The sequence below is a fragment of the Pseudomonas sp. TMW22090 genome (assembly GCF_022496665.1).
Lineage (GTDB): Bacteria > Pseudomonadota > Gammaproteobacteria > Pseudomonadales > Pseudomonadaceae > Aquipseudomonas > Aquipseudomonas gregormendelii.
The window spans coordinates 856,919-1,318,291 of record NZ_SCFH01000001.1 but is presented as its reverse complement, the minus strand read 5'-3'; the positions used below and the strand labels follow the sequence as shown (position 1 = coordinate 1,318,291).

At 61.4% G+C, this 461,373-nt stretch carries 391 protein-coding genes, 1 tRNA gene and 5 pseudogenes (2 of these 397 only partly in view); 231 read left to right on the top strand and 166 right to left on the bottom strand.

From position 1 onward, the window contains the following. Positions 1 to 141, bottom strand: the 5' end (the start) of a protein-coding gene (locus EQV97_RS05995; protein WP_240888647.1) for a cache domain-containing protein. 1,221 nt of this gene lie to the left of the window's left edge; only the first 141 of its 1,362 coding nucleotides appear in the window; its start codon is at positions 139 to 141; its stop codon lies beyond the left edge, outside the window. A gap of 263 nt (positions 142 to 404) precedes the next feature. Here EQV97_RS05995 and EQV97_RS05990 point away from each other — a divergent pair, with 263 nt between their 5' ends. Together EQV97_RS05990 and EQV97_RS05985 are read left to right on the top strand one after the other, a co-directional pair. Next, the gene (locus EQV97_RS05990; RefSeq protein WP_240888646.1) at positions 405 to 2,462 is read left to right on the top strand and encodes a carbon starvation CstA family protein; all 2,058 of its coding nucleotides are present in this window, start codon (positions 405 to 407) and stop codon (positions 2,460 to 2,462) included. Positions 2,463 to 2,472: 10 nt separating this feature from the next. Beyond that, positions 2,473 to 2,670, top strand: a complete 198-nt coding sequence (locus EQV97_RS05985; RefSeq protein WP_122839522.1) for a YbdD/YjiX family protein — start codon at positions 2,473 to 2,475, stop codon at positions 2,668 to 2,670. A 241-nt stretch (positions 2,671 to 2,911) separates the two neighbouring features. Here the strand turns inward: EQV97_RS05985 and EQV97_RS05980 are convergent, their stop codons facing one another. The 3 genes from EQV97_RS05980 to EQV97_RS05970 form a co-directional block, all read right to left on the bottom strand. Beyond that, the gene (locus EQV97_RS05980; protein ID WP_225568521.1) at positions 2,912 to 3,202 is read right to left on the bottom strand and encodes a hypothetical protein; all 291 of its coding nucleotides are present in this window, start codon (positions 3,200 to 3,202) and stop codon (positions 2,912 to 2,914) included. A 155-nt stretch (positions 3,203 to 3,357) separates the two neighbouring features. Beyond that, positions 3,358 to 3,525, bottom strand: a complete 168-nt coding sequence (locus EQV97_RS05975; RefSeq protein WP_163019432.1) for a hypothetical protein — start codon at positions 3,523 to 3,525, stop codon at positions 3,358 to 3,360. Positions 3,526 to 3,617: 92 nt separating this feature from the next. Further along, positions 3,618 to 5,771: a TonB-dependent receptor gene (locus EQV97_RS05970; protein WP_240888645.1), complete on the bottom strand. Its 2,154-nt coding sequence runs from the start codon at positions 5,769 to 5,771 to the stop codon at positions 3,618 to 3,620. Between the two features lie 443 nt (positions 5,772 to 6,214). Between EQV97_RS05970 and EQV97_RS28985 the strand changes: the two are divergent. From EQV97_RS28985 to EQV97_RS05895, 16 genes and pseudogenes are all read left to right on the top strand, one after another. Continuing rightward, a pseudogene (locus EQV97_RS28985) lies at positions 6,215 to 6,319 on the top strand (nucleoid-structuring protein H-NS); the annotation flags it as partial. A gap of 509 nt (positions 6,320 to 6,828) precedes the next feature. Further along, on the top strand, positions 6,829 to 8,424 hold the full coding sequence (locus tag EQV97_RS05965; RefSeq protein ID WP_240888644.1) for an ABC transporter substrate-binding protein: 1,596 nt from the start codon (positions 6,829 to 6,831) through the stop codon (positions 8,422 to 8,424). Beyond that, on the top strand, positions 8,421 to 9,353 hold the full coding sequence (locus EQV97_RS05960) for an ABC transporter permease (protein WP_240888643.1): 933 nt from the start codon (positions 8,421 to 8,423) through the stop codon (positions 9,351 to 9,353). The genes EQV97_RS05965 and EQV97_RS05960 overlap by 4 nt, the downstream gene beginning before the upstream one ends. Before the next feature lie 23 nt (positions 9,354 to 9,376). Then, the gene (locus tag EQV97_RS05955; protein WP_240888642.1) at positions 9,377 to 10,651 is read left to right on the top strand and encodes an acyl-CoA dehydrogenase family protein; all 1,275 of its coding nucleotides are present in this window, start codon (positions 9,377 to 9,379) and stop codon (positions 10,649 to 10,651) included. Next, positions 10,648 to 11,997, top strand: a complete 1,350-nt coding sequence (locus tag EQV97_RS05950) for an LLM class flavin-dependent oxidoreductase (RefSeq protein WP_122839527.1) — start codon at positions 10,648 to 10,650, stop codon at positions 11,995 to 11,997. Before EQV97_RS05955 ends, EQV97_RS05950 begins: the two co-directional genes overlap by 4 nt. Positions 11,998 to 12,034: 37 nt before the next feature. After that, positions 12,035 to 13,087, top strand: a complete 1,053-nt coding sequence (locus EQV97_RS05945; RefSeq protein WP_240888641.1) for an NADP(H)-dependent aldo-keto reductase — start codon at positions 12,035 to 12,037, stop codon at positions 13,085 to 13,087. Positions 13,088 to 13,133: 46 nt separating this feature from the next. Further along, positions 13,134 to 14,021 carry an ABC transporter permease gene (locus EQV97_RS05940; RefSeq protein ID WP_240888640.1) on the top strand — a complete coding sequence of 296 codons (888 nt, stop codon included), beginning with the start codon at positions 13,134 to 13,136 and terminating at the stop codon, positions 14,019 to 14,021. Continuing rightward, a complete protein-coding gene (locus EQV97_RS05935; RefSeq protein ID WP_240888639.1) occupies positions 14,018 to 15,676 on the top strand; it encodes an ABC transporter ATP-binding protein in 1,659 nt (552 codons plus the stop codon). The genes EQV97_RS05940 and EQV97_RS05935 overlap by 4 nt, the downstream gene beginning before the upstream one ends. 379 nt (positions 15,677 to 16,055) lie before the next feature. Beyond that, entirely contained in the window at positions 16,056 to 17,654 is a 1,599-nt protein-coding gene (locus EQV97_RS05930) for an ABC transporter substrate-binding protein (protein ID WP_240888638.1), read from the top strand. Next, positions 17,651 to 18,643, top strand: coding sequence for an ABC transporter permease (locus tag EQV97_RS05925; protein ID WP_225568511.1), 993 nt, complete (start codon positions 17,651 to 17,653; stop codon positions 18,641 to 18,643). The genes EQV97_RS05930 and EQV97_RS05925 overlap by 4 nt, the downstream gene beginning before the upstream one ends. Further along, positions 18,640 to 19,503 carry an ABC transporter permease gene (locus EQV97_RS05920; RefSeq protein ID WP_240888637.1) on the top strand — a complete coding sequence of 288 codons (864 nt, stop codon included), beginning with the start codon at positions 18,640 to 18,642 and terminating at the stop codon, positions 19,501 to 19,503. Before EQV97_RS05925 ends, EQV97_RS05920 begins: the two co-directional genes overlap by 4 nt. Continuing rightward, the gene (locus EQV97_RS05915; RefSeq protein ID WP_122839533.1) at positions 19,500 to 21,212 is read left to right on the top strand and encodes an ABC transporter ATP-binding protein; all 1,713 of its coding nucleotides are present in this window, start codon (positions 19,500 to 19,502) and stop codon (positions 21,210 to 21,212) included. The genes EQV97_RS05920 and EQV97_RS05915 overlap by 4 nt, the downstream gene beginning before the upstream one ends. 24 nt (positions 21,213 to 21,236) lie before the next feature. After that, the gene (locus EQV97_RS05910; protein WP_240888636.1) at positions 21,237 to 22,445 is read left to right on the top strand and encodes an acyl-CoA dehydrogenase family protein; all 1,209 of its coding nucleotides are present in this window, start codon (positions 21,237 to 21,239) and stop codon (positions 22,443 to 22,445) included. Between the two features lie 100 nt (positions 22,446 to 22,545). Then, positions 22,546 to 24,372 (top strand): ABC transporter ATP-binding protein, encoded by a 1,827-nt coding sequence (locus tag EQV97_RS05905; RefSeq protein WP_240888635.1) that lies wholly within the window; start codon positions 22,546 to 22,548, stop codon positions 24,370 to 24,372. Positions 24,373 to 24,545: 173 nt separating this feature from the next. Continuing rightward, the gene (locus EQV97_RS05900) at positions 24,546 to 26,651 is read left to right on the top strand and encodes a TonB-dependent receptor (protein WP_122839536.1); all 2,106 of its coding nucleotides are present in this window, start codon (positions 24,546 to 24,548) and stop codon (positions 26,649 to 26,651) included. Positions 26,652 to 26,798: 147 nt separating this feature from the next. Beyond that, positions 26,799 to 29,354 (top strand): EAL domain-containing protein, encoded by a 2,556-nt coding sequence (locus EQV97_RS05895; protein ID WP_240888634.1) that lies wholly within the window; start codon positions 26,799 to 26,801, stop codon positions 29,352 to 29,354. 83 nt (positions 29,355 to 29,437) lie between these two features. Here the strand turns inward: EQV97_RS05895 and EQV97_RS05890 are convergent, their stop codons facing one another. Together EQV97_RS05890 and EQV97_RS05885 are read right to left on the bottom strand one after the other, a co-directional pair. Beyond that, positions 29,438 to 29,716, bottom strand: coding sequence for a hypothetical protein (locus tag EQV97_RS05890; protein WP_163019433.1), 279 nt, complete (start codon positions 29,714 to 29,716; stop codon positions 29,438 to 29,440). A 273-nt stretch (positions 29,717 to 29,989) separates the two neighbouring features. Further along, positions 29,990 to 30,077: transfer RNA gene (locus EQV97_RS05885), tRNA-Ser, on the bottom strand. A gap of 123 nt (positions 30,078 to 30,200) precedes the next feature. On the opposite strand from EQV97_RS05885, the gene EQV97_RS05880 reads away from it, so the two are divergent. Next, positions 30,201 to 30,872 (top strand): Bax inhibitor-1/YccA family protein, encoded by a 672-nt coding sequence (locus EQV97_RS05880; protein WP_045057637.1) that lies wholly within the window; start codon positions 30,201 to 30,203, stop codon positions 30,870 to 30,872. 57 nt (positions 30,873 to 30,929) lie between these two features. Here EQV97_RS05880 and EQV97_RS05875 read toward each other — a convergent pair whose 3' ends face one another. Beyond that, entirely contained in the window at positions 30,930 to 31,259 is a 330-nt protein-coding gene (locus EQV97_RS05875) for a YceK/YidQ family lipoprotein (protein WP_122839539.1), read from the bottom strand. 57 nt (positions 31,260 to 31,316) lie between these two features. Further along, on the bottom strand, positions 31,317 to 31,754 hold the full coding sequence (locus EQV97_RS05870) for an Lrp/AsnC family transcriptional regulator (RefSeq protein WP_240888633.1): 438 nt from the start codon (positions 31,752 to 31,754) through the stop codon (positions 31,317 to 31,319). Positions 31,755 to 31,889: 135 nt separating this feature from the next. On the opposite strand from EQV97_RS05870, the gene EQV97_RS05865 reads away from it, so the two are divergent. After that, entirely contained in the window at positions 31,890 to 32,783 is an 894-nt protein-coding gene (locus tag EQV97_RS05865) for a DMT family transporter (RefSeq protein ID WP_240888632.1), read from the top strand. A gap of 1 nt (position 32,784) precedes the next feature. Here the strand turns inward: EQV97_RS05865 and EQV97_RS05860 are convergent, their stop codons facing one another. Then, positions 32,785 to 33,828, bottom strand: a complete 1,044-nt coding sequence (locus EQV97_RS05860) for an FUSC family protein (protein ID WP_240888683.1) — start codon at positions 33,826 to 33,828, stop codon at positions 32,785 to 32,787. Between the two features lie 44 nt (positions 33,829 to 33,872). Further along, positions 33,873 to 35,498 carry an NADP-dependent glyceraldehyde-3-phosphate dehydrogenase gene (locus EQV97_RS05855; protein ID WP_122839543.1) on the bottom strand — a complete coding sequence of 542 codons (1,626 nt, stop codon included), beginning with the start codon at positions 35,496 to 35,498 and terminating at the stop codon, positions 33,873 to 33,875. A 275-nt stretch (positions 35,499 to 35,773) separates the two neighbouring features. Between EQV97_RS05855 and EQV97_RS05850 the strand changes: the two genes are divergently transcribed. Then, positions 35,774 to 36,811, top strand: a complete 1,038-nt coding sequence (locus tag EQV97_RS05850) for a GGDEF domain-containing protein (RefSeq protein WP_122839544.1) — start codon at positions 35,774 to 35,776, stop codon at positions 36,809 to 36,811. Here the strand turns inward: EQV97_RS05850 and EQV97_RS05845 are convergent. Then, on the bottom strand, positions 36,799 to 36,939 hold the full coding sequence (locus EQV97_RS05845; RefSeq protein WP_240888631.1) for a hypothetical protein: 141 nt from the start codon (positions 36,937 to 36,939) through the stop codon (positions 36,799 to 36,801). The two genes, EQV97_RS05850 and EQV97_RS05845, sit on opposite strands and share 13 nt — an antisense overlap. Positions 36,940 to 37,059: 120 nt before the next feature. Here EQV97_RS05845 and EQV97_RS05840 point away from each other — a divergent pair, with 120 nt between their 5' ends. Continuing rightward, entirely contained in the window at positions 37,060 to 38,208 is a 1,149-nt protein-coding gene (locus EQV97_RS05840; RefSeq protein ID WP_240888630.1) for a hypothetical protein, read from the top strand. 56 nt (positions 38,209 to 38,264) lie between these two features. Here EQV97_RS05840 and EQV97_RS05835 read toward each other — a convergent pair whose 3' ends face one another. Continuing rightward, positions 38,265 to 38,543 carry a hypothetical protein gene (locus tag EQV97_RS05835; RefSeq protein ID WP_240888629.1) on the bottom strand — a complete coding sequence of 93 codons (279 nt, stop codon included), beginning with the start codon at positions 38,541 to 38,543 and terminating at the stop codon, positions 38,265 to 38,267. Between the two features lie 184 nt (positions 38,544 to 38,727). Here EQV97_RS05835 and EQV97_RS05830 point away from each other — a divergent pair, with 184 nt between their 5' ends. The 3 genes from EQV97_RS05830 to EQV97_RS05820 all read left to right on the top strand — a co-directional run bounded on the left by EQV97_RS05830 (position 38,728) and on the right by EQV97_RS05820 (position 40,435). Further along, complete coding sequence (locus EQV97_RS05830) at positions 38,728 to 38,904, top strand: hypothetical protein (protein ID WP_163019434.1); 177 nt, start codon at positions 38,728 to 38,730, stop codon at positions 38,902 to 38,904. A gap of 92 nt (positions 38,905 to 38,996) precedes the next feature. Continuing rightward, the gene (locus tag EQV97_RS05825; protein ID WP_240888628.1) at positions 38,997 to 40,079 is read left to right on the top strand and encodes a hypothetical protein; all 1,083 of its coding nucleotides are present in this window, start codon (positions 38,997 to 38,999) and stop codon (positions 40,077 to 40,079) included. Between the two features lie 2 nt (positions 40,080 to 40,081). Beyond that, entirely contained in the window at positions 40,082 to 40,435 is a 354-nt protein-coding gene (locus EQV97_RS05820; RefSeq protein WP_045057647.1) for a DUF1428 domain-containing protein, read from the top strand. A gap of 14 nt (positions 40,436 to 40,449) precedes the next feature. On the opposite strand, the gene EQV97_RS05815 is transcribed toward EQV97_RS05820, so the two are convergent. Then, positions 40,450 to 40,644: a hypothetical protein gene (locus tag EQV97_RS05815; RefSeq protein ID WP_045057648.1), complete on the bottom strand. Its 195-nt coding sequence runs from the start codon at positions 40,642 to 40,644 to the stop codon at positions 40,450 to 40,452. 60 nt (positions 40,645 to 40,704) lie between these two features. Between EQV97_RS05815 and thpR the strand changes: the two genes are divergently transcribed. After that, positions 40,705 to 41,244: an RNA 2',3'-cyclic phosphodiesterase gene (gene thpR, locus EQV97_RS05810; RefSeq protein WP_122839550.1), complete on the top strand. Its 540-nt coding sequence runs from the start codon at positions 40,705 to 40,707 to the stop codon at positions 41,242 to 41,244. 222 nt (positions 41,245 to 41,466) lie between these two features. Here the strand turns inward: thpR and EQV97_RS05805 are convergent, their stop codons facing one another. The 5 genes from EQV97_RS05805 to EQV97_RS05785 all read right to left on the bottom strand — a co-directional run bounded on the left by EQV97_RS05805 (position 41,467) and on the right by EQV97_RS05785 (position 46,802). Then, complete coding sequence (locus EQV97_RS05805) at positions 41,467 to 42,564, bottom strand: polyamine ABC transporter substrate-binding protein (protein WP_240888627.1); 1,098 nt, start codon at positions 42,562 to 42,564, stop codon at positions 41,467 to 41,469. A 215-nt stretch (positions 42,565 to 42,779) separates the two neighbouring features. Next, positions 42,780 to 43,661, bottom strand: a complete 882-nt coding sequence (locus tag EQV97_RS05800) for an ABC transporter permease subunit (protein ID WP_122839552.1) — start codon at positions 43,659 to 43,661, stop codon at positions 42,780 to 42,782. Beyond that, a complete protein-coding gene (locus EQV97_RS05795) occupies positions 43,658 to 44,539 on the bottom strand; it encodes an ABC transporter permease subunit (protein ID WP_163019448.1) in 882 nt (293 codons plus the stop codon). The genes EQV97_RS05800 and EQV97_RS05795 overlap by 4 nt, the downstream gene beginning before the upstream one ends. A gap of 29 nt (positions 44,540 to 44,568) precedes the next feature. Continuing rightward, positions 44,569 to 45,711 (bottom strand): polyamine ABC transporter ATP-binding protein, encoded by a 1,143-nt coding sequence (potA, locus tag EQV97_RS05790; protein WP_045057653.1) that lies wholly within the window; start codon positions 45,709 to 45,711, stop codon positions 44,569 to 44,571. 329 nt (positions 45,712 to 46,040) lie between these two features. After that, complete coding sequence (locus tag EQV97_RS05785) at positions 46,041 to 46,802, bottom strand: gamma-glutamyl-gamma-aminobutyrate hydrolase family protein (RefSeq protein WP_122839553.1); 762 nt, start codon at positions 46,800 to 46,802, stop codon at positions 46,041 to 46,043. Positions 46,803 to 47,082: 280 nt separating this feature from the next. Between EQV97_RS05785 and EQV97_RS05780 the strand changes: the two genes are divergently transcribed. The 4 genes from EQV97_RS05780 to EQV97_RS05765 all read left to right on the top strand — a co-directional run bounded on the left by EQV97_RS05780 (position 47,083) and on the right by EQV97_RS05765 (position 52,251). After that, positions 47,083 to 48,459 carry a glutamine synthetase family protein gene (locus EQV97_RS05780; RefSeq protein WP_045057655.1) on the top strand — a complete coding sequence of 459 codons (1,377 nt, stop codon included), beginning with the start codon at positions 47,083 to 47,085 and terminating at the stop codon, positions 48,457 to 48,459. Between the two features lie 171 nt (positions 48,460 to 48,630). Then, a complete protein-coding gene (locus tag EQV97_RS05775; protein WP_240888626.1) occupies positions 48,631 to 50,121 on the top strand; it encodes an aldehyde dehydrogenase in 1,491 nt (496 codons plus the stop codon). 54 nt (positions 50,122 to 50,175) lie between these two features. After that, the gene (locus EQV97_RS05770; RefSeq protein WP_122839555.1) at positions 50,176 to 51,459 is read left to right on the top strand and encodes an FAD-binding oxidoreductase; all 1,284 of its coding nucleotides are present in this window, start codon (positions 50,176 to 50,178) and stop codon (positions 51,457 to 51,459) included. A 243-nt stretch (positions 51,460 to 51,702) separates the two neighbouring features. Further along, positions 51,703 to 52,251, top strand: coding sequence for a cupin domain-containing protein (locus EQV97_RS05765; RefSeq protein ID WP_045057658.1), 549 nt, complete (start codon positions 51,703 to 51,705; stop codon positions 52,249 to 52,251). A 239-nt stretch (positions 52,252 to 52,490) separates the two neighbouring features. Here the strand turns inward: EQV97_RS05765 and EQV97_RS05760 are convergent, their stop codons facing one another. From EQV97_RS05760 to EQV97_RS05735, 6 genes are all read right to left on the bottom strand, one after another. After that, entirely contained in the window at positions 52,491 to 52,709 is a 219-nt protein-coding gene (locus tag EQV97_RS05760) for a PLD nuclease N-terminal domain-containing protein (RefSeq protein WP_201148051.1), read from the bottom strand. A 159-nt stretch (positions 52,710 to 52,868) separates the two neighbouring features. Continuing rightward, positions 52,869 to 54,284 (bottom strand): cytosine permease, encoded by a 1,416-nt coding sequence (locus EQV97_RS05755; protein WP_240888625.1) that lies wholly within the window; start codon positions 54,282 to 54,284, stop codon positions 52,869 to 52,871. A 230-nt stretch (positions 54,285 to 54,514) separates the two neighbouring features. Beyond that, positions 54,515 to 55,666, bottom strand: a complete 1,152-nt coding sequence (gene argE, locus EQV97_RS05750; protein WP_240888624.1) for an acetylornithine deacetylase — start codon at positions 55,664 to 55,666, stop codon at positions 54,515 to 54,517. Beyond that, positions 55,663 to 56,340, bottom strand: a complete 678-nt coding sequence (locus EQV97_RS05745; RefSeq protein WP_122839559.1) for a DUF1028 domain-containing protein — start codon at positions 56,338 to 56,340, stop codon at positions 55,663 to 55,665. Before EQV97_RS05745 ends, argE begins: the two co-directional genes overlap by 4 nt. A gap of 141 nt (positions 56,341 to 56,481) precedes the next feature. Then, positions 56,482 to 56,898, bottom strand: a complete 417-nt coding sequence (locus EQV97_RS05740) for a RidA family protein (RefSeq protein ID WP_045057663.1) — start codon at positions 56,896 to 56,898, stop codon at positions 56,482 to 56,484. Positions 56,899 to 56,919: 21 nt separating this feature from the next. Beyond that, the gene (locus EQV97_RS05735) at positions 56,920 to 58,230 is read right to left on the bottom strand and encodes an NAD(P)/FAD-dependent oxidoreductase (RefSeq protein WP_240888623.1); all 1,311 of its coding nucleotides are present in this window, start codon (positions 58,228 to 58,230) and stop codon (positions 56,920 to 56,922) included. 156 nt (positions 58,231 to 58,386) lie between these two features. On the opposite strand from EQV97_RS05735, the gene EQV97_RS28865 reads away from it, so the two are divergent. The 3 genes from EQV97_RS28865 to EQV97_RS05725 all read left to right on the top strand — a co-directional run bounded on the left by EQV97_RS28865 (position 58,387) and on the right by EQV97_RS05725 (position 61,422). Further along, on the top strand, positions 58,387 to 58,512 hold the full coding sequence (locus EQV97_RS28865; protein WP_276614216.1) for a hypothetical protein: 126 nt from the start codon (positions 58,387 to 58,389) through the stop codon (positions 58,510 to 58,512). Positions 58,513 to 58,651: 139 nt separating this feature from the next. Further along, positions 58,652 to 60,328: an MFS transporter gene (locus EQV97_RS05730; protein WP_122839560.1), complete on the top strand. Its 1,677-nt coding sequence runs from the start codon at positions 58,652 to 58,654 to the stop codon at positions 60,326 to 60,328. Between the two features lie 167 nt (positions 60,329 to 60,495). Further along, the gene (locus tag EQV97_RS05725) at positions 60,496 to 61,422 is read left to right on the top strand and encodes a hypothetical protein (RefSeq protein ID WP_240888622.1); all 927 of its coding nucleotides are present in this window, start codon (positions 60,496 to 60,498) and stop codon (positions 61,420 to 61,422) included. On the opposite strand, the gene speF is transcribed toward EQV97_RS05725, so the two are convergent. Further along, complete coding sequence (speF, locus tag EQV97_RS05720; protein ID WP_240888621.1) at positions 61,412 to 63,595, bottom strand: ornithine decarboxylase SpeF; 2,184 nt, start codon at positions 63,593 to 63,595, stop codon at positions 61,412 to 61,414. The genes EQV97_RS05725 and speF overlap by 11 nt on opposite strands. A 232-nt stretch (positions 63,596 to 63,827) precedes the next feature. On the opposite strand from speF, the gene EQV97_RS05715 reads away from it, so the two are divergent. The 3 genes from EQV97_RS05715 (at position 63,828) to EQV97_RS05705 (ending at position 67,622) form a co-directional block, all read left to right on the top strand. Continuing rightward, entirely contained in the window at positions 63,828 to 64,862 is a 1,035-nt protein-coding gene (locus tag EQV97_RS05715; protein ID WP_240888620.1) for a helix-turn-helix domain-containing protein, read from the top strand. A 14-nt stretch (positions 64,863 to 64,876) separates the two neighbouring features. After that, positions 64,877 to 66,088, top strand: coding sequence for a M24 family metallopeptidase (locus EQV97_RS05710; protein ID WP_122839564.1), 1,212 nt, complete (start codon positions 64,877 to 64,879; stop codon positions 66,086 to 66,088). A gap of 205 nt (positions 66,089 to 66,293) precedes the next feature. Continuing rightward, positions 66,294 to 67,622, top strand: a complete 1,329-nt coding sequence (locus EQV97_RS05705) for an MFS transporter (RefSeq protein ID WP_122839565.1) — start codon at positions 66,294 to 66,296, stop codon at positions 67,620 to 67,622. A 36-nt stretch (positions 67,623 to 67,658) separates the two neighbouring features. Here EQV97_RS05705 and EQV97_RS05700 read toward each other — a convergent pair whose 3' ends face one another. From EQV97_RS05700 to EQV97_RS05685, 4 genes are all read right to left on the bottom strand, one after another. After that, positions 67,659 to 68,663 (bottom strand): GlxA family transcriptional regulator, encoded by a 1,005-nt coding sequence (locus tag EQV97_RS05700; RefSeq protein ID WP_240888619.1) that lies wholly within the window; start codon positions 68,661 to 68,663, stop codon positions 67,659 to 67,661. A 105-nt stretch (positions 68,664 to 68,768) separates the two neighbouring features. Further along, complete coding sequence (locus EQV97_RS05695; RefSeq protein WP_240888618.1) at positions 68,769 to 69,647, bottom strand: beta-lactamase family protein; 879 nt, start codon at positions 69,645 to 69,647, stop codon at positions 68,769 to 68,771. Positions 69,648 to 69,739: 92 nt separating this feature from the next. Further along, positions 69,740 to 71,098 (bottom strand): chromate efflux transporter, encoded by a 1,359-nt coding sequence (gene chrA / locus EQV97_RS05690; RefSeq protein ID WP_240888617.1) that lies wholly within the window; start codon positions 71,096 to 71,098, stop codon positions 69,740 to 69,742. Positions 71,099 to 71,297: 199 nt separating this feature from the next. Then, positions 71,298 to 72,149 carry a CAP domain-containing protein gene (locus EQV97_RS05685; protein WP_240888616.1) on the bottom strand — a complete coding sequence of 284 codons (852 nt, stop codon included), beginning with the start codon at positions 72,147 to 72,149 and terminating at the stop codon, positions 71,298 to 71,300. A 200-nt stretch (positions 72,150 to 72,349) separates the two neighbouring features. On the opposite strand from EQV97_RS05685, the gene EQV97_RS05680 reads away from it, so the two are divergent. After that, positions 72,350 to 72,964 (top strand): cell wall hydrolase, encoded by a 615-nt coding sequence (locus tag EQV97_RS05680; protein WP_225568471.1) that lies wholly within the window; start codon positions 72,350 to 72,352, stop codon positions 72,962 to 72,964. Positions 72,965 to 73,039: 75 nt separating this feature from the next. Here EQV97_RS05680 and EQV97_RS05675 read toward each other — a convergent pair whose 3' ends face one another. Together EQV97_RS05675 and EQV97_RS05670 are read right to left on the bottom strand one after the other, a co-directional pair. Continuing rightward, positions 73,040 to 73,738 carry a dienelactone hydrolase family protein gene (locus EQV97_RS05675; protein ID WP_122839571.1) on the bottom strand — a complete coding sequence of 233 codons (699 nt, stop codon included), beginning with the start codon at positions 73,736 to 73,738 and terminating at the stop codon, positions 73,040 to 73,042. Positions 73,739 to 73,790: 52 nt separating this feature from the next. Beyond that, a complete protein-coding gene (locus tag EQV97_RS05670) occupies positions 73,791 to 74,306 on the bottom strand; it encodes a DoxX family protein (protein ID WP_122839572.1) in 516 nt (171 codons plus the stop codon). 230 nt (positions 74,307 to 74,536) lie between these two features. Here EQV97_RS05670 and EQV97_RS05665 point away from each other — a divergent pair, with 230 nt between their 5' ends. Further along, complete coding sequence (locus EQV97_RS05665; protein ID WP_240888615.1) at positions 74,537 to 76,039, top strand: aldehyde dehydrogenase family protein; 1,503 nt, start codon at positions 74,537 to 74,539, stop codon at positions 76,037 to 76,039. Between the two features lie 72 nt (positions 76,040 to 76,111). Here the strand turns inward: EQV97_RS05665 and EQV97_RS05660 are convergent, their stop codons facing one another. The 4 genes from EQV97_RS05660 to EQV97_RS05645 all read right to left on the bottom strand — a co-directional run bounded on the left by EQV97_RS05660 (position 76,112) and on the right by EQV97_RS05645 (position 80,146). Next, entirely contained in the window at positions 76,112 to 76,441 is a 330-nt protein-coding gene (locus EQV97_RS05660) for a hypothetical protein (RefSeq protein WP_122839905.1), read from the bottom strand. 519 nt (positions 76,442 to 76,960) lie between these two features. After that, complete coding sequence (locus EQV97_RS05655; RefSeq protein ID WP_240888614.1) at positions 76,961 to 77,464, bottom strand: GNAT family N-acetyltransferase; 504 nt, start codon at positions 77,462 to 77,464, stop codon at positions 76,961 to 76,963. A gap of 25 nt (positions 77,465 to 77,489) precedes the next feature. Then, positions 77,490 to 78,119, bottom strand: coding sequence for a glutathione S-transferase (locus EQV97_RS05650; protein WP_240888613.1), 630 nt, complete (start codon positions 78,117 to 78,119; stop codon positions 77,490 to 77,492). A 77-nt stretch (positions 78,120 to 78,196) separates the two neighbouring features. Beyond that, positions 78,197 to 80,146: a DNA topoisomerase III gene (locus EQV97_RS05645; RefSeq protein ID WP_240888612.1), complete on the bottom strand. Its 1,950-nt coding sequence runs from the start codon at positions 80,144 to 80,146 to the stop codon at positions 78,197 to 78,199. A 328-nt stretch (positions 80,147 to 80,474) separates the two neighbouring features. On the opposite strand from EQV97_RS05645, the gene EQV97_RS05640 reads away from it, so the two are divergent. From EQV97_RS05640 to EQV97_RS05620, 5 genes and pseudogenes are all read left to right on the top strand, one after another. Next, on the top strand, positions 80,475 to 80,837 hold the full coding sequence (locus EQV97_RS05640; RefSeq protein ID WP_240888611.1) for a DUF427 domain-containing protein: 363 nt from the start codon (positions 80,475 to 80,477) through the stop codon (positions 80,835 to 80,837). An 89-nt stretch (positions 80,838 to 80,926) separates the two neighbouring features. After that, complete coding sequence (locus EQV97_RS05635) at positions 80,927 to 81,448, top strand: sigma-70 family RNA polymerase sigma factor (protein WP_122839576.1); 522 nt, start codon at positions 80,927 to 80,929, stop codon at positions 81,446 to 81,448. Then, entirely contained in the window at positions 81,445 to 82,389 is a 945-nt protein-coding gene (locus EQV97_RS05630; protein ID WP_240888610.1) for a FecR domain-containing protein, read from the top strand. The genes EQV97_RS05635 and EQV97_RS05630 overlap by 4 nt, the downstream gene beginning before the upstream one ends. Before the next feature lie 179 nt (positions 82,390 to 82,568). Continuing rightward, positions 82,569 to 85,043: a TonB-dependent siderophore receptor gene (locus EQV97_RS05625; protein ID WP_240888609.1), complete on the top strand. Its 2,475-nt coding sequence runs from the start codon at positions 82,569 to 82,571 to the stop codon at positions 85,041 to 85,043. Between the two features lie 32 nt (positions 85,044 to 85,075). Continuing rightward, a pseudogene (locus EQV97_RS05620) lies at positions 85,076 to 85,156 on the top strand (outer membrane lipoprotein carrier protein LolA); the annotation flags it as partial. 58 nt (positions 85,157 to 85,214) lie between these two features. Here EQV97_RS05620 and lldD read toward each other — a convergent pair. The 3 genes from lldD to EQV97_RS05605 all read right to left on the bottom strand — a co-directional run bounded on the left by lldD (position 85,215) and on the right by EQV97_RS05605 (position 89,836). Further along, on the bottom strand, positions 85,215 to 86,372 hold the full coding sequence (gene lldD, locus EQV97_RS05615) for an FMN-dependent L-lactate dehydrogenase LldD (RefSeq protein ID WP_225568465.1): 1,158 nt from the start codon (positions 86,370 to 86,372) through the stop codon (positions 85,215 to 85,217). Positions 86,373 to 86,464: 92 nt separating this feature from the next. Next, complete coding sequence (locus EQV97_RS05610; RefSeq protein ID WP_045057681.1) at positions 86,465 to 88,087, bottom strand: MFS transporter; 1,623 nt, start codon at positions 88,085 to 88,087, stop codon at positions 86,465 to 86,467. Positions 88,088 to 88,189: 102 nt separating this feature from the next. Continuing rightward, on the bottom strand, positions 88,190 to 89,836 hold the full coding sequence (locus EQV97_RS05605) for a GMC family oxidoreductase N-terminal domain-containing protein (protein ID WP_225568464.1): 1,647 nt from the start codon (positions 89,834 to 89,836) through the stop codon (positions 88,190 to 88,192). A gap of 121 nt (positions 89,837 to 89,957) precedes the next feature. On the opposite strand from EQV97_RS05605, the gene EQV97_RS05600 reads away from it, so the two are divergent. Continuing rightward, complete coding sequence (locus EQV97_RS05600; RefSeq protein WP_122839581.1) at positions 89,958 to 90,860, top strand: LysR family transcriptional regulator; 903 nt, start codon at positions 89,958 to 89,960, stop codon at positions 90,858 to 90,860. A gap of 94 nt (positions 90,861 to 90,954) precedes the next feature. Here the strand turns inward: EQV97_RS05600 and EQV97_RS05595 are convergent, their stop codons facing one another. Beyond that, the gene (locus EQV97_RS05595) at positions 90,955 to 92,055 is read right to left on the bottom strand and encodes a DNA alkylation repair protein (protein ID WP_240888608.1); all 1,101 of its coding nucleotides are present in this window, start codon (positions 92,053 to 92,055) and stop codon (positions 90,955 to 90,957) included. A gap of 60 nt (positions 92,056 to 92,115) precedes the next feature. Next, a complete protein-coding gene (locus EQV97_RS05590) occupies positions 92,116 to 93,927 on the bottom strand; it encodes a monovalent cation:proton antiporter-2 (CPA2) family protein (RefSeq protein ID WP_122839583.1) in 1,812 nt (603 codons plus the stop codon). A 193-nt stretch (positions 93,928 to 94,120) separates the two neighbouring features. Here EQV97_RS05590 and EQV97_RS05585 point away from each other — a divergent pair, with 193 nt between their 5' ends. After that, entirely contained in the window at positions 94,121 to 94,429 is a 309-nt protein-coding gene (locus EQV97_RS05585) for an RcnB family protein (RefSeq protein ID WP_045057686.1), read from the top strand. 101 nt (positions 94,430 to 94,530) lie between these two features. Here the strand turns inward: EQV97_RS05585 and EQV97_RS05580 are convergent, their stop codons facing one another. Both EQV97_RS05580 and EQV97_RS05575 read right to left on the bottom strand, forming a co-directional pair. Next, entirely contained in the window at positions 94,531 to 94,854 is a 324-nt protein-coding gene (locus EQV97_RS05580; RefSeq protein WP_240888607.1) for a protealysin inhibitor emfourin, read from the bottom strand. Next, a complete protein-coding gene (locus EQV97_RS05575) occupies positions 94,851 to 95,909 on the bottom strand; it encodes a M4 family metallopeptidase (protein ID WP_240888606.1) in 1,059 nt (352 codons plus the stop codon). Before EQV97_RS05575 ends, EQV97_RS05580 begins: the two co-directional genes overlap by 4 nt. A gap of 129 nt (positions 95,910 to 96,038) precedes the next feature. Between EQV97_RS05575 and EQV97_RS05570 the strand changes: the two genes are divergently transcribed. From EQV97_RS05570 to EQV97_RS05560, 3 genes are all read left to right on the top strand, one after another. Further along, positions 96,039 to 96,377 (top strand): FKBP-type peptidyl-prolyl cis-trans isomerase, encoded by a 339-nt coding sequence (locus EQV97_RS05570; RefSeq protein WP_122839586.1) that lies wholly within the window; start codon positions 96,039 to 96,041, stop codon positions 96,375 to 96,377. Positions 96,378 to 96,562: 185 nt separating this feature from the next. Next, positions 96,563 to 97,783, top strand: a complete 1,221-nt coding sequence (locus EQV97_RS05565; protein WP_122839587.1) for a putative DNA modification/repair radical SAM protein — start codon at positions 96,563 to 96,565, stop codon at positions 97,781 to 97,783. Then, positions 97,780 to 98,625, top strand: a complete 846-nt coding sequence (locus EQV97_RS05560) for a TIGR03915 family putative DNA repair protein (protein WP_240888605.1) — start codon at positions 97,780 to 97,782, stop codon at positions 98,623 to 98,625. Before EQV97_RS05565 ends, EQV97_RS05560 begins: the two co-directional genes overlap by 4 nt. 116 nt (positions 98,626 to 98,741) lie before the next feature. On the opposite strand, the gene EQV97_RS05555 is transcribed toward EQV97_RS05560, so the two are convergent. The 5 genes from EQV97_RS05555 to EQV97_RS05535 all read right to left on the bottom strand — a co-directional run bounded on the left by EQV97_RS05555 (position 98,742) and on the right by EQV97_RS05535 (position 104,960). After that, positions 98,742 to 99,761, bottom strand: a complete 1,020-nt coding sequence (locus EQV97_RS05555) for a branched-chain amino acid aminotransferase (protein WP_225568458.1) — start codon at positions 99,759 to 99,761, stop codon at positions 98,742 to 98,744. Positions 99,762 to 100,003: 242 nt separating this feature from the next. Further along, the gene (gene lpdA, locus EQV97_RS05550) at positions 100,004 to 101,389 is read right to left on the bottom strand and encodes a dihydrolipoyl dehydrogenase (RefSeq protein WP_240888604.1); all 1,386 of its coding nucleotides are present in this window, start codon (positions 101,387 to 101,389) and stop codon (positions 100,004 to 100,006) included. A gap of 3 nt (positions 101,390 to 101,392) precedes the next feature. Next, positions 101,393 to 102,664 carry a dihydrolipoamide acetyltransferase family protein gene (locus tag EQV97_RS05545; RefSeq protein ID WP_240888603.1) on the bottom strand — a complete coding sequence of 424 codons (1,272 nt, stop codon included), beginning with the start codon at positions 102,662 to 102,664 and terminating at the stop codon, positions 101,393 to 101,395. Next, positions 102,665 to 103,723 (bottom strand): alpha-ketoacid dehydrogenase subunit beta, encoded by a 1,059-nt coding sequence (locus EQV97_RS05540; RefSeq protein WP_122839592.1) that lies wholly within the window; start codon positions 103,721 to 103,723, stop codon positions 102,665 to 102,667. 1 nt (position 103,724) lies between these two features. Beyond that, positions 103,725 to 104,960: a 3-methyl-2-oxobutanoate dehydrogenase (2-methylpropanoyl-transferring) subunit alpha gene (locus EQV97_RS05535; protein WP_122839593.1), complete on the bottom strand. Its 1,236-nt coding sequence runs from the start codon at positions 104,958 to 104,960 to the stop codon at positions 103,725 to 103,727. Positions 104,961 to 105,145: 185 nt separating this feature from the next. Between EQV97_RS05535 and bkdR the strand changes: the two genes are divergently transcribed. Further along, entirely contained in the window at positions 105,146 to 105,634 is a 489-nt protein-coding gene (bkdR, locus tag EQV97_RS05530) for a Bkd operon transcriptional regulator BkdR (protein WP_122839594.1), read from the top strand. A 102-nt stretch (positions 105,635 to 105,736) separates the two neighbouring features. Here bkdR and EQV97_RS05525 read toward each other — a convergent pair whose 3' ends face one another. Further along, positions 105,737 to 106,600 (bottom strand): MBL fold metallo-hydrolase, encoded by an 864-nt coding sequence (locus EQV97_RS05525; protein ID WP_240888602.1) that lies wholly within the window; start codon positions 106,598 to 106,600, stop codon positions 105,737 to 105,739. 158 nt (positions 106,601 to 106,758) lie between these two features. Between EQV97_RS05525 and EQV97_RS05520 the strand changes: the two genes are divergently transcribed. The 4 genes from EQV97_RS05520 (at position 106,759) to nahK (ending at position 112,903) form a co-directional block, all read left to right on the top strand. Continuing rightward, positions 106,759 to 107,565 (top strand): sulfite exporter TauE/SafE family protein, encoded by an 807-nt coding sequence (locus tag EQV97_RS05520; RefSeq protein ID WP_240888601.1) that lies wholly within the window; start codon positions 106,759 to 106,761, stop codon positions 107,563 to 107,565. A gap of 173 nt (positions 107,566 to 107,738) precedes the next feature. Continuing rightward, a complete protein-coding gene (locus EQV97_RS05515) occupies positions 107,739 to 108,923 on the top strand; it encodes a porin (RefSeq protein WP_240888600.1) in 1,185 nt (394 codons plus the stop codon). Positions 108,924 to 109,176: 253 nt separating this feature from the next. Further along, entirely contained in the window at positions 109,177 to 110,340 is a 1,164-nt protein-coding gene (gene nosP / locus EQV97_RS05510) for a nitric oxide-sensing protein NosP (protein WP_122839597.1), read from the top strand. Next, the gene (gene nahK, locus EQV97_RS05505) at positions 110,309 to 112,903 is read left to right on the top strand and encodes a hybrid sensor histidine kinase/response regulator NahK/ErcS' (protein ID WP_122839598.1); all 2,595 of its coding nucleotides are present in this window, start codon (positions 110,309 to 110,311) and stop codon (positions 112,901 to 112,903) included. The genes nosP and nahK overlap by 32 nt, the downstream gene beginning before the upstream one ends. Before the next feature lie 78 nt (positions 112,904 to 112,981). Here the strand turns inward: nahK and EQV97_RS05500 are convergent, their stop codons facing one another. The 6 genes from EQV97_RS05500 to EQV97_RS05475 all read right to left on the bottom strand — a co-directional run bounded on the left by EQV97_RS05500 (position 112,982) and on the right by EQV97_RS05475 (position 118,142). Then, positions 112,982 to 113,647, bottom strand: a complete 666-nt coding sequence (locus tag EQV97_RS05500) for a response regulator transcription factor (protein WP_045057702.1) — start codon at positions 113,645 to 113,647, stop codon at positions 112,982 to 112,984. Between the two features lie 56 nt (positions 113,648 to 113,703). Continuing rightward, positions 113,704 to 114,261: a PQQ-dependent catabolism-associated CXXCW motif protein gene (locus tag EQV97_RS05495; RefSeq protein WP_240888599.1), complete on the bottom strand. Its 558-nt coding sequence runs from the start codon at positions 114,259 to 114,261 to the stop codon at positions 113,704 to 113,706. Positions 114,262 to 114,439: 178 nt separating this feature from the next. Then, entirely contained in the window at positions 114,440 to 115,231 is a 792-nt protein-coding gene (locus EQV97_RS05490; protein ID WP_122839600.1) for an ABC transporter permease, read from the bottom strand. After that, complete coding sequence (locus EQV97_RS05485; protein ID WP_240888598.1) at positions 115,228 to 115,959, bottom strand: ABC transporter ATP-binding protein; 732 nt, start codon at positions 115,957 to 115,959, stop codon at positions 115,228 to 115,230. Before EQV97_RS05485 ends, EQV97_RS05490 begins: the two co-directional genes overlap by 4 nt. After that, positions 115,956 to 116,915, bottom strand: a complete 960-nt coding sequence (locus EQV97_RS05480; protein ID WP_201148089.1) for a YVTN family beta-propeller repeat protein — start codon at positions 116,913 to 116,915, stop codon at positions 115,956 to 115,958. The genes EQV97_RS05485 and EQV97_RS05480 overlap by 4 nt, the downstream gene beginning before the upstream one ends. Before the next feature lie 42 nt (positions 116,916 to 116,957). Continuing rightward, positions 116,958 to 118,142: an ABC transporter substrate-binding protein gene (locus EQV97_RS05475; RefSeq protein WP_240888597.1), complete on the bottom strand. Its 1,185-nt coding sequence runs from the start codon at positions 118,140 to 118,142 to the stop codon at positions 116,958 to 116,960. Between the two features lie 158 nt (positions 118,143 to 118,300). Between EQV97_RS05475 and EQV97_RS28860 the strand changes: the two genes are divergently transcribed. The 3 genes from EQV97_RS28860 to EQV97_RS05465 are packed head-to-tail and all read left to right on the top strand — an operon-like array spanning position 118,301 to position 120,323. Further along, entirely contained in the window at positions 118,301 to 118,423 is a 123-nt protein-coding gene (locus EQV97_RS28860) for a hypothetical protein (RefSeq protein ID WP_263868170.1), read from the top strand. 2 nt (positions 118,424 to 118,425) lie between these two features. Beyond that, positions 118,426 to 119,685, top strand: a complete 1,260-nt coding sequence (locus tag EQV97_RS05470; protein ID WP_122839604.1) for a histidine kinase — start codon at positions 118,426 to 118,428, stop codon at positions 119,683 to 119,685. Next, a complete protein-coding gene (locus tag EQV97_RS05465) occupies positions 119,685 to 120,323 on the top strand; it encodes a response regulator transcription factor (protein ID WP_240888596.1) in 639 nt (212 codons plus the stop codon). The genes EQV97_RS05470 and EQV97_RS05465 overlap by 1 nt, the downstream gene beginning before the upstream one ends. 37 nt (positions 120,324 to 120,360) lie before the next feature. Here EQV97_RS05465 and EQV97_RS05460 read toward each other — a convergent pair whose 3' ends face one another. Next, the gene (locus EQV97_RS05460; protein WP_240888595.1) at positions 120,361 to 121,005 is read right to left on the bottom strand and encodes a pentapeptide repeat-containing protein; all 645 of its coding nucleotides are present in this window, start codon (positions 121,003 to 121,005) and stop codon (positions 120,361 to 120,363) included. Positions 121,006 to 121,142: 137 nt separating this feature from the next. Next, positions 121,143 to 123,035, bottom strand: a complete 1,893-nt coding sequence (exaA, locus tag EQV97_RS05455) for a quinoprotein ethanol dehydrogenase (RefSeq protein ID WP_201148086.1) — start codon at positions 123,033 to 123,035, stop codon at positions 121,143 to 121,145. A gap of 254 nt (positions 123,036 to 123,289) precedes the next feature. On the opposite strand from exaA, the gene pedF reads away from it, so the two are divergent. From pedF to EQV97_RS05395, 12 genes are all read left to right on the top strand, one after another. Beyond that, entirely contained in the window at positions 123,290 to 123,751 is a 462-nt protein-coding gene (gene pedF / locus EQV97_RS05450; RefSeq protein WP_201148085.1) for a cytochrome c-550 PedF, read from the top strand. A 3-nt stretch (positions 123,752 to 123,754) separates the two neighbouring features. Then, on the top strand, positions 123,755 to 124,633 hold the full coding sequence (locus tag EQV97_RS05445; protein ID WP_240888594.1) for an ABC transporter substrate-binding protein: 879 nt from the start codon (positions 123,755 to 123,757) through the stop codon (positions 124,631 to 124,633). After that, positions 124,630 to 125,391 carry a quinoprotein dehydrogenase-associated SoxYZ-like carrier gene (locus EQV97_RS05440; RefSeq protein WP_240888593.1) on the top strand — a complete coding sequence of 254 codons (762 nt, stop codon included), beginning with the start codon at positions 124,630 to 124,632 and terminating at the stop codon, positions 125,389 to 125,391. The genes EQV97_RS05445 and EQV97_RS05440 overlap by 4 nt, the downstream gene beginning before the upstream one ends. A gap of 16 nt (positions 125,392 to 125,407) precedes the next feature. Further along, positions 125,408 to 126,346 (top strand): quinoprotein relay system zinc metallohydrolase 1, encoded by a 939-nt coding sequence (locus EQV97_RS05435; RefSeq protein ID WP_122839611.1) that lies wholly within the window; start codon positions 125,408 to 125,410, stop codon positions 126,344 to 126,346. Positions 126,347 to 126,612: 266 nt separating this feature from the next. Next, a complete protein-coding gene (locus EQV97_RS05430; RefSeq protein ID WP_122839613.1) occupies positions 126,613 to 128,388 on the top strand; it encodes a PQQ-dependent methanol/ethanol family dehydrogenase in 1,776 nt (591 codons plus the stop codon). Positions 128,389 to 128,563: 175 nt separating this feature from the next. Continuing rightward, positions 128,564 to 130,084: an aldehyde dehydrogenase family protein gene (locus EQV97_RS05425; RefSeq protein WP_122839614.1), complete on the top strand. Its 1,521-nt coding sequence runs from the start codon at positions 128,564 to 128,566 to the stop codon at positions 130,082 to 130,084. Between the two features lie 256 nt (positions 130,085 to 130,340). Then, positions 130,341 to 130,412 (top strand): pyrroloquinoline quinone precursor peptide PqqA, encoded by a 72-nt coding sequence (gene pqqA / locus EQV97_RS05420; protein ID WP_081499480.1) that lies wholly within the window; start codon positions 130,341 to 130,343, stop codon positions 130,410 to 130,412. A gap of 55 nt (positions 130,413 to 130,467) precedes the next feature. Continuing rightward, positions 130,468 to 131,382: a pyrroloquinoline quinone biosynthesis protein PqqB gene (gene pqqB, locus EQV97_RS05415; RefSeq protein ID WP_240888592.1), complete on the top strand. Its 915-nt coding sequence runs from the start codon at positions 130,468 to 130,470 to the stop codon at positions 131,380 to 131,382. A gap of 126 nt (positions 131,383 to 131,508) precedes the next feature. Further along, positions 131,509 to 132,261, top strand: coding sequence for a pyrroloquinoline-quinone synthase PqqC (gene pqqC / locus EQV97_RS05410; RefSeq protein WP_122839616.1), 753 nt, complete (start codon positions 131,509 to 131,511; stop codon positions 132,259 to 132,261). Then, positions 132,258 to 133,391, top strand: a complete 1,134-nt coding sequence (gene pqqE / locus EQV97_RS05405) for a pyrroloquinoline quinone biosynthesis protein PqqE (protein ID WP_122839617.1) — start codon at positions 132,258 to 132,260, stop codon at positions 133,389 to 133,391. Before pqqC ends, pqqE begins: the two co-directional genes overlap by 4 nt. Positions 133,392 to 133,604: 213 nt before the next feature. Next, the gene (gene ercA / locus EQV97_RS05400) at positions 133,605 to 134,768 is read left to right on the top strand and encodes an alcohol dehydrogenase-like regulatory protein ErcA (protein WP_045060453.1); all 1,164 of its coding nucleotides are present in this window, start codon (positions 133,605 to 133,607) and stop codon (positions 134,766 to 134,768) included. Continuing rightward, entirely contained in the window at positions 134,752 to 136,416 is a 1,665-nt protein-coding gene (locus EQV97_RS05395; protein ID WP_240888591.1) for a NahK/ErcS family hybrid sensor histidine kinase/response regulator, read from the top strand. The genes ercA and EQV97_RS05395 overlap by 17 nt, the downstream gene beginning before the upstream one ends. Here the strand turns inward: EQV97_RS05395 and EQV97_RS05390 are convergent. The 7 genes from EQV97_RS05390 to EQV97_RS05360 form a co-directional block, all read right to left on the bottom strand. Continuing rightward, positions 136,401 to 137,285 (bottom strand): aldose 1-epimerase, encoded by an 885-nt coding sequence (locus EQV97_RS05390; RefSeq protein WP_240888590.1) that lies wholly within the window; start codon positions 137,283 to 137,285, stop codon positions 136,401 to 136,403. The two genes, EQV97_RS05395 and EQV97_RS05390, sit on opposite strands and share 16 nt — an antisense overlap. A gap of 176 nt (positions 137,286 to 137,461) precedes the next feature. Then, complete coding sequence (locus tag EQV97_RS05385) at positions 137,462 to 138,742, bottom strand: TRAP transporter large permease (protein ID WP_122839620.1); 1,281 nt, start codon at positions 138,740 to 138,742, stop codon at positions 137,462 to 137,464. Further along, positions 138,743 to 139,270, bottom strand: coding sequence for a TRAP transporter small permease (locus tag EQV97_RS05380; RefSeq protein WP_045060457.1), 528 nt, complete (start codon positions 139,268 to 139,270; stop codon positions 138,743 to 138,745). It lies immediately after the preceding gene. Positions 139,271 to 139,349: 79 nt separating this feature from the next. After that, a complete protein-coding gene (locus tag EQV97_RS05375; RefSeq protein ID WP_122839621.1) occupies positions 139,350 to 140,321 on the bottom strand; it encodes a TRAP transporter substrate-binding protein in 972 nt (323 codons plus the stop codon). 62 nt (positions 140,322 to 140,383) lie between these two features. Beyond that, the gene (locus tag EQV97_RS05370; protein ID WP_240888589.1) at positions 140,384 to 141,277 is read right to left on the bottom strand and encodes an SMP-30/gluconolactonase/LRE family protein; all 894 of its coding nucleotides are present in this window, start codon (positions 141,275 to 141,277) and stop codon (positions 140,384 to 140,386) included. Between the two features lie 45 nt (positions 141,278 to 141,322). Further along, positions 141,323 to 142,141 (bottom strand): NAD(P)-dependent oxidoreductase, encoded by an 819-nt coding sequence (locus EQV97_RS05365; RefSeq protein WP_240888588.1) that lies wholly within the window; start codon positions 142,139 to 142,141, stop codon positions 141,323 to 141,325. A 148-nt stretch (positions 142,142 to 142,289) separates the two neighbouring features. After that, entirely contained in the window at positions 142,290 to 143,585 is a 1,296-nt protein-coding gene (locus EQV97_RS05360; RefSeq protein WP_122839624.1) for an OprD family porin, read from the bottom strand. A 234-nt stretch (positions 143,586 to 143,819) separates the two neighbouring features. On the opposite strand from EQV97_RS05360, the gene EQV97_RS05355 reads away from it, so the two are divergent. Then, complete coding sequence (locus EQV97_RS05355) at positions 143,820 to 145,475, top strand: MFS transporter (RefSeq protein ID WP_240888587.1); 1,656 nt, start codon at positions 143,820 to 143,822, stop codon at positions 145,473 to 145,475. Continuing rightward, entirely contained in the window at positions 145,472 to 146,617 is a 1,146-nt protein-coding gene (locus EQV97_RS05350) for an HlyD family secretion protein (protein WP_240888586.1), read from the top strand. Before EQV97_RS05355 ends, EQV97_RS05350 begins: the two co-directional genes overlap by 4 nt. Positions 146,618 to 146,654: 37 nt before the next feature. Here the strand turns inward: EQV97_RS05350 and copD are convergent, their stop codons facing one another. Beyond that, the gene (copD, locus tag EQV97_RS05345) at positions 146,655 to 147,515 is read right to left on the bottom strand and encodes a copper homeostasis membrane protein CopD (RefSeq protein WP_240888585.1); all 861 of its coding nucleotides are present in this window, start codon (positions 147,513 to 147,515) and stop codon (positions 146,655 to 146,657) included. A 3-nt stretch (positions 147,516 to 147,518) separates the two neighbouring features. Then, positions 147,519 to 147,884: a copper homeostasis periplasmic binding protein CopC gene (gene copC / locus EQV97_RS05340; RefSeq protein ID WP_240888682.1), complete on the bottom strand. Its 366-nt coding sequence runs from the start codon at positions 147,882 to 147,884 to the stop codon at positions 147,519 to 147,521. 140 nt (positions 147,885 to 148,024) lie between these two features. On the opposite strand from copC, the gene EQV97_RS05335 reads away from it, so the two are divergent. Beyond that, on the top strand, positions 148,025 to 148,645 hold the full coding sequence (locus tag EQV97_RS05335) for a TetR/AcrR family transcriptional regulator (RefSeq protein WP_122839627.1): 621 nt from the start codon (positions 148,025 to 148,027) through the stop codon (positions 148,643 to 148,645). A gap of 232 nt (positions 148,646 to 148,877) precedes the next feature. Here the strand turns inward: EQV97_RS05335 and preA are convergent, their stop codons facing one another. The 3 genes from preA to hydA form a co-directional block, all read right to left on the bottom strand. Then, positions 148,878 to 150,152 carry an NAD-dependent dihydropyrimidine dehydrogenase subunit PreA gene (gene preA, locus EQV97_RS05330; protein WP_240888584.1) on the bottom strand — a complete coding sequence of 425 codons (1,275 nt, stop codon included), beginning with the start codon at positions 150,150 to 150,152 and terminating at the stop codon, positions 148,878 to 148,880. After that, positions 150,153 to 151,520: an NAD(P)-dependent oxidoreductase gene (locus EQV97_RS05325; RefSeq protein ID WP_240888583.1), complete on the bottom strand. Its 1,368-nt coding sequence runs from the start codon at positions 151,518 to 151,520 to the stop codon at positions 150,153 to 150,155. A gap of 95 nt (positions 151,521 to 151,615) precedes the next feature. Continuing rightward, on the bottom strand, positions 151,616 to 153,055 hold the full coding sequence (gene hydA, locus EQV97_RS05320) for a dihydropyrimidinase (protein ID WP_240888582.1): 1,440 nt from the start codon (positions 153,053 to 153,055) through the stop codon (positions 151,616 to 151,618). 551 nt (positions 153,056 to 153,606) lie between these two features. On the opposite strand from hydA, the gene EQV97_RS05315 reads away from it, so the two are divergent. Both EQV97_RS05315 and EQV97_RS05310 read left to right on the top strand, forming a co-directional pair. Beyond that, positions 153,607 to 155,091 carry an NCS1 family nucleobase:cation symporter-1 gene (locus tag EQV97_RS05315; protein WP_240888581.1) on the top strand — a complete coding sequence of 495 codons (1,485 nt, stop codon included), beginning with the start codon at positions 153,607 to 153,609 and terminating at the stop codon, positions 155,089 to 155,091. Between the two features lie 171 nt (positions 155,092 to 155,262). Continuing rightward, positions 155,263 to 156,546 carry a Zn-dependent hydrolase gene (locus EQV97_RS05310; RefSeq protein WP_240888580.1) on the top strand — a complete coding sequence of 428 codons (1,284 nt, stop codon included), beginning with the start codon at positions 155,263 to 155,265 and terminating at the stop codon, positions 156,544 to 156,546. A 104-nt stretch (positions 156,547 to 156,650) separates the two neighbouring features. Here EQV97_RS05310 and EQV97_RS05305 read toward each other — a convergent pair whose 3' ends face one another. The 8 genes from EQV97_RS05305 to EQV97_RS05270 all read right to left on the bottom strand — a co-directional run bounded on the left by EQV97_RS05305 (position 156,651) and on the right by EQV97_RS05270 (position 166,066). Beyond that, entirely contained in the window at positions 156,651 to 158,039 is a 1,389-nt protein-coding gene (locus tag EQV97_RS05305; protein ID WP_240888579.1) for an amidohydrolase family protein, read from the bottom strand. A gap of 12 nt (positions 158,040 to 158,051) precedes the next feature. Next, a complete protein-coding gene (locus EQV97_RS05300; RefSeq protein WP_240888578.1) occupies positions 158,052 to 159,407 on the bottom strand; it encodes a nucleobase:cation symporter-2 family protein in 1,356 nt (451 codons plus the stop codon). A 131-nt stretch (positions 159,408 to 159,538) separates the two neighbouring features. Continuing rightward, positions 159,539 to 160,576 (bottom strand): GTP-binding protein, encoded by a 1,038-nt coding sequence (locus EQV97_RS05295; RefSeq protein WP_122839635.1) that lies wholly within the window; start codon positions 160,574 to 160,576, stop codon positions 159,539 to 159,541. 72 nt (positions 160,577 to 160,648) lie between these two features. Continuing rightward, positions 160,649 to 161,296, bottom strand: coding sequence for a UbiX family flavin prenyltransferase (locus EQV97_RS05290; protein WP_240888577.1), 648 nt, complete (start codon positions 161,294 to 161,296; stop codon positions 160,649 to 160,651). Beyond that, positions 161,293 to 162,678, bottom strand: coding sequence for a UbiD family decarboxylase (locus EQV97_RS05285; protein ID WP_225568433.1), 1,386 nt, complete (start codon positions 162,676 to 162,678; stop codon positions 161,293 to 161,295). Before EQV97_RS05285 ends, EQV97_RS05290 begins: the two co-directional genes overlap by 4 nt. 254 nt (positions 162,679 to 162,932) lie before the next feature. After that, the gene (locus EQV97_RS05280; protein WP_045060517.1) at positions 162,933 to 163,838 is read right to left on the bottom strand and encodes an amidohydrolase family protein; all 906 of its coding nucleotides are present in this window, start codon (positions 163,836 to 163,838) and stop codon (positions 162,933 to 162,935) included. A 4-nt stretch (positions 163,839 to 163,842) separates the two neighbouring features. After that, entirely contained in the window at positions 163,843 to 164,772 is a 930-nt protein-coding gene (locus tag EQV97_RS05275; RefSeq protein ID WP_122839637.1) for an amidohydrolase family protein, read from the bottom strand. Between the two features lie 403 nt (positions 164,773 to 165,175). Next, the gene (locus EQV97_RS05270) at positions 165,176 to 166,066 is read right to left on the bottom strand and encodes a LysR substrate-binding domain-containing protein (protein WP_240888576.1); all 891 of its coding nucleotides are present in this window, start codon (positions 166,064 to 166,066) and stop codon (positions 165,176 to 165,178) included. A 118-nt stretch (positions 166,067 to 166,184) separates the two neighbouring features. Between EQV97_RS05270 and EQV97_RS05265 the strand changes: the two genes are divergently transcribed. The 5 genes from EQV97_RS05265 (at position 166,185) to EQV97_RS05245 (ending at position 171,828) form a co-directional block, all read left to right on the top strand. Then, positions 166,185 to 166,649 carry a (2Fe-2S)-binding protein gene (locus EQV97_RS05265; RefSeq protein ID WP_240888575.1) on the top strand — a complete coding sequence of 155 codons (465 nt, stop codon included), beginning with the start codon at positions 166,185 to 166,187 and terminating at the stop codon, positions 166,647 to 166,649. After that, complete coding sequence (locus tag EQV97_RS05260) at positions 166,649 to 168,853, top strand: molybdopterin cofactor-binding domain-containing protein (protein WP_240888574.1); 2,205 nt, start codon at positions 166,649 to 166,651, stop codon at positions 168,851 to 168,853. Before EQV97_RS05265 ends, EQV97_RS05260 begins: the two co-directional genes overlap by 1 nt. Positions 168,854 to 168,859: 6 nt before the next feature. After that, complete coding sequence (locus EQV97_RS05255) at positions 168,860 to 169,753, top strand: LysR substrate-binding domain-containing protein (protein WP_122839641.1); 894 nt, start codon at positions 168,860 to 168,862, stop codon at positions 169,751 to 169,753. A gap of 134 nt (positions 169,754 to 169,887) precedes the next feature. Continuing rightward, the gene (locus tag EQV97_RS05250) at positions 169,888 to 171,384 is read left to right on the top strand and encodes a helix-turn-helix transcriptional regulator (protein ID WP_122839642.1); all 1,497 of its coding nucleotides are present in this window, start codon (positions 169,888 to 169,890) and stop codon (positions 171,382 to 171,384) included. A gap of 195 nt (positions 171,385 to 171,579) precedes the next feature. Continuing rightward, positions 171,580 to 171,828 (top strand): DUF1652 domain-containing protein, encoded by a 249-nt coding sequence (locus EQV97_RS05245; RefSeq protein WP_122839643.1) that lies wholly within the window; start codon positions 171,580 to 171,582, stop codon positions 171,826 to 171,828. 554 nt (positions 171,829 to 172,382) lie between these two features. Here EQV97_RS05245 and EQV97_RS05240 read toward each other — a convergent pair. The 4 genes from EQV97_RS05240 to EQV97_RS05225 all read right to left on the bottom strand — a co-directional run bounded on the left by EQV97_RS05240 (position 172,383) and on the right by EQV97_RS05225 (position 176,189). Further along, the gene (locus EQV97_RS05240; protein WP_045061630.1) at positions 172,383 to 173,150 is read right to left on the bottom strand and encodes an SDR family oxidoreductase; all 768 of its coding nucleotides are present in this window, start codon (positions 173,148 to 173,150) and stop codon (positions 172,383 to 172,385) included. A gap of 44 nt (positions 173,151 to 173,194) precedes the next feature. Further along, positions 173,195 to 174,262: a phosphotransferase family protein gene (locus tag EQV97_RS05235; protein ID WP_240888573.1), complete on the bottom strand. Its 1,068-nt coding sequence runs from the start codon at positions 174,260 to 174,262 to the stop codon at positions 173,195 to 173,197. A 143-nt stretch (positions 174,263 to 174,405) separates the two neighbouring features. Next, the gene (locus EQV97_RS05230; protein WP_122839645.1) at positions 174,406 to 175,371 is read right to left on the bottom strand and encodes a 2-hydroxyacid dehydrogenase; all 966 of its coding nucleotides are present in this window, start codon (positions 175,369 to 175,371) and stop codon (positions 174,406 to 174,408) included. A 176-nt stretch (positions 175,372 to 175,547) separates the two neighbouring features. Beyond that, positions 175,548 to 176,189, bottom strand: a complete 642-nt coding sequence (locus EQV97_RS05225) for a TetR/AcrR family transcriptional regulator (RefSeq protein ID WP_122839646.1) — start codon at positions 176,187 to 176,189, stop codon at positions 175,548 to 175,550. Positions 176,190 to 176,294: 105 nt separating this feature from the next. Here EQV97_RS05225 and EQV97_RS05220 point away from each other — a divergent pair, with 105 nt between their 5' ends. Continuing rightward, positions 176,295 to 177,500, top strand: coding sequence for an MFS transporter (locus EQV97_RS05220; RefSeq protein WP_240888572.1), 1,206 nt, complete (start codon positions 176,295 to 176,297; stop codon positions 177,498 to 177,500). A gap of 268 nt (positions 177,501 to 177,768) precedes the next feature. Next, entirely contained in the window at positions 177,769 to 179,049 is a 1,281-nt protein-coding gene (locus tag EQV97_RS05215) for a serine/threonine transporter (protein ID WP_122839648.1), read from the top strand. Positions 179,050 to 179,225: 176 nt separating this feature from the next. Here the strand turns inward: EQV97_RS05215 and acnB are convergent, their stop codons facing one another. Then, entirely contained in the window at positions 179,226 to 181,835 is a 2,610-nt protein-coding gene (gene acnB, locus EQV97_RS05210; protein WP_122839649.1) for a bifunctional aconitate hydratase 2/2-methylisocitrate dehydratase, read from the bottom strand. A gap of 567 nt (positions 181,836 to 182,402) precedes the next feature. Between acnB and EQV97_RS05205 the strand changes: the two genes are divergently transcribed. After that, positions 182,403 to 182,873, top strand: coding sequence for a DUF1289 domain-containing protein (locus tag EQV97_RS05205; RefSeq protein WP_010459705.1), 471 nt, complete (start codon positions 182,403 to 182,405; stop codon positions 182,871 to 182,873). Between the two features lie 79 nt (positions 182,874 to 182,952). On the opposite strand, the gene EQV97_RS05200 is transcribed toward EQV97_RS05205, so the two are convergent. Next, complete coding sequence (locus EQV97_RS05200; protein ID WP_240888571.1) at positions 182,953 to 183,816, bottom strand: universal stress protein; 864 nt, start codon at positions 183,814 to 183,816, stop codon at positions 182,953 to 182,955. A gap of 162 nt (positions 183,817 to 183,978) precedes the next feature. Here EQV97_RS05200 and miaE point away from each other — a divergent pair, with 162 nt between their 5' ends. Further along, positions 183,979 to 184,587, top strand: a complete 609-nt coding sequence (gene miaE, locus EQV97_RS05195) for a tRNA isopentenyl-2-thiomethyl-A-37 hydroxylase MiaE (RefSeq protein WP_045061624.1) — start codon at positions 183,979 to 183,981, stop codon at positions 184,585 to 184,587. A 205-nt stretch (positions 184,588 to 184,792) separates the two neighbouring features. Here miaE and EQV97_RS05190 read toward each other — a convergent pair whose 3' ends face one another. Beyond that, positions 184,793 to 185,410: a DNA-3-methyladenine glycosylase gene (locus EQV97_RS05190; protein ID WP_240888681.1), complete on the bottom strand. Its 618-nt coding sequence runs from the start codon at positions 185,408 to 185,410 to the stop codon at positions 184,793 to 184,795. A gap of 5 nt (positions 185,411 to 185,415) precedes the next feature. Next, positions 185,416 to 186,519: a bifunctional transcriptional activator/DNA repair protein Ada gene (locus EQV97_RS05185; protein WP_122839651.1), complete on the bottom strand. Its 1,104-nt coding sequence runs from the start codon at positions 186,517 to 186,519 to the stop codon at positions 185,416 to 185,418. Between the two features lie 182 nt (positions 186,520 to 186,701). On the opposite strand from EQV97_RS05185, the gene EQV97_RS05180 reads away from it, so the two are divergent. Further along, positions 186,702 to 187,289, top strand: a complete 588-nt coding sequence (locus EQV97_RS05180) for a LysE family translocator (RefSeq protein WP_240888570.1) — start codon at positions 186,702 to 186,704, stop codon at positions 187,287 to 187,289. Here the strand turns inward: EQV97_RS05180 and EQV97_RS05175 are convergent. Next, positions 187,271 to 188,113 carry an AraC family transcriptional regulator gene (locus tag EQV97_RS05175; RefSeq protein WP_240888569.1) on the bottom strand — a complete coding sequence of 281 codons (843 nt, stop codon included), beginning with the start codon at positions 188,111 to 188,113 and terminating at the stop codon, positions 187,271 to 187,273. The genes EQV97_RS05180 and EQV97_RS05175 overlap by 19 nt on opposite strands. Before the next feature lie 234 nt (positions 188,114 to 188,347). Between EQV97_RS05175 and EQV97_RS05170 the strand changes: the two genes are divergently transcribed. The 4 genes from EQV97_RS05170 to EQV97_RS05155 all read left to right on the top strand — a co-directional run bounded on the left by EQV97_RS05170 (position 188,348) and on the right by EQV97_RS05155 (position 192,003). Next, entirely contained in the window at positions 188,348 to 188,596 is a 249-nt protein-coding gene (locus EQV97_RS05170) for a transmembrane sensor/regulator PpyR (protein WP_240888568.1), read from the top strand. A 183-nt stretch (positions 188,597 to 188,779) separates the two neighbouring features. Then, positions 188,780 to 189,235: a (2Fe-2S)-binding protein gene (locus EQV97_RS05165; RefSeq protein WP_045061614.1), complete on the top strand. Its 456-nt coding sequence runs from the start codon at positions 188,780 to 188,782 to the stop codon at positions 189,233 to 189,235. Between the two features lie 19 nt (positions 189,236 to 189,254). Further along, positions 189,255 to 191,423, top strand: a complete 2,169-nt coding sequence (locus tag EQV97_RS05160; protein ID WP_240888567.1) for a xanthine dehydrogenase family protein molybdopterin-binding subunit — start codon at positions 189,255 to 189,257, stop codon at positions 191,421 to 191,423. Between the two features lies 1 nt (position 191,424). After that, complete coding sequence (locus EQV97_RS05155; RefSeq protein ID WP_240888566.1) at positions 191,425 to 192,003, top strand: hypothetical protein; 579 nt, start codon at positions 191,425 to 191,427, stop codon at positions 192,001 to 192,003. A gap of 62 nt (positions 192,004 to 192,065) precedes the next feature. On the opposite strand, the gene fabI is transcribed toward EQV97_RS05155, so the two are convergent. Genes fabI through EQV97_RS05125 form a run of 6 tightly spaced genes read right to left on the bottom strand, consistent with a single transcriptional unit; the run spans position 192,066 to position 200,262 of the window. Next, positions 192,066 to 192,860, bottom strand: coding sequence for an enoyl-ACP reductase FabI (gene fabI / locus EQV97_RS05150; RefSeq protein ID WP_008152082.1), 795 nt, complete (start codon positions 192,858 to 192,860; stop codon positions 192,066 to 192,068). Positions 192,861 to 192,879: 19 nt separating this feature from the next. Continuing rightward, a complete protein-coding gene (locus tag EQV97_RS05145; protein ID WP_122839657.1) occupies positions 192,880 to 194,490 on the bottom strand; it encodes an ABC transporter ATP-binding protein in 1,611 nt (536 codons plus the stop codon). A gap of 2 nt (positions 194,491 to 194,492) precedes the next feature. Continuing rightward, entirely contained in the window at positions 194,493 to 195,512 is a 1,020-nt protein-coding gene (locus EQV97_RS05140) for an ABC transporter permease (protein WP_045061610.1), read from the bottom strand. A gap of 1 nt (position 195,513) precedes the next feature. Next, the gene (locus EQV97_RS05135) at positions 195,514 to 196,587 is read right to left on the bottom strand and encodes a microcin C ABC transporter permease YejB (protein WP_045061609.1); all 1,074 of its coding nucleotides are present in this window, start codon (positions 196,585 to 196,587) and stop codon (positions 195,514 to 195,516) included. A 4-nt stretch (positions 196,588 to 196,591) separates the two neighbouring features. Continuing rightward, positions 196,592 to 198,433, bottom strand: coding sequence for an extracellular solute-binding protein (locus EQV97_RS05130; protein WP_240888565.1), 1,842 nt, complete (start codon positions 198,431 to 198,433; stop codon positions 196,592 to 196,594). Beyond that, entirely contained in the window at positions 198,430 to 200,262 is a 1,833-nt protein-coding gene (locus EQV97_RS05125) for an extracellular solute-binding protein (RefSeq protein WP_240888564.1), read from the bottom strand. Before EQV97_RS05125 ends, EQV97_RS05130 begins: the two co-directional genes overlap by 4 nt. A 103-nt stretch (positions 200,263 to 200,365) precedes the next feature. On the opposite strand from EQV97_RS05125, the pseudogene EQV97_RS28980 reads away from it, so the two are divergent. Then, positions 200,366 to 200,463 (top strand): annotated as a pseudogene (locus EQV97_RS28980) (outer membrane lipoprotein carrier protein LolA); the annotation flags it as partial. A 30-nt stretch (positions 200,464 to 200,493) separates the two neighbouring features. Here EQV97_RS28980 and EQV97_RS05120 read toward each other — a convergent pair. Further along, complete coding sequence (locus tag EQV97_RS05120) at positions 200,494 to 201,927, bottom strand: transglycosylase SLT domain-containing protein (protein ID WP_122839660.1); 1,434 nt, start codon at positions 201,925 to 201,927, stop codon at positions 200,494 to 200,496. 99 nt (positions 201,928 to 202,026) lie between these two features. Then, complete coding sequence (gene gloB, locus EQV97_RS05115; protein WP_240888563.1) at positions 202,027 to 202,794, bottom strand: hydroxyacylglutathione hydrolase; 768 nt, start codon at positions 202,792 to 202,794, stop codon at positions 202,027 to 202,029. 65 nt (positions 202,795 to 202,859) lie between these two features. On the opposite strand from gloB, the gene EQV97_RS05110 reads away from it, so the two are divergent. From EQV97_RS05110 to EQV97_RS05090, 5 genes are all read left to right on the top strand, one after another. After that, entirely contained in the window at positions 202,860 to 203,618 is a 759-nt protein-coding gene (locus EQV97_RS05110; protein ID WP_122839662.1) for a methyltransferase domain-containing protein, read from the top strand. 92 nt (positions 203,619 to 203,710) lie between these two features. Continuing rightward, complete coding sequence (gene rnhA, locus EQV97_RS05105) at positions 203,711 to 204,163, top strand: ribonuclease HI (RefSeq protein ID WP_122839663.1); 453 nt, start codon at positions 203,711 to 203,713, stop codon at positions 204,161 to 204,163. A gap of 218 nt (positions 204,164 to 204,381) precedes the next feature. Beyond that, positions 204,382 to 205,140, top strand: a complete 759-nt coding sequence (gene dnaQ / locus EQV97_RS05100; protein WP_122839664.1) for a DNA polymerase III subunit epsilon — start codon at positions 204,382 to 204,384, stop codon at positions 205,138 to 205,140. 173 nt (positions 205,141 to 205,313) lie between these two features. Beyond that, complete coding sequence (locus EQV97_RS05095) at positions 205,314 to 207,569, top strand: Orn/Lys/Arg decarboxylase N-terminal domain-containing protein (RefSeq protein WP_240888562.1); 2,256 nt, start codon at positions 205,314 to 205,316, stop codon at positions 207,567 to 207,569. A gap of 14 nt (positions 207,570 to 207,583) precedes the next feature. Continuing rightward, on the top strand, positions 207,584 to 208,198 hold the full coding sequence (locus tag EQV97_RS05090; protein WP_122839666.1) for a GNAT family N-acetyltransferase: 615 nt from the start codon (positions 207,584 to 207,586) through the stop codon (positions 208,196 to 208,198). Here EQV97_RS05090 and EQV97_RS05085 read toward each other — a convergent pair. Together EQV97_RS05085 and EQV97_RS05080 are read right to left on the bottom strand one after the other, a co-directional pair. Next, on the bottom strand, positions 208,164 to 209,057 hold the full coding sequence (locus EQV97_RS05085) for a LysR substrate-binding domain-containing protein (protein ID WP_122839667.1): 894 nt from the start codon (positions 209,055 to 209,057) through the stop codon (positions 208,164 to 208,166). The two genes, EQV97_RS05090 and EQV97_RS05085, sit on opposite strands and share 35 nt — an antisense overlap. A gap of 88 nt (positions 209,058 to 209,145) precedes the next feature. Then, positions 209,146 to 209,406 (bottom strand): hypothetical protein, encoded by a 261-nt coding sequence (locus EQV97_RS05080; protein ID WP_045061599.1) that lies wholly within the window; start codon positions 209,404 to 209,406, stop codon positions 209,146 to 209,148. A gap of 175 nt (positions 209,407 to 209,581) precedes the next feature. Between EQV97_RS05080 and EQV97_RS05075 the strand changes: the two genes are divergently transcribed. Both EQV97_RS05075 and EQV97_RS05070 read left to right on the top strand, forming a co-directional pair. Then, the gene (locus EQV97_RS05075; protein ID WP_122839668.1) at positions 209,582 to 210,142 is read left to right on the top strand and encodes an NAD(P)H-dependent oxidoreductase; all 561 of its coding nucleotides are present in this window, start codon (positions 209,582 to 209,584) and stop codon (positions 210,140 to 210,142) included. 75 nt (positions 210,143 to 210,217) lie between these two features. Continuing rightward, positions 210,218 to 211,501, top strand: coding sequence for an arsenic transporter (locus EQV97_RS05070; RefSeq protein WP_122839669.1), 1,284 nt, complete (start codon positions 210,218 to 210,220; stop codon positions 211,499 to 211,501). A gap of 54 nt (positions 211,502 to 211,555) precedes the next feature. Here EQV97_RS05070 and EQV97_RS05065 read toward each other — a convergent pair whose 3' ends face one another. Then, on the bottom strand, positions 211,556 to 212,506 hold the full coding sequence (locus EQV97_RS05065) for a DUF1853 family protein (RefSeq protein ID WP_240888561.1): 951 nt from the start codon (positions 212,504 to 212,506) through the stop codon (positions 211,556 to 211,558). Between the two features lie 112 nt (positions 212,507 to 212,618). Here EQV97_RS05065 and EQV97_RS05060 point away from each other — a divergent pair, with 112 nt between their 5' ends. The 10 genes from EQV97_RS05060 to EQV97_RS05015 all read left to right on the top strand — a co-directional run bounded on the left by EQV97_RS05060 (position 212,619) and on the right by EQV97_RS05015 (position 226,081). Then, on the top strand, positions 212,619 to 213,509 hold the full coding sequence (locus EQV97_RS05060; RefSeq protein WP_010459816.1) for an NAD(+) kinase: 891 nt from the start codon (positions 212,619 to 212,621) through the stop codon (positions 213,507 to 213,509). Further along, positions 213,509 to 214,480: a metallophosphoesterase gene (locus tag EQV97_RS05055; protein ID WP_122839671.1), complete on the top strand. Its 972-nt coding sequence runs from the start codon at positions 213,509 to 213,511 to the stop codon at positions 214,478 to 214,480. The genes EQV97_RS05060 and EQV97_RS05055 overlap by 1 nt, the downstream gene beginning before the upstream one ends. After that, positions 214,477 to 215,346, top strand: a complete 870-nt coding sequence (locus EQV97_RS05050) for a rhomboid family intramembrane serine protease (protein WP_240888560.1) — start codon at positions 214,477 to 214,479, stop codon at positions 215,344 to 215,346. Before EQV97_RS05055 ends, EQV97_RS05050 begins: the two co-directional genes overlap by 4 nt. A 34-nt stretch (positions 215,347 to 215,380) precedes the next feature. Next, positions 215,381 to 215,641 (top strand): DUF1315 family protein, encoded by a 261-nt coding sequence (locus tag EQV97_RS05045; protein ID WP_122839673.1) that lies wholly within the window; start codon positions 215,381 to 215,383, stop codon positions 215,639 to 215,641. After that, the gene (locus EQV97_RS05040) at positions 215,638 to 216,468 is read left to right on the top strand and encodes a DUF2797 domain-containing protein (protein ID WP_240888559.1); all 831 of its coding nucleotides are present in this window, start codon (positions 215,638 to 215,640) and stop codon (positions 216,466 to 216,468) included. Before EQV97_RS05045 ends, EQV97_RS05040 begins: the two co-directional genes overlap by 4 nt. A 10-nt stretch (positions 216,469 to 216,478) precedes the next feature. Then, entirely contained in the window at positions 216,479 to 219,136 is a 2,658-nt protein-coding gene (gene pepN, locus EQV97_RS05035) for an aminopeptidase N (RefSeq protein ID WP_240888558.1), read from the top strand. A 387-nt stretch (positions 219,137 to 219,523) separates the two neighbouring features. Then, complete coding sequence (locus EQV97_RS05030) at positions 219,524 to 220,576, top strand: YCF48-related protein (protein ID WP_122839676.1); 1,053 nt, start codon at positions 219,524 to 219,526, stop codon at positions 220,574 to 220,576. A 15-nt stretch (positions 220,577 to 220,591) separates the two neighbouring features. Beyond that, entirely contained in the window at positions 220,592 to 222,976 is a 2,385-nt protein-coding gene (locus EQV97_RS05025; protein WP_163019435.1) for an RND family transporter, read from the top strand. A gap of 423 nt (positions 222,977 to 223,399) precedes the next feature. Then, positions 223,400 to 224,341 carry a hypothetical protein gene (locus tag EQV97_RS05020; protein WP_240888557.1) on the top strand — a complete coding sequence of 314 codons (942 nt, stop codon included), beginning with the start codon at positions 223,400 to 223,402 and terminating at the stop codon, positions 224,339 to 224,341. A 162-nt stretch (positions 224,342 to 224,503) separates the two neighbouring features. Then, positions 224,504 to 226,081, top strand: coding sequence for a hypothetical protein (locus EQV97_RS05015; RefSeq protein WP_163019436.1), 1,578 nt, complete (start codon positions 224,504 to 224,506; stop codon positions 226,079 to 226,081). Positions 226,082 to 226,193: 112 nt separating this feature from the next. Here EQV97_RS05015 and EQV97_RS05010 read toward each other — a convergent pair whose 3' ends face one another. After that, positions 226,194 to 226,748 (bottom strand): hypothetical protein, encoded by a 555-nt coding sequence (locus tag EQV97_RS05010; RefSeq protein ID WP_240888556.1) that lies wholly within the window; start codon positions 226,746 to 226,748, stop codon positions 226,194 to 226,196. Between the two features lie 316 nt (positions 226,749 to 227,064). Here EQV97_RS05010 and EQV97_RS05005 point away from each other — a divergent pair, with 316 nt between their 5' ends. Both EQV97_RS05005 and EQV97_RS05000 read left to right on the top strand, forming a co-directional pair. Continuing rightward, complete coding sequence (locus EQV97_RS05005; protein WP_240888555.1) at positions 227,065 to 228,450, top strand: hypothetical protein; 1,386 nt, start codon at positions 227,065 to 227,067, stop codon at positions 228,448 to 228,450. Positions 228,451 to 228,642: 192 nt separating this feature from the next. After that, positions 228,643 to 229,116 carry a hypothetical protein gene (locus tag EQV97_RS05000; protein WP_240888554.1) on the top strand — a complete coding sequence of 158 codons (474 nt, stop codon included), beginning with the start codon at positions 228,643 to 228,645 and terminating at the stop codon, positions 229,114 to 229,116. A gap of 126 nt (positions 229,117 to 229,242) precedes the next feature. Here the strand turns inward: EQV97_RS05000 and EQV97_RS04995 are convergent, their stop codons facing one another. Next, positions 229,243 to 230,220 (bottom strand): hypothetical protein, encoded by a 978-nt coding sequence (locus EQV97_RS04995; protein WP_240888553.1) that lies wholly within the window; start codon positions 230,218 to 230,220, stop codon positions 229,243 to 229,245. Between the two features lie 555 nt (positions 230,221 to 230,775). Beyond that, entirely contained in the window at positions 230,776 to 231,873 is a 1,098-nt protein-coding gene (locus EQV97_RS04990) for a hypothetical protein (protein WP_240888552.1), read from the bottom strand. A gap of 732 nt (positions 231,874 to 232,605) precedes the next feature. On the opposite strand from EQV97_RS04990, the gene EQV97_RS04985 reads away from it, so the two are divergent. From EQV97_RS04985 to EQV97_RS04845, 29 genes are all read left to right on the top strand, one after another. After that, a complete protein-coding gene (locus tag EQV97_RS04985) occupies positions 232,606 to 239,112 on the top strand; it encodes an NEL-type E3 ubiquitin ligase domain-containing protein (protein ID WP_240888551.1) in 6,507 nt (2,168 codons plus the stop codon). A gap of 276 nt (positions 239,113 to 239,388) precedes the next feature. Next, positions 239,389 to 240,159, top strand: a complete 771-nt coding sequence (locus EQV97_RS04980) for a helix-turn-helix domain-containing protein (RefSeq protein ID WP_122839686.1) — start codon at positions 239,389 to 239,391, stop codon at positions 240,157 to 240,159. Beyond that, positions 240,149 to 241,798 carry a type III secretion system outer membrane ring subunit SctC gene (sctC, locus tag EQV97_RS04975; RefSeq protein ID WP_240888550.1) on the top strand — a complete coding sequence of 550 codons (1,650 nt, stop codon included), beginning with the start codon at positions 240,149 to 240,151 and terminating at the stop codon, positions 241,796 to 241,798. Before EQV97_RS04980 ends, sctC begins: the two co-directional genes overlap by 11 nt. Position 241,799: 1 nt before the next feature. Continuing rightward, a complete protein-coding gene (gene sctW, locus EQV97_RS04970; RefSeq protein WP_240888549.1) occupies positions 241,800 to 242,900 on the top strand; it encodes a type III secretion system gatekeeper subunit SctW in 1,101 nt (366 codons plus the stop codon). Between the two features lie 20 nt (positions 242,901 to 242,920). Then, positions 242,921 to 244,972, top strand: coding sequence for an EscV/YscV/HrcV family type III secretion system export apparatus protein (locus EQV97_RS04965; RefSeq protein WP_122839688.1), 2,052 nt, complete (start codon positions 242,921 to 242,923; stop codon positions 244,970 to 244,972). A gap of 13 nt (positions 244,973 to 244,985) precedes the next feature. Then, positions 244,986 to 245,393 (top strand): Invasion protein B family, encoded by a 408-nt coding sequence (locus EQV97_RS04960; RefSeq protein ID WP_122839689.1) that lies wholly within the window; start codon positions 244,986 to 244,988, stop codon positions 245,391 to 245,393. After that, positions 245,390 to 246,679, top strand: a complete 1,290-nt coding sequence (gene sctN / locus EQV97_RS04955; protein WP_122839690.1) for a type III secretion system ATPase SctN — start codon at positions 245,390 to 245,392, stop codon at positions 246,677 to 246,679. Before EQV97_RS04960 ends, sctN begins: the two co-directional genes overlap by 4 nt. Further along, the gene (locus EQV97_RS04950) at positions 246,663 to 247,118 is read left to right on the top strand and encodes a hypothetical protein (RefSeq protein WP_122839691.1); all 456 of its coding nucleotides are present in this window, start codon (positions 246,663 to 246,665) and stop codon (positions 247,116 to 247,118) included. The genes sctN and EQV97_RS04950 overlap by 17 nt, the downstream gene beginning before the upstream one ends. After that, the gene (locus EQV97_RS04945; RefSeq protein WP_163019440.1) at positions 247,115 to 248,371 is read left to right on the top strand and encodes a hypothetical protein; all 1,257 of its coding nucleotides are present in this window, start codon (positions 247,115 to 247,117) and stop codon (positions 248,369 to 248,371) included. The genes EQV97_RS04950 and EQV97_RS04945 overlap by 4 nt, the downstream gene beginning before the upstream one ends. Further along, on the top strand, positions 248,368 to 249,276 hold the full coding sequence (locus EQV97_RS04940; protein WP_122839693.1) for a FliM/FliN family flagellar motor switch protein: 909 nt from the start codon (positions 248,368 to 248,370) through the stop codon (positions 249,274 to 249,276). Before EQV97_RS04945 ends, EQV97_RS04940 begins: the two co-directional genes overlap by 4 nt. Further along, positions 249,269 to 249,931: an EscR/YscR/HrcR family type III secretion system export apparatus protein gene (locus tag EQV97_RS04935; protein WP_122839694.1), complete on the top strand. Its 663-nt coding sequence runs from the start codon at positions 249,269 to 249,271 to the stop codon at positions 249,929 to 249,931. Before EQV97_RS04940 ends, EQV97_RS04935 begins: the two co-directional genes overlap by 8 nt. A 14-nt stretch (positions 249,932 to 249,945) precedes the next feature. Then, positions 249,946 to 250,200, top strand: coding sequence for an EscS/YscS/HrcS family type III secretion system export apparatus protein (locus EQV97_RS04930; protein WP_122839695.1), 255 nt, complete (start codon positions 249,946 to 249,948; stop codon positions 250,198 to 250,200). Positions 250,201 to 250,206: 6 nt separating this feature from the next. After that, positions 250,207 to 250,989 (top strand): type III secretion system export apparatus subunit SctT, encoded by a 783-nt coding sequence (sctT, locus tag EQV97_RS04925; protein ID WP_122839696.1) that lies wholly within the window; start codon positions 250,207 to 250,209, stop codon positions 250,987 to 250,989. A 1-nt stretch (position 250,990) separates the two neighbouring features. After that, positions 250,991 to 252,022, top strand: coding sequence for an EscU/YscU/HrcU family type III secretion system export apparatus switch protein (locus EQV97_RS04920; RefSeq protein WP_240888548.1), 1,032 nt, complete (start codon positions 250,991 to 250,993; stop codon positions 252,020 to 252,022). Between the two features lie 148 nt (positions 252,023 to 252,170). Then, complete coding sequence (gene sicA, locus EQV97_RS04915; protein WP_122839698.1) at positions 252,171 to 252,668, top strand: type III secretion system translocator chaperone SicA; 498 nt, start codon at positions 252,171 to 252,173, stop codon at positions 252,666 to 252,668. Beyond that, on the top strand, positions 252,668 to 254,434 hold the full coding sequence (gene sctE, locus EQV97_RS04910; protein ID WP_240888547.1) for a type III secretion system translocon subunit SctE: 1,767 nt from the start codon (positions 252,668 to 252,670) through the stop codon (positions 254,432 to 254,434). Before sicA ends, sctE begins: the two co-directional genes overlap by 1 nt. A gap of 24 nt (positions 254,435 to 254,458) precedes the next feature. Beyond that, positions 254,459 to 255,550 carry an IpaC/SipC family type III secretion system effector gene (locus EQV97_RS04905; RefSeq protein ID WP_240888546.1) on the top strand — a complete coding sequence of 364 codons (1,092 nt, stop codon included), beginning with the start codon at positions 254,459 to 254,461 and terminating at the stop codon, positions 255,548 to 255,550. Positions 255,551 to 255,553: 3 nt separating this feature from the next. Continuing rightward, complete coding sequence (locus EQV97_RS04900; protein ID WP_240888545.1) at positions 255,554 to 256,765, top strand: IpaD/SipD/SspD family type III secretion system needle tip protein; 1,212 nt, start codon at positions 255,554 to 255,556, stop codon at positions 256,763 to 256,765. Position 256,766: 1 nt separating this feature from the next. Beyond that, positions 256,767 to 259,001 (top strand): hypothetical protein, encoded by a 2,235-nt coding sequence (locus tag EQV97_RS04895; RefSeq protein WP_240888544.1) that lies wholly within the window; start codon positions 256,767 to 256,769, stop codon positions 258,999 to 259,001. Further along, positions 259,002 to 259,277 (top strand): phosphopantetheine-binding protein, encoded by a 276-nt coding sequence (locus EQV97_RS04890; protein ID WP_240888543.1) that lies wholly within the window; start codon positions 259,002 to 259,004, stop codon positions 259,275 to 259,277. Positions 259,278 to 259,598: 321 nt separating this feature from the next. Then, positions 259,599 to 261,164: a winged helix-turn-helix domain-containing protein gene (locus EQV97_RS04885; RefSeq protein ID WP_240888542.1), complete on the top strand. Its 1,566-nt coding sequence runs from the start codon at positions 259,599 to 259,601 to the stop codon at positions 261,162 to 261,164. After that, entirely contained in the window at positions 261,161 to 261,625 is a 465-nt protein-coding gene (locus tag EQV97_RS04880; protein ID WP_122839704.1) for a transglycosylase SLT domain-containing protein, read from the top strand. The genes EQV97_RS04885 and EQV97_RS04880 overlap by 4 nt, the downstream gene beginning before the upstream one ends. Before the next feature lie 93 nt (positions 261,626 to 261,718). Next, positions 261,719 to 262,912, top strand: a complete 1,194-nt coding sequence (locus tag EQV97_RS04875) for a PrgH/EprH family type III secretion apparatus protein (protein WP_240888541.1) — start codon at positions 261,719 to 261,721, stop codon at positions 262,910 to 262,912. Positions 262,913 to 262,933: 21 nt separating this feature from the next. Continuing rightward, a complete protein-coding gene (locus EQV97_RS04870; RefSeq protein ID WP_240888540.1) occupies positions 262,934 to 263,212 on the top strand; it encodes an EscF/YscF/HrpA family type III secretion system needle major subunit in 279 nt (92 codons plus the stop codon). A 64-nt stretch (positions 263,213 to 263,276) separates the two neighbouring features. After that, positions 263,277 to 263,585 (top strand): type III secretion system inner rod subunit SctI, encoded by a 309-nt coding sequence (sctI, locus tag EQV97_RS04865; protein WP_240888539.1) that lies wholly within the window; start codon positions 263,277 to 263,279, stop codon positions 263,583 to 263,585. Next, a complete protein-coding gene (locus EQV97_RS04860) occupies positions 263,582 to 264,310 on the top strand; it encodes an EscJ/YscJ/HrcJ family type III secretion inner membrane ring protein (protein WP_122839707.1) in 729 nt (242 codons plus the stop codon). The genes sctI and EQV97_RS04860 overlap by 4 nt, the downstream gene beginning before the upstream one ends. Continuing rightward, entirely contained in the window at positions 264,294 to 264,863 is a 570-nt protein-coding gene (locus EQV97_RS04855) for a hypothetical protein (RefSeq protein ID WP_122839708.1), read from the top strand. Before EQV97_RS04860 ends, EQV97_RS04855 begins: the two co-directional genes overlap by 17 nt. Beyond that, positions 264,835 to 265,542, top strand: coding sequence for an oxygen-regulated invasion protein OrgB (locus EQV97_RS04850; protein ID WP_240888538.1), 708 nt, complete (start codon positions 264,835 to 264,837; stop codon positions 265,540 to 265,542). Before EQV97_RS04855 ends, EQV97_RS04850 begins: the two co-directional genes overlap by 29 nt. Further along, entirely contained in the window at positions 265,542 to 266,012 is a 471-nt protein-coding gene (locus EQV97_RS04845) for a hypothetical protein (RefSeq protein ID WP_122839710.1), read from the top strand. Before EQV97_RS04850 ends, EQV97_RS04845 begins: the two co-directional genes overlap by 1 nt. A 364-nt stretch (positions 266,013 to 266,376) precedes the next feature. On the opposite strand, the gene EQV97_RS04840 is transcribed toward EQV97_RS04845, so the two are convergent. Continuing rightward, the gene (locus EQV97_RS04840) at positions 266,377 to 266,973 is read right to left on the bottom strand and encodes a hypothetical protein (RefSeq protein ID WP_240888537.1); all 597 of its coding nucleotides are present in this window, start codon (positions 266,971 to 266,973) and stop codon (positions 266,377 to 266,379) included. A 202-nt stretch (positions 266,974 to 267,175) separates the two neighbouring features. On the opposite strand from EQV97_RS04840, the gene EQV97_RS04835 reads away from it, so the two are divergent. The 5 genes from EQV97_RS04835 (at position 267,176) to EQV97_RS04815 (ending at position 269,709) form a co-directional block, all read left to right on the top strand. Further along, positions 267,176 to 267,472, top strand: coding sequence for a DUF5629 family protein (locus EQV97_RS04835; RefSeq protein ID WP_122839712.1), 297 nt, complete (start codon positions 267,176 to 267,178; stop codon positions 267,470 to 267,472). Then, a complete protein-coding gene (locus tag EQV97_RS04830) occupies positions 267,459 to 268,634 on the top strand; it encodes a lactonase family protein (protein WP_240888536.1) in 1,176 nt (391 codons plus the stop codon). Before EQV97_RS04835 ends, EQV97_RS04830 begins: the two co-directional genes overlap by 14 nt. Before the next feature lie 157 nt (positions 268,635 to 268,791). After that, positions 268,792 to 268,971 carry a hypothetical protein gene (locus EQV97_RS04825; RefSeq protein WP_122839714.1) on the top strand — a complete coding sequence of 60 codons (180 nt, stop codon included), beginning with the start codon at positions 268,792 to 268,794 and terminating at the stop codon, positions 268,969 to 268,971. 271 nt (positions 268,972 to 269,242) lie between these two features. Continuing rightward, positions 269,243 to 269,455 carry a hypothetical protein gene (locus EQV97_RS04820; RefSeq protein ID WP_201148132.1) on the top strand — a complete coding sequence of 71 codons (213 nt, stop codon included), beginning with the start codon at positions 269,243 to 269,245 and terminating at the stop codon, positions 269,453 to 269,455. Next, on the top strand, positions 269,452 to 269,709 hold the full coding sequence (locus EQV97_RS04815) for a hypothetical protein (RefSeq protein WP_122839716.1): 258 nt from the start codon (positions 269,452 to 269,454) through the stop codon (positions 269,707 to 269,709). The genes EQV97_RS04820 and EQV97_RS04815 overlap by 4 nt, the downstream gene beginning before the upstream one ends. A 168-nt stretch (positions 269,710 to 269,877) precedes the next feature. Here EQV97_RS04815 and EQV97_RS04810 read toward each other — a convergent pair whose 3' ends face one another. From EQV97_RS04810 to EQV97_RS04765, 10 genes are all read right to left on the bottom strand, one after another. Next, a complete protein-coding gene (locus EQV97_RS04810; protein WP_122839717.1) occupies positions 269,878 to 270,474 on the bottom strand; it encodes a glutathione S-transferase in 597 nt (198 codons plus the stop codon). Continuing rightward, the gene (locus EQV97_RS04805) at positions 270,471 to 274,112 is read right to left on the bottom strand and encodes an AAA family ATPase (protein ID WP_240888535.1); all 3,642 of its coding nucleotides are present in this window, start codon (positions 274,110 to 274,112) and stop codon (positions 270,471 to 270,473) included. The genes EQV97_RS04810 and EQV97_RS04805 overlap by 4 nt, the downstream gene beginning before the upstream one ends. After that, on the bottom strand, positions 274,109 to 275,353 hold the full coding sequence (locus EQV97_RS04800; protein ID WP_240888534.1) for an exonuclease SbcCD subunit D C-terminal domain-containing protein: 1,245 nt from the start codon (positions 275,351 to 275,353) through the stop codon (positions 274,109 to 274,111). The genes EQV97_RS04805 and EQV97_RS04800 overlap by 4 nt, the downstream gene beginning before the upstream one ends. 180 nt (positions 275,354 to 275,533) lie before the next feature. After that, on the bottom strand, positions 275,534 to 277,174 hold the full coding sequence (locus EQV97_RS04795; RefSeq protein WP_240888533.1) for a BatD family protein: 1,641 nt from the start codon (positions 277,172 to 277,174) through the stop codon (positions 275,534 to 275,536). Then, complete coding sequence (locus tag EQV97_RS04790; protein ID WP_240888532.1) at positions 277,171 to 278,913, bottom strand: tetratricopeptide repeat protein; 1,743 nt, start codon at positions 278,911 to 278,913, stop codon at positions 277,171 to 277,173. The genes EQV97_RS04795 and EQV97_RS04790 overlap by 4 nt, the downstream gene beginning before the upstream one ends. Beyond that, complete coding sequence (locus EQV97_RS04785; RefSeq protein ID WP_240888531.1) at positions 278,910 to 279,989, bottom strand: VWA domain-containing protein; 1,080 nt, start codon at positions 279,987 to 279,989, stop codon at positions 278,910 to 278,912. The genes EQV97_RS04790 and EQV97_RS04785 overlap by 4 nt, the downstream gene beginning before the upstream one ends. Then, positions 279,982 to 280,476, bottom strand: coding sequence for a DUF4381 domain-containing protein (locus EQV97_RS04780; RefSeq protein WP_122839723.1), 495 nt, complete (start codon positions 280,474 to 280,476; stop codon positions 279,982 to 279,984). The genes EQV97_RS04785 and EQV97_RS04780 overlap by 8 nt, the downstream gene beginning before the upstream one ends. Further along, positions 280,473 to 281,417, bottom strand: coding sequence for a DUF58 domain-containing protein (locus tag EQV97_RS04775; protein WP_122839724.1), 945 nt, complete (start codon positions 281,415 to 281,417; stop codon positions 280,473 to 280,475). Before EQV97_RS04775 ends, EQV97_RS04780 begins: the two co-directional genes overlap by 4 nt. 5 nt (positions 281,418 to 281,422) lie before the next feature. Beyond that, positions 281,423 to 282,382: a MoxR family ATPase gene (locus EQV97_RS04770; protein ID WP_122839725.1), complete on the bottom strand. Its 960-nt coding sequence runs from the start codon at positions 282,380 to 282,382 to the stop codon at positions 281,423 to 281,425. Positions 282,383 to 282,673: 291 nt separating this feature from the next. Then, positions 282,674 to 283,027, bottom strand: a complete 354-nt coding sequence (locus EQV97_RS04765; RefSeq protein ID WP_240888530.1) for a hypothetical protein — start codon at positions 283,025 to 283,027, stop codon at positions 282,674 to 282,676. A 504-nt stretch (positions 283,028 to 283,531) separates the two neighbouring features. Between EQV97_RS04765 and EQV97_RS04760 the strand changes: the two genes are divergently transcribed. Further along, positions 283,532 to 288,433 carry an NAD-glutamate dehydrogenase gene (locus EQV97_RS04760; RefSeq protein ID WP_240888529.1) on the top strand — a complete coding sequence of 1,634 codons (4,902 nt, stop codon included), beginning with the start codon at positions 283,532 to 283,534 and terminating at the stop codon, positions 288,431 to 288,433. 178 nt (positions 288,434 to 288,611) lie between these two features. Here EQV97_RS04760 and EQV97_RS04755 read toward each other — a convergent pair whose 3' ends face one another. From EQV97_RS04755 to EQV97_RS04740, 4 genes are all read right to left on the bottom strand, one after another. After that, positions 288,612 to 289,322, bottom strand: a complete 711-nt coding sequence (locus EQV97_RS04755; protein ID WP_240888528.1) for an ATPase — start codon at positions 289,320 to 289,322, stop codon at positions 288,612 to 288,614. Positions 289,323 to 289,546: 224 nt separating this feature from the next. After that, entirely contained in the window at positions 289,547 to 289,963 is a 417-nt protein-coding gene (locus EQV97_RS04750; RefSeq protein WP_201148125.1) for a cupin domain-containing protein, read from the bottom strand. 97 nt (positions 289,964 to 290,060) lie between these two features. Continuing rightward, positions 290,061 to 290,354 carry an antibiotic biosynthesis monooxygenase family protein gene (locus tag EQV97_RS04745; protein WP_122839730.1) on the bottom strand — a complete coding sequence of 98 codons (294 nt, stop codon included), beginning with the start codon at positions 290,352 to 290,354 and terminating at the stop codon, positions 290,061 to 290,063. A 124-nt stretch (positions 290,355 to 290,478) separates the two neighbouring features. Further along, positions 290,479 to 291,912: a PLP-dependent aminotransferase family protein gene (locus EQV97_RS04740; protein ID WP_240888527.1), complete on the bottom strand. Its 1,434-nt coding sequence runs from the start codon at positions 291,910 to 291,912 to the stop codon at positions 290,479 to 290,481. Positions 291,913 to 292,118: 206 nt separating this feature from the next. Here EQV97_RS04740 and EQV97_RS04735 point away from each other — a divergent pair, with 206 nt between their 5' ends. From EQV97_RS04735 to EQV97_RS04725, 3 genes are all read left to right on the top strand, one after another. Then, the gene (locus EQV97_RS04735; protein WP_122839732.1) at positions 292,119 to 292,559 is read left to right on the top strand and encodes a carboxymuconolactone decarboxylase family protein; all 441 of its coding nucleotides are present in this window, start codon (positions 292,119 to 292,121) and stop codon (positions 292,557 to 292,559) included. A gap of 57 nt (positions 292,560 to 292,616) precedes the next feature. After that, positions 292,617 to 293,138 carry a GNAT family N-acetyltransferase gene (locus EQV97_RS04730; protein ID WP_122839733.1) on the top strand — a complete coding sequence of 174 codons (522 nt, stop codon included), beginning with the start codon at positions 292,617 to 292,619 and terminating at the stop codon, positions 293,136 to 293,138. A gap of 108 nt (positions 293,139 to 293,246) precedes the next feature. Continuing rightward, positions 293,247 to 293,741: a hypothetical protein gene (locus EQV97_RS04725; protein ID WP_122839734.1), complete on the top strand. Its 495-nt coding sequence runs from the start codon at positions 293,247 to 293,249 to the stop codon at positions 293,739 to 293,741. 62 nt (positions 293,742 to 293,803) lie between these two features. Here the strand turns inward: EQV97_RS04725 and EQV97_RS04720 are convergent, their stop codons facing one another. After that, positions 293,804 to 296,152: a tetratricopeptide repeat protein gene (locus EQV97_RS04720; protein ID WP_240888526.1), complete on the bottom strand. Its 2,349-nt coding sequence runs from the start codon at positions 296,150 to 296,152 to the stop codon at positions 293,804 to 293,806. Between the two features lie 213 nt (positions 296,153 to 296,365). Between EQV97_RS04720 and EQV97_RS04715 the strand changes: the two genes are divergently transcribed. Continuing rightward, positions 296,366 to 297,037 carry a DUF3313 domain-containing protein gene (locus tag EQV97_RS04715; RefSeq protein WP_240888525.1) on the top strand — a complete coding sequence of 224 codons (672 nt, stop codon included), beginning with the start codon at positions 296,366 to 296,368 and terminating at the stop codon, positions 297,035 to 297,037. A gap of 152 nt (positions 297,038 to 297,189) precedes the next feature. On the opposite strand, the pseudogene EQV97_RS04710 reads toward EQV97_RS04715, so the two are convergent. After that, positions 297,190 to 297,300 (bottom strand): annotated as a pseudogene (locus EQV97_RS04710) (YciI family protein); the annotation flags it as partial. 321 nt (positions 297,301 to 297,621) lie between these two features. On the opposite strand from EQV97_RS04710, the gene tpx reads away from it, so the two are divergent. From tpx to EQV97_RS04675, 7 genes are all read left to right on the top strand, one after another. Then, entirely contained in the window at positions 297,622 to 298,122 is a 501-nt protein-coding gene (tpx, locus tag EQV97_RS04705) for a thiol peroxidase (RefSeq protein ID WP_045058627.1), read from the top strand. A gap of 184 nt (positions 298,123 to 298,306) precedes the next feature. Further along, positions 298,307 to 299,617, top strand: coding sequence for an MdtA/MuxA family multidrug efflux RND transporter periplasmic adaptor subunit (locus EQV97_RS04700; protein ID WP_225569819.1), 1,311 nt, complete (start codon positions 298,307 to 298,309; stop codon positions 299,615 to 299,617). Further along, positions 299,614 to 302,718, top strand: a complete 3,105-nt coding sequence (locus EQV97_RS04695) for an MdtB/MuxB family multidrug efflux RND transporter permease subunit (RefSeq protein ID WP_122839739.1) — start codon at positions 299,614 to 299,616, stop codon at positions 302,716 to 302,718. The genes EQV97_RS04700 and EQV97_RS04695 overlap by 4 nt, the downstream gene beginning before the upstream one ends. Beyond that, positions 302,715 to 305,822: an efflux RND transporter permease subunit gene (locus EQV97_RS04690; RefSeq protein ID WP_240888524.1), complete on the top strand. Its 3,108-nt coding sequence runs from the start codon at positions 302,715 to 302,717 to the stop codon at positions 305,820 to 305,822. Before EQV97_RS04695 ends, EQV97_RS04690 begins: the two co-directional genes overlap by 4 nt. Next, a complete protein-coding gene (locus EQV97_RS04685; protein WP_240888523.1) occupies positions 305,819 to 307,297 on the top strand; it encodes an efflux transporter outer membrane subunit in 1,479 nt (492 codons plus the stop codon). The genes EQV97_RS04690 and EQV97_RS04685 overlap by 4 nt, the downstream gene beginning before the upstream one ends. A 270-nt stretch (positions 307,298 to 307,567) precedes the next feature. Further along, positions 307,568 to 309,649, top strand: a complete 2,082-nt coding sequence (locus EQV97_RS04680) for an EAL domain-containing protein (protein ID WP_122839742.1) — start codon at positions 307,568 to 307,570, stop codon at positions 309,647 to 309,649. Positions 309,650 to 309,785: 136 nt separating this feature from the next. Then, positions 309,786 to 310,532 (top strand): SDR family oxidoreductase, encoded by a 747-nt coding sequence (locus tag EQV97_RS04675; RefSeq protein ID WP_122839743.1) that lies wholly within the window; start codon positions 309,786 to 309,788, stop codon positions 310,530 to 310,532. Between the two features lie 20 nt (positions 310,533 to 310,552). On the opposite strand, the gene mapR is transcribed toward EQV97_RS04675, so the two are convergent. The 3 genes from mapR to EQV97_RS04660 all read right to left on the bottom strand — a co-directional run bounded on the left by mapR (position 310,553) and on the right by EQV97_RS04660 (position 313,929). After that, positions 310,553 to 311,962, bottom strand: coding sequence for a GntR family transcriptional regulator MpaR (gene mapR, locus EQV97_RS04670; protein ID WP_225569814.1), 1,410 nt, complete (start codon positions 311,960 to 311,962; stop codon positions 310,553 to 310,555). Between the two features lie 107 nt (positions 311,963 to 312,069). Beyond that, the gene (gene ccoG / locus EQV97_RS04665) at positions 312,070 to 313,500 is read right to left on the bottom strand and encodes a cytochrome c oxidase accessory protein CcoG (protein ID WP_240888522.1); all 1,431 of its coding nucleotides are present in this window, start codon (positions 313,498 to 313,500) and stop codon (positions 312,070 to 312,072) included. A 195-nt stretch (positions 313,501 to 313,695) separates the two neighbouring features. Continuing rightward, positions 313,696 to 313,929, bottom strand: a complete 234-nt coding sequence (locus EQV97_RS04660; RefSeq protein ID WP_045058618.1) for a DUF3203 family protein — start codon at positions 313,927 to 313,929, stop codon at positions 313,696 to 313,698. A gap of 120 nt (positions 313,930 to 314,049) precedes the next feature. Between EQV97_RS04660 and EQV97_RS04655 the strand changes: the two genes are divergently transcribed. Then, entirely contained in the window at positions 314,050 to 314,556 is a 507-nt protein-coding gene (locus EQV97_RS04655; protein WP_225569812.1) for an MgtC/SapB family protein, read from the top strand. 116 nt (positions 314,557 to 314,672) lie between these two features. Here EQV97_RS04655 and EQV97_RS04650 read toward each other — a convergent pair. Beyond that, positions 314,673 to 314,753, bottom strand: a pseudogene (locus EQV97_RS04650) (outer membrane lipoprotein carrier protein LolA); the annotation flags it as partial. A 39-nt stretch (positions 314,754 to 314,792) separates the two neighbouring features. Further along, positions 314,793 to 314,951: a hypothetical protein gene (locus tag EQV97_RS04645; protein ID WP_163019444.1), complete on the bottom strand. Its 159-nt coding sequence runs from the start codon at positions 314,949 to 314,951 to the stop codon at positions 314,793 to 314,795. A gap of 213 nt (positions 314,952 to 315,164) precedes the next feature. Between EQV97_RS04645 and EQV97_RS04640 the strand changes: the two genes are divergently transcribed. The 3 genes from EQV97_RS04640 (at position 315,165) to glgB (ending at position 322,807) form a co-directional block, all read left to right on the top strand. Next, entirely contained in the window at positions 315,165 to 317,162 is a 1,998-nt protein-coding gene (locus EQV97_RS04640; RefSeq protein ID WP_240888521.1) for an alpha-1,4-glucan--maltose-1-phosphate maltosyltransferase, read from the top strand. A gap of 69 nt (positions 317,163 to 317,231) precedes the next feature. Then, entirely contained in the window at positions 317,232 to 320,573 is a 3,342-nt protein-coding gene (treS, locus tag EQV97_RS04635) for a maltose alpha-D-glucosyltransferase (protein WP_240888520.1), read from the top strand. Between the two features lie 2 nt (positions 320,574 to 320,575). Then, positions 320,576 to 322,807: a 1,4-alpha-glucan branching protein GlgB gene (gene glgB / locus EQV97_RS04630; RefSeq protein WP_240888519.1), complete on the top strand. Its 2,232-nt coding sequence runs from the start codon at positions 320,576 to 320,578 to the stop codon at positions 322,805 to 322,807. 127 nt (positions 322,808 to 322,934) lie between these two features. Here glgB and EQV97_RS04625 read toward each other — a convergent pair whose 3' ends face one another. From EQV97_RS04625 to glgA, 13 genes are all read right to left on the bottom strand, one after another. After that, positions 322,935 to 324,008 carry an autotransporter outer membrane beta-barrel domain-containing protein gene (locus EQV97_RS04625; RefSeq protein WP_240888518.1) on the bottom strand — a complete coding sequence of 358 codons (1,074 nt, stop codon included), beginning with the start codon at positions 324,006 to 324,008 and terminating at the stop codon, positions 322,935 to 322,937. A 311-nt stretch (positions 324,009 to 324,319) separates the two neighbouring features. Continuing rightward, positions 324,320 to 326,944: an autotransporter outer membrane beta-barrel domain-containing protein gene (locus EQV97_RS04620; RefSeq protein ID WP_240888517.1), complete on the bottom strand. Its 2,625-nt coding sequence runs from the start codon at positions 326,942 to 326,944 to the stop codon at positions 324,320 to 324,322. 109 nt (positions 326,945 to 327,053) lie between these two features. After that, the gene (locus EQV97_RS04615; protein ID WP_122839752.1) at positions 327,054 to 327,854 is read right to left on the bottom strand and encodes an endonuclease/exonuclease/phosphatase family protein; all 801 of its coding nucleotides are present in this window, start codon (positions 327,852 to 327,854) and stop codon (positions 327,054 to 327,056) included. A gap of 129 nt (positions 327,855 to 327,983) precedes the next feature. Continuing rightward, positions 327,984 to 328,742, bottom strand: a complete 759-nt coding sequence (locus EQV97_RS04610) for a PIG-L family deacetylase (RefSeq protein ID WP_122839753.1) — start codon at positions 328,740 to 328,742, stop codon at positions 327,984 to 327,986. A gap of 256 nt (positions 328,743 to 328,998) precedes the next feature. Further along, entirely contained in the window at positions 328,999 to 329,607 is a 609-nt protein-coding gene (locus EQV97_RS04605; protein WP_240888516.1) for an SAM-dependent methyltransferase, read from the bottom strand. Beyond that, a complete protein-coding gene (locus tag EQV97_RS04600) occupies positions 329,604 to 330,362 on the bottom strand; it encodes a PIG-L family deacetylase (RefSeq protein WP_122839755.1) in 759 nt (252 codons plus the stop codon). The genes EQV97_RS04605 and EQV97_RS04600 overlap by 4 nt, the downstream gene beginning before the upstream one ends. Beyond that, positions 330,359 to 331,351: an acyl-CoA dehydrogenase family protein gene (locus EQV97_RS04595; protein WP_122839756.1), complete on the bottom strand. Its 993-nt coding sequence runs from the start codon at positions 331,349 to 331,351 to the stop codon at positions 330,359 to 330,361. Before EQV97_RS04595 ends, EQV97_RS04600 begins: the two co-directional genes overlap by 4 nt. 1 nt (position 331,352) lies before the next feature. Continuing rightward, positions 331,353 to 333,512 carry a glycogen debranching protein GlgX gene (glgX, locus tag EQV97_RS04590; protein ID WP_122839757.1) on the bottom strand — a complete coding sequence of 720 codons (2,160 nt, stop codon included), beginning with the start codon at positions 333,510 to 333,512 and terminating at the stop codon, positions 331,353 to 331,355. Positions 333,513 to 333,626: 114 nt separating this feature from the next. Next, the gene (locus tag EQV97_RS04585; protein ID WP_045058605.1) at positions 333,627 to 333,956 is read right to left on the bottom strand and encodes a DUF2934 domain-containing protein; all 330 of its coding nucleotides are present in this window, start codon (positions 333,954 to 333,956) and stop codon (positions 333,627 to 333,629) included. A gap of 21 nt (positions 333,957 to 333,977) precedes the next feature. After that, on the bottom strand, positions 333,978 to 336,755 hold the full coding sequence (locus EQV97_RS04580; RefSeq protein WP_240888515.1) for a malto-oligosyltrehalose synthase: 2,778 nt from the start codon (positions 336,753 to 336,755) through the stop codon (positions 333,978 to 333,980). Further along, positions 336,752 to 338,830 carry a 4-alpha-glucanotransferase gene (gene malQ / locus EQV97_RS04575; protein WP_240888514.1) on the bottom strand — a complete coding sequence of 693 codons (2,079 nt, stop codon included), beginning with the start codon at positions 338,828 to 338,830 and terminating at the stop codon, positions 336,752 to 336,754. Before malQ ends, EQV97_RS04580 begins: the two co-directional genes overlap by 4 nt. Continuing rightward, positions 338,827 to 340,623 (bottom strand): malto-oligosyltrehalose trehalohydrolase, encoded by a 1,797-nt coding sequence (treZ, locus tag EQV97_RS04570; RefSeq protein ID WP_240888513.1) that lies wholly within the window; start codon positions 340,621 to 340,623, stop codon positions 338,827 to 338,829. Before treZ ends, malQ begins: the two co-directional genes overlap by 4 nt. Before the next feature lie 14 nt (positions 340,624 to 340,637). After that, the gene (gene glgA, locus EQV97_RS04565) at positions 340,638 to 342,227 is read right to left on the bottom strand and encodes a glycogen synthase GlgA (RefSeq protein WP_240888512.1); all 1,590 of its coding nucleotides are present in this window, start codon (positions 342,225 to 342,227) and stop codon (positions 340,638 to 340,640) included. 560 nt (positions 342,228 to 342,787) lie between these two features. On the opposite strand from glgA, the gene EQV97_RS04560 reads away from it, so the two are divergent. Next, the gene (locus EQV97_RS04560) at positions 342,788 to 343,600 is read left to right on the top strand and encodes a crotonase/enoyl-CoA hydratase family protein (RefSeq protein WP_225569803.1); all 813 of its coding nucleotides are present in this window, start codon (positions 342,788 to 342,790) and stop codon (positions 343,598 to 343,600) included. A gap of 7 nt (positions 343,601 to 343,607) precedes the next feature. Continuing rightward, positions 343,608 to 344,438 (top strand): NAD(+) diphosphatase, encoded by an 831-nt coding sequence (nudC, locus tag EQV97_RS04555; protein WP_240888511.1) that lies wholly within the window; start codon positions 343,608 to 343,610, stop codon positions 344,436 to 344,438. Here the strand turns inward: nudC and EQV97_RS04550 are convergent. The 3 genes from EQV97_RS04550 to phaC form a co-directional block, all read right to left on the bottom strand. After that, the gene (locus tag EQV97_RS04550; RefSeq protein WP_045058598.1) at positions 344,406 to 345,185 is read right to left on the bottom strand and encodes a TSUP family transporter; all 780 of its coding nucleotides are present in this window, start codon (positions 345,183 to 345,185) and stop codon (positions 344,406 to 344,408) included. The genes nudC and EQV97_RS04550 overlap by 33 nt on opposite strands. A 196-nt stretch (positions 345,186 to 345,381) precedes the next feature. Then, positions 345,382 to 346,527, bottom strand: a complete 1,146-nt coding sequence (locus EQV97_RS04545) for a PatB family C-S lyase (RefSeq protein ID WP_240888510.1) — start codon at positions 346,525 to 346,527, stop codon at positions 345,382 to 345,384. A 90-nt stretch (positions 346,528 to 346,617) separates the two neighbouring features. Then, a complete protein-coding gene (gene phaC / locus EQV97_RS04540; RefSeq protein ID WP_240888509.1) occupies positions 346,618 to 348,321 on the bottom strand; it encodes a class I poly(R)-hydroxyalkanoic acid synthase in 1,704 nt (567 codons plus the stop codon). A 316-nt stretch (positions 348,322 to 348,637) separates the two neighbouring features. On the opposite strand from phaC, the gene EQV97_RS04535 reads away from it, so the two are divergent. Next, on the top strand, positions 348,638 to 349,675 hold the full coding sequence (locus EQV97_RS04535; protein WP_122839767.1) for an AraC family transcriptional regulator: 1,038 nt from the start codon (positions 348,638 to 348,640) through the stop codon (positions 349,673 to 349,675). A 15-nt stretch (positions 349,676 to 349,690) separates the two neighbouring features. Here EQV97_RS04535 and EQV97_RS04530 read toward each other — a convergent pair whose 3' ends face one another. After that, positions 349,691 to 351,514, bottom strand: a complete 1,824-nt coding sequence (locus tag EQV97_RS04530; protein ID WP_240888508.1) for a DUF3141 domain-containing protein — start codon at positions 351,512 to 351,514, stop codon at positions 349,691 to 349,693. A gap of 254 nt (positions 351,515 to 351,768) precedes the next feature. Between EQV97_RS04530 and EQV97_RS04525 the strand changes: the two genes are divergently transcribed. Then, on the top strand, positions 351,769 to 352,338 hold the full coding sequence (locus EQV97_RS04525; protein WP_240888507.1) for a TIGR01841 family phasin: 570 nt from the start codon (positions 351,769 to 351,771) through the stop codon (positions 352,336 to 352,338). A gap of 35 nt (positions 352,339 to 352,373) precedes the next feature. Here EQV97_RS04525 and phaR read toward each other — a convergent pair whose 3' ends face one another. From phaR to EQV97_RS04495, 6 genes are all read right to left on the bottom strand, one after another. Then, on the bottom strand, positions 352,374 to 352,922 hold the full coding sequence (phaR, locus tag EQV97_RS04520) for a polyhydroxyalkanoate synthesis repressor PhaR (protein WP_122839770.1): 549 nt from the start codon (positions 352,920 to 352,922) through the stop codon (positions 352,374 to 352,376). Positions 352,923 to 353,018: 96 nt separating this feature from the next. After that, positions 353,019 to 354,287 carry an OprD family porin gene (locus EQV97_RS04515; protein ID WP_240888506.1) on the bottom strand — a complete coding sequence of 423 codons (1,269 nt, stop codon included), beginning with the start codon at positions 354,285 to 354,287 and terminating at the stop codon, positions 353,019 to 353,021. Between the two features lie 127 nt (positions 354,288 to 354,414). Then, positions 354,415 to 356,187: an acyl-CoA dehydrogenase C-terminal domain-containing protein gene (locus tag EQV97_RS04510; RefSeq protein ID WP_122839772.1), complete on the bottom strand. Its 1,773-nt coding sequence runs from the start codon at positions 356,185 to 356,187 to the stop codon at positions 354,415 to 354,417. 63 nt (positions 356,188 to 356,250) lie between these two features. After that, positions 356,251 to 357,921, bottom strand: coding sequence for a cation acetate symporter (locus EQV97_RS04505; protein ID WP_122839773.1), 1,671 nt, complete (start codon positions 357,919 to 357,921; stop codon positions 356,251 to 356,253). Next, entirely contained in the window at positions 357,921 to 358,247 is a 327-nt protein-coding gene (locus tag EQV97_RS04500; protein ID WP_240888505.1) for a DUF485 domain-containing protein, read from the bottom strand. Before EQV97_RS04500 ends, EQV97_RS04505 begins: the two co-directional genes overlap by 1 nt. Before the next feature lie 112 nt (positions 358,248 to 358,359). Next, the gene (locus EQV97_RS04495) at positions 358,360 to 359,982 is read right to left on the bottom strand and encodes an acyl-CoA synthetase (protein ID WP_122839775.1); all 1,623 of its coding nucleotides are present in this window, start codon (positions 359,980 to 359,982) and stop codon (positions 358,360 to 358,362) included. 230 nt (positions 359,983 to 360,212) lie between these two features. Between EQV97_RS04495 and EQV97_RS04490 the strand changes: the two genes are divergently transcribed. The 4 genes from EQV97_RS04490 (at position 360,213) to EQV97_RS04475 (ending at position 365,106) form a co-directional block, all read left to right on the top strand. Beyond that, the gene (locus EQV97_RS04490; RefSeq protein WP_240888504.1) at positions 360,213 to 362,489 is read left to right on the top strand and encodes a PAS domain S-box protein; all 2,277 of its coding nucleotides are present in this window, start codon (positions 360,213 to 360,215) and stop codon (positions 362,487 to 362,489) included. A 4-nt stretch (positions 362,490 to 362,493) separates the two neighbouring features. Further along, positions 362,494 to 363,129 (top strand): response regulator transcription factor, encoded by a 636-nt coding sequence (locus EQV97_RS04485; RefSeq protein ID WP_122839777.1) that lies wholly within the window; start codon positions 362,494 to 362,496, stop codon positions 363,127 to 363,129. 67 nt (positions 363,130 to 363,196) lie between these two features. Continuing rightward, positions 363,197 to 364,297, top strand: a complete 1,101-nt coding sequence (locus EQV97_RS04480; RefSeq protein WP_240888503.1) for an AI-2E family transporter — start codon at positions 363,197 to 363,199, stop codon at positions 364,295 to 364,297. Positions 364,298 to 364,380: 83 nt separating this feature from the next. Then, positions 364,381 to 365,106 (top strand): glycosyltransferase, encoded by a 726-nt coding sequence (locus EQV97_RS04475; protein ID WP_122839779.1) that lies wholly within the window; start codon positions 364,381 to 364,383, stop codon positions 365,104 to 365,106. Here EQV97_RS04475 and EQV97_RS04470 read toward each other — a convergent pair. Beyond that, the gene (locus EQV97_RS04470; RefSeq protein WP_225569793.1) at positions 365,100 to 365,561 is read right to left on the bottom strand and encodes a hypothetical protein; all 462 of its coding nucleotides are present in this window, start codon (positions 365,559 to 365,561) and stop codon (positions 365,100 to 365,102) included. The two genes, EQV97_RS04475 and EQV97_RS04470, sit on opposite strands and share 7 nt — an antisense overlap. A gap of 335 nt (positions 365,562 to 365,896) precedes the next feature. Here EQV97_RS04470 and EQV97_RS04465 point away from each other — a divergent pair, with 335 nt between their 5' ends. Together EQV97_RS04465 and EQV97_RS04460 are read left to right on the top strand one after the other, a co-directional pair. After that, entirely contained in the window at positions 365,897 to 366,826 is a 930-nt protein-coding gene (locus tag EQV97_RS04465) for a ZIP family metal transporter (RefSeq protein WP_240888502.1), read from the top strand. A 23-nt stretch (positions 366,827 to 366,849) separates the two neighbouring features. Beyond that, a complete protein-coding gene (locus EQV97_RS04460; RefSeq protein WP_240888501.1) occupies positions 366,850 to 367,971 on the top strand; it encodes a carboxylate-amine ligase in 1,122 nt (373 codons plus the stop codon). Positions 367,972 to 368,027: 56 nt separating this feature from the next. Here EQV97_RS04460 and EQV97_RS04455 read toward each other — a convergent pair whose 3' ends face one another. Continuing rightward, positions 368,028 to 368,585, bottom strand: coding sequence for an ATP-dependent Clp protease proteolytic subunit (locus tag EQV97_RS04455; protein WP_045058582.1), 558 nt, complete (start codon positions 368,583 to 368,585; stop codon positions 368,028 to 368,030). A gap of 177 nt (positions 368,586 to 368,762) precedes the next feature. Between EQV97_RS04455 and EQV97_RS04450 the strand changes: the two genes are divergently transcribed. Further along, positions 368,763 to 369,005: a KGG domain-containing protein gene (locus tag EQV97_RS04450; RefSeq protein ID WP_045058581.1), complete on the top strand. Its 243-nt coding sequence runs from the start codon at positions 368,763 to 368,765 to the stop codon at positions 369,003 to 369,005. Between the two features lie 49 nt (positions 369,006 to 369,054). On the opposite strand, the gene EQV97_RS04445 is transcribed toward EQV97_RS04450, so the two are convergent. Next, on the bottom strand, positions 369,055 to 369,654 hold the full coding sequence (locus EQV97_RS04445) for an MliC family protein (protein WP_240888500.1): 600 nt from the start codon (positions 369,652 to 369,654) through the stop codon (positions 369,055 to 369,057). A gap of 181 nt (positions 369,655 to 369,835) precedes the next feature. Beyond that, positions 369,836 to 370,150 (bottom strand): hypothetical protein, encoded by a 315-nt coding sequence (locus EQV97_RS04440; RefSeq protein ID WP_225569790.1) that lies wholly within the window; start codon positions 370,148 to 370,150, stop codon positions 369,836 to 369,838. 280 nt (positions 370,151 to 370,430) lie between these two features. Between EQV97_RS04440 and EQV97_RS04435 the strand changes: the two genes are divergently transcribed. The 3 genes from EQV97_RS04435 (at position 370,431) to EQV97_RS04425 (ending at position 372,509) form a co-directional block, all read left to right on the top strand. After that, positions 370,431 to 370,796 (top strand): histone-like nucleoid-structuring protein, MvaT/MvaU family, encoded by a 366-nt coding sequence (locus EQV97_RS04435; RefSeq protein WP_045058578.1) that lies wholly within the window; start codon positions 370,431 to 370,433, stop codon positions 370,794 to 370,796. A 239-nt stretch (positions 370,797 to 371,035) separates the two neighbouring features. Beyond that, the gene (locus tag EQV97_RS04430; RefSeq protein ID WP_045058577.1) at positions 371,036 to 371,743 is read left to right on the top strand and encodes a TetR/AcrR family transcriptional regulator; all 708 of its coding nucleotides are present in this window, start codon (positions 371,036 to 371,038) and stop codon (positions 371,741 to 371,743) included. Next, positions 371,733 to 372,509, top strand: coding sequence for a pyrroline-5-carboxylate reductase dimerization domain-containing protein (locus EQV97_RS04425; protein ID WP_240888499.1), 777 nt, complete (start codon positions 371,733 to 371,735; stop codon positions 372,507 to 372,509). The genes EQV97_RS04430 and EQV97_RS04425 overlap by 11 nt, the downstream gene beginning before the upstream one ends. 33 nt (positions 372,510 to 372,542) lie before the next feature. Here EQV97_RS04425 and EQV97_RS04420 read toward each other — a convergent pair whose 3' ends face one another. Next, positions 372,543 to 374,579 (bottom strand): NADH:flavin oxidoreductase, encoded by a 2,037-nt coding sequence (locus EQV97_RS04420; RefSeq protein ID WP_225569787.1) that lies wholly within the window; start codon positions 374,577 to 374,579, stop codon positions 372,543 to 372,545. Between the two features lie 255 nt (positions 374,580 to 374,834). Here EQV97_RS04420 and EQV97_RS04415 point away from each other — a divergent pair, with 255 nt between their 5' ends. Beyond that, positions 374,835 to 375,743 carry a glycine betaine ABC transporter substrate-binding protein gene (locus tag EQV97_RS04415; RefSeq protein ID WP_122839787.1) on the top strand — a complete coding sequence of 303 codons (909 nt, stop codon included), beginning with the start codon at positions 374,835 to 374,837 and terminating at the stop codon, positions 375,741 to 375,743. Positions 375,744 to 375,858: 115 nt separating this feature from the next. After that, positions 375,859 to 377,859 carry a U32 family peptidase gene (locus tag EQV97_RS04410; protein WP_240888498.1) on the top strand — a complete coding sequence of 667 codons (2,001 nt, stop codon included), beginning with the start codon at positions 375,859 to 375,861 and terminating at the stop codon, positions 377,857 to 377,859. A gap of 66 nt (positions 377,860 to 377,925) precedes the next feature. Here the strand turns inward: EQV97_RS04410 and EQV97_RS04405 are convergent, their stop codons facing one another. Both EQV97_RS04405 and EQV97_RS04400 read right to left on the bottom strand, forming a co-directional pair. Beyond that, positions 377,926 to 378,390: a YMGG-like glycine zipper-containing protein gene (locus tag EQV97_RS04405; RefSeq protein ID WP_122839919.1), complete on the bottom strand. Its 465-nt coding sequence runs from the start codon at positions 378,388 to 378,390 to the stop codon at positions 377,926 to 377,928. 92 nt (positions 378,391 to 378,482) lie between these two features. Further along, on the bottom strand, positions 378,483 to 378,821 hold the full coding sequence (locus tag EQV97_RS04400; protein WP_122839788.1) for a hypothetical protein: 339 nt from the start codon (positions 378,819 to 378,821) through the stop codon (positions 378,483 to 378,485). 252 nt (positions 378,822 to 379,073) lie between these two features. On the opposite strand from EQV97_RS04400, the gene EQV97_RS04395 reads away from it, so the two are divergent. Both EQV97_RS04395 and EQV97_RS04390 read left to right on the top strand, forming a co-directional pair. Further along, on the top strand, positions 379,074 to 380,147 hold the full coding sequence (locus EQV97_RS04395; RefSeq protein WP_122839789.1) for an NAD(P)-dependent alcohol dehydrogenase: 1,074 nt from the start codon (positions 379,074 to 379,076) through the stop codon (positions 380,145 to 380,147). Between the two features lie 37 nt (positions 380,148 to 380,184). Then, positions 380,185 to 381,423: a DUF4010 domain-containing protein gene (locus EQV97_RS04390; protein WP_240888497.1), complete on the top strand. Its 1,239-nt coding sequence runs from the start codon at positions 380,185 to 380,187 to the stop codon at positions 381,421 to 381,423. Positions 381,424 to 381,519: 96 nt separating this feature from the next. On the opposite strand, the gene EQV97_RS04385 is transcribed toward EQV97_RS04390, so the two are convergent. The 3 genes from EQV97_RS04385 to EQV97_RS04375 are packed head-to-tail and all read right to left on the bottom strand — an operon-like array spanning position 381,520 to position 382,941. After that, complete coding sequence (locus tag EQV97_RS04385) at positions 381,520 to 382,083, bottom strand: GNAT family N-acetyltransferase (RefSeq protein WP_122839791.1); 564 nt, start codon at positions 382,081 to 382,083, stop codon at positions 381,520 to 381,522. Positions 382,084 to 382,137: 54 nt separating this feature from the next. Continuing rightward, positions 382,138 to 382,380, bottom strand: coding sequence for a hypothetical protein (locus tag EQV97_RS04380; RefSeq protein WP_122839792.1), 243 nt, complete (start codon positions 382,378 to 382,380; stop codon positions 382,138 to 382,140). A gap of 6 nt (positions 382,381 to 382,386) precedes the next feature. Further along, positions 382,387 to 382,941: a cytochrome b gene (locus EQV97_RS04375; RefSeq protein WP_122839793.1), complete on the bottom strand. Its 555-nt coding sequence runs from the start codon at positions 382,939 to 382,941 to the stop codon at positions 382,387 to 382,389. A 200-nt stretch (positions 382,942 to 383,141) separates the two neighbouring features. On the opposite strand from EQV97_RS04375, the gene EQV97_RS04370 reads away from it, so the two are divergent. The 7 genes from EQV97_RS04370 to EQV97_RS04340 are packed head-to-tail and all read left to right on the top strand — an operon-like array spanning position 383,142 to position 389,436. Then, positions 383,142 to 383,819, top strand: coding sequence for a thermostable hemolysin (locus EQV97_RS04370; RefSeq protein ID WP_122839794.1), 678 nt, complete (start codon positions 383,142 to 383,144; stop codon positions 383,817 to 383,819). After that, positions 383,809 to 385,290, top strand: coding sequence for an AMP-binding protein (locus EQV97_RS04365; RefSeq protein WP_240888496.1), 1,482 nt, complete (start codon positions 383,809 to 383,811; stop codon positions 385,288 to 385,290). The genes EQV97_RS04370 and EQV97_RS04365 overlap by 11 nt, the downstream gene beginning before the upstream one ends. Continuing rightward, entirely contained in the window at positions 385,287 to 385,961 is a 675-nt protein-coding gene (locus EQV97_RS04360; RefSeq protein ID WP_122839796.1) for an iron-containing redox enzyme family protein, read from the top strand. Before EQV97_RS04365 ends, EQV97_RS04360 begins: the two co-directional genes overlap by 4 nt. Beyond that, on the top strand, positions 385,948 to 386,757 hold the full coding sequence (locus EQV97_RS04355; protein WP_122839797.1) for an SDR family oxidoreductase: 810 nt from the start codon (positions 385,948 to 385,950) through the stop codon (positions 386,755 to 386,757). The genes EQV97_RS04360 and EQV97_RS04355 overlap by 14 nt, the downstream gene beginning before the upstream one ends. After that, a complete protein-coding gene (locus tag EQV97_RS04350; RefSeq protein WP_122839798.1) occupies positions 386,754 to 387,398 on the top strand; it encodes a tetratricopeptide repeat protein in 645 nt (214 codons plus the stop codon). The genes EQV97_RS04355 and EQV97_RS04350 overlap by 4 nt, the downstream gene beginning before the upstream one ends. 11 nt (positions 387,399 to 387,409) lie before the next feature. After that, on the top strand, positions 387,410 to 388,072 hold the full coding sequence (locus tag EQV97_RS04345) for a response regulator (protein ID WP_045058566.1): 663 nt from the start codon (positions 387,410 to 387,412) through the stop codon (positions 388,070 to 388,072). Beyond that, positions 388,069 to 389,436, top strand: coding sequence for an ATP-binding protein (locus tag EQV97_RS04340; RefSeq protein ID WP_122839799.1), 1,368 nt, complete (start codon positions 388,069 to 388,071; stop codon positions 389,434 to 389,436). The genes EQV97_RS04345 and EQV97_RS04340 overlap by 4 nt, the downstream gene beginning before the upstream one ends. Before the next feature lie 37 nt (positions 389,437 to 389,473). On the opposite strand, the gene EQV97_RS04335 is transcribed toward EQV97_RS04340, so the two are convergent. Further along, a complete protein-coding gene (locus EQV97_RS04335) occupies positions 389,474 to 390,376 on the bottom strand; it encodes a LysR family transcriptional regulator (RefSeq protein ID WP_122839800.1) in 903 nt (300 codons plus the stop codon). A 337-nt stretch (positions 390,377 to 390,713) separates the two neighbouring features. Between EQV97_RS04335 and EQV97_RS04330 the strand changes: the two genes are divergently transcribed. From EQV97_RS04330 to EQV97_RS04315, 4 genes are all read left to right on the top strand, one after another. Beyond that, entirely contained in the window at positions 390,714 to 392,054 is a 1,341-nt protein-coding gene (locus EQV97_RS04330) for an aromatic acid/H+ symport family MFS transporter (protein WP_240888495.1), read from the top strand. Positions 392,055 to 392,407: 353 nt separating this feature from the next. Continuing rightward, positions 392,408 to 394,249, top strand: coding sequence for a potassium transporter Kup (locus EQV97_RS04325; protein WP_240888494.1), 1,842 nt, complete (start codon positions 392,408 to 392,410; stop codon positions 394,247 to 394,249). A gap of 146 nt (positions 394,250 to 394,395) precedes the next feature. Continuing rightward, positions 394,396 to 394,686, top strand: a complete 291-nt coding sequence (locus EQV97_RS04320; RefSeq protein ID WP_225569775.1) for a hypothetical protein — start codon at positions 394,396 to 394,398, stop codon at positions 394,684 to 394,686. Positions 394,687 to 394,701: 15 nt separating this feature from the next. Next, complete coding sequence (locus EQV97_RS04315; RefSeq protein WP_122839803.1) at positions 394,702 to 395,292, top strand: isochorismatase family protein; 591 nt, start codon at positions 394,702 to 394,704, stop codon at positions 395,290 to 395,292. Here the strand turns inward: EQV97_RS04315 and EQV97_RS04310 are convergent. Both EQV97_RS04310 and EQV97_RS04305 read right to left on the bottom strand, forming a co-directional pair. Beyond that, positions 395,263 to 396,570, bottom strand: coding sequence for an MFS transporter (locus tag EQV97_RS04310; protein ID WP_240888680.1), 1,308 nt, complete (start codon positions 396,568 to 396,570; stop codon positions 395,263 to 395,265). The genes EQV97_RS04315 and EQV97_RS04310 overlap by 30 nt on opposite strands. A 17-nt stretch (positions 396,571 to 396,587) precedes the next feature. Then, a complete protein-coding gene (locus tag EQV97_RS04305; protein WP_240888493.1) occupies positions 396,588 to 397,571 on the bottom strand; it encodes a flavin reductase family protein in 984 nt (327 codons plus the stop codon). Between the two features lie 196 nt (positions 397,572 to 397,767). Here EQV97_RS04305 and EQV97_RS04300 point away from each other — a divergent pair, with 196 nt between their 5' ends. The 4 genes from EQV97_RS04300 to EQV97_RS04285 all read left to right on the top strand — a co-directional run bounded on the left by EQV97_RS04300 (position 397,768) and on the right by EQV97_RS04285 (position 404,485). Continuing rightward, positions 397,768 to 399,204 (top strand): coniferyl aldehyde dehydrogenase, encoded by a 1,437-nt coding sequence (locus EQV97_RS04300; protein ID WP_240888492.1) that lies wholly within the window; start codon positions 397,768 to 397,770, stop codon positions 399,202 to 399,204. A gap of 29 nt (positions 399,205 to 399,233) precedes the next feature. Continuing rightward, positions 399,234 to 400,814 (top strand): amidase, encoded by a 1,581-nt coding sequence (locus tag EQV97_RS04295; RefSeq protein WP_240888491.1) that lies wholly within the window; start codon positions 399,234 to 399,236, stop codon positions 400,812 to 400,814. Between the two features lie 240 nt (positions 400,815 to 401,054). Further along, entirely contained in the window at positions 401,055 to 402,773 is a 1,719-nt protein-coding gene (locus tag EQV97_RS04290) for an FAD-binding protein (RefSeq protein WP_122839806.1), read from the top strand. Next, a complete protein-coding gene (locus tag EQV97_RS04285) occupies positions 402,773 to 404,485 on the top strand; it encodes an FAD-binding protein (protein WP_240888490.1) in 1,713 nt (570 codons plus the stop codon). The genes EQV97_RS04290 and EQV97_RS04285 overlap by 1 nt, the downstream gene beginning before the upstream one ends. Before the next feature lie 167 nt (positions 404,486 to 404,652). Here EQV97_RS04285 and EQV97_RS04280 read toward each other — a convergent pair whose 3' ends face one another. Continuing rightward, positions 404,653 to 405,438: an enoyl-CoA hydratase gene (locus tag EQV97_RS04280; RefSeq protein ID WP_240888489.1), complete on the bottom strand. Its 786-nt coding sequence runs from the start codon at positions 405,436 to 405,438 to the stop codon at positions 404,653 to 404,655. A gap of 140 nt (positions 405,439 to 405,578) precedes the next feature. On the opposite strand from EQV97_RS04280, the gene EQV97_RS04275 reads away from it, so the two are divergent. The 11 genes from EQV97_RS04275 (at position 405,579) to EQV97_RS28975 (ending at position 417,770) form a co-directional block, all read left to right on the top strand. Then, positions 405,579 to 406,364, top strand: coding sequence for an SDR family oxidoreductase (locus tag EQV97_RS04275; RefSeq protein ID WP_122839809.1), 786 nt, complete (start codon positions 405,579 to 405,581; stop codon positions 406,362 to 406,364). Between the two features lie 56 nt (positions 406,365 to 406,420). Next, positions 406,421 to 407,389, top strand: a complete 969-nt coding sequence (locus EQV97_RS04270; RefSeq protein WP_122839922.1) for an OB-fold domain-containing protein — start codon at positions 406,421 to 406,423, stop codon at positions 407,387 to 407,389. A gap of 8 nt (positions 407,390 to 407,397) precedes the next feature. Further along, on the top strand, positions 407,398 to 408,531 hold the full coding sequence (locus EQV97_RS04265; RefSeq protein WP_240888488.1) for an acyl-CoA dehydrogenase family protein: 1,134 nt from the start codon (positions 407,398 to 407,400) through the stop codon (positions 408,529 to 408,531). Further along, on the top strand, positions 408,503 to 408,922 hold the full coding sequence (locus EQV97_RS04260) for a MaoC family dehydratase (protein WP_045058550.1): 420 nt from the start codon (positions 408,503 to 408,505) through the stop codon (positions 408,920 to 408,922). Before EQV97_RS04265 ends, EQV97_RS04260 begins: the two co-directional genes overlap by 29 nt. Positions 408,923 to 408,939: 17 nt before the next feature. Then, a complete protein-coding gene (locus EQV97_RS04255) occupies positions 408,940 to 410,118 on the top strand; it encodes a lipid-transfer protein (RefSeq protein WP_122839811.1) in 1,179 nt (392 codons plus the stop codon). A gap of 10 nt (positions 410,119 to 410,128) precedes the next feature. Continuing rightward, the gene (locus tag EQV97_RS04250; protein ID WP_122839812.1) at positions 410,129 to 411,298 is read left to right on the top strand and encodes an acyl-CoA dehydrogenase family protein; all 1,170 of its coding nucleotides are present in this window, start codon (positions 410,129 to 410,131) and stop codon (positions 411,296 to 411,298) included. A 64-nt stretch (positions 411,299 to 411,362) separates the two neighbouring features. Then, a complete protein-coding gene (locus tag EQV97_RS04245) occupies positions 411,363 to 412,568 on the top strand; it encodes an acyl-CoA dehydrogenase family protein (RefSeq protein ID WP_240888487.1) in 1,206 nt (401 codons plus the stop codon). Next, complete coding sequence (locus EQV97_RS04240; RefSeq protein ID WP_240888486.1) at positions 412,565 to 413,707, top strand: acyl-CoA dehydrogenase; 1,143 nt, start codon at positions 412,565 to 412,567, stop codon at positions 413,705 to 413,707. The genes EQV97_RS04245 and EQV97_RS04240 overlap by 4 nt, the downstream gene beginning before the upstream one ends. Before the next feature lie 257 nt (positions 413,708 to 413,964). Beyond that, positions 413,965 to 415,647, top strand: coding sequence for a class I adenylate-forming enzyme family protein (locus tag EQV97_RS04235; RefSeq protein WP_240888485.1), 1,683 nt, complete (start codon positions 413,965 to 413,967; stop codon positions 415,645 to 415,647). Positions 415,648 to 415,739: 92 nt separating this feature from the next. Beyond that, positions 415,740 to 417,122 carry a DUF1329 domain-containing protein gene (locus tag EQV97_RS04230; protein ID WP_205896046.1) on the top strand — a complete coding sequence of 461 codons (1,383 nt, stop codon included), beginning with the start codon at positions 415,740 to 415,742 and terminating at the stop codon, positions 417,120 to 417,122. 297 nt (positions 417,123 to 417,419) lie between these two features. Next, positions 417,420 to 417,770: an inositol monophosphatase family protein gene (locus EQV97_RS28975; RefSeq protein WP_240888484.1), complete on the top strand. Its 351-nt coding sequence runs from the start codon at positions 417,420 to 417,422 to the stop codon at positions 417,768 to 417,770. 68 nt (positions 417,771 to 417,838) lie between these two features. Here the strand turns inward: EQV97_RS28975 and EQV97_RS04220 are convergent, their stop codons facing one another. Continuing rightward, entirely contained in the window at positions 417,839 to 419,167 is a 1,329-nt protein-coding gene (locus EQV97_RS04220; RefSeq protein WP_122839818.1) for an MFS transporter, read from the bottom strand. Positions 419,168 to 419,421: 254 nt separating this feature from the next. On the opposite strand from EQV97_RS04220, the gene EQV97_RS04215 reads away from it, so the two are divergent. From EQV97_RS04215 to EQV97_RS04165, 11 genes are all read left to right on the top strand, one after another. After that, a complete protein-coding gene (locus EQV97_RS04215) occupies positions 419,422 to 420,507 on the top strand; it encodes an alkene reductase (protein WP_122839819.1) in 1,086 nt (361 codons plus the stop codon). Beyond that, complete coding sequence (locus tag EQV97_RS04210; RefSeq protein ID WP_122839820.1) at positions 420,504 to 422,357, top strand: long-chain-acyl-CoA synthetase; 1,854 nt, start codon at positions 420,504 to 420,506, stop codon at positions 422,355 to 422,357. The genes EQV97_RS04215 and EQV97_RS04210 overlap by 4 nt, the downstream gene beginning before the upstream one ends. Beyond that, positions 422,350 to 423,435: an MBL fold metallo-hydrolase gene (locus EQV97_RS04205; RefSeq protein WP_122839821.1), complete on the top strand. Its 1,086-nt coding sequence runs from the start codon at positions 422,350 to 422,352 to the stop codon at positions 423,433 to 423,435. Before EQV97_RS04210 ends, EQV97_RS04205 begins: the two co-directional genes overlap by 8 nt. Before the next feature lie 67 nt (positions 423,436 to 423,502). Beyond that, complete coding sequence (locus EQV97_RS04200) at positions 423,503 to 425,170, top strand: DUF1302 family protein (RefSeq protein WP_122839822.1); 1,668 nt, start codon at positions 423,503 to 423,505, stop codon at positions 425,168 to 425,170. A gap of 92 nt (positions 425,171 to 425,262) precedes the next feature. Then, positions 425,263 to 426,474, top strand: a complete 1,212-nt coding sequence (locus tag EQV97_RS04195) for a thiolase family protein (protein WP_240888483.1) — start codon at positions 425,263 to 425,265, stop codon at positions 426,472 to 426,474. 4 nt (positions 426,475 to 426,478) lie between these two features. Continuing rightward, positions 426,479 to 427,429: an OB-fold domain-containing protein gene (locus EQV97_RS04190; RefSeq protein WP_122839823.1), complete on the top strand. Its 951-nt coding sequence runs from the start codon at positions 426,479 to 426,481 to the stop codon at positions 427,427 to 427,429. A gap of 288 nt (positions 427,430 to 427,717) precedes the next feature. Further along, positions 427,718 to 428,704, top strand: coding sequence for a YCF48-related protein (locus EQV97_RS04185; RefSeq protein ID WP_240888482.1), 987 nt, complete (start codon positions 427,718 to 427,720; stop codon positions 428,702 to 428,704). Between the two features lie 14 nt (positions 428,705 to 428,718). Further along, positions 428,719 to 431,151 carry an efflux RND transporter permease subunit gene (locus EQV97_RS04180; RefSeq protein ID WP_240888481.1) on the top strand — a complete coding sequence of 811 codons (2,433 nt, stop codon included), beginning with the start codon at positions 428,719 to 428,721 and terminating at the stop codon, positions 431,149 to 431,151. A gap of 148 nt (positions 431,152 to 431,299) precedes the next feature. Further along, a complete protein-coding gene (locus EQV97_RS04175) occupies positions 431,300 to 432,535 on the top strand; it encodes a helix-turn-helix transcriptional regulator (RefSeq protein ID WP_240888480.1) in 1,236 nt (411 codons plus the stop codon). A 135-nt stretch (positions 432,536 to 432,670) separates the two neighbouring features. Beyond that, positions 432,671 to 433,438, top strand: coding sequence for an SDR family oxidoreductase (locus EQV97_RS04170; RefSeq protein WP_122839827.1), 768 nt, complete (start codon positions 432,671 to 432,673; stop codon positions 433,436 to 433,438). Positions 433,439 to 433,450: 12 nt separating this feature from the next. Further along, positions 433,451 to 434,284, top strand: a complete 834-nt coding sequence (locus EQV97_RS04165; protein WP_240888479.1) for an SDR family NAD(P)-dependent oxidoreductase — start codon at positions 433,451 to 433,453, stop codon at positions 434,282 to 434,284. Positions 434,285 to 434,456: 172 nt separating this feature from the next. Here EQV97_RS04165 and dmpG read toward each other — a convergent pair whose 3' ends face one another. The 4 genes from dmpG to EQV97_RS04145 form a co-directional block, all read right to left on the bottom strand. Continuing rightward, a complete protein-coding gene (gene dmpG / locus EQV97_RS04160; RefSeq protein WP_045058530.1) occupies positions 434,457 to 435,485 on the bottom strand; it encodes a 4-hydroxy-2-oxovalerate aldolase in 1,029 nt (342 codons plus the stop codon). Between the two features lie 10 nt (positions 435,486 to 435,495). Then, on the bottom strand, positions 435,496 to 436,422 hold the full coding sequence (locus EQV97_RS04155) for an acetaldehyde dehydrogenase (acetylating) (RefSeq protein WP_240888478.1): 927 nt from the start codon (positions 436,420 to 436,422) through the stop codon (positions 435,496 to 435,498). A 46-nt stretch (positions 436,423 to 436,468) separates the two neighbouring features. Then, positions 436,469 to 437,260, bottom strand: coding sequence for a fumarylacetoacetate hydrolase family protein (locus tag EQV97_RS04150; protein WP_205893613.1), 792 nt, complete (start codon positions 437,258 to 437,260; stop codon positions 436,469 to 436,471). Between the two features lie 68 nt (positions 437,261 to 437,328). Continuing rightward, positions 437,329 to 438,102, bottom strand: coding sequence for a glucose 1-dehydrogenase (locus tag EQV97_RS04145; protein WP_240888477.1), 774 nt, complete (start codon positions 438,100 to 438,102; stop codon positions 437,329 to 437,331). A gap of 265 nt (positions 438,103 to 438,367) precedes the next feature. Between EQV97_RS04145 and EQV97_RS04140 the strand changes: the two genes are divergently transcribed. The 5 genes from EQV97_RS04140 (at position 438,368) to EQV97_RS04120 (ending at position 445,353) form a co-directional block, all read left to right on the top strand. Then, positions 438,368 to 439,555 carry an acyl-CoA dehydrogenase family protein gene (locus tag EQV97_RS04140; protein WP_122839831.1) on the top strand — a complete coding sequence of 396 codons (1,188 nt, stop codon included), beginning with the start codon at positions 438,368 to 438,370 and terminating at the stop codon, positions 439,553 to 439,555. An 84-nt stretch (positions 439,556 to 439,639) separates the two neighbouring features. Beyond that, positions 439,640 to 440,662, top strand: coding sequence for a ferredoxin--NADP reductase (locus tag EQV97_RS04135; protein WP_122839832.1), 1,023 nt, complete (start codon positions 439,640 to 439,642; stop codon positions 440,660 to 440,662). A gap of 31 nt (positions 440,663 to 440,693) precedes the next feature. Beyond that, positions 440,694 to 442,310 (top strand): FadD3 family acyl-CoA ligase, encoded by a 1,617-nt coding sequence (locus EQV97_RS04130; protein WP_240888476.1) that lies wholly within the window; start codon positions 440,694 to 440,696, stop codon positions 442,308 to 442,310. Between the two features lie 94 nt (positions 442,311 to 442,404). Continuing rightward, positions 442,405 to 444,051, top strand: a complete 1,647-nt coding sequence (locus EQV97_RS04125; RefSeq protein ID WP_225569754.1) for a DUF1302 family protein — start codon at positions 442,405 to 442,407, stop codon at positions 444,049 to 444,051. A 72-nt stretch (positions 444,052 to 444,123) separates the two neighbouring features. Further along, positions 444,124 to 445,353, top strand: coding sequence for an NADH:flavin oxidoreductase (locus EQV97_RS04120; protein ID WP_122839835.1), 1,230 nt, complete (start codon positions 444,124 to 444,126; stop codon positions 445,351 to 445,353). Between the two features lie 90 nt (positions 445,354 to 445,443). On the opposite strand, the gene EQV97_RS04115 is transcribed toward EQV97_RS04120, so the two are convergent. Continuing rightward, on the bottom strand, positions 445,444 to 446,277 hold the full coding sequence (locus EQV97_RS04115) for an alpha/beta hydrolase (protein WP_122839836.1): 834 nt from the start codon (positions 446,275 to 446,277) through the stop codon (positions 445,444 to 445,446). A gap of 275 nt (positions 446,278 to 446,552) precedes the next feature. Between EQV97_RS04115 and EQV97_RS04110 the strand changes: the two genes are divergently transcribed. From EQV97_RS04110 to EQV97_RS04100, 3 genes are read left to right on the top strand one after another with little or no spacing between them, the layout of a single operon-like run. Then, complete coding sequence (locus tag EQV97_RS04110) at positions 446,553 to 447,287, top strand: 3-oxoacyl-ACP reductase family protein (RefSeq protein WP_045058521.1); 735 nt, start codon at positions 446,553 to 446,555, stop codon at positions 447,285 to 447,287. A gap of 14 nt (positions 447,288 to 447,301) precedes the next feature. Continuing rightward, complete coding sequence (locus EQV97_RS04105; RefSeq protein ID WP_122839837.1) at positions 447,302 to 448,075, top strand: SDR family NAD(P)-dependent oxidoreductase; 774 nt, start codon at positions 447,302 to 447,304, stop codon at positions 448,073 to 448,075. After that, entirely contained in the window at positions 448,075 to 448,710 is a 636-nt protein-coding gene (locus EQV97_RS04100) for a nuclear transport factor 2 family protein (RefSeq protein WP_240888475.1), read from the top strand. The genes EQV97_RS04105 and EQV97_RS04100 overlap by 1 nt, the downstream gene beginning before the upstream one ends. Positions 448,711 to 448,823: 113 nt before the next feature. Here the strand turns inward: EQV97_RS04100 and EQV97_RS04095 are convergent, their stop codons facing one another. Next, positions 448,824 to 450,017 carry an acyl-CoA dehydrogenase family protein gene (locus EQV97_RS04095; protein WP_225569751.1) on the bottom strand — a complete coding sequence of 398 codons (1,194 nt, stop codon included), beginning with the start codon at positions 450,015 to 450,017 and terminating at the stop codon, positions 448,824 to 448,826. After that, positions 450,014 to 451,186 carry an acyl-CoA dehydrogenase family protein gene (locus EQV97_RS04090; RefSeq protein WP_240888474.1) on the bottom strand — a complete coding sequence of 391 codons (1,173 nt, stop codon included), beginning with the start codon at positions 451,184 to 451,186 and terminating at the stop codon, positions 450,014 to 450,016. Before EQV97_RS04090 ends, EQV97_RS04095 begins: the two co-directional genes overlap by 4 nt. Positions 451,187 to 451,385: 199 nt before the next feature. Between EQV97_RS04090 and EQV97_RS04085 the strand changes: the two genes are divergently transcribed. From EQV97_RS04085 to EQV97_RS04035, 11 genes are all read left to right on the top strand, one after another. Further along, on the top strand, positions 451,386 to 452,276 hold the full coding sequence (locus EQV97_RS04085) for a VOC family protein (RefSeq protein WP_122839841.1): 891 nt from the start codon (positions 451,386 to 451,388) through the stop codon (positions 452,274 to 452,276). A gap of 12 nt (positions 452,277 to 452,288) precedes the next feature. Continuing rightward, positions 452,289 to 453,164, top strand: a complete 876-nt coding sequence (locus tag EQV97_RS04080; protein ID WP_240888473.1) for a CoA-transferase — start codon at positions 452,289 to 452,291, stop codon at positions 453,162 to 453,164. A 12-nt stretch (positions 453,165 to 453,176) separates the two neighbouring features. After that, on the top strand, positions 453,177 to 453,974 hold the full coding sequence (locus tag EQV97_RS04075; RefSeq protein ID WP_045058514.1) for a ketoacid CoA transferase: 798 nt from the start codon (positions 453,177 to 453,179) through the stop codon (positions 453,972 to 453,974). 15 nt (positions 453,975 to 453,989) lie between these two features. After that, complete coding sequence (locus tag EQV97_RS04070) at positions 453,990 to 454,898, top strand: enoyl-CoA hydratase (protein ID WP_045058513.1); 909 nt, start codon at positions 453,990 to 453,992, stop codon at positions 454,896 to 454,898. Beyond that, positions 454,895 to 456,007: a nitronate monooxygenase gene (locus EQV97_RS04065; protein WP_225569748.1), complete on the top strand. Its 1,113-nt coding sequence runs from the start codon at positions 454,895 to 454,897 to the stop codon at positions 456,005 to 456,007. The genes EQV97_RS04070 and EQV97_RS04065 overlap by 4 nt, the downstream gene beginning before the upstream one ends. Then, positions 456,004 to 456,756, top strand: a complete 753-nt coding sequence (locus tag EQV97_RS04060) for an enoyl-CoA hydratase family protein (RefSeq protein ID WP_122839845.1) — start codon at positions 456,004 to 456,006, stop codon at positions 456,754 to 456,756. The genes EQV97_RS04065 and EQV97_RS04060 overlap by 4 nt, the downstream gene beginning before the upstream one ends. 9 nt (positions 456,757 to 456,765) lie before the next feature. Continuing rightward, positions 456,766 to 457,929: an acyl-CoA dehydrogenase family protein gene (locus EQV97_RS04055; protein ID WP_240888472.1), complete on the top strand. Its 1,164-nt coding sequence runs from the start codon at positions 456,766 to 456,768 to the stop codon at positions 457,927 to 457,929. 9 nt (positions 457,930 to 457,938) lie between these two features. Then, entirely contained in the window at positions 457,939 to 458,997 is a 1,059-nt protein-coding gene (locus EQV97_RS04050; RefSeq protein WP_045058509.1) for an acyl-CoA dehydrogenase family protein, read from the top strand. 3 nt (positions 458,998 to 459,000) lie between these two features. Beyond that, positions 459,001 to 460,152: an acetyl-CoA C-acetyltransferase gene (locus EQV97_RS04045; RefSeq protein WP_240888471.1), complete on the top strand. Its 1,152-nt coding sequence runs from the start codon at positions 459,001 to 459,003 to the stop codon at positions 460,150 to 460,152. Positions 460,153 to 460,211: 59 nt separating this feature from the next. Beyond that, entirely contained in the window at positions 460,212 to 461,090 is an 879-nt protein-coding gene (locus tag EQV97_RS04040; RefSeq protein ID WP_122839849.1) for an SDR family oxidoreductase, read from the top strand. Between the two features lie 117 nt (positions 461,091 to 461,207). Continuing rightward, positions 461,208 to 461,373 carry the 5' portion of an SDR family oxidoreductase gene (locus tag EQV97_RS04035; RefSeq protein WP_240888470.1) on the top strand. The gene runs 620 nt beyond the window's last position, so the window shows 166 of its 786 coding nt (coding positions 1-166); it begins with the start codon at positions 461,208 to 461,210; its stop codon lies beyond the right edge, outside the window.

The window sequence follows — 461,373 nt, the reverse complement described above, 5'->3', positions numbered from 1 at the left end:
GGCCAGGATGCTGTCTTCGATGAGCTGGGCCTGCTGGTCACCGAGTTGGCGGTTGAGGGAGATCACCAGGGCGCAGATGACGGCGATGGCCAGGACCAGCGGCAGGATCCCGAGGGCAACGATTTTGTGTTTGAGCTGCATCGGTGCTCCTGGTCGGGGCGAGGGGGGAAGGCTGGGCATGATATGCCAAAGATACGCGGGTTCTGTAGTGGTGCCGGGTGGGGTGACCTGTGGTGGTGTGGCAGACGGATTCGTGCGTCTACGTAGAACTACGTAGACGCTGCGTACGTAGTTCTGCGGATTTATTTGTGGACGGCATGCGCGGATATTGGGCCAGCTCCGCACAGCGGACACAATTATAAAAAATTACCGCCGCAGCCATGCGCTGTCGGCAGGAGACGCATATGCCCCGTCTGGCTAAACACCTTGCCTGGTTTGCCGTGGCTGTCCTGGGAGCGTTCGCGCTGAGTGTCGTGGCCCTGCGCCGCGGTGAAGCCATCAACGCCCTGTGGATCGTAGTCGCAGCAGTCGCCATCTATCTCGTCGCTTATCGCTACTACAGCCTGTTCATCGCCAACAAGGTGATGCAGCTCGATCCCAACCGAGCCACGCCTGCCGTGCTCAACAACGATGGTCTGGACTACGTTCCCACCAATAAACACGTGCTGTTCGGTCACCACTTCGCGGCCATCGCCGGTGCGGGGCCTTTGGTCGGTCCAGTCCTGGCGGCGCAGATGGGCTATTTGCCCGGTACCCTGTGGCTGATCGCCGGGGTGGTGCTGGCCGGTGCGGTGCAGGACTTCATGATCCTGTTCCTGTCCACCCGTCGTAACGGCCGCTCCCTGGGGGATATGGTCCGTGAAGAGATGGGCCGCATCCCGGGAACTATCGCACTGTTCGGCTGCTTCCTGATCATGATCATCATCCTCGCGGTGCTGGCGCTGATCGTGGTCAAGGCCCTGGCCGAGAGCCCTTGGGGCATCTTCACGGTGATGGCGACCATCCCGATTGCGATGTTCATGGGCATCTACATGCGCTACATCCGCCCCGGTCGCATCGGTGAAATTTCCATCATCGGCGTGCTGTTGCTGCTGGGGTCGATCTGGCTCGGCGGGCAGATTGCTGCCGATCCGGTGTGGGCCAAGGCCTTTACCTTCACCGGGATCCAGATCACCTGGATGCTGATTGGTTACGGTTTTGTCGCTGCGGTGCTGCCGGTGTGGCTAATCCTGGCACCCCGTGACTACCTGTCGACCTTCCTGAAAATCGGCACCATCATTGCCCTGGCGATCGGTATCCTGATCACCATGCCGGATCTGAAAATGCCGGCATTGACCCAGTTCATCGACGGCACGGGCCCGGTGTGGAAAGGCGGTCTGTTTCCGTTCCTGTTTATCACCATCGCCTGCGGTGCGGTGTCGGGTTTCCATGCGCTGATCGCTTCCGGCACGACGCCGAAGTTGCTGGCCAGCGAGGGGCATGCCCGTTACATCGGTTACGGCGGCATGCTGATGGAATCCTTCGTGGCGATCATGGCGATGGTCGCCGCTTCGGTGATCGAACCGGGTGTGTACTTCGCCATGAACAGCCCGGCGGCGATCGTCGGTTCCGACGCGGTGACGGTTGCGCAGACGGTCAGCAGCTGGGGCTTTGCGATCACGCCGGACGCGCTGGAAGCGGTGGCCCGGGATATCGGCGAGACCACCATCCTGGCCCGTGCCGGTGGTGCGCCGACCCTCGCGGTGGGTATCGCGCAGATCCTGCACCAGTTGCTGCCGGGTGAAAACACCATGGCGTTCTGGTACCACTTCGCGATTCTGTTTGAAGCGTTGTTTATTTTGACAGCGGTGGACGCCGGTACCCGTGCCGGGCGCTTCATGCTGCAGGACTTGCTCGGCTCGTTTGTGCCGGCGCTGAAGCGCACCGAGTCCTGGGCCGCCAACCTGATTGCCACCGCCGGCTGCGTGGCGATGTGGGGGTATCTGCTGTACCAGGGCGTGATCGATCCTTTGGGCGGCATCAACACCTTGTGGCCGCTGTTTGGTATCTCCAACCAGATGCTGGCGGGTATCGCGCTGATGCTGGCAACGGTGGTGCTGATCAAGATGAAACGTCAGCGTTATGTGTGGGTGACCATGCTGCCTGCGGTGTGGCTGTTGATCTGCACCACGACTGCCGGTTTCATCAAGCTGTTTGATGCCAACCCGGCGATCGGTTTCCTCGCGCTGGCGAAGAAGTACAGCGATGCGCTGGCCAACGGGCAGATTCTGGCGCCGGCCAAGGACATCAACCAGATGCAGCACGTGATCTACAACGCCTACACCAATGCAACGCTGACGGCGCTGTTCCTGCTGGTGGTGTTCAGCATCCTGTTCTTTGCCCTGAAGGTCGGGATTGCCGCCTGGGGTAGCAAGGAGCGCACGGACAAGGAAGCACCGTATCAGGCGCTGCCAGAGGCCTGAGGAGAGCAGCATGTTTAATGACTTGAGTCGGCTGGGCAAGTACCTGGGGCAGGCGGCGCGGTTGATGGTGGGGATGCCTGACTATGACAACTACGTCGAGCACATGCAGACCAGGCACCCGGACCAGCCGATGATGGATTACGAGATGTTTTTCAGGGAGCGGCAGGAGGCGCGGTACGGGAGCAAGGCCGGGCCGAAGTGTTGTTGATTTGTTGATTTGTTGAATGCTTGAGTAATACCTGTGGGAGCCAGCCTGCTGGCGATAGACTTCAATGATGACGCGTGCATTCTGGATGTACGCGTCGTTGTCGAGTTCATCGCCAGCAGGCTGGCTCCCACAGTTGTTTTTGCAATGACTGCTGGCTCCCGCAGCTGTTTGCGCAGCGACTGCTGGCTTCCGCAGCTGTTTGTGCAGTGACTGATAGTGTTTGCAGCAAACTGAGCTGCGATCAGCTACCGCCACTGCCACCACTGCTGCTGCCGCCACCGGCTTTGTCCGCACCGCCTGCCTTGGAGCCGCTGGGGGTTGGGCCGTTGTCGGTGGTGTTGCCGTCTGCGCCCTGGGGCAGCGAGGCAGCATCCGGATCGGCGTTGGTGGCTTTAGGCGCCGGGTCGCGGGTCTGGCTGGTGCCATCCGCCGACGGCGTGCCACTGGTGGATTCGCCGGCCGCGAAAGCGTTGAGCGAGAAGGCAGACATGACGCCTGCAAGCGTGAGCACCGCAATTTTTCTGTTCATCATGTTGAATCTTCCTTGCGAGTGGTTAACACAGCATTGGAAGGATGCATTGGCCATAGGTGCTGGCCAGCGGACGAACGGTCGGGTGCGATTTTTCGGGGCAGCCGGCGCCGCCTGCGCGGGTGCGTGCGGCGGCTCAGCGTGTTTATCGGTGGTGTTTAACGGCGCAAACGAATCTTCTGCCAGTTATCGTTGCTGGTGAGCGTCCCCGTATCGCCGCGTACGGCGTACAGGGTTGCCCGATACAGCGCAGTGAAGCGCGAGCAGTGCAGCCCGCGCAGCTTGCGGTAGGCCCAGGTCCAGCCATGCTTGGGTAGGTTATCCATGCGACCTCCTCTGTCCAGATGATCCGTGCACTGAGGGTAGCAGGTAACCGGGCCCAGAGGCGGCAATTGGATCCAGGCCGCCAGCGCCGGGGTCAGTAGCGCATTTCCACCGCCACATAGGCGCCGACCCCGTCACCCGGGTACAGGGACGCGGTGTCCTGCCCCTTGGCGTCGTAGAGCGGTTGCACCGCCGTGACGTATTTCTTGTTCGCCAGGTTTTTCAGGTCCAGCGAGACTTTCCAGTCCTTGTTCGGCGTTTCGTAGCCTACGTTCGCGCCGAAGATGGTGTAGGAGGGCGCATAAAAACTGTTGGCGTAATCCACCGCCGTGCGCGAGGCCGACTGCACGTTGACCCCGGTATAGATGCCGCTTGGATGTTCGTACTGCACTTCGCCCTGGTACACGTGCTTGGGAATGCCCGGCAGTTGGTTGTCGCCGAAGGTTGGGTCATGGCGATAGTAGAAGTCGTTGTAGGTGTATACCTGACGCAGGGAGACCTGCTCGCCGCTGTCGTTGTCCCACAGGCGAGTGTTTAAACCGGCTTCAACGCCCTGGTGAATCGTCGGCGTGGCGTTAAACGCGCCGGTGACGGCGGCGGCAGTGGGGGTGGCGCCGATCAACTGGACGTTGAGCAACTCGTCCTTCACCCACGAGCGATACAGCGCCAGGCTGCCGTCGAAAATCCCCGCGGAACCCTTGATGCCGACCTCCACGGTGTTGGCTTTCTGTTCCACCAGCGGCCGCACATAAGGCGCGGTGGGGCCGGAGCCGGAGTATTCCCAGGACGCCGGAGGGTCGACCGAGCGGCTGACGTTGGCGAACACCTGCAGGTCTGGATTGAACTGGTAGCGCACGCCGATCCGCGGCGCCAGGCTCCAGTTGTCGTAGGTCACGTCGGTGGGGAAGGCGGTGGTGTTGGCCACCAGCGACTCCTTGACGTTGGCGTGGCGACGCACGTTGATGGCGGACACGCCGGTGGTGAGCCACAGGTCGTCGACCAGTTCCAGGTCGTTGCCCAGCGAGAACACATGGTCGAAGGACGAGCCGTAGTCCACCCGCTTGCGCGTCTGCTTGTTGGCGAAGGCGGAGTCGACTTCGCCCTTGAGGTGTTCGGTGGAGGTGAAGGCGATGCTGGAGCGGCTTTCGTGGCCGAACCATTGATCAGTGCGGTCGTAGTTGATCACGGCGCTGAGGTCGTGCCAGGTCCAGAAGCTTGGGTTGCTCGGGCTGTTGGGGCTGTTGTTGTGGGCGTACTCGTAGTAGGCCAGGCCCACGGACAAGGTGGCGTCGTCGTCGAAGGTGTAGGTGGTCTTGCTGCCGGCCCAGACGCTGCCCGGGCGACGGCTGCCGGCGCCGCTGGAGGCCGCGGTGGCGCTGGCGCGGTCGCTGTGGTGCTTGACCTGGTCCAGGGTAGTGGCGCTCGGATCGTTGTGGTACTCGTCGCGGTAGCGCAGCATCAGCTGGGTTTCGAGTTTGGGGCTGAATGTGTAGCCGAAGTTGGCGACCACGCCCTGGCTTTTTGACAGGCTGTAGTCGCGAAAGCCGTCGCTGCGATAGTTGTCGGCGTTGATGTAGTAATCGAAGTTGCCCTCGACTCCGCCGAAGCTGGCGCTTTGTTTGTTGTAGCCATAGCTGCCGGCCTCTGCCCGCAGGCGCAGGCCCGGGGCGGTGTAGCCGGTCTGGTTGACGAAGTTGATCGCGCCGCCCAGGCTCAAGGCGCCGTACTGGAAGGCGTTGGCGCCGCGCAGGATTTCGGTGTAGTTGACCCCGGAGCCGTTGAGGAATTCGTAGGGTGTGCCGCCGGGGCCGGTGATGGGCAGGCCGTTGAAGAGGAATTTGATGCCTTCGCGAAAGTAGCCGGGCGAGGTGTTGGCGCCTGAGCCGCGGATGGAGATTTTGGCGGCGTCGTTGCCGCCGGTGGATTGCACGAATACGCCGGGTTGGTAGGCGAGGGTGTCTTGCAGGGTGGCGGTGCGGCCTTTGGACACTTGTTCGCTGTCGACGATGCTGGTGCCGCCGGGTACTTGGTCGAGTTTGGTTTTTGCGGTTTCGGCGGGTGTGGCTTGTTGGCCTTTTACGGTGACGGTTTGCAGTTGTGGTTCGGTTGAGCCAGTGGTGGTTTGTTCATCTGCCTGGGCGGCGCCTGAGAGCAACAGGGCGGAGCTTAGTCCTACTGTTGTTAACCAGGTGGCCTGGCGGATGGCGTGCGCTAACGTGTGTAGCTCTCCCCGGAATACTGATTGCATCAAAGTTAATCCCCAATGAATAGATAGAGTTGTCTGGGCTTTCTATTCGTATAGTCATGCTTGGGGTGGGTCTAAGCAGTAAGTGTGCCAGTGCTTCTTTTCGCTCTTTGGTAGGGAGTTTTATTGTGATGTTTGCTGTTGGGGGTTCTTTTATTTGGATTGGTGTTTGTGGGGCAACACTTCAGGGTACATATCTGTTTGCGCGGTGACGGCCGCTATCGTTTTCGCCCTGTAGGAGCTGTCGAGTGACACGAGGCTGCGATCTTTTGATCTTGCTTTGTGTGCATATCCATTGCTGCGGTAACGGCGGCTTATGGTTCCGCTCTTACAGCGGGTCACATTTAAAAAGCGCAAAAGTAACCAAAACGCTCTTGCCCCACCACTCGGCACCTCGCCTAGGCTCGGTGTGCCCTCACTCCGGCATTACTCCGCGGGTCGCCGCGATGGGCCATCCCTGGCCCAGCGCGGCTAAACCGCGCATCCTTGCCGGTTTCCCCGCTGCGCAATGCCTGCGTTCGGCCAGCGTGGTTAACGGGGCGCCTGCGATCAAGAGCTTGCCGTGGCGGCCTTCGGGCCGACCAGGGCGTCAAGCCGGCGCGCTGCGCTTGGTTGGAACGCGGCACCTTGGGATTTGGGGGAGGGTGTTGCCAGGCGCTGATGGTTGGCGAGTGTTATGTAAACTGTTTGCAGCGCAACAGTAGTTGGACAGATTGCAAGTTTAACGACAAATTATTCGGCAGATAAATGCATATCGATATAATTGTTTTGTGGCTTATAAGTCTGTAACTGTGGAGTGCTGTTCACGCATAATTAACTGCGGTCCCCGTGTTCGCGGGCCATTCCCAATTACCAACTTACACCCGATCACCATCCCCCAATCACTGGCATGCTCGGTGCATACACCCACTCAAAGATTACATTCCCAGGTCACTACTCCAAGGATGCGTCATTGAGAACGGCCTTCAAACTTTGCGGCACTTTCGCTCTATATAGTGTGCTGACTGCCTGCTCACCCCCATCGCCCCCCCAGCCCGGCGCGCAGCATGCCGATGGGACGATGAGCAATGGCGTGGTTACCTATTCGGCGGCGGACTTTCATGAGCCTGCTCCAGGGCGCGACGGTGGCACCCTGAAGGTGTCCGCCGCGTCCGATGCCGGCAGTTTTGATATCCATGCCTTGTCTAACGGCAACATCCAGTGGCTGGGGCGCATTCTGTTTGATTGCCTGGTGTATCAGGATGAAGAGGGCAACATCAGCCCATGGCTGGCGCGGTCCTGGGAAATTTCTCCGGACGGCAAGACCTACACTTTTCACCTGCGCGACGACGTGACCTTCAGCGATGGCGAGAAATTCAACGCCGCGGCGCTGCAAACCAACCTTGAACACATGCGCGATCCGGCGACCAAGTCGCCATTGGCGGCGGCTTATATTGCACCGTATCTGGACGGCAAGGTGGTCGATGAATACACCTTCGAGGCCCGTCTGCGTGAACCCTATACGCCTTTCCTCGACGTGCTGGCCCAGTCCTGGCTGGGAATGATTTCGCCCAGGCAGATTCGCGAAGCGCCGAAGACCATTGCCACACAACCGGTCGGCAGCGGCCCGTTCCTGCTGCAAAGCTATACCCGGGATCAGGGCGCGGTTTTTGTTAAACGTTCCGGTTATCACTGGGCGCCGGCGGTCACGCGGCATGTGGGTGCGGCGTATCTGGATCGCATCGAACTCAGTTATGTGCCCGAAGCGATGATCCGCTTCACTTCGCTGGAGTCTGGCCAATCGGATTTCGCCCTGGATGCGCCCGCGCAGAATGCGGCGGCGATTCGGGCCAATCCCGGGCTGGTGATGCGCAGCCGGATTCGCAAGGGCAATCCGAGCCGCAGCATGACCTTCAACGTCGAGCAGGCGCCCTTTGATGACGTACGGGTTCGGCGCGCGGTGGCCAAGGCGATCGATCGCGAAGGCCTGGCGTGGATCTCCGGCTTTGGCGAATTCCTGAGCAAGGCCGACCTGCTGGCCGCGAATACCCGCTTCTATCAACCCGAGAACAGCGCCCTGGCCTATGACGTTGCCGCCGCCAACGCACTGCTGGACGAAGCGGGCTGGACCGGGCGCGATGCCCAGGGCTATCGCAGCAAAAACGGGCAGCGCCTGCAGGCCACTTTGCTGACCTACGACAACCCGGCCTTTCCGGCCAGTGTGTCGGTGGCGATCCAGGCGGACCTGAAAAAAGTCGGCTTCGACATGCCGATTGAAATGCTGCCGCTGACTCGGGTCACGGAGAAGCGTTATGCCGGGAAATTCCAGGCCATCGCCTCCGGTTACTGGCACACCAACACGCCCGACGGTTTGTTCGTGCTGTATCACAGCCAGTCAATCAGCACCGCCAAGCTGATTGGCCAGAACGCCGGACGCTTCCGTGATGCCGAGCTGGATCGGCTGCTCAGCGCGGCGCGGCGCTCCCGGGATCCGGTGGAGCTGCAGACGCTGTATCGCCAGGCGCAACAACGCCTGGTGGAGACGGTGCCGGCGGTGCCTTCGGTGGAAAGCCAGGTGCTGACCGCGTACGGGCAACAGGTCAAGGGCGTGATTTTCGACACGTCCCATAACGTTCCGTTTTTCACCAGCATCTGGCTGGACCGGGGGCAACCATGAACCTGTTCAAGCGAGTTGCCTTGCGCCTGCTGGCCGGTATCGGCGTGCTGTGGGGCGCGGCGACGCTGACGTTTCTGGCGGTGAACTTCAGTGGCGGTGACACGGCGCTGGCGATTCTGGGTGGTCCGGATGCCTTGCCCACCCCTGAATTGCTGGCACGGGTGCGGGCCGAGTACGGGCTGGATCAGCCGCTGATCGTGCAGTACGGCCATTACCTGCAGCGCCTGGCTCACGCCGACCTGGGTGAGTCCTATCGCCTGCGCATCCCGGTGGCCCGGGCGATTGGCGAGCAGGTCGGTGCAACCCTGCAACTGTCAGTCAGCGCTGCGGTACTGGCAGTGGTGCTGGCGCTGGTCTGCGCGATCCTCACCGCCAACCGTGCGCCCTGGGTTCGCTCGTTTGCGTCGGGCAGCGAACTGGTGATTTCGTCTGCGCCCTCGTTTGTGATCGGCATCGTGCTGTTGCTGGTGTTCTCGTTTCACTGGCACTGGTTGCCGCCGTCCGGTTCGGTGGGCTGGCGCTCGCTGGTCTTGCCATCGGTGGCCCTGGCGTTGCCGGTGGCGGCGGTGCTGACGCAGCTGTTGCGCCAGTCTCTGGAAGACACCCTGGAACAACCCTTTATTGCGATGGCCCGCGCCCGTGGGCTGTCCGAGACCGCCGTGCGCCTGCGCCATGCCTTGCGGCATGCGCTGGTGCCCCTGGTGACCCTGGCCGGTTTTGTGTTTGCCAGCCTGCTGGGCGGTGCCGTGGTGATCGAGTTGCTGTTTGCCCGCCAGGGTATCGGCCGCCTGATGCTCGACGCCACCAGCAACAAGGACGTGCCCATGGTGCTGGGGGTGACCCTGCTCGCCGCTGCGGTGTATGTGCTGGTCAACCTCGCCGTGGATTTGATTAACCGCTGGATCGACCCTCGGGCGGATCAAGCGTGAGTGCCTATGAAAAAGGAAAAACCATGAATGCCCCGATTTCTCCTGAAGTAACCGACGCCCTGTTGCGCCAGCGTTTTGCCGACGTGTTTGCGCGCATTGTCGAGACTGCCGTTGTGCGCGAACAGCAGCGCGAGCTGGCCCATGAGGCGGTAGGCTGGCTGCGCGCAGCGGGGTTTGGCGCATTGCGCGTGCCGGTGGCGCAGGGCGGCCTGGGGGCCAGCCTGCCGCAGTTGTTTGGCCTGTTGATCGACCTGGGTGAAGCCGACTCGAACCTGCCGCAAATCGTGCGGGCGCATTTCGGGTTCGTGGAGGGCCGGTTGTCCAGCCGCGATCGCGATTCCCAGGACTACTGGTTCGCCAAGGTGGTCGATGGGCAACTGTGGGGCGCGGCCATGGCCGAGCGCAGCGACACCACGCGCAACTCGGTGACCCTGAGCGCCGTAGAGCCGGGCAATGACCAGGCGGGCTGGCTGCTCGATGGCGAGAAGTACTATTGCACCGGCACGCTGTACGCGAACTGGATTGCGGCGGTGGCCCTGGACGGCGATGATTTTGTCAGCGTGGCGGTGCCCACCGATGCGCCGGGAGTGACGGTCGAGGACGACTGGGACGGTTTCGGCCAGCGCCTGACGGGCAGTGGCACTACGCGCTTCCACGGGGTGAAGGTGCCGGCCGCGCACATCGTCCGTCGTTTCAAAAAAGACGAACTACGCGCCGAATCGTACCTGACCGCTTTCTATCAGCTGTTCCACCTCGCCACGCTGGCCGGCATCGCCAATGCGGTGCTGCGTGACGCCACCGGGTTCGTCCAGGGCCGCACCCGCGCCTTTGGCATCCCGGGGCAGTCCAGCCCCAAGGACGATCCGCTGGTGCAACGGGTGATCGGACGTTTGTCCAGCCTGGCCTATGCCGCCCGTACCCAGGTGCTGGCGGTGGCGCAGGTGCTGCAGGAGGTGCATGACGCCGAGCAGGGCGGGTATGCCAGTGAACAGCATTACACCGAGGCGGAAATTCGCGCTTATCAGGCGCAGCAGATCGTGCTCGAACAAGTGCTGGAGGCCACTACTTTGCTGTTTGAAGTGGGCGGGGCCTCCGCCACTAGCGAGTCGCGACGCCTTGATCGGCATTGGCGCAATGCCCGCACGCTGGCCTCCCATAACCCGGCGATCCTGCGCGAGCGTGCGCTGGGTAACTACTACCTCAACCACATCAGCCCCAACGCCGCCTGGCGCCAGCTGCAGGCAGCCGATGCCGCGCAGCAGGCCGGCGGCGCCCGTGACGAAGCGAGTGCCGTATGAGCAAAGTATCGAGCAATACCCGTGAAGGACAGATGAGCCTGGGCATGAACATCCTCGGCTTCGGCGCGCACTCGGGCGCCTGGCGTGCGGCCGAAGTGCCCGCCACGGCGTATCTGGACGTGGAGTACTACCGCAACATCGCGCGGATCTCCGAGCGCGGGTGCCTGGATGCGATCTTCCTGGCCGACGGTCCGGCGCTGGGTGGCGATGTCGCCAGCCAGCCCGCCGGGCGCCTGGAACCCACGGTGTTGCTGACCGCCGTGGCACTCGCCACCCAGCGCATCGGGGTGATCGCCACTGCGTCCAGCACCTACAACGACCCGTTCAACATCGCCCGGCGCTTCGCTTCGCTGGACCATATCAGCGGTGGGCGCGCGGCCTGGAATGTGGTGACCAATGCCGGTGACGCCGCCGCGCAGAACTTCGGTCTCGCCGGCGCGCCCTTGCACGTGGATCGCTACGCCCGCGCCGACGAATTCATCGACGTCACGGTGAAGCTGTGGGACAGCTGGGAAGACGACGCAATCATCGGCGATGCGCGCTCCGGGCGTTTTGCCGACCCGGCAAAAGTCCACACCATCGATTTTGTGGGCAAGCACTTCAGCGTCAAGGGCCCCTTGAACGTCCCGCGCTCGCCCCAAGGCCGGCCGGTGCTGGTGCAGGCCGGGTCGTCCGAGGGTGGCAAGGCCCTGGGCTCGCGTTACGCCGATGCGATTTTCACCACCCAGACGACCCTCGAAGACGGGCAGTTTTTCTATCAGGAAATGAAAGAACGCGCCCTCGGCTGGGGACGCAACCCGCAGCACCTGAAGATCATGCCGGGCCTGTCGACGGTGATCGGCAGTACCGAGGCCGAGGCCCATGCGCGATTTGATGAGCTCAATGCCTGGCACGGCGAACACGGCTTGCTGGAGCAGGTGGCGGGGCGGGTCGGCATTGCCGCCAGCGAACTGGATCCGGACGCGCCGCTGCCGTGGGAGCGCATTGGCGCGGTGGCGGATTTCGAGCGCGGCTCCCAGGGGTTTCTCGAGGCACAGTTGAACCTGGCGCGGCGGGAAAACCTGAGCATTCGCCAATTGTCGCGGCGCATCCTGGTGGGCCATCGGTTGCTGGTGGGCACCCCCGAGCAGGTCGCCGAGACCTTGTCGCACTGGTACCTGGCGCACGCCGCAGACGGCTTCAACATCATGCCGGACATGTTCCCCTCCGGCGTCGAGATCTTCGTCGACGAGGTGGTGCCGCTGCTGCAAAAGCGCGGCCTGTTTCGTCACGAATACACCGGCAGCACCTTGCGCGAGCACCTTGGCTTGCCGTTTCCCGGTAATCAATACGCGCTGCGGGCCTGAGCCTGGGCGTTTCTCTGTTTAAACAAAAGGATGAACCATGCGTTACCGTCAATTAGGCAACAGTGATCTGCAAGTCAGCGTGCTGGGCCTGGGCACCATGACCTGGGGCCACCAGAACAGCGAAAGCGATGCCCACCAGCAGATCGAGCTGGCCCTGGCTGAAGGCATCAATTTCATCGACACCGCCGAGATGTATCCGACGCCGACCCAGGCCGAAACCTGGCGCACTACCGAGCGCTACATCGGCAGCTGGCTGGCCAGCAGTGGCCGGCGCGGCGACGTGGTGCTGGCGAGTAAAATCGCCGGTCCCGCGCGGGATCCGGCAGGGCAGAACCATATTCGCGATGGCCTCAGCCGGCATGATCGGCGCAACATCGTCGAGGCCCTGGACGGCAGTCTCAAGCGCCTGCACACCGACTACCTGGACCTGTATCAGCTGCACTGGCCCGATCGCAAGACCAACTTTTTCGGCCAGCGTGAATACCCTTACCAGGACGATGCCGAGAGCGTCGCCATCGAGGAAACCCTCACGGTGCTGGCCGAGCAGGTCAAGGCTGGCAAGGTGCGGCACATTGGCGTGTCCAACGAAACGCCCTGGGGCGTGGCCGAATTTCTCAAGCACAGCGAGCGCCTGGGGCTGCCGCGCATTGTCAGCGTGCAGAACCCCTACAGCCTGCTTAATCGCCTGTACGAGGGCGGCCTGTCGGAGTTCAGTCATCGCGAGGGCGTCGGCCTGCTGGCGTACTCGCCCCTGGCGTTTGGTGCGCTCACCGGCAAGTACCTGGGGGGCGCACGTCCCGAAGGTTCGCGGCTGTCTTCGGTGTATCGCACCTTCAACCGGTATGACAGTGCCTCGGCGCAGGAAGCCATCGCCGGTTATGTGCAGATCGCCAGACAGCACAACCTGAGCGCTGCGCAACTGGCGCTGGCCTATGTCATCGACAAGCCGTTCGTGGCCAGTGCCTTGACCGGGCAAACCAGCCTGGCGCAGTTGCGCGACAACCTCGGCGCGCTGGACGTCACGCTCAGTGACGAGGTGCGGGCGCAGGTCCAGGCGATCCACCAGCGAATTCCCAATCCCGCGCCGTGACCCGAGGCGCACGCAGATTGACTTGGCTCGACAAAAGGAAAGGTGAATGGCGCAGACACTTGCGACGGTGATTGTGGGACCGGCAGCGGGCGAGGGTGGTTATCGGCCGCTGCGCCTGGCCAGGCTCGGCCAGGTGCGCCCGGGTCTGTGGCTGGCCGGGCTGTTCGTGCTGCTGTTGCTCCTGGCGGCGGCGATTCCGGGGGCGCTGGCGCCGTTCGACCCGCTGGACGCGTCGGCCCGCCTGGCGTTTCAGCCACCCAGCGAGCTGCATTGGCTGGGCACCGATGAAAATGGCCGGGATGTCCTCAGCCGGTTGATTCACGGGGTGCGCTCGTCGTTGTTCATGGGCCTGGCCGCCACCGCGCTGGGCCTGGCCTGGGGCGCGGTACTGGGCTTGGCGTCGGGGCTTGGGCCGCGCTGGCTGGACGCGGCGCTGATGCGCGGCATTGATGTGCTGCTGGCGTTTCCGGACCTGTTGCTGGCCCTGGTGATCATCACGTTTTTCGGCCAGGGCACGGCCAACCTGATCCTCGCGGTGGGCATTGCCGGGGTGCCCCGTTATGCCCGGCTGGTGCGCGCGCAGACGCTCAATGTGCGCCATGCCGGTTATGTCGAAGCGGCGGTGACCCTCGGCCAGTCGCAGCTGGCGGTGGTGCTGCGGCATGTGCTGCCGAATGCGTTCAAGCCGGTGCTGATCCTCGCCACCATTGGCATTGGCGGGACCATTACCGCCGGAGCCGCCCTGAGCTTCCTCGGCTTCGGCGCGCCGCCGCCCGCGCCGGAGTGGGGCGCGATGATGGCGATCGGTCGCAGCTTCCTGGCGAATGCGCCGTGGCTGGTGGCCTGGCCGGCATTGATCATCACCCTCACCGTCGTCTCCATCAGTACCATCGGCCGCGAACTGCTGCGTCGCAGCGAAGGAAAACCGCTATGAATGCAAACATCCAGACCCTCGGCCCGTTGGTTGATATCCGCGACCTGACCGTACGATTCGGCCAGGCGCAACCGGTGCTGCATGGCGTGAGCCTGCAATTGCATCGTGGTGAATGCCTGGCGTTGGTGGGCGAATCGGGCTCGGGCAAAAGCGTGACCGCGCGGACCCTGGCCGGGCTCACCGGCCGGGGCGCGCAGGTACATGCTGCCAAACTGGCGTTCCAGGGCATCGACCTGCGGCAGCTGCATGAGCGCGACTGGCAGCGCTTGCGCGGGGCGAGTATCGGCTTTGTCATGCAGGACGCGCTGGGTGCACTGGACCCGTTGCGTCGGGTGGGTGCCGAGATCGAAGAGCCGCTGCAGCTGCACACGGCATTGGGTCTCGAAGCGCGCCGGCTGCGAGTGCTGGAGCTGCTGCGCGATGTCGGCGTACCCGAACCGGAGCTGCGCGCCCGCCAATACCCGTGGCAGTTGTCCGGCGGCTTGCGGCAAAGGGCGTTGATTGCCTCGGCCATCGCCTGCAATCCACGGCTGATCATTGCCGACGAGCCCACCACGGCCCTGGACGCCACGGTGCAGGCCCAGGTTATCGCCCTGCTGGAAAGCCTGCGCGGCGCGGACAACGCGCTGTTGATGGTCAGTCACGACCTTTCCGTGGTCTCGCGCCTGGCGGATCGGGTGGCGGTGATGCGCCATGGAGTCATCGTCGAGCAGGGGACTGCCGAGCAGGTGCTGCAGGATCCGCAGCATGGGTACACCCAGTCCCTGCTGCGGGCCGCCAGGGCGGTGCACTTCCAGCCGGCGCGCAGGTTGCTCGCGGTGGTGGAGCCCGAGCTTGAACCCCAGGGCGAGGTGTTGCTTGAAGCTCGCGGCCTGAGCAAATCCTTTATTGGCCCGGACCAGCGTCGGCGTACGGTGCTGGACCAGGTGTCGTTGCAGCTGCGTCGCGGCGAGACCCTGGGCATCGTCGGGGAGTCGGGTTCGGGCAAGACGACCTTGACCCGCCTGATCCTCGGGCTGGAAAGCGCCGACGCGGGCGATGTCTGGATCAACGGGCAGCGCTGGGCGGCACTCGATGCCAGGCAAAAGCGCCAGGCGCGGCGTGCGGTACAGGTGGTGTTCCAGGACCCGCTGAACTCCTTCGATCCACGTTACACCGTGCAGCGCGTATTGTTCGAGGCGCTGGCCGTGGCGGGCTTGCCGCGCCGGGACTGGCGCAAGCGGGCCGTGGAGTTGCTCGATCTGGTTCGCCTCGATGCCAGCCTGTTGGCGCGTCGGCCGATTGAGCTGTCCGGCGGACAGCGCCAGCGCATCGCAATCGCCCGGGCGCTGGCGTCGCAACCGCAGATTCTGATCTGCGATGAACCGGTGTCGGCGCTGGACGTGTCGGTGCAGGCGCAGATTCTCGAGCTGCTCGACGACCTCAAGCGGCGCCTGGGACTGGCCTGCCTGTTCATCTCCCATGACTTGGGGGTGATCAATCACGTCAGCGAGCGGGTGCTGGTGATGAAGGACGGCGTGGTGGTCGAGTCCGGCTCGGTGCGCACCGTGTTCGACCGCCCCGCACATGCCTACACCCGGGCACTGATCGACGCGATCCCGACCCTGGAAGCCGAACGCGCGCCTGTGGCGTTCTATCTGCAACTGGCGATTTGAGCCGAGGGTCCGGCACTTTCAGATGTACCAGGATCCAGACTGTGGGAGCTGGCTTGCCTGCGAAGGCGGGCTGGCATCCGCCATTGTTGTCGACTGGCACGCCGCATCGCGAGCAGGCTCACTCCTGCATTACTGACAGCAACTGTTGGCCCATCAACAGCTGCTGGGCACATTGTTCTTTCTGGCCTTGCTCAGAGGCCCGATTCGCGCCGGAAACCCCCTGTTTACTGCCGAAAAAACCCGGCATGCCTTGTGCAATAGCCCTGTTCCCGGACTATAGGCATCAGGACCCATGCGATTACTTGCCCCTTATTTGCGACCTTACGACCGCCGATCCAGCTTGTCGCTCAAGCATTTGCCCCTCCTTGGATTCGCTGCGATGTGCGGCCTGTTGATCGGTTGCGACCAGGATCAATCCGCTGTTGCCCGCAGCGATCAGCCGGTCAGCGGCGGGACCCTGGTGTACGCCACTGACCGCGAACCCACCTGCCTTGATCCCCATGTGGGCGGGGACATGCCGCAAGTGTTCGTCGCGCAGCAGTACCTCGACTCCCTGGTGTCGATGGATGAAGAAGGCCGCATCGGGCCCTGGCTGGCCAAGCGCTGGGAGGTCTCCGCCGATGGCCTGGCGTACACCTTCCACCTGCGCGATGACGTGCGCTTCACCGACGGCACACCGTTCGATGCGACAGCGGTCAAGGCCAACCTCGATCACATGGCCAACCCGAAGACCCAGTCCAGTACTGCGGGCGGCTACATCCGCCAGTACCGCAGCACCGACGTGGTGGATGCGCACACCGCGGTCGTGCACCTCGCCACACCCTATGCTGCATTCCTGGAGGTGCTGGCCCAAGGGTTTCTCGGTATCCAGTCGCCCACGGCACTGGCGCGGCCGCGTGATGTGAACTGCGAAAGCCCGGTGGGCAGCGGGCCGTTCAAGGTGGTGCGCTGGGACCGCCAGAGCCAGGTCGAGCTGGTACGCAATGCCGATTACAACTGGGCGCCGCCCACCGCCAAGCACCAGGGCCCGGCGTGGCTCGAGCGTATCGTGTGGAAATTCATTCAGGAGCCGTCGGTGCGTTTTGCTTCGCTGCAAGCCGGCGAGGTGGATGTGATCGAGGCGCTGCCGCCCGAATCCCATGAAGCCGCCCGGCGCAATCCGGACCTGGCGCTGATCATCGCCCAGCGTCCGGGCAACCCCACCAATGGCACGCTGAACATCACCCGCGCGCCGTTCAATGACCTGAAAGTACGCGAGGCGTTTGTGCGCAGTGCCGATGTCGAGGGGGCGTTGAAGAGCGTTTACTTCAATGAGTTTCCCCGGGCAGGGGGCCCGCTCAGTTCGGCCACGCGTTTCTACAGCCCGGACTTCCAGCATGCCCAGGATTACCAACCGGCCAGGGCCGCACGGCTGCTGGACGAAGCCGGCTGGACCACGCGCGATGCCGAGGGCTATCGCACCCGTGACGGCAAGCGCTTGCAGGTGCGCGTGATCATGGGCAACCGCACGCCGCCCTCGGAATACACCCTGTGGGAGCAGGTGCAAGCAACCACGCGCCTGGCCGGCTTCGAGCTGATCGTCGAGCAAATGAGCGACGTGCAGAGCACCAAGCGCCAGGCTGACTGGGATTACGACATCCGTCTGGGCTACTGGAACACCAACACCGCCGACGTGCTGCGGATCATCTTCGGCGCCGATTTCATCAGCCCGGCCGGCGTCGGTGGCTATCACCAGAACACCGCCGGCTACACCGATCCGGTGTTCGAAGGCCTGGTGCAGGGCGCCTTGACCACCCAGGACGCCGAACAGCGCCGGGCGTTGTATTACCAGGCACAGCAGCTGGCTTCCAGTCAGTACCTGCAACTGACCACCTACCCGCAGAGCTCGCGCCTGGGCATCTACAAGACCACCCAGGGCGTGCGCCTGGAGCCTTCCCTGGCAGTGACCTACCTCTATGACGCATGGGTGAACAAATGACGAGTGAAACCCTGGCCACTGAACGGCCCAACCCGCGCCGCGAGCGCCTGGTTCGCCTGGGTCGGCGTGCTCTGTGGCGCCTGCTGGGAGGCGTGCTGGTGCTGTGGGCGGTCGCCACGCTGACGTTTTTCGCCCTGCGCCTGATGCCGGGGGACCCGGTGCTGGCGATCCTGGGCGGGCCGAGTGGCAATCCAACCGCAGAAACCATTGCCGAAGCCAAGCGCGAGTATGGCCTGGACAAGCCCCTGGCGGTGCAATACGTGCTGTACCTGGGGCGGTTGGTCCAGGGCGACCTGGGCGTGTCCTATTCCCAGCATTTGCCAGTCACCCGGGTGCTCGCCGAGCAGTCATGGCCGACGCTGGAACTGACCATCACTTCGCTGTTGCTGGCCTGGGTGTTGGTGCTGGCACTCACCGTGCTGACGGCGGGACGCCGGCGCTGGGTGTCGAGCCTGGCTTCCCTGGCCGAAACGCTGTCGGCGGCGCTGCCGCATTTCTGGCTGGGGATCCTGTTGCTGGCGGTGTTCGCCTTCGGCCTGCGCCTGTTCCCGCCAGCCGGCAGCGATGGCTGGCGCACGCTGGTGTTGCCGTCGGTGGCGCTGGCCATTCCGCTGGCCGGATTTATCGCCCAGGTTACCCGCGAGTCGCTGGAAATGACCCTGGATCAACCCTTCGTGCTTACCGCCCGCACCCGCGGCCTGAGCGACACGGCAGTGCGTTTCAGGCACGCATTGCGCCACGCGGTGCTGCCCGGCATCTCGTTGTCGGGCTGGGCCATTGGCGCCCTGATCAGCGGCGCGGTGGTCATCGAGGTGATCTTTTCCCGCAAGGGCCTTGGTCGCCAGTTGTACCAGGCAGTGCAGGCTCAGGACCTGCCGCTGACCATCGGCATCAGCCTGGTGGTCGCCGCCGGATACGTCCTGGCCAACATCCTCGTCGACCTGCTGTACCTGTGGGTCGACCCGCGCCAACAGGAGCAGTCGGCATGAGTGAACTCACCCTCGAAGCACCGCTGCCCGGCACTCGGGTGCAGCGTAGTGCAGGCAAGTGGCGCCTTGGGCCGTTACTGGCTTTCAGCTTTCTCGCTTTCCTGATTATCGCGGCACTGTTGCCGCAGTGGTTCGCCCACAGCGATCCGTTGGCGATCGTGCCGCACGATGCCTTCCATCCGCCCGGCTGGGCGCACTGGTTCGGCACCGATCAATCCGGGCGCGACATCTTTTCCCGGGTGATCCACGGCACCCGGCAGTCGCTGTTCATTGGCCTGGCCGCCACCGCCCTGGCGATGAGCATTGCCATCGTCCTCGGTCTGCTCGGCGGCCTGGGGGGCGCTTACCTGGATCGCGGCGTCGGCTGGTTGCTGGAAATTCTCTTTGCGTTCCCCAGCCTGATCCTTGCGCTGCTGTTTGTGGCGGTGTTCGGCAGCGGCATTGGCCCGCTGATCGTGGCCACCGGGTTGGGCGGGGCGCCTGGCTATGCGCGAATGGTCCGCGGCCAGGTGCTGGCGGTGCGCAATGCCGGGTACATCGAGGCGGCCAAAGCCCTTGGCCATCCACCCCTGCGAATCATCACGCGCCAGCTGCTGCCCAACGCCATGCGCCCGTTGATCGTCACGCTGACCATGGGCGTCGGCCAGGCCATCGTCTGGGCGTCCGCCTTGAGCTTCCTCGGCCTTGGCGCCCGGCCACCGGCGCCGGAGTGGGGGACGATGCTGTCGATGGGCCGCGATTTCATTGCCAATGCCTGGTGGCTGACGTTCTTCCCCGGGCTGTTCATCGTGCTGACCACGCTGTCGACCACGGTCGCTGGCCGTTACCTGCAACAACGCCTGGAGGGCCGTCTGACATGAGTGACAAACATCTGATCGTCGAGGGCCTGTCCATCGAGTTTGCCGGCCAGTCGGTGGTGCGGGATCTGTCGTTCACGTTGGCCCCGGGCAAGACCCTGGCCCTGGTGGGTGAGTCCGGCTCCGGCAAAAGCGTCACCGCCCGCAGCCTGATCGGCCTGGCGGGAGCCGGTGCGCGAGTGAGCGCACGGACCCTGAGTTACGGCGGGCAGGATCTGCTCGGGTTGTCCGAACGCGGCTGGCGCGACTTGCGCGGCAAAGGCATCGGTTTTGTCCTGCAGGACGCGCTGGTGTCGCTGGACCCACTGCGCCCGGTGGGCAAGGAAATTCTCGAGGTGCTCAAGACGCACAACTGGGGTGACCGTCGCAGCCGCGCCGGGCGGGTGATCGAACTGCTGGAAAAAGTCGGTGTGCCCGAACCGCAGCTGCGTGCCCGCCAGCGACCGGATCAGTTGTCCGGCGGCCTGCGTCAGCGCGCCCTGATCGCCAGTGCGCTGGCCCTGAGCCCTGGCCTGGTGATCGCCGACGAGCCGACCACGGCGCTGGATGCCACGGTGCAGGCGCAGATTCTGCAAGTGCTGCAGGAGATCAAGGCGCGCGGCGACTCATTGCTGATCATCAGCCACGACCTGGCCGTGGTCGCGCAGCTGGCCGATGAGGTGCTGGTGCTGCGCCACGGCGAAGTGGTCGAGCAGGGGCCGATGGACCAGGTGCTGCGCCACCCGCGCCATCCCTATACCCGCACCTTGCTCGACGCGGTGCCGGCCGAGCATGCGCGGGGCACGCGGCTGTCGCCGCAGCGCACGGCCGTGGTCGCACCACCCCGGCCGGGCACGGACTCACCCGTGGTGTTGCAAGCCACGCAGTTGGGCAAACGTTACGTCGGGCCTGACCAGCAGTCGCGCCAGGTGGTCGATGGCGTGAGTTTCGAGCTGCGCGCCGGGCGCACCCTGGGCATCGTCGGCGAGTCCGGTTCCGGCAAGACCACCGTGGCCCGCATCGTCCTTGGCCTGCTGGAACCGGATGCCGGCCAGGTGCAATTTCTCGGCCAGCCCTGGTCCGGTGCCGGCACGCAGCGAATCGAAGAACGGCAGCGGCGCCCGCACCGACGGGACATCAGCGTGATCTACCAGGACCCGCTGAGTTCGTTCGACCCGCGCTGGAGCGTCGGGCAAATCCTCGCCGATGCGCTGGATGTCGCCGGCATTGCCACCGCGCAGCACACCGCACGGATCGCAGAATTACTGACCCAGGTGCGCCTGCCCAGGGAGCTGGCCGAGCGTCGCCCCTTGCAGCTGTCGGGCGGCCAGCGCCAGCGCGTGGCCATTGCCCGGGCCATTGCGAGTAACCCGAAAGTGATCATCTGCGACGAACCGGTCTCGGCACTTGATGTGTCGGTCCAGGCCCAGGTGCTCGACCTGCTGGCAGATCTGCAAGCCTCCCTGGGCCTGGCGTATCTGTTTATCTCCCACGACCTTGGGGTGATCCGGCACGTCAGCGATGAAGTGCTGGTGATGCGCCACGGCAAGGTCGTGGAAAGCGCCTCGGTCGAGACGCTCTTTCACAGCCCGCAGCATGAATACACCCAGCGACTGCTCGGCGCGGTGCCGCGTCTGCCGGGCGCTGGCGTGACCCTGGTCGTGCCGCCACTGGAACCGGAAAACCCGGGGTGGCTGTTCGATGAATCCCGGCTTTGGAAAATCGCCATTTAAGCTCGACTTGAACAAGGAATTGCCATGACTACGTTGACTGCCGTACCCAAGACCCCGGTTGCCTCGGTGGAAGAACTCAATGCCCGGGCGGACGTGTTGCTGCCGCTGATTGCCGCCGGTGCGGCGCAGCGCGAGCGTGAGCGGCAACTGCCTTACGAGGCAGTGGCGCAGATCGCCAAGGCGGGGCTGTTCACCACGCGCATCCCGACCCGTTTTGGCGGCGCCGCAGGCTCGGTCAAGGATGTGATCGGCTTGCTGATGCGCATCGCTTCGGCCGACTCCAATGTCGCCCAGGCATTGCGTCCCGGGTTCGGCTTTATCGAGGGCTTGCTGGCGTCTGGTGCGCAGGGCGCGGAGGGCGAGCGCGAACGCTGGTTCGAGCGCTATCTGCAGGGCGCCGTGGTGGGTAATGCCGGTTGGGAAGTCGGTGGCGCCAACGGTTCAATCAGCGCGCGGATCGTGCGCGACGGCGAGCACTATCGGGCCACTGGCAGCAAGTACTACAGCACTGGTTCGTTGTATGCCGACTGGGTCAGCGCCGTCGCTCTGGATGAGAACGAGCAGCCGGTGTCGTTCATCCTGCCGCGTGACCGCAAGGGCCTGGAGCTGCTCGATGACTTCGACGCGATGGGCCAGCGCCTGACAGCCAGCGGCACCACTCATCTGCATGATGTGCTGGTGCGCTCGGATGAAATCCGCACCCGCACCGTGGAGGAGGGCAAGCGCACGATCGTCACGCCGTTCCTGCAATTGTTCCTGGCCGCCGTGCAGGCAGGCATCGCGCGCAATGCGCTGAACGATGCCGTGGCCTTTGCCAACGATCACGCGCGCCCGATCAAGCACAGCAGCGCCTCGCGGTCGGTGGATGATCCTTACGTCGAGCTCAGTGTCGGCGACATCTCGGCCCGTGCGTTCACGGCCGAAGCGGTGGTGCTGCGCGCAGCCGAGGCGATCGATCGGGCATGGGCCGGCGACCTCGATCCCCAGGCGGTGGACCAGGCGGCCATTGCCGTCGCCCAGGCGCAATACATCGCGGCCGAGTCGGCGCTCAAGGCCGCAGAACTGGTGTTCGACGTTGGCGGCGCTTCCACCACTGGCCGCGCGCACAACCTTGACCGCCATTGGCGCAATGCGCGCACCGTGGCCAATCACAACCCGCGGCACTGGAAAGCCGCGGTCGTTGGGGCCTGGCAATTGAAAGGCACGCCACCGCCGACTTCGGGGCTGTTTTAAGCGTAGGGCTGGACTCGCACCATTGAACCGGGCACCGCGTGTGCCCATTTTTGCCTGAAAGCTGCGCGGCCACAGGCGTCATTCAGGAATGCCCTTGGTCATGACTTGGTCCTTTTCATCGCTGCCCCCATCCGATCGCCGAACACTTCACTGGAACGTACAGCACTTGCCTGCGACGCCCGGGGCTTTCGTGCGATTTTTCATCGGCAATTTCAAGGGCTGGTACGTGGCGATCCTGCTGCTGCAGATCGCTGCGGTGATCTGCACCCTGTTGATTCCCTGGGGGTTGGGGCAGATTACCCGCACCGTCAGCAATGGCCTGGAAGCCGAGCGCGCTTTCGAAGTGTTGCAGTGGCCGCTGACACTGTTCGGCGCACTGCTGGTGCTGGAAGTGCTGTTTACTCGGGCCGCAGCCGGTTGCCATATCCACGTCCTGCCGTTGCAGCGGCGCACAGTCACCCATGTGGTGTTTGCCTACTTGCAGAAGCACTCGCACCGTTTCATCAGCAACGAATTTGCCGGCGCCCTGGCGCACCGGGTTTCCGAAATCGCCCTGGGGGTCAACCAGACCCTGAGCATCCTGCTGTTCGATCTGATCCCGTTGCTGGTGACCCTGAGCCTGGCCACTGTGCTGTTGTGGACAGCCTCGCCCTTGCTGGCACTGTTCATGGCCGGCTGGTCGCTGCTGTTTATTGCCGTGTGCTACCTGCTGGCCCGGCGTAGCCATCCGCTGGCGCAACAGTACTCCGCGGCGCGCAGCACCAGCTCGGGCAAGGTGGTGGATGCGGTGTCCAACCTGGCTAACATTCGCCTGTTTGCCCGCCACGCTTTCGAGCACGGCTACCTGGGCCGGTTTCTCGACAAGGAAGTGGCGGCGGCCTATCGCTCGCTGGGCTACATGGAAAAGATTCGCTGGTTCCAGACCAGTTGCGGCGTGGTGCTCAAGCTGGGGTTGTTGCTGCTGGCGCTGTACCTGTGGCGCAACCAGCGCATCGACATCGCCGCGTTTGTCATGTCCACCAGCCTGTCGCTGCTGATCATCAGCGACGTCGGCAACCTGTCCCGGCGCTTTCTCGAATTCTTCGAGGCCACTGGCAACATTGCCAATGGGGTGCGCACGCTGATTCGACCCCATGAAGTGATCGACCGGCCCGGTGCCACGGCGTTGCAGGTCAAGCGTGGGGATATCGAGTTTCGCGACGTCGGCTTCAATTACGGTGCCGACCAGCCGATCTTCCAGCGCCTGAATATTTTCATTCCGGCGGGGCAGAAGGTGGGGCTGGTGGGGTCATCGGGCTCGGGCAAATCCACGCTGCTCAACCTGCTGCTGCGTCTTTACGATGTTCAGCAGGGCGCGGTGCTGATTGATGGCGTCGATGTGCGCGACGCCACGCAACATTCCCTGCACCAGCAAATCGGCCTGATTCCCCAGGAACCCGGGCTGTTCCACCGCAGCATTCGCGAGAACATTCATTACGGGCGCCTGGATGCCTCGATGGAGGAGGTGGCCGAGGCGATTCATCGCGCCGGTGCCAGCGAATTCATCGACAGCATGGAAGACGGTTACGAGTCGCTGGTAGGCGAGCGGGGCGTCAAGTTGTCCGGGGGCCAGCGCCAGCGCATCGCCATTGCCCGGGTGCTGCTCAAGAACGCGCCGATCCTGGTGATGGACGAAGCAACCTCGAGCCTCGATTCGATTACCGAGCGCTTTATCCAGGACAAACTGGACGAAATCATGGGCGACAAGACGGTGCTGGTGGTGGCGCATCGGCTGTCGACCGTCGCGCACCTGGACCGCATCCTGGTGTTTGACAAGGGCCGGGTGATCGAGGACGGCAGCCACGACGAATTGCTGAGTCAGGGCGGGCAGTATTTCCGCTTGTGGAGTCGCCAGTTCAGTGCGCAGGCGGATACCGTGCCGGCCTGACTGTCGGGGGCGCAACAGTGCTTGGACAATCTGTGCTGATCGGTCTCGTTGAATGCACATATTGGCCTGTTTTTGCTGCGTTTTACCCTGGCACGAAGGCTGCAAAGTCCAGCGGCGAGCGCGACTATACGAATAGATGCTCCAACCCATTAACAGGCCAGGGGTATCCATCAATGCGGGAAAAATTTGAAACACGCGCTCGGCGTTCGGACTCGTTAACGGCGGTGTCCGGCCTGGGAATTGTTTGCATGTTGTTCCAGGGCACTGTTGCTGCAGCGCCGACTGATCCGACGCTCGCGACCGTAGTGGTCAACGGCGCCCAGGCCAGCGAAGTGCAGAAAGCCCAAAGAGAGCTGAAAAAAGTCGCCGGGCAAACGGCGGTGGTGGACAACCGCGAGATCGAGCGCGGCCGGGCGGCCAACGCCGAGGACGTGTTGGCGCTGCAACCCGGCGTCTTCGCCCAGGCCACCAGCGGCTCCGGCGCCAACAAGATTTCGATCCGCGGCTCGGGGCTCAACACCTTCTATCAGGGCTACGTGCTGGGGATCAAATTCCTCTACGACGGCCTGCCGCTGACCGGACCTGGCGGCACCCAGGAAGACATGCTCGACATGGCCTCGGTGGATCACACCGAGGTCCTGTACGGCGCCAACGCCTTTAAGTATTCGGCCTTGTCCCTGGGGGGCGCGATCAACTTCGTCAGCAAGACCGGGCGCACCGACCCGGGCAATTACGCGCGCTTCGAAGCCGGCAGTTTTGGTTATCGCAAGCAGCAGTTGAGCACCGGCGGGGTGGTGGACAACAGCGATTACTACGTGAGTGTTTTGCACAACGAGCGCGACGGGTATCAGGACAACACGCCGAACGAAGGGCAGGGCATCGTTGCCAACTTTGGCCATGTATTCAACCCCAAGCTGGAGACCCGCTTCTTCGTGCGTTATCGCGAAGAGACCCTGACCCAGGGCAACACGCTGACCAAGTACCAGCTCAAGCACGACCCCAAAAGCAACAACGTGCCCACCGGCCGGCGCAAGGACGGCTCGACCCTGCTGGGCAGCAAGACCACCTACACCTTCGACGACAACGCCAGGCTGGAAGTGGGCCTGGGCTATAACAACTACCCCTTGTACAACGGCTGGCGCTATTCCGCCACGCCCCAGGACTGGCGCTCAAAGGACATCAGCCTGACCCTGCGCTACCTGCGTACCGGCGATACCTTCCTCGGTCTGCCCAGCGACAGCAGCCTGACCTTCAGCAGTACCCGCGCGTACCTGGCGGATGTCAAATCCCACGCCAGGGGCAGTGGCACACGCCTGCAGGAAACCAACTACACCGGCTCGCGCGACACGGTGTTTTCCCTGGGCAACGAGCTGCAATTGGGTGAGCGCACCTGGCTCTCCAGCGGCCTTTCGTTTATCGATATCAAGCGCAAGGCGCAAATCGAATACACCACCGGGACCAATACCAGCGAATTTCCCAACGGCGTCGAATACACCGAACACGACATCGCCCCGCGCCTGGGCCTGCGTTATCAGCTGACCCCGGAATTCGAACTGTTTGGCAACGTCAGCCGCTCGATCGATCCGCCGGTCACCTGGCAGCTGGGCAGCACCGGCACTCCCTACATCCGGGACGTGCGGCCACAGAAAGGCAACACGGTGGAATTCGGCATCCGTGGCGGGCACGGAATTTTCGACGGCAGCCTGACGGTCTATCGTTCGTGGATCCAGAAAGAGCTGCTGTCGGTGGTCGTGCGCCAGGCGAGCGCCACCCAGGACCAACTGGTGGCGACGTCCAACGGCAGCAAGACCATTCACCAGGGCCTCGAAGCCGGGCTCAATGCGTTGCTGTGGGAAGGGCGCAATGGCGACTCGGTCACCCTGCGCCAGGCCTACACCTTCAACGACTTCCACTACCGCGACGACGCGACCTTCGGCGACAACCAGCTGCCGAGCCTGCCCCGCCAGGTCTATCAGGCCGAACTGCAGTATCGCCAGGACAGCGGCTTCTACGCCCAACTCAACGCCCGCGCCGCTTCCAGTTACTACGTCGACTTCGCCAATACCCTCAGCGCACCCTCGTACACGGTCTGGGGGGCGAAGGTGGGGTACGAGGCGCCAGGCAAGAAGTGGGAGGTATTTCTCGACGCGCGCAACCTGACCAATGAGCGTTATGCCACGGCGGCGAATACGGCGTATGACGCCAGGGGCAATGACTCGGCGAATTTCTATCCGGGGGATGCGATCAACGTGACCACGGGGGTGGCGTTTCGGTTTTAGCCTGTAAACCCCGCGTACACCCCGGCCCTTGTAGCGAGCTGCTCGCTCATCGGTGACGGGCGGTCGTGACCCGGGCACTCACTATTTTTTGACAGCGGCCGATAACTTGCTTTAAGGCGCGGTTGCCTCAACGAATAGCGTGAACCTATGCCCAATGAACTACCTGCTGTCACCTGTGCATCGTCCAACCGCTCAAGCGTAGCGCTGGCCCGTGGCTCGCTGTTCAAGTTTGTCGGCTTGCTGGCGGGGGTGTTTTTCCTGGCCAGCTGCTCGCTCATTTACCTGGCACGTGACCTGGATCGGAACGAAGAAGTCGAAAGTGCCTTCTACACCCGCAAGGCTGTGCAATCGCTGGAAAAATCCCTGCGCACAACCGTGAAGGACTACGCCTTCTGGGGCGATGCCTACCGGCATTTGCATGTCAAAGTCGATCCCGACTGGGCCTTCGTGCGACAAAACGTCGGGCCGACCCTGTATTCGGATTTCGGCTTCCAGGGTTTGTTTGTCGTTGATGCGGTGGATCACACTGTTTACTCGGTGATCGAAGGTGAACTGCAGTCCGTCGCCGCCAGCGAGTGGTTGCATCAGGCTTTGCCAGGAATTCTTGCCGAGGCCCGAGCGGGCGCTGAGACGGAAACGGCTACGACGACATTCGTCAATATTGCCGGAGTGCCGGCCCTGGTGGCGGCAGCAGCCATCACGCCGGGCACTGATCCGACCGTGGTGCCTGATGGCAGGCCACCGTCGGTGTTGATCTTCGTGGATGTTTTTACCGATGCCAAACTGGCGAAGATGGGCGAAGAGTTCGGCATCAATCAACTACGAGTCGCGACCCCGGACGACGCGACTTCGGTTTTGGCGTTAGGCAGCGGCGGTTCGGCGGGCAGCCTCCACTGGCGTCCTTCTAGCCCGGGCGTGCGTTTGCTGGGCGTGGGCTTGCCATTGATCGGCCTGGCGGCGCTGCTGGTGTGCCTGATGACCTGGGCCATCCTGCGGCGCACCACCGCCGGTGCACGGGTGCTGGATGCCAGTTTCGCCACGCTCAAAAGCAGCCAGGATGCACTCGCCACCAGCGAAGCACGGTTTCGCGACGTGGTTGAAGCCAGCTCGGATTGGGTGTGGGAAATAGACACGGGCGGGTGTTTCACCTATTTGTCGGATCGCTTTGATGCAGTGACCGGTCTCTCTGGAAGCACCTGGGTCGGTGAATCCATCAATGCCCTGCTCAGCACGGAATTAGGGACGCTGACCCAGTGGCTGAGCATCCCGAATCGCCGCCCGGACATCAGCATCCTGTGCTATTTCGCCGATAGCCAGGGGCGCCAGCGTATCACCCGTCTGTCTGCTCGGGACATGGCGGGCAAGGGCTTTCGCGGTACGGCCACGGACGTCACCGAGGAGGTCGAAGCCCGCCGCCGTATCGAATTCCTTTCCCAGCACGACGCCTTGACCGGGTTACCCAACAGGACACGCCTGCAAGAGTTCCTCGACGGCAAGCTCAAGGCCGTGCCGACGGCGGAGCAACCGCTGGTGATGCTCAGCCTGGACCTGGATCGATTCAAACCGGTGAATGACTTGCTCGGGCACGCGGCAGGTGACTGTGTGCTTAATGAAGTATCGAGCCGCCTGGCAGACTGCATACGCAACGGGGACCTGGTGGCTCGGGTGGGCGGTGACGAGTTCGTGCTGATTCTCACCGATGTCAGTTCCCAGGAGGAAGTGGAAGCGCTCTGTCAGCGCCTTATCGAATCCATCGAGGGGCCGGTGGTGGTGGGCGATCAGGAGGTGTTCGTCAGTGCCAGCATCGGCATCGCCATGGCGCCAAACGATGCATGCGAGGCGGCCGAACTGCTGCGCTATGCCGATATCGCGCTGTATGAGGCCAAGGCCGCAGGCCGCAATACCTGGCGCTTTTACGCAGGCGAAATGAACACCAGGATCATCGAGCGCAGGCGCCTGGAAAACGACCTGCGGTTCGCGATCAGGCACGGCGAACTGAAACTGCATTTTCAACCGCGCTACCGTATCGCCGACGGGCAGATGGTGGGGGCGGAAGCGCTGGTGCGCTGGCAGCATCCCGAGCGTGGGCTGGTACCCCCGGATGTCTTTATACCCATTGCCGAGGAGTCGGGGTTGATCCTGTCCCTGAGCAACTGGGTGCTCGACACTGCCTGCAATTGCGCGGTCCTGTGGCCGGAGCATTTGTTCGTATCAGTCAACCTGTCGTCTACCGAGTTCAAGCGCGGCAATCTGGTGGAGCGCATTCAGAAGGCACTCAAGGATTCCGGTATAGACCCGGGTCGGGTAGAACTGGAAATTACCGAAAGTGTGATGCTTGAAGATGCTTCTGGCGCACTGGAAGTGATGCGCACGCTCAAGCGCCTCGGCGTGCGGATTTCCATGGACGATTTCGGTACCGGGTATTCCTCGCTGAGTTACTTGCGGGCATTCCCGTTCGACGGTCTCAAAATTGACCGCAGCTTTTTGAACCGGCTGGATGAAAGTGAGGATGACAAGGCCATTATCCGCGCGATCGTTGGCTTGGGGCGCGCACTGTCGCTGACGGTCACTGCGGAGGGCATCGAAACTGCCGAGCACCTTAAACTGCTCAAGGCGGTGTCATGCGATGAAGGACAGGGGTATTACCTGAGTCGACCGCTGGATGTCGTCGCGTTCAATGATCTGGTGTCGGTCAGCGCGTAGCCCGTGTGAAGCGGCTTCCTTGAGCCCCGGGTGACCACCGGCCTGAGGAGGCTAGTGCGTAACGCCCTAGCTGACAGCAGATGTCACTTTTTCTTTTTTGCCGGCTTGTCTGACTTTTCTGATTTCTTGGCCTTTTCTGGCTTGCTATCAGCTTTCTTGGCCTTCTCTGGCTTGCTATCAGCCTTTTTTGCAGATTTTTTCGGCTCGGCCTCTGTTTTCTTGTCTTTCTTGTCGGAAGATTTCGAAAGCGCCGAGGCCGCCGCTGATTTCTTGGCCGGTGATGACTTTTTGTCTTTCAATTCCTTGCTGGCTTTGGAAGCGTCACCTTTGCTTTTTTTCTCGTCTTTAGCCACGTTGACCACCTCTCGGAGTATGCCGGTATTGGCACAGTGCCTGTGCAAATGTTCACAAGCTGATCATTAGGCGAGCGCGTACAAAAGCGGTTCAACTTTTTTTGCTGCGGCGGGATGGCTTTGGTCGTTGAATTGACGGGAGCTGGAGGGGGCGTCTGGGGGGAGCGCAGGAGGGGAGGATCCGTGCAAACAAGCGCAAGAATTCGCACGCACACAGCAGATGGAGCCCAAACCCCAGAAACGACAAAGCCCTGAATAATCAGGGCTTTGTCGGTACAAATATGGCGGAGGCGATGGGATTCGAACTCATGGACCTGTTACAGTCGACGGTTTTCAAGACCGTTGCCTTAAACCACTCGGCCACACCTCCGTTTGCGTTGCGGGCGCCATAATACCTGAATGAAACACACTGTCAAACTCTCTGAGTAGCTTGTTACAAGGCGTCTGTTATGATCTTTGCGACTGAACGTTTCAAACCAACAGGAGTGTCGCCATGCGCGAACAGGATTACGCAGTTAATAACAGCGTGCAGGCTGAGCAGCTAGAGGTTAGCCGCGTCCTGCGCAACACTTACGGCCTACTCGCCCTCACTCTCGCATTCAGCGGCGTGATGGCCTATGTCGCCCAGCAGATGCGTGTTGGCTACCCGAATATCTTCGTGGTGCTGATCGGTTTCTACGGCCTTTTCTTCCTGACCAACAAACTCCGTGATTCCGCGTGGGGCCTGGTGTCGGCGTTTGCCCTGACCGGTTTCATGGGTTTCCTGCTCGGCCCGATCCTCAATCGCTACCTGGGCATGCAGGGCGGTGCGGAAGTGGTCAGCTCGGCCTTCGCAATGACCGCGCTGGTGTTCGGCGGCCTGTCGGCTTATGTGCTGATCTCGCGCAAGGACATGAGTTTCCTCAGTGGTTTCATCACTGCCGGTTTCTTCGTGTTGCTGGGCGCGGTAGTTGCCAGCTTCTTCTTCCAGATCAGCGGCCTGCAGCTGGCGATCAGCGCCGGTTTTGTGCTGTTCTCCTCGGTCTGCATTCTGTTCCAGACCAGCGCCATCATTCACGGCGGCGAGCGTAACTACATCATGGCTACCATCAGCCTGTATGTATCGATCTACAACCTGTTCGTCAGCTTGTTGCAGCTGTTCGGCATCATGAGCCGCGATGATTGATCGCAGGCTCTAATAAAAAACCCGCCTCGGCGGGTTTTTTATTGCCTGCAACCCCGGTTACCGGGCAACCATAATGCTGCCGTCGGCCTGTTGCCGGTAGATCGTGTAAGGCAGCACCAGGGTGTCCATCACGCCGGACAGCAACACATCGACCAGGACGATGGCCGGCGCGGTGGTCGGCGTATTGGCTTCGCGGCCTCTTTCGAGCGGGGCATTGAGGTAGCAGAAGTCGAAGATCACGCCGCTGTAGATACGCGGGACTGCGCCGCAATAACTCTGCTGTTCCTTGAGAATCCTGGAGGCTACTGCGTCGCCGCGCGCCACCGTCTGGACCGTACCGCAACCCGCGAGCATCAGCGCTGCCAATGCCATGACCTGAATTTTCATGCTGCCAATCCTTAGCTGTAAAACATCCAATCTACGTGTTTCGCAACAAAATATCACTCATTCCATCGGCGGCAATCGGCGTTTGACCGGAGTCTTTTTCACGATTGCGGTGTTGGTTTCAGCATGGGTGTTGAGGCGGTCGAGCAGGGTGTCCAGCTGTTCCATCGAGCGCACATGCAGGCGGGCGATGAAACAATCGTCGCCGGTGACCTTGTCGCACTCGGTGAATTCGGGGATCGCCTGGATCTGCCGTTCCACTTCCTGCAATTGCCCTGGCAGCGGACGGATGCGCACGATGGCCTGCAGCTGATAACCGAAGCACTTGGGGTCGATCTCGACGGTGTAGCCTTTGAGCACGCCGCGTTCTTCGAGGCGGCGCAAACGCTCGGCCACGCTGGGCGAAGACAGGCCGCTGATACCTGCCAGGGCCTTGAGCGAGCGTCGCGAGTCTGCCATGAGGGCCTTGATCAGCACCTGGTCGATGTCGTCGGTCATGGCGAATCCTCCGTTAGGTAGATAATCAGATTCACCTTTGTAAAAAAGGTAGATGGGGATTCTAGCCTGCTTTTTGCTATGGAGGCGCCGGGTAGCTGATGGGCATAATCTGGCTTCAATTACAGGAGTCAGATGATGGACAGATCAATCCGTCGCGGGTCATTCGAGATGACCGCCGCCATGCTTATTTCCGGCACCATCGGCTGGTTTGTGCTGGTGTCCGGGCAGCCGGTGCTGGACGTGGTGTTCTGGCGTTGTGTGTTTGGTGCCGGCACCTTGCTGCTGATCTGCGCGGCCTTTGGTTTCCTGCGTCCCGGCCTGTTGACGCGCACCACGTTTCTGCTGGCGGTGCTTAGCGGCGTGGCGATTGTCGGCAACTGGGTGCTGCTGTTCGCGTCCTATTCCCGGGCATCGATTGCCATCGGTACGGCGGTGTACAACGTCCAGCCGTTCATGCTGGTGGGGCTGGCGGCGGTGTTCCTCAATGAAAAAATTACCCTGCAGAAACTGTTCTGGCTGGGCATTTCGTTCATGGGGATGCTGGCGATTGTCAGTGCCCACGGCACTCAGGGCGAGAGTGGCAATGACTACCTGATGGGCATCGCGCTGGCGTTGGGCGCGGCGTTTCTGTATGCCATCGCGGCCTTGATCATCAAGCGCCTGACCGGTACTGCGCCGCATTTGATCGCGTTGATCCAGGTCTGCACCGGGGTTCTGCTGCTGGCGCCGTTTGCGCATTTTTCCGCGCTGCCGCAAGCGCCGAGTGCCTGGGCCAGCCTGGTGACGCTGGGCATTGTCCACACCGGGGTAATGTATGTGTTGCTGTATGGGGCGATTCAGAAATTACCCACGGCTTTGACCGGGGCGTTGTCGTTTATCTATCCGATCGCGGCGATCTTTGTCGATTGGTTTGCGTTTGGTCATCAACTGCAAATGCTGCAGTGGATTGGCGTCGCCGCGATTCTGCTGGCGGCGGCGGGTATGCAGCAGGGGTGGAACCTGGGATTGCGTCATCGGGTGGCGCAGTAGGTCAAATACTCCACCGCGGCGCTGTCTTCGCCAGGCGTTGGCGCATCTGGTCGACGTTGGCCAGCAGCTGCAGAATCAGTAACCGGTTACCGTCCAGCGCGCTGTACACCGGCTCGCCCAGGCTGGGGCCTGGCGCCGGCTCTACAGGCCGGTTGAGACGCTGGTACGCGCCGGTTTTCAGCGCCCGGGCCATGCCCACCAGCTGCACCCGAATCAGCCGGTGCTCGGCTTTCAACAGGGCTTGCAACTGGCCCATGGCCGCTGGATCCCTGGCCTCGGGGCGGGTGTTGGCAAGTATTTCCAGGGTCGACACGCACATGCGCAGGTTGCGCTGCAGGGCGTCGAGCTCGGTCATGGAAACCTTCACTTCCTTGGACACCGAGGGCATCAGTGAGCGCAGTTGCACCATCACGTTGTTCAAGCGGCCCATGAGTCGATGGTGTTCGTCGTCCGTGACCGACTGGCCGTTGATGATGCGCCCGTAGAGGGTCGCGCAGTCGCGCAGGGCATCGGCCAGGTTGTAGCGCCAGGAGAACACCGCGTACAGCGGGAGGGCAAAGGAAAACGCCAGCGCCAGGGCAATCCCGATGAGGATGTCGACCCCGCGCCACAAGCCATCGCTGACCGGGTTGTCCCCATGGCCTGCGACGATAAATACCGTGATGCCCGCCAGCAGTGCGGTGTAACCACCTTTGCCGATGGCGTGGTAGGAGAAAAAACCGCAGACCACCGACATCACGAAATAGGTCAGCCACGGCATTCCCAGCCAGCTCTGCTGCAGCACCAATAGCAGCCCGATTGCGGCACCGACCAGCGTGCCGATCGCGCGCTCGGCGGCTTTTTTGCCGATGTTGCCGTGATGCTGCAAGCCCCCGATCACCACCAGCATCGTCACCGACGCCCACTCGCCATGGGGCAGGTTGATGCCGGTGGTCAGCAGGATCGACGCCAGCAGCCCGAGCGAAACCCGCACCGCATGGATCAGCCTGGCGTGTTGGTAACGCCGGTACGGGTCCAGCAACGGACGCAGTAACCGGCGCAGCAGGGGTGGCAGTCGGTGCGTTCTGAATAGGGTCAGATCGGCTGTCCTCAGAAGATGTAGTCGGTCGTCAGGAAGCTTGAATTGCGCCCGCTGATGATCTCGCTGATGAGTTCCTTGTTGTTTTCCTGGAACTTGGTCGCCACCAGTGTGCGGATCGAAAACACCCGCAGGGCATCATGCACCGACAACGTGCCTTCTGCAGAATTCTTGCGGCCGTTGAACGGGTAGGTGTCCGGTCCCCTCTGGCACTGGGCGTTGAGGTTGATCCGGCCGACCTGGTTGGCAAAGGTGTCGACCAGCCGGCCCACCGCCACCGGGTTGGTGCCGAAGATGCTCAGCTGCTGGCCGAAATCCGATTCCAGTACGTAGTCGATCACCGTATCCAGATGACGGTACGGCACGATCGGCACCACCGGCCCGAACTGTTCTTCCTGGTAGACACGCATCTGCGGCGTCACCGGGTACAACACCGCCGGGTAGAAGAAGGACGCGCGGGTTTCACCGCCGTTGGGATTGACCACGCTGGCGCCTTTGCTCTGCGCATCGGCCACCAGGGCATGCAGGTAATCGACCTTGCTCGCTTCCGGCAGGGGGGTGAGGGACACGCCGTTTTCCCACGGCATTCCGGGTTTAAGGGTGGCAAGTTTGGCGTTGAACTTCTCGATGAAGGCATCGACCACGTCTTCATGGACGAACAGGATCTTCAGCGCGGTGCAGCGTTGGCCGTTGAACGACAGCGAACCGGTAACGGCTTCGTTGACGGCGTTATCCAGATCGACTTCCGGCAGGACGATGCCGGGGTTCTTTGCATCCAGGCCCAGGGCCGCACGCAAGCGGTGCGGTTTGGGGTGGAGTTTTTTCAGGTCACTGGCGGCCTTGTTGGTGCCGATAAACGCGAAGATGTCGATCTTGCCGCTGGCCATCAGCGCGCTGACGGTTTCGCGACCGCTGCCGTAGATCACGTTGATCACCCCGGCCGGGAAGCTGTCGCGGAACGCCTCCAGCAACGGACGGATCAGCAGCACGCCGAGCTTGGCCGGTTTGAACACCACGGTGTTGCCCATGATCAGGGCCGGAATCAGCGTGGTGAAGGTCTCGTTCAGGGGGTAGTTGTAAGGCCCCATGCACAACGCCACGCCCAGCGGCACACGCCGGATCTGCCCGAGGGTGTCCTGTTCCAGCTCGAACCGGCTGGAGCGGCGATCGAGTTCCTTGAGCGCATTGATGGTGTCGACGATGTAGTCGCAGGTGCGGTCGAACTCTTTTTCCGAGTCCTTGAGGTTCTTGCCGATTTCCCACATCAGCAACTTGACCACCGCCTCGCGCTGTTCGCGCATGTGCCGCAGAAAGGTCTCAACGTGCTGGATGCGCTCGGCCACCCGCATGGTCGGCCACAAACCCTGGCCCCGGTCGTAGGCGCGCACGGCGGCGTCGAGGGCGGTTAACGCGGTCTCGGCATCCAGCAGCGGCGTGCTGCCCAGGATCACCTGCTGGTCGCCCTGATCGCTGCTCAGGTACACCGGGCTTCGCACCTGGGCGAGGGGGCCGTTCCAGGTTTTCAGTTCGCCGTCGACCAGGTATTCACGTTGTTCGGTCTGGCCCTCAAGGCGGTATTTCTCCGGGATGCTGCCGGCTTCAGGGAACAGGTGGTCAAGGATATGTGCAGTGGTCATGTCGCTACCCCGTCTGGATTGGCTGATGCGCAGATGAAACGTTTTAGCAGACCTGGCCCGCGCTTGTCATGGTTGATGTGCGCGGCAGCTGGGAAAGCGCAGCCGTTGAGCAATCCGATTCACTGGAAAAGCCTAGCCCTTGTTTGGGTGTACGGCGCCAGCGTAAACCCGTCTTTTTCGCAGTGAATTATGGCCAGTGGCTATGCGTGCTTCGGACGGACGGTTATGCTCCGGGGGTTTTCTATTTGCCAATGATGAATAACTACAGTGACGTTATGAGCCAAACAGAGACGCGAGCGACTGTTCTAGCGCTGTACCCGGAAGACTCCCGCGAAGCTGCGGCGCTGCTCAAGCAGGCCGTCCCCCTGATGGTTCGTCACAACATCCCGCCTAACCCGGTGCACTACGCGCTTTGGTACACCTACAGCAAAGGCCAGGTGCCGGAGCTCAACCGCCAGCTGGACAAGGTGCTGGAGGATTTCCCGCAGTTTCCGCCGGAGTCCGCCTCGAAGCTGTTTCGCGACTACATCATTCGTGACGAGCTGGAAGTGGCGCGGGCGGGTCAACAGCAGGCCATCAATCTGGTCGATGACATGGCGCGAAACGTGTCGCGCAGTGTGGAGGGTAATCGCAGTTTCCAGACCAGTCTGGGTCATTGCCTGGACATGCTCGAGGCGCCCGCCGACGAGCGCTTGCCGGATATCCTCAGCGAACTGCAGCAAAGTACCCGGCTGATGCAGAGTCAGCAGGAGCGCTTCCTGTCCCAGTTGCACAGCGCCCAGGACGAGATCAAGAGCCTGCGCGACAAGCTCCAGCGCGCACAACTGGCTGCGACCCTCGACGGCCTGACCGAACTGCTCAACCGTGCAGCGCTCACGCACGTTCTGGAACAGGCGTTGGCCAGGCCATCGCAAGGGCTCGCGTTGGTCATCCTGGATATTGACCACTTCAAGCAGTTCAACGACCAGTATGGTCACCCCCTGGGCGACCGGGTGCTGCAGCATGTCGCGCAAACCCTGCGCAACGCCTTGCCGGCCCATGCCCATGCCGCGCGATATGGCGGCGAAGAGTTCTGCGTGGTGCTGGAGCAATGCCCCGACCACGCCACCGCCCGGGCCTTCGCCGAGCAACTGCGGCTGAAGATCCAGTCCCTGCGCATCAAGACCCGCGGCGATGGCAAGCTGCTGGACACCATCACGGCGTCATTCGGTACCGCCTTGGCCCGGCCCGACGACACCCTCGACAGCCTGTTGGTCCGCGCTGACGATGCGCTGTACCGGGCCAAGCATAATGGGCGCAATCAGGTGATGTGACGGGTGGCGGGGCAGGTGATGTTGATGTCGGATGTCACGGCCTCTTTGTCGGAACGCCGCCCGGAGTAAGCCCGCTCCAGGGGGGCGGTCAGCAGGACCTCGTCGGTAGGACGCGTCTGTAGCGCCATTCTGAAAATGCTTTTTTGCGCTTTTTTCGGTTGTGACAGGTCACCTCGTGTCGTTACGTTAACCCGCAGGCTTCATTGTTCAGAGGAGGCCGGGGACGACTGTCGATAGAGGATCACCTAGTGCAAGCACCCAAGAAATTCCTGGCGTATGCCGCCGTCCACCAAGCCCTGACCCAGGTCGATCTGACCGAAAAAGGTAGCCCCGACCACGCCGTGCGACTGCTGGTCGACGAGGTCCTCGGGGGGCTGGCGGCGAAGGGCTGGCCCGTGGCGCAGGAGTTGACCGGTCCGAGGATTGTCTCTGCCGAAGATAATTACGGTCTGCTCGGTTACGATCCCGCAGAAGTCAGGCTCGGCAGTGCGCACACCTGCTGGGTGGATGAGTTCTCGCTGCTGCGCACGCAAACCACCAGCCAGATTCCTGCCGCGCTGCAGCGAGTGGCGGCATTGCGCCAGCCGGGGGAAACGATCCTGCTGGCCGCGCCGGGGATCACGTTCCGGCGCGACAGTCGCGATCGCTGGCATTGCGCGCAGCCGCACCAGATGGACATCTGGGTATTGGGCGATCCGTCGATGTCGACTCGAGAACATCTGCTGCGCCTGGTCGACGATGTCATGCAATCGGCGGTACCGGAAAAATCCTGGATCTTCACCGACAGTCGGCATCATTACACCGAGGGTGGAATCGAAGTAAGCGTGTTGAATGAGCGCATTCCGGTCGAGGTCCTGGAGTGCGGTCTCATCGCCGAATCGTTGTTGCAGCGACTGGGTATCGATCCGCTGCGCCACGGCGGATTAGCTTTGGGCATGGGCCTGGATCGACTGACCATGTTGCGCAAGGGCATCGCGGATATTCGCCTGTTGCGCGACCAGAACGAGCAAGTCCAGGCGCAGATGCGCGACCTCAAGCCGTGGGTGCCCGTGTCACGTTCGCCGGCGATTGCCCGGGATGTTTCGCTGGGGGTCACGCCAGGGCTGAGTGAGGAGGTGTTGACCGAACGCATTTGCCTGGCTGCCGGCAAGTGCTCTGGCTGGATTGAGGAGGTCCAGCTCAAGAATCGCTGGAAATATGCCCAGTTGCCACCTCATGCAATTGAACGGCTGGGCATACTGCCGGGCCAGGAGAGCGTGCTGCTGCGTGTGGTGTTGCGCAATTGTTCGAGGTCGATCACCACCGCAGAGGCCAATAGAGTGTATTCGGTGATCCAGTCAGCATTGCATGAAGGGGTTCCGGGAAAGGGCAGCAGGATGAATCTGAGCACGATCTGAGCACCCAGGCGCCCATCGGCGCGTCGATCGGGCTACGCCGGGTTGGCCCTGAACGATCAGCCCACTATCCGCTGCGCCTGTTGCGAAGGCCGTGCCGGTTGCGCGGTAGTGGCGCGGTTGAGCAGGTGGTCGGCCAGCACGTCGTTGAGAAAGCGGAACTGGTCGTTCAGGCCGACCACTTCGTTACTGAAGTGATTGGCGGCGGCCGGCATCAGCAGGTCTTCAAACTGTTTGTCGAACACCAGCGCGAACACTTTGCGCGATACCACGTGCTGGGAATAGTAGTTATTGCCAAACATGGGAAAGCTCACGGAGAGGGTGACGGGGTGGATCATGACGGTTGCTCCTCGGACAATACGAGCCAGGAAAAAATGCTCAGCGTGACGGCCGTCAGGGCCAGGCAGGTCAGGAGATGAATCAACATGATGGGCCCCTCCGGTATGGGGTGATGGCTTGATGGGATTGATCCTACGCTGACGAAATTTTTGCGGAAGGCATTCGCCGCGATGGTGGTTATCGATGGGAATGATGGTCGGTCTTGGCGGTGTACTGACCGACGCCATCGCGGGCAAGCCCGGCTCCCACAGGGATGTCCGCCGCACACAACTGCTGCGTTCGCCATCAACCCCTGTGGGAGCGGCGGTGCGACGATTAGGGTTGCCCGCGATGGCGGTGCTGAAAGTAAAAACGATCTGAAGGCGCACGCCACCGCCGCCTATACTCAAACCACAGTCCCTGCGAGCGCCGAGCATCCTGTTTGGCCTCGCGTTTGTCAGGAAGCCGCGACCTTGAACCTGCGTTCGCTGATCGTCGCCGTGCTGTTGGTCGTGGCGGGATGCGCCACGCCTGAGCGCGCGCCTGTCAGACAACCCCCGATCATCGTGGCGCAGGCCACCTGGCAACAGGTGGATCGAGAGATTGTGGCGGCTTCCCGCTCGGCCACCGAGCAAGCCAAAGTCTTCGCGCGTGGCTCCATGGAGCATTGGCGCACGCGGATCTACGAGCAGACTGAAGAGAACTTCATCCCCTGGTTCAGCAGCTACTGGACCCAGGAATGGATGTCGATGAAGGTCAGCTGGTACACCATCAGCGCCAAGGGAGAGCAGGACGCCTCGGCCAAGCGCCTCGCGCAGTACCTGCTTGATGAATACCAGGAAAGGGTGCTGGCGCCGGTGGCCGTCGAGGTCGACCCGGATGCGATTCTGCATCAGGCCACCGAGTTCTACGTGCAGCTCATGGGCCAGCAGCTGCAGGTGATTGCCCAGCGTCATCGCGTGCCCATGGACCAGCTCAACGCCCGCGCCAACAAGATCCCGGCCATTGCCCTGGGCCCACCGGCTGCGCGGGACGCTTCGCTTTACCAGGTCATTCACACCGATCTCAATACACTGCCGGCGTATTCGGCGCTGATCGAAAAAATTCACGTCGCCGGTGGTGACAAGGGCGTGGGTTCGACGGACACGGCCATGGCGCCCGTGGCCAAGCGTGCCAGTCAACGCATGGAGGCCGAAATGGCCCCGCGCGGCGCCGCCAGTGCCGTGGCCGCAGCCGCCGGCAAGCTGGCGGGAGGCTTGATCACGGTGGGGGTGGCGGGCATACGCGCAATCATCCGGGCCAACGACCGCCCCGACAGCGAGGCGCTGATCCGCAATAGCCTGGGCAACACCTTCGACAAGGCCTGGCAGAAGCTGGTGCAGAACCCGACGACCGGAGTGATGGCCGGCACCTTGTACATGGCGGGGCAGGTGGAGGGGAACCTTGGCGGGAGGGTCGAACAGCCGTCGGTCGGATCCCATGGCGCAGCTGTCGACTGGAGCCCGACGGAATCGACTAGCCAGCAGCTCGACCCTCTACCCCCGGCAGGAGAATAACCATGTCTTACGTTGATGGCTTGATCGCTGCAGTACCCACCGCCAATCGTGAAAAATTCAGGAAGCACGCCGAGTCGGCCGCGGTCATTTTCAAGGAAAACGGTGCCTTGAGCGTTGTTGAATGCTGGGGTGATGACGTGCCCGACGGCAAGGTCACGTCGTTCCCCATGGCGGTGAAACTCAAGGAGGACGAAACCGTGGTGTTTTCCTGGATCGTCTGGCCGGACAAGGCCACCCGCGATGCCGGCATGAACAAGCTTATGTCCGACCCGCGCATGCAGCCGGACGTCAACCCGATGCCGTTCGACGGCCAGCGCATGGTGTTCGGCGGATTTAACATGATCGTGCAGGCCTGAGGCCCGGCGCAGGGTCACTCCGCCGACGGGGTGATCCTGCAGCTCTTGCGGTTGCGGATCTCGATGTCCGTGGGGCGCTCTTTGATAAACTCAAAACGCGGTTCACCTTCGCTATAGTGGACCAGCCATCCCCAGTCCAGCTCGGACTCGTCCTGACCCGGCCGCGGTGGCATTGCCCACCAGGGTTCCTTGCTGATGATCTCTCGCATGACCCGCTCCCGTTGATGGGGTTGTCTGAACTATAACTTGCCTATCAGGAGCTGCCAGGCATGAGCGACGAAGCCCACGAGCCGACCAAGCGGCTGTTTTTCGCCCTGGACTGTGCACCTGCCCAGCGCAAGGCCATCGCCCAATGGCGCAGCGCGCTGCAATTGAGGACCGGGCGCCCGGTACCAGCGGAAAATTTTCACCTGACGCTGCTGTTTCTCGGTTCGGTCAGCGTGGCGCAGATCGCCGAGATCTGCACGGCGGCTGGCAAGGTTGCGGTGCCGGATGAGCCCCTGCGGGTTGAACTTGATCGCCTGGATGCCTGGCGCCGGGCCGGCGCGCTGGTGCTGGCGTCGGAGCAGGCACCTGCGCCGTTGCTGCGCCTGGTGTATGGGCTGGAACAGGCGATGCTGCCGTTCGGACTGGAGAATGCGCCGAAGGAGTTCCGCCCGCACCTGACGCTGATGCGCGATTACCGGGGGCAAGAGCCCGAGTCGGAGACGCCGCCGGCGTTTTTTCTGCGGGCTGATCGATTCGTTTTGTTTGAGTCCCACAAGGGGCGTTATCGGGCGCTGGCCGACTGGCCGTTCGGCGGCGCATAAAAAAAGCGCCCGAGGAGGGCGCCAAATTCACCTGAGCCGAGGGAGCCAGGTGAGGCCGTTCTTCATGAAAGAAATGCAGCGGTGGTAAGGCGCTGCCGGAACGGAAAATTTTTGCCGCAGATACCCGCAGGAGCTGCCGAAGGCTGCGATCTTTTGATCTGTTGTGCTCTTGTCAAGATCAAAAGATCGCAGCCTGTGGCAGCTCCTACGCGAGCAGTCGTGTTATTTGCCGAGCTTTACCCGGGTCCAGCCCCGTGTCATCACCCGCTGGACCCCGATCGGCATATCCGGAATGGCATACAAGGTCGCGATGACCGCCTGGGACGGGTACGACCCCGGGTCATCGCGAATCGCCTCGTCCACCAATGGCGTCGCCGCCGAATTGGCGTTGCTGTAGCCGATGTTGTTGGTGATCTCGGCAATGATGTCCGGGCGCATCAGGAAATTCATGAACAGGTAGGCGTTGTCTACGTTCGCCGCGTCCCGGGGGATCGCGACCATGTCGTAGAAACTGCCGGCGCCTTCCTTGGGAATGCTGTAGTCGACCGTCACCTTGCCGCCGGCCTCCTGGGCACGGGCCTTGGCCTGCAGCACGTCGCCAGAGTAACCGACGGCCACGCAGATATTGCCGTTGGCCAGGTCGGAGATGTACTTGGAGGAATGAAAGTACGCCACTGATGGCCGAATCTTCATGAACAGCGCCTCGGCTTCGGCGATCTGCGACTTGTCCTGGGAGTTCACTGGATACCCCAGGTAGTGCAGGGCGGCGGGGAGCATTTCAGTCGGCGAATCGAGGAAGCTGATGCCGCAGGCTTTGAGCTTTTGCGCATTTTCCGGTTTGAACAGCAGGTCCCAGGAATTGGTCGGGGCGTTGGCGCCGAGTACTTCCTTGACCTTCTGCGGGTTGAAGCCGATGCCGATCGAACCCCACATGTAGGGGAAGGCATGCGCGTTATTCGGGTCGCTGGCGGAGGCGTTTTTCAACAGCACCGGGTTGAGGTTTTGCCAGTTCGGCAGCTTCGACTTGTCCAGCTCCTGATAAACCCCAGCCTTGATCTGCTTGGCGAGGAAACTGTTGGACGGCACGACGATGTCGTAGCCGGACTTGCCGGCGAGCAGCCGTGCCTCCAGGGTTTCGTTACTGTCGAACACATCATAGGTGACACGAATACCGGTCTCGTCTTCGAACTTCTTCACGGTGTCCGGGGCGATGTAGTCCGACCAGTTGTACACGCGCAGCACCTTGTCATTGGCCTGGGCGCCGGTGGCGATTGCGCCTGATAAAGCCAGTGTCAGCAAAGTCCTGCCAAACATTTTCATCGGTACAACTCCATTTCTTTTTATTCAAGTACGCAAAGCAACATTGCAATCAACCTAAAACCGTCCGCCGACGTCCCCGTCACTCCCCAGGACCCCGCAGGACCCTATCGGACCCCGCCGGACCCCGTAGGAGCTGTCGAGTGAAACGAGGCTGCGATCTTTTTTGCTTCTATAAAAGCAAGATCAAAAGATCGCAGCCTGCGCCAGCTCCTACATCAAGCGGTGGCACCCGCCATTCGCTTACCAGGCTGCCACGACTCGCTGGCCGTCTGGTCCATCGCTTCCTGGATCGCGCGTTTGCGCGTGGCTTCAGCGCGACGACTGAAATACCAGACCATGAACGTCACGATCGACACCGCCAGCAGAATCAGGCTGGCGACCGCATTGATCTCAGGTTTCACCCCCAGGCGCACCGCCGAGAACACTTCCATCGGCAGGGTCGTCGAGCCCGGCCCGGAGACGAAGCTTGCCAGCACCAGGTCATCCAGTGACAGGGCAAACGACATCATGCCGCCGGCCGCCAGTGACGGCGCAATCATCGGAATGGTGATCAGGAAAAACACCTTGAACGGCTTGGCCCCCAAGTCCATGGCGGCTTCTTCGATGGACAGGTCCAGCTCCCGCAAGCGGGCGGAGACTACCACCGCGACATAAGCGGCACAAAAGGTGGTGTGGGCGATCCAGATAGTGACGATGCCACGCTCCATCGGCCAGCCGATCAACTGCGCCATGGCGACGAACAGCAGCAACAGCGACAGGCCGGTGATCACTTCCGGCATCACCAGGGGCGCCGTGACCAGGCCGCCGAACAGGGTACGGCCCTTGAAACGGGTGACCCGCGTCAGCACGAAGGCCGCCAGGGTCCCCAGCGCCACCGCCGCAATCGCGGTGTAGCAGGCGATTTCCAGCGAGCGCAGCACCGAGCCCATCAGCTGGGTATTGTCGAGCAGGCCGACGTACCACTTCACCGACCAGCCACCCCATACCGTCACCAGTTTCGAGGCGTTGAACGAGTAGATCACCAGGATCAGCATCGGCAGGTAGATAAACGACAGGCCGAAAATCAGCATGAACTTTGAAAATCCGAAGCGTTTCATCCCCGACCCTCCATCTCTTTGGCCTGGCTACGGTTGAACAACAGGATCGGTACGATCAGGATCAACAGCATCACCACCGCCAGGGCGGAAGCCACCGGCCAGTCACGGTTGTTGAAGAATTCCTGCCACAGCACGCGCCCGATCATCAGGGTCTCGGGGCCGCCGAGCAGCTCCGGAATCACAAACTCGCCGACCACAGGAATGAACACCAGCATGCAGCCGGCAATGATGCCGTTCTTGGCCAGCGGCACGGTGATCTTCCAGAAGTTGTTGAAGTTGCTCGAGCCCAGGTCAGAGGCGGCTTCCAGCAGGCTGTTGTCATGCTTGACCAGGTTGGCGTACAGCGGCAGCACCATGAACGGCAGGTACGCGTACACCACGCCGATATACACAGCAGTGTTGGTGTTGAGGATCTCGATCGGGTGCGAGGTCAGGCCGGTCCACATCAGGAAAGCGTTGAGCAGTCCGTTGTTGCTGAGGATGCCCATCCACGCATACACGCGGATCAGGATCGCGGTCCAGGTCGGCATCATGATCAGCAGCAACAGGACGTTTTGCGTTTCCTTGCTCGCCTTGGTGATCGCGTAGGCCATCGGAAAACCGAGCACCAGGCACATCAGGGTGCTCAGGAACGCCACCTTGAGCGAACCGAAGTAGGCCGAGATGTACAGCTCGTCCTGGGTCAGCAACGAGTAGTTGCCAAGGTTGAGCAGCAGCTGGAATTTCTGCTCGGCGAAGGTGTAGATCTCCGAGTACGGCGGAATGGCCAGGGCCGCTTCCGAGAAGCTGATCTTCATCACCAGAAAGAACGGCAACAGGAAGAACAGGCACAACCACAGGAACGGAATGCCGATGACCAGTTTGCGCCCGCTGGGCACCAGTCTGAGGAATTGCTGGTTGAAGGTTCTCATGAGCGCAGTACCACGCCGCTGTCGTCTTCCCACCACACAAACACCTGATCGTCCCAGGTCGGGCGCGCACCACGGCGTTCGGCGTTGGCCATGAACGACTGCACGATCTTGCCGCCGGGCAATTCAACGTAGAACACCGAGTGGCCGCCGAGGTAGGCAATGTCGTGGACCTTGCCCTTGGACCAGTTGTAGCGGAACTCCGGTTGGGTGGTGCTGACCAGCATTTTTTCCGGGCGGATGGCGTAGGTGATCGACTTGTCCTGGACCGAGGTGCTGACCCCGTGGCCGACGTAGATCTTCTGTTCCAGGTCCTTGCTGTGAATGATCGCGTGACCCTCGAGGTCCTCAACCACGGTGCCTTCGAAGGCGTTCACGTTGCCGATGAATTCGCACACCATGCGGCTGACCGGTGCTTCGTAGATGTCCACCGGGCTACCGATCTGGGCGATCCAGCCCAGGTGCATGATCGCGATGCGCTGGGCCATGGTCATGGCCTCTTCCTGGTCGTGGGTCACCATCACACAGGTCACGCCGACCCGCTCGATGATCTCCACCAGTTCCAGCTGCATCTGCGAGCGCAGCTTTTTATCCAGTGCGCCCATCGGCTCATCGAGCAGCAACAGCTTCGGCCGCTTGGCCAGGGAGCGGGCCAGGGCCACGCGCTGACGCTGGCCGCCGGACAGTTGATGCGGCTTGCGTTTGGCGTATTGGGTCATGTGCACCAGGCGCAGCATTTCCTCAACGCGGGCGTCGATTTCGCTGGCAGGCAAACGGTCCTGCTTGAGGCCGAAGGCAATGTTCTGCGCCACGGTCATGTGCGGGAACAGGGCGTACGACTGGAACATCATGTTGATCGGCCGTTCGTACGGCGGCATGTCGGTGATGTCGACGCCGTCGAGCAGGATGCGTCCTTCGGTCGGCCGCTCGAAGCCTGCGAGCATGCGCAGCAGGGTCGATTTGCCGGAGCCGGAACCGCCGAGCAGGGCGAAGATCTCGCCTTGATGGATCTCTAGCGAGACGTCATCGACTGCGGTGGTTTCGTCGAATTTCTTGGTGACGCGGTCGACTTTCACCAGCACCTTTTTCGGTGCCTGGTGACCTTCAAGAGCCTTCCTGTAGATGCTGGAGGCGTTTGCCATGTGAAACTCCCAACAGGTTTCAGTCGTCGGGCCAACGCGGCCTGACTTAAGAGTGAATTGCAAACCTGGGCTGTCAGCTGATGGCGACCCCTGTAGGAGCTGCCGAAGGCTGCGATCTCTTTATCTTTTGATCTTGAAGAACAAAGTCAAAAGATCGCAGCCTTCGGCAGCTCCTACGGGGGATACCCCATCGGCCCTGGCTTGTTCGGCGCCGCCATCCTGGCTGCCTGGGTCGTACTTGTTGTTATCGCAGTGTGTTGTTTCGCCAGTCACGGGTGCGTAAAGACGCACCCGCAGACTCACGGGGGCAGTAAAGAGTTGATTTCAGGTCAGCGAGTGTTACGCAGCGCAGCCCGTTGCCGGCACGCGTTGCCAAACGCCTGGAAAATATTTAAGTAAGGCGGATTCGCCAGCACCTGCCACTCCGGATGCCACTGCACCCCGAGCGCGAACGCCGGGCTGTCCTGCACCGAAATCGCTTCGATCAAACCGTCCGGCGCAACTGCTTCGGCGCGCAGCCCGGGTGCCAGTCGATCAATGCCTTGGCTGTGAATCGAATTGACCATGAACTCGGCGGGCAACTGCAGTGCTTCAAACACGCCGCCCGGCTGGGTGGTCACGGCATGGGCGGGTGCGTACTGCACGGCCAGTTCCGGGCTGTCCGCTTCGCGGTGATCGAGCATGCCCGGCAGCTCATGAACCTTTTGATGCAGGCTGCCGCCGAACGCCACGTTCATTTCCTGGAAGCCGCGGCAAATGCCCAGCACCGGAACGCCCGCGGCAATGGCCGCACGCAACAGGGGAAGGGTGGTGGCATCCCGCGCCGGGTCGTGATCCGTGCCGGGGGCGCTGGCCGGGCCTTGATAGTGGAAAGGCTCCACATTCGAGGGCGAGCCGGTCAGCAGCAGGCCGTCGAGTTGCCCTAGCAGGTCCTCGATATCGATCAGCTCACCCAGGGAAGGAATAACCACAGGCAACCCCGACGCAGCGACGCTGACAGCACGCAGGTACTTGTCGCCGCTGATGTGGTAGGGGTGCAGGCCAATCTGTTTGACGCACGCAGTAACGCCGATCAATGGCTTGAATGCCATTTTTATCACCTCGAAGTTTCACACTTGAACGAGCTTTTCCGGAGCTTAGCCTTGTTGATTTTAATTAACAACTCCCATGTAAAAAATTCTAAACGCCGAGCGTCCGATCCTCAGGAAATGCGCGGTGTGCGCGGGTGATTTGGCACTCTCGTCCCCGTAAAAGGCCCGAAAATAAAGCTTTACAGGCCAGGTGTTCGCTATTGACTTCACTTGGCCTTTCGGATTGACTGGGCTCGCAACAAGGTAGTGAACATAATAATTAACAGCTAATAGGTGCATCATGTCGGTCCCCCTGCGTACCGTTCAACTCAACGAAGCAAACGCATTCCTTAAGAAATATCCTGAGGTTTTGTACGTCGACCTTCTGATTGCGGATATGAACGGTGTGGTGCGCGGCAAGCGCATCGAGCGCACCAGTCTTCATAAGGTTTACGAAAAAGGCATCAACCTCCCGGCGTCACTCTTCGCCCTGGACATCAACGGCTCTACGGTGGAAAGCACCGGCCTGGGCCTGGATATCGGTGACTCTGACCGGATCTGTTTCCCTATCCCTGGCACCCTCAGCATTGAGCCGTGGCAGAAGCGCCCAACCGCGCAACTGTTAATGACCATGCACGAACTCGAAGGCCAGGCGTTCTTCGCAGATCCCCGCGAAGTGCTGGCCAACGTGGTGCGCAAGTTCGACGACCTGGGCCTGACCATCTGCGCCGCGTTCGAGCTTGAGTTCTACCTGATTGACCAGGACAACGTGAACGGCCGTCCGCAGTCGCCGCGCTCACCGGTATCGGGCAAGCGTCCGGTGTCTACCCAGGTGTACCTGATCGACGACCTGGACGAGTACGTCGACTGCCTGCAAGACATCCTCGAAGGCGCGAAGGAGCAGGGCATCCCTGCCGACGCCATCGTCAAGGAAAGCGCCCCGGCGCAGTTCGAAGTGAACCTGCATCACGTGTCCGACCCGATAAAGGCCTGCGACTACGCGGTGTTGCTCAAGCGTCTGGTGAAGAACATCGCCTACGACCATGAGATGGACACCACCTTCATGGCCAAGCCGTATCCGGGCCAGGCGGGCAATGGTCTGCACGTGCACATTTCGATCCTGGATAAAGAAGGCAACAACATCTTCGCCAGCGAGGATCCCGAGCAGAACGCCGCGCTGCGACACGCGATCGGCGGTGTGCTCGAGACCCTGCCGGCGCAGATGGCGTTCCTGTGCCCGAACGTCAACTCGTACCGTCGCTTCGGCGCGCAGTTCTACGTACCGAACTCGCCGAGCTGGGGCATCGACAACCGTACCGTGGCAGTACGGGTGCCAACCGGTTCGCCGGACTCGGTGCGTATCGAACACCGCGTTGCCGGCGCTGATGCCAACCCGTACCTGCTGATGGCGTCGGTTTTGGCCGGCATTCACCATGGCCTGACCAACGAAATCGAACCGGGCGCACCGGTGGAAGGCAACAGCTACGAGCAGAACGAGCAGAGCCTGCCCAACAACCTGCGCGACGCATTGCGCGAGCTGGACGACAGCGAAGTCATGGCGCGCTACATCGACCCGCTGTACATCGACGTGTTCGTGGCGTGTAAGGAAAGCGAGTTGGCCGAGTTCGAGAACTCCATCTCGGACCTTGAGTACAACTGGTACCTGCATACGGTTTGATTGGCCAACACCCATCTTTGATGGCGGGCGAATAACCCTGTAGGAGCTGCCGAAGGCTGCGATCTCTTGACTTTGCTTTTCAAGGATCAAGATCAAAAGATCGCAGCCTTCGGCAGCTCCTACAGGGCATTCATTCCAGCGATCACTAATTCCCTGCGTCGAGTCACAACCATGACAAACACCCGTAGCGACTGGGAGCAACGCTTCCAGTCCCTTTCCATCGAAAGCCGCGCCTTCATCGACGGCCAATACCGCGCAGCGCTCAGCGGTGACACTTTCGAATGCACCAGCCCGGTCGATGGCCGCTTTCTGGCCAACGTCGCCAGCACCGACGAAGCCGACGCCAACGAAGCCGTGGCGGTCGCGCGCCGTACTTTCGAATCCGGCATCTGGGCCAATCTGGCCCCGGCCGAACGCAAGCGCATCCTGATCCGCTTCGCCGACCTGATCCTGGCGCACCAGGAAGAACTCGCCCTGCTCGAAACCCTCGACATGGGCAAGCCGATCAACGACTCGATGAACATCGACATCCCGGCGACCGCCAACGCGATCCGCTGGAGCGCCGAAGCCATCGACAAGATTTACGACGAAGTCGCCGCCACGCCCCACGACCAGCTTGGCCTCATCACCCGCGAACCTGCCGGTGTCGTGGCGGCCATCGTGCCGTGGAATTTCCCGCTGATCATGGCCAGCTGGAAGTTCGCCCCGGCGCTCGCCGCCGGCAACTCGTTCATCCTCAAGCCTTCGGAAAAATCGCCACTGACCGCCATCCGCATCGCGCAGCTTGCGCTCGATGCCGGCATCCCCAAAGGCGTGTTCAACGTACTGCCGGGCTTCGGTCATACCGTCGGCAAGGCCCTGGCGTTGCACATGGACGTCGATGTGCTGGCGTTCACCGGCTCCACCGCGATTGCCAAGCAGCTGTTGATCTATTCCGGGCAAAGCAACATGAAGCGCGTCTGGCTCGAAGCGGGCGGCAAGAGCCCGAACGTGGTGTTCGCCGACGCGCCGGACCTGCGCGCGGCGGCCCAGGCGGCTGCGGGTGCTATCGCCTTCAACCAGGGCGAAGTCTGCACCGCCGGCTCCAGGTTGCTGGTGGAACGCTCGATTCGCGAGCAGTTTATTCCGCTACTGGTGGAGGCACTGCAGGCCTGGAAACCGGGGCACGCCCTTGATCCGCAAACCACTGTCGGTGCCGTGGTTGATCAGCGTCAACTGGACAACGTGCTGCGTTATATCCAGGTCGGTAAAGACCAGGGGGCGCAACTGATCGCGGGCGGCAGTCGCACCCTGGAAGCCACCGGTGGACTGTATGTGGAGCCGGCGATTTTCGACGGTGTGACCAACGCCATGACCATCGCCCGGGAGGAAATCTTTGGCCCGGTGCTGTCGCTGATCACCTTCGATACCGCTGAAGAAGCCCTGGCCATCGCCAACGACAGCATCTTCGGCCTGGCGGCGGGTGTCTGGACCAGCAACCTGAGCAAGGCCCACACCTTCGCTCGCGGCTTGCGCGCCGGTAGCGTGTGGGTCAACCAGTATGACGGTGGCGACATGACCGCGCCGTTCGGCGGGTACAAACAGTCGGGTAACGGTCGGGACAAATCGCTGCATGCGTTCGACAAGTACACCGAACTGAAAGCGACCTGGATCAAGCTCTGAACCCTTAAAAAAGCGACGGCCGCCGGCACATGCCAGCGGCCATCGGAGAAACCTATGAAACAGACACATGTAAACAGCTACTACGCCGCCACCCGCAATTTCACCGGCGACTTCCCGGTGCTGGAACAAGCGGTGGACTGCGACGTCTGCGTGATCGGCGCCGGCTACACCGGTTTGTCCTCGGCACTGTTCCTCTGCGAGGCGGGCTACAGCGTGACCGTGCTCGAAGCCGCCAAAGTCGGTTTTGGTGCCAGTGGTCGCAACGGCGGGCAACTGGTCAACTCCTACAGCCGCGACGTCGACGTGATCGAAGAGCGTTACGGTGACAAGACCGCCGAAGTGCTCGGCAGCATGATCTTCGAAGGCGCCGACATCATTCGCCAGCGCATACAGCATTACGACATCCAGTGCGACTACAAGCCGGGCGGTATCTTCGCTGCGCTGAACAAGAAGCAGCTCAAAGGCCTGACGGAGCAGAAAAGCAGCTGGGAACGCTACGGCAACAATAACCTGAGAATGCTCGATGCGGCCGACATCAAGCGTGAAGTCGGTTGCGACAATTATGTCGGCGGTCTGCTCGACATGCAGGGCGGCCACATTCACCCGCTCAACCTGGCGCTTGGCGAAGCCTCGGCGATCATCGGCCTGGGCGGCAAGATCTACGAACAATCGGCGGCGGTGGAAATCACCTACGGCGAGCCGATCACCGTGCGTACGGCCAAGGGCGTAGTGCGCGCCAAGTACCTGCTGATCGCCGGCAACGCCTACCTGCCGCAGGGCCTCGACAATCGAGTGACCAGTAAAAGCATGCCGTGCGGTTCGCAAATCGTCGTCACCGAGCCGTTGTCCGAACAGGTGGCGCGCAGCCTGATCAAGAACAACTACTGCGTCGAAGACTGCAACTACCTGCTCGACTACTACCGCCTGACCGCCGATAACCGCCTGCTGTACGGTGGTGGCGTGGTCTACGGTGCACGAGAGCCGGACGACATCGAACAACTGATCAAGCCGAAGATCCTCAAGACCTTCCCGCAGCTCAAGGACGTGAAGATCGACTACCGCTGGACCGGCAACTTCCTGCTGACCATGTCGCGAATGCCGCAATTTGGTCGCATCGAGAAAAATGCCTACTACATGCAAGGCTACAGCGGCCACGGTGTCACTTGCTCGCACCTGGCCGGCAAACTGATCTCGGAAATGATCCGCGGCGACGCCGAACGCTTTGACGCCTTCGCCTCCTTGCCGCACATGCCCATGCTCGGCGGCCGCACCTTCCAGGCCCCGCTGACCGCCATGGGCGCCGCGTACTACGCGCTGCGTGATCGCTTCGGTATCTAAAGCAGGCGCCTCCCTGTAGGAGCGAGCTCGCTCGCGATGGGCGTCAACGATAACGCGCGTTGTCTGCACGAACGTGTTGTCTGGACGATCTTCGCGAGCGAGCTCGCTCCTACAGCAACACCCCCAAACGTGATTTAATACCCGACTTTCAAATCTCCGGGACAGGGAAGCGGTACCTTCGCGGCCACAAGTCGCCCGCCATCCACCCCCATAACCCTTAAGTTTTCCTCGCATAAGGCTGTCATGGACACGGGCTCACGACTCAAACTAGTACGCGAAAGCTACAAACTCTCCCAGCGCGAGCTGGCGCGGCGTAGCGGCGTCACCAACGCGACCATCTCCCTGATCGAACAGAATCGCGTCAGTCCCTCCGTCAGTTCCCTGAAAAAACTGCTCGAAGGCATCCCCATGTCCCTGGCGGACTTCTTCACCTTCGACCAGCCGCCCCGCGAGCACCAATACGTCTTCCGCGCCAGCGAACAGCCGGATCTCGGCCGTCACGGGTTGCGGCTGCTGCTGATCGGTGCATCGGTGCCGAGTCGGCAGATGCGCCTGTTGCGCGAGCAGTACGCACCTGGGGCGAGTTCGGGGGAGGAGCCCATCGTGCATTCGGAAGGCGAGGAGTGTGGGCTGGTGACGCGCGGCACGGTCGAGTTGACCGTCGATGGCCAGATCAGCGTGCTCAATGCGGGTGATGGCTATTACTTCCCGACGACGCTGCCGCACCGTTTCCGCAATATTGGCCAGGATGAAGCGGAAATCATCAGCGCCAACACCCCGGCCAACTTCTGATATCACTGCGGGCTGCAGCAGGTGGCGAAGGCTGCGTCCGCAGCTCGCTCTGTCACAGGCGGTTCCAAGCCACGCTGTTTGATTCTTGCGGCAGGAGTAGATTTCCTACGCGATTTACGGACGCCAAGATCAAAAGATCGCAGCCTTCGGCAGCTCCTACGGGAGGTGTATGTCAGTTGAAATAACGAAGCCCCGAATCGTCGGGGCTTTTTTTGATTTATAGGCGAGTGTCGCCGGCTTTACTGCCTGGCCTGTGGTGAATGCGGGTTGCGTGCCGTGTGCTTGGGTCCGGCCATGGCCCATGCCAGCAATCCGAACAGTGGCACAAAGACGATCACCACAATCCACACCAGCTTGTTACTCGACTTGCCCTCGGCTTTACGCACCCGATTAATCGCCCACAACTCGACCAGCACCAGAACTGCCGCGAGTACGATCCAGATCGTTTCGATTTGCATAAGCCACCTCCTGATAGTCCTTCAGTTAGGCGGGCAGGGTCGCTCAGGGTTCATTTTATTGCTGTACAGAGCTCCACCAGCGTCCCGTCGTGGCAGTTAATGGCTGTCACGGACCCATCGCGAGCAGGGCTCGCGCCCACAGGGAGCCAGCGGTGCGGGTTAGTTCGAGTTGGCCAGTTTGCCGGTGGAAAGACGGCGCTTGTAGGCGGTGTCGCGATTGGCGAGCCAGTAGTAGAGCGGCGAAGTGATCAGCAGGCCGACCAGCCATGATAAGTCCGCGCCATTGATGTGCTCGGAAATCGGCCCTACATACAGCGGCGTGTTCATGAACGGAATCTGCACCACGATGCCGATTGCGTAGGCCAGCAGTGCCTGCGGGTTGTAGCGGCCGTAGATTCCGCCATCCACCTGGAAGATCGAGTTGATGTCGTACTTGCCTTGGTGGATCGCGTAGAAGTCGATCAGGTTGATCGCGGTCCACGGCACCAGCACCACGAGCAGCACCAGCACCATGTCGACGAAGTGACCGATGAAGTCCGCCGAGGCGCCGACGGCAGCGAAGCAGCAGCCGGCGAGGACGATGATCGAGATGGCGGCGCGACTTTTGGCGGTGGGGATCCAGCGGTAGGCGAAGGTTTGCACCAGGGTGATCAGCGACAGCACGGCGCCGTAGAGGTTAAGGGCGTTGTGGCTGATGACGCTGAGCAGGAACAGCACCAGCATCAGTGGGCCGATGGAGCCGGTGGCGAGTTTGACCGCGTCCATGGTGTCCATGCCTGCGGGCGTGGCCAGCACCGCCACGGCGCCGAAGATGAACGACAGGCTGGAGCCGAGCACGGTGCCCAGGTAGGTGGTCCAGAACGTGGCGGCTACCGGCACGTTGGCTGGCAGGTAGCGCGAGTAGTCGGAGACATAGGGCGCGAAGGCGATCTGCCAGAGCGCGGCCAGGGATACGGTTGCCAGCCAGCCGGAGATGTTGAAACTGCCGCGGGTGAGGAAATCGGCGGTCTGCACGTGGGTGAAGATGTAGCCGAAACCCAGCACGATGCCGGCCCCGAGCACCCAGGTGCCGATGCGATTGAGCACGTGGATGAACCGGTAGCCAATGATGCCGATGATGCCTGAGCCAAGCGCACCGATGACGATGCCCACCGGCACCGGCACGCTGTCGACCACGCCATGCAGGGACTTGCCGGCCAGGACGATGTTGGAGGCGAAAAAGCCGATGTACATGATGCCGGCGATCAGCACCACCAGCAGCGCACCCAGTGAGCCGAACTGGGCGCGGCTCTGGATCATTTGCGGGATACCCATCTGCGGCCCCTGGGCCGAGTGCAGCGCCATCAGTACGCCGCCGACCAGGTGCCCAACGAGGATGGCAACTATGCCCCACACCAGGTTGAGGTGGAACATTTGCACGGCAAGGGCGCCGGTGACGATGGGCAGCGGCGCTATGTTGCCGCCGAACCAGAGGGTAAACAGGTCCCGGGTTTTTCCATGGCGATCTTCGGGAGGCACGTAGCCGATCGTGTGTTTTTCAATGAGCGGAGCGGAGGTTGCTGCAGAGGTGACCATGAGGAACTCCAAGGCAATTTGAGTACGTGGACGTACTTCGGTGAGCGCTGCCCGGGGGCGACGCTTTTCTTGTTGGAGTCGATGATGTGCGGTCGGGCGGGATAGATAAATTAGTAAGTTTGTTGGTATAGACGTTAAAAAAAGTAGGTCTGCGGGCGCAGTAAACCTGTGGGAGCAAGCACGCTCCCACAGGGAATGTTTGCAGGGAAGAAAGTTGCTCAAGCCGGGCTTTATTTGCAAATGGATAGCAGCATTCGCTGCAGCATTTGATCGCAGCCAGCGAGTTGGTCGAGGCTGACGAATTCGTCGGGTTTGTGGCCCTGGTCCATGCTGCCCGGGCCGCAGACGACGGTGGGTATGCCAGCGGCGTCGAACAGGCCGCCCTCGGTGCCGAAGGCTACGGTGGCGAACTCGCGGGAGCCGCAGAATGCGGCGAGCAGTTCTGCCGCTTCGCTGTGCGCGTCGGTCGCCAATCCCGGGTACGCCGACAGTTCGCTGAAGCTGATACCACTGTGCTCACTGACGGCGCGCATGCGCGGCAGCAGTTGCTGCTCGGCGTACCGCTGCAGCTGCTGCGCGACCTCACTGGGATCCTGGGCCGGCAGCGCGCGAATCTCAAAGTCGAAACGGCAATCGGCGGGGACGATGTTGAGCGCCTTGCCGCCGCTAATGACGCCGGTCTGCACGGTGCTGAAAGGCGGGTCGAAACGGGCGTCCTGATGCTCGGGGGCTTTGAGCCGACTGCCGATCCGTCCCAGTTCGCCGATCAACTCGGCGGCGTATTCAATCGCGTTGACCCCGAGCGGCGCATACGCGGAATGGCAGGCCTCGCCGTGGATATCGCAGCGCATCGCCAGTTTGCCCTTGTGACCCAGCACCGGTTTCAACTCGGTCGGCTCGCCAATGATGCACAGCCTGGGTTTGACCGGGCGCTGCTGCAGCGCCTTGAGCAACGAGCGAACACCCAGGCAGCCGACTTCTTCATCGTAGGACAGGGCAATGTGCACCGGCATGCGCAGATCCGCCTGCACCAGCGCCGGCACCAGGGCGAGCACGCAGGCGATGTAGCCTTTCATGTCTGCGGTGCCACGACCGTAGAGCTTGCCGTCGCGCTCGGTCAGCGCAAACGGCGGCAGGGTCCACGGCTGGCCGTCGACCGGCACCACATCGGTGTGGCCGGAGAGGACGATGCCCGGCACATCCGCCGGGCCGATGCTGGCGAACAGATTGGCCTTGCTGCGCTGCTCGTTGTAGATCAGCTCGCAGGGCACTGAAAAATTCGCCAGGTAGTCGCGCACGAACTCGATCAGCTGCAGGTTGGATTCGCGGCTCGTGGTGTCGAACGCCACCAGGGTTTTGAGCAGGTCGATGCTGTGACTCATCGATCATCTCCGGCGACGCCATAGCCTGGGGACCTGTCGGGGGCCAGTGCGCGGTCGATATAGTCCTGGACCTGGGGACGGTAGGCTTCCCAGAGCTTTTCCAGTTGCGCGATCGGCGCTTCGTCAGCCCAATCGACCCGCAGGTTGATGATCGGCCAGGTCAGTTCACCGACCACCACCAGCGCTGCGGAATGCACCGGACCGGCTTCACCGCCTGCTTCGATCGCGGCGTTCATGGCGGTGATCAGGCGGTCTGCCAGTTGCCCTTCACCGTGTTCAAATGCGCTGACCATGGCCTCGATCACCGAACGGTCCGCGAGCATGTTGCCGGCAGCGACGCATTGCTCACCGGACACTGCATTGTGCTTGCCGAGGGTTTCGCTGCCGCTGAAATGGGCGGTGCGCCCCAGGTGGTCGATGGCGGTGATTTGCCGGTACTGGCTGTAGCCGTTGCGCGTCAGCACCTTGTCCAGGGCTTCTGCGGGCGCCAGCCCCTGTTCCATCAGGGCCAGGGTTTCCGGGCCGAGGGAGGGCAGGGTGATGTTCTGTGTCGAGACGGCACCGACACCTGGCAGCAGCCAGGGGCAACGGGCGCCGACAGCGATGCTGGAGGAGCTGATGGCGATGCCGAACTGGCCGGTTTCGGGGCAGCGGGCGGTGATGGAGAAGGTCATGGGGGGGGGCTCCTTGGTTGGCCTTTTTTAGGGTGGTGTCTGAGCTGGCCTCATCGCGAGCAAGCTGTGCTCCCACAATGGCAATCCCAGATTGACTAGCTGTGGGAGCAACGCTTGCTCGCGATGGCCGCGCCGCGGTCTTTACTGCGGAATCACCGCAATCACATCAATCTCCATCAACCACTGCGGCTGCCCCAGCGCCGACACCACCAGCCCGGTGGAAATCGGGAACACGCCTTTAAGCCATTTCCCCACCTCCTGATAGACCGGCTCGCGGTAACGCGGGTCGATCAGGTAAGTGGTGGTCTTGACGATGTGGCTCAGGTCGCTGCCGGCCTCTTCCAGCAACTGCTTGACGTTGCGCATGGCCTGCTCGGTCTGCGCCCGCGGGTCACCGAGGCCGATCAGGTTGCCCTCGAAATCGGTGCCGACCTGACCCCGGACATACACCGTATTGCCGGCGCGCACGGCCTGGCACAGGTCGTTGTCCAGACTCTGGTTGGGGTAGGTTTCCTTGGTGTTGAACATGCGAATACGGGTATGAGTTGGCGTGGACATGTAGAGCTCCTGAACAGGGAATTAGGCACTGATCGGCGTTTTGGGCGCGATCGAAATAGTTTCGCCCTGGCGCTGTGCGGCATTGTGGTAGTCGAGGTATGAGCGCTGGATGGCGATGTGGTCCGCGACGTACCTGGCGTCATGCCACACGCCCCAGATAAACGACGAACCGCGCCGGGACTGCCACGGCAGGCCGAGGAAATACACGCCGGGCTCGTTGGACACACCGCGTTGATGCCTGGGCTTGCCGTGCTCATCGAAGGCGTCGACGTGCAGCCAGCTGTAATCGGTGGCGAAGCCGGTGGCCCAGATAATCGAGGTCACGCCAGCCCGGGCCAGGTCGAGCTCGAGAATCGGCGTGGTCACGCAGTCCGGATCGGGAAAGGTGTGGCGCGCCTCGGGTTCCTGGGGCAGGTCCAGGCCATTGCGCTCTATGTAGGCGTCGGCCGCGTCGAGCAGCGCCAGGTAGTTCTCGTCGCCGCGTGCCAGGTTCTCGGCCAGGTTCGGCTTGAACGTCGCCACGCTGCCGTTGAAAGACTGGGTCAACCCCACCAGCGTCATACCGCGATGAGCCAGGCCGCGAAAGTCCACGGTGCGCCCGCCATGGGCACCACTGACGGCGATGGTCACGTGCTCCCGACCGGGCTTCATCGCCGCCTGGTCCCATTCTCCGAGCACCCCCAGCCACCAGCAGAAATCCCGGTTGCGATAAGCGCGAGGCGGGCGGTCGTGGGCCCCCACCGAGAGGTAGACCTTTTTCCCGGCACGTTGCAGTTCATCGGCGATCTGCACCCCGGAAGAGCCCGCGCCCACCACCAGCACTGCGCCTTCCGGCAGTTGCCCAGGGTTGCGGTAATCAGCGGAGTGGATCTGCAGCAACGATGTGTCTTGCGGTGCAATGGGCGGAATGACCGGGCGCTGGAATGGCCCGGTGGCCGCGACGACCCGGTTGGCTTCGATCACGCCTTGGGAAGTTTCGATGGTGAAGCCAGGACGACCGACATTGCGCTCGACCTTCAACACCTCCACGCCGGTACGCACGGGGGCATTGAATTTTTTCGCGTAGGCTTCGAAGTAGTCGGCAACCCGCTCCTTCGGCGCAAAGCCATCGGGGCTCAGGTCATCAAATTCGAGGCCAGGAAACCGATCGTGCCAGGCCGGGCCGTTGGCCACCAACGAATCCCAACGGCCAGTGCGCCAGCGTTCGGCAATGCGCTCACGTTCCAGCACCAGGTGCGGCACCCCGAGTTTGCTCAAGTGCTCGCTCATCGCCACGCCAGCCTGACCGGCGCCGACAATCAGCGTGTCTGTTTTTGTTATTTCAGTGGTCATCTCTCTACCCTTCGACATGGGATTCAGGCGCTTGTGGCCTGCCATCTGTTGGGCTCAAGACTAGGGATGACCCTGGTATCGGTAAAATATTATTAAGCTGGCATTTGAGTACAAATAACTGAGGCAGAGGCTTTGGCTTGGGATGATTTGCGGGGTATGCGCTTGATCTATCAACAACTCAATCGCCGGGTCGATAGCAGCCTGATGCCGCAGACCGGCGCCCGCGGTGAGTCGCCAGGCCAGCTTTATCGCGCAGTCGAGTGGATAACTGCGCGAAGCTGATTATGCTGTAGGAAACCTTGCAGCGATGCGAGGTCGTCAGCCTGTTCGCATGCGTTACGACATCAGCCCCAGGGCCTGGGTGCGGCGTTTTGGTAGTGGGGTACTCCGGCCTACAACAAGAGACACACGGAGAACACTCATGGCCGCAATCGACAACACCACCACGGGCAGCCCGCCCAATCAGGGGATCACCAGGGAGGAGCGCAAGGTCATCTTCGCGTCCTCCCTGGGCACGGTATTCGAGTGGTACGACTTTTACCTGTACGGCTCGCTCGCCGCGATCATCGCCAAGCATTTTTTCGCCGGGGTCAACGAGACCACTGCCTTTATCTTCGCGTTGCTGGCGTTCGCCGCCGGGTTTGCCGTACGGCCTTTCGGCGCGATCGTGTTCGGGCGCCTGGGCGACATGATCGGGCGCAAGCACACGTTCCTGATCACCATTGTGATCATGGGGATCTCAACCGCCATCGTGGGTTTCCTGCCAGGTTACGCGACCATCGGCGTGGCAGCCCCGATCATCCTGATCACCTTGCGCCTGCTGCAAGGCCTGGCGCTGGGTGGTGAGTACGGGGGCGCGGCGACCTACGTGGCCGAACATGCACCAAAAGGCCGGCGGGGTTTTTTCACCTCGTGGATACAAACCACGGCGACCCTCGGGCTGTTTCTGTCGCTGCTGGTGATCCTCGCCTGCCGCACCATCCTCGGCACTGAAGCTTTCGAGGCCTGGGGCTGGCGGATTCCGTTCCTGCTGTCGCTCCTGCTGCTGGTCATCTCGGTGTACATCCGCCTGCAACTGAGCGAGTCGCCAGCGTTCCTGAAAATGAAGGCCGAAGGCAAGGCGTCGAAGGCGCCGCTGACCGAGTCCTTCGCCCGTTGGGACAACCTCAAGATCGTCATCATGGCGTTGCTGGGCGGCACGGCAGGGCAGGCGGTGGTCTGGTACACCGGGCAGTTCTACGCGCTGTTTTTCCTGCTGCAGACGCTGAAGATCGACCCGCAGACTGCCAACTTGCTGATCGCCGGTTCACTGCTGATCGGTACGCCGTTCTTTGTGATATTTGGCAGCCTGTCCGACCGTATCGGGCGCAAAGGCATCATCATGGCTGGCTGCATTCTGGCCGCGCTCACTTACTTCCCGATCTTCCATGCGCTGACCCAGTACGGTAACCCTGACGTGTTCACCGCCCAGGAGCGCAATCCGGTCACGGTGATTGCCGATCCGGAGCAGTGTTCGTTCCAGTTCGACCCGGTGGGCAAGGCCAAATTCACCAGCTCCTGCGATCTGGCCAAGACCCTGCTGGCCAAGCGGGCCATCCCCTACAAGAACGAGAAGGCCGAGCCGGGAACGGTGGCGCAGGTGCGTATTGGCGACAAGGTGATTACCAGCTTCGAAGGCACCGGCATGCCGGCTGCCGACTTCAAGACCCGCAACGACGCCTTCACCGCATCGCTGAGCACTTCGCTCAAGGAGGCCGGCTACCCTGAAAAGGCCGACCCGGCGAAGACCAACTACCCCATGGTGTTGCTGCTGCTGACCATCCTGGTGATCTACGTGACCATGGTGTATGGCCCGATTGCCGCCTGGCTGGTGGAGCTGTTTCCCACGCGCATCCGCTACACCTCGATGTCGCTGCCATACCATATCGGCAACGGCTGGTTCGGCGGCTTCCTGCCGACGGTGGCATTCGCCATGGTCGCGGCCACGGGTGATATCTATTACGGGCTGTGGTACCCGATCGTCATTGCCGTAATGACTGCTGTGCTGGGCACCTTCTTCCTGCCGGAAACCAAGGATCGCGACATCCTCAACGACTGATCCCGCGAGGCCCTCTCTCGTAAGGGAGGGGGCCCTTTCTGAACCATCACGCCGGCGCATGCTCCAACCTGTTCCCTCCCCGGGAAGCATTACTCAATCGACGCCGCGTTTTCGGCGAAGCCTGCCTGGATAGCGGCGCGTCTCTCTTACAAGGAAGCAAGTACCTCATGCAACAGTCCCCAGCCTCATCCCTGTCGACGCCGGTCACCGGCGAACTGCTAGCCTCTTTCCGTCATGGCAAGGGCTTCCCGCTTTTCATGCTGGTCCTGGCCCTGGTCATGCTGGGCATGGCGTGTTTTGTCCTGTACCTGGGTACGATCCTGCCCGTGGACAGTTCCGGCCCCGTCAGCGTGAATTCAAGCCGTGGCACGAACCTCAATCTTTCCAGCCCGCAGATGCTCATCTATTTCACCAGCGCGTTGCTGGCCGTGATTGCGGCGGGTTTGTTCGGCCTTTACGTGTGGCAAAAGCGTTTGCGCCAGGCCAGTTACGACGTCTATGAACACGGCATTGCCTGCACCGTCGGGTCGAGCAAGGACTTCGTGCCTTTCGCCGGGATTGAAGACCTGTACCTGTTCAGTTCGGGCCAGGTCGCCATCAGCGGCCTGATCACCAACCTGGCCTACCGCCGCAATGCCAGCGAGCCATTCCACCGGGTCATTGAATCGCTCAAGGGGTTCCACGACTTCCAGCAACTGGTGCGCGAGCTGCACGTGCGTGAGCGCCTGCCGGCGGTGCTGGAAACCGTTGGAAGCGGTGGAGTGGTGACCTTCAACTACCTTGCGGGCAAAGCGGTATGGGGCAAGCGCCTCAAAGGCAACTTCCTCGACGTGACCACGCAGCCGATCCTGGTGACCGGCGAATTCCTCGAGGTACAAGGGCGCAAGGTGCCGATGTCGAGCTTGCGCACGCTGGATTTGAGCGACTGGAGCGAAAAGGTGGTGATCAGGGACGAGGCCGGGAAAGAAGTGCTGTCGACGCTGTGCACAGGGATCATGAGCCACGACCTGTTTCTCAACACCCTTGGCGTCATTCTGGATAACGCAGCGGCAGCTCGCGGGGAGACCGCTGCGTACACCCCGGTCAGTTCTTGATCACGTACCCATACGCGCGAATACGCCCTTCAAATTCCTTCAAATACACGCCCTGAAGTTCCGGGGTGAAGCCGGGAAGGCAGTTGATGCCTTCTTCCAGCGCCAGGAAGTACTTGAGCACCGCGCCGCCCCAGATTTCCCCGGGCACCACGCACAGCACGCCAGGGGGGTAGGGCAGCGCACCCTCGGCGGCGATGCGACCATCGGCATCGGCCAGCGCCACCAGCTCGATGTTGCCGCGGATAAATTCGAACTGCGCCGCTTGCGGGTTCATTGCCTTCACTGGGAAGTGTTCCTTGCGGAACATCGCTTTCTGCAATTGCTGCACATTGTGGCTGCGATACAGGTCGTGCATTTCCTGGCACAGCTGGCGGATCGTGTAGTTGCGATAACGCTCCTCGTACCGCGCATAGATCGCCGGCAAGACCCGGCTCATCGGCGCGTTGTCATTGACGAAGCGCTCGAAACGCGCAATCTGCGCGGCCAGATGAGTCATCTTCGCCCAGTCTTCCGCCGGGGTCAGCAGGAACAGGATCGAGTTCAGGTCGCACTTTTCCGGAACGATGCCATTTTCGCGCAGGAAGTTGGCGAGGATGCCGGCGTGTATGCCGAAGTCGGTGTAGCTGCCATCCACCGGGTCGATGCCCGGGGTCGTAAACAGCAGCTTGCAGGGGTCGATGAAGTACTGCTTCTCGCCGTAGCCCTGGAAGGCATGCCAGCGGTCTTTGGGATGAAACTCGAAGAACCGCAGGTCATTGGCGATTTCTTCGGTCGGGTAGTCTTCCCACGCACGTCCTTCAATGGTCGCCGGCACGAACGGGCGGACCATGGTGCAGGCTTCGAGGATCAGCTTGCGCGCGTCGATGCCAAATTTCACGCAGTCATCCCACAGCTTCAGGCCACTGCGGCCGGCGTGGATACGTGCGTTGACATCCAGCGAGGCGAATATCGGATAGAACGGACTGGTGGAGGCCTGGGCCATGAATGCATTGTTCAGCTGCGCATGGTTGCAGTAGCGGGCCTGGCCCTTGATGTGCCGGTCTTTCTTGTGCACCTGCGAGGCCTGGGAAAAACCGGCCTGCTGCTTGTGCACCGACTGGGTGACGAAGATACCCGGGTCGTCTTCGTGCAGGTCCAGCAGCAGTGGCGAGCAGTCTTTCATCATCGGGATGAACTGCTCGTAGCCGACCCAGGCCGAGTCGAACAGGATGTAGTCACACAGCTTGCCGATGCGATCAACCACCTGGCGGGCGTTGTAGACGGTGCCGTCATAGGTGCCGAGCTGAATGATCGCCAGGCGGAACGGGCGGGCGACCTGGGCCTTGTCCGGTGCCACTTCGGCGATCAATTCGCGCAGGTAGCTCTCTTCAAAGCAATGGGCATCGATGCCGCCGATAAAGCCGTAAGGGTTGCGCGCGGTCTCCAGATAGACCGGCGTGGCGCCCGCCTGGATCAATGCGCCCTGGTGATTGGACTTGTGGTTGTTGCGGTCGAACAGCACCAGGTCGCCGGGCGTCAGCAGGGCATTGGTCACCACCTTGTTGGAGGCGGAGGTGCCGTTGAGCACGAAGTAGGTCTTGTCGGCGTTGAACACCTTGGCCGCGTGTTTCTGCGCCAGCAGCGCAGGGCCCTCGTGAATCAGCAGATCGCCCAGTTTGACGTCGGCGTTGCACATGTCGGCGCGAAACAGCGTCTCGCCGAAAAAGTCGAAGAACTGTCGGCCGGCCGGGTGTTTGCGGAAGAACTGGCCACCCTGATGGCCCGGGCAGGCGAAGGTCACATTGGCTGATTCGGTATAGCGTTTGAGCGAGTCGAAGAATGGCGGCAACAGGCTTTCTTCATAGGCCTTGGCCGCGGTTTCCAGTTGGTTGCCATGGTATTCGGCATTGTTGCGCGAACGGTCAAAGATGCCGTTGACCTGCAGCAGCACGTCTTCCAGGTGCTTGTACACATCACGCGCGCGGTTGCCTGTACCCGGGGAGGTGGCGAGGAAAATCGGGATATCGAAGCCGGTGCGCTGGAGCGATTCCAGGGCCCCGGCCATCACGTCTTCCACCGAGAACACGGCGACGGCGATGTCGGTGTAGTCGGTCTGACTGAGCGGCACTACTTGCCGATAAGTCTGGAAGCAGTCGATCGCGGAATCACTGGCAGCAATTTTCAAAATTTTCATGCGGGGAAATCTCCTGGCGGACACTCACTTGTCCACCGTTTGCAAGAGATCAATGTACCGAGGGAACCATCAAGGTTCCCTGACCTGAATCATGCCAACACTGGTTATAGACGTGTTTGGCCAGATTGGTAGCGACGGACAATCCGGGGTCGACTCCGGACAAGCCATGCCTGTCCCTGACGCTGACAATCCGCCGGGTGCCTGAACCTTTTTGCAGTGGAGTGCGAAATCCATGGTGGCTACCCGCGTTGATGAAGTACTGAAAATCGGCTTCTGGCTGACGGAGCGTTTCGACCTGTTTGCCCTGGCCAATGCCCTGGAGCCCTTGCGCCTGGCCAATCAGGTGGCGGGGCGCACGGTGTGCCAGTGGCAAATACTCAGCCTGGAGGGGCATTCGCTCAGCGCCAGTAACGCGATCGCCACCTCCACGGCACGACTGGATCAGGCATCAGCGCTGGACGTGCTGATCCTGTGCGCGGGTGAACACCTGCCCCTTGAGACGGATTTTGAGCAGAAACTGCACTACTGGACCACACAGCCAATCCTTTTTGGCGCGCTCGGCAAGGCCGGTTGGTTGCTGGCGCAAATGGGTGCGCTGGACGGTTTTCGCTGCAGCTTGCCGGAGCCCGACTCGCCCTTGGCCTTTGCTGCATCCAGGGCGCTGAGCCCGGTGGCCGCGCCGTTCTGTGTCGATGGCCCGCGCCTGACGTGCGTCGGGCCCGAGGCCGTGCGAGGGTTGGTCTGCGAGCTGCTGGCCCAGGTCCACGGGCGCGCCCTGGTACTGCGCATGGAGCAACACCTCGTACGCCAGACACGGCCATTGCAGCCGCTGCATCAAGCCCCGGAAAAACTGCAGACGGCGCTGGCCCTGATGAGCGAGCACCTCACCCATATGCTTGCGATCGACGAACTGGCCGAGGCCATGGGGATATCCCGGCGTCACCTGGAGCGCCTGTTCAAGCGCACCCTCGGCTGTTCGCCGTCCCGGCATTATCTTGATTTGCGCCTGCAACAGGCCCGGCGCCTGCTGCAGGCCGGTGACCGCTCGATCGCGCAAACCGCTGGCGAATGCGGCTTCGTCGCGGTGCAGCATTTCATTCGCTGCTATCGCCAGTACTTCGGCGCGCATCCGCGTGAACATGTGGTTGCGTGCACAGCGGATCTGACCAACTACAGGTCGGATTCGCGCAAAAAACCTCGCCTTGCATCTGTTCGAATGATCTCCAGCGGCCCACCAGAGTGGCGCCCTCTGTCGCTCAATCACTGACAAGGATCAAAGACATGCAAATGCCCAAAACCATCCAGATCAAGAACGGCGAAAAAGTCAGCCCGACCTTCTCGGCTCAGGAATACGCCAACCGCCAGGGCAAACTGCGCGCTTATCTGGCGCAAAACAACATCGACGCGGCAGTCTTCACTTCCTATCACAACATCAACTACTACAGCGATTTCCTCTATTGCTCGTTCGGCCGCCCTTACGCCCTGGTCGTGACCCAGGACAGCGCCGTCACCATCAGCGCCAACATCGATGGCGGCCAGCCTTGGCGCCGGACCGTGGGCACCGAGAACATCGTCTACACCGACTGGCAGCGCGACAACTACTTCGTCGCCATCCAGCAAGCCTTGCCCAAGGCGGGGCGCATCGGCATCGAGTTCGATCACTTGAACCTGCTCAACCGCGACAAACTGGCCAGCCGCTACCCTCAGGCCGAGCTGGTGGACATCGCTGCACCCTGCATGCGCATGCGTATGATCAAGTCGGCCGAAGAGCACGCGATTATCCGTCACGGTGCACGGGTGGCGGACATTGGCGGCGCCGCGATCGTCGAAGCACTGCGGGACCAGGTGCCGGAATATGAAGTGGCGCTGCATGCGACCCAGGCCATGGTGCGCGAAATCGCCCGGACCTTCCCGGACTCGGAGCTGATGGACACCTGGACCTGGTTCCAGTCCGGCATCAACACCGATGGCGCACATAACCCGGTGACCTCGCGCAAGGTCAACAAGGGCGATATCCTCAGCCTCAACTGCTTCCCCATGATCGCCGGCTACTACACGGCGCTCGAACGCACGCTGTTTCTCGACCACTGTTCCGATGAGCACCTGCGCCTGTGGGAAGTCAACGTCAAGGTCCACGAAGCCGGGCTGAAGCTGATCAAGCCGGGCATGCGCTGCTGCGATATCGCCGAGCAGCTCAATGAGATTTTCCTTGAGCACGATCTGCTGCAGTACCGCACTTTCGGTTACGGGCACTCGTTCGGCACCCTCAGCCATTACTATGGCCGCGAAGCCGGGCTGGAACTGCGTGAAGACATCGACACGGTGCTGGAGCCGGGGATGGTGGTGTCCATCGAACCGATGATCATGCTGCCCGAAGGCTTGCCGGGGGCTGGCGGTTACCGCGAGCACGACATCCTGATCGTCAACGAGCAGGGCGGCGAGAACATCACCAAATTCCCGTACGGGCCGGAGCACAACATCATTCGCAAGTAACGGCGTAACAGACCGGCGTGGGAGCTTCGCCGCTCCCACGCTTGTTCATCGAACATTGCTGGACACCACACGGCATGCGCGCCCAAGAACGTGCAGCCCTTGCTGACCTTGAACCCTGCCAAGTAAAACAATAGAGGGTATTTGTCATGTCACACGTCTCGACTGTTCTCCCCCGTTTTTGCACCTCCACCCCGGGAGGTGCGCAATGAGCACCGCAAGCCTCACCCTCGCGCAGACCCATGAAAAAACTTCCGAGCGCAAAGCCCTGCGCCGCGCCGCCAGTGCCAGCTTCATGGGTAACTTCGTCGAATGGTTCGACTACGCCGCCTACGGTTACCTGGCCACCGTCATCGCCCTGACATTCTTTCCGCAGACCGACAAGGCCAGCGCCTTGCTGGCGACGTTCGCGGTGTTTGCCCTGTCGTTCATCGTCCGTCCCCTGGGTGGCCTGGTCTGGGGGCATTTTGGTGACAAGTATGGGCGGCGCAGCGCGTTGTCCTGGTCGATCCTGATCATGTCGGTCTCGACGTTCTGCATCGGCATCCTGCCCACCTACAATCACATCGGCCTGTGGGCACCGGCGTTGCTGCTGGTGATCCGCCTGTTCCAGGGGTTCTCTGCGTCCGGTGAATACGCCGGTGCGTCGGCATTCCTCGCCGAGTACGCCCCGGAAGGCAAGCGCGGCCTGTACACCAGCATTGTCCCGGCCAGTACCGCCGCCGGTTTGTTGTTTGGCGCGGTGTTCGTGGCGGGCCTGCATGCCTGGCTCAGCGTCGAGGACCTGCACAGCTGGGGCTGGCGCTTGCCGTTTCTGCTGGCGGCGCCGTTTGGCCTGGTGGGGCGTTACATCCGCATGAGCCTGCAGGACACGCCCAAGTTCCTGGAGATGGAAAAGCGCCTCGAAGCCAAGGAATGTGCGACCCATGCCCCGGTTCGCGAGCTGCTGACCGTGCACCGGCGCAGCGTGATCATCGGCATCGGCGTGACCTGCCTGAACGCCGTGGCGTTCTACCTGCTGCTCAGCTATATGCCGACTTATCTGTCGACTGAAATGGGCATGAGCGAGAGTGATTCGTTCCTGGCGTCAACGGTGTCCCTGGCGACCTACATCGGCCTGATTTTCCTGATGGGCAGGCTGTCGGACCGCTTTGGGCGCAAGACCATGCTGCTGACGGCGTCGGTATTGTTCCTGTTGCTGACCTTCCCGTTGTTCGGAATGCTCGATCATCAGCCACTGCTGGTGGTGTTGATGATCCAGATCGCATTCGGCGCAATCCTGGCCATGAATGACGGCACCTTGCCGTGCTTCCTCGCGGAGATATTTCCCACTCGTGTGCGCTTCAGCGGGTTTGCCTTCAGCTTCAATATCGCCAATGCGGTGTTTGGCGGGACCGCTCCGTTTATCGCGACCTGGCTGATCCAGATGACCGGTAACAAGATGGCACCGGCCTGGTATCTGCTGGCCGCTGCAGCGGTAGCGTTGGTGGCCATGCTGGCTAGCCGGGAAACGGCGCACAAGGCTTTGCAGGATTAATGTGGGACAGGACTTGCCCGCGATGGCGTCCTTGCATCAATGCACTGCCAACTGCTTGCGCTCACCAATTGGCGACACTCCAAAAAACCGGCTATAGCATTTGGAAAAATGTGCCGGGGACACAAAGCCGCAGGCGAGCGCGATGTCGCGGACCTGCGACTCGCTACGCAGCAGCAGTTGCCGCGCCCGCGACAGGCGTAGCTCCAGATAGTACTGGCTGGGGGTGCGCTGCAGGTGTTTGTGAAACAGGCGCTCCAGCTGGCGCACCGACACTTCGTTCAAGCGCGCGAGCTCTTCCAGGCTGACCGGCTCCTCAAGATTGGCTTCCATGATCGCCACCATCTGGCTGAGCTTGGGCTGCGAGGTCCCCAGCTTCTGCCTTAAAGGCACGCGCTGCTGCTCCTGCGCCCCGCGCACCCGGTCGCACAGCAGCAACTCGGCGGCATGGGCGGCGATGTCGCGGCCACCGGGTTCGCGGGCGATCAGTTGCAAGGTCATGTCCATGGACGCCACGCCGCCGGAGCAGGTGTAGCGGTCGCGATCCAGTTCGAACAGCTGATTGGAGATGATGATCCCGGGAAACCGCTCTTTGAGTGCCTCGATATCTTCCCAGTGAATGGTGCAGCGGTAACCCTTGAGCAGATCCGCGCGCGCCAGCAGGTGGCTGCCGGTGCAGATGCCGCCCAGCGTGACCTGCTGATGGGCAAGCTTGCGCAGCCAGTTGAGCAGTGGCCGGCTGCTGTGATTGGAGACTATCGGGTTTGCGCCGACCACGAACAGAATGTCCAGCTCGGGGGCGTCGACGATCGAGTAATCAGGCAGGATGCGCATCCCGTTGCTGGCGCTGACCGGGTCCAGTGTGGCGCCGATCACCACCGTGCGAAACATCGGCCGGCGCGCCGCCATATTGGCCATGCGCAGGGTTTCCACGGAGGAGGCGAAGCCAATAGTGGTGAAATTGGGAATGACCAGAAAGCCAACGGTTTTCACCGGCCGTTGTTCACCTGCCGGGCCTTCCACGGGCGGTGTGTTCGCCTTCATCAATACTCTCCGCTGTACCATTGACGCGTTCTGCGCAGGTAGCGACCTGTCGCGGCTTCATCGCGTTTTCATGAGGGTGATGTGCAGGTACCGAGTGCTTGAATATTACACCCAGTGCTCGCTCAACAGGCGCACGGCCTCGGCCTCCACGGCGCCTTCATCGGTGCCATCGGAAAAGACTGCACAAGTGGTGATATCCGGGCCGCAAACACTGCGATAAACCGCCACGACACTGCCAGGGCCGACGCCGGTATGACCGCTGAGGATGCGTCCACCCTCGACCGGCCCGTGCATCAGGCCGAGGCCGTAGCCGGGGGCGATCCAGGGACGTCCCGGGATCGGTCCACCGAGCGTGCGCACTGCCTGCATTTGAGCAAGCAAGGAGTGCGCCAGGAAGTCTGAAGCGAATAAACGGTCCAGGCACAAGGCGGCCTCCACCAACGGCCCAACCAGCAGCCCGTGGTATACCCAGCCCGGGTCATAGGTGGCGACAGCGCCCATGTTTACCCCGTGCAGATCGACTTCACGCCTGACGAGACGGACCCGGGACAGGCCAAGCGGTGCGAACACCCGTTGCGCCAGGGCTTCATCCAGGGCAAGGCCAGTCACGCGTTCGATCAACCGCGCCACGTACAGATAACCGACATTCGAATAGCCCCAGCCATCTCCCGGTGCATAACGCAGGCGGCTTGCGTCAAGGCGTTGCAGCATTTCATCCGCCGGCCAGGGAGCGTCACCGCGGCCTACTGCGCCGTGGTAATCGGCCAGTTCGCTGTAGTCCGCCAGGCCTGCTTCATGGCGCAACAGTTGGCGCAGGGTAAAGGGGCCTTCGGGCAGAGGCTGATCCAGCTCGATCAGGCCATCGCGCACCAGCGTCAGGGCGGCAGCCGCCAGCACGGTCTTGGTAAAGCTCCACCAAGGGATCGTCGCATCGGACCGATCCGGGGTCAGGGGTGTACCGTTGGAAACAAGGGAGAAAAGCATTGCTGGCTGCTCTGAAAAGGGGCGCGGCGTGAGTTTGCCAGAATGCAAAAGCCGGTGATCAAATGTTTACATCCGGCCATTGCTGCATGACCTTAGCGCAGCCAGTGCACCAGCACGCCCGCCAGCGCGCATGCCAGCAGTACTTCGATCACACCGCGCTTGAAAACCAGCAGCGCGATCGCCGCGACCAGTGCAAGCAACAGCGACACCCAGTCGAACACACCACTGAATCCGCCTGGCCACAGCACGTGGTAGCCGAAAAACACCGCGAGGTTGAGAATCACGCCGACCACCGCTGCGGTGATGGCGGTCAGCGGCGCAGTGAATTCAAGTTGGTTGTGGGTCGATTCCACCAGGGGACCGCCAGCCAGGATGAACAGGAACGAGGGCAGGAAAGTAAACCAGGTCACCAGCGCCGCCGCGAGCGCGCCTGCCAGGAACGCCTGGTCCGGGCCAAATAACTGCTGCACATAGGCGCCGATGAAGCCGACGAACGCCACCACCATGATCAACGGGCCGGGGGTGGTTTCGCCCAGCGCCAGGCCGTCGATCATCTGGGTGGGTGTCAGCCACCCGTAATGACTGACTGCGCCCTGGTACACATAGGGCAGCACCGCATAGGCACCACCAAAGGTCAGCAGCGCGGCCTTGGTGAAGAACCAGCCCATCTGGGTGAAGGTGCCGTGCCAACCAAACAGGAGGGTGAGCGCCCCCATCGGCAGCGTCCACAGGATGGCCCCGATAAACGCCAGGCGCAGCAATTTCAGGCTGCTGAAGCGGGCATGTGCAGGTGGCGGGGTATCGTCATCGATCAGCGCGGGCCCGAACGATTTACCCTTGGCCACTGCTGTGCCGACCGTGAATTTTCCGGGGTCAAGGCGTCCGCCGACGTAACCGATGAGTGCTGCGGCCAGCACAATCAAAGGGAAGGGCACGTTCAACAACAGGATCGCGGCAAAGGAGGCGCCGGCAATGCCCCACAGCCAGTTGTTCTGCAACACCCTGGAACCCATGCGGTGCGCGGCTTGCAGCACGATGGCGGTGACCGCCGGCTTGATCCCGTAGAACACCCCGACCACGACCGGCACTTCGCCGAAAGCAACGTAGACCCAGGATAATGCAATGAGGATGAACAACGACGGCAGCACGAACAGCGCGCCGGCAATCACGCCGCCCCAGGTGCGGTGCATCAACCAGCCGAGATAGGTCGCCAGTTGCTGAGCTTCGGGGCCCGGTAGCAACATGCAGTAGTTGAGGGCGTGCAGAAACCGGCGCTCGGAGATCCAGCGCCGGCGCTCCACCAGTTCCTGGTGCATGATCGAGATCTGCCCGGCCGGGCCGCCAAAACCGATCAACCCCAGTTTGAGCCAGAACCCGAAGGCTTCCCGTAGCGGGACCGCCCGGGGTGATGCCTGAGCCTGTTGGTCGGCGGAGCAGGGGGGATGGCTCAAACAGGTGCTCCCGAATGACTTAACCGTGACCCAACGCGATCGCAAACGACACGACGATCATGCACGCAAACGCGAAATTGAGGTTCATGAGGGCTCGTTCCGTAAAGTGCTAAAAGTGCAGCCATCTTGAACAGGTCGCGCAGAAATAAAAAATTCGCCTTCATGATTTGAAAGATCGAAACAATTGATACCTCGGTCATTACTGGGTGCCAAACATCGCCGTCCAGTAAATCCCCGCATCGCTCTTCGGGTCTACCGCGTAGGCCGCGCCCAGTTCCTTGTACGCGGGGTTCATCAGGTTGGCGCAGTGACCGGGGCTGGCGATCCAGCCGTCGACGACCTTGCCCACGGTGTCTTGGCCTGCGGCGATGTTTTCGCCGATCTGCTGGCCGATGTAGCCGGCCAATTCCGCCCGGTCACCCGGCGTGCGGCCGTCGCGATCCTTGTGATCGAAAAAATTGTTGTTGGCCATGGCTCGCGAATGGGTCTCGGCGGCGCTCGCCAATGTCGCGTTCCATGCCAGCGGGGTGGTGGCAGCGAACGATTGCGTGCCGCACTGGCGAGCCTGGCTGCGGGCGTTGTTGAGCAGGGTCAGGACTTTCTGGCCTTCGGCCTGGGAATCGCCCAGGCGTGCGGACATCAGCGGCCGCGCCAGCACGATGCGCCAATCGCGGTCGTCGCGACTCACGCCGATGTCGACAAACTGCGGGTCGAGCACCACGTGGCAGAAACTTTCCCGAATGGCTTGCATGGCCGATTGCGCATCGCGGGGGCCGGACAGGGTGATCGCCTGCACATTGACCATCGGGTAGCCGGCACTGGCCATGGCTTGCTGCAGGTTGCGCACGTTTGTCGCCGACAGTGCCAGGCGTGGATCACCTGCCAGTGGCGGCAGTTCCGGCGATACCTGGTCGGCGCAACGCTGGGGCTGGGTGCGGTAGAGGTTGATCGAATCGATCAGTTGTTTCTCATCGACCGCCAGCGCCTGGGCGGCAAATGACAGGCCCAACGACAACGCGGCAAGGCGCATAACGGATGGAATGAAGCGCATGAAAATCCCCTTGGGCAGACTGCGCCCATGATGCGCGATTTCACCCCCGCTTGCGCAATGCCTTTTTTGCGCCTGAAACAGTTTTATTGGCCACCGGATGAAATGAATTTGGGCGGCTACAATCAAGCCAGGGCGCCGATACAGCGCGTAACAGCGTCGATAATGCGCTGCCCCATCCGGTTCTTTGAAAAGGGTCGATCATGCGCTTGATGTGGACTGCAACCTGCCTGGCACTCTCCCTGATCGGCAGCCAGGTGATGGCCACTGAACTTGAACAGCAAAAAGCCGAGGACAAGGCTGAGGTGCTTGAGCAAAAGGCCGCGGAAAAAGGCCCCGACGTCCCGGTGCCCAAGGCCGAGGCGATCACCACCTCGGAGGTGCAGGCGGTCGATCCCGCCGGCTCGGCGCCGCTGGATGACGCCATAACCTGTCTTGCGCGCTCCATCTACTGGGAAGCGAAGGGCAGGCAGACCCGGGAAATGGAAGCCGTGGCCAGCGTGGTCATGAACCGCCTGGGGCACGAAGGTTTTCCCGACACGGTATGCGCAGTGGTCAAGGAGGGCTCGGAAAGCCGTAACTGTCAGTTTTCCTGGTGGTGCGACGGGCGTTCGGATCAGGTCAGGGAGGATGCCGAGTATGCGGTCGCCAAGGAGATCGCGCGCAAGGCGCTGAACCGCACACTCAACGACCGGACACTGGGGGCGATGTATTTCCATGACAAGACGGTGCGGCCGGATTGGGCGGCCAAGTACATCAAGACGGCGGATATCGGCAGGTTCAGGTTCTACAAGCCGCGGGGCGGGGACGCGAAGTAGCGGCGTGGGGACGACCTTCAACAATGGACGACAAAAAAGGCACCTTCCCAGGTGCCTTTTTCGCGTGCCGCCGTTTTACAGTTCCTGACCCAGGAAGATCAGCGTATTGCCATGGGCTTCAGCCGCAGCGCGCTGGTTGTAGCTGTCGCGGTGCGAGCAGTTGAAACCGTGTTCGGCTTGCGGGTAGATGACGATTTCCACGAAGTCGTTGTTCTCGAAGCGCTCGGCGATTTTTTCCACGGCTTCCAGTGGAATGTGGCTGTCCTCTTCGCCGAAGTGCATCAACAGCGGCACGGTGATTTCGTCGGCGCGGTCCAACTGGTCCTGGATACCGCCACCGTAGTAGGTGATCGCCACGTCCACCAGGCCGTTGGCGGCGGTCAGGTAGGACAGCAGGCCGCCGAAGCAGTAGCCAATCGAGGCCACGCCACCATCCAGCCCCGGCTGGTCCTTGAGAGCGGCAATGGCCAGCTTGATGTCGTCCTGGGCTTTGGTGATGTCGGTGGCATTCATCAGTTCGACGGCGCGTTTCCAGCCGGCTTCGTCGTAGGTCAACTCGATGCGCGGGCCGCTACGCCAGAACAGATCCGGCACGACCACCAGGTAGCCGTCGGCAGCGTATTGTTCGGCGACCGAGCGGATGTGCTCGTTGACGCCGAAGATCTCCTGGATCAATACGATCCCCGGGCCTTTTTGCGTGTGGGGAATCGCCAGGTAGGCACCGAATTTACCGTCGGCGCTGTCGATCTCGATCCATTGGGTGGTTACGCTCATGGTGGCTCCTGTCTACGCGAGTGAGGGGGGTGTAGCTTGCCACGGTAACATTTCAACGAATGTTACGGCGCCAGAAAGTGCATGCCAGCAGCGCATCAAGGCTGAGTTTACCTGCCCCGGTCAATACCAGCGGAAGGAGCGCGGCGAGGTAGATCAGCGGCAGCTTGAAATTGCCATGTCCCTTGTTGCTGATGGCGTAGCCCTGGGCCAGCTCACTCAATGTAGACCAATCGGCCGGCCAGTGGACCGCTGCGGTGGCGACCACGGTCACTACCATCAGGATGAGCGCCGAGACTCGCGTGCCCAGGCCCACCAGCAGGGCCAGGGCGCAGATCAGCTCGGCCCACATCGACAGTTCCCAGTTGAAGGTGGCGGGGACATGGTTGAACGGAAACGGAAATCGCTCCTGAATGTCGGCAAACCAGTTCTGCCCGTTCCATTTTTCCAGGCCCGACTCGAAGAATTCCCAGGCCAGGAACACCCGCAAGGTCAGCGGCGCCATCCAGCTGCCGGCGCGGTCGAGGTTGAAGTGCAGGCCTTTGACGGCCGAAGACAGTGAGGTGTTCATGGGCGGGATCTCCGTTGCGCGTTTTGATCGGCCAGGCCAATCGACAGGCGGATTTCATCAGCCGGGTGTATCAGCGATGTGTCGTGGGCCAGGGAGATTGGAGGGTTAATGTGTCGGGGATGGAGGTGGATACACGTGGATACGCTTGAGCGGGTTGAAAGGCCGGGAATGACGCTCCGGGGATTTTCCGGTACCTTTTCTGCCCCTCCATTGCATGGTGAAACCGCTTCATGTCTCTTGCGCTCGATCGTCTAATCGCTGGCACGCCCATTCCATTCGCCGGGAATCGTGTCACTGTCGTCAGCCCCGAACTGGCTGAGCGGTTCCAGCCCGGTGACCACCTTCTGGTGGAGCAGGTCAGTGGTGAATTGCTCTTGATTCCGGTGGCTGACCAGCAAGCCGCAGCCGTGGCGATCGAGCGCGCCGAAGCGGCTTTCAAGGCGATGTCGGCCGTGTCGGATGAGGCGATCAGCGAATTTTTCGACCGTTTCGCGCAGCGCCTGGAAAGCCCGCAGGCCTGGGCGTTGATCGAGGCGGCGAACCTGGCCGATATCGAGCGGGCCAAGTCCCGTGGACGTTCCACTACGCGACTGCTGGCCAATGAGCCGATGCGCCGCGACATGATCGCCGGACTCAAGGCCTGGCGCGATGCGTCGGCGTCTCGTGGAAAAGTCATCAGTTGCGTCGAGCATGACGGCTGGAAGGTCGAGCAGGTGGTCTCACCGCTGGGCATTGTTGCGTTTGTATTCGAGGGCCGGCCGAATGTCTTCGCCGACGCTGCTGGCGTTCTGCGTACGGGCAATACCGCCGTGCTGCGTATCGGCAGTGATGCGTTGGGCACTGCCCAGGCCATCGTTACCCATGCATTGAACCCGGCGCTGGCCGATGCGGGCTTGCCCGCCGGCGCTGTGTCGCTGGTGGAAAGTGTCAATCACGCAGCGGGTTGGGCCATGTTCGCCGACCGGCGCCTGTCGCTGGCCGTGGCCCGAGGTTCTGGCCGCGCGGTGAGCCAGCTGGGCAGTATCGCCCAGCAAGCCGGCACCGCCGTCAGCCTGCACGGCACCGGAGGCGCCTGGCTGATTGCGGACAAGGACGCCGACGCCCGGCGTTTTGCCGCCGTGGTGCGCAACTCCCTTGACCGTAAGGTCTGCAACACCCTGAACGTCTGCCTGATTCACCGCGACCGGGCGGCTGATTTGGTGCCGTTGTTTCTCGACGCCCTGCAGCAGGCCGGCAACAGCCGTGGGCAAGGCTGCAAATTGCACATCGTCGAGGGCAGCGAAGGGCGCTTGCCGCCGGAGTGGCAAACGGCGAGCGTCGAGGTCTATCGCGCCGATGGCTACCGTACCGAAGCGCTGGCTGAGCCATTGCCCGAGGCGCAACTGGGGCGTGAGTGGGAATGGGAGGAAACGCCCGAAGTCAGTCTGAAAATCGTGGATGACCTGGATCAGTCCATCGACCTGTTCAACCGCTACAGCCCGCAATTCACGGTGTCGTTGATCAGTGAGGACGCCAGCACCCAGGAGCGCTTCTACAACGCCGTGAATGCGCCTTTCGTGGGTAACGGAATCACCCGTTGGGTGGATGGCCAGTACGCATTGAACAAGCCGGAGCTGGGCCTTTCGAACTGGGAAAGCGGTCGCCTGTTTGCACGCAGCGCGATTCTCTCGGGGGATGGGGTGTTCACCATTCGCAGCCGCATGACCCAGATTGATCTGGGCGTTAAACGCTAAGGCAACTTCGCTAATAAAAAGGGCCTGCTCTTTGGCGAGAGCAGGCCCTTTTTATATTAGGGGTGTGAAGTTTCAGTAGAACCGGTCAATCACCCGAACTTCGTTCTGGTTCTGCATCGACGCCCACGCCTGCTTCAGCGTTTGCAGAACACTGCCGATGAAGTCTTTATCAGCGGCGGCTTTCTTGCCAACGTAGCCCTGGCCGCGACGGTACATCTTCAGTCGGGCAAGCAGGTTCTGGTTGTTCTTGTCGAATTCCGCCTCGTCGGCGTGCGTTGCCAGGCAGTCCATATGAACCTGGCCCGACTTGCTGATCCACAGAATATGGCTGTCGTGGCTGTCTTTTTGCGCCGCGAACATGCGAGCCAGTTCTTCGATAGTTGGTTGATTGTTCAGATTCATGATTTGCCCCTTGACCATTTGGTGATCTTTCAAAGTTGGTTCGCTAATACAGGTAGCCCATCGGTTAGTTGATCCCTGGCACCGAAACCAGGACGTCAGCGTTCATTCGCCGAATGTGGCGAGGTCCCGCGTCTGTTGCATGTAGTCGTGTTGAATAACTGCTACGCAATAGCGTCACAACGAAGAGAAGCAGCGAAAACCTGGAGGCCACTGCCGACTTTTCAGGGTCGGCCACAAGCTTCATGAGGATTGATCGCCAGCGCTTCTCGTCCTTGTACTGGACGTTCGGGCCAGGTCAGCTTCTTCAATCTGCCTTGTGGGCAGCGTGTATCCGGGAATAACAGCTCGGCGGTCAGACGAGCTTGCTCAAACATGTTGCCGTACTCCCGATCGGGGAGATGTCTGCATCATGCAAGGGCAAATCGGAGGCGTCAATGGTTATGTAGTGATTATTTTTGCGCACTACATATTGTCGGACAAAGCGGTTTGGAATTAGCAAGGAGGGCCAGTGTGCCCGGTTCAGACCGACTGGGGCGGGGTTTCAAAGCGGTAAAAGGTGCAGGGATATCCATCCACCGTTCGCTGGTGCACGCTGTACCGATTGCCGGTGAGAATTGGTATGAGTCCGGCCCAGAACCGCCGCGCCGGGTGGTTTGCATCGATATGGAAAATTTGCCATTGACCCGGGTGGGCGCTCAAGAGGGCAGAGACGACAAACTTCGCGACGCCTTGGCCACGAAAACGTCGAGTGACGAACAGATAACCCATGTTCAATTGCGCACCGTCGAGGTGGGTTTGGTCGTCGACGGTCACGAAGCCGGCCAGTTCGCCGTCAACCGTGATCAGGAAGGGCCGGGTGGCCGGCTTTCTCCAGTAGTCCACCTGGGGCTGGATACTGAAGAAGCCGTGCCCTGCGAGCTTCAGCGGGAGCCATTCACTGAAGTCGTACAGGTAGAACTGCATCAGGTTTTCAATGGTGTCCAGATCGTCGCGTTGGGCGGCGTGCAGTTCTATCACGGGCATTGAAAGCGGCTCCTGACCGGGTTGATCAGTGGGGCGCGAAATCGTATGGGCCGCCGGTCTTTAGTGCGGCCACGTAGGCTGGACGTTTCTGGAAGCGGTCGACCCACGCGGCGACGTGCGGGTACTGACCGAGTTTGCCTTGCGCCCTGGCGATCTCGCCGATAAAGCTCATCTGGATATCCGCAGCGCTGAATTCAGCGCCCAGCAGGTAGTCGCCCTGGCTCAGCGCAGTGTCGAGGTAACCCAGGTAGTTGGCCACTTCCGAGTTGATCCGTGGATGCAATGGCGCGCCAGCCTCGCCCAGTCGACCCACGTACAGGTTCAGCATCAATGGCAGCATCGCTGACCCTTCGGCGAAATGCAGCCATTGCACGTATTGATCATAGGCGGCTGTGGCGGGGTCAGGTTGCAGGCGGCCCTGGCCGTGGCGCCGGATCAGGTAATCGATGATGGCCGCAGACTCGATCAACTTCTGTTGACCGTCTTCGATGACCGGGGATTTGCCCAGGGCATTGACCGCCTTCAACTCCGGCGGTGCCAGGTTGGTCTTCGGGTCACGCTGGTAGCGCTTGAGCTCATAGGGAATGCCCAGTTCTTCCAGCAGCCAGAGAATCCGTTGCGAGCGAGAGTTGTTCAGGTGATGGACGATAATCATGTTGGAGGCCTTTTCAGGTAGTGGGCTGGCGCCGGGCTTGAACAACACTAGACCATCACGGTCCTTGCGAAGTGCCCTTATGGTTTGCTCGCCGGTTTTGCCGTGCGCCGGGCGCTGGTGGCCGGTTTGCGCTTGGCCGGTTTGCGTTTGTTTTTCCACGGCGTGGCTCCGCGCCCTGCCGGGCTTGCAGGCCCGCTGATGGTCAGGCTAAGGCCTGCGCAGCGGGCCACCTGTTTGCTCATCCAGGCGGCCTGTTTGGTGACAAACTCTTCCAGGCTCATCTCGCCGCTCTGCACCATGTCCAGCGCCTGTTCCCAGATCGCCGTGGTACCCGGGTCGGCAATGGCCCGGGGCACGGCGTCGATCAGGCTGAATGCCGCCGGGGTCGCGGCCAGCGCCTTGCCGTTTTTAATCAGGTAGCCGCGGTCGAGCAGCCCCTGGATGATCGACGCGCGAGTCGCTTCGGTACCGATGCCGGTAGTGTCCTTGAGTTTTTGCTTGAGCAGCGGATCTTCCACGAGCTTGGCGACATTTTTCATCGCCTTGATCAGGTCGCCCTCGGTGAAGGGTTTGGGCGGCTGAGTCCAGAGGTCCTTGAGCTTGACGTCGACAACCTTGCATTCACGACCTTCGGCCAGGGCCGGCAAGGTTTGCGGAACCGGCGCTTCGCGTCCCTTGGCCGGGGCCAGGGCCTCGGGCAGGGCGCGTTTCCAGCCGGGCTCGACGATCTGCTTGCCGACGGCCCGCAGTGCTTGACCCGCGCAATCAAAGTCGGCCTGGGTCCGGTCGTACTCGTGGTTGGGCAGGAACTGCGCCAGGTAGCGTGCGCGAATCAACGTGTACACCGCCCGCTGCTTGCCCACCAGTCGCTCGAGGTTCTTTGCCGCCGCCGTGGGGATGATCCCGTGGTGAGCGCTGACCTTGGCATCGTTCCAGGCGCGGGAGCGTCGGTGCGGTTCAAGGTGATCATTCAATGCGTCCAGGCCGGGGTCGGCCTGCCTTAACGCTGCCAGAATGCCGGGCGCCTCGCCGTGCTGACTGACCGGCAGGTAGCCGCAGTCGCTGCGGGGATAGGTAATGACTTTATGGGTTTCGTAGAGTGCCTGGGCGATGTCGAGCGTCTCCTGGGCACCGAGGCCCAGTTTCTTCGAACAGACCTCCTGCAAAGTGCCCAGGTCGAAGGGCAGGGGGGCGACTTCACGCAGGCGCTCGGTACGCAGCTTGACCACCCGGGCGCTGGCCGCCTGGCTGATAGCTGCTGCGGCCTGCCGGGCCAGTTCCGGGTTCAGGCAGCGGTCCTGGTCGTCGCAAACCTCGGAAGCTGCGCGCCATTGCGCGGTGAATGGTGTGCCGTCGTGCAGCAGTTGCACGTCAATCGCCCAATAGGCGACCGGGACGAAATCGGCAATGCTGCGATCCCGATCCACCACCAGGCGCAGGGTGGGCGTTTGCACTCGACCGACCGGCAACACGCCCTGATAACCGGACTGCCTTCCCAGCAGGGTGAACAGGCGGCTCATGTTCATGCCGATCAGCCAGTCGGCCCGGGAGCGGCCCAGGGCGGAGTGGTACAGGCTGAACGTCTCGGCTCCCGGCTTGAGCGCCGCCAGCGCCTTGCGAATTGACGCGTCGTCCAGCGCCGATAACCAGAGGCGACGAATCGGCCCGCGATACCGGCAGTGTTCGACCAGCTCCCGAGCGATCATTTCGCCTTCGCGGTCGGCGTCCGTGGCGATCACCAGCTCATCGGCTTCGCCCAGCAATCGTTTGACTGCCTTGTACTGGCTGGCAGTGCGCGGCTTGACGGTCATCTTCCATTTATCAGGGATGATCGGCAGGTCTGCCAGCACCCAGTGCTTGTAGCGAGCGTCGTAGGCATCCGGTGGCGCGGTTTCCAGCAGGTGGCCGATGCACCAGGTCACCGTGACATCCGTTCCCAGCCAGCAGCCATCGCCGCGACGCCGGGCGCCGAGCACGGCCGCAATATCCTTGGCCTGGGAAGGTTTTTCACAGAGGTACAGCCGCATGACCACCATCGTTGTTCAATGTCCGAGAGGTGCACAGAATGGCGGTTGACGGGCGAGGGATCAACCTTTATCTGTATGGATGTACAGCGTATGAGTTTCCGATCATTGCCCTGAGCCACTGCCATCGGGCCGAGCCCATCACCGAAGAGCCTGGAGTGAAGCTTCCGTTCGGCTGTGAAGCGTTCGTGCAGGCGTAACTTGGGTTATACCTGATAACTGGTGATGCAGGTTTTGACGACGCCAGGCTGCCCTTTAAGAGGATGCTTGCCCTGCGCGGGCACGCGCTTTCGCACCGATCGAGTCAAGTCTTCCAAGAGGAACCCACTCCATGCCAACTCCCCCCGCGGTCATTACCATTGCTGAACAACCGGGCTGTCTTCTGGTGAAATTCCACGGCATCCAGGTCGCCGCGTCCTTGCGCGCGCTGGTGCTGCTGGAGGCCAATTACCCGCCGGTGTATTACGTCCCGCGCGAAGACATCGACGAGAAGTACTTTGCCCGCACGGATCACACCAGTTATTGCCCGTACAAGGGCGATGCCAGCTATTTCAGCCTGCAGGTTCCCGGGCATGAGGGGGCCAACGCGGTATGGAGTTACGAGAAGCCCAAGGTGTCGGTGGAACAGATCAAGGATTACGTCGCGTTCTACCCGGATCAGGTGAAGTTCGAATTGCTGGACGCCGAGGTCTGATAAAACGCGTTCGGATGATGGGTATTGCCAATGACCTGTTACAAACATGACAATGCGAGTCATTATCAGTCGCGAATAATTCCATTGTCATGTCCACCCACGAATTGTCCCTGCGCAGTGCCGTCAATGAGCTGTACTGCGAACACCATGGCTGGCTCAACAGCTGGTTGCGCAAACGGCTGGGTAACACGTTCGATGCAGCGGACCTGGCGCAGGATACGTTCGTCCGGGTGATCAGGGCGCGCAACGCGCTGGAGATCCGTGAGCCGCGCCCCTACCTGTCGATGATCGCCAAGGGCCTGCTGGTGGACCTGTTCCGGCGGCGCTCGCTGGAGCAGTCCTATCTGGAAGCGCTGGCGACCATGCCTGAATCGCAACAACCGTCGCTGGAAGAGCAGGCGATCCTGTTGCAGGCGTTGATGGAGATTGATCGGCTGCTGCAGGGCCTGGGGACGAAGGTCAAGCAGACGTTCATCCTGTCCCAGTTCGACGGCCTGACCTACCCGCAAATCGCCGAACGCCTGGGTATCAGCACCCGCACCGTGAACAATCACATGGCCAGGGCCATGGAGCACTGCTGCCTGATGCAGATTCAGTTGCAACTGACATGAGCCCTTCTGCAGAGGAGTTGAAGTCGATCAGCGCAGCTGCCCGCTGGTACGCCAGGCTTCAGTCCGGCGTAGCCACCGATGCAGAGCGAACCGCGTGGCGCGACTGGTTAAGCGCGGACCCTGCCCATCATCTGGCCTGGCAACGAATTTCAGCCGTGTGCGAGCAGATGACAAGCGTTCCCGGTGCCCTGGCATCCCCGGCCCTGCGCGGTGCCGAGCGGTCGCGTCGACACGTCTTGCGCAGTGTCCTGGTGCTGGCGTCGGCCGGGTCTCTGGGGTGGCTGGGCTGGCGTAGCGACGCTACGCAAACGCTGTTCGCCGACTTGCGCACTGCGGTGGGAGAGCGCCGTGAATGGCGACTAGCCGATGGCAGTTCGTTGCTGCTCAATACCGCTACTTCGGTCAACGTGCGCTTCGACGGTCGCCAGCGGGTACTGGAGCTGGTGCGCGGGGAAATTCTTGTGACAACGGCTGTCGATCCTTCCCGGCGTCCGTTCAAAGTGGTCACCGGACACGGCGAGGTCCTGGCGTTGGGAACGCGCTTCATCGTCCGCGCCGAAGGCTCGGGCGGTGAGGTGGCCGTGCTGGAAAAAGCCGTGGAGGTCAGTGCGCACAAAGGCAGTTCGACGGTTCGCCTGGAGGCAGGCCAACGCATGGATTTCACCCTGCGCACGCTGGGCCCGGTGCGCCGCAATGATGCGTCGGTCGGCGCCTGGCAACAGGGCAGCATCATTGCCATCGATCGCCCGTTGGCGGATCTGCTCGAAGATCTTTCGCGGTATCGCTCGGGCGTGTTGCGTTGTGATCCGCGTATTGCCGATTTGAAAGTGTCGGGGGCATTCCCGATCGACAATACGGATTTGGCGCTGGCGGCGCTGGAGAGCGGGTTTTCGTTGCGGCTCAGTCGGTACAGCAGTTATTGGGTGACGGTTTCGCGGTAGGCGCCTGCTTGCTGGCGATCGCCGCGCCATCTGAGTGCCGCTTTCGCGAGCATGCATTGCTCGCACAGAGCCGGGCTGGCCCCACTGAAAATAATTTCACAGCCCTTGCACTTTTCAGCAGCACGGTTCGGCTCATCCCTCAGTGAGATTTTATTGATGGGTTCTGGGGGAGGGTAAACATGTCTCGGGTGTACATGCCAGGTCGTCTGGCGATTGCAGTAAAAATCGGCTTGCTTGCAGCGACTACCAGCGCAGCCTGGCCAGGCGTAGCACTGGCTGCGCCGGCACACCAGCAACGCACCGTGCAAACCTACGATATTGCTGCCGGCAGCCTCACCGAAGTGCTCAGTCGTTTTGCCAGTACGGCAGGCGCGGCCATCTCGTTTGATGCGCGTCAGACTCAAGGCTTGAGCTCTCCCGGCATCAAAGGCGCGTTTGCTATCAGTGACGGCTTTGCGCGGATCCTGCACGGCAGTGGCCTGCAGGCCGAGCCCCAGGCCAACGGTACCTACGTATTGCGACCTGCACCGTCTGCCGGCCCGGCGCTGGAGCTTGGCGCCACCAACATCAATGGCCAACTGCTTGGGGCCACCACCGAGGACAGCGGCTCCTACACCACGGGCGCAATCACTATCGGCAAAGGCGAACATTCGCTCAAGGAAACACCGCAGTCGGTCACGGTGATGACCCGCAAAATGCTCGATGACCAGAACCTCAACACCATCGACCAGGTGATGGAAAAGACCCCGGGCATTACCGTCTATGACTCGACCATGGGCGGCAAGTATTTCTATTCCCGGGGCTTCCGGATGTCCGGCCAGTATCAGTACGACGGCGTGCCGCTGGACATGGGCAATCTGTATGTCCAGGCCGACAGTTTCAGCGGTGACATGGCGTATTACGATCGGGTCGAAGTGCTGCGTGGCGCTGCGGGGATGATGAAGGGCTCGGGCGGCACGGCGGGCGGCGTCAATTTCGTGCGCAAGCGTGGCACCAGCGCTGCACACACCGATATCACACTGTCTGGTGGCAGCTGGGACAACTATCGCGGCCAGGTCGACACGGCTGGCCCGTTGAACGAAGCGGGTACCCTGCGGGGGCGGGCGGTGGTGGCCGAACAGAGCCGGCACTACTCCGTCGACGATGCCAGTCGCAAGGATCAGGTCTACTACGGCGCGCTGGATTTCGACCTGAGTTCCGACACCACCCTGGGCCTGGGCGTGGCCTATGAAGACGTTGATGCCAGCCCATGCTGGGGCGGCCTGCCGCGTTACCGCGATGGCAGCGACCTGAAACTGGGGCGCTCGACCTGTCTGGATCCGTCCTGGAACACTTGGCGCAGCCAGCGCACCACGGTGTTCGGTGACGTGAAACACCAGATCAACGAGGACTGGGCGCTGAAGGTTGCCAGCGTCTACACAAAAAACACCCAGGACATCAAGTACGCCTTTGCTTCCGGCGCCGTCACCCCGGGTGTCGGTACCACCGGCATGCTGGGTAGCCTGTATGACTACGATCAGGTCGATTACGGACTCGATGCCTACGTGGATGGCAAGTTCGCTGCGTTTGGCCAGCAACACGAACTGGTCGTGGGCGTTAACGCCAGTCGATCGAAAAAAGATGATTTCTACAGCGTGGCGTTCCTGCCCCAGCGGCAGAATGTGTTCAACCCCGACAAACATATCCCGGAGCCGGATGAGAGTTACTTCATCGATAATTCCTCCCGCGGTGGCCCGGTCAACTCCGTCACCAGACAACAGGGCCTGTACTCGACCCTGCGCCTGAAGCTGGCAGCTCCCCTGACGCTTGTGGTCGGCGGGCGGGTGAGCTGGTACGACTCCGACACCGACTCGGTGTTCATCAATTCGGGAACTTCCGAGCACTCAAGTACCACCGAGACCGGACAGGTCACGCCGTTCGCCGCAGTGCTGCTGGACCTCAACGAGAACCTCACGGCCTACGCCAGTTACTCGGATATCTTCACGCCACAGGGTAACTACCGCTCCGAAGACGGATCGGCGCTCAAGCCGCTCGTGGGCCAGAGCTATGAGCTGGGGATCAAGGGCGCCTGGTTCGACGGTCGCCTGAACAGCTCGTTCAACCTGTTCCGTACCCTCCAGAAGGACCAGGCACAGACCGACTTCAACTCCTCATGCCCGTCATCGGATGGCTACTGCTACGTCAACGCGGGCAAGGTCCGGGCCCAGGGGTTCGAGGCGGAGATCAGCGGTGAGGTGATAGAGCGGCTGCAGCTGCTTGCCGGATATACCTACACCCAGACCAAGACTCTCGATGACATCGATACCAGCCTCAATGGCGCGGCGTTCAACAGTTACGTGCCACGCCATGTGTTGCGCATGTGGGGCGACTACGCGCTCGATGGCGTCCTTGAGCGCTTTTCGATTGGCGCTGGGGTGAACGCTCAGAGTGATAATTTCCGTGTGTCGCCGTCTTCCGGAAACAAAATCACTCAGTCGGGATACGCGATCTGGAACGGGCGCATCGGCTACCGTATCGACGACACCTGGTCGGTGGCGCTCAATGGCAACAACCTGTTCGACAAGCGCTACTACGCAACGATCGGTACCGAGGCGTTCGGCAACTACTATGGGGACCCGCGCAATCTCATGTTGTCGGTGAAAGCGAGTTTCTAAGAGGCACAACTGTAGGAGCGAGCTTGCTAGCGATGGTCGTTAACGATAACGCGGGGGCCCAAACACCCCGCGGCGTCCTCTGGTTTTTCGCGAGCGAGCTCGCTCCTACAGTAGACGCAGCGACGCAGCGACGCAGAGACGCAGTAGAAATAGCCAAAGCAGTCGAATCAGTTAAACCAGGTCCGATAGCTTCTGTGCCTGGACCAACGTGGTTTCGTCGATCTGATCGATCGACGTCACCCCGGTCAGCGTCATGGCCACGCGCATTTCCCGGGCAAAGATATCCAGCATGTTTTCCACTCCGCGTTGACCGTCGGCGGCCAGCGCGTAGGCCATTGATCGTCCCAGAAGGACGCCTTTGGCACCCAGCGCGAGCATGCGCACCACGTCCAGTCCCGAGCGAATGCCCGAGTCGACCAGCACGGTCAGGTCATTCGCCACGGCTTGCACGATCGGTGGCAATGCCCGGGCGGTCGAGAGCACGCCGTCCAGTTGGCGGCCGCCATGGTTCGACACGACGATGCCGTCAGCCCCGAAGCTGACAGCGTCCCTGGCATCCTGGGGATCGAGGATGCCCTTGATGATCATCGGCCCTTGCCAGAAATCGCGTATCCACTCCAGGTCACTCCAGCTGATCGACGGGTCGAAATTATTCGCCAGCCAGCCCATGTAGTCCTCAAGGGTCACGGCCTTGCCCAGGTATCTGGAAATGTTGCCCAGGTCATGGGGACGGCCCATGAGGCCGACGTTGAAGGCCCAGTCGGGCCGGGTCATGGCTTGCAGCATGCGCCGTGACGAAGCGTACGGACCGGACATCCCCGAATGCGCATCGCGATAACGCGCGCCGGGCGTTGGCATGTCCACGGTGAACACCAGGTTCCTCACGCCGGCCGCCTTGGCGCGCTCGAGCGCGTTTTTCATGAAACCGCGGTCCTTGAGCACGTACAGCTGGAACCAGATCGGTTGCTGGCTCTGGGCGACGACTTCCTCGATCGAACACACCGAAACCGTCGAAAGGCACAAGGGAATGCCTTTGTTCTGCGCAGCCCTGACGGCCTGGACTTCACCCCGGCGGGCAAACATGCCCGTCAGGCCGACCGGCGCCAACACGATCGGCATCGCGAGTTTCTGTTCGAACAGGGTGGTCTCCAGGCTCAGGGTCTCGACGTTTTTCAGGATCCGCTGGCGCAGGCTGATGCCGCTAAGATCGGCGCTGTTGGCCCGCAACGTATGCTCTGCATAGGCCCCGCCGTCGATGTAATCGAACAAAAAGCGCGGCAGTTTGCGCCGCGCCGCCTCGCGATAGTCGGATGCAGATGAAATGATCATGAAGACGCTGCCTCGGTCTGGTGATTGCGATGACCCATGTGCTCAGGTTAACGAAAACGCCCCGCGTGTGCGGGGCGTTTTTTCGTCTGCTGTCAGTTGGTGTCCAGGTCGACGTTTTTCGTCTCACGCAAACAGATCAAGCCGACCACCAGGCTCACCCCGGTGATCAGCACCGGGTACCAGAGCCCGTAGAAAATATCCCCGGTGTAGACCACCAGCGCAAACGACACCGTCGGCAGGAAGCCGCCGAACCAGCCGTTGCCGATGTGATAGGGCAGGGACATCGAGGTGTAGCGGATGCGCGTCGGGAACAGCTCGACCATCAACGCTGCCAGTGGGCCGTAGCACATGGCGGAGATGATGATCAGCCCGACGATCAATGCCACGATCATCGGTTTGTTGATCAGCTGGGTGTCTGCCTGTGACGGATAACCGGCCAGGGTGATCGCACCGCGCAGGGCGGCTTCGTCGTAGCCGTCGATCTTCACGTCGCCGACGCTGACCTGTACGGCGCTACCCGCAGGGGCTGCGGCGCTGCTGTAGGGCAGGCCTTGCTTGACGAGGAAGGTCTTGACCTTGTCGCACGGGCTGTCGAATTTCGCTTTGCCCACGGGATCGAACTGGAAGGTGCAGGTGGCCGGGTCGGCCAGTACGGTGATCGGCGCCTGTTGGCTGGCCAGGTCAATGGCCGGGTTGGCGTAGTGCGCCAGGGATTTGAAGATCGGGAAGTACAGGACCGTGGCCAGCAGCAGGCCGAGCATCAGCACCGGTTTGCGCCCGACCTTGTCCGACAGCCAGCCAAAGAAGATGAAGAACGGCGCGCCGATGATCACGCTGATGATCAGCAGGCTGTTGGCCAGGGCCGGGTCCATCTTCAGGAACTGGGTGAGGAAGAACAGCACATAGAATTGCGCCGCGTAGAAGGTGACGGCCTGACCGGCGTTGATGCTGAACAGGGCAATCAGCACCACCTTGAGGTTTTCCCATTTGCCGAAGGAGTCACGAATCGGCTGCTTGCAGAGCTTGCCTTCCTCTTTCATTTTCACGAATGAGGGGGACTCGTGCAGGCTCAGGCGAATCCAGGTGGAAATCCCCAGCAGCACGATGGAAAACAGGAACGGGATCCGCCAGCCCCAGACTTCGAATTGGTCGCCGGTGAAGTAGCGGCACCCCAGTACCACCAGCAGCGACAGCAGCAGGCCGAGGGTTGCGGTGGACTGGATCCAGCTGGTGTGGAAGCCGCGCTTGCCGATCGGTGCGTGTTCCGCCACGTAGGTCGCCGCGCCGCCATATTCACCACCCAGGGCCAGGCCCTGGAGCATGCGCAGCACCACCAGGATGATGGGCGCGGCAATGCCGATACTGGCGTAGGTGGGCAGCAGGCCGACGCAGAAGGTCGCCACGCCCATCAGCACGATCGTCGCCAGGAAGGTGTACTTGCGCCCGATCATGTCCCCCAGTCGACCGAACACCAGCGCGCCGAACGGCCGCACGATGAAGCCTGCCGCGAAGGCCATCAGGGCAAAGATGAACGCCGTGGTGTCATTGACCCCCGAAAAAAACTGCTTGCTGATCACTGCGGCGAGCGCGCCGTAGAGAAAAAAGTCGTACCACTCGAAGACCGTCCCGAGTGACGAGGCGAAGATGACCTTGCGGGTGTCGTGACCGATCTCGGCGCGGCCCACGGTCTCCAGCGGCTGAACATGTTCTGACATATCGGTATCCCTTACAGTGATTGTTGTTTTTGTTCCACTGTCGGCGCCTGCCTTGTGGGCGGGTGCCGGTACTTCGATGTAGGTAGTGCGTGCGCGGGGGTTTCAGGTGGTGGTGACCCGTTCCTTTGGCGTGGTGGTACTCCTTAAGGTTGGATTGAGGATCAACTCTGCGGCCTTTTCCGCAATCATTAGCGTAGGCGAACAGGTGTTACCCGAGGTGATTCTTGGCATGATCGAAGCGTCGGCAATCCGCAGACCGGGGATGCCGTGGACTTTGAGCTGCGCGTCGACCACCGCGTCCCGATCGTTGCCCATGCGGCAGGTACCCACCGGGTGAAAAATCGTCGTGCCGATGCGCGCGGCCGCTTCGTGCAGTTCTTCCTCGCTTTGCAAACTGTCCCCGGGCAGATATTCCACCGGGTTGAAGCGGGCGAGGGCGGGGGCCGACACGATGCGCCGGGTCAGGCGAATGGCATCCGCCGCGACCCGCAGGTCTTGCGGATGACTCAGGTAGTTGGGCTGGATCAATGGCGCGTCCTGGGCATTGGCGCTGCGGATTTCCACGCGACCACGACTTTGGGGGCGCAAATCACACACCGACGCAGTGAAGGCGGGAAAGGCATGCAACGGCTCGCCGAAGCGCTCCAGCGACAGCGGCTGCACGTGGTACTCGAGGTTGGCCGAGGTCTGCTCCGGCCCCGACCGGGCAAAAGCGCCCAGCTGGCTCGGCGCCATCGACAGCGGCCCGCTGCGGTTGTAAAGGTAACGCAGGCCCATGCCCATCTTGCCCCACACGCTGCCGGCGATCTGGTTCAGGGTGCGGGCATTTTCCAGCTTGTAGATCAGGCGCAGTTGCAGGTGATCCTGCAGGTTGCCGCCAACCCCCGGTAGTTCATGGGCCACACCGATGCCGAGTGATTGCAGGAGTGGGCGAGGGCCGATGCCCGAGCGTTGCAGGATACTTGGCGAGCCGACGGCGCCTGCGCACAGGATGATCTCCTGGCGAGCCCTGAAGGTTCTCGGTTGGCCCTGGCAGCGGCTGATGACCGCCGAGGCGCGGCCATTGTCCAGTTGTACGCGATCGACTTCGACGTCAGTCAGTACCGTGAGATTGGGCCGGTGCCGCACGGGCTTGAGAAACGCCTTGGCCGCATTCCAGCGAACCCCGGCTTTCTGGTTGACCTGGAAATACCCGCAGCCTTCGTTATCGCCCTGGTTGAAGTCATCGACGCTGGCAATTCCGCGCTGTTCGGCGGCGCTACGGAACGCGTCCAGAATCGGCCAGGACAGGCGCTGGCGTTCGATCCGCCATTCCCCGGCAGCGCCATGAAACTGCGAGTCGCCGGCAAAGTGGTCTTCACTTTTCCTGAACAGCGGCAACACCTGGTCCCAACCCCAGCCGGGGTTGCCGTCGGCGGCCCAGCTGTCGTAATCGCCGGCCTGGCCGCGCATGTAGATCATGCCATTGATCGAGGAGCAGCCGCCCAGCACCTTGCCCCGCGGATAGCTCAGGGCACGCCCTTGCAGGCCGGGTTGCGCCTCGGTCTTGAAGCACCAGTCGGTACGCGGGTTGCCGATGCAGAACAGGTAGCCCACCGGAATGTGAATCCACGCATAGTTATCGCGACCGCCCGCTTCGAGCAGCAAGACCCGATGCTGCGGGTTGGCCGAGAGTCTATTGGCCAGCAAACAACCGGCCGGACCGGCCCCGACTACTACATAGTCGTATTCATCAAGGGAAGTCGGCATCCCTGACCTCGTATTGTTGTTCTTGTTGTCAGTCATCCTAGTTGTTAGCTTTCGTTTAAAGAATGTTAATTTTTGCGCAGCCGCTGTGCGTTTTTAAACAGTGCGGCCTTGGGGACGATCGATGTTCGACTGGAATGACCTGCGGTTTTTTCTTGAACTCCAGCGCAGCGGGCGCTTGCTCACCGCCGCGCGTCGTTTGAACACCACCCATGCCACCGTCGCCCGGCATATCGAAGCCATCGAAAAAAGCCTGGGGACCGCGCTGTTCGTCCAGCATGCCCAGGGTTACCAGATGACGCCTGCTGGCGAAGCGCTGCTCAAACACGCCGAGGCCATGGAAAACGTCGCGTTGCTGGCCCAGGAAGAAATGACCCAATCGACGGCGCCCCTCGGCAAGATCCGCGTGGGGGTCACCGAAGGGCTGGGCATCATGTTTCTCGCCAGCCGCATGAATGACCTCTTCGAGCGTTACCCCGGTCTGGAAGTGGAGCTGGTCGCGGTGCCGCGGTTTGTCAGCATCCTCAACCGGGAAGCCGAAATCAGCATCCACCTGGAACGGCCGGCGGCCGACATGTTGGTCACGCGCAAGCTCACGGACTACCGCCTGGCGCTCTATGCCAGCCAGGACTACCTGGATCGCGCGCCACCGTTGCGCAGCCGTGAAGACCTCGGTCGGCATGCGTGGATTGGCTATGTCGACGACCTGCTGTTCAGCCAGGAACTGATGTTCCTCAACAGTTTCTGCCGCAACCCCCAGGTGGTCTTCCACAGCACCAGCGTCATCGCCCAGCAGCAGGCGGCGCGCTCGGGGCTGGGGATCGCGGTGCTGCCGTGCTACATGGCCAGTGCCGATCCGGGGTTGGTGGCGTTGCTGCCGGATGAAAGCCTTCTGCGCAGCTACTGGATCAGCACCCGCCGCGAGCTGCACAAGTCGGTGCGGCTGCGGGTGTTGTGGGACTACGTGGTGGCGTTGTGTGAAAGCGAGCAGGAGCTGTTGCTGGGCACGGATCAAGCTGCACTGTAGGAGCGAGCTTGCTCGCGATGGTCTTAAGGTCGCGGCGGGTAACCTGTTGCCCCGCGTTCTTGCGTACCTCCATCGCGAGCAAGGGATGGGTATTTCACGGGAGGATTTCGAAGGCCGTTGTGGCCAACCGCTCGCCATTCACCATCACATGCACCGCGTGCTTGCCCGCGTAATGGCGGCGGGTGGTGAGCTCCTTGATCTGCTGGCTGCGCGCCACTCGTTCGCAAGCCTTGCCCGGCAGGGTCAGCGCCTTGAGCTTGAACACCTTCGCCGAGGTGCTGCCATTGCCCTTGACGTAGTCGATCGCATAATCGATCACCAGCCGCTGGCCGTGCTCGACCGTGGATTGCACGGCAAACGACAGCGTGATCTTCTCCCCAAGCGTAATGACTGGCGGCTCAACCCGAACGTCCGTGATCTGGACTTCGGCCTTGCCGCCTGCGCCGATGATCGCCAGTGCCCGTCGGTTGCCTTGCTTGATCAGGCTGCGCAGGGCGTGCTTGGCGATCCAGGCAGTGTGCCGGTTCTCCAGCGACCAGCCTTCGATCAGGTCCAGCACCCAGTCGGGATGCTCCTTGGTGATGTCGTTCAAATGATTGGCCACGGACTTGCGCACGTACAGGCTGTCGTCGGCCTTGAGGTTGTCGAGGATCGCTGCTGCCAGGCCCGGATCAGCCTGGATCCGCTCCAGCCGGAAAGACCAGGGCAGTCGCGGCCGGCTGCCTTCGCTTGCCAGGCGGCGGACGTGTTCGTTGTCATCCAGCGACCACTGGTGCATGACCGCCAGGGTGCGCTCGAAATCGCTGCGCAGGAAATATCGGATTGCAAACTCCGATGAACCAAACACGGTGAAGTATTTGAGCGCGGCCATCGACTCTTCGAACGCATGGCTGCCATAGGTCGCGACATAATGCGGCAATGAAATGCTGACGAAACCGCTGTTCAACCGAGGCGCCAAGGCCCGCAGCACGCCGAGGGTTTCCTCGTAGCTCAACGGCAGCACCGCATGCAGGCATTCACTGACCCGGGCCATGCGCTGCATGATCGACAATTCGGCGAGGCCTTCGTTGGCCATCTTCATGAATGCCTTGGCGTTGAACTCGGGATACACCGCGCTCATCTCGGTCGCGATGTGCCGGAGGCGCTCGGCGTTGAAGATTTCCTTAAGCGCAGGAGCGGGTTGATCAGCAGCCATTGTGGGTTCCTTAGGTTGTGTGAGCTGCCTGGGGTAACGGCCCACCCTGTACTGAAGCAATCAGACCTTGCCCAGTTTTTCCTCTTCCAGCTGATCGGACTCAAACAGCTTCGCCAATTCCGCCCGGGCTTCCTGCGCCGTCTGCAGCACTTTGGCCTCATCGTCATAAATCGCATGCTGGGCTTCCAGCACCTGTTCATCGTGATGCTTGAAGCGTTTGATGCGGGCGTCGGCCTGGGCCTGGGTCAGGCCTAACCCTACCAGCGTGCGGCGGCTCATTTCCAGGCTCGAATAGTAGGTTTCCCGGATCGCCTCGGCTCCCAGGTCCACCAGGCGGTGCACATGCTGGCGGTTACGGGCGCGGGCGATGATCTTGATGTGCGGGTAGAGCTTGTGCACCACCTCGGCAGTCTTGATGTTGGTGTCAGGGTCATCGGTGGCAATCACAAAATATTCCGCCTGTTCGACCTTGGCGGCGCTGAGGATTTCCGGGCGCATAGGATCGCCGTAGAACACCGGCACGCCGCCAAAACTGCGAGACAATTCGATGGTTTCCACTGAAGTGTCGAGGGCGACGAACTTGATGTTCTGCGCCCGCAGGATCCGCGCGACGATCTGCCCCATGCGGCCCATGCCGGCGATCACGACTCGCGGGGCATCGGTGTCGATCTCGCGAAACTTCTCCGGCACCACCACCGGCTGCACCTTCGGGCTCACCAGGCGTGCGCACACCAGCAACAGCAGCGGGGTCACAGCCATGGACAAGGTGATGGTCAACACCAGTAAATCGTAAAGGCGCGGCTCGAACAGGCCCTGGTCGCGGCCGATCTTGAACACGACAAAGGCGAATTCACCGCCCGCTGCCAGCACGATACCCAGGCGAATCGCACTGACCTTGCCCAGGCCACCGGCCAGCCGCCCGACAACAAACAGCAGCGGCAACTTGATGGCGATCAGCAACAGGGTCAGGCCCAGCACGGTGATGGGTGCACTCAGCAGCAGGCTCAGGTTGGCGCCCATGCCGACGCTGATGAAAAACAGGCCCAACAGCAAACCCTTGAACGGTTCGATCTGCGCTTCCAGTTCATGACGGTACTCGGAGTCCGCCAGCAGCAGCCCGGCGAGAAACGCCCCCAGGGCCATCGACACGCCCACCAGGTCCATCAGCCACGCCGTGCCGATCACCACCAACAACGCGGTGGCGGTGGACACTTCCGGCAGCCCCGTCCTGGCCACCACGCGAAACACCGGCCGCAACAGGTAGCGCCCGCCGATCACCACCACGGCGATACTGCCCAGCACCCGCAACCCATGATTGACATCTTCGGCTGCAGTGGAGGTGTGGTCGCCTCCCGCCAGCAGCGGCACCATGGCGATCAGCGGGATCGCCGCGATGTCCTGGAACAGCAGGATCGCAAAGGCCAGTCGGCCGTGGGGGCTGGTCAGTTCCTTGCGCTCGGCGAGGCTCTGCAGGCCGAAGGCGGTGGAGGACAGGGCGAGGCCCAGACCCAGCACGATGGCACTGTTGAGCGGCTGGCCGAACATGAACAAGGCGGTCACGCCAATCACCGAGCCGGTCAGCAGGACCTGTGCAAGGCCGACGCCAAACACGGATTTGCGCATCACCCACAACCGTCTCGGTGATAACTCCAGGCCAATGATGAACAACAGCAACACCACGCCGAGCTCGGAAATATGGCTGACGCTCTGTGGATTGCCGATCAGGCCCAGCACCGACGGGCCAATGATCACTCCCGCAAACAGATAGCCCAGCACCGCGCCCAGTTGCAGGCGCTTGGCCAGGGGCACGGCCAGCACCGCCGCAAACAGAAAGACGACAGCGGCTTGCAACAGGTTGCCTTCATGGGGCATGGCTTACTCCAGAACTCGGTACGGCGGGGGCGACAAGGATAAAGCCTGAAACCGGACGCGTCAGCCATGGGCCGGCATGATTGTATGAATGCAGCCTGTTTGGCGGCTTCGGCGAATCGTTGCGTCCTGAGTGAATGATTTTCTCCGCCCGTAGTCGGAGTTCAGGTATTACGACATTTCTGGAGGATCAACCATGAACAGCAAAACCCTCATCGCCGCCCTGGCCATTGCCGCCGGCGTTGCCGGAATCAGTCCCATCGTTCAAGCGGCTGACCCACCTGAAAAAACCGTGCAGCCAAGTGCTACCAATACCCGTGAACTGAATGTCAACGACCGCGCCCCGGATATCTATCAGCGTCCTGAAAAAGCGCTGAAAAACTGGAAGGCCAAAGGCTTGAAAGCGCCGGTGGAGCAAGCTCAGTGGGTGCAGGTGCATGACAAGTACATGATGGTGATGATTACCAACGGGACGATCGTCGATATCACCCCGGTGGAAAAATAAACGCCCGGTCATGCGCTAAAGTTTCGGCAATGCGGGATTCAGGCCGCTTCTGAAATCTGTTGCCAGGCTACAGGAGATTGAGTGGCCAGCCATCGGCTCACTTATAGCACTTCGCCCTTGTCCCACAGATGCACCAGATTCCCAGGTGCCTGGTCTTCAGGCACTTTCATCAGCATCCGGTCATCCTGCTCGCCGCTACGATAGAGCACTTCAATTTCGTAAAAGCGCTGATCACCCTGGCCTGCGGCCTGTTCGGTGTAGGGCAGGCAGCCTTCCAGCACGCTGCAGATGCGCGAGCGCTGCTCCATGTCGCATTGGGCGAACTCGATGCTGCGCGGGCGTGTCAGGGCATGGATGGCGGCGACGCCGCCCTGGCGGGAAAGGTGGACGACTGCATCATCGCCCAGGGTTGGCAGGGTTTTCATGATGACTCCCGATTCGGTTCTACGCCCACATCGGACCAGGCTTGCGCCACCGCGTGCTGTTCGTCCGGGCCAAAGCGCTTGAGCGCCTGCTCGAGGGTCAGCGCGGCAAACTCACTGAATGATGCTTGCGTACCCAGACGCGGGTCGCACAACGTGTCGTACCAGATATGGCCGGCTTTCTGCCAGGCGAATCCGCCCAGCGCCTGGGCCGCCAGATAAAACGCCCGGTTGGGGATGCCGGAATTGATGTGCACGCCGCCATTGTCTTCCTGGGTGATGACAAAATGGCGCATGTGCCCGGGTTGCGGGTCCTTGCCGAGCAGCGGGTCGTCGTAGGCGGTGCCAGGGTGGGCCATCGAGCGCAGGCCGTCGCCTTTGATCTGCGGCGCGAGCAGGTCGGCGCCGATCAACCAGTCGGCCTCCTCGGCGGTCTGGCCCAGTACATGCTGCTTGATCAATACACCGAACACGTCCGATATCGATTCATTCAGCGCCCCGGACTGATCGGCGTAAATGAGCCCGGCTTCACTTTCGATCACGCCGTGGGTCAATTCGTGGCCGATGACATCCAGGGAGCGAGTGAAGCGCTCGAAGATCTCGCCATCGCCGTCGCCGAACACCATCTGCGCACCGTTCCAGAACGCATTCTCGTACTCCTGCCCGTAATGCACGGTGCCAATGAGGGCAAAACCCTGATTGTCGATCGAGTCGCGAGCGTGCACTTTCCAGAAAAAATCATAGCTGGCCCCCAAGGCGTCATAGGCTTCGTCGACCGCAGGGTCACCCGTGGCCGCCTGGCCCTCAACGCGTACCGGCATCCCTGGCAGGAGCATTTTGCCCTGGGCGTCATGGATACTGCGCTCGGCCACGCCGGGCCGAGTGGAGGGTGGCAGCAGGGTGGTCGCAGGCGGGCGCGCCGGCGGGCGAGGGGTGTGGCGCAGCGTGCGCACGTGGGTGAGGGTGCTCTGCGCACTGGAACGCTGCCGCTCGGAGCCGTGGGCAATGATGCGGTTAAGAATGTAGGGCGGGATGAAACTGCGCGGTGAGTCGGTCATCAGAGCGTCCTTTCCTGAGTACGGAGTCGATACTCATGTGGACGGACGGTTGCCGTTTCAGTTCCATGGATTGCCAACCACGCCGAATTCTGCGAAAACGCCCTGATTAACCGCTAGCGAGCAAGATTCATGAACGACGAATTACAGATCATTGACCTGTTGCCAGGCGACGGCAAGGCGGCGGTCAAGGGCGCCCTGATCACCACTCAATACCGCGGCTGGCTGGAAGACGGCACAGAGTTTGATTCGTCCTACAGCCGGGGCAAACCGTTTCAGTGCGTGATTGGCACGGGTCGGGTCATCAAGGGTTGGGATCAGGGAATCCCCGGCATGCAGGTGGGCGGCAAGCGTAAATTGCTGGTGCCGGCGCATCTGGCTTATGGCGAGCGGACCATGGGCGCGATTACGCCAAATTCGAACCTGATTTTCGAGATCGAATTGCTGGAAGTGCTGACCAGGGACGATTGAGCGCAGTCAACATCACAATCGCCAGCTCCGTAGGCGCCACGTCGGAGCTGTCGAGTGCAACGAGGCTGCGATCTTTTGACCTTCTCTGAACTCTCAGACAATCAGACCAAGGGCCGTTTAACAACTTGAACCCCGACCCACGACTCTATACTGTATATCCAAACAGTTAGCGGCGTGCCCCCCCCATGGAACTCATCGACAAACTCAGCATTCTCGCCGACGCCGCCAAATACGACGCGTCCTGCGCCAGCAGCGGGGCGCCCAAGCGCAGCTCCGAGGGCAAAAGCGGCCTGGGTGCGAGCAATGGCATGGGCATCTGTCACAGCTATACCCCCGACGGGCGCTGTGTGTCGCTGCTGAAGATCCTGCTGACCAACTTCTGTCTCTATGACTGCCAGTACTGCGTCAACCGCCGCTCCAGCGACGTGCCGCGGGCGCGTTTCACACCGGAAGAAGTGGTGACGCTGACCATGGATTTCTATCGTCGTAACTGCGTCAGTGGACTGTTCCTGAGCTCCGGGATCATTCGCTCGGCGGATTACACCATGGAGCAGTTGATTCGGGTGGCGCGGCTGTTGCGTGAAGAGCATGAGTTTCGCGGGTACATTCATCTCAAAACGATTCCCGAGGCCGATCCGGCGTTGATCGAGCAAGCGGGGCGCTATGCCGACCGGCTGAGCGTCAATATCGAGTTGCCCACGGACGCCAGCTTGCAAACCCTGGCTCCGGAAAAACACATCGGTTCGATCAAAGGCGCGATGCAGACCATCTACACGGGCGTTCAAACCGTTCTCAACGAGCCGCGAGCCCCCAGGTTTGCGCCGGCCGGTCAGAGCACGCAGATGATCGTGGGCGCCGATGACACCGATGACAGCACCATTCTCCACAGCGCCCAGTCGCTGTACGGCAACTTCAAATTGCGCCGGGTCTATTATTCGGCGTTCAGTCCGATTCCCGACAGTCCGAAAAGCGTGCCCCTGGCCGCGCCGCCATTGATGCGCGAGCACCGGTTGTACCAGGCTGACTTCCTGCTGCGCAGTTATGGCTACACCGCCGGGGAGCTGTTCAAAGGCCCGGGCCACCTGGCGTTGGACATCGACCCCAAATTGGCTTGGGCGCTGGAGAATCGGGATATTTTCCCACTGGACCTCAATCGCGCCGAGGCTTCCCTGATCTCGCGCATTCCCGGTATTGGACTGCGCACGACCGAGCGTCTGGTGGAACTGCGCCGCCAGCGTCGCATCCGTTATGAAGACCTGGCGCGCATGCGCTGTGTGCTGGCCAAGGCCAAGCCGTTCTTCATCACCAGCGACTACCATCCGCAGCAAGCGGAAGTCACCAGCCATCTGCTGTATCAACAACTACGCGACCGCCCGCAGCCGCAGCAAATGGGGTTGTGGGGATGATTAATCTCGATTGCGACGACTTGTTCGAGACCTGGCGCCTGCAAGCGCGCTGGCTGCTAAGCCATGAGGTTGATCCTAGCCTGGTGGCGTGGGCCAGCGAAGGTGTGCAGGACCTGTTCGCCAGCGATCACGCGCTGCCCGAATCACAGGGGCCGTTCCTGGCGCGCATTCCGCGACTGCTGCTCGACACCCTGGAACAAGCCGCCCGTTATCGCGGTGATCAGCGCTGGAGTCTGTTGTATGAAGTGCTGTGGCGAGTCAGTCATGGGGATCGCACTGCAATGATGTCCGGGGACAAGCTGGGCAGCGAATTACAGAGAAGAATCAAACAGGTACAGCGTGAGTCTCATCATTTACATGCATTTGTGCGGTTCGTTGAATTGCCCGGCTGCGTCGGGCCGCAATATGTCGCCTGGCATGAGCCCGCCCACGACATTCTGCACAGTGCGAGCGAGCATTTCATTGGCCGCATGGGGCGCCATCGCTGGATGATTGCCACGCCCAGGGATGGGGTCTATTACGATGGCGAGCAGTTGAACTACCTGCGTCAATGCCCGGAGCAATGGCAGCAGATGGCGCAGAACGTAGACGATCCGAACGGTGACATGTGGCTGACCTACTACAGCCATATTTTCAACCCGGCGCGGTTGAACCCCAAGGTCATGCAAGGACACTTGCCCACCCGATTCTGGAAGAACCTGCCGGAGGGGGCGTTGATCCCGGGGTTGATCACCCAGGCCCGTACGGGCAAGCAGCAGGATGGCCAGGCCAGCGGGATCAAGGGGCGGCAGGGCAAGCGGATTGGTCAAACCAAGATGGAGTCGTCCCGTGGAACCCTATGAAACCCTATGAACCCCGCATCAGCTCCTACAGATCTATCCAAAAGCTGTTATAGCCCAGACGAAAAAAACCCCCCATTGCGGCAGCAATGGAGGGTCGGGGTGTCGCGGGCGTCAGGTCAGACCTTGACGATCCAGCCAGCGGGCGCTTCGATATCGCCGGTTTGTACACCCGTCAGCTCCTTGTAGAGCTTTTGGGTAACCGGACCAACCTCGGTTTCGCTGTGGAATACATGCAGATGATCGTTGTAGCTGATTCCGCCGATCGGCGTGATGACAGCAGCAGTACCGCAAGCACCGGCTTCCTTGAAGTCCGACAGCTTGTCGATCAACACGTCGCCTTCAATCACTTCCAGGCCCAGGCGCGATTTGGCCAGTTCGATCAGTGACAGACGGGTGATGCCCGGCAGCACCGACGGCGAGTTCGGCGTAACGAACTTGTTGTCGTGGGTGATCCCGAAGAAGTTGGCCGAGCCGACTTCTTCGATTTTGGTGTGGGTCATCGGGTCCAGGTAGATGCAGTCGGCGAAGTGAGCTTTCTTCGCCTGGGAACCTGGCATCAGGCTGGCCGCGTAGTTGCCACCGACCTTGGCCGCACCGGTGCCTTGTGGGGCCGCGCGGTCATAGCTGGAGATCAGGAAGTTATGCGGCGTCAGGCCACCCTTGAAGTAGGCACCGACCGGAATGCAGAAAATCGAGAAGATAAACTCCGGCGCAGTACGCACGCCGATGTTGTCACCTACGCCGATCACGAACGGGCGAAGGTACAGCGCGCCACCGGTACCGTAAGGCGGGATGAAACGCTCGTTGGCACGAACCACTTCTTTGCAGGCTTCGATGAACTGCTCGGTTTCGACGAACGGCATCAGCAAGCGCGCACAGCTGCGTTGCATGCGCAGGGCGTTCTGGTCAGGGCGGAACAGGTTGATCGAGCCGTCCTTGCAACGATAGGCCTTCATGCCTTCGAAGCACTGCTGGCCATAGTGAAGGGCCGTGGAGCCTTCGCTGATGTGCAGCACGTTGTCTTCGGTCAGGGTGCCTTTGTCCCACTCGCCGTTACGCCAGTACGAGAGATAGCGCTTGTCTGTCTTGATGTAATCAAAACCCAGCTTGTCCCAATTGATGCTTTCGTTACCCATGACACCCTCTATCACTGAACAACCGCCAAAGCGGTTCAAGGCTTCTGACGTTTTTTGGATGGGGACAACAATACTTCATTCCGGGCCTGTTTCGCAGCCCGGACTATCGGATGACAGGCAGATAAATCGAGTTGGCCTCGAGAAATCGCCAGCGGGCTAGCTCCCACAAGAGAACGCATTCCAAATGTGCGAGCCAGCCTGCTGGCGATGGGGCCATTTCTGCCGCCATCCATTGTTCTGAATTACAGATGCAACGCATGCCCCAAAGCACGCAATGCCGCTTCCTGCACCGCTTCGCCCAAGGTCGGGTGCGCATGGATGGTGCCGGCAATGTCTTCCAGGCGAGCGCCCATTTCCAGGCTCTGGCCGAACGCTGTCGATAACTCCGAAACCCCGACGCCGACCGCCTGCCAGCCGACAATCACATGATTGTCCCGACGTGCCACGACCCGCACGAAGCCGCTTTTCGATTCCAGTGTCATTGCCCGGCCATTGGCCGCGAACGGGAAACTGGAAACGATACAGTCCAGCCCGGCAGCCTTGACGTCGTCCGGGGTCTTGCCGACCACGACCAGCTCCGGGTCGGTGAAGCACACGGCGGCGATGGCGGTCGGGTTGAACTCGCGGGATTTGCCGCTGATCAGCTCGGCGACCATTTCGCCCTGAGCCATGGCGCGGTGCGCGAGCATCGGTTCGCCACTCAGGTCGCCGATGGCGTACACGTTGCGCATGCTGGTCTGGCAGCGGCCGTCGATTTTGATCGCCGCACCGTTCATGTCCAGATTCAGGGCTTCAAGGTTCCAGCCCTGGGTGTTGGGTTTGCGACCGACGGCCACCAGCACCTGATCCATTTCCAGGTTGAGCGTCGCGCCCCCCGGCTCAAGAACCTGGAGGGTATTACTAGAAGAATCAAAGCCTTGAACGCTATGTTTCAAGTAAAGCTTCACGCCCAGCTTCTTCAGTTCCTCATGCACAGGCTGGGTCAGTTCGGTGTCGTAAGCCGGCAGAATGCGCTCCTGCGCCTCGACCACACTCACGTCAGCGCCCAGTTTGCGATAGGCAATCCCCAGCTCCAGGCCGATATAACCGCCGCCAACGACAATCAGGCGCTTGGGCACCGAGGTCGGCGCCAGGGCTTGCGTCGAGCTGATGATCGGACCGCCAATCGGCAGCATCGGCAGATTCACGGTTGTGGAACCGGTGGCCAGCACCAGATGCTCGCACTGGATTCGCGTGTCACCGACCTCGACGGTTTTGCCGTCGATGACCTTGGCCCAGCCCTGAATGACCTGGACCTTGTTCTTTTTCAGCAACGCGGCAACGCCAGTGGTCAGGCGGTCAACGATACCGTCCTTCCACTCGACGCTCCTGCCGATGTCGAGGGTGGGGGCCGCCACGCTGATCCCCAAGGCCGAGTGCTGGCTATGTTGGCGGGTCTGGTGAAACTGCTCGGCGACGTGAATCAGTGCCTTGGACGGAATGCAGCCAATGTTCAGGCAGGTGCCGCCCAGGGATTGGCCTTCCACCAGGATGGTCGGGATGCCCAACTGGCCGGCACGGATCGCGGTCACGTAACCGCCAGGGCCGCCGCCGATGATCAGCAGCGTGGTGTTCAAAGTCTGATGCATGACCTACTCCACAAACAGGGTGGCGGGTTGTTCGAGCAAGCCGCGAACGGCCTGGATGAATTGCGCCGCGTCCATGCCATCGACCACGCGGTGATCGAAGGAGCTGGAGAGGTTCATCATCTTGCGGATCACGATCTGGCCTTTGACGACCATCGGGCGCTCGACGATTTTGTTCACGCCGACAATGGCCACTTCCGGCAGGTTCAGCACCGGCGTGCTGACGATACCGCCCAACGCGCCAAGGCTGGTCAGGGTAATGCTCGAGCCGGACAGCTCGTCGCGGCTGGCCTTGCCATTACGTGCAGCGCTGGCCAGGCGCGAGATTTCTGCGGCGTTGTCCCACAGGCTGCGGGCTTCGGCGTGGCACACCACCGGCACCATCAAGCCGATGTCGGCCTGGGTGGCGATGCCGACATGCACGGCACCAAGACGGGTGATGACCTGGGCTTCGTCGTCGTAGCGGGCGTTGATCTGCGGGAAATCACGCAGGGCAACTACCAGGGCGCGGACCAGGAACGGCAGCAGGGTCAGCTTGCCGCGGGTTGCGCCGTGTTTTTCGTTCAAGTGCGCGCGCAGTTCTTCCACGGCCGTGACGTCGATTTCCTCGACATAACTGAAATGGGCGGCGCGCTGGGTGGCATCCTGCATGCGCTGGGCAATCTTGCGGCGCATGCCGATCACCGGGATTTGCTCTTCGTCGTTACGCTGTGCGTACGCGGCGGTGGCGCTCGATGCGCTCGACTGACCTTGCGCCAGGTAGGCGTCGAGGTCTTCGTGCAGCACGCGACCGGCAGGGCCGGTGCCACGCACCAGGCGTAGCTGGATGCCCAGATCGAGCGCATGTTTGCGCACGGCCGGGGAGGCCAGCGGGCGTTCATCGGCCTCGCGAGCGACTATCGGGCCCTGGCAAACAGCTGCCCGTGGTGGCGCAGCGGCGACCGGTTTGTGTTCTACAGCGGCTTCGACTTTCGGCGCCGGTGCTTCTTTTACAGCGGCAATCACCGGTTGGGCCGACTCTTTGACGTTGCCCGCGCCTTCGACTTCAATGCTGATCAGGACGCTGCCGACCGCCATGACTTCCCCGGGCACGCCGCCCAGTGAAATCACCTTGCCATGCACCGGCGATGGAATATCAACCATCGCCTTGTCAGTCATGACATCGGCCAGCACCTGGTCCTCGACGACCAGGTCCCCGACCTTGACGTGCCATACCGACAATTCCACTTCTGCAATGCCTTCGCCAATGTCCGGCATCTTGATAACGTGCGTGCCCATTCAGACCTCCATAACCCGATGCAAAGCCGCGCCCACTCGGGTCGGGCCAGGGAAATACGCCCACTCTTGCGCGTGTGGGTAGGGGGTGTCCCAACCGGTGACGCGTTCGATGGGCGCTTCCAGGTAGTGGAAGCAGTGTTCCTGCACCAGGGCGGACAGTTCGGCGCCGAAACCGCAAGTGCGGGTCGCTTCGTGAACGATCACGCAACGACCGGTCTTCTTCACCGACTTGACGATGGTTTCCAGGTCCAGCGGCCACAGGCTGCGAAGGTCGATGACTTCAGCGTCGATGCCGGTTTCTTCCGCGGCAACTTGCGACACATACACCGTGGTGCCGTAGGTCAGGATGGTCACATCCTTGCCCGGGCGCGCGATGGCGGCCACGTCCAGCGGTACGGTGTAGTAGCCATCCGGCACTTGCGCCGACGGGTGTTTCGACCAAGGGGTTACGGGGCGGTCGTGATGGCCGTCGAACGGGCCGTTGTACAGGCGCTTAGGCTCCAGGAAGATTACCGGGTCATCGTTTTCGATGGACGCGATCAGCAGGCCCTTGGCGTCGTAGGGGTTGGACGGCATCACCGTGCGCAAGCCGCAGACCTGGGTGAACATCGCTTCGATGCTCTGGCTGTGGGTCTGGCCACCGTAGATGCCACCGCCGCAAGGCATGCGCAGGGTCATCGGCGCGGTGAATTCGCCCGCCGAGCGATAGCGCAGGCGCGCCGCTTCGGAAATGATCTGGTCGGAGGCCGGGTAAACGTAATCGGCAAACTGGATTTCTGCCACCGGACGCAGGCCATAGGCACCCATGCCAACGGCTACGCCGACGATGCCACTTTCGGAAATCGGCGCGTCGAACACCCGGGAGGTGCCGTATTTGGTCTGCAGGCCTTCGGTGCAACGGAACACACCGCCGAAGTAGCCGACGTCCTGGCCGAAGACCACGACGTTGTCATCACGTTCAAGCATCACATCCATGGCCGAGCGCAGGGCCTGGATCATGGTCATGGTGGTCGTGGTCATGGCGGTTTCCAGCTCGATATTGTTGTTGTGATCGTTCATGTCAGATCCCCAACTCCTGACGCTGGCGCTTCAAGTGCTCCGGCATCTCTTTGTAGACATCCTCGAACATGGTCGCGGCGCTCGGAATCTGGCCCCCGGCGAGGGTGCCGTACTTCTCGGCTTCTTTCTGCGCGGCAATGACTTCGGCTTCCAGTTCGGCGCTGACGGCGACGTGTTCCTCTTCGGACCACTGGCCAATCTTGATCAGGTGCTGCTTGAGGCGCGCAATCGGGTCGCCCAACGGGAAGCAGCTCCAGTCGTCGGCAGGACGGTATTTGGATGGATCATCGGAGGTGGAGTGCGGGCCGGCGCGGTAGGTGACCCATTCGATCATGGTTGGGCCAAGGTTGCGGCGGGCGCGTTCGGCGGCCCAGGCAGAGGCGGCGTAGACCGCGACGAAATCGTTGCCATCGACCCGCAGGGAGGCAATGCCGCAACCCACGCCACGACCGGCGAATGTCGTGGCTTCACCACCGGCAATCGCCTGGAAAGTCGAGATCGCCCACTGGTTGTTGACCACGTTGAGGATGACCGGTGCACGGTAGACGTGGGCGAAGGTGAGGGCGGTGTGGAAGTCCGACTCAGCGGTGGCGCCGTCGCCGATCCAAGCCGAGGCGATTTTGGTGTCGCCCTTGATCGCCGAGGCCATGCCCCAACCCACGCCCTGTACGAACTGGGTGGCGAGGTTGCCGGAAATGGTGAAGAAGCCGTAATCCTTGACCGAGTACATGATCGGCAGTTGGCGTCCCTTGAGCGGGTCGCGTTCGTTGGACAGCAGTTGGCAGATCAGGTCCACCAGCGGCACGTTGCGCGCCATCAGAATGCTCTGCTGGCGATACGTCGGGAAGCACATGTCGTCGACATTCAGCGCCAGGGCCTGGCCGCTGCCGATGGCTTCTTCGCCAAGGCTTTGCATGTAGAACGACATTTTCTTTTGACGCTGGGCAACCACCATGCGGTTGTCATAGATGCGCGTCTTGAGCATGGCGCGCATGCCTGTGCGCAGGATCTCGGACGGTACGCCTTCAGCCCATGGACCCAGGGCATTGCCCTGGTCGTCGAGCACGCGAATCAGGCCCTTGGCCAGGTCCGCGGTGTCGGCCGGTTCAACATCGATTGGGGGTTTGCGCACCGTGCCGGCATCGGTCAGACGCAGGTAGGAGAAGTCGGTTTTGCAGCCTGGGCGACCCGAAGGTTCGGGAACGTGCAGGCGCAGCGGTTCGTACGCTTGATTCATGGCTTCTACGCTCGATCTTGTGAATTTCTTGTAGTGAGCTGACGGTCATTCTTCTGTGGAAGAAATCTTGTCCTACAACAATCATAGGCCGGCTCAAGAAGAATATTTCTCTCTGTTTCGTTGCGCCGAAGATCATTTGAGGATAAAAAACCTGCATAAACATAAAAAACAGGTGATTTTGTCTCATGCGTAAACTGGACCGTACCGACATCGGCATTCTCAACAGCCTTCAGGAGAATGCGCGCATCACCAACGCCGACCTCGCACGCTCGGTCAACCTGTCACCCACCCCGTGTTTTAACCGGGTCAAGGCAATGGAAGAACTGGGCCTGATTCGCGAGCAGGTCACGCTGCTGGACGCCGAGCTGCTGGGGTTGCACGTCAACGTGTTCATTCACGTCAGCCTGGAAAAACAGGTGGAGGAGGCGTTGCAGCATTTCGAAGAGGCGATTTCCGATCGCCCGGAAGTGATGGAGTGCTACCTGATGGCCGGCGACCCGGATTATCTGATCCGCGTGCTGGTGCCGACCATTCAGTCGCTGGAGCGTTTCATGATGGATTTTCTGACCAAGGTGCCCGGGGTGGCGAACATCCGCTCCAGCTTTGCGCTCAAGCAGGTGCGCTACAAGACCGCGCTGCCGTTGCCGGCGAACGGGTTGACGCTGGCTACCTGAAGATCAAAAGATCGCAGGCTGCGCCAGCGCCTGCATTGTCTACATGCACCGGGGGATCTCTGTAGGAGCTGTCGAGAGAAACGAGGCTGCGATCTCTTGACGTCAAAGCCGATTTACCGGGATCTTCAAGTAGGTAACGCCATTGTCTTCCGCCGGCGGCAGATTCCCCGCCCGCACATTCACCTGAATCGCCGGCAGCAACAGGTTCGGCATGCCCAAACCGGCATCGCGCTGGTTGCGCATGGCCACAAACTCGCTTTCGTCGACGCCGTCACGCACATGAATATTGCTTCGGCGCTGCTCGCCAACCGTGGTCACGCAGCTGGGCTCGCGGCCCTCTGGCGGGTAATCGTGGCAGACGTACAAATTTACGCCGGCCGGAAACGCCAGGAGCTTCTGGATGGAAGCGAACATCTGGTTCGCGTTTCCCCCTGGAAAGTCGCAGCGGGCGGTGCCGACGTCCGGCATGAACAGTGTATCGCCCACCAGAATCAGGGTGCTGTCGACCAGATAGGCCATGTCCGCCGGGGTGTGGCCGGGCACGTGCAAGGCCGTCGCCTTGAGATTGCCGATCATGAATGACTCGTCCGGTGCAAACAGGTGATCGAACTGCGAGCCATCGGCGGCAAACCCGGGCTCCAGGTTGAACAGGCGCTTGAATACGTCCTGGACCTTGCTGATCGACTGGCCGATCGCGATCTTGCCGCCCAGTTCGCGACGCAGGTAGGGCGCCGCTGACAGGTGATCGGCATGGGCGTGGGTTTCCAGCAACCACTGCACCTGCAATTGGTGAGTACGCACAAATGCACTGATGCGATCGGCCTGGACCGTACCGGTGCGACCGGCCGCCGCGTCGTAATCCAGCACCGGGTCGACGATGGCGCAGGCACTGCCATCGCCCTCGTGGACTACGTAGCTCCAGGTCGATGAGGCAGGGTCAAGAAAAGCTTCAATCAGGGCAGGCATGTTGGCCGGTTCTTCGTTGAACAAGCGGTCAGCGTAGATTCATTTGCCCCGGATTGGCCAGCCCCTGGCAATTGGGGGAAGGAAAAATCGCGCCCTGGCTCTATCCTGTACACCATCGATACTGGGCGTTCCCGGCTCTTCATGGATTAAGATTTTTTATGCTACTGGCAATTTTTTTTGGTTGGGTGATGGGCCTGGTCCTTGGGTTGACCGGGGCGGGGGGCGGCATTCTGGCGGTGCCGGCGCTGGTATTGGGGCTCGGCCTGAGCATGACCCAGGCAGCGCCCATTGCTTTGTTTGCCGTGGGCAGTGCGGCCGCAGTGGGCGCCATCGACGGTCTGCGCCACGGGCTGGTGCGTTATCGCGCAGCGTTGCTCATTGCGCTGCTGGGGGCGATCTTTTCGCCGGTGGGGGTTTTTTTCGCTCATCAGCTTCCGGAAAAGGTCCTGATGATGCTGTTCAGCCTGCTGATGATCATGGTCGCCTGGCGCATGCTGCGTCGCGAGCGCCATGGGGAAGGGCCGAGCGACCACGGCCATGCCAACTGGGGCCAGAAAAACTGCATGCTCGACCAGCAGACCGGGCGCTTTTCCTGGACTGCCAAATGCACCGCGACCCTGGCCGCGTTGGGCGCAGTCACGGGAGTGGTGTCCGGCTTGCTCGGGGTAGGCGGCGGGTTCCTGATCGTCCCGGCGTTCAAGCAACTGACCGACGTGCAGATGCGCGGCATCGTCGCCACTTCCCTGATGGTGATCAGCCTGATCTCGGCCATCGGTGTAATCGGCGCATTCCACGCGGGAGTGCGCATCGAAGGCCTGGGCGTGAGCTTCATTATCGCCAGCATCGTCGGCATGATCATCGGTCGGCGATTCTGTGCACGGGTCCCGGCCCGGGCCCTGCAAGTCGGGTTCGCCAGCCTGTGTCTGGTCATTGCAGCCTGTATGTTGCTGCGCGCGAGCGTCTGAGCGTCTTACACCTTAAGTGGCGGGCCCAGGCGCGGGCCGGTCTTACGCCCAACTTGCCGCCTCACGCCAGCCAGTCCAAAGCACCTGCTGATCGCCCCCAAGGCAGCGTATGACGCCGCCGGTGCACTTTCGATAATCGCCTCCGACATCCAGTCCCCGCTGCGGAGCGCGTCATGCACAACAATAAGAATTTCAAGCATCGTTATTTACCTGCCTTGATCGCCAGCCTGTCGGCCCTGGGCATGAGCCCGATGGTCCAAGCCGAGATTGTGCTGTACGACAAGGACCAGACGACTTTTTCCACCGACGGTTACATCAATGCCTTTTACGTCAACAGTGATGTGGACCGCGAGGGCGAGCAGTACGACCGGCGCCAGTCGCGGGTCAAGATGGGCTTCCTGCCCAATTACCTGGGCTTCAACATGGGCAAGCAGATCGATGACCTGAAGCTCGGTGCGCGCGCTTCGTTCTGGGTGACCATCAACGACAGTGAAACCAATGGCACCGACACGGCCATCGACGTTCGCCAGTTCTACGGTACGGTCGCCAATCCCGAATGGGGCGAGGTGCTGATCGGCAAGGACTTCGGCCTGTTTGCCCGCTCCAACATCCTGCTCGACGAACTGCTCGCCGGGTACGGCCAGGTCAGCGATACCCTGGGCCTGGTGGACGGTGGCGGCGTGTCGTTCGGCAATATCGGCAGTGGTTATCCGTACCCGTTTCCCACTTCGCAGATCACCTACCGCACGCCGGTGATGGACGGTTTGCGGGTGGCGGTGGGGATCATGGACCCGGTGGACACCAACGACAGTAGCCCGACGGGCAAGGCCTACCAGGAGAACCCGCGAACCGAGAGCGAGATCACCTACCAGTTCGACCTGGCCGGTGCGCAGGTCTACAGCTGGGTCAACGGCAGCTACCAGACCTCGGACAACACTGACTCAAGCGTCGAGTCCGTGACCTCCAAGGGCGTTGGTTACGGCGTGCAGGCGAAGATGGGTGGCTTGTCGCTGACCGGTTCCGGCTTCCAGGCCAAGGGCATCAACCCGTTCTTCACCAACAACGCCGGGGAGCCGACGTTGCGCAACGTCGACAGCGACGGTTACCTGCTGCAAGGCTCTTACAAACTCGGCAAGAACCGCCTGGCACTGTCCTACGGCAAGACCAAGGACGACGGCAACGGCGTCGTCGGCAGCGGCGCGGATTACGAGACCCGCGGTATTGCGCTGTTCCATGACGTCAACAGCAACCTCAAGCTGGTGGCCGAGTACAACCAGTTCGAAATCAACGGGCACGACACCAGTGCGCAGAATGAAGACACCGATACCTTCGCGGTGGGGGCGGTGTTGACCTGGTAAGAGCAAATTCGCCTCCCTTGTAGGAGCGAGCTTGCTCGCGATGGACGCAAAGGCACCGCGTGTATGCAGGCAGTCCCCGTCATCGTTAACGTCCATCGCAAGCAAGCTCGCTCCTACAGGGGGGCGTTGTTTGGGAGATTCGGTGCGGCTCTCATCCCATCGAAGCGGCTACCCGCTACCCAAGTAGCATAGGTCGCAGCCTGCCGCGTTCGTACACTCGTGCCTCATACACGCGCACCTGCGGGAGGCGACAATGCAGCAGGTTCACAGTGATGGTGTGGTCAGTGCGATGTCCCAGGCCACCGATGCCCAGCAGGTGGCCCAGGAGCTGGCGCGGCAGTTACTGCATCCGCACCTGGGCTTCGTGCTGTTCTTCTGTTCCGCCGAATACAACCTGCAGGCGCTGGGCCAGGCGTTGCAGCAGAGCTTTGGCGGGATTCGCCTGGTCGGTTGCACCAGCGCCGGGGAAATCACCCCGCTGGGCTACGGGCGCAATTGCGTGACGGCGGTGGGGTTTGATCACCGGCACTTCTCCATCGACGCCGAGCTCATCGACGAAATGGAGCGTTTCAGCCTGATCGACGCCCAGCAGATGGTCGAGCGCCTGGTCAGCGGCTGCCGCAGAAACACCCTGGCACCGATCAAGGGCAACAGCTTCGCCCTGACCCTGCTCGATGGCTTGTCGAGTCGTGAAGAAATGGTCCTGGCTGCCCTCAGCGCCGCCTTGGGCGATATCCCGCACTTTGGTGGCTCGGCCGGTGACGACAACTATCTCACGCACACCCACGTGTATTTTGGTGGCGAGTTCCACAGCGGCGCGGCCGTGGTGGTGCTGGTCAACACCTGGCTGGATTTCGAAGTGTTCACCACCCACCACATTCTGCCCCGGGCGGAAAAACTGGTGGTGACCGGCGCCGACAGTGCGTCGCGGCGGGTCTTTGAGCTCAATGCCGAGCCCGCCGCCGAGGAATACGCCCGGCACATCGGCGTGCCGGTGGCCGAGCTCGATCACCGGATCTTCGCCGCGCACCCCTTGGCGGTGCGCATCAACGACCAGTACTACGTGCGGGCCATCCAGCAGGTTCATCCGGACCTGAGCCTGAGTTTCTACTGTGCGGTGGAAAACGGCATCGTCCTCACGGTCATGACGCCGGGGCCGATGCTGCCCAACCTGCAAGACCTGTTCGACGGCTTGCACGAGCGACTTGGCGAGCTGCTGCTGACCCTCGGCTGCGACTGTTTCCTGCGGCGCATGGAGCTGGAAAACAGCGGCAACCTGGAGCAGGTCGGGGCATTTTTGCGTGACCAGCGGGTGATGGGTTTCAACACCTACGGAGAACAATTCAATGGCATGCATATCAACCAGACCTTCACCGGCGTTGCCATTGCCCGGGGCCGCACCCCTGGACAGCGCTGAACTCCAGGCGCAACTCGCCAGCCTGCGCCACGAAAATCAAAAGCTGCAGCGGATCAACAGCGCGCTGATCGAGCGCATCGAGTCGGGCGTCACCCGGGGCAATGATCCCTACGCGGCCTTCCAGCACTCAGTGGTACTGGCCGAGCAGGTGCGTGAGCGCACCGATGCGTTGAACCAGGCCATGGCCGAGCTCAAGTCGGGCAATCACTTGCTCAGCGAAGCACGCTTGCGCGCGGAAACGGCCCACCAGCATTTGATCGACGCCATCGAGAGTATTTCCGATGCATTCGTGCTGTTCGATGCCGACCAGCGCATCGTCCTGTTCAACAGCCGCTTCAAGGCGTTCTGGATCCATAGCCGCGTGAGGATCAATGCAGGCATGCGCCTGGCCGAGGTCAAAAGGCTGATGAGCGCGACCGGGCTGTTCACCGAAGAGCCTCGTGGGCACGCCGACGAAAGCCTGTTGTATCGTCTGCAGGACGGGCGCTGGTTGCAAGTCAGCGAGCGGCCGACCCAGGAAGGCGGCCGGGTGATCCTGTTCACCGACATCACCGACGTCAAACTCAACGAGACCCTGCGCCGCGAGCAGGCGGTGGCGCAAAAATCCCACCTGTTGCAGCGTGCGGTCGACAACCTGTCCCAGGGTGTGGCGATGGTCAATGCCGACGGCGTGCTGGAATTGTGGAACCGGCGCTTCCTCGAATTGAGTGGCCTGGCGCCGGTGGCGGCCCACCGACCGTTTGCCGAGGTGATCGCCGACAGTGAACTGCACCTGCTGACCCCTGCCAGCCGCGACGTCAACGGGCGGCCGGTGCAGGAATGCGAACAGCGCCTGTACGATGGCCGGGTGCTGGAAATTCGCACTCACCCGCTGCCCACCGGCGGCTTCGTCAACACCTTCACCGACATCACCGAACGCTACCAGCACGCGGAGGCCCTGAGCGAGAGCGAGCGCTGGATTCGCCTGATCACCGACCACGTGCCGGCGCTGATCGCCTACCTCAATGCCGACCTGGTCTACGAGTTCACCAACAAGGTCTACGAACAATGGTACTGCTGGCCCCGGGGCGTGATGCTTGGCCAGAGCCTGCGCGAGGTGCACAGCGAACAACATTATCAGCGCCTGGAAGCCTATGTGGCGCGGGCCCTGGCCGGGGAGAGCGTGACGTTCGAGTTCGCCGAAACCAATATCAACAACCAGGAGCGCTACATGTTGCGCTCCTACGTGCCCAATCGGCTGGCCACCGGGGAAGTGGTGGGGATCTTCGTGTTGATCCGCGACATCACCGAGCGCCGCCGCACCGCCGAGGCGCTGCATCAGGCGTATCAGAACCTGGAGTTGCGCGTGCGTGAGCGCACGGCGGAACTGACGACCCTCAACGACCAGTTGCTGCGTGAAATCGATGAGCGTCGGCGAGTGGAGTCGCGGCTGCGCGAGGCCAAGCTCGAAGCCGAACAGGCCAACCTGTCGAAGACCAAATTTCTTGCCGCGGTCAGCCACGACCTGCTGCAACCACTGAATGCCGCGCGTCTGTTTACCAGTGCCTTGCTTGAGCGCCGGGAGCCGATGGCCAACGAAATTCTGGTGCGCAACGTCAGCAATTCCCTGGAGGACGTGGAAAACCTGCTGGGCACCCTGGTGGATATCTCCAAGCTTGATGCCGGGGTGATCAAGGCCGACATCGCGCCGTTCGCCCTCAGCGAACTGCTGGAGAACCTCGCCGCCGAGTACACCCAGGTGGCCCGCAGCGAGGGACTTGAACTGCACTTCATCGGCTGTTCGGCATTGGTGCGCAGCGACATCCAGTTGCTCGCCAGGATCCTGCGCAACCTGCTCAGCAACGCCATTCGCTATACCTACAGCGGTCGTGTGGTGCTGGGTTGCCGACGGCATCACCAGCGCTTGTCGATCGAGGTCTGGGACAGCGGCATGGGCATCGCGGAGAACCGCCTGGAGGAGATTTTCCAGGAGTTCAAGCGCGGCGATGTCCAGCGTCCGGATCAGGATCGCGGCCTGGGGCTGGGCCTGGCGATCGTGGAAAAAATTGCCGGGATACTCGGGCACCGGATTCACGTGCGTTCATGGCCGGGCAGGGGGTCGATGTTTTCTGTCGAGGTGCCGATCAGCGCGACTGCGCCCAAGGCGTTACCCAACCCGTTGATGAGTGAGCCCATGCTGGAACGCCTGCGCGGGGCACGGGTATGGGTGCTGGATAACGACGCAGCCATTTGCGCGGGCATGCGCACGTTACTGGAGGCCTGGGGGTGTGTGGTGGTCACCGCGTTGTCAGAGCAGGACCTGGCACGGCAGGTGGACAATTACCACCAGGATGCCGATCTGCTGATCGCCGATTATCATCTGGATGACGAGCAAAACGGCGTGGACGCTGTCGCCCGTATCAATGCGCGCCGGGCCTGCACGATTCCGGCCATGATGATCACCGCCAACTACAGCAACGAACTGAAACTGCAGATTCGCGAGCTGGGCCACACCCTGATGCACAAGCCGGTGCGGCCAATGAAACTGAAGACGGCGATGAGTCATTTGCTTGGCAGGCCTTGAGCCTTGAGCCTTGCGCGGGTACTGCCGGCCTCATCGCGAGCAGGCTCGCGATGGGCACGATCCGACCTTGCAGGCCACTTAACGCCGCAGATATGAGCCGAAATCTATATCCCCTGCACTCAAGATCGCCTGCACCCGGTTGTGCACATTGAGTTTGCGCAATATCGCCGACACGTGCGCCTTCACCGTGGTCTCGGCAATTTCCAGGGTGTAGGCGATCTGCTTGTTCGACTCGCCCTTGGTCATGCGCTCCAGTACCAGCAACTGCTTGCGCGTCAGCGCCTGGAGCAGTTCCGGGGGAAAGCTGGGGGTATCGTTCATCCGCCGATGGGTCCCGCTTTTCTGCGTGCGGATGATGTCTGGCGGCAGGTAGACGTTGCCGTTGAGGATCTGCTGGATGGCTTCGGTCATCTGCACCCGTGGCGAAGATTTGGTGATGAAGCCCACCGCGCCATAGGTGATGGCTTGCAGCACGATCTGCTTGTCCTGTTCGGCTGAGACAATCACTACCGGAATGGTCGGTGCCTCGTTGCGCAGGTTGATCAGGCCATTAAGGCCATGCATGCCCGGCATGTTCAGGTCGAGCAGGATCAGGTCGAGGTCGTCGTGGTCCTGGGTCAACAGCAGGGCGCTGTCCAGGTCGGCGGTTTCCATCACTTCACTGCCCGGGAATCCGTCGCTGATGACATTGTGAATGGCTTCGCGAAACAGCGGGTGATCGTCGGCAATCAGGATTTTGTACATAGCCTTTCACCTCATTATTTTGATTATGGTGGGGCAACAACACGCAGGCGTAAAGATCAGGGAAAGGGTTCGGGCTGGGCGGGTGTCACGGGCAGGTTGGCCGCCTGCCAGGCGTCCAGGCCGTCGCGGTACCAGTACAGTGTCTTATAGCCCATTGCGGCAGCGCGTTTGACCGCGTTCCAGCTCAACCAGCAGTCCGAGCGGCAGTAGAACACCAGCGGTTGTGCCTGATTACCCTGGGTCAGGGCTTCAAGGTTACGCGCGAAATACGCAGTCCAGGCCGCAGTCAGGTCACCGTCACCGGTGTTGGCCAGCCAATGGCTGCCGGGTAGATTTTCGTGGGGCTGGTCTTCGATGAATTTCCCTTGCAGCCATTGGCGGCGGTAGACGTCGATCAGCACCGGGCGCGGGGTCTGGCTCAGCAGGGCTTGCAGGGCGGCGGTGTCGATGATCGTCGCGCCCTGCGCTTGAGCCGGGGTAGGGCTGCGGTACAACCCGATGCGATAACCCTCGGCTGAGAACAACGCGGTCTCGGCGTGGGCGGTGCAAAGGAGCAGGCTCAGGGACAGCGCAGCGAGTGTGGGACGCAGAAGGCGACGTCGGGCACGGGGCATGGGGGCAATCCTTATAGTTATGGGCCCATTACATGCCAGTCGCGGTGCGTTGGGAATGCGACGATAGACAGGAAAACCAGTACTAAAGTAGTAATTTTTCCCCTGCGCACCCCGTTCCCGGTAAATGAGTGAAGCTTCCACAGTGGGTCCCTGTCGGGGTGTCGAACACGATGCAGGCTCAGGTCGATTTGCGCAGGGCCGCGTGTTGCGGGTTGAAGGTCATCACCGCGAGCAGCGCAAACACCAGGGTCAATGCAACGCAGACGGCCAGCGCCAGCGGATTGAACCGCTCATACAGCGCAAACCGCACCAATTCCACCGCATGAGTAAACGGGTTGATCGCGCACAGCCAATACAACCACTCACTCGACTCGCGCATCTTCCACAGCGGGTACAGGGCCGATGACAGGAAAAACAACGGGAAAATCACGAAGTTCATCACCCCGGCAAAATTTTCCAGCTGGCGGATGGCGTTGGACAGCAACAACCCCAGGGCGCTGAGCATCAACGCCACCAGCAGCAACGCGGGCAAGGCGACCAGCAGGCCCATGGCCGGCGGTTGCACGCCGTACACCCAGGCAATCGCCAGGAAGGCATACACCTGCAACAGCGAAATCAGCGCGGTGGCCAGCAGCTTGCTGCACAGCAGGAAGGTCCGCGGCAGCGGGCTGGTCAGCAGCACGCGCATGCTGCCCATCTCCCGGTCGTAGACCATCGACAGCGAGCCCTGCATGCCGTTGAACAGCAGGATCATGCAGGCAAGGCCCGGGATGATGTACACCTCGTAGGGGATGTAGGTGTCGTAGGGCTCGATGATCGCGATCCCCAGCGCTGCGCGGAAACCGGCGGCGAACACCAGCAGCCACAGCAAAGGCCGCACCAGCGCGCTGAGGAAACGCGTGCGTTGCAGCACAAAGCGCAGCCATTCGCGCAGCACGATGCCGCTGAAGCATTGCCAGTACGCATTCATCGTGAAGCTCCCGGGTTGGTCAGGTGCGCGAAAGCCGAACCCAGGTCGCCGCCGTGCTCAAGGCTCAGGGCATCAGCCTGACCACTGGCGACCAGGCGTCCTTGATGCAGGATCAACAGGTCGTCGCCGGCTTGCACTTCGTCGAGCAGGTGAGTGGTCCAGAGCACGCTGATCTGCTGCTCGCGGCACAGGCTGCGGATGTGCTGGTTCAGGGCCAGGCGGCTGGCTGGATCGAGGCCCGCACTGGCCTCGTCGAGCAGCAGCAGGCGCGGTTCGTGCAACAGCGCACGGGCGATTTCCACCCGACGGCGGTGCCCGCCATTGAGCTCGCGAACCCGTTCACCACGCCGCTCCGTCAGGCCCTGGCGCGCCAGCTCGGCATCGACCCGCAGCGCGGTCTGGCGGCGGCCCAGGCCATGCAACGCCGCGTGATAGCGCAGGTTCTGTTCAACGTTGAGGTCCAGGTCCAAAGTACTTTGCTGGAACACCACACCCAACTGCCTGAGGGCTGGGCGTGGCGCAGTGCGCAGTGAGCACTGACCCACGACAATGTCGCCGCGTTGCAGGTCGTAGAGTCGGGTGAGCAAGGCGATAAGCGTGGATTTGCCGGCGCCGTTGGGCCCCAGTAATGCGGCAAACCGCCCTGGCGCCAGGCTGAAACTCACCTTGCGCAACGCCTCACGCGCGCCGTAGGCAAAGCTCAGGTCACTGACCTCCAGCGCATTCATGGCGTGACCACCACGCCCCACGGATAACGTCCAACCTTGACCGACTTGCTGACTTTGAGGCTGTCGACATCGATCACCGATACGTCACCGCTGACCCCGTTAGTGGCCAGCAGCTGCTTCTGATCCGGGGTAAACGCCATCTGCCAGACTCGCCGGCCCACCAGCAGGTAATCGAGGATCTCGAAGGTCTTGGCGTCAATCACCGCCACATGATTGGCCGGGCCGAGGGCGACGAAGCCGTATTTGCCATCGGCACTGAGCTTGATGCCCACCGGCTGCACCTTGTCCGGGTGCACACCCTTGATCTGGAACGTCAGGGTCTTGAGCACCTGGCGGGTCGCCACGTCGAGAATGGTCACCGTGCCGCCGATTTCCGCCGAGGCCCACAATTGCGCACCGCTCGGGGTGAACTCGACGAAGCGCGGGCGCTGGTCTACCAGCGTGCTGTCGGCCAGGGTCTGGGTGCTGGTGTCGATCCAGTGCAGCATGTTGGTGGTTTCGCTGGTGTTGACCGCCCATTTGCCGTCGGGACTGACGGCCATGCCTTCGGGTTCGACGCCGACACTGATCTGGCCCAGCACCTTGGAGGTTTCGGTGTCGATCACCGTTACCAGCGCATCGTCTTCGTTGGAGACATACAACCAGCGATTGTTAGGGTGCAGGGCGAACTGCTCGGGGTCCTTGCCGGATGGCAGTTCCTTGATGATCTTGCGCGTGGCGACGTCCATGACCTGCACGCGATCCGAGTCGCTGGCGCAGATGTACAGCAGCTTGTTGTCGTGCGACAGCAACAGGCCCCGTGGACGCTGGCCGACGGGCAGGGTATCGGTGACCTGCAGGGTCTGCATGTCGATCAGGCTGAGGCTGTTGTCCTTCTCGTTGGAGACCCAGGCGGTGCTGGCCGCGGCATGCCCGGCGGCGAGCAGCAGGGCGCATGAGAGCAGGGTGCGGCGCATGGCGGATTCCTTTTTGTTGTTGTAGTTGTTGAACGTCAGGGGTCAGGGAAAGCGGCAGCTGACCTCGGGCTTGTCGTAGCCCAGGCTGTCCATCTCATTGAAGGGGTGCAGAAAACCTTCCTGGGGCGAGGTGCTGACCAGCGCCCGGGGTTGCACGACAGGAATGGGCTGGCGCAGTTGACCGTTCCACGGCCGATAACTGAGCTTGCGGCCCTTGAAACCGTCCAGGGGCAGTTGATCGCTGAGTTGCAGCTGACGGATTGCCAGGGGATCTGCCTGGCGCAGCTTGCTCACCGCGCTGGCGACGCTGCGCACGGCGATCCAGGCGGCAAAATCCCGGTCGTTCATCCAGCGGCCGGCCAGGGCTTCGAAACGCTTCTGCAACTGCGCGGCGCCGTAGGTTTCCACGGTTTTGTGCCAGCCCACCGGGGTCAGGCCCTGGGTGCCGGCGACGGGACGTGGGTACCAGGTCTGGTAGGGCACGTATTCACCAAAGTCGCCGCGCTCATCGGCTACCAGCACCACGTCGTACTCGGCGGTCTGGGTGAACAGTGGCATGTCGGCCTGGGCGCTGCGACGCTGGTCGTTGACGAAACTCCAGGCTTTCTCCGCCACCAGCTTCAAGCCGAAGCGTTTCGCTGCACGCCTCAGGGCTGCGGCATAGGCTTGATCGTCGGCGGTCGGGCCGACGATCAGCAGCGCCCGCTGCCATTTGCGCACCACCAGGAATTGCGCCAGGGCGTCCGCCAGCATCGCCCGGCTCGGCAGGCTGTGCAGCACGTTCGCCAGGCAGTCGGTGGTGCGCAAGCTGTCGTCGGGGCTGCCAGCGTTGAACAGCAGGCTGTCGGGCAGGGCCGCACTGAGCTGGCGCAGGCTGTCGGCAGGGACGTTCACCACGAACAACCGCAGACCTTGCTGGTGTTGCGCCTTGGCCGCCTCGAGCAGGGCTTGCGGGCTGTCGGCACTGCCGTCGACCAGGGTGTAGCTCTGGTTGAGAAAGCGCCCGGTACTGTTGCTGTCGGTGATCGCCAGTTCGGCGCCGCGCAGGCCGGCATCGACCGGTTCGGCAATGATGTTCGACAGCAAGGGACCCGGGTCGGGGCGATAGCCCAGGTAGCCGATCCGCACCTGCAACGGCGCCTCGGCGGCCCGGCTGTGAGCGGACGGCACGGCGCTGCAGGCGATCGCCAGCAGGCAGGTCAGGGCGTAGGGGGCTAGCTGGCGCATGGTGCACTCCGTTCCAGGTAGCGCCAGCATAGGAACCCGAAGGGCGATAAGAAATATGCAGAAAGTACCAGTCAGCCAGTACCAAGGTAGTAACTCCACCTGCGCGGCGCGGTTTTAGCATGGGTTGTAACAGCCACGACCTCTGGAGGCGCTCGGCCATGCGGATTTTCAAAGCGCTACTGCTGCCGTTCCTGCTGATCCTCAGCCTGATCGGCGTGGATAAACTGCACGGCCCGCGCCCCGCGACGCTGCCGGTGTTCTCCGCGACGCCGGGGCGCTAGGCATGTCGGCGCTATGGCGAATCAACCTCTGGGTCTGCGGTTTTTTCACCCTGGTGACGCTGGCGTGCACGGGCTTGCTGTTGCATCAGGCGCTGGCGGATGTGGAGCGCGAACTGCAATCGGCCCAGGCCGTGGTCGAGTACCTGAGTGAAACTGCCGAGCGCGACCCGGCCAGTTTGCAACCCGGGCTCACCCGCAGCTTGCGGCATGTGCGGGTGCGCTGGCTGGAACCCGGCGAGGCGCCTCGGGAGGGCGCTCAACATGGCCCTGACGCGTGGCTTGCCGGCGTGCTGTTTGCCCAGACGCGGCACCACGAGCGGGTGCTGGCGCTGCAGGATGGCCGTCGGGTGCAGATTGCGGTCGATCCGCGTGACGAGATCGACGAGGTCTGGGATTCCCTCCAGCAACTGTTGGCATTGTGCGGCCTTGCGCTGCTGGTGAGCCTGCTCACCATTCGCTGGGCGGTTGGCCGCGGCATGGGCCTGCTCGATGAATTACTGCGGGCCCTGCAGCAGGTGTCCGACGGCCAGCTGAAGGTGCGCCTGCCCACCGAAGGGGTCCCTGAAGCACGGCAGCTGGCGACGCATTTTAATCAGATGGCCCAGGCGCTGGAGCAGGCTTGCGCCGATAACGCGCATTTGACCCGGACCTTGCTGGCAGTGCAGGAGCAGGAGCGCACTCATCTGGCGCAGACCCTGCACGACGATCTCGGCCAGTACCTGGCGGGTATTCGCGCCCAGGCCTGTCTGCTGCGCTGGGTCGCGGACCAGCCGCAAGCAGTGGAACGCACGGTGCGCGAACTGGAACACAACTGCGAGCATCTGCAGCAAGGTTTCCGCGCCCTGGTGCAGGACCTTTACCCGGTGGTACTGCAGCACCTGCCCCTGGAGCAGGCAGTGGCTGTGCTGGTGGAGCAATGGCAAGCCCGCCAGGGCATCGAATGCCAGCTGCGGGTCAGCGTGCAGATGCCAGCGTTGTCCAGCAGCAGTAAAACTCATCTTTATCGACTGCTGCAGGAGGCCTTGACCAACATCGTGCGCCATGCCGATGCCAGCCAGGTGCGGATCCGCCTGCAGCATCAGGGTGGTCGCTTGCGTTTGCTGGTGCGTGACAATGGCCGAGGCGCACGGCAACCGCAGCAGCCGGGCGTCGGCCTGTACTCGATGTGCGAGCGCGCCCGCAGCCTGGGCGGCGAGCTGCGGATTATCAGCCATCCCGGTGCCGGTTGGGCGCTGGCCTTGAACATGCCATTGGAGGTGTGATGAATATTCTGCTGGTTGATGACCACGCCGTGGTCCGCCAGGGCTACGCGAGTTTGCTGCGCGCCCTGCTGCCAGCTTTGCAAGTGCGCGAAGCCGCCACTGGCGAAGAGGCTTTGATCCGCGTGCAGGAAGCGGTGCCGAACCTGGTGATCATGGATTTTGGCCTGCCAGGCATCAGCGGCCTGGAGACCACCCGCCGCCTGCGTCAGCGCCTGCCGCAATTGCGCGTGCTGTTTTTCAGCATGCACGATGAATTACCGCTGGTGCGCCAGGCCCTGGAAGCGGGGGCCTCGGGTTACCTGACGAAAAGCTCGGCACCTGAGGTGCTGATCGAGGCCGTGCGGCGCATCCTGGCCGGGCACGCCTATATCGAACAACCCCTGGCCACGCAACTGGCCTGCCATGCGCAACACGACGCCAGCGACCCGCGCCTGAAGAGCATGACCCAGCGCGAGCTGGAAATTTTCGTGATGCTCGCCAAGGGCACCCCGGCCAGGATAATTGCCGAGCAATTGAGCATCAGCGCCAAGACCGTCTCCAATCACCTGACTTTGCTCAAGAGCAAACTGCAGGTCAGCTCCCACGCCGAGCTGGTGCATCTGGGCATTGATATGGGAGTGGTGCGCAAAGCGGGGTGAAAGACACTCCCATTCCCATGGTAGAAGCTTGGCCGGCTCATTTATTCCACGTTGTCGGACACCCCGAACACCCCTCCATATTGGCATCCTGAAAGTTCGCATAATGCTGCCGCGAGCCGCTCAGGTTCGCCTGCTCGAGATTACTTTCACCAAATTTGGACTCCTGCAGATTCGCGTCTGCGAGATTTGCACCCTTGAGATCCGCCTTGCTCAGCCAGGTCATCTCCAGATCTGCCGCACGCAGGTTGGCATTGTGCATCCTGGCCCCGGAAAGCCGGGCGAATTGCAGGTAGGCACCACTGAGGTCGGCCTCCTGGAATTGTGCGCCCTGGGCAAACATGCCCCAGCCCTGGATCGCCAGCAATTTTGCCCCGGTGAGATCCGCCAGGCGCAGGTTGCTCTGTTGCAGGCTGGCGCGGGTCAGGTTGGCGCCTTGCAGCCGGGCTTTTTCCAGGTTTGCCAGGTCCAGGCGCGCATGGCGCAGGTCGGCCCCGCGCAAGTCGGCGCCGCTGAGGTTCATGTTGCGCAGGTCCTGGTTACTCAGGTTCGCGCCCTTGAGGTCGGCACCGGGGCACTGGCTGTGATCGGCGATGGTGCAGCCGTTGATGATGAGCGGAGCGTCGGCGTCGTCGGCGTACGTCGGGGTGACGGTTAGCAAAAGCAGGAGGGGCAGGTATTTCATGGCGAGGCCTCAGAGGTCACACGTAGGAGCAATCCTGTGGGAGCAAGACTTGCCCGCGATGGCGGGGGCATGTCCGAAACGGATCGGCCTGACACACTGCCATCGCCGGCAAGCCTTGGTCCCACAGGGGTAGTGGTTTACTTTTGGGCTACCTGGCTATCCCAACTCGGAATCTTGAACACCCAGAACGACCCGCCCTGAGCCACCGGCTTGGTCAGTTCGGCCATGTCGCCGCCCCACAACGGCACCGCGCCGCCATAGCCAACGGTCACCCCGATGTACTGCTCGCCATCCTGCTCCCAGGTGATTGGCGGCGAGACGATGCCGCTGCCGGTCTGGAACTTCCACAGCTCCTTGCCGGTTTTCGCATCGAAGGCCTTGAAGAAACCATCACCGGTACCGGTAAACACCAGGTTGCCCTTGGTCGCCAACACACCGGCCCACAACGGCAAGGCCTCCTTGTGTTCCCACACCACCTTGCCGGTGGTCGGGTTCATCGCGCGCAGGCTGCCGACGTGATCGTCGTACATGCGCTTGATACGGAAACCCATGCCCAGATAAGCCGAGCCTTTCTTGTAGCTGACCTCCTCGGTCCAGTACTCCTCCTTCCACTGGTTGCCAGGGATATAGAACAGCCCGGTGTCCTGGCTGTAAGCCATGGGGTTCCAGTTCTTGCCACCGAGGAACGGCGGTGAAACCTCCACCGGCTTGCCCTTGGTCTCGCCCGGTAGTGGCTTGGCTGGACGCTGGCCTTCGTTTTCCACCGGCCGCCCGGTCTTGAGGTCGATGTGACTGGCCCAGGTGATGTTATCGACGAAGGGGAAGGCGTTCTGCAATTTGCCGTTGTTGCGATCGACCACATAGAAGAACCCGTTGCGGTCAGCATGGCCGGTGGCCTTGACCGTCTTGCCGTCCTTGTCCTTGTAGTCGAACAGCACCAGCTCGTTGTTGCCGGAGAAGTCCCAGGCGTCGTTCGGGGTGTGCTGGTAGAACCATTTCACTTCGCCGGTGCTTGGGTCGACGCCGACCTGGCCCGAGGTGTAGAGGCTGTCGTAATCGTGGGGATTGCCATCCTTGGGCGTGCGCGCCCAGGTGTTCCAAGGGCCGGGGTTACCGGCGCCGACGATGATGGTGTTGGTTTCCGGATCGAAGCTCGCACTCTGCCACGGTGCGCCGCCCCCATGGCTCCAGGCCTCGACCTTGCCGGTTTCAGTGGTCGGGTCATTCGGCCAGGACGGCGCCTTGACGTCGCCGGTGGGGGTGCTGTCCTTGCCGTTCAGGCGGCCCACGTGACCTTCGACGAAAGGCCGCATCCAGACTTCCTCTCCGGTGTCCGGGTCGCGGGCAAACAGTTGCCCGACCACGCCGAACTCATCGCCGGAGCTGCCATGGATCAGCAGCACCTTGCCGCTGGTCTTGTCCTTGATCAGCACCGGTGCGCCGGTCATGGTGTAGCCGGCGGCATGGTCACCGAACTTCTTGTTCCAGACCACTTTGCCGGTGTTCTTGTCCAGGGCGATCAGGCGTGCATCCAGGGTGCCAAAGTAGATCTTGTCGCCGAAGATCGCGGCACCGCGGTTGACCACGTCACAGCACGGACGAATGTTGTCCGGCAGACGATGGTTGTAGGTCCACAGGCGCTTGCCGGTCTTGGCGTCCAGCGCGAAGACCCGCGAATAAGACCCGGTGACATAGACCACGCCGTCACTGACGATGGCCTGGGATTCCTGGCCGCGCTGCTTCTCGTCCCCGAACGAATAGGACCAGGCCGGCGTCAGCTTGAACACGTTTTTGTCGTTGACCTGGGCCAGCGGGCTCCAGCGCTGGGCGTTGGTGCCCATGCCGTACTGCAGCACGTCCTTGGTGGTCAGGTGATCATTGGCAATGTCCTCCCACGAAACGTTGCGGGTAGGGGCTGCGGCTGCAGTGGCGGCATGGCTGGCAGTGCCCAGCGACAGGCTGCTCACCAGTACGAAGGCCTGCACGGCAAGGGTCAAGGGGGAAAGGGCGGGTAGCGATCTTATTGTCATGGTTGCAGTTCCCTGTGGAAGTTTTGGCCTGCACAGGGTGGTGCGCCGGGTGGGTTGGCGGATACGGAAAATATCCCGCTGTGGCCGGGAAAACTTCCCAAGGGGCACCTGATTTGGGTGTGCGCCACAAGCCCTACTACCAAGGGACTAGAAGGCGGCCACCAAAGCAGCATGGGGCTGGCGCCTGGTGCTTCCTAAGATGGTTGCCATAGCCTCTTTAAAGAGGTTTTGCGTGCAATCCTGAGGGCATAACAATGACAACAAAACGCAACGCCTTGCTTGTTGCCGGACTGCTGGCCGGTTTTATCAGTACGGGGTCCGCCTGGGCTCACGGCAACGTCGTCCCCCAAGCCGTCGAAACCCAGGGGCTGACCCCTGTCAAGGACGCTGGCGTGCCGCTCGATGCCGATGGCTGGGCCGCAGTAAACCCTTATCGAACCTCGCCGCAGCACGACAAGGCGGTGGAAATCGGCTCTTCGGCCTACAACCAGAACTGCGCGGCCTGTCATGGCCTGGAAGCCAAGTCCGGTGGTATTGCCCCGGATCTGCGCATGCTCGATGTCGGAGATGCCGGTGATGAATGGTTCGTCGAACGAGTGCGCCATGGCGCCGTACGCGACGGCCGCGTGTATATGCCCAAGATGGCCGATTACCTGAGCCAGGAAGCCTTGTGGGCGGTGCGCACTTACCTGGATACGGTCCACGTCGAGGAGTAAGGCATGCGCCTGTTCACGCTGTTGATCAGTGCGTTGTTGCTGTGTTGCCAGGCGGTACAGGCGCAGGTGCGGACCTATGACGAAATGATCGCCGCCGGTGAGCTGAAAGTGGCGGTCTACAAGGATTTCGCCCCTTACAGTTTCGAAGACGCCGGTCAGGCCCGGGGCGTCGATGTAGACCTGGCCGCAGCACTGGCCAAGGCACTCGGTGTGCGCCTGACCCTGATGTGGGCGCCGGCGGGAGAAAAACTCGACGACGACCTGCGCGACTACATCTGGCGCGCCAGCCAATTGCACGACCTGCAATTGGCTGACCTGATGATGCGCGTACCCTACGATCAGGACTACGCGCGCAAGCGCAACGAGCTGGGTGAACTGGAGAACAGCCACGTGGTGATGTTCGGGCCCTACCAGAACGAGCAGTGGCAGGTCGCGTACGACCGTCGCCGCCTGGACAAGGTCGCCAGCGTGGCAGTGTTCGAGCAACATCCGATCGGCGTCGAGGTGGACAGCGTTCCGTCGTTCTACCTGACCTCGGTGTTCAACGGCATGCTCGCCGGCAAAACCCACCATTATCCCGGCGTGCCCCAGGCATTCGCCGCGATGAAGGCGGGTGAAGTCGATGCGGTGATGGCGATGCGCGGCGAGATCGACTGGCAAGTGCACGCAGCGGCCGACCCCCAGGTTGCGCTGGCGGAAAACGCCTACCCGAACATGGGCAAGCAACGCTGGGAGATTGGCATGGCGGTGCACGAAAGCAATCGACAGCTGGCGTACGCGGTCGAAGAGGCGCTGGAAGGGATGATTCGCGATGGTTCGGTCAAGGCGCTGTATGCCAGGTACGGCCTTCGATATGACGTGCCTGAGATGTATCAGCAGTGAACCGGCGAGCGAGCTGCCTGCTGGCCTGCTGGCTGCCCATCGCTGCCCTTGCAGCGCCCACCGACCCCGGCAAAGACCCGGTGCCGTCGGTGATGTGGGCTTTTTACCACAAGCAAATGCTCGGTGACGCGCCGTTCGTGTTCGATGACCGGGTAAAATTGCTGGCCCCGCCATTCGCCGAAGACGCCCGGCAGGTACCGCTGGAGATCGACGCGCGGGCGTTCAAGGGCGAAGTGGTGAAAATCCTCGCCTGGGCCGAGTTGAATCCGTTGCCGAAGATCGTCGATTTCCAGCCGGTGAGCGGGGTCTTGCCCTGGCTGTCGATCCGTATCCGCATCGAACAGGCGACCCCGTTGCGCGCTGCCGTGTTGACCCGCGACGGCCTGTGGCATGTCGGTTCGACGCTGATCGACGCGGCGGGTGGTGGCTGCACCGCGCCCAGTGTGGTGCGCACCCAGCCGGGGTGGGAGGAGCGCATCGGTGAAGTGCTGGGCGGTCGATACCCGCGGGGCGAATTCAGTCGCCTGCGCCTGCAGGTCGCACATCCGATGGACAATGGCATGGTCAGTGGCATCCCGGAATTCTTCATCAATCATGCCGAGTTGCGTGATGGTAATGACCAGGTCCTGGCGCGCCTTGAGCTGTTTCCCGCCGTCAGCGAAAACCCCAACCTGACGTTCGATCTCGAAGGGGCAGGGCAGACGCGCCTGTTACTGCGCGACAACAGCGGCAATGAGTTCGATGCGGCCATTCCCTGACCCCAAGGAGCGCCTGATGCGCTGGATGCTGTTGTTGTTCATTGGCATGAGCCTGCCGGCCCTGGCCGACCTCGAGTACTCGCTCAAGCCCAGGCTCATTGCCCAGGACACCTGGTTGCTGGAAGGCAGCACCGACAACTTCGCCAAGGGCAACGGCGGCAACATCGTCAACACCGCCTTCATCGTCACCGAGCGCGGCGTGGTGGTGATCGATACCGGGCCCTCGAAGCGTTATGGCGAAGCGATGCGCCAGGCGATTGCGGCGACGACCGACAAGCCGGTGATCGAAGTGCTGTTGACTCATCACCATCCCGACCATGCGCTCGGCAACCAGGCCTTTACCGACGTGCCGATTGCCGCGCTGGCGGGGACTACGCAGTTGTTGCGTCAGCAGGGTGATGCCATGGCCGAGAACATGTACCGGCTGGTGGGCGACTGGATGCGGGGCACCGAAGTCATACTGCCAACCCGGACGCTGGAGCCGGGCGTGCACAGTTTTGGGAATCACGATTTACGCGTGCTGAGCCTGGGTGGGCACACCGGCGCGGATCTGGCTATTCTCGACCAGAAAACCGGCGTGTTGTTTGCCGGGGACCTGGTGTTTTATCAACGAGCACTGACCACGCCCAACAGCCCGGGGCTGGCGGTGTGGCTGGCCGACATCGCCACGCTTGAAGGCCTGCCCTGGACGCTGATCGTGCCCGGCCATGGCCCGCTGGCAACCGACGCCAGGCCCTTCGAACAGATGCGCGACTACCTGGGGTGGCTCGACCAGCTGATGCGCGACGGCGCGGCCAATGGCAGCGACATGTCGGAGATGATCCGCAGCCCCATTCCCGAGCGATTCGCCGCAATCAACCTGAGCCGATATGAGCTGATTCGCAGCGTCAGTCATCTGTTTCCCCGCTACGAGCGGGCCCAAATGACCCGAGTGGATTCCACCCCAAACAATTGAATACCACTCACCACCTGACCTTCTACGGGAGCGAGCCCGCTCGCGATGGTCGCCAACGATAACCCTGGAAACCTGACACCCGGCGGCGGTCTCCCGTCCACCGCGAGCAGGCTCGCTCCCTCATTGGTTACGCGCTACGACCCCGTACTAAGGAACTACAAATCTCCACACTGCGGGCAATTGTTGCCAGGGCCCCGGCGACCAAGAATCTGCACCAGACCGGGAAATTTTCCCGGGTATAACAAAAAACCGCAGAGGCAGCCGTCATGACCCAACCCGCACGTCGCCAACCCTTCGTCTTGAGCCTGTTGCTCAGCGCCATGCTGCTGTCCGGCCAGGCGCTGGCGGCCGTCACCGACCAGGAAATTCTCCAGGACCCCAAGAACCCGGGGCAGATCGTCACCAACGGTCTGGGCGTGCAGGGTCAACGCTACAGCCCGCTCGATACGCTCAACGTCGACAACATCAAGGATTTGCGGCCAGTGTGGGCCTTCTCCTTCGGTGGCGAGAAACAGCGTGGCCAGCAAGCGCAGCCAATGATCAAGGACGGCGTGATGTACATGACCGGTTCCTACTCGCGGGTGTTCGCGGTGGACGCGCGCACCGGCAAGAAACTCTGGCAGTACGACGCACGCCTGCCCGACGATATCCGGCCCTGCTGCGACGTGATCAACCGCGGCGTCGCGCTGTATGGCGACCTGGTGTTCTTTGGCACCCTGGACGCCAAGCTGGTGGCGCTGAACAAGGACACCGGCAAAGTGGTCTGGAGCAAGAAGGTCGCCGATCACAAGGAAGGCTACTCGATCAGCGCCGCGCCCATGGTCATCAACGGCAAACTGATCACCGGAGTGGCCGGTGGCGAATTCGGCGTGGTCGGCAAGATCGAAGCCTACGACCCGAAGAACGGTGATTTGCTGTGGACTCGCCCTACGGTCGAAGGTCATATGGGTTACGTCTACAAGGATGGCAAGCCCGTAGAAAACGGCATTTCCGGCGGCGAGGCGGGCAAAACCTGGCCGGGCGACCTGTGGAAGACCGGTGGCGCAGCGCCGTGGCTGGGTGGCTACTACGACCCGGAAACCAACCTGCTGCTGTTCGGTACAGGTAACCCGGCACCGTGGAACTCGCACCTGCGTCCTGGCGACAACCTGTACTCGTCCTCGCGCCTGGCGCTCAACCCGGACGACGGCACCATCAAATGGCATTTCCAGAGCACGCCCCACGATGGCTGGGACTACGATGGCGTGAACGAGCTGATCTCGTTCAACTACACCGAGGGCGGCAAGGAAATCAAGGCTGCCGCCACCGCTGACCGCAACGGTTTCTTTTACGTGCTGGACCGCACCAACGGCAAATTCATCCGCGGTTTCCCGTTCGTGGACAAGATCACCTGGGCGACCGGGCTGGATAAGGACGGTCGGCCGATCTACAACGAAGCCAGCCGACCGGGTGCACCGGGCACCGAAGCCAAAGGCAGTTCGGTGTTCGTCGCCCCGGCGTTCCTCGGCGCGAAAAACTGGATGCCGATGGCCTACAGCAAGGACACCGGCCTGTTCTACGTGCCGTCCAACGAGTGGGGCATGGACATCTGGAACGAAGGCATTGCCTACAAAAAAGGCGCGGCCTTCCTCGGTGCCGGTTTCACCATCAAGCCACTGAACGAAGACTACATCGGCGTGCTGCGCGCCATCGACCCGAAAACCGGCAAGGAAGTCTGGCGTCACAAGAACTTCGCGCCACTGTGGGGCGGGGTGCTGACCACCAAGGGCAATCTGGTATTCACCGGCACGCCGGAAGGGTTCCTGCAGGCATTCAATGCCAAAACCGGCGAGAAGGTCTGGGAATTCCAGACCGGCTCCGGTGTGCTCGGCTCACCTGTGACCTGGGAAATGGACGGCGAGCAGTACGTCTCGGTGCTGTCCGGCTGGGGTGGCGCGGTGCCGTTGTGGGGCGGCGAAGTGGCCAAGCGCATCAAGGACTTCAACCAGGGCGGCATGCTCTGGACTTTCAAATTGCCGAAGGACCTGGTGGCTAAGCACTAATCCAGGTTCACCACATCCCACAGAGTTTTCCACCCCATCGGGATTTGTGGGCAAACCTACTACCAAATAACGAGAGCCCCCCTGCCAACGGCGCATTCGTCTGGCACCTGGGGCTCTCTACTATCGGTTCATCGCCTGTTTGCCCGACAGGCATCGACCCAGACAGAGGCCCACCATGATCTACGCACAACCCGGAACACCCGGCGCCGTCGTTTCCTTCAAGCCGCGCTACGGCAATTTCATCGGCGGCGAGTTCGTTGACCCGGTCAATGGCGAGTACTTCACCAACACCTCGCCGGTCACCGGTGAAGTGATCGCCGAATTTCCGCGCTCCAGCGCCGCCGATATCGACAAGGCCCTCGACGCGGCCCACGCTGCGGCGGATGCCTGGGGCAAGACCTCGGCGCAGGACCGTTCGCTGGTCCTGCTGAAAATCGCCGACCGCATCGAGCAGAATCTGGAAATCCTCGCGGTTACCGAAACCTGGGACAACGGCAAGGCCGTGCGTGAAACCCTCAATGCCGACGTACCGCTGGCCGCCGACCACTTTCGCTATTTCGCCGGGTGCATCCGTGCCCAGGAAGGCGGCGCCGCCGAGATCAACGAACTGACCACCGCTTATCATTTCCACGAGCCTTTGGGCGTGGTCGGACAGATCATCCCGTGGAATTTTCCATTGCTGATGGCCGCCTGGAAACTCGCCCCGGCCCTGGCTGCCGGCAACTGCGTGGTGCTCAAGCCCGCCGAGCAAACGCCACTGTCGATCATGGTGTTTGCCGAACTGATCGCCGATCTGCTGCCAGCGGGTGTGCTGAACATCGTCCAGGGTTTCGGCCGCGAAGCCGGTGAGGCCCTGGCCACCAGCAAGCGCATCGCCAAGATCGCGTTTACCGGGTCCACTCCGGTGGGCGCACACATCATGCATTGCGCCGCCGAGAACATCATTCCAAGCACCGTGGAACTGGGCGGCAAGTCGCCGAACATTTTCTTCGAAGACATCATGAACGCCGAGCCGCAGTTCATCGAAAAAGCCGCCGAGGGCCTGGTGCTGGCGTTCTTCAACCAGGGCGAAGTCTGCACCTGCCCGTCCCGGGCACTCGTCCAGGAGTCGATCTACGAGCCGTTCATGGCCGAGGTGATGAAGAAGATCGTCAAGATCAAGCGCGGCAATCCGCTGGACACCGAGACCATGGTCGGCGCCCAGGCGTCCGAGCAGCAGTACGACAAGATTCTCTCGTACCTCAAAATTGCCCAGGAGGAGGGCGCGCAGCTGCTCACCGGCGGCGCCGCCGAGCGCCTTGAAGGCGACTTGTCGACGGGTTACTACATCCAGCCGACCCTGCTCAAGGGCCACAACAAGATGCGGGTGTTCCAGGAAGAAATTTTCGGTCCGGTGGTGGGTATCACCACCTTCAAGGACGAAGCCGAAGCCCTGGCGATCGCCAACGACAGCGAATTCGGCCTCGGTGCCGGCCTGTGGACCCGCGACATCAACCGTGCCTACCGCATGGGCCGGGCGATCAAGGCCGGCCGCGTGTGGACCAACTGCTACCACCTGTACCCGGCGCATGCCGCGTTCGGCGGTTACAAGAAGTCCGGTGTGGGCCGCGAAAATCACAAGATGATGCTCGACCACTACCAGCAGACCAAGAACCTGCTGGTGAGCTACGACATCAATCCGCTGGGGTTCTTCTAACCCCCCGCGCCTACCTGTAGGAGCGAGCTTGCTCGCGATGGTCGCCAAGGACAACGCCGGGAAAATGATACCCAGCGTTGTTCTTGCGTCAATCGCGAGCAAGCTCGCTCCTACAGGTTTTGTGTAATCCAGCCGCCGCGCAACACCCCCTACCAACGCACCCCGCCACCTCCTTCGAAAGTAGCATTCGGTCACCTCCCGCCCCGTGCATTAATGGCTTTACCGGAATTGCCCGGCACAAGAAGAGGATTGACCCATGTGGCATAAACCCGCGTTTACCGATCTGCGCATTGGCTTCGAAGTGACGATGTATTTCGCCAACCGTTGATTGTTCACCCGGCCAGCCGTCGTGTTGGCCGGGCCTGCCTTCTGGAGCATTGTTCATGCACATCCGCGTTCTTGGTTCGGCTGCCGGCGGCGGTTTTCCGCAGTGGAACTGCAACTGCCGGCAATGCGCCGGCGTGCGCAACGGTACCCTGCGGGCGCAGCGGCGAACGCAGTCCTCGATTGCCCTGAGCGACAACGGGGTGGACTGGGTGCTGTGCAATGCTTCACCGGATATCCGCGCGCAGCTGGAAAGCGTCGCGCCGCTGCAACCGGCTCGACAACTGCGCGACACGGCGATTACCGCCGTGGTGCTGATGGACAGCCAGATCGACCACTGCACCGGCCTGTTGAGCCTGCGCGAAGGCTGCCCGCATACCGTGTATTGCACCGGCCGGGTCCACGAAGACCTGAGCAGCGGCTTCCCGCTGTTCGGCATGCTCGAGCACTGGAACGGCGGCCTGCAGTGGCAACCGCTTGGTCTGGACCGCGAACCCTTTCAGATCCCGGCCTGCAAACACCTGCGGCTGCGGGCGATCCCACTGGTGAGTAACGCACCACCGTACTCGCCCAACCGCGGCAATCCGCAGCCCGGCGACACCATCGGCCTGTTTATCGAAGACCTGCAAAGCGGCGCATCGCTGTTCTACGCCCCGGGGCTCGGGCAGGTCGACGCTGAGGTGCTGGGCTGGATGCAACGCGCCGATTGCCTGTTGCTCGACGGCACGTTGTGGCGCGACGACGAAATGCGCGTGTGCGAAGTCGGCCAGAACCTGGGCAGCGACATGGGCCACCTGGCCCAGAGCGGGCCTGGCGGCATGCTGGAAGTGCTGGAAGGCTTTCCCCGCCAGCGCAAGGTGCTGATCCATATCAACAATACCAACCCGATCCTCGATGAGGACTCGGCGGAACGGGCGTTGCTGGAGCGGCGGGGGATTGAGGTGGCTTTTGATGGCATGGACATTGTGCTGTAGCCAATGGCCCCATCGCGGGCAAGCCAGATACCACAGTGGATTTGCGGCACACACCTCTCCCTGTGGGAGCGGGCTTGCCCGCGAAGAGGCCAAGCCAGATACCACACAGCTCCCAGGATGATCCCAATGACCGACACCCCAATGACCCCCACTGAATTCACCGCCGCCCTGCAAGCCAAAGGCGCCTACTACCACATCCACCACCCCTTCCACCAAGCCATGTACGCCGGTCGTGCTACCCGCGAACAGATCCAGGGCTGGGTCGCCAATCGGTTTTATTACCAGGTGAACATCCCCCTGAAGGACGCTGCGATCCTCGCCAACTGCCCCGATCGCGAAGTGCGGCGTGAATGGCTGCAACGCATCCTCGACCACGACGGCGTGCCTGGCAGCGAAGGCGGCATCGAAGCCTGGCTGCGTCTGGGTGAAGCCGTGGGGCTCGATCGCGAACAGATTCTCTCCCAGGAACTGGTGTTGCCCGGCGTACGTTTTGCCGTGGACGCCTACGTCAATTTTGCCCGGCGCGCCTGCTGGCAGGAAGCAGCCAGCAGCTCCCTGACCGAGCTGTTCGCGCCGCAGATCCACCAATCACGTCTCGACGCCTGGCCGAGCCATTACCCATGGATCGACAGCGCCGGCTACGACTACTTTCGCACCCGCCTGGGCCAGGCGCGTCGGGATGTCGAGCACGGCCTGCGCATTACCCTGGCGCACTACCTCACCCTGGAGGGGCAGCAACGCATGCTGGAAATCCTGCAATTCAAGCTTGATGTATTGTGGAGCATGCTCGACGCCATGAGCATGGCCTATGAACTGCAGCGCCCGCCTTACCATAGCGTGACCACGCAGAACGTCTGGCACCGGGGGATTGACCTGTGAACGGGAGCAAACCGCAACCCGGTCCACCGCTGTGGCTGCTGGCGGAGCTGACCTATCGTTGTCCACTGCAGTGCCCCTATTGCTCCAACCCGCTGGATTTTGCCCGGCAGGGTGCGGAGCTGAGCACCGAGGAATGGATTCGCGTATTCCGCGAAGCGCGGGAGATGGGCGCGGCGCAGCTCGGCTTTTCAGGAGGCGAGCCGCTGGTGAGGCAAGACCTGGCCGAGTTGATCAAAGCCGCGAGGGACATGGGTTACTACACCAACCTGATCACCTCCGGCATCGGCCTGACCGAGCAGAAGGTGCGCGACTTCAAGGTTGCCGGGCTGGACCATATCCAGATCAGTTTTCAAGCGGCCGACGAGGCGGTCAACAACATGCTCGCCGGTTCGCGCAAGGCCTTTGCGCAGAAGCTGGCCATGGCCCGGGCGGTAAAGGCCCAGGGTTATCCGATGGTGCTGAATTTTGTCACCCATCGGCACAACATCGACCAGATCGACCGCATCATCGAGCTGTGCCTGGAGCTGGAAGCGGATTTCGTCGAGTTGGCGACCTGCCAGTTCTACGGCTGGGCCGAGCTCAACCGGGTCGGGCTGTTGCCCACCCGTGAGCAGTTGCAGCGCGCCGAGCGCATTACCAACCAGTACCGCGCGCGTCTCGAGGCCGAAGGTCATCCCTGCAAGCTGATCTTCGTCACGCCGGATTACTATGAAGAACGCCCCAAGACCTGCATGAACGGCTGGGCCAACCTGTTTCTCGACATCACCCCGGACGGCACCGCACTGCCATGCCACAGTGCCAGGCAGCTCCCGGTGGTCTTCCCCAATGTGCGCGAGCACAGCATCGAGCACATCTGGACCGACTCGTTCGGCTTCAACCGTTTTCGTGGCGACGACTGGATGAAGGAGCCTTGCCGCTCCTGCGATGAAAAGCACAAGGACCTGGGCGGGTGTCGGTGCCAGGCGTTCATGCTGACCGGCGATGCCGAGAATGCCGACCCGGTGTGCAGCAAATCGGCGCACCACGGCGTTATCCTCAAGGCCCGGGACGAGGCCGATGCGCCCGGCCTGGGCATGGAGCACCTGACGCTGCGCAACGAAAAGGCCTCACGCCTGATCTACCGCGGATAACATCCATGCACACGCCCCCGGAGGAGCCGGCTTGCCGACGATGGCGTGCGCACAATCTACGCAAGGCTTCAGGGCCTCATCGCCGGCAAGCCGGCTCCCGCAAGGAATCTGTTGTCATTTCAGCCTTTAGCTACCCATTGGTCTGATTGCATTCACCGCCGGATGGGGTAGTGTGGCTTTACCTTCCAAAACAATAAAAACACAGGCTTTCCAATGAGCCAAAGTCTCAGCCAGCTGCGTAAATTCGTTTCACCTGAAATCATCTTCGGTGCCGGTTGCCGGCATAACGTCGGCAACTATGCCAAGACCTTCGGTGCGCGCAAGGTCCTGGTGGTCAGTGACCCCGGGGTGATTGCCGCCGGGTGGGTGGCCGATGTCGAGGCCAGCCTGCAGGCCCAGGGCATCGACTACTTTCTCTACAGCGACGTGTCGCCCAATCCCCGGGTCGAAGAAGTCATGCTCGGTGCCGAGCTGTACCGGGAAAACCACTGCGATGTGATCGTCGCCGTGGGCGGCGGCAGCCCGATGGATTGCGGCAAGGGCATCGGCATCGTCGTCGCCCATGGCCGCAACATCCTCGAGTTCGAAGGGGTGGACACCATTCGCGTGCCGAGCCCGCCGCTGATCCTGATTCCCACGACCGCCGGCACCTCGGCGGATGTTTCGCAATTCGTGATCATCTCCAACCAGCAGGAGCGCATGAAGTTCTCCATCGTCAGCAAGGCGGTGGTGCCGGACGTGTCGCTGATCGACCCGGAAACCACCTTGAGCATGGACCCGTTCCTGTCGGCCTGCACTGGCATCGATGCCCTGGTGCACGCGATCGAGGCTTTCGTGTCGACCGGGCACGGGCCCTTGACCGATCCCCATGCGCTGGAAGCCATGCGCCTGATCAACGGCAACCTGGTGCAGATGATCGCCAACCCCACGGACATTGCCCTGCGCGAGAAAATCATGCTCGGCAGCATGCAGGCCGGGCTGGCGTTTTCCAACGCGATCCTCGGTGCGGTGCATGCGATGTCCCACAGCCTGGGCGGTTTCCTCGACCTGCCCCATGGCCTGTGCAATGCGGTGCTGGTGGAACACGTGGTGGCGTTCAACTACAACTCGGCGCCGGAGCGTTTCAAGGTCATCGCCGAGACCTTTGGCATCGACTGCCGTGGCCTCAATCACCGGCAGATCTGCGGGCGTCTGGTGGAGCATCTGATCGCGCTCAAACACGCCATCGGCTTCCACGAAACCCTCGGCTTGCACGGCGTGCGCACTGCCGATATTCCGTTCCTCTCGCAGCACGCCATGGACGACCCGTGCATCCTCACCAACCCTCGCGAGTCCAGTCAGCGTGATGTCGAGGTCGTCTATGGCGAAGCCCTCTGACGAGCAGCAACGGGCGCTGGCCGGGCTGCTGGGACTAGGCAGCCACTCGGCGCGCAAGAGCCACTACCCGGAGCTGGCCGCGCGCCTGGAAGAGCTGGAAGCCGAACGCAATCGCTACAAATGGCTGTTTGAAAATGCCGTGCACGGGATCTTCCAGGCCAGCCTGCTCGAAGGCATGCGTGCGGCCAATCCGGCGCTGGCGCGGATGCTCGGCTACCAGGATCCCCAGGACGTGTTGTTCTCCCTGGCGGACCTGGCGAGCAACCTGTTCGTCGGCGGCGCGCAGGAGCTGGCCAATATTGGCGAGATCCTCAGGCACCAGGGCAGCCTGCACGGCTACGAAACCCAATTGCGGCGCAAGGACGGCAGCAGCCTCGACGTGTTGATGAACCTGTTGCTCAAGCCTGATCAGGAAGGCCTGGTGGAAGGTTTTGTGGCCGACATCACCGAGCGCAAACTGGCCCAGAAGCGCCTGCAACAGCTCAACGACGAACTGGAACAGCGGGTCAACGCGCGCACCGACGAACTGCTCGAGGCCCGGGACGCCGCCGAGGCCGCCAATCGCAGCAAGGACAAGTACCTCGCCGCCGCCAGCCATGACCTGCTGCAACCGCTCAACGCCGCGCGCCTGCTGATCTCGACCTTGCGCGAGCGCAAGTTGCCCGACATCGAGCAGGTCCTGGTGGAGCGTACCCATCAGGCACTGGAAGGCGCCGAAGACCTGCTCACGGACCTGCTGGACATTTCACGGCTCGACCAGGCCGCCGTCAAACCGGACGTATCGCTGTATCGCCTCGACGAGTTGCTTGGCCCCCTGGTATCCGAGTTCCAGTCCGTGGCCGAGGCCGACGGCCTGCACCTGCGCGTGCACATGGGCGACTACGCGATCCGCACCGACTTGCGCCTGATGACGCGCATCCTGCGCAATTTTCTCAGCAATGCCTGCCGTTACACCGACCAGGGCAGCATCCTGCTGGCGGCCCGGCCCCGGGGCGAGATGCTGCGCCTGGAGGTGTGGGACACCGGGCGCGGGATTGCCCCGGACCGCCTGGATTCGATTTTCCTCGAGTTCAACCAGCTGGATGTCGGCCGCGCTGCCGATCGCAAGGGCGTCGGGTTGGGGCTGGCGATTGTCGAGCGCATCGCCAAGATTCTCGAGTACCGCGTGCAGGTTCATTCGCTGCCGGGGCGTGGTTCCAGATTCAGCATCGAGGTGCCCATGTCCCGGGAAGTGCCGCTGCCGATCAGCCTCGCGGCGCCGCAGCCGGGCACCGGTAATCCGTTGCCGGGGCGTCGTTTGCTGGTGCTGGACAATGAAGTCAGCATCCTTGACAGCATGCGGGCGCTGCTCGGGCAGTGGGGCTGCGAGGTGGTGACGGCCACCGACCAGGCCTCGGCGTTGAGCGCACTGGCCGGGCGGGCGCCGGAGTTGATCCTGGCCGACTATCACCTGGATCACGGGGTGGTGGGCTGTGAAGTGGTCAGGCGCTTGCGCGAGCATTTTGCCCAACCGATTCCTGCCGTCATCATCACCGCCGATCGCACCGATCAATGCCGTCGCTCATTGCGACGCCTGGATGCACCGCTGCTGAACAAACCGGTGAAGCCTGGCAAGTTGCGCGCGGTGCTCAGTCAGTTGCTGGGGTAGGGCAGCGCGCGATACTGCAGGCTGAAACCCAGCTCGGCAGACTGACCTTGTGCCAGCAGGCGCAAGCCCGGCCGCCCGGGCAGGTGATGGGCATTGACCGGGTGGCTTACCGGTTCGATACAGAAGAATCCCAAGCCAACCGGGCAATACAGCAGGTAATAATCGCTGCCGCTGGCCTCGCACTGCAGTTCGTAGCCCAGATCCGGTTGCTGGATCAGGCAGTGGCCGTCCCATTGGCAGAAACCGTTGTCGACCAGGGTATCCGGCAGCGCTTGCAGTTGCTGAAAATCCCATGGGTCGGGGATCGAATCGATTCGGGTAGGCAGTCTGGACGCGTCGCACATCCAGACCTGTCGGGCAGTTGCCTGCAGACGGGTGCCGGCGGTGCGCGGCAGATAGGGATGCAGTCCCAGCCCATGCCACGCGGCACGCTCGGCCAGGTGCGTAACCTGCACCTCGATACTCAGGCGGCCCTCGCTCAAGTGAAAGCGTTGCCGGGCGCGATAGGCAAAGGGGATGCTGCAGTCCAGCTGCAGCACCACTTCATCCTGCGTGTGGGAAACGACCTGCCATGGCTGTTGCCAGGCACTGCCGTGGATGGGTAGCGGGTCGGTGAGGCTGTTGTGCGCCAGGGCAAGCCAGCCATCGGGGCAGTCGAAACCGCCTTCGGCGATCCGGTTGGACCAGGGCACCAGCGGGAAGCAGCCGAGCTTGCCCGGCAGGCCGGTGTTCAATGCCTGCGCATCGTTGTGCCGCAGCAATGGCTGGCCGGTACTGCGTACGGTCCAGTTGACGATGCTGCCGCCGAGTTCGGGGGCGAGGGTCAGGTGGGTGAGTTCGTCTTCGAGTTCGAGCAGTGTTGGCGCCATAGCCGTTAACCTGTCTGAAAAACACCGAGATCCCGTAGGAGCTGCCGAGTGCAACGAGGCTGCGATCTTTTGATCTGGGCTGTAAAAAGCAAAAATCAAAAGATCGCAGCCTCGTTGCACTCGACAGCTCCTACGTCAGCTCCTACGGCAGCTCCTGCAGGGGCTGCATTTGCCTTTTACAACACCAGATGCGGCAACCACAGCGACAGTGCAGGAACGTAAGTCACTGCCATCAGCACCAGGAACAGCACGGCATAGAAAGGCAGCAGTGCAATCACGGTTTTTTCGATTGTGACTTTACCCACGGCAGACCCCACAAACAGTACCGCGCCTACGGGCGGCGTGATCAATCCTATGCCCAGGTTCACCAGCATGATCATGCCAAAGTGCACCGGGTCGACGCCTATGCCGAGAATCACCGGCAGCAGGATGGGGGTCAGGATCAGGATCAAGGGCGCCATGTCCATCACCGCGCCGAGCATCAGCAGCATGACGTTGATGCACATCAGGATCACGTAGCGGTTGTCTGACAGGGTCAGGAACATGGTGGTGATCTTTGCCGGAATCTGCATCAGCGTCATGATGTAGCCGAAGCTGGCGGCGAAACCGATCAGGATCATCACGATGGAAATGGTCCGGACCGTGCGGTGCATCAGTTTCGGCAGCTCACTCCATTTGTAGTCGCGGTAGATGAACATGGTCACGAAAAACGCCCAGAGCACGGCGATGGCTGCGGACTCCGTGGCGGTGAAAATACCCGAGAGAATGCCGCCGAGAATGATGACCATCGCCATCAGGCCCCACATCGCTTCGCCGCATATTTTCAGCGCCTGCTTGAGAGGAATGACCTCGCCCTTGGGGTAGTTGCGTTTTTTCGCGAAGATCAGGCAGAGCACCATCAGGCAGGCGCTCATCAACAGCCCCGGTACGATGCCCGCCATGAACAGCGAAGCAATCGACACCGTGCCGCCGGCAGCCAGCGAGTAAATCACCGAGTTGTGGCTGGGAGGCGTCAACAGGGCCTGGACCGACCCGCTGATGGTCACGGCCGTGGCGAATTCCCGTGGATAACCCTTGCGCTCCATTTCCGGAATCAGTACCGAGCCCACTGACGCGGTATCCGCCACCGAGGAGCCGGAAATCGCCCCGAAGAATGTCGAGGCCATGATGTTGACCAGCGACAGGCCGCCGCGCACGAAGCCCACCAGCACCCCGGCAAAGGCGACCAACCGGCGGGACATGCCACCTTCGGCCATGATCGCGCCCGCGAGCACGAAGAACGGAATCGCCAGCAGGGAGAATTTGTTCACACCACCGGCGACTTGAATCATCAGCGCCTGAAACGGTATGTCGATCCACCATGCGCCGATCAGCGCAGAGAGCCCCAAGGCATAGGCGACCGGCATGCCGATCATGATCAGAGCGAGAAAACTGCCCAGCAGAATCAGAGCGTCCATTTATACGGCACCTTCGCTTTCTTCAACCAGGTCGAAACGCACGACCCGACGGTTGCTCTGGTCACCGAGCAGGAGTTTTTCCAGGACAAAAATCAGCGTGAGCAAACCGCCCACGGGGATCGGCATATAGGTAATGCCCACGCGCAGCGTCGGCAGGGCGCTCATGAACTGGTTCCAGGTGGACATGCACAGTTTGGTACCCCAGACGGTCATGAACAGGCAGACCGTGGCCATCAGCAGTTGCGAGAAGATCCCCACGACTCTGCGTACTTCGGGCGTCATCCGGTCGGTCACCATGGCCACCGCCATGTGCGCACCGGCGCGATAACTGGCCGCCGCGCCGATGAATGTGAAGACCATCATCAGCAAAATGGCGGTGGGCTCCGGCCAACTGGAGCCGGTGCCGAGGACATAACGAGCGAAAACGCCCCAGGGAATGATCAGGGCAATGGCCAGCACCGACAGCCCGGCGACCCAGATGCAGGTCATGTAAATCTTGTCATTGATGCGCAGCAGTAGATTCTTCATCGGGTTTCACCGTAACCGGGCGCGCGCCGGGGTACACAGACGTCAGCGGCGCCGGCCTTTCCTGAGTGCCTGGGAGGGGTTATTGGACCGCTTCGATACGCTTGATCAGATCGGCATAGGGCGCGCCGTATTTTTCGCGGATCGACGCGGTGGCCTCGTAGAAAGGTTTTTTGTCGACGGTGATGAACTCGACGCCGGCCGCCTTGAGTTTTTCCTCACTGCTGGCGGACTTCGCGTCCCACAGGGTGCGCTCCTGGGCCTGGGCGGCCTTGGCGGTTTTCTTCACCAGGACTTGCTGGTCGGGGGTGAGCTTGTCCCAGGTGATTTTCGACATCACGATGGGTTCCGGCAGGATCAGGTGGCCGGTGAGGCTGTAGAACTTGGCATTCTGGTAGTGGTTGTGTTCGAGCAGGGTGGGCGGGTTGTTCTCCGCGCCGTCGATCACCCCGGTCTGCAGGGCGCTGAAGATCTCCCCGGTGTCCATCGCGATGCCGTTGCCGCCCATGGCGTTGATGGTGTCGATGAACATCGGGTTGCCTTGTACGCGGATCTTCATGCCCTTGAGGTCTTCAAGGCTGCGCACCGGTTTTTTGGTGTAGATGTTGCGCGTGCCGCCGTCCATCCAGGCCAGGGCGACCAGGCCGAATTCGGAATCGGTGATCTTGGCGAGGATTTCGTCGCCCACCTCACCGTCGATGACCTTGCGCATGTGCGCCTGGTCGCGGAACACGAACGGCATGTTGAACACGTTCACGTCCGGAACCACCGGACCGACGATGCCAAGGCTGACCCGGGCCATCTGGATTGCGCCGACCTGGGCCTGTTCGACCACTTCCTTTTCCGAGCCGAGTACGCCGCCGGCAAACATCTTGAAAGTCAGCTTGCCGTCACTGTCGGCCACCAGGGTTTTACCCAGCTGCTCTTCGGCCACCACGGTGGGGTAACCGGCCGGATGGATATCGGCGAATTTGATTTCCAGTGCCTGGGCGGCACTGCTGAGGGTGAAGGCCAGGGGGAGTGCAGCGGCGAGCAAGGTGCGTTTGAAGTCCATGGGGCAATTCTCCAGTCTTGTTGTTTTTTTTATTCAAGGCACAGCAGATTCAGCAAGGGCGTTTACAGCAAGTGATTGAACAGCGGTTCCGGTAAACCCCGGACGCCAGGGTTGAGGGCGAACACGCCACCGGCCAGTGACTGCGGATCCTGGTCGTCACCGGGGCGGATCGACGTCACGAACAGCGTGTCGAGCCGACTGCCACCGAAGGCGCACATCGTCGGTTTTTTCACAGGTACCGCCAGCGATCGGTCGAGGCGGCCATCGGGGGTAAAGCGATGAATCAGCCCGGCGTCATTGGCGCAGATCCAGTAGCAACCCTCGGCGTCCACCGCGGCACCGTCGGGACGACCTTCGTACTGGTTCATGTCGACGAACAGTCGGCGGTTGGTTGGGATACCCGTGTCGATGTCATAGTCGAAGGCCCAGATCTGCTGGACCAGCGGGTGTGAGTCGGAGAGATACAGGGTGCGGCCATCCGGGCTGAAGCCCAGGCCATTGGGCACGATGAACCCGCCCAGCCTGGCTTCCAGTGGCCCAGTCTGCCCGGCGCTGTAACGATAAAGGCTGCCGTTGGCGGCGTTGGCGCCCATGTTCAGCACCATGCTGCCGGCCCAGAAGCGGCCCTGACGATCACAGCGCCCGTCGTTGAGGCGCATGTCTGCTCGGGCGTGGTCGACATGCGCCAGCAGCTCACTGTCCAGGCTGCCATCGCTGTGTGGTTGCAGCCGGAAGAAACCGCTTTCCATCCCGGCGACCCAGCTGCCATCGCTTTGACGAGCGATGCAAGCCAGCATCTGTGGGGTCTTCCAGGCGTGTACGTGGCCAGTATCAGCGCTCCAGCGTTGCAGGCCGCCGTTGGGAATATCCACCCAGTACAGGGCATTTTCCGCGGCGACCCACACCGGGCTTTCTCCCACTGCATTGCGGGCATCGACAATCATTTCTGCGTACATGGCCACTCATTCCCTTGGTCGTTTTTGTGGGGACTGTTGCGCGGCTCAGTCGCCGAACGGACCGGCGGCACAGAACGCCCCGCCCTGGTAGACCCGCGCCGGATCATCGGCAGCGGGCATGGGTTGGGCCTCGACCTGGTCGCGGAACACTTCGGAGCTGTCTTGCGCCACATAACCAAGGCCGGCAGCCAAGTGGTTGTCCCACCAGACTTGCTTGTTGTCGGACATGCCGTACACCACGGTATGGCCCACGTTGGGTGCATGGAGTGCGCGTTCGAGCAGCTGGGTCAGGTCACCGAAGCTCAGCCAGGTGCTCATCATCCGGCGGTTTTGCGGGACCGGGAACGAAGAGCCGATCCGGATGCTGACGGTCTCGATGCCGTAGCGATCGAAGTAGAACGTCGCCATGTCCTCGCCATAGGATTTGGACAGGCCGTAGTAGCTGTCCGGACGGCGCGGGGAGTGGGCATCGAGGATCTCGCCCTGCTGGTAGAAGCCGATGACGTGGTTGGAACTGGCGAAAATCACGCGCTTGACGCCATGCTTGCGCGCCGCTTCGTAGATGTGAAATACGCCGCAGATATTGGCGCCGAGGATCTCTTCGAACGGACGCTCAACCGACACCCCGCCGAAGTGCAGGATGGCGTCCACGCCTTCGACCAGCTTATCCACGGCCTGCTTGTCCGCGAGGTCACAGATGACGACCTCTTCGCGATCATTCACCGCCGGGCTGATATCGGCGATATCCGAAAGACGAATGACGTTGGCATAGGGCCGCATGCTTTCGCGCAGCACTTTGCCAAGGCCGCCCGCAGCGCCGGTGAGCAGCAGGCGATTGAATGGAGCTGTAGGGTGAGTAGTCATGGAAGTCCCTGGACAAACAGTCATTATTGATTTTGTTGTAGGTTGTCGTACGACGCAGCGAAGTATCGGTAGAGTTTTCCGCTCTTGTCAACGCGACTTAGGTTGAAAGTCGATGCAAGGTATTCAAACCGCTTCGCTGCCGGGCGGATTACAACAACGAAAGCGGGTAGCTGATGAAAATCCGGTTTTCGTCAAATTCGTTGGTGCTGAAATCCTTGCGAATCGACGCATTGCGCCACTTCACGTTGAGATTTTTCAGCGCGCCGCTTTGCACGGTGTAGGCCAGTTCCGACTCGCGGCCCCATTCCTTGCCGTCGGTGATGGCACCGGTGTGCACGTTATCGCCGCTGATGTAGCGGTTCATCATGGTCAGGCCAGGAATGCCCAGGGCGACGAAGTTGTAGTCATGACGCAGCTGCCAGGATTTTTCCTTGGCGTTGTCGTAGCTGGAGTTGTAGCTGTCGTTGGCCAGGGTGCCGCCGCTGGTGCCGTTGACACGCATCCAGGCGCTGTCGCCCGTCAGCTTCTGCAGGCCGACGTAGAAGGTGTTGCCGCCATACCTGGCCGAGAGCAGCGCAAAGGTGGTCTTGTTTTCCATGTCGCCGGCCAGGGCGCTGCCATCTTCCTTGCCGTTGAAAAAGCCCAGGTTGGCACCCAGGGTCCAGTCGCCCAACGGTTGGCTGTGACTGAGGTTGAAGTACTGCTGCTGGTAGATGTCGCTGAGCTCTGAGTACCAGACGCCGACCAGGGTGCGCTTGTCGTTGAAGGTATATTCACCCCCTGCGAAGTTGAAGCGGTCCGAGGTGAACGCCGCCCGGCCATTCATGGACATGTCTTCCATGCTGGCATCATTGCGCGGGCTGTTCTGGCGGAACTGGCCGCCGTAGAGCGTCAAACCGCTGATCTCGGTGGAGGTGACCTGGCCACCGCGGAAGGTCTGCGGCAGTGAGCGGCCATCGTCCGAGCGCAGCACGGGCAATACCGGCATCCATTCGCCGACCTTGAGTTCGGTCTTGGAGATCTTGCCCTTGACCGCTACGCCCATGCGCCCGAAATTGTCGGCAGGGCGCCCGTCATCGTGAATCGGCAGCAACTGCGTACCACCCGTGCCTTTGCCTCCGTCGAGCTTTTGCGAGTACATGCCGAGCACATCCACACCAAAGCCGACCGGGCCTTGGGTAAATCCGGACTTGGCGTCGAGGATGAAGCTCTGCGTCCACTCTTCAGCCTTGCCCTGGGGATAGGCCGGGTTGGTGTAGTTGCGGTTGAAGTAGGCATTGCGCAGGTTCAGCGTCGCCTTGCTGTCATCGACAAATCCTTCTGCCTGGCTGGCGAGGGGCAGGGCCAGAACGATCCCGCCGAGGCTGAGCAGGCTGAGGGTATGACGGCGGGCAAAAGTCGGGCGGGGGGTGCAGGCGAAGGAATGGCGGACGAGTTGACTCACAGTGACGCTCCCTTTTGTATTTTTGTTTTTATAGTTGTTATACGTCGTCGTACAACATAGGGGTGATTATTTGCGAGGTGTTAGCGGGTTGTCAATCGGAAGTTATACGATGACTTCATGCTTGAGGGCGCCGTGACCTCTGAGGGCCGGGAGGGCGATAGACCGACGGGATATGGGTGTTGGCTAACAAGGTTTTACGGCAAACTGGCACCACCTCCGACACAAGGCCACTGAATGGATCATTACGCCCCGCGCAACTGGCAGCCCCATGAGCGGCCCAGCTTGCCCGGTTCGCCTTCCACGCCTCTGCACTCCACGCCCAAGCGCCTGGCCTATGCGCTGGTCGGATTGCTGGTGGCGTTGACCGGGGGGTTGGGTAACTCCCTGGTGATCGCCAACCTGCCTTATCTGCAGGGCGCGCTGGGTGCGACCACCGCCGAGATGGCCTGGCTGCCGGCCGCGTACGTGATGACCAATGTGTCGATGAACCTGCTGCTGGTGAAGTTTCGCCAGCAGTTCGGCTTGCGCGCGTTCACCGAAGTGTTCCTGGTGCTCTACGCGTTGGTGACCTTCGGCCACTTGTTCGTCAATGACCTGAACTCGGCGATTGCCGTACGGGCGGCGCACGGCATGGTCGGGGCGGCGTTGAGTTCGTTGGGGCTGTACTACATGATCCAGGCGTTCCCCGCGAAGTGGCGCATGAAGGCGCTGGTGCTCGGGCTTGGGACTTCGCAGCTGGCTCTGCCCCTGGCCCGGCTGTTCTCCGAAGACTTGCTGCAGATCGCCGAATGGCGCGGCCTGTACCTGTTCGAACTGGGCATGGCGCTGTTGTCCCTGGGGTGCGTGTTCCTGCTCAAACTGCCCCCCGGGGACCGTTTCAAGACCTTCGAAAAACTCGACTTCCTGACTTTCGCCATTCTGGCCAGCGGCGTAGCACTGCTCTGCGCGGTGCTCTCGCTGGGGCGTATCGACTGGTGGCTGGAAGCACCGTGGATTGGCGTGGCGTCGGCGGGTTCCATCGCGCTGATCATGACCGGCCTTGCCATCGAGCATAACCGCAGCAACCCGATGCTGATGACTCGCTGGCTGGGCAGCGGGGTGATGATTCGCCTGGCCCTGGCGGTAGTGCTGATTCGCATGGTGGCCTCGGAGCAGTCCACCGGCGCCGTCGGCTTCATGCAAGCCCTGAACATGAGCACCCAGCAGCTGCACAGCCTGTATGTGGTGATGATGATCGGCAGTATTGCCGGGCTGGTCACCAGCGCGCTGACCATCAACCCCAAGCACCTGTTCAGCCCGTTGATCGTGTCGCTGGCGTTGATGGCTGTCGGTTCGCTGATCGACAGCCATTCGAATAACCTGACCCGGCCGGAAAATCTGTATTTCAGCCAGTTCCTGCTGGCATTCGGCAGTACATTTTTTCTCGGGCCGACCATGGTCCTGGGCACGCGCAATGTATTGACCAACCCACGCAACCTGGTGAGCTTCTCGGTGCTGTTTGGTATCTGCCAGAACCTCGGCGGCTTGATCGGTGCAGCGTTGCTGGGCACTTTTCAGATCGTTCGCGAGAAATTTCACTCCAGTAACATTGTCGAACACCTGGTGTTGACCGATCCGCTGGTGGCTGCCCGGGTCCAGAGCGGCAGCAATGCCCTGGGTTCGGTGATCGCCGATCCAGCCTTGCGCAATCTGCAGGGCATACGCAGCCTGGCGACGGCCGCTACGCGCGAGGCCAATGTGCTGGCCTATAACGACGTGTTCATGCTCATCGCAGTGATCGCTGTGCTGACGATGATCTGGATCTCCATTCGCGCCCTGTGGCTGATGAGCACTACAAAGAACGTCACTCCAACGCCTTCCGACTCCACCAGCGGTGCCACACCTTCATGACCGAACCGACCACGACGACCACCAACGCCATTGCCGCCACCCCCGAGGGCGTCGCGCCACCGTCCACACCCGCCACCGAGCCGCGCTCGCTACGGGTTCGGGTGCTTTCATCGATGGGCTTTGCGGCGATCGCCCTGGTGGGTGTGCTGATCGTGTTGTACGCCTGGCAGTTGCCACCGTTCAGCAGCGCGATCGAGACCACGGAAAATGCACTGGTGCGCGGCCAGGTGACCATCATCGGTCCGCAGCTCAGCGGCTATGTTTATGAAGTGCCGGTGTCGGACTTCCAGTTCGTGAAGACCGGCGACTTGCTGGTGCGCCTGGATGACCGGATCTACCAGCAGCGCCTGGACCAGGCCCTGGCACAACTGGCGGTGCAAAAAGCCGGCCTGGCTAACGTAGTGCAGCAACGCAACAGCGCCGAGGCCACCATCAAGCTGCGCCAGGCAGCAGTCGCCGACAGCCAGGCGCAGGCGCGCAAAAGTGCCGCCGACCTGCGCCGTAATAACGAGTTGGTTCGCGATGGTTCGGTGTCCAGGCGCGAGCTGGATGTGAGCCTGGCGGCGAACGCGCAGTCGATTGCCGCGGTCGCCCAGGCCCAGGCCAATCTGGAGATCGCCCGCCAGGATCTGCAGTCAGTGATCGTCAATCGAGGCTCACTGGAAGCGGCAGTGGCGAGCGCGGATGCCGCGGTGCAACTGGCGCGCATCGACCTTTCCAATACCCGAATCGTTGCGCCCCGGGACGGCCAGCTGGGGCAGATCGGTGTACGTCTGGGGGCCTATGTCAACTCCGGCGCGCAGCTGATGGCCCTGGTACCGCATCAGCTGTGGGTGATTGCCAACATGAAGGAAACCCAGATGAACAACGTGCGGGTCGGCCAGCCGGTGACGTTCACGGTGGATGCACTGGACCACCGCACGTTCAAGGGCCGGGTGCAGCGGATTTCACCCGGTACCGGTTCCGAATTTGCGCTGCTGCAAGCCGACAACGCCACCGGCAACTTCGTCAAGATCGCCCAGCGGGTGCCGGTGCGGATTACCGTGGACGAAGATCAGGCCGAGAGCGAGCGGCTGCGGCCGGGGATGTCGGTGGTGGTGAGCATTGATACGGCGGCTTCAGGCGATGCCGCAGCCCCATAACATCGCAGTGGCGGGCAAGCTGACACAGATATCTCGTTCAGGCGGCCACCATCGGCGGCATGGTGCCCAGCAACGACACTGCCGCCACCGCGCCAATCCCTAATAGCCACTCCATGATCACGCTGGTTTTCAGCGCCCCCATGCGCTGGTCGCAATCATTGACCCGCAGCCGATTGAACAACGCCAGGCCCAGCATCGCCGCCACCAACCCGACCTTGATCAACAGAATCAAGGCAAATCCCGACCACAATGGCGTCGGCCACAGCTGGCCCGTCAGTACTCGCACGTTGATCAGCCCCGTCAACACCAATCCTGCCACCAGCGCGTAACCCACACCACTGAACCGCTGGAGAATGACGCCGATCGGGTGGACTGATGCCTGGCGCAAGATCATCACCAGCAGCATCAAGCCGCCCAGCCAGATGCCAACGCACACCAGGTGCACGATCTGATTGAGGATCAGCAGTTGGCCGCTCAAGCCATCGAGCATCGCGCCATGGCCCACGGGTGCAAGCGTCGCCAGCAACAAGCCACCCAATACCAGGCGCGGCAACAGGGAGGCCTGCCAGCGTGTGAACAGCAACGTCAGCACCAGCCCGTTGAGTAACAGATGCCAGCGCCATACCTGGCCGAAAAACGTGTTGCCCATGACCAGTTGCAGGGTCGGCAGATCAATGGCGGCGGCCCAGTCCCCGGCCATGCTGGCAGTGATCAACAGCAACCAGCAGACGCCGCTCACCAACGCCACCGCTGCCAGCCATCGGCTCACCCGCGCCAGCGGCTGATCCAGCGTGGTAATGCCACGCCCCAGAAGCAGGGGCCTGAACACCCAGGCCCCGACCAGCATCAGCACCACGGTGAAATGCAGAAAGCGGCACAGCACCATCGCGCTCGTCATGAATTACTGACCGACCTTGAAGCTGTAGGCGCCTTCACTTTTGTGGGTATCGACGGACACTGCGTGCCATTCGACCTTGTATGCACCTGCAGTCAAAGGCGCTTGCGGCGTCACCACCAGGGTTTTCTTGTCACTGCCTTCGGTGGTCAGGCTTTTAACCGGTACGTTGTTGCCGTCCTTGCTGAGGGTCACCTTGGTGAAGGTCGCTTCCACCCCTTCGGAAAATACCAGGCGCAGCTCGGCCGGTGCGCTGACCGTGCTGTCGGCGGCCGGGCTCTGGCTTTTCAGGTGGGCATGGGCGAATACCGACGAGGCGGCGAACAGCGAGCCGAGGAGGGTGACGGTGGTCAGGCTTTTCTTGAGCGTCATCATGGACTACCTCTGGGACAGGTTTGAAGAGAGGTGCAGTTTACCTTCCAGGGCGCGCCGGGACGAAGTTTCGTTTTGCCCTGTCGCCGCGAAGTAGAGCGGATGCTAGTCTTGACCAACGCTGTCGTCAGGGAGCCCTCATGGGCAATCACAAGATCGAGATCCGTCGCAGTAACGTCGAGAAAATTCTGCTGGGGGCTGAAAAGGTCTTCGCCGAGAAAGGCTTCGGCAGTACCGCCATGGCCGACATTGCCGCCGAAGTGCAACTGCCGCGCTCCAACCTGCATTACTACTTCAGCACCAAGAGCGAACTCTACAGTGCAGTGCTGTTCGACCTGCTGGAAGTGTGGAAACAGGACGCCCTGTGCTTCGAAATGTTCGACGACCCGCGCGTGGTCCTCAGCAGCTACATCCGCGCCAAGATGCAACATTCGCGCAGCCGTCCGTACGGCTCCAAGGTCTGGGCCAACGAAATCATCCATGGCGCGCCGACGCTGGGTGAGGCACTGGACGCCAGCCTGTACGACTGGGCCAAGATGAAGGAAGCGAAAATCCGCCAGTGGGTGGAAGACAAACGCATCCTGCCGGTGGAGCCCTCCAGCCTGCTCTACATGATCTGGGCGTCGACCCAGCACTACGCCGACTTTGATCATCAGGTGAATATCCTGAATGATCACCAGCCATTGTCCGATATGCAGTTTGAGCGGGCGGTGCAGACGGTGACGAGTGTGATTTTGCGCGGGATTGGGTTGGAGCCCTAGATGTCCCATACATCAGCCGGTGTTGGACTGCTGATTGGCTGAAGAGTTGAGGATCGGTGTTGCATTTGAAAAGATCGCAGCCTCGTTGCACTCGACAGCTCCTACCAGGGTGGGGTGGCGCTGGGGCCAGAGGCCTCGTTGCATTCGACGGCTCCTACGGGGGCGGGGTGGCGCGGGGGCCGGGTAGGAGCTGTCGAGTGCAACGAGGCTGCGATCTTCTACTGTTTAAAGGTCAGACCGCGACATGGTAGGGGTTGCGCGGATCGTGGTTCCAGTCCAGGAACGGTTTGCCGCTGTCGATCGGCACCATCTCGATGCAGTCCTGCACCGGGCAGGTGATCTGGCACAAGTTGCAGCCCACGCATTCATCGTCGATCACTTGATACTTGTGCGTGCCATCGGCCTGCTTGAGGCTGGCCACCGCCTGGTGCGAGGTGTCTTCGCAGGCGATGTGGCAACGGCCGCAGCCGATGCAGGCTTCCTGGTCGATTTTGGCGATGACCTGGTAGTTGATGTCGAGGTACTTCCAGTCCGTTGTATTAGCCACCGCACGCCCGGAAAAGTCTGCGATGCTGGCGTAGCCCTGGCTGTCCATCCAGCGTGACAGGCCGTCTTTCATCTCCTCGACGATCCTGAAACCGTGCAGCATCGCCGCCGTACACACCTGCACCGAGCCGCTGCCGAGCGCGATGAACTCCGCTGCATCGCGCCATGAGCCGATGCCACCAATGCCGGAGATGGGTAGCCGCTGTGTCAGCGGGTCGCGGGCGATTTCGGCGACCATGTTCAGGGCGATGGGCTTGACTGCCGAACCGCAGTAACCACCGTGGGTACTCTGGCTACCGACCACCGGGTTGGCGACCATGCGCTCGAGGTTGACGCTGGTGATGGAGTTGATGGTATTGATCAGCGATACCGCATCGGCACCACCGCGATGGGCGGCGCGGGCGGCGACGCGAATGTCGGTGATGTTGGGCGTGAGCTTGACGATCACCGGCAGCGAGCAGTAGGTCTTGCACCAGCGCGTGACCTGTTCGACGTACTCCGGCACCTGGCCGACCGCTGCGCCCATGCCGCGCTCGGGCATGCCATGGGGACAGCCGAAGTTGAGTTCAATGCCGTCAGCACCGGTAGCTTCCACCAGGGGCAGAATGAATTTCCACGACTCTTCCACGCAAGGCACCATCAGCGAGACGATCAGCGCGCGGTCCGGCCAGTCCTTTTTGACCTGGGTGATTTCCCGCAGGTTGATTTCCAGGGAGCGGTCGGTAATCAGCTCGATGTTATTAAAACCCATGACTTCCCGGTTGGCGCCAAACATCGCCGAGTAGCGTGATGACACGTTGACTGCTGCCGGGTCCTCCCCCAGGGTTTTCCAGACCACGCCACCCCAGCCAGCCTCGAAGGCGCGGACTACGTTATAAGCCTTGTCGGTGGGCGGTGCGGAGGCCAGCCAGAAGGGATTGGGGGCTTTGATACCGGCAAAGTTGATCGAGAGATCGGCCATTTACGCAGCCTCCACATTGAGCATGAGTTGGGTGTGGATGGCCTCGGCGGCCAGTTTGCCGTGTTGCACCGCTTGCACGGTGAGGTCCTGATCGAGGCTGGTGCAATCGCCGCCCGCGTACACGCCAGGAATGCTGGTGCGCAGCTGTTCATCGACCTGGATGCGCTCGCCCTGGCGCTTCAACTCCCGGGCCAGTGGGTCGGCGAGGGCGCCGGAGTCGAAGGCCTGGCCGATGGCTTTGAAGATCGCGTCGGCGGCCAGTTCGAAGGTTTCACCGGTGGTTTGCAGACGACCTTCCACCAGGGCGGTGCGGGCGAAGCGCATGCCGCGCACCTGACCCAGGTCATCGAGCAACACGTGTTCCGGTTGTGCCCAGGTCAGCAGGCGCACCTGATTGGCCTTGGCGATGTCCTGCTCGTGGCCCGTGGCGCCCATTTCCTCGACGCCCCGGCGGTACACCAGGTTGACATCGCGGGCGCCGAGGCGGGCCATTTGCACGGCCATGTCGATGGCCGTGTTGCCGGCGCCGAGGACGATGCAGCGATCAGCCAGGGGCAATTGGGTCAGGTCGTCGGCCTGGCGCAGTTCGCGGATGTAGTCAGTGGCCGCGAGCAGTCCCGGCGCATCTTCGTGGGCCAGGCCCAGTTGCTTGCTGGCGTTCAGGCCAATGCCGAGGAATACCGCGTCGAATTGCTGGTGCAGTTCGCTGAGGGTCAGGTGCTCGCCGAGTTTTTGCCCGTGACGGATTTCGATGCCGCCGATTTGCAGGAGGAACTCCAGCTCTTTCTGGGCGTAGTCGTCCACCAGTTTGTACTTGGCGATGCCGTACTCGTTGAGGCCGCCGGCCTTTTCCCGTGCCTCGAAGATCACCACGTCGTGGCCGTGCATGGCACTGCGGTGGGCGCAGGACAGCCCGGCGGGACCGGCACCCACCACTGCGATGCGTTTGCCGGTAGCCGCCGCACGGGAGAATGGATGCGTGCTGAAGTGTGCGTTGTCGACTGCGTAGCGCTGCAGCAGGCCGATCAGTACCGGTGCGCACTCATGATCGTTGTTGCGCACGCAGGCCTGCTGGCAAAGAATTTCCGTGGGACAGACCCGCGCACAACTGCCGCCCAGTATGTTCGCGGAGAGGATTTTATGGGCGGCACCTTGCACGTTGTCCGCATGGATATTGCGGATGAACGACGGAATATCGATTTCACTCGGGCAAGCATTCACACAGGGCGCGTCGTAGCAGTAGAGGCAGCGCGAAGCCTCCAGGTGCGCCTGCCGGTCGTTGAGTGGGGGTGCCAGGTCGGTGAAATGACCGGCGAGGGCGACCGCATCCTCATGGGGATGCGGGAGGTGGCTCAGACTCTTGATCACGGTGTTGGCCTCACGGTTATTGAGGTGCTGCCTCTGGTGGGCAGTGGGTTTTCTGTTGCGTCCGGGCTGGCCCGCAATGGCCGAAGGCCTGGATTTCAGCGCTTCACAGCAACTGGCTGATTCAACTCAGCCCGCTTGCTCAGCAGATCAAATACCGCCGGATATGCCGGCCGCTCGACATACCGCCCGGCACCGCGTTCGGCCCGCAGGTCACCATCGGCCCAGACCACGCGGCCCTGGCTGATCGTATGGCTGGGCACGCCGCGTACGGTCTTGCCTTCAAAGATATTGAAGTCGACCTGCTGGTGATGGGTGGCCGCGGAAATGGTTCGGGTACCTTGCGGATCCCACAGCACCAGGTCGGCATCGGCACCGACGCGAATGGCGCCTTTGCGCGGGTAGAGGTTGAAAATTTTCGCGGTGTTGGTCGAGGTCAGCGCCACGAACTGCTGCATCGAGAAACGCCCGGTGTTAACCCCCTCATCCCACAGCACGGCCATGCGGTCTTCGATACCGGCGGTGCCGTTGGGGATCTTGCTGAAGTCATCGCGCCCGGCCGCTTTCTGCTCGGCGCAGAAGCAGCAATGGTCGGTGGCGGTGGTGTGCAGGTTGCCCGATTGCAGCCCGTGCCAGAGTGCCTCCTGATGCCCGCGCGGGCGGAAGGGCGGGCTCATGACGTAGCCGGCGGCAGTGTTCCAGTCCGGGTGCTGATAGACGCTGTCGTCCAGCAGCAAGTGCCCGGCGAGGACCTCTCCGTAAACCTGCTGGCCCTTGCTGCGGGCATAGGTGATTTCGTCGAGGGCTTCCTTGGTCGAGACATGCACCAGGTACAGTGGCGTGCCCAGGGTTTCGGCAATGCGGATCGCCCGGCTGGCCGCTTCACCTTCCACCTGTGAAGGCCGCGACAGCGGGTGCGCTTCCGGCCCGGTGAGGCCCTGGGCCATCAGCTTGCGTTGCAGGTGATACACCAGCTCGCCATTTTCCGCATGCACGGTCGGCACGGCGCCCAGTTCCAGGCAGCGTTCGAAACTCGCCACCAGGGTATCGTCGGCCGCCATGATCGCGTTCTTGTAGGCCATGAAATGCTTGAAGCTATTGACCCCGTGCTGGCTGACCAGCTCGGCCATTTCTTCGCGAACCTGCTCGCTCCACCAGGTGATGGCGACGTGGAAGCCGTAGTCCGCTGCCGATTTTTCTGCCCAGCCGCGCCATTGGTGAAAGGCTTCCATCAGCGATTGCTGCGGGTTGGGAATCACGAAGTCGATGATCGAGGTGGTGCCACCGGCAAGCCCTGCCGCCGTGCCGCTGAAAAAATCTTCGCTGGCCACCGTGCCCATGAAGGGCAGTTGCATATGAGTGTGCGGATCGATACCACCGGGCATCAGGTACTGGCCGCTGCCGTCCAGCACTTCGGCACCTGCCGGAACATCCAGTTGATCACCGATGGCTTTGATCACGCCGTCGGCGCAATAGACGTCGGCGCGATAACTTTCATCGTGGGTTACAACGGTGGCGCCACGGATCAACAGAGACATTCCGAGTTCCTCGCAGGCAAGACCGACTGGTGCCGGTTCTAAATGTTTTATATGAACCAGACGCAAACAGGTGTATTCCTGTCAGCGCTGTCAGGAATAGAAACTAGTCCGAGTTCGAAGAATGAGCAAGATTATTTTTTATAAGCTTATGTCTTTATTAAGTGTTTGATAAATAACGATTTAAATTTGAAATCACCAATTTGGTTCAGGCTTTCACCATTTTGACGCACTTGACAGGATGCCAAAATAGACGAGATTTCTTATGTGAAATCAGCTGCTTGAGAAGCGTCTATGGTTAACCCGCAAAGCGCGGAAAAAAGTTTGATGCACCAGTTTGAGTCCTGACGGTTTGGACAACTTTGCCCGGTAGCCGGCCTGAGCGCCGGGCAGTGTCCCGAGGACCGTTTGTTTATATAAATAAACATGATGAGTTTCAGAGAGTTAACGCTTTTTAATGGATCTGCCCGATGCGCAAGCGGGGCAAACGGCATGTTTATTGATGTCGCCAGCCCCTGATGAGCAAGATAATCAAAAATAACAGTGGAGCGGCCATGCAACAGATCAGATCGCAAGTGACCGAGCGCAACGGCTTGTATGAGCTGGAAGCCGGCACCGACGTCCTCGACAGTCCCCGTTACAACCACGACATGGCACCGACCAAGGTGCGCGAACGAACCTGGAACAAGTGGCACATCACGGCATTGTGGGTCGGCATGTCGATCTGCGTGCCGACCTACACCCTCGGTGGCGTGCTCACTGCCTATTTCGGCCTGAGTGTTGGCGAGGCGTTGCTGGCGATTCTGTTTGCCAACATCATTGTGCTGATCCCGCTGACGTTGAACGCGTTTCCCGGCACCAAGTACGGCATCCCTTTTCCAGTGTTGCTGCGTTCCTCTTTTGGCATTCTCGGCTCGAATATTCCCTGCCTGATTCGGGCGCTGGTGGCCTGTGGCTGGTTCGGTATCCAGACCCTGTTCGGCGGGTTGGCGATTCACCTGTTCCTCGGTTCGGTGTTCGAGGGCTGGAAGTCCCTGGGCGGCACCGGCGAGGTGATCGGTTTCATGGTGTTCTGGGCCTTGAACCTGTGGGTAGTGATCCGCGGTGCCGAGTCGATCAAGTGGCTGGAGACGCTGTCTGCGCCCTTGCTGGTGCTGGTGGGGGTGGGACTGCTGGTGTGGGCGATGCCCAACGTGTCGATGACCGAATTGATGGCGATCCCGGCCAAGCGTCCGGAAGGGGCAAGCGTTGTCAGTTACTTCGCCGCCGGGCTCACCGCGATGGTCGGTTTCTGGGCGACCTTGTCCCTTAACATTCCGGATTTCAGCCGTTATGCCAAGAGCCAGAAGGACCAGATAGTCGGGCAGATTATCGGCCTGCCACTGACCATGTTCCTGTTCGCTGCCCTGGGTGTGGTGATGACCGCCGCTTCGGTGAAGCTGGTGGGGGTGACCGTGTCCGATCCGGTGACGTTGATTGGCCATATCCAGAGTCCGGTGTGGGTCGCCCTGGCCATGGCGCTGATCATTATCGCGACACTGTCGACCAACACTGCGGCGAATATCGTGTCGCCGACCAACGATTTCCAGAATATTGCGCCAAAGGTCATCAACCGCACCAAGGCGGTGTTGCTGACCGGGGTGGTCGGGCTGGTGCTGATGGCCCATGAACTGTTGAAGAAGCTTGGCTTGATCGTTTCCGACGTCAGCCTGGAGACGGTGTATTCCAACTGGTTGCTCGGTTATTCGAGTTTGCTGGGGCCGATTGCCGGGATCATGGTGGTGGATTATTTCCTGATCAGGAAACAGCAGCTGGACCTGGCAGGGCTGTACCGCGATGACGTGTACCCGGCCTGGAACTGGTTCGGTTTTATCGCCTTCGGGGTGCCGGTGGCGCTGACCTTGCTGTCGTTGGGCAGCGATGCGTTCAGCTGGTTCTACAGTTATGGCTGGTTTACCGGTTCGGCCTTGGGCGGGTTGATTTATTACGGGTTGTGTTCGATGCGACCTGACCCGTCTGTTGCGAAATCTGCGGTGTAAGTGCCGGCCTCATCGCGGGCAAGCCCGGCTCCCACAGGGGTGGTGTCAGACATCACTACTGGGGAAACCACCCACCTGTGGGAGCCGGGCTTGCCCGCGATGAGGACGGCAGTGCGAACACCGAAAAAAGCATCTGCATCAACCAATAACAAGTCGCCTGAGGAGATCAACATGAACGCTGCTGTAGACGTTCTGCAGTCCACCCATCAGCACATCAACCGCGATCGCCTGTGGCAGTCGCTCATGGAACTGGCCAAGCTTGGCGCCACGGTCAAAGGCGGTGTCTGTCGCCTGGCCCTGACTGACCTTGATCGCCAGGCTCGGGACATCTTTGTCAGGTGGTGCGAAGAGGCGGGCTGCACCGTCAGCATCGACGCGGTCGGCAATATTTTCGCCCGCCGTCCCGGGCGCAATCCGGACCTGCCTCCAGTGATGACGGGCAGCCACATCGACACCCAGCCCACCGGTGGCAAGTTCGATGGCTGCTTTGGTGTGCTGGCCGGCGTTGAGGTGCTGCGCACGCTCAACGATCTGAGCGTGGAAACCGAGGCCCCGCTGGAGGTTGTGGTCTGGACCAACGAAGAGGGTTCGCGCTTTGCGCCGTGCATGATGGGTTCGGGGGTCTTCGCGGAAAAATTCACGCTGGAGGAGACCCTGGCCAAAGTCGATGCCGACGGCGTCACCGTGGGCGAAGCACTCAATGCCATCGGCTATGCCGGCACTCGCAAGGTCAGTGGCCACGCGGTCGGTGCCTATTTTGAAGCGCACATCGAGCAAGGCCCGATTCTTGAGGATGAGCGCAAGACTATCGGCGTGGTTATGGGGGCTCTCGGGCAGAAGTGGTTCGACCTGAAGCTGCGCGGAGTCGAAGCCCATGCCGGCCCGACGCCAATGCACTTGCGCAAGGACGCCCTGGTCGGCGCCTCCATTATCGTGGGAGCGGTCAATCGTGCCGCCCTGGGTCATCAACCTCACGCCTGCGGTACGGTCGGGTGCCTGCAAGCCTATCCAGGCTCGCGCAATGTCATTCCCGGCGAAGTGCGCATGACCCTGGACTTCCGGCACCTGGAACCGGCTCGCCTGGATTCGATGATTGCCGAAGTTCGCCAAGTGATCGAAGCTACCTGCGAGCAACATGGCCTGAGCTACGAACTGACGCCCACGGCGGATTTTCCGCCGCTGTATTTCGAGCAAGGCTGTGTCGACGCGGTGCGCAATGCGGCGCAAGGGCTGGGTCTGTCGCACATGGACATCGTCAGTGGCGCGGGGCATGACGCGATCTTCCTCGCCGAACTGGGGCCGGCGGGGATGATCTTCGTGCCGTGCGAAGGCGGTATCAGCCACAACGAGATCGAAAACGCGGCGCCGGATGACCTGGCGGCTGGGTGTGCGGTGTTGTTGCGGGCAATGCTGGCGGCTTCGGCGGCGATTGCAGGGGGGCAACTGGCGGCTTGAATGATGAGGTCCCCGCAGGAGCTGCCGCAGGCTGCGATCTTCTTGGCTGCGTCGAAAGCGGCGCAAGATCAAGCGATGGCAGCCTGCGGCAACTCCTGGCGGGGCTAGTCCTCGACGAGCATCAGTTGCTGCACGCCTTCCCAGGCTTCGGCGCGCATGCGCTCCAGGTCGAGCCCCGGGATCACGCCGTCATCGACCACCACCCGGCCACCCACCAGGCTGTAGCGCACGGTGATCGGTTCGCCCGCGACCACCGGTGCTACCGCCAGGTCGTGGAAGCCGAAAAAGCGCGGGTGATCCAGGCCGTAGATCACCAGGTCCGCTGCCTGTCCGATCTCCAGTGTGCCCACTGCGCCGAGGCCCAATACCTGAGCGCCGCCGGCAGTGCCCCAGTGAATCACGTCTTCGGCGGTGGTGGCGCCCGCGCCTTGTTCCGCCCGGTGAATCAGCCAGGCGGTATGCGCTTCACCGACCATGCTTCCGGACTCGTTCGACGCCACCCCATCCACGCCCAGTGATATCGGCACGCCGGCCTCGGCCATCTGTGGCACTGGCGCGATACCGCTACCCAGTCGGGCGTTGCTCACCGGGCAGTGGGAAACACCGGTGCCCGTCTGCGCGAGCATGCGGATTTCGCCAGGTTGCAGGTGCACCGCGTGGGCGAACCAGACATCCGGGCCGAGCCACTCGTGCTCAGCGACGAATTCAACCGGCAGACAATTGTATTTCTCGCGGCAGAAATTGACGTAGTTCTGCGTCTCCGACAGGTGCGTGTGCAGGCGCAGGCCAAGGCCACGAGCCGTATGAGCCAGTTCCCGCAGCAGGGTGGGCGGCAGCGAGAAAGTGGGCGTGGTCGGCGCCACCACGACCCGGCGCATGGCGTCCGGAATGTCCTGGTGGTAGCGCGATTTCAAGCGCTCGATGTCGCCGACCATTTGCTCCAGCGACTCCGGCTGCAGCGCGGTTTTTGAAAAGCCGGGGTGTGCACTTGCCGACTCCAGGGCACCCCCTCGGCACAGCACGAAGCGCAAGCCGAATTCGTCCGCCGTGTCGAACAGCAGGTCACCGGTCTCGGTCGTGCCGTGGGCGTGGTACAGGTAGTGGTGGTCGGCGCAGGTCGTCACCCCCGACAGCAGCAACTCGGCCATGCCCAGCCGCGCGGCAATGCGCGACAGCTGCGGGGTGAAGCGGTTGAGGCGCGGGTAGGGCACGCTGGCGAGCCAGCCTTGCAGGTCCTGGTTCAACCCCTCGGGCACGGCTTTGAGCAGGTTCTGGAACAGGTGATGGTGGGTGTTGATCCAGCCTGGATACACCAGGCAATGACGGGCATCGATCACCCGCTCCCCGGGTTGCGCCTGCAGTCCGGCGGCCATTTCGGCGATGCGCCCGTTGACCACGCGGATGTCGACGCTGCCGGCCCGGGCGCGTTCGCCGCGCAGGCCGGTCATCACCTCCAGCGGGTTTTTGATCAGGATGTTTTGAAGTTGAGTCATGGGCTTCTCCGGTCAAAGGCTATGGGAGGCGGGTTTGCTGGCGGCGTTGTCTGGCGCGCTGACGCCATTGAGGGCGGCGTTAAGCAGTACTGACACCAGGCAGGCGATCACCACGCTGCTGTGCAGGAACGGCTGGCTCCACTCGGGCAATTGCTTGAACAGCGCCGGGGCCAGCACCGGCACCAGGGCGGCGGCGATGGTGAAACCGACGATCAGCACGTTGTAGCGATTACGCTCGTAGTCGACCTTGGCCAGGGTCTGGATGCCGGCGGCCGCGACCACGCCAAACATTGCGATCCCGGCACCGCCCAGGGCTGCGGTCGGCATTGAGGCGATGATTGCCCCGGCCTTGGGCACCAGGGCCACGGTGCACATGAGCAATCCGCTGATCGCCACTACCCAGCGACTGCGCACGCCGGTGAGAATCACCAGGCCGACGTTCTCCATGAAGGCAATGAACGGAAAGGCGGCGAACATGCCGGCAATGGTGCTCGCCAGGCCGTTGGCGCGCAGCCCGTTGATGACCTGCTTTTCTTCCACGGGTTTGTCGACGATGTCGCCAATCGCGACGAACAGCCCCATGGACTCGACCATCTGCACAATCATCACCACCACCATGGTCGCGATCGGGATCAGGCTGAAGGTCGGCAGGCCGAAGTAGAAGGGGTAGGGCACCGTGAGCCAGGGCGAATCGCCGACGCTGCTGAAGCTGCCCATGCCCAGCCCGTAGGCCAGCGCCGCACCCACCAGCATGCCCACCAGCACCGCCATGTTGCGCAGCATCGGGCTGCCGTAGCGGTTGACCAGCAGGATGGTCAACAGCACCACGGCGGCGACAGCCAGGTACGCTGGCGCGCCGAAATCGCTGGCGTGACGCCCGCCACCGACCCACTCGTAGGCAATCGGGAACAGCTGCAGGCCGATCACGGTGACGATGCAGCCGGTGACCACCGGCGGGAAATAGCGCCGCAATCGGCCGATGAAGGGCGCGACCAGCATGGTAAAAATCCCTGCGCCGATCACCGCTCCGCAAACCCCGGCAAACCCCACCTCCGGGTTGCTGCCAATGGCGATCACCGGGCCGACGCTGCTGAAGGCCACGCCCTGCAGAATCGGCAGGCGTACGCCGAATTTCCAGAAGCCCACGGTTTGCAACAGCGTGGCGATGCCCGAGCAGAACAACGTGGTGCTGATCAACACCACGGTATCGGCCTGGGACATTTTCAAGGCGCTGGCGACAATCAACGGCACGGCGATGGCGCCTATGTACGAGACGGCCATGTGTTGCAGGCCGAGGGTGAGCATTTGGCGCACAGGTAGAACCTGGTCGACCGGGTGGATGGTTGAAGGGGGAGTGGCTGACGACATGGGAATCACCTCTTGCTGTTTTATGCTGTAGAGAGGGGTATTCGTGCTGATGCCTGATACCAGTGGGCTACCACAGGTGTCAGGCATCCGTATGCCCGGAGCCGCCATCCACCGGCTCCGATGCCGCTGTTTCAGCCTGCCAGGCAGGCGGCAAAGCCCTGGTTCAGCGCCGCGCGGTCCAGGTCGCGGCCGATGAACACGATCTTGCTGGAGCGCGGTTCGGTGCCCCACAAGGTTGATGCGCGAAACTCCACCAGGCTGTGGACGCCTTGCAGTACGTAGCGCTGGTCCTGGTCCTGCACCGCCAGTACGCCTTTCATGCGGTACAGGTTGTCGGCCTGAGCGGTGCGCAATTCACTGATCCAGCGGTGGAACGCGCCAAGGTTCACCGCGCCGTCCACGGCAATGCCTACCGACGAGACGCTGGGGTCGTGGGCGTGATCCGGTTCGTGATGATGTTCGTGGGCGTGATGGTCATGTTCGGCGCCGATTTCCATGAGTTTTTGCGTGGACTCGAAGGCGCCGATGCCGAGGATTTTCGTCAGGTCTATTTCGGCGTAGCTGGAGGTCACCAGGTCCGCCGTCGCGTTCAAGCCACGGATTTTTTCGCTCAGTGCGTGCAACTCGGCGCTGCTCACCAAGTCGACTTTGTTGATCACGATCCGGTCGGCGCAGACGATCTGGTCCACAGCCTGGTTGTCGACGCCATCGAGTTGCAGGTCTTCCAGATGCTGGGCGATGTGCTTGGCGTCGACCATGGTCACGATCGCATCCAGTTCCACTTCATCGGCGATGGGATCGTTGATGAAAAAGCTCTGCGCCACCGGGTACGGGTCGGCCAGGCCGCTGGTTTCGATCAGGATGTGGTCGAGGCGTACGGGGCGCGCCACCAGTTCGCGAACGATGCGCACCAGGTCTTCGCGGACCTCGGCGGTGCAGCACACGCACCCGTTGACCATCTCGTAGATTTCCTCGGTCTCGGAACTGAGGACCAGGTCGCCGTCGATCCCGACCTCACCGAATTCGTTCTCGATCACGGCAATTTTGCGTCCGTGGTTTTCCTTGAGGATGTAGTTCAGCAGGGTGGTTTTACCGGCGCCAAGAAAGCCGGTGAGAATGGTCACCGGGATCTTGCGGTTCGGGGTCGGGGCGTTGAATGGGCTGTTCATGTGATGCTCCTTTGGAACCAATGGGTCGGGGTACTGCAGTGTGCAAGCGAGCCTGCTCGCGATGGCGCTGGATCAGCCAATACCGATGCTGGCTGTTGCGGCCTCATCGCGAGCAGGCTCGCTCCCACAGGTTTTGTTTTTCAATGAATGAAGGTCGGGTTCACCCCAGCGCAACGCGGTGCCGGCGTCCAGGCCGAACAGGTCGAGGACCCGACCCAGGCTGTGATCGACCATCTGCGCAAGGCTTTGCGGACGGGCGTAGAAGGCCGGGACGGGCGGGGCGATGATCCCGCCCATTTCGGTGACGGCGGTCATGTTGCGCAGGTGCGCCAGGGTCAACGGCGTTTCCCGGGCCATCAGCACCAGGGTGCGGCGCTCCTTCAAGGTCACATCGGCCGCGCGGCCTATCAGGCCTGCGGAGGTGCCGGTGGCGATTTCCGCCAGGGTGCGCATGGAACAGGGCGCCACCACCATGCCCAGGCAACGAAACGAGCCACTGGCGATGCCCGCCGCGACGTCGTCTGCGCGGTGGTAGTGACTGGCCAGGGCGATCACGTCCGCCAGTTTGTAGTCGGTTTCATGGGCCATGGTCAGCAATGCGGCCCGGCTGATGACCAGGTGCGTTTCGATGTCGAGCCTGGCCAGCAACTCCAGGAGGCGCACGCCGTAGATAAACCCGGACGCGCCGCTGATACCGACCACCAGGCGCTGGCGATTCATGACCGATAACCCTGCAGCAGGCTGCGCGCGCGCTCCAGGACGGCTTGGTCGAGCTGTGCCTTGATGCCGTCAAACCCTGCGCCGCGGGTGGCGTCCAGGCCCATGCGCGAGGTGGTGCCGTTGACCGAGGACGAAGGGTCCAGGGGGCTGCCGGGCAAGCCGTCGATGACGAAGATGTCCTGATGCGGCTGGAAGTGCGTGGCCAAGGCCCAGAGCACCTGGCTGTCGTCATTGATGTCAATGTCGCTGTCCACCGCGATCACCGATTTCAGGTAAGGGTCCCAGCCCAGCAGCGCCAGCATGATCTGCCGCGCTTCGCCGTCGCGGCTCTGGTCCAGGGCCACGTAGCAATGAAAATGCGTACCGGAGTTGGGGTAGTGCACGGCGGTGACGGCGGGAAAGCGCGCCTTGAGCTTTTCGCTCATTTCCGCTTCCCGGGGCAGCCGCGCCAGGGTCAGGTGTTCGGCATAACGCCCGCCGACCACGTCCACCAGCCAGGCATCCTTGCGGCGCATCAGGGTGTCGACGCGCAGCACGTTGTTGGTCGAACGATCCGAGGAATAACCGCTGAACTCGCCAAACGGACCTTCTTCGGCATAGGCCGTCGGGTCGATCGCACCTTCGAGCACGAATTCGGCGAACGCCGGCACGCCGATACCGTAGCGTGGGGTCTTGACCAGCTCCAGCGGGGCGCCGAACAGGCCGCCGGCGACTGCCCGCTCATCGCTGCCGAAAGGTAACCGCGCGGCGGCGGCGAGCATGAACAGCGGATGAGCGCCGACGACCATGGCCACGCGCAATTCTTCCCCGCGTTCTCGGGCGGTTTGCAGCATGCGCCACAGGTGACCCCGTGAGTGCAGGCTGGTGGCGAGGGTCTGCCGGGCATGGCGCATGGAGCGGTGATAGCTCATGTTGGCGATGCCGGTCAGCGGATCCTCGGCAATGATGATCGCGTTGGTGATGTAGGGGCCGCGGTCGCTGTCGAAGTGCTTGAGCATCGGCAACAAGGCCAGGTCCACGGCCTCGCCTTCGAAAATTTCGTCCAGCACCGGGCCGGTTTCAACGTAGCGCGGTGCGATGGGCTGGTTCGCGCGCGCCTGGAACGTCTCGTGCAGTTGCGCCGCGGTGACGCCGAAGATTTTTGCGATCCGGTTGCGGGAGGCGAACAGGTTGGTGGCTACGGGCACGCCGAGGTTGCCGACCTGTTCGCAGATCAACAGCGGATCGCGGCCCTGGCTGGCGAGGGCGTCGACCAAGGCGGTGACGTCCTGGTCGGCGCTCAGGGGGTCGTGAATGGTCAGCACGTCGTCCGGGAACAACCGGCGATAGGCGTCGATGAAAACGTGGAAATCCTGGGTATCGCCAAGCGTCGAAACGGTCATGGTTTCACCTCGAAAAAAAGCAGGCGCGCAGGGTTGAGGGCGACGTTTGATCGACAAGCCGTTGGCCCGCCGGTCGATCGAATGCCGGTTCATCTTCGCGCCTGTAAAGTCGCTGTACCGCAATGTTGTGGATTGGCGCAGAACCTGTGGGAGCTAGCCTGCTGGCGATACCGGTGGGCCAGTCGACATGATTTTGACTGTGCTGCCGCCATCGCCAGCAGGCTGGCTCCCACAGGGTTCTGTGTGATGCCGATCTACAAATAAGTGGTAGTCAGGCGGATGTCCGCCTCGATCAGGTCCTTGGGTGGCGGCGTCGGTTCGATGCCGCACAGCCGGGCGATGTTGTTGCCCAGGTAGTCCTCCAGATGATCCTCATCGATGCCCAGGCCTTGGGGCGCCGGCGAGCACAACACCTCCAGTTCCCGCAGCCACATGCCCGGTTCGTTGGGTGGCGAGTCGGTGCCGAACACGATCTTGTTGCGCGGCAGGTCCTTGGCGAACTCGACGATCCGCGACTGGAAGCACCAGCCTGATTCGCAGTACACGTTGGGCGTGTCCATCGCCATCCAGAACGCTTCGAACGAGTAATTGCCGCCGGTCTGGATGCCGAAGTGACCGATGATGAAGTTCACCATCGGGAACTCGCGGATGATCGGGTAGAACATCGTCGGGATGGTGTACGGGCCGTCGCCGGTGTGGATCAGCACCACGATGTTGTACTTGGCGCAGACCTTCATCGCCGGGCGCAGCCAGTCCAGTGCGCGATCGGGGCGATAGCCGTGCATGTTGGCGTGCAATTTCAGCATCTTGAAGCCGTATTCCTTGATGTGGAATTCCAGCTCCGCGGCGCCGTTTTCCGGTCCCCAGCGCGGGTTGAAGTTGAAGTTGCCGATGAAGCGATCGGGGTATTTCACACAGAGTTCGGCAATGTACGACATGTAGTCGCGCACGCCTTCGCGGCCCCGGCGGTTACCGTCGCGATAGCCGGTGTTGCCCGGTGGCGGCTGGATGAAACCCATGTCGATGCGGCGAGGTTTGCCGTTGATCATGTAGGGGCCGTCCATCAGCTTGAGCATGCGCTCACCGGTGAAGGGTTCGCCCGTGTGGCGCCAGGCCTCGTCGACCAGGTTGGTGGGGTGCAGATGGGTGTCGATGATCATCGATTCAGCTCCTGGCCAATGGGGTGGTGACGGGGCGCTTGAGTTGCGCCTCGGCTTCGGACACGGAACGCGGCGGCGCAGTCGGCTCGAGGCCGATCATCCGTGCGGTGTTGTTGCCCAGATAGTCTTCGAGGGTGTCCTCGTCGAGGTTCAGGCCCTGCGGCGGCTCGTGGCACAGCACTTCCAGCAGGCGCAGCCACATGCCTGGCTCGTTGGGGGGGGTGTCGGTGCCGAAGAGGATTTTGTGGGTGGGCAGCACCTTGGCGAATTCGACGATCCGCGATTGCAGGCACCAGCCTGATTCGCAGTAGACGTTGGGCAGTTCCATGGCCCATTGCATGGGTTCGAACACGTAGACGCCACCGGTCTGCACGCCGAAGTGCGCCATGATGAAATCGACGTTGGGGAATTCCTTGATCATCGGCACCCATTCCGACGGGATGCTGTAGGGGCCATCACCGGTGTGCAGCTTGACCGGGATGCCGAGCTCGGCGCATTTCTCGAAGGCCGGACGCACCCAGTCCAAGGCGCGGTCCGGGCGATAGGCATGCATGTTGGCCTGCATTTGCACCATCTTGAAACCGTGTTCCTTGACGTAGCGTTCGATTGCTTCGACGCCGTTCTGCACCCCGCAACGGGGGTTGTAGACGAAGCAGCCAATGAAACGATCCGGGTAGGTCTGGACCATCTTCAGGGTGTAGGCCATGTAGGCGTCGATGGACTCGCGACCTGTCAGGTCGCCGTCGGTCCAGGTGTAGATGGTGTTGCCCTGGGGGGGCTGGATGAAGGCTTTGTCGATGCGGCGAGGTTTGCCGTTGACCATGTACGGGCCATCCATCATCTCCAGCAGACGCTCGCCGGTGAACGGGTCACCGTCATGCCTCCAGGCGAGGTCCACCAGATCGGTGGGATAGCAGCTGATATCGATGATCATTGAAGTCGATCTCCTGATAGCGGAAAGGGAACCTTGCGGTTCGCTAGCAGCCACGTCCGGGCAATCGGCCATTTCTATGCGCAGCAGGCTGCGCATTCCCTCGCCTGGTCGCATCCGGCTCGGGACGCTGGCTGCTTGGGGAGGAGTATTGGAAGGGGGGGTAGGGTTCGTACAATATTAATTGGGCAGGGGGGTGATATGCGTTCGATATGGTTTCGTATTGACTGGGCGGGCCTCATCGCTGGCAAGCCAGCTCCCACAGGTTTTTGTGTTGTCAGAAAGACTGGGTCAACAATTTAATCCCTGTGGAAACTGGCAAGCCAGCTCCCACAGATTTTTGTGTTGTCAGAAAGACTGGGTCAACACTTTGATTCCTGTGGGAGCTGGCTTGCCAGCGATGGCGTCAGGATTGTGTACGCAAGGCCAGCTGCTTGATCACCTCAACCACTGGCGCCACGCGCTCGGCTTGCCCCGGCGGCCACACCGCATACAAGTTGTAATGCGCTGGGATCTGCGCGGTGTTCAGTTCAACCAGGCGCCCCGCGCGCAACGCATCCGCCGCCAGCAGCCCACGCACCAATCCCGCACCGACCCCCGCTTCAGCCGCTGCAATCAGGTTCGCCGCATTATCGAAAATAACCCGCGCGGCCGGCTCGGTGGGGGTTAATCCTGCGGCATCCAGCCACGGAATCCACGACCGGCGCGTGTAGCCCAGCAACGGCAATTGCAACACCTGCGCCGGCGTCATCGGCAGCTGCAGAGCGTGCAGCTCAAGCAGTCCGGGGGAGGCCACCGCCATGACCCGGTCACCGCAGATCTGCGTCATCTCGCAGTCCTCCCAGTCGCCATAGCCATAGCGCAATGCCAGGTCCACCCGCTCGAACGAAGTGCGATCCGAGCGTGGCACCGACAGCATCACGACTTCATGCCCGGGCAGTAAATCCAGAAGCTCGGGCAAGCGTGGGTTGAGCCAGCTCTGCGCCAGCTCGCTGTCGACATCGAGCGTCAGCCGCTGCGCCACGCTGCGGTTCTTCACTGAGGACAACGCGCGGTCGATTTGTGCCAGGCCGTCAGAGAGCACGCTGGCGAACAACTGGCCGGCATCGGTCAGGTTGCTGCCACCGCCTTCGCGCACGAACAGCGGCTGGCCGATGAAGTCTTCCAGGGCACGGATCTGCTGGCTGATGGCGCTGTGGGTCAAGTCGAGCTTGCGCGCAGCGCTGGAAAAACTGCCGCTGCGCGCAGCCTGGATGAATGCGCTCATGGACTGTACCGACGGGTATCGTTTGTACATGCTGTTAGTCCTACTTACACAGGGTGGCAGAAATCGTCGCTGGCCCGATTGGCCTGGGGTTACCACTATTCGATCACCAGGCCCGCACAAAGACGGGCCGCTCTTTTGGAGCCTGACAATGATCGAATTCACGGTAAACGGCGAACGACACGAGCTGGTAGAGACTGCGCCCTCCATGCCCTTGTTATGGGTGTTGCGTGACCACTTGAAACTCACCGGCACCAAGTTCGGCTGCGGCATGGGGCTGTGCGGTGCCTGCACGGTGCACCTGGACGGGGTCGCAGTGCGTTCCTGCCAGTTACCGGTGGCGGCGGTGGCGGGGCACAGCATCACGACCATCGAAGGCTTGTCGCCCACCGGGCAGCATCCGCTGCAGCTGGCCTGGGTTGCCGAAGATGTCCCGCAATGCGGCTACTGTCAATCCGGCCAGATCATGTCGGCGGCGGTGCTGCTCATCACCGGGGCGGCGGTCACCGATGAGTCGATCCGCGATGCGATGTCCGGGAACCTGTGCCGCTGCGGCACGTACGGGCGCATCAACAAGGCGATCAAGCGCGCAGCCAATGCGCCGAAGGAGGCGTGATGACGATCACCCGGATCGAGCTGCCGCGCCGGCAGTTTCTCAAGCACAGCGCCACCGTTGCTGCGGGTATGGCGGTTGCCTTCTACCTGCCCGCCGGCATCAGCGCCAGCGACCCGAAAGCGCCGGCACCTGCCACTGCCTTTGAGCCGAATGCCTGGGTGCGGGTATTGCCCGATGGCACGGTCAAACTGGTGGTGCACAAACACGATTCCGGCACCGGCACCCACACTGCACTGGCCGCGTGCGTGGCGGAGGAGCTGGACGTCAACCCGATGACCGTGCAGGTCATCTCGCCGGAAAACCCCTTCTTCGAAACCTATATCCACCCGGTGTGGAAAGTCTATTCCACCGGGGGCAGCACCAGCGTGTCGCTGGAGTTTGATCGCTTGCGTATGGCGGGTGCCACCGCTCGAGCATTATTGATCGCGGCAGCGGCGAGGCAGTGGCAGGTCAGCCCTGACAGCTGCACCACCGAGGAGGGCCGGGTGGTCCACAGCACCAGCCAGCGCAGCCTGGGTTATGGCGAACTGGCGAGTGTGGCCGCGCACTTGCCGGCGCCCACAGCCGTCAAGCTCAAGGACCCCGCGCAGTTCAAGTACATCGGCAAATTGCGCCATAAACGCGATGCGGCGGCGAAGGTCTGCGGACGTTTCAAGTACAGCATCGATGTGCAATTGCCCGACCTGTTGGTGGCGCTGATCCTGCGCACCCCGGTGGTGGGGGCGAAAGTCTTGAAGGTGGACAGCACTGCAGCATTACAGGTCCCGGGTGTGCGCAAGGTGATCGCTGTACCGGGCCGTCCCGACGTGCTCGGCGGCAATCAGGAAGGTGTCGCGGTGTTGGCCGACACTTACTGGGCCGCGCAGCAGGGGCGGGCGCTACTGGTGGTGCAATGGAGCGAGTCGCCCCTCGCCGGGTTCGACAGCGATCAGCTGGCCACAGCCCAGGCGGCGGCACTCGCTGATAAAACCGCGCTGCGGGTCACGGCGATGCAGGCGGGTGATGTCGATGCTCAATGGCCGGGCGCGGCGCGGCTGCTGGAAGCTGATTACCGCATGCCCTGCAAAGTCCAGAACCCTCTGGAACCGATCTGCATCACCGCCCAGGTCAAGGACCACGCCATCACCTATTGGGGCGGCGTGCAGGTACCGTCTTCGGCATTGGAGGCGGCGCACGTGGTGTGCCGTATCGCCAAGGACAAGGTCACCATCAATGAGATGGTCTCCGGTGGCAGTTTCGGCGCACGGGAGGCCAAGTACTGGCTGTTCGAAGTGGCGTACCTGGCGCAACAGGCCAAGGTCCCGGTGAAGCTGATGAACAGCCGTGAAGATGAAATGCGCTCGCTGTTCATGCACCCGGCCACGTTGCACAGGGCCAAAGGCGCACTGGACGCCCAGGGCCGCCTGACGGCCTTGCGCCTTGAAGCCGTGTCGCCGGCCTCGCCGGAGCAGTGGGAGCCGGGCTATTTTGAACGGCCTGACCGAATGGACTACAGCACCACCGAAGCGCTCACCGCGTGGGACTTTGCGTATCGACCGGCGAACCTGGACCTGGTCTGGGTCAAGCACGAAAGCCAGGTGCCGAGCGGCTGGTATCGCTCGGTGAGCTTCATCCCCAACGTGTTCGCCGTGGAAAGCTTCATGGACGAGCTTGCGCAGGGTGCGGCAGAGGATCCCCTGGCCTTCCGGCTGGCACACATGCACGAGCGGCCGCGTCATGTCGCGGTGCTCAAAAGTGCCGCCGAGCGTGCGGGTTGGGGTCAGCCGCTACCGGAAGGCACGGCCCTGGGGATTGCCACCAATCAGGGTTACACCAGCTATATCGCCGTGGTGGCGCGGGTGGCCAGAAAGGACGGAGTGATTCGCGTGGAGAAGCTCACGTGCGTGGTCGATTGCGGTCTGGCCGTGTCGCCTGGCGGCGTCGAGGAACAGATCTACGGCGGCCTGATGTGGGGCCTTGGTCACGCGCTTTTTGACCGCATGGACATCAAGCAGGGCCAGGTGGTGCAGAGCAACTTCCATGATTACCGGGTGCCGCGCATGTCCGACATGCCGCAGGTAGACATCCTGGTGCTCGACGGCGAACCGGGCAAACCAGGGGGCGTCGGTGAGCTGGGCAGCCCGTCGGTGGCCCCGGCCATTGCCAACGCGCTGTTCAGCCTGACGGGCGTGCGTCAGCGCTCGACACCACTGACTCTTGGGTAAGCCGCCATGGACCTGCGCTTGTTGCGGTATTTCATGGCCTTGGCCGAAGAGCTGCATTTCGGTCGGGCTGCGGCGCGGTTGCACATCTGTCAGCCACCACTGAGCCAGCAGATCCGCCTGCTGGAGGAAGAACTCGGTACGCCGCTGTTCGAGCGCAGCCACCATCGGGTCGAACTGACGGCGGCGGGGCAGATGCTCAAGGAGCAGGCGCCCCTGGTGTTCGAACAACTGAACCGCGCGCTGGACCTGACCCGCCAGACCGGTCGCGGCCAGTTGGGCGAGCTGGAGATCGGCATGATCAGCTCGGTGATGGTCGGCGTGCTGCCGCGGGCCCTGCACCTGTTTCGCGAGCGCTATCCGCAGGTCAACTGGCGGTTGCACGAGATGACCCCGGCGGCTCAGGTCAAGGCCTTGAAGGAAAAGCGTATTGACGCCTGCGTGTTTCGGGTCGGCTACGACGATCCGGGCCTGCGTAACGAACTGCTGATTTATGAGCCGATCCGGGTGGTCATGCCGGTGGACCATCCATTGGCGCAACGCGAACTGCTGGCGCCCGCCGACCTCGCGGCAGAACCTTTCGTGGCACTGGAACTCAAGCAATCGAGGTTTGCCGATTTTCTCTTCCAGTGTTGCATCAAGGCCGGCTTCACCCCGCAGATCCGCCAGCAGGTGATCGAGGTACAGACCTTGCTCAGCCTGGTCCGCGCAGGGTTCGGGGTGGCCTTGCTGCCAGCCTCGATCGAACAGCTGGCGCCCGCCGGGCTGGTGTTCCGTCGGTTGAGCCCGGCTCTGCCCGAGGTGCCGCTTTACGCCACCTACCGCGCCGACGATGAATCGCCGGTGCTGAAGCTGTTCCTGGATACGTTGCGCGAGTTGGTCGTCGAAGGCGCGACCCGGTAGACGCTGCCTAGGGCTGTGGGAGCAAGCCTTGCTCACACAGCTGCTACAAGACTTATTCGCACTTACGCCAATGGCTGCGGTCGACATCTTCACAGAGCACCACGGGTTGGTGCGGATATATCAGTGGAGATCCAATGAGCCAGGACGTCCTGACCACCGAAACCAATCGCCGCCATCTCCAGCAGATCATCGCTGGCCTGTCCGACGGGGTTATTTTGCTGGAGCTAGACCAGACCATCATCTGGGCGAACGAAGCTGCACTGTCCATGCATGGCGTCGAGCAACTGGGTGACCTGGGTGCCAATGCCCAGGAATACGCCAAGCGCTTCGCCCTGCGTTATCGCAACAACCATCCGGTAGTGTTCGACAATTATCCGATCAGCCGCGTGGGCCGTGGCGAGACCTTCAGTGACGTGTTGGTGGAGGTGACCCCCACCGATGATGAGGAGCGCACCTGGGTGCACAACGTGCGCAGCCGGGTCCTGACCAACAGTCGCGGCGATCCCGAGTCGCTGGTGCTGATCATGGACGATGTCACCGAATGGGCCAGCGCCGAACAGCGCTTCGAACGGACCTTCAACGCCAACCCCGCGCCGGCGGTGATCTGTCGCCTGAGCGATCTGCGCTATATCAAGGTCAATGCCGGTTTCCTGGAAATGACCGGTTATACCCGGGATCAGGTGATCGGTGCGTCGACCTACGAGCTGGACATTCTCGAAGGGGCCGAGCGCCGGGAACTGGCCATCGAGCGCCTGCGCGAGCACGCCACCATTCCGCAAATGCAGGCCGAGCTGTCATTGCCCGAGGGCGGCAGCAAGCAGGTGATAGTGGCTGGTCAGCCGCTGGCGTTCAACGAGGAAGACTGCATGCTGTTTTCCTTTGTCGACATCGAGCCCCGGCACAAGGCCGAAGTTGCGTTGCGCCAGAGCGAGGAGCGATTTGCCAAGGCGTTTCGCCTGTCGCCGGTGCCGATCCTGGTGTGCGGGGCTGCCGATCAGGTGGTGATGGATGTCAACGAAGCGTTCCTCGACACCTTTGCCTATCCGAGTGAAGAAGTGCTGGGCAAAACGGTTGCCGACATTGGTTTCATTCATGACAAGGGGGCCCAGACCCGTCTGTTCGCCGCCCTGGAAAAAACCGCAAGGCTGGACCGCATCGACGTCGGCATGCGCAAGAAAACGGCTGAACTGCTCGACTGCGCCATCTCGGCCGACACGGTGAATATCCAGGACCATCCGTCTTACCTGCTGGTGATGATGGACATCACCGAGCGCAAGCGCACCGAGCTGGAACTGGTGGCGGCGATCGAGGAAGTGATGAAGGACGCATCCTGGTTCAGCCGGACGCTCATTGAAAAGCTCGCCAACGTGAAGAGCGTCAATTCACCAAAACTGCCCAGCGTGTCATTAGCCGAGCTGACGGCACGCGAACGCGATGTGCTGGGGTTGATCTGTGAGGGCCTGGCCGACAAGGAGATTGCGGCGCGATTGAAGCTGGCACCCAACACGGTGCGTAACCATGTGTCGACCATCTATTCCAAGCTTAATGTCCACAGCCGCAGCGAGGCCATCGTCTGGGCACGGGAGCGGGGATTGTTCTCGGGGGAATGGCGCACCAAGGGGCAGCGCTAGGGGTGCAAATGCACTAGGTGATGGGGTGCAAATGGGTGTGTCTGGCGACTCGTCCTGTTCGTAGTCTGGGAGGGTGCGATACAGGTGCTGGAAAAACCTGTGGTGCCCCAACGGTACATCTCAAGGAACAGCAACATTGATAGCGAAAACATCGACATATCGATCCATTTTGCGCCAGTGCCAAGGTGAATCCCTATGATTTCTCTCGTGCAATTGCGTACGCAGTTGGAGCAGAGCTTCCCTCCGCTGGCCTGTGACTGCAGCCTGACCGGCGACAATTCGCTCACGGTGAAGCTCTATCACCCGACTTCAGGTCAGGTCGACCTGGTGGTGAGCGGGTTGAGTGTCGTCAATCTGCGAACACCTGATGCGGTCGCCGCGCTGGTCGAAGAATTGCGTTATGAACTCGAGAGTAACAACTTGCGCCAATTGGGCCCTTTATAGTCCAAAGCGGCCATTTACTGGCGTTGGCGGCAGGCTAGGCTATAAGAAATGCGAAGGTATTATTTTCTGTAACCAGCGCGCGGCTTCGCGATGTTGTCGTCAGGTTGCCGAAAGTGTCGATAACTTACCGCAGGTCAGCCTATGAAAAGTCTTGGGAAACGCGTTTTTTCGCCGCTGTCGCTTGCCCTTTGTGCACTGATCCTTGGTGGCTGCGCCAGTCCGCCTCCGCCGCCGCCCCCACCGGCACCGCCACCTCTGGAACGTACGTGCGAAATGATCGAAAGCACTGATGTCCAGGGCGACGTGCGTGGGGAGAACGGGCAGGTTACGCGAGTGACCGAGCTGACCCGGTGCGTCACCCAATAGGTTTTGCCATCGATATTGGTTTAATGCATACCCCCTGTAGGAGCTGCCGCAGGCTGCGATCTTTTGATCTTGGTGTTTGTTTTTTAATCCAAATCAAAATCAAGATCAAAAGATCGCAGCCTTCGGCAGCTCCTACGGGGTGTGCGTCAAGTCAGATCACGCCCGGGTGTGCGTCAAGTCAAGTCGACTCAGGAGAGGAACCCGCCATCCACATTCAGCGACACACCCGTGGTGTAGCTGGACGCGTCGCTCGCCAGATAAAGCACCGCCCCGGCCATTTCACTGGGGTCTGCTACGCGCTTGAGCGGGATCTGCTGCAGTGCGGTCTTGAGGATCGCATCGTTTTTCACCAGTGCCGAAGCAAACTTGGTGTCCGTCAGCCCTGGCAGCAGGGCGTTGCAACGGATGCCGAACTGCGCGCATTCCTTGGCAAATACCTTGGTCATGTTGATCACGGCAGCTTTGGTCACCGAGTAGATGCCCTGGAACACACCCGGGGAAATACCGTTGATCGATGCCACGTTGATGATGCTGCCACCGCCGTTCTCGCGCATCAGCTTGCCGGCTTCCACGGACATGAAGAAGTAGCCGCGGATGTTCACGTCGACGGTTTTCTGGAACGCCCCGAGGTCGGTGTCCAGCACGTTGCAGAACTGCGGGTTGGTCGCGGCGTTGTTGACCAGGATATCGAGACGGCCGAACTGTTCCTTGATGCCGGCGAAGACCTGGCTGATCTGTTCCATTTCGCCAATATGACAGGCGATCGCCGTGGCTTTGCCACCTGCAGCGATGATGGCGTCGGCAACGTGCTGGCAGCCTTCGAGTTTGCGGCTCGAAACAATCACATGGGCGCCTTGCTGGGCCAGGAGTTTGGCAATGGCTTCACCAATGCCGCGGCTGGCGCCGGAAACGAAGGCGATTTTGCCATCGAGGTCGAACAACTGAGTCTTGGACATGGAATTCCCTTAATGAAGAGTCTTGTTATTGGGCCAGGGCGGATTCAGAGGCTGGATTTGGCAATGACCTGCAGGCTCATCTGCTCCAGCAGTTTGTTCATGTGAATGAACTGCGCGAAGCGTTTGTCCTGGGTCTGGCCATGGAAGAAGCGGTAGTAGATCTGCTGCACGATGCCGGCCAGGCGGAACAGGCCGTAGGTGTAGTAGAAATCGAAGTTGTCGATCTGCAGGCCGGCACGCTCGGCATAGTAGTCGACGAATTCACGGCGAGTGAGCATGCCGGGAGCATGGCTCGGCTGGCGGCGCATCAGTTGCACCGGCGGCGGGTCGCCGGCTTCTATCCAGTAGGCCAGCGTGTTGCCCAGGTCCATCAGTGGGTCGCCGAGGGTGGTGAGCTCCCAATCGAGCACGCCGATGATCTGCATCGGATTGCCGGGGTCGAGAATCACATTGTCGAAGCGGTAGTCGTTGTGCACGATGCTTGAGGTCGGGTGATCGGCGGGCATCTTGTCATTGAGCCAGGCCTTCACCGCTTCCCACTTGGGTGCATCCGGGGTCAGGGCCTTCTCATAACGATCGCTCCAGCCGCGAATCTGCCGCGCCACATAGCCTTCGGGTTTGCCCAGGTCGCCCAGGCCACAGGCCTGGTAGTCGACCCTGTGCAGCTCGACCAACTTGTCGATGAAGCTCTTGCACAGGGATTCGGTCCTGGCTGAATCCAGTCCCAGCTCCGCAGGCAGCTCGGAGCGCAGGATAATGCCCTTGACCCGCTCCATCACATAGAACTCGGCGCCTATCACCGATTCGTCAGTGCAGTGCACGTAAGCCTTGGGGCAATAGGGAAAACCGTCGCGCAGTTGATTGAGGATGCGAAACTCGCGCCCCATGTCGTGGGCAGACTTGGCCTTGTGACCGAACGGGGGGCGGCGCAGGACGAACTCCTGCCCGGGGTATTCCAGCAGGTAAGTGAGGTTGGAGGCGCCCCCGGGGAACTGGCTGATGGTGGGCAGGCCAGTCAATCCGGGAATATGGGCCTTGAGGTAAGGATCGATCAGGCTGGCATCGAGTTCTTCGCCGCTGCGGATAGGTGTGGATTGGTCAGTAAGCGCCATGCTTATCCCTTCTGCTTATTCTGGAGGCCTGAAACTATTGGCTAATCTAATGCGCACTCCTGGCACCCACAACCACGAACATCCCTTATAGGTGAGCGTGTTGCCGGCCAATCATTGTTTTTGATACACCTGTTTGAATTGTCTCAGAGCACCGCACTGCTCAGATCGCTGGGCAGGTTGACGGGTGTCAGTACCGGTTCTCCGGAAAAGAATGCCACCAGGTTGCGCCCAACCATCTCCACGGTTCCCTGGGTCGCTTCGGGAGACAGTCCGGCGACGTGCGGGGTGAGGATCACGTTGGCCAGGGACTTGAGTGCATCGGGGACCCGGGGCTCGGCGTCGAATACGTCCAGCGCCGCGCCAGCGATCCTGCGTTGCTCAAGCGCGCTGATGAGGTCGGCAGTCACGACCACGCTGGCCCTGGCGATGTTGACGATAAAACCGCTGGGCCCCAGGGCATCGAGCACTTGGCGGTTGATCAGGTGCCGGGTACCCACCCCACCGGGCGTTGCGACGATCAGAAAGTCCGAGGCCCGTGCCAGCTCGGTGGGAGTGGAGCAAAAATCGTAGGGTACATCCTTGCGGTTCTGCCGGTTGTGGTAGCAGATCGTCATGTCGAAGCCATTGGACGCGCGCTTGGCGATGGCCATGCCGACTGCACCAAGGCCGAGGATACCCAGGCGTTTGCCCGCCAGCGACGGGCGCATGATTTTCGGCCACTCGCCCCGGCGCACGGCGGCGTCGCAGCGGGGAATGTCGCGCACCAGCGACAGCAGCATTGCCATGGCATGGTCGGCCACCGAGGACGCATTCACCCCGGCACCGTTGGTGACAGTGATGCCCCGGTCGGCGGCGGCATGCAGGTCGACGTGTTCGTAACCGGCGCCGATCACGCAGATGATCTTGAGGGCGGGCAGGGCGCTGATCTCTTCGGCGTACAAGCCAAGCGGCCCGCGGGTCAGCACTGCGTCGATCCGGTCACCATGACGGCTGATGGCGGCGGCCCGTTCGTTGGGCGTCGGTGCCAGAATCAGGTGAAAGCCCTGGTGTTCAAGAATCGGCAGGTAGTCATTGATGGTTTCGACCAGTACCAGAACGGTTGCGGGCATTGCGCGACTCCTGTGATCGGCGACTAGGTGGACAGCGCAAATGGGTCAAAAATGCTGATTCCCTGACAGTTTGGCAATCGTTGTCATTTACGCAGTAGTGCTTTGATTCTGGACGGGTTCACGCAAGAAGCAAGGTCGGCGGCACACCGGCTATCTACCGTGCGACCTCTCCCTGTTTACGGATGGCCTGAACCCATGACCGGACGACCGATACCCGACGCATCCCACAACGTCATGATTTGCGTCACCGCACGATCTATCTGTTCGAGGGGGACACCGTCCCGGGCAAGTACCGAAATTCCCAACAGAAAGCTGTCGAACACGGTGGCCAATGCATCGGGCGCCACAGTCGCCGCCAGCTCCCCGGCCGCAACAGCTCGTTCGATACAAGCCACGATGCCGGCCCGGTTGGTGGCACGTGCCTGCGCGAGTGGTTGAGATATGATTTTGCTCTCATCCGTGCAGGCACTCAAAAGGCCCAGCGCCACCAGGCACCCTTTGGGGTGGTCGGGTTCACACTGCATTTTCGCTGAGCGCCGCAGCGTGAGTTCGATCGACTCCCTCGGGGGGAGCGAGGTATCGAACAGGCTATCGGTCACCCGGCCGTGGGTGTTCAGATAATGTTCCATCACTTCATTGAACAGCGCCTGCTTTGAGCCGAATGCAGCATAGAAGCTGGGTGCGGTGATGCCGCCGCCGATATTGGCCTTGAGCAGGCTGAGTGACGTTGCGTCATAGCCGTGCTCCCAGAACAAATGCAGCGCCTGAGTAATCGCCACGCCACGGTCAAAGGTGCGCGGACGTCCCATCTGTGCCATGTGAACCTCCTCTCGATGACTTAAATACTAATCGATATATAAGTCGTTGACTAGGTGGCGGGCCACCTCCATAGTGTACCGATCGGTATATATGTGAGGTGGCAAATGACTATAGATGAGCGACACAGCGAAAAGCTTCCGCTTGGGGCTTTACTTGCACTGGCCATGACGGGTTTCATTTGCATTGTCACCGAGACCTTGCCAGCGGGCTTGCTGCCCGAAATTGGCAGTGGCCTGGGTGTCTCTGCGTCTCTGGCCGGACAGATGGTGACTGTCTATGCATTGGGGTCGTTGCTGGCGGCGATCCCGCTGACCATCGCCACGCAAAGCTGGCGCCGCAGAACGGTACTGTTGGTGACCATTGTCGGCTTCCTGGTATTCAACTCCCTCACGGCGCTGTCTTCCGATTACTGGTTGACGCTGATTGCACGGTTTTTCGCCGGGGTTTCAGCCGGGCTGGCCTGGAGCCTCATCGCGGGCTATGCACGGCGCATGGTGTCCCCTCATTTACAGGGGCGCGCATTGGCGGTGGCGATGGTGGGTACGCCCATCGCGCTGTCGTTGGGTGTGCCGATGGGAACCTGGCTGGGTGGACTCATGGGCTGGCGCCTGGCCTTTGGATTGATGTCCGGCATGACCCTGATATTGATCGTTTGGGTGCTGATCAAAGTGCCGGATTACCCAGGTCAATCTTCCTCACAGCGCATGCCCTTACGGCAGGTGTTTTTCACCCCGGGCGTGCGCTCGGTATTGGCGGTTGTCTTCACCTGGATGCTGGCCCACAACATTCTTTACACCTATGTCGCACCCTTCGTTTCCAAGGCTGGGCTGAACAGCAACGTCGATTTGGTCCTGCTCACATTTGGTGTCGCGGCGCTGGCCAGCATCTGGCTCACGGGCCGACTGGTTGACCGGCACCTGCGAACAGCCGTGCTGGCCAGCCTTGCAGCATTCGCAGCGGTGTCGATTTTCCTCGGCATGTTCTCAGGCTTCGCCGCGGCCATTTACGTGGGAGTCTTCATTTGGGGGCTGACCTTCGGAGGCGCGGCCACCTTGCTGCAAACGGCACTTGCCGACGCCGCAGGCAAGGGCTCTGACGTTGCGCTCTCCATGAACGTAGTGGTCTGGAACAGCGCCATCGCCGGCGGTGGACTGCTGGGTGGTGTGTTACTCGGCCAATGGGGAACCCGTGCATTTCCCGGCGTGTTGCTGGCACTGCTATTGATCAGCCTGGCCATTGCATTTCGGGCACGGGCACATGGTTTTCCCCAAGGTCAACGGCAAAACACCCAGGCGGTCCACGGTCATTGACCGGGGGATAGCACGCCTTCGAACGGTCGTAATTTTCATCGGGCGGCATACCTGAAAGCGACAGATCAGCCAGCTGATAACGACAGTTTTTGTGCTGATAACGACAAGTCGACGATCTGCCAGGCACAACCATTCCTCAGCTAAGTCTTTGCTTCTGCTCAGTTATCGCGGAGAATCGCGCCCCTGTTTCGGCCGGAGCATGTCTGTCGGTTTTTTCCGACGCGTCCTGACCGAGTGGCAAGTGACCGGAATGCGGAGATCCGACCGGATGAATGATCAGGCCAATAGCGTCGACGAACGCTATGTAGCGACGAAACCCACCAGCCTCGAAGGCTGGAATCGCCATGACACCACCTGGATGTTGGGGCTGTTTGGCACGGCCATCGGCGCCGGCACGCTGTTCCTGCCGATCAACGCGGGGCTGGGCGGTTTCTGGCCGCTGCTGATTCTGGCGCTGTTGGCGTTCCCCATGACCTTCTACGCGCACCGTGGCCTGACCCGGTTCGTATTGTCCGGGCGCGAAGGGGCCGACATTACCGAAGTGGTTGAAGAACATTTCGGCATCAAGGCCGGCGCGCTGATCACCTTGCTGTACTTCTTCGCGATCTTTCCGATCCTGCTGATCTATAGCGTGGCACTGACCAACACCGTGGGCAGTTTCCTTGAGCATCAACTGCACATCATGCCGCCACCGCGCGCGGTATTGTCGCTGGTGCTGATTCTGGGCCTGCTGGCGGTGGTGCGTTGCGGCGAACAGGTGATCGTCAAGGCCATGAGCCTGATGGTCTATCCGTTCATTGTTGCGCTGCTGTTCCTGGCGGTGTTCCTGATTCCCCACTGGAACGGTGGCATCCTCGCTACTGCCACCACAGTGCCGGCGCCTTCGGCGTTACTGCATACGCTGTGGCTGGCGATTCCGGTGATGGTGTTCTCATTCAACCACTCGCCGATCATCTCGGCCTTCGCGGTGGATCAGAAGCGTCGCTACGGTGAACATGCCGAAGAGCGCAGCTCGCAGATCCTGTCCCGCGCCCACGCTTTGATGGTGGTGATGGTGCTGTTCTTCGTCTTCAGTTGCGTGCTGACACTGTCACCGGCGCAACTGGCGGAAGCCAAGGCGCAGAACCTGTCGATCCTGTCGTACCTGGCCAACCATTTCAGCAACCCGACCATTGCCTTTGCGGCGCCACTGATTGCCTTCGTGGCCATTTCCAAGTCGTTCCTGGGGCACTACATCGGCGCCAGTGAAGGGCTCAAGGGGCTGATCGTCAAGAGCGGCAAGCGTCCGGCAGCCAAGACCCTGGACCGCATGACGGCAGCCTTCATGCTGGTGGTGTGCTGGATTGTGGCGACGTTGAACCCGAGCATCCTGGGGATGATTGAAACCCTGGGCGGACCGATCATTGCGGCGATTCTGTTCCTGATGCCGATGTACGCGATTCGCAAGGTACCGGCCATGGCGCGTTATCGCGGGCAGGCTTCGAACGTGTTCGTGACGGCGGTGGGGCTGGTGGCGATTTCGGCGCTGATCTATTCGCTTTCTGCCTGATGGTTTTTGTGTTGCGTTGAGTCCGCTATCGCTGGCAAGCCAGGCTCCCACAGGTTCAGCGTAGATCCTGTGGGAGACTGGCTTGCCAGCGATGAACGATAACGCGGTGTTCCAGAAGGCATAAAAAAAACGCCGCTCATCTCACGATGGGCGGCGTTTTTTATTGCGTTGTAACCTTAGGCTTGAACGACCGGGATGTTGGCGTTCGCTGCAGCTTCACGGAACTCGGCGATCTGGTCGAAGGACAGGTAGCGGTAGACATCAGCCGCCATGCTGTCGATCTTGCCAGCGTATTCCATGTACTCCTCGACGGTCGGCAGGCGACCCAGGATGGAAGCCACCGACGCCAGCTCAGCCGAAGCCAGGTAGACGTTTGCGCCGTCGCCCAGACGGTTCGGGAAGTTACGGGTCGAAGTCGACACTACGGTCGAATTCGGCTCTACACGTGCCTGGTTACCCATGCACAGCGAGCAGCCCGGCATTTCCATGCGTGCGCCAGCCTTGCCGTAGATACCGTAGTAGCCTTCCTCGGTCAGTTGGTGAGCGTCCATCTTGGTCGGCGGCGACAGCCACAGACGGGTTGGCAGCTGACCCTTGACCTGCTCCAGCAACTTGCCCGCAGCGCGGAAGTGGCCAATGTTGGTCATGCACGAACCGATGAACACTTCGTCGATCTTCTCACCAGCAACGCTGGACAGCAGGCGGGCGTCGTCCGGATCGTTCGGCGCGCAGAGCACAGGCTCCTTGATGTCGGCCAGGTCGATTTCGATGATTTCAGCGTATTCGGCGTCAGCATCGGCAACCATCAGCTCAGGGTTGGCAACCCAGGCTTCCATCGCTTGGGCACGACGTTCCAGGGTACGCGCATCGCCGTAGCCTTCGCCGATCATCCAGCGCAGCAGGGTGATGTTGGAGTTCAGGTACTCGGTGATCGACTCTTTCGACAGCTTGATGGTGCAACCGGCAGCCGAACGTTCGGCCGAGGCGTCGGACAGCTCGAAAGCCTGCTCGATGCTCAGGTCGTCCAGGCCTTCGATTTCCAGGATGCGGCCGGAGAAGGCGTTCTTCTTGCCTTTCTTTTCAACGGTCAGCAGGCCAGCCTGGATCGCGAAGTAAGGAATGGCGTGAACCAGGTCACGCAGGGTGACGCCCGGTTGCATTTTGCCCTTGAAACGCACCAGGATCGATTCCGGCATGTCCAGTGGCATGACGCCAGTGGCTGCGGCGAACGCTACCAGGCCGGAACCGGCCGGGAACGAAATGCCCATTGGGAAACGGGTGTGCGAGTCACCACCGGTACCGACGGTGTCCGGCAGCAGCATGCGGTTCAGCCAGCTGTGGATGATGCCGTCGCCCGGACGCAGGGAAACGCCGCCGCGGGTCATGATGAAGTCTGGCAGGGTGTGGTGGGTGGTCACGTCGATCGGCTTTGGATAGGCCGCGGTGTGGCAGAAGGACTGCATCACCAGATCTGTCGAGAAGCCCAGGCACGCCAGGTCTTTGAGTTCGTCACGGGTCATTGGACCGGTGGTGTCCTGGGAACCGACGGTGGTCATCTTCGGTTCGCAGTAGGTACCAGGACGAACGCCTTTGCCTTCTGGCAGGCCGCAGGCCTTGCCGACCATTTTCTGTGCCAGGGTGAAGCCTTTGCCGGTATCGACAGGGGCTTCTGGCAGCTTGAACAGGTCGGTTGGACCCAGGCCCAGTTCGGCACGGGCCTTGTCGGTCAGGCCGCGACCGATGATCAGCGGGATACGGCCGCCGGCGCGAACTTCGTCCAACAGTACCGGAGTCTTCATTTCGAAGGTGGTCAGGACTTCGTCAGTGCCGTGTTTGCAGACTTTGCCAGCATGCGGGTACAGGTCGATCACGTCGCCCATGTGCATGTTGGTGACGTCGAATTCGATCGGCAGGGCGCCGGCATCTTCCATGGTGTTGTAGAAGATCGGAGCGATCTTGCTGCCGAAGCAGAAACCGCCAGCACGCTTGTTCGGGACGTAAGGCACGTCGTCGCCGAAGAACCACAGCACCGAGTTGGTGGCGGATTTACGCGACGAACCGGTACCGACCACGTCACCGACGTAGGCGATAGGGAAGCCTTGACCGCGCATTTCTTCGATCTGCTTCATCGGGCCGGTCTTGCCTTGCTCGTCCGGCACGATGCCTTCGCGAGCCATTTTCAGCATGGCCAGGGCGTGCAGCGGGATGTCCGGGCGGGACCAGGCGTCTGGAGCAGGGGACAGGTCGTCGGTGTTGGTTTCGCCGGTGACCTTGAACACGCGCAGGCTGATCTTGTCGGCCAGGGTCGGACGGTTGCTGAACCACTCGCCGTCAGCCCAGGACTGGATCACGCTTTTGGCGTGTTCGTTACCGTTGCGGGCTTTTTCAGCGACATCGTGGAACGCATCGAACATCAGCAGGGTGTGCTTGAGCTGAGCGGCTGCCACAGGGGCCAGTTCGGCGCTGTCGAGCAGGTCAACCAGGGTCACGATGTTGTAGCCGCCCTGCATGGTGCCGAGCAGTTCAACAGCGCGCTTCTTGTCGATCAGGGGGGAAGTTGCTTCGCCTTTGGCGAGGGCAGACAGGAAACCGGCCTTTACATAGGCTGCTTCGTCCACGCCTGGCGGAATGCGATTGGTGATCAGGTCAACGAGGAAAGCTTCTTCGCCAGCCGGGGGATTCTTCAGCAGCTCGACCAGGCCTGCTGTTTGTTCGGCGTTGAGCGGCTGGGGAACGATACCCAGTGCTGCACGCTCTTCGATATGTTTGCGGTAGGCTTCAAGCACAGTTATTACCCTCATCAGTGGTCCCAAATGGGTGTCCGGGACGCTCATCCCGAAATTGCCGTACTCATGCGCTGCGCGGCGTTGTGGGCCGCTTAGCCAGAATTACCGACAATTCCTTACAGAAGCTGCTTTCAAAGTTTTACGCCTGCAGAACGGGGAGCTGATGAGGGTTGGCGTTGGGCTTTTCCCCGCTGGAAAAACCCTTCGCCAACACCGCTCTGAAGGAACGACTGTGCTCGTGACGCTTTGAAAACAGCTTCTAACGGACATTGGCGCCTTAAAAGGCTGGCTGATTCTACGGCAAAAAAAAATTAAAGGTAAGTGAGGGTCTATTGGACTTTGGTGGCGAGTCGCGTTGTGCGCCTACGTGTGCGAGGCAAGGCGCGGGATGCCGCTAATGGTTGTTCCCTTGGCAAATCCCGCAACGCAGCTTCGCGCACGTAGGCGCGCAACGCGGCCGGTGCCAAAGTCCAATAGACCCTCCGCCCCTCAAGATTGAGGGGTGATCAATGTTAGACAAAGGGCTAACATGCCGACCTGTCCTGCTCTCCCGTGTTCTCCTTACCTATGCCCAATCAGACCATCAAGACCCCTTGCGTCGGCCTCTGCTCCACTGTTTACGGTGACCTGGTGTGCCGTGGCTGCAAGCGTTTCCATCACGAAGTGATCAACTGGAATGGTTACAACGAGGAGGAGAAGCGCGCGGTGTGGCTGCGTCTGGAGCAGCTGTTGTCCCAGGTCATGGCCAGCAAGCTGGAGATTTTCGACCCCCAGCGCCTGCGGCTGCAGCTGGAACAGCGCAAGATTCGCTTCGTGCCGCATCAGTCGGAATATTGCTGGGCCTATCAGCTGATTGCCCGGGGGGCGCGGGTGATCAACAACCTCGAGGCCTACGGCATGGTGCTGATGCCGGAATTTCGCGACTGGAACCTGCCGGAGCTGCGCGATGCGATTGATCGGGAGTTCTTTTTGCTGTCGGAGGCGCACTACCAGCGCTATATCGCTCCTGGCTTCCTGAAAGACGCCTTCGGCGGCTGACTTTAAAGTCAAAAGATCGCAGCGCCCACAGGCGCGTAGGAGCTGCCGAAGGCTGCGATCTTTTGATCTTGCTTTTGCTTTAATGCCGCGCCACCACCTCTTCCAGATGATCCTCGATCTCCTGCGGCTTGAGCACCAGCACATCACTCTCCACCGCATCCAGCACCACCTCTGCGGTATTGCCGATCAACGCCCCCGACAACCCGGACCGCGCCACGGTGCCAATCACTGTCACCACTGCACGCAGCTTGTGCGCCATGAACGGAATCAGCACGTCAGCCGGCCCTTCCTCGATGTGCAAGTGTTGATCGTCGATGTCGAACTCGACCTGGAACGCCCGGCATTGTTCGCGATATCGCGCTTCGATGGTTTCGCTGAGTTGGAAGGTGGGGTCGGCCGACGACAGCATCGGCGACGGATGGGCGCTGATCACGTGCAGGCGGGCCTTGGCCAGGCTGGCGATGTCGTAGCCATGATCGATGATGATGTTGTGCAGGTGCCGGTGCTCCAGGTCGGTATTGCCGACATCGATGGCCGCCAGAACCACCCCGTCCTTCCACGGTTGGGCAGTTTTCACCAGCAGCACCGGGCACGGGCAGTGCCGCAACAGTTTCCAGTCCGCCGGCGTGAGCAGGGCTTTTTTCAGCGGGCTGTCGGGGAAGTGCTGCTTGATCACCAGGCCGCAACCTTCAGCCTGCTGCACATCGATGATGGTTTCATGCAGGCTTTCATTCCACGCCTGCTCGGTGGTGACGCTGTAGCCATCCGCCAACAGCGCCGCCTTGAGCACGCCGAGCATGCCGCCATGGTCGTGCTTGCGGTCGCACACCAGCAGATGCAGATGCGCCTGGGTCACGCCGGCAATCAGTTTTGCGCGTTTGAGCGCGAGGCTTTCCGAGTGTTCGGGCTCGATGACCACCAGGATGCTGCGGATGGCTTGCATGATCGGGTTCTCCGGGAGATGGAAAAATGCTGCGTTGGACAACTATAGTTGCTGGCCACGCATCCGGGACTTGATGCATATCAACGGTAAGCGACTGGTGGTCTGGCGGCAGGCCGGTATAATCGGCGCCCTTCGTTTTGTACCTTTCTTTGCGTGAGCCCCATGATCCTTCCCGAAATTCACGAGTTCCTCGGCTGCCGCACACCCGACGGCTGGGTTCAAGCCGCGCTGGCGGATCAGGAAACCCTGCTGATCGACCACAAGAACTGCGAATTCAAGGCTGCCAGCACGGCGTTGAGCCTGATCGCCAAGTATCACTCCCACGTCGACCTGATCAACCTTATGTCGCGCCTGGCCCGGGAAGAGCTGGTGCACCATGAACAGGTCATGCGGTTGATGAAGAAGCGCAAGATCGAGCTGCGCCAACTGTCGGCCGGGCGTTACGCCTCGGGCCTGCGCAAGGTGGTGCGTAGCCATGAGCCGGTAAAACTGGTGGATACCCTGGTGGTCGGCGCGTTCATCGAAGCCCGCAGTTGTGAGCGTTTTGAAGCCCTGGTGCCACATCTGGACGAAGAATTGGGCAAGTTCTATTTCGGCCTGCTCAAAAGCGAGGCTCGGCATTTCCAGGGTTATTTGAAACTGGCTTACCAGTATGGGGATGCGAAAGATGTTGCCCAGGTGATCGACCGGGTGCGTGCGGCTGAGCAGGAGCTGATCGAATCACCGGACGTGGAATTCCGTTTCCACAGCGGCATCCCGACCGCCGCATAACCCCCGCAGGAGCGAGGCACACTTCACCGACAGCGGGTGCCAGGCAGTTGACTGAAAAATGCGACGCCAGCACGTTTGCTGCGGCCGCTTAAGATCAACAGATCGCAGCCTTCGGCAGCTCCTAGGGGGCGTTTGCCAGTTACACGGCATCCCGCGGATCAGGCGAAACCGCCACGCAAACGCAATGTTGATAAATAAACCCGGCCTATTTGCCGGGTACCCGCCACAAGTACCAGCAAGCCACTGTCCGATAAGGTTTCCAGTCCAGCCCGATCTCGATCATCTGCCGGCGAGTAGGCTGCACCTCCAAACCCTTCAACCGCCGATACCCCTCACGCACCCCGAAGTCATCCGCCGGCAGAATATCCGAGCGCTCAAGGCCGTAGATCAGCAGCATCTCCACGGTCCAGCGGCCAACCCCGCGCAGGGTGATCAAGCGCTCGATCAGCGCTTCATCGTCCATCACCCGCGCGGTGTTGTAATCGGGCACCACGCCACTCACCGCCGCTTCGGCGATGCCCTGAATGGTCGCTATCTTGCTTGCCGAAAAACCGCAGCTGCGCAGCGCGTCAAAATCAGTCGCGATGATCTGCTCCGGGCGCGGAAAATTTCCTGGGGGGAACAACGCCAGTAAACGCCCGATGATCGCGTCGCCGGCACTGGCATGCAGTTGTTGGTAGGCAATCGAGCGCACCAGGGATTCATAGGGATCCCGTGTTGGGTGTGGCTTGTGCAGGCAAGGACCAACGGTGGCTATGTGTCGGCGCCAGTCATCATCGATGCCGGCCAGAAACTCGCTGGCAGCCGACCACGCGTCGGGCAGGGCGCTCATGCTTCTTCGCGCGCCATGCCCGGCAGGCTCAACTGGCTGAGCTGCAGTGCCGCGTTCTCCAGGCGCAGCAGGAATGCCTTGCGCGGCTGGCCGCCGCCGTAGCCAGTCAACGAGCCATCGGCGCCGATCACCCGGTGGCAAGGGACGACGATGGAGACCCGGTTGTGCCCGTTGGCCAGGCCGACGGCGCGGCTGGCGCCGGGCTTGCCGAGAATCGCGGCAATGGCGCCATAGGTACTGGTCTGGCCGTAGGGGATTTTCACCAGCTCGGCCCACACTTGCCTGGAAAATTCGCTGCCTGGCAGATGCAGCGCGACCCTGAATTCGCAGAGCTTGCCCGCAAAGTATTGCGCCAGTTCGTCTTCGATCTGGCGCAAATGGGCGTTATGCCCGGGCGCTATCACGTAGCCATAGCGGTTTTGCAGCGCTTCAAGCTCCCGGGTCAGTGCCGGTCGGTCAAGAAACTCAAGCATCACCAGCCCGCGCCGCTCCGCCATGGCGATCATCGGCCCCAGGGGCGTGGTCAGGCGGGTGAAGAGCAGGGGCTCACTGTCGGCTGCTTTGCCTGGGGTGATGTGGAATGACTTTTGAAACGCGTCGCGAAAACCGCTCAGGGATTCATATCCCGAATCGAACGCCGCGTGGTCGATGGACTCACCCTGGCGAATGCCGCCCAGCGCCATGCCCAATCTGCGGGTGCGTAGCCACGCGTGGAAGGTCATGCCGAAATGTTGTTTGAACCAGCGCCGAAGCTTCAACGGCTCGATGCCCTCGGCCAGCAGTTGCGCATCGGACCATTGTCGCTCCGGGGTGGCGTCTACCGCGCCCAGTAGCCTTTGCACCCAGTCCGGGGCAATGGCCGCAGCGTCCAGTGGCTTGCAGCGCAGGCAGGCACGATAGCCCGCCGACAGGCATTCATCGGCATGGGCGAAGAACTCGACATTCTCCGGTTTCGGTTTGCGCGCCGTGCAGCTGGGACGGCAAAAGATGCCGGTGGTCTTGACCGCGGTAAAGAACACCCCCTCGTAGGCGGTGTCACGTTCAAGCATGGCGCGGACCATCTCGTTGCGGGGCGGTAAGGAAGCGTTTTGTAGGTTCATGGCGTGAGCATAGGGGGCGTCGCGCCGGGGCTCCACCGGTAAATCGACAAAGAATTCGCCCGGAGCGTCAGGAGTGCTCCCGGCGGCAGGTGCGTGCGCCTGCCCAGGGGTGTTTTGTTCAATACTCGGGGCTGGCAATTTCTTAGTCTGGGGGCCAATTCAACCGAGTGAAGAGGTTTGCGATGAGTTTGATTGTTTCCATGGCCGCGTTTGCGCTGGTGGCTTCGATCACCCCCGGGCCGGTGAATATTGTGGCCTTGAGTTCCGGCGCGCAGTTTGGCCTGCGCGCCAGCCAACGGCATGTTCTGGGCGCCACGTTGGGTTTCGTGGTGTTACTGGTGTTGATGGGGCTGGGGTTGCATGAAGTGTTGCAGCGCTGGCCGGCGCTGACGCAGGTGGTGCGACTGGCGGGTGTGGCATTCCTGCTGTTCATGGCCTGGAAACTGGCGGCCGACGATGGCCAGGTCGATACTGCGAGGTCGACCCGCGCGCCCTCGATGCTGTATGGCGCGATCATGCAGTGGCTCAACCCGAAAGCCTGGCTGGCCTGCGTGGCGGGCATGGGCGCGTTTGTCGCTGACGGTGAGGCACGGCTGGTCTGGCAATTTGCGGCGGTGTACCTGGTGATCTGTTATCTGTCGGTTGGGTGCTGGGCCTACGCCGGGACTTTTTTGCGCGGGTATCTGAACAACCCGCGGGGGATGCGCCTGTTCAATCGGGCGATGGCGGCCTTGCTGGTGATGAGTGCGGGTTATCTGCTGTTGCCTTGATATTGGCCGGGCGTAGCGGCGAGGTGGTGTTTGAACGCACGCTGAAAATGCGCCTGATCGGAAAATCCCGCTTCAAGCGCCACATCGGCAATCAACTTGCCGCTGCGCAGACGGTCCTGGGCAAACTGGATGCGGCGATTGATCAGGAAGGCGTGGGGCGTCATCCCATAATGTTGTTTGAACGCGCGGATCAGATACGACGGCGATAACTGGGCGGCCGCGCATATGTCTTCAAGCTTGAGCAGCCGAGTGCAGTGGTCGCGAATGAAATCCGCTGCACGTTCCAGCTTGAAGTTGGGCTCGCGCAGCGCTTGCCCGGCCGGGTTCAGCCGCAGCTGCAGGTCGCTGAAAAACTCCACCAGGACGCTGTGTTTGTGCAGGTGGTCCTGCTGCGGATCGATCAGCGCCTCATACACCCCGACCAGTCCCTCAAACAGGCTGGCATCGCGCACGTGCGTAAGGGAAAAGCGGCGAAACGCCAGGTCGGAGCTGAAGCCCAGTTGGTGCTGCAGATCGGTAAGCCAGGCCGTGTCGACATAAAACATCAGGTACGACCAGGGCTCATCGTCGATGGGATTGCAGGCGTGCACGTCGCCAGGGTTCATCAGCACGACGGTGCCGGCGCTGACTTGCGACTGCGCTTGATCGTGGAGATAGGTACTGCGTCCAGCCGTGATCGCACCGATGGAAAAATGCTCGTGGGAATGGCGCGTGTAACACACCTCTCGACCGTCGGCGATGGAACGCGCTTCGATAAAGGGCAGGGCATCATCGCGCCAGAATAGCGGACGCTGATCTTCATTCCTGGCAACCGCGCGCTTCATGTTCGAATCCTTGGCAGGTGAGTCGTTGAGTGTAATGGCTCCGGCGGCCAAAGGCTCGGTCTGGCGAATATGTCTGGCATAGTCATTCGGACAACTTGTGGAGTCAAATCGACCTCAGTAAACGATTGTCATTATGACTTGATGCGCTCCATCTCATTGATTTTCAAGGCGCAGGAAGCTGGCACGAGACTTGATATACCTCTCGTACCCGAACAACGTCAGGAGTACCGGAAAATGTTTAGCTTCTTCAGCCATCCCCAGAATGTCCTGCTCCTGTCCAGCCGCATCCTCGGAGCCGGCCTGGCCCTGCTCGTGGCCGGCGTCTACGGCGCCTATTTGTACGGAGGACATTTGCCTATCCCCGCTTTGGTGTCGTTTCACGCCATGACCATCATCGGGCCCACCCTGCTGAAGATAGGCTACGTGATGCGCCTGTTAGCCCAGCATCATTTGGGGCAGCGCCTCACAGGGGTAAGCGCTTGATGCGCACCCCTGGCTCGGGCCATTGCACACTGGCTGGCTACTCTAATGGCATGACCGGTGGTCGATGAACCGGTCTCGCCCGCTATTTTGCGCTTAGCTGTAGGGATAACTCGAGGCGTGCGTGGGCATTGATCGGCCACAGCGACGCTCCTTCAGAACACCGTGAGTCTGAGGAAACCCGCAATGCTGACGCTTAACATCAATGGCAAGGACCAGGCTCTGGATGTCCCTGCGGACATGCCGCTACTGTGGGTGCTGCGCGATGTCGCGCACCTGACTGGAACCAAATTTGGCTGTGGCATGGCGCAATGCGGGGCCTGCACCGTGCACGTCGACGGCGCGCCGCTGCGATCCTGCATCACGCCCGCTACAGCCGTGGCCCATGGGCAGAAGATCCTCACGATTGAAGGCCTGTCCGCCGATGGATCTCATCCGGTGCAGCAAGCCTGGGCCGAACTCGACGTGGTCCAGTGCGGCTACTGCCAGTCCGGACAGATAATGTCTGCCGCAGCCTTGCTGGCAAAAATCCCCAAGCCCACCGACAGCGATATCGACCAGGCGCTGTCCGGCAATATTTGCCGTTGCGGCACCTATCCGCGTATCCGCGCGGCAGTCAAACGCGCAGCCGACATCGGTTGATTTGCGGGGAGGGCAGGTCATGAACAGCAGTCATCCACTGTCGCGTCGGGGGTTTCTCAAGGGCAGTGCCGTGCTTGGCGGCGGGCTGGTGGTGGCCTTTGTCATCCCCGGTGCTCACCGCTTCGCCCAAGGCGCGGAGAATCAGGGCAATGTATTCGCACCGAATGCGTTCTTGCGAATCGGCAACGACAACAGCGTCACCGTGCTGCTCGGGCACTCGGAAATGGGCCAGGGTATCTGGACCGGCCTGACCATGCTGATTGCCGAGGAGCTGGACGCCGACTGGTCGAAAATCCTCGTCGAACATTCCCCGGCGTCGGCCGCCGATTATGGTCTGGCCGGCTTCGGCGGGATGCAGATTACCGGCGGCTCGACCTCCACCTGGATGGAGTTCGATCGCTACCGCCAGGCGGGTGCGGCGGCGCGCTTGATGCTGATCGACGCGGCGGCCAAGCGCTTCAATGTCGCGCCCTCGACGATCCGTACCGAATCGGGGGTGGTCATCGCCGCAGATAATCGGGTCACCTACGGTGAACTGGCCGATGAAGCCGGCCAGTTGCCGGTGCCGGACCCGGCCTCGATCAAGCTCAAGGAGCCCAAGGACTGGAAGCTGATCGGCAAACCCACCAAGCGCCTGGACACGCCGGAGAAAATCACCGGCAGGGCCAGGTTCGGCATGGATGTGCAGTTCGAAGGGTTGATGACCGCCATGGTTGCTCGCACGCCGGTGTTCGGTGGCCACGTCAAATCTTTTGAAGGCGCCGAGGCGCTGGCGATACCGGGCGTGCACAAAGTGGTGCAGGTGCCCAGCGGAGTGGCGGTGATCGCCGATCACTATTGGGCGGCGAAGCTGGGACGCGATGCACTCAAGATTGACTGGGACCTGGGGCCGAACACTGGCCTGGACAGCCAGCAATTGCTGGAGAGTTTCCGCAAGCTGGCCGGCACCCCGGGCCTGCCTGCCAGTAAGGCCGGGGATGCCAAGGCCGCCCTGGCCAAGGCGGCGAAAACCATCGATGTCGAATACAGCGTGCCTTACCTGGCCCACGCACCGATGGAACCGCTCAATTGCACGGTGAAAATCACCCAGGACAAGTGCGAGATCTGGACGGGCACCCAGTTTCAGACGCTGGACCAGATGATCGCCGGGAAAATTACCGGGTTGAAGCCCGAGCAGGTGGAGATTCATACCGAGTTCCTTGGAGGTGGCTTTGGCCGCCGCGCCAATCCGACTTCGGATTTTGTTGCCGAAGCGGTGCAGGTGGCCAAGGCCGCAGGTGCGCCGGTGAAGACGGTGTGGTCCCGCGAAGACGACATCCGTGGCGGCTATTACCGCTCGGCATTCCTGCATCAGGCGCGCATTGGCCTGGATGCGGGTGGGTTGCCCATCGCCTGGCAGCATGTATTGGTCGGGCAGTCGATCATGGCCGGCACCATGCTCGAGGCAACGATGGTCAAGGATGGCATCGACAAGACCTCTGTCGAGGGCGTGGCGGACAGTCCCTATCTGCAGCACCTGGCCAACCATCAGGTCGAACTGCATTCGCCGAGCACGGGCATCAATGTGCTGTGGCTGCGTTCAGTGGGGCATACCCATACCGGATTCGTCATGGAATCGCTCATCGACGAACTGGCCGAGGCGGCGGGCCAGGATCCGGTGGAGTACCGACGAACCCTGCTCAAGGACCATCCGCGGCATCTCGGCGTGCTGAACCTGGCCGTGGAAAAGGCCAACTGGAAGGCAACGTTGCCGGATGGCCATGCGTTGGGCGTGGCGGTGCACGAGTCATTCGGCAGTTACGTCGCCCAGGTGGCCGAGGTGTCCCAGGACAACCTGGCGATTCGCGTGCATCGGGTGGTGTGCGCGGTGGACTGCGGCATTGCGGTCAACCCGCAGAGCATCGCGGCGCAGATGGAGTCGTGCATTACCTTCGGCCTGGGGTTTGCCCTGCACAGCAAACTGACCTTCAAGAACGGCAAGGTGGAGCAGTCCAATTACCACGACTATCAAGTACTGCGCCTCAATGAGATGCCGGTGGTTGAAGTGCATATCGTGCCCAGTTCCGAGAAGCCCGGGGGTATCGGCGAAGCGGGTGTGCCGCCGACGGCACCGGCAGTGGCGAACGCCGTATTCGCCTTGACCGGGCAACGCCTGCGGGAACTGCCGCTGCAACTGTCGGGGGTGTGAGATGAAACGACATCTGATGCTGGGCGCGGTGATGCTTCTTGGCCTGGTGGCTTACACCGAGGACCTGTTCGCGGACGACAGTGAAGCGCTCAAGGCCTTCGATACCGTGCAGAAAGTCTTCCAGAGCCCGCGTTGCCAGAATTGCCATATTCCGGGGGATTCGCCGCTGCAATTCGATGCCGGCACGCCCCATGCGATGAATGTCGTGCGCGGCCTGGACGGCAAGGGTGCAGCAGGCCTGCCGTGTACCACCTGTCACGCCGAGGCCAATCCGCCGGCCAGTTACGGCCCCAATGCGCCACCCGGTGCGCCCCACTGGAGCCTGCCGCCGGCCGCCCACAAGATGGCCTGGATCGGCCTGCCGGCCGATCAGCTATGCGCAATGATCAAGGATCGCAAGGCCAACGGCGACCGTGATTTCGCCGCGCTGATCAAGCATGTCAGCGACGACAAACTGGTGCTCTGGGGCTGGAACCCGGGAGCTGGCCGGGCGCCTGTGCCGGTACCACACGATATTTTTGTCGCCCAGTTCAAGCTGTGGGCGGAGGCGGGAGGGCCATGCCCGGTCCGGGGCATCTGACCCGGAACTGAACTCAAAAAAAACCCGCCGGAGTCGGCGGGTTTTTATCGGCTAACCGAAGATTACTCTTCCAGGCTGCCCATCGCAGTGGTGTTGAAACCACCGTCTACGTACATGATTTCGCCGCTGATGCCGGACGCCAGGTCCGAGCACAGGAAGGCGCCGGCGTTGCCGACTTCGTCGATGGTGACGTTACGACGCAGCGGGGTTTGCGCTTCGTTGGCGGCCAGCATCTTGCGGAAGTTCTTGATGCCGGAAGCGGCCAGGGTGCGGATCGGACCGGCCGATACGCAGTTGACGCGGGTGCCGTCCGGGCCCAGGGAGCCGGCCAGGTAACGTACGCCAGCTTCCAGGGAAGCCTTGGCCATGCCCATCACGTTGTAGTTCGGCATGGTGCGCTCGGCGCCCAGGTACGACAGGGTCAGCAGGCTGCCGTTACGGCCCTTCATCATTTCGCGACCGGCCTTGGCCAGGGCTACGAAGCTGTAGGCGCTGATGTCGTGGGCAATGCGGAAACCTTCACGGGTGGTGGCTTCGGTGAAGTCGCCGTCCAGTTGGTCGCCGGGAGCGAAACCTACGGAGTGCACGATGCAGTCCAGGCCGTCCCACTTCTTGCCCAGCTCAACGAAGACCTTGGCGATTTCTTCATCGCTGGCCACGTCGCACGGGAAGCACAGGTCCGGGTTGGAACCCCAGCTTTGTGCGAACTCTTCGACACGACCTTTGAGTTTGTCGTTCTGATAAGTGAAGGCAAGCTCAGCGCCCTCGCGATGCATGGCGGCAGCGATGCCGGATGCGATGGACAGCTTGCTGGCGACACCGACGATCAGTACGCGCTTACCGGCGAGAAAACCCATGTGTTGCTCCTCTTTCAGGTTATTGCGCAGTGGCTGGAGCCAGGAAAGCGGCTTCCAGCAACTGCTGTGTATACGGATGTTGGGGGGCGGCAAAGATACTTTGCGCGTCTCCCTGTTCGACCACTTGGCCCTGCTTGACCACCATCAGCTGGTGGCTCAGCGCCTTGACGACAGCCAGGTCATGGCTGATAAACAGATACGTCAGGTTGTACTTGGTTTGCAGTGAACGCAAAAGCTCCACCACCTGGCGTTGCACGGTGCGGTCGAGGGCCGAAGTCGGCTCGTCCAGCAGGATCAACGCCGGTTTGAGCACCAATGCCCGGGCAATGGCAATTCTCTGCCGTTGCCCACCGGAAAATTCGTGGGGGTAGCGGTGCCGGGTGTCCGGATCCAGGCCTACCTCCTTCAATGCCGCAATAATCGCTTGTTCCTGTTCCGCCTCGCTACCCATCTTGTGGATCCGCAGGCCTTCGCCGACGATCTGACTCACGCACATTCGTGGGCTGAGGCTGCCAAAGGGGTCCTGGAACACCACCTGCATCTCCCGCCGCAGCGGCCTGACCTGTTGCTGCGTCAGGCAGTCTAGCTGGTTGCCTTCAAAACGGATGCCGCCTTTGCTGCCGATCAGCCGCAAAATCGCCAGGCCGAGGGTCGATTTACCGGAACCGCTTTCTCCCACAATGCCCAGTGTCTGGCCCTGGGGCAGGCTGAAGTTGATGCCGTCGACCGCCTTGATGTGGTCGACGGTCTTTTTCAGCAAGCCTTTCTTGATCGGAAACCACACTTTCAGGTCCTCGACCTGCAGCAGCGGCGGCCCGATTGCATTGGTGGCCGGCATCCCGCTGGGCTCCGCTGCCAGCAGTTCCCGCGTGTACGGATGCTGCGGCGCGCGGAACAATTCTTCGCACGATGCCTGTTCGACGATGCAACCGCGCTGCATGACACATACTCGGTGCGCAATTCTTCGCACCAGGTTTAAATCGTGACTGATCAGTAGCAGCGCCATGCCCAGGCGGGCCTGCAATTGCTTGAGCAATTCAAGGATTTTCAACTGCACTGTTACGTCCAGCGCGGTGGTCGGTTCGTCGGCAATCAGCAGTTCCGGCTCGTTGGCCAGGGCCATGGCGATCATCACGCGCTGGCGCTGGCCGCCGGACAATTCATGGGGCAGGGCCTTGAGGCGCTTGTGCGGCTCGGGGATGCCGACCATCTCCAACAGTTCCAGGGTGCGTTGGGTGGCGATCTTGCCGACCAGCCCTTTATGGATGCCCAGCACTTCGTTGATCTGCTTTTCGATGGAATGCAGAGGGTTGAGCGAGGTCATCGGCTCCTGGAAGATCATCGCAATCCGGTTGCCGCGGATATGCCGGATGGTCTTTTCCTTCAGGCTCAGCAGGTCCTGGCCCGAGTATTCGATGGTCCCCGACGGGTGTCGGGCGAGCGGGTAGGGCAGCAGCCGCAGGATCGAGTGGGCGGTGACCGATTTGCCCGAGCCGCTTTCGCCCACCAGGGCCAAAGTCTCGCCGCGCTTGATGTCGAAGCTGACACCCTCGACCACCCGTTGCACGCGCTCACCGACGACAAACTCCACCGCCAGGTCGCGCACTTCGATCAGATTGTCCTGATTCATTTTCACTTCCTCGGGTCGAAGGCATCGCGAGCGGACTCGCCGATGAACACCAGTAAACTCAACATCAACGCCAGTACCGCGAAGGCGCTCATGCCTAGCCAGGGCGCCTGCAGGTTGGATTTGCCCTGAGCCACCAGTTCACCCAGGGACGGCGCACCAGGCGGCAGCCCAAAGCCCAGGAAGTCGAGGGCGGTGAGGGTGCCGATGGCGCCGGTCAGGATGAACGGCATGAAAGTCATGGTCGAGACCATGGCGTTGGGCAGGATATGGCGGAACATGATCGCACCATTCTGCATCCCCAGCGCCCGCGCCGCGCGCACGTACTCGAGGTTGCGCCCGCGCAGGAACTCGGCGCGCACCACGTCCACCAGGCTCATCCAGGAGAACAGCAGCATGATCCCCAGCAGCCACCAGAAGTTCGGCTGCACGAAGCTGGCGAGGATGATCAGCAGGTACAGCACCGGCAGCCCGGACCAGATTTCCAGGAAGCGCTGCCCGGCCAGATCCACCCAGCCGCCATAAAAGCCCTGCAAGGCCCCGGCAATCACGCCGATGATCGAGCTGAGGATGGTCAGGGTCAGGGCGAACAGTACAGAGATGCGGAACCCGTAGATCACCCGGGCCAGCACGTCGCGGCCCTGGTCATCGGTGCCCAGCAGGTTGTCCGCTGAAGGTGGCGCCGGAGCCGGGACCTTCAGGTCATAGTTGATACTTTGATAGCTGTAGGGAATCGGCGCCCACAGCACCCAGGCATCCTTGGCCTTGAGCAGTTCGCGGATATACGGGCTCTTGTAGTTGGCTTCCAGCGGGAACTCGCCGCCGAAGGTGGTTTCCGGGTAGCGCTTGAGCGCCGGGAAATACCAGCCGTCGTCGTAATGCACCACCAGCGGTTTGTCGTTGGCGATCAATTCGGCGCCCAGGCTCAGGCCGAACAGCACCAAAAACAGCCACAGCGACCACCAGCCGCGCTTGTTGGCCTTGAACAGTTCAAATCGCCGACGATTGAGTGGGGACAGGTTCATCTCAATGCTCCCGGCTTTCGAAGTCGATACGCGGATCGACAAAGGTGTAGGTGAGGTCGCCGATCAACTTCACCACCAGGCCCAGCAGGGTGAAGATGAACAACGTGCCGAACACCACCGGATAATCGCGATTGATGGCCGCCTCGAAGCTCATCAGGCCAAGGCCGTCGAGGGAAAAGATCACTTCCACCAGCAACGAGCCGGTGAAGAAGATTCCGATGAAAGCCGACGGGAAGCCGGCGATCACCAGCAGCATGGCGTTACGGAACACGTGTCCGTAGAGCACGCGGTGGTTGGTCAGGCCCTTGGCCTTGGCGGTCACCACATACTGTTTGTTGATTTCGTCGAGAAAACTGTTCTTGGTCAGCAGGGTCATGGTCGCGAAGTTACCGATCACCAGCGCCGTGACCGGCAGGGCCAGGTGCCAGAAATAATCGAGGATCTTGCCGCCAGTAGTGAGCTCATCAAAGTTGTTGGAAGTCAGGCCTCTGAGCGGAAACCAGTCAAGGTAACTGCCGCCGGCAAACAGCACGATCAGCAGGATCGCGAACAGGAAGGCCGGGATCGCATAACCGACGATGATCAGCGAACTGGTCCAGACGTCGAAATGGCTGCCGTGCCGCGTAGCCTTGGCGATCCCCAGCGGGATCGACACCAGGTACATGATCAGGGTGCTCCACAGCCCAAGGGAGATAGAGACCGGCATTTTTTCCTTGATCAGGTCGATGACCTTGGCGTCGCGGAAGAAACTGTCGCCGAAATCCAGCTTCGCGTAGTTCTTGATCATGATCCACAAGCGTTCCGGCGCCGATTTGTCGAAGCCGTACATGTGCTCGATTTCCTTGACCAGCGCCGGGTCCAGCCCTTGGGCGCCACGATAGGCGGAGCCGGCCACCGAGACCTCGGCGCCGCCGCCGGCAATGCGGCTGGTGGCGCCTTCGAAGCCTTCGAGCTTGGCGATCATCTGCTCTACCGGTCCACCGGGGGCGGCCTGGATGATCACGAAGTTGATCAGCAGAATGCCCAGCAAGGTCGGGATGATCAGCAGCAGTCGTCGAAAAATGTACGCCAGCATCTGATTACTCCGTGCCCGCAGCGTCGGTTTGCAGTTTGGTTTCGACCTCTATCGCCGGTTTGGCATCCGGCTTGATCCACCAGGTGTTGATGCCGATATCGTAGGTCGGTGAGATTTTCGGATGGCCGATGTGGTTCCAGTAAGCCACGCGCCAGGTCTTGATGTGCCAGTTGGGGATCACGTAATACCCCCATTGCAGCACGCGGTCCAGCGCCCGGGCGTGGGCCACCAGGCTATTGCGCGAATCGGCGTTGATCAGTTGCTCGACCAGCTGGTCGACCACCGGGTCCTTGAGACCCATGGAGTTGCGGCTGCCGGGCTTGTCGGCGGCGGCAGACATCCAGAACTCCCGTTGTTCATTGCCTGGCGAGTTGGACTGCGGGAAGCCGCCGACGATCATGTCGAAGTCCCGAGAGCGCACCCGGTTGATGTACTGGGAGACGTCGACCCGACGGATCACCAGGTCGATCCCCAGATCGCTGAGGTTGCGCTTGAACGGCAGCAGCACCCGCTCGAATTCAGTCTGGGCCAGCAGGAACTCGATGGTCACCGGTTTGCCGGTGGCATCGACCATCTTGTCGTCGACGATGCGCCAGCCGGCCTCCTGCAGCAGTTGATAGGCCTGACGCTGCTGGTTTCGAATCATGCCGCTGGCATCGGTGCGCGGGTTCTGGAACGCCTCGCTGAACACCTGCTCGGGAATTTTTCCGCGAAAGGGGTCGAGGATTGCCAGCTGGTCGGCATCCGGCAGGCCCGTGGCAGCCATTTCCGAGTTTTCGAAGTAACTGCGGGTGCGCACATAGGCGCCGTTGAACAGTTGCTTGTTGGTCCATTCAAAGTCCAGCAGCAGGCTCAGGGCGTGGCGCACGCGCACATCCTGGAACACCGGGCGCCGCAGGTTGAACACAAAGCCCTGCATGCCGGTCGGGTTGCCGTTGGGGATCTGTTCCTTGATCAGGCGGCCTTCGGTGACTGCTGGAATGTTGTAGGCATTGGCCCAGTTTTTTGCGGTCATCTCCAGCCAGTAATCGAACTGGCCGGCTTTCAGGGCTTCCAGCGCGACGGTGTTGTCGCGGTAGTAGTCGGTGGTCATCACGTCGAAGTTATAGAAGCCGCGGTTGACCGGCAGGTCCTTGCCCCAGTAGTCCTTGACCCGCTCGTAGCGCACTGAACGCCCGGCCTTTACTTCGCTGACCCGGTAGGGCCCGCTGCCCAGGGGGATTTCCAGGTTGCCCTTGTTGAAGTCGCGGTTGGCCCACCAGTGTTTGGGCAACACCGGCAGCTGGCCAAGAATCAGCGGCAGCTCGCGGTTGTTGCTGTGCTTGAACTTGAACAGCACGGTCAGCGGGTCTTCGGCGATCACTTCGGCCACGTCGCTGTAATAGCCACGATAGAGCGGGGCGCCTTCCTTGGTGAGCATGTCGAAGCTGAAGATCACGTCCTCGGCATGGATGGGGTGACCGTCGTGGAACCGGGCTTGCGGGCGCAAATAGAAACGCACCCAGCTGTTGTCGGGGGCTTTCTCGATCTTGCCGGCGACCAGGCCGTACTCGGTGAACGGTTCGTCCAGGCCTTGTCTGGCAAGGGTGTCGTAGATCATGCCGACATCGTCGGCGGGCACGCCTTTGCTGATAAACGGATTAAGGCTGTCGAAGCCGCCGAAGCCTGCCTGGCGGAAGGTCCCGCCCTTGGGCGCGTCAGGGTTCACGTAATCGAAATGCTTGAAGTCGGCCGGGTATTTGGGCGGTTCGTTGTACAGGGTCAGCGCGTGTTGCGGAGCGGCGCAGGCCAGCCCGGCAAACATCAGGCCGCTGACCTGCAACAGCAGGGCACGTACAGGTGTCATCGATCCTTCTCCGAAGATTTCAGCCACCACGCGCTCAAGCCCAGGGTGTAGGGCGGCGTGGTGACAAAGGCAAACCGGTTGCGGTAGGCCAGGCGGTGATAATTGAGGTACCAGTTGGGAATGATGTAGTGCTGCCACAGCAGTACGCGATCCAGTGCCTTGCCGGCGGCGACCTGCTCGTCACGGGTCCTGGCGGCGAGCAGCTGTTCGAGCAGGTGGTCAACCACGGGGTTGGCGATACCTGCGTAATTCTTGCTGCCCTTGACCGTCACCTGGCTGGAGTGGAAATACTGCCATTGCTCCAGGCCGGGGCTGAGCGTCTGGTTGAGGGTCATCAGGATCATGTCGAAGTCGAATTGGTCGAGACGTTGCTTGTACTGGGCGCGATCGACCGTTCGCAACCGGACATCGACGCCGATGCTCGCGAGGTTCTCGACGTAGGGCTGGAGAATGCGTTCCAGGTTGGGGTTGACCAGCAGGATCTCCAGGCGCAGCGGCTGGCCGGCGGCATTTTGCAGGCGCTGGCCGTTCAGCTTCCAGCCGGCTTCGGCGAGCAGGCCCAGGGCGTTGCGCAGTGTCTGCCGGGGGATGCCGCGACCATCGGTCTGGGGCAGGCTGAACGGTTCTGTGAAGAGCCTGGCCGGCAGCTGATCACGGTAGGGCTTGAGCATCAGCCATTCGTGGCCGACAGGCAGCCCGGTGGCGGAGAACTCGCTGTTGGGGTAGTAGCTCATGGCGCGTTTGTAGGCGCCGCTGAACAGCGTGCGGTTGGTCCACTCGAAGTCGAACATCAGCCCCAGCGCTTCGCGGACCTTGGGATCGGCAAAGGCGGGGCGCCGGGTGTTCATGAACAGGCCCTGGCTCTGGGTCGGAATCTGGTGCGGGATCAGCGCCTTGATCACCTCACCGCGCCTGACCGCCGGGAAGCGGTAGCCGTTTTCCCAGTTCTTCGCCTGGTGCTCGATGTAGATGTCGAACTCCCCGGCCTTGAACGCTTCGAAGGCGACGTCGCTGTCGCGGTAGAACTCGACCTCCATCCGGTCGACGTTGTACTTGCCGCGGTTGACCGCCAGGTCCTTGCCCCAGTAATCCTTGACCCGCTCGAAGATCAACTGCCGCCCGGGCGTTACCGAGGTAATGCGGTAGGGGCCGCTGCCCAGGGGCGGTTCGAACGTGGTGGCCTTGAAGTCGCGGCCTTTCCAGTAATGCTGGGGCAATACCGGCAACTCGCCCAGGCGCAGGATCAGCAACGGGTTGCCGGCGCGCTTGAAGACGAATCGGATACGGTGGGGGTTGAGGATATCGACCCGCAGCACTTCCTGGAGGTTGGTGCGGTATTGCGGATGCCCTTCCTTGAGCAGCAGGCGATAGGAAAACGCGACGTCGTAGGCGGTGATCGGCACGCCGTCATGAAACCTGGCCTCGGGGCGCAGGTTGAACACGACCCAGCTGCGGTCGTCGCTGTACTCCACCGATTGCGCGATCAGCCCGTAGCTGGAAGTGGGCTCATCGCCAGACGGCGCGTATTGGCCGGTGCCCACCATCAGCGGCTCGTTGAGTTCGTTGATGCCGTATTGCAGGAAATTGGGCGTGGAAACCGGGCTCGATCCCTTGAAAGTATAGGGATTGAGCGTATCGAAGGTGCCGAATGCCATCACTCGCAACGTACCGCCCTTGGGCGCTTGCGGGTTGACCCAGTCGAAGTGGGTAAATCTGGCCGGGTACTTGAGGGTGCCGAACTGCGCATAACCATGGCTTTCGCTGATTGTCGCGCTTGCGGGTGAGCTCAAGGCCAGGCTGATCAGGAGCAGGAGGAGGGGACGCTTCAAGTCAGAGATCCGATCCAGGCGGCTTGGGCTTTATGGACCGTACAGTAACAGCTTGTCTGTGCAGGAAAAAGATGGCGTATTTGGAAGGACGGGCTTGCTCGCGATGGTCGATCACGATAACGCTGGGAATCTGTCACCCCGCGGCGCTCTCAGGTTCTTCGCGAGCAAGTTCGCTCCTGCAGGGGGTGTGTGAGTCTTGGAAAAACAGCCCCTGGGTCCAGGGGCTGTTTTTTAGTGCGGCGAGTAGACCGTCAGCATCTGGCCTGGCTTGAGTGCCTGGCCGAGGCGCGGGTTCCAGCGTTTGAGGTGCTGCATCTCGACGTTAAAGCGCTTGGCGACCATGTACAGCGAGTCGCCCTGCTTGACCTTGTACTTGGTCCGCTGCTTCTTGCTGTTGGCGGCGACTACCGTGTTGACGCGTCCGCCGCTGCGCTTGGCGTTGTCCTGCATGACCAGTGTCTGGCCAACCTTGAGGTTCTTGCCGGTCAGCTTGTTCCACTGCTGGAGATCCTTCACGTCGACCTTGTTCGCCTTGGCAATGGTGCCCAGGTTGTCGCCGCGCTTGACCCGATAGGAGCGCTTGGCGCCGGCAATGGCCGGGCTGTTGGCGCCTTCGAACACTGGCTTGAGCGGTCGCTTGCTGATCAGCTCTTCCGGGCGCATGGTCGACAGGCTGGTGGTCAGCAGTTGCGCCTTCGAGGTGGGCACCAGCAAGTGCTGGGGGCCATCGAGGGTGGTGGTGCGCTGCTTGAAGGCCGGGTTGAGCTGGAACAGCTCGTCTTCGTCGATGTTGGCCACTGCAGCGACCTTGGACAGGTCCATGCGCTGGTTGATCTCGACCACCTTAAAGTACGGCTCGTTGGCGATAGGGTTGAGGTTCACCCCGTAGGCTTCCGGCGCCAGCACCACTTGGGACAGCGCGAGCAGCTTGGGTACATACGCCTGGGTTTCCGCCGGCAGCGGCAGGTTCCAGTAATCGGTCGGCAAGCCCAGTTTTTCATTGCGCTCGATCGCCCGGCTGACCGTACCTTCGCCGGCGTTGTAGGCCGCGAGGGCCAGCAGCCAGTCGCCGTTGAACATGTCATGCAGGCGGGTCAGGTAGTCCATTGCCGCAGTGGTCGAGGCGGTGATATCGCGACGGCCATCGTAGAACTGGTTCTGGCGCAGGTTGAAGTAACGCCCGGTGGAAGGAATAAATTGCCAAAGACCCACCGCATGGGCCCGGGAATAGGCCATCGGGTTGTAGGAGCTTTCTATCACTGGCAACAGCGCCAGTTCCAGTGGCATGTTGCGTTCTTCCAGGCGTTCGACGATGTAATGAATGTACAGGCTGCCGCGTTCACCGGCGTTTTCGAGGTAAGACGGGTTGTTGGCGAACCACAGGCGCTGTTGTTCGATGCGCGGGTTCAGGCCGACGCTGTCCTGCAACTGGAAGCCCTGGCGCATGCGCTCCCAGACGTCCTGTGGAATTTGCGGAACAGGCTTTTCGCTGAGCCAGACAGGTTTCTGCTTGGCTCGAGCGGCGATGTTGGGGGTGTGTGTCGCTTCGGTTTGCGGCACATGGCTTGAACAGCCCGCCAGCGTGGCGGACACAGCCACCGCGATGGCTTGAGCCAGGCGGGTCAATGCGTCTGAATTGATGGACTTACGAATAGATGACGACATTGGCTGGAAGTAAGTTCCGGGCAAAAATGTCGGGCGATTCTAGAAAGCGCACCCCCCAAGGTCAACCATTGAGAATTCCCGTACCGCCCGGTAGCCTCCCTAGAACTTGTCTTTCCAGGCACGCAAGGCAGCAAAGACCGCACTCGGACTGCTGTTATCGGTGCCGCTCCGTTCGTCCACTTTTTCTTTAATAGATGTTTCGCCGGCACGCAGGAAGGGGTTGGTGAGCTTTTCCAGGGCGAGCGTCGAGGGCAGCGTCATGATCCCGGATTCGCGCATTTGCGTGACTTTGCCCAGGCGTTCGACCGTGTGCGGATTGCCGGGCTCGACCGCGACAGCGAAGCGCAGATTGCTCAGGGTGTATTCATGGGTGCAGTACACCAGCGTATCCTCGGGAAGGGCTGCAAGCCGGTTCAGGGAGGTATGCATTTGCTCCGCGGTGCCCTCGAACAGGCGGCCGCAACCGGCAGCGAACAGGGTGTCGCCGCAGAACAGCAGGCCATGATGATAGAAGGCGATGTGCCCCAGGGTGTGGCCGGGAACGGCAAGGACATCGAACTCCCAGCCCAGCACGCTGACCCGGTCGTTGTCCTTGAGCGCCACGTCGCGGGCCGGGATGCGCTCGCTGGCCGGGCCGTAGACCGTCGCGTCGGTCGCGCTCTTGAGCACTTCCACGCCGCCGACGTGATCATGGTGGTGATGGGTGATCAGGATATCGCTCAACACCCAGCCCGGATGGGCCGCAAGCCAGGCCTGCACGGGCGCGGCGTCACCGGGATCGACCACGGCGCAGCGCTGGGTAGTGTGGTCCTGTAACAACCAGATGTAGTTGTCGGTAAAGGCAGGCAGGGCACTGATCTGTATCATCGTCGGATTCGCCAAGCGGAAAACATTGGCGCATCTTAGAACTTCCTGGCGCGTTGGAGAATGCAATGACCGATAAAGCGTTCGCTCAGGCTGACCCTGACTGGCTGGATTTGATCAGCGCAGCCCGTGAGTGGCTGTCCGGCCCGATTGGGCAATTTCTCCTGGATGAAGAGCGGCGCATGCTCGAAGACGAGCTGGGGCGCTTCTTTGGTGGCTATCTGGTGCACTACGGCCCATCGGCTCAAACGCCTCCGTCGGCGCCGCAGGTGCAGCGCAATGTGCGCCTGGGCGCGCCGCTGCCCGGCGTGGAAATCGTCTGCGAGGAACAGGCCTGGCCCTTGAGCGAACATGCCGCCGACGTCGTGGTGCTGCAGCATGGGCTGGATTTCTGCCTGTCGCCACACGGCTTGCTGCGTGAGGCCGCCAGCAGCGTGCGGCCAGGTGGGCACCTGCTGATTATCGGCATCAACCCCTGGAGCACCTGGGGGTTGCGGCACGTATTTGCCCATGACGGCTTGCGCAAGGCCCGTTGCATATCGCCTTCGCGGGTCGGGGACTGGCTGAACCTGCTGGGCTTCGCGCTGGAGAAACGCCGCTTCGGGTGCTATCGTCCGCCGCTTGCTTCCCCGGCATGGCAGACCCGGTTGGCCGGTTGGGAGCGCAAGGCCGGTGACTGGCAGTTGTCCGGTGGCGGCTTCTATCTGCTGGTGGCACGCAAGATCGTGGTCGGTTTGCGCCCCCTGCGCCAGGAGCGCCGTGAGCCCATGGGCAAGTTGATTCCCTTGCCGATGGCCAAGGTCAACCGTCGCCGCATCGAACCGTAAGACACACTTTTATTCCCGGCCGGGTTGACCCCGGCCTCGGGCATCGTCGATCACGGATCGGCGAGCCTCGGCATTTTTCTGGAAAGGTTGGCATGAGCGATAGCGTAGAACTCTTCACCGACGGCGCCTGCAAGGGCAATCCCGGCCCTGGCGGCTGGGGCGCATTGCTGGTGTGCAAGGGCGTTGAAAAAGAACTCTGGGGTGGCGAAGCCAACACCACCAACAATCGCATGGAGTTGATGGGAGCGATCCGTGGCCTCGAAGAACTGAAGCGCTCCTGCGACGTGCTGCTGGTGACCGACTCGCAGTACGTGATGAAGGGCATCAACGAGTGGATGGACAACTGGAAGAAACGTGGCTGGAAGACGGCGGCGAAAGAGCCGGTAAAAAACGCTGATCTGTGGAAGCTGCTGGACGAGCAGGTCAATCGCCACAATGTCACCTGGAAGTGGGTGCGCGGGCACATTGGCCATCATGGCAACGAGCGGGCGGACCAGCTGGCTAACCGTGGCGTCGATGAAGTGCGCGGCTTCAAACAAACCTGAAAGCCCTGGGCGCGATCTTTTGATCTTGTTTTCAGAGCGCAGATCAAATTTCCGTAGGAGCTGCCGCAGGCTGCGATCTTTTGATCTTGTTTTTAGAACGCAGATCAAAAGATCGCAACCTGCGGCAGCTCCTACACAGGACCCTGTGCTCTAAGGCATCCGCCAGCGTGTTAACATTCGCGCTTTTTCAAGATTCACCCGTTGAGAGCTGAGCACTGATGGCCACCAGATCCGTTGTACTCGATACCGAAACCACCGGCATGCCGGTGACCGATGGCCACCGGATTATCGAAATCGGCTGTGTCGAGCTGCTCGGTCGGCGTCTGACCGGCCGGCACTTCCATGTCTACCTGCAACCTGATCGCGAGAGTGACGAAGGCGCGATTGGCGTGCACGGCATCACCAACGAATTCCTGGTGGGCAAGCCGCGCTTCAACGAAGTGGCCGATGAGTTCTTCGAATTCATCAAGGGTGCACAGCTGATCATCCACAACGCGGCGTTCGACGTTGGCTTCATCAACAACGAATTCGCCCTGATGGGCCAGCACGATCGCGCCGACATCACCCGGCATTGCTCGATCCTCGACACCCTGATGATGGCCCGGGAACGTCACCCGGGGCAGCGCAACAGCCTGGATGCCCTGTGCAAGCGCTACGGCGTCGACAACTCGGGCCGTGAGCTGCACGGCGCCTTGCTCGACTCCGAGATCCTGGCGGACGTCTACCTGACCATGACCGGTGGCCAGACCAGCCTGTCGCTGGCCGGTAACGCCTCCGATGGCAATGGCTCGGGCGAAGGGGCGGATAATTCGGCGACCGAGATACGCCGCCTGCCGGCAGATCGCCAGCCGACGCGGATCATCCGCGCCAGTGAGGACGACCTGGCCCAGCATGTGGCGCGGTTGGAGGCGATCGCCAAGGCGGCGGGGGCTCCGGCGTTGTGGCAGCAGCTGGTTGAGGCTGAGGCTTCGGCGTAGGTCTCGGTGTAGTCTGGGTAAAGATCGCAGCCTCGTTTCACTCGGCAGCTCCTACGGGAGGGTGAAGAGGCACTGACCCATTTCAGGGCGTCCCCACTCGCCACATCCGCTCCAACCCTCTACCCTGAGGAGATTGGCAGACTTGGGGCTGCCGCCTCAGGATCCTGAGCCCAATGTATAAAGACTTGAAATTCCCGGTATTGATCGTCCATCGCGACATCAAGGCCGACACCGTCGCCGGTGACCGGGTGCGCGGCATCGCCCGGGAGCTGGAGCAGGAAGGCTTCAGCATTGTCTCGGCGACGGACTACGCCGAGGGACGCCTGGTTGCTTCGACCCATCACGGTCTTTCCTGCATGTTGATCGCCAGTGAAGACGCCAGCGCCAATTCACATTTGTTACAGAATATGGCCGAGCTGATCGGACTGGCCCGGGTTCGCGCGCCGGATCTGCCCATCTTTGCCCTCGGTGAGCAGGTGACCCTGGAAAACGCTCCGGCGGATGCCATGGCCGAGCTCAACCAGCTTCGCGGCATCCTGTATCTGTTCGAAGACACCGTGCCATTTCTGGCCCGCCAGGTCGCCCGCGCGGCACGCAAATACCTCGACGGTCTGTTGCCGCCGTTCTTCAAGGCGCTGGTGCAGCATACCGCTGACTCCAATTATTCGTGGCACACCCCCGGGCATGGTGGTGGCGTGGCCTATCACAAGAGTCCGGTAGGGCAGGCGTTTCATCAGTTCTTCGGGGAAAACACCCTGCGCTCGGACCTGTCGGTGTCGGTTCCCGAGTTGGGCTCCCTGCTGGACCACACCGGCCCCCTGGCCGAAGCCGAGGCGCGCGCGGCGCGTAACTTTGGTGCCGATCACACCTTCTTCGTCATCAACGGCACGTCCACCGCCAACAAGATCGTCTGGCATTCAATGGTCGCCCGGGATGACCTGGTGCTGGTGGACCGCAACTGTCACAAGTCGGTACTGCATTCGATCATCATGACCGGGGCGATTCCGCTGTACCTGTGCCCGGAGCGCAATGAGCTGGGGATTATCGGCCCGATTCCCTTGAGCGAATTCAGCCGCGAGACGATCCAGGCCAAGATCGATGCCAGTCCGTTGACCAAAGGGCGGGCGCCCAAGGTCAAGCTGGCGGTGGTGACCAATTCGACCTACGACGGCCTTTGCTACAACGCCGAACTGATCAAGCAGAGCCTGGGCAACAGCGTCGAGGTGCTGCATTTCGACGAGGCCTGGTACGCCTATGCGGCCTTCCATGAGTTCTTCGCCGGCCGCTACGGCATGGGCACCTCGCGCAGCGCGGACAGCCCGCTGGTCTTTACCACCCATTCCACGCACAAGCTGCTGGCGGCGTTCAGCCAGGCTTCGATGATTCACGTGCAGGACGGTGGGGCGCGCCAACTGGACCGCGATCGCTTCAACGAAGCCTTCATGATGCACATCTCCACTTCGCCGCAGTACAGCATCATCGCTTCGCTGGATGTGGCGTCGGCGATGATGGAAGGGCCTTCGGGGCGCTCGCTGCTGCAGGAAATGTTCGATGAAGCCCTGAGTTTTCGGCGCGTCCTGGCCAACCTGCGCCAGCACATCGCCGCCGATGACTGGTGGTTTTCGATCTGGCAGCCGCCTTCGGTGGAAGGCATCAAGCAGGTGGTCACCGAAGACTGGTTGCTGCAGCCCGACGCCGACTGGCACGGCTTTGCTGGTGTAACCGACGATTACGTGCTGCTCGACCCGATCAAGGTCACCCTGGTGATGCCCGGCCTCACGGCGGGAGGTGCCTTGAGCGAGCGCGGGATTCCGGCGGCAGTGGTCAGCAAATTCCTCTGGGAGCGCGGCCTGGTGGTGGAAAAAACCGGGCTGTATTCGTTCCTGGTGCTGTTTTCCATGGGCATTACCAAAGGCAAATGGAGCACCTTGCTCACTGAGTTGCTGGAATTCAAGCGCAGCTACGATGCCAACGTCAGCCTGGCGAGCTGCCTGCCCTGCATAGCGCAAGAGGATGCCGATCGCTATCGGGGCATGGGCTTGCGTGACTTGTGTGACCAACTGCACGCCTGTTACCGCAGCAACGCCACGGCCAAACACCTCAAGCGCATGTACACCGTATTGCCACAGATCGCCATGAAACCGTCTGACGCCTATGATCACCTGGTGCGCGGCGACGTTGAAGCGGTGTCGATCGATGCCCTGGATGGGCGGATCGCTGCCGTGATGCTGGTACCCTATCCGCCAGGAATCCCGTTGATCATGCCCGGCGAGCGTTTTACCGACGCCACCCGTTCAATCAACGATTACCTGGCATTTGCCCGCACATTCGACAGCAGCTTTCCCGGCTTTGTCGCCGATGTGCACGGCTTGCAACACGAAGATGAGGGCAATGGACGGCACTACACCGTCGATTGCATCAAGGAATGAGGACCTTTCCCAGCATGCAACCGGTTATGAATCCCAAATACCCAGGGCTGTCGGTACGAGTCGCCGACGATGGATTTGCCCCCTATATCTGGGGCAGCGATTTCAGTTTCGAAGTCTCGGCTTACGTCGCCGCCGAAGTCGGCAAGCCAGTGGAGCAGTGGCCCGTGACGCCCATCACGCCGTATCGCAAGTGCTACGGAATTGACCCTGAAGAGTTCAGCAGTTTTCGCGATGCGGCTGACAGCGCGGTGTTCATGGCTTATCTGGACGATGAGCCCGTAGGCCATCTGGTGGTCAGCACCAACTGGAACGGCTTTGCCCATATCGACGAACTGGCGGTGCATGCACCGGCGCGGCGCCACGGTGTCGCCAAAGCCCTGCTGGATGTCGCGCAGTTCTGGACGCGGAAAAAGAAGCTGCCAGGCATCATGCTCGAAACCCAGAACAACAACCTGGGTGCCTGTCGCCTCTACGAGCGCTGCGGCTACGTGGTAGGCGGTATTGATTACCTGCGTTATCGCGGCATCGATCCCAATACGGCCGAGGTCGCGCTGTTCTGGTATCGATTGTTTGATGATCCGCTGGTCATGCCACTCAGTTCGCCAACATCGTCACGGCTTGTTCCGTGATGATCTCCAGCAGGGCCTGAGCCGCCGGTGAAGGTTCGGCGTTCTTCAGGCGCAGGGCATACAGGCTGATCGGCACCGCGGGTGCCAATGGGCAGGTGTCCAGTTCGGCGTGCCTGGCACCCAGGGCGGTGAACGGGTCTACCAGCGCCAGGCCTTCCCCGGCTTCGACCATGCTGCGCATCATCTGGTGCGTCTGCACCCGGATGTGGATGACCGGGACCGGGCGCAGCGCGTGCAGTTTGTGCTCCAGGGCCAGGCTCAGCGGATCATGACCGTCGAGGCCGACCATCGACTGGCCTGCCAGGTCCTGCAGCGAAATGTATTTCTGTTTGGGTTGCAACCAGCCATGGGGTGCCAGCAGCTGGATCTTGCCTTGGGCGATGGCCTGGCAATCGATGTCGGCATGGTCCGGGTCGTGCAGGCTCAGGCCCAGGTCGGCTTCGCGCAGGAGCAGACGCTTGACGATGTCGCGGGTCGGTTGGGTCAGCAGGGTGCAGGGTGCGTCGGGAAGACGCCGGCGCAGGGCGGCAATGGCGTGGGGCAATAGTTTGTGCGCCAGGGGCGCAGTGCAGATGATTCGCAGCGGGGGCGCCTGGTATTGCTTCAGGCTGCTGGCCAGGCGCTGGACCGGCTCAAGTGCTTCATAGACGTGGGCAATTTCAACCTGCAACTCCCGCGCTTCTCGCGTGGCTTGCAGGCGACCACGCACGCTGGAAAACAGCATGAATCCCAGCTGGTCTTCAGCGTCGCGCAGGGTGCGTTCCACCTCGGCCACTGGCAACTGCAACCATTCGGCTGCGGTGCCCAGGTGACCGGTCTGCAACAGCGCCTGGATGACTTCGATATGACGTAAACGCATGCGTGAAGTCCATGTTCGGCAGATGAAGGATTCAGTGTTTGAATCCTAACTCATGTCCGTGCATCTGACTTCTGCTCATAACGGCAGGTTATGAGGCGACGTTCGTTTCCGGCAGCTTGCCGACGTAGGTATCCGGCTCGCGAACGATGGTCACGTCCGATTGGATCAGCAGGAACTGGTTGTCATCGAGCTTCTTGACCCGGTCGCCGATGGCCAGTTTGTAGGTGGTGACAGGCACCGAGCCGGTTAGGCCGTCTGCCGACGGGGTGGATTCCTGGAACTCATGCACTGAATAGACGCGGCCTTCCGCATCTCTTGCATGGAACTGACCGACAAGTACTGCTGCCATCTGCTTAGAACCTCTGGAGATAAATCACTCAATTTGCGGTGTGTAGACCGTGCTTGGGCGAAGTAAGTTTTCTTGCAAGAAAAAAATAGTCACAGGGGCGAATTTTCGGTCGCGTCCTGGGTGAATCGTCATCTATAACTACAGGTTCTTTCCGTTGAACAGTCGAGAATCTTCCATGAGCAACGTCTATTCGGTCGCCGTCGTGGTCGGCAGCTTGAGAAAGGAATCGATCAACCGCAAGGTCGCACTGGCCCTGGCTGATCTGGCTCCGCCAAATCTCAAGCTGGAAATCGTCGAAATCGGCGACCTGGCGCTTTATAACGAAGACATTGATGGTGAATCACCGCCGGCAGCCTACAGTACTTTCCGGCAACACGTGAGTTCATCCGACGCAGTGCTGTTCGTCACTCCGGAATACAACCGTTCTGTGCCGGCCCCGTTGAAAAACGCAATTGACGTGGGTTCGCGGCCTTACGGGCAGAGCGCCTGGAGTGGCAAGCCAGGCGCGGTGATCAGCGTGTCCCCGGGGGCGATCGGCGGCTTTGGTGCCAATCATCACCTGCGCCAGTCCATGGTGTTTCTCGACGTGCCACTCATGCAGCAACCGGAAGCGTACCTGAGTGGGGCGGGGTCGGCGTTTGATGAGGCGGGCAAGCTGTCCGAGTCGGTGAGGCCGTTTTTGCAGAAATTCATTGACGCTTACGGGCGCTGGGTCGAGCAGCACAAGAAGGTCTGATAAACAGCGTTCATTGGGATAGGAGCGGTCTTCGGGATCCTGTATGTTGCATCGATTTTTGAAGGCTGCTCCTGCATGCTCACCGCCTCGCTGATTTTCCTGCTGACCATTACCCTGGTGATCTGGCAACCCAAAGGCCTGGGTGTCGGCTGGAGTGCAGTGCTGGGCGCCGTGCTGGCACTGGTTTTCGGCGCAGTGCACTGGAGCGATATCCCGCTGGTGTGGCAGATCATCTGGAACGCCACCGGGACGTTCATTGCGCTGATCATTATCAGCCTGTTGCTGGACGAGGCGGGGTTCTTCGCCTGGGCGGCGCTGCATGTCGCCCGGTGGGGGCGCGGCAGCGGACGCAAACTGTTTGCCTTCATGGTGTTGCTCGGTGCACTGGTCTCGGCGTTGTTCGCCAATGACGGGGCTGCACTGATTCTCACGCCTATCGTGATTTCCATGTTGCTGGCACTGCGGTTTTCGCCTGCCGCGACGCTGGCGTTCGTGATGGGCGCAGGTTTTATCGCCGACACGGCCAGCTTGCCGCTGGTGGTGTCGAACCTGGTCAACATCGTCTCCGCCGACTTCTTTAACATCGGTTTCAATCGCTACGCAGCGGTGATGGTGCCGGTCAACCTGGTCAGCGTCGCGGCCACCCTGGGTGTGCTGCTGTGGTATTTCCGCCGTGATATCCCCAAGGATTACGACCCCGAACAGCTGGAAGAGCCGGCCAGTGCTATCCATGACAAGGCGACTTTTTATGCCGGCTGGGCGGTCTTGGTCATCTTGCTGGTGGGCTGTTTTGCCCTCGAGCCGCTGGGGATTCCGATCAGTGCCATTTCTGCCGTCTGTGCGGCTCTGCTCTGGGTGGTTGCCGCGCAAGGCCACAAGATCTCCACGCGCAAGGTCCTCAAGGAGGCTCCCTGGCATATCGTGATTTTTTCCCTGGGCATGTACCTGGTGGTGTATGGCCTGCGCAACGCCGGGCTCACGGGTTATCTGGCCGGTTGGCTGGACGGCTTTGCCGGGTATGGCGTCTGGGGTGCGGCGATGGGTACCGGCGTGCTGACGGCGCTGCTGTCGTCGATCATGAACAACCTGCCGACGGTGTTGATCGGCCTGCTGTCGATCGATGCCAGTCAGGCGACCGGTGTCGTGAAGGAGGCGATGATTTATGCCAACGTGATCGGCAGCGACCTGGGGCCAAAGATCACGCCCATCGGCAGCCTGGCCACTTTGCTGTGGCTGCATGTACTGGAGCGCAAGGGAATCAAGATCGGTTGGGGGTATTACTTCAAAGTCGGGATTGTGCTGACGGTGCCGGTGCTGCTGGTGACCCTGGCGGCTCTGGCGGTGCGGTTAACCCTGTGACCGAGGTGGACCCATCGCGGGCAAGCCTTGCTCCCACAGGGATCATCAAAAAGCTCAACCACCACCCGGTACATTCGGCCAAAGATCAGCCACCAGAAACAACCGTTCGGCTTCCTGCCAATCCCCCTCGGCATTTTCCACCAGCCGCACCAGTAGCTGCGCCGGCGCCAGCGGTTCAAGTTCGCCCAACCAGGCCTCCAGTTGCTCCTGGTTCCAGGTTTGTTCTGCGGGGTAGTGGGCAGGCGCAAGCCAGGCATGGCGGGGCAGGGGCTGCCAGCGTCCACCGGGGCGCTGGGTAACGAATGTCGCCCAGTCTTTCTGATGCAGCCAGCTGCCGCGCAGATGCTGGGGATGTGCGCCGCTGGGTGGCTCGGCTGTGCCCGGCCAGGGATACAGCAAGTACCCGCCGAGCCACAGGTGCGCGCTGAACTGCTGGATATCGAGGGCCGCCAACACGGCACGGCTTTCCGGGCGCGCCGAAATGGGCAGTTGGTGCTGGCTCAGGTGCGCCAGCTTGCGGTCAAGCCGGTCGTGACAGCCGGGCCCCAGCCATTGCCCGGTATCCCGGCCATCGCCATGCTGCGGGCCGAGGTACAGCTTGATCGCCAGCTCCAGATGGTGCACGCCGTCGCGATCGCGCAACAGCATGTCCAGTTCGCCCAAGGTGTGACCCTCGCGGCGGATCGGCAGATTCGCTGCGATCAGCTCGATGCCGGGCGCATTGCGCACGGCGTACTGCCAAAGGCGCTCGTAATACAAACCCAGGCGCCGGGTCCGGGCCTGGGCCAGCCAGTGCAGTAAGTCATAACTGTCACGATCGAGCTGGCGCAGCCAGTGTTCCAGGTGCTGCGGCGCCTGTACCCAGTCGCTACCGGCCAGCGGATGGCGCTGCGGCCATGGCGTCTCGCTGAGCATTGGCGGCGCGAGAATGACCCACGCCAGATCACGCACCTCGGGATGGCGTAGCTGGTGGGGCAACTGCAGCAAATCTGGAAATAGGATCATCTTGCGAGCATAGCCTGAAACACGAGTAGCCCCTTGTGGCTGAAAGGATTTTGTCTGCGGCCGGGTTTCGCCCATAATCGTGTTTTTCGCCGACACAGACCCTAGGGGCCCCATGGAGCAATTTCGTAATATCGGCATCATCGGTCGCCTCGGCAGTTCGCAGGTGCTGGATACCGTTCGCCGACTGAAACGGTTCCTGCTTGATCGTCACCTGCACGTGATCCTGGAAGACACCATCGCCGAAGTATTGCCAGGGCATGGCCTGCAGACCTCATCGCGCAAGATGCTCGGCGAAGTGTGCGACATGGTGATTGTGGTCGGCGGTGACGGCAGCCTGCTCGGCGCGGCACGGGCGCTGGCCCGCCATAATATTCCGGTATTGGGCATCAACCGCGGCAGCCTGGGCTTCCTGACCGACATCCGCCCCGATGAGCTGGAAGTCAAAGTCGCCGAAGTGCTCGACGGCCACTACCTGGTGGAAAACCGCTTTTTGCTCCAGGCTGAAGTCCGCCGGCACGCCGAGGCCATCGGCCAGGGCGATGCACTGAACGACGTGGTGCTGCACCCGGGCAAGTCCACGCGAATGATCGAGTTCGAGCTGTACATCGACGGCCAGTTCGTCTGCAGCCAGAAAGCCGACGGCCTGATTGTCGCCACGCCGACCGGTTCTACGGCGTATGCGCTGTCAGCGGGCGGCCCGATCATGCACCCCAAGCTCGACGCTATTGTGATTGTGCCGATGTACCCCCATACCTTGTCGGGACGGCCAATCGTGGTCGATGGCAACAGTGAGCTGAAAATCGTCGTGTCCAAGGATATGCAGATCTATCCGCAAGTCTCCTGTGATGGGCAGAACCATTTCACCTGCGCCCCGGGTGACACCATCACCATCAGCAAAAAAGCCCAGAAGCTGCGGCTGATCCACCCGCTGGACCATAACTATTATGAAGTCTGCCGGACCAAGCTCGGCTGGGGCAGCCGGCTGGGTGGTGGAGGCGACTGATGCTTGATCCCGCGCGTAGCTACGACCTGATCGGTGACGTGCACGGTTGCGCTCTGACCCTTGAGCACTTGCTCGACCGGCTCGGTTATCAAAAGCAGGGTGGCGTCTGGCGGCACACGTCGCGCATGGCGGTGTTCGTGGGCGATATCATCGACCGCGGCCCGCGCATTCGCGAGGCCCTGCATATTGTCCATGACATGGTCGAAGCCGGCCAGGCGCTGTGCATCATGGGTAATCACGAGTTCAACGCCCTGGGCTGGAGCACGCCGGCGCTGCCGGGCAGCGGCAAGCAGTTCGTGCGCGAACACACCCCGCGCCACGCGCGACTGCTGCATGAAACCCTGACCCAGTTCGAGGACCATCCGGCCGACTGGCACGACTTCCTGCAATGGTTTTACGAAATGCCGCTGTTCGTCGATGCCGGGCGATTCAGGGTGGTGCATGCCTGTTGGGATGCCGGCCTGATCGACCCGCTGCGTGCGCTGTTCCCCAACGGCTGCGTCGATGAACATTTCCTCCAGGCCTCGGCCGTGCCCGGCAGTTTTGCCTGCACCGTGTTCGACCGGCTGTTGCGCGGCACTGACATGCGCCTGCCCGATGGCTTGACCATGACCAGTGGCGATGGCCTGACGCGTTCGTTCTTTCGCACCAAGTTCTGGGAAGACGACCCGCAAACCTACGGAGACATTGTGTTCCAGCCTGACGCCTTGCCTGATCCGGTGGCCCGGACGCCGCTGTCCTCTTCCGAAAAAACCAATCTGCTGCGCTATGGTGCGCACGAGCCGTTGCTGTTCGTCGGGCATTACTGGCGCAGCGGCAAACCGGCGCCGATTCGCCCGAACCTGGCCTGCCTGGATTACAGCGCGGTGCTTTACGGTAAACTGGTCGCCTATCGCCTGGACCAGGAAACCCGCCTCGATCCGAACAAGTTCGTCTGGGTCGATGTCGAGCGCCCGGAGGTGTTGCAATGAGTACGGTGGCCGTATTGCGCCTGCCGCTGGCGGTGGACCTGAGCGGATTCGTCAAGCTGCTGCAGCGCATGCAGGTGCCGCACCGGGTCAGCGAGGAGGCGGGTGAGCAGGTGCTCTGGGTGCCGGCCAACATCAGCGAAGACGTGCGCTCACTGTACGAGCGTTTTCCTGCCGGCGACCCCGACCAGCAACTGGACATCCCGCAAACACAAACCTCTCATCGCCCCGGTTTTGTCGAGCAACTGCGCTACGCCAAGGCCACGGCGCTGGTGCTGCTGCTGAGTATCATCGTTGGCGCGGTCACGTTGCTGGGGGAGAACCTCGACACGATGCGCTGGCTGACCTTCCTTGATTTCCGCATCGTCGGCGAGTACATCCACTTCGTGCCGCTGGCGGATAGCCTGGCGGCGGGGCAGTGGTGGCGCCTGGTGACGCCGATGCTGATTCACTTCGGCATCCTGCACCTGGCCATGAACGGCATGTGGTACTGGGAGCTGGGGCGGCGCATAGAGTCGCGCCAGGGCAGCATCAACCTGGTCGGCCTGACGCTGCTGTTCAGCCTGGTGTCCAATTATGCCCAGTACCTGTACAGCGGCCCGACCCTGTTCGGCGGGTTATCCGGGGTGCTGTATGGCCTGCTCGGGCACTGCTGGATCTTCCAGTTGCTGTCGCCCAACCCGGCGTATCGCCTGCCGCGCGGCGTGCTGGTGATGATGCTGGTATGGCTGGTGCTGTGCCTGTCCGGGCTGGTCTCGATGATCGGCTTCGGCGAAATTGCCAACGCCGCCCACGTCGGCGGGTTACTCATCGGATGCTTCACAGGCCTGTTGGGCGGTTTGTACAACCGCCGTAAACTGGCTGCCTGAATTTTTTGCTGTGAATAAAGAGCGCGGAGACCCAATGTCCTCTTTTAACGAAATGATCAAGAACATCACCCCCGATATCTACGAGAGCCTGAAACTGGCGGTGGAAATCGGCAAATGGTCCGACGGTGGCAAACTCACCGCCGAACAACGGGAATTGTCGCTGCAGGCGATGATCGCCTGGGAAATCCAGAACCTGCCCGAAGACCAGCGGACCGGCTATATGGGCCCGCAGGAGTGCAGTTCCAAGTCGATTGAAGTGCCCAATATCCTGTTCAAGTCGGATGCCATCCATTGATCGAGATTGGCCGCGGTGCAATCAGCAAGATGTCGGCGCGCCTGGACGGGCCGAATGTGCAGTACGCGTTTCGTCTGGGTGATGCCGAGGTGCCGGTCAATCCGTTGATCGGCACCACGGTTCGCCTGGAGTACCTGGGGGCGATCCATTGCTCCCATTGCGGACGCAAGACCAAGACCAGTTTCAGCCAGGGTTACTGCTACCCGTGCATGACCAAACTGGCCCAGTGTGACCTGTGCATCATGAGCCCTGAACGTTGCCACTTCGACGCCGGCACCTGCCGTGATCCGGAGTGGGGCCAGACGTTCTGCATGACCGATCACATCGTCTACCTGTCCAACTCGTCAGGGGTGAAAGTGGGGATTACCCGCGCCACCCAGCTGCCGACCCGCTGGATCGATCAGGGCGCGCGCCAGGCGTTGCCGATCATGCGGGCGTCGACCCGCCAGCAGTCGGGCTTTGTCGAGGACCTGTTCCGCAGTCAGGTCGCGGACAAGACCAACTGGCGTGCTTTACTCAAGGGCGAGGCAGTGTCCGTGGACCTGGCGCAAATCCGTGACCAGTTGTTCGACAGCTGCGCCGAGGGGCTGCAAGGTTTGCAGGAACGATTCGGCCTGCAGGCGATCCAGACCATTGCCGACGTCGAGTCCATTGAAATCCGCTATCCGGTCGAGCAGTACCCGGCCAAGATCGTCAGCTTCAACCTGGACAAGAACCCGATTGCCGAAGGCACGCTGCTGGGGATCAAGGGCCAGTACCTGATCTTCGACACCGGCGTGATCAATATTCGTAAATACACGGCTTATCAGCTCGCCGTGCATAGTTAAGGACTCCAGCATGCGCACCGAACAACCGAAGATGATCTACCTGAAGGACTATCAGGCGCCCGAGTACCTGATCGACGAGACGCACCTGACCTTCGAGTTGTTCGAGGACCACAGCCTGGTCCATGCGCAACTGGTGATGCGCCGTAATCCCGAGCGCGGCCCGGGCCTGCCGCCGCTGGTGCTGGATGGCCAGCAGCTGGAACTGCTGTCGGTGACCCTGGCTGACAGCGAGTTGAGCGAGAGCGATTACCAACTGACCGAAAATCATCTGACCCTGCACCCGACCAGCCCTGCGTTCACGGTCGACACCAGCGTGCGGATCCACCCGGAAACCAACACCGCCCTGGAAGGCCTGTACAAATCCAGCGGCATGTTCTGCACCCAGTGCGAGGCCGAGGGTTTTCGCAAGATCACCTATTACCTCGACCGCCCGGACGTGATGAGCAAGTTCACCACCACGGTAATGGCGGAGCAGCACAGCTATCCGGTGCTGCTGTCCAACGGCAACCCGATCGCTTCAGGCCCTGACGAAGATGGCCGGCACTGGGCAACCTGGGAAGACCCGTTCATGAAGCCGGCGTACCTGTTCGCGCTGGTGGCCGGTGACCTGTGGTGCGTCGAAGACACGTTCACCACCATGACCGGCCGCTCCGTGGCGCTGCGCATCTACGTCGAGCCGGAAAACATCGACAAGTGCCAGCACGCGATGAACAGCCTGAAAAAGTCCATGCGCTGGGACGAAGAAGTCTATGGTCGCGAGTACGACCTGGACATCTTCATGATTGTCGCAGTGAACGACTTCAACATGGGCGCCATGGAAAACAAGGGCCTCAACATCTTCAACTCCAGCGCCGTGCTCGCCCGGGCCGAGACCGCGACCGACGCCGCTCACCAGCGCGTCGAGGCGATTGTCGCCCACGAATACTTTCACAACTGGTCGGGCAACCGCGTGACCTGCCGTGACTGGTTCCAGCTGTCGCTCAAGGAAGGCTTCACCGTATTCCGCGATTCCGGTTTCTCCGCCGACATGAACTCGGCCACAGTCAAGCGTATCCAGGACGTGGCCTACCTGCGTACCCACCAGTTCGCCGAAGATGCCGGCCCCATGGCCCACGCCGTGCGCCCGGACAGCTTCATCGAGATTTCCAACTTCTACACCCTGACCGTGTACGAGAAAGGCTCGGAGGTGGTGGGCATGATCCACACCTTGCTCGGTGCCGAGGGCTTCCGCAAAGGCAGCGATCTGTACTTCGAGCGCCATGACGGCCAGGCCGTGACCTGCGACGATTTCATCAAGGCGATGGAAGACGCCAACGGTGTCGACCTGACCCAGTTCAAGCGCTGGTACAGCCAGGCTGGCACCCCGCGCCTGGCGGTGAGCGAGTCTTACGATGCCGCCGCGAAAACCTACAGCCTGACCTTCCGCCAGAGCTGTCCGGCCACCCCCGACAAGGTCGAGAAGCTACCCTTCGTGATCCCGGTCGAGTTGGGCCTGCTGGACAGCCAGGGAGGCGAAATGGCCCTGCGTCTGCAAGGCGAAGCCAGTGCCGAGGGCACTTCGCGGGTGATTTCGGTGACCGAAGCCGAACAGACGTTCACTTTCGTCGATATCGCCGAACAACCCCTGCCTTCGTTGCTGCGCGGGTTCTCGGCGCCGGTGAAGCTGAGCTTTCCCTACAGCCGCGATCAGCTGATGTTCCTCATGCAGCATGACACTGACGGTTTCAACCGTTGGGAAGCCGGCCAGCAATTGTCGGTGCAGGTGCTGCAGGAACTGATTGGTGATTACCAGAAAGGTGAAGCGCTGGTGCTTGATCAGCGTCTGATTACAGCCTTGCACAGCGTGCTGACTGACGAAACACTGGACCAGGCCATGGTCGCCGAGATGCTCTCGCTGCCAGGCGAAGCCTACCTGACGGAAATCAGCGAAGTGGCCGACGTCGACGCCATCCATGCCGCCCGGGAGTATGCCCGCGAGCAGTTGGCGAACAACCTGTTCGAGCCGCTGTGGCTGCGTTACCAGGCCAGCCGTGACCTGTCGAAGAACACGCCCTACGTTGCCGAAGCCGAACACTTCGCGCGTCGTGCCCTGCAAAACATTGCGCTGTCCTACCTGATGCTCAGTGAAAAAGCCGAAGTCCTGGCCGCGACCCTGGAGCAGTTCGAGGCCAGCGACAACATGACCGAGCGCCTGACGGCGCTGGCGGTGCTGGTCAACTCGCCATTCGAAGAACAGAAGGCCCTGGCCCTGGCGAGCTTTGCCGAGCACTTCAAGGACAATCCCCTGGTCATGGACCAGTGGTTCAGCGTCCAGGCAGGCAGCCCGTTACCGGGCGGCCTGGAGCGGGTGAAGGCGCTGATGCAACATCCGGCGTTCAACATCAAGAACCCGAACAAGGTCCGCGCCCTGATCGGTGCATTTGCCGGGCAGAACCTGATCAACTTCCACGCGGCCGATGGTTCGGGCTATCGCTTCCTGGCGGATCTGGTGATCGAGCTGAACGGCTTCAACCCACAGATCGCCTCCCGGCAACTGGCGCCGCTGACCCGCTGGCGCAAATACGACGAGGCCCGCCAGGCGCTGATGAAAGGCGAACTGGAGCGCATTCGCGCGTCGGGCCAACTGTCCAGCGATGTGTTTGAGGTGGTCAGCAAAAGCCTGGCCTGATACCAATGCCGCAGGATAACCCTATCCTGCGGCAATCTGGCCCTGCTATCCCACTGCACTCTACCCGTGATATCCGTCCACACTCTGTCCCTGTTTCCCCGCTGAACTGTACCCCTGTAGGAGCAGCCTTCGGCAGCTCCTACAGGGGGGGTTATCACCTTTTTCAATACCCTGCCATCACCGTCACCCCTTATCCCGCCAGTTAACAAAAGATAACGCGGCGTCGATTGTCAGACCTTTCCAAACCCCGATAGGATAAGCCAGCTTCCGAAGGGGCTCTAGATTGCGCATTTCAGGACTATGCTCCAGGACAGGCAATCAGCGTGAGCACCCTTACGGCGCCCTGAAGGGTTGAACGACCTAACAATAATAATGGGGGAAAGGTCTATGAGTGAGCCTGTCATGGGTGTGGGTAGCTGCCGCCCGCCGGCATTGCGCAAAATCGCGTTGCTGGCTACAGCGCTCTCGCTGTTGGGCTGTGCCCTGTGGTCGGCGCCAGTGCTGGCCGCTGCCGCGTCGGCATCCGACGTTGTTTATTCCGTTGAATCGGCCAAGGCCAGCAAAAGCCTGATGCTCGACGTCGTGCACGCCGGCAAGCGCCTGATAGCCGTTGGCGATCGCGGGCACATCCTGTATTCCGATGACCAGGGCGCCAGCTGGACCCAGGCCAAGGTGCCAACCCGGCAACTGCTGACCTCGGTGTTCTTCGTCGACGACCAGCATGGCTGGGCGGTCGGCCATGACGCGCAGATCCTTGCCAGTGAAGACGGTGGAGTGACCTGGACCAAACAGTTCGAAGACCTCAAACGTGAATCGCCGCTGCTCGACGTCTGGTTCCAGGACGCCAACAGCGGCTTCGCCGTGGGCGCCTACGGCGCGCTGCTGGCCACGAGCGATGGTGGCAAGCACTGGGAAGATGTCAGCGATCGCCTGGATAACGAAGACCAGTTCCACCTCAATGGCATTGCCGCCGTCAAGGACGCCGGGCTGTTCATCGTGGGCGAGCAGGGCAGCATGTTCCGCTCTGCCGACTGGGGCCAGACCTGGGAAAAACTTGAAGGCCCATACGAAGGCTCGTTGTTTGGCGTGATCGGTACCGCTCAGGCCAACACCCTGTTGGCCTATGGCCTGCGCGGCAATCTGTTTCGCTCCATCGATTTCGGCACCACCTGGGAGCCGGTTGAACTGCAGGCCACCCGGGGCACTTTGGAGTTCGGCCTGTCCGGTGCGACCTTGCTCGACGACGGCTCCATCGTCATCGTCGGCAACGGCGGCAGTGTGGTGCGCAGCACCGACAACGGCGAAACCTTCAGCGTGTTCAATCGCCCCGACCGCATCTCCGTCTCGGCGGTGACAGCGGCGGGCAATGGCAATCTGATTCTGGCAGGACAGGGCGGCGTTCGCGCTACTTCGCTAACCGGCGCCGAGCTGGGCAAATAACAATAAGGCGGAGCTATGACATCCATGACCAGTCATCACCAGGACAAGGCGACGTTCCTCGAGCGCCTGATTTTCAACAACCGCCCGGCAGTGATCACCATCTGCCTGCTGGTCAGCATTTTCCTGTTCTGGCAGGCGACGCTGATTCGACCCTCCACCAGTTTCGAAAAGATGATCCCGCTGGAACATCCTTTCATCCAGAAGATGATGGAGCATCGCAACGACCTGGCCAACCTGGGCAATACGGTACGCATTTCCGTCGAAGCCACTGACGGCGACATCTTCTCCAAGGAATACATGGAGACCCTGCGTCAGATCAACGACGAAGTGTTCTACATTTCCGGCGTCGACCGCTCCGGCCTCAAATCGCTGTGGAGCCCCAGCGTGCGCTGGACCGAGGTGACGGAAGAAGGCTTTGCCGGGGGGGAAGTCATCCCGCAGAGCTACAACGGTTCCCAGGAAAGCCTCGACCTGCTGCGCAACAACGTGCTCAAGTCCGGACAAGTCGGGCGCCTGGTCGCCAACGACTTCAAGTCCAGCATCGTCGACATCCCGTTGCTGGAGTCCTATCCGGACCCGCAGGACCAAGGCAAGCTGCTGGCCCTGGACTACCGCAAGTTCTCCCACGAGCTGGAAGACAAGATCCGCGACAAGTTCGAGAAACAGAACCCCAATGTCCAGATCCACATCGTCGGTTTCGCCAAGAAAGTCGGCGACCTGATCGACGGGCTGGTGATGGTGGTGATGTTCTTCGGCGTGGCCTTCGTCATCACCCTGATCCTGCTGTACTGGTTCACCAACTGCATGCGCAGCACCGTGGCGGTGTTGAGCACGACGCTGGTCGCGGTGATCTGGCAGCTCGGGTTGATGCACTTCTTCGGCTTCGGGCTTGACCCGTATTCGATGCTGGTACCGTTCCTGATCTTCGCCATCGGGATCTCCCATGGCGTGCAGAAGATCAACGGCATCGCCTTGCAATCGAGCGAGGCGGACAACGCCCTGACCGCTGCGCGGCGCACGTTCCGCCAGTTGTTCCTGCCCGGGATGATCGCAATCCTCGCCGACGCCGTGGGCTTCATCACGCTGTTGATCATCGACATCGGGGTGATTCGCGAGCTGGCGATCGGCGCGTCGATCGGCGTGGCGGTTATCGTGTTTACCAACCTGATCCTGCTGCCAGTGGCTATTTCCTACGTCGGTATCAGCAAGCGCGCCGTGGAGCGCAGCAAGAAGGATGCACACCGCGAACACCCGTTCTGGCGCCTGCTGTCGAACTTTGCCAGCCCGAAAGTCGCACCGGTGTCGATCGTCCTGGCGCTGCTGGCCTTCGGTGGCGGCCTCTGGTACAGCCAGAACCTGAAAATCGGCGATCTCGACCAGGGTGCTCCGGAACTGCGTCCGGACTCGCGCTACAACAAGGACAACAACTTCATCATCAGCAATTACTCCACCAGCTCCGATGTACTGGTGGTGATGGTCAAGACCAAGTCCGAGGGTTGCTCGCGCTATGAAGCCATGGCGCCCATCGACGAGCTGATGTGGAAGATGCAAAACACCGAGGGCGTGCAGTCGGCGATCTCGCTGGTGACCGTGTCCAAGCAGATGATCAAGGGCATGAACGAGGGCAACCTGAAATGGGAAACCCTGTCACGTAACCCGGATGTATTGAACAACTCCATCGCCCGGGCGGATGGGCTGTACAACAACAGCTGTTCCCTGGCGCCGGTATTGGTGTTCCTCAACGACCACAAGGCCGAGACCCTCGACCGCGCGGTGCATGCGGTACAGGAGTTCGCCAAGGAAAATAACAAGGATGGCCTGGAATTCATCCTGGCGGCCGGCAATGCCGGGATCGAAGCGGCGACCAACGAAGTCATCAAGGAGTCGGAGCTGACCATCCTGATCCTCGTCTACCTCTGTGTCGCGACCATGTGCATGATCACTTTCCGTTCCTGGGCGGCGACCTTGTGCATCGTGTTGCCGCTGGTACTGACATCGGTACTGGGCAACGCCCTGATGGCCTTCATGGGCATCGGTGTGAAGGTCGCGACCCTGCCGGTGGTGGCGCTTGGGGTGGGTATCGGTGTGGACTACGGCATCTACATCTACAGCCGCCTGGAAAGCTTCCTGCGTGCCGGCCTGCCATTGCAGGAAGCCTACTACCAGACACTGAAATCCACCGGCAAGGCGGTGTTGTTCACCGGCCTGTGCCTGGCCATCGGTGTGTGCACCTGGATCTTCTCGGCCATCAAGTTCCAGGCCGACATGGGCCTGATGCTGACCTTCATGCTGCTCTGGAACATGTTCGGTGCGCTGTGGCTGTTGCCGGCGCTGGCGCGGTTCCTGATCAAGCCGGAGAAACTGGCGGGGCAGAAGGGCAACTCGTTGTTCGCTCACTGATCCCGGGCTGAAATAGAAAAGCCGCAACCAGTGTTGCGGCTTTTTTTTTTGTGGTGCGCCACGCGTGGCGCGTTGCTCGTCAGCGCAATCATTTTGGCTGTGGTGGCCTCGCGGGTGACTTGGAGGTGAAAGTCCTCTACACACCCGGCAGGGGGCTGTGAGGCGTCGTGCCTGAAATTAGCCAGTTACACATCGGCACGTCTGTCATTTGGGGGTTTGAGCGTTTTTTGCAAAAATTTGCTTGGGCGCTGGCGCTTAATGGCTGTGACTGTCGCTCGTGGCCGTTCCCGCACAAGAGAGGTCTTGATCGAAGTTTCCCCAACACAGGAGAGGTATATGGGAGTTGGTATTGCTACGCGGTTGAGTCCTATAACAAACACTATTTATTCGTCCGTGCCAGCCGCCCTTTCGCCATGTACTGCCATGCATCAGCAGTTGGTCGCTTCAGGGAATGCACATATCGGCCTTGCTTCGCCCTTCAATACCAGCGCTACTGAGCAGAAACAGCGGACGATGTTGCTTCAACGCCACGGGTCTTATCAACAAAAAAAACCCTTATCCGCCAAGAATCTGAGCGAATCTCCCTTGTACGCTCGGCCCGGCTGCTTGCTCGCAAGAGACTCTTTGCAAAAATGCTTCGAGTGGGAACTGAACAAACATGGGTGCAATACCAAGGATTTACAGGGGGGCATCGACGACCTGATAGAGTGGTTACTCGAGGCTGATTCTCCATTAGAACTGGAGTTTGGAAAAATCCAGCAAGGACTCAAGGAAGGAATCCAGTCTGGCCAGCGCCCAAAGGCCGTTATCAAGCGATTTACGCGTGCAGCGGATCATCAGGGAGGGGCCTCGTCGCAGGCCCCTTGCTGGGGGCAGAAGATGGAGGACGTGCATCGTTTACTCTCGTCTTCACCGCCGCCGCAGGCCCGTGCCGGGGCACTGACAGACCAAGGTCCGAGCCAGACGATTGCCGATCAACTGAGGCCTACGTTCTGGTTGCCCGGTGTTATGGCGGATGGTGAAGTTCGCTATGAAGTGCTAACTAACGATGTGCAGTTTCCCCCCGGCGTTCGAGAGGCATCGTCTGTGGTGACAGGCGGTGTGTCGAGATTTTGCAAATCGCCCTTCGCCACCGCTTTAGTGGCAGGCGGCACTTTTCTAACCGGCGGTGCTGTAACCAGCGCTGCTTATTGGCTATACGATACGCTCAGGGCGAGTCCGGCGCCGGATTCCGGCGAGGCCGTTAATGTTACTCCGCCTGAATGGGCAGGCAATAGGACTGCGGAGCCAGAGGACTTCAGCCACAGGAAAAGGCCTTATCACGGCTACGTAAAACACCCCGGTGGCGAGGAGGAGGGCAAGTGACGCCACAAAACTTCGGAGGTGGATGTGCCAGTTGACGGCGCTCAGGGGTCGAATCGCGCAGGCAGTATCACTTCACCCCAGAAGTCCCGGTCTCCGCAGCGCAATACTGTGAACGGCGAGCTCGTGGGCACGAAGAACAGCCCTTATACTTCAGGAGTGTCCTTGGGCGGAAAGATGCCTGTTCTTTCACTTGCACAAAAGAAGCAGGCATGGCAACAGAACAAACAAGCAGCGCAGGACGCAGCTCATGAGTTCGATGATCGCTGGTGTGCATTGTTGCTGGGCGTGGCCGGTACCTTGGAGAAAGAGGCCCCTGTCAGGAGGGTTTATTTCCACGAGCTGAAACAAACGAGCTTCACTGAAAACCCTGTCGGCATGTTGAACTTTGTGATTAAGAAGCACGATGAGATTAGACGGTTGGATTGTGAGGCGTCGTACATTTTTCTTGCATCAAAACAAAGGGATAAAATAGAAGAACATCTTGAACTGCTGCGCCCCCTGGATGAAACCTATCAGTGGATCGGAGCTCAATATGAGTGGCGTGCACATTCATACACTGAGAAGCTCGAAGAGCTTGACTCTAACGATGAATTGAAATTAAAGCTCACGTCAAACGGTACGGTGTCTAAGATAAAAGAGACAATCGATGCCCAGAAAATTTTGATTGAAAAAATCCACGATCTTCGGGTTTGCTTGCGAGAAGAGCAAGATCGTTTAATGAGCATGCTCAATGAATTACCAAGTCGCCAACCGGATAAACCGAGTAGGCGGATGAAAAGCTCAAGCCAGGTATTCAAGCGCCCTCCTGAAAGGCCTGCCAAAGCGAAATCAAGCAAAGCCGCCGGTGCCAAGCCGACTAATCTGATCGAGTTCACCACGCTAGCGGATAACGATTCGGGCAATGTGAAAACCCTGTCTGGCAAGCCATGCAAGGACAATCCCGATGTCGTTTATACATTGGATAGAAATGGTCAGCGCACGGCAACCTATCACCGTTCGCCTAACCGGCAGCTGTACGTGAAGTATGAACCTGCCATCAGGGTCAGTGGTGCTGCAACTAGCACCCGTACACTCAGTTTGAGTGAGTTGGAGAAGCATCAGCAAGACAGGATGTCGGAAGTGGGCCGATGCAGAAAAAAGGGCCAATACTCTCTTCGTCAGTCCAAGTGGAGTCCTGTGGGCGTATATGCAGATTTTGAGTGCCAGGCTAATAGGCTCCGCGCCTTCGCCGACGAAGTCGAAGAGAGCAAGCAGGGGTTGTGCGATGCCGGGGATCAAAAGCGTGCCGGTGAAATGGCTGATACCCTGAAAGCTGAAGCGACGAAGCTTGTCGAGGAAGGTGAAAACATACGTCTTGAAATGACTGTGCACGCCGCGCCGATCATTGCCCACTTAGAGTATTTGTATGAGCTTAATCTACTGCAGATTACCCAGACAATTCACCGAAAGCCCCTTGAGCGCGCGGTGTCATATTCTGTCGCTAACAAGCCAATCAAGGAACCGGACTACCTCGATGAGTTTGAGATATGGGTCAAGGTCAAGGGCACGCCCATGCTCTGGGCCCTTGCCCATATGCACTACCCGGCCAATGACACAGCTCCCGGATGTTTTAACAACGCGCATTTGAAACGGCCTGAGCAAAAACACGACACAGGGAAGGGTATCCATTACGGTGAATTTTGTCAGCGGCTGTACAGCAAGTTCTTCTTAAAGGCGTCCGTTAAGCCTCATGCCGATTAGTTTAAAATTTGACAACACAAACAAGCGCGCTCCCACAGTTCTTGACTGATCGGCATCAAGCCGTTGCACCGGTGTATTTTATACTGCGGCTCTGCCGGAATTGATTTTTTGGTCATCGGGAGGATAAAAACCTCATGGCCAAGGTCAAGCCTCGTCCAATAGGTTTGTGCGTAAAACTCCTATCAATGTGTCTATGTGCTGCGCGCTCTTGTTGGCGTTTTATCAGGCTTTCCAGGGTTCCAATTGCCTCGTTAACGTAGAGTAAAGAGTGCTTTAATTCAAGGAGGTCTTCCCTCATTACTGGTTGAGTATTTTTATAGAGGTCTGCGATGCTTTCGGTCAGTCGTTGCTGGCTCAGTAGAAGTTCCTGCAGCAATTGCCTTATGGCGCCGTCTAGAGTCTTAAAGCCCTTACTCATGCTTCTGGCGGTGTGCTCGTTCGGCTTGCTCGACAGTAGATTGACATTGGCAATCAGCTCTTCGTTGAACTGTTCTTCTCTTGTTTTTACCCCCGCCTGACCTGAAGACCGGGTTTGATGAAGGGCGCTTACCGTTACCGAGGTCAGTTTGTTTGAACCGTTACCGGCTGACAATAAGCCAGAGAAGCGCTGACGCAGCGCTACCTGAGGTATCGAGACGGTTTGCGCTACTGGTGATAAATATGTCAAGTGTATTCACTTCTCTCAAAACACCCATTCAAGCTCTACCTCGCCCAGCCTTTTCGCTTGCATAAAGCGCTCATTCGCACTATTGACTCGGGCATATCCGGGTCGTTGGCGGCGATGCCGAGGTGTTCGCACCCTGGAGGGGGGGCAGAATACAAACATCCTCGGCGAGAATATGCCGGCGTATTTTTACCCCTGCCAAGGACACCCAGCGGCGTTGGCCGCATAGGCGCTTTGTGCAAGTTAAAGCCAGGTGCAGACTTCAAAGTGCTGGCCGTCAGTGAGGAACATCAAAGGCCGCTAAAAGGAAGGGATATTTATGGACGTCAATCGCACGCCGGGTCCCGCCGGGTTTTCAGGCCAGTTCGTCAATAGTTCCATGCCTCTTTTCTCGGGGCAGGTAAGGGGCCAGGTGCAGTCGGTGGGAAATTCGGTCAATGTGATGGCCGGGCCGCACGCGGAGACCTCCGGCAGGAGGGCTGGTGTGCAGTTCAAGGACCTCATATTCTTCACCAGGCGGGCCGACAACAGCACCATCTACTCCTGTGACGACAAGTTTTATATTAAGGGAGGAGGGGGCGCAGTCGAGGTGCATTCGCCGGATGGCTGGGAGACGGTGCTGATGTCCTCTCCGAGCTTTTCGGATGGCGGGGACCGGCCGTTACGCTGGCACCGTGGTCTCTGGCGTGTTGCTAACGGCGCCAGGGCGGAGGTCACGACCCCGTTACAGTGGCGTGCATGCGGATTGGTCGGGTTGGAGGCTCCAGAGGTCGTTTTGCCGGACCCTGCACTCGCCGAGATGGCGCTTTATGCGTTTAATTTTCCGCAATGGCCCGACGGTGATTTTCTAAAAAAATGGCTTCTTTACGATTGGTTCAACCCTATGCCGCGTCATCGGGGCGAGGGCGGGTGGCCTGCCTGGGCCATACACTACTCAGTGCCTGAGAGATCAGTGCCTCCGCACCTTGTCCAGAACTTACTCGATAGCGGGGCATTTCCCAATCGGGCCATCATCCATGCTTATGCGAAAACGATTGCGCGCGTTTTTCCGACTGATGACAACGAGGACCTTATGTATCGGCTTACTCAAGGTAAGAATACGCAGCGGGTGTGTGAATACTTTTCCTCGCCGGCATCTATTAAGGCGAAGGCAAGGCAATTGGTCAACGCAGGAGACTTCGGAACGCTTGAGTTGTTACGCGATTACAGGAACAAGTTCAAGTTTCCGACAACGACAGATGGCCAAGTGTTAGAAATGGCGTTGTTGTCGGATCGACGTGATGGCGGCAGGACGCCCGCCTGGTCGGGTTATTACTTGAGATGGTCAACCTGTTATAAGTACTTCAAAATGGTGGGGCCGGTCAGCGACGGCGAGCGACAGCGCCTATTGACGGCGGCATTGGCGACGCGATCCAACAATAGCTTTCCTAGAGCTGAAAGGTATCTGGCGCAATTCGCTATTTTGGACCCGCAGAAAGTGCCCGTTTGGGATCTGCTCGAGGAGCTGGTCCTGGATAAAATGCTGGAAGGAGGTCAGTGGGCGGAGCAGGCGCCTCCCAATGGACCGCCCCTCGCACCGCCCGCTCCGGCCTGGCCCATGATTGGCCCTCCCTCGTCTGCGGCCATCGGGCCTGTGCAGTTGCCGCTGTCAGGGGCGTCATTGCCAGGGGTGGCACCCAGCTCACTGACGTTATTGCCGCGATGACCATTAAGCTGAGCGAAGGCCATGCGCTGGAAGAATCAGGGTGGGCAGGCAGCGGTCACGGTTATAGGCCAGGTGATTTTAGCCTGGATGCCTTGGCAGCCTGCGCGCTTTGTGCAGTTGAAGCCACGTGCAAACTTGAATAGCCAAGCCGTCTGAGTTGCATCAAGGACTGGTTAACAGGGAGAAAACTGCATGAACGTCGACAATCAAGCGCTGCCGAGTGTCCCGCCTTCGCGCCTGGTCGCCAACACTTCCAGTGTTCTCCGACCTTGGGCAGTGGTGGAGGACGTGCAAGCGGTGCGCAATTTATCGGACAATGCGTTGTTGCCATCAGCCGACCTCAGTAACCCGGGCTGTACGCGGCTCCAGACCCCTGTGCCAACCCCCCTGCCGGCCGGGGTCTCCTCCAAGGAAGGCAAGGCTTATATTGAGGGTGGCGGGGGGAAACAAATTCCTGTGTACTCGTTAGATGGCTGGAAGACGGTGCAGATGTTCAAACTGCAGGGGGCTACATGTAGTGGTCAACTAATCCCGGACACGACGTTAAGTTTTTCCTCGGCCTGCGCTGGTGCCAACCCCTCGTTGAATTGGTGCAGAGGTGTCCCTGGCGTAGCCGAGCTTAACGGTGCCGTGGGGAACGACTTTGAAATGGGTGACAGGCTCTAGGTCCGACCCTCAGCGGCAGCACACCTAACGCTAATGTCATACTGTCCGGGCGCCCAGGCAGAAGCACTACTGTTGCTAGTGCGCGGTCGCCTTGTATCAAACGCTATTTTTTGTCCCGCAGTCGACTCAGCAGTTCGATTGTGTGGGGGCGGGTGATTGTTTCAGTGTGGGACGTGGGATTTTCGGTATATACAGCCTGAGACGGGCCTCTTTAGCGACGGTGAGTGCGTTATTCATCTCCATAAGTTCGTGGCTGAAATACCAAGTCCTACTTTCTCTGACTGTGTCGTATGCGTATTCCAGGTCGGTTCGCAAGTTTTGGATGTCGTTGTTTAGTGCTTCCTTCTGACTTTTGTTATTTGCTTTATTGGAGAATAGGCTATTGGTTTCTTTTAATAGCTTTTCGGTCCGTTTTGCAATGAGCTCACTGTTCGAGCAGATTTGTTTTATTTTTTCTGTTGAGAGGGTTCGTTGTTTGTCGATGTGGGCGATAATCGCTAACTCGAGTTTTTCTCTGAATGAGGTGAAATGGTCAATTAGCAAATTGAGTTCAAAGTGGTATATAGGATTGTCGCCAAGATCAGTTTTAAAGCGTTCAATTTCTGCTTGAGTATCGATGAGTTGACGAAGGGTTTCCTCCATGTCCCGGACTACAAAAGCAGGTTCATTTTTCTGATCGGCTATTTCGGGTTTAGACCAGTAGTATTTTTCTTTAGAATCAGCTATCTGGTATAGGGTGAGTATATTTTTACTGGTCTTGATTTGTAATGTCTCGCCCGGAAATGATCGCCTGATGGCATCAGTATCAAAATAAACGGTAGTTCTATAAAAGTTCAGCGTGTTTTTTTGGGCGTGTGGCGTGTGTGGGGGCGTCGCCTTCTTGCATTGGAAAAAATGAGTAAACCTTTTATATGGCGATGCAGTTTTTTGGGAGGAGGGCTGCTCGATCACAGGGCTAAAATTACTAACAATGTTGTTTGCTGATACCAGCGAGGCCCGCACATTGTTTTTGGGAGGGGACCAGATCGGGAGTTTCGGGTTGTCAGCAAGGTGTCGGGTCGCTGCGTTAATAGCGTTGTAGGTTGCTTGCATGCTCATTGTCATGGGGCTGGCTCCAAGTATGAATAAAAACATCCACGTCACGGCTGCTCTCTAGCGGTATACGAACAAAAATCTCATTGTTAAAGTCGCTCCTCCCTCGATGGGCAAGAAATATCAAGTCGTCTTGCGCTACGCGCTCTTGGCAGAAGTTGAGGGCTGGTCTTCCCGATATGAAGCCTGTGTTCCTGGCGGTGCCAGTTGGGGGCTTTTTCAGCAATCGATCGGCCATGGCAATATTTTTTTCGCAGATCTGTTCTGTTGATTCTGGGCGTGCTTGAGCTGACGATCGTGCCCCCTGAGGCGGAGCGCTGTTCTTTATCGGCACCAGGGCGTTTGAACCGTTACCGGTTGATAGAAAGCTGGTAGGGAGGCGGCTAGGCGGCGCGACCTGTTGGCTCGAGGCAATACTGTTCGCGCGACCACGGTTTGTTTGGTGCTACCTTTGTTAAGTGTTCCAAGTGTCCTCACCTCCCTCGAAATACCCATAACGCTACCCCTCGCTCTGCCTGGCTAGTTGTATAGGCGATTCTCCAGGCTGATGCCCGGAGCCATTCAAGCTTACCTGACTACAGGAGGGGACAAAGAAACGGTATCAGGCATCGGGCCAAGATCTGTCTTTTCAAGCGTTCCCTGGCGCTTTATCTCCGTAAATTGATGAAATGATACTTTTTCACCGAGCATGGATTTCTGGCCCGCTGAAGCAGTTTTACAAGGCACGTATTTTTTCAGCGATGATGCGGCTTCTTTCTGTGCAAGATGTTCCTGGCGATTTTTCTGGCGTTCATTGAAAATTAGGTCATTATCAGCTTTTTTAATGAAGTCGATCATTTTTTTCAACTGAGGACGAATGCTTTTGTGGTGAATGCCAGGATTTTTGTCGAAAGTATCAAGTTGCTGTTCCAGTTGTTTCAAGGTACTGGAAAGTTTTTCGGATAGGCGCAGTTTTGCATCCTCTACAGAGGAGAAACCCATGTTCTTTGCCACTCTTGGACTCGGGATGTCCGCTAGTTTTTCAATCTTGTTGATTGTGGGGTCGATGTCTTTCCAGATCCGTTGTATGCGTGCTTGCGAAATATTCCGATTGTTGTGGAAGTTGGTAAGCCGCCCGCTGTCGAGATTTTTACCAAGTGATTCATACTCTTCGATCAAGGTGTCAAGGCCAATCGCGCTGATATGTACGGCACTCAGGGATCTCTTCAGCTTTTGGGCCTCTTTCAAGGAAGACTGGACGGTGTCATCAATTTCGCACATTTGGCCGAAGGCAAACAGCCTGGTACTTTCGCTGTCGAAGAATTCGAAGTGGGATTGGAGCAGGCGAAAATCTGCACGAAGTTTATTTATATTTGTCGTGGCCTCAAGGATGACTAAGTCCCCCGGGGTTGATCGTATAATTGCGCTAACGTTGAAACGAGTCGGTACAAGAGATGATATTCCAATATAGGCCACTTGGTCCGGAAGCCGGGCTTTAAGAAAATTTATTATTTTTTGACCTGTTGTTTCTGCTCGCTTTTTCGGGGCACCTGCCTGGCCGATCGATGACAGCTTGCCGCTGACATTGTTGGTGGAAGACAGCTCGGGCTGCAAAACTGTTCTGGCGCCGAGGGATTCATCCGCAGGTCGGTAGGTGCCCGGTGTTCCCATGTTTGTCACATGCATCACAGTCCCCATAAGTTGTTCACTCTCATTTAGAAACTAAAAGGCTACGCTACTGCTGGCGCTGACAAGTTGCCTGCATAAAACGCTCACTGTCGTCGCACAGGTTCAGCGAGTTGTCGAGGGCCACCAGGCCCCGACACGTTGCGGCCAAGTGTGGGTAGGCTGGGGTTTCACCGCGGGCGGCTTACGGCAAAGGCTCCGACAGTGCCGTTGGAGGCTGCAAGCGCTCGCATCACAGGTCCAGAGGCTGGATCTGCGCGATATGGGCAGGGTGCTGATGTCGTTTCGGCGTACGTCGTGAACACTGCCGCAAGCCAATCGGCACAGGCAGGTGGTTCACGCTGAGCGGTTGTTGCAAGCAGCTTTCTGCAGGGCGACCCATCATGGTGCGGCTGCAGTTTCGCAGCGACCTGAGCGGGCTCCATCGCCTGGCAACCCCTTCGCTCTGTTGTTGCGGGTGTAGAGCTGTCGAGGTCAGCTCAAGGAACCTGAATCCAATCACTATCACTAGAGTCGCGTCGTATGGGTATCGCCCCTCCTTCGTTATCTGAGCCTCTGATCGCTGCCTTCACCGCTGTCCGTGGCGCCGTCAACCGTGCTCCCTCGCTCCTGGCGTCGGCGTTGCAATGCATCCGCCAGCCCATGCTCCCCACTCCGGTGCAACAGGCGAAGACCGGTCGCGGCGAGTCGTGGAGACCGCCAGAGTCCAGGCAGGCACAGGCTGCGTTGCAGATGTTGCTGCTGACAGATGGCTTGCACCCGCTCCTGCAAGCGGCGCTGCAGGCTATTGTCGTGGAGCATTTACAGCGTCTGCCGCCTGCTGCGAAGCTGGAGTCGAGCGTCGTGAAGGCGATCACGCAGGCCCTGTGCACCGGCTGTACGCTGCAAGACGCTTGCGACGCGCTGCCTAAGGCAGACCGTGATGCCGTGTGGCGGGGCGGACCTTACCGCGACGTCGATCCGGTCAGGCATCTGCTGCTCAATTACCTGGCGGTGTTCCAGGGCAAGGTGATTGAAATGGCCTTGACGCGGGGCAAGACTGGGACAACCGCTTACCTGGCGTTGCCCGAGGGGTTCGCTGAGCAACAGACGGAGCTCCAAAAGGGATGGGAGCGAGTCGAGAAGAAGGCGTCGAAGAGTGAGGCGCTGGTGGAGTATCGCCAGCTCAATCAGTGGCTGTGTCTCCAGGAGTGGTTCGTGCAGTTGCCCTTGGGCGTGGTGCAGCGGTTTGTCACTGTGCTGTTGTTGCGCCACTTTGCATTGACACCGCTGGCCAGGCAACTCATTGCCTGTTGCCGGGGGCAGGTGAGCGCGCAAACGCTCGGTGACGATTGGCGGATGATCGGCTCGCAGCTCAAGCACGCCTCCACGCCCAGCGAGTTTCTCGATGGCATCAGCAGCGCCCTGGAACAGGGGCCGTTGTCCCTGTCGATGCTGATGTACGGCCTGTATCGGCTGACCAGTATGACGTTGCCCTCGATGCTGTTGAGTGTTTTTCTTGGCGCGGTGGCCGAGGCGGGCCAGCAAGCGCTGGCGGGCAGGCTACGCAAACACGTGGGCAGCCCCGCGCTGGAATTCACGCGCTTTTTGCAGTCGCTGAATCGGCTGACGGGTAATTGCGCCAGCCTCAAGCAACACGCGCAACCGCCGTTAGACGTGCTGCTGGCGTGGCTCAACCCCGCGCCTGCGGCGCCGCTTGGGATCACGCACCTGAGGTATGACGACAGGGCCACAGCCGATGTGCGGATGCGCTGGATCCAGGACCAACGGCTGTTTGAGCGCAGCGCCTCACTGCCATCCAGCGCCAGCGAGCCGTTATCCACCTCTGTGGGGAGCAGGCCCGCGGGTGTTGTGCAATTGGTTCGACAAGTGGCTCGCGGCGTTGTCAGGGGGGCCGTCGGCATGATGTGGCGCGCCCCTGCGGTCATCGAGCGGGAGGTGGATGTGCAGGCGCCCCTGTACCACCAGGACCCTTACGCGGTGTATCGGCCGACGACAACGCCGCTGATCGCCACGGCGCAGAGCCGGTGCGCAGTGGCGGGCCTGGGCGCTGTCACTGTCAGCGGCGCCACCGTGGCGCTATACCGGGCCGCGAGGCGTCCCGACACCGCAGACCTGATGCCCACACCGGCAGGGCCGGGCAATGGGTCGGTCTTTACCGAGTTGACGCCCCATGGGGAAGCGGTGTGGCAGGCATTGAGCCATTTTCACCAAAATCGCGATGGCACGCTGACTTCCACACTGCGGGAACTGCACGTGATGCTGGCCGATCCGGCTGCGGCGGATGATGAGCGTGTGCGGCTGGCCAGGGTCATGGCACTGCTGCAAAAGGATTTTGGCCCGGCGCTGTCCGGGCTGCGCGACCTTATACAGTCCGGGCCCGAGGCCGACTTCGCCGAATTCGACGCCCCTGCGTCTGTGCCTGTACGCCAACGGCGCGACGTCGAGGCCCGGACTGTGCCACAAGAGGCTGATGAGGCCATGGCCCGCGAGGTTATCGCCTGGGTCACGCAGGCTCTCGTCAGTGCGCGCTGGCAAGACACTGAGATTCAGTTGCAGGTCTTTGGCGAGTGGGTGAAGGGCCAGCTGCCGGCCGATCACTGGTTGCAGACCGCGAGCCCGCAGGAGCGGGCGCTGTGGCTGGAGCACCAACAACGGCTGGCGGACAGTTACCAGCGCCTTGCACGCCTTGATTATGATTCGCTGGAGCCGTTCAAGGCGCAACGGCCAGCCTTGCAAAAAGCCTTGGCGGATGTGGATTTGAGCGAACTGCTGCTCACGGTGCTGGAAAGCAAGCTCAAGGGCGACCTGCACGGCGGCAGTTATATTCCCGGACTGGAGGTGATGACCGCGGCGCTCAACGGCGATCCGCAGGTGACGGTCGGTCGCTTGCAACTGTCCACCGGCCAGGGGCCTGATGCGCTCACGCTGATAATTCCGAAATGGCAGGTGTTTGTCCGGCGTAACGCCGGCGGTGAGGAAGACGGCGTGGTGGTGTACTGTCCTGCCGAGCACAAGATCGGCACGTTCAGCACGCAGCAGGAGATCATCCAGCACTTGGATCTCAAGCGTCTTCGCCAGTCATTGCAGGCCCAGGTCCAGCCGCCTGCCACCCCGGCCGGGCTGCAAAGCCGCCTGGTGACCCGGCCGAACCTCGGTCCTTTCAACACACCGCGGGTGCCCAGGCCACTGCCGGAGGTGGTCCTGGAGGCTGTCCCGCTTGGGCAGCGGGCGAGCTGGCAGCACTTCTTCGAGCAATATGGGCGGCAACCGCATCGCTGGACGTCGGCGCACGTGCAGGTCGTCGACGCCGACGTCAACCTGCACGCGTCACTCGAGCGCCGGGCCGGCGCGCAGCTGGACCGGGAGCAGGCCCGGCTGCAAGCGCGGCTCGATGATCCCGGCCTCTCCTCGCAAGAGGACGTGCTGCTGCAGGCCCGGCGGGCGTTTGCAGAATATAATGACGAATACTTCCCGACCCTGCGCACCGTTGCCCAGCGCGGCGCTACTGCCTGGCTGACCCAGACCCTGCACCACGAGGGGGTGGTGCCAGCCAATGCCACCGTCGATGCCGATACCCTCATCATCACGTTTAACGGCAGGAGCATGAGCCTCACCGACGGGGTCCAGGAAGGCTATCGCAGGACAGCCGATAACGTGTTTGCGCCGAGCAATAATTTCATTCAATACGCAACGATCGAGCACGAGACCCCGGAAGTGGCCCATGCAATGAACCAGCCGCAAGGCAAGCAGGGTTTGCAGGAGTATTTGCGCAGCACCTACCCCGCTACCGATTTCATTGCCAACCTTGAGCAGCGTCTCGAGCCTGAAGACGAGCTCGGGCAGCGCTGGCGCGGGCTTTACAAGGGGCTGATCAAGCAGGGTCTGCAGGTGGCGCTGGCACGGGCGAAGGGCGCTGGCCAGCTCGACCACGCCCCTCATCAGGCGCTCAAACGCCTGGTGGACGGCTTGCCCGACACCACCCGAGATGGCGCAAGCCTGCACGCCTTGCATATCGGCCGCGTGCGGATTCCCGAGGTCCTGGTGCTGTCGCAGGAGCTGGGGGACGATTACGTATACCTGGACGGCCCGTACGGCCTGGAGCTGCTCAAACGCTCCGACTATCTACAGCGGTTAAACACGCCGGCCTACCGCGACGATTTGCAGGCGCGGACCTTGACGCGCTATGAGACGTTGATCGATAACGCCCTGCGCGGCGCGGTGGGTAAAAAGGTACACACGGTACCGATCAAGGATTATAACCGTGAGGTCATTCAACAATGGTTGCATGACCAGATCGACAACGCCCGGGAAGCCGCGACCAGTCGCAATCAGGTGCGGTGGGAGCAAGCGCTCAAGGGGCTGCGCTTTACGGTCGGCGCGCTGTGCATGACGGGTAGTGCCGGGATCGCTGCCGTCGCGTGCGGCGCGGGAACCTTCGGGTTGGCGGCCCACGACGTCAACGGCGCGTCACGCAAGCTTGCGCGCGGCCAGTTGAATGAGGCCTTGGGCGATGTGGCGACGCTGTGGCTGGATACGTTCGATGTCGTCAGCGGCCTGGTCGCGTTGCGTAAGGTGTTGCATTGGGCGGGCAAGGTCCGCTTTTCCAGTACGGACGAATTTGCCAGCGACGTGCAGACCATGGTCCGTCAGCGCAACCGCGTCTTTACCCCCTTGGGGCGGCTCAACGACGTCCTGGCGCGCGGCGATATCACGCTGCAGCCCGAGTCGAAACTGAGTGTGCGCCCCGGTAAAGCGCAAGCGGGCGACTTCTACGCCATCGACGGCAAGTATTTTATCCTGAATCGTTACCAGGACCAGGGCCGGGTGTACGAGGTGTATTCGGACGATGCCTGGGCGACGGTGCGCGTGCGCGATCCGGTACGGCCCAATGGTCATGGCGAGCCGGTGCACTATCGTAATGGTTATTGGCAGCCCGGCAAGGGGGGCTTGCTGGGTGGGGGGGCGGGGTCTTCCAGTCTCGGCACAGCGGAAAAATCGCACTTGCTGGGTGAGGGCGCAGGCTCTTCCGGATTCAGTAGCGAGGAGCAGTGGAACACGTATTTCCAGCTGTTCAGGCTGGATCCCGACATTCGCTCGGACGCGCAGGTCATCCGCGCGCTACGGAGTGCGATCGAGAATCATAAACCGCTGCCACAATCATCCTATGGGTTTCTGAAGAACAAAAGTGATGGATGGCGTGCCTATGGCATTTTCGGGCAGAAACCCTTCGACCCCAACGCGCTCGAAAAAAATTTCGATCCCAATACGCTCAAGCAAATAGCGGCGGATTTTGATTTCTCGGATGCACCGACCGGGCATGCCTTGGGTGAATGGTTGTTGGACGACGCGCTCAGGTATGGCACACATGGAAAAGCCGACTGGCCGCTGTGGGCGATAAAGTACGCCAGAAAGGAAACCGTCCTTAATTATTATACGCCGGAGCAAGTGCTGATCGGCTTCAAGGCGTTCCCCGGCGCAAGTGTTACCCACGCCTATTTGAAGGAATTCGATTGCTTGAAAAAGGAGGTGCGCAAGCGTCTGCTGGCCGACCGGATCATGGGGCACGAGGTGCCGCTCGATGAGTTTCCCGAGCGAGTATTGCTTGCAGCGAAGCAGCAGGCGTTGATCAAATCCGGAGCCTTCGCGGACGAGCGGGCGGTGGCCGTGTACGTGGCTGCGTTCTCGTTTCCAGCCGACGCCGATATTCTGAAAATGGCATTGCTCAGGGCGCGCATCAACGGCGGCAGGACGCCCGCCTGGGCGGGCGCCTATCTACAGCACGAATCCTGGAGGCCCTACCGCGATGCGCAGGCCCTGCCGCCAGAGGCGCGTCGCCTGGCGTTGCAGCAAGTGCTGGTCAGTGAAAAAATCCATAGCGATCCCGAGCGCGCCGCCCAGTACCTGTTTAAACAATTCAATACGCTGGACGAAACAGGGGCCCCCATGTGGGACCTTTGCGAAGAGCTGGTGCTGGCAACGCTATTGGAGGGCGCCCAAAGGCCGGTGTGGGCGATCGAGCGTGTAGTGCCCAGTGCGTTGATGAACATTTTCAGGAGTGAAGACATACCTGCGGACATGTCTCGACTCGAAATCGTGATAAGCCCTGGCAGTCTTGAGCCGCGCCTGCTTCTGCCCGAGCAGATGACGCGTTTGCTTTATTTAAAGATTGTCTGCGATAGCGCTGTCAGCACGCCGTTTGAAGTACGACTGCCGACCAGTATGTTCAGCTTAAAGGAGCTTCACCTCGAGGGCATCATCGTCCGGCAGGCGTTGCCGCTGGACAGAATGCGCGCACTGGAAAAACTCCATGTCATCAATTGCAGTGGCGAAAAAAAGCTGCACTTGTCCTATCTGTCCGAATTGAAGTCGGCGCAGATCAGCCGCAATTCGCAGTTGCGCGAGTTCAGAGTGGGGCGTGGCTGCAACAAGTTGGAAACGCTGGACGTCACGTACAATCCGCAGTTGCGTGAGATGGTACTGGACTACTCCCTGTACGAATTGCGTTCGCTGTCCGTAACATTCAATCCGAGTCTTCAGCCGACAAAATCGACGTTTCCCGCCGCGTTGACTGAACTGCGTACGCTGGTTCTGCGCGATAATAATCTGGCAGACGTGTCCTTTCTCAGGAATGTGCGCCTGGCTCAGTTATCCCGGTTGGACCTTTCGCACAATCAATTGCGCAGCCTGCCACCATTGCCTCGTTTGCCAATGCTGGAAATATTCCAGCTGGAGGGTAACGCTTTCAGGGACATACCCGGCTTTGTAATGGACCTTGCGACGCCCGTGAAAGTCAATATGGGCGACAATTTTATCAGTAGCCGCGCTTGGCGCCACCTCGAATCACAGATCCCATATCGCCATCCGAATCAAGCTGATGTGGAGCTTGGCAGTCTCGCGGATGCGCCGAGCTGGTACACCCGGCGGCTGGGAGAAATGGTGGCGATATGCTCCCCTGGGCGGGAGGGAGAGGCTTGGCGGAGTCTATGGCTCGGTTTCGAAGGCGAAGCGCACGCAACTGAATTTTCCACCTTCCTGGGGCGGCTGTATCAGTCGGACATGTTCGACGACGAGGTATTCAGGCAAGCGGTGTCAGGCTGGCTGGAAAGATTGGAGACCAGTGCCGAGTTTCGCCGCGAGACGTTCAGGGCGGCCGACAGCACGTGCGCAAGTTGCGAGGACTGGGTGTCTTGGGTGTACAACAACATGCGGGAAATAGACCTGCGTTTTGATGTTTAAAGCAGCGAGCGTTTTATACAAGTGCCCGTGGCTGGCTGGAATCAATCTATATGAGACATTCAGCTTCGGCATCACCAACAAAAGCCGCCCGACTCCTGGCGCTTCAACTGCGGCCGTGACCCGAGGGTAATGGTATGGGCGATACGCCGTTCTGCGAATAGCCGGGCGGCCCCGCCTGATTCGCTTCGGTCATCACTTTCTCATCAAGATTGGTCGCTGCCGCCCCCACACAATGCTCGTCGGGAAATACCCGTGGCAAGCAATGAGGTGTCGGGCATGCACACAGATGAATCGTCAGAGGCGACCGCAACGCTCCAAGGCTGGTGCGCCTCGACCAAGCCTGGCGAGCGTGTCGTGCGCATTCGCAATGGCCCGTCATTTTTGTATCTGGGGCACCGGGACAGCTCGGTGCAGTGGTGCCTGCCGCCCGGTAGCGCCGGGCTGCTGGCCGCCAGGCCCGGTTTGCAGGTGCTTGAGGGCAGCGCCAGGTTGTTGCCGGTGTCGCGCATGAGCCTGGTGAAACTGCAATTTTTCATCGATCAGGGTGTGCCCGCCAACGGTCAGTCTGTACCGGAACAACCCTGGGCCTGGCTGGGCGATGGCTTTTTATCCCAGGCGACCGGCGCCGCGCTGGACTTCTGGTACCTCTCGCTCGCCTTGCGCGAGGGGCGCGATTATCAGGCGTTTGCACACTTGCTGCGCCAGGGCGAGAGCTATCAGTTGCTCGGCTTTCTGCTGCAGGAGGGGGTGGGCAGTGAAAAGCTGCAAGACCTGGCCGGCCGCTATGGCGTGTCGGTCTCGCACTTTCGCCGGCTTTGCCAGCAGGCGCTCGGTGGCGCGGCGAAGCCGGAGCTGCGCGAATGGCGTACCGCCCGGGCGCTGCTGACCCTGGTCGAGGGCAGTGGTTCGCTCACCGACATCGCCCTGGAACATGGGTATGCCTCCTCTTCGCATTTCTCCAAGGAAGTAAGAGAACTGGTCGGTGTTGCGCCGAGCAGTTTAATCGACATTACCCGACTTTCGGACGATTCAGTTGATGATGTTTAAACGCTTTTGTTCACCCGCCATCGCGCTGGCACTGTGTGGTGTGTTGCCGGCTACCGCGCTGGCGGCGCCGGCCCGGGAAGGAGAAGGTTACGTCGCCCGACAGGAAAGCCTGCGGACCTTCTTCGATGCCTTGTCGGCGCCACTGGGCAAGCCGATCGTACTCAGCAAGGCGGCGGCCCGGCGCACCATCTCCGGTGAGTTTGCCCTGGCCGAGCCGCAGCAGACCCTGGAGCGTATCGCCCGGCAGATGGCGCTCATCTGGTACAGCGATGGCCAGTCGCTGTACGTCTACGAAGCCGCCGAGGCGAAAAGTACGGTCATTTCACTGAGCACCATTACCGTCGAAAAACTCAACGGCTTTCTGCGCCGCTCCGGCCTGCTGGACGCGCGCTACCCCCTGCGCAATGACGGCTTGCGTACGTTCTACGTCGCCGGGCCACCGATCTACGTTGACCTGGTGATGCAGGCGGCCAGGTTCATGGACACCCAGAGCGCGGACCTACAATTGGGGCAGCAGCGCATCGGTGTGATCAACCTGCATAACACCTTCGTCGGTGATCGCCAGTATGAGTTGCGCGATCAGAAGATCACCATCCCCGGCATGGCCAGCGCTATCGAAACCCTGCTGGCAGGCGAAACCCGTGGTGTGGAAACCGCCATCAGCCAGGAGTCCGGGCGGGGCGGCAGGCTGCCGGATTTTCCGCTGCAAGGGCTGGGCTCCCTGGAGTCCGCGCCCGGTAACCCGGATGCGCCGCGCATCGTGGCCCGCGACCTGGCTGCCGGCAATATTCGCGTGGTGGCCTACCCAGACACCAACAGCCTGCTGGTCAAGGGCCTGCCCGAGCAGGTGCGGTTCATCGAAAACCTCGCCGCGGCCCTGGATGAGCCCAAGCGCCATGTGGAACTGACCCTGTGGATCATTGACTTGCAAAAGGATGACCTGAACGAGCTGGGGGTCAACTGGCGCGGTTCGCTCAAGGTCGGCTCGCAGGCCCAGGCCTCGCTCAATGGCGGGTCCCTGAGCACCCTCGATGGCGCCTCGTTCATGGCAGCGGTCGCCGGGTTGGAAACCGATAACCGGGCACACGTGGTGTCGCGCCCGGTGGTGCTGACCCAGGAAAATGTCCCGGCCATCTTCGACAACAACCGCACCTTCTACGCCAAGCTGGTGGGCGAGCGCAACTCGCAACTCGAGCATGTCACCTACGGCACGCTGGTCAGTGTCCTGCCGCGGATTTCCCCGGTCGGCGAAGTCGAGATGGAACTGAACATCGAAGACGGTGACGCGATTCTGTCGGAAAATGCCGGCCCCGACAGCTTGCCGACCGTGGGCCGTACCCGTATCAGTACGGTTGCCCGGGTGCCCCAGGGCAAGAGCCTGCTGGTGGGCGGTTTCACCCGGGATGAAAGCGGCGAGGTGCTCCGAAAAATCCCGGTGCTGGGGCATATCCCGTACCTGGGCCGATTGTTCAGCTATCGCCAGGCGCGTAAATCCAACACCGTGCGGGTGTTCCTGATCCAGCCCAAGCAACTCGATACCCCGCTGGCACCCGGCGCGGCGCAGATCGGCGCCGAAGTCATCGGGGCCGTGCCCCGCGATGCCGCCGACCGCGCCGTGCTGCGCGCGATGGATCGTTGAAATGGCGTCCATCGGCGGTATCCCTCAGCGCATGCAACTGACGCGTGCACAACAGGATAACCAGGTTCCGGTCAAGTATGAGGAGCCCGCCGATGATTCAATCGCTTTGGCCAAAGCGCAGCAGTTCGTCGAAAACAGCGATGAAATGGCCGCCTCGCTGCGCTCGCAGTTTCGCCGTCGAGGGGATTTCGGCAACCAGTTCGAAGGCCTTTCCGAGAGTTTCGAGCGGGTGCTGGAGGAGGACGTGGCGCCTAAGGCGAGCCAGGTCCAGAAGCTGGCCCAGCTGCCTGATCGCAGTATCGAATGGCTGCTGGCGCAGGCGCGCGGCCTGTTCCCCGATGACAGCGACCTGGTGCTGGTGCTGCGCGAGTTGCTGCGCGCCCGGAACCTGGCCGACGCCCCCCGCCAGCGCCTGGAAACCCTGCTCCAGCAAGTACTGAACCAGGCGGCGCCCAAGCGCCTGAAGGCCGGCATCAACTCGGCCCTCAAGGCCAAGATGTTTGGCAAGGCGCTGATGCTGCGCGCCAGCCTGATGCGTGACACCTACCGCTCATTCCTTGAGTCCGACGAAGGTGCCGTCCAGTCCTATGAAGACTGGATAACCCTTTACGGGCATCAGCACCGTGGCTCGGTCCTGGAATTTATCGAAGCCGCCTTGCTCACCGATATCGACGCCCAGGACCCCAGCTGTTCCCGTGAAGAGTTTGGCCAGCTGTTGAAGAAGCTGGGTGAACTCAAGCGCTTGCGTTCCGCCGATGCGATCTTCATTCAGCGCCTGCTCGGCGATGCGCTGGTGATCAAGTACAACCCCCGTGAACCTGACTGGCTGGTGTTCCTGTTGGGGTTGCTGAAGTTCCCCGACGAGCTCGAAGAGTTTCTGCACGGGGTCTTTGGTGACCAGTTCCTGCGGGTCGAACATTGCGAGAGTGGCCAGCTGTTGCAGTTGTTGCGCCTGACCTGCCTGTCGTTGCCCGCCAGCTTGTTCGACGATGAAGAGTCTTTGCAGCGCATTGCCGAACAATTTACCCAGCTGGCGGACAGGGTGTTCGCCCACGAAACCATCCAGCGTCACGCCGCCCTTGTGGGCCGTTCTAATCCTTAGTGCTCAAGGTCTGTACACACATGTTCGATACATTTTTACGTAGCGTTACTTCAAGGCCGGAACTGCTGATCCTGACGCTGATGGTGATGATCATCGCGATGCTGATCATCCCCTTGCCGACCGTGCTGGTGGATTTCCTGATCGGCCTCAATATCGTCATCGCGATCCTGATTTTCATGGGCTCGTTCTACATCGAGCGCATCCTCAGCTTCTCGACCTTCCCGGCGTTGCTGCTGATCACCACGCTGTTTCGCCTGGCGCTGTCGATCAGCACCAGCCGGCTGATCCTGACCCAGGCCGATGCGGGGGAAATCATTGCCTCGTTCGGCGAATTTGTCATCGGCGACAGCCTGGTGGTGGGTTTCGTGATTTTCTCGATTGTCACCATCGTGCAGTTCATCGTCATCACCAAGGGCTCGGAGCGGGTCGCCGAAGTGGCGGCACGCTTCTCGCTCGATGGCATGCCCGGCAAGCAGATGAGCATCGACGGCGACCTCAAGGCCGGCTCGATCGACACCAAGCAAGCTCAGGAGCGGCGCAGTACCCTGGAGCGTGAAAGCCAGTTGTACGGCTCGTTCGACGGCGCCATGAAGTTCATCAAGGGCGATGCGATTGCCGGCATCATCATTATCTTCGTCAACTTCCTCGGTGGCATTGCCATCGGTGTCGGCCAGTTGGGCATGGACATGACCACGGCCTTGCACACCTACACCCTGCTCACCATCGGCGATGGCCTGGTGGCGCAGATCCCGGCCCTGCTGATCGCCATCGGCGCCGGCTTTATCGTGACCCGGGTCAACGGCGATGAAGCCAACCTGGGGCGCAACATGATGGCCCAGATGCTGGGCAATCCCTTTGTGATCGGGGTCACCGCCTTTCTCGCGATCGGGGTCGGCATCCTGCCCGGTTTTCCGGTCGGCGTGTTCCTGCTGCTGGCCGGCGCACTGGTGGCGCTGCTGTATTTTCGCCATCGGGCCAAGGGCAAGGCGGGCAGCCGCTCGGCCAGCGCGGCCCAGGCGCCTGCCGATGGCCAGCCGGGCAGCGAGCTGGGCCTGATCGACAACGTCGACAACATGGCCACCGAGACCATCGCGCTGATGCTGCTGGTGCCCACCCAGCGCCTCGAGGAACTGCGCCAGGCCCAGTTATGCGAGCGCTTTCGCAGCCAGTTTTTCATTGATTACGGCATCCGCATTCCCGAGCCACGGTTGCGCGGCGCCGAGGCGCTGCCGGAAGGGCAGGTGGCGGTATTGATCAACGAAGTACGCGCCGATCAATTCGATATTCATTTCGACCGCCTGCGCATCGTCGACTACAAGCCCGAACTCGAACACCTCAACCTCGACTTGAGCACCGGCCTGGACAGCAACAAGCAGGCCAGCATCTGGGCGCCGACCGTACACCGCGACAAGTTGCAGAACCTGGGGCATCAGCTGCGACCGGCCTATGACGAATTCTATCGCTGCCTGGTGACGTTGCTGGCACGCAATATCAACGAGTTTTTCGGCGTCCAGGAAACCAAGACCCTGCTCGACGAGATGGAGGCGCGTTACCCCGACCTGCTCAAGGAAGTGTACCGCCATGCCACGGTGCAGAAGGTCGCCGAGATCCTGCAACGGCTGATCGGCGAGCGCATTTCGGTGCGCAACATGAAGCTGATCCTCGAATCCCTGGCCCATTGGGCATCCCGGGAAAAGGACGTGCTGGCCCTGGTCGAACACGTGCGCGGCAGCCTGGCGCGCTATATCAGCAACAAGTTCGCCAATGGCAACGACCTGCGCGTGCTGCTGCTGTCACCGGAGTTCGAGGACGTCATGCGCAAGGGCATTCGCCAGACCTCAGCCGGCAATTTTCTCAATCTGGAGCCTGCCGCCAGCGACGAACTGATGGACCGCCTGGCCCTGGGCCTGGACAGCCTGCACTTCGCGCAAAAAGACATGGTGATCCTGGCGTCGGTCGATATCCGGCGCTACATCAAGAAATTTATCGAAGGCCGCTTCCGTGAACTGGATGTCGTTTCCTTTGGTGAGATTTCCGACAGCATTTCCGTAAACGTGATCAAGACCCTGTAAGGAACATTTCCCTATGCAACATATCGATATTGCCTCTTTGCTCCGCGACGCACTGCAGTTAAGCGGTTGCAGCGACGAACAGATCGGGAGCTTCGACGGCCACAGCACCATCGAGCTCGAACTCGCCAGCCTGCCCAACATCAATATGGGCGTGATCGATGACGGGCTGTGGTTCTGGAGTTCGCTGGTGGAATCAGGCGACATGTTACTGGGGCACTGTTCGGAACATTTGTTGCGTTTTCTGATGCAAGGCTGCGCGTTTGCCCGCACCGAGCAAATGCAACTGGCTGAAATCAACGGCCAGTTGGAAGTGCGGGTATTGCTCGCCGAAAGCGCCTATGGCAGCGCCGAGCAACTGGCCACCACCATTGAAGATTACCTGGCGGCCTTGACCACGCTGTGCGAACTCGTGCGCCAATGAACCGGCTGCTGCTGGAACGCCATGGCGCTCACCCGTTGCGCCTCAATGGGCCGCTGATCCAGGCGGCGCTGGGCAATGCGGTGATTGGCGAGGTCTGCGAAGTCCGCCGCGATTGGCGCGACCCGCACATCAGCGCCCGGGCGCAGGTGATCGGTTTCTGTCCGGACGCGGTGCTGCTCAGCCTGCTCGGGGAGGCGCGGGGACTGTCCCGCGAATCGCTGATCGTGCCTACCGGCGCCTTGCTCAGCCTGCATTGCAGCTCGGCGATGCTCGGCGCCGTGGTCGACCCGCAAGGCGTCATTGTCGAGCGGCTGGCACCGGGCGATGCCTTCGACGGCCAGGACTATCCGGTGGATGCGGCGCCGCCGGCCTATCACCAGCGTCGCCCGGTCGACCGGCCGCTGGCCACCGGCGTGCGGGTGATCGACGGCCTGCTGACCTGTGGCATTGGCCAGCGCATCGGCATCTTTGCCGCAGCCGGTTCCGGCAAGACCTCGCTGATGAACATGCTGATCGCCCACAGCGAGGCCGATATTTTTGTCGTCGGCCTGATTGGCGAGCGGGGGCGCGAGGTCACCGAGTTTGTCGAGACCTTGCGCCAATCGGAACGATGCGCACGCTGCGTGGTGGTCTACGCCACGTCGGATTTTTCCTCGGTGGACCGCTGCAACGCCGCGCTGCAGGCCACGACCATCGCCGAATACTTTCGCGACCAGGGCTACAACGTGGTGCTGCTGCTCGACTCCATGACCCGTTATGCCCGGGCCCGGCGCGACCTGGCCCTGGCCGCCGGGGAGGCCCCGGCGCGGCGCGGCTACCCGGCGTCGGTCTTCGATTCCCTGCCGCGCTTGCTGGAACGTCCCGGCGTCACCGCCACCGGCAGTATCACCGCGTTTTATACGGTGTTGCTCGAAAGCGATGACGAGCCGGACCCGATTGCCGAGGAAATCCGCTCGATCCTCGACGGGCACATCTACCTCAGCCGCAAGCTGGCGGCCAGCGGGCATTTCCCGGCCATTGACGTGCTGCGCAGCGCCAGTCGCGTGGCCCACCAGGTCACCGAGCGCGAAACACAGCAACTGGCGGCACGCACCCGCGAGGTCCTGACCCGTCTCGAAGAGCTGCAGGTGTTCCTTGACCTGGGTGAGTACCGCCGGGGCGAAAACCCGGCCAACGACCACGCCATGGACCGGCGCGAGGAGCTGCTCGACTGGCTGCGCCAGGATCTGGCAGAGCCGTGTGAGCCGGCGCTGGCGCTGGAGAGCCTGCATGGCCTCATTGATTGAAGTTCGCCGTCTGCTGCGCTTCAGTGATCATCGCCAACAGCGCTGTGAGCAGGCCATGGGCGCCGCCCGGCGTCGCATGAGCCCGCTGGAACAGGAGCTGGACGCCATCGACCGGCAAGCCGAGGGCTTCAGGGAGCTGTTGCTGAGTCACCGCATGGAGGCACAAACCGTGAGCCACTCGCAGTTGTTCGCCCAATTGCGCAGACAGGCGGTGATTCGCCGCCAGATCGCCAACCTGGAGGTGGAGCGGGCCCGGGTGCGGGAGCGGCATGGCGAGGTGCTGGAACAACTGGATGACCTGCAACGGCAACGCAAAAGTCTGCTGGGCCGGCATGCGAAATACGAGCATCTGGAACAACGCCTGCTGGCCGAGGATCGTGCGCGCCGCTGGCGCCTCGAAGAACATGACATCGAAGAATTATTGGTGAAGAAAAAATGACCACCTCAACTCCTGCGCCCGTAACCCGTCCTGTGGTGGCTGTATCGCCCTTGGATGAGCCCGGTGAACACACCGCTCGGCCGCCTGTCGACGAGCGCGACGAGTCGCCAGACCTGCCGCAAGGGACGCTGGTATTGCTTGCGCAACTGCAACCATTGCCCGAGCCCCTGTCACGGCCTTCGATAGCGTTCAAGCAGGCGCCTGGAGCCGCGCCGGAAAAGATCTCCGGCGCCGTGCCCACCCTGCTGGCGATGCCCGCCCCGACGCTACCCTCGATCACGCCGGGGCGCCCGCCGCAAACGACACCGGCAGCGCCATGGCCGGCGCCACCCGGCGCAACGGCACTGCCGATGCCAGCACTCACGCCAGCGCCAGCGCCAGCGCCAGCGCGGGCACCGGCACCGGCACCGGCAGCACAGTGGCCGGCGCCACCGGGTGCAACGGTAATGCCGCCGCCCGCGATCAAGCCGGTGCCTGTGCCAGCAACGACACCGGCCCAGCAGTCGCCTGTGCTGCCGGCCAGCGATCTGCCTCGCGTGCCTGGCAGCGGGTCGGCGGTATTGGCCCCAATCCCGATGCCACCGTTACCGGCCAAAGCCGTGCACGGCGCGGCGATCAGCGGGGCGGTCACGGCACCGGCCCTGCAGTCGCCTGTGTGGCCGGCCAGCGCCGTACCTCGTGCGCCGGGCAGCGGTTCGGCTGCCGTGGCCCAAAGCCCGGCGCCACCGGGGCCGGCCAATGCCCAGCAGGGCGAGGCGAGCACCGCTTCGGCAACGCCGACGGCCAAGCCCGGCACCGAGCCTGGGGCCACGCCTGCCGATGCTGACATCCCGCCGCCGCAAAGCGCCCAACCGTTGCCAGCCGGGCTCGAGCGCAGCGCACGGGCCCAGGCCGCGCCGCCGGCCGCTTTTAACCCGCCGCCAACCGGCAAGCCTGAGGTGCCCGCCGAGAAAGCGCCACAGCCTTACCTGCAGGTGCCGTTCAGCAAAGGCGATTGCGCCGGTGTGGTCACCATCAACAAGGCGCCGGCCGACATGCCCCCGCAGCTGTTACTCAACCCCAGCAATGCCCAGGTGTCCGCCCATCTGCGCGACGGCCTGGAGCAGGTCCCGCAAACGCTCTGGCAACTGAACGAGCAGCACGAGCAGGCGCACGACGAGCGTCGCCGGCACGACACCGGTGACGATGAAGCACCCGGCGATGCGCCCCGCGCATTGACACGCATGCCGGCCTTCCAGGGCCTGAAACCATGACGCGCACGCCGTTGTTGCGCCAGGTCCCGGCACTGCATTACCAGCGCCGCCAGGCCGTGGCGCGCTGGCTGCGCGACGGGCATCCGGTGCAACTGGGTCGAGCGCCGCGCCAGGGGCGCTACATCAGTTTTCATGCGCAAGGCCGGCAAGGGCTCTGGCAGGGCCTGATCGATAGCGATCAATGGTTGCAGGCCATTTGGCCGCAATGGTCGCAGTTGCTTGGGCGCAGCTTTGTCGAGAACAACCTGTTCGAGCTCTTCAGCCTGCTGCAGCGCCCGTTGCAGCTGCCCCCGCAGGTGCTCGACTACCAGCATCTGTTCGATGTTCAAAGCGTCGACGGCGCGGCCCTGGAAGCGGCCGACCTGCCCTGTATACAAACCGCGCTAGGGCCCTGCTGGGTACTCGGCCTGCCCACCGACATCGCCTGGCAACCCCAGCCTCTGCAACCCTGGACCCGGTGCCTGCAACAAACCTTGCGCGTGGTGCTGGGCGAAACCGCACTCAGCCCTTTACAACTGCGCCGCCTGGCCGAAGGCGACGTGCTGATGATCGCCGAACAAACCTGCCAGCTGTGGCTGGCCGGGCGTCGTATCGGTCAATTCACCTTTATCGAAGAAGGCCTGCAAATGGAACTTACCCCCGAGGAGGTCACGTCCGACCTCGCCGAATGCGCATTGTCACCCCTGCCGGTCACGCTGCAGTTCGTGCTCGCCGAGCTCACCCTGAGCATGGCGCAGCTCAATGACTTCATCGAGCACCAGGTGTTGCCGCTCGATGCCCAGGCCCTGCAGCAGGTCGAGGTGCGGGTCGGCGAGCAGTGCATCGCGGTTGGCGAGCTGGTGCGCCTGGACGAGCAGCTGGGGCTGGAATTGCGTGAGGTTTTTCGAGGCCCGGGCAATGAATGACGTGTCAATGATCGGGCTGCTGGCAGCGGCCTCGCTGCTGCCGTTCCTGATCGCCGCCGGCACCTGCTACATCAAGTTCTCGATCGTGTTTGTCATTGTGCGCAATGCCCTGGGCCTGCAACAGGTGCCCTCCAACATGACCCTCAATGCGGTGGCCTTGATGCTGGCCGTGTTTGTCATGAGCCCGGTGGTGCAGCAGGGCTATGACTACTACAAGGCCAACCAGATCGAGTTCACCAGCATCGATGCGGTGGTGGAGTTCGCCGACAACGGCCTGGGCAGCTACCGCGACTACCTGATCCGCTACACCGACCCGGAACTGGCGCAGTTCTTCGAGCGCGCCCAGCTTGCCCGCGATAATCAGCAAGCCCCGGACCACGACGCGAGCGAGGAGCTCGAACCGTCGCTGTTCGCCCTGTTGCCGGCCTACGCCCTGAGCGAGATCAAGGCCGCGTTCAAGATCGGGTTCTACCTGTACCTGCCGTTTGTCATCGTCGACCTGGTGATCTCCAGCATCCTGCTGGCGCTGGGCATGATGATGATGAGCCCGGTGATCATTTCCGTACCGATCAAGCTGGTGCTGTTTGTCGCGCTCGATGGCTGGTCGCTGCTTTCCACCGGCCTGATCGGGCAGTACCTGTCCGTGGCGCAATGAAATGAGTAACCGCGATGAATGACCTGGTGTTTGCCGGCAATAAAACCCTGTACCTGATCCTGATCCTGGTGGCCTGGCCGATTATCGTCGCCACCCTGGTGGGCTTGCTGATCGGGCTGTTCCAGACCGTCACCCAATTGCAGGAGCAAACCTTGCCGTTCGGCTTCAAATTGCTCTCGGTGTCGATCTGCCTGTTTCTGTTGTCCGGCTGGTATGGCGAGACCTTGCTCGGTTTCAGTCGCGAAGTCATGCACCTGGCGTTGAAATAAGCCCCTATGAATATCAGTCTGTTTGTTGATCTGCACGGCTGGCTGGCGGGGGCGGCGATCTGCTTTGCGCGCCTGGCGCCGATCTTTTTCATGTTGCCGTTTCTCAACAGCCGGGCGCTGACCGGGGCGCCGCGCAACGCGGTGATCGTGCTGGTCGGCATGGCGTTGTGGCCCTACACCGCCGACACCTTGCCGCGCCTCGATGCGCTCGGTTTCTACGGCCTGCTGCTGCGCGAGGCGGGCGTGGGGGTGATTCTCGGTGCCCTGTTGTCCTGGCCGTTCTGGGTGCTGCATGGCATGGGCAACCTGATCGACAACCAGCGCGGCGCCATGCTCAGCAGCACCGTGGACCCGGCCAACGGCGACGACACCTCGGAGCTGGCCAACTTCCTGCAGATGTTCGCCGCGGTGATCTACCTGGAGGCGGGGGGCATGGGCCTGGTGGTCGAGACCCTGGGCCGCAGCTACCAGCTGTGCTCGCCGCTGCACGGTTGCCAATTGAGCGTGCAGCCACTGCTCGGCCTGCTCGACCCGTTGATCAGCAAGACCCTGATCATCAGCGCGCCGGTGGTGGCCACCCTGTTGCTGTCCGAAGCCTTGCTCGGCCTGCTCGCACGCTTCGCCCCGCAAATGAACGCCTTCTCGATGTCGCTGACGGTCAAGGGCGCCATTGCCTTGCTGGTGCTGTTGTTGTACTTCGGCGCGCACCTGCCGTCCGAGATCCAGCGCATGGGCCGCGACAAGCCGGCACAGCTGGTCGACTGGTTTATCCCGCCGGCGGCGCACTGAGATGTCCAGCGCCTCGAAAACCGAAAAGCCGACCCCGAAAAAACGCCGCGACGCCGCGAAAAAAGGCCAGACGTTCAAGGCCAAGGACCTGTCCACCAGTTGCCTGATGCTCTGCGGCCTGGTCTACCTCGCCGGCAACGGCCTGCTGCTGCAGGTGATGGAAGTGTACCGGCGCATTCTCGCTGCCGGTTTTGCCGCCGACCCGCAGCGCTACGCCGCCGAGCTTGGGGTGTTGATGCTCAAGATCATCCTGCCGCTGATCGTCGTGTGTTTTCTGGCCAGTGCCGTGCCGACCCTGTTGACCACCGGCATGGCGATCGCCAGCGAAGCGCTGAAAATCAACTTCGGCGCGCTGAACCCGATCAATGGCTTCAAGAAGCTGTTCAGCCTGCGCACCGTAAAGGACACCGTCAAGTCGCTGCTGTACCTGGGTTGTTTTGTCATCGCCTTCTGGGTGGTGTGGGTGACCCAGCGCCACCTGCTGTTCGCGCAACTCTACGCCACGCCCCTGGACCTGTTCCCGATCTGGGCGCACCTGTTGCTGGTGCTGTTGCTGACCTTTCTCGGTTGCATCCTGCTGATCCTGATACTCGATGCCCTGTGCGAGTACTGGCTGTACATCAAGGACCTGAAGATGGACAAGCAGGCGGTCAAGCGCGAGCACAAGGATCAGGACGGCAACCCGGAGATCAAGGGCCGGCGCCGCGACCTGCACAGGGAGTTGCTGTCCGAACAGATCAAGTCCGACATCCGCGGGTCGCGGGTCATCGTCGCCAACCCGACGCACATTGCCGTCGGTATCTACTTCCAGCCCGAAGTCACCATCATGCCGTTTATCTCGCTGCTGGAAACCAATCAGCGGGCGCTGGCGGTGCGCAAGTACGCCGCCGAGGTCGGCGTGCCGGTGATCACCGACGTGGCCCTGGCCCGGCGTATTTTCAAGACCCACCAGCGCTACACCTTTATCCAGTTGCAAGAGATCGAAAACGTCCTGCGCCTGCTGGTCTGGCTCGAACAGGTCGAACAGGCCTGAGGCCTTAACCGCCAACGCTTGCGGCCCGCCGGCAGCGCTCAGGCAAATGTCAGTATTTATGAGCGCTTTTTGGCGGCTGTTTTTTCATTCAACCGGCTTAATGGCCATGTCAGCACCGCTGACGGAACATTCAGGAGAGAGTTACCCCATGAGTCGTCGCCAAGAGACTGAACAGGAAGAAGACCGGGTTGCCGAGCAGGTGATGCAGGCCGTGCTTGACGGCATGCCGCTCAAGGACATTCGCGGCGTCAGCAGCGAGCAGATGGACAGCCTGTATGCCTATGCCTACGAGTTCTACGAGCAGGGGCGCCTGGAAGATGCCGAGCGTTTTTTTCATTTTTTGTGCATCTACGACTTCTACAACCCGCAGTACTGGATGGGTTTGGCCGCGGTGCATCAACTCAAGCAGAACTTCAAGAAAGCTATCGACCTTTACGCCGTCGCCTTCGCCCAGGGCAAAAACGATTATCGGCCCATGTTTTACACCGGTCAGTGCCAGTTGGCACTGGGCCGCGCCGGTAAAGCCAGGCTGTGTTTCGAATACGTCATGGAGCGTGTCCAGGAGCCGGGCCTGCGCGAGCAGGCCCAGGCCTACCTGGCGGTATTGAGCGACGTTGAGGCCGACCATACAGAGGAAACGTTGTAATGAATTTTGACGCAGCATTGCGTTTATTTACCCCGTCGTCTCCCGAGCATCAAGCCAAGGAGTCCATCTACGCCGACGCTGTCGGCAAAGCCGCCCGCACCCGAGACTATCAGCGTCTCGTCGATACCGCCTTCGGTGAGCTGCAGAGCGTTGAATACCAGTCGTCTGGCGACAGCCGGCCGGTACCCGGGCGCCCGCAACTGCAGGCGCCAAGAATGGCGATCAAAGGCGCCGACCCCGAGGCCGAAGACACGCTGACCTTGCTGTTAGCCTCCCTGATTATGCTCCTCGGGGAGGTGAATATCACTGGGCTCAAAGCCCGCCTTGAATCGCTCAAAGCCGCTGCCGAGGCAGCGGCCGCCGGCCACCAGGAACTGTCGGATAAATACCTGGCCGCTCTCGAGGTGATGTTGGCGGCCGCCGCCGTTCATGACCAGGCCTCCAAAGACGTGCTGGCCGCCAAGGCGCAACTGGACAGTGCGCAAGCCAAGCTGGAGCAGGCCCAGGCGAAGCTGGATGAAACCCCGGTCGATACGCCAGAGCATACCGAGGCCCTCAAGGCGCTCGACCAGGCGAAACAGGCCGTGGCGGCAGCCGGGCAGAAAATGAAGAGCGCTGAAACAGTGCGTGAGGCCGCCAACGAGGTGCTCATCAAAGCCGCGGCCAACGCCGAGAAGTTCGCCCGGCAAGTGGAGGCCTTGAACGGTCAACCTGCGCCGGAAATTATCGAGGGCATGAAAAAACAGATGAGCGCGGCTGCGACCATGATCGAACTGGTCATGGGATCCGCCAAGGTGCTGGGCGAGGTCGCCGAAAACAAAGCTGAAGCCGAGATGGAGACGTGGCGCACCATGCAGGCTGCGCGACAGGAATTCCTCGATAAAGCGGCCGAGGAGTATTCGCAACAGGTGCGCAAGGCTGAGGCCTCCAGCAAGGCCATGGGCTGCATCGGCAAGGTCCTCGGCGGGCTGTTGATGGTCGCCAGTATCGCCGGTGCCGTGTTCACCGGTGGCGCGAGCCTGGTCCTGGCTGGCGTTGGCCTCGCCCTGACGATCGGCGACCAGGTCGGCAAGGCGATAACCGGTGTTTCGTTCATGGAAAAGGCCACCCAGCCGCTGATGGACAGGGTGCTGGCACCGCTGATTCAGGCCATTGGCAAAAGTATCGCCGATGTGCTGCAGACAATGGGCGTCGACGCCCAGTCGGCGGAGACCGCCGGAATGATCCTCGGAGCGATCGTCGGCGCCGTTGCCACGGTCGCCGTGGTGGTGGCCGCGGTCGTGCTCTTTAAGAGCGCCGGGGCGCGTTTGGGCGCCCAACTGAGCAACATGCTCTCACCTGCGCTCAACAAGCTGCTGCCGCACACGATCAAGCAAGGCGCGCGTGCTTTGACCGACATGATGGCCGACATGCTGGCCAACGTGCAGTCCCAACTGCTCAAGACTGCTGGTTTGACCAACCCCAACTCGCTGGCGATGGTGAGTAACCAGATATCGGCGGCCATGGCCGTCATCGAAGCCGTCGGGGTAGCGGCCGAGTCTGCCATGGGCGTCAAGTCGGGCATGCATCAGAAAGAAGCCGCCAGACATCGCGCCGATGCGCAAATGCTCATGGCGATATCCGAAACGCTAAAAGTCGCGGCCGAAAAAATCTTTCTGGCCTACGCCGAGGACAACACTGCGGAGCGGATTAACAAGATCGGCCTGAAGATTCAGGCCAATACCCAAGACGCCGCTCACGCCATAGCGGGCAATATCAAAGCCTGATTTCTATCTTTGGAGAACATCATCATGACTGACGCCATCAAAGCATCAACCGGCAATTTTGCGACGGGTCTCGACGCCCAGGTCCATGGCAAGGCGGCCGTTCAACGCATGCCATTCGTGTCCATGGGCACCGCCAGCCAGCTCGTGAATGCCAATGCCCAGGTGTTACCACCGCCGTCCGAGCACACGTTGCAAGAACTCGCTGACATGTACAACGGCCCCTGGACCGAGGCCCAAAAAGAACTGGTGGATGGCTTCAAGCAGGAATTCGCCAGGCAGGGCCTGGGCGCCGAAACGTCTTCGCTGACGATCGACCCTGCCGCGTGGGACAAACGCTCGCAGGTACTGGTGGCGGCCGTCGTCGCGCTGTATATCGCGCGCCAGTCCAGTGTCGCCACGAGTGCTGTGTTCACCAAGCTCGCCTACCAGGCTGCCCAAGCCCAGGGCGTGGCCATCAGGGCGGGCGGTGAAGCGGCCATGCGCGCCGCCATCGCCGGTTCGGTGGTATCGGGTGTGACGGCTGCGGGGGGGGCGGGCTTGTCGCTCCGTGGGCATGCGAAGCAGCACGCTGATATCAAGACCAATAAGGTCGAAGCTACCAATCGTAATCAGCAGGCTCAGGAACTTAAACTGGAGCTGCAAAAAACACCGTCTGATACCACGGCTGAGCAGAGGAAAACGACGGTTGTTCGGGCATCGGGCGAAGTGGACGTGATCGAGCAGCACAATCACGGCGGCAAACTTGATCCTGGCGAGCGCGCGACGTTGGAAGCCGAAGCCCGCATCGCGGCGGACAGGGCTAAACAGGCATCATTGCAATCCGATCTGAATCAGAAGGGCATCGACAGCGACAAGACCATTGGAGGTGCTTTGACCGGTGTGAGTCATTCCCTGAGCGCGGGGGTGAGCGGCATCGTACGCCTGGAAGAGTACAGCCAGCGGCAAGAAGAGACTTCGCAGCAAGCCCAGCAGGGCGTCCACAAGTCGGTCAGCGACACGGCGGGCCAGGCGGCCAACGAGGACAGCGTCCTGTTGAACAAGCTACTCGAGGCCCTGCTGCAACTTGGCGAGAGCCGTAACGCGACGATCAGTACCATTGCCAATGCGAGGGCTTAAACCATGAATTTTCCGGAGATTCAAACCAGGCTCGGCCCCACCAATGTCAAGTCCGTCGAACAATCCGCTCTCCTCGAGCAGCCTGCCGATGGTGGGTGGGGCGATGAATCGCATGGCCGTCAGCAGCGATCGGGTCCGGCGGGCGCTTTCGCTCGCCTGGTGATGCTTAACCAGGCCAGCAGCAACGCGGTCAAGGACTTCTTGCGCCCGGCGGCTCAGCAAGCCGGTGGCGCTGCAGAGCAGCAGGTGTCGGCTGAGCAGGACGGTGCCAGTAGCGCCGAGGCTTTTTTGCGCAGCGTGGCGCTGAGATGCGATAGCAATAAACAAGTGCAGCGCAAGTTCGATGCGGTTGTCGACAGCGCCGCTGCAGTCCGTCAGCAGAGTCATCTGGCCGAAGCCAGCTTGCGCGAATACGCCGTGCTTGGGTTTGTCGATACCCCCGATGCCCCCGATGCCGGTCCGTGGCGTGGTGAGACATTGGCACAATTGCGCAAACTGGAGGCGCCGGCGCCCCTCACTCCGGAAGTCTTGAACCAGCCGAATAGCAGTGCCGATTTTTTCGAGCAGTTGCTGGCGATGATTGGTCAGATTCGCGGCGAATACCTGGCTGTTTATGAGGAGCTTTTGAGAAAGTATTCGGACTTCTACAAGGAGTTCAATGAAGAAGTCATGGCGAAGATGCAAGATTGGATAAAGGGTTCAACTGACGGCAAATCTGTAGATCTGAACGTAGGTGTGCTTACCGCTATAAACCGTTTAATAGCAAAATATTCAGCTCAGCCCACAGGGGTGCTTTTCCCTATTCCAGATAAGGATGGTAATTTACCGCCGGCTACCGAAGCCGATGCAAAGAAGTGGGCTGAAGCCATGGGTATGGGGAAGGACTCGCCGAATGTCAAGCCCGATGGGAAAGGTGGGTTCGTTGTAATGATGGATCTTTCAGCGTTAAACACGATGCAGGCTAATTTGATTCCATTGTTTCAGCGTGAGGAGGGGATGCCGCCATGGCCTTCTGCGCGTCTTGACTCCGCCAAATTCAATGCCTGGAAATCCGGCTTCGACAACCAGGAATCCGAGTTGAAAAACCAGTTGCAGATGTTCACCACCAAGTACAGTAACGCCAATTCCTACCACGAAAACTTCAACAAAATTCTCTCATCTCAACTCAGCATGTACTCGGAAATGCTCACCCAAATGGCCAGAGCGATCGCCTGATATGAACTTTCCCTCTATCCCTGCCAACGCGAATGTCCTGCATTCCATTCCTTCCTCATCCTCCGAAACGACGGTTTCTAGCGAGCTGACGGGTGCTTATAACAGAGTTGGACTAAGCTTATCGGATATTCTTAATTCTAATACGCCCTTCAAGAGCGAGGAGGCTTATAAGGTTTTTACGCGAGAAGCCTTTACACGAATTGCACCAGCGGAAATGGCTAATGAAGCCTTTTCGGGCTTAACTGATCCGAGCTTTCATGTGAGGCAAAATTGTAGTTTCTTGGGGACGCAAGCAATCAACATTGTTGTGCTCAAGGAAGTTCATGGCTCTGATCATCCCTCCCTGGTCAAGGCTCAGGAAAAATTATGTAAGTTAATTGAACGTTTTTTAAATGATCCTCAGATGAGTATATCCTCAAAGGATACAGAAAATCCTGCACCTTATGTGGCGGGCCAAAAAGTCAAGGAGTTAATTGATAAATTAATAAAGGGGCGCAACGATGTTTTAGATAAAGCCAATGGTATGGTCGACCCATACCTACGCTCTGGATTGGTCAAGGCGGCTAATCTGCGGTTAGGCGGTGTCCTATCCGCGGAAGATGCGCTGCTCCGAAGTGTTAACGGCAGTATGTCGCGTCCTGCGAGCGATGTCTTGGTCCCACGCATCGAGCGTTATAGCGAGATAAAAAATGGTGAGGATCTCACGTCATTAATCAGGGCCAAGTTTGATCAGCTTGATCTCCACATGTCGATAAAGGGTGATCACGGGGTGAAAAAGCCCCAAACTGAGCAACGCAACAGCGGTGGGGTGGGCGATCGCGCCAATGAATGGTTTCCCGCAGGCACCGGCCACGCGGTAAATCGTATTGGTGACATCTCCGTTCCCGTAGAAATTAACTCCCATGGAAGTGGGCAGCCGAATTCGGATAAGGTAATTTTAGCGCTGGTCGACACTGTGAACGCCACGCTTGCTGCACTGGTCGCTAGTAATGCGCAACTGGTCGCTAGTCATGCGCAGGTGGTTAAACTTTCAGATGAGTTGAGGAGTGTTCATAACAGTCGTCGTGTCGATACCCAAAACGTCAGGCAATCTCCGCTTGCGCCTTACGCCCTGCAGGCTGACAACCCTTTCATAATAGATCGCGAAGACGCTCGGGGACCTAACCCTCAATGGATCCCGGGAGGCGGGTCGGGTAACGGGGCTGGGGGGCATCGGGTTGACAGATTTGATGTGCGTCAAGCGCACATTTTTGACTCAGGGTCACAAGTACAGGCTAGCGATGCGTCGCTCATACCGGCGCCTCAGGAGGGCGGGGGTGAGGTTAACGTCGAGGACGCGTCTGTGCAGGAGGCGGCCAATGTTGTGAGGATGGGTATACAGCAGTTGGGCCAGCCGTCGAGAATTTCATCATTGGATTCCGATGAGCGAGAATCGAATTCTGGCATAGACGATGAAGATCCAGCGCCGCTCCCGCCACCGCCACTGCCGCCGCCGATGTCTAATACAGATTCAGGTACATCGGCTATGAACATTGGCAATGCCGTACAGATGTTCTCTGACAATACCGTTCGTGGGAATTACGGGGGCGTAATCGCGCAGCTGTCTGGCGTTTTCGCTGCGCGAGCGGAGCGTCAGGCGGCAAGCTTGTCTTCCGCTTCCGGGAATAGCGATCTTGACTCAGATCGAGTGCGACACCTGAGCCGAACGGGTTCTGTCTCTTCAATCGGCCACCACTCTTCCGTACAAACGGATCCGCTCGTTTTCAGTCTTTCCCGTGACCTTGTGGATGGTCCGGCGGCGCCGCAAGACACGTTAGTCCTGGGTCCGGCTGTTGCCAGCCCCAAGCGGCAATCATTGGAAATCAAGCACAATCTTCTGCCTCGTACTGCGCCGTTTCTTCCCGTTCAGATCGAATCCAGGAAGGAAGGCCGATTGAGCCCGGCAGAGACCGGGTTTTATCAGCAGATAGCCAGTGCTATTCAAGGCACTAGCCGTGGCGCAAAACTGCTTAAAGAATACATCAGGGCGGGGAAAGACCCATTCAACGCCACGGGAGAGGTCGGTGATGTTTTCCGTCAGGCATGCGCTGAATCGAAGCCATTCGAAACCAAGGTTAAGTCGCTGCTTGATAACTTTAAAAATATCAATGTATTGACTCCTGTCGAGGTCGCTCCCTCTGAGCCGGCCTCGTCCATTGATTCTATAATGGTGCGAGAAGCGCCGGGGCGCGCGTAGATGAATCGCAAAACGCTGCGAATTGAGCGCGAGCGGGTCATCGCCGATATCATTTGCCGCACTCTCCTGGTCGATATCGGGGCGCTGCAGCCAGGCCATCGCCTGGTCGAAGACCTCGGCGCCGACTCATTGAACCTGTTGGAGATCGTGCTGGATATCAACGAAGCGTTTGCAATTGAACTGCCGACAGAAGGCGTTGCCGAGATACGCCGGGTAGAGGACGTGTTAAGATTGGTCCTACATACTTTGGAGTGTCCAGGTTTAATATTTAATTAAATGCGCGCCCTTGTTCAGGGCGCGCTGTCCAGTTTAAGCATTCGGGCCTATCCTGTTGCGGTTCGCTTTAACTTGTAGGAATAGTACTAAATTCATGTAGTTGGTACATCTTGTTCAGCCACCCTTGATATAGTCAGCCGCTCATGTGGGGGGCTGCCCCTGCCATTTATGTTTAACGCTTGAACATGGGCGGTTTATTGGCCGTGGGGGGGAGTTAACGTGAGCTCGGGAAGTGCTGCGGATCTATCATCGACAAACTCGTTTGTTTTCGGTGCCTGGGAGTTATGCAGCGATGGTGTGCTTTTACACAAGGATACTCCGTTGCATTTGCCGCCCAAGGAGTTGCATGTACTGCGTTTATTATTGAGTTCGGCGGGCACCCTGGTGTCCAAGGAATTATTGTTGTCCCGGGTCTGGCCTAATTGCGATATCGCCGAAGAGTCCCTGACCCGCTGTATTTATACGTTGCGCAAGGTGCTGGGGCGCGACAATGGTTACATCAAGACCCTGTACGGCAAAGGTTATCGTTTTGTCGGTGACGTGACCGAGCGCCTGGCGGCGGTCGCAGCACCTTCGGTGGTGCCGTCGTTGCTGGTGTTGCCATCGGTGGGGCGCGGCGACGCTTGCATGTTGGATGTGCACCGTGCAGTCGTGCGGCAGTTGGCGGCGGTCTTTGGTGAGGGTTTGTGCGTGTTTCCAGCCGGCGTCACGGTCGGTAGCGGCGACGAGGACTGCCTGGCGCTGGTCGAGCGCCTGCGGGCCGATTATTACCTCAGCTTTCGTTGCATCAAGCGTGACCGGGTGTGGGGCGGCTCTGTGGAGCTGGTGCGCGGGCGTGATCATGCCTTGCTGCACAGTGAGGTGCTCACCGAAGTCACCTGTCTGGATCAGGTGATGCAGCAGATGGTGCTGCTGGTCGCCCAGCGCCTGCCGGGCCTGCGCCCGCAAATTGCGCCCTGTAGCTCCTATCCGGTGGCGCAGGCCTACATCAACGGGCTGCTCGGGTTGCAGGCCTACACGCCCAAGGGGCTGGGCGAGGCCCAGCTGGAGTTTCTGCGTTGTCTGCAGCTGGACCCCGGTTACGCCCCCTTGTGGTGTGGCCTGGCGGACACTTACCTGGCCATGGCCAACCTGGGTCTCAAGGATCACCATCGGGCGTTGACCGAGGCGTATGCGGCATTGAGCAAGGCGCTCACGCTGGAGCCGGAGAATGCCCAGGCCTCGGCCAGGCTGGCATTGCTGACCAGCCTGCAGGGGGTGCCGCATGCGGGCGAAGCGCTGTTTCGGTCGGTGCTGCTGGGTGCTGATCGGGCCGGGGCGCAGTACCACTACGCCTGGCATCTGTGGTGCTGCGGGCGTTTTGGCCAGGCGTTGCGCGCGATCGAGCGGTCCCTGGAGCAGGATTGCGCGTCGGTGGCGGCGTGGCTGCTGCGTGCGCGAATCGTGCTGGAAATCGATGCGCTGCAGGCGCTCGAAGTGATTCGCAAGGCGATCAGCGTGCTGGGCAATCGGCATCCGGTGATCAATGCGATGTACGCGCTGATTCTGGATGTCAGCGGTGATCCGGTGGCGGCGCAGCAAGTGCTGGAGCGTGCCGGTTTGCTGGAGGGCCAGTCGGGCGAAGTCGAGTTGGTGGTGTGTTATGTGCAGGCGGCGTTTGACAAGGGCGCGGCGCGCGAACGTTATCGGCGCTGGTGCGAGGCGTCGGAGCATCCGCCCTTGTGTCCGGCGCAATTGCCGGTGCTGCGCCGGCTCGAGGGTGACCGTGTGGCGGCGGGCCTGTGGCGTGAGCTGGAGGGTAAATCCTGCCCCTGGTGGCGAGCCCGGCTTGGCGATCCGCGCCTGCAAGGGTTGGCGCAACTGACCCGCCAGCGGTCGTTGGCATGAGGCGTTATGGCGCAGCGGTTGCGCTGGCAAGCCTGATGGGGGGCGGGGCTGCCTCGGCCGATTGTTGGCAGGAGGCTGCCCGGCGGCATGACCTGGAGCCGCAATTGCTGATGGCCATTGCCCAGGTGGAGTCTGGCCTGAAGGTCGATGCCGTGCATGTCAACAGCGACGGTTCGCGGGATATCGGCCTGATGCAAATCAATAGCCAGCACCTGCCACGCCTGTCCCGGCGCGGTATCACCGAGCCGCTGCTGCTGTCCGACCCCTGCGTCGCGGTCGAGGCGGGCGCGTTGATCCTGGCCGAATTCGTCGCCCGCCATGGTTATAACTGGACGGCAGTCGGGGCGTACAACGCAGGCAGTTCGCCGGCGCGCGAAGCCTTGCGCCTGCGCTACGCGCGCAAGGTCTGGACGCATTATCAGGCGTTGCAGGTGCGGGGCGGGCACGCCAGCAGATTCTGATCGGCGCGACCCGGTTGTGTGCAGAGTCCGATCAGGATTGGCATTAACGTACTGTTTACCCTGTCGTTCAAATCAAGGCGCCTGGCGCTTTTCATGACGATTGGCACGATGGTGGACAGCATGCAGGACTCCCCTGCAATTCAATGTGTATTGCGTGTATTCAACGGTCCGCTGCAAGGCTGTGAATTTAACCTGGCGCAGTATGTCAACTTTTTTCTGGTAGGCCCCGAAGCACGGTTCTGTGCCGTTGAGCACGTGCCGAGCGTGCCGCAGGACGCTGTTTATATTCCGCTGGACGCCGGCGGTTGCAACTTTGAAGTGTTGCTTGACGATAATGCGCACAGCGGTTGTCAACTGCGGGTGTTCGGCCCGCTAGGCGTTGAAGAACGTACCCTGGCGTTCCAGGCGCTGGAAAACATCGAGGGCCTGCAGATTGCCGTGCGCCCGGCGGATGAGTCCTGGCTGCCAGAGCTGCTGCTGCCAATAACGCCCGCGCCGCACTTGCCGGATTCGGGACGGGTTCCGGGCAGCCGTAACCAACAGCTGGGGGTCGGGCTGGCGCTGTTTCTGGCGCTGGGTGGCGCGGTGTTCGCCTGGCAGGTGTCCAGGCCCAGCCCGGTGTCGAGCGTCGAAGCCCTGATCCGTGGCGCCGACGCCGAGATGACCGTGCTCTACGGCCGGGACCGCGCGGTGTACGTCTTCGCCGATACCGAGCGCCAGGCCGGCTGGGGCCGCCAGGTGCTGGTGCGCAACGGCTATTCGGCCACCCAGCTCCTGACCCCCTACGGCGAGCGCGCCCGGCTTGAGGCCTTGTTGCTGGAGCAGGAGCCACGCCTGGCCTTTCATCGCATCGACCTCGCTGACCCGGCGCAGCCGCGGCTGCTGGTCAGTGCGCAACGTAATGTACTGACCCCGCAGGATCAATTGCGGGTCCAAGCCCTGCTGCGCGACGCCGCGCCCTATGCCCGTGACGTATTGATAGTCAGCAGTGACGACGGGCTGTTGGCACGGCAGGCCGAACAAGGGCTGCAACGCCTGGCGCTGCCGTTTACCCGCCAGGCCAATGACGACAGCGTGACCTACCGGGTCGAAGGCAGCCTGGCGGATGTCGAGTTGCAGGCGCTGACCAGTTATGTCACCCGCTTCAATCAACAGTGGGGCGACCGTTATGTGAACTTCGCAATTGAATTGAAGGATGACTGGCTCAAGGGCAAGTCTTTTCAATATGGCCCCCAGGGCTACATCAAGATGACCCCGTCATCCTGGTATTTTCCAAAACCACTTTAATAGCTAGAAGGAAGGTGATGTATGACTGGTCAAAGCTCCCAAGGTGACATTTCAATTCAGGTAGATTTTCATACGGATTTTCTTGGCAGGCAGGCTGAAGGCTTTGAAGCGGGCGCGGTAGGGCTGAAGGTCAAGCTCGATGAGGCGCTGGCAAAGTTGAAGGCTGACCCCTCCGACCCGACACTGCTGGCCGCCTATCAAGCGTCTTTCTCTTCCTACAATGTTTTCCGTAATGCGGCGACCAATACCGTTAAAGGCTTCAAGGAAATCGATTCGGCGATCATTGCTGCCGCGCGCTAAACGTCATATTCGTTTTATCGTCGGCAGGTCCGTGACGTGTCGGCGATTTTCATGAGAGTTGTTTATGTCAAATTACGCTATTGCCCCGGCGGGACCCAGTTCGTTACAAATAGCAGAACTGTCGACCCCGGCTCCGAATGCAGTGGTTTCCCTGGAAAGTCGCTTGATTCAAGGTTTCGCCACGTCTGCGGTGGGCACCGAACAGGATTACGCGAAAATCAACGGCATGCTCGATCGGCCGGATATCACCAACCCGGAAGTGTTGAGTCAGTTACAGGTCATGATGGCGCAGTACAACGTCGACGTTTCCCTGCTTAATGTCCTGGTGCGCAAGACCGTGAGCACGGCTGAAACCTTGTTGCGTTCGTCATGAAATCATTCGGTTGTGTTGTTTTTTTATGCCTGGCGCTGGTGGGCTGTCGCCAGCCGAGCCTGCTCGAAGGCCTGGACCAGCAGCAGGTCAATGAAGTGGTGTCGGTGCTGCAACGCAACAACATCAGCGCGAACAAGATCGACAATGGCAAGGTCGGTTATTCGGTGCAGATCGCCCAGGCCGATTTTTCGGCGGCGGTGGACCTGTTGACCCTGTACGCGTTGCCGTCCAAACCGCGGGTCGAAGTTGCGCAGATGTTTCCGGCGGACTCGCTCGTGGCCTCGCCGCGGGCCGAAAAAGCCCGTCTGTACAGCGCCCTGGAACAACGCCTGGAGCAGTCCCTGAGCACCCTCGGCGGTGTTGTCTCGGCGCGCCTGCATGTCAGCTACGACCTGGAGTCCGGGGAGAGCAAGCGCAAGGCGGCGCCAGTGCATTTGGCGGCGCTGGTCACCCATGAGCCGGATATCGAGCCGCAGTTGCTGATCAGCGACATCAAGCGTTTTCTCAAGAACAGCTTCGCCGGCCTCGACTACGAAGACATTTCCGTGGTGCTGTCGCGGCGTTCGCCGATCCAGCATGCCGCGCCGTCGCCGGAGCCGCGCTCGCAGGACTTGACCCCGCTCTTTCTGTTGCTGGGCCTGGGCCTGGTGCTGGCGGCGGCATCGGCGCTATGGCTGTATCAACGCAAGCGTGCGGACGAGGCCGGCGATGTCGCAGGTCAGTGAAGCGCTGGAGTCGATTCTGCGCCAGCCGTTTGCCTACCTGCATGCCGAGCGTGGCAGGCTGCCGGCACTGTTCAACGCGCCAGCGCCCCGGGCGCTGCTCGAGCAGGCCTTGTTGCATGGCCTGGGGCTGAGTGCCGAGCCGCTGACGCTGCCGGCGCATTCCTGGGCCGAGGCATGGGTACGTCATTGGCAGCGGCTGCCGGCCGTCGCCCGGCTGATGGGCGCCCACGCGGGTTGGGCGCAACTGGCCATCGGCGCGCGCCTGCGCGAACTCGACGAACCCACCCGCCGTTTTGCGCGCCTGCGCCTGGGCGAGCGCTGCGCCAGCCCGATCCGGGACGCCGACGGGGTGCTGGATACCCTCGATGCCCTGGGCCTCAATGCCCTGCTGGCCTGGCAGGCGCACGTCCCTGCGGCGCTGATGCAGCGCCTGGTGCTGCAGTTTTCCCCCCGCGTCGTCGCGTTGCAGCGGGCCATGCCCGCGCAACAGCCGAATGCGTCACTTTTTGTATTGGCGGTACAACATGCTCGACTCCATCAGAACCCTGATTGACCCACCGGCGGCGGATGATCCGCTGATCGTCCGTGCCGACCGCAGCGCCGCCCGCGAGCGTCGGCTGTTGATGCAGCAGGCGCAGGAACGGGCCAGGGACTGTGTGGCCCAGGCCGAGGCCGAGGCCGACCAGATCCGTGCCCAGGCCTTTCAGGAAGGCTACGCGCAAGGCGTGCTGCAGGTGGCCGGCGATCTCAGCCAGCTGTTGTTGAGTTCGCGGTTGCTCGCCACCCAGCTGCAGACGCAACTGCTACAAGCGGCGCGTGAGTTGCTGGGCGAGTGGTTGATGGATGAGCAATTGCTCGAGAGGCTGGTGCAGCGCTGGTCGAGCCGCCATGGCGCGGGTCTGCCGGGGGCGCTGCAGATCATTTTGCCGCGCCGTTGCAAAGCGCTGCTGGCAGCGCTGCAGGGGCGCCTGGCCGAGCTGGGTGTGGACGACGCCCGGATCACTTTTCACGAGCGTGAATGTTACCTGTTTCGCCAGGGCGACCAGGTCATCGAACTCGATATCGAAGCGACTCAGGAGCGCCTGGCGCCGCGCCTGCGGGCCCGACTCAAGCAGTTGCCGGACAGCGTGCGCGAGCTCGATGACGCCTCGGTGCAATTATTCGTCGAATGGGCCGCCAACCTCGACAGGCAAGGTGGCGCCGCCTCTGAAGTGCAAGCGGAGCTTGAATGATGGACATCGGTAAAACCCTGCTCAACGCGGCGCTGCCGGGCGCATGGCCGGCGGCTGAAGCCATCGTGCCGTTGGTGCAACGCCTGGGTGCTCGGGAGCCTCAAGGCGTATCAGGCACGCAGAGCGCCGAGTCGACGGCCCGCCCCGACCCCGAATTCGATGGGTTCTATAACGAATTTATCGCCTGGGCCGGCGACGGGCCGGGCAAGCAGGCCATCATTGATTACCTGAAACAATACACCAATGGCGCGGGTGAAAAAATCTACCAAACCACCCAGTATCAGCAGCAAATACTGGCCAAGCTTATGCAGCGCATGAAGGCCGAGGGGCTGGAAGGCGGGGAGACCTACAAGGGACTCAGAGACGCATTTTCCTCGGTGTTTGTAGCGCATATGTTTTTCCAGGAGTTTCTGCAGGAAGTGTTCAAGACGGAAGAGGATGCAGACAGCCGGGAGAAGGTTGAGTGGTAGTCCGTTGCGGGGGCAAAACTGCCGACTGACCGGGGCGGCACGGTTTCCCGTTCGGCGCGCCGAGAAAAACCTTTGGCCGCAGCAGCGGGAGCAGCGCTGGTACACTCATTGCGTTCAAATGGGGAACATGTTGGAGAGGATTAGTTGAGTCCGTGCGATCTGGCACCTCGCTGATACAACCAACAGCCGGCATGAGGTTTATGCAAGTCCGAGCGTGTCTTCTCAATGGAGTGAAGCATCTGTGGGCTGGCGTCAAGCGGGGTTGAGTGCATGGCTCGGCGCTCGAAGGTAATGGGCGGCGCCACCGCTCGGTCGCGCCGCCTGCTGGACTTTAATGGACGTAGGCACCACTGGGTCTCAGTGTTTATTCAGGCTCAAATACCTTTCGCAGAGCTGGGACGGAGGTTGATATCGTGTTCTCGGCTTCATTTTGCTGTGTCTTTTTCATGGGCATGGATAACGTTAAGAACGCTGCGAAGTGTTCAATCCGCGTCCGGTCGAGTTCTCCTAGTCCTATGCCGTGACCGAGCCTAATGCCAGAAGCGTAAGTCGTATCTGTGAAGTTGTTCTTGTTGTTTACGAGGGTGAGTATGGCATCCTCCCCGCGCTTGAGCATTGCAGGGTCTGATTTTAAAGTGCCGCTTGGGGCTCTTGGTGATAGCTCGCAGGCTTGATTTATCAAGGCTTTTGCGGCGTCATCCTGACTAAAGTAGTCCACTAGAGTGATGCCCATCCCGAAAGAAATAACTCTATCTTTCTGGGTTGGGTGGTCATCGATGGAGGACCCAGCTCTCAAGTGTTTATTTTCGCGTACAGCGCTGGCTAGCAAGCGTTCTTCTACTATCACGCGAAAGTCAAGATCAGTGTTCCTGACCTTGACAGTACTTCCATTAATTGAGTTTATATACACGCCGCCAAAGTTGGTCTGATGAGGTGCAGTTGTCGACACTTGTCCAATCATGGTGTCACCTTGTTTTAGTATAAGTAGCTCGTAGAAGATATCCGAAAAAAAGACCGATGCTATCAAAAAACACCTATTGCGATAGGTCGCTCATAACCTCTTGATTCAGCCAGTGCACGGGGAGGGTGTGTGATACAGGGGTGGTGGGCTGGCATAATCCCGACCCTCGCATTGAGCTATCATGGCGTCTTTCTCTTGAAGACTGACTGCCATGACCGACACCTTGCTCAACGCCCTCGAACACTGCGACATGCTGGAAATCGACGGGCTGCACGCCTTCGATTTCTCTCTCGATGAAGACGATAACCTGCATGTCGAGTGCATGGACGGCCGCGCGCTCAAGCGGTGGGCGTTCAGCATGGCGCAAATCCAGGCGGCGACGTTTGATGCGGCCTTGAAAAGCTGGATTATCACCGGCGACTCCGGCGAGCACCGTCTGGTGCCGATGGACGCCATCGGCGGTGACAACGAGGAGGACGACGCGCATGCGGATGCGTAATTTCTGGCCGTTGCTGGTGGCTGGCAGTGTGGGCGCCATGGGTGTGCAGGCGGCCCCCACGGCGGATTACCAGTTGCTGGTCGGCACGTATACGGCCGGCGCGAGTCAGGGCATCTACCGCCTGAATTTCGACAGCGCCACCGGCCAGATCGACGCGAAGCCGCTGCAGGTGGTCAAGAGTGAAAATCCTTCCTGGCTGACCTTGTCCCGGGACCAGCGTCACCTGTTCGTGGTCAACGAAAACGGCCCCGGCCAGAAAGACCCGGTCGGGCGCGTCAGCAGCTACTCGATCGATCCGCAAACCCATGCCCTGAGCCTGATCAATCAGGTGCAGAGCCTGGGCAACGAGCCGACTCATTCAAGCCTCAGCGGCGATGCCAGTCACTTGTTCGTCAGCAATTATTCCGTGGTCGAAGACCCGGGCGGCACTCTGGCGGTGTTGCCGGTGGGCGCTGATGGCACACTGAAAACCGTGGTGCAGTTGAGCAGCCATGCCTCCAGTCGGGTCAACCCCGAGCGGCAGATGTCGGCGCACGTGCATTCGACCGTGTCTTCGCCAGACGGCAACTACGTCTTTTCCAACGACCTGGGCGCCGATAAGGTGTTTGTCTATCGCTTCGACCCCAAGGCCAATCCGGATTTGCCGCTGGTGGCAGCCACCCCTGCGTCCGTCCAGTTACCACCCGGTAGCGGGCCGCGGCACTTGCTGTTCAGTGGCAATGGCAAGCATGCCTGGCTGACCATGGAAATGAGTGCGCAAGTCGCCGTCTTTGACTATCAGGACGGCCAGCTTGCGCAGACGCAAATGGTCGAGCTGGCCGCAGGGCAGCCGGCGTCGGACAAAGCCGCGGCTGCGCTGCATGCGTCGGCGGATGGCAAGTTCCTGTACGTCAGCAACCGGGGTACCGCTAACGAGCTGCTGGTGTTCGCCATCGATCCTGCCACTGGCCAGCTCAAGGAGCTGCAGCGGCGCTCGGTGGAAGGCGACCACCCGCGCGAGTTCGCCCTCGACCCAAGCGGCAAGTTCCTGCTGATTGCCAATCAGAAGAGCAACCAGATTGTCGTGGTCGAGCGGGATGCCCAAAGCGGCCTGCTGGGTAAAACCGTGCAGAAGCTGCCGATGGAGGCCCCCAGCGATCTCAAGTTCCTGGTGCGTCAATAGGCCGCAGCCCCCCGGTTGATGGGGCTTGCGCTGTTCTATCAATGAGGCTGATATCTGGAAGTGCTACAAAGCATTTCAGGACGGTAACCCTCGGAGGTTAAGTTTGCTCCACGGCCCCACCGGGCAAGCAAGCCAACTGACTCCGAGGATTACCGCCATGAACTTCAATCTCTTCTCCGTAATTGCCGCATCCGCCATTTCCGCTACCGTTGCATTGCCAACCAGCGCCAGCGCAGAAATCAGCAACAAAAAATCTCACACCCAGAGCTACACCCAGAAATACCTGCAGCAGAGCGCCAACTTCTACGCTGCCCTGGATCACAAAACCCAAGCCTGAAATCCACGAATTTCTTCGCACTTCCTTGTAGGAGCTGCCGAAGGCTGCGATCTTTTGATCTTGCTTTTTAAAGATCAAAGTCAAAAGATCGCAGCCTTCGGCAGCTCCTACGCGTGTGTGGGTCGTCAATGGTTATAGGTTTTATCCGGCATCGCGATAGACGGCTTTAATGATCAAGCAAGCTGATGATCACTATGGAAAACCCTGAGTGGTTGGCCCGGGTTTTTTGATTGATCCTGTGGGCTCTGAAACATGCCCACGGGAGAACACCATGGCCAGCGCAATCCTCACCTCCGCCAAACACGGCGCCTACCTGGCCATCGGTCTCTACGTGGTCCTGGTGTCGTTTGTCAGTATCTCGGCGCACATGCAGCACGATTTCGAAGCACCGATTCAGGTCGCTTATCCCGCCATCCAGTTTGAACACCGCGTGCAGAACGCCGTGATCGATCACCAGGACGTGGCGGGAGTGGCAGGGTCATGAAAGGCAGCAAACTCGGAGTCGTGGCTTTGTTGGCATTCATGACCAATGGCACGTCATTGGCAGGCGTGGGGCACGGCTCGGCTGGCGGTGTAGCACGGTCAATCGAAGCCAATCACAATATGGCTCACAATATTCAGACCGCGAAGTCCTTGGGGCTGATGGCTGGAAACCCTCCGGCCAAGCGCGCTGGTGATTTTTTCGGGCCGTTCCAGGTGGATTGCTCGGCGCTGCGGATGTGCGAAGTGTTGGCCTGATTCACCGAACCCGCGTAGGAGCTGCCGAAGGCTGCGATCTTTATCTTGAAAAGCAAGATCAAAAGATCGCAGCCTTCGGCAGCTCCTACACGGGTACACGGGCATACCGGCATACGGATACAGGGGCATGCGGTACACCGGTACACGGGCATACCGGCACACGGGGGGTCATTTTTGCATGATCGAGGTGAACAACGCTGATTCGATGAAGCGCTGCAACCAGGCCTGCAACCGGACATACGGCGTCTGCGCAAACCACTCCCTGTCCACGTGCGCGAATTGCCGCACGAATGGCATCAATGCCACATCCGCCAGACATGGATGATCGGCCAGCAAGTATTCATTACGCGCCAGCATCTCATCCAGTTTGCTCAAGAATTTCTCACCCTCGGCCCGGTAAAACGCCATCGGCTGTTCGGGATAACGCTCGGCGTACTTGTAGTGATTGAGGTGCACCTTGAACACCTGGTCGTTCTCCTCGATCAACGCACAGGTCTGCGCCTGGCCGGCAGGATCATCCTTGAGCGACCAGTCCGCCGGATCGCCCTGTTCCAGTGCCCAGCGCATGATCGCCAGGCTCTCATCGATCACCGCGCCGTCGATGCTCAGCACCGGCACCGTGCCCTTGGGTGACAGTGCCAGCATCTGCGGTGGCTTGGCTTTCAGGCTGACCTCGACGATGTCCACGGCAACCGCCGAGTAGCGCAGGGCCATGCGTGCCCGCATGGCGTAGGGGCAGCGGCGGAAGGAGTAGAGCGTGGTCATTTCACCTCCAGTGTACTCAGGCCATTGCCCTGGCGGCGGACCTGGATCTGCACCGGAATCCGCTCATGCATTTCCTGCACGTGGGAAATCACCGCGACCTTGCGACCCTGGGCCTGCAGGCCGTCGAGGGCGTCCATGGCCAGTTGCAGGGATTCCGGATCGAGGCTGCCGAAGCCTTCGTCGATGAACAGCGATTCGATCTTCAGGGTGCTTGAGGCCATCGATGCCAGGCCCAGGGCCAGGGCCAGTGACACCAGGAAGGTTTCGCCGCCGGACAGCGAATGCACGGACCGCAGCTCGTCGCCCATCTCGGTGTCCATCACCAGCAAACCGAGCATGCTGCCACCGCGCTTCAAGCGATAGCGCCGCACCAGCTGGCGCAATTGCACGTTGGCGTGGTGCACCAGCAAGTCGAGGTTGTAGGCCTGGGCGATCTTGCGGAAGGTGTCGCCGGTGGCCGAGCCGATAAGGGCGCTGAGCCGCGCCCAGCGCTGGTACTCGGCATAGGCGTCGGCCATTCGTTGCGCCAGTGCCTGATTGGCGGTCTGCCGGCGTTGGTCCTCCGCCTGTTCGGCGCGCAATTCAGCGCAAAGGTGTTCGCTGGCGGCAAGCTGGCCCTGCAGCTCGGCGAGCGCAGTCGCCAGTTGCTCAGCGTCCAGGTTGCCGTTGTGCTGCGCCTGATGACTGGCCAGGCGCTTGTCGCGCTCATGCAGCAGCACCCTGGCTTGCTCCAGGGCTTTTTCATTGAGCTGCAAGCGTTGACGCAACTGGGCGAGCTGCTGGTCGTCGACCCCAAGTAGCTGTTCAAGCCCACCGTCATCCAGCTCCGGGTGCAAGGCGCGCCAGTCGACGATCTTCGCACTCAGCTCGCGCTCTTCGGTTTCCAGGGCGATCAGGTGTTCCTGCTGCGCCTTGAGCTCGGCGGCCAACTGCACCAGGCCCGTACGCACCGATTGCAGCGCCTGGCTCACTGCCGCTTGGGCATTGCGCGCCTGCTCAACCGCCTGATCCAGTTGCTGCTGCCAGTGTTCGGCGCTGTCATGGGCACCCAACAACTGTGCCAGCTGCTGCTCGCAGGCCTGTTGCTGCTCGGCGAGGGCGTTGAACTGCTGCAGTGCCGCTTCCAGCTGCTGGACGCGCGTCAGTTGGCGATCCTGTTCCTTCTCCAGCGTCTGCTGGCGTTGTTGCTGCTCACTGAGTTCGTCGCGTTGCTGATCAAGCTGTTCCAGGCGCTGGGTGATCTGCCGGTCCAGCTGCATGAAGGTCGCGGCCGGCTCATTGCGCAAGGCGTCCAGCGTATCGGCAGGGAGCAGGCTGCTGAAGGCGCTCAGTTCCTCATCCAGGCGCTGGCGGTCGTTGCCCAGCTCGCGTTGCTGATTGGCCAGGTGCTGGGTCGCCTGCTGGCTCGCGGTCTCGGCGTTGCGCAGCTGCTGTTGCAGGCGCGCGGCGTCCTGTTGCAGGGTGAGCAGGGCGGTTTGCCGCTGTTCGTCCTGGCTGATGCTCTGGTTCAACTGGCTGTTTTGCTGGGCCAGCCAGGCATCGCGTCGACCGCCGTCCTGGTTGAACAGCTGGGTCGACAGCGGGTGCGCTTCGAGGCTCGGCGCCAGGCTGCCTTGTTGCGCGACCAGTTGCTCCTGCTGTTGCAGCAACTCCTTTTGCTGGGCGATGACGGCGCCGACCTCGGTGCGCAGGTCCGTGAGTTTTTCCTTGAGCGCATCGACCGCTTGCTGTGCGTTGGCCTGTTCACTCTCATCGTGGCGACCCAGGCTTTGCAACAACGCCTCGGGCTGATGATAGGGGTGGTCGGGGCTGCCGCAGACCGGGCAGGGTTGATCGTCCTGCAATTGCTCGCGCAGCTCTTCGACACTGGCGCCGCGGGCCAGGCGCTGGCGCTCGAGCAGTTCACGGGTGACGGTCAGGGTCTGCTCGGCGACGGCCAGTTCGTTCCTGGTCTTGACCCCGTCCTGGGTCAGCCGCTCGCGTTCCTGCTGGGCTGAGCCCTGGCGCTGCTGCAGTTCGGCGACGCGTTGGTCGAGCGCCTGCTGGCTGGCCCACAGTCGCGTCAGTTCTTCGAAGGCACGCAGTTGCTTGCGGTTGTCCTGCAACAGGTTGCCGAGCAACTGGATCTGCTCGGCCACCGCCTCCGGCTCGGCGCCAGCCTCTTTGTAGAGCACTTCCAGATTGTGTTTTTGCCCGGCCCATTGCGCAGCGGCCTGGCTGGCTTGTTGCTCCAGGGACGCCAGCTCCGCCTGGCCCTTGTTCAGGCGATTACCGATCAGCATCAATTGCTGCAAGCGGTCGCGGTAGGCATTCCAGGCATCGCTCAGGGGTGCCAGGTGAGTGCTTTGCTCAAGCTCGGCGCCAATGCGCTCCAGGCGTTCGACCACTCGTTGCTGCTGATCGAGCAGCCCTTGGAGGGTGTGTTGACCTTCGCTGCAGGCCTGTTCGGCTTGCTGCTTGCGTTCTGCGCTGAGGCCGGTGTCCTTGATCAGGCGGGCGAGGCTGCTTTGCGCTTCGAAGGCCTGGCGCAGCAACGGCGCGCCAGATGTGTGCCGAGCCTGTGCTTCGCTTAGCGCTGCCTGTGCATTGCCCAGGCTCTGTTCGAGTTCCGCCTGCTGCGCCTGCAGATCCTGTTGTTGCCGGGTCTGCTGCTCAATCTGCGCAGCCAACGGCGCAAGCCGCGCCTTGAGTTCGCTCTGGCGGGCGAACTGGTGCCTTTGTGGCGCCAATTGCTCCAGGCGGGTCAACTTCAAACGATCGCCGGCCAGGTGCTGCCAATCCTGTTGGGCGCTGGTCAATTGTTCGGTGGCGCCCCGTTGTTCGTCCTGCAACTGGCGCAGTTCCTTGAGCCAGGTGTGCTGCAACTCAAGCTGCTTGAGTTGCGCCTGCTGGTGCTTGAGTTGCTGCTGCGCCTGGTTGAAACGTTCATCGAGTTCGGCGCGCGCTTCGGGCGGCAGCGGCGTCACGCCGGTGGCCTGGTCCTGCAGCAACTTGTGGGCCTCACGGGCGTCCCTGGTCTTGTCGAACGCGCGACGACCGAGGCGGGTGTACAAGGCGGTGTCGGTGAGTTTCTCCAGCAGTTCGCTGCGTTCGTTGTCGTTGGCCTTGAGGAAGGCGCTGAACTCGCTCTGGGCGAGCAGGACGGCACGGGTGAACTGCTCGAAATTCAGGCCCAGAACGGCTTCAAGCTGGACCTTGAATTCGACTTTCTGACTGGCCAGCAATTGATCCTGGTCGAGGTCGCGCAGGCTCTGGCGACTGGCCTGCAGCTTGCCACCGGCTTTCTCCCGGGCGCGATTGGCCTCCCAGCGCGCGCGGTAGCGGCGGCCGTCGATGCCGACGAAGTCGACTTCGGCATAGCCTTCGCCTGTTCCGCGACGCAGCAGGGTGCGTGGGTCGCCGGTACTTATTTCGCCGTCGGCGTCGGGGGCCTTGGCGGATACCTGGGCATTGCTCAGCCGTGGCACGGCGCCGAACAATGCCAGGCACAGGGCATCGAGCAAGGTACTTTTGCCGGCACCGGTGGGCCCGGTGATGGCGAACAGCCCCGCGCTGGCCAACGGCTCGGCGGTGAAGTCGATTTCAAATGGCCCGGCCAGGGAGGCGAGGTTTTTCAGGCGGATCGCGAGGATCTTCATGGCTGTTCGCTCTCGGTCTGAACGTCCTGCAATAACTCGGCGAAGTCGTTGAGCGTCTGCTCATCGACCTCACTCCCGTAGTTGTCCTGCCAGGCGCGGCTGAACAGTTCCTGCGGCGTGAGCTGGTCCAGCTCGATCAGTGCCATGGCGTCATCGGCACCGTCGCGCCCGCCATTGCCGGCGTACTCGGCGGCGATGCGTACCAGGCGCACGGCCTTGCCTTGCAGGGCGGTCTCCACCTGATGGCGCAAGTCGGGCTGCGGTTCATCGAGGCGCACGCGCACCTCCAGCCAGGGCTGGCGCTGGACGTCGGCCAGCAGGTCGATGTTCGGCAAGTCGGCCAGTTGCAGGAGAATGTCCGCCAGTGGCGCGGGGCCGATGCGCTGCAGGTTGACCGCCCGGGGGATAAGTTTGGGTTCGACGCTGACCAGGGACTCGCCATCCAGCGTGATGTCGAGGATCTGGTGCCGATAACCGATTTCGGAAAACGACAAGGGGATCGGCGAGCCGCTGTAGCGGATCCGTTCTTCGCCGTTGACCTTTTGCGGCTTGTGCAGGTGACCCAGTGCCACGTAGCTGATGCTTGGGCCGAACAGGCTGGCGGGCAGCGCTTCGGCATTGCCGATGATCAGGCTGCGCTCGGAGTCTTCGGACACCGAGCCGCCGGCCATGTGGGCATGGCTGATGGCGATCAGCGCCTGCCCGGGCTTGCGCTTGACATTGGCGGCGGCGATCAGCCATTCGTGCACCTGGCCGATCCCGCGCAAATAGTTGTCGCCCAGCTGCGCACCGGTGACTTCCGCCGGGCGCAGGAACGGCAGCGCCAGGCACCAGCCTACGACCTTGCCTTTGGCATTGGGCAGCGGCAGCAGCAGGCGTTCGGCATCTAGCTGCCCGTCGTCGAGCCACAGCACCCGGCCCAGGGCATGCGTGCGCAAGCGGCGCATCAAGGGGGCGGGCAGTTCGATACGTGAACCGGAATCGTGGTTGCCGGCGATCATCACAATGGTCAGCTTGGGTTGCTGCTCATGGGCGCTGACGATGAAGTCATAGAGGCGTTCCTGGGCCTTGACCGGCGGGTTGACGGTGTCGAACACGTCGCCGGCGATCAGCAGCACATCAGGCTGGTCGAGTTTCAGTTGGCGCAGCAGCCAGTCAAGAAAGCAGCCGTGTTCGAAATCGCGTTCCTGCCCGTGCAGGTTTTGCCCAAGGTGCCAGTCGGAGGTGTGGAACAGACGCAAGGCAAACTCCGTTGGAGATGAGGTGATGGCCGCGTGAACAATGAAAGCGGCGAAAGGGGGAGAGTTTACTGGCAAAAAGTCAGGAATGGCCAAAGGCAGAAAAGATCGCAGCCTGCGGCAGCTCCTGCAAAGGGATGGCGTACATCTGCAGGAGCTGCCGCAGGCTGAGATCTTCTGACCTTATTTGGGATACAACGGCGGCAGGCCACTGTCGCCCACCGGGTCCTGGACCCGCTCGGCAATCGGGATCGCCTTGATCGCCCGCCACAGGTCATCGCCTTGCCAATACTGGCCGGTTTCGCTGTACAGGGCGCCATTGAGGCCGTCCAGGGCATCGGACAGCGGGACGAAGCGCGCGGCCATGTCGGCCAGGGTTTCCGGTTGTTGTCGAGCCCAGGCATCCAGGGCCTGGCGGGTGGCGTGGGAATCGTTGGCCTGGCAGGCGCGCTTGAGTTCGTCGAGCACGGTGCGCGGGCTCGGGCCTGCCTGCGCAGCCCGCAGGATCGCCGGTTGCCAGCGGGCACGCCACCACAGGCCGAACCCCAGTAATGTGGTGCAGGCCAGAAGCAATGTACTGAGTTTCCACCACCACAGGGTTTCGCTGTCGGCGCTGCTCATGGCTTGCGGGGTGCTCGCGGGGGTGTCCACCACCAGGCTGGGGTTGTTGGCCACCTGCAGGGTTTGTGCGGCCAGGCTGGTGTGCTCCAGGTGATCTTCGAAGGTGTTCCACCAGACCACTTCGACGGCAGGCAACTCGATCGCACCGCTGCGGGTCGGTACCAGGGCCTCGCGTTCCTCGCGGCTGCCGACCAGGCCGCGTTCACCGTTGTGGTTGGCCAGTACCGGTTGATCGGGATAGCGGCGTAGCCCATTGATCTCGGTGGCCGGCAGCGGTGGCAGCTGCGAACTGGCCAGGCCCTCGGCCTTCAGGATCAGGCTGCGGGTCAGTGAGTTGCCCACTTGAGCCTGGTCTGCAGGTGGGTTCCAGCTTTCGCTCAGGCTGATGCTGCGCGCCGGCAGCCAGGGTACGTCGGCCGGCCAGGTGGCGGGCTTGGCCTTGACGTCGAGCAGAATGGCCGGGGAGCCAACGCGCATCAGTTTTCCGGATTTCGGCGCCTGGGCATCGCCGTCCTGGGCCGGTTGCGTATCGACCAGGGTGGCGCTGAAGACCTGCGCCGGAATGGTTAATTCGCCGCTGTGCTGCGGGTAGATGGCATAGCGCATCTCGATCACGCCGTGGCGCACTTCGTTGATGACTTTCTCGTAGGTCCGCGACTCGCCCAATTGCTCGATGCGCGCATCGGGGATTTGCAAGGGCGTCAGGCTGCTGTCGTCGTACAGCGACACCGAGTGATAAATGCGCAAGGTCAGGATCGCCTGGGCCTGCACGTACACGCTGGGCTGATCCAGGCTGACTTCGAGGAATACCGGCTGCAGCTTTTTCGCGCCGTCCTGGGTTTCGCCCTCGACCACTTGCACGGTAAGTGGCTCGCTGTGCGCATCGCCCAGCTGCAACGAGGGAATGACCACGCTGCCGTTCTGCCGGGGCAGCAGGGTGACGATCCAGCGGGTGGTGGCCTGGTTATCACCGTTGAGGGTATTGAGCTGGTTGACCTGGCGGGTACCGCGTACTTCGAAGAAGGGCTCCAGGGGTGCCAGGTCCGGTTTGCCGAATTGGGTCACATCGTCCGATTCCAGGGTCAGCTCCACGGTCTCGCCGGAGTTCAGGCGGCCGCGATCGACGCTGGCGACCAGGCCCGCCGCCTGGGCTTGAACGGTGCAGCACAGCAGTGCGAGTAAGGAGGCGGTGAAGCGGTTCATCGAGTGGTTCCCTGATCCTGATGTTGTTGCTGTTCGTACCAGAATTTGCGTCTGAGCAACTCTCCCGGGTCATCCGGGATCTTGCGTAGCCATTGCTCCAGGGCCTGGCGCTGCTCGCCGTCAATCGCCTCGTCGGCCGGACGCTGCGGCGGCGTGGTGTGCTGTTCATCGCCCAGCTCGCTGCCGGGCACTTCATTGGCCCCGGGTTTTGGCGGGGTGGTCGGCTCATCTTCGCCGGGCTCCGTGCTGGCCTGCGGTGCATCGCTGGCGGACTCGCCTTCGCTGGCAGGCTGGGTCGCGGCGCCAGGGGCCGGCTCGGGCTCGGAAGCCGGTGACGGCTGGTCGGGTTCCTGCTGCGGCTCGACCGCCGGTGGGGTGGTCTTGTGTTTGAGCAGGTCTTCCACCAGCGCCTTGTTGGTCAGCGCCGGACGCAGATCCGGCTGGCGTTCCAGTGCCTGGTCGTAAGCGTCCAACGCCGCTTCGAGTTCACCGCTGCGAGCCAGGGCATTGCCACGATTGTAGTGGGCATGCGCGTCGTCGCCCCGGGCAAACCGCTGGGCGGCGCCACTGTAGTCGCCTGCTTCATAAAGCGCGACACCTTGCCACTGTGGATCCTGGAAGTGCTGGGCGGCCTCGGCCGGGCGTTTCTGCTTGAGCAGGTGCAGCCCTTGCTGGTCGGGGCGCAACCACAGGTCTTCGAACTCGAAGGCATAACTTTCCTGGGGCATCAGCAACAGCAGCGGCAGGCAGAACAGCCAGCCACGTCGACCGGCGCAGGCCGCCAGCAACAGCAGCGGCAACAACAGCCAGTAACCCTGATCCGCCCAGGTGTCGAGGCGCAGTGTCTGGCCGTCGTTGCGCATTGCCCGTGGCCCGTCAAACAGTCCGAGGGCACGCAGGTCGGTGTCCTCCAGGCGAGCGTGGCGGTAGCGGCCGTCCAGGGCGTTGGCGAACGCTTTGAGGCCGGGTTCATCGAGGCGAGGCACCAGGATCGCGCCCTGGTCGTCCTTGAGGAAGCTGCCATCCTCCTGGGTGATCGGCGCGCCCTCAGCGGTGCCAACACCGAGCATCAGCAATTGCGTGGATTGGCCCCCCAGTGCCTGGCGAATGCCCTGGCGCTCCTGCTCGGTGAGGGTGGAGCCAATCAGCAGGATGCGTCCGTCGCCAAGCGCCGCCTGCTTGAGCAGCGCAAGTGCCTTGACCACCGCCAGGTCAGCGCGATGGCCCGGTTGCGGCATCAGCGATGGCTTGAGTGCGTCCAGAAGATTGCGGCTGGTGGCCAGGTCGTCGGTCAGGGGCACCAGTGTATGGGCGCTGCCGGCATAGACAACGATTGCCGTTTGCGCATCGCTGCGATGCTGCAGCAGGTCGAACAGCTTGCGTCGCGCTTGCTCCAGGCGGTTTGGCGGCACATCGGTGGCGAGCATTTCCGGGGTCAGCTCCAGCACCACCACCAGTGGGTCGGCAGGTTTCTGGCTGGTTTGCTCGACGCGCTCCCAGCCCGGGCCAAGCAGGGCCACAAGCCCCAGCGTCCAGGCCAGGCCGAGGGCCACCCAAGGCAGCTTGCTATCGCGTCCACTGCCGCCACTGAGCAGCGCCGCATGGAAGGCCGGCGGCAAGATCATCTGCCAGCGACCCGCACGTTTTTGCCGGTGCCACAGCTGCCACAGCAACCAGGCCAGCAGCGGTAATACCAGAAGCCAGGCAGGACGGAACCAGAAGGGCCAGAGCGCGCTCATCGGCGTCTCCGCAGGCGCAGGCGCTCAAGTCGTCTGCGCCAGTCGGGCAGTTGCGATTGCAAGAACAGTTCCTTGGTGAACAGGCGTTGCAGCAGGTTGTTTGGCCAGCGTTCGCGGACCACCAGCAACATGCTCAACACCAGTGCGAGTGCCAGCGGCCAGTGGTAAAGCGATTGGGCCGGGCGCGCCTGGGTCGGCTGCTGAGTCACCGGCTCCAGTTGATCGAGTGTGTCCTTGATCGACTCCAGTTCCTTGCCATCGCGTGCGCGGAAGTAGCGGCCGCCGGTGACTTCGGCGATCGCCTTGAGCGACGGCTCGTCCAGGTCCAGGCTCGGGTTGACGCCGAGAAAACCTGCAGTGCCACTTTCCTCGGGATCGGCGCCGATGCCGATCGGGTAGATCTTCACGCCCTCATTGGCAGCCAGGCGCGCGGCCGTCAGCGGATCGATCTCGCCACCATTGTTGGCGCCGTCCGTGACCAGGATCAGCACGCGGCTGTGGGTCGGGCGCAATCGCAGGCGTTTCAGGGCCAGGCCAATGGCATCGCCGATGGCGGTGTTTTTGCCGGCGATGCCGATGCGCGCCTCGTCGAGCCATACCCGTACGGTGCGCCGGTCAAAGGTCAGCGGGGCTTGCAGGTAGGCCTGGCTGCCGAAAAGGATCAGGCCGACCCGATCGCCCTCGCGACCCTCGAGGAAATCCCCCAGCAGGTGCTGGACCAGATTCAGACGGCTGACGTCTTCGTCCTGCCAGCGCATGTCGGGGAAATCCATGGAGCCGGAGACGTCCACGGCCACCAGCAGGTCGCGGCCACTGGCGGCGATGGGCAGCGGCTCGCCGAGCCATTGCGGGCGTGCAGCAGCCATCAGTAACAACAGCCACAGCAAAATGTACGGTGCCTGCTGGCGCCAGGCCGGGAGATTGGCGCGGGCACGACGTCGAGCCAGGCCTTCAAGGTCATTGAGAAAGCTGACTTTCAGTGCGGGCTCGCCACTGTCGGCCACGGGCAGCAGCACCCGCATCAACCAGGGCAGCGGCAGCAGGGCGAAGATCCACGGCCAGGCGAACTCAAACATGTTTGCGAATCCAGGTGTCGATGGCCTGGGTCAGGCCGGCGATGGCCTTGTCATCGAGTTTGCACTCGGGCTTGTAGGCACCTTCGACCAGCACCATCCAGCGCGTCAGGCCGGCAGCCGGGCAGCGGTTATCGAGGAACGCCAGCCATTTGCGTCCGTTGAGCGTGTGGCTCTGGCTGTAGGGGTAGTGGTTTCGGCACAGGCGTTTGAGCAGCCCGTTGAGTTGCTGCAACCAGGCGCCTGCCGGGGCGCCATCGTAGGGTTTGGGCATCATGGCCAGTTCCGCCAGGGCGGCGACCCGTACCGGGTCCAGCGGTTGCTCGGCGCGCACGATCGGGCGCTTGTCCGGAATCAGCCGGCGCAGTTGCCACAGGCCGAAGCCGAGCAGTGGCAGCAGCAACAGCAGCAGCCACCAGCCGGGCGCGGGTGGCCAGAAACCGATCGGGGAGGGGGTGATCAGCGGTTGCAATTGATCGAGGCTGCTCATCGACCTTTCCCCGGTTTTTGCGGGTTGAGGTACTCGCGCAGCTGCTCGACCATTTCACTTTGGGTGCTCAGGGGCATCAGCAGCACACGCAACTTCTGCGCCAGCAGTTCCCAGCGGGCGACGCGCGCTTCAGCCTGGGCGCGATAGGCCTGGCGCAGCTCGAAATTGAGGGTGTCGAGTTCCAGTTGCGCTCCGCGCTCGGCAAAGCGCAACAGCCCCGCAGCGGGCAAAGCATGATCGAGGGGATCGGACACCGGCAGCAGCAGCAGGTCGCAGTGGCGGGATAACAGGCTCAGCTGTTGCTCGGAGCCTTCCGTCAGGGCGCGCTCATCGCAGATCACGATCACCAGGCTGCCTGGACGCAACACTTCCCGGGCGCGGCGCAGGGCCAGGTTGAGGGCGTCGCGATGGGTCTCGCCCTCGGTGTGCAGGGACTGGTTGACCCGCACCAGGCGGTTGAGCAGTTGCAGCAGGCTCTGTTTGCTGCGGCGCGGCTTGATCTCGTAATGCTCATTGTCGCCGAACACCAGGCCGCCCACGCGGTCGTTATGGCCCAACGCTGCCCAGCCGATCAGGCTCGCTGCCTGGGCAGCCAGCACCGACTTGAACATCAGCCCGGAGCCGAAAAACAGCCGGCGGCTCTGTTCGACCATGATAAAGATCGGCCGCTCGCGCTCTTCATGGAACAACTTGGTGTGGGGTTCCTGGGTGCGAGCGGTGACGCGCCAATCGATGGTACGCACATCGTCGCCGGCCTGGTAGACCCGTACCTGATCGAAATCCACGCCCCGGCCGCGGAGCTTGGAGTGATGCAGGCCAATCAACGGGCTGCGCTGGCTCGGCGTGGAAAACAGCTGCACTTCGCGTACGCGATGGCGCATTTCGATCAACTCGGCGAGGCTGACACGAATGCCCGGCTCGGGCAGCGGGAGACTGTTCATCGAGGTCAAGCGACGGCTACGACGTCGAGAATCCGCTGGACCACCCGGTCCTGGTCGATGCCTGCGGCTTCGGCTTCGAAGGACAGAATGATGCGGTGACGCAACACGTCGAACAATACCGCCTGGATGTCTTCCGGGCTGACAAAGTCTCGACCCGCGAGCCAGGCATGGGCCCTGGCGCAGCGGTCCAGGGCGATCGAGCCCCGCGGGCTTGCACCATAAGCGATCCACTCGGCCATCTCCGGATCGAACTTGCCCGGGGTGCGGGTGGCCATGACCAGTTGCACCAGGTACTCCTCCACGGCGTCAGCCATGTACAGCCCGAGGATTTCCTTGCGCGCGGCGAAGATCGCCTGCTGGCTGACGCGGCGCTCGGGTTTGGTTTCACCGTTAAGCGCTTCGCCGCGGGCCTGCTGCAGGATCCGGCGCTCGACCGCAGCATCCGGAAAGCCGATCTTCACGTGCATCAGGAAGCGGTCAAGCTGGGCCTCGGGCAGGGGATAGGTGCCTTCCTGTTCGATGGGGTTTTGCGTCGCCATCACCAGGAACAGCGGCGACAGGTCATAAGTACTGCGCCCAACGCTGACCTGGCGCTCGGCCATGGCCTCCAGCAACGCCGACTGCACCTTGGCCGGAGCGCGGTTGATCTCGTCAGCCAGCACCAGGTTATGGAAGATCGGCCCTTGCTGGAACACAAAGCTGCCGGTTTCCGGCCGATAGATTTCCGTGCCGGTGATGTCGGCGGGCAACAGGTCGGGGGTGAACTGGATTCGATGGAACTGCGCTTCGATGCCCTCGGCGAGCTCCTTGATGGCCTTGGTTTTAGCCAGCCCGGGCGCGCCCTCGACCAGCATATGGCCGTCGGCGAGCAAGGCGATGAGCAAGCGCTCGATGAGTTTTTCCTGGCCGAGAATCTGCGTTGAAAGAAAGGTTCGCAGCGCGAGCAGCGCTTCACGATGTTCCATCGATGACTGTTCCTGGAAAGGGTGACCGCAGACGTTGCGATAACGCCGAGGGCTGGGGGCGTTACTTTAATGCATGGTGGGGGGTGGCGACTAACGGCTTTTTGCGTGAAATGGGGGAAATGATGGGCGAGATCGTTTGAAAATTGCAGCGCCGGGGCTGGAGTGACAGGGTGCCGGCCTCATCGCGGGCAAGCCCGCTCCCACAGGATTTCATGTGTTACATACATCGCAAGCACATCGCTGAAACCTGTGGGAGCGGGCTTGCCCGCGATAAGGCCCGTCTGAACGCCATCAAACCTCGCGGATATAAGTCCCAGTGCCTTTGAGAATATTCTGCAAAGTCTCCTCCACCTCCGGCAGATCACCCGCCTCAGTGTTGTGAATGATCTCCAGGCAATCATCCCCATTCAGCGCATCGACATCCCCTGGAGCGATTTCGATCAGCAGGCGGGTAGGGCTCAGGGTCACTTTTACGCCTTCCAGGGTCGAAGGTTCACCGTCCAGGGTGATGTCCAGCGCGTCTTCGTCCGGGTAGCGGGTCATCAGGAACATCTCGCCCTGCTCGCTGTGGCAGGCGAGCATGGCCATGTTGTCTTCTTCGTCATCGCATGGGTTGACGATCAACAGGGCGGTGGTCATTTGCATGGGTAAATCCTGGCTCGAGGAGCGTTGTGGAGGTGAAGAAAGGACGATTCTGCCAGCCGCCGGGAATTTCTGCTCGCCTGAGTGTCAGAGGATGTGTCGTGAACATCCGAGGCGTTACTGGTCACTTCCGGCACGAATGCGCCGCAAAACAGGGCTCAAGCCGGCCTTTTTGCCCCGCGACTGCTAGTGTTGTTCGATGCGCAGGCTACAACCTGCGTGCGGATGACCGAATATGTCGCAGCACCGCAAGCAGGCACATTGTCGCACTCGTTAAGCTGCGCATCGAATGGATACCCGTAAAGACAGTGCGCAATCCATCGCGCAGTGGTTTTTGCAGATGCCCATTCATGGAAGGTGAATGTGACCCGAGTGTCTCGTCCAGCTTCACCCACCTGTGACCCTGTTTCCTCTGCCCGAGAATCAGGAACAGGGTGACGGATCGCCCCGCGAGGGGTTTTGCACGCGACGCTTCCATCAATAACAAGCCCAAGCGGAGTACCACAGATGGCGTTCTTCACCGCAGCCAGCAAAGCCGACTTCCAGCACCAACTGCAAGCGGCACTGGCGCAGCACATCAGTGAACAGGCACTGCCACAAGTGGCGCTGTTTGCTGAACAATTTTTCGGCATCATTTCCCTCGACGAGCTGACTCAACGTCGGTTGTCCGACCTCGCCGGGTGCACCCTATCTGCGTGGCGCCTGCTTGAGCGCTTCGATCACGCGCAGCCGCAAGTGCGCGTCTACAACCCTGATTACGAACGCCATGGCTGGCAGTCGACCCATACTGCGGTCGAAGTGCTGCACCACGACCTGCCGTTCCTGGTGGACTCGGTGCGTACCGAGCTGAACCGTCGCGGCTACAGCATTCATACCCTGCAAACCACTGTGCTGAGCGTGCGTCGCGGCAGCAAGGGCGAGTTGCTGGAAATCCTGCCAAAAGGCACCCAGGGCGAGGGGATCCTGCAAGAATCCCTGATGTACCTGGAAATCGACCGCTGCGCCAACGCGGCCGAACTGAACGTATTGAGCAAAGAGCTGGAGCAGGTGCTCGGTGAGGTCCGCGTGGCGGTCGCCGATTTCGAGCCGATGAAAGCCAAGGTCCAGGAAATCCTGACCGGCCTCGATAACAGCCGGTTTGCTGTCGACGCTGAAGAAAAGAACGAAATCAAAAGCTTCCTGGAATGGCTGGTGGGCAACCACTTCACCTTCCTCGGCTACGAAGAATTCGTGGTAAGCGATGAAGCCGATGGCGGCCACATCGTCTACGACCAGGATTCTTTCCTTGGCCTGACCAAGTTGCTGCGTACCGGCCTGACCTACGACGACCTGCGCATCGAAGACTATGCCGTGAAGTACCTGCGTGAACCGACCCTGCTGTCGTTCGCCAAGGCCGCGCACCCAAGCCGTGTGCACCGTCCGGCTTACCCTGACTACGTGTCGATCCGTGAGATCGATGCCGACGGCAAGGTCATCAAGGAATGCCGTTTCATGGGCCTGTACACCTCTTCGGTGTATGGCGAGAGCGTGCGGGTCATTCCGTACATCCGCCGCAAGGTCGAGGAAATCGAACGCCGCTCCGGCTTCCAGGCCAAGGCTCACCTGGGCAAGGAACTGGCGCAGGTGGTCGAAGTACTGCCACGTGACGACCTGTTCCAGACCCCGGTCGACGAGCTGTTCGCCACCGTGATGTCGATCGTGCAGATCCAGGAACGCAACAAGATCCGCGTGTTCCTGCGCAAAGACCCGTACGGTCGTTTCTGCTACTGCCTGGCCTATGTGCCGCGCGACATCTACTCCACCGAAGTGCGCCAGAAGATCCAGCAAGTACTGATGGATCGCCTGAAGGCCTCGGACTGCGAGTTCTGGACCTTCTTCTCCGAGTCCGTGCTGGCCCGTGTGCAACTGATTCTGCGGGTTGATCCAAAGAACCGCCTGGACATCGACCCGGTCCTGCTGGAAAAAGAAGTGGTGCAGGCCTGCCGCAGCTGGCAGGACGACTACGCCAGCCTCACCGTTGAGAGCTTCGGCGAAGCCAGTGGCACCAACGTGCTGGCAGACTTCCCCAAAGGCTTCCCGGCCGGCTATCGCGAGCGTTTCGCGGCGCATTCGGCTGTGGTCGACATGCAGCACCTGTTGAGCCTGAGCGAAAAAAATCCGCTGGTGATGAGCTTCTACCAGCCGCTGGGCCAGGTCTCCGGCAAGCGCGAGCTGCACTGCAAGCTGTATCACGCCGATACCCCGCTGGCCCTGTCCGACGTGTTGCCGATCCTGGAAAACCTCGGGCTGCGCGTGCTCGGTGAATTCCCGTACCGCCTGCGCCACAACAATGGCCGCGAGTTCTGGATTCACGATTTCGCCTTCACCGCCGCCGAAGGCCTGGACCTCGATATCCAGCAACTCAACGACACCTTGCAGGACGCGTTCGTCCACATCGTGCGTGGCGATGCCGAGAACGATGCGTTCAACCGCCTGGTACTGACCGCCGGCCTGCCATGGCGCGACGTGGCGCTGCTGCGTGCCTACGCACGCTACATGAAGCAGATCCGTCTGGGCTTCGACCTGGGCTACATCGCCAGCACCCTGAACAACCACACCGACATCGCTCGTGAGCTGACCCGGTTGTTCAAGACCCGTTTCTACCTGGCGCGCAAGCTCACCAGCGACGATCTGGAAGACAAGCAGCAACGTCTGGAGCAAGCCATCGTCACCGCACTGGACGACGTCCAGGTGTTGAACGAAGACCGCATCCTGCGTCGCTACCTGGACCTGATCAAGGCCACGCTGCGCACCAACTTCTACCAGACTGATGCCAACGGCCATAACAAGTCGTACTTCAGCTTCAAGTTCAACCCGCACCAGATTCCCGAGCTGCCAAAGCCAGTACCGAAGTTCGAAATCTTCGTCTACTCGCCTCGTGTCGAAGGCGTGCACCTGCGCTTCGGTAATGTCGCTCGTGGCGGTCTGCGCTGGTCTGATCGTGAAGAAGACTTCCGTACCGAAGTCCTGGGCCTGGTGAAAGCCCAGCAAGTGAAGAACTCGGTCATCGTGCCGGTGGGTGCGAAGGGTGGCTTCCTGCCACGGCGCCTGCCATTGGGCGGCAGCCGTGACGAGATCGCGGCAGAGGGCATCGCCTGCTATCGCATCTTCATTTCCGGCCTGCTGGACATCACCGACAACCTCAAAGACGGTGCGCTGGTACCGCCGGTCAACGTCGTGCGCCATGATGACGATGACCCGTACCTGGTGGTGGCTGCGGACAAGGGCACTGCGACCTTCTCCGACATCGCCAACGGCATTGCCATCGACTATGGTTTCTGGCTCGGTGACGCGTTCGCGTCCGGTGGTTCCGCCGGTTACGACCACAAGAAAATGGGCATCACCGCCAAAGGCGCGTGGGTTGGCGTACAACGCCATTTCCGCGAGCGCGGCATCAACGTCCAGGAAGACAGCATCACCGTGGTGGGCGTCGGCGACATGGCCGGCGACGTGTTCGGTAACGGCTTGCTGATGTCCGACAAGCTGCAACTGGTCGCAGCGTTCAACCACCTGCACATCTTCATCGACCCGAACCCGCAGCCGGCCAACAGCTTCGCTGAGCGTCAGCGCCTGTTCGACCTGCCGCGCTCGGCCTGGTCGGACTACGACACCAGCATCATGTCCGAGGGTGGCGGGATCTTCTCCCGTAGCGCTAAAAGCATCGCGATTTCCCCGCAGATGAAAGAGCGCTTCGACATCAAGGCAGACAAGCTGACCCCGACCGAACTGCTGAACGCCTTGCTCAAGGCGCCGGTGGACCTGTTGTGGAACGGTGGCATCGGCACCTACGTCAAGGCCAGCAGCGAAAGCCACGCCGACGTTGGCGACAAGGCTAACGATGCACTGCGCGTGAACGGCAACGAGCTGCGCTGCAAGGTCGTGGGCGAGGGCGGTAACCTGGGCATGACCCAGCTCGGTCGCGTGGAATTCGGCCTCAATGGTGGCGGTTCCAACACCGACTTCATCGACAACGCCGGTGGCGTGGACTGCTCCGACCACGAAGTGAACATCAAGATCCTGCTGAACGAAGTGGTTCAGGCCGGCGACATGACCGACAAGCAACGCAACCTGTTGCTGGCGAGCATGACCGACGAAGTAGGCAACCTGGTGCTCGGCAACAACTACAAGCAGACGCAGGCGCTGTCCCTGGCAGCTCGCCGTGCCTTGCCGCGGATTGCCGAATACAAGCGCCTGATGAACGACCTGGAAAGCCGCGGCAAGCTGGACCGCGCCATCGAGTTCCTGCCGTCCGAGGAAGCGATCAACGAACGCATCGCCGAAGGCCATGGCCTGACGCGTGCCGAGCTGTCGGTGCTGATCTCCTACAGCAAGATCGACCTCAAGGAGCAGTTGCTGGGCTCCCTGGTGCCGGACGACGACTACCTGACCCGCGACATGGAAACCGCTTTCCCGCCAAGCCTGGTGAGCAAGTTCTCTGCGGCCATGCGCCGTCACCGTCTGAAGCGCGAAATCGTCAGCACCCAGATCGCCAATGACCTGGTCAACCACATGGGCATCACCTTCGTTCAACGACTCAAAGAGTCGACCGGCATGAGCCCGGCGAACGTGGCCGGCGCCTATGTGATCGTGCGCGACATTTTCCACCTCCCGCACTGGTTCCGTCAGATCGAAGCCCTGGACTACCAGGTGTCGGCAGACGTGCAGCTGGAGCTGATGGACGAGCTGATGCGCCTGGGTCGCCGCGCTACGCGCTGGTTCCTGCGTGCCCGTCGCAACGAGCAGAATGCTGCCCGTGACGTCGCCCACTTCGGTCCGCACCTCAAGGAGCTGGGTCTCAAGCTCGACGAACTGCTCAGTGGCGAGATCCACGAGAACTGGCAGGCGCGCTACGAGGCGTATGTCGAAGCCGGTGTGCCGGAACTGCTCGCACGCATGGTGGCTGGTACTTCGCACCTGTACACGTTGCTGCCGATCATCGAGGCCTCCGACGTGACCGGCCAGAACGCTGCGGACGTGGCCAAGGCCTACTTCGCCGTGGGCAGCGCGCTGGACATCACCTGGTACCTGCAGCAGATCAGTGCCTTGCCGGTTGAAAACAACTGGCAGGCCCTGGCCCGTGAAGCGTTCCGCGACGACGTCGACTGGCAACAACGTGCGATCACCATCTCGGTCCTGCAACAGGGCGACGGTTCCCAGGACGTGGAAACACGCCTGGCACTGTGGATGGCAGAGCACGCGAGCATGATCGAACGCTGGCGCGCAATGCTGGTGGAAATCCGCGCCGCCAGTGGCACGGACTACGCCATGTACGCCGTGGCCAACCGGGAGTTGCTGGACCTGGCCTTGAGCGGGCAAGCCGTAGTGCCTGCTCCTGCAACGGTCAGCGCAGAGCTGGAACCGGCGGCTTAATCAGTCGCTGAATGAAAAAAACCCGCATTGAGAGATGCGGGTTTTTTTTGTTGGGGTGTCTCTGCAAGGGCCCCTTCGCGGGCAAGCCCGCTCCCACAGAGTTTTGTGTTGGGCACATAATCTCCACACTACACCGAACCCTGTGGGAGCGGGCTTGCCCGCGAAGGGGCCATTAGACTCAGTACAACTTACCGCTTGTATTATCATCAATCATCGAGACATTACTTGTCGGTCCGGTCAATAAATTACTGAGCGACTGGTCAAATTTCTGCAATGCCCGAACCTGCACTTCCTGCTGCTCGTTGATATCCGCAACTATCTCTTCGCTGCGCTTGTAATCGGCCCATAAAGGGCTCAATGACTTGGTGTCGTACCCGCGAGCGGTGCCGATGTAGTTAAGGTCGCGGTCATAGAAGTGCGCACTGACATCCGCTTCCACATCCGAACTGCGCGAGGTAATCAACTGGCTGCGGGCATCAACGACTGCTGCCACATCAGGCTTCGCCGCGCGCAGGCTCTGCATGTCCGGGTATTGCGTCACCGAGCCAAAGTGGCGCTGTAACGAAGCCTTGACCCAGTCCACAGCCCTGTCCGGTGTAGAGCTGGCCACATAGGCGTCATGAATTGACTGCACCAACAGGCTCTGGCCGAAGCCCGTCCCCGCGTTGGCGCGGTAATCATCGAGGTAAGCGCGATTGGTCTGGGTATTGCGACTGTAGACAATGCCTACGGATTTGTCGGGCCCGCTGGGCACCTTGGTGGAAGCGCTGCGGCCTACCGGTTGGGAGAATATCCCATGCAGGGAAGCAACCGATTCGGGTGCAGTTGGAACGGAGCAGCCCGTCAGGGTAACCGTCATTGCCAGTGTACTGATCAGCACTGATTTCATGGTCTTACTCCAGTGAAACAGCTTGATTCATGAAGTTTATCGCCGACGTCCGGCAATCATTCAAAGATTAGTCCTGTCAGCATTTAATGAAATAGCGCCGGTGATGCCACGGCTACAGTCATTAGTTTCGTTCGGCGTAAAGATTGGCGACTCATCGCTCGGAGAAATAAAAAGGCCCAAATAATTAAAATGGGCCTGATTATTTATGCATCGTCGCTCAGCTATCAGTTTTTCAACGGGATCAACACTTTCTCGTCCGGCGACAGCACCATGAATACCAACAGTTTCGCAGGTTGGGTTGCGCTGGCGTTTTTCGAGACCAGGTGTTCCGAGCCGGCGGGCTCGTACCAGTACTCACCGGCCTTGTACGACACTGCTTGTTCGCCTTTGACCTGCGAGATGATCTCGCCGGACAGCACGTAGGCCATGGCGGTGCCTTCATGCTTGTGAGCTATGGAGGCCTGGCCGGGCTGGTAATCGACCTCGATCATCAAGGCTTTTTTGCCGGGCACGTTTTTCAGCATCTGGTCTTGCAGCACCGTGACCTTTTCCGATGGCGCAGCTTCGTGGGCCAGTGCAGCAGCGGAAACGGTCAGGGCCAGTGCCGCAAGGGGAGCAGCGATCAAGCGCAGGGTCTTCATGTTTATCACCTGGAAGAATGGGGTTGTCCGAACCCACATTAGTGCGCAGGTGAGGCCAGGCAAACAGCCAATTCCCCGGAAGGTCAGGTGACCAATCTCAGCGGATGGGGAAACTGTTGAAGTCCACCGCGTTGGCCAGTTGGTTGTCGATCAGGCCGATAAAGCCCTGTACTTCAGGGCAGTTGAAATGCATCTGCATGGCCGCTTCCGATTGCCAGCGGGCGCTGACGTTCCAGCGGTTGCTGTCCTCGGGGCAGCGGTCGACCATGTACGACTCGCAGCCTGGTTGCTGGCGCAGGGTTTCAACAATTCTCTGCAGTTGCTTGCCAAGCTCTTCGGAGCGGCCGGCAACAGCCTGCACCTGTACGGTATTGATGACTTTGGTGGACATTGCTCACACTCCTGAATCAGGCCGGACGAATCCTGCTCACTGAGGGATAAACGCCTTGGCAGGATAGGCCTGTACCCCGGGACCACCAATAGCCAATCACCTGATAAACCCCTACGCCAATCGATCAGGCGACCTGCTGCAGAATGTCGCGCAAACGGTTCAGGGCCAAGTCGATGTCCAGGGTTTCGATGGCACCAAAACCCATGAGCAGCCCGTCTCTTGGCGCCTGCTGGTAGTAGAAACCCTCGATCGGATACAGCCCGACTTCGACTTTTTTCGCCAATTCCACCAGCAATGGCATATCGATAGGCACCTTGAACATCAGCACCATGTGAAAGCCTGCCGTGGAAGGCACCGCTTCGAGCCAGGGGGCAAGGTCCGTGGCTGCGCGTTCGAGAATACGCTCGCGCCGACCGGCATAGATCGTGTGGCAACGCCTGATGTGCTTGAGCAGGCACCCCTCGGCGATGAACTTGGCAAGCGCCCACTGGGGCAGGGTCGAGGTGTGCAGGTCGGTGAGCTGCTTGGCGCGAATCACCGCTTCGAGGATCGCCGGGGGCAAGATCGCATAACCCAGGCGCAACTCCGGCAACAGGGTTTTGGAAAAGGTACCGACGTAAGCCACGATGCCGCGCTCGTCCATGCTTTGCAGCGAGTCTGTCGGCCGGCCCTCATAGCGGAATTCGCTGTCGTAATCGTCCTCGATGATGATCGCCCCCAGCTCATAAGCGCGCTCCAGCAGCGCCAGCCGACGTTGCGTACTCATGGGGATGCCGAGCGGGAATTGATGGGAGGGTGTGACGTAGATCAGCCGCGTGCCCAAGGGGATCTTGTCGACTTGAATGCCTTCGCTATCCACTGGCACGCCGATCACCGTCGCACCGTGGCTGCCAAACAGCAGGCGCGCCGGTGGATAGCCGGGATCCTCCATGGCCACCAGGCTGCCGGGACGGGTCAGCACCCGGGAGATCAGGTCCAGTGCCTGTTGTGCGCCGTTGCACACCACCACATCGTCATCCTGGCAGTTGACCCCGCGGGAAAAAGCGATGTGCCGGGCAATGGCATTGCGCAGCGCCGGCAGCCCTTCGGGCTGGCTGTAGAAACCTTTGGAGCCGGACATCTGGCGCAAGGCGTGGGCCGTGCACCTGCGCCAGTCGTCCTGGGGAAATTGCCCCTTGCTGGTGGCGCCACCAATAAAGTCGTAGCGCAGTGAACCGTCCAGCGTCGGGTGGCGCAAGAACACTGGCAAGCTGCGCCAGGATTCGATGATTTGCGCACTGGCCAGGTCCGAATGGCTCTGTTTCCGAGTGATTTTGGCCGGGCGGGCGTTGACGTACGTACCTTTGCCGATGACGCCGGTAAGGAAGTTCTCGTAGGTCAGCTGGGCATAGGTATCGGAAATGGTCTTGCGCGAGATGCCCAGTTGCTCTGCCAGCAAGCGGCTGGGCGGCAACTGGGTGCCAGCCGCCAGGCGACCGGATTCGATGGCGCTGCGCAGTTGCTTGTACAACTGGCCGGCCAGGTCCTTGCGGCCGTTGATGACGACATGAAGTTCCATACCGGCGGGGCTCCGGGGGCGATTCAGGGGCGTGTGCGATCGCGCAAGATTACCCCCATGAACGAGCATGCAGTAGTTGTGCGGGTAAAAAACCGCAGATTGGCCTGGCGCCGCAGTGGTCAACGGTTAATTCGCCGGATTGGAGCTGTAACGACCCACGTTGCGCGCCTACTGTAGGCTGACTCTATCGGCCCGCGAGGCTCGCCATGAATTCCCGCCTGGATTACTACAGCGCATCGCCCAAGGCGATGAAAGCCATGATCGCCATGGAGGCTCTTACCAGCCATCTCAGTATCGAACCGCCGTTGTTGCACCTGATCAAGATCCGCGCTTCACAGCTCAACGGCTGCGCGTTCTGCACTGACATGCACTCGGTGGATGCGCGACGCCTGGGCGAGACCGATCGGCGGCTGTATTCGATCGTGGTGTGGCGCGACAGTGACTTCTTCAACCCCCGTGAGCGCGCCGCACTGGCCTGGGCGGAGGCGGTCACGCTGCTCGCTGAAAGCCATGTTCCGGATGACGTCTACGCCCAGGCTCGGGAGCAATTCAGTGAGGCTGAAATGGTCGACCTGACCATTGCCGTCACGACCATCAACAGTTGGAATCGCCTGGCCGTAAGTTTTCGCCAAACCCCCAGTTGTTGATGGGCGCAGGATCGTAATAGAGTGGGAGGCCATGTCTGTATCAAGGATGAATCACCCATGTCTGGCACCGATCCCGTCATCAGCCTCGAACGTTTCAACGAATCCCATCTCGAAGGCGTCGCCGCGCTCTACAACGAAACGGCGGTCACGCGCCAGGTGCTGCAGATGCCTTATCAGTCCGTAGAGGTCTGGCGCTCGCGCATTGAAGCAGGCAACGAGCGCGCACTGAAACTGGTGGCCCTGCATCAGGGCGCAGTCATCGGCCACCTGGGGCTTGAACAGTATTCGCGAGTGCGTCGCAGCCATGCGGGCAGCTTTGGCATGGGCGTCGCGTCAGCGTGGCAGGGCAAGGGCGTGGGCTCGAGATTGCTCAGCGCCGCCCTGGACATCGCCGACAACTGGATGAACCTGCAGCGGGTCGAGCTTTCGGTGTATGCCGACAACGAAGCGGCTATTGGCCTGTACCGCAAATTCGGTTTCGAGACCGAAGGCCTGTTTCGTGACTACGCCGTGCGTGACGGGGTGTTGGTGGATACCTTGAGCATGGCGCGCCTGCGTCGCACGCTCGCCTACCGCTGATTGGCGGGCAGCGCAAAAAAACACCGCTGGCGCGTTTAGTCGTACGCCGGCGGCTCGCTTCTGCCATGCTCAATGTCCGCAGTACTGCTTCAACCAAAGGACACCGCAATGGACGACGTACAGCAATTGGGTCAGATGCTTCGCCAATACGCAGATAGCGAAGCGCACAAGAAGCAACTGTTTGAGGCGCAATCGGCCGTGTGGGCGACGCGTATAGGCGAGTTGTTCGACCAGATCCAGCTGTGGCTGGAACCGGTCAAGACGCCCAACCTGCTGGAAGTCAGTCGCGAGCCTTATGTCGCATTCGGGCCGAGTGTTCCGGTGGAAACGTCGAACTTCAAAACCGAGAAACTGAGCATCGTGATCGCTGGAAAACCGGTGGAATTCGTTCCCGATGTGATGGGTACGGGCGGGCAGATTTCCCTGGCGGTCATGGGCTTGACGGCTGCCCGTTATGGCAGCGTTTCGCTGGTCTGCCTGCCGCCCTCCAACAGCTGGCAGTGGCGCAAGACCAACGGCCTGAAGGACCCGGATACCTTCGCCTTCGATGCGAATTTCCTCGCGCAGCAACTGCAGAGCCTGATCCCCCGCGAGCGCGGCTGAAAGACAGATCACACAAGCTGATCTTGTGGGATCTGACTCTGGGGGAGTGAACCTGCCCGCCGTTATTTCAACGCCGGGTCCCCCATGTTCATTTTCTTCCAGCCTTGCAGCAGCACCTGGGCCTTGGGTTCCTGACCGTTCTCCAGGTAATACTGGATCAGCGACAGCCGTGCATTGCGATTGGCCGGCTGTTCCTTGAGCAGCCGTTCCAGCTCCAGGCAAGCCTCGTCCACCTTGCCGCTGTCGTGCAGCGCCACGGCCAGCACATAGCCGTATTGCGCGTTCTGCGGCTCCAGTCGGGCCGCCCTGAGCAGGGCGGGCATGGCCTGGGCGGTTTTGCCGGCGCGAATGAGTGCCAGGCCTTGGGAATGCTGGAGCAGCGCTGCTTCCGGATGGTCCTTGAGGCCCTGGTCGAGGAGTGCCTGGGCTTCCTGTCCGCGTCCGGCCGCTTCCAGCCATTGCACCAGGGTGACCAGTGCCGGGTAGAAGTCGGGGTCGCGCTTGAGCGCAGTGCGCAACAAACCTTCGACTTCAGCGCTGCGCCCGCTGGCCTGATACAGCATGGCCAGGTTGAGGTTGGCTTCGGCACGTTCGGCCAGGCTTTTCTGCACCGTTTCATACTCTCCGATCGCCACGTCCCAATTGCCCCGGGTGTTGCCCAAACCATCCCGGGCCGCGCCGAGCAGTTCGCGCGCGGCGGCAATTCGTACCGCCTTCACCGGGTCAACCAGCAATGGCGTCAGCAGGGGGGGGCGTTCGGCCGGCGGCAGGAAGGCGCTGATCGCCCGGACGGCGCTTTCACGCACCTGGGCCGCCGGGTTGTTCAAGTCTTTGCTTGCCAGTTTCAAGGCCTGTTCGCTGGGGTACAGTGCCAACTCGGCCAGCAGCGTCGCGCGCTGGATGGCTGGCAAATTGCTGCGTTGCAACTGCTCGTACAGGGCTTGGGCGGCACCGGGCTGGCCATTGCGGATCAGCCATAGGCTTTCGTCGTAGCGCGGGGCCTGCGCGGCAGGGGCGGTGTTCCAGAGCTTGAACTGTTCAGTCACCTTGTCACCGGCCTTGCCCTGGTGACAGGTCAGGCAGGCGTCCGGCGTGCCGAGTTTTTTTGCTCGCTCCGGGTTGGGAATGCTGAAGCTGTGGTCGTGACGGAAGTCGTTGCCCATGTAGAACTTGCCGGGCATATGGCAATCCACACATTGCGAACCGGATTGCCCCGTGGTGTGTCGCGTGTGTTCGATGGAGTCGTAGTTCTTCGCTTGCAAGCCCTTGCCGTCCACCCCGGCGACGGCGGTCTTGCCCGCCGTGTTGTGGCATTGCAGGCAGACGCCATTGCCGGGGGCCTTCAGCTCGTTACTGTGAGGGTTGTGGCAATTGCTGCAGCGCACGCCCTTGTCGGCCATTTTGCTCTGGGCGAAGGAGCCGTGCTCGAACACCTCATCCTTGATCTTGCCGTCCAACGCGTACAGTTCGCGCGTCAAGGCGCTGGGCAGGTAGTCGTCCATCAGCCGCTTGCCGACGGTAAAACCGTCTCCCAGGGGCGCTCGCCGGGAATGGCAGCGAGCACAGGTTTCCAGTTCGACGGTTGCGTTCTGATCCTTGAGGTCCACGGCAAAACCCTTGTGGACCAGGTCACCTTTTTTCGCTGTCCACTGCAGATGGTTCGAGGCCGGGCCATGGCATGCCTGGCAGCCGACACCGAGGCTATTCCACTGACTGTCGAAGGTGTTTTTTGCGGCATCGAAATTGCGCTTGAAGCCGGTGGTGTGGCACTCGACGCACATGAAATTGGCGTTCTGGCTCGGCTTGCTCCAGTGCAACGGGTTTTTGAAGTTCACACCCTGTCCCGGGTACAGGTGAAACCAACGATGCTTTTCAGTATCCCACGCCACACCCAACGCCTGCAGACGACCCTCGCCGACTTCTATCAGGTATTGCTGCAAAGGCGCGATGCCAAAGGTATAGGCCACCTTGAAGTCCGCATTCTGGCCATCGATGCCAGGGGTATTGACCCAGAAAGCATCGTCCTTGCGCGAGAAGCGTGTGGTTTCGTTTTCTGCCTTGAAGCTGACGTTAATAAAGTCACCCAGCACTGTGTCGGCATTGGCGTCCTGCATGGCCAGTTGGTGATGGGAACCTTGCCAGTCCTTGACCTGGGCACTGTGGCAGCCTTGGCATTGCACTTCGTCGACCATGGTCGCGGCGGCCATTGCGACGGGGCGCGCCTGGGCTGGTTGGGCCGTCGGGGCAGGTGCGAGGGCAACCGGGGTTGATGTGCTGCTCAGCAGAAACCAGCCGATCCCCGCCACAGCCATGAGCAGCGTTGCGATGATGACTGCAAACAGCAAGCGACCCGTCGGGTTGGAAGGCGAATCAGGTGTCGACTCTGCAGCTTTATTCTTATGTTCAGGCATTGCGACTTCCGTAGTCCAGGTGCCATTGCCTTCAGGCGCGCGTGCAACATCGGTGCAGCTTTGCCGGGTGCCCGGCCCCGTGTCAATTACCTGTTGTGAAGCAGCCCGCAGCCTTGATGAACTTTCTGATTTTGCAACGCATTATCCCAGGCTTTGGCTATACCTGTAGCACTGCTTCCCTAATGTTCGTTGGTCACTTACAGGAGTTTGCGCATGAAGTTAGTGTCAATGATGAGCACGCTTTGCATTGCCTCGATTGGCGTGGTGGGTTGTGCCAGCAAAGTCGTGGAGCCGGACCAGTATTCGGGGTTTCTCAAGGACTACAGCCAGCTGCGCGAGGCGCAATCGCCGTCGGGTGCCACGGTGATGCGCTGGGTTGACCCCAAGCTGGATATCAGCAAGTACACCAGCGTGTACGTGGAACCGACCCAGCTCTATCCGAAGCCGCAGCCGACGGTGAAAATCCCCCAGGCCACCCTCAATGGCATCACCGGTTACTACGACCAGGCGCTCAAACGCGAAATTGGCAAGTCCTTGCCACTGGCCGCAGGGCCTGGCCCGGGTGTGATCGTGGTGCGCGCCGCCATTACCGCCGTCAGCAGCAAGACTGAAGGCCTGAAGCCTTATGAAGTGATCCCGATTGCCCTGGTGGCGGCTGCGGTGAGCACGGCCAGCGGTATTCGCGACCAGGAAACCGACCTGGCGACTGAAGCGGTGTTTCTCGATGGCGGCAACAACCATGTGCTGGCACAAGTCGTGCGCAAGGGCAGCGGCAAGCCACTGGAAAACGATAGCCAGGTGATGAAAGCCGATGACGTCAAAGGCGTGATCGATGGCTGGGCGGCGGATCTGCATCAGTCTTATCTGAAGCTCAAATCGAAGTGATGTGGGGAGGGGCCTTCCTTGATTGCATGGATGTCCGTTGCTGCAGCAATGGTAACTGTGTAGGAGCCAGCTTGCTGGCGATGGACGCGAACGATAACGCGTCCATCCTGAATACACGCAATGCCCTCCGTAAAGGGCTCAGTGCTGTCCGTCCGGGCCCGCAGTCTTACCTCCTGCTCGCGTAATTCAGTGGTGGCTTCAGTGCCGAAATCTTCTGCGGCATGCACCCGACGAATCTCGATTGCGGTGTCAGCGCCTGGCATGATGCCGGTTTCGAATCCCGGCTCACCCGTAGGAGCTGCCGAGTGAAACGAGGCTGCGATCTTTTGATCTTGTTTTTTATAATCAAGATCAAAAGATCGCAGCCTTCGGCAGCTCCTACGGGGATTTGGTGACAAGCACCATCTGTCCCGACAGCTGCTACACAGCTCCTGCGCAGCTTGTGCAGGCGCTCGACGTCAACGATTACGAGACACTGGTTGATACACCACAATTTGTATCCGGGCATAGGTCGCCAGCCCATTTCGTGGTTAACTTCGGCCTCTTCAAAAATCTCCACATCAACGTTCAGAAGGACTCAGTTCATGGCTCAAGTCACTCTTAAAGGCTCTCCGGTTCAAGTCAACGGCCAACTGCCACAAGCCGGTTCCAAGGCGCCAGCCTTTTCCCTGGTCGCCGGCAATCTGTCCGACGTGACCCTGGCAAGCTTCGCCGGCAAACGCAAAGTGCTGAACATTTTCCCAAGTGTCGACACCCCGACCTGCGCCACCTCCGTGCGCAAGTTCAACGCCCAGGCCAACGACGTGGCCAACACCGTGGTGTTGTGCATCTCCGCTGACCTGCCGTTCGCCCAGGCGCGTTTCTGCGGTTCCGAAGGCCTGGAAAACGTGCAGAACCTGTCGACCCTGCGCGGTGCCGAGTTCATCGAGAACTACGGCGTGGCGATTGCCGACGGTCCGCTCAAAGGCCTGACCGCCCGTGCGGTAGTGGTCCTGGACGAAAACGACAACGTCCTGCACAGCGAGCTGGTCAAGGAAATTGCTGAAGAGCCGAATTACGAAGCGGCGCTTGCTGTATTGAAATAAGTTCGGGCTTACAATTGTTAACGGCCTGGCCCTGTCCAGGCCGTTTTCATTTGTGTATCTGTATCAGTGTCTTGGACAAACATCCTGTTACGTAAGCCGAAAGTAAATTGCCGGTAAAGCCGCTTTGCTTAATACCCGCCAGTGCTTATCGTTCAGCCTCCCGTAGAAGAAGCCCACGCGCCCAATGGTTGATCATTCAATGCAATCCTCCTCCCGTAGTCCCCGTCGCTGGCTGTTCGGCCTGCTAGTTCTGTTGGTCGTCGCTGGCGTCTGCTGGAAATTCTGGCCCGCAGGCGACCAGAAAGAGCCTGCAGGGCAGAAAGCTGCAGCCGGGCATACCGGCAAATCCGGGGGGATGCGGCCGGGGTTCGGCGGCGCGACCGGGCCGATTCCGGTGCGGGTGGCGCCGGCGGTGAAGGGGGATTTCCCCCTTTACTACAAGGCGCTGGGTACCGTTACCGCGCTCAACACCATCAATGTGCGGAGCCGGGTCGGCGGCGAGCTGGTGAAGATCGCCTTCGAGGAAGGCCAGATGGTCAAGGCCGGCGACCTGCTGGCGGAGATCGACCCGCGTCCATACCAGAATGCCTTGCTTCAGGCCGAGGGCACTCTGCTGCAGAACCAGGCGCAGTTGAAAAATGCCCAGGTGGATGTCGAACGCTACCGTGGCCTGTATCGCGAAGACAGCATCGCCAAGCAGACCCTGGACACTGCCGAGGCGCTGGTGGGCCAGTATCAGGGCACGGTCAAGACCAATCAGGCAGCAGTCAACGACGCCAAGCTCAATCTTGAATTCACCAAAATTCGTGCACCGATCGCCGGCCGTGTAGGTTTGCGTCAACTGGACGTCGGCAACCTGGTGGCTGCCAATGACACCACGGCCTTGGCCATCATCACCCAAACCCAACCGATCAGCGTCGCCTTCACCTTGCCGGAAAACAACCTGAGCGTGGTGCTGGAGCGTTATCGTTCGGGGGCCAAATTACCTGCTGAAGCCTGGGACCGGGGGGACACCAAACTGCAGGCGACCGGCGTGCTGCAGAGCCTCGACAACCAGATCGACGTGACCACCGGCACCCTGAAATTCAAGGCCCGCTACGACAACCGCGACCAGTCGCTGTTTCCCAACCAGTTCGTCAACGTCCACCTGTTGGCCGACACCCTGAAAAATGTCGTGCTGGCACCTTCGGCGGCGATTCAGTTTGGCACCAATGGCACCTTCGTCTACGCACTCGATGGCGACAAGAAGGTCACCATTCGCCAGTTGAAAGTCGGTGCCAGTGACGGTGACAACACCGTGATCACCGAAGGCCTGGCGGCTGGCGACCGTGTGGTGCTCGAGGGTACCGACCGCCTCAAGGAAGGCAGTGAAGTGGAAGTGGTCAATGACAGCAAGGACGTGCCGACCGCGCCGACCGAACACCTTCAGGGCAAGTCGGCGGCGTCGACGCCTGATAGCACTGCGACCGACAAGGCGAAAAAGGGCGGCGCATGAACATCTCGCGGCTGTTTATCCTTCGCCCGGTAGCCACTACGCTCAGCATGCTGGCCATTATCCTGGCCGGCATTATCGCCTACCGCTTGCTGCCGGTGTCGGCGCTGCCTCAGGTCGATTACCCGACCATTCGCGTGATGACGCTGTATCCCGGCGCCAGCCCGGATGTCATGACCAGCGCCGTGACCGCGCCGCTTGAACGCCAGTTCGGGCAGATGCCCGGCCTCACGCAGATGGCTTCGACCAGTTCCGGCGGCGCCTCCGTGCTGACCCTGCGCTTTAGCCTCGATATCAACATGGACGTCGCCGAGCAACAGGTCCAGGCCGCGATCAACGCCGCTACCAACCTGCTGCCCAGCGATCTGCCGGCACCACCGGTGTACAACAAGGTCAACCCGGCGGACACCCCGGTGCTGACCCTGGCAATCACCTCCAAGACCATGTTGCTGCCCAAGCTCAATGACCTGGTCGATACGCGCATGGCGCAGAAAATCGCCCAGATCAGCGGGGTCGGCATGGTCAGCATCGCCGGCGGCCAGCGCCAGGCGGTGCGGATCAAGGTCAACCCGGAAGCCCTGGCGGCCAACGGCCTGAACCTGGCCGACGTACGCACCCTGATCGGCGCGTCCAACGTCAACCAGCCCAAAGGCAACTTCGACGGCCCGACCCGGGTGTCGATGCTCGATGCCAACGACCAGCTGACGTCGCCCGCGGACTACGCCAACCTGATCCTCGCGTACGCCAACGGCGCGCCGTTGCGGCTCAAGGACGTGGCAGAGATCGTCGACGGTGCCGAGAACGAACGGCTGGCCGCGTGGGCCAATGAAAACCAGGCGGTGCTGCTTAATATCCAGCGCCAGCCCGGGGCCAACGTCATCGAAGTAGTGGACCGGATCAAGGCGCTGCTGCCGAGCATCACCGACAACCTGCCGGCCGGTCTCGAGGTTACTGTGCTCACCGACCGCACCCAGACCATCCGCGCCTCGGTGACGGACGTGCAGCACGAACTGCTGATCGCCATTGCCCTGGTAGTCATGGTCACGTTCCTGTTCCTGCGTCGCGCCAGCGCCACCATCATCCCCTCGGTGGCCGTGCCGCTGTCGCTGATCGGCACCTTTGGCGTGATGTACCTCGCCGGGTTCTCGGTCAACAACCTGACCCTGATGGCCCTGACCATCGCCACCGGGTTTGTGGTGGACGATGCGATCGTGATGCTGGAAAACATTTCCCGCTATATCGAAGAAGGCGAAACCCCGTTGAATGCCGCGCTCAAGGGCGCCAGGCAGATCGGTTTCACCCTGATTTCCCTGACGCTGTCGCTGATTGCCGTACTGATTCCGTTGTTGTTCATGGCCGACGTGGTAGGGCGCCTGTTCCGCGAGTTCGCCATCACCCTGGCGGTGGCCATCCTGATTTCCCTGGTCGTGTCCCTGACCCTGACGCCGATGATGTGCGCGCGGCTGCTCAAGCGCGAGCCCGAAGAAAAAGAGCAGGGGCGTTTCTATCGTGCCAGTGGCGCCGTCATCGACTGGATGATCGCCGCTTATGGGCGCAAGTTGCAGTGGGTGCTCAAGCATCAGCCGCTGACGCTGCTGGTGGCGATCGGCACTCTGGCGCTGACGGTGTTCCTGTACATGATCGTGCCCAAGGGTTTTTTTCCGGTGCAGGACACCGGGGTGATCCAGGGCATCTCCGAGGCCCCGCAGTCGATTTCCTTTGCGGCCATGAGCCAGCGTCAGCAGGACCTGGCGAAAATCATCCTGGCTGACCCGGCGGTGGAAAGCCTGTCGTCCTACATTGGCGTCGATGGTGACAACTCGACGCTCAACAGCGGGCGCCTGCTGATCAACCTCAAGCCTCACAGCGCCCGGGACCTGAGCGCCAGCGAAATCATCGCCCGGCTGCAACCCGAAGTAGACAAACTGGTCGGTATTCGCCTGTTCATGCAGCCGGTGCAGGACCTGACCATCGAGGATCGGGTCAGCCGCACGCAGTACCAGTTCAGCATGTCGTCCCCGGACTCGGAGTTGCTCAGCCTGTGGAGCGGCCGTCTGGTCGAGGCCCTGGCCCAGCGACCCGAGCTGACGGACGTGGCCAGCGACTTGCAGGACAAGGGCCTGCAGGTCTATCTGGTGATCGACCGCGACGCGGCGTCCCGGGTAGGGGTCTCGGTAGCGAATATCACCGACGCCCTGTATGACGCGTTCGGCCAGCGACAGATCTCTACCATCTATACCCAGGCCAGCCAGTATCGCGTGGTGCTGCAGGCGCAGTCGGGAGAGAAAATCGGCCCGGATGCCTTGAACCAGATCCACGTCAAGACCACCGATGGCGGCCAGGTGCGCCTGTCCAGCCTGGCCCACATCGAGCAACGTCAGGCTCAGCTGGCAATCACCCACATTGGCCAGTTCCCGGCGGTGATGATGTCGTTCAACCTGGCTCCCGGCGTGGCGCTGGGCCATGCGGTGGACATCATCGAACAGGTGCAGCAGGACATTGGCATGCCACTGGGCGTGCAGACCCAGTTCCAGGGCGCGGCCGAAGCGTTCCAGGCGTCGTTGTCGAGCACGTTGCTGCTGATCCTCGCGGCGGTGGTGACCATGTACATCGTGCTGGGCGTGCTTTACGAGAGCTACATCCACCCGATCACCATCCTCTCTACCTTACCCTCGGCCGCAGTGGGCGCCTTGCTGGCGTTGCTGTTGAGTGGCAATGACCTGGGCATGATCGCGATCATCGGCATCATCCTGCTGATCGGTATCGTCAAGAAGAACGCGATCATGATGATCGACTTCGCCCTCGACGCCGAACGTAATCAGGGGCTGGACCCGGAAACGGCGATCTACCAGGCGGCCTTGCTGCGCTTTCGGCCGATCCTGATGACCACCCTGGCAGCCTTGTTCGGTGCGGTACCGCTGATGCTGGCCACCGGCTCCGGCGCGGAACTGCGCCAGCCCCTGGGACTGGTGATGGTGGGCGGGTTGCTGGTGAGCCAGGTCCTGACCTTGTTTACCACCCCGGTCATCTACCTCTATTTTGATCGTCTGGGTCGTCGTTGGGGCCATAAATCCGAACCCGTGGAAGCGGTAGAGCAGCCATGAACCTGTCCGGACCTTTCATCAAGCGGCCGGTCGCCACCATGCTGTTGAGCCTGGCGATCATGTTGCTGGGCGGCGTGAGCTTCGGCCTGTTGCCGGTATCGCCGCTGCCGCAAATGGATTTCCCGGTGATCGTGGTCCAGGCCAGCCTGCCGGGTGCCAGCCCCGAGGTCATGGCGTCGACCGTGGCCACGCCGCTGGAACGTTCGTTCGGGGCGATTGCCGGGGTCAACACCATGAGCAGCCGATCCAGCCAGGGCTCGACACGGGTGATCCTGCAATTTGACCTCGACCGCGATATCAACGGCGCCGCGCGGGAAGTGCAGGCGGCGATCAACGCGTCGCGCAACTTGCTGCCCAGCGGCATGAGGAGTATGCCGACCTACAAGAAGGTCAACCCGTCCCAGGCGCCGATCATGGTGCTTTCCCTGACCTCGGATGTGCTGGAGAAGGGCCAGCTGTACGACCTGGCCTCGACCATTCTGTCCCAGAGCCTGTCGCAGGTGCAGGGCGTGGGCGAAGTGCAGATCGGCGGCAGTTCCCTGCCTGCGGTGCGCATCGAGCTCGAACCCCAGGCGCTCAACCAGTACGGCGTGGCCCTCGATGATGTGCGCACGGCCATTGCCAATGCCAACGTGCGCCGGCCCAAGGGCGCGGTCGAGGACGGCGAGCGGCTGTGGCAGATCCAGGCCAACGACCAGCTGGAAAAGGCCAAGGACTACGAGTCGCTGATCATTCACTACGCCGACGGCGCGGCATTGCGCCTCAAGGATGTGGCCAAGGTCAGCGATGGTGTCGAAGACCGCTACAACAGCGGCTTTTTCAACGACGACGCCGCAGTGCTGCTGGTCATCAACCGCCAGGCCGGCGCCAACATCATCGAGACCGTCAACGAAATCAAGGCCCAGCTGCCCGCGTTGCAGGCCGTGCTGCCGGCCAGCGTCAAGCTGAACCTGGCCATGGACCGTTCGCCGGTGATCAAGGCCACCCTGCATGAAGCGGAAATGACCTTGCTGATCGCCGTGGCGCTGGTGATCCTGGTGGTGTTCCTGTTTCTCGGCAACTTCCGAGCCTCGCTGATTCCGACCCTGGCGGTGCCGGTGTCGCTGGTCGGTACGTTTGCGGTGATGTACCTCTACGGGTTCTCCCTGAACAACCTGTCGCTGATGGCGCTGATCCTGGCGACCGGGCTGGTGGTGGACGACGCCATCGTGGTGCTGGAGAACATTTCCCGGCACATCGACGAGGGTGTGCCGCCGATGAAGGCCGCTTATCTGGGGGCCGAAGAGGTCGGCTTTACCTTGTTGTCGATGAACGTCTCGCTGGTGGCAGTGTTCCTGTCGATCCTGTTCATGGGCGGCATCATTGAAAGCCTGTTCCGCGAATTTTCCATCACCCTGGCGGCGTCCATCGTGGTCTCGCTGGTGGTTTCGCTGACCCTCACGCCAATGCTCTGCGCCCGCTGGCTCAAGCCCCATACGCCGGGCCAGGAGAACCGCCTGCAGCGCGTCAGCCGCCGGACCAACGACTGGATGGTCGCCAAATACGCCACCAGCCTCGACTGGGTGCTGCGCCATCGGCGCCTGACACTGCTCAGTCTGTTCGTGACAATCGGCGTTAACATTGCGCTTTATGTTGTTGTTCCTAAAACCTTTATGCCGCAGCAGGATACCGGTCAGCTGATCGGATTCGTGCGCGGGGATGACGGGCTGTCATTCACCGTGATGCAACCCAAGATGGAGGTTTTCCGTCGTGCAGTATTGAAAGACCCCGCCGTTGAGAGCGTCGCCGGCTTCATCGGCGGCACCAACGGCACCAACAACGCCTTCATGCTGGTGCGCCTCAAACCGATCAAGGAGCGCAACATCTCCGCCCAGAAGGTCATCGAGCGCCTGCGCAAGGAGATGCCCAAGGTTCCCGGTGCGCAACTGATGCTGATGGCGGACCAGGATTTGCAATTCGGCGGTGGCCGCGAGCAGACCACCTCACAATACTCCTACATCCTGCAAAGCGCGGACCTGGGCTCATTGCGTGAGTGGTACCCGAAGGTCGTGACCGCGCTGAAGGCTTTGCCCGAACTGACGGCCATCGACGCCCGTGAAGGCCGCGGCGCTCAGCAAGTCACGCTGATTGTCGACCGCGATCAGGCCAAACGCCTGGGCATCGACATGAATATGGTCACTTCGGTGCTCAACAACGCCTACAGCCAGCGGCAGATCTCGACCATCTACGACAGCCTGAACCAGTATCAGGTGGTGATGGAGGTCAACCAGAAGTACGCCCAGGACCCGATTACCCTCAAGCAGGTGCAGGTCATTACTGCCGACGGTGCACGGGTTCCGCTGTCGACCATTGCCCATTACGAAAACAGCCTGGAAGACGACCGGGTCAGCCACGAGGGCCAGTTCGCCTCCGAGAGCATCTCCTTCGACATGGCCGAAGGCGTGACGGTGGAGCAGGGGACCGCCGCCATCGAGCGGGCGATTGCGCGGCTGGGCATGCCGGAAGACGTGATCGTCAAAGTCGCCGGGACTGCTGACGCGTTCGCTGCCACGCAGAAGAGCCAGCCATGGATGATCCTTGGAGCGCTGGTCGCGGTGTACCTGGTGCTGGGCGTGCTCTATGAAAGCTACATACATCCACTGACCATCCTCTCGACCTTGCCGTCTGCCGGGGTCGGCGCGTTGCTGTCGATCTATGTGCTGGGCGGCGAATTCAGCCTGATCTCGCTGTTGGGGCTGTTCCTGCTGATTGGCGTGGTGAAGAAGAACGCCATCCTGATGATCGACCTGGCCTTGCAGCTCGAGCGGCATCAGGGCCTGGCGCCGCTGGAATCGATTCGCAGCGCCTGCCTGCAGCGTCTGCGGCCCATCCTGATGACCACCCTGGCCGCGATTCTCGGGGCATTGCCTTTGCTGCTCAGTCGCGCCGAAGGGGCCGAAATGCGCCAGCCGTTGGGCCTGACGATTATTGGCGGGCTGATCTTCAGCCAGGTGCTGACCCTTTACACCACCCCGGTGGTCTACCTCTATCTCGACAAACTGCGCCATCGCTTCAACCACTGGCGTGGGGTGCGTATCGATGCTGCTCTGGAAACTCCGCTATGACTGACCGTTCGCTTTTCACCCTGGCCGCCCCCCTGGTCCCGGCTCGTGGCTCGTGCCTGCTGAGCCTGGCACTGTGCGTGTCATTGCTCAGTGCTTGCGCCATCGGCCCGGATTACCAGCGCCCGCAAGCGGCGGCCCCGGTGCAGTACAAGGAAGCGGCCGGCTGGCGTCAGGCCAACCCCAGCGATTCGCTGGCGCGCGGAGCCTGGTGGGAGTTGTATGGCGATCAGCAGCTCAACGGCCTGATCGACAAACTCAACAGCGCCAACCAGACAGTCGCCCAGTCCGAAGCCCAGTACCGCCAGGCCCAGGCCCTGGTGCGCAGCGCCCGTGGCGCATTTTTTCCGACGGTGGACCTGACCGTGGGCAAGAACCGCTCCAGCCAGGGCACCGGCAGCAGCAGTTCCAGCCTGAGCAGTTCTTCCAGTGGCATCCGTGACACCTACACGGCGCAGGCCGGTGTGAGCTGGGAGGCTGACGTCTGGGGCAAGCTACGTCGCGGCCTGGAAGCCGACACCGCCAATGCCCAGGCGAGTTATGCCGACCTGGCGGCCATGCGCCTGAGCCAGCAATCGGAACTGGTGCAGAACTACCTGCAGTTGCGGGTCATCGACGAACAAAAACGCCTGCTGCAAGCGACGGTGGAAGCCTACGAGCGCTCGCTGAAGATGACACAAAACCAGTACCGCGCCGGAGTCTCCGGCAAGGATGCAGTGGCCCAGGCGCAGACCCAGCTCAAGAGCACCCAGGCCGACATGGTCGACCTGATCTGGCAGCGCGCGCAGTTCGAAAATGCCATTGCAGTGCTGGTCGGCTTGCCGCCAGCACAGTTCAACCTGGCCGAATCCCGTGATATCCCGACCTTGCCGGAGGTGCCGCTGAACCTGCCTTCACAACTGCTGGAACGGCGGCCGGACATTGCCTCGGCCGAGCGCTCGGTGATGGCGGCCAATGCCAACATCGGCGTAGCCAAGGCGGCGTATTACCCGGACCTGACACTGAGCCTCAACGGCGGCTACAGCAGCAGCACCTCTTCAAACTGGATAAGCGTGCCGAATCGCTTCTGGTCCGTCGGCCCCCAACTGGCCATGACCCTGTTCGACGGCGGCCAACGCTCGGCTGAAGTGGACCGCAGCGAAGCCGCCTACGATGAGACCGTGGCCAATTATCGCCAGACCGTACTCGACGGCTTCCGTGAAGTGGAGAACTATCTGGTCCAGTTGAAGGTGCTGGAAGACGAATCCGAAGTGCGCCAGCAGGCGCTGGATGCGGCCCGGGATTCCCTGCGCCTGACCCAGAACCAGTACAAGGCGGGGTTGATTGCCTATATTGACGTGGTGGTTGTGCAGGCGACGGCACTGAGCAATGAACGCAGCATGCTCAGCCTGTTGCAGAGCCGGTTGATCGCCAGCGTGCAGTTGATTGCAGCGCTGGGCGGTGGTTGGGATGGGCAGCTGGAGCAGAATGCACAATAGCGCCCCTCCTGCAGGAGCGAGCGTGCTCGCGATGGACCTCAGAACACCGCGTTATTCCAGGCAAAACGCGTCGCCGTTAGCGTCCATCGCGAGCAAGCTCGCTCCTACAGATAAGGGTATTGCCCCACCGTTTAACTGTTCAAACAAGCGTTTCATCGGCTTGATGGCCTTTTGCTAATTTTCTCAGTGCGTTCCTCTTGAGAACCCGTACAATCGCCGACTTCAACACCGCCGAGCAGGGAAGCAATACGGGTCATTTCGAGAACTCCGATGCTTATTGGTAGCTATTCCCCCACGCTGGTTATCATTTCCCTGTTCGTCGCGATTCTCGCTTCCTACACTGCGCTCAACCTCACCGAACGTATTGCCACGGCCAAGGGCCATGCGGTTGCGTTGTGGACGGCTGGCGGCGCCTTTGCCATGGGTGTAGGCGTATGGTCGATGCATTTTATCGGCATGCTGGCGTTCACCCTGCCCATAGACCTGGGCTACGACGTCACGCTGACCCTGCTGTCGTTGCTGATTGCGATGCTGTCCTGTGGCTTCGCCCTGTGGCTGGTCAGCCAGCCCCGACTACCGGCCTGGCAGCTGCTGTTCGGCGCGCTGGCCATGGGCAGCGGGATCAGCGCCATGCACTACACCGGCATGGCGGCCATGCGCATGCAACCGGGCATCGATTACGATCCCGCGCTGTTCAGTGCCTCGCTGTTGATCGCGGTAGGTGCCTCGGGCGCGGCTTTATGGATCGCCTTCCGGCTGCGTCAACACACGCCCCACGTTGCGCTGATGCGCGCCGGTGCGGCAGTGATCATGGGCATCGCGATTGTCGGCATGCACTATACCGGGATGGCTGCGGCGCGCTTTCCTGACGGCAGCTTCTGCGGTGCTGCGTCCAGCGGCCTGAGCGGGAGCGGGCTGGACAACCTGGTGCTGATTACCACCCTGGCGGTGCTGACCATCGCCTTGCTGACTTCGATTCTCGACGCGCGGATGGAAGCGCGAACGGCGCATCTGGCCCAGTCACTGACCGAGGCCAATCGCGAACTGACCCAACTGGCCCTGCATGATCCATTGACCGGGTTGCCGAACAGGGTGCTGCTCGCCGATCGCATCGACCAGGCGATGCTGGTGGTGCGCGAACAGGGCGGCTGTTTTGCGCTGATGTTCATCGATCTGGACGGTTTTAAACCGGTCAATGATGCATTCGGTCACCATATGGGCGATCAGTTGTTGCGGGAAGTCGCCCAGCGCCTGCGGGTGGATCTGCGCAGTCAGGACACCCTGGCGCGAATCGGCGGTGACGAGTTTGTCTTGCTGGTGCAACTGGCCGAGCAGGATGACGCGCTGAATCTGGCCGCGCGCCAGGTCGGCTTGATTGCGCGCTCTTTCCGCGTCGCCGAACATGACCTGCAGATATCCGCCAGCGTCGGCATTGCGGTGTATCCGGGCAATGGCGAAACCGCCCAGGAATTGCTGATGAACGCCGATGCCGCGATGTATCACGCCAAGGGCACCGGCAAGAATGGCTACAGCTTCTTTGACGCTTCGATGAACAGTAACGCGCGAAAGCAACTGCAGCTGTTGCAGGACCTGCGCGCGGCACTGGAGCAACAGCAATTCAGTCTTTATTACCAACCCAAGTTCGACGCCGCCAATGGTCGTCCGGTCGGTGCCGAGGCGTTGTTGCGCTGGGTGCATCCGACCCAGGGCATGCTCCTGCCGGACAAGTTCATCGAGCTGGCGGAAAAGACGGGACTGATCATTCCGATCGGCGAATGGGTGCTCAATGAAGCCTGCCGTCAGATGCGCGAGTGGTATGTGCTGGGGTACACCGACTGGCGCATTGCGGTGAATCTTTCGGCATTACAGTTCTGCCATACCGGCCTGGTCCAGAGTGTCGCCAAGGCCCTGGCGACTCACCATCTGCCGGCCAACAGCCTGACGCTGGAAATCACCGAAACCACGGCCATGAGCGACGCCGATGCGAGCATGACGGTACTGCAGGCGCTGTCGGACATGGGCGTGGACCTGTCTATCGATGACTTCGGTACCGGCTATTCCAGCCTGATGTACCTCAAGCGCCTGCCCGCCAACGAGTTGAAGATCGACCGCGGATTCGTTCGTGATCTGGAGCGCGACAGTGATGACGCCGCCATCGTTTCGGCCATCGTCGCCCTGGGACAGGCACTGGGCCTGCGGATAGTGGCGGAGGGGGTGGAGACTGACGTGCAGCAGGACTTCCTGACGCAGTTGGGCTGTGACTCGTTGCAAGGGTATCTGCTCGGCCATCCGCTGCCGGCCGAGCGCTTCATGATGGATATTGTTCGTGGGGAGCAGATGGCGGCGGTCTGATGGACCGCGTCATCGTTCATCGCGGGCAAGCCTTGCCCGCGATGGCGTCAGTAATGACACCCCTGATCATGCAAAAACCGCCGATGGCGGTTATTCTTGACCCCGACTGCTTACGCAAAAAATGGGGAAAGTCAGCATGGACAAAGTCATCGTCATCACCGGTGGGGGCCGAGGCATCGGCGCCGCGACAGCGCTCCTGGCCGCTGAACGGGGCTATCGGATCTGCATCAATTATCAGGCTGACGAAGAAGCTGCACACGCGGTGCTCGAACAAGTGCGCGCAATGGGGGCCCAGGCGATCGCGGTACGCGCCGATGTGAGCATCGAGGATGAAGTGGTCGGGCTGTTCAACCGCGTGGACGCCGAACTGGGCCGTGTGACCGCTCTGGTGAACAACGCCGGCACCGTCGGGCACAAATCCCGGGTGGACGAAATGTCCGAGTTCCGCATTCTCAAAATCCTCAAGACCAACGTCCTGGCGCCCATTCTCTGCGCCAAGCACGCGATCCTGCGCATGTCGCCCAAGCACGGCGGCCAGGGTGGCAGCATCGTCAACGTGTCGTCGGTGGCGTCGCGCCTGGGATCGCCCAACGAATACGTCGACTACGCGGCTTCCAAAGGGGCGCTGGACAGCTTCACCATCGGCTTGTCCAAGGAAGTGGCGGGCGAGGGGATTCGGGTCAATGCGGTGCGGCCAGGATTCATCTATACCGATTTCCATGCGCTCAGTGGCGACCCGGATCGGGTGAGCAAGCTGGAGTCAGCGATCCCGATGGCCCGGGGTGGGCGGCCGGATGAGGTAGCCGAGGCGATTGTCTGGCTGCTGTCGGACAAGGCGTCGTATGCGACGGGGACCTTTGTTGATCTGGGTGGCGGACGCTAAGAGCTCAAGCTCTTTTGACTTTAAAAAGACCGGACAATCCGCCCAAGCGTCTCCATCGCCTTCTCCGCCGTCTCGTCCCAGGGACTGCCATAATTCAGCCGGATACAATTCCTGAACCGTCGGGTCGGTGAAAAAATCGGCCCCGGCGCGATGCTGATGCCTTGGGCAAGCGCCATCTGGAACAGCTTCAAGGAGTCCATCTGCTCCGGCAACTCAAGCCACAGGAAGTACCCGCCAGCAGGCTGGCTGACCCGCGTCTGTGCCGGGAAGTACCGGGCAATGGCCGCGAGCATTGCGCTTTGCTGCTCTTCCAGTGCATAGCGCAATTTGCGCAAATGTCGATCGTAGCCGCCGTGCTGCAGGTAGTCGGCAATTGCTGCCTGGGCTGGCATCGATGCGCACAGTGAAGTCATCAGCTTCAGGCGTTCGATCTTCTGCGCGAACCGCCCGGCAGCTACCCAGCCAATGCGGTAACCGGGGGCCAGGCTCTTGGCGAACGAGCCGCAGTGCATCACCAGGCCCTCGGTATCGAAGGCCTTGGCCGGTTTGGGGGCCTGTTGGCCGTAGTACAGTTCGGCGTAGACATCGTCTTCGATCAGCGGTACCTGATGGCGACGCAACAACTCGACCAGTTGCTGTTTCTTCGCCTCGGGCATGGTCGCGCCCATGGGGTTCTGGAAGCTGGTCATGCACCAGCATGCCTTGATCGGATGGCGCTCCAGGGTTTGTGCGAGCACGGCCAGGTCAATGCCTTCGCGTGGGTGCACGGGAATTTCCACCGCCTTGAGCTTGAGCCGCTCGAGAATCTGCAAGCAGGCGTAGAAGGCCGGTGCCTCGATGGCGACCAGGTCGCCGGGTTCGGTCACGGCCTGGAGGCACAGGTTCAGTGCCTCCAGGGCGCCGTTGGTGATCAACAGCTCCTCCATCGGCAACATCAACCCGCCCACCATATAACGCAGGGCGATCTGCCGGCGCAGTTGCGGATTGCCCGGCGACATGTCGGTGACCACCATGCGCGGATCCATGTCACGGGTGGCGCTGGCCAGGGAACGTGACAGGCGCTGCAGGGGAAACAGCGTCGGACTGGGGAACGCCGAGCCAAAGGGCACGGTGTTCGGGTCCTTGATCGAATCGAGCACCGAGAACACCAGTTCGCTCACGTCGACCTCGGTTGATTCGTTCACCTGACTGCTGATCTCCGGCTCGGAAAAAGGGCTCGGGGCGTGGGTGTTGACGAAGTAGCCGGAGCGCGGCCTGGCGCGGATCAAACCGCGCCGCTCCAGCAGGTAATAAGCCTGGAACACGGTGGATGGGCTGACCCCGTAGGTCTGGCTGGCGTAGCGCACCGACGGTACCCGCTGACCGGGGCCGAGGACGCCGGAGCGGATCAGTTCAGCGATGTCGTCGGCAAATTTTTCGTAGCGTTTCATTTAAAGCCTGGTCGGGTTGTTCTGTGAAATCGGGGGGACTTCTTCGCGGGCAAGCCTGCTCCCACAGGTTTTGCAGTGCGCTTGTGGCAGCACTGCAGTCTAAGGGATCAACGGTTCATCGGCGCAACAAACCGGCTCTTGGCTTCGCTGTAGATCCCGGGCTCATCCGTATCGACGATCTTGAACACTATGCTTTGCGAGCTGCTGCTCGGGCGCTGCGTGGTCATCGCCACGGACACCGGCACGTCGACAATTTCCCCTGGCGCCAGGCTTAGTTCGGTCTTGCCTTGCAACTGGAAGTCGTCACCCTCCACCAGCATCAGGCGATAGTCCTGGTGCTCCTGGGTCTTGTTGATGACCTTCAAGCTGTAGATGTTTTCGATCTGCCCCTGGCTGTTCTCGCGGAACAGCCCGCGGTCCTTGCTGACATCCAGCGAGACCATTGGCCGTTCCACCAGCGCAAGGGCGAGGGCGCCGATCATCGCCAGCAGCACGGCGGTGTAACCGATCAGTCGCGGTCTTAACAGACGCGTCTTGCCACCCTGCAGTTCGTGTTCGGAGGTATAGCTGATCAACCCAGGGGCGTAGCCCATTTTGTCCATGATCGAATCACAGGCATCAATGCACGCTGCGCAACCAATGCACTCCATTTGCAAACCGTCGCGGATGTCGATGCCGGTCGGGCACACCTGTACGCACAGCTGACAGTCGATGCAGTCGCCCAGGCCGACAGCGGCCGGTGCTACGTCACGCTTGCGCGGGCCACGGTTTTCCCCGCGAGCGAAGTCGTAGGAAATGGTCAGCGTGTCCTTGTCGAACATCACGCTCTGGAATCGCGCATAGGGGCACATGTGCATGCACACCGCTTCACGCAACCAGCCGGCATTGATGTAGGTGGCACCGGTAAAGAACAGGACCCAGAACAGGCTGACACCGGCCATTTGCAGGGTCAGCAGTTCTTCGGCGAGGGGCCGGATCGGGGTGAAGTAGCCGACGAAGGTCAGACCGGTGAGCAGGCTGATCGCCAGCCACAGCGTGTGCTTGGCCGAACGCCGCAGGAGCTTGTTGAAGGTCCAGGGGGCCGCTTGCAGTTTGATCCGCTGATTGCGTTCGCCTTCGGTGATTTTCTCGCACCACATGAAAATCCAGGTCCAGGAGCTCTGGGGGCAGGTGTAGCCACACCAGACCCTCCCGGCGAATACGGTGATCGCAAACAGCCCGAATGCGGCGATGATCAGCAGCGCCGAGAGCAGGATGAAATCCTGTGGCCAGAAGGTTGCACCAAAGATGTGGAATTTGCTTTCGGACAGGTCCCAGAGCACGGCCTGGCGCCCACCCCAATTGAGCCACACCGTGCCGAAGAACAGCAGGAACAGAAACCCTGCACCGCTCATGCGCAACGTACGAAACAGGCCGGTAAAACTGCGGGTGTGAATCAGATTGTCGCTGGACCCGGTCTTCGTCTTTGCACGCGAAGGCTCAAAAGTCTGGACGGACGGGGCACTCTCAAGGGTTCGGACGGGAATTCTTTCGCTCATGGTCTTTCGCTCATCAGCCTCCATCAGGCCGGAGTACTATGAGCGTCGATCTGTTTGCATAACAGACTCAGGTATCGCAATAAAAAGCGGATCAGATGGGCTCTGATCCGCCGTCTGCGACACTTTGAAGCAGCTGTCAGCCCGGTCCCTGTGCACCTGTCGCAAGCACTCGCCGGCCTGGTTGATCTGCGTCGGTCAAATCACCGAATCACTGTCGGTGGCTTTCAAATGCTTACGCCCATCTACAGCGCCTGCTACGGTCAATGCATCAGCTTCTGCTTCGGTGATGTAGACGCGCTGACCATCGAGTTCGACTGCCGACATGGCTTTGTCCGAATCGGTGATTACGGTGACGTCGGGACACAGGCGGATTTCTTCGCCGTTCTCGGTAGTGAAGAAGCAAGTCTGGTTTTCGATGCGAACGGTCATGGCGGAGTCCTTATTTCTGCGGGTTCTTCAACATTAGGCTATGGCCGGCCAGCATCGTTCGTTGCAACCGATTAATGGTTGGCGTGGTCCATCTTCCAGATCAATCACAAGGACAGCAGCATGAAAGCCTGGTGGCATGAAGTATGGGAAACCCTGCAAGCGGAATTCGCCGACATCGGCGATGCAGCACAATTGACACGAATCACTGTGAGACTGGTTATCGCCGCGATCCTGGGCGGCATTTTGGGGTTCGAACGGGAGAACAAAGGCAAAGCCGCCGGGGTGCGTACCCACATGCTGGTGGCATTGGGCGCCGCATTGTTTGTGCTGGTGCCGCAGATGTCCGGGTCCCAGGCAGATGCCATGAGCCGGGTGGTGCAGGGGGTAATTGCCGGCATCGGTTTTCTTGGCGCCGGGACCATTCTGAAAAATCCCGGAGGCGAAGAGGGCCACGTGAAGGGATTGACCACCGCAGCCGGGTTGTGGATGACCGCTGCGATCGGAGTATCGGCAGGCATGGGGCGGGAGTCTACTGCAGTGCTGAGTACGTTGCTGGCACTGGCGATTTTCAACGTGATGCCGAGGATTGTGAAGTTGCTGGATAAAGATCGGGGGGATGCGCCGTAACCATTGCCGAAGCAGCAGGCTCTTGCGCCTGTTGTAACGGCTCACTGCCCGGCCATCGACGACAATGACGGCCTACTGCTCTGCCATCGTCCGATCGCGCGTCTACGATCGCTGCCAACTGTAGGAGCGAGCTTGCTCGCGAAGAAGCTGAGAGCGCCGTTGAGTGTCAGGCTACCCTCGTCATCGTTAGCGCCCATCGCGAGCAAGCTCGCTCCTACAGGGTTCGCGGTTAAGGGTTACACAACCACCGGCGGCATGGTATCTGGCGGGTCTTCCCGAGGTGGTGGCACCGTTCCAGGCGGCTCCTGCTCTGGCACCGGCTGCGGATCGGTTGGCGGGATAACGGGATTGTCGATATTCGGATCCGGCGTTTCAACAGGGTTGGGAATCGTCATCGCTGCATCTCCTGTGGCACATGGCTTGAGTCGTGCTTAAGTCTGTTGACCCTTGCTCTCATGAAATGATTCCCGTGCTCGAACTGAGCAATCCGCGTGAACTTTACCCGCGCCGGTCGCTCGGAACCTAAGTGAGTTCATTCCGGGGCCGAGCGCTTTGCGATTGTCGGCCCAGTACAAGAGCGTCCATGGGGCGTAAAGGAGAGATGCTCGATGACGACTGAAAAGCCTACAGAGTTGAGCTACAACCCTCATATAACGTTGTCGCAGGCACTTTTGCTGCCTCGAATCGCGATCGAAGACACCATGCCGATCCTCGATGGCGGGCAGTTCGCTGTCAAAGCCGTGGTGGGTCAGGACGTCGTGGTCACCAGCAAGGTGTTTGCCGACGGCCATGACAAGCTTGCGGTGCGGGTGCGCTGGCGCTCCGAGGGCGATGAGAGCTGGCACAGCGCGGTGATGGGCGAACTGGGCAACAACGGCTTTCAGGGCCAGTTTCGCGTCGAGCGTCAGGGCCGATACGTGTTCTGCGTGGAAGCCTGGATCGATCAGTTCGCCAGCTTCTGTTATGAACTGGAGAAAAAGCACAGCGCACGGGTGCCAGTCAGCCTGGAACTGCAGGAAGGTCGTACTCAGGTCCAGCACGCCGCCGAGCGTGCCGAAGGGCCGCTGAGCGAAGCACTGGCGGCTTTGCACCATGAGCTGTCCGGGCTGCTCGAAACCGAGCAGGTTGCATTGTTTCTGCACCAACGTAGCGCCGACCTGATGGCCCAGGCCGACCATCGGGCCTTTGTCAGTTTCAGCCCCGAGTATCCGGTGGACGTTGAGCGTGAACTGTCGCAGTTTGCCAGCTGGTACGAACTGTTTCCCCGTTCGGTCACCGACGACCCAGCCCGGCACGGCACGTTCAACGACGTACACTCGCGTTTGCCGATGATCCAGGACATGGGCTTCGACGTCCTGTATTTCCCGCCGATTCATCCCATCGGTCGCAGCCATCGCAAAGGCCCGAACAATTCCCTGACCGCCGGTCCAGATGACCCGGGCAGCCCCTATGCCATTGGCAGTGCAGAGGGGGGGCATGAGGCCATTCACTCGCAGCTGGGCACCCGCGAGGACTTCCGTCGCCTGGTGGCGGCAGCGGCTGATCATGGCCTGGAGATCGCCCTGGATTTCGCGATCCAGTGTTCCCAGGACCATCCATGGCTGCAACAGCATCCGGGCTGGTTCAACTGGCGTCCGGACGGCACGATCAAATACGCCGAAAACCCGCCGAAGAAATACCAGGACATCGTTAACGTCGACTTCTATGCCGTGGATGCGATTCCGAGTCTCTGGGTTGAACTGCGCGACATCGTGGTGGGCTGGGTCGAGGAGGGCGTGAAGATCTTCCGCGTCGATAACCCGCACACCAAGCCCCTGCCTTTCTGGCAGTGGCTGATCGCCGACGTACGCGCTCTGTATCCGGAAGTGATCTTTCTTGCGGAAGCCTTCACCACGCCCGCGATGATGGCGCGCCTGGGCAAGGTCGGTTACTCCCAGAGCTACACCTACTTCACCTGGCGCAACACCAAGTACGAGCTGTCGACTTATCTGGCCGAACTCAACGAATCGCCATGGCGGGAATGTTATCGCCCGAATTTCTTCGTCAATACACCGGACATCAACCCGGCGTTCCTGCACGAGTCCGGGCGTGCCGGGTTCCTGATCCGCGCGGCCCTGGCAACCATGGGCTCAGGCCTGTGGGGCATGTATTCGGGCTTTGAGTTGTGCGAAGCGGCGCCGGTGCCGGGCAAGGAGGAATACCTCAACTCGGAGAAGTACGAGATCCGCCCGAGGGATTACAACGCGCCGGGCAACATCATCGCCGAGATCGCCCAGCTCAACCGCATTCGCCGGCAGAACCCGGCGTTGCATTCGCACCTTGGCTTGAAGATCTACAACGCCTGGAACGACAACATCCTGTATTTCGGTAAGCGTAGCGTCGATGGCAGCAACTTTATTCTGGTAGCGGTCAACCTCGATCCGCACAACCCCCAGGAAGCGAATTTCGAGCTGCCGCTGTGGGAAATGGGTTTGCCGGACGACGCGCACACCCAGGGCGAGGACTTGATGAACGGGCACCGCTGGACCTGGCACGGCAAGTACCAGTTCATGCGCCTGGACCCGGCTCAGCAATCGTTCGGCATCTGGCGCATTTCCGTGTCCTGACCAACCGAGCCTGACGCCGGGAGTGATTTGCGAGATGGATCGCTTTATCGAATTCAACAGGAGTTTCAAATGGCGAAGAAACCCAAGGCTGCCACCTTTATCAAAGACCCGCTCTGGTACAAGGACGCGGTGATCTATCAGGTTCACGTCAAGTCATTTTTTGACTCCAACAACGACGGGATCGGCGACTTTCCCGGCCTGATCGCCAAACTCGATTACATTGCCGACCTCGGCGTCAACACCATCTGGCTGCTGCCGTTCTATCCGTCGCCGCGTCGCGACGACGGTTACGACATTGCCGAGTACCGCGGTGTACACCCTGACTACGGGACCATGGCCGATGCCAGGCGGTTCATCTCCGAGGCCCATGATCGTGGTCTGCGGGTGATCACCGAGCTCGTTATCAACCACACCTCCGACCAGCACGCCTGGTTCCAGCGAGCGCGCAAGGCCAAGAAAGGCTCGGCCGCCCGGGACTTTTACGTGTGGTCCGATGATGACCAGAAATACGACGGCACGCGCATTATTTTTCTCGATACCGAGAAGTCCAACTGGACCTGGGATCCGGTAGCCGGGCAGTACTTCTGGCACCGCTTCTACTCGCACCAGCCGGATCTCAATTTCGACAACCCGCAAGTCATGAAAGCCGTACTGTCGGTGATGCGTTACTGGCTGGACATGGGCATCGACGGCCTGCGCCTGGACGCTATTCCGTACCTGATCGAACGCGACGGCACCAACAACGAGAACCTGCCGGAGACGCACGACGTCCTCAAGCAGATCCGTGCCGAGATCGATGCCAACTACCCAGACCGCATGCTGCTCGCCGAAGCCAATCAATGGCCTGAAGACACTCAACTGTATTTTGGCGACACCGATGCCCAGGGCCAAAATGGCGATGAATGCCACATGGCGTTCCATTTCCCGCTGATGCCGCGCATGTACATGGCGCTGGCCCAGGAAGACCGCTTCCCGATCACCGACATCCTGCGGCAGACCCCGGAGATCCCCGCCAACTGCCAGTGGGCGATTTTCCTGCGCAACCATGATGAGCTGACGCTGGAGATGGTCACCGACAAGGAGCGCGACTACCTGTGGAACTACTACGCCGCTGATCGCCGCGCACGCATCAACCTGGGCATCCGCCGGCGTCTGGCACCCTTGATGGAGCGTGACCGCCGCCGCGTGGAACTGCTCAACAGCCTGCTGTTGTCGATGCCCGGGACGCCGACCCTGTACTACGGTGACGAAATCGGCATGGGCGACAACATCTACCTGGGTGACCGGGATGGCGTGCGTACGCCCATGCAGTGGTCGATTGACCGCAATGGCGGCTTCTCGCGCGCCGACCCGGCCAGCCTGGTGTTGCCGCCGATCATGGACCCGCAATACGGTTACCTGTCGGTGAACGTCGAGACCCAGGCCGGCGACCCGCACTCGCTGCTCAACTGGACCCGGCGCATGCTCGCCGTGCGCAAGCAGTCCAAGGCATTTGGGCGCGGCACCCTGAAAATGCTCTCGCCAAGCAATCGCCGAATCCTGGCCTACACCCGTGAATTCACCGGCGAAGACGGCAAGCACGAGATCATTCTGTGCGTGGCCAACGTATCGCGCAGTGCCCAAGCGGCCGAGCTCGACTTGTCGGCCTATACCGGCATGGTGCCGGTGGAAATGCTCGGCGGTAACGCGTTCCCGCCGATCGGCCAGCTTAACTTCCTCCTGACCCTGGCGCCGTACGGCTTCTACTGGTTTGGCCTGGCGGCGGAGAACCAGATGCCCAGCTGGCACGTGGAGCCGGCGCAAAGTCTGCCGGACTTCACCACCCTGGTGCTCAAGCACCGCTTGGAGGAACTGCTCGAAGCGCCATCTCGCGAAACGATGGAACAGGGCATCCTGCCAAACTGGCTGCAGAATCGCCGCTGGTTTGCCGGCAAGGACGCCACCATCGAACAGGTAAAACTGGCCTATGGGGTGCGCTTTGGCGACGCCGAGCACCCGGTGTTGCTGAGCGAAATCGACGTCACCAGCAATGGCCAGACCAGTCGGTATCAGCTGCCTTTCGGCTTTATCGCCGAGGATCAGGTCGGCCCCGCGCTGCCGCAGCAACTGGCACTGTCCCGGGTTCGTCGCGGTCGTCAGGTCGGCATCATCACCGATGCATTTGCCCTGGAAAACTTTATTCGTGCGGTGTTGGAGGGTATGCACAACAACACCGTGTTGGCGTCTGACGAAGGCGAGATCCGCTTTGAACCGACCGCCGCGCTGGCTCAACTGGGTCTCAACGCGGAGTCGGAGGTGCGCTATCTGTCGGCCGAGCAGTCCAACAGTTCGGTCGTGGTGGGCAAAAGCCTGGTGCTGAAGCTGATCCGCAAGATCGCCTCCGGGGTCCACCCTGAACTGGAAATGAGTGCGTACCTGACCAACGCCGGGTTCGCCAATATTTCCCCATTGCTGGGCTCGGTGATTCGTCGTGACGCCGAAGGCGAGGACACGCTGCTGATGATCGCCCAAGGTTTCCTGAGCAATCAGGGCGATGCCTGGGAATGGACCCAGAACAACCTCGAACGCGCATTACGTGACGAACTGGCGCAAGCCATTTCGGAACAGGAGCAGCACTACAACGCTTTGGGCGAGCTGAAGGATTTTGCCGGCATGCTCGGCCAGCGCCTCGGTGAAATGCATCAGGTGCTCGCCGCGCCCACCGATGATCCGGACTTCGCGCCGCAGGTCACTACGCAAAAAGAAGCCCTGGCCTCGGCCAGGGACGTCGCCGCACAAGTGGAACATGCGTTGAAGTTGCTCAAGCAGCATCAAACCGAACTGAACCCTGCCGACCAGGCGCTGGTCAGTCGCTTGGTGGACAACAAAAAGGCGATCCTGAGCCATGTTCAGGAGCTGGGCAAAAAGGCGGCAGGTGGCCTGCGGATTCGTGTCCACGGCGACTTGCACCTGGGCCAGGTGCTGGTGATCAAGGGCGATGCCTATCTGATTGACTTTGAAGGTGAACCGGCGCGGCCACTGCATGAGCGACGGGGCAAGCACAGTCCGTACAAGGATGTGAGCGGGGTATTGCGCTCGTTTGATTACGCGGCAGCCATGACCATCAATGTGCACAATGTCGATAACACCGAAGCGGCACAGGCGGCGCGAGTCAGGGTCGCCGAGCGCTATTTAAATGAGGCTCGCCAGGCATTTGTCGACGCTTATCGGCTGGCGGCAGCTAGTCTTGGACATGCGTGGCAAGATCCGGCAGGTGAGGACGCTGCGCTGGCGTTGTTCGGTCTGGAAAAGGCCGCGTACGAGGTGGCCTACGAGGCTGAGAATCGCCCAACCTGGCTGCCCGTGCCGTTACATGGTTTGTATGGATTATTGAGTGGGCTTAAACCCTTTTCCGATCTTGGTGGAGAGTAGTCATGAGTTTCCAGAACAAGGAACTGGGTCACGCTAAAGAAGCGCTGCTGCCCGGATCGCAGGACATCGACGCGCTGGTGCGCGCCGCACATCCCGACCCTTTTGCAATTCTCGGCCCCCATGCCGATAACGCTGGCGGGCAATTCATTCGGGCTTATCTGCCGGATGCCCTGAGCGTGCAAGTACTGGCAAAGGATTCCGGTGAAGAACTGGGCAATCTCGAGGCCACCCAGACCCCAGGTTTGTTCGTCGGGCATTTCGATCGCGCCCAGCCTTACCTGTTGCGCACCCGCTGGGCCGGTGGCGAGCAGGTTTCCGAGGACCCCTACAGCTTCGGTCCCTTGTTGGGCGAGATGGACCTGTACCTGTTTGCCGAGGGCAACCATCGGGATTTGAGCAGTTGCCTCGGTGCACAGTTGAAAACGGTAGACGGGGTCGATGGCGTGCGGTTTGCCGTCTGGGCGCCGAATGCCAAGCGGGTTTCGGTGGTGGGTGATTTCAATAACTGGGACGGCCGCCGTCATCCCATGCGCCTGCGGCATCCGACGGGTGTCTGGGAGCTGTTCATCCCGCGCATGCAGGCGGGTGAAACCTACAAATACGAAATCCTCGGCACCAACGGTATCTTGCCGCTGAAGGCCGACCCGATGGCCCTGGCGACTACCTTGCCGCCAGACACGGCGTCCAAGGTCGCCTCGCCCCTGAGCATCGAATGGCAGGACCAGGCATGGATGCAGTCGCGCATCGAGCGCCAGCACCCCAGTGCGCCGCTATCGATCTACGAACTGCACGCCGGCTCCTGGCAGTGTGAGCTGGATGACCTGGGCGAAGTCGCCCGCCAGTACACCTGGCACGAGCTGGGCGAGCGGTTGATTCCTTACGTGAAGGAACTGGGTTTCACCCACATCGAGCTGATGCCGATCATGGAGCACCCGTTCGGGGGGTCATGGGGTTATCAGCTGCTGTCGCAGTTCGCTCCAAGTGCCCGCTACGGTTCGCCGGATGATTTTGCCGCCTTCGTCAACGCCTGCCACCTGGCGGATATTGGTGTGATCCTTGATTGGGTGCCGGCGCATTTCCCGACCGACACCCACGGCCTGGCGCAATTCGACGGCACCGCGTTGTACGAATATGGCAACCCGCAGGAAGGTTTTCACCAGGATTGGGACACGCTGATCTACAACCTCGGCCGCACCGAAGTGCACGGCTACATGCTGGCCTCGGGGTTGCATTGGCTCAAGCATTTCCACGTCGACGGCCTGCGCGTCGATGCGGTGGCCTCGATGCTCTATCGCGACTACTCGCGCAAGGCCGGCGAGTGGGTGCCCAACCGCCACGGCGGGCGGGAGAACCTGGAAGCGATCGACTTCCTGCGCCACCTCAATGACGTGGTCAACCTTGAGGCCCCTGGTGCCCTGGTGATCGCCGAGGAATCCACCGCGTGGCCCGGCGTCAGCCAGAGCACGCAACAGGGCGGCCTGGGCTTCGACTACAAGTGGAACATGGGTTGGATGCACGATTCGTTGCACTACATCCAGCAGGACCCGGTGTACCGTGGGCATCATCACAACGAGCTGAGCTTTGGCCTGGTGTATGCCTGGTCCGAGCGCTTCATCCTGCCGATTTCCCATGACGAAGTGGTGCATGGCAAGCATTCGCTGATCGACAAGATGCCCGGCGACCGCTGGCAGAAATTTGCCAACCTGCGGGCTTACCTGAGCTTCATGTGGTCGCACCCGGGCAAGAAACTGCTGTTCATGGGCTGCGAGTTCGGCCAGTGGCGAGAGTGGAATCATGACCAGCAACTGGATTGGTACCTGCTGCAGTACTCGGAGCACAAGGGTGTGCAGAAGCTGGTGGGCGACCTCAACCGGTTATACCGCGAAGAACCGGCGATGCACGACCAGGACGACGCGCCACAGGGCTTCCAGTGGTTGATTGGCGACGATGCAATCAACAGCGTCTATGCCTTCCTGCGCTGGAGCAAGGATGGCAGCCCGGTTTTGGTGGTTGCCAATTTCACGCCTGTGCCGCGCCAGGGTTATCGAGTGGGCGTGCCGTTTGCCGGTCGCTGGACCGAGGTCATCAACAGCGACGCGGCGATGTACGCCGGGTCCAATTATGGCAATGGGGGCGGGGCGTTTACCGAGGAAGAACCCAGCCACGGACAGCCGCTGTCACTGTCGCTGAATTTGCCGCCGTTGGCGGTGTTGATCCTGCGGCCTGAAGCGTAAGAAAAAAGGTGGAACAAAAGATCGTCAGATCGCGGCCCGAGCCTGCGCCAGCGCCTACAAGCAATACCGTGTAGGCGCTGCCGCAGGCTCGGGCCGCGATCGGACGATCGTTTGCTGCTCAGACACCTCACCAACGCATCCGCACGCCCAGACTGCCGATCAACCCGTTCAAATCGTTGTCATCCACATCACTGCTGTAATCGGCACTGACATACAGGCTCACCGCCGGTGTCACCTTCGCCACCAATCCCAGCCCCAAATCCACCGTTGACGACTTGCGGCTGCTGCTGATCTTGTCGACCTGATCCAGCGATACGGTATTGCCGGTATAAACCGTGTGCCACAAGTTGGTCCGCACATACGGCTCGACGCCCAGGCCATTGATGTCGTAACTCCCTTTCAACCGCGCTCCGACCCGGCCGCTCCATGAGCTGAGGTCGCTGGCCGAAGCATTGCCCGTACCCGAGTAGGGCGTGTCGAGGGTGATACGTTGATTAATCAGTTGCGCCTGGGGTTCAACCACCCAGTTATCGCTTAACCCAATGGGGAATCCGCCTTCCACCGAGAGTGTCAACGCGCTGCCTTCAGTCACTTGCCTCACGCCCTGTTCATTGCGGCTGAAGCCGTTGACCCGTCCACCGCTGGCCGTCAGGTCGACGTGCCAGCCTTGCGCTCCGGTGAGGCTCCAGTAGGCGCCAAGGCTCTGGCCTTGCAGATTGAGGGTGTCCGTGGCGGGGTCGGCCTGGGCGCGACTGGTCAGCAGGCCATTGCCGTTACTCTGGAACTGGCTGACGCCGCCGATCAGCCCAACGCGCTGGGTATGCCCGCCGGCACTTTGCAACGTCAGTATCGCCGGACCCCAGGACTCGCTGGCACCGGGCCCGGAAAAGCCTTGCGCCAGCACGTCGGCCTCGGCCTGGCGCGAAGGCTTGCCGTAGAGCTGGTCCCAGGTCGAGGGTGCGGCGTCTTCGATGGTCAGCCGTGAACTGCGGGCGTCAGATGCTGCGCTGACATGCCCGGGGTAGGGGGCCGTGATATTGAACGCAGGTAGTGACATCGTCGGGACGTCCTGGCGATACCAGGGCAACGTCTCATCTTCCGCGGGCCCGGCTTGTGCTCCCACCGATGAGCACAACAGCAGCGAACTCGAAAGGGTGTAGAAAGTGGCTTTGATCTCAAGCGGGGGGAGTGATGTTCTCATGGTGGTCTACCTTGCAATCGCATGCGCTGTCTCGCTTTGGCGTCTCTCCTACCCCGAATGAGGGGCGACCGAATTGAGTAGGCCAAACCTGCACCGGCCCCTGCATGAGCGGTGTGAAGGCTTGTTCCTGGTAGTGTTCCGGGGGTAGTAACCTGTAGCTAAGAAGACCCTTGACATTGCGTCAAGAAAATGGCCGATAAGTGGTAGGGTTAATTTAATCCCCATAAGTGACTGATTTCCGGCGCGCTTGCAAGTGGTTGTTTGTACGGGGCATCGTCAAAAAACCGCGCGCCAGAGCCTTTATATGACGGCTACCAGCTGATTCTCACGCCGACGTTTCCCAACAGTCCGCGCAAGTTCTGGCTGTCGATATTGGTGCTGTAATCGGCACCGGCGTAGACGCTGAAGGATGAGGCCAGGCTCACATTCACGCCCACACCGATGTCGGCGGAGGAGGCTTTCTGTTCAGTGGTGACCTTGTCGACGTCGTCAAATGTCACGGTGTCTGTCCCGGACAACGTATGCCACAGGTTCGCCCGCAGGTAGGGTTCGAGCGGGCGACCGCTGACCTGATAGCTGCCTTTGAGCCTTGCCCCCAGGCGCCCGGTCCATGCGCCGTCCGAGTCGAAGGATACCCGGGAAATCCCGTCGTCCTGGCTGTCCAGAGAGATCTTCTGATAAATGATTTGCGCCTGGGGCTCGAGCACCCAGGTGTCATTGAGGGCAATGGGATAACCGGCTTCACTGGACACTGTGAGCCCGTGGCCACGAGTATCCAGTTTCAGGCCACGCTCTGAGCGGTTGTCGCCATCAAAGCGGGTCGACATGATCACGTTATCGAAGTACCAGCCGCGGTTGCCCACCAGTGTCCAGTACAAGCCGACATGGTCGCCACGCAGGTCGATCTTGCCGGCGCGTTTGTCTTCAAAGCCCTCGTTGAAGCCGTCGACATTGCCCTTCATGCCGGTATGACCCACGAAGAACCCGATTCGCTGCGTGTGCCCGCCCGAGGTTTGGGAGCCGTAAAGGTCATTGCCCACTTGAAAGCCCTTGAGCGAACCATCGAAGCGCGGCGTCACGGTGCCTGACCAGGTCTGGTCGAGATTCTTGCCGTAAGCCCGGCCCCAGCCCGCACCAAACGCACCGGTTTCGGTGAGCAGGCGTTGATCGCCCTGGCGATCGTGGAAAGTGCCGAGCGCTGTCAGGGTCAACTGGGCCGCAGCAGGGGGCAGCACTGACCAGGTGGCGACTTCGGGACGGTAAAGGGGAATCGGCGCGGCACCCGCAACGGCTTCGGGCAACGGCGGCAGCGGTGCCGGTGCTGGTAGCGGCGGGCTTCCCGGTTCAGGAGTGGGGGCCGGAGGGGCGGGCGCGGCGACCGGTATCGCAACGACGGGTACCGTAATAGGCGGCAACGCCGGATCCGGATTGGGGATGGTCGTCACCGCAGGGGCGACCACTGCCGAGCGCAGGTACCAGCTGTTTTCCGTACCGGCGGTGACCCCGCCCTTGAACAGACGGTAATCGAAAGCGCCTGCGGAAATCAGGCCGCCGTTAAGGGCGAAGGCTCCGTTGCTGGCCACGGCCGAGCCTTGCGCCTCGACCAGCTGGATACCGTTCTGTTGAGTGACCCCGCCGACTCCGCCCAGGTTCTGCACGGTAATGACGGTATTGCCGGTCAGGGTGCCGTTACTGACCACCAGTTTATCGCTGGGAGAGCTGTCATCGCCCAGCACGCTTTGCAGCAGCAGTTTGCCACCGTTGCCGGCGTAGTTGCCCTGCACCGTCAGTGTGTCGTTGCTGCGCGAATTGGCACCGGTGAGGTCGATGGTTCCGGCATTGTTCAAGGTTGCGAGCTGGCCCGCAGTGAACGGCGCGATGCTGCCTTGCACCGAGGTGAGGGTGCTGCTGGCGTCGACGCTGATCACGCCGGTGCCACTGGTACTGTCACCCAGGATCAGCGAATCGCTCGCCAGGTCAAGGCGCGAATTATTACCCAGATTCAACGCCTCCCAGTTGATGTAGCGGGAGGCGCCGGCTGTGGTGGTCTGATTGAAATTCAGGGTGTCGGTGCCGGGACCACCGTCCAGGCCCGGCGTCAGTGCCAGGGTGGTTTCAGTGAGGTTGGAAAGGGTGGCGAGGTCATTGCCTTCGCCCATCAGGATTGCCGAACGGATGATCCCGCCGCCGTTCCAGTTGAGGATGTCATCACCGACGCTGGCGCGGATTTCGCCGACGATTTCGCCGCCAGTAACGGTGATGCTGTCATTGCCACCGCTGACGCTGACGTTGCCGCCGATTCTGCCGCCGGAGACGATGATGGTGTCGAGGCCGAAGCCGGTCACCAGATTGCCGGTGATCTCGCCGCCAGACATGTCGAAGAGGTTGTTGTCGAGCTTCATGTCGACTCGACCGATAGTGCCGCCGGACATCCTCGCTATGTCCCCGTCCTCGAAGGCCCCGACTATGGTGCCATTGGTCATCAGGAAGGTGTCGCGGCCGTCGCCTTGGGCCAGGGACTGGATGCGCCCGCCACTCATGACGAAGTCATCGATCTGATTGCCCTGATTCACCGCGCCGGTGATCACGCCGTTGGTGATCAACACCGTGTCTGAACCATCACCCTGATTCAGGGTGCCAGTCAATGTCCCGGAATTCATGACCAGGCCATCATTGCCCGCACCAAAATTTACGTTGCCGATGATTTGGCCCGTGCCGCTGGTGGGAAAGCTCAGGGTGTTGTTGCCATTGAGATCGGTCAGTGCGCCGCCGATGCCGCTGTCGCAGACATGGTTATCGTTACTGGCGGTGGGCGTAAATGTACAGCTGGCCTGAGCGAATTGTGGCGATCCAAGGCTTAGACACATGGAAACCGCGAGGGCATTGAAACGGTAGTCACTGATACGGTACTTAGGCAAACCTGTCGCAATGTCCATGCCTATCTCCAGGTGTGTAAAGGCGTGCCACGCTTCAATTGATACCGTACCAACAGAATTCGCCGACAACCACTGACACAAATGACAGCAGGTCGGATTTATTTATAGCTTACAAATGGACTTCCACCGCCAACGGCAAGTGATCAGAAAGGTGCGTCCAGGGCTTGTTTCCCAGTATTCGCGGATCATGGCTGCTGGCATTGCGCAGGTAAATGCGGTCCAGGCGCAACAGGGGAAACCGCGCCGGGTAGGTCTTGGCGGGACGACCGTGATGGCGTTCAAAGGCTTCATGCAGATAGTCGCGCCGGGCGAGGGCGGCGTTGCCTTGCAGCTGCCAGTCGTTGAAGTCCCCGGCGATAATGACCGGTGCATCGTCGGGGAGGGACTCAAGCAGTTGGCACAGCAGCTGGAGCTGCAGCTGGCGATGACTTTCCAGCAGGCTCAGGTGGACGCAGATCGCATGGACTTCGGCATGCCCCGGAACATCGAGTACGCAGTGCAACAGGCCCCGGCGCTCGGGGCCGGTGATCGACACGTCGAGGTTGCGGTATTCGCGAATGGGGTACTTGGACAGCAATGCGTTGCCATGATGACCATCGGGGTAAACGGCATTGCGACCGTAGGCGAAATCACTCCACATGCTATCGGCGAGGAATTCGTACTGGGAAGTCTGTGGCCAGTTGTTGAGGCGTGAGGAATGCCGCTCGTGTTCGCCGACCACTTCCTGGAGAAATACCAGATCGGCCGAAGTACTGCGTACCGCTTCGCGCAATTCCGGAAGTATAAAGCGCCGATTGAGTGCGGTGAAACCCTTGTGGGTGTTGACCGTCAGCACTCTGAGGCGGTGGATGGCCGGTGGCGCATTCAGCGGCATGTCTTCAAGTGCCTGCTGCGTTGGATCACTGGTCACGTTAACTCCTGGTAGGCGGTTCCATATCCATGCGACTGATGGGGGCGCGCGCAGTTCAGCGCAAATCGGTGATCGGCAGTAGCCAGACATCGAATCTCCCACAGGGATTGGTCTCCCCAGGGATTGCTGTCAGACGAAGACGATTTCGTAAGGCAGGCGCATCCGTTCCAGCAGTACCCGGGGTAGCAGGGGTGCGAGGCCCAAGGCGGGCTCGCCATCGAGCTGGCTGGCATAGGCATGGGTGGCGTGGCTCTTGCGCGCCACGGTCCAGGTGTCGAGACGCAGCTTGCGCGCACGGTGCCAGGGGATTTGCTCGCGGTCGCGGATCGGTCGGTGCCAGGCGCGAATGGGAACTTCGTTGAAGGCCGCGCCGACTTTTTTCGCGGCCTTGGCCGCCGCACGGCCCACGGCATCGTGATCCAGGTGGCGGTCCTCGCTCCAGGTGCTGAATACCACGTCGCCGGGGCGCAGGTAGCGGGCAATGAAATCGGCCAGCTGGGCTTCGTGTTCTGCCAGGGCGTTGTCGGTAAAGCCGCCACGAATCCACTTCAGGCTGTGCATCGGCATGCCCAGGCGGCGCAAGGCCTCGACGCTTTCCTGGGAGCGAAACACGCTCAGGCGTTTTTCCGACCACTGTTGCGAGCCCGGATAACTGGCACTGCCGTCGGTCATGGAAATTAATTGCAGGGGATGGCCCAGGGCGCTGAGCAGCTGCAGCAGGCCGCCGCACATCATCACTTCATCGCCAGGATGGGGCGAGATGACCACTGCGCGAGCGCCCGGTGGAACGAGGGTATGGGTGTTGATGACGGGAATATTATCCAGTTGCGCCGCGCTGTTCCAGATCTGCGCAGGGAGGCTGCTTTCGCTGAAGGAAACGGGTTTCATCGGGCTACGTCCTTGTTCCGGGTATATGAGCATGGGTGCGCACGCTCCAAACCATGGATTGCCGCGCAGGGAGTATTGCTCATGTATTGCGATTCGTCGCGTGTATGTTCTATCTGGTACGTTTTTTTGCCGATGTCGATCTCCCATGCAGGCGCTCACCTGGTTGCGAATAACCTGAGAGCGCCGCGCGGCATCAGGTTGCCCGCGTTATCGTTCAAGACCATCGCGAGCGAGCTCGCTCCTGCAGGGGGCGTCGTCAGGTGCTGCTTCGCAGGCCTTCCAGGGTGGCCACCGAACGCGGTTCGCGACTCCATAGTTCCAGCAGGAAGTCGGCTTCCTGGTGCAACACCAGGCGCGGCAAGTGCAGGTGTTCGTGCAGCAGGTCATGCACCTGGCGGGCATTCAGGGGACAACCGTCGATGGGCGGGCGCCAGTGGCATGCCAACAGTTGACCGTCGGCGGTGAGGGACTGCGAGGCTTGTTCGATCAGGCGCTTGAGGTCTTCGGCATCGAGGTAGTAGCCAAGCTCACTGATCACGATCAGGTCGAATTTCTCACTCGGCCATTGCTCGGGCAAACGTGCCTGATGCACCTGCGCATGGCTGAACGGGCTCAAACGCGTACGCGCGAGGGCGACGGCGGCACTGGCGGTATCGCAACACACCAGGCGGTCGCAGCGGGTGGCGAGGTCGGCGCTCAATTCGCCGTTGGCGCACCCCGGTTCGAAAATGGCGCGGTAGCGCGGACGGGGCAGCGCAGCCAGGGTAATGGCCCGTTTGCGTTGTTCGTACCAGCGCTGGCGGAATGCCCATGGATCGTCACTGTTAGCAAACAAACCGTCAAAATATCGATCATCGACGCTCATACGAACACCACCTCAAAGGGTTGTAGCAGACGCTCCAGCACGAAGGGCGCGAGCACCGGTGGCAAACCGATCTGGGGGTCGCCCTCAAGCTGACTGGCGAAGGCATGGATTGCGTGGCGTTTGCGTGCGATCAACATCGGCGACAACAGGATCTTGCGCGCTCTATGCCAGGGAACACTGTGGTCTTCGGGCGTTGCCCAATGCCAGGTCCACACCGGCAGTTCATGCAAAGTCGCCCCGACACGCTGAGCCGCTTCAGCACTGGCACGCCCCACCGCTTCGTGATCGCAGTGCCCGTCTTCGCGCCAGGTGGTGAACACCACATCACTGGCGCGCAGATGACGCTCGATAAATGTGCTCAATTCGTCCTCCCTGGCTGCCACCTGGCTGTCGGCAAAACCACCACGCAACCACCTCAGGCTGTGCAATGGCAGCCCGAGCCGTCGTAGCGCTTCCACCGACTCCTGGGGGCGGACAGTGCTCAGGCGTTCCACCGGCCAGCGTTGTGAACCCGGATGACTGGCGCTGCCATCGGTCACCGAAATCAATTGCAGGTCACGGCCAGCCTCGGCCAGCAGCTGCAGGAAACCGCCGCAGCCGAGGATCTCGTCGTCGGGGTGTGGGGCAATGATCACCGCTCGAGCGCCCTTAGGGACCAGTTGCAGAATATCGATCACCGGCAGCTGCGCCAGTTGGCTGGAGGCTTGCCACTGATACAGCGGCGTGCCCTGGCCGACAATCGGATTGGTTTTCATAACGTCCATGTCCCTTCACGAATAATCTGCCCCAGGCCCGCGAGATCGCGCTCGGCGTGACTCTGGCGCAGAAAAACCGGCAGGTCGGCGCTCAGTTGCGCGAACTGCCGGTCTTTGCAATAAGGGCCGGCGCCCAGCGCGCGGCCGACATGATGAATGACTTGCTCGGCGGCGTTTTCAACCACTGCACGGGCGCGTCGGGCAAGCAATTCGGCGTCTTTCAGAGGGGCCGCATCTATCGCCAGGGCGCTGGCACGCAACACCGCGGCAGCGCCTTGCAGGGCACTGTCAACGGCGCCCAGATGGGCCAGGGCGTGGGGTTCGTCGCGCTGCGCACAATGCTCGCGTAACCGCTCGGCAATGCTGCAGGCCGCGCCATACCAGCAGGCGGCAATGCCGATTCCGCCTTGCCAGAAACCGGGGCGTTGCAGGTAATCGCCGGGGTTGCCGATGGCGGTCGCCTGGGCGTTGTCAAAGAGGACCTCGACGCTGCCGGTTGCGCCCATACCGACCGCTTGCCAGCCCACATCGGTCACCGTGACTCCTGGCTGATCAAGGGCGACTGCCACCAGTTGTTGACGGTCCTGCTCGTCCCAGGCAGTCAGCAGCGCATGACTGAGCACTGCGGCGCCGGAGCACCAGGCCTTGCGACCATTGAGCGCGACGGCCTGCGCTGAATGGGTCAGCCGAACCCGGGCATTCGGCGGTTCGGCCGCCCACATGCCCCAGGTACTGCCAGGCGGCGGCGCAAACGCACCGAGTTGCTGGAAAATCGCCAGCGCGTCGGTGTGCCCTTCATACAATTTGCACAACCGCAGATCATGCCCGCCCACCTCGGCCAACCGCTGGAATCGCTCCAGCGTGTGGCCTTGCCCCGGTAGCGGCAGTCGATCCAGACCTGCCTCCACCAGTTGCTCCAGGCACTGTCCTAGTGCCCGGGTGCCGTCGTAGTCCGTCGACTGGCGATCAAGACAGGTCTTGAGCTCCATTTCACTCGTCTTCCTCACGCTGCAGTTCGAACAACAGGAGCGAGCGGCCAGTCACGGAATATTCATGGCCAAACTCGAAACGTTCCTGACCACGGATCGAAGGTTGATTGGTGTCGACCATGCACGTCCAGAACACGCCCTCAGGGACTTCCGGCAAGGTGAAGTTGACGATGTCGTGATGCGCATTCACCACCAGGAGCAGGGTGGCATCTGCGCCCTTGCGACGAATCCCGGTTTCCTGGGCGCGACCGTCCAGCAGCATGCCGAGGCAGCGCCCATGGGCGTCTTCCCACTGCTCGATGGACATCTCGCTGCCATCCGGGGCCAGCCAGGTGACGTCCTTGACGCCGATATCCTCGTTGTAGTTGCCCACCAGGAAGCGTCCGCGACGCAGGATCGGGTAGGCCAGGCGCAACTTGATCAAGCGCTTGACGAATTTCAGCAGGGCCTTGCCGTCTTCGCTCAGGTCCCAGTTGACCCAGCCGATTTCGCTGTCCTGGCAATAGGCGTTGTTGTTGCCGTCCTGGGTGCGCGCGAACTCGTCACCGGCAACCAGCATCGGCGTGCCTTGTGACAGCAGGAGGGTGGCGAAGAAGTTACGCATCTGCCGCTGGCGCAGCGCGTTGATTTCCGGATCGTCGGTGGGTCCTTCGACGCCGTGGTTCCATGACAGGTTATTGTTGCTGCCGTCCTGGTTGTTCTCGTCGTTGGCCTCGTTGTGCTTGTCGTTGTACGACACCAGGTCATTGAGGGTGAAGCCGTCGTGGGCGGTGATGAAGTTCACCGACGAATACGGGCGTCTCCCGCGCTGGTTGAACATTTCGCCGGATGCCGTCATGCGACTGGCGAAATCCGCCAGCTGGCCGTCATCCCCTTTCCAGAACGAGCGCACCGTGTCGCGGAATTTGTCGTTCCACTCCACCCAGCCCGGCGGGAAGCCGCCGACCTGATAACCGCCGGGGCCGCAATCCCATGGCTCGGCGATCATTTTCACCTGGCGCAGTACCGGGTCCTGGCGGCAGGCGACAAGGAAGCTGTGGCGCTCGTCGAAACCGTCGTGGTAGCGCCCGAGGATGGTCGCCAGGTCGAAGCGGAAACCGTCCACGTGCATTTCCGTGGCCCAGTAACGCAAAGAGTCAGTGACCATCTGCAGGACGCAGGGATGGCTCAGGTCCAGGGTGTTACCGGTGCCGGAGTCGTTGATGTAGTAGCGCTTGTCGTCGGGCATCAGGCGATAGTACGACGCGTTGTCGATGCCGCGCATGGACAGGGTCGGGCCTTGCTCGTTGCCCTCGGCGGTGTGGTTGTAGACCACGTCGAGTATGACTTCCAGATTGGCTTCGTGCAGGTGCGCAACCATCTCCTTGAACTCGGCGATCTTGCCACTGGCCAGGTAGCGCGGGTCCGGGGCGAAAAACGCAATACTGTTATAGCCCCAGTAGTTGGTCATGCCCTTGTGCAGCAGATGCTGATCATTGACGAAGGCGTGAATCGGCAGCAGTTCGACCGACGACACACCCAGTTTGCGGATGTGCTCCAGCACGTCGTCCACCATCAGGCCGGCAAAGGTGCCTCGTACGTTTTCCGGAACCGAAGGGTGACGCATGCTGATGCCGCGGACGTGGGTCTCATAGATGATCGTCTTGTCCCACGGCACGCTGACGCGGTGGTCGTGGCCCCAGGTGTGTGCCGGATCGATGACCTTGCACTTGGGTACGAAGGGCGCGCTGTCGCGTTCGTCGAAGCTGAGGTCGGCGTCGGGGTGGCCGATGGTGTAGCCGAACAACGCCTCGGACCATTTCAGCTCGCCGACCAGCTGCTTGGCATAGGGGTCGATCAGCAATTTGTTGTGGTTGAAGCGGTGACCATTGGCCGGGTCGTAGGCGCCATACACACGGTAGCCGTAGATCAGCCCGGGATGGGCGTCGGGCAAGTAGCCGTGGTAGATCTCGTCGGTGTATTCGGGCAATTCGATGCGTTCGAGTTCGACCTCGCCCGAATCATCGAAAATACACAGTTCAACCTTGGTCGCGTTGGCGGAAAACAACGCGAAGTTGACACCCAGGCCGTCCCAGGTAGCACCGAGCGGGAAGGGCAGGCCCTCACGAATTCGCGAGGCCTCGGTGTGAGGTTCTGTCGCGGGTTTTTTTGGACTGCTCATAAATGCTCCTGCAAATGGGGTCGAATGCGGTGTGGCGATAGTTTTTTCAGGGCGAACGACCCCGACATGGCGAGCAAGCTCGCCATGAATCCAGTCAAATCAGAAAGTCTGTGGTCAGACCGAAGGTTTTTTAGTCGATCGCGGCTTTTTCTCGGGAGCCTTTTCGCCTGGCGGTATCACCGAGGAAGCGGCCGCAGGCTTGGCCTTGGCGGCGGCCTTGGGCTTGGCAGCAGGCTTGTCTTCAAGCTTGCCGTTGGGCTTGGCAGCCTTGCCCGCGACACCCTTGCTGCCAGCCGCCTTGGGCGACTTGCTGGGGGCCAGTGCTTCAGCTTCCGCCAGTTTGCGGGCCATCTCCCAATGACGGGCTTCCTGGCCCTCGGGCTGTCCTTCCGACTCCCAGATCTGATAGGCAAATTCGCGAACGCGTTTATCGTCGGTACTCATCGCTATGCTCCTGAACTGAACTCAAGCTTGTGTAGAAAATTGGATAAAAAGATTGACCGGGAATTCGCCCAGCGCGGTGCTGATGTTCAGCTCCTTGTGATTTGTGACTGTGGCGCCGGGAAAAAGTCCCTTCAGATTTTCTGCGGATGCCTCGAACGGTAATTTGACCCGGGTATCGCCCCACTGCAGCGCATCGACCAAGGGCTGGGCACTGTTTTTCAGCAGTTCGGCGCAACGAATCGGGACGATCACTACAGCCCTGCTGCCTGCATGTTCACGCATGAAGGCGAGCACTCTGTGGGCCTGGCTGCCGATCACCTCCAGTGGCTGATAGCTGCCACGGGCGAACAGTTGGGCATGCTCGGCCCGCAGGTTGAGGGTGCGGCGAATCAGCGTCTGCTTGATTCTCCCATCGCGCCAGGCCGCCAACTGCTCGGCCAGCTCCCGGGGTTGTGCCATGGCTTGCTGCCGGCTGTGGTAATCCACGGGCCTGCGGTTGTCCGGATCCACCAGCGAAAAGTCCCAGTAATCGTTACCCTGATACAAGTCCGGCACCCCAGGCACCGTCATGCGCAGCAAGGTTTGCGCCAGACTGTTCAGGGCACCGGGTGCCGCAAGTGCCTGGGCGGCCTTGGCCAGGGCCGAGCGCAACAGTTCACCCTCGGCACTCAGGAGCAAGCGCTCGATGAAGACCTGGACCGCTCGCTCGTAGGCGTCATTGGGCGCACTCCAGCTGCTTTGCAATTTGGCTTCGCGCAAGGCTTTCTGTTGCCACTGCCAAAGGCGCTTGGCGTACTCCTCGAGGCCCGCCTGATCGTCACTGCGCAGGTCCAGCGGCCAGCTGCCGAGGATGGCCTGGTAGAGGATCAACTCGTCGCCGGCAGACGGCATCTGCTCGTCGTCACGCAAGGGCCGGGCGAGGGTCTGCCACAGCGGCACCTGTTCGGCATACCAGGCGCTGCGCTCGCTCAATATGGCCAGTCGCGCGCGGGTGTCTTCACCGCGTTTGTGGTCATGGGTGGCCGTGGCCAGCAGATTGTCCGGGAAGGCTTCGAAGCGCTGCAGGCAAGCCTGGTGAAAATCAGCGACGGGCGCGCTGAACTGTTCGGTGCTGAAGCCCACGTCGTTGCGCGACAGCAATACTGCCGAACGATAGAACGCCGTGTCCTCGACCGCCTTGGCGGCCGCCGGTGACGTCAGTTGCTGGAAGCGTACGCAGGCATGCTTGAGAATCTTGCGCGAGCGCCCGATGGGGCGCTCACGCCATTGCTTGCCACCCAGCCAACCGGCCAGGCAGTCGAGCACCGGCCAGTCGGCCTCGCCGAGGGTCTGCCGCGCTCCTGCCAGGGCCTGCTGGAAGAACACATCGTCTTCGTCGCAACGTCCAAGCGGGCTGATGTAGGTGCGGTACACCGGAAAATGCACGATCAATTCCTGCAGCGCGCGGCGGATCGCGCCCAGAGTCAGGTCGCGGGTCATCAGGTCATCCCGGGCCACTTGCAGCAGTGCCTGGGCCACGCTTTCGAAATCGCCGGCCAATGAACCGTTGAGGATCTGCTGGCGGGCCAGTTGGGCTTCCTGGCGAAAGTCGGCAGGCCGTTCGCTGTACTTGCTCCACAGTTCACCCAAAGGTTGGGCGCCCTCGGGATCGTGTTGCAACAGCGACAATTGGTTCATGAACTCGTAGCCCGTGGTGCCGTCCACCGACCAGTCGCGATGCAGCGCTTCGCCTTCACCGAGGATCTTCTCGACGTAGATTGGCAGGTGGCGTTCGGGCGACAGCGAGTCGACCCGACGCCGCAGTTTGCGACAATAGCCACGCGGATCGGCCAGGCCGTCAATATGGTCGATTCGCAGCCCGTCGATCAGGCCTTCGGCCACCAGCTCGAAAATCTTCGCGTGGGTCGCCTCGAAGACGGCAGGGCGCTCCACGCGCAGGCCACCCAGTTCGTTGACGTCGAAAAAACGCCGCCAGTTGATGTCATCGCCCGCCGTTCGCCAACTGGCGAGGCGGTAGCTCTGGCGCTCGAGCAGCAGGTGCAGGCGCTCAAAACCCTCAGGCGTCTGCGAGTCATAACCTTGCAGATTCTGCTCGATACGCTGCCGGATGGCCGGGTCCCTGGCCAGTTCGCGCAGCTCTTCCTTGAGCGGTACTGCCAGGCTGTGGGCGTCGGTCTGGTAGCTCAGGGCAGAGAAGCGATCGGCGAGGAATTTGAGCGGCTCATCATCGCTCCTGAGCAACTCGCCGTAGCTGTTCGGGCAGATCGGGAAGTGATGATCGTAGTGCTCGACATGGAACGAGCCGCGCTGGGGATCGAAACGCAGGGGCAAGGTGCCTTCCTGCAATGCCACGCCGTAGTCGCTGCCCAGAAACGGCAGCAGCAACTGGCCTTCCATCAAGGGGTCGGGGGAATGCCACTGGATATCGAAGAACTCGCCGTGGGGGCTCAGGCGTCCCCATTCGAGCAAGTCCAGCCACCAGGGATTGTCACTGCCGCCGACGGCCATGTGATTGGAAACGATGTCGAGGATCAGCCCCATGTTCTGTTCACGCAAGGCCGCTACCAGGCGGCGCAACGCAGGTTCGCCGCCCAGTTCCGGGTTGACCTGGGTCGGGTCCACCACATCGTAGCCATGCATGGACCCGGCGCGCGCTGCGAGCAGGGGCGAGGCGTACACGTGGCTGATGCCCAGACTGGCGAAATACGGCACCAGGGGCACCGCCTGATCCAGGGTGAAGTCTTTATGGAACTGCAAGCGCAAAGTCGCGCGCAACGGTTGGATTAATGGTTGGTTCATTGGTCACGCTCACCGGCTTGAAGTCGCGCGCAGGCGAGCAGTTCCAGACGCCGGGCGGCGTCGGGGTCGTCGAGTAATGCCTCGCTGTAGCCCGGCAAACGCCGGCTCCAGTTTGGATGGGTATTGATGGTGCCGGGCAGGTTGGCCTGCTGCTCGATGCCCAAGGCATCTTCCAGCGGCAAAAGCACCAATGGCGCGCGCGTATGGCCCAGGAAGCGCACACTGGCGTCGAGCACCTGGTCGGTTTCATGGGACTCTTCGCGAAAGTTCTGCGGGTCTTCGCCCAGCACTCGGCGCAAGCCTTCACGCTCACGCTCGCGGTGCCGGCGCCATTCGATTTCACTGCTGGCGTCGGTCATGCCGAGGCGGGCATTCCAGTCGATATCGCGGCCGTGCCACCAGCCGTTGAGCGTCGGCAGGTCATGGGTGCTGGTGGTGGCCAGGGCATTGTCCGGCCAATCGAGGATCGACTTGAACTGCGCGTTATCCTGTTCAAACAGCAGCACCCGCATGCCGAGTATCGAGCGGGCGATGAGTTTTTCCTGCAGACCCTCAGGCACTGTGCCGAGGTCTTCACCGAGGACGATGGCCTGGTGCCGATGGGATTCCAGGGTCAGCAGGCGCAGCAGGTCATCCACCGGATAGTAGAGGTAGGCACCATCGGCAGGCGACGCGCCATTGGGGATCACCCATAACCGTTGCAGGCCCATCACGTGATCGATGCGCAGGCCGCCGGCGTGGGCGAAGTTGGCCCGCAGCATTTCAATGAATGCGCGAAAGCCGTTGCGCACCAGACCTTCCGGCGAGAACGCGGAAATGCCCCAGCCCTGGCCGGTGCGATTCAAAATGTCCGGTGGCGCGCCCACTGTCAGGGACGCGAGCAACTCATCCTGGCGACTCCAGGCCTGGCTGCCACCGCCATCGGCGCCGACAGCAAGGTCGGCGATCAGGCCGATGCTCATGCCGCTGCCGCGGGCCGCTGTTTGCGCGCGTTCCAGGCAACGGGTAATCAGCCATTGGCAGAAAGCGAAAAAGCCGATGCGTCCGGCATTTTCTTCGGCAAATTCGGCCAGCGCAGCGCTGCGCGGGTCTTGCCATTGCTCGGGCCACTCGCGCCAGTCGAGCGCTTCACCCTTGGCTGCGCGAGCCTCCTGGATGGCTTCGAAACGGCAATGATTTTCCAGCGCCTCGCCGCCGGCGTGGCGAAAGCTGCTGAAGTCGGGATGCAAGGGATGCTCACCCTGCACAAACCCTTCGTACAATGCCTGCAACAGTCGATGCTTGGCCTCGGCGGCAACCGGCCAGTCGATCAGCGCCAGTTCTTCGAGGTGCTTGAACTCGGCGGCCAGGCCGGTGGCGTCGATGGCGGCGCGCACCGCCCGCTCACCCAGAATGGCGCCGGGCGCGGCGTACAGGCTGTTCAGGAACAGGCGGCTGGACGGCGAGTACGGGCTGTAGCGTTGGGTGTCACTGCTGAACATGGCGTGCAGCGGACTGATCGCCAAGGCGTCGCTACCCCGTTCCCCGGCCACTCGGGCCAGGTCTTCGAGGGCCTGGGTATCACCGAAACCGCCATCGCCCGGGCGGCGCAGGGAGTACAACTGCACGCTCAAGCCCCAGGCGCGGGGAATCGGGTTGTCTACCGCATCGCCGACGCTGTAACAGCGGGCTGGCGCGACGGCCAGGGTAAATTGCTGGCCATCGATGCTGACGTGTTGATAACCGACCGGTACCAGGCCCGGCAATACTGAATTGGCATCCAGCTTCAGGTTGAGCCGCGAGCCGTCCTCAAGGTGGATTTCACACGGGGTCTCGGGCTCGAAGTAGCGCGCCAGATCGACCCCGACACCCACATCCGCCGTGAGCATCGGCGGCAGGTGGCGGGTTTGCTGGACTTCCTGCAACTGCAGCAGGCTGGCGTCAATTTCCAGGGCGGTGCCGGCGGGGTGGCCGAGACCGGTCAGGACATTGCGTAGTACTGCAGGGGCAACTTTTTGCGGGCGGCCGTTGGCGTCGATCCAGTCGACTGCCAGACCGGCGCGGCTGGCAAGTATTTCCAGTTGCGCATCACTCATTGGCGCTCTCCATCCGGGGGTAGCAAAGGGGCTGCGGCCTTGAGGCTGACTAGCGCGCTATACGGGGCGAGTTGCCCCTGATCCAACAGGCTGGTCGCGTGTGCCGGGTGTTCGAACAACACCTGGGCACCGGCCTGAGAAGTGTGGACCACGGGCGTGTTGCCGAGGTTCAGGTCAATGCGCAGCTCACTGCCATCGCCCATGCGCCAGCGTGCACTCACTGCTGCGTGGGCCAGCACCTTGGCGCCCAGGGAGCGCGCGCCAGGCAGCCGCGCAACGATATGCGCGTGGCGCAGGCTCAGCAGGCGCCGGTACAACGCATGGATGGCCGGGGTTTCAGCGGGTGCCAGGTCTGGAATCGATGCTTCGAATGTCTGCGGCGCATTAGGGTCGGGGATGCGCTCGCGTTTTTCCGGGTCAGCGAATGCACTGAAGGCTGCGAACTCGTTACGCCGGCCTTCGCGTACCAGCTCTGCCAGTTCGCCGTGGTGATCGGTGAAGAACAGAAATGGCTCTTCGGCACCGAACTCGTCGCCCATGAACATCAGCGGAATCATCGGCGACAACAGCAGCAACGCGGTAGCAGCGTGCAGGGCATCCGGGTGTGCGAGCTGGTGCAGGCGTTCGCCGAAGGCACGATTGCCGATCTGGTCGTGGTTCTGCAGGAACAGCACGAACGCAGTGGGCTCCAGGTGGCCGCTGGGTTCACCGCGTGTTTGGCCGTGGCGGTTGACATGGCCCTGGAACACAAAGCCTTCGCTCAGGCAGCGCGCCAATTGCCGGGTCGGCTGTTCGGCGTAGTCGGCGTAATACGCATCGGTTTCACCGGTGATCAACACGTGCAGGGCGTTATGGCCATCGTCGTTCCACTGGGCATCGAACCCTTCCTCGAGGAGGCTGGCCTGATTGTGTTCGTTCTCCAGCATCAGCCACACGTGCCTTCCGGGAGCCGTCTGCTGGCGGATGCGTTGTGCCAGTTCCTGCAGGAAATCCGGGCTTTCGATGGCGTGCACGGCGTCGAGCCGCAAGCCGTCGAAGCGGTACTCCATCACCCACATCAGGGCGTTGTCGATGAAGAAGTCGCGCACTTGGCGGCGACGGAAGTCGATGGCGGCCCCCCAGGGCGTGTGTTTGTCTTCGTTGAAGAAGCCCTTGGCGTAACGATGCAGGTAATTGCCATCCGGGCCGAAGTGGTTGTAGACCACGTCGAGAATCACCGCCAGGCCAAGGCCGTGGGCGGTATCGATCAAGTGCTTGAGTTGTTCCGGAGTGCCGTAGGAGGCTTGGGGTGCGTAGGGCAAGACCCCGTCGTAGCCCCAGTTACGCTCCCCGGGGAATTGCGCCAGGGGCATCAGCTCAATTGCAGTGATACCCATGTCGACCAGCCGCGCCAGGTGCTGCTCGACGCCACTGAAGCCACCGAGTGCACCCACGTGCAGCTCGTAGATTACCGCCTCGTGCCACGGCCGACCTTGCCAGCGGGTGTGCTGCCACTGATAGGCCGCGGGATCGACCACCACGCTGTGCAGGTGCAGGTCGCCGGCCTGCGCCCGGGACGCCGGGTCGGGCACTTGCAACTCGCCGTCGATGTTATAGCGGTAACGCGTGCCGGCAGGGCAGCGCGTCTCGATCACGAACCAGCCATTGGCCTGGGGCAGCAGCGGTAAGGATTGTCCATCTTCCAGTTCGACGCTGACGTCAAACGCATCTGGCGCCCACAAGGCAAAACGCGTGTGTTGTGCGTCCAGCATAATTGCGCCGTGGGGCCAGGTTTCAAGGGTCCGTAACGGCATCTGGTAAAAACCTCTTATTGTCGGTGCGATTTTCCCAGCGCCTTGGCGACCAGTCGTTCGTAAAGTTCGGCGTAGGGTTCAACGGCCTTGCACCAGTTGAAGGGTGCAGCCATGGCTCGGCAGCGCATGGCGTTGAGCAGGTCCGGGTAGGCAAATACCTTGAACGCGCGGCTCAGGGCCTCCTGATAGCTTTCTGCGGTGGATTCGTCGAAGAGGAAACCGGTGACGCCGTTTTCAATGGTGTCGGCCAGTCCGCCGGTGTTGCGTGCCACCGGCAAGGAGCCGAAGCGTTGGGCGTACATCTGGCTCAGGCCGCAGGGTTCGTAGCGCGAAGGCATCAGCAGGAAATCGCTGCCGGCAAACATGCGCCGGGCGTCGGTTTCATTGAAGCCGATGCGCACGCCGATCTGGCCGGGGAAGCGCAGGGCCAGCTCGCGCATGGCTTGCTCTTCTTCCGGTTCGCCACGACCGATGATGGCGATCTGGCCGCCGGATTTGACGATGTATTCGGAGACGGCTTCGGTCAGGTCCAGGCCTTTCTGGTAGACCAGCCGCGAAACCACCGCAAACAGCGGGCCTTCGGAAGCGTCCAGGCCAAACAGCTCGCGTACATGGTCGGCGTTCACCGCCTTGCCGTCCCAGTCGCCGATGGTAAACGGGCAGAACAGATGGGGATCGGTCGCCGCGTCCCAGCTCTCGTCGATGCCGTTTGGAATGCCGCTGAGCAGGCCTTGCTGGGTCTTGGCGGCAAGGAAGCCGTCGAGTCCACAGCCGAAGTCCGGCGTGGTGATTTCCTGGGCGTAGGTCGCGCTGACCGTGGTGATGTGGCTGGCGTAGGCCATGCCGGCCTTGAGGAACGACATCTTGCCATAGAACTCCATGCCTTCCTGTTGCAGGGCATGGGTGGGAATCCCCAGTTCAGGGCACGAGCCCAGGCTGGTGACGCCTTGATAGGCCAGGTTGTGGATGGTGAACAGCGTCGGGGTCCGCTGTCCACGCCAATGCATGTAGGCCGGCGCCAGGCCGGCTGGCCAGTCGTGGGCATGCACCAGGTCCGGGCACCAGTGAATCTGCGCCAGGTTGGCCGCGATATCTGCAGCGGCCAGGCCCAGGCGGGCAAAGCGAATATGGTTGTCCGGCCAGTCGCGACCGTTGTTGGCGCCGTAGGGCGACCCTTCGCGCTCGTAGAGCTCGGGGCAGATCAGTACGTAGATGACCAGGCCATCAGGCATGTCCATGCGCCCGATCTTGCAGGGCGGCAGGGCAGCATGGCCGCCCAGCTCACCGATGATGTGAATCGGGTTTTCGCTGTGGAGCACCTGCGGGTACCCGGGGATCAGCACACGCACGTCGTGCAGATGCGCCATCGCCCGCGGCAGCGCGGCGGAAACGTCTCCCAGGCCGCCAGTCTTGACCAGATCGGCGATCTCGGAGGTCACGAACAAGACGCGTTTCTTGTTCGGATTCTGACTGGTTACCGGTGGCAGTTTGCGTGTACTGGTCACGTTAACCGGTGCAGCGGATTGCGCATTGACTACGGTGCTCGACTCGCCGACCTGCTGATGAGCACGTTCTCCCTGAATATCTAAAGCCGCACTGATCATATGAATCTCCCGTGTTGTTGATCTAATTCTCGGTCTGGCACCAACGATGTTCGATGGCCTGTCCCTATGGCCGGGCGCAAACGCGCTACGCATCGGTGAGCAAACGCTGCCAACGCGTTAAAGCACAGTGGCTGGAGAGGGCTGTTGCAAAGATCGAACCAGTCGCAACACACCCACCTTTAAGCTGACCTTGCGCCAGCGGCAAAAGTTTCTTCTAATTTTCCCGGTTGTGACTGACCGGTTTTAACCGGCAAAAAGGAGTCTAGGCCAGAACCTAGAGCGGGCCAGTCCATTTGGGAAAATTGTTCGACAATCCTTTTCAAAGGGTAACGGCTGAGCCTGACGAAGGGTGATCGCACCGACGAAGGGCAGTTTTATTTTGCGTGACGCCTCACAATGTGACCGGTAAGTCACAATAATGGACCAGGTGTGACAGTTTCGTTGCACTGTTGTGGTGCGGGTTGGCCAGTCCCGCATTTGGCTGAACCGCTGCCTTACTGCAGCACCGGATGCCTTGTTATAGTTCGGGCCTCTTTTTTGCCAGGTCAAGGATCACTGCCATGTCCCAATACACCGCGTTCACCGTCGAACTGGCGGATAAAGTCGCCCATGTGCAGATCAATCGTCCGGAAAAGATCAACTCGATGAACGCGGCGTTCTGGAGCGAGATCATTGAGATCTTCCACTGGATCGACGACACCGACGAAGTGCGCGCAGTGGTGATCAGTGGTGCAGGCAAGCACTTTTCCTCGGGCATCGACCTGATGATGCTGGCTGGCGTCGCCAACGAGCTGGGCAAGGACATCGGACGCAATGCGCGCCTGCTGCGACGCAAGATCCTGGCCCTGCAAGCCTCATTCACGGCTGTCGATAACTGCCGCAAACCGGTGCTCGCGGCCATCCAGGGTTATTGCCTGGGCGGCGCGATCGACTTGATTGCCGCCTGTGACATGCGCTACGCCGCGCAGGACGCACAGTTTTCGATCAAGGAAATCGACATCGGCATGGCGGCCGACGTGGGCACCCTGCAACGCTTGCCGCGCATCATCGGTGACGGCATGCTGCGTGAACTGGCTTACACTGGCCGCTCATTTGGTGCCGAGGAAGCGCGCGACATTGGCCTGGTCAATCGCATCTACAGCGACAAGGAAAGCCTGCTCGACGGCGTGCTGGGCATTGCTCGCGAAATCGCCAGCAAGTCGCCGATCGCCATCACCGGCACCAAGGAGATGATCAGCTACATGCGTGACCACCGTATCGATGACGGCCTGGAATATGTCGCCACCTGGAACGCCGCAATGCTGCAATCCACCGACTTGCGCGTGGCCATGGCGGCCCACATGAGCAAACAGAAACCCGAATTTCTGGATTGAGTTAACCATGACTTCACGCTGGACCACTGCAGTACTGGACACCGACAAACCCGGGGGCTGGGCCGTGGCTCGCAGCCCCGAAGGCTTTCTGTATGACGATAATGGCGCGCTCTTCCCTCGGGAATGGCTCAAGCGCCAGGACCTGGCGATCCTCGCCGAGCATGGGATCGGCCATCTCGACGGCGAGCCGGTCTATCTGCTGGAGCTGCGTAGCACCAGTGAGGTGCCTGGCTGCAGCTGGAAGGGCTTGCGCGCCTTCATGCTCGAAGGCGATCACACGCTCTACAAGGTGCTGGGCTACGCCGCGCAAATTGGCACCTGGGCACGCGAGCACCGTTTCTGTGGCAATTGCGGGCAGGCGATGGTGCAGGTGCCTCGGGAACGCGCGATGTATTGCCAGCCCTGCGATTTGCGCAGCTACCCGCGTATCTCCCCCAGCATGATCGTACTGATCACCCGCGGCGATGAAATCCTGCTGGCGCGCTCACCGCGTTTTGTTACCGGGGTCTACAGCACGCTGGCGGGGTTTGCCGAGCCCGGGGAGTCGGCCGAAGAGTGCCTGGTGCGCGAGGTTCGCGAGGAAGTGCAGATCGAAGTGAAGAACATCCAGTACCTGGGCAGCCAGTGCTGGCCGTTCCCCCATTCGATGATGCTGGGCTTCCACGCGGAATACGCCGGGGGCGAAATTGTCTGCCAGGAGGACGAGATCGAAGACGCCCAGTGGTTCAACGTGCACGAGCTGCCGCCGTTGCCAGCGTCACGCTCGATTGCCCGTTACCTGATCGACGTTTATGTGGCGCGGCGTTTAGGCCACGCTGAACCAGTGCTGCCAGGCTAACCGCACGGTCAAGCCCAGCACCACGGTGATGAACACCGGGCGAATGAACTTCGCGCCGCCGCTGATGGCGGTGCGAGCACCGAAGAACGCCCCGACCATCACCGACAGGCCCATGCTCAGGCCGATGATCCAGTCCACCTGCCCGGAAAACACGAACACCGACAGCGCCGCAATGTTGCTGACGAAGTTCATGCTGCGCGCCACGCCACTGGCCTTCACCAGGTCGATGGGGTACATGAGCAAACTGCTCACGGTCCAGAACGCGCCCGTGCCTGGCCCGGCCACGCCGTCGTAGAAACCGAGGGTGAAGCCCTGGGTCGACTGCCACTTTTTCCTGATCGGCGCGTTGCTGTCCAGCGGCGCCTTGGGCGTGCCCCCGAACAACAGGTACAGGCCGCAGGCAAACACGATCACCGGGAGCATCTTGTTCAGCCATTCGGCCGGCAGGTAGTGCGCAACTACGGCGCCGGTCAGCGCGCCGATCAGTGTGCCGACAATCGCGTGCACCCATTGGCGCGGGTGGAACAGCTTGCGCCGGTAGAAAGTGAAACTGGCCGTGGCCGAGCCGAAGGTCGAGCTGAGCTTGTTGGTGCCCAGTACCAGGTGCGGCGGCAACCCGGCCGTGAGCAGGGCCGGGGTGGTCAACAGCCCGCCACCGCCGGCAATGGCGTCGATGAAACCGGCAATAAAGGCTACGACGGCGAGAATGGCAAGGGTGGTGAGGTCAACGCTGAGTTCGAAAGGCATGGAGTCGGCTTATTCGGCGGGTGCAGAGCAGGGCTGCAGGGAAGGGGCGACATATTACCCAATTATCTGGCCGGTTGGGCACCTGCCGGGATTCTGTGGTGGAGGTCCAGCACTAGGCGAGGTTCTGCAGGGTGGAGGGCCAGCAGCTGGCGAGATTCTGTGGGAGCAAAGCTTGCTCCCACAGTTGATCAGTTGATCAAGTGTTGAGGCTGCGCTCCATCCGGGCAATACCTTCTTCGAGCAACGAACGCGGGCAGCCGAAGTTGAGGCGCACGAACTGTTGGTGGTCGTCGCCAAAGTCCAGGCCTGCACTCAACCCGACCTTGGCCTGCTGCAGGAAAAACTGCTGCGGATCGGCCAGGCCCAGCGCCGAGCAATCGAGCCAGGCCAGGTAGGTGCTTTGCGGCACGTTCATGCTGATACCCGGCAGGCGCGTGCGAACGGCGTCCACCAGCCAGTCGCGGTTGGCCTGCAGGTAAGTCTTGAGCTCGGCCAGCCAGGGTGCGGCTTCGCTGTAGGCGACGCGCGTGGCTTCCAGCCCCAGCGGGTTGACGCTGTCGACCATGCCGCAGCGCGCGTGATTGACCTGAGCACGCACGGCCGCGTCCTCAATGATCATGAACGAGGTCTTGAGGCCGGCGATGTTGTAGGCCTTGCTCGCCGACATCAGGGTGATGGTGCGCCGGGAGATGGCCTCGCTCAGGGACGCCGTGGGCACGTGCACCCGACCATCAAAGCACAGTTCGGCGTGGATCTCGTCGGAGATGATCCAGGCGTCCTGCTCCACGCAGATGTCCGCAATCGCTTGCAGTTCATCGCGTGGAAAAGCTTTGCCCAGCGGGTTATGCGGGTTGCTCAACAGCAGGGCGCCGCCACCCTGAAGTGACTGGCGCAAGCTGTCCAGGGGCGTGGTGAAGGTGCCATCGGCCTGCAAGTCGAATCCCAGTTCAACCTTGTTCAGCCCCCAGTGGCCCGGTGCATGGCGCAGCGGCGGGTAATTGGGCACCTGCACCACGACATTCTGCTGCGCCTTGACCAGCGCTTTTAATGCCATGTTGAAACCCGACTCCACGCCCGGCAGGAACACCAGGGCCTGAGGATCGACGCGCCAGGCATATTTGTGCCACAGATCGGCAACGATGGCCTGGCGCAGATTGTCCTGGCACACGCTATAGCCCAGCAGCGGATGCTCAAGGCGCTTTTGCAGCGCCTGGATGATCACCGGCGGCGCGGCAAAGTCCATGTCGGCGACCCACATCGGCAATACATCGTCGGGGTAGCGGCTCCATTTGGTACTGCCGGTCGCGTGGCGGTCGTGGACCTGATCGAAATCGAAAGTCATGCAGGTGCTCATAAAAGGCAGGGGTGGTAAGGCGCCCATGATAAACGCCCGACCCTCATGCAGGCGAGCCCGGGACGCCTTTGCCTGCCATCACTGCATCACATAGCGCCCCGGGGCCGGCTCCAGTGGCGGGTATCGGGTATTACCCATCTGCTGCATCGCCGGCTCGCGCTCGGCGGATTGATCAGCCAGCCAGGCAAACCAGTCGTTCCACCAGCTTCCGGGTTGCTGCTGCGCATTGTCGAACCAGACGTCAGGGTCGCTGGTGATCTGCTCGTGAGTCCAGTAGTGGCGTTTTTCACGGGCCGGTGGGTTGATCACGCCCGCAATATGGCCGGATGCCCCCAACACGAATCGGGTGGGGCCGCTGAGCAATTGGGTGCTGGCGTAGGCGCTGCGCCACGGCACGATGTGATCGTCGTGGGTCGCGAGGATGTAGGCGGGCGCGTCAATCGCGCGCAGGTCCAGCTTAACCCCGCAGCAGTCCAGTTCGCCGGACTTGAGGTCGTTTTGCAGATAGGTATGCCGCAAGTACCAGCAGTACATGGGGCCAGGCAGATTGGTGCTGTCGTTGTTCCAGAACAGCAGGTCCAGGGCATTGGGTTTCTGGCCCTTGAGGTATTTGTCGACGTTGTAGTTCCACCACAGGTCGTTGGGGCGCAGCAGCGAGAAGGTGTTGCCCATGTCTTCGCCCTTGAACAGGCCGATCGGGCCGTTGCTGCCGCCAATGGTGCGCTCGCGGTAAGCCACCAGTTGCTCGTCGACGAATATGTCGATGGGGCCGGTGTCCAGGTAGTCGAGGAAGGTGGTGAGCAGGCTCACGCTGGCGATCTCCTTGTCGCCGCGCGCCGCCAGCACCGCCAGCGCCGTGCTCAGCAAGGTGCCACCGATGCAAAAACCCACGCAATGGGGCCGCTGCTCGCCGCTGATCTCACGGGTGACCTGCAGCGCCTTGATGATGCCGGTGTCGATCAGGTCGTCCCAGGTAGTGCCGGCCTGCGCCTGGTCGAAGTTGCGCCAGGACATCAGGAACACCGGATGGCCTTGCTGCAGCAGGTGACCGACCATGGAGTTGTCTGGGCGCAGGTCGAGGATGTAGAACTTGTTGATCGACGGCGGGACGATGAAGACGGGGCGGCGGTAGCCGGTTTGTGCTTGCGGGTAGTACTGGATCAGCTGGTACAACTCGTTCTCGAACACCACCTCACCCGGCGTGTTGGCCAGGTCGACGCCTACCTGGAATGCATCGCGGTCGCACTGGCGCATCTTGCCTTCCTGCAAATCACTTGCGAGATGCAGCAAACCTGTCAGCAGGCTGCTGCCCCCGGTCTCGACCACCCGTTGCAGCGCGTCGGGGTTGCTTGCCAGGCAATTGCTCGGCGCACCCGCTGCGATGGCTTGCTCCACCAGATAGAGCAGGCGCTGGCGCGGCTTCCTGGTTTCGATCGGCAATTGTTCAAGCAGCTTGAGCAGGAAGCCGGCGTTGAGCAGGTAAAACGCTGCGAGGGAGCCATACAGCGGCTGGCTCCAATTGTCGCTGGCGAAACGCCGGTCCTCGAAACTGAAGGGCTGCCCGCTCAGCACCCGCTGGCCGAGTTCGGCCCATTGCTGCTGGTAGTCGGATTGGAGGGTGTCCAGCGTTGCCCGAGGCAGGTCGAACCAGGCGTGGTAATCCTGCCCGGTGAACCAGGGATTGGTGCTGACCCACAGGCGCAACTGTTGCAGTGCAAAATTGGCGATAAAGGGCACCTGGCCGGACCAGTAACTGTTGAAGGTTTGCGCTTTGCTGTCCATTAATTTCCACCCATGACAGTCGTGAACAACGCAATACGACCAAGCGACTTCCTGACGTCCGTTGCTTTTATTGTTTTGCGCTGCAAGATGGAGGATTGTTGGTGATGGGCGGGGCGTGCGGAAGTGTTGCGAGGTGACTGTCTGGTGTCCAACGATGCCAAGCAGCCAAGTGGTGTTGCCGGCGTTAGCGGCCAGGCCCGCGAGGTTGCGGTCAAGGATCAATGGTTCGCAGAAACCGACGTAGATCAATACCTCCAACCAGGCCGCCGCTTATCATCCCTTGAAAGCGGCCAGTACTTACGTCATCGAGAATGCTATGTACAGAATGAGCTCGGGCTATGCCAATGTGCTGGTCAATACGCTCTCGGCCGAGGGACTCGACGTTGCCAGCCTGTGCCAGGTCGCCGGGCTGGACATGACCCTCGCCAGTGTCCCTGGAGCGCTGTGCGAGCGCCGGGTGATTTATCGCCTGTGGCAACTGGCGGCCCAGGCTGCTGCGGACCCGGACATCGGCCTCAAGGCCTACGGGCATTTTCATCCCGGCAGCTTCCAGATAGTCGGCTACACCATGATGTCCAGCCTTAACCTCAAACGCGCCCTTGAGCGCCTGGTGCGATTCAGCCCATTGATCGGTACGGGCTTCAGTCTGTTTTTCGTCCCGGAGCAGGGGCACTACCGCCTGGCTTCCCTCGATCATCAACAGTCCGGCTCGATCAAGCCCCGGCAGTACGCCGATGCCGGTCTGGCATCATTGCTCGGCATTTGCCGCTGGCTGGGTGATGGCAAATTACCGCAACCGCTGAGCGTGGAGTTCAGCTATCCCGAACCCGAGGACACCCGCGAACATAAGCGCCTGTTTGGCTGCGACCTGCAGTTTGGCTCGGCTTACGACAGCATCCTGTTCGACGGCCAGGAGCTGCTGCGGCCATTGAGCATGGCCAACGAAGCGTTGGCGGTGTTGCACGACAGTTTTGCCGAGGCGCAACTGGACCTGCTGTTCGGCTTCACCATCGTCGGCAGGATTCGCGCGCTGATCACCGAGCGTTTGAGTCAGGGGCAGGGGCTTTGCGATATGGAATCCATTGCGGCAGTGCTGAATGTCAGCAAGCGCACCCTGCAACGGGTCCTGGAAAAGGATGGTACGCAATTCAAGGATGTGCAGAATGCAGTGCGCCGACAATTGGCGGATTTCTACCTGCGTCACTCCCACTTCAATATGAAGCGTGTGGCCTATCTGCTGGGTTTTCATGATCACAGCAGCTTCAACAAGGCTTGCAGCCGCTGGTTTGGCATGACACCGGGGCAGTACCGCGCCGATGAATCGTTCGAGATCGAGCAAGCCGCGCCGGTCTGACGCGGCCCTGGTGCGTCAACGATTGCCGAGCAGGCCATTAAGGGCGCCATACACCCCGTAGAAGCTCATTTCCTGGGCAGCATCACGCTGGTCGCGATAGCCGTTCAGGGCATCCTGCAGTTGATCCGAATACAAATCCTGCCACGCCAGCAACGGGTTGTTCGCACGGACACACTGGCGATCCCGGCGGGCCTTGGCCGCGCCTGCCGCCACCCACCACAGGGCAGGGTTGAGGCTGCTCCAGAGCAATTGCTGCTGATGAAAAGGATGGGCACGGCGGATGAGTTCGGCGCCGGGTTCGTTGATCAACTGGCGCAGCCACGGACGAACGCAGGCATCGTAGAGGCTGTTGTTGAAGGTCGAGGCGCGTTCGACCAGGGCGAATTCGCGATCGTCAGCCTGCGGTGTTTCAACATCGCCATGAATGTCGGCGATCCTGCGCGGTTCGAAGCTGACGCGATAGGGACTCGGCGCATCGTCTGGCAGGTCCTCGATCAACATTTCATACAGCCCAGGGGGCAGGGCATTGATGGTATCGACCGCTCCCAGCAGTTCGCGGTGCTCGCGCCGGGCCACTTCGCCGGAAACAAAAATGCCCAGGTGCCCGATGCTGGCATGGCGCAGGTAAACGATAGTGCGCCCGGCGTCGTCCAGGGCAAGATCGCTGGGATAGAGATCGGTGATCCAGTCCAGTGCCTGTTGCGGCGAAGTGATGTTGTCGCCACAGGAGCAGAAGACCACCACCGGCACTTCGATGCGCTTGAGGTCCAGGCCATTGCTTTTGCGCCCGACGCCACCGGACAGCTGATTGCCGATGAACAGTTGGTCAACGATCATCTCGATTTCTTCGCCGTTGAGCAGGGTCGGGCTGCCCCACCAGCGTTCAAAGTCGAGGAAGCGCTCGGCCTCGCCATCGACTTCGCTGAACAGGTGATAATACTTGCCCCACCAGGCATTGGCCGGGTCCAGGCTTTCGAAATTGCTCACCAGCCAGGCGCCGTCGAAACGCGAGTTGCCCAGGTCACTGCCCAGGCGCGCCATCCAGCCACCGCCCAGTAGCCCGCCGCAGTAACGCAGCGGATTGCGCCCATGGGTGCCAGCCCAATAGGACAGCGGCGCGCCATTGATGATGATCAAGCCCGGCAGCTCCGGCCTGGAGGCCGCGAGGCTCATTAAGGCCCAGCCCGCCTGGCAGTTGCCGATGACCACCGGCTTGGCACTCTCGGGGTGTCTGGCGCTGACCAGCTCGATGAATTGCGCTTCGGCCTGAACGATGTCTGCCAGGGTTTGCCCGGGGCTTGGCGCATGACTGAACGAGATGAAGTAGGTGGGGTGACCGGCGCGCAGGCTCTCGCCGATCAGCGAATCCTGTTTGAAGCCGCCAATGCCCGAGCCATGGCCGCCCCGCGGATCGATAATCACCACTGGCTGCTGCTCAGGGTCGCTTGCTGGTGCCGATGCATCGACGATTTTGAGCAGCGAATAGTTGACCGGGCGGGGCAGTTGCTCGCCGGCCTGTAGTACTTCGTACTCGAACTTGAGCAGCAGTGGATGCCCGGCGCGTTCGTGAGCCAGGGTGTTGTCGCCGCGCTGGCGCAAGGTATCCCAGAACAACAGGCTGCGTTGGCCAAGGTCGGTCAGGTAGTCCTGCCAGTCGGCGGCCGAGGGCTGCCTGAGTTGTTCCAGCCGTGAGGACGCCAGGGTGCTGGCCTGGCGCGCGTTCACGGCGCCCAGCACATTGTGCAGGTTGAGCTGCTGCAGTTGACTCAGGTGATCAAACAGACCGGGCGCTGCTGCAAGGTCTTTATCGTGCGCTGCAATATTTCCTGCCTGGTTCATGGTGTGCTCCTGCCGACCTGCATGAAGAGCGCCCCGAAAACATTACTGTGATTATTGCGGGCTTGTGAGAAGCGCTCAGTGGCTGGAGTCTATCGTCAAAACACTCAAGGTCACCACGATTTATTGTGCGCCGCACAAAATACTCATTGCCAAACAGATTTGTGCACTGCAATATCGCCTCTATCGCGATGACTGGCAGGATCGCCGTCGCGCCCTTGGCCCTCTCAGGGCTTTCAGTACCAGGAGATTCCAGCATGTCTTTTTTCAACCCGGAAAAACTGCAAACCGCCCAGAAAGCCAACCTCGACCTTTTGCAGCAGATCAGCGGCAAAGTCTTCGCCAGCGTCGAGCAGCTGAGCCAGTTGCAGTTCAAGGCCCTGCGCGACTCCACCGAGGAACACTTCGAAGGCGTTCGCAAGTTGCTGGCTGTGCGTGATCCTCAGGGTTTTGCCGAGCTGCAGGCTTCGTTGACCCAACCAAGTGCCCAGGGCGAACGCCTGGCCGAGTTCAACCGTCAGGTCCAGGCGCTGATCGTCGACACCCAGTCGGACATCGCCAAACTGACCTCCAGCCAGGTCGAATCCGGCACCCGGCAGGTTGAAGAGTTCGTGGAAACCTTGAGCAAGAACGCGCCAGCGGGTTCGGAACCGGTAGTTGCCGCATTCAAGTCGGGCCTGGCGAACGCCGGTACGGTCTTTGAAAGCGCACAAAAAGCCGCTAAGCAGGCGGCCGATGTGGCTCAGAGTGGTTTCGAGGCCGCGAGCGCAGCGCCGGGAAAAGCCACACCAGAAGCCGGCGGCAAGGCTACCACCGGTAACAAGTAAGTCAGTTCAGGCCAGCTGCACCGATGGCGACGGGTTTATTCCCCGTCGCCATTTTTTTTCGGGCCGCCTTTGGCATCCGGCGTTGCGCCAAACATGCCAAACAGATTCTGGGTATTGAGGTACAGCGCCTTGGACTGATCGACATACTGGCGCATCAAGTCCTGCATCACCGGAGCCTGCTGGTGCATGAAGGTGCTCCAGGCTTCGGAAGACTGCGCGCCCGTCTGGGACTGGATGTCGATAACGGTCTGGATGCTCTTGTCCAGGTAACTGCCGAGCACACCCTGATAGGGCCCGTAGAACTGGATAATGCCCATCAGCATCTCGCTGGTGAAGATCGGCTCGCCACCGCTTTCAGCTTCCAGGATCACCTGCAGCAGGATGCTGCGCGTCAGGTCTTCGCCGCTTTTGGCGTCGACAACCTGGAACGGCACCTTGTCGACGACCAGTTGACGAATGTCCGCCAGCGTCAGGTGACTGCTGGTGTGGGTGTCATAGAGTCGGCGGTTGGGGTACTTCTTGATCAGGCGGGGGGTGATATCGGTCATGCGGGGCGTCTCGCGGCGAGCCTGGTTTGCAGGCATCTTATCCTACTCTCATCGCCAGTGCCCTCGAGAGCGCCTTTACCAGCCGGTGCGCCCCCGTTAAATCGTCCCCACAGGGTGGGGACGAGGCATTGCTTACCAGATCGGCAGGGTATAACTGACAATCAGACGGTTTTCATCCAGGTCACTGCCAAAGTTGGTCGAGCGCACTGTCGCGTTGCGCCATTTCAGCCCGACATTCTTCAGTGGCCCACTCTGCACCACGTAGCCGATATCGGTATCGCGCTCCCATTCCTTGCCTTCAGGCCGGTTGTTGCCCAGGTCGATGTCCGAGCCGGTGAGGTAGCGGGTCATGAAGGTCAGGCCGGGAATACCCATGGCCGCAAAGTTGTAGTCGTAGCGCGCCTGCCAGGATTTTTCGTCCTTGCTGGCGAAATCGCCGATTTGCACGAAGTTCACCAGGAACGCGTCGGTGCCGTTGATGTAGGCATAACCGGTGTCGCCGCTCATGCTCTGGTAGCCGAGGCCAAAGGCATTTCCGCCCAGGGTGTAGGTGAACATCGCGCCCAGGGCATTGTTGTCGACATTGCTGCCGCCGTCGTCGGTGGAGCGGGCGAAGCGCAGGTCGGTTTTTAACGACTGGCCCACGGTGATCGGCAGGACGTACGTCAGGTTGACCAGATGCTGGCTGTAGAAATTATCCAGATGACCGTAGCTGTAGCCGGTGGCCAGATCAGGCGTCCATTTGTAGTTGAGGCTGGCGAAGTCGAAGCTGTCGCTGGCCAGGTGGCGAGTAATGATGCCCTTGGCGCCCGTACGGGTGATGCCCATGTCCTCGTAGTTCGAGGAATCACGTTGATTGACCTGGGTCAGGCGCCCGGCGTCTGCGGTCAGGCCCTGGATGTCCAGCGAACTCAACTGGCCGCCCTGGAAGGTCTGCGGCAACAGGCGTGAATCGTTCGCCAGCACAGTTGGCAACTTGGGCAACAGTGTCCCCAGTTTCAGTACACTTTTTGCCGCGCGAACCTTGGCCGTCAGGCCCACTTCAGCGTACTCGTCATGGGCGCCCTGGCGGGTATCGGCATGGCGCTTGAGCAAGCCGGAGCTGGCACGATCAGGGCTGGAATCGAGCTTGATACCGAGCAGGCCGATGGCGTCGAACCCGACGCCAATGGTCCCGGCAGTGAAGCCCGATTCGAAGCGCATCAGGAAACCCTGGGCCCATTCCTCTTGCTTAGATTGCGCTGCATTGTCCTGGCGAAAGTCGCGGTTGAAGTAAAAATTGCGCAATTCCACGCTGGCTTTGCTGTCCTTGATGAAATCAGCGGAAGCGGGGGCCGAGAGGCTGATGACGCCACCGGCCAGCAGCAGTCGGGTCGCGAGATTGCAGGTGTGACGATCCATGGTGAAGCCCCTTTGTTTTTATTATGAGAAATCGGATCTGGCGACCCTCGCCGAGCTGGCGAGGGCTGCTGAATAAAAAACGCGACGCCTGAAAGAGAGGAGCAAGGCGCCGCGCGCGGTTCAATCGTTAGAACTGCTCAGCCGTGAGGCCGTAGAGCGAGGCGCTGCCGGCGCGTATGGACTGCTCAAGGCTCAGGATGCGCGGCAGCAGGCGGTGGATGTAGAAGTCGGCGGTGGCGATCTTCGCGCCGTAGAACGCCTCATCGGTGTTGCGCTGCTTGCCGGCCACGTGCGCCATGCGCGCCCACAGCCAGGCATAGGCGACGTAACCGAACAGGTGCAGGTACTCCACCGACGCGGCGCCGACTTCGTTGCGGTTGGTCTCGGCCCGGTCCTGCACCCAATCACTGAGGTTTTCCAGGCGCCGTACCGCATCCAGCAGTTGTGCCGCGTAGGGCGCGTCGGGCTGGTCCGCGAAGCGGCGGATCTCGTCAGTGAACTGGCGCAGCACCACGCCATGATTGGCCACCACTTTGCGCCCGAGCAGGTCAAGCGCCTGGATGCCATTGGTGCCCTCATAGATCTGCGCGATGCGCACGTCGCGAACCAATTGCTCCTGACCCCACTCGCGGACGTAGCCGTGGCCCCCGAAAACCTGTTGTCCGTGAATGCAGCTTTCCAGGCCGCTGTCGGTGAAAAACGCCTTGGCCACTGGCGTCAGCAAGGCCACCAGGTTTTGCGCACTGTCGCGCTCGCTGGCATCGTCGGAGAACTTTGCCAGGTCCAGTTGCTGTCCCACGTAACTGGCGAACGCCCGGCCACCTTCGGTCATGGCTTTCATGGTCAACAGCATGCGACGCACATCCGGGTGGACGATGATCGGGTCGGCCACCTGGGTGGGGGCCATGGCGCCGGTAGGGGCACGGCTTTGCACGCGCTCGCGGGCGTAGGTCACCGCGCTCTGGTAGGACGCTTCAGCACAACCGATGCCCTGGATGCCGATCGACAGCCGTTCGTAGTTCATCATCGTAAACATGGCTGCCAGGCCTTTGTTGGCCTCGCCCACCAGCCAGCCGCTGGCGCCGTCGAAGTTGATCACGCAGGTGGCCGAAGCCTTGATGCCCATCTTGTGTTCGATCGAGCCGCAACTGACGGCGTTGGCGGCGCCGAGGGAGCCGTCGGCGTTGACGCGAATTTTAGGCACCACAAACAGCGAGATGCCTTTTGGCCCGGCGGGTGCGTCTGGCAGCTTGGCCAGCACCAGGTGGATGATGTTTTCGGTCAGGTCCTGGTCGCCGCCGGTAATGAAGATCTTGCTGCCGGTGATCTGGAAACTGCCGTCGGCCTGCGGTTCGGCGCGGGTGCGGATCAGGCCCAGGTCGGTGCCGGCGTGGGCTTCGGTCAGGCACATGGAGCCGGCCCAGCGACCTTCGTACATGGGCGGCAGGTAAAGGTTTTTCAAGGTGGCGCTGGCGTGTGCATCCAGCGCCAGGCAGGCACCGGAACTCAGTGCCGAGTACAGGGCGAAGCTTGAGTTGGCACCGTAGAGCATTTCCTCGAATTGCACGGCGAGCATCTTCGGCATGCCCATGCCGCCGAACTCGGTGTTTCCCGACAGGCCCACCCAGCCCCCTTCGATATAGGTGGCGTACGCCTGTTTGAAACCGATCGGCGTGCTGACCTGGCCATCCTGCCACTGGGCGCCTTCTTCGTCGCCGCTGCGATTAAGCGGTGCAATCAGATGCGAGGTGACCTTGGCCGCTTCCTCGAGAATGGCATCGGCGGTGGCGGCGTCGACGTTATCGGCCAGGGCTGGCAGGCGCGCCCACAAGGCCGGGGCTTCGAACACTTCATGCAGCACAAAGCGCATATCGCGCAGCGGAGCTTTGAATTCGGGCATTACGTGAACCTCACAGGGTTAGGCGATGGGCGCGTCCCGTCATGGACGGGCGCGCCCGGTCAATCAGTGGCTGGACGCGCTGGCGGCACCCAGGCCGGTCTGGGCCCGGACAAACTGGTCGGCGTAGGCATCACGCTCTTTGCCGGCCCGCACGCTGCGGTCGAGTTTCGACACCACGACGATCACCAGGAACGCCAGCGGCATGGAGAACAGGGCAGGGTGGTCGTAGGGGAAGATGGCGTGGGCATGGCCCAGCACGGTCACCCAAACGGCAGGCGACAGGATCACCAGTACCAAGGCGCAAATCAGACCGGCAAACCCGCCGATGATCGCGCCTTTGGTGGTCAGGTCTTTCCAGTACATGGCCATGATCAGCACCGGGAAGTTGGTCGACGCGGCGATGCCGAACGTCAGGCCGACCAGGAACGCGACGTTCATCTTCTCGAACAGGATGCCCAGCAGGATTGCGATGATGCCAAGGCCGACGGTGGCCATGCGGGTAACGCGCATTTCCTGTTTCTCGGTCGCCTTGCCTTTCTTGAAGACCGTGGCGTAAAGGTCGTGGGAGATTGCCGAAGCACCGGCCAGTGCCAGGCCGGACACCACCGCCAGGATGGTGGCGAAGGCCACCGCCGAGAGGAAGCCGAAGAACAGGTTGCCGCCCACTGCCTTGGCCAGGTGCATGGCAACCATGTTGCCGCCACCTATCAGGGTGCCGCCGACTTCGCCGTTGACGTAGTACTGCGGATCGGTGCCGATGATCACCATCGCGGCGAAACCCAGGGTGCAGACCACCAGGAAGAAGAAGCCGATGAAGCCCGTTGCGTAGAACACCGACTTGCGTGCTTCCTTGGCATTGGGCACGGTGAAAAAGCGCATCAGAATGTGCGGCAGGCCGGCAATGCCGAACACCAGGCCAAGGGACATGGAGGCGGTGTTGATCGGGTCGGCGAGCATCGAGCCTGGGCCCATGATGTTCCAGCCGCTGGCATGTGCCTCGACCGCCCGTGTTGCCAGGGCTTCATAGCTGAAGCCGAACTGCGACATGGCCATCACCGCCAGGGTCGTTCCGCCTGCGAGCAGCAACACGGCCTTGATGATCTGTACCCAGGTGGTGGCGATCATGCCGCCGAAGATCACGTACACCAGCATCAATGCACCGACGATCACCACGGCCACCGGGTAGTCGAGACCGAACAGCAACTTGATCAACTGACCGGCACCGACCATCTGCACGATCAGGTAGCAGCACACCACGGTCAGCGAACCGAACGCGGCAAAGATCCGTACTTTGTTCTGGTCCAGCCGATAGGAAACGATGTCGGCGAAGGTGTAGCGCCCCAGGTTGCGCAAGCGCTCGGCCATCAGGAAAGTAATGATCGGCCAGCCGACAAAAAAGCCGATGGTGTAGATGAAGCCATCATAGCCCTTGGCAAATACCAGGCTCGACAGCCCCAGCAGCGTGGCTGCAGACATGTAATCGCCGGCAATCGCCAGGCCGTTCTGGAAGCCGGTGATGCCACCGCCTGCGGTATAGAAGTCAGAGGTGGATTTAGTCTGGCGTGCGGCCCACCAGGTGATCGCCAGCGTGCCCAGGACGAATACGAAGAACATGCCGATCGCATGCAGGTTCAGTGGTTGCTTTTCGGCGACGCCGGTCAGCGGCGCGGCCAGTGCCAGGCTCGCAGGCAAAAGGCCGGCGGCGGCAATCAGGAAGTTACGCAGGGTGCTCATTACTTGCTCTCCTCGAGAATGGCTGCGCCCAGCGCATCGAAGCGGGTGTTGGCGCGGTACACGTACCATCCCGTCAGCAACCAGGAAAACACTATGATCGCTGCGCCTACCGGCATGCCCAGCGTCATCATGCGGTGCTCGGCGAGCGGGGCGTGCAACCACTGCGGGAAGAACGCCACCACCGCCATGAACACGTAGTAGGTGCCCAGTACCGCCGCACTGAGCGACCAGGCCAGGCGTGAACGGCTGTTGACCAGCTGCAGGAATTTCGGGTTGCCGCGAATGCGTTCACAGCGCTGGGTATCGGTTGAATGGATGTCGTTCATGGGAAGCTCCACCTTGTCTTGTTGTTATCGGTGTGAAAGGCCAAATTCGGCCTGCACGAGCCCGAGGCGGCAGGAAATCGACCTGCCGCCTGAGGGGTAGTGCTGGTTCGGGTTAGAGTGCCTTGGCCCTGTCGCGCAGGACGTACTTCTGGACCTTCCCGGTCGAGGTCTTGGGCAGCAGGGTGAAGATCACCGTGCGCGGGACTTTGAAACCGGCGAGGTGTTCGCGGCAGAAACTGATGATGTCGGCCTCGCGCACATCCTGGTAATCGGCCTTGAGCGTGATGAAGGCGCAGGGGGTCTCACCCCATTTCTCATCAGGACGCGCAACGACTGCTGCTTCCATTACGCCCGGATGGCGATACAACACGCCTTCCAGCTCGATGGTGGAAATGTTCTCGCCACCGGAAATAATGATGTCCTTGAGCCTGTCCTTGATCTCGACGTAGCCGTCGGGATGACACACCGCCAGGTCGCCGGTGTGAAACCATCCACCTTCAAATGCCTCGGCCGTGGCCGTCGGGTTTTTCAGGTAACCCTTCATCACTGTGTTGCCGCGCATGAACACCTCGCCGATAGTCTGGCCGTCGCGCGGAGTCGGTTCGAGCGTTTTCGAGTCGCCGACCATGACCCCTTCCAGCGTCGGGTAGCGCACGCCTTGGCGGGACTTGATCTGCGCCCGTTCGTCCAGGGGCAGTTCATCCCATTCGGCGTGCCAGGCGCAGAGCGTTACCGGGCCGTAGGTTTCGGTCAGGCCGTAGACGTGTGTGACCTTGATGCCCATCTGTTCCACTGCACCGATGACCTTGGCCGGCGGTGCCGCGCCGGCGACCATCGCATTGACCGGATGATCAATCGCGGCCTTGGCCGACTCTGGCATGTTCACCAGTGCGTTGAGCACGATCGGCGCACCGCACAGGTGAGTGACCTGATGTTCGCGGATCAGGGTGAGGATTCGTTGCGGGTCGACCCGACGCAGGAACACGTGCACCCCGGCCAGGGCGGTGATGGTCCAGGGATAGCACCAGCCGTTGCAATGGAACATCGGCAGGGTCCAGAGGTACACCGGGTGATTGCCCATGGCCCAGGTCATCTGGTTGCCCAAGGCGTTGAGATAAGCCCCGCGATGGTGGTAGACCACCCCCTTGGGGTTGCCGGTGGTGCCGGAGGTGTAGTTCAGCGAGATGGCTTGCCACTCATTGACCGGCCATTTCCAGTCGAACGCCGGATCGCCTTCGGCCAGCAGCGCCTCGTAGTCCAGGTCGCTGACGGCCTGGCCTTCGCCGTATTCCGGGTCGTTGACGTCGATGACCAGCGGCGGATGGTCGAGCATGCCGATGGCGGCGTGGATCACGTCATGGAATTCCCGGTCGGTGATCAGCACTTTCGCTTCACCGTGCTGGAGCATGAACGCGATGGCTTCGGCGTCCAGGCGCACGTTGAGGGGGTTGAGCACAGCACCGATCATCGGCACCCCGAAGTGCACTTCAAGCATCTCGGGGATGTTTGGCAGCATCACCGCCACCGTGTCGCCCTTGCCGATACCGCGCCCGGCCAATGCCGACGCCAGGCGCCGGCAGCGGGTGTAGGTCTGCGCCCAGGTGCGGCGGATCGAACCGTGGATCACGGCAGGGTAGTGGGGATAGATGTTGGCAGTGCGCTCGAGAAAGCTGAGCGGAGACAAAGCGATGTGATTGACCGCCGAAGGGCCTAGCCCTTGTTCATAGATCGACATGTTCGGGTACTCGGTGGCTGATTGTTAGCTCTACAGATGGCTCGTCGGCGTCGCCGCCGCGTGCATCTTTTATGTCTGGTTTGCTTTATATAACATTCATCCATCGGTATGGAAGTACAACCTATAGCGTATAGTACATGTACTATACAGCATTCATCCTGCTCCAAATGAATGCCGCCGGGTCGCCAGTGCCGGTATATCCTTGGACGCCACCCCAATGCGGACCCGCGATGACCCCGACTCCTGTTCGACTGCACAGCTGGTTGCGCCTGCAACGCGAGGGCGTGCCGATGGCTGCCCGCGCCGACGCCTTGTGTCGGGCCCTGCAAGACTGTCCCGAAGTGCGGCGTGCGGTGTACCTGAGCTGGCAACCGCTGGCCGGCATTTACAGCCATGAGGGCGGCGCCCAGCATTTCCCGCCGGGGCAGGGCGATCCGGTGCTGGCCAGTGACCGGCTGCTGTTCGAGACCCTGACGGCTGCCGGGCGCCTGGACCTGGCGCAAGTGCGTCGGCTCGATTGCTGGTTGGCCGGTCGCTTGCGCCGCGCTGCCATCAGCCACGGCCAGGTGTTCGACCTGGCATTACAGCCGGGGCAGGCCGGGTTGCTGCTGGTGGAAGTCTGCGAAGGGGTGAGTTTTGACTGGCTGGGTTGGGTTCGCGACTTGCTGACGACCCTGCTCAGTAGCGTCAACGGCATGTTGCGTGGCTCGCCGCTATTAGGCCACGACCCACAACCGGGCCTGCTGCTCGATGCCCAGGGCCGTCCGCAGGAATTTAATGCGGCGCTGCTGGCCCTGCTGGCGGAAAAACCCCTGACCGACGTGCTGGGTTTTCTGCCGGTCAACCATCGGGTGCTGGTGCGCGCCTGTCTCGACCAGCAGCGCGCCATCGAAGGCGTCGAAGCCCAGTTCGAGGACCAGGTGCTGATCTGGACCTTTATTCCAGACCCTCAGGACAACCGCGTGCTCGCCCGTTGTCGCGACGCCACCGTGCAGGTGCTGGCTGAGCGAGAGGCCGCCACGGCGCGCCGCCTGTACCGGCTGATCATCGAAAACACCACCGACCTGATTTCCCGGCACTCCCCGGACGGACGCTTTCTGGATGCCTCGCCCGCGTCCTGGACCCTGCTCGGCTACTGGCCCGAAGAACTGCGCGGGCAAATGGCCCAGGGCCTGTTCCACGGCCAGGACCTGGCGAGCCTGGTGCAACGGGCGCGTGACGCGCTGGAGCAGGACGGTTATCACACCATGACCTATCGGATTCGTCATCGAGACGGCCACTACCTGTGGTTCGAAACCGCAAGCCGGGCCATCCGCGAGACCTACACCGGCACCGTCGTCGAAGTGGTCAGCGTCTCCCGTGACATCACCGCCCGGGTCCAGGCCGAAGAAAACAATCGCCGCCTGGCCGAAGTGGTCGAAGCCAATACTGACCCGGTGCTGTTCATCGACCCCGATGGGCACGTCACCTACCTCAATCCCGCTGCGCGTCGCATCCTGGGCATCAACCCGCCACAACCGATGCCGTCCATGGAGGACCTGTTTGCCAGCGCCGACCTGCTGCGCCTGCAACGCCAGGGCTGGGCCGCTGCCGAGCGTGATGGCGTGTGGAGCACCGATGCCCGGCTGCTGCCCCCGGCCGGGGGCGCGGGTGTTCCGGTATCCCTGGTGTTGCTGGCCCATCGCGCGGCGGGGGGGGAGCGTTATTACTCACTGGTGGCGCGGGACATGACCGAACGCGAACTGCGCGAGACCCAGCAGCGCCGCCACCAGGACGAACTGGCGCACACGGCGCGGCTGGTCACCCTGGGTGAACTGGCCTCTGGCATCGCCCATGAAATCAACCAGCCTCTGGCCGCGGTGGTCAACTATGCCAACGCCAGCCAACGTTATCTGCAGTCCCTGGGCTCCAATCCCCAGGCTGCCGAACGCGTCGCCCAGGGGCTGGAGCGCATCACCCACCACGCCACCCATGCCTCCGAGGTGATCCGTCGCCTGCGGGCCTTCCTGCGTAAGGGCCAGCGCCGCATGCAAGCCCTGGACATCGCCGATGTCGCCCGCGAGGCGGTGCGCTTGTGCGCCTGGGAAGCGAGCAATTGCCAAGTGACAATCGAGGATCGGCTGCCGGATAATCTGCCGCCAATTTATGCCGACCGCGTATTGCTCGAACAGGTCCTGCTCAACATTCTGCGCAATGCCATCGATGCCAATCGCGAACAACATCCCGGCCAGCCTTCGCTGATCGTCATGGCCGCGGGACTGTGCGGCAGTGCGACTGTGGAATTCAGTGTGCAGGACCAGGGCCCGGGGGTGAGCGAGGCACAACTTGAGCAGATATTCACGCCGTTCTACACCAGCAAGGCCGATGGCCTGGGTCTGGGCTTGTCCATGAGCCGCAGCATCATCGAAGGCTTCGGTGGGGCGCTGCAGGCCAGGCGCCAACCCCGCGGGCTGCTGATGATGTGCCGCTTGCCGCTTGCCGGCCCGACCAAACAACAACAGGAATAACGCAATGGCAGCTGTGATGGAGCACGTGGTGTACGTGGTCGACGATGACCAGGGGATGCTCGATTCCACGGTGTGGCTACTTGAATCCGTTGGCCTCAAGGCCTTGGCATTTACCAGCGGGGTTGCCTTTCTTGACGCCTGCGATGCCAGCCTCGACGCCTGCGTGCTGCTTGACGTGCGCATGCCGGGGATGGGCGGCCTGAACGTGCAGGAAGAAATGCGCACCCGAGGCCTGAACCTGCCCGTGATCTTTGTCAGCGGCCACGCCGACGTGCCGATCGTGGTGCGCGCCTTCAAGGCCGGCGCGCACGATTTCATCGAAAAGCCCTACAACGAGCAGTTACTGCTGGACAGCGTGCAACAAGCGCTCAGCAACAGCGCCGTGAACCGTTCCGGGGTCCAGGGCCATGATGCCCTCAAGGCGCGACTGCTCACGCTCACCCCACGCGAGCGCGACGTGCTGGTGCCACTGGTGCAAGGCTATACCACCCGGGAAATAGCCGAGCAACTGGGGGTCAGCGCCAAGACCGTCGACCTCTACCGATCCCGCGTGATGAAACGCATGCAGGCCACCACCTTACCTGACCTGGTCGGCATGGCCATCGCGGCCGGGCTGGTCGATCCCCTGAAACTACGCTGACCTCTCACACCGCCCACTGTGGGTCTATGCTGAGCGAACCCTATTCGCCACCAGCATGGAGCCATCAATGGTGCCCACCCCGATAAACGAGAAGGCGCTGACCCGCACCCTGCTCGACGTGCTGATTCGTGCAGGGTTGATTACCGTCCTGGTGCTGTTCTGCTTCGAGATCTTCAGGCCGTTCCGCGACCTGATGCTGTGGTCGCTGATCCTGGCGATCACTCTCTACCCGCTGCAGACGCGGTTGATGAGGCGGGGCGGGCACAAGCCGGGGCACGTCGCGACCCTGCTCGTGCTGGCCGCGATCGTGATCCTGATGGTGCCGATCTACCTGTTGGGCACCTCCATTGCCGACTCAGTCGAGCGAGCGATGGTGCTGGTCAAGGACGGCGCCTTCCATGTGCCGCCGCCGAATGCCGCAGTGGCCGACTGGCCGCTGGTGGGCAAGCCGCTGACGGAACTCTGGCTGCAGGCCTCCACCAACCTGCCTGACCTGACCGCCAAATACCTGCCGCAGATCAAGCATTTCAGCCTCGGTTTATTGAGCAAGCTGGCCGGGGTCGGCATGGGTTTCCTGATGTTCATTTTCGCCCTGATCATCGCCGGAATTTTCATGGCGTACGGCGAAGGCGGCAGCCGCAGCGCGGTGCAGATCGCCGCGCGGGTTAGCGGCCCGGCCAAGGGCCCGAAAATCGCTTTGCTGTGCACGGCGACGATTCGCGCAGTGGCCCTCGGCGTGGTGGGCATCGCTTTTATCCAGATGCTGCTGGTGGGGTTGGGTTTTGTCTTCAAGGGCGTGCCCGGTGCCGGCCTGCTGGCGTTGGCGGTATTGCTGCTGGGCATCATGCAGCTGCCGGTGACCCTGATCACGCTGCCGGTGATTGCCTTTGTGCTCACCACCGAGGGCGCGAGCACCGGGACCATCGTCTTTGCCATCTACGTGTTCGTCGCCGGACTGGTAGACAACGTGCTCAAGCCTTTGCTGCTGGGGCGCGGCGTCGATGTACCGATGCCGGTGATCCTGATCGGCGCCCTGGGCGGCATGGTGTCCAACGGGATCATCGGGTTGTTCGTCGGGCCGGTAGTGCTGGCAGTGGGGTATCAACTGTTCTGGCAGTGGGTGCAGGACCGACCGGACCCAGAGCAGCAACAGGGGCCGCTGGCCTGAGGCTGTACATTCTTTAAACCTTCTGATGACGCGAAGTGTCGATAACTGCAGAGCCCACACTTCGCCCATCCGAGGGAACGCCAATGATCGGTGTTGTCATACCCGCCCACAACGAAGAACAACACATCAGCGCTTGCCTGGCGTCCATCCTTGTGGCGGCACGCCACCCGCAGTTGCAGGGGCGCGAAGTCAGCATCCTGGTGGTGCTGGACGACTGTTCGGATGCCACCGGCACGCGGGTGCGCGCCATGGACGTGCCGACACTCGATGCCTCTTTCAGGAACGTCGGCAAGGCGCGGGCGACAGGGGCCGAGGTACTGCTGGAGGCGGGTGTGCAATGGCTGGCGTTCACGGATGCCGATACGGTTGTACCAGCCGACTGGATCGCCCGGCAACTCGACTGCATGGCTGACGCCGTGTGCGGCACGGTTGAAGTGGACAACTGGGATGAGCACGGGGAGGGCGTTCGCAGCCGCTACCTGGAGCGCTATCAGTTCATCGAGAATCACCGGCATATCCACGGCGCGAACCTGGGGCTGAGCGCTGCCGCTTATAAAAGCGCCGGTGGCTTTCAACACCTGGCTGCCCACGAAGACGTACACCTGGTGGCCGACCTTGAGCGCATCCGTGCGCGTATCGTCTGGACCGCGTCCAACCCGGTGGTGACCAGCGCGCGCAAGGATTACAAATGCACCGGCGGTTTTGGCGAGTACCTGGCATCGCTGGGCCAAGCCCTGGGTGCGGCGGCCTGCAACCACCCGCCAGCATCGATGCGCTGCCCTGAAATGGATGTGCAAACGCCTCAGTGACACGCGTCGCTGACGGCTTTCGCGGCGCGGCGCAACTCCTGTTTGACGTCCACCGGGATTCGCTGGCGCACCAACCGCTGCTCCAGAAACGCCTGGTCACCCCCTGTCCCCACTTGCGCGTCGATGGCTGCCCCCTTGGCCTCCAGGGCTGCCGCGTGCGCGTCGATCACGGCATCGACCTCGGCATCATTACGGGCTGCATCGAGTCGCTCGATCAGTGCCGCCACTTCATCGGCTTCAGCCTTGGCATAAGCTTCCACGGTCAAGCCGGAGGCGAGCGCCCGTGCGCGGATCTCAAGGTTCTTCATGGTCTGCTTGGCGTCTTCGCAGAGTGCCGCTTGCTTGCGGCTGTCGGCGACTTGCCAATGAATCAATTGAAAGGTCAGGACGCCGACCATGGCAAGCACCAGGCCACTCAGCAGCAACGCGATCTTGAAGTTAGGGTGTGCCGTCATGGCTCGTCCATGGTTGGGTCTTTAGCGGGCGCTGCAAATAGATTAGAGGGGCGATTGAAAGTTTGCATTGAGTTACGCAACTACCGACGACTGACCGCAATCGAGTGGATAGTTGCCGCCGGTCGCCAGCCATCAATCTTTATCAAATTATCCCACGGGCAATTGCTTCAGATATCTGTGGGCGGCGCATTCGGTGAGTCACCGGATGAGTCAACTCAGGTGGCCACCACCAGTGCCCTTTCTTTTGAGCAGGGAGCGCTGCGCAGCTCAAAACAGTTGCTACCTGTCGCCTGCCGGGCGCCCAATAAGCGGGCCAACCATCGATAGGAGTTTTTATGTCCGATCCCGTCTCGTCGAGCAGCAGCGCTTCGCGCTCCTGGCTTGAATTGGCCCGTGGCAGCAGTTGGTCGGGGGTGCTGTTCTGGTTGACGTTGATCGTCGTGACCTGCCTGCTGCTGTTCAGTGGCTACAGTGCATTGACCGAAGCCGACTCGGACGTTCTGCATTACGCCATGCTGGGCGGCACCGCCGGATTTGCCGCTACGGCACTGGGCGCATTAATGGCACTGGTACTGCGGGACGTCGCGGTCCGTACCCAGGACATCATGCTCGGCTTTGCGGCGGGAATGATGTTGGCGGCCAGCTCCTTTTCGCTGATCCTTCCAGGCATCGCTGCCGCTGAAGCCATCACCGGCAGCAAACTGGTGTCTGCCGCGGTGGTGGTGCTGGGCATGGGGCTGGGCGTGGCCTTGATGGTCGGCCTGGACCGTTTTGTGCCCCACGAGCACCAGAAAAGCGGTCGGCGCGGCCCCGAGGTAGAACGCCTCAACCGGGTCTGGCTGTTTGTCCTGGCCATCACCCTGCACAACTTGCCCGAGGGCATGGCCATCGGCGTCAGTTTCGCGGACGGCGACATGAAGGTGGGTTTGCCCCTGACCACGGCCATCGCCATCCAGGATATTCCCGAAGGGCTTGCCATTGCGCTGGCGCTGCGGGTCACAGGTATCTCGGCTTTGAAGTCGGCCCTGGTGGCGATAGGTTCCGGGCTCATGGAGCCGTTGGGCGCGATCATCGGCCTGGGCGTTTCATCGGCATTCGCCCTCGGCTATCCCGTAGCCTTGGGTCTGGCGGCCGGGGCGATGATCTTCGTGGTGTCCCACGAAGTGATTCCCGAAACCCACCGCAACGGCCATGAAACGCCAGCTACGCTTGGGTTGATGATGGGCTTTGGGGTGATGATGTTTCTTGATACCGCGTTGGGGTAAGTCCCGGCAGGCAGGGAGGCTTGATGAACAGTGAGATCAGGTTCGGGATCGAAGAGGAATATTTCATCACTGACCTGGAAACTCGATGCATGGCCGGTCAGCCGCCTGCGGCCGCTATCGAGCAATGCAGCAAGGCGTTGGATGGCTGTTTCGCCTACGAGATGTTCCAGGGGCAAATTGAAGTCGCTTCGCCGATCTTCACGGGCCTGTCCCAGGCCGCCGGCTATCTTGCAGCGGCCAGAAGTAAGCTGCGCGGCGTTCTGAAGCCTTTTGGCCTGGGACTGGTCAGCGCCGGCAGTCATCCCCTGGCGGATTGGCGGGCGCAACAGGCCACAGTACAGCCGCACTTTTGCCAATTGTTTGAAGACTTTCAATGGGTCGCCAGACGCAGCCTCTGGTCGGGCCTGCATGTGCACGTGGAAGTGCCGGCAGCGGTGGATCGCGTTCAAGTGATGAACGAGGTATTACCCTGGACGCCTCTGTTGCTGGCACTGAGTTGTTCCTCGCCGTTTGTTGAAGGCGCCGACAGCGGCTTCGCCAGTTACCGCCAGACAGCATGCGATGAGTGGCCGCGAATGGGTGTGCCGGAATACTTCGAGGACCAGCAGGCCTATGACGCTTACGTCAATTGGCTGCTGGGCAATGGCTCGATCCGCCAGGCCAGTGAATGCTGGTGGGGCGTGCGCCCGGCCATGTGTTACCCAACGCTGGAATTACGCATGACCGACGCCTGTCCACGGCTTGCGGACACCCTGTGTATTGCCGCCTTGTTCCGCCTGTTAGTCGCCTGTGCCATCGAGCAGGCGAGCCCCGGGGCGAGTTACTCGCCAACCTCGCGCCGGGTGGTCCAGGAAAACCGCTGGCGGGCGAAACGATTTGGTATCCATGGGGCGTTCATCGTGGAGGGCTTTGATCGGGCATTCTCTGCCAGGCAATGGCTGTTGCGGGCCGAGCAGCTGTACGGCGACGCGGCGCAGCAGCTAATGATGCCCGATGTGTTCGCCCAGGCGCGGAGCATGCTCGACGAAGGCACCAGCGCCGACCGCCAACGTCGTGTTTACCGGCAAACCTTGCAAGTCGGCGCAGATGCCAGTGCAGCGCTGGTAGCCGTGGTCGATCATCTGCTGGCAGACGCCGCCAGATAAGCGCGGGCTCGCTCGGGAAACACTGCATGACGCCGCGGTCATTCAGGATGCGAGACTCACCCACCGCTAACTTTCCAATGCTTGATGTCTTCAGCAAAGACCACCTGGCGCATCTCATGGGCGATGCCATAGGCCAGGGACTCATGGGCTGCGATGACTTTTTCCTCCGCTGACAGGCAATGAAAAATATCCAGCTTGGTATCCGCATTGGCGGTCTCCAGGGCATAGATTTGCACGTAACGCGCCAGGTCGTTATCCAGACTGGACAGGTACTCGCGCAGGCGCTGATGGTCCACCGAACTTTGACTGAAGTACCAGTTCATCGGGTGAATCAGAAATCGCGAGTGAGGAGAGGTGATTCGTCGGTCGGCCGCCAGGAACATGATGATGCCCATGGATTCAATGTTGCCGGCGTTGATCGCGCACAGCGGTACCGGCAGTGATTTCAGGAAGGTATAAAGCGTGAAGCCGAAGTTGGTGCTGCCGCCGCTGGTCGACAGGTTCAACAGCAGGGAAGTCGCACCCTGTTCAATGGCTTCCAGGCAGCAATCGCGAAAGCGCTCGGTGGTCGACTGATCGATCTGGCAGTGAAAATGAATAATGTGTTCGGTCATTGGTTTTCCTCCGGTCGCAAGCCCGTCGAGCCCCCATCGGTTCACCCGGATTAAGAAACTATAGGCCCGGTTCCGTTCGTCGTGAAGCAGGCATATTTATTCAAACTTTCGAATCCCCCTGTCCTCGGAACTATACGAGCCCTGGCGCTCGTAACCCACAATAAGAGGTATGCAGAGATGGCTAACAGCGGAAGTGATAAACCCGGCAACTTCGCAAATGACCGGGAAAAAGCCTCGGAAGCCGGCAAGAAAGGCGGCCAGGCTTCGGGCGGACGCCAGTCCGGTGAGGCCGGTAAGTCGACCGGCGGCGGGCAAGGCAGTGGTCGTGGCGGAAACTTCGCCGACGATCGGCAAAAAGCCTCTGAAGCAGGCAAGAAAGGAGGAGAAGCCAGTCATGGCGGCGGCGGGCGTAAATCCTGATGCCGTTTGAGCCTGATCAAGCCCTGCAGCCATGCGGGGCTTGATTCATTCAATTGTGTTTTTTGCAGGTCATTTCCTTCGCTCCGTAACCCCAGGTCACCCGTGCCTCGCCCTGATGCTCCCAGAAGCTCTCGTTGCGCCCCTGGTAACGTGCCCCGCTGGCCGATTGCTCGACGAGCATCAATGACTGCTCACCCTTGTAAGTTGCCATCATCGAAGCAGGTTCGGTCTGGAAAAACGTCGCGCTGAGCGTACCGTCCCGAGCACATTCAAAAGTCACGGGGCCGATGGCTGGCACCAGTCCATATCCGGCTTGCAGCTCGACCATCCGCTGGCGATAGGCGTCCTGGATGCAGGCCTGTTTGTTATCAGATTTCCAGCATTCGTCACGCCCCTTGATCCAGCCGCGCTGCTCGGCCTTGAGGGTATTGGCGCGGTTGCCGGCTTTCTTCAGCGCCCGGTTATAGGCGGCCGCCAAGTCTCGGTCCCGGGTTGCCAGTTCGGGACTCTTGCAGATCAGGTCTTCCATCGAGCCTGGCGTTATGGCGTTGCACTTGAACGATGGCCCTTCCTGGGCTGACGCCTGATTGGCGACGACTAACATTGTCAAACCGGCGCTGGCCAGCAGCATGGGGTAGCTGAAGATCATGGACGACTGCTCCTGGGCAAAGGTTGTGATGATTGTTTCAAACTCACCGCGAGCATGAAGCTGACTCGGGCGTTGATCATGGACGACTGATTTGAAGTGCCCGGATCGTCAGGTACTGCTAATGTGGCTTCAAACACAACATCTGCATCGACGATAGGCGTCTGGAGTTTATCAGTGGTATCTAGAAACTGCCTGCCAAGTACCACTGGGCATAGGGTGTGTTGGCAACTTTAAAGCGGTTGTAGTCGGGGCTGCCATCATCCCACCAGACCGGGCCACGCTCCCCAAGTGCAACTTTGGCCGAGTTGACATCCGCCCGGGCGGACTGCAACTGTTCGAGATCGCCGCTGGCCTTGGCAGCCTTGACCTGGCGTCGCGCGTTCATCAACTGATTGACCAGAAGTTGGCGCTTGTCAGCGGCCAGCGACGGGTCTGAACATCGCCACAGCTGACCTTTGACGACAAAGTAGCGGCCGTCCGGGGTGGTGGGGTTCATGGGTGCAGCCCCCTGTCGCTTGATGTCGGCGCGCGATCCGCAACATTCCCCACAACATGGCGATAGCTATCGCCATCCAGGAGGCGATCATGCTGAAGATTGTCATTGCAAGGCTCATAAATTCCTCCGCTGCTTTGTCGTCTTCGTGCTCACCCGATAGATGACCACGGAGTGTCTGGGGGATTCAAATTTTCGTTGAATGACAACTAAGTCATCTGTAACTAATTCAAACTCTATTTTTTGGTGTAATGTTAGGGAACTCATCACGTAGAGATCTCCCATGTCCAAACTCGCAGAATTTCGCCAACTGGAAAAACACCTGGCAGAACAACTCCAGGCGCTGGAAGCATTGAAAGGTGATGCTGGCCTCAAGCAGGAAATTGAATTCGAAACCAAACTGCGCGCGCTCCTTGCAAAGTATGGTTACAGCTTGAAAGACATCGTTAACCTGCTCGACCCGCAAGCCGGTCGCCGTGCACCTGCTGCCGAAGCCAAAACCGGCACGCGCAAGCCGCGTCAGGTCAAAGTCTACAAAAACCCGGAATCGGGTGAAGTTGTGGAAACCAAAGGTGGCAACCACAAGACCCTGAAAGAATGGAAAGCCAAGTACGGCTCCGAAAAAGTCGAGTCGTGGCTGGCCAAGTAATTCCGGTGCGCGCCTGACTGCGTGCAACCGCTTGACTTGCAGCACACACCCACATGAGCCCGCGAAAGCGGGCTTTTGTTATTAGCCGCCTGACCCACGTTTGGCGGTTTGTCTCGTTCTGATAACTTCAAGGGCTGCGTGCAGCGCGTCTTTAAAATGTACGCTCATGTACATCGCATGTACGCTATGGATGTGCGGGTGTACAGTGGTCAGGAATTTTCAGTAGAAGGTGCACCCCAATGTCCCAGGCAGGACGAGCGAAAACCAAGGCGCAGGACGCGGGCTGGCGGGGCTCGGTTGATGTCTGGCTGGATGCCGCCTATGACGCGCTGAAGGAGTCGGGGGTGGACGCCGTGCGGGTAATGCCGCTGGCCAAGCGCCTGAATTTGTCCCGCACCAGCTTCTATTGGTTCTACGAGGACCGCGAACAACTGCTAGCGGCGCTGCTCGCCCGTTGGCGGGATAAGAACACCGGCGGTATGCTCAGCCAGTGCGAAAGCTACGCAGAGAGTATTTCCGAGGCGATTCTCAACGTTTTCAAGTGCTGGCTGAACCCGGAGCTGTTTGACTCACAATTCGAGTTCGCGGTGCGCAGCTGGGCGCTGCAGTCGGATGAAGTGTCTGGCGAAATTGCCTTGGCCGATGAAGCGCGTATAGGCGCACTGGCGGCGATGTTCCGCCGATTTGGCTACGACAACGAAGGGGCCGATGTACGCGCCAGGACGATCTACCTCACGCAGATCGGCTACATCTCGATGAAGACCACCGAAGATATCGTGGTGCGCTTCAGACGCATTCCCCAGTACGTCAGCGTGTTTACCGGCAAGGCGCCCAAGCGGCGTGAGCTTGACCGTTTCTACGGGACCTTTGGCTACGCGCAAACAGAACCCGGCGTGTTCGTGCCCTTGGCTGAAACCTTCGAGGGAACCCCGATCGATGACGAGTAAGACCCTGGGAATCATCGGCGGTACCGGCTGGCTGGGGCGAGCCCTGGCCGAGGCGCTGCTCGACAGTCAGTTCATCGCGCCGCAGCATCTGTTGATCTCCAATCGCTCGGGCGTGACTGCGTTTGAGTCAGGCGTACGGCTGCTCGCTGACAATCAGCAACTGGTGGATCAGAGCGATATCGTCGTGCTGTCGATTCGCCCGGAGCAGTTTCAGGAGCTGCGCATCAACGCTCGGGGCAAGCAGGTGATCTCGCTGATGGCGGGCGTGTCGGCGCAAGCCATCAGTCTGGCGACCGGGGCGCAAGTCGTGGTGCGGGCGATGCCCAATGCGGCGGTGGAAATTCGGCAGTCGTTCACGCCTTGGTGCAGCAACGTCAGCCTGGATGAACAGCAAGCCTTGTGGATTCAAGGTCTGTTCGAATGTGTAGGCAGCGCAGACGCAGTGCCTGATGAAGCCTGTGTCGATTATCTCAGTGCGTTGTCGGGAACCGGCCCGGCATTCCCCGCCATGCTGCAACTGGCGCTGACACGGCAAGCAGTGGCCGCAGGCATTCCACCGGATATCGCGCAACGAGCTGCTCAAGGCGTTGTCGTGGGTGGCGGGCACATGTTAGCCCGACACGATCCGCAACAGCTGATCGATTCGTTGCTGGCGTACCGGGGCGTGACAGCGGCAGCCCTGCAGTCGATGGTCGATGATGAGTTCGAGTCGCTGGTGGGGCGGGCGGTGGACGCCGGCGCGCAGATCGCACGCCGGGGCATGTAGAAGCGGCTAAGGCCTGCGCGCAGGCCTCCGGTCTCAGATGTCCTTCACCAGCCGCAGTGCGTCATAGATGGCCGCGTGGGTGTTGCGCGCCGAGACTGCGTCGCCAATGCGGAACAACTGGAAGCGCCCCTCGGGGTGCGTGACGAGGTGCTGCGCATTACCGGCGATCAAGTCATGCTGCTCGACTGCTCCGCCATTGCTGGAGAGCGGGCGCAGCTCGAAGTACAGGTCATCCAGGGGCAGGGTGCCGTGGTTGACCACCACCTGATCGACGACTCGCTGCTTGTGCACCTGTCCGTAATCACTGCCAAAAGTCGCAACCAGCGTACCATCGCGCTTGTGCACCTTCTCGACCCGGTAGGTCACGGTAAAGGTGACGTCCAGATCCTGCAGGCTGCGCATGTAGGGCACCAGGTTCATGGCCATGACTTCGGGGGCAAATGAGCGGTCGGGTGTGACGATTTCAAGGGTGGCGCCGCTCCTGGCGATGATTTCGGCGGCTTGCAGTGCGGCGTGATCCCCGGCATCGTCGAAAATCAGTACATTGCGCCCGGGCTTGATGTCACCGGAGATGATGTCCCAGGTCGAGACCACCAGTTCGTTGCCTTCGCGCAGGACTTCGGTGTGCGGCAGGCCTCCGGTGGCGACGATGACCACGTCTGGCTCGAAGGCTTGCACGGTGTCGGCCTCGGCCCATGTGTTGAAATGAAATTTGACCCCCAGGCGTTCGCACTGCGCCATGCGCCAGTCGATGATGCTGATCATCTCGCGCCGGCGTTCGCTCAGGGCCGTCAGGCGTATCTGCCCGCCAGGCTGGTCCGCCGCTTCCAGCACGGTCACGTCATGGCCTCGTTCCCCAGCTACTCGCGCCGCCTCCAGTCCCGCCGGGCCGCTACCCACCACGACCACCCGGCGCTTGACTGCGGCCTTGGGAATATCGTGGGGCATGGTGGTCTCGCGACCGGTCGCCGCGTTGTGGATGCAATAGGCGGCGCCGCCCTGGTAGATGCGGTCCAGGCAGTAGTTGGCGCCTACGCACGGGCGGATGTCTTCTTCGCGCTTCTCGATGATCTTGCGCACGATGTGCGGGTCGGTCATGTGCGCCCGGGTCATGCCCACCATGTCCACCTTGCCTGAGGCAATCGCATGGCGCGCCGTGGCCACATCGGGAATTTTCGCCGCGTGGAAGGTGGGGAAGCCGGTCGACGAGCGGATTTCTCCGGCGAAGTCCAGGTGCGGCGAGTTGCGCATGCCCTGAATAGGAATGACGTCGGTAAGGCCGGCATCGGTGTCGATGTGGCCACGCACGACGTTGAGAAAGTCCACCAGTCCGCTGTCCTTGAGCATGTGCGAGACCTGCATGCCTTCGCTGGCATTGAAGCCGCCGGGCAGCTCTTCGTCACCGGTGTAGCGCACGCCCAGGAGGAAATCTTCACCCACCCGCTGGCGAATGCCGCGCAGGATGTCGAAGGTGAAGCGCATGCGGTTTTCCAGCGAACCGCCGTACGGCCCATCAAGGTCATTGGTCAAGGGCGACCAGAACTGGTCCATGAGATGCCCATAGGCCTGAAGCTCAAGGCCATCCAGGCCAGCGGCCTTCATGCGCTCGGCCGCGTCCACGTAATCCTTGATGATGCGCTCTATATCCCATTCTTCCATTTTCTTCGGGAAGGAGCGGTGTGACGCCTCGCGGCGGTGTGACGGTGACACCACCGGCAACCAGTCGGCCTTGTCCCAACGGGTGCGACGGCCCAGGTGGGTCAGCTGAATCATCACCGCTGCGCCGTGCTCATGGCATTCATCGGTCAGGTCTTTCAACCAGCCAACCACTTCGTCCTTGTAGGCCAGCACATTGTTGAACACGGGCGGGCTGTCCCGGGAGACGGCGGCGGAGCCGGCGGTCATGGTCAGTGCCACGCCGGCCCTGGCGCGTTCCACGTGATAGGCGCGATAGAGATCCTTGGGCATGCCATCGACCGGGTAAGCCGGTTCATGGGAAGTGGTCATGATCCGGTTACGCAGGACCAGGTTCTTGATTCTGTAGGGTTGCAGCAAGGGATCGCTGGACATCGGGGGGGCGCTCCGGGGTGGGCTTCATCAGGGCTCTTTGGCTGGAAATTAGGATAAATGTACACCAGTGTCAACGTCAGAATACATAGGTGTACATTTTGCTTGCGCAAGGCAAAACCCGTCGATAAGATCTAGCTCGCATGGCGCAGAGGAAGATTCCCGTGGCCCCGGTAACACGGGGCCGCGCCATTCACGACCGCAAGGCCGTTCACACCAAGACAAGCTGCCTATCACCTCTCAATAGGAAGACGCCTGATGAACGCTCACTCACCCGACAGAAGAACCCGCTACGCGGCGCTGCTCAGTCTTGTGCTCGCCGCCAGTACTTCGCTGGCCCAGGCAGCCGACCAGGCGCCGGTGCGCATTGGCTGGGTCAATTGGTCCGATACCGAGATCACCGTCAAGCTGGCGACCACGGCCTTGCAAGACCGCCTCAAGCAACCGGTGAAACTGGTGATGGCTGACATCGGCATCCAGTTCCAGGCACTGGCCAACGGCAACATCGACCTGATCCCGATGGTCTGGCTGCCGAGCACGCACAAGGCGTTCTATGACAAGTACAAAGACCGGCTCGAAGACCTTGGGGTGCTGTATGAGGGGCGTATCGGCATGGCGGTGCCGAGTTCGGTGCCGTTGAGCGAAGTGGCCAGCGTCGAAGACCTGAACAAGCCTGAGGTCCGGGCCAGGCTGGAAGGCAAGATCCTCACCTCGGAAGTGGGTAACGGCCAGTACAAGCTGACGGTCAAGGCCATGGAGGAGTACAAACTTGAGGGCTACAAGCTGGTGGCGTCCTCTGAGACCGGGATGCTCAATGAACTGGATCGCAATCTGAAACGCGATAAATGGTCGCTGGTCAATGCCTGGAGCCCGCACTGGATGTTCTCCAAGTGGCCGTTGCGCTACCTGGATGATCCGAAGCAGATCTTTGGCGGAGCCGAGCAAATCCACGCCGTGGCGCGCAAGGGCTTTAGCGAGCAGTACCCCGAAGTGGCGTATTTCTTCGCCCACTATTCGGTGCCCAAGGCGGACCTGGAGACACTGATGATGGAGGCTCGGCAGAGTTCGTCCGACAAGGTGGTAGCGGCTTATTACGCGGCCAACAAACCGCGCTTCGACGCCATGTTCCAGCAGGGCGCAGAGGCCGTCAGCAGCCGTCAGCCCTGAAGGCTGCGGTGACCAGAGGCAGCCATGGAGTGGCGCCATTCGGTCGCCTACGGGTGCCGGTCCCGCGATAGGCCGCTACAATGCATGCCTCGACCGTGACCAACCTAAAAAAATCATGTCCTTACCCAAACATCAGCTCGAACTGCTCAGCCCTGCTCGTGATGTGAGCATCGCCCGCGAGGCCATTCTGCATGGCGCCGATGCCGTGTATATCGGCGGCCCGAGCTTCGGCGCCCGTCACAATGCCTGCAACGAAGTCAGCGAAATTGGCCAACTGGTGGAGTTCGCCCGTCGTTATCACGCCCGGGTGTTCACCACGATCAACACCATCCTGCACGACAATGAGCTGGAGCCGGCCCGCAAGCTGATCCACCAGTTGTACGATGCCGGGGTCGATGCCTTGATCGTCCAGGACCTTGGCGTAATGGAACTGGATATCCCGCCGATCGAGCTGCACGCCAGCACCCAGACCGATATCCGCACCCTGGCCCGGGCGAAATTCCTCGACCAGGCGGGTTTTTCGCAATTGGTGCTGGCCCGGGAGTTGAACCTGCAGGAAATTCGCGAAATCGCCGACGAGACTGACGCGGCGATCGAGTTTTTCATTCACGGCGCGCTGTGCGTAGCGTTCTCCGGCCAGTGCAATATCTCCCACGCCCAGAACGGACGCAGCGCCAACCGTGGCGACTGCTCCCAGGCCTGTCGCTTGCCGTACACCCTCAAGGACGATCAGGGCCGCGTAGTCGCCTACGAAAAACACCTGCTGTCGATGAAGGACAATAACCAGAGTGCCAACATCCGCGCCCTGGTGGAAGCTGGTGTTCGCTCGTTCAAGATCGAGGGGCGATACAAGGATGTGGGTTATGTGAAAAACATCACCGCCTATTATCGTCAGCGCCTGGACGATGTGCTCGAAGATCGTCCGGACCTGGCCCGGGCATCCAGTGGTCGTACCGCGCATTTCTTCGTGCCTGACCCGGACAAGACCTTTCACCGTGGCAGCACCGATTATTTTGTCACCGACCGCAAGATCGACATCGGCGCCTTCGATTCACCGACCTTCACTGGCTTGCCGGTGGGCGTGGTGGAGAAAGTCGGTAAACGGGATCTGCAGGTGGTCACCACTGATCCGTTGTCCAATGGCGATGGCCTCAACGTGCAAATCAAGCGTGAGGTCGTGGGTTTCCGCGCCAACATCGCCGAGCCCAAGGGCGAATTTGTCGAAGACGGCCAGAAACGTTATCGCTATCGCGTCGAGCCCAACGAAATGCCGGAAGGGATGTACAAGCTGCGCCCCAACCACCCGCTGAGCCGTAACCTGGACCACGACTGGCAGCAAGCCTTGCAGAAAACCTCTGCCGAGCGTCGCATCGGCCTGTCCTGGGCCGCGCGCCTGGATGAACAACGCCTGCAGCTGACCGCCACGAGCGAGGAGGGTATCAGCGCCAGCCTGTCACTGGATGGCCCGTTCGGCCTGGCCAACAAGCCGGAGCAGGCGCTGGAGCAATTGCGCGATCTGCTCGGCCAGTTGGGCACCACCGACTACTACGCCACGGCGATCAAGCTCGATGCGCCCAAGGCATTTTTCATCCCCAACTCGCAACTCAAGACCCTGCGTCGGGGCGTGATTGAGGCGCTGACGACGGCCCGCCTGCAAGCCCATCCACGGGGTAGCCGCAAAGCCGAGACCAGCCCGCCGCCGGTGTACCCGGAGTCGCACCTGTCGTTCCTGGCCAACGTCTATAACCAGAAGGCCCGCGACTTCTATCACCGCCATGGCGTCAAGCTGATCGACGCGGCCTTTGAGGCCCACGAAGAAACCGGCGAAGTGCCGGTGATGATCACCAAGCACTGCCTGCGGTTTTCCTTCAACCTCTGCCCGAAACAGGCCAAGGGCGTCACGGGTGTTCGCACCAAGGTCGCGCCGATGCAACTGGTGCACGGCGACGAAGTGCTGACGCTGAAGTTCGACTGCAAACCTTGCGAGATGCACGTCATCGGCAAGATCAAGGGCCATATCCTCGACCTGCCGCTGCCGGGCAGTGTCGCGGAACCGGTGGTGGGTTACATCAGCCCTGAAGATTTGCTGAAGACCATCCCCCGGGCACCGCATTGAGCCATGGGCGACGCAGCCGGGCTCACGGCTGCGTTCGCCTGGGCCAGGGTGTGTCCACAAAAATCTTTATGGCGTTACCTGATAACCACGCTGCTGCATGCAACTGCTATAGGCGGATGATACTGCCGTCGTATTCTGCTCTGCGCTGCGGCGGTCCTGGCGACGATCCTGGCGCTGGCGGGACCCGCCCACCACTGCGCCAGCCACCGCTGCGTCCTTGGCCTTGTTCTGGCGATATTGCTGTTTGACGTCGTCGTCCACCCGATCATAGAACTCATCGTGCTGACGACCCCGCGCGCCGGCAACCGCAGCTCCGGCAACGGCGCCAGTCGCAGCTCCGCGCACACGCCCACCGGATTGCGGCGTCGTGCTCGAGCTCGTTGTGCTGCCAGCCTGGGACTGGCAAGCGCTGACGTCCTGCTGGATGATTGCCTGCGTCTGTCCTTTGAGCGGCGTGACGGTCTCGGCTGTTGCGCTTGACGAGACCGCGCAAAGGATCAGGGTTATGCAAGGGGCGAAGACGGTTTTCATGGTGAACCCCACTGCGGCGAGTGTGCGTTGGAGTTACGACGCTTGAACCTTTACAGATTAGTTCACCTGTCGCGCTTGGCTCGCACCCCTCATCACATCGCACGTGCCTCGACGCTTTGCGGGTCGGCCAACAGTCCCTCGACTTGCGCACGCTCCCAGGTACTCAGCAGCTCCACGGGATCGGTGCCATAACGATGCCAGTCGGCAAACGTGGCCGAGCGGCTATCCGCGGCGACGCAGGATTCACAGTGGGTGAGGGTGCCCTGGTCCTGGCACAGGTTGAGCACCCAGCCATCGACTTCAACACGGATCTGGCCCGAGTCAATTCCCGGCGGGGCCTGACGGCTGATTCGTTGGATAGACCGCGTACCCAGGGCCAGGTCTCTCAGGATCTGGCAGACCTCACGGGTTGAAAGTGATTCGGTGGTCATTGTTCTGGCAATCTGGGGCAGTCATCAGGTAGGACTACAGCGTATCCGCAGCTCCGGCAAAGATCCATGACCCGTTTGCTGAAGCCAAACTCGCCCGAACTGATGGATGAGAGGTCATGAGCATAAATGTTGTCAAGCATGCGGTCGTCAAAGCCAGTAACTGTTGATCGTTATCAACCTTTCATCGGTCATTGCGGTTCATTCTGCAGGCTGTGCTGAACTTTGGCGCACACGGACAGAGGAGCAATCAGCATGGCGACCATGAAAGCGGCAGTTTTCGTTGAGAAAAACCGGATTGTGCTGGAGGACAAACCCATTCCCGAGGTCGGCCCTCTGGATGCGCTGATCCGTATCACCACCACGACTATTTGTGGCACCGACGTACACATCCTGCGCGGTGAGTACCCGGTGGCCAAAGGGCTGACCGTGGGGCACGAACCGGTTGGTGTGATTGAACGGCTTGGCTCGCAAGTGCGTGGCTTCGTCGAAGGGCAACGGGTCATTGCCGGTGCCATCACCCCCAGCGGGCAAAGTTACGCCTGCCTGTGCGGCTGCGGCTCCCAGGACGGCCCGGATACCCGCCACGGCTTCCGCGCCACAGGGGGCTGGAAATTCGGCAACATCATTGACGGTTGCCAGGCTGAATATGTGCTTGTGCCGGACGCAATCGCCAATTTGTGTCCCATTCCCGACGGCCTCAGCGATGAGCAGGTGCTGATGTGCCCGGACATCATGTCCACCGGCTTTTCCGGCGCCGAGCGCGGCGAAGTGAGCATTGGCGATACGGTTGCCGTGTTTGCCCTCGGCCCGATCGGCCTGTGCGCGGTGGCCGGCGCCCGCCTCAAGGGCGCGACCACAATCATTGGCGTCGACGCCGTACCCGAGCGCATGAGCGTCGCGCGACAGTTGGGCGCGACCCATGTGGTCAATTTCAAGGATGGTAACGTGGTCGATCAGATCATGGCCCTGACCGATGGCCGAGGTGTCGATGTGTCCATCGAGGCGTTGGGGACCCAGGGGACTTTCGAGTCTGCCCTGCGGGTGCTGCGTCCCGGCGGTCGCTTGTCCAGCCTGGGGGTTTATTCCAGCGATCTGCACATTCCGCTGGATGCCTTCGCCGCCGGACTGGGGGACTACAGCATCGTCACCACCCTTTGCCCGGGCGGCAAGGAACGCATGCGTCGCCTGATGGCGGTAGTCAACAGCGGGGGGGTGGACCTGTCACCCCTGGTGACTCACCGCTACACACTCGACAATATTGAAGCGGCCTATGACCTGTTTGCCCACCAGCGGGACGGGGTGATGAAGGTGGCGATCACACCGTGAGCATCGCAGGTGCTTTCCCCAGGCGTATGAGCGCCTCATGATCGAGAGCCTGGGCCTCACGGGAGCCGCCGCCGCGCTTGGGATTGGCCTGCTCATCGGTCTTGAGCGCGAGCGGCACAAAGGCGAGGGGCAAAGCCGTGCCTGCGCCGGGTTGCGCACTTTCGCGATTACCGCGCTGCTGGGCTATGGGTCGATGCAGGTCGGTGGCGGGCTGCTGGTCGCGGCCCTGGCGATCACCCTTGGTGTGCTGGTGACGGTCGCGTACTGGCGTAGCTTGAGCGACGACCCGGGGTTGACCAGTGAAGTGGCCCTGCTCACCGTATTGGTACTGGGAGCCCTCTGCAGCAGTCAGCCACAACTGGCGGTGGCCATGGCTGTGGTGATGGCCGGATTGCTGGCGTACCGCGAGAAGCTGCACCACTTCGCCCGCAGCCAGTTAACCGAAGGCGAAATGCGCGACGCACTGGTCTTGCTGACGGCCGCCCTGGTGGTACTGCCGCTGACGCCCGATCGCTATATCGGCCCGTATGGGGCGATCAACCTGCGCACCATTTGTACCCTGACCGTCCTGTTGATGGTGGTGGGGGCAGTGGGGCATGTCGCGGTTCGTGCCTTGGGCACCCGCTACGGCTATGCGATCAGCGCCATTGCCTCCGGATTTGCCTCCAGCACCGTGACAATCGCCGCGATGGGCCATATCGCCGCCAGGGAGCCGGTCAACGTCAAGCTCCTGGGCGCCGCCGCGATCTGGTCCAACCTCGCGACCTTCGTTCAAGCGGGCCTGATCCTGGGTGCGGTCGACACCGGTCTGCTGCGGCCGGTTTTCGGTCCACTGGTATGCGGCGCGCTTGCTACCGCCCTGTATGGCCTGTGCCTGATGTTTCCGAAAACCGCGACTAACGCCAGCCAGCCGATCAAGGTCGGCGATGCGTTCAATCTCAAGCTGGCGCTGGTGGTGACCCTGACCGTGACCGGCATCACTTTCCTGTCCTCGGTGATGCTCAGGTACTACGGGGAAGCGGGGGTGATGGTGACGGCGACCTTCACCGGTTTCGCCGATGCCCATGCTTCGACGGCGTCGATTGCCTCCCTGGCCAAATCGGGTCAGTTGCCATTCGACGCCATTGCCGTGCCTGTACTGATCGCCATCAGCAGTAATTCTCTGAGCAAATGTGTGGTGGCGTGGGTCAGTGGCGGAAGCCGGTTCGCCCTTTACGTAATTCCGGGTCAGGTCCTGCTCACACTGGCAATGTGGGCTGGGATCTGGTTGCTCTAAATGAGGCCTCTACGGAAGCTGATAGATATCAAGTCGCCCTTCACATAACCCATCAATCCTGATCAAGCGTTGGCCGAAAGATCGCGGGGCGACGGTTCACAGTTGCAGACGATGAATGACCTGGTGGCGGTCATCAGGGTCAGTGTAAGTTTCAAACCCAAGCGATCTGGCGAGGTCACGCATCGGCGCGTTGCTCGCGGAATCGACCGAATACATCTGCCGGTAAACGTTGTGGCGCGCCGCCTTGATCAAATGTTCCATCAGCAGTGTACCCAGTCCCAGGTGATTCCATTCATCGGCGACCGTAATGGCGCATTCACATTGCTGTTCATCCGTGGCCGCATAACGACTGACGCCCACCTCAATCAATTGTCCGTTGTCGTGCACCAGGGCGATGAAGGCCAGGCGCTCGCGATTGTCGGTGTCCATCAACTGATTGAGCAGGGCGCCGCCGGGCTCCTTGATCTGCGCCAGAAAACGCATGTGCCGGGACTCGGGGGACAGCCGTTGAATAAAGGCCAATTCACGCTCGCGGTCTTTCTCTGCCAGCGGCCGGATCAAAACGTGGCGACCGTCCTTGAGCGCCTCGATCCAGTGCTTTCCGGTGACCGCGGCATAGGCGGCCGCGGCCCGGTCATTGTGGTCTTTGACGGTCAGCATGGGGTAAAACTCCATCGGGTTTGAAAGCAGGCGCGTCTTGACCAACCGCGCTGTTCATTCCTTTTTACGCTGCTGTCGGTGGGTGGATCTGATCTGGATCAAAGAGTAGTGAGGCGGCGCATTCATTTGTGCCTGATTGACGTCAATCAACGTCGGGCAGGGCGCTGGTGGCGCAATCTCAAGCATTTGCTTGGCGCTCTCGATTTCTGCACCTGACAGGCCAAGCGGAGTCAAGCCGTTGCCCTGGCTGGACCAGGTCAGCGGTTCAGTAGTGCTGAAGGTTGGAATGATTGCCATCAGACACTAGCGCACAAAGCGCTTGGGCAAGATCCGGGTGAGGGTGTTATCGCGCATCCAGTAGTGGTGAAAAATCCCAGCGAAGGCGTGCACGCCAATCAGCCAGTACCCGGCGTTGCCAAGCCATTCATGCCATTCTTTGAATTGCTTCGCCAAATCCGGATCCAGTGCGATAGGCGAGGGCAGGGTAAAAGCAAAGTACGGTATCGGTTTACCGGCGGCACTGAGCATCAGCCAGGCGAGCAGGGGCGTGACGATCATCAGCACATAGAGCGCCAGGTGGGTGAGGTGGGCCAGCGCAGTCTGCCAGGCAGGGGGGCGAGGCGTGATGGGCGGGCGTTTTTGTAAACGGCCGAGTAAGCGCACCCACACCAAGGTAAAAATCGCCAGTCCAAACAGGGCATGGGTACCGAGCAGGGGGCCTTTCAATGGATGCTGGCGCGGCAGCCAGCCTCTGATCTCGATACAGGCATAGACCCCGACAAACAGCACGAGCATCAGCCAGTGCAAGGTGATCGAGAGTTTTGCGTAGCGGTTGTGAGCGAGTAAATCGCGAGTCATGACAGGCCTCTTGAACGGGTGTGGCTGCACAATCATTCGCGCGGCCCGGTTTTTCGGTAAGCGAACCGAATGACGCCAGCCTGCCCATCCAGTCTTAAGGCAATCTGAAGACTGCCCCTGGCGATCTTTTGGCCACCTTCAGACTCCGTTAAGAAATGCCTCGGATACTTCTCCCACACTTTCCCGGGAGGCGTCTTCCAATGCCCGATATTGACTGGAACATCGCTCTGCCCCTGCATTTCGGCCAGGCCGAAACCCCGCAGCTGAGTCTGGCACGCGCTCTGCCGGACGAGCCCCTGCGCCCCGTTCTGGAAGCCTTTATCCAGCAGCGCTTCCGCAAGGCCCACGGCGCGGACATCCGGCATTTCATGCCGGAGCTATTCGGCATGAACAACCCGTCGGGTGAACTGTGTGCAGTGGCCGGCGTGCGCCTGGCGAGCCGTGAGCCGCTGTTTCTGGAACGTTACCTGGACGAGCCGGTCGACCCGCTGATCAGTGCCGCAGCCGACTGTGCAGTCGACCGCAGGGGCATCGTTGAAGTGGGTAACCTGGCCGCCAGCGACACCGGCAGTGCACGCATGAGCATCATCGCCATCACCTACCTGCTGGCCATGGGTGGCCTGGAATGGGTGGCGTTCACCGGCAACATCGGCCTGGTGAACAGCTTTCACCGCCTGGGCTTGAAGCCCGTGACCCTTTGCGCCGCCGATCCTGCACGGTTAGGCGAGGACCGCCACAGCTGGGGCAGCTACTACGAGAGCAAACCCTGGGTGCACGTTGGCAACATCCGCGCCGGCTTCATTCATTTGCGCAACATAGGGATGTTCAGCCGATTGGGGTTGCCAGCGTCCATTGAGGAATCCAGCCATGTCGCCTGAAATCGAGCGTTTCAAACAGACCCTGCGCTCCCATGCCGAACGCAAGACCAATGCCATTGCCATTTGGGGGGATCACCTGAAGCTGGACTACGCGACGCTGTACGCGGAAGTGATGTACCGCCAGCAGCGTCTACGGGATGAAAGCGTCCAGGTTGTGGCACTGGCCCTGGACAATGGTGTCGACGCCATGCTGTGGGACCTGGCCGTGCTGTTCGAAGGCTTGACCTGCCTGACGTTGCCGCCTTTCTTCACGCCGGCTCAACGTCGACATTGTCTCAAGCAAAGCCAGGCTGCCCTGGTGATTGCCGAGCCGGCTCTGGAAGCGGAACTGCAAACGGCCGGCTACGAAAGGAACGGTGAATTCTGGCGGCGCACGTTCAACGGCCCGCACCGAATGCCCGAGGGCACCGCCAAACTGACCTTCACCTCGGGCACCACCGGTACTCCCAAAGGTGTGTGCCTGAGTGCCGAAAGTATCCTGCGGGTCGTCCGCGAACTCGATCAGGCCAGCAAGCCCACTGATCCACATCATCACCTCGCACTGTTGCCGCTGGCGATCCTGCTGGAAAACATTGGCTGCTATGCGGCGCTTTACGCCGGCGCGAAGCTGAGCCTGCCCAGCCAGAAAACCCTGGGTATCGAGGGGGCCAGCGGTGTCGATGTGCCGCGACTGCTCGGTTGCCTGGCCACCCGTGCGCCCGAGAGTGTGATTCTGGTGCCGCAGTTGCTGTTGTTACTGGTGAGCGCCGCGGAGCAAAAAGCCTTCAGTCCCTACTCGTTGCGCTTTGCCGCAGTGGGCGGCGCTCGGGTGAGTGAAGAGTTGCTGCACCGTGCGCGACGTGCCGGCCTGCCGGTTTACGAAGGCTACGGGCTGTCGGAGTGCGCGTCAGTGGTGTGCCTGAATCGGCCGGAGGCACGCCGCGCGGGCAGCGTCGGCCGGCCTCTGCCCCACGTGGAGATCCTTCTGGCCGAGGACGGCGAAGTGCTGATCAAGGGCTCGACCCTGCTGGGTTACCTCGGCGAGGCTGAGCACGGCGATGAGTGGTGGCCCAGCGGTGATCTTGGTGAATTCGACGCCGAGGGCTTTCTGTATATCAAGGGGCGCAAGAAACACCAGTTCGTCACCAGTTATGGCCGCAATGTGAACCCCGAATGGGTCGAGGCCGAACTGACTCAACGCCGGGATATTGCCCAGGCCTTTGTCTACGGCGAGGCCATGCCGGGCAATCACGCGCTGCTTTGGCCTCATCGCCCCGATTGCACAGACGAAGCGTTGGCCGCCGCCGTGGCTCAGGCCAACGCGGCCTTACCCAATTACGCCCAGGTTCACCACTGGACCCGTCTGGCTCAACCATTCACCCCCGCCAATGGCTTGTTGACTGCCAATGGCCGACCACGCCGGGACGCCATCGTCGAGCAGTACCGCGCGCAACTGACTAACCCTGTCTTTTCAGAGGAATCTGCGTCATGAGTTTTTTCGACAACCTGCAAGAAGCCACGCAACACGAACGCCACGCGCTGTTCAACCTGCCGGTCATTCGCGATGCCCTGGAGGGCAAGGTCAGCCTGGAAAGCTATCGGGCCTTTCTGACGCAAGCCTATTACCACGTGCGCCACACCGTGCCTTTGATGATGGCCTGTGGTGCACGCCTGCCGTCGCGTCTGGAATGGCTGCGCAAAGCAGTGTGCGAGTACATCGAAGACGAATACGGCCACGAACAGTGGATCCTCAACGATATCGAAACCTGCGGTGGCGACAAGGCCGCGGTGCGCGACGGTCGTCCCTCCTTGCCGATCGAATTGATGGTCAGCTACCTCTACGACCTGATTGCCCGGGGCAATCCGGTGGGCCTGTTTGGCATGGTCAATGTGCTGGAAGGCACCAGTATCGCCCTGGCCACCCACGCCGCCGAGAGCATCCGAGAACGCCTGGACTTGCCGCAAAGCGCGTTCAGTTACCTCAGCTCCCATGGCTCGCTGGATATCGAGCACATGCAGACGTATCGCCGCCTGATGAACACCCTCGATGATCCGGCTGACCAGGCGGCCGTGATTCATGCCTCCAAAGTGGTGTACGCGCTGTACACCGATATGTTCCGCGGCTTGCCGCGCGTCGGGGAGACTCCCCATGCGCCTCTCTGAAGCCCGCGTGGTGCTGACCGGCGCCAGTGGCGGCATCGGCCTGGCAATTGCCACCGCCCTGTGCGCCAGTGGCGCCAGGGTATTGGCCGTGGCTCGGCACCGGGAACCGCTGGAGCCTTTACTGGAACGCTACCCACAGCAGTTGTCCTGGGTCGGCGCCGACCTGACGTTCCTCACCGACCGCCGCAAGGTGCTGGCCGCCGCCGAAGGCCTCGGGGGGCTGAACCTGCTGATCAACGCCGCCGGGATCAATCATTTCGCCATGCTTGAGCAGCTCGATGACAGCGACATCAACGCCATGCTGGCGGTGAACGTCAGCGCGCCGATCTGCCTCACCAGGTTGCTGCTGCCGCTGCTCAAGCAGGCTGAAAGCGCCATGGTGGTCAACGTCGGCTCGACTTATGGCTCGATCGGTTACCCCGGCTACGCCAGCTATTGCGCCACCAAGTTTGCCCTGCGGGGGTTTTCCGAAGCCCTGCGTCGTGAGCTCGCTGACACCCGGGTCGGGGTGTTGTACGTCGCACCACGGGCCACCCGCACCAGCATGAACAGCGCGGCAGCGCAGGCGTTGAATGTTGCCCTCAAATCCAACGTAGATGATCCGCAAAAAGTTGCCTCGGCGGTGATGCACGCCATTGCCGGTGACCACCGTGACCTGTACCTGGGCTGGCCGGAACGCTTCTTCGTGGGCCTGAACAGCCTGTTGCCCAACCTGGTGGATCGCGGCCTGCGCAAGCAGCTGCCACTGATCCGTCGTCTAAGTCAGAAACCTGATAACGAGAATTTCAAGCCATGAAAAAAATCTTCGCCTGCCTGCTGATGGGCGCCTTGAGCGCAAACGCCTGGGCGCTTGACGCTGCCGATCAACAACGTCTCAGTGGCATCCAGCAAAGCTGGGCACACATTCAATATGAAATGCCCGCGGATCAACGTACCGCGGCTTTTGAACAGCTGGCAGGGCAGGCCTCGGCGTTCACGCACGAACGCCAGTCCGTGGCCGAAGCCTGGATCTGGTCCGGCATCGTCACCAGCAGTTGGGCCGGCGCCCAGGGCGGGCTCGGAGCTCTGAGCAAAGTCAAGGCGGCAAAAATCGATCTGGAGAAAGCCCTGGCCCTGGACCCCAAAGCCTTGCAAGGCTCGGCCTACACCAGCCTCGGCGCACTGTACGACCGCGTGCCGGGCTGGCCGATCGGCTTCGGTGACGCTGACAAGGCCGATCAGTTGCTCAAGCAGGCCTTGCAACTGAACCCTGACGGCATCGATAGTCTGTACTTCTGGGGCGATCACCTCTACCGTCAAAAACGCTACAGCGAAGCCCGAGGTGCGCTGCAAAAAGCCCTGCAGGCTGCCCCAAGGCCAGGACGGGAACTGGCCGACGCCGGACGGCGCAAAGAGATCGAAGCGCTGCTGGTGGACGTGAACAAGAAAATAGACTGACAGGAGTCCGAGTGCGCTTATTACTGATTGAGGATGACGTGGCGCTGGGTGAAGGCATTCATCAGGCCCTCGGCCGCGAAGGGTACACCGTGGACTGGTTGCAGGACGGTAGCAGTGCCTTGCATGCACTGCTCAGCGAATCCTTTGACCTGGCAGTGCTCGACCTCGGCCTGCCGCGCATGGACGGGCTGGAAGTGCTGCGCCGCCTGCGTGACAGCGGCTCCAACCTGCCGGTGTTGATTCTTACTGCGCGGGACGCCACCGAAGACCGTATCGCCGGGCTGGATGCCGGCGCCGACGATTACCTGATCAAGCCCTTCGATCTCGCCGAACTCAAGGCGCGTCTGCGGGCCTTGCTGCGGCGCAGCGCCGGGCGTGCACAGATGCTCATCGAACACGCTGGCATCAGCCTCAATCCGGGCACGCAGCAAGTCAGCTATATGGGTGAACCGGTGGCACTGACGCCCAAGGAGTATCAACTGCTCCACGAACTCCTGTCGCCACCCGGCCGGGTCATGACCCGCGATCACCTGATGCAGTTGCTCTACGGCTGGAACGAGGAAGCCGAAAGCAACACCCTGGAAGTGCACATTCATCACCTGCGCAAAAAGTTCTCCACTGACCTGATCCGTACTATTCGCGGAGTGGGTTACCTGGTGGAGGAACGTCGATGACCTCCATCCGGCGTCGCACGCTGACGCTGATCATCGGTCTGATGCTCGCCGGCCTGGCAGTGATCACCGTGTTCAACTGGAACGACAGCAATCACGAAATCGCCGAAGTCTACGACGCCCAGCTCGCCCAGAACGCCCGGCTGCTGCAGGGCGTGATGCGCATGCCGCTGGCCAGCAAGGAACACGCCGAACTGTACCAGGCGTTCAATAAGGCCTTGGGCGAGGCGGTGCCCAAGGTCGATGGCCATCCCTATGAAAGCAAGATTGCCTTTCAGGTCTGGAATCGTCAGGGCCAGGTGCTGGTGCACACCGCCAGTGCGCCGTCTTTTGGCACACCGCCAGTCACTCCAGGCTTCAGTGATGTGGTGGACCTGAACAACCGCCACTGGCGCGCCTTCATGCTGGAGGACAAACAAACGGATCTACGGATCTGGGTGGGTGAACGGGACGATGTGCGTTCGGACCTGGTGGACCGGATCCTGCGCCATACCCTGTTGCCCAATGTGCTGGGCAGCCTGATTCTGGCAGCGATGGTGTGGATGGCCATCGGCTGGGGCCTCAAGCCCCTGGCCGACATGGCGGCCACGCTGCGGGCTCGGCACAGCGGCTCGCTGGAGCCGCTGCAACTGACCCCGCTGCCCAGCGAGCTGGAACCGATGCAAGCGGCGCTCAATCGCATGCTCGCGCAGATCCAGGAAGTCATGGGGCGCGAGCGGCGTTTTATCGCTGACGCGGCCCATGAGATGCGTACGCCGTTAGCGGTGCTCAGGGTCCATGCACAGAACCTGATGGAGGCGGGGAGCGAAGAGGATCGCCGTGAGTCCCTGGAACATTTGATCGCCGGCGTCGACCGTACCAGCCGACTGGTCAACCAATTGCTGACCATGGCGCGCCTTGAACCGCAATCAGCGATACCGCCGTCACCGGCCATTGATCTGGCGGCCACCGTGCGCGCCAGCCTGGTTCAGTTGACGCCCTGGTTGTTGAACAAGGGACTCGAACTGGCCTTCGATGTCAGCGACGATATCGGCCCCGTCAGGGTCGATCCCGCCGCCATCGACATCGCCTTGAACAATTTGGTGACTAACGCCGCCAACTTTTCCCCAAAACACGGGTTGATCACCGTCAGGCTGAATAAACAGGCCGACCACTACCAGTTGTCTGTGGAAGATGAGGGGCCGGGGATCAATGAGGCAGATCGCGACAGGCTGTTCGAACGCTTCTACAGCCGCGGCAATGATCAGGGCGCGGGTCTGGGGCTGAACATCGTCCAGGCGATTGCCGATCGCCTGGGAGGGCAGGTCCGGTTGGAAAACCGCACGCCCACGGGGCTGCGCGCTACGTTGGAGATTTTGCGTTTTTAACGCGGCCATCCATAACCGGCCGGGTGATTGTCAGCCACTAATCAGAAAACAACTCAAACATCAGCTGGCGCAGCCAACGATTGGCGGGATCCTTGTTGTAGCGCGCATGCCAGAACAGGTTTATTTCGATGTTGGGCAGTTCCACTGGCGTCGGTAGAACCGCGAGCCCGAAGGGTTGTTCGCAACTGCTGGCAAATCGTTCAGGCACTGTGGCCATCAAGTCGGTGCGTTGAAGTATGTGGCCGACGGCGACGAAATGCGGAACCTCCAGGCGTATGTTGCGCTCGATGCCGGCCCGCGCCAGGAATGTATCTACTTCACCGTGACCGGTGTTCGCCGCGACGACCCGAACGTGGCCATAACTGCAGAAACGCTCAAGCGTCAGCGGCTCCCGGGTCGCGGGGTGGTCCTTGCGGCACACGCAGACATAGCGATGGTGAAACAGGCGCTGCTGAAAAAAACCGGCTTGCAGGTGCGGCAGCAAGCCAACGGCAAGGTCAATGGCGCCGTTCTGCAAGCCTTCGGCCAGGGTATTGGAGGTGTTGCGCAGGGTACTGATCGAGCAACCCGGCGCGCGCTCAGCCAGGGCGTCCATCAGCCGCGGCATGAAGTAGATTTCGCCAATGTCGGTCATCGCCATGGTAAATCGGCGATTGCAGTTGAGCGGGTCGAAGGTGTCCTGACGACTCAGTGCATCGCGCAAGGTCTGGATGGCCATGGCCACCGGCTCCGCCAACTGCCGGGCGTAGGGCGTGGGCTCCATTCCCTGATACGTGCGAACGAACAGCTCGTCGTTCAAAGCCACACGCAAGCGCTTCAACGCGTTGCTCACAGCGGGCTGGGTCAACTCAAGGCTATCGGCCGCCGTTGAGACCCGGCGGTCGATGAGCAACTGGTTGAACACCAGCAGCAGATTGAGATCAAGTTCACGTAATTCCATAACGTCTCGTGCAGATTGCGTGCTCATAAGGGCCGTAAATCGTTGCCCACCCTTGGGGTCTGCACCGCTCTGAAAAGGCCGCTGCAAGGGCCAAAGCCTAACAAGTGCCAGAGGGGCGCGTCCATTGGATATCGGTGGGGCTTTTGCTTCGGCCGAGGTTTATTCACGTTCGAAATAATGCCTATTCACCTGGCTGCATTTATCACGGGCGCGGGTTTGCCCATCATCGAACCCATGTCCAGTGCTCAATGCTCTGCTTAACACCATTGGACACCGCGCGATTTCCGGGGGGCGACAGATCCTCCGGCTCTATAACAATGACAAGAAGAGCGATGCCATGCGTACGATTGATGTCTCGGCCCTGATTGACGGGGCGCGTTTTAATGCCTTCCATGCCCGCGTGCTGTTCTGGTGCGCACTTATCATCATTTTCGACGGTTATGACCTGGTCATCTATGGGGTCGTGTTGCCCTCACTGATGGCCGAGTGGGGCTTGAGTTCGTTGCAGGCCGGGGCGCTGGGCAGTTGCGCGCTGGTGGGCATGATGCTGGGAGCATTGTTTTTCGGTTCATTGTCGGATCGCATAGGCCGGCGTAAAACCATCATGATGTGTGTTGCCATCTTCAGCGCAGTCACAGCCCTCAACGGCCTGGCCCGCAGCCCCGAGACCTTCGCCTTGTGCCGATTCATCGCGGGCCTGGGGATCGGCGGCGTCATGCCCAACGTGGTCGCGCTGATGAACGAGTACGCACCGAAGAAATCCCGCAGCACCCTGGTGGCGATCATGTTCAGTGGCTACTCGCTAGGGGGGATGCTCTCAGCGAGCCTGGGCATGGTGCTGATCCCCCAATGGGGCTGGCAGGCGGTGTTCTATGTCGCGCTGATTCCGCTGTTGGCCTTGCCGTTTCTGATTCGGCAATTGCCTGAGTCGATGGATTTCCTGCTGCGCACCGGGCAGACCGTCGAGGCCCAAAGACTGCTGGCACAAGCTGCGCCGTCATATGCACCCACCACCGGTGACCGGTTGAACCAGATGGTCGCCAAAGGGACAACGGTGTCCATTGCGCAACTGTTCCAGGACGGGCGCAAGTTGAATACCTTCATGTTGTGGCTGGCGTTTTTCTGTTGCTTGCTGATGGTATATGCATTGAGCTCCTGGCTACCAAAACTCATGACTGCCGCCGGTTATGGCCTGAATTCCAGCTTGGCGTTTCTGTTGGCGCTCAACGGCGGCGCGATCATCGGTGCAGTGGCCGGAGGCTGGCTGGGAGACCGGATTGGCATCGCCAAGGTGTTGTTCGCTTTTTTCACTTGCGGGGCGATCTCCCTGAGCCTGCTGGCGCTGAAAGCACCTTTACCCGTCCTGTATTTACTCATCGCCATTGCAGGGGCGTGCACCATTGGCACGCAAATCCTGGCTAACGCCTGCACGGTGCAGTACTACCCTGCGCACATTCGGTCTACAGGGCTGGGTTGGGCGATGGGCATCGGTCGGACCGGCGCCATCATCGGTCCATTGCTGGGGGGCGCACTGCATGCGTCTTCATTGCCGTTACAGGCGAGCTTCCTCATCTTTGCGGTCCCCGGCCTGATTGGTGCCATGGCTATTCTGGTGTTCCTGATCCAGAACTCTGCGAGCCGTCGAACAACTTCATCCAAGCAAGCCGTATCGCACTAGCCAGGGTCGGTCCCAGGGACGGCGCCCTTACCGCACCTGGCCAAGCGACGCGCCATGGGTGCGCAACGCCAGTCAGGAAGAAATGCTGTCCGCCTTCGATCATTCGGGTGACGCTGCAAACGCGGTGGCTGACGAAATTTTTTTACGTTTTTTTTACAGTCAGCGTTTTTGCCGGACACGATACTGGCGGCGATTTTTTAATCGCCCCATGCCTTTCTTTTCGATAGGCCTGGAACAGAGGCATTGCGCAAGGAAGGCGTGCAGTACTCCCCGATGATTGAGAGAAGCGCCCCTTGAGTGAGACAGTGACCGTTGCAAACGAACATTCCCCATCCAAAACGTCAGGAGTGGGCATGCTCGTCGCCGCTGTCGGCGTGGTTTATGGCGACATTGGCACCAGCCCCCTCTACACGCTTAAAGAAGTGTTTTCCGGCCACTACGGCGTTCAGGTAAACCACGACGGCGTGCTGGGGATCCTGTCGTTGATCTTTTGGTCACTGATCTGGGTCGTCTCGATCAAATACGTGCTGTTCATCCTGCGTGCCAACAACCAGGGCGAAGGCGGCATCATGGCATTGACGGCTTTGGCCCGCCGCGCGGCCAGCCCTTATCCCCACATGAGCAAGGTACTGGTGCTGCTCGGCCTGTTCGGGGCGGCACTTTTTTACGGGGACAGCATGATTACCCCGGCGATATCGGTGCTGTCGGCGGTTGAAGGGCTACAGCTGGCGTTTGATGGCATAGAACATTGGGTGGTGCCCCTGTCAGTGGTCGTGCTGGTGGCGCTGTTCCTGATACAAAAGCACGGTACCGCCCGCATCGGGATCCTGTTTGGCCCGGTCATGGTGTTGTGGTTTGTGGTATTGGGCGCGCTCGGAGTCCACGGTATTTTGCAGCGCCCCGAAGTGTTGCAGGCGCTCAACCCTGTTTGGGCAGTGCAGTTCTTCGTGGTTCATCCGGGAATGGGTGTGGCGATTTTGGGCGCCGTCGTGTTGGCATTGACCGGTGCTGAGGCGCTGTATGCCGACATGGGTCACTTTGGTCGCAAACCGATTTCCCGCGCCTGGTTCATTCTGGTGTTGCCGGGGCTGGTGCTCAATTATTTTGGCCAGGGTGCCCTGATCCTGGAGAACCCGGAGGCGGTGCGCAATCCGTTCTATCTGCTCGCGCCTAGCTGGGCGCTGCTGCCGATGGTCGCGCTCTCCACCCTGGCAACCATCATCGCGTCGCAAGCCGTGATCTCCGGCGCTTTCTCCCTGACGCGCCAGGCTATCCAGCTAGGTTACGTCCCTCGCATGTTTATCCAGCACACCTCCAGCCAGGAGCAGGGGCAGATTTACATCGGCACGGTTAACTGGGCGTTGATGGTCGGTGTCGTGTTACTGGTGATCGGTTTCGAGTCGTCCAGTGCCTTGGCCGCTGCCTATGGGGTCGCGGTGACGGGCACCATGTTGATCACCACCCTCTTGTCCTCGGCTGTCGTGCTGCTCCTTTGGAAAACGCCTCGGTGGCTGGCGATACCCATGCTGATCGGGTTTCTGCTGGTCGACAGCCTGTACTTCGCGGCCAACGCGCCCAAGATTTTCCAGGGCGGCGCGTTCCCGGTGATCGCCGGTATTGGTCTGTTTATCTTGATGACGACTTGGAAGCGCGGGCGAAAAATCATCGTCGAGCGGCTGGATGAGACCGTACTGCCTTTGCCGCTGTTCATCAGCAGTATCCGTTCACAGCCGCCACATCGTGTGCAGGGGACTGCGGTTTTCCTGACGGCCAGGGCCGATGCGGTTCCCCATGCACTCTTGCACAATCTGCTGCATAACCAGGTACTGCACGAGCAAGTGGTATTGCTCACCGTGGTGTCCGAGGACAGTCCTCGAGTGAGTGCAGATCGGCGGTTTGAAGTTGAAGCCTATGGCGACGGGTTCTTCCGGGTCAGCCTCCACTTCGGTTTCATGGAGGAGCCCGACGTGCCTACGGCCTTGAGTCTTTGTCATTTGAATGAGCTGGATTTCAGCCCGATGCGCACGACCTATTTCCTCAGTCGTGAGACGGTCGTCCCAACCAAGCGCATGGGTATGGCGCGCTGGCGAGAGGGCCTGTTCGCGTTTCTGCTGAAGAACGCCAATAGCAATCTGAAGTACTTCAAATTGCCCCTCAACAGGGTGATCGAACTGGGGACTCAGGTGGAGATGTGAGGACGAGCAAGGCCTTCTGGTGGAGTGAGCCGCGCAACCGTTTAGAGACAGGCGCAAGGTGACGTGCGTCCACAGGTATCCAGGTTTACACTTTTGGCGCGATCTGGTGAAAACTGGGTACCTGGCGAGATCAAAAAGGACTGCACATGAGCAAGTATCTGGCATTGTTGTTTGTTGGCGCCGCAGGTTTTGTCCAGGCGCAATCGCCGTGCTCTGAGGCATGGTACCAGGCGATCGACAAGAAACTGCTGACCGCCGATGCGCAAGGGCACGGGCCGGATATAGGCTCTGAGGAATGGAAATCCGTGATCGAATTCAAGCTGGGGGTGCGGGGCAGGGCAGACGTCCCTGATCGCAGCTCCGAGCAGTGGTGCACGTATATTGACCAGCAATCCAAGGCGGTGCGGTGGCCGGCAGCCGACTCGCGCTCCACTTGAAGGGGCTGACATCACATGAAGGATGAAATCAGCCTGATCCCCCTTGTCATCCTTGACGTTCAGGACGCGATCGATCGCCCAAACTGGGATGGAAAAAACAATCCTGGGTACTTGGCAGTGATCCAGCGCCTGCTTGGCCTATGGCGATCGAACGGTTGGCCCGTTTTGCACGTGAAGCACGATGAACAGGCGCCTGCGTCCAGCTATTACGTGCATGGCCCGTGGAATGGCATCAAGAAAGAAGTTGCCCCGATCCAGGGAGAACCGGTCATCACCAAACAGGAAAACTGCGCGTTCATTGGTACCGAACTGGATGCCGTGCTGACGAGGATGCGAGTGAAGCGCTTAGTGCTGACGGGGGTGGTGGTTCATAACAGTATCGACGCCACCGTTCGTGCGGGGAAAGCCCTTGGCTACAGGATCATCCTCCCCTCAGACGCTACGACCGCCGTGCCTGTCGTCGGGGCGCATGGGAAGTGCTGGGACGCGACAACGGTTCAGGCACTGACTTTGGCAATACTGGGTGATGAATATGCCGATGTCATGTCTTCGGACGAATTGCTCGCGCAGCTCAGCTTAACCCCCGTGGCCATAACCCGTGCTTGACGCATGGCTCGCGGTCCGCATCAGCAATAGCACCGAGCAAATGACCGGCAGATTCACCAACAGCAGCGCATATCGCAGTGACTCCTGGCCAAACAGCGGAAGCAACATATCGCTGATCAAGCCGGTTGCCAGTGGCCCGATACCGACGCCGAGCAACGTGCTGACGATGGTTTGTAAAGCCATGGCGCTACCGCGTCGACCGGGTGGCACCAGTTGGGTGACAAGGTTGTAGGACGGGGCGACCCACCAGACGGCAAAGAATGCGTAAAGCGCACACCAGAGCATGGCGGTTGGAATCGGCACATCACCCAGGCGCACCAGCAGGGAGTCGGACCAGAGCAGATAGGGGACCAGGGCACAGATGGCCGCCAGGTGGCCGAAAATCGGAATCGAAACTTGCCAGTGTGGATTGCGCCGGCACAGCCGGTCACTCAACCAGCCACTGAACAAGCCACCGATCCCCGCCGAAACGCCGCAGATCACTCCTGCCAGCAATCCGGCGTGTTGCAGGGACAGGCCGTGTGAGCGTACCAGGAAGCTGGTGTTCCACATGCCAATGGCGTAGGAACTGAGCGTGGTCAACCCACCTGCGAGGATCAGGCACCGATACGCTGGCAGCGCCCACAGCTTGCGTGCTTCAGCGCCCATGCCCAGCAGGGCGGGGGGCGTGTGAGGTTGCGGTGTAACATCCCAACGACCACGTTGAGGGTCGCGTACGAGAAACGCCAGGATGGCGCTGAACGCCAACGCCGGCACCCCCAGGGCAATGAATGCACTGCGCCAGCCGTAGTGCTCCACCACCCAGGCACCAATGCTCAACCCGATGATCGAGGAGAAGGTCGGTGCTGCGGTAAAGCAACTGATGGCAAATGAACGCCGTTGTGGTGGGTACAGGTCTGCGATCAACGACAGCGAGGCCGAAGTTGTCGGCGACTCGCTGACTGCAACCAGCATGCGCGCAAAGGCCAGCGCAAGGAAACTGCCGGCCAGGCCACAAGCCATGGTCGCCACCGCCCAGAGCAAACAGGAGATTGCCAGCAGCCGTACACGGGGCATGCGGTCCACCAGGCGACCTGCTGGCAGTCCCATGAGTGCATAGACTGCCGCGAACGCCAATCCCGAGATCAACCCGATGGCGGTGTCGCTGACGGCAAACTCGGATTTGATCGGTTCGACCATGACCGCCAGTATTTGTCGGCCGACGAAATTGTCGGCAAATACCATCGCCAGCAACAAAAGCAAGCCGTGGCTACCCCAGCCGACCTTGGCCGGCGACAACAAACCTGCGCGGGCAGTCAACGTGGTGCCCACAGATCCGGCAGGCCGGGGTCACTCACGACGATCAGGCGCTTGAGCAACACCTTCAAAGCTTGAGCGTCGGCCGCGCCGAGCTTGACGGCAAGGTCTTCTTCGACGGCCTTGGCCAAAGCCAGCTGATGCAGCGAAACTTCCCGACCCTGGGCTGTGAGGACAAACCGTAGCGACTCTGCCGAGCCCTCGAACGCCACCAGGCGCTGGCGTTCGAGAAAACGCATGCTGGCCAGCGTGACTTCGCGGCCGGTGTAGTTCACAAAGGTGTTGATTTCCTCAAGGGTCAGGTTGTCGCGGATGCACAAAATGGAAAGGACAAAAAACGTCTGTTCGTCCAGCTGCTGACTGTTCAATAGCTGGCGCAAGACGTTCAGCACTTGATAGTGCCCACGTCCCAACAGGTAACCGAGCAAGTCCTCGGTATAGCTGCACTCTGGCGGCGGCGGGGTGGTCGCCAGTCGCAGTTCGCTGCGTGGCTTACGCGTGGCCAGGGCGTACTGGCCGCTTTGGAACGCCAGTGGCGCGCGGTCGCTGTGATCGAAGGCGAGTACCTCACCGACAAAGATCACATGGTCACCGCCTTCGTACTGGAACGCCGTGCGGCACTGGAAACGCGCGGTGCAATCTTGCAATAGCGGTGCCTCGCTGATGCCATTGTCGAGTTCGATCTCGGCGAATTTGTCCTCGCCCTGAGTGGCAAAACGCCCTGACAGTGTCTCCTGCTCCGTGGACAGCACGTGCACATTCCAATGCTTGCCGTTGCTGAAGACCGGCAGACTGCGTGCCTGCTTGGAGAGGCTCCAGAGTACCAACGGCGGGTTAAGCGACACCGAGTTGAAACTGTTGGCGGTGATGCCCACCGGAGAGCCGTCTTCGTTCTGGGTGGTGATGATCGTGACCCCGGTGGTGAACGTGCCGAGCGCGGCACGGAATGCCTGGGGATCAAAGCTGATGTTTTGCATTGCCATGACTGGCCTCATGGAGTGGAGTTTTCGTATGGCCAGTATTGGGCGTTTGCACGTCCCCAACATCGTCTCAACGGACTAACACTATTACGGGGGCTCGTCCGATTGGACGAGGCGGCGCAGATGTCCGCAAGGCTAGGGTGGCGCCAGGCGCATCGGGCGCTTGACGGCCAATGAGCCGACCTGCAAGGGGATAACAATGAGTTCAGCCACGTCTTGCGTCGAAGACCTTTCAAGCCTGCTGGCGCGACAGAAGAGCGCCTTCGCCAGTGCCGGGAGTGTCAGCATCGAAACCCGCCGCCAGCGCCTGCAGCAAGTCATCGACCTGCTGGTCCACAACCACGCTGCATTGACTCAGGCCATCGACCAGGATTTCGGCGGGCGGCCTGCCGGTTTTTCATTGATGAATGATGTGCTGGGCGCCCTGGCCTCGCTTAAACATGCCCGCGATCATCTTCAGGACTGGATGCCGGACGAACCCCGCCAGATGTTCAGTCCTTATGACCAGCTCGGCGCGACCGCCTGGGTCATGTACCAACCCAAGGGCACGGTAGGCATCCTTGGTACCTGGAATGCCCCGCTGTATACCTTGCTCAGCCCGTTGGCATCGGCTCTGGCGGCCGGCAATCGGGCGATCCTGAAGCCTTCGGAGGTGGTGCCACGCACCGCTCGACTGTTGGCGGATCTGTGCGCGGAACACCTCGACCCGTTGGTCGTTGCAGTGGTCAACGGCGGGCCGGAGCTGGGCGAGGCCTTCAGCAGCCAGCCCTTCGACCACCTGGTGTTCACCGGCAGCACGGCGATTGGCCGGCAGGTGATGGGCAATGCTGCGAAAAACCTGGTGCCGGTGACCCTGGAACTGGGTGGCAAGTCGCCAGTAATCGTCTCTGCCAGCGCCGACTTGAACAAGGCGGCTTTCAGCATCGCCGCAGGTAAGGCCAGTAATGGCGGACAGATCTGCATCAACCCCGACCTGGTATATGTACCCAAGGCCCGCCTTGAATCCTTCCTGGATGCCCTGCGCAGCGCATATCGCGATCTCAACCCGACCGTAGCGGGCAACCCGGATGTGGTAGCAGTGGTCAATCAGCGACATCTGCAGCGGGTCGAGGGCCTGGTCGAGGACGCGCAGGCACGCGGTGCGCGCGTCGAATGCCTGCCCGAACCCCTGGCCGTGGACACCCAGGACCGCCGTCGCCCGCTGCGGGTGGTGGTTGATCCGGCCCCGGAGAGCTTGATCATGCAAGAGGAAATCTTTGGTCCGGCCATGGTCGTGCTGGGGTATGACGACCTCGATCAGGTCATCGCGCAAATCAATGCAGGGCCACGTCCGCTGGCGCTTTACTACTTCGGCGAGGATGCGCAGGAGCAGCGCCATGTGCTGGAACACACCCTGTCAGGCGGGGTCACCCTCAACGACGTGATGATGCACGCCGCCCTGCACGATGCGCCATTTGGCGGTGTCGGCGCGTCGGGCATGGGCCATTACCATGGTCGCGAAGGATTTCTTGAGTTCAGTCACATGCGCACGGTGTTCAAGGCTTCGGCCCTCGACCCGCGCCGCGAGTGGGGCCTGTTGCCGCCCTACGGTGAACACTACCTGGCGGCCATGCTGGCCGGTGTTACATCCGACTAATAATGATCAATCAGGACGTAATCACTATCATGGCTAATCACGAACACTCACCACTCAATCCTTCGACAGCCGCTGAAGCTGGCTGGCCCCGTCGCAGCGTACTCAAGGCCGGTGCCGTGGCTGTTGGCGTCGGGCTTCTGGGGCGCTATGCAAGCGCCCGCGCGGCGGAAATTTCGGCCAGCGACTACCAGGCCATGGACGCCTGGGCGATGAGCCAGGCGATCCGCAGCGGCGAACTGAGTGCCGAGGACCTGATGGCGGCGGCGCTGGCTCGCTACAACGAAGCCAACCCCAAGGTCAATGCAGTGAACATGCTGCATGAAGGTTACGCTCGCACCTTGCTGGCCCAGCGTCGCGCGGCGGGCACTGAAAATCGCGGCGCCCTGGCCGGAGTGCCGCTGCTGCTCAAGGACCTCAACACTTCCTTGCAGGGCACCATCACCAGCAACGGTTGCCGGATGTTCAAGGACTCGCCACCGGCCAGCCGCACCAGTGCCCTGATCTCCCGGTATGAGCAGGCCGGTGCGGTGCCATTCGGCAAGACCACGTGCCCTGAGTTCGGCTTGACCACCACCACCGAATCTCTGGCCTGGGGTCAGACCCGTAACCCCTGGAACCTGGCCATGAGCGCCGGCGGTTCCTCCGGAGGTGCGGCGTCAGCGGTGGCGGCGGGGATCGTGCCCGTGGCCCATGCGACCGATGGCGGTGGTTCGATCCGCATTCCTGCTTCGTACTGTGGCCTGGTCGGACTCAAGCCCAGCCGGTATCGAACCCCCAGCGGACCGCTGCATTTCGAGGGCTGGTTTGGCGCCAGTGTGGCCAACGTCGTCTCACGCACGGTGCGCGATACCGCACTGTTCCTTGATGTCGGCCAGGGCCATGAGGCCGGCAGTGCGTATTGGTGCCCGCCCTTGGTCCGACCCTACGTAGACGAGTTGCAACGCGAACCGGGCAAGTTGCGCGTGGCTGTCGTGCGCCAATCGTTGACCGGCGCGCCGCTTGAACCGGCGATTGCCGCGACCCTGGAACAGACCATCAAGCAGCTGCTGGCGCTGGGGCATGAGATCGACGAGTTGGAACTGGGGGTTGATCCCCGCCAATTGTTCGGCGCCCATGGCATGGTGATCGGGACGGCCGTGCGAACCTTGATCCACAACCGTGAGCAGGTGCTCGGACGCGCTGCCACGGCGCAGGACCTGGAGAAAATCACCCTGGTGAATCTGGAACGTTCCAAGGGTACCAGTGGCGAGGATCTGTACCGCGCCCGGCAATCGTTCGAGAGCATCGGCGCGACCATGGAACACCATTTCGAACGCTACGACGTGATCCTGTCGCCGGTCACCGGCAGCCTGACACCGAAGCTCGGGCTGCTGTCCCTGAACCAGCCCTGGGAGAGTTACGCCCACAACGCTATGGGCAGCGCCGGCTTCACGGTACTCGCCAACGTAAGCGGGCAGCCGGCGATCTCTCTGCCGCTTGGCCAGAGTGACGACGGCCTGCCGGTGGGGATGATGTTCACTGCGCGCCTGGGTGGCGAAGACGTGCTGCTGCGCCTGTCCAGCCAACTGGAACAAGCCCATCCGTGGGTCGCCAGGCGTGCCACCTTTTAGCGCCACACCCTTGCAGTTCCGCACCTTTGTGGGGGCCAGTCTGCTGGCGATGGGCGCTGAAGTTCAACACCCTGTTGACTGATCCACCGCTAACGCGAGCTGACTCGCATCCACAGGCAACCCTAGTCCAATTTGACGATGAGCCAATCCACCCGCAGCCCTGATCATGGGCTGCACTCCGCCAGCGCACCCTGCGTGGTCGGCGGTTTCTTCCTGACCTCAGCTAATGGCATAACAACAATGACGGCTCAAGTTCAGTCTCAGACCCACTATGACGTGATCGTCGTCGGTTCGGGCGCAGGTGCGATGACTTCGGCGGTGTTTCTCGCTGACCAGGGTATACGTGTGCTGGTACTGGAGAAAAGCGACCAGTACGGCGGCACGTCGGCGATCTCCGGCGGCGGTATCTGGATTCCGAACAACCACTATTTCGCACGCATGAACGGCAATGACAGCTACGCAACGGCCCTGACCTATCTGCAAGCGGCGGCGGGCGAGCATGTCGATGAAACGCGCTTGCGCGCATACCTGGACAACGCGCCGAAGATGATTGAACAGCTCACCCGTATAAGCCGGGTGCGCTACGCGGTGGCGGCGAAATACCCTGATTACTATCCACACCTGCCCGGGGCACTGGCCGGTGGACGAACACTGGACCCGGAGTTTTTCGATACCAGCCTGTTGGGCGAAGAACTCGCGAACCTGCGCAAACCGTCGCCTTCAACCCTGCTGATGGGGCGCATCGCCTGGACTGCGCGCGATGCACACAAAGCCATGGCCCGTAGTTTCGGCTGGCGCTTGCTGATCATGAAGCTGATGCTGCGCTACAAGCTGGACTTCAAATGGCGACGCAAAAGCAAGATGGATCGCCGTGCATCCCTGGGAAGTTCGCTGGTGGCCTCCCTGCGCCGCTCGCTGATGGACCGCAATGTTCCGCTTTGGCTCAACACCGATTTCTGTGGCCTGGTCACCGAAAACGGTCGGGTCAGCGGTGTCACGGTGATGCGTGACGGTGCCGAGCTGCAATTGCAGGCGCGCCTGGGGGTGATCCTTGGCTCGGGTGGCTTTGAACAGAATCAGGCGCTGCGCGACAAGTACTTGCCCAAGCCGACCCGCAAGGCCTGGAGCGCGACACCGCCTGGCAACAACACCGGGGCCGCCCTCGAAGCCGGCATGGCGCAAGGCGCCGCCACCGCGTTGATGGATTGGGCCTGGTGGGCACCGACCATTGCCGTGCCGGGAGAGGACAAGCCCCGGGGGATCTTCGCTGAGCGTGCGTTCCCCGGCGCTATCGTGGTCAACGGTCTGGGGCAGCGCTTTGTCAACGAAGCGGCACCGTATCTGGAGTTCGTCGACGCCATGCATCGGGACAACCAGAGTACCGACGGGAGATCGGTGCCGGCCTGGGTGATCTTCGACGCGCACTTCCGTTTCAACTACGCCATGGGGCCATTGATGCCTGGTCAGGTCATGCCCGATAGCCGACTGCGCAAAGAGTGGCTCAACAACCTGTACTGGAAAGCCGACACCCTGAGCGGCCTGGCCCGGCAGATCGGCGTCGACGGTGCTGGCCTGGAAGCCACCGTGGCCAAGGTCAACGGCTACGCAGAAAGCGGTGTGGACATCGACTTTGCCCGTGGCGGCAATGTCTTCGACCGCTATTACGGCGACTGCAACATCAAGCCCAACCCTTGCCTGGCGCCGCTGCGTAAAGGCCCTTACTACGCCATGCGCCTGGACGCCGGTGACATCGGCACCAAGGGCGGTCTGTTGACCAACGAACATGCCCAGGTGGTGCGCGATGACGGTTCGACCATCGCCGGCTTGTACGCCATTGGCAACTGCTCTGCCTCGGTGATGGGCACCAGCTACCCTGGAGCCGGTGGCACCCTGGGGCCGGCGATGACCTTTGGTTATGTCGCCGCCAACCACTTGGCCCGTCAGTTGCCGGAGGCGTGATGTCAATGTCCGATAACGTCCCCAGCACCGAGGTAATGCCACCCTTGCAGGTGGCCGATGGCAACAGCGTAACCTGGGACGAACAATGCGATGTACTGGTCGTTGGCTGGGGTGCTGCCGGTGCCTGCGCGGCGCTTGAAGCTCGGGCCGAGGGTGCCGACGTGCTGATCGCCGACCGCTTCACCGGCGGCGGTGCCAGCGCCAAAAGCGGCGGGGTGGTCTATGCCGGTGGCGGCACGCGCCATCAACAGGCGGCGGGGTTCAACGACAGCCCCCAAGCCATGTTCGACTACCTCAAGCACGAAACCCGCTCCGTAGTCAGCGATGATACGCTGCGGCGCTTCTGCGCCGACAGCGTGAGCAACCTCCAGTGGCTGGAAAGCCACGGCGCGCCCTACGCCCACCAGATGCCACCGGGCGGGGGAAAGACTTCGTATCCCCCCGACGGCTACTTCCTCTATTACTCGGGTAACGAATTGGTGCCTGACCACGGCGGCCCCTTGCCGCCTGCACCACGAGGGCATCGCACCGTGGGCAAGGGGCAGGGCGGGGCGGTACTTTTTTCCCACCTGAAAGCAGCGTGCCTGAAGGCCGGAGCGAGAACGCTGTTGCAGGCGGCGGCGCGACGACTGGTGACCGATGCCCAGGGGCAGGTACTGGGTGCCGAGTTTTGGTGCATGCCCAAAGGCAGCAAGCACGCCCACTTGCATGCCCGACTGTCCGCCCGCGCCGAACGTCTGCAGAACTTCGTCCCTGGCTATTGCAACACACTGCGCAAGAAGGTCTGCCAACTGGAACGGGATTTCGCCAAGCCTCGCCGGGTGCGAGCGCTCCACGGGGTGATCCTGAGCACTGGTGGCTTCATCTTCAACCGCCAATTGCTCGAACAGCACGCGCCGAAGTTCCGGCGCAATTTCAAGGTCGGCGCCACCGGCTGCGATGGCAGCGGCTTGCGCCTGGGTGCCAGTGTCGGTGGTCAGGGGGCTGGGCTTGAGCGGGTATCGGCGTGGCGCTTCATCAACCCGCCGTACAGTTGGCACAAAGGCATCGTGGTCAACCGCGAGGGGCTGCGCTTCTGCAACGAAGAAGTCTACGGCGCCACCCTCGGCCAGCCCTTGATGGAAGAGCAGGGGGGCAAGGCATGGCTGGTGCTGGATGCGCCGTTGCGCAAGAAAGCCATCCGCGAAGCACTGTTCGGCGGCTACTGGTGGTTCCAGAGTTTTCCGGCGCTGGCCCTGATGTTGTTCAAGGTGCGCAAGGGCAAGAGCCTGACTGAGCTGGCCAGTGCGACGTCCATGAACCCCACCGTGCTGCGCGACTCTGTGCTGGCCGCCAACGCCGCCGCCCGTGGCGAGGCGCCGGAGCCTTTCGGCAAGTCCGAGGGTGGGCGCCAGGTGCTTGAACAAGGGCCGTTCTATGCCTGCGATATCTCCGTGACCAATCCGGTATTTCCCTTGGGCGCCCTGACCCTGGGTGGATTGCGCGTGGATGAGCGCAGCGGCGCGGTGCTGGACGAGCAAGGCCAGGTGATCAGCGGCTTGTACGCCGCCGGACGCAGCGCCCTGGGCATACCGTCGCACCTGTACATCAGTGGCCTGTCCCTGGCGGACTGCGTGTTCTCTGGCCGTCGAGCCGGTGCCGCCGTCGTCCGCGCACACAACCAGCAACCGCAAAGCACCCACGCACAGGAGACCCCAGGGCTCACTCTGTAGGAGCTGCCGCAGGCTGCGATCTTTTGATTTTTTAATCTTCGAGCTGACAGAGAACCGGGCGCTGGATCGGATTGCTTGGGCCGAATGAAAGATCAAAAGATCGCAGCCTGCGGCAGCTCCTACGGGGGATCGCAAGCGCTGCAGAACTGAGCCCGGCAGACGAGCGTCTAGTACCCCTCGAACCGGGCCGGACGCTTGTCGATAAATGCCTGCATGCCTTCCTTCTGATCCCGTGACGCAAACAGCAGGGCATTGGCCTTGCGTTCCAGCGCCAGGCCGGCTTCCAGCGGGGCGTCCATGCCGGCGAGGATCACCTCCTTGATCTGCTCGGCGGCCAACGCCGGCATCGCCGCAATGACTCGAGCCAGCTCCAGGGCGTGGGCCTGGACCTGGTCATCGTCCACCAGGTCGCTGACCAGCCCGGCTACCCAGGCTTCCTCGGCACTGATCGGTTGCCCGGTGAGTGCCATGCGCATCGCCTTGACCTTGCCTACCGCCCGCACCAGCCGTTGGGTGCCACCGATGCCCGGCATGATGCCGATACGGATTTCCGGTTGGCAGAAGCGCGCGCTGCGCCCGGCGACGATCAGGTCGGCGTGCATCGCCAGTTCGCAACCACCGCCGTAGGCGTAGCCGCAGACGGCCGCAATCACGGGTTTTGGACAGTGCTGGATCGGCCCCCAGACCCGCTCGGTGTGGCGCTTGTAGATATCGATAGGGCCGACCCCGGCCATGCTGGTGATGTCGCCACCGGCAGCGAACACCTTGTCACCGCCCGTAAGGACGATGCACCGCACCTCGGGATCAATTGCCAGCTGGCTGAAATAGCGCGACAGCAGCGCCTGCAATTCCAGGCTCAAGGCGTTGGTCGCCTGGGGGCGGTTGAGCCGCAGCAGGGCGACGCCGGGCAGCGGGCGTTCGAGCAGAACCGGTGCAGCAGATGAGTCGGGCATGGGCATTCTCGAAGACCTGAGAGGGTGTCAATGGCGCCAGTGTCCTGTTCACGGCGCTGAATTTTCATCGTCCGTTCAGACGTAGTTTGGCCTGCGGTTCGTCCCTAGAGTGGCTCTTGTCAGTAGAAAAGGAGCACATGATGGAGCTGCATTCGGGTCTTGATTACAGCGGCAAGGTGGTGCTGATCACCGGTGGCACCAAGGGCATCGGCGCTGGTATCGCGCAGGGATTTCTGGCCGCGAACGCACGGGTGATTGTCTGTGCCCGGCGCGAACCTGAGCAGGTGCCGACAGCGGGAGGCAAGCACGCGACCTTCATTGCCGCCGATGTACGTGACCAGGATTCCCTGCAACGACTGTTCGCCACCATCGAGCGAGATTTCGGACGCCTCGATGTGGTGGTCAACAACGCCGGCGGCAGTCCTGCCGCCGACGCCGCCACGGCCTCGCCCAGATTTCATGAAAGCATCATCGGGCTGAATCTCATCGCGCCGCTCAACGTCGCCCAGCACGCCAATCGCCTGATGCAGGCACAGGTGCAGGGTGGTTGCATCATTTTTATCGGCAGCATCAGTGCACTGCGTTCCTCGCCAGGTACGGCCGCTTATGGCGCGGCGAAGGCCGGCGTGCTGGCGTTGGTGCAATCGTTGGCGGTGGAGTGGGGCCCCAAGGTGCGGGTGGTTACAGTCAGCCCGGGGCTGGTGCTGACCGAGCAGGCGCATCTGCACTACGGCACGCAGGCCGGTATCGATGCTGTCTCTGCCGGAATCCCGGCTGCACGCATGGCGGTGGCCGAGGACATTGCCAACGCATGCCTCTACATCGCATCACCGCTGGCCAGTTACGCCAGCGGTTGCAACCTGTTGCTGCATGGCGGTGGTGAACGCCCGGCGTTTCTCGGTGCTGCGCAAGTTCTGCCCACCTGATCGACCTAATGCGGCGACCGGGTTCGGTAGCCGCCTTCAATGTGAAGGAGACGACTTTGGCTGATCCACAACTGCTATCCAATGTGCGCGCCCTGGTGGGGCGCCAGTACGGCCGGGTGTATGCCTGGGACGAGGTCAATGCCCCGATGATTCGCCAGTGGTGCGAAGTCATGGGCGTGGACAACCCGCTGTACACCGACCCGGGCTTCGCCTTGGGTACCGAACATGAGGGCCTGATCGCGCCGCCTGCGATGTTGCAGGTATGGACCATGGAAGGCCTGCACGCCAACAACTATCCGCCTGGTTCCACCACTGAGAACCCTTACGAGGTGCTCAAGGAAATGGAAGCCTACGGCTATGCCTCCACGGTGGCGGTGAACTCCGAGCTGAGCTTCACTCGCCCGCTGCGTCTGGGCGAAAAACTCTACTACACCACGCGCCTGGATTCAGTTGGCGATGAGAAAACCACCGCCTTGGGCACCGGCTTCTTCGTCACTCTGATAATGAGCCACTTCGTGGAAAAAGCCGGCGGCGACGAGCCGGTGGGCGAGTTGCTGTTTCGCGTATTCAAGTTCCGTGCGGCAAACGCCCAGGCTCCAGCCAAGGTGGAAGCGGCACCGGTCAAGGCCAAGCGTCCGTTGCCAGGAATCAGCGACGACACGCGGTTTTTCTGGGAAGGCTGCGAGAAGGGGCAGTTGTTGATCCAGCGCTGCACGGCCTGCCAGACCCTGCGCCATCCACCGGCACCCGTTTGCATCCAGTGTCACAGCTTCGACTGGGACACCCTGCAGGCCAGTGGTCGCGCCAGCTTGTATTCATTCGTGGTGATGCACTACCCCGAAGTGCCTCCGTTCGATTACCCCAACCCGATCGGCCTGATAGAACTCGAAGAGGGTGTGCGCCTGATCGCCGGGCTGGTCGGCATCGAGCGCGAGCAACTGCAGATCGGCCAGCGTTTGCAGGTCGAGTTCCAGTCCTTCGATGACCAACAGACCCTGCCGTTATTCCGGCCGGTAGAGGCATAGGAGCCACCATGGATTTCGAATTGAGCGAAGACCAGCGCGCCATTGCGCAAATGGCCGACGGCCTGTTTGTCGACCATTGCCATGATGACTACATGCGCCAGTGGGACACCAGCGGCGAGGCGATGATGGCGCCGTTGTGGACGTTGTGTGTCGAGACCGGCCTGCATGCCTTGGCCATCCCCGAAGAGCACGGTGGCAGCGGCCTGGGCATGACTGAGTTGATGCTGGTGCTGCAAGCCCAGGGTAAGGCCCTGGCCCAGGTGCCCTTGTGGCGTCATCAATTGGCGGCTGCGACCCTGGCCCGGTTTGACGCCGCCAACAATGGAGGGTGGGTTGCCAGGGCGGCATCCGGCGAGGTGCTGCTGAGTCTGTCTGTCGATGGTTTGAGCAGTGCGCTCGGCATCGAACTGCGAGCCCGTGCTTGCGCCGACGGCTGGTTGATCGACGGCCGGGTTGCAGCCTTGGCGTTGGGTGATCAGTCCCAGGCAGCGCTGGTGTTGGTAGAAGCAGAAAACCAGCCGCGCTTGCTGCTGCTCGACCTTTCGGCGCCCGAGATACAAAGGGTGTCGGCGGTGCTGACCCACGGCGAAGCGGTGGCCGACTTACACATCCAGGGTTTGACCGTGAGCGCCACCGCGCTGTTACCGGCTGAAGCTGTCGCCTGGCTTGAACTTCGCTGCACCGCGGCATTGGCGTCCTTGCAGCTGGGTGTCAGCGAAGAGCAGATCCGCCGCACCGTGGCCTACGTCAGCGAGCGTCGGCAGTTCGAACGCGTCATCGGCAGCTTCCAGGCGGTGCAGATGAGCATGGCCGATACCCATATCGCCGTCGAAGCCTTGCGTACGACCTTGTGGCAACTGGTCTATCGCATCGATGCCGATATGCAGGCGCCCAGTGAAGCGCTGGCCACTGCCTGGCTGGCCTGTGAAGCGGGACACCGCATTGGCCACACCGCGCAGCACGTACATGGCGGCATCGGCGTCGACCTGACGTACCCGATCCACCGTTTTCTCTACTGGAGTCGCGGCTTGTCCCTTGCCTTGGGTGGCTCGGCGGCAAACCTGGAACGCCTGGGCGACTGGCTCAACGATAACGACAAGCTGGGATGGAAATATGACCTCGAAGAACACCAAGCGCTTTGAAGACGTGCGCCCCGGCGAAGTACTGCCGCAGCTTGCGGTGCCGATCACGGTGACCCTGATCAACGGTGGTGCGATTGCCACCCGTGACTACTTTCCCGGTCACCACGACGCGGAGGCGGCCCGAGCCCTGGGTTCGCCCCACGTGTTCATGAACATCCTCACCACCAATGGCCTGGTGCAGCGATTCATCGAACAGTGGGCCGGGCCGCTGGCGCAATTCAGCGCACTGAAAATCAAACTCGGCGCACCGAATTATCCCGGCGACTGCATGACGTTCAGTGGCAGCGTCAGCGCAGTCGATGCGGACACCCGCTCGGTGGAAATCACTTTGAGCGGCAAAAATTCCATGGGCAACCACGTGACCGGCACGGTCGCGCTGGTCCTGCCCTGACAGCCGGAGAGACACAGATGACTGATTCATCGATTTCCGGGCGTGCCGCGATCGTTGGTCTGGGCGCGACCGAATTTTCCAAGAACTCCGGACGCACCGAATTGCGCCTGGCCATGGAGGCCACCTTGAGTGCGCTCAAGGATGCCGGCATCGATCCGTCGGAGGTAGACGGCTTCAGCTCCTACTCGGTGGACAAGGTCCCGGAGTACGAAATTGCCCGTCTGCTGGGGTGCAAGGACGTCAAATTCTTCTCTCAGGTGCCCCATGGCGGCGGCGCTGCCTGTGGGCCGGTCATGCACGCGGCGATGGCAGTAGCCACCGGGGTGGCGAAAGTAGTGGTGGTGTACCGGGCCATGAACGAGCGTTCCTGGTACCGCTTCGGTACCGGCAACTACGGCTTTGCAGCTTCGCCGATATTCGACAACGTCAACTACGGCTGGTACATGCCCCACGGCTTCCATACGCCGGCAGCCTGGGTCGGGATGTTTGCCCAGCGCTACATGCACACCTATGGCGCCACCAGCGAAGACTTTGGCCGGATCGCTGTGGCCGCGCGGGATTTCGCGGCGACCAATCCCCAGGCGTTTTTCCACGGCAAGCCGATCACCCTGGAAGAACACCAGGCCTCGCGCTGGATCTGCGAGCCGCTGCACTTGCTCGATTGCTGCCAGGAGTCCGACGGCGCCGTGGCGATGGTGATTACCTCGGCCGAGCGCGCCCGTGACCTTCGGCAGAAACCGGTGACCATCAAGGCTGGCTCCCAAGGCATCAGCCACGGCCAGCAGAGCATGACCTCGTTCTACCGCGACGACATCACCGGGCTGCCGGAAATGGGCGTGGTGGCCCGCGAGTTGTATCGCCAGTCAGGCCTGGGCCCGGAGTCTTTCCAGACGGCGGTGATCTACGACCATTTCACTCCGTTCGTGCTGCCACAGCTGGAGGAGTTCGGCTTCGTCAAACGGGGTGAAGCCAAGGAATTCATCCGCGCCGGGCATCACGCCCGTGGCGGCAAGCTGCCCATCAACACCCACGGCGGGCAACTGGGTGAGGCCTACATCCACGGCATGAACGGGATCGCCGAAGCGGTGCGGCAGGTGCGTGGTACGGCAGTCAACCAGGTGGCGGATGTGCAAAACGTACTAGTCACCGCCGGCACCGGCGTACCCACCAGCGGCCTGATTCTCGGCGCAGCCTAAGGAGCAGCAAATGTTCGTTGACCTCACTCCCGAACAACATGCCCTGCGCCACAAGGTGCGGGACTATTTCCAGGCCCTGATGACCCCGGACATGCGCGACCAGTTGCGGGGCAAGGAAGGCGGTGATCTGTTTCGCCAGACCATCCGCCAGATGGGCCGCGACGGCTGGCTCGCGGTCGGTTGGCCAAAGGCCCACGGCGGCCAGGGTTACGCGGCCACTGAACAGTTGATCTTCTTTGAAGAAGCCAACATCGCCGGCGCGCCACTGCCGTTCGTCACTATCAGCACCGTCGGCCCTTCCTTGATGGCCCATGGCAGCGAGCTGCAGAAGGAACGTTTTCTGCCCGGCATCGCGGCCGGTGAAATCATGTTTGCCATTGGTTATTCCGAACCCGACGCTGGCAGCGATCTGGCCGTGCTCAAAACCACTGCCCGCCAGGACGACGAAGGCTTTTTGGTCAATGGCAACAAACTGTGGACCTCAGGTGCCGAATCGGCCGATTTCGTTTGGCTGGCGGCCCGGACCGATGCGACGCAGGCGAGGCATAAAGGCATATCGCTGCTGATCGTGGACACTACGACGCCGGGTTTCTCTCATACCCTGATCCCCACCACGAGCATTCCGACCACGGCCACCTACTACGACAACGTACGGGTGCCCAACGAAATGCTGGTGGGCCAGTTGCACGGCGGCTGGAAGTTGATCACCTCGCAACTGAACCATGAACGCCTCGGCCTTGGCACCTGGTCGGACAAGGTCGTGGCGCTGTTTCGCCGGGTCTATCTGTGGGCGCGGGCCTGTGACGAACAGGGTCGTCGAGCGATGGACAAGGCCTGGGTGCGCAGCTCGCTGGCCGAGTGTTACGCGCGCCTGGAAGCGATGCGCCTGATCAACATGCGCATTGCTGCCGACCTGGACCGAGATCGGATGGACGTGGCACTGAGCTCGACCACCAAGGTGTTCGGCTCGGAGTCGGCCATCGAGATCCTGCGCAAGCTGGCGGGGATCCTCGGCGCCAACGGTTCAATGCGCAGTGGCTCGGCAGCGACCCTGCTGCAGGGAGAGCTGGAATTCGAGTTGCGCAGCTCACCGACCCTGACCTTTGGCGGTGGCACCAATGAAATCCAGCGTGAGCTGATCGCCCAGTTTGGCCTCGGCATGCCGCGCACCCAACGCTGACGCTGGTCCATCAACAACAAAAACGTACTCGGCCCGGTTCCGGCGCGGGTCGAAGGGGACTTTCATGAGCACTATCGAGCAATTTCGGCACGACACGCGTGCCTGGCTGGAGGCTAACTGCCCGCTGTCAATGCGCACCGGTATGGCTGAAGGCGATGTCGTGTGGGGCAGCCAGAACCCGCAGTTTCCGTGCGAAGACGCACGACTGTGGTTTGAACGCATGCGCGACAAGCGCTGGTTCTGTCCCGAGTGGCCTGAAGAATACGGCGGCGCGGGCCTGAGTGACGAGCAACTGGCGGTGCTGGAAAGCGAGATGCGCCGCATCAAGTGCCGGCCGCCACAGATCAACCTTGGTATCTGGATGCTCGGGCCAGTGCTGCTGGCGTTTGGCAGTGAGCAACAGAAACGCGATCTGCTGCCTCCCATTGCCCGTGGTGAAGTGCGCTGGTGCCAGGGGTTCTCCGAACCAAACGCCGGTTCCGACCTGGCCAGCCTGAAAATGGCCGCTCGCGATGCAGGCGACCACTTCATCGTCGACGGCAGCAAGATCTGGACCTCCTACGGCGACAAATCCGACTGGATGTATGCCCTGGTGCGCACCGATTTCAGTGCGCCGAAACACGAAGGCATCAGCCTGATTGTACTGGACATGCGCAGCCCCGGCGTCAAGCCGCAGCCGATCGATTTGATCAGCGGCAAGTCGGCATTTTGCCAGGTGTTCTTCGATGCGGTGAAAGTCCCCAAGAGCCAGTTGATCGGGCCGTTGAACGGCGGCTGGACTCTGGCCAAATACCTGCTGCAGCACGAACGCAAGGCGATGTCGAAGTTCGGTGAGTTCAGCCTGCCGTCGCACTTCGACCTGCTGGCGTTGATGCGCGAGTACGTGCCGGCGCCACAGACCCAGGGCGAGCATGCCCTGCAGGCCCGGGCCACAGCCTGTGCGATGAATGAACAGGCCTACAACCTGACTGTGCAGCGCATGGGTGAGGAGGCGCGGGCCGGCGCCGACATCGGCGGCCTGATGTCGATCATGAAACTGGTGCACACCGAGCAGGAGCGCGATAAGTTCGAAGTGCTGCTCGATGCCATGGCCGGGCACGCCTTTGGTTGGGAGAGTGTTGCGTTCAGCGAGCAGCAACTGGCGGTGACCCGCTCCTGGTTGAACAGTTACGCGCTGACCATTTCCGGCGGGTCCTCGGAGGTCCAGTTGAACGTTATCGCCAAGCGCGTGCTGGGCTTGCCGGACGCCAAAAAAGGAGTTGCTGCATGAGCCTGCGTTATAGCGATGAACAGCGTTTGCTGGCGGACAGCGCCCGGGACTTTCTCGCCGCCCGCAGTCCGGTCAGTGCCCAGCGCCGATTGCGCGATGAGGCCGCAGCTTTTGGCTTCGAACCGCAGCTGTGGCGTGAAGCCGTGGAGTTGGGTTGGAGCGCGATTCCTTTCCCGGAAGACTTTGGCGGTCTGGATTTCGGTTGCAAGGGGCTCGGTCCAATCTTCGAATCCATAGGGCGCAATCTGTCCGCCACGCCGCTGTTATCCAGTGTGGTACTCGGTGGGTCATTGGTTCTTCTGGCGGGCAACCAGGCGCAACAGACACGTTGGCTGCAAGCTGTGATCGGTGGTGAGCAGCGCCTGGCCCTGGCCGTGGACGAACGTTCTCGCCACAACCCGAGCCACATCGCCCTGGCAGCCAAGGCAGATGGACAGGGCTATTGCCTGCACGGCGACAAATTCTGGGTGATCGACGGGCAGGGCGCCGATGCCTATGTAGTGGCGGCCCGCACCAGCGGCCAGCCAGGCGACACTCAAGGTATCAGTCTGTTCCTGGTGCCGGCCGATAGCCGGGGGGTGACCGTCAGCGCTTTGGGATTGATCGATTCGCGCAACAGCGCTCGCCTGCGACTGGACGAGGTGCGCGTGGGCAGCGATGCCTTGCTGGGCAACCTGGATGAAGGTTGGGCCGTGCTTGAAACCGCACTGGATCGCGGCCGCACCTGCCTCGCGGCGGAGCTGTTGGGGATGGCCGAGCAACTGTTCGAAACCACCCTGGAGTACCTCAAGACCCGGGTGCAGTTCGATACGCCGATTGGCACTTTCCAGTCGCTGCAACACCGCGCTGCGCAAATGTACATCGATCTTGCGCTGAGCCGCAGCGCCCTGATGGCCGCTTTGGCGACCCTGGATGACGCCGGTCATGACGCTCGGGCACGTGCTCGACTGGTCAGCCTGGCGAAATGGAAAGCCGGCGACACCGCGCTCAAGGTCGCCAATGAAGCCGTGCAGATGCACGGCGGCATAGGCGTTACCGACGAGCTCGATGTCGGCCTGTACCTCAAGCGCGTTCGCGTGGCGCAGAGCTGCCTGGGGGATCGGGATTTCCATTGCGAACGCTATTGCGCCCACGCCTGAACCCGTGTGGGAGCGGGCTTGCCCGCGAAGACGGAGTGTCAGGCCATCGGCATGTTGAATGTGCCGGCCCCTTCGCGAGCAGGCTCGCTCCCACAAGGATCCCTGGTGTACCCAACTCGTGAGTACGACTCACCACCCTGTGGGAGCGGGCTTGCCCGCGATGACGGAGTGTCAGGCGATGCAGATGTTGAATGTGCCGGCCTCTTCGCGGGCAAGCCCGCTGCCACAGGTCTCTCGGTTGTTCTGGAGATACACAAATGAGCATTGAACGCTGGCAAACCGCGTGGCGACAACTGATCGCCCCCGGTGCGCCGTTTGAGGTGGTGACGTCCGATGACGGCGCTCCACGTTACTTCCGGCACGCCGCGCGCGATTTGACGCAGGTGTTCGACGCCGGTCGGGTCCACGGTGACCGTGAATTCCTGGTCTGGCAATCGCAACGCCTGACCTTCAACCAGTTCTTCGATCAGGTCGATCGACTGGCCGGGCAAATGGTGGCTCGTTTCGGACTGCAGCCCGGCGAGCGCGTGGCCATCGCAATGCGTAACCAGCCAGCGTGGCTCGTGGCGTTCGCCGCGATCGTGCGCTGTGGTGCGGTGTGTGTGCCGCTCAACAGTTGGGGGCTGCGCGACGAACTGCAGTACGCGCTGCAAGACAGCGATTCGCGCCTGCTGGTGTGTGATGAAGCACGATTAAATACCCTGCATGAAGATTTGGCCCGTGAGCAGCGAGGCACGATAGTCGTCGGGGCGCAGGAAACTGCCTCTCCCGAGTACTGCCTGCGATTCGAAGACTTGATCAACGCCCCGATATTGCCGGCACCCACGCTGGAAATCGATCCTGACGCGCCGGCACTGATCCTCTACACCTCGGGCACCACCAGTCGCGCCAAGGGCGCCGTGTCCAGTCACCGGGCAATCTGCCAGGCGCTGTATGCCCTGGATTTCCAGGGTGCGTTTTGCGCCATGAGCTCACCCGAGCGTGTCGGCGTGGTGATCAACAGTGGCTTTGCCCCCACCACATTGGCAGCAGTACCGCTGTTCCATGTCAGCGGCTTGCATGCGCAGTTCCTGTCGGCACTGCGCGGCGGCCGGCGCTTGATGCTGATGTACAAGTGGGATGTCGAACAAGCCATCGACCTCATTCGCGATGAGCGTTGCACTCAGTTCAACGGGGCACCGGTGATGATGCAGCAACTGCTTGCCTCGCCACGTTTTGGCGGCGAGCACACCGCCAGCCTCTTCGGTCTTGGACTGGGAGGTGCAGCTTCGTCCGCCGGGGTGCTGGACAACATGCTCAAGCTCAAGCCTGACGTGATTGGCGGTGCCGGGTACGGCCTCACCGAAAGCAACGGGATCGGCGCTGCCATCGGTGGTGATCCGTTCGTGTACAAGCCGCAGACCGCTGGCTGGCCGCTCCCGATAGTCGATATTCATATCGGCGAAAGCCCTGGCCAGCCGCAGGTGGCCGGGACTCGTGGGGTGATCTGGTTGCGCTCCCCAACCTTGATGAGCGCCTACTGGAACCTGCCCGAAGCCACTGCGCAAAGTCTGCACGACGGTTGGCTCGACACCGGCGATATCGGTTACCTCGATGAGGAGGGGTTTCTCTACATCACCGGCCGGGTGAAGGATTTGATCAACCGTGGTGGCGAGAAAATTTCTGCCGCGGAGATCGAGACGTGTGTCCTCGATTTGCCCGGGGTCCTCGAAGCGGCGGCATTCGCCATTGCCGACCCGCTGCTGGGTGAGACGGTGGGGTTGGCCGTCCACGGCCAGGCTTCGACGCTACCCCAGGAGGCACAGGTCTGCGCATTCATTGCCGAGCGCCTGGCCGCCTACAAAGTCCCGGCCCAGGTCTATCGGGTACTTGAACCCTTGCCACGCAATGCCACTGGCAAGGTGCTCAAGGCACAGCTGCAAGAAAAGTTGGGCGTCTGATTGCACCTTAGTCTTTCCGGACGATGTCGGGGCCGCCAGAACACGAACAATGGGTCCATCTCACACAGCCTTATCAGCGTAGGAGGCATTACATGAAAATAACAAGAACCGGTCTCATGCTCGCGGTCGCAGTCACAGCCAATAGCGGGCTGATGGTTTATGCGCACGCCGCAGTGTCACCTCAGGAAGCGGCCAAGCTGGGCAAGGAGCTGACCTGTGTCGGCGCCGAGCAAGCCGGCAACGCCGAAGGCACGATTCCACCCTACACCGGCAAGTACCTGGGCGAAGTACCGGGCTGGAACCATGTGAAATTTTCCGGGGACCAGCCAGTTGATCCCTATGCGGCGGAGAAGCCGATCCTGGTGATCACCGCGCAGAACATGAGCCAGTACGAGGCGCACCTGACCGAAGGCCAGAAGGCGCTGCTGAAGAAGTACCCGACCACCTACAAGATGAACATTTACCCAGGCCATCGGGATTTTCGTTATCCCGATTACGTCTGCCGCCGCGCGATGGATAACGCGTTGCACGCCAAGCTGGTCAACGACGGCGACGGTTTCACCGGTGTTGGCCAGGTGCCGTTCCCGATCCCCAAAAGCGGCGTGGAAGTGTTGTGGAACCACCAACTGCCGGCCCGAGCCTACACGGAGGAAAAAACCTCCGACCTGGCCTCGGTCCTGCCCAACGGCAGCATTGGCTGGGGGCGTGCCTACGCGCGCAACCTGTCGTTGGCCAACTCACCCACCACCGATTCCCGCACCGAAGACAAACTCTCGGCCATGAGTAACAACATGACCCTGAAACCGGCCCGGGACAACGGCACCCTCAGCATTGCCCATGAACCCTACAACTATGGCACCGATGCGCGTCAGGCCTGGTCCTACAGCCCATCGACGAGGCGCGTGCGGCAACTGCCCGGTTATGGTTACGATCAGCCGATGATCGGCACCAACGGCACCATGACCGTCGACGAGGACCGTTTGTTCAACGGATCACCGGAGCGTTTCTCCTGGAAACTGATCGGCAAGCGCGAGATCTATACCCCGGCCAACGCGTTCAAGCCTAATGCCGGGACGGTCAAGTATGCCGACCTCCTGACACCCAATCATCCCAACCCTGACTTCATGCGTTACGAGTTGCGCCGCGTGTGGGTGGTGGAAGCCGACTTGAAGGAAGGCTTCCGTCATGTCTATGGCAAACGCGTGCTGTTCATCGACGAAGACACCTGGAACGCGGTGATGGCCGACAACTACGATGCCCGTGGGCAGCTGTGGAAGCACGCCATGGTCAACTATTACTACCATCCTGACATGAGTGGCTGGCAGGCTGGTTCGCAGTTCTTCATGGACTTGAACTCCGGCCAATACACCGGCTACGGCATGACCAACGAGGCGAAGAAAGGTCCGATCCTCAACGAAGGCAAATTCACGCCGGACCAGTACACTGCGGATGCAGCACGGGCCATCGGGCGGTAACACCCAGGTCGCGGCAATGAAAAAAGCCCTATCGGATTTCGATAGGGCTTTTTTTTTGGTTCTTGTTCGTTCCCTGTAGGAGCGAGGTTGCTCGCGAAAAACCCGAGGGCGCCGCGGGCCATCTGGTTTAACGCGATATCGTCCACGACCATCGCGAGCAGGCTAGCCCCTGCAAAGGGAAAGTCAGTTGATCGGCGCAGAGGTGATTGACCATTGCGGATCAAGCGCCCCGATCATCTCCAGTAGGCGTTTGTAACCGGTGCGACGAATGCGCCACTCGCTATGGAGCTGGACGCAGTGACCCTCCTAGGTGGCGCTGCCGTTGACGTCGACTTCCGGGGTGTAGCCGTGGTGCATGCTGAAACAGCGGTTATGGAAGTTGTTTGCCTGGTGGCTGCCGGGGAGGCGGACCGCTATCCGCGCCTGGGACGCACCATGGCGTGGGATATCGCGGCGGGGCATGCGGTGCTAGTCGCTGCCGGTGGACAGGTCCGCACCCTTGACGGCGATCCGCTGCGTTATGGCAAGCCCGGCCTGGGCAACCCGCATTTCTACGCTGACGGCCTGCAGGCTCTACACGCTGGCGCAAGGGCCTGCTTCCGGGCACGGGAGGCAGGCCCTTTTTGGTTTGAAGGGGGAACTTACTGACAGGGTAAACCGAAAAAAATGCCGCTGGAACCTGGCAAGGTTGCAGCGGCGTGGTGGTGCGGGAGGGTTCAGGCCGCCACGGGCCGTACCGCGGTGAGATGCGCCGCAGGGTCCTTCATCTGTTGTCGATAGCGCGGCAGTGCCAGGGTCAGGAACACGCAGGCCAGCACCAGCATCGACACCGACGAAGCCAGGGCATAGCGCAGGGATTCACTGCCCAGGGTCGGCACGAAGAAATCGCTGAGCATGCCTACAAACAGTGGCCCGATACCGACGCCCAGCAGGGTCATGGCCATCACAAAAATGGCCGTGGCCTGTGCCAGCCGTGTGGCCGGGAACAGGTGGGTGATGGCGCTCAGGCACGGTGTTGCCCACCAGACACCAAAAAAAGAGAACGCGCTGTAGAACACAAACGCCTGTGGAACGGCGATGCTGCCGATGTAGAACGCCGTGCCCTGGGGCCAGAGAAAGTACGAAAGAGCAAAGGGAATGCTGATCAGCGTACCTGCCAACGGCACACCGATTTGCCAGCCGACATCGCGCCGCGCCATGCGGTCGGTGAGGATGCCGCAGGCCAGGGTGCCGACAGTCGCACCCGTGCCACCCACCACGCCTACGAGGAATCCGGCCTCTTGCAGGTTGAGCCCGTGGGAACGGATGAGGAAGCTCGGGCTCCAGGTGCCGATGGCGTAGCCAGCAATCGCCGCCGCGCCGCCGGTGAGTACCAGACACAGGAACGAGGGCATGCGAAACAGTTCGACCAGCGTCTTGAGCCAGCCTTCCTGTTGCGCCACGACCTGCCCCAGCGGCACAACGCGCTTGGGCGCACGCACGGTCAGCAGCAGAAGCAGACCCAGGAAGATCCCGGGGGCGCCGATCAGCAGGAAAGCGTAGCGCCAGCCGTGGTGTTGGGCTATCCAGCCGCCGAGGCCCAGGCCGACAATCGCGCCCAGGCTGGAACCGAGCATTAACACCGACAGTGCAGTAGATCGGCGGTTCGCCGGGTACAAATCCGAGACCATGGCCACCGACGGCGCCGTGCCTCCGGCCTCGCCGACTGCCACACCGATCCGCGCCAGCACCAGGGTCAGGAAATTACCGGCCATACCGCAGAGCATGGTCATCAGGCTCCAGGCAATGCAGCTGAAGGCGATCACCGGCTTGCGCCCGATGCGGTCCGACAGCCGCCCCAGCGGAAAGCCGAACACGGTATAGAACACCGCGAAGGTCACCCCCGAAAGCAGGCCGATGCCGGTATCGGAAATGCCGAATTCGAGCTTTACCGGTTCGATCAATATCGCCATCAGTTGGCGGTCGATGTAGTTGAACACATAGATGCTGGCGAGCACGAACAGCGCGTAGTGCGTTCGCCATGTCACGGGGGTGGATTGATTCACTGCGGGTGCTCCCGGTTTTGTTCTAGTTGACGCGATGCTCGGCGTGTCACGGGTTTTTCTCATCGTCCATTCAGACCATTTTTGCTCTGCGCACCGTCCTGTTTTGCAGGATCGCCGACCTAGTCTTGTCGGACGATGTTTCGCATGTGCTCACGGTCAATCATTCAGCCCATATTCGCTGGCCTGTCAGGGTTTGCCCACGCTGTGGCAGGCCCTGGAAAAGCCTGAAAACAATAAGAAGCTGAGGAATTGCAATGAGCGTCTTGTTCGAGCCGGTCGCCCTGGGCGAACTGCAACTGGCCAATCGCATCGTCATGGCCCCCATGACGCGCAGCCGCGCCCTTGCCGATGCAGTACCCGGCAGCGATATGGTCGAGTACTACCGCCAGCGGGCCGGCGCCGGGTTGATCGTGGCCGAGGGTACCGCGCCTTCCGCGAGCGGTCTGGGCTATTGTCGCACCCCGGCCATCTATAACGATGAGCAGATCGTCGGCTGGCGGCGTGTCACCGAGGCGGTGCACGCCGAGGGCGGGCGCATCGTCCTGCAGCTGATGCACGTCGGTCGTGCCGCCAGCCGGCACAATAAGCCAGTCGGGGCGGCCACTGTGGCGCCGTCGGCATTGCGTGCGCGCACACAGGTGTTCAGTGACGCCGCCGGCCTGGTGGACACTGACGAGCCGCTGGCGCTGAGCCTGCAAGGCATTGGCGAGGTCATCGAAGACTACCGTCAGGCCGCACTGAATGCGCGCCTCGCGGGCTTCGACGGTGTCGAACTGCACTGCACCAGCGGTTACCTGCCGATGCAGTTCATGGCCTCAGGCAGCAACCAGCGCAGCGATGCCTACGGCGGCGACGTGACCGGACGGGTGCGTTTCGCCAAGGAGGTCATCGAGGCCATGGCCAGTGCGATCGGCGCTGGCCGTGTCGGTTTTCGCCTGTGCCCCGGTAATCCCTACAACGACATTGACGACCGCGATCCCGCAGGGACGGCGGCCGCCTTGTGCGAAGCCGTGGCGCCGTTGGGGCTGGCATACCTGCACATCATGCGCTCGCCTCTGGCCGACCTCGATGCCTTCGCCCTGGCGCGTCGCCACAGTCCCCATGCCTTGATTCTCAATGATGGTTTCGACGGCCACTCGGCCAGTGCCGCTCTCGCGTCGGGCGAGGGGGCTGCCGTGTCGTTTGGCCGTCACTTTATTGCCAACCCCGATCTGGTGGAGCGCTTGAAGAATGGCCTGCCTCTGAGTGGCTTCAACCGCAAGACCCTGTATACGCCGGGTCGGGCCGGGTACTCCGATTACCCCACTTATCAAGCGAATGCGCAGGAGGTGGCGCGATGAATCTGAATGACTTCAGCCACCTCCTGCCGACCCGCGCGGTACCACGGGAGCAGACCCAGGCACTGCTTGACCAGCGCTCGGCGGCTGCCGGGCTGATCAAGCCGAGTGATCGGCATACCCTGGCGGACCGCCTGGAGCAACAGGCGCGCGAGCAGGGTGAGCGCACATTTCTGATCTACGGCGAGCAGGTGCTGAGCTACCTGGAGGTCGATGCCCGGGCCAATCAGATGGCCCACACTTTTTACGCCAACGGCCTGCGCGCCGGTGATGTCTGTGCCCTGGCCATGGAAAACCGCCCGGCGTTCTTCTGCACCTGGTTCGGCCTGGTGAAGCTGGGAGTGGTGGTGGCCTTCATCAATACCCAGGTAAACGGCCGTGCGTTGCTGCATGCATTGCACACCACCGACGCCAAGGCGTTGGTGATCGGTGAAGAATGCCTGGCCAATATACAAGCCACCGAAAGCTTTCCGGACTTGCCATGCTGGCTCATACGCGACGCGGAAAACCCCTGGAGCGGACCGCTGCCCAAGGTGATCGACGGGCATTTCGATGCACGCCTGGAAAAAGCGCCGCGCACGCCGTTTCCACGCGATATTCGCGCGCACATCGAAGCGCAGGCGCCGACCCTGCTTATTTTTACCTCGGGCACTACCGGCTTGCCCAAGGCGGCGCGCTACAGCCACATGCGCTGGATGTCCTCGGGCGATGTGATGGAAGTCACCCTGCAAGCCACCTGCGATGATGTGTTCTATTGCTGCCTGCCGCTGTACCACGGCGCCGCAGCCACTTCGGTCACCTCTACCGCGCTGCGCGCCGGTGCAGCCATCGTCGTGCGCCGCAAGTTCAGCGTGCGTGAGTTCTGGAAGGACGTGGCCCGTCATCGGATCAGCATCTTCCAGTACATCGGTGAAATCTGCCGCTATCTGCTCAATCAGCCGGTGCGCGCCGGTGAGCGCGAGCACAGCTTGCGCTGCATGCTCGGCGCCGGGCTGTCGCCGGATTCCTGGCAGCGCTGGCTGGAACGCTTCGGTCCGATCCAGGTGTTCGAGGGCTGGGGCGCCACCGAAGCCAATGCGGCGGTGATCAACGTCGACAACTATTTCGGTTCTTGCGGACGTGTGCCGGACTGGAACAAGACCAATTTGCGGCTGGTGCGTTACGACATTGAAAACGACTGCCATCCGCGGGACGAAAACGGTTTCTATCAAGTCTGCAAAGTGGGTGAGATCGGTGAGGCCATGGGCTTTATCGTCGATCACCCGGACATCGGTGGCGGTCGCTTCGAGGGCTACACCTCGAGCGAGGCAACCGAGAGCAAGATCCGCCGCAATGTGTTGCGCGAAGGCGATGCCTGGTGGAGTTCCGGCGACTTGTTGCGCGAGGACGCTGAGGGCTATTGCTACTTCGTCGACCGCATCGGCGATACCTATCGCTGGAAGAGCGAGAACGTTTCGACCCAGGAAGTGGCGGACGCCCTGGGAGATCTCAAGGGCCTGGAACTGGTGAATATCTATGGGGTGCAGGTGCCGGGCCATGAAGGCCGCGCTGGCATGGCCGCGGTCCAGATGCAGGCGGGCCAGGTGTTTGATCCGGCCGCACTGTATGCCGTGACTGAAGCGCGCCTGCCGCGCTACGCGGCTCCGGTGTTCGTGCGGGTTACCCAAACGGCCGACCTGACGGCCAGCTTCAAGCTGCGCAAGGTTGATCTACAACGCCAGGGCTACTGCCCGAAGCGTTGCGGCGACCCATTGTTCATCCGCGACGAACAGGCCCGCACTTATGTGCCTTACTCGCAAGCAGCTCTGGAGCGGGCTGGCCTGGCGCCCTTCGCGGTGGCCGACCATGGCTGATCTCGACGCCAACGGTCACGAACTGCGCAGCGGCTTGCGCTATCCCTGGCCACAGCCGCCGGATTCCGGACAGGTGCTTGAAGTGGCGCCGGGTGTGTGGTGGTTGCGCATGCCGCTGCCGTTTCGCCTGGACCACATCAACCTCTATCTGCTGCGCCACACCGACGGCTGGGTAGTAGTGGACACCGGCATGAACACCGCGCAAACCCGAGAAGTCTGGGACCGGGTGCTCGGTGAGGTGTGTGGCGGGCTGCCTCTGCTGGCGGTGGTGTGTACCCACTTCCACTCTGACCATGCCGGTGTGGCCGCATGGCTGTCGGAGCGTTTCCACTGCCCGGTGTATATGACTGCCAGCGAATTCCAGTCACTGCACGTCAGGTTTCCCGCCGAGCAACCGCCGGGCTGGGACCTTCTCGATTTCTACCGCAAGGCCGGCGTCAGCGACGAGCGGAGTGCCGAGATGTTCGCGGTGATGAGCAACGCGCATTTCCTGCCAGCTGCGCTGAACCATTTTCGCCGTTTGCGCGAGGGCAGCTGCCTGCACATCGGCGGTCGTACCTGGCAGGTGGTCATCGGTCGCGGTCACTCGCCGGAGCATGCGTGCCTGTACGCCGCCGATGACGACTTGCTGATCTCTGGCGACCAGGTGTTGCCGCGCATCACCTCCACCGTCGGCGTGCATGCCACAGAGCCGTTGGCCAACCCACTGCGCGAATGGCTCGACTCCATCGAACACCTGCGCAGCCTGCCCGACAGTGTGCTGGTGCTACCTGCACACGAGCGGCCGTTTTTCAATTTGCATCAGCGCCTGGATCAGCTGGAGGACCATCACCGCGGGCATCTGGCACTGATGCTGGCCAACTGTGACGAGCCGCGCACCGTGCTCGAACTGATGGCTTTGCTGTTTCCCAAACTGTCGGGTCGTTTCGACGAACTGATGGCGCTTGGCGAAACGTTGGCCCATGCCAACTACCTGGTGGCCGAAGGGTCGCTGGAGCGGGAAGAGGACCGGGGGCTATATCGCTACCGGCGTGCTGTAAGGGGAGCGTGCGCAGTGACATCGCTCAAGGTGTTTTGAGCGGACGGCACGGCAGCAGTGTTGAACATTCCAGGCAGCCAACCGGTTGCCCTTCAGGAGAGTCAGTGTGATCAACAAAAACAACAATAACTCTACGGTCATCGGTTCAAGCGCGTTTCAGGTCACCAGCCTGGCGGCGGCCATTGCGCTGGTGTCGACACCGGTATGGGCCGGTGAAACCATCGAGTTCGACAACGGCGCGACCATCGACTGGTCGGTGACCACCAGCTACGGCCTCGGTGTGCGTACTGGCAGCCAGAGCGATCGCTTGCTGACGGTCAACGCCGACGATGCCAACCGCAACTTCGACAGTGGCAGCCTGACCACCAACCGCGTAGGGGCGCTGGGTGAAATGATCCTGCGCAAGGACAACTACGGCGCGGTGGTGCGGGGCAGTACCTTCTACGACGATGTCTACCATCGCAAAAATGATAACGACTCGCCCGCCACCGTGAACAAGAACGGCAGCAACGACGAGTTCACCAGTGACACCCGTTACTACAGTGGCGGTCGCAGCAAACTGCTGGATGCCTACGTGTTCAGCGGCTGGCGCTTTGACAACAACACCATGCTTGACGTCAAGGCCGGTCGGCACATCGAATCCTGGGGCGAGAGTTTGTTCTACCCCGGTGTGAACGGTGTACAGAACCCTTCCGACGCGGTCAAAGCATCCCAGCCGGGTGTTGAAGTGAAGGAGATTCTGTTGCCGGTGGGCCAGTTCTCCGGCTCTTTCCGCCTCAACCCCAACATCACCCTCGGCGCTTACGTGCAGTACGAATGGAAGGGTACTGAACTGCCGCCGGTGGGCAGCTACTTGTCGAGCAGCGATGTGGTCGGGCCCGGGCGCGAATTCATCTATGCCAACGGCCAGAAGGTCGCCTACCGCGGCACCGACGAACCCCGCGATAGCGGCCAGTGGGGCGTTCAGGTTCGCTACCGCCCGGTACAGGCCATCGAACTGTCGCTGTTCCACGTCAATTACCACGACAAGAATCCTGCCACCGCCCTGGTCGGCTATGACCCGCTGCCAGTGGGCGGAGGCCTCAACGCCTTCGCCATCAATGGTTATCGAATCAAGTACTTCGAAGACATCAAGCTGACCGGCATCAGTGCCTCGACCAAGCTCGGCGATACCCAGATCGGCGCCGAATGGTCGTATCGCGACGGTGCGCCTGTAATGGTCAACACAGGTCTTGGGGCCGTCCCGGCCAGGGGCAAGGGCCAGCAAATGCAATTGTCAGCATTGCGAATCCTGGGGGATCGTCCGTGGGCCAGTCAGACGACGCTGACCGCCGAAGTCATCCGGGTGCAGGTCGACAGCGTCGAAGCTGCTTCGGCCGCGCCGAACCTGCAGGGTGTAAACCTTCTTCCTTCCGTGGCATCTCTCGTGGCGGCTTCCGATGACTACACCTACAGCACCGGTGCAGGCTACCGCACCAAATCTTCCAGCGCCTACACCGTGGGCGCATCGTTCAGTTATCCGGGGGTTTTCCAAGGCTGGGATCTGGAAGTCCCCTTCAGTTTCTCCAATGTCTTCAGCGGCTCCACGCCCATGTCCGGAAGCATCTCCGGGGTGCAGGGCGACCGACGCCTGAGCATGGGCACCACGTTCAAATACTTGAGCAACCTGGAAGTCGGCTTGAAATACATCGCCTATCTGGGCGAGGCGGACCCGATCGACCGTCCGTTCGCTGACCGCGACTACGCCACATTCTCGATGAAATACACCTTCTGATCTACCACAAAAGGTCCGCGGCCGCCTTGCTGCGCCCGGACCTCAACACACTGGAAAAAGCCGCAGCGTAACGCTTCGGCATGGAGGCACTAATGGGGCTCAAAGGGCATGCGGCCATTGTTGGCACCGCACAGTACAAACCGGAGAAGTATTCGACCGCACCCAAGATGTTCCACCTCGAGCAGGTCGCGGACCTGGCAGCGCAGGCCCTGCGCGATGCCGGGCTCAAGGCCTCGGACCTCGACGGGTTGGTGATCAACGGTCCGCACTTTCATGAAGCCTCGGTGTTTGTACCGGCGATGGCTGCCGAGTACCTGGGCTTGCGACTGAACTTTGCCGAAGTGGTGGACCTGGGTGGCTGCACCTCGGTCGGTATGGTCTGGCGTGCTGCCGCCGCGATCGAATTGGGGTTGTGCCAGGCCGTGCTGTGCGTGATCCCTGCACGCATGGCGCCATTGGGGCCCGATGAGGATCCTGGCTGGATGGCCCGGTCCATGCGCTTTGGCGGGCATAGCACGGCATTCGGCGCGCCCGAGGCTGAGTTCGACCTGCCTTACGGGCACATGGGCCAGAACACCGGCTACGCGATGATCGCCCAGCGTTATGCCGCGCACTACGACTACGACCAGCGGGCCATGGCCAAAATTGCCGTGGACCAGCGCACTAACGCCCTGGCCAATCCGCAGGCGATGTTCTATGGCCAGCCGTTGACCATCGAGCAGGTGCTGGCCAGCAAGATGGTGGCCGACCCCTTGCACGTCCTGGAAATCGTCATGCCGGTGGCCGGCGGCGCCGCGATGATTATCACCAACAAGGAAGTGGCCGCGCGGGCCCGCAAGCGCCCGGCCTTTATCACCGGGTTTGGCGAACACCTGGCATTCAAGTCGCCGTCCTATGCCGAGGACATGCTGCACACGCCAATTGGTCCGGCTTCCCAGCGAGCCTTTGCCATGGCCGGGCTCAAGCCTAAAGACGTCGATGCCGCGCAGATCTACGACTGCTACACCATTACCACCCTGCTGACCCTGGAGGATGCCGGTTTCTGCGCCAAGGGCGAGGGCATGGCGTTTGTGCGTGAACACGACCTGACCTGGCGTGGTGATTTCCCGATGAATACCCATGGCGGACAACTGAGTTTCGGCCAGTCGGCCTCGGCCGGTGGCATGAGCCAGGTGATCGAGGCGGTGACGCAAATCGCCGGCATTGCCGGTGAGCGGCAACTGGGGCGCTGCGACAGCGTCTACGTCTCGGGCACCGGTGGGGTAATGAGTGAGCAGGGCGCATTGATACTTCAGGGAGCATAAGCACATGTCCAACAACAAACCGATGCCCGTGGCGACACAGATCTCCGCGCCCTTCTGGGAGGGCCTGAAGGCTCGCCGGCTTTTGATCCAGCAATGCAACGCCTGTGCGCACTGGAACTTCTACCCGCGCCGACATTGCCCTGTGTGCCTGGAGCACGACCTGGCCTGGCGCGAAGTCGACGGCGCAGCAACGCTGTACAGCTATACCGTGACGCGCATCGCGACCTTGCCCGATTTCATGGATGAGATGCCACAGAAACTGGCGGTGGTCGAGCTGGCCGAAGGGGTGCGCATCAACACCAACCTGGTCGGCCTTGAGGAAAACGAAATCAAGATCGGTATGGCCTTGCAGCCGGTGTTCGCCGAAGTCGACGCCAAGGGCAATCGGCTGCTGCGCTTCACCGGCACTGACAAGGATGCGGCGAGCCTTGAGCCGCTTCCCGCAATGGGCAGCGAGCCGGCACCTTCAACGTCGGCACAACCTCCCGCGCGCCAGATCGACCTCAACGACGGGCCGGCCTTGCAGGCGCTGGTCAGTGAGCAATACAGCGACTGGAGCAATGTGGTGATGGTCGACCAGGCGCTGATCGACGACTTTGCGCGGTTGTCGGGGGACGATTACTGGATTCATACCGATCCGCAGCGGGCGCGGCTGCAAAGTCCATTCGGCGGCACCATTGCCCATGGTGCGCTGGTGCAAGTGCTGCAGTCACGGATGAAACTGGCATTGGGCTTCGAAATCAGCGGCTTCACCACTCAGATCAATTATGGCTCCGATCGCCTGCGCTTCCCTGCGCCTGTTCCAGCCGGCTCGCGCATCCATTCGCGGGCCCGGGTGAAAAAAGTCGAAATCCTGGCCCGTGGCACCCAGCTCACCCTGGAACTCAACATTCATGTGGTGGGCCAGGACCGGCCGTCGGTGATCAACGACCTGGTGATCCTGTACATGGCTTGATCGCCACCCAATCCAATGAGCGGTGATCTCCTGTGGGAGCGAGCCTGCTCGCGAAGAGGCCATACCTGTCGGCATCAATGCCCACGGGTCTACCGCCATCGCGAGCAGGCTCGCTCCCACAGTTGCATAAGCCATTTGGACGATGTGCCACCCATTCCTTGCACCGACTATTGATCCAGAGGCAACGCCCATCTCGATTGCCTCGCATGCCTTGGTGCGTGACAAAAACAAGAGGATTGGCCCTATGACTTGCCTTATCCACGCCGTCCCCGAACAGGAGCGTTGCTCATGCGCTCGGTGATCGGCTACGCGGTCTGCCTGGTGGTCGCCTTGACCATTGGCTACACCTTTTCCCCCAAATCCCCTCCGCAAGCAGAACTGCTGGCCACGCGCCCGGACCGGGTGCAGATCAACGGCCTGCTCAATCTTGGCGCCCGAGTGGTGGCCGTGGGCGAACGTGGCAGCATTTTGCTCAGCGATGATCAGGGCGTCAGTTGGCAGCCAGCCAGCGTCGCCACGCAGCGCAATGCCACACTGACTGCAGTGGTGGCGCTTGACGCCAAGCGTTTGCTGAGCGTGGGACATGATGGCTGGATCCTGCGTTCCGAGGATGCCGGCAGCAGCTGGCAGGAAATACGTTACGACAGCGATCTGGGCGAGCCGTTACTGGGCATCTGGACCGACGGTGGCGACAGCGTCATGGCGTTCGGTAGCTTCGGCAAGTTTTATCAATCCCTGGATGGCGGACAAACCTGGGCACCGCGGCAGCTGGACATCGACAGCGCGCACCTGAACAGCATGGCAGGTGGCAACGATGGCCGACGCATGCTGGTGGGCGAGCAGGGGCTGGTGTTGCGTACTACCGACAGCGGCCAGCACTGGCAGCCCTTGCCAGCGTTCTACAGCGGTTCGCTGTTCGGCATTGTGCGTTTGAGTGCGAACAACTGGGTGACCTACGGCATGCGCGGGCATGTGTTCGTCAGCCACGACTTCGGCGACAGCTGGACCCAGATCAAGCTCGGTAACCAACTGCCGTTGTACGGCCATGTGTTGCTGCCCGACCACTCCGGCCTGGTGATCGTCGGGGCCGGCAGTTCGGTGGTACGCCTGGATGCACAGGGCGCCCTGGTCGGCGTCGGACGCCTGGCCGGTCTTGGCACGTTGACCTCGGCGACGATGGTGGGCTCGCGATTGCTGGTAGGTGGCGAGCGCGGCGTATTGCAGGGTTCAGGTGGCAGCGTCGCTGCCCTAGTGGCCACACAGGCCACCCAGTAAATGAGAGGCGGTCAATGAATCAAGCTAAACACTGGGTGACGCGCTGCGTCGAAACGTGCGCCGACTACCTGATGGCCTGGCGCAAGGTGCTGCTGGTGTTGTTCGTGCTGGTGACGCTGGGCCTTGGCTACAGCGCCACCCATACGAAACTGGATCCGGGTTTCAACAAACAGATCCCGGTGCGTCACGAGTACATGATCAATTTTCTCCAGTTCAGCCGCTACTTCACGGGTGCCAACCGTTTCCTGGTCAGCGTGCGTTGGAAAGGCGAAGGCGACATCTACAATAACGAGTACCTGGAGACCTTGCGCAAGGTCACCGACGACGTGTTTTTCATTTCCGGGGTCAGTCGCCCCAGCGTGACGTCGCTGTTTACCGCGAATGTGCGCTATATCGAAATCACCGAAGAAGGGTTCTTCGGTGATGTGGTAGTGCCTCCGCGTTTCAGCGGTACGCCAGAAGACCTGGCGCAGGTGCGCAGCAACACGGCGGCCTCGGGGCAGGTCGGTCGTCTGGTGGCCAACGACCTCAAGTCGGCCATGGTCCGCGCAGACTTGCAGGACGTCGATCCCAAGACTGGCCAGCCGGTGTCCTATGTCGAGATCGCCAAGCGTCTGGAAGAGGTCCGCAGCAAGTACAACAGCCCCAATATCGAGATCAACATTGTCGGCTTCGCCAAACTGGTGGGGGATGTGGTTGAAGGGTTGAACACGGTGATCGGTTTCTTTGTGGTGGCCTTCGTCATCACCGGGTTGCTGCTGTGGCTGTATTCGCGGTCCCTGCGCCTCACAGTGGTGGCGTTGCTGGTCGCTTTGCTGCCGGTGGTCTGGTTGCTGGGTGTGCTGCCGCTGCTGGGCCTGGGTATCGATCCGATGTCGATCCTGGTGCCATTCCTGATTTTCTCCATCGGCGTGTCCCATGCGGTGCAGATGACCAACGCCTGGAAACAAGACGTGCTGGCCGGCAGTACTTCGAAGGAAGCGGCGCGCTCGGCGTTCTGCAAGATCTTCATCCCGGGCTCCCTGGCCTTGCTGATGAATGCCCTGGGCTTCGCAGTGATCATGATGATCGACATCCCGATCGTTCACGAATTGGGAGTGACGGCCTGCATCGGCGTAATGTTGATGATCATCACCAACAAACTGATGCTGCCGGTGATCATTTCCTACCTGCGGCTGGAACCTGCGCTGTTGCGTCGGGCGCAATCGCGGCCGGCGGGCAGGCACCCCCTGTGGTGGCGCTTGTCGGCACTGGCCGAGCCTGGGCCTGCCCTTGGGGTATTTGTTGTCAGTCTGTTGCTGCTGGCGGCCGGGGCCTACAAGGCTCGCGACCTGGCAGTGGGTGATATCGGCGCGGGCGCGCCGGAACTGCGCGCTGATTCGCGCTACAACCAGGACAACGCCAGGATCATCAGCAGCTACTCCATCGGGCTGGATGTGATGTCAGTGTTCGTCCAGGTCAAGGGTGTCGAGGAGGGCTGCTTGTCGCCTACGGTGATGCGCGCGGTGGAAGCCTTCGATTTCCGCATGCGTACCGTCTCGGGTGTGCAGTCGATTCAAAGCGTGGCGGACATGGGCAAACGGGTGATTGCTGGCAACAACGAAGGCAATCCGCGCTGGGCGGCGATACCGGGATCGGCCCGCGGCCTGAGTCAGGGCGCTCGGGCCTATATACCGGATGATGGCCTGGTCACCGACGGTTGCCAGCAGATGCAGATCCTGGTGTTCCTCACCGACCACGAAGGCAGCACTGTCAGCCATGCGATCACTGAAGCGAGGCGGATCATTGCCGAAGTCAGCTCGCCGCAAGTCGAGTTCCTCCTGGCGGGTGGCAACGTGGGGGTTATGGCGGCCTCCAACGAGGCGGTCAAGCGTGCGGAAGTGATCATGCTCGGGGCGTTGTTTGGATCAGTGGCGCTGTTTTGCTGGCTGACTTTCTTATCCATCCGCGCGGTGTTGTGCATTCTGGTGCCGCTGGCGATTGTCGCGATTCTGTGTAACGCACTGATGACCATGCTCGGTATCGGCCTGAAGGTCTCCACCTTGCCTGTCATGGCGCTGGGTGTCGGAGTGGGCGTGGACTACGGCATTTACCTGTACGAACGTATTCAGCACGAAATGCTGCGCGGAGCCAATCTGCGCGAGGCGTTCTACCAGGCCATGTGCCAACGCGGCACGGCGGCGGTATTCACGGCCGTGACCATGTCCATTGGCGTGTGCACCTGGGCGTTCGCGCCGCTGAAGTTTCAGGCTGACATGGGTGTGTTGCTGTCGTTCATGTTTCTGGTCAACGTGCTGGGGGCCATTTTCCTCCTTCCGGCGCTGGCCGCGTGGTTCGATCGTGGGCGGCCGTTGGTCGCCGCCAGAATGCGCCAGCCGGTGCCGGTACAAGGGCAGTTTCGTCTGAAAAACAGCCCGGCCGCGCGTGATCGAGGAGGCGAAAAATAAACCTGTCCGACCTATTGTGGAGTCCGCACACACTAGGGAAACTGGCTGAGAAGTCGCAGTCGAATGAGGGGGGAGCCCGGGTTCCCCCAGCCGAAATTATAAAAATAACAAGGGAAGGGCGCAGTCCTTACCCGAGCGAGATAAGACTATGCAAAACGCTGACTTGACGCACCAAGCCCTGGCCAGTCTTGGCCTCGATCTCACGCACTACAACCAGTTGGTGGGCGAAATCTACGAAGGCGCCCTGGATCCAAAGCTGATGGCCCACGCCCTTCGAAGCTTTCTCAAACTCTACGGTGCCAACTACGTCACCTTGATCCTGCGGGTGCCGGATCAACCCGAAACCGGCGTGATGATCATCGTCGGTGACATCGAAGGCGCCGGTGATGTCTGCTACATGACCTACCCGCAAATCAATTCGCCTTTCTCCAACCAGCCACTGGACCATGTGTTCACCGTGGACGACCTCATGAGCACAACGCAATGGGAGCAGAACGGCTATTACAAAATGTTCTGCGAACCCTATGACGTGTACCACTTGATGTGTGCCGATATTTCCACACCGGACGGCGGCAAACTGCGCTTGCGCATGACTCGCCCCAAACGGGCTCCCAACTTCTCCGACCACGACCGCGCAGTGTGCGCCAGCTTTCTGCCTCACCTGCGACGGGCCTCCCAACTGCATAACTTGCGAGACCGCAGTGAATCGCTGAGCGAGTTGTACTCCCAGGCCATCAGCCGGTTATCGGTGGCGACCCTGGTGCTCGACGAGAGCGGCAGTGTGTTGCAGATCAATCCCGTGGCCCAGGAAATCCTCGCCCGTTCCGATGGCTTGAAACTGGTGGGCGGACGCCTTGAGGCGACGTATCCCAGCGACAACCGTGAGTTGCAACGCCTGATTCGTGGCGCGTTCTGTCCCGATGCCCCAAAAAGCGCCGAGGCCATGTCGGTGACGCGTCCATCTGGCCTGGTCAACCTCGGCGTGGTCGTCGAATCGATTCCATGCCTGGACTGGGCAGAAGAGAAGGGGCAACCGGCGGCGTTGGTGTACATCCGCGATGCGTCGAGCAAATCCCTGGCCAGTGAAGTGGTGACCAAGCAGCTGTTCAACCTGACCAAGGCCGAAACCGCCCTGGCCATGGAACTCGCCAACGGCTTGTCCCTGGAGGAAGCTGCCGAAGTGCTCAATATCCGGCGCAACACCGCGCGGGCGCACCTGCGTTCCATCTTCTCCAAGACCGGAGTGCGACGCCAGACGGAACTGGTGCGCATCATGCTCAACAGCGTGGTTGCCTTGGGCAAGCCGCAACTCGCGTTGAAGGTGGCCGAAAAAATCAAGGTGCCGCCGCTGCGACTGGCCGTGCCGATCTATCGTCAGGCCTGATCCTGCCCACCCTTCGCCGGGCCATTCGCCGCCCGGCGTCGCTAATATTCACGCAGCACATTTTTAGTCCGCACGGACGATGCCGTCCCGTGATCGCCCTGTCGATACTGGGCGGACCAATCACGGAGAATCACCATGCCAATTACAGCCATCACCGGCAGCGCCTCGGGAATCGGGGCGGCCGTATCTGCGGCCATGCGCGCCGCCGGTCATCAGGTCATCGGGATCGATCGCAGTAACGCCGAAGTGATCGCCGACCTGTCCACTGCGCAAGGGCGTGAGGCCGCCATCGGGCAAGTGCTTGAACTCAGCGGAGGGGTCCTCGATGGGCTGATCTGTTGCGCCGGGGTCGGTGTCACGGCATCCAACTGCGGTTTGATCCTTGCGGTGAATTACTTCGGCGTCAGCCAGTTGCTCGACGGCCTGCAGGGCGCGTTGGCCAAGGGCCAACGGCCGGCTGCGCTGGTGATCGGCTCGGTGGCGGCGACTCATTCCGGGCCCGATGGCCAGCCGATGACCGAAGCGATGATCGCCGGTGAAGAGGCCCGGGCGCTGGAGTTGGCCAACGACCTCGGTCAACCGCACGTCGCCTATGCTGCTTCCAAATGTGCCATCAGCCAGCATGCCCGTAGCCTGGCGGTGAGCTGGGGCAAGCAGGGCATGCGTTTGAACGTAGTCGCGCCGGGTGCGGTTGAAACTCCATTGCACCAGGCCTCGCTGGACGATTCGCGTTTTGGCCAGGCCACCCGCGAATTTGTCGCACCTTTGGGTCGCGCCGGACAACCTGCGGAAATTGCCGCAGTAGTTGCCTTCCTGCAATCGCCCCAGGCTTCATTTATTCATGGCAGTGTCGTGTTCGTCGATGGCGGCATGGACGCCATGGTCCGCGCCACGCGCTTCTAAAAAGGAACTTGCATGAACAAAGTGGCATTTATCACCGGCGCCAGCCGGGGCATCGGCCGTGAGGCGGCGCTGGCATTTGCCCGCGCCGGCTTCGACCTGGCGATCAGCGCCCGTACCCTCAACGAGGGGGAACAACATGAACATGCCCTGCGCGACGCCGCCGGGGCGCCCCTGGCCGGCAGCCTCAATGGTACTGCGCAGGCCCTGCGCGATCTCGGGTGCAGGGTGCTCGTCGTGCCGATGGACTTGCTCGACAGCGCCTCGGCCCTGGCCGCCTGCCAGGCGGTGCTGGCCGAGTACGGGCGCATCGATGTGCTGATCAATAACGCGATCTACCAGGGCAGTGACCTTAATGCCGGATTCATGGACCTGCAGGCCCAGACCCTGGAACGGATGTTCCAGGGCTACATACTCACCCCGTTCCTGCTGACCCAGGCGGTGGCCGAACACATGGTGGCGCGCGGGGGCGGGGTGGTCATCAACGTCACTTCCGGTGCCGGCGAGAGCGACCCACCGGTAGCTGCGGGCAAGGGCGGCTGGGGTTATGCGTACGGTGCCGGCAAGGCGGCAGTGTCACGATTGTCCGGGGTGTTGACCACTGAACTGGGGGAGGCTGGCGTGCGCGCCTATACGCTCAATCCTGGCGTGGTCACCACAGAGGCACTCAAGGCGACCATTGGTGACAAAGGCCTGATCGCGCTGCGTGCGGGCAGCGCTCCACCCCACGTGCCGGCGGCGGTGATGCTGTGGCTGGCCACTGCGGAACAGGCACCCGGGTTTCAACGGCGGACCATTGCTGCGCAGCCGTTTGCGCTGGAACACGGTATCGTTGCTGATTGGCGTTGACAGATACTGCTTGAGAAAGCGTTGGGCCAGTCGCCATGGCGGGTGACGGGCATGGCCTCATCGCGGGCAAGCCCGCTCCCACAGTTTCGGGGTCGTACACAAAACCTGCGTACATCACTTAACCTGTTGGAGCGGGCTTGCCCGCGAAAGCGTCGAAGCGGGCTGCGCGATTTTACGCCTGCCGCCGCTGGCGGGCGAGGGTCATGGCGGTGTCTTCGATCATGTCTTCCTGGCCGCCGACCATGCCGCGGCGACCCATTTCGACCAGGATTTCCCGGGCCGACACACCGTATTTTTTCTCGGCGCGCTTGGCGAATAACAGGAAGGAACCATAGACCCCGGCGTAGCCCATGGTCAGGGCATCACGGTCGCTGCGGATCGGGAAGTCCATGATCGGCACCACCAGGTCTTCGGCCACGTCCTGGATCCCGAATACGCTGACACCCGTGTCGATCCCCATGCGATCACACACTGCCACCAGCACCTCCATCGGCGTGTTACCTGCGCCAGCACCGAGGCCCGCGCAGGCAGCGTCGATGCGGTTGGCCCCGGCGGCAATCGCGGCAATGGAGTTGGACACACCCATCGACAGATTGTGATGGCCATGAAAACCGATCTCGGTCCCTGGCTTGAGCGCGGCACGCATTGCCGCCACACGTGCACTGACTTCATGGGGCAGCAGGTAGCCCGCCGAGTCGGTCAGGTAGATGCAGTTGGCGCCGTAGCTTTCCATGAGCAGACCTTGCTTGACCAGGCCCTCGGGGCTGTTCATGTGAGCCATCATCAGGAAACCGACGGTGTCCATGCCCAGGCCGCGGGCGTGGGAGATGTGCTGCTCGCTGACATCGGCCTCGGTGCAATGGGTGGCCACCCGGATGGTGTTGACGCCCAGTTCATGGGCCATTTTCAGATGATCGACTGTACCGATGCCCGGTAGCAGCAGCGCGGAAACCTTGGCCTTTTTCATCAGCGGGATTACCGCCGACAGGTATTCTTCGTCGGTGTGGGCCGGGAAGCCGTAGTTGACCGAACTGCCGCCGAGCCCGTCACCGTGGGTGACTTCGATCAGCGGCACGCCAGCCGCGTCAAGGCCGCAGGCGATGTCCTTCATCTGTTGCAGGCTGATCTGGTGACGCTTGGGGTGCATGCCATCGCGCAGGCACATGTCGTGGACGGTAATGCTTTTGCCGCGAAGATCCATGGTCTTTTCCTTATGCGTTGGCGGTTAAGCCGGTGGCTTGCAGAACCAGTTCGCCCTTGAGGATTTCCTCGGCGAACATCTCGGCCGTGCGTGCCGCCGCAGCCGTCATGATGTCGAGGTTACCGGCGTACTTGGGCAGGTAGTCGCCCAGGCCTTCGACCTCCATGAAAATCGACACCCGATTGCCGTCGAACACCGGGCCATTAACCAGCTTGTAGCCGGGCACATAGCGCTGCACTTGCTCGATCATGGTCTCGATAGCGGCCGTGATCGCCGGCTGGTCGGGTTCAGTGACTGTCAGGCAATGCACGGTATCGCGCATGATCAGCGGCGGCTCGGCGGGGTTGATGATGATGATTGCCTTGCCTTTCTTCGCGCCGCCGACTTTTTCCACTGCCCTGGAGGTGGTACGGGTGAATTCGTCGATGTTTTTTCGGGTGCCGGGGCCGACTGATTTGGAAGCGGCGGTGGCGATGATTTCGGCATATTCCACCGGCTGCACGCTGGACACTGCCGCCACCAGCGGAATGGTTGCCTGGCCGCCGCAGGTGACCATGTTGACGTTCATGACGCCCAGGCCCAATTGAGCCTTGAGGTTGACCGGCGGTACGCAATACGGGCCGATGGCGGCTGGCGTTAGGTCGATCATCAACACGCCCAAGGCATTGAGTTTGCACGAATTTTGCGCGTGGACGTAGGCCGAAGTGGCATCGAAGGCAATCTGGATCTGGTCTTCCAGCACATGAGGCAGCAAACCGTCGACGCCCTCGGCCGTGGTCTTCAGGCCCAGCTCGCGAGCCCGCGCGAGGCCTTCGGAGGTGGCGTCGATGCCCACCATCCACACCGGTTCCAGCACGTCACTGCGCATCAATTTGTACAACAGGTCGGTTCCGATGTTGCCCGGCCCGATCAGCGCGCATTTGATCTTTTTGTTCATGGTCTTTGGCTCCAGGAAGGGAGAAAGGGAAGGGCGTGCAGGGTGATCAAGGGACAAAGCGCAGGCTGGCTTCGCCCAGGCCACTCATGGACAGACTGATCTGGTCACCGGCGACTACGGGCACCAGCGGCGCCAGGGCACCGGAGAGAATGATCTCGCCGCGGCGGAACGGTATGCCCAGTTCGCCCAGGGTATTGGCCAGCCAGGCCACGGCTGCGCAGGGGTGGCCTTGTACCGCCGAGCCCAGTCCCGAGCCTGCCGGCTGGCCGTTTTTAAGCATTTGCATGTGCACGGCGGCAAGGTCCAGCGAGCGCGGGTCGGTGCGCTGGGCGCCAAGGGCAAACACACCACAGGAAGCGTTGTCGGCCACGGTGTCCTGGATACGGATCTGCCAGTCATCGATTCTTGAGTCGACAATCTCGAAACACGGCACGACCCATTGACTGGCAGCGAGTACGTCCTCGGCGCTGATGCCGGGGCCTTGTAAATCTTCGCCGAGAATAAAGGCGATCTCGCCCTCGGCCCTCGGCTGGATCAGGTTGTAACGGGCGAGGCTGACTTCGCAGCCATCCTCGACCTGCATGGCATTGGTGAGGAAACCGAAGTCTGGCTGGTGCACGTCCAGCATTTCCTGTACGGCGCGGCTGGTCACCCCGATTTTTTTGCCAATCACCTGCTCGCCAAGTGCCTCGCGACGTTGCAGGAAGTGCAAGGAAATCCGGTAGGCCTGTTCCAGGGTGATCTGAGGGTAGCGCCGGGTCAGGGGCGCCAGGGTCTGACGGCTGCGCAAGGCGTTGAACAATTCGTCGCCCAGCGTGTTGATCAAATGAGCGTCCATGGCAGGGCTCCAGTCATGTGGAAAAAAACCCGCCCCGACGTCATCAGGGGCGGGCCAAAAACAGTTGCTTAGCCGGGCCAGACCGACGAGTCTGCGCCGCCATCGACGTCGATAACCTTGCCAGTCACCCAGGCTGAGGCCGGGCTGGCCAGGTACAGCGCGGCGGCAGCAATATCTTGCGGGGTGCCCAGGCACTTGAGTGGAGTGTTGCTTTCCATGACCTGGCGCATGGCACTCGGCATCACGCCATTGAGCGCTTCAGTGAGGGTAGGGCCGGGTGCGACAGCGTTGACCCGGACCTGCGGTGCGAAGTCCTGGGCCAGCAGGCGGGTCAGATGGCTGAGGGCAGCCTTGGCGGTGCCGTAGGCACTGAAATGGCGCTGTGCATAGCGTGCAGCTACCGAGCTGATATTGATGATGTTGCCGCCGCCTGCCTCGCGCATCAGCGGCACACACAATTGGCAGAAGGCGTAGCTGGTGGCGACATTGAAGTTCAGCACCTGAGCGAACTGCTCGGGCGACATCGCCAGCGGATCATTCGGACCGCCACCGCCGACATTGTTCACCAGGTGAGTGATACGACCCATTTGCTCCACGCTCTGACGCACCAGCGCATGGCGTTGCTCGGCGTCGTTGACGTCACACGCGACCGCCAGGGCGCGTCGTCCAAGGCCGCGAACTTCTTCGGCCACGGCCTGAACTTCGTCCAGTGACCGCGCCGAGCACACCACATCTGCGCCGGCTTCGGCGTACGCCAGGGCAATCGCCCGACCGATTCCCCGGCCGCTGCCGGTGACGATGGCGACGCTGCCGTGCATCTCGAAACGCTGCAAAATACTCATGGCCCTTGCTCCGTGGGGTCGATGGCTGATGGGTTGACTATCGTCGCAACGACCGCAGCCAGCATCGTCTCAATGGACTATCAATCAGGGCACATACCCCGTAGGAACTGCCGAAGGCTGCGCCTACCCAGGAAGAACCCGGCTCTGGCAACCGGCGCAAACCGTACGGCCCCCTAGTCCGCTTTGACGATGAATGATCGTGCGCTCGATCCGATGATTGATCACAACTCGCGCAGTGGCGCAGTGAGATCGGGAGAGTTGAGTGATGCACAGCATGCGAGAAAAGACCCAGGACGAACGAGATCTGATTGAGCGTGCGCGCAGCCTTGTGCCCGCCCTCAAGGCGCGCACGGCGCAGGCCGACAAGGACTTGAAAGTACCGGTGGAGACCGTGCTCGAGTTGCAGTCCACCGGACTGCTACGGGCCATGCAGCCACGGGCGTTTGGTGGATATGAAGTGGACCCGCGCACCTTCTTCGAAATCCAGACCATCCTTGCCGAAGGCTGCATGTCCACTGCCTGGATATATGGCGTAATGGGGGTTCACCCATGGCAACTGGCCCGTTACCCGATTGAAACCCAGCGCGAAGTCTGGGCGGATGACCACAATGCATTGATCTGCTCGACCTACATGCCAGCGGCCAGGGTCACGGTGGTCGAGGGCGGTTACCGCATCAGCGGGCGCTGGGGGTTCTCCAGCGGCAGTGAGCACTGCCAATGGGTGTTTCTGGGCGGAATACTGCCGCCCGATGGCGAGCAGGCGGCCGAGCACGGCACCTTCCTGTTGCCACGCAAGGACTACCAGATTGAACGCAATTGGGACGTCATGGGCCTGCGCGGCACCGGTAGCCATGACATCACGGTCGAGGATGTATTCGTCCCCGCCCATCGCGTGCAGCGCACCAATAACTGGACGCTCGATGCAACGCCCGGGCGCCAGGTCAACACCAACCCGATCTACGCGATCCCGTTTGCCCAGGTGTTCTCTCGCGCCGTCTCCACATCGGCCATTGGCGCCCTGCAGGGTGCGATCAACGAGTTCCGTGACAATGCCGCCAAACATATCGGCAAGCACGGTGCCCGTACCGCAGACGATCCTGTGGCGCAAACCGCCGTTGCCGAAGCGATGATCACCGTTGACAGCCTGCGCCTGGTGCTGGAACGCAACTACGAGCACCTCATGAGCCTGGCCCGCGCCGGCGAATACCCGGATACCGAAACCCGGCTGTTGTATCGCTACCAGTCGGCCTACGTGACCAATATTTGCGCTGAACGGGCCAACGACCTGCTGCGCAGCATGGCCGCTTCAGGCTTGTACAACACCAACCCGGTGGCGCGACTGTTCCGCGACCTGCACCAGGCGCGTGGACACATTGCCAACAATTATATGGCTTACGGGCGCAGTTACGGCGCGGTGATGCTGGGCTTGCCCAATCCGGACCCTTACGTCTGAGGCCGTGGCCGTGGCACCCGTTTTGACTCCCTGGGTCTACACCTGCCCGTGATACTTGGGCAGGTGGTCATGAGTAGCTGATCTATGAACAATTATCTTGCCCTGCGTGTGGCACGAGTGATCGAGGAAACCGCCGATGCGCGCTCCTTGGTTTTCGACGTGCCGGAGCATCTGGGTGAACGCTTCCACTATCAACCCGGCCAGTTCCTGACCTTGCGAGTGCCCTTCGAGGACGGTTGGCTGCCCCGTTGCTACTCATTGTCGAGCACGCCATTGCTGGATGAGCCCTTGCGGGTAACGGTGAAGCGTGTGCACGAGGGCCGCGCTTCGAACTGGCTGTGCAGCGAGTTGCAGGCCGGCCAAACCCTGGAGGTACTGCCACCTGCCGGGGTATTTGTGCCGCGTAGCCTCGACGGCGATTTACTGCTGTTCGGCGGCGGCAGTGGCGTGACCCCGGTGCTGTCGATCCTGCGTTCGGCGTTGCTCGCCGGAACCGGCCGGGTCCTGCTGATCTACGCCAACCGCGATGAGTCCTCAGTGATTTTCCGCGATGAACTCCGGCACCTGGCCAGCGCCCACCCGCAACGCTTGCAAATCGTCCACTGGCTCGATTCGGTCCAGGGCATCCCAAGCGTCGGACAGCTGGCCGAACTGGCGCGGCCCTTTATCGATGCCCAGGCGTTCATTTGTGGACCGGGCCCGTTCATGGACGCCGCCGTCAATGCGTTAAGGGATCTGGGCATGCCGGAGCGACGAGTGCATGTCGAGCGGTTCGTGTCGCTGCCCGGCGAAGGCGAGCTGCCACAGGTGGCAAGCATCGAGGCTGCCGTGGCCGCCCAACTCGCCGTGCGCCTGGATGGCGAAGACCACCACTTGGCCTGCGACACCGGCGAGACGTTGCTGGCTGCGATGGAACGTGCCGGTCTCAAGCCTCCCAGCGCCTGCCGCGTCGGTGGCTGCGCTTCATGCATGTGCACGCTGGTAAGCGGCGATGTCGAGCTGCTGCATAACGATGCCCTGGATGCGGGTGACCTGGCCGAAGGCTGGATTCTTGCCTGTCAGGCAGTGCCCACCAGCGCGCAATTGCGTATCCGCTTTCCAGAGTGATGCCCCCAATGATGCCAAGCCCGAGCCCACGATGAATCAGAGCCTGAATCTTGCCGCGCCCCTGAGCGCCGCCCCCGTCAACTTTGCCCAGTTAGTCTTCAGTAGCGCCGAACGTCACGCCGGTCGCACTGCCATTGAGGACAACGGCCACTGCATCGACTACGCCCAACTGCCCGAGCGCGTCATGAGCTTTGCCCGGGGATTGATGGCTGTGGGTATCCAGCCTGGTGACAGGGTCGGTATCTGGGCCCCGAACAGCGGTGACTGGATCCTCGCCGCGCTGGGCATTCAGTGTGCAGGTGCGGTGCTGGTGCCGATTAACACGCGCATGAAGGGGCTTGAGGCCGCCGATGTGCTGGAACGCAGCGGCTGCCGGCTGTTGTTTGTCCAGCAGCAATTTCTCGATGTGGATTATCCGGCGCTCCTCGCACCCCATCGACCGGCCACCCTCCAGCATCTGGTGATACTCGATGGCGATACACCCGAATCGCCTGCGGACCTGACGCTTCAACAGTTTCTGTGTGGTGCGGTAACCGTCGATGCCGACAGCGCCAGGCAACGTGCATTAGCGGTCGACCCCCAGGCCATGTGCGACCTGTTGTTCACGTCCGGCACCACCGGCAAACCCAAAGGTGTGATGAGCGGGCATGGCCAGAACCTGCGGGCTTTTACCGAATACGTCAAGGTCATCGGCCTGGTGCCGGGTGATCGTTACCTGATCGTAAACCCGTTCTTTCATGCCTTTGGCTATAAAGCCGGCTGGCTGACTTGCCTGATTGGCGGAGCGACCATCCTGCCCCATGCGGTGTTTGACGCCGAACAAGTGTTCCAGCGCATCGCCCGTGAGCGCATCAGCGTCTTGCCCGGCGCGCCGACCCTGTACCTCTCGCTGCTAGCGCATCCGCAGCTCAAGCAGACCGACCTGTCGAGCTTGCGCATCGCGGTGACCGGTTCAGCGAGTATTCCGCCGAGCCTGATAGAACGCATGCGCAACGAGTTGGGGTTTGCCGTGGTGACCACTGCCTACGGCCTGACCGAATGCGGGGGGCTTGCGACTATCTGCGACCCACAAGACTCGGCGCAGGTGATCGCCGGCACCAGCGGACGGCCTATTGCCGGCACTGAGGCAAGTATTCGCGATCCGCATAACCAGGCGCTGGATCCAGGGCAAACCGGTGAGATCTGCCTGCGTGGCTTTCACATCATGCAGGGCTATTTCCAGGACCCCGAAGCGACCCGCGAAGTCATCGACGCCGATGGCTGGCTCCACACCGGCGATGTCGGGCGCCTGGATAAAGCGGGCAACCTGATCATCACCGATCGACTGAAAGACATGTTCATCGTCGGTGGCTTCAACTGCTACCCGGCGGAAATCGAAGCGGCATTGATCCGGCATCCGGCGATTGCCCAGGTGGCGGTGATTGGTATTGCCGATGAGCGCATGGGCGAAGTCGGCTGTGCCTGCGTTGTGCTGCGCGAGGGCGCAGAGCTCGACGAGGCACAACTGATTGCCTGGAGTCGTGAGCAAATGGCCAATTACAAGGTGCCGCGCCAGGTGCGTTTTTTCCGCGCCTTGCCGCTCAATCCGTCGAGCAAGGTTGTGAAGAGCGAACTGCGCGCGATGGTGGTCAATGGCGTGCTGGCGTAACAAACGCTCATCTCACCAAACGGACGATGTGCGCGAAAGTGGTTTTTTTCATGCTGTGGGGACACAAGCCAGAACAACAAAAAAGGAGATGAGCATGTTTACCCGAAACCTTGTTGCGCGCCGTCCGGGGAGAATGATCGATGGACGCTGCCTGTTGGCGACAGCCATCACGGTGGCCAGTGCCACGGCCAGCGCCGCGCCGACCATCGAATTGGGGGAAAACACCACCCTCGATTCGTCGCTGACGGTCAACTACACCGCCTCCATGCGTACCGCCAAGCAGGCCAGTCAATACCTCAATGACCCGAACAACGACGACGGCACGCGAAATTTCAAGCGCGGCTCATTGATCAATAACCGCCTGAGTCTGTTCGGCGAACTGCAACTCAAACATGACAACCTCGGTGCGGTAGTGCGCGGGAGTCAGTTCTATGACGATGTCTACAACCAGAAAAACGCTAACGACTCGGCGCAGACGGTGAACAAGACCGGACACAACGATGGCTTCAGTGACGAAACCCGCCGGCTGAGCGGCAGTACCGCGCGGCTGCTCGATGCCTATGTGTATGGCAACTTCGACGTCGGCGAGACCCAGTATCTGTCGCTCAAGGCCGGGCGGCACCTGGTGGCATGGGGCGAGAGCCTGTTCTGGGCCAACATCAGCCAGGGGCAGGCCCCGGTTGATGCCACCAAATTCAATGTGCCGGGTACCGAGGCCAAGGACTCGTACCTGCCGGTGGGGCAGGTGTCCGGGTCGTGGTCGCTGAACGAAGACCTGGCGCTGGTCGGCTATTACCAGTACGAATGGGAAAAAACCCAGCTCAACCCTGTGGGCGATTATTTCGGCAGCGACACCTTCGGACCCGGTGCCGAGTTCTATCGTCTGGGCGCTGGGGTAGTCGACAGCCTGCCAAACGGCCTGGCGGTCGGTTATGCCGGTGAAAAAGACGCCAGAGACAGCGGCCAATGGGGGGTAGGGGTACGCTACCGAATCACCGAAAACACCGAAGTGGGGCTGTTCCACTACCGCTATCACGAGCGGGTAGGCTCATTATTCTTCGACTTTACGGGTAACACCCAATATTCGTCGCTCAAGGGCATCGGTCATGATTCAAGCGCACCGACCTATCGCCTGGGTTACTTCGAAGACGTAGAACTGACCGGGATCAGCTTCAGCTCCAAGGTCGGCGACTCGGTGCAGTACGCCGGTGACCTGAGCTACCGTGATGGTGCCTCGGTCTACCTCAACAACGGTGCGCCGACTACCGGGCAGATCTGGCAGGGCAACCTCAACGCCTCGTACATCCTCGGCCCAAGCATGCTGGCCCAACAGACCACCGTGATGGGCGAGGTGGTGCATCAACACATCGACGGGGTGGACAGCCTGACCATCACCGGCGGCGGAACTGGCGTTGACGGCACATTTGACCAGTTCGAGTCGCAGACCCAGACCCGTGGCTCGACCCTGCTGGGCGTGGGCGTCTACATGGACTACCCGTCCATCGCCAACGGCCTGGACCTGAGCACCAAGGTGGTATGGACACAGAACCTCGACGGTAGCGCCTACCAGGGCCTGGGGCGCGACGAGAAGCGCCTGACTGTGGGGGGAGACTTCAAGTATCTGGGTAACTTCCAGGTCGGCATGACCTATATCGCCTACTTGAGTTCTCCGGATGTCGCCCAGGGGCGGTTGCTGGCTGACCGGGATTACCTGTCGTTGAACGCCAAATACACCTTCTGAAGATCATCGCTGCGTCGCGACGTGGCGACGCAGCGCTTCGTTTCTAGCCTGATAAAAATAAAGAGGCCTGCCATGAACCCTCCTTCAATCCCATCTGCGTTCAGCCCCGTCAAGATCGGACCGTTGATCCTGAAAAACCGGTTTATCAAGGCCGCCACCAATGAGGGCATGAGCGCCCAGGGTGTGCCTTCCAAACAACTGGTCAAGCTGCACTCGTCCCTCGCCGCTGGCGGAATCGCCCTGACCACCGTGGCTTACTGCGCAGTGAGCACTGATGGCCGCACCTTGCCCAACCAGTTGATCCTCGCTCAATCCAGCGTGCCGCACTTCAAGGCCCTGACCGACGCCGTGCACCAGTCCGGTGGCCTGGCCAGCGCGCAGATCACCCATGGTGGCTGCTTCACCTTTATTCGCGAGCGCTCAACCAAACGTCCGCTTTCAGCCAGCGGAGGCTTCAACAAGATAGGCCTGATGAGTGGCATGTTCCTCAAGCAGGCGATGAACGAAGCCGATATGCAGCAAGTGGTGCACGATTTCGTCCAAGGCGCGCGGCTGGCGCGCCAGGCAGGTTTTGACGCAGTGGAAATCCACATGGGTCATGGCTACTTGTTGAGCCAGTTCATTTCGCCAATGTACAACAAGCGCCGCGACCAGTACGGCGGCAGTCTGGAAAACCGCCTGCGCTTTCCGCGACGGGTGCTGCGCGCGGTGCTCGATGCGGTCGGCCAGGAGATGGCGGTGATCTGCAAATACAGCATCACCGAAGGCGTGCGCGCCGGTAACAGTGCCGAAGACGGAGCCCGGATCGCCCGCATGCTGGAGGATGAAGGCGCGCACTTGCTGGTGCTCAGCGCCGGGATGAACGCGGAATCGATCACCACCATGTTTGGCTCTTCCTTTCCCAAGGAAAACCGCGTGCAGCAGAAAAACAAGATCATCGCCCTGGCCATGGCCATTCAGCGCCGTAAAGAGCCGACGGTAGAGTTCCGCGAACTGTATCTGTTGGAACACGCGCGCAAAGTACGCGCGGCGGTCAAGATGCCCCTGGCTTACCTGGGCGGAGCCAAGAGCCTGTCGAGCATTGAACAGGTCATGGCCGAGGGCTTTGACCTGGTCGCCATGGGGCGGGTGTTGCTGGCTGAGCAAGACTACGTCAATAAACTCGCCAGCGGCGTCAGTCGCGATTCGATTTGCACGGCCTGCAACCGCTGCGTGGCAATGATGTACACCCCCGGCGGCACGTCCTGCGTACTGGGCAAGCCCGGCGACGCCGAGTTGAACCGTCAGCCAGCAGCGGGGTAACGGCTATACGTCAAGGCCTGGCTCCGGGGGAACGAGGCTTGCCGGAGAAGACAGATTACGCGGTGCAGCACGTACACCGCGCCGCCCGGATCAACCGTGTTGCAGGAAGTCGATGCAGCTGCGGTTGAACAATTCCCGGTGTTCCACCTGGACCCAATGCCCGCAACGGTTGAGCACGATAAACCGGGCATTGGCCGCACCGTCAATGATGCGCTGGGCACCACTGACAGGGTTGAAGTGATCGTTGGTACCCCAGAAGCCCAGGATCGGGCATTGGATCTCACCCAGGCGCGCCTGCATGTTCGGAACCATCATGGTGCTGAACAGGTTTTTGGGCTGGGTCACTGCCACCGCTACGCGTTCCTGTAGCAGGCTTTCCGGCAGAATCGAATCGTCGAACAGCTGCAGGCGCATCATGCTGCGCATCTCTTCCATTCCGATGGGGCCAGCGCTGAACAGGCTGACCATGCGTACGATGCCTTCCATCTTGAAGTAGGTCTCGCGTTCTTCGACACCGCCCGGAGCCAGCAGGATCAGGCTCTGTGGCAGTTGCGGCAGGCGCAGGGCCAGGCCAAGGGCGATCGCGCCCCCCAACGAATTACCCAGCAGCGTGCAACGCCGCACGCCGATGCACTCCAGGAACGCGGCCACGCAGTCGACGAAAAAATCGAGGTTGTACTGGACGTCCTCGGGCTTGTCCGATCGGCCGAAACCCGGGAGGTCAAGTACGATGTTGCGATAGCCCGCGGCTGCCAATTGCGGGTAGTTGCCTTTGAAGTTGCTGAAGCCACTGGCGCCCGGCCCGCTGCCGTGCAGCCACAGCACCACGGGGCCTGCGCCCTCATCCAGATAGTGCAGACACAGGCCGTTTGGCAGGTTTGCGTAATGGCCGACGGGCAGGGGCAAGTCTACGGATTGGTTCATGGGGTTCTCCATTGTCTGCGGATTCATGACGCGCAGCCACGCCAGGCACTGCAGCCGATTGAATGCAGCGAGTTGAAGGGGAACGCGAAGACTGACGTGGTGCGCGCAATGCTAATGCTGGGGGCTGACAGCGCTGCACACATCGTCCGTTCAGACCACTCAGGCGCTAGTCCCATCGGACGATGTGTGCCCAGGCGCTTACCGCTAATCATGCAGGGGACGGCTCCATTGCAAGGGCAGCGGGCCGCAGCGTATTTGCACATTCGGAGATTGCTATGAAGTTACTCAACAAAGTGGCGTTCGTGACCGGTGCCGCCCAGGGCATGGGCCAGGCCATCGTGCGTGGTTTTGTCGCCGAAGGCGCCAAGGTGGTGGCTGTCGACCTCAATCAGGCGGCCCTGGCCGAGAGCCTGGCAGATCTGGGTGACCAGGTACTGGCCCTGGCCTGTAACGTCGGTGACGGTGCGTCTGTGGCGGACGCCATGGGCCAGGCGGAGCAGCACTTTGGCGGCCTCGACATCCTGGTCAACAACGCCGGCGTCGGCGCGCTGGACAGCTTCCTCGATACCCCGGACGAGAGCTGGGCGCGGGTCATTGGGGTCAACCTGGGTGGAACCTTCCTGTGCTGCCGTGAAGGAGCCAGGCTGATGGTCAAGGGTGGCCGCAAGGGCGCAATCATCAACCTCTCCAGCACCGCCGCGCTGACCGGTGACGGCCCAAGCCACTACTGTGCCTCGAAAGCCGGGGTGATGGGCCTGACTCGCTCAATTGCCCGTGAACTGGCAGCCAGTGGCATACGCGTGAACACCCTGGTACCGGGGCCCACCAACACCCCAATGATGGCGGGCATCCCCGATGACTACATGCAGGCGCTGCTGAAAAACGTGCCCCTGGGCCGCATGTGCGAAACCGACGAGATCGCCAGGGTCGCGGTGTTCCTGGCCAGCGAAGACGCCAGCTTCATGACCGGGCAGAACATCGCCGTCAACGGTGGCATGGCCTTTATCTAATCAGGGAGACACTCATGAGCAAGCGTTTACAAGGAAAAATCGCCTTCGTTACCGGCGCCGGTTCCGGCATTGGCGAAGCCACCGCGCTGCGATTCGCCGAAGAGGGCGCCACTGTGGTGTTGTGCGGTCGTCGCATCGAACCGTTGCAAGGTGTGCAGGAGAAAATCCGGGCCCAGGGTGGGCAGGCCGACATCGCCGTGGCCGATGTCAGCGATGAGCAGGCCTATGTCGACGCGCTTCAAGCGACTGCACAACGGCACGGGCGTCTGGACATTCTGGTCAACAACGCCATGGCTTACACGTGGGGTGGTATCGACACAATGACCACCGCAGACTGGCATGCCAACTTTGCGACCACCGTGGACGGCACCTTCTGGGGTACCCGTACCGCGATGCAGTTGATGAAAGAGCAGGGTGGTGGTTCGATCGTCAATATCGCGTCTATCTGCGGCCTGTTCGGCACCGCCTGGATGGCCGGCTACTCCGCGGCCAAGGCGGCGGTCATCAACTTCAGCCGTGCGGCGGCCAGCGAAGGCGCACCGCACAACATTCGCTGCAACGTGATCATCCCGGGCGTGGTCGATACCCCGGCCACAGCCGGCATGCTGGGTGACGCCAAGACCCGTACCAACACTGAAAAAGTGATCCCGATGAAACGGGTCGGCCTGCCGGTGGAGCTGGCCAACGCGATTCTGTTTCTGGCCAGCGACGAGGCTTCGTACGTCACCGGCGCCAGCCTGGCGGTCGACGGCGGGCGCGGTTCGGATCTGTACACGGTGCTCGACTGATGAGCCAGGACTCGAGCGCATTGCTTGCGCGCATCGATCGACTGGAGTCGCTGGACGCGATTCGTCAACTGGCCGGCAAATATGCCCTGGCGCTGGACATGCGTGATATGGATGCCATGGCCAACTGCTTCGCCCCGGACGTGCGCGTGGGGCGCGACAAGAGCGGCCGGGCGCACCTGAAGGTGTGGCTGGATGAAACCATGCGCAAGCAATTTCACGGCACTTCACATCATTTGGGCCAACACATCATTGAGTTCAGCGATGCCGACCACGCCACCGGTGTGGTGTATTCGAAGAACGAACATGAGACCGGTCCCGAGTGGGTCATCATGCAGATGCTGTACTGGGACGACTATGAGCGAATCGACGGGCGCTGGTGCTTCCGTCGCCGCTTGCCATGCTACTGGTATGCGACCGACCTGAACAAACCACCCATCGGCGGTTTGAAAATGCGCTGGCCAGGGCGCGAACCGTACGCCGGCTCCTTCCACGAACTTTTCCCTTCCTGGGATGATTTCTGGAGACAGCGCCCGGACAAGGACGCCTTGCCGCAGATCGCCGAGCCGGCACCTCTGGAAGGCTTTCTCAAAGCGCTGCGTCGCGGGGCCGATGACCCCAGGATTCGTGTGCGCTGAAGGGCCGATCGTTCCCGAGCAGGGAGCGTTACCAGTGAAATCAGAAGGGGGAGCTTGCTCCCCCTTGCTGTGTCTGCATCTCACGCAAGCATCAATCTTTTCAGGCGCTGTTGTTAATGAGGGCCTCGTGGTTCACGTGGCATGCCCAATGCCCTTTCGGCAATCACGTTGCGCTGAATCTCATTGCTGCCGCCATAGATGGTGTCGGAGCGGGTAAACAGGAACAGCGACTGCAGGCGACTGAGCTGGTAAGGCGCGCCGTCGAGGATTTCCCCGTCATCGCCCAGTACGTCCATCGCCAGTTTGCCCAGGTCGCTGTGCCAGGTGGACCAGGCCAGTTTGTAGATCATCGCTTCGCGACTGAGGCTACCGTCTTGAGGGCCTGAGAGCATGCGCAAAGAGTTGTAGCGCAATACCTTGAGCCCGCTCCAGGCCTGGGCGATGCGCTGGCGCAGCAGCGGGTCGCGTGCGGCGCCGTTGGCGCGGGCGATGCGGATGATCTCATCGAGTTCGTTGTGAAACTGCATCTGCTGACCCAGTGTGGATACGCCGCGCTCAAAACCCAGGAGCGCCATGGCGATCTTCCAGCCATCGCCTGGTTGTCCGATCAGGTTATCGGCACTGGTGATGGCCTGGTCGAAGAACACCTCGTTGAATTCACTCGTGCCGGTCAGTTGCTGGATCGGTTGTACGCGGATGCTGTCCTGGGCCATCGGCACCAACAGGAATGACAAGCCGTGATGCCCTTGGCTGCCGGCCTCGGTGCGCGCCAGCACGAAACACCAATCGGCTTCGTGGGCCAGGGAGGTCCAGACCTTCTGCCCGCTGATCAGCCAGTGTTCACCCGTGGCATCCAGTTTCGCCCGGGTCTGTACGTTGGCAAGGTCCGAACCGGCTCCGGGTTCCGAATAGCCCTGGCACCAGAATTGGCGGCCGTCGAGGATCCCGGGCAGCAAGCGCTTTTGCTGCGCCGGGGTACCGAAGGCGGCGAGTGTCGGGCCGACCAGGCCTTCGCCGATATGACCCATGCGCCCGGGGCCACCGGCGCGGGCATACTCCTCATGGAAGATCACCTGCTGGCTGATGGAAAGTCCTCGTCCGCCGTGCTCCCTGGCCCAGCCGACGCCTATCCAGGCACCTGCGGCAAGCCGGCGCTCCCAGGCCTTGCGCTCCTCAGGAAAGCTGTGTTCATCCCCCGGACCGCCGCGAAAGCGCAGTGGGGCAAATTCCCCGCTCAGGTGCTCGGCCAGCCACCGGGAAACTTCTTCACGGAACATTTCGTCTGCACGACTGAATCCGATTTTCATGGTTGTTCTCCCAACAGGTGCGTGGCCAGGCGCTCGCGGTGCAACGACGGGCTGCCTAGCAGGTGCTCGCTGGCGCGGGCTCGTTTGAAATACAGGTGTGGGTCGTATTCCCAGGTGAACCCGACGCCGCCATGCAGCTGGATCGACTCGGCGGCGCAGTTGAAAAACGCCTCGCTGGCATGGATTTTTGCCGTGGCGGCGGCCTGCTCAAGCTCCTGGGCCACGGCGGCATCGCCTTGGGGGGCCAGGCATTCCTGGGCCACGCAGGCGGCATAGTAGGCCGCCGACCGGGCGCACTCGACTTGCAGCATCATGTCGGCACAGCGGTGCTTGATTGCCTGAAAGCTGGCGATAGTGCGCTTGAATTGCCGGCGTTCAGCAATGTAGGCCAGGGTCAGGTCCAGGGCCTGCTGCGCGCCCCCGGTTTGTTCGGCGGCAAGGCCGGCAGTGGCAATCAGCAGGGTGCTACGCAGCACCGCCCAGCCTTGGTCTGGACCGCAAAGTTGTTGTGACTCGCTGACCTGCACCTGATGCAGTTCAATGCGGGCAAGGCGACGGGTCTGGTCCAGGGTTGCCAGGGGGGTACGTACGACGCCAGGCGTGTTGCCAGGCAAGACGAACAGGCTGATGCCTCGTTCGCCCTGAGTGCCGGGGGCGCGAGCGGCGACGATCAGCAGGTCGGCGCAGGCGCCGTCGATGACCTGTGCGTAGTGGCCGTCAAGGGTCCAACCTCCAGGGCGCGTTGCGGCCACGGCTTGCACACTGCCAGGCTCCAGTCCCGGAAGGCTGGCGAAGGCCAGGGTGGCACGTGTTTCACCGGCGGCAATCGCCCCCAGCCAGTGCTCCTTTACGGGTTCGTTGTGCCCCAGCAGCAGTGCCGGGGTGGCCAGGCAGGCAGTGGCGAACAGCGGCGAACCCAGCAGATAGCGACCACTTTGTTCCAGCAGAATCGCCAGCTCTACAAAACCCAGGCCCATGCCGCCAAAGCGCTCCGGCACCATCAGCGCCGGCCAGTACAGTTCCTGGCCGATCCGTTGCCAGACCTCGGGATCATGAGCGTCAGGCCGGCTCATGGCGGCGCGCACGGCATGCGAGTCGCTGGCCTGGGCGAGGAAACGCTCGGCGCTATCGCGAATCATCAGGTGTTCTTCGGTAAAAGCGAACTCCATGGGGCGGTCTCTGCAATGCGAATGGATGCGCGAGTCTGTGGCGTTGAGGGAGGTGTTCGAATCACTAAAACGGACTAGTACTGACCCGCTGCGCATCGTTGTGCCGCGCTCTGCTTAGTCTCAACGGACGATGAAGCCTTGGGCGGCGCTTTGCACAATGCCAACCACGAAAGCCCATTCAGCCAACGAGGACCAAGGCATGATCGACATTCGCGGTTTGAGCTATTTCGTCTCGCAGATCGAAAACCTCAGTCATTGGCAGCGTTACGCCGAAGACGTGCTGGGCATGCAAGTGCAGGCGGCCCCAGGTGGTGGCCTGTACGTGAAGATGGACGAGCGTCCGTTTCGTATGCTGATCGTCGAAGGGAGCGAGGCGCGTTATCTGGCTTCCGGATGGGAGTTGGCCAACGAGTCGGCCTTCAAGTCTGCACTCGAGCACCTGAGCGCCGCCGGCATCGAATGGCAGCCGGGCTCTGCGATCGAAGTCGAGCAGCGCGGTGTACAGGCGCTGATCAAGGTCACCGACCCATCGGGCAACTGTCATGAGCTGAGCTGGGGCCATCGCTCCGATTGCCTGCCGTTTGTGTCGCCCCAAGGGGTGCCGCGGTTCATCACCGGTGACATGGGCCTGGGTCATACGGTCCTGCCAGCACCAAACTTCGACGCCACCCTGGCGTTCGCCAAGGATGTGCTGGGTTTTGAGCTCTCGGATATTTTCAATTTTCGTCCCGACCCATCGGTGCCGGCGGTTCGCATTCACTTTCTGCATTGTCAAAACGCCCGCCACCACAGCCTGGCACTCGCCGAGTACCCGGTGCCGTCAGGTTGCGTGCATGTGATGGTCGAGGTCGATTCGATGACCGAGGTCGGCCGGGCGCACGATCGTCTGCACGCCCATGACGTGTCCCTGTCCGCGACACTCGGTCAGCACCTCAACGATCGCATGACCAGTTTCTACATGAAGACGCCGTCCGGTTTTGATCTGGAGTACGGCTTTGGCGGTTTGCAAGTCGACTGGGCCGAGCATTCGGCGTTCGAGTTCACCCGTGTGAGCATTTGGGGGCACGACTTTTCGGTCGGCCATCAGTAAGGAATGATCCTGATGAACAAACAACTGACAGCGGCCGATGCGGTCGCTCAATTACGCGATGGCATGACCATCGGTTTCGGTGGCTGGGGCCCGCGGCGCAAGCCGATGGCTATCGTGCGCGAGATCCTGCGCTCACCGGTCAAGGATCTCACCGTGGTTGCCTATGGCGGCCCGGAAGTGGGCATGCTGTGCGCTGCCGGCAAGGTCAGGAAGCTGGTGTTCGGCTTCGCTACCCTCGATGCCATTCCGCTGGAACCCTACTACCGCAAAGCTCGCGAAGCTGGCGAGCTGGAACTGATGGAGCTGGACGAAGGTATGTTCCAGTGGGGGCTGCGCGCCGCTGGCATGCGCTTGCCATTCCTGCCGACCCGCTGCGGCCTGGCCACCGACGTCACACGCTTGAATTCGCAGCTCAAAACGATCCAGTCGCCTTATGCCGATGGCGAGGTGTTGCTGGCGATGCCGGCGCTCAACCTCGACGTGGCGTTCCTGCACGTCAATGTCGCCGACCGCTTGGGTAACTGCCTGGTGACAGGTCCGGACCCGTATTTCGATCACCTGTTCGCCCGCGCTGCCAGGCAGTGTTTCGTATCGTGCGAACGCTTGGAAGAGCGCCTGGAGCTGAGCGCCGATCAAGCCCGTTTTAACACCTTTGAACGTTACCTGGTGAGCGGTGTGGTGCATGCACCTCTGGGTGCGCACCCGACGCTGTGCGCCCCTGATTACGGATGGGACCTCAAACACCTCAAGGGTTATGTCGCCAGCAGCCAGGCGGAGAACGGCTGGCACGACTATGTGCAGACCTACATTGCCGGTGGCGAGCTGGCTTATCAGGCACAGAACGGCGGTGCCGACTCCATGGGCGTCTTGCCCCTTCCCGTGTTCTGAGGATTAGCGACCATGTCTGCAACCTGTGATTTTACCCTCGCTGAACTGATGATCGTCGCGGCCTCCGAGGCCTGGCGCGGTAATGGCGAGGTGATTGCCTCTGGCCTGGGCGTGATTCCGCGCCTGGGCGCGAGCCTGGCCAAACTGACTCACAGCCCCGAGCTGCTGATGACCGACAGCGAGGCGTTTCTGGTAGAAGAACCGATCCCGCTGGGCCCACGAGGTGACTACGTGCCACGGTACTCGGGTTACATGTCGTTCGAGCGGGTTTTCGAATGCGTGTGGGGTGGACGCCGCCACGCGATGATCGGGCCGACCCAGATCGACCGCTGGGGCCAGACCAACCTGTCCTGCGTCGGCGACTATCAAAAGCCCAAGACCGCGATCCTCGGCGTGCGCGGCTTGCCAGGTAACAGCATCAACCACCTGAATTCGTTCTTCGTACCCAGTCATAACACCCGGGTGTTCGTCAGCGGCGAAGTCGACATGGTTTCCGGCGTGGGCTTCAAGGCCGAGCGCTGGCCCGAAGGTGCGCGTCGCGACTTGATGGACATCGACTGCGTAGTGAGCGACTTGTGCGTGCTGGATTTCAATGGACCGCAGCGTGCAGTGCAGGTCCGCTCGCTGCACCCCGGCGTGAGTTTCGATCAGGTCCAGGAGAACACCGGCTTCCCGTTGCTCAAGTCGGCGCAGTTGCACGAAACCGTGCATCCCACCCCTGAGCAGTTGGCCGTGATCCGTCGACTCGACCCCCACGATTATCGCGCCACGGCGATCAAGGGCAATCCGCCCGGCATCCGTACGGCCTGAGGCAAGGACACGACCATGCACAGCAGCGACAGTGAATTCATCGTCCGCCAGGACAACGCCGTCTACGAGACGGACACCCCGGTGCTGTACAGCGTGGCCGAGGGCATCGCCACGCTGACGCTGAACCGGCCAACCTTCAACAACGCCCAAAACTCGCAGATGACTTATGCCCTGGATGCCTGCTTCCGCCAGGCGGTGAACGACGACAGCGTCAAGGTCATCGTCCTGCGCGGCAACGGCAAACACTTTTCCGCAGGCCACGATATCGGCTCGCCCGGTCGGGATATCGACAAACCGTTCGAGCGCGCGCACCTGTGGTGGGACCACACCAACAAACCCGGTGGCGAGCAACTGTATGCCCGCGAGCAGGAAGTGTACCTGGGCATGTGCCGGCGCTGGCGCGAACTGCCCAAGCCGACCATCGCCATGGTCCAGGGCGCGTGTGTGGCAGGTGGGTTGATGCTGGCCTGGGTCTGCGATTTGATCGTTGCCAGCGACGACGCATTCTTCCAGGACCCGGTGGTGCGTATGGGCATTCCGGGGGTGGAGTATTTTGCTCACCCCTACGAAATGAATCCGCGTATCGCCAAGGAATTCCTCTTCACCGGTGACCGCATGAGCGCCACCAGGGCCTGGCAGGTGGGCATGGTCAATCGCCTGGTGCCGCGTGAAGAGCTTGAACAGGCGACCTACGCCCTGGCTGCAGGCATCGCCCGCCAGCCACGCATGGGCCTGGCCCTGACCAAACAGGCGGTCAACCACGTTGAAGACCTGCAAGGTAAGCGCACGGCGATGGATGCGGTATTTGCCTGGCACCACTTTGCCCATGCCCATAACGAGTTGCTATCCGGCGACAAGCTGGGCGGCTTCGATGCCAAGGGGATGGCCCGCGCCAACAAGCAGGCCGAGGACGAAAACCAATGAACCGCTGGTTGGAGACACCGCTGACCGAAGCCCTTGGGTGCCGTTACCCGATCGTGCAGACCGCCATGGGCTGGGTCGCGGATGCCAACCTGGTGATCGCCACGACCCAGGCCGGGGGCTTCGGTTTCCTGGCCGGGGCGACCATCCCGGCCGATGAGCTGGAAGGCGAAATCCGCAAGGTGATCGACGCCACCGGCGGCAGCAATTTTGGGCTCAATTTCCATATGTTCCAGGACAACGCTGCGCAGTGTGTCGACCTGGCGATTCAGTACCGCTTGCGTGCCGTGAGCTACGGGCGTGGTCCGGACAAACAGACCATCGCTCGCTTCAAGGCGGCCAAGGTGCTGTGTATTCCCACCGTGGGCGCGCTGAAACATGCGCTCAAGGCCGTGGAACTGGGCGCCGACCTGATCACTGTCCAGGGCGGCGAGGGCGGCGGCCATACCGGCGGCGTACCCAGTTCGATCCTGCTGCCCCAGGTATTGGCGGCCGTCGGGGTGCCGGTCATCGCGGCCGGCGGGTTCGCCACTGGTCGTGGCCTGGCTTCGGTACTGGCTGCCGGTGGAGCGGGAATCGCCATGGGCACACGGTTTCTCATGACCCGCGAATCGCCGACTCCGGCCGCGACACTTGAGCGCTACCTGAAGGTCAAGGATCCGCAGCAGGTGCGTGTGACCACTGCGGTCGATGGCATGCGCCACCGGATGATCGAAAACCGCTTTATCAATCACCTCGAAAAGGCGGGCCCCTTTGGTCGCCTGCGCATCGCCCTGGGCAGTGCGTGGCAGTGGAAGCAGCAAACCGGCATGAGCCTGGCGCACATGGCCTCAGTGTTCGTGCGTGCACTACGCGAAGACCCATCGCAGCTGTCGCAGGTGGTGATGGCTGCCAACCAGCCGGTGCTGTTGCAGCGCTCCATGGTCGATGGCGCACCGGACGAGGGCATTCTGCCCAGTGGCCAGGTCGCCGCTGCAATTGGTGAATTGCTCAGTTGCCGCGAGGTGATCGAAGGCATCGCCGGTGAGGCACAGCACTGCCTGGATACGCTCCTGGCACGCAGCCAGCACCTCCCATCGAATCGTCCCGCCAGTATCGGAGAACACCTGTGACCCAGGCATTTACCACACAACTCAATCAGGGCATCGCTGAACTGGTGATCGCCAAGCCCCCGGTCAACGCCCTCGACAGCCAGGAGTGGCAGGCCCTGGCGCAGCAGATCGAAGCCCTTGGGGCCAATCCCGAAGTGCGGGTGATCGTGATTCGCGCCGAGGGCCGGGGCTTTTGCGCCGGAGTCGACATCAAGGAACTGGACAAGTACCCGGAGCGGATCGTCGAGGTCAATGCCGGTAACTACGCCACCTTCAAGGCCGTGCATCGCAACCCGGTGCCGGTGATTGTCGCGGTTCATGGTTTTGTCCTGGGCGGCGGCATTGGCATCACTGGTGCGGCGGACATTGTTGTCGCCTCCGAATGCGCGACCTTTGCCTTGCCGGAAGTCGACCGCGGTGCCATGGGCGGCGGTGCGCATCTGCAGCGCCTGTTCCCGGTGCAAAAAGTCCGTTACCTGTTTTTCACCGGCGACAGCATCAGCGCCCCCGAAGCCCTGCAATACGGCTTCATCGAGCGAATTGTCAGCAAGGATCAATTACGCGAAACCGCCCTGGGCATTGCGGCAAAAATTGCCGAGAAAAGCCCGGGCATGATCCGCATCGCCAAGGAAGCCTTGAACGGTATCGAGGACGGCAACCTGGAAGACAAATACCGCTGGGAACAGGGCTTCACCATGCAGGCCTATAGCAGCCCGGACTCCGCGGAGACGCGCCGGGCCTTCGTTGAAAAACGCGACGCCAAGTTCTGAGATAACGCCATGGACCTGACTTATACCCCAAAGCAAATCGCTTTCCGCGCCGAAGTGCGGGCCTGGCTGGCAGCCAACCTGCCACGCGAGCCGCTGGCCAGCTACGACACTCGCGAAGGTTTTGAACAGCACCGCGCGTGGGAGGCCAAGCTGTTCGAGAGCCGCTGGTCGATGGTGATGTGGCCAGCCAATCTGGGCGGACGCGGTAGCGACCTGATCGAGTGGCTGATCTTCGAGGAAGAGTATTACGGCGCCGGAGCTCCCATGCGTGTCAATCAGAACGGCCAGCTGTTGCTGGGCCCGACCCTGATGGAATTCGGCACGCCGGAGCAGAAGCAGCGTTTCCTGCCGCGTATGGCCGCCAGCCTGGACATGTGGGCGCAAGGCTGGTCGGAACCCAATGCGGGGTCCGACATGGCGGCAATCACCAGCAAGGCCCTGATCGACGGCGACCACTACGTGATCAATGGGCAGAAAACCTGGTCGACCCGGGCGATCTACGCCGACTGGCTGTTCGGGCTGTTCCGCAGCGAGCCAGGATCGAGCCGGCACCACGGGCTTTCGTTCATCATGGTGCCGCTGGACGCACCGGGAGTGAGCATTCGCCCGATCAAGGCGCTCAACGGCAAGGACGCCTTCGCCGAAGTGTTTTTCGATGATGTGCGGGTGCCGGTGGCTAACCGTATCGGTACCGAGGGGCAGGGCTGGCACGTGGCAATGGCCACCGCCGGTTTCGAGCGCGGCCTGTTACTGCGCTCGCCCGCGCGCTTCCAGGCCACGGCACGCAAGCTCGTGGCCCTGTACAAGGCACACCGCGCCAGCGCCGACCGCGACCCAAGCCTGCGCGATGCCGTGCTGGAGACCTGGATGGGCGCTGAAGCCTACGCGCTGTCGGCCTATCACACCGTGGGCCGCCTCAGCCGAGGCGAGCAGATCGGCGCCGAGTCGAGCATCAACAAGATCATCTGGTCAGAGCTGGATCTGAAGATGCACGAGACTGCGATGCGCATTCTCGGTGGGCGCGGCGAGCTGGTGGGCAAGGCCTCCCAGGACGGCGATGCGGCCGGCTGGCTGGAGGGTTTCCTGTTCGCCCAGTCGGGGCCGATCTACGCCGGTACCAACGAAATCCAGCGCAACATCATTGCCGAGCGCATGCTCGGCTTGCCGAAATAAGGAACCGCCATGGACTTCACTTTTAACGATGACCAGTTGGCGTTTCACGAGGCCATCAGTCGTTTCCTGATGACCGAAGCCGCCCCGGAAATGCTTCGGGAAATCTGGGAAACCGATGCCGGCCGCTCGCGGGACCTGCGCAACAAGATCGCCGGCCAGGGCCTGACTGCCTTGTCAGTGCCCGAGGCCGAGGGCGGCCTGGGCATGGATGATGTGACCTGGGCACTGATGACCCAGGAGCTGGGTTACTACGCCATTCCCGATTCATTGGCCGACACCGCTTATGTTGCCAGTGGCTTACTTGCCGGCCTGCCCGCAGGTCACCCGGCCCGCGCCGAACTGCTGCCCCGGATCGCCGATGGGAGCTTGCGCATGGCGATCAGTCATCCGGTCAATTTGCTGGTCAGCGATGCGCAATTGGCAGAAGTACTGCTGCTCACCCATGGCGATGAGATCCACGTGGTGCCTCGCTCCCAGGTTGAAGTAGAAAACCATCCGAGCATCGACGCTTCGCGCCGCCTGGGTGAGGTGAAGTGGATCCCAACGCCGGCAACCTGTGTGGCCAGTGGCGAGCAGGGGCGTGCTTTGCAGGACCGTCTGCTGGACCGTGGCGCGCTGTCGGTGGCCGGGCAACTGCTGGGATTGGCGCAACGCATGCTGGACCTGTCCGTGGACTACGTGGCCCAGCGTAAACAGTTCGGCAAGCCGATCGGCAGCTTCCAGGCAGTCAAGCATCACCTGGCCGATGTCGCCCGCTACATCGAACAGGCCAAACCCGTGCTGTACCGCGCCGCACATGCCCTGGCCCGGTGCGACGTCAACGCGGGCGTATGGGTCTCCCAGGCCCGCCTGGCGGCGAATGAGGCGAGCTGGATCGCTGCCCGCAAAGGCATCCAGGTTCACGGCGCAATGGGATACACCTGGGAAGTCGACTTGCAGATGTTCATGAAGCGCGCCTGGGCCCTGGATGCATCCTGGGGCGACCGCGGCTTTCACAAAAACCGCGTCAGCGACTACTTGTTCGCCGACACTACTGGCCTGGGGCCTGGACACACTTTCGAGGAATGAGTCATGCCACAGGCTTACATTGTAGATGCACTGCGCACCCCCACCGGCAAGCGCAAGGGCTCGTTGAGCGAGATCCACGCGTTTGACCTGGGCGCCCATGTGCTCAAGGCACTGGTGGAGCGTAACGTGATCCCCGCGCAAGACTACGACGACGTGATATTCGGGTGCGTCGACACCATCGGCTCCCAGGCCGGCGATATAGCCCGCACCAGCTGGCTGGCCGCAGGCTTGCCTATGACGGTTCCCGGCACCACTGTGGATCGTCAATGCGGTTCATCGCAACAGGCGCTGCATTTTGCCGCGCAGGCGGTGATGAGCGGCACCCAGGATGTGGTCGCAGTGGGCGGCGTGCAAACCATGACCCAAATCCCGATTTCCTCCGCGATGCTGGCCGGCCAGCCCCTGGGCTTTGCCGATCCATTCTCGGGCAGCGTTGGCTGGCGTGCTCGCTTTGGTCAGCAACCGGTGAACCAGTTCTACGCCGCGCAACGGATTGCCGATCATTGGCAGATCAGTCGCGAGCAAATGGAAGCCTTTGCCCTGCAAAGCCACGAACGTGCATTGGCGGCCATTGCCAGCGGGCGATTTGCTCGGGAAATCGTCGCCTGCCAGGGCCTCGCGGTGGATGAAACCCCGCGGCACAGCAGCCTGGTAAAGATGGCTGAACTGCAGCCGGTGGACCCTCAGTACCCATCGATCACCGCCGCCGTGTCCAGCCAGACCTGCGACGCCTCAGCTGCGCTTTTGGTGGTGTCGGAGGCGGCGCTCAAACGCTACGACTTGACGCCACGGGCGCGGATTCATCACCTGACGGTGCTGGGTGACGATCCAATCTGGCATCTCACCGCACCGATTGCGGCGACACGCCGGGCTTTGGCCAAAAGCGGGCTGAGCATGGCTGACATCGACCGGGTAGAGATCAACGAGGCCTTTGCTTCTGTGGTCATGGCCTGGGCCAAAGAGCTGGATTACGACCCGGCACGCACCAATGTCAATGGCGGGGCAATTGCCTTGGGGCATCCGCTGGGCGCAACCGGAGCAAGGCTGATGACCACGCTGCTCAACGAACTGGAATGCAGCGGTGGGCGCTATGGTTTGCAAACCATGTGTGAAGGCGGTGGCCAGGCCAACGTGACCATCATCGAACGGCTGTAATTCTTTTACGTGGGCCGCCGCTTCGGATGCGTGTCCACCCAAATCCAGAGGAGTAAAACATGGCTATTTGTGCAGACCGTACCGTGATCATCACCGGGGCCGGAGGCGGGCTCGGTCGCGCCTATGCCCTGGCGTTCGCCGCGCAAGGGGCCAATGTCGTGGTCAACGATATTCGCGCCGATGCCGCAGAAGATGTGGCAGGTGAAATTCGCGCGAGCGGCGGCCAGGCCATTGCCAGCAGCGACGACATCACCACACTGGCCACTGCGCAGCGCATCGTCGATGCTGCGTTGGCCGCGTTTGGTGAAGTACATGTGCTGATCAATAACGCTGGCGTCTTGCGCGACCGCATGTTCATCAGCCTCAGTGAAGAAGACTGGGACATGGTCATGCGCGTCCACCTCAAGGGTCATTATTGCCTGGCCAACATTCTCGGTCGGCGCTGGCGCGACCTTGCCAAGGCCGGCACCCCGGTCGACGCCCGTATCATCAACACCAGCTCCGGCGCCGGCCTGCAAGGCTCGGTGGGACAGTCCAATTATTCGGCGGCCAAGGGCGGTATCGCTTCGCTGACCCTGGTGCAAGCGACGGAGCTGGCGCGCTACGGTGTCACCGCCAACGCGTTGGCCCCGGCTGCACGTACCTCGATGACCGAGAGTGCCATGCCCGACGTGGTGAAAAAGCCTGAGGACGACAGCTTCGATGCCTGGGCGCCGGAAAATGTCGCGCCGCTGGTGGTGTGGCTTGGCAGCCCGGCGTCGGCCCATGTCAGCGGCCAGGTCTTCGAAAGCCAGGGCGGGAGGATCTCCCTGGGAGACGGCTGGCGCACGGGCGTCACCCGCGATAAAGGCGCGTTGTGGCAGGTCGAAGAGATTGGTGCGGCCGTGGACTCGATTCTCGCTGAAGCGCCCAAGGCACAGAAAGTCTGGGGCAGCTGAAGCCCCGACCCTTTGTTCACGTCAACGTTCTCGACCTTCATACCCCATTTTGACGATGTGCCCGCTTGGCCCGCTCCGTAAAACTGCAGCGTATTGATTTCTTCGGAGGTAGACGCTGTGAAACAAGCCCCCCCTTATGTTCCCGGTCATCAATTACTGGCCGGCAAGTCGGTATTGATCACCGCCGCGGCCGGTGCCGGTATCGGTTACTCAGCGGCCCGACGCAGTGCCGAGGAAGGTTGTCGGGCGCTGATGATTTCCGACGTTCACCCGCGGCGCCTGG

Coding starts and splice junctions, on each gene's coding strand:
- EQV97_RS04085 (WP_122839841.1), top strand. CDS start 451,386: ATGATCGACATTCGCGGTTTGAGCTATTTCGTCTCGCAGATCGAAAAC.
- EQV97_RS04415 (WP_122839787.1), top strand. CDS start 374,835: ATGAACGCTCACTCACCCGACAGAAGAACCCGCTACGCGGCGCTGCTC.
- EQV97_RS04080 (WP_240888473.1), top strand. CDS start 452,289: ATGAACAAACAACTGACAGCGGCCGATGCGGTCGCTCAATTACGCGAT.
- EQV97_RS05725 (WP_240888622.1), top strand. CDS start 60,496: ATGCAACAGTCCCCAGCCTCATCCCTGTCGACGCCGGTCACCGGCGAA.
- EQV97_RS04585 (WP_045058605.1), bottom strand. CDS start 333,956: ATGAGTACCGACGATAAACGCGTTCGCGAATTTGCCTATCAGATCTGG.
- EQV97_RS05215 (WP_122839648.1), top strand. CDS start 177,769: ATGAATGATCAGGCCAATAGCGTCGACGAACGCTATGTAGCGACGAAA.
- EQV97_RS05385 (WP_122839620.1), bottom strand. CDS start 138,742: ATGGACGCTCTGATTCTGCTGGGCAGTTTTCTCGCTCTGATCATGATC.
- EQV97_RS05785 (WP_122839553.1), bottom strand. CDS start 46,802: ATGGCATTCAAGCCATTGATCGGCGTTACTGCGTGCGTCAAACAGATT.
- EQV97_RS28860 (WP_263868170.1), top strand. CDS start 118,301: ATGCGGATTTTCAAAGCGCTACTGCTGCCGTTCCTGCTGATCCTCAGC.
- EQV97_RS05985 (WP_122839522.1), top strand. CDS start 2,473: ATGTTTAATGACTTGAGTCGGCTGGGCAAGTACCTGGGGCAGGCGGCG.
- EQV97_RS04745 (WP_122839730.1), bottom strand. CDS start 290,354: ATGTCCACCAAAGTCATCAATACCGTACAGGTGCAGGCTGTTGCCGGC.
- EQV97_RS04695 (WP_122839739.1), top strand. CDS start 299,614: ATGAACATCTCGCGGCTGTTTATCCTTCGCCCGGTAGCCACTACGCTC.
- EQV97_RS04300 (WP_240888492.1), top strand. CDS start 397,768: ATGAGTTCAGCCACGTCTTGCGTCGAAGACCTTTCAAGCCTGCTGGCG.
- EQV97_RS28865 (WP_276614216.1), top strand. CDS start 58,387: ATGCGCTTGATCTATCAACAACTCAATCGCCGGGTCGATAGCAGCCTG.
- EQV97_RS05260 (WP_240888574.1), top strand. CDS start 166,649: ATGACGATCACCCGGATCGAGCTGCCGCGCCGGCAGTTTCTCAAGCAC.
- EQV97_RS05480 (WP_201148089.1), bottom strand. CDS start 116,915: ATGCGCCGCACCCTGCTCTCATGCGCCCTGCTGCTCGCCGCCGGGCAT.
- bkdR (WP_122839594.1), top strand. CDS start 105,146: ATGCGTAAACTGGACCGTACCGACATCGGCATTCTCAACAGCCTTCAG.
- EQV97_RS04755 (WP_240888528.1), bottom strand. CDS start 289,322: ATGAAATCAGTGCTGATCAGTACACTGGCAATGACGGTTACCCTGACG.
- EQV97_RS04560 (WP_225569803.1), top strand. CDS start 342,788: ATGTCCCAATACACCGCGTTCACCGTCGAACTGGCGGATAAAGTCGCC.
- EQV97_RS04120 (WP_122839835.1), top strand. CDS start 444,124: ATGAACCCTCCTTCAATCCCATCTGCGTTCAGCCCCGTCAAGATCGGA.
- EQV97_RS05050 (WP_240888560.1), top strand. CDS start 214,477: ATGAGTACGGTGGCCGTATTGCGCCTGCCGCTGGCGGTGGACCTGAGC.
- EQV97_RS04985 (WP_240888551.1), top strand. CDS start 232,606: ATGTTGCTGCTGACAGATGGCTTGCACCCGCTCCTGCAAGCGGCGCTG.
- EQV97_RS05485 (WP_240888598.1), bottom strand. CDS start 115,959: ATGAATGCGCTGGAGGTCAGTGACCTGAGCTTTGCCTACGGCGCGCGT.
- EQV97_RS04385 (WP_122839791.1), bottom strand. CDS start 382,083: ATGCTGACCGTCAAAGACCACAATGACCGGGCCGCGGCCGCCTATGCC.
- EQV97_RS05555 (WP_225568458.1), bottom strand. CDS start 99,761: ATGGGTAACGAAAGCATCAATTGGGACAAGCTGGGTTTTGATTACATC.
- pepN (WP_240888558.1), top strand. CDS start 216,479: ATGCGCACCGAACAACCGAAGATGATCTACCTGAAGGACTATCAGGCG.
- EQV97_RS05545 (WP_240888603.1), bottom strand. CDS start 102,664: ATGGGCACGCACGTTATCAAGATGCCGGACATTGGCGAAGGCATTGCA.
- EQV97_RS05165 (WP_045061614.1), top strand. CDS start 188,780: ATGCTGACGCTTAACATCAATGGCAAGGACCAGGCTCTGGATGTCCCT.
- EQV97_RS05685 (WP_240888616.1), bottom strand. CDS start 72,149: ATGCGCTTCATTCCATCCGTTATGCGCCTTGCCGCGTTGTCGTTGGGC.
- EQV97_RS04275 (WP_122839809.1), top strand. CDS start 405,579: ATGGAGCTGCATTCGGGTCTTGATTACAGCGGCAAGGTGGTGCTGATC.
- EQV97_RS04090 (WP_240888474.1), bottom strand. CDS start 451,186: ATGGAGTTCGCTTTTACCGAAGAACACCTGATGATTCGCGATAGCGCC.
- EQV97_RS05745 (WP_122839559.1), bottom strand. CDS start 56,340: ATGACCTTCTCCATCACCGCCCGCTGCCCCGAAACCGGCCAGTTCGGC.
- EQV97_RS05990 (WP_240888646.1), top strand. CDS start 405: ATGCCCCGTCTGGCTAAACACCTTGCCTGGTTTGCCGTGGCTGTCCTG.
- EQV97_RS05865 (WP_240888632.1), top strand. CDS start 31,890: ATGGACAGATCAATCCGTCGCGGGTCATTCGAGATGACCGCCGCCATG.
- EQV97_RS05145 (WP_122839657.1), bottom strand. CDS start 194,490: ATGAATCAGGACAATCTGATCGAAGTGCGCGACCTGGCGGTGGAGTTT.
- copC (WP_240888682.1), bottom strand. CDS start 147,884: ATGACGCTCAAGAAAAGCCTGACCACCGTCACCCTCCTCGGCTCGCTG.
- EQV97_RS05830 (WP_163019434.1), top strand. CDS start 38,728: ATGGGAATGATGGTCGGTCTTGGCGGTGTACTGACCGACGCCATCGCG.
- EQV97_RS04740 (WP_240888527.1), bottom strand. CDS start 291,912: ATGGAACTTCATGTCGTCATCAACGGCCGCAAGGACCTGGCCGGCCAG.
- EQV97_RS04240 (WP_240888486.1), top strand. CDS start 412,565: ATGAGCCTGCGTTATAGCGATGAACAGCGTTTGCTGGCGGACAGCGCC.
- EQV97_RS04095 (WP_225569751.1), bottom strand. CDS start 450,017: ATGAAAATCGGATTCAGTCGTGCAGACGAAATGTTCCGTGAAGAAGTT.
- EQV97_RS05200 (WP_240888571.1), bottom strand. CDS start 183,816: ATGCAAGCCATCCGCAGCATCCTGGTGGTCATCGAGCCCGAACACTCG.
- EQV97_RS05605 (WP_225568464.1), bottom strand. CDS start 89,836: ATGCCGACTTCCCTTGATGAATACGACTATGTAGTAGTCGGGGCCGGT.
- lldD (WP_225568465.1), bottom strand. CDS start 86,372: ATGATCATTTCATCTGCATCCGACTATCGCGAGGCGGCGCGGCGCAAA.
- EQV97_RS04880 (WP_122839704.1), top strand. CDS start 261,161: ATGAGGCGTTATGGCGCAGCGGTTGCGCTGGCAAGCCTGATGGGGGGC.
- EQV97_RS05030 (WP_122839676.1), top strand. CDS start 219,524: ATGAGTGAGCCTGTCATGGGTGTGGGTAGCTGCCGCCCGCCGGCATTG.
- speF (WP_240888621.1), bottom strand. CDS start 63,595: ATGAAAATTTTGAAAATTGCTGCCAGTGATTCCGCGATCGACTGCTTC.
- EQV97_RS05395 (WP_240888591.1), top strand. CDS start 134,752: ATGGCGAAGCCCTCTGACGAGCAGCAACGGGCGCTGGCCGGGCTGCTG.
- EQV97_RS04340 (WP_122839799.1), top strand. CDS start 388,069: ATGACCTCCATCCGGCGTCGCACGCTGACGCTGATCATCGGTCTGATG.
- EQV97_RS05600 (WP_122839581.1), top strand. CDS start 89,958: ATGTTCGACTGGAATGACCTGCGGTTTTTTCTTGAACTCCAGCGCAGC.
- nosP (WP_122839597.1), top strand. CDS start 109,177: ATGCAGCAGGTTCACAGTGATGGTGTGGTCAGTGCGATGTCCCAGGCC.
- EQV97_RS04870 (WP_240888540.1), top strand. CDS start 262,934: ATGACTGGTCAAAGCTCCCAAGGTGACATTTCAATTCAGGTAGATTTT.
- EQV97_RS04860 (WP_122839707.1), top strand. CDS start 263,582: ATGAAATCATTCGGTTGTGTTGTTTTTTTATGCCTGGCGCTGGTGGGC.
- EQV97_RS05715 (WP_240888620.1), top strand. CDS start 63,828: ATGGTGGCTACCCGCGTTGATGAAGTACTGAAAATCGGCTTCTGGCTG.
- EQV97_RS04845 (WP_122839710.1), top strand. CDS start 265,542: ATGGACATCGGTAAAACCCTGCTCAACGCGGCGCTGCCGGGCGCATGG.
- EQV97_RS04785 (WP_240888531.1), bottom strand. CDS start 279,989: ATGTTTGAGTTCGCCTGGCCGTGGATCTTCGCCCTGCTGCCGCTGCCC.
- EQV97_RS04930 (WP_122839695.1), top strand. CDS start 249,946: ATGAATGACCTGGTGTTTGCCGGCAATAAAACCCTGTACCTGATCCTG.
- argE (WP_240888624.1), bottom strand. CDS start 55,666: ATGAGTCACAGCATCGACCTGCTCAAAACCCTGGTGGCGTTCGACACC.
- EQV97_RS05800 (WP_122839552.1), bottom strand. CDS start 43,661: ATGAAACGCTTCGGATTTTCAAAGTTCATGCTGATTTTCGGCCTGTCG.
- fabI (WP_008152082.1), bottom strand. CDS start 192,860: ATGGGTTTTCTCGCCGGTAAGCGCGTACTGATCGTCGGTGTCGCCAGC.
- EQV97_RS04255 (WP_122839811.1), top strand. CDS start 408,940: ATGACTGATTCATCGATTTCCGGGCGTGCCGCGATCGTTGGTCTGGGC.
- EQV97_RS04195 (WP_240888483.1), top strand. CDS start 425,263: ATGGGGCTCAAAGGGCATGCGGCCATTGTTGGCACCGCACAGTACAAA.
- rnhA (WP_122839663.1), top strand. CDS start 203,711: ATGAGCGATAGCGTAGAACTCTTCACCGACGGCGCCTGCAAGGGCAAT.
- EQV97_RS04350 (WP_122839798.1), top strand. CDS start 386,754: ATGAAAAAAATCTTCGCCTGCCTGCTGATGGGCGCCTTGAGCGCAAAC.
- EQV97_RS04065 (WP_225569748.1), top strand. CDS start 454,895: ATGAACCGCTGGTTGGAGACACCGCTGACCGAAGCCCTTGGGTGCCGT.
- EQV97_RS05070 (WP_122839669.1), top strand. CDS start 210,218: ATGCTCACCGCCTCGCTGATTTTCCTGCTGACCATTACCCTGGTGATC.
- EQV97_RS05130 (WP_240888565.1), bottom strand. CDS start 198,433: ATGACACCTGTACGTGCCCTGCTGTTGCAGGTCAGCGGCCTGATGTTT.
- EQV97_RS04895 (WP_240888544.1), top strand. CDS start 256,767: ATGAACTTTCCCTCTATCCCTGCCAACGCGAATGTCCTGCATTCCATT.
- EQV97_RS04725 (WP_122839734.1), top strand. CDS start 293,247: ATGGACGACGTACAGCAATTGGGTCAGATGCTTCGCCAATACGCAGAT.
- EQV97_RS04165 (WP_240888479.1), top strand. CDS start 433,451: ATGAACAAAGTGGCATTTATCACCGGCGCCAGCCGGGGCATCGGCCGT.
- mapR (WP_225569814.1), bottom strand. CDS start 311,962: ATGAAACGCTACGAAAAATTTGCCGACGACATCGCTGAACTGATCCGC.
- EQV97_RS04375 (WP_122839793.1), bottom strand. CDS start 382,941: ATGACTCGCGATTTACTCGCTCACAACCGCTACGCAAAACTCTCGATC.
- EQV97_RS04815 (WP_122839716.1), top strand. CDS start 269,452: ATGAAAGGCAGCAAACTCGGAGTCGTGGCTTTGTTGGCATTCATGACC.
- potA (WP_045057653.1), bottom strand. CDS start 45,711: ATGGCAAACGCCTCCAGCATCTACAGGAAGGCTCTTGAAGGTCACCAG.
- EQV97_RS04280 (WP_240888489.1), bottom strand. CDS start 405,438: ATGCCCGACTCATCTGCTGCACCGGTTCTGCTCGAACGCCCGCTGCCC.
- EQV97_RS04605 (WP_240888516.1), bottom strand. CDS start 329,607: ATGAGCGTCGATGATCGATATTTTGACGGTTTGTTTGCTAACAGTGAC.
- EQV97_RS04940 (WP_122839693.1), top strand. CDS start 248,368: ATGACGCGCACGCCGTTGTTGCGCCAGGTCCCGGCACTGCATTACCAG.
- EQV97_RS04205 (WP_122839821.1), top strand. CDS start 422,350: ATGGCTGATCTCGACGCCAACGGTCACGAACTGCGCAGCGGCTTGCGC.
- EQV97_RS04150 (WP_205893613.1), bottom strand. CDS start 437,260: ATGGACGCTCATTTGATCAACACGCTGGGCGACGAATTGTTCAACGCC.
- EQV97_RS05845 (WP_240888631.1), bottom strand. CDS start 36,939: ATGGCGCTACAGACGCGTCCTACCGACGAGGTCCTGCTGACCGCCCCC.
- EQV97_RS05155 (WP_240888566.1), top strand. CDS start 191,425: ATGAAACGACATCTGATGCTGGGCGCGGTGATGCTTCTTGGCCTGGTG.
- EQV97_RS04320 (WP_225569775.1), top strand. CDS start 394,396: ATGAGCAAGTATCTGGCATTGTTGTTTGTTGGCGCCGCAGGTTTTGTC.
- EQV97_RS04245 (WP_240888487.1), top strand. CDS start 411,363: ATGAGCACTATCGAGCAATTTCGGCACGACACGCGTGCCTGGCTGGAG.
- EQV97_RS04175 (WP_240888480.1), top strand. CDS start 431,300: ATGCAAAACGCTGACTTGACGCACCAAGCCCTGGCCAGTCTTGGCCTC.
- EQV97_RS05300 (WP_240888578.1), bottom strand. CDS start 159,407: ATGTCGTCAGCCACTCCCCCTTCAACCATCCACCCGGTCGACCAGGTT.
- nudC (WP_240888511.1), top strand. CDS start 343,608: ATGACTTCACGCTGGACCACTGCAGTACTGGACACCGACAAACCCGGG.
- EQV97_RS04470 (WP_225569793.1), bottom strand. CDS start 365,561: ATGACGGCACACCCTAACTTCAAGATCGCGTTGCTGCTGAGTGGCCTG.
- EQV97_RS05240 (WP_045061630.1), bottom strand. CDS start 173,150: ATGTCCAAGACTCAGTTGTTCGACCTCGATGGCAAAATCGCCTTCGTT.
- EQV97_RS05665 (WP_240888615.1), top strand. CDS start 74,537: ATGTCTCTTGCGCTCGATCGTCTAATCGCTGGCACGCCCATTCCATTC.
- EQV97_RS05285 (WP_225568433.1), bottom strand. CDS start 162,678: ATGACCGTTTCGACGCTTGGCGATACCCAGGATTTCCACGTTTTCATC.
- EQV97_RS04535 (WP_122839767.1), top strand. CDS start 348,638: ATGTACAGAATGAGCTCGGGCTATGCCAATGTGCTGGTCAATACGCTC.
- EQV97_RS04765 (WP_240888530.1), bottom strand. CDS start 283,027: ATGCAAATGACCACCGCCCTGTTGATCGTCAACCCATGCGATGACGAA.
- EQV97_RS04890 (WP_240888543.1), top strand. CDS start 259,002: ATGAATCGCAAAACGCTGCGAATTGAGCGCGAGCGGGTCATCGCCGAT.
- EQV97_RS05085 (WP_122839667.1), bottom strand. CDS start 209,057: ATGCGTTTACGTCATATCGAAGTCATCCAGGCGCTGTTGCAGACCGGT.
- EQV97_RS04715 (WP_240888525.1), top strand. CDS start 296,366: ATGAAGTTAGTGTCAATGATGAGCACGCTTTGCATTGCCTCGATTGGC.
- EQV97_RS05625 (WP_240888609.1), top strand. CDS start 82,569: ATGTCTCGGGTGTACATGCCAGGTCGTCTGGCGATTGCAGTAAAAATC.
- EQV97_RS04510 (WP_122839772.1), bottom strand. CDS start 356,187: ATGCCCGAATTCAAAGCTCCGCTGCGCGATATGCGCTTTGTGCTGCAT.
- EQV97_RS04750 (WP_201148125.1), bottom strand. CDS start 289,963: ATGAAGACCCTGCGCTTGATCGCTGCTCCCCTTGCGGCACTGGCCCTG.
- glgX (WP_122839757.1), bottom strand. CDS start 333,512: ATGAGCAGTCCAAAAAAACCCGCGACAGAACCTCACACCGAGGCCTCG.
- EQV97_RS05955 (WP_240888642.1), top strand. CDS start 9,377: ATGAATGCCCCGATTTCTCCTGAAGTAACCGACGCCCTGTTGCGCCAG.
- EQV97_RS04515 (WP_240888506.1), bottom strand. CDS start 354,287: ATGGATCGTCACACCTGCAATCTCGCGACCCGACTGCTGCTGGCCGGT.
- EQV97_RS04600 (WP_122839755.1), bottom strand. CDS start 330,362: ATGAAAACCAATCCGATTGTCGGCCAGGGCACGCCGCTGTATCAGTGG.
- EQV97_RS04935 (WP_122839694.1), top strand. CDS start 249,269: ATGAATGACGTGTCAATGATCGGGCTGCTGGCAGCGGCCTCGCTGCTG.
- EQV97_RS04625 (WP_240888518.1), bottom strand. CDS start 324,008: ATGAGAACATCACTCCCCCCGCTTGAGATCAAAGCCACTTTCTACACC.
- EQV97_RS05980 (WP_225568521.1), bottom strand. CDS start 3,202: ATGATGAACAGAAAAATTGCGGTGCTCACGCTTGCAGGCGTCATGTCT.
- EQV97_RS04365 (WP_240888496.1), top strand. CDS start 383,809: ATGTCGCCTGAAATCGAGCGTTTCAAACAGACCCTGCGCTCCCATGCC.
- EQV97_RS05185 (WP_122839651.1), bottom strand. CDS start 186,519: ATGAACCTACAAAACGCTTCCTTACCGCCCCGCAACGAGATGGTCCGC.
- gloB (WP_240888563.1), bottom strand. CDS start 202,794: ATGATACAGATCAGTGCCCTGCCTGCCTTTACCGACAACTACATCTGG.
- EQV97_RS05255 (WP_122839641.1), top strand. CDS start 168,860: ATGGACCTGCGCTTGTTGCGGTATTTCATGGCCTTGGCCGAAGAGCTG.
- sctN (WP_122839690.1), top strand. CDS start 245,390: ATGAACCGGCTGCTGCTGGAACGCCATGGCGCTCACCCGTTGCGCCTC.
- EQV97_RS04490 (WP_240888504.1), top strand. CDS start 360,213: ATGACCCCGACTCCTGTTCGACTGCACAGCTGGTTGCGCCTGCAACGC.
- hydA (WP_240888582.1), bottom strand. CDS start 153,055: ATGTCTCTGTTGATCCGTGGCGCCACCGTTGTAACCCACGATGAAAGT.
- EQV97_RS05925 (WP_225568511.1), top strand. CDS start 17,651: ATGACGAGTGAAACCCTGGCCACTGAACGGCCCAACCCGCGCCGCGAG.
- EQV97_RS04810 (WP_122839717.1), bottom strand. CDS start 270,474: ATGACCACGCTCTACTCCTTCCGCCGCTGCCCCTACGCCATGCGGGCA.
- EQV97_RS05740 (WP_045057663.1), bottom strand. CDS start 56,898: ATGTCCACGCCAACTCATACCCGTATTCGCATGTTCAACACCAAGGAA.
- EQV97_RS04505 (WP_122839773.1), bottom strand. CDS start 357,921: ATGAGCACCCTGCGTAACTTCCTGATTGCCGCCGCCGGCCTTTTGCCT.
- EQV97_RS05855 (WP_122839543.1), bottom strand. CDS start 35,498: ATGACCACTGCACATATCCTTGACCACCTGTTCCCTGAAGCCGGCAGC.
- EQV97_RS05650 (WP_240888613.1), bottom strand. CDS start 78,119: ATGATTATCGTCCATCACCTGAACAACTCTCGCTCGCAACGGATTCTC.
- EQV97_RS05770 (WP_122839555.1), top strand. CDS start 50,176: ATGAAACAGACACATGTAAACAGCTACTACGCCGCCACCCGCAATTTC.
- EQV97_RS04450 (WP_045058581.1), top strand. CDS start 368,763: ATGGCTAACAGCGGAAGTGATAAACCCGGCAACTTCGCAAATGACCGG.
- EQV97_RS05515 (WP_240888600.1), top strand. CDS start 107,739: ATGCACAACAATAAGAATTTCAAGCATCGTTATTTACCTGCCTTGATC.
- EQV97_RS04370 (WP_122839794.1), top strand. CDS start 383,142: ATGCCCGATATTGACTGGAACATCGCTCTGCCCCTGCATTTCGGCCAG.
- EQV97_RS04305 (WP_240888493.1), bottom strand. CDS start 397,571: ATGGCAATGCAAAACATCAGCTTTGATCCCCAGGCATTCCGTGCCGCG.
- EQV97_RS04420 (WP_225569787.1), bottom strand. CDS start 374,579: ATGTCCAGCGATCCCTTGCTGCAACCCTACAGAATCAAGAACCTGGTC.
- EQV97_RS05065 (WP_240888561.1), bottom strand. CDS start 212,506: ATGATCCTATTTCCAGATTTGCTGCAGTTGCCCCACCAGCTACGCCAT.
- ercA (WP_045060453.1), top strand. CDS start 133,605: ATGAGCCAAAGTCTCAGCCAGCTGCGTAAATTCGTTTCACCTGAAATC.
- EQV97_RS05940 (WP_240888640.1), top strand. CDS start 13,134: ATGGCGCAGACACTTGCGACGGTGATTGTGGGACCGGCAGCGGGCGAG.
- EQV97_RS05390 (WP_240888590.1), bottom strand. CDS start 137,285: ATGGCGCCAACACTGCTCGAACTCGAAGACGAACTCACCCACCTGACC.
- EQV97_RS05275 (WP_122839637.1), bottom strand. CDS start 164,772: ATGATCATCGATATCAGCTGCTATCCCACCGATCTGGTGGACCTCGCC.
- EQV97_RS04140 (WP_122839831.1), top strand. CDS start 438,368: ATGCACAGCATGCGAGAAAAGACCCAGGACGAACGAGATCTGATTGAG.
- sicA (WP_122839698.1), top strand. CDS start 252,171: ATGAGTCGTCGCCAAGAGACTGAACAGGAAGAAGACCGGGTTGCCGAG.
- EQV97_RS05870 (WP_240888633.1), bottom strand. CDS start 31,754: ATGACCGACGACATCGACCAGGTGCTGATCAAGGCCCTCATGGCAGAC.
- EQV97_RS05430 (WP_122839613.1), top strand. CDS start 126,613: ATGACCCAACCCGCACGTCGCCAACCCTTCGTCTTGAGCCTGTTGCTC.
- EQV97_RS05250 (WP_122839642.1), top strand. CDS start 169,888: ATGAGCCAGGACGTCCTGACCACCGAAACCAATCGCCGCCATCTCCAG.
- EQV97_RS05310 (WP_240888580.1), top strand. CDS start 155,263: ATGAACGCTGCTGTAGACGTTCTGCAGTCCACCCATCAGCACATCAAC.
- EQV97_RS05910 (WP_240888636.1), top strand. CDS start 21,237: ATGACTACGTTGACTGCCGTACCCAAGACCCCGGTTGCCTCGGTGGAA.
- EQV97_RS04045 (WP_240888471.1), top strand. CDS start 459,001: ATGCCACAGGCTTACATTGTAGATGCACTGCGCACCCCCACCGGCAAG.
- EQV97_RS04335 (WP_122839800.1), bottom strand. CDS start 390,376: ATGGAATTACGTGAACTTGATCTCAATCTGCTGCTGGTGTTCAACCAG.
- EQV97_RS05950 (WP_122839527.1), top strand. CDS start 10,648: ATGAGCAAAGTATCGAGCAATACCCGTGAAGGACAGATGAGCCTGGGC.
- EQV97_RS05295 (WP_122839635.1), bottom strand. CDS start 160,576: ATGAACAGCCCATTCAACGCCCCGACCCCGAACCGCAAGATCCCGGTG.
- EQV97_RS04690 (WP_240888524.1), top strand. CDS start 302,715: ATGAACCTGTCCGGACCTTTCATCAAGCGGCCGGTCGCCACCATGCTG.
- EQV97_RS05120 (WP_122839660.1), bottom strand. CDS start 201,927: ATGTCGTCATCTATTCGTAAGTCCATCAATTCAGACGCATTGACCCGC.
- glgA (WP_240888512.1), bottom strand. CDS start 342,227: ATGATCAGTGCGGCTTTAGATATTCAGGGAGAACGTGCTCATCAGCAG.
- EQV97_RS05765 (WP_045057658.1), top strand. CDS start 51,703: ATGGACACGGGCTCACGACTCAAACTAGTACGCGAAAGCTACAAACTC.
- EQV97_RS05710 (WP_122839564.1), top strand. CDS start 64,877: ATGCAAATGCCCAAAACCATCCAGATCAAGAACGGCGAAAAAGTCAGC.
- malQ (WP_240888514.1), bottom strand. CDS start 338,830: ATGAGTGATGCGCAACTGGAAATACTTGCCAGCCGCGCCGGTCTGGCA.
- EQV97_RS05965 (WP_240888644.1), top strand. CDS start 6,829: ATGAGCAATGGCGTGGTTACCTATTCGGCGGCGGACTTTCATGAGCCT.
- preA (WP_240888584.1), bottom strand. CDS start 150,152: ATGGCCGATCTCTCGATCAACTTTGCCGGTATCAAAGCCCCCAATCCC.
- EQV97_RS04525 (WP_240888507.1), top strand. CDS start 351,769: ATGTCTTTTTTCAACCCGGAAAAACTGCAAACCGCCCAGAAAGCCAAC.
- EQV97_RS04920 (WP_240888548.1), top strand. CDS start 250,991: ATGTCCAGCGCCTCGAAAACCGAAAAGCCGACCCCGAAAAAACGCCGC.
- EQV97_RS04445 (WP_240888500.1), bottom strand. CDS start 369,654: ATGATCTTCAGCTACCCCATGCTGCTGGCCAGCGCCGGTTTGACAATG.
- EQV97_RS05230 (WP_122839645.1), bottom strand. CDS start 175,371: ATGCCCGCAACCGTTCTGGTACTGGTCGAAACCATCAATGACTACCTG.
- EQV97_RS04130 (WP_240888476.1), top strand. CDS start 440,694: ATGAATCAGAGCCTGAATCTTGCCGCGCCCCTGAGCGCCGCCCCCGTC.
- sctI (WP_240888539.1), top strand. CDS start 263,277: ATGTCAAATTACGCTATTGCCCCGGCGGGACCCAGTTCGTTACAAATA.
- EQV97_RS04075 (WP_045058514.1), top strand. CDS start 453,177: ATGTCTGCAACCTGTGATTTTACCCTCGCTGAACTGATGATCGTCGCG.
- EQV97_RS05680 (WP_225568471.1), top strand. CDS start 72,350: ATGCGCTTGATGTGGACTGCAACCTGCCTGGCACTCTCCCTGATCGGC.
- EQV97_RS04980 (WP_122839686.1), top strand. CDS start 239,389: ATGCACACAGATGAATCGTCAGAGGCGACCGCAACGCTCCAAGGCTGG.
- EQV97_RS05500 (WP_045057702.1), bottom strand. CDS start 113,647: ATGTACAAAATCCTGATTGCCGACGATCACCCGCTGTTTCGCGAAGCC.
- EQV97_RS05460 (WP_240888595.1), bottom strand. CDS start 121,005: ATGAAATACCTGCCCCTCCTGCTTTTGCTAACCGTCACCCCGACGTAC.
- EQV97_RS05630 (WP_240888610.1), top strand. CDS start 81,445: ATGAGCCCTTCTGCAGAGGAGTTGAAGTCGATCAGCGCAGCTGCCCGC.
- sctE (WP_240888547.1), top strand. CDS start 252,668: ATGAATTTTGACGCAGCATTGCGTTTATTTACCCCGTCGTCTCCCGAG.
- EQV97_RS04645 (WP_163019444.1), bottom strand. CDS start 314,951: ATGACGATTCCCAACCCTGTTGAAACGCCGGATCCGAATATCGACAAT.
- EQV97_RS04780 (WP_122839723.1), bottom strand. CDS start 280,476: ATGAGCAGCCTCGATCAATTGCAACCGCTGATCACCCCCTCCCCGATC.
- EQV97_RS05350 (WP_240888586.1), top strand. CDS start 145,472: ATGACCGAACCGACCACGACGACCACCAACGCCATTGCCGCCACCCCC.
- EQV97_RS05280 (WP_045060517.1), bottom strand. CDS start 163,838: ATGATCATCGACACCCATCTGCACCCCACCAACCTGGTCGACGAGGCC.
- EQV97_RS05935 (WP_240888639.1), top strand. CDS start 14,018: ATGAATGCAAACATCCAGACCCTCGGCCCGTTGGTTGATATCCGCGAC.
- EQV97_RS04475 (WP_122839779.1), top strand. CDS start 364,381: ATGATCGGTGTTGTCATACCCGCCCACAACGAAGAACAACACATCAGC.
- EQV97_RS04770 (WP_122839725.1), bottom strand. CDS start 282,382: ATGGAACATCGTGAAGCGCTGCTCGCGCTGCGAACCTTTCTTTCAACG.
- EQV97_RS04805 (WP_240888535.1), bottom strand. CDS start 274,112: ATGAAGATCCTCGCGATCCGCCTGAAAAACCTCGCCTCCCTGGCCGGG.
- EQV97_RS05645 (WP_240888612.1), bottom strand. CDS start 80,146: ATGCGGCTGTACCTCTGTGAAAAACCTTCCCAGGCCAAGGATATTGCG.
- EQV97_RS04820 (WP_201148132.1), top strand. CDS start 269,243: ATGGCCAGCGCAATCCTCACCTCCGCCAAACACGGCGCCTACCTGGCC.
- EQV97_RS04530 (WP_240888508.1), bottom strand. CDS start 351,514: ATGAACCAGGCAGGAAATATTGCAGCGCACGATAAAGACCTTGCAGCA.
- EQV97_RS05080 (WP_045061599.1), bottom strand. CDS start 209,406: ATGGCAGCAGTACTTGTCGGTCAGTTCCATGCAAGAGATGCGGAAGGC.
- EQV97_RS05245 (WP_122839643.1), top strand. CDS start 171,580: ATGATTTCTCTCGTGCAATTGCGTACGCAGTTGGAGCAGAGCTTCCCT.
- EQV97_RS05705 (WP_122839565.1), top strand. CDS start 66,294: ATGAGCACCGCAAGCCTCACCCTCGCGCAGACCCATGAAAAAACTTCC.
- EQV97_RS05730 (WP_122839560.1), top strand. CDS start 58,652: ATGGCCGCAATCGACAACACCACCACGGGCAGCCCGCCCAATCAGGGG.
- EQV97_RS05425 (WP_122839614.1), top strand. CDS start 128,564: ATGATCTACGCACAACCCGGAACACCCGGCGCCGTCGTTTCCTTCAAG.
- EQV97_RS05355 (WP_240888587.1), top strand. CDS start 143,820: ATGGATCATTACGCCCCGCGCAACTGGCAGCCCCATGAGCGGCCCAGC.
- EQV97_RS04430 (WP_045058577.1), top strand. CDS start 371,036: ATGTCCCAGGCAGGACGAGCGAAAACCAAGGCGCAGGACGCGGGCTGG.
- EQV97_RS05000 (WP_240888554.1), top strand. CDS start 228,643: ATGAACGTCGACAATCAAGCGCTGCCGAGTGTCCCGCCTTCGCGCCTG.
- EQV97_RS05365 (WP_240888588.1), bottom strand. CDS start 142,141: ATGACTACTCACCCTACAGCTCCATTCAATCGCCTGCTGCTCACCGGC.
- EQV97_RS05075 (WP_122839668.1), top strand. CDS start 209,582: ATGAGCAACGTCTATTCGGTCGCCGTCGTGGTCGGCAGCTTGAGAAAG.
- glgB (WP_240888519.1), top strand. CDS start 320,576: ATGAGTTTCCAGAACAAGGAACTGGGTCACGCTAAAGAAGCGCTGCTG.
- ccoG (WP_240888522.1), bottom strand. CDS start 313,500: ATGAGCGAAAGAATTCCCGTCCGAACCCTTGAGAGTGCCCCGTCCGTC.
- EQV97_RS04735 (WP_122839732.1), top strand. CDS start 292,119: ATGAATTCCCGCCTGGATTACTACAGCGCATCGCCCAAGGCGATGAAA.
- EQV97_RS04610 (WP_122839753.1), bottom strand. CDS start 328,742: ATGAAACCCGTTTCCTTCAGCGAAAGCAGCCTCCCTGCGCAGATCTGG.
- EQV97_RS04170 (WP_122839827.1), top strand. CDS start 432,671: ATGCCAATTACAGCCATCACCGGCAGCGCCTCGGGAATCGGGGCGGCC.
- EQV97_RS04100 (WP_240888475.1), top strand. CDS start 448,075: ATGAGCCAGGACTCGAGCGCATTGCTTGCGCGCATCGATCGACTGGAG.
- EQV97_RS04180 (WP_240888481.1), top strand. CDS start 428,719: ATGAATCAAGCTAAACACTGGGTGACGCGCTGCGTCGAAACGTGCGCC.
- EQV97_RS05160 (WP_240888567.1), top strand. CDS start 189,255: ATGAACAGCAGTCATCCACTGTCGCGTCGGGGGTTTCTCAAGGGCAGT.
- EQV97_RS04660 (WP_045058618.1), bottom strand. CDS start 313,929: ATGACCGTTCGCATCGAAAACCAGACTTGCTTCTTCACTACCGAGAAC.
- EQV97_RS04390 (WP_240888497.1), top strand. CDS start 380,185: ATGATCGAGAGCCTGGGCCTCACGGGAGCCGCCGCCGCGCTTGGGATT.
- miaE (WP_045061624.1), top strand. CDS start 183,979: ATGATCCTTCCCGAAATTCACGAGTTCCTCGGCTGCCGCACACCCGAC.
- treS (WP_240888520.1), top strand. CDS start 317,232: ATGGCGAAGAAACCCAAGGCTGCCACCTTTATCAAAGACCCGCTCTGG.
- EQV97_RS04485 (WP_122839777.1), top strand. CDS start 362,494: ATGGCAGCTGTGATGGAGCACGTGGTGTACGTGGTCGACGATGACCAG.
- sctC (WP_240888550.1), top strand. CDS start 240,149: ATGATGTTTAAACGCTTTTGTTCACCCGCCATCGCGCTGGCACTGTGT.
- EQV97_RS05490 (WP_122839600.1), bottom strand. CDS start 115,231: ATGAATGCGTACTGGCAATGCTTCAGCGGCATCGTGCTGCGCGAATGG.
- EQV97_RS05580 (WP_240888607.1), bottom strand. CDS start 94,854: ATGAAAACCCTGCCAACCCTGGGCGATGATGCAGTCGTCCACCTTTCC.
- EQV97_RS04210 (WP_122839820.1), top strand. CDS start 420,504: ATGAATCTGAATGACTTCAGCCACCTCCTGCCGACCCGCGCGGTACCA.
- EQV97_RS04990 (WP_240888552.1), bottom strand. CDS start 231,873: ATGCATGTGACAAACATGGGAACACCGGGCACCTACCGACCTGCGGAT.
- EQV97_RS04055 (WP_240888472.1), top strand. CDS start 456,766: ATGGACCTGACTTATACCCCAAAGCAAATCGCTTTCCGCGCCGAAGTG.
- EQV97_RS05090 (WP_122839666.1), top strand. CDS start 207,584: ATGCAACCGGTTATGAATCCCAAATACCCAGGGCTGTCGGTACGAGTC.
- pqqB (WP_240888592.1), top strand. CDS start 130,468: ATGCACATCCGCGTTCTTGGTTCGGCTGCCGGCGGCGGTTTTCCGCAG.
- EQV97_RS04440 (WP_225569790.1), bottom strand. CDS start 370,150: ATGAACCCCACCACCCCGGACGGCCGCTACTTTGTCGTCAAAGGTCAG.
- EQV97_RS05900 (WP_122839536.1), top strand. CDS start 24,546: ATGCGGGAAAAATTTGAAACACGCGCTCGGCGTTCGGACTCGTTAACG.
- EQV97_RS05495 (WP_240888599.1), bottom strand. CDS start 114,261: ATGCCCCGTGCCCGACGTCGCCTTCTGCGTCCCACACTCGCTGCGCTG.
- tpx (WP_045058627.1), top strand. CDS start 297,622: ATGGCTCAAGTCACTCTTAAAGGCTCTCCGGTTCAAGTCAACGGCCAA.
- EQV97_RS04855 (WP_122839708.1), top strand. CDS start 264,294: ATGTCGCAGGTCAGTGAAGCGCTGGAGTCGATTCTGCGCCAGCCGTTT.
- EQV97_RS04215 (WP_122839819.1), top strand. CDS start 419,422: ATGAGCGTCTTGTTCGAGCCGGTCGCCCTGGGCGAACTGCAACTGGCC.
- EQV97_RS04680 (WP_122839742.1), top strand. CDS start 307,568: ATGCTTATTGGTAGCTATTCCCCCACGCTGGTTATCATTTCCCTGTTC.
- EQV97_RS04850 (WP_240888538.1), top strand. CDS start 264,835: ATGCTCGACTCCATCAGAACCCTGATTGACCCACCGGCGGCGGATGAT.
- EQV97_RS05575 (WP_240888606.1), bottom strand. CDS start 95,909: ATGACCGACTCACCGCGCAGTTTCATCCCGCCCTACATTCTTAACCGC.
- EQV97_RS05970 (WP_240888645.1), bottom strand. CDS start 5,771: ATGCAATCAGTATTCCGGGGAGAGCTACACACGTTAGCGCACGCCATC.
- EQV97_RS04110 (WP_045058521.1), top strand. CDS start 446,553: ATGAAGTTACTCAACAAAGTGGCGTTCGTGACCGGTGCCGCCCAGGGC.
- EQV97_RS04840 (WP_240888537.1), bottom strand. CDS start 266,973: ATGATTGGACAAGTGTCGACAACTGCACCTCATCAGACCAACTTTGGC.
- phaR (WP_122839770.1), bottom strand. CDS start 352,922: ATGCCTGCAAACCAGGCTCGCCGCGAGACGCCCCGCATGACCGATATC.
- EQV97_RS05640 (WP_240888611.1), top strand. CDS start 80,475: ATGCCAACTCCCCCCGCGGTCATTACCATTGCTGAACAACCGGGCTGT.
- EQV97_RS04325 (WP_240888494.1), top strand. CDS start 392,408: ATGCTCGTCGCCGCTGTCGGCGTGGTTTATGGCGACATTGGCACCAGC.
- EQV97_RS04465 (WP_240888502.1), top strand. CDS start 365,897: ATGTCCGATCCCGTCTCGTCGAGCAGCAGCGCTTCGCGCTCCTGGCTT.
- EQV97_RS04995 (WP_240888553.1), bottom strand. CDS start 230,220: ATGACAATGAGCATGCAAGCAACCTACAACGCTATTAACGCAGCGACC.
- EQV97_RS04900 (WP_240888545.1), top strand. CDS start 255,554: ATGAATTTTCCGGAGATTCAAACCAGGCTCGGCCCCACCAATGTCAAG.
- EQV97_RS04190 (WP_122839823.1), top strand. CDS start 426,479: ATGTCCAACAACAAACCGATGCCCGTGGCGACACAGATCTCCGCGCCC.
- EQV97_RS04790 (WP_240888532.1), bottom strand. CDS start 278,913: ATGAGCGCGCTCTGGCCCTTCTGGTTCCGTCCTGCCTGGCTTCTGGTA.
- EQV97_RS04155 (WP_240888478.1), bottom strand. CDS start 436,422: ATGAACAAAAAGATCAAATGCGCGCTGATCGGGCCGGGCAACATCGGA.
- thpR (WP_122839550.1), top strand. CDS start 40,705: ATGAGCGACGAAGCCCACGAGCCGACCAAGCGGCTGTTTTTCGCCCTG.
- EQV97_RS05780 (WP_045057655.1), top strand. CDS start 47,083: ATGTCGGTCCCCCTGCGTACCGTTCAACTCAACGAAGCAAACGCATTC.
- EQV97_RS05850 (WP_122839544.1), top strand. CDS start 35,774: ATGAGCCAAACAGAGACGCGAGCGACTGTTCTAGCGCTGTACCCGGAA.
- EQV97_RS05335 (WP_122839627.1), top strand. CDS start 148,025: ATGGGCAATCACAAGATCGAGATCCGTCGCAGTAACGTCGAGAAAATT.
- EQV97_RS04620 (WP_240888517.1), bottom strand. CDS start 326,944: ATGGACATTGCGACAGGTTTGCCTAAGTACCGTATCAGTGACTACCGT.
- EQV97_RS04395 (WP_122839789.1), top strand. CDS start 379,074: ATGGCGACCATGAAAGCGGCAGTTTTCGTTGAGAAAAACCGGATTGTG.
- phaC (WP_240888509.1), bottom strand. CDS start 348,321: ATGGACAGCAAAGCGCAAACCTTCAACAGTTACTGGTCCGGCCAGGTG.
- EQV97_RS04675 (WP_122839743.1), top strand. CDS start 309,786: ATGGACAAAGTCATCGTCATCACCGGTGGGGGCCGAGGCATCGGCGCC.
- EQV97_RS05755 (WP_240888625.1), bottom strand. CDS start 54,284: ATGGTCACCTCTGCAGCAACCTCCGCTCCGCTCATTGAAAAACACACG.
- EQV97_RS04460 (WP_240888501.1), top strand. CDS start 366,850: ATGAACAGTGAGATCAGGTTCGGGATCGAAGAGGAATATTTCATCACT.
- EQV97_RS05170 (WP_240888568.1), top strand. CDS start 188,348: ATGTTTAGCTTCTTCAGCCATCCCCAGAATGTCCTGCTCCTGTCCAGC.
- EQV97_RS04945 (WP_163019440.1), top strand. CDS start 247,115: ATGACCACCTCAACTCCTGCGCCCGTAACCCGTCCTGTGGTGGCTGTA.
- sctW (WP_240888549.1), top strand. CDS start 241,800: ATGGCGTCCATCGGCGGTATCCCTCAGCGCATGCAACTGACGCGTGCA.
- EQV97_RS05315 (WP_240888581.1), top strand. CDS start 153,607: ATGCAACAGATCAGATCGCAAGTGACCGAGCGCAACGGCTTGTATGAG.
- EQV97_RS05205 (WP_010459705.1), top strand. CDS start 182,403: ATGCCCAATCAGACCATCAAGACCCCTTGCGTCGGCCTCTGCTCCACT.
- EQV97_RS04435 (WP_045058578.1), top strand. CDS start 370,431: ATGTCCAAACTCGCAGAATTTCGCCAACTGGAAAAACACCTGGCAGAA.
- EQV97_RS04235 (WP_240888485.1), top strand. CDS start 413,965: ATGAGCATTGAACGCTGGCAAACCGCGTGGCGACAACTGATCGCCCCC.
- EQV97_RS05565 (WP_122839587.1), top strand. CDS start 96,563: ATGGAACTCATCGACAAACTCAGCATTCTCGCCGACGCCGCCAAATAC.
- EQV97_RS05895 (WP_240888634.1), top strand. CDS start 26,799: ATGCCCAATGAACTACCTGCTGTCACCTGTGCATCGTCCAACCGCTCA.
- EQV97_RS04145 (WP_240888477.1), bottom strand. CDS start 438,102: ATGAGTATTTTGCAGCGTTTCGAGATGCACGGCAGCGTCGCCATCGTC.
- EQV97_RS05465 (WP_240888596.1), top strand. CDS start 119,685: ATGAATATTCTGCTGGTTGATGACCACGCCGTGGTCCGCCAGGGCTAC.
- EQV97_RS04595 (WP_122839756.1), bottom strand. CDS start 331,351: ATGGAGCTCAAGACCTGTCTTGATCGCCAGTCGACGGACTACGACGGC.
- EQV97_RS04830 (WP_240888536.1), top strand. CDS start 267,459: ATGCGGATGCGTAATTTCTGGCCGTTGCTGGTGGCTGGCAGTGTGGGC.
- EQV97_RS04265 (WP_240888488.1), top strand. CDS start 407,398: ATGGATTTCGAATTGAGCGAAGACCAGCGCGCCATTGCGCAAATGGCC.
- EQV97_RS04290 (WP_122839806.1), top strand. CDS start 401,055: ATGACGGCTCAAGTTCAGTCTCAGACCCACTATGACGTGATCGTCGTC.
- EQV97_RS04050 (WP_045058509.1), top strand. CDS start 457,939: ATGGACTTCACTTTTAACGATGACCAGTTGGCGTTTCACGAGGCCATC.
- EQV97_RS04360 (WP_122839796.1), top strand. CDS start 385,287: ATGAGTTTTTTCGACAACCTGCAAGAAGCCACGCAACACGAACGCCAC.
- EQV97_RS05005 (WP_240888555.1), top strand. CDS start 227,065: ATGGACGTCAATCGCACGCCGGGTCCCGCCGGGTTTTCAGGCCAGTTC.
- EQV97_RS05370 (WP_240888589.1), bottom strand. CDS start 141,277: ATGTACGCAGAAATGATTGTCGATGCCCGCAATGCAGTGGGAGAAAGC.
- EQV97_RS04410 (WP_240888498.1), top strand. CDS start 375,859: ATGTCCTTACCCAAACATCAGCTCGAACTGCTCAGCCCTGCTCGTGAT.
- EQV97_RS05270 (WP_240888576.1), bottom strand. CDS start 166,066: ATGTACAAACGATACCCGTCGGTACAGTCCATGAGCGCATTCATCCAG.
- EQV97_RS05140 (WP_045061610.1), bottom strand. CDS start 195,512: ATGAACCTGTCCCCACTCAATCGTCGGCGATTTGAACTGTTCAAGGCC.
- EQV97_RS05735 (WP_240888623.1), bottom strand. CDS start 58,230: ATGACCACTGAAATAACAAAAACAGACACGCTGATTGTCGGCGCCGGT.
- sctT (WP_122839696.1), top strand. CDS start 250,207: ATGAATATCAGTCTGTTTGTTGATCTGCACGGCTGGCTGGCGGGGGCG.
- EQV97_RS04950 (WP_122839691.1), top strand. CDS start 246,663: ATGGCCTCATTGATTGAAGTTCGCCGTCTGCTGCGCTTCAGTGATCAT.
- EQV97_RS04500 (WP_240888505.1), bottom strand. CDS start 358,247: ATGAACGACATCCATTCAACCGATACCCAGCGCTGTGAACGCATTCGC.
- EQV97_RS04760 (WP_240888529.1), top strand. CDS start 283,532: ATGGCGTTCTTCACCGCAGCCAGCAAAGCCGACTTCCAGCACCAACTG.
- EQV97_RS05470 (WP_122839604.1), top strand. CDS start 118,426: ATGTCGGCGCTATGGCGAATCAACCTCTGGGTCTGCGGTTTTTTCACC.
- EQV97_RS05880 (WP_045057637.1), top strand. CDS start 30,201: ATGCGCGAACAGGATTACGCAGTTAATAACAGCGTGCAGGCTGAGCAG.
- EQV97_RS04250 (WP_122839812.1), top strand. CDS start 410,129: ATGTTCGTTGACCTCACTCCCGAACAACATGCCCTGCGCCACAAGGTG.
- EQV97_RS05475 (WP_240888597.1), bottom strand. CDS start 118,142: ATGCGCCAGCTAGCCCCCTACGCCCTGACCTGCCTGCTGGCGATCGCC.
- EQV97_RS05660 (WP_122839905.1), bottom strand. CDS start 76,441: ATGAATCTGAACAATCAACCAACTATCGAAGAACTGGCTCGCATGTTC.
- EQV97_RS05835 (WP_240888629.1), bottom strand. CDS start 38,543: ATGATCCACCCCGTCACCCTCTCCGTGAGCTTTCCCATGTTTGGCAAT.
- EQV97_RS05595 (WP_240888608.1), bottom strand. CDS start 92,055: ATGGCTGCTGATCAACCCGCTCCTGCGCTTAAGGAAATCTTCAACGCC.
- EQV97_RS04640 (WP_240888521.1), top strand. CDS start 315,165: ATGACGACTGAAAAGCCTACAGAGTTGAGCTACAACCCTCATATAACG.
- EQV97_RS05045 (WP_122839673.1), top strand. CDS start 215,381: ATGTCCTCTTTTAACGAAATGATCAAGAACATCACCCCCGATATCTAC.
- EQV97_RS05590 (WP_122839583.1), bottom strand. CDS start 93,927: ATGCCCCATGAAGGCAACCTGTTGCAAGCCGCTGTCGTCTTTCTGTTT.
- pqqC (WP_122839616.1), top strand. CDS start 131,509: ATGACCGACACCCCAATGACCCCCACTGAATTCACCGCCGCCCTGCAA.
- EQV97_RS04355 (WP_122839797.1), top strand. CDS start 385,948: ATGCGCCTCTCTGAAGCCCGCGTGGTGCTGACCGGCGCCAGTGGCGGC.
- EQV97_RS05695 (WP_240888618.1), bottom strand. CDS start 69,647: ATGCTTTTCTCCCTTGTTTCCAACGGTACACCCCTGACCCCGGATCGG.
- EQV97_RS05760 (WP_201148051.1), bottom strand. CDS start 52,709: ATGCAAATCGAAACGATCTGGATCGTACTCGCGGCAGTTCTGGTGCTG.
- EQV97_RS05025 (WP_163019435.1), top strand. CDS start 220,592: ATGACATCCATGACCAGTCATCACCAGGACAAGGCGACGTTCCTCGAG.
- EQV97_RS05305 (WP_240888579.1), bottom strand. CDS start 158,039: ATGACTCAACTTCAAAACATCCTGATCAAAAACCCGCTGGAGGTGATG.
- EQV97_RS05930 (WP_240888638.1), top strand. CDS start 16,056: ATGTGCGGCCTGTTGATCGGTTGCGACCAGGATCAATCCGCTGTTGCC.
- EQV97_RS04730 (WP_122839733.1), top strand. CDS start 292,617: ATGTCTGGCACCGATCCCGTCATCAGCCTCGAACGTTTCAACGAATCC.
- EQV97_RS04115 (WP_122839836.1), bottom strand. CDS start 446,277: ATGAACCAATCCGTAGACTTGCCCCTGCCCGTCGGCCATTACGCAAAC.
- EQV97_RS04965 (WP_122839688.1), top strand. CDS start 242,921: ATGTTCGATACATTTTTACGTAGCGTTACTTCAAGGCCGGAACTGCTG.
- EQV97_RS04125 (WP_225569754.1), top strand. CDS start 442,405: ATGTTTACCCGAAACCTTGTTGCGCGCCGTCCGGGGAGAATGATCGAT.
- EQV97_RS05920 (WP_240888637.1), top strand. CDS start 18,640: ATGAGTGAACTCACCCTCGAAGCACCGCTGCCCGGCACTCGGGTGCAG.
- EQV97_RS05445 (WP_240888594.1), top strand. CDS start 123,755: ATGCGCCTGTTCACGCTGTTGATCAGTGCGTTGTTGCTGTGTTGCCAG.
- dnaQ (WP_122839664.1), top strand. CDS start 204,382: ATGGCCACCAGATCCGTTGTACTCGATACCGAAACCACCGGCATGCCG.
- EQV97_RS04825 (WP_122839714.1), top strand. CDS start 268,792: ATGAACTTCAATCTCTTCTCCGTAATTGCCGCATCCGCCATTTCCGCT.
- EQV97_RS05560 (WP_240888605.1), top strand. CDS start 97,780: ATGATTAATCTCGATTGCGACGACTTGTTCGAGACCTGGCGCCTGCAA.
- EQV97_RS05635 (WP_122839576.1), top strand. CDS start 80,927: ATGTCCACCCACGAATTGTCCCTGCGCAGTGCCGTCAATGAGCTGTAC.
- EQV97_RS05095 (WP_240888562.1), top strand. CDS start 205,314: ATGTATAAAGACTTGAAATTCCCGGTATTGATCGTCCATCGCGACATC.
- EQV97_RS05655 (WP_240888614.1), bottom strand. CDS start 77,464: ATGCCCGTGATAGAACTGCACGCCGCCCAACGCGACGATCTGGACACC.
- EQV97_RS05815 (WP_045057648.1), bottom strand. CDS start 40,644: ATGCGAGAGATCATCAGCAAGGAACCCTGGTGGGCAATGCCACCGCGG.
- EQV97_RS04905 (WP_240888546.1), top strand. CDS start 254,459: ATGACTGACGCCATCAAAGCATCAACCGGCAATTTTGCGACGGGTCTC.
- EQV97_RS05525 (WP_240888602.1), bottom strand. CDS start 106,600: ATGCCTGCCCTGATTGAAGCTTTTCTTGACCCTGCCTCATCGACCTGG.
- EQV97_RS05675 (WP_122839571.1), bottom strand. CDS start 73,738: ATGAGCGTAACCACCCAATGGATCGAGATCGACAGCGCCGACGGTAAA.
- EQV97_RS04405 (WP_122839919.1), bottom strand. CDS start 378,390: ATGAAAACCGTCTTCGCCCCTTGCATAACCCTGATCCTTTGCGCGGTC.
- EQV97_RS05905 (WP_240888635.1), top strand. CDS start 22,546: ATGACTTGGTCCTTTTCATCGCTGCCCCCATCCGATCGCCGAACACTT.
- EQV97_RS04425 (WP_240888499.1), top strand. CDS start 371,733: ATGACGAGTAAGACCCTGGGAATCATCGGCGGTACCGGCTGGCTGGGG.
- EQV97_RS05520 (WP_240888601.1), top strand. CDS start 106,759: ATGCTACTGGCAATTTTTTTTGGTTGGGTGATGGGCCTGGTCCTTGGG.
- EQV97_RS04960 (WP_122839689.1), top strand. CDS start 244,986: ATGCAACATATCGATATTGCCTCTTTGCTCCGCGACGCACTGCAGTTA.
- EQV97_RS04295 (WP_240888491.1), top strand. CDS start 399,234: ATGGCTAATCACGAACACTCACCACTCAATCCTTCGACAGCCGCTGAA.
- EQV97_RS05265 (WP_240888575.1), top strand. CDS start 166,185: ATGATCGAATTCACGGTAAACGGCGAACGACACGAGCTGGTAGAGACT.
- EQV97_RS05805 (WP_240888627.1), bottom strand. CDS start 42,564: ATGAAAATGTTTGGCAGGACTTTGCTGACACTGGCTTTATCAGGCGCA.
- EQV97_RS04070 (WP_045058513.1), top strand. CDS start 453,990: ATGCACAGCAGCGACAGTGAATTCATCGTCCGCCAGGACAACGCCGTC.
- EQV97_RS05945 (WP_240888641.1), top strand. CDS start 12,035: ATGCGTTACCGTCAATTAGGCAACAGTGATCTGCAAGTCAGCGTGCTG.
- EQV97_RS05775 (WP_240888626.1), top strand. CDS start 48,631: ATGACAAACACCCGTAGCGACTGGGAGCAACGCTTCCAGTCCCTTTCC.
- EQV97_RS05060 (WP_010459816.1), top strand. CDS start 212,619: ATGGAGCAATTTCGTAATATCGGCATCATCGGTCGCCTCGGCAGTTCG.
- EQV97_RS04400 (WP_122839788.1), bottom strand. CDS start 378,821: ATGACCACCGAATCACTTTCAACCCGTGAGGTCTGCCAGATCCTGAGA.
- EQV97_RS05535 (WP_122839593.1), bottom strand. CDS start 104,960: ATGAATCAAGCGTACGAACCGCTGCGCCTGCACGTTCCCGAACCTTCG.
- EQV97_RS04655 (WP_225569812.1), top strand. CDS start 314,050: ATGAAAGCCTGGTGGCATGAAGTATGGGAAACCCTGCAAGCGGAATTC.
- EQV97_RS05220 (WP_240888572.1), top strand. CDS start 176,295: ATGACTATAGATGAGCGACACAGCGAAAAGCTTCCGCTTGGGGCTTTA.
- EQV97_RS05540 (WP_122839592.1), bottom strand. CDS start 103,723: ATGAACGATCACAACAACAATATCGAGCTGGAAACCGCCATGACCACG.
- EQV97_RS05875 (WP_122839539.1), bottom strand. CDS start 31,259: ATGAAAATTCAGGTCATGGCATTGGCAGCGCTGATGCTCGCGGGTTGC.
- EQV97_RS05435 (WP_122839611.1), top strand. CDS start 125,408: ATGCGCTGGATGCTGTTGTTGTTCATTGGCATGAGCCTGCCGGCCCTG.
- EQV97_RS04105 (WP_122839837.1), top strand. CDS start 447,302: ATGAGCAAGCGTTTACAAGGAAAAATCGCCTTCGTTACCGGCGCCGGT.
- EQV97_RS04480 (WP_240888503.1), top strand. CDS start 363,197: ATGGTGCCCACCCCGATAAACGAGAAGGCGCTGACCCGCACCCTGCTC.
- EQV97_RS04455 (WP_045058582.1), bottom strand. CDS start 368,585: ATGACCGAACACATTATTCATTTTCACTGCCAGATCGATCAGTCGACC.
- EQV97_RS04380 (WP_122839792.1), bottom strand. CDS start 382,380: ATGGCAATCATTCCAACCTTCAGCACTACTGAACCGCTGACCTGGTCC.
- treZ (WP_240888513.1), bottom strand. CDS start 340,623: ATGCCGTTACGGACCCTTGAAACCTGGCCCCACGGCGCAATTATGCTG.
- EQV97_RS05585 (WP_045057686.1), top strand. CDS start 94,121: ATGAACAGCAAAACCCTCATCGCCGCCCTGGCCATTGCCGCCGGCGTT.
- EQV97_RS04285 (WP_240888490.1), top strand. CDS start 402,773: ATGTCAATGTCCGATAACGTCCCCAGCACCGAGGTAATGCCACCCTTG.
- EQV97_RS05180 (WP_240888570.1), top strand. CDS start 186,702: ATGAGTTTGATTGTTTCCATGGCCGCGTTTGCGCTGGTGGCTTCGATC.
- EQV97_RS04700 (WP_225569819.1), top strand. CDS start 298,307: ATGGTTGATCATTCAATGCAATCCTCCTCCCGTAGTCCCCGTCGCTGG.
- EQV97_RS04185 (WP_240888482.1), top strand. CDS start 427,718: ATGCGCTCGGTGATCGGCTACGCGGTCTGCCTGGTGGTCGCCTTGACC.
- EQV97_RS04550 (WP_045058598.1), bottom strand. CDS start 345,185: ATGCCTTTCGAACTCAGCGTTGACCTCACCACCCTTGCCATTCTCGCC.
- EQV97_RS05915 (WP_122839533.1), top strand. CDS start 19,500: ATGAGTGACAAACATCTGATCGTCGAGGGCCTGTCCATCGAGTTTGCC.
- EQV97_RS04230 (WP_205896046.1), top strand. CDS start 415,740: ATGAAAATAACAAGAACCGGTCTCATGCTCGCGGTCGCAGTCACAGCC.
- EQV97_RS04795 (WP_240888533.1), bottom strand. CDS start 277,174: ATGAACCGCTTCACCGCCTCCTTACTCGCACTGCTGTGCTGCACCGTT.
- EQV97_RS05020 (WP_240888557.1), top strand. CDS start 223,400: ATGCATCAGCAGTTGGTCGCTTCAGGGAATGCACATATCGGCCTTGCT.
- lpdA (WP_240888604.1), bottom strand. CDS start 101,389: ATGCATCAGACTTTGAACACCACGCTGCTGATCATCGGCGGCGGCCCT.
- EQV97_RS05135 (WP_045061609.1), bottom strand. CDS start 196,587: ATGCTGGCGTACATTTTTCGACGACTGCTGCTGATCATCCCGACCTTG.
- EQV97_RS04315 (WP_122839803.1), top strand. CDS start 394,702: ATGAAGGATGAAATCAGCCTGATCCCCCTTGTCATCCTTGACGTTCAG.
- EQV97_RS04875 (WP_240888541.1), top strand. CDS start 261,719: ATGACGATTGGCACGATGGTGGACAGCATGCAGGACTCCCCTGCAATT.
- EQV97_RS05110 (WP_122839662.1), top strand. CDS start 202,860: ATGACCGATAAAGCGTTCGCTCAGGCTGACCCTGACTGGCTGGATTTG.
- EQV97_RS05700 (WP_240888619.1), bottom strand. CDS start 68,663: ATGAAGGCGAACACACCGCCCGTGGAAGGCCCGGCAGGTGAACAACGG.
- EQV97_RS05175 (WP_240888569.1), bottom strand. CDS start 188,113: ATGAAGCGCGCGGTTGCCAGGAATGAAGATCAGCGTCCGCTATTCTGG.
- EQV97_RS05290 (WP_240888577.1), bottom strand. CDS start 161,296: ATGAATCGCCAGCGCCTGGTGGTCGGTATCAGCGGCGCGTCCGGGTTT.
- EQV97_RS05225 (WP_122839646.1), bottom strand. CDS start 176,189: ATGGCACAGATGGGACGTCCGCGCACCTTTGACCGTGGCGTGGCGATT.
- EQV97_RS05820 (WP_045057647.1), top strand. CDS start 40,082: ATGTCTTACGTTGATGGCTTGATCGCTGCAGTACCCACCGCCAATCGT.
- EQV97_RS04330 (WP_240888495.1), top strand. CDS start 390,714: ATGCGTACGATTGATGTCTCGGCCCTGATTGACGGGGCGCGTTTTAAT.
- EQV97_RS04135 (WP_122839832.1), top strand. CDS start 439,640: ATGAACAATTATCTTGCCCTGCGTGTGGCACGAGTGATCGAGGAAACC.
- EQV97_RS04260 (WP_045058550.1), top strand. CDS start 408,503: ATGACCTCGAAGAACACCAAGCGCTTTGAAGACGTGCGCCCCGGCGAA.
- EQV97_RS04040 (WP_122839849.1), top strand. CDS start 460,212: ATGGCTATTTGTGCAGACCGTACCGTGATCATCACCGGGGCCGGAGGC.
- EQV97_RS05375 (WP_122839621.1), bottom strand. CDS start 140,321: ATGGACTTCAAACGCACCTTGCTCGCCGCTGCACTCCCCCTGGCCTTC.
- EQV97_RS04580 (WP_240888515.1), bottom strand. CDS start 336,755: ATGAACCAACCATTAATCCAACCGTTGCGCGCGACTTTGCGCTTGCAG.
- EQV97_RS04495 (WP_122839775.1), bottom strand. CDS start 359,982: ATGTCGATCTATGAACAAGGGCTAGGCCCTTCGGCGGTCAATCACATC.
- EQV97_RS05975 (WP_163019432.1), bottom strand. CDS start 3,525: ATGGATAACCTACCCAAGCATGGCTGGACCTGGGCCTACCGCAAGCTG.
- EQV97_RS05670 (WP_122839572.1), bottom strand. CDS start 74,306: ATGAACACCTCACTGTCTTCGGCCGTCAAAGGCCTGCACTTCAACCTC.
- EQV97_RS04545 (WP_240888510.1), bottom strand. CDS start 346,527: ATGACTTTCGATTTCGATCAGGTCCACGACCGCCACGCGACCGGCAGT.
- exaA (WP_201148086.1), bottom strand. CDS start 123,035: ATGACAATAAGATCGCTACCCGCCCTTTCCCCCTTGACCCTTGCCGTG.
- EQV97_RS05380 (WP_045060457.1), bottom strand. CDS start 139,270: ATGAAGAATCTACTGCTGCGCATCAATGACAAGATTTACATGACCTGC.
- EQV97_RS05570 (WP_122839586.1), top strand. CDS start 96,039: ATGAACGACGAATTACAGATCATTGACCTGTTGCCAGGCGACGGCAAG.
- EQV97_RS04720 (WP_240888526.1), bottom strand. CDS start 296,152: ATGCCTGAACATAAGAATAAAGCTGCAGAGTCGACACCTGATTCGCCT.
- pedF (WP_201148085.1), top strand. CDS start 123,290: ATGACAACAAAACGCAACGCCTTGCTTGTTGCCGGACTGCTGGCCGGT.
- EQV97_RS05610 (WP_045057681.1), bottom strand. CDS start 88,087: ATGTCAGAACATGTTCAGCCGCTGGAGACCGTGGGCCGCGCCGAGATC.
- dmpG (WP_045058530.1), bottom strand. CDS start 435,485: ATGGATCTTCGCGGCAAAAGCATTACCGTCCACGACATGTGCCTGCGC.
- EQV97_RS05960 (WP_240888643.1), top strand. CDS start 8,421: ATGAACCTGTTCAAGCGAGTTGCCTTGCGCCTGCTGGCCGGTATCGGC.
- copD (WP_240888585.1), bottom strand. CDS start 147,515: ATGACGAGCGCGATGGTGCTGTGCCGCTTTCTGCATTTCACCGTGGTG.
- EQV97_RS05055 (WP_122839671.1), top strand. CDS start 213,509: ATGCTTGATCCCGCGCGTAGCTACGACCTGATCGGTGACGTGCACGGT.
- EQV97_RS04775 (WP_122839724.1), bottom strand. CDS start 281,417: ATGAACAGTCTCCCGCTGCCCGAGCCGGGCATTCGTGTCAGCCTCGCC.
- EQV97_RS04685 (WP_240888523.1), top strand. CDS start 305,819: ATGACTGACCGTTCGCTTTTCACCCTGGCCGCCCCCCTGGTCCCGGCT.
- EQV97_RS05235 (WP_240888573.1), bottom strand. CDS start 174,262: ATGGCGCTTACTGACCAATCCACACCTATCCGCAGCGGCGAAGAACTC.